General features: G+C 71.3%; 305 protein-coding genes, 1 tRNA gene and 11 pseudogenes (1 of these 317 only partly in view). 181 read left to right on the top strand and 136 right to left on the bottom strand.

The window, feature by feature from the left end; translation table 11 throughout:
- The 3 genes from JOC24_RS17245 to JOC24_RS17235 all read left to right on the top strand — a co-directional run.
- Positions 1 to 575, top strand: a 575-nt coding sequence (locus tag JOC24_RS17245) for a carboxyl transferase domain-containing protein (protein ID WP_275588567.1), incomplete at its 5' end; no start/stop codon positions are given.
- A gap of 199 nt (positions 576 to 774) precedes the next feature.
- Positions 775 to 1,956, top strand: a complete 1,182-nt coding sequence (locus JOC24_RS17240; protein ID WP_205021180.1) for a 3-deoxy-7-phosphoheptulonate synthase — start codon at positions 775 to 777, stop codon at positions 1,954 to 1,956.
- A gap of 877 nt (positions 1,957 to 2,833) precedes the next feature.
- Positions 2,834 to 5,635, top strand: a complete 2,802-nt coding sequence (locus JOC24_RS17235) for a helix-turn-helix transcriptional regulator (RefSeq protein ID WP_307792711.1) — start codon at positions 2,834 to 2,836, stop codon at positions 5,633 to 5,635.
- Positions 5,636 to 5,693: 58 nt separating this feature from the next.
- Here the strand turns inward: JOC24_RS17235 and JOC24_RS17230 are convergent, their stop codons facing one another.
- Both JOC24_RS17230 and JOC24_RS17225 read right to left on the bottom strand, forming a co-directional pair.
- On the bottom strand, positions 5,694 to 6,353 hold the full coding sequence (locus JOC24_RS17230) for a response regulator transcription factor (protein ID WP_205021178.1): 660 nt from the start codon (positions 6,351 to 6,353) through the stop codon (positions 5,694 to 5,696).
- Positions 6,305 to 8,191, bottom strand: coding sequence for a sensor histidine kinase (locus JOC24_RS17225; protein WP_205021177.1), 1,887 nt, complete (start codon positions 8,189 to 8,191; stop codon positions 6,305 to 6,307). Before JOC24_RS17225 ends, JOC24_RS17230 begins: the two co-directional genes overlap by 49 nt.
- Before the next feature lie 182 nt (positions 8,192 to 8,373).
- Here JOC24_RS17225 and JOC24_RS17220 point away from each other — a divergent pair, with 182 nt between their 5' ends.
- Complete coding sequence (locus JOC24_RS17220) at positions 8,374 to 9,081, top strand: VC0807 family protein (RefSeq protein WP_205021176.1); 708 nt, start codon at positions 8,374 to 8,376, stop codon at positions 9,079 to 9,081.
- Between the two features lie 99 nt (positions 9,082 to 9,180).
- Here JOC24_RS17220 and JOC24_RS17215 read toward each other — a convergent pair whose 3' ends face one another.
- On the bottom strand, positions 9,181 to 9,615 hold the full coding sequence (locus tag JOC24_RS17215; protein ID WP_205021175.1) for a type II 3-dehydroquinate dehydratase: 435 nt from the start codon (positions 9,613 to 9,615) through the stop codon (positions 9,181 to 9,183).
- A complete protein-coding gene (locus tag JOC24_RS17210; protein ID WP_205021174.1) occupies positions 9,612 to 10,679 on the bottom strand; it encodes a 3-dehydroquinate synthase family protein in 1,068 nt (355 codons plus the stop codon). The genes JOC24_RS17215 and JOC24_RS17210 overlap by 4 nt, the downstream gene beginning before the upstream one ends.
- A gap of 225 nt (positions 10,680 to 10,904) precedes the next feature.
- Between JOC24_RS17210 and JOC24_RS17205 the strand changes: the two genes are divergently transcribed.
- On the top strand, positions 10,905 to 11,630 hold the full coding sequence (locus tag JOC24_RS17205) for a 4'-phosphopantetheinyl transferase family protein (RefSeq protein WP_205021173.1): 726 nt from the start codon (positions 10,905 to 10,907) through the stop codon (positions 11,628 to 11,630).
- Positions 11,627 to 11,845, top strand: coding sequence for a DUF5988 family protein (locus JOC24_RS17200; RefSeq protein WP_205021172.1), 219 nt, complete (start codon positions 11,627 to 11,629; stop codon positions 11,843 to 11,845). Before JOC24_RS17205 ends, JOC24_RS17200 begins: the two co-directional genes overlap by 4 nt.
- Before the next feature lie 150 nt (positions 11,846 to 11,995).
- Here JOC24_RS17200 and JOC24_RS17195 read toward each other — a convergent pair whose 3' ends face one another.
- A complete protein-coding gene (locus JOC24_RS17195) occupies positions 11,996 to 12,754 on the bottom strand; it encodes a thioesterase II family protein (protein WP_205021171.1) in 759 nt (252 codons plus the stop codon).
- 138 nt (positions 12,755 to 12,892) lie between these two features.
- Between JOC24_RS17195 and JOC24_RS17190 the strand changes: the two genes are divergently transcribed.
- The 3 genes from JOC24_RS17190 (at position 12,893) to JOC24_RS17180 (ending at position 15,742) form a co-directional block, all read left to right on the top strand.
- Positions 12,893 to 13,729 (top strand): shikimate dehydrogenase family protein, encoded by an 837-nt coding sequence (locus tag JOC24_RS17190; RefSeq protein ID WP_205021170.1) that lies wholly within the window; start codon positions 12,893 to 12,895, stop codon positions 13,727 to 13,729.
- A gap of 109 nt (positions 13,730 to 13,838) precedes the next feature.
- Positions 13,839 to 14,879: an ATP-binding cassette domain-containing protein gene (locus JOC24_RS17185; protein WP_205021169.1), complete on the top strand. Its 1,041-nt coding sequence runs from the start codon at positions 13,839 to 13,841 to the stop codon at positions 14,877 to 14,879.
- The gene (locus JOC24_RS17180; RefSeq protein ID WP_205021168.1) at positions 14,876 to 15,742 is read left to right on the top strand and encodes an ABC transporter permease; all 867 of its coding nucleotides are present in this window, start codon (positions 14,876 to 14,878) and stop codon (positions 15,740 to 15,742) included. The genes JOC24_RS17185 and JOC24_RS17180 overlap by 4 nt, the downstream gene beginning before the upstream one ends.
- 25 nt (positions 15,743 to 15,767) lie before the next feature.
- Here JOC24_RS17180 and JOC24_RS17175 read toward each other — a convergent pair whose 3' ends face one another.
- From JOC24_RS17175 to JOC24_RS17165, 3 genes are all read right to left on the bottom strand, one after another.
- Positions 15,768 to 19,046 carry an ATP-binding protein gene (locus JOC24_RS17175; protein ID WP_205021167.1) on the bottom strand — a complete coding sequence of 1,093 codons (3,279 nt, stop codon included), beginning with the start codon at positions 19,044 to 19,046 and terminating at the stop codon, positions 15,768 to 15,770.
- A 124-nt stretch (positions 19,047 to 19,170) separates the two neighbouring features.
- The gene (gene aceB / locus JOC24_RS17170) at positions 19,171 to 20,790 is read right to left on the bottom strand and encodes a malate synthase A (protein WP_205021166.1); all 1,620 of its coding nucleotides are present in this window, start codon (positions 20,788 to 20,790) and stop codon (positions 19,171 to 19,173) included.
- A gap of 256 nt (positions 20,791 to 21,046) precedes the next feature.
- Complete coding sequence (locus tag JOC24_RS17165; protein ID WP_205021165.1) at positions 21,047 to 21,652, bottom strand: nucleotidyltransferase family protein; 606 nt, start codon at positions 21,650 to 21,652, stop codon at positions 21,047 to 21,049.
- A 190-nt stretch (positions 21,653 to 21,842) separates the two neighbouring features.
- On the opposite strand from JOC24_RS17165, the gene JOC24_RS17160 reads away from it, so the two are divergent.
- The gene (locus JOC24_RS17160) at positions 21,843 to 22,160 is read left to right on the top strand and encodes a DUF5955 family protein (RefSeq protein WP_205021164.1); all 318 of its coding nucleotides are present in this window, start codon (positions 21,843 to 21,845) and stop codon (positions 22,158 to 22,160) included.
- 2 nt (positions 22,161 to 22,162) lie between these two features.
- On the opposite strand, the gene JOC24_RS17155 is transcribed toward JOC24_RS17160, so the two are convergent.
- Both JOC24_RS17155 and JOC24_RS17150 read right to left on the bottom strand, forming a co-directional pair.
- Positions 22,163 to 22,795, bottom strand: coding sequence for a response regulator (locus JOC24_RS17155; protein WP_205021163.1), 633 nt, complete (start codon positions 22,793 to 22,795; stop codon positions 22,163 to 22,165).
- The gene (locus tag JOC24_RS17150; protein WP_205021162.1) at positions 22,792 to 23,985 is read right to left on the bottom strand and encodes a sensor histidine kinase; all 1,194 of its coding nucleotides are present in this window, start codon (positions 23,983 to 23,985) and stop codon (positions 22,792 to 22,794) included. Before JOC24_RS17150 ends, JOC24_RS17155 begins: the two co-directional genes overlap by 4 nt.
- A gap of 110 nt (positions 23,986 to 24,095) precedes the next feature.
- Between JOC24_RS17150 and JOC24_RS17145 the strand changes: the two genes are divergently transcribed.
- Complete coding sequence (locus JOC24_RS17145; RefSeq protein ID WP_205021161.1) at positions 24,096 to 25,172, top strand: ABC transporter permease; 1,077 nt, start codon at positions 24,096 to 24,098, stop codon at positions 25,170 to 25,172.
- Entirely contained in the window at positions 25,169 to 25,849 is a 681-nt protein-coding gene (locus JOC24_RS17140) for an ABC transporter ATP-binding protein (RefSeq protein WP_205021160.1), read from the top strand. The genes JOC24_RS17145 and JOC24_RS17140 overlap by 4 nt, the downstream gene beginning before the upstream one ends.
- A 152-nt stretch (positions 25,850 to 26,001) precedes the next feature.
- Here JOC24_RS17140 and JOC24_RS17135 read toward each other — a convergent pair whose 3' ends face one another.
- A complete protein-coding gene (locus JOC24_RS17135) occupies positions 26,002 to 26,802 on the bottom strand; it encodes an IclR family transcriptional regulator (RefSeq protein WP_205021159.1) in 801 nt (266 codons plus the stop codon).
- Positions 26,803 to 27,134: 332 nt separating this feature from the next.
- Between JOC24_RS17135 and allB the strand changes: the two genes are divergently transcribed.
- The 3 genes from allB to JOC24_RS17120 all read left to right on the top strand — a co-directional run bounded on the left by allB (position 27,135) and on the right by JOC24_RS17120 (position 30,031).
- Positions 27,135 to 28,478, top strand: coding sequence for an allantoinase AllB (allB, locus tag JOC24_RS17130; protein ID WP_205021158.1), 1,344 nt, complete (start codon positions 27,135 to 27,137; stop codon positions 28,476 to 28,478).
- Positions 28,479 to 28,480: 2 nt separating this feature from the next.
- Positions 28,481 to 29,596, top strand: coding sequence for an allantoicase (gene alc / locus JOC24_RS17125; protein WP_205021157.1), 1,116 nt, complete (start codon positions 28,481 to 28,483; stop codon positions 29,594 to 29,596).
- A gap of 105 nt (positions 29,597 to 29,701) precedes the next feature.
- Entirely contained in the window at positions 29,702 to 30,031 is a 330-nt protein-coding gene (locus tag JOC24_RS17120; protein ID WP_205021156.1) for a putative quinol monooxygenase, read from the top strand.
- Positions 30,032 to 30,063: 32 nt separating this feature from the next.
- Here JOC24_RS17120 and JOC24_RS17115 read toward each other — a convergent pair whose 3' ends face one another.
- Complete coding sequence (locus tag JOC24_RS17115) at positions 30,064 to 30,900, bottom strand: aldo/keto reductase (protein WP_205021155.1); 837 nt, start codon at positions 30,898 to 30,900, stop codon at positions 30,064 to 30,066.
- 184 nt (positions 30,901 to 31,084) lie between these two features.
- On the opposite strand from JOC24_RS17115, the gene JOC24_RS17110 reads away from it, so the two are divergent.
- Positions 31,085 to 31,708 carry a dihydrofolate reductase family protein gene (locus JOC24_RS17110; RefSeq protein ID WP_205021154.1) on the top strand — a complete coding sequence of 208 codons (624 nt, stop codon included), beginning with the start codon at positions 31,085 to 31,087 and terminating at the stop codon, positions 31,706 to 31,708.
- Positions 31,709 to 31,720: 12 nt separating this feature from the next.
- Here the strand turns inward: JOC24_RS17110 and JOC24_RS17105 are convergent, their stop codons facing one another.
- Positions 31,721 to 32,365 (bottom strand): TetR/AcrR family transcriptional regulator, encoded by a 645-nt coding sequence (locus tag JOC24_RS17105; protein WP_205021153.1) that lies wholly within the window; start codon positions 32,363 to 32,365, stop codon positions 31,721 to 31,723.
- Positions 32,366 to 32,588: 223 nt separating this feature from the next.
- On the opposite strand from JOC24_RS17105, the gene JOC24_RS17100 reads away from it, so the two are divergent.
- Positions 32,589 to 33,509 carry a DMT family transporter gene (locus JOC24_RS17100; protein ID WP_205021207.1) on the top strand — a complete coding sequence of 307 codons (921 nt, stop codon included), beginning with the start codon at positions 32,589 to 32,591 and terminating at the stop codon, positions 33,507 to 33,509.
- Here the strand turns inward: JOC24_RS17100 and JOC24_RS17095 are convergent.
- A complete protein-coding gene (locus tag JOC24_RS17095; protein ID WP_205021152.1) occupies positions 33,499 to 33,702 on the bottom strand; it encodes a hypothetical protein in 204 nt (67 codons plus the stop codon). The two genes, JOC24_RS17100 and JOC24_RS17095, sit on opposite strands and share 11 nt — an antisense overlap.
- Positions 33,703 to 33,846: 144 nt before the next feature.
- Here JOC24_RS17095 and JOC24_RS17090 point away from each other — a divergent pair, with 144 nt between their 5' ends.
- The 3 genes from JOC24_RS17090 (at position 33,847) to JOC24_RS17080 (ending at position 36,289) form a co-directional block, all read left to right on the top strand.
- Positions 33,847 to 35,064 carry a sensor histidine kinase gene (locus JOC24_RS17090; RefSeq protein ID WP_205021151.1) on the top strand — a complete coding sequence of 406 codons (1,218 nt, stop codon included), beginning with the start codon at positions 33,847 to 33,849 and terminating at the stop codon, positions 35,062 to 35,064.
- Positions 35,061 to 35,801: a response regulator gene (locus JOC24_RS17085; protein ID WP_205021150.1), complete on the top strand. Its 741-nt coding sequence runs from the start codon at positions 35,061 to 35,063 to the stop codon at positions 35,799 to 35,801. The genes JOC24_RS17090 and JOC24_RS17085 overlap by 4 nt, the downstream gene beginning before the upstream one ends.
- A gap of 68 nt (positions 35,802 to 35,869) precedes the next feature.
- The gene (locus JOC24_RS17080) at positions 35,870 to 36,289 is read left to right on the top strand and encodes a PaaI family thioesterase (protein ID WP_205021149.1); all 420 of its coding nucleotides are present in this window, start codon (positions 35,870 to 35,872) and stop codon (positions 36,287 to 36,289) included.
- 25 nt (positions 36,290 to 36,314) lie between these two features.
- On the opposite strand, the gene JOC24_RS17075 is transcribed toward JOC24_RS17080, so the two are convergent.
- The gene (locus JOC24_RS17075; RefSeq protein ID WP_205021148.1) at positions 36,315 to 37,319 is read right to left on the bottom strand and encodes a Gfo/Idh/MocA family protein; all 1,005 of its coding nucleotides are present in this window, start codon (positions 37,317 to 37,319) and stop codon (positions 36,315 to 36,317) included.
- A gap of 93 nt (positions 37,320 to 37,412) precedes the next feature.
- Between JOC24_RS17075 and JOC24_RS17070 the strand changes: the two genes are divergently transcribed.
- The 6 genes from JOC24_RS17070 (at position 37,413) to JOC24_RS17045 (ending at position 43,363) form a co-directional block, all read left to right on the top strand.
- Positions 37,413 to 38,174, top strand: a complete 762-nt coding sequence (locus JOC24_RS17070) for a GntR family transcriptional regulator (RefSeq protein ID WP_205021147.1) — start codon at positions 37,413 to 37,415, stop codon at positions 38,172 to 38,174.
- A 234-nt stretch (positions 38,175 to 38,408) separates the two neighbouring features.
- A complete protein-coding gene (locus JOC24_RS17065; RefSeq protein WP_205021146.1) occupies positions 38,409 to 39,392 on the top strand; it encodes a sugar ABC transporter substrate-binding protein in 984 nt (327 codons plus the stop codon).
- A complete protein-coding gene (locus JOC24_RS17060) occupies positions 39,389 to 40,438 on the top strand; it encodes an ABC transporter permease (protein ID WP_205021145.1) in 1,050 nt (349 codons plus the stop codon). The genes JOC24_RS17065 and JOC24_RS17060 overlap by 4 nt, the downstream gene beginning before the upstream one ends.
- The gene (locus JOC24_RS17055) at positions 40,435 to 41,295 is read left to right on the top strand and encodes an ATP-binding cassette domain-containing protein (protein WP_205021144.1); all 861 of its coding nucleotides are present in this window, start codon (positions 40,435 to 40,437) and stop codon (positions 41,293 to 41,295) included. The genes JOC24_RS17060 and JOC24_RS17055 overlap by 4 nt, the downstream gene beginning before the upstream one ends.
- Positions 41,296 to 41,427: 132 nt before the next feature.
- A complete protein-coding gene (locus tag JOC24_RS17050; protein WP_205021143.1) occupies positions 41,428 to 42,594 on the top strand; it encodes an ROK family glucokinase in 1,167 nt (388 codons plus the stop codon).
- 97 nt (positions 42,595 to 42,691) lie between these two features.
- Positions 42,692 to 43,363 (top strand): hypothetical protein, encoded by a 672-nt coding sequence (locus JOC24_RS17045; RefSeq protein ID WP_205021142.1) that lies wholly within the window; start codon positions 42,692 to 42,694, stop codon positions 43,361 to 43,363.
- 58 nt (positions 43,364 to 43,421) lie between these two features.
- On the opposite strand, the gene JOC24_RS17040 is transcribed toward JOC24_RS17045, so the two are convergent.
- On the bottom strand, positions 43,422 to 43,583 hold the full coding sequence (locus JOC24_RS17040; RefSeq protein WP_205021141.1) for a hypothetical protein: 162 nt from the start codon (positions 43,581 to 43,583) through the stop codon (positions 43,422 to 43,424).
- Between the two features lie 14 nt (positions 43,584 to 43,597).
- Between JOC24_RS17040 and JOC24_RS34220 the strand changes: the two are divergent.
- Positions 43,598 to 43,989 (top strand): annotated as a pseudogene (locus JOC24_RS34220) (Tn3 family transposase); the annotation flags it as partial.
- A gap of 204 nt (positions 43,990 to 44,193) precedes the next feature.
- Here JOC24_RS34220 and JOC24_RS17030 read toward each other — a convergent pair.
- Genes JOC24_RS17030 through JOC24_RS17020 form a run of 3 tightly spaced genes read right to left on the bottom strand, consistent with a single transcriptional unit; the run spans position 44,194 to position 46,197 of the window.
- Positions 44,194 to 45,108, bottom strand: coding sequence for a haloalkane dehalogenase (locus JOC24_RS17030; RefSeq protein ID WP_307792712.1), 915 nt, complete (start codon positions 45,106 to 45,108; stop codon positions 44,194 to 44,196).
- Positions 45,101 to 45,505: a pyridoxamine 5'-phosphate oxidase family protein gene (locus tag JOC24_RS17025; protein WP_205021139.1), complete on the bottom strand. Its 405-nt coding sequence runs from the start codon at positions 45,503 to 45,505 to the stop codon at positions 45,101 to 45,103. The genes JOC24_RS17030 and JOC24_RS17025 overlap by 8 nt, the downstream gene beginning before the upstream one ends.
- On the bottom strand, positions 45,502 to 46,197 hold the full coding sequence (locus tag JOC24_RS17020; RefSeq protein WP_205021138.1) for an NAD(P)-dependent oxidoreductase: 696 nt from the start codon (positions 46,195 to 46,197) through the stop codon (positions 45,502 to 45,504). The genes JOC24_RS17025 and JOC24_RS17020 overlap by 4 nt, the downstream gene beginning before the upstream one ends.
- A gap of 76 nt (positions 46,198 to 46,273) precedes the next feature.
- Between JOC24_RS17020 and JOC24_RS17015 the strand changes: the two genes are divergently transcribed.
- On the top strand, positions 46,274 to 46,912 hold the full coding sequence (locus tag JOC24_RS17015; protein ID WP_205021137.1) for a TetR/AcrR family transcriptional regulator: 639 nt from the start codon (positions 46,274 to 46,276) through the stop codon (positions 46,910 to 46,912).
- 41 nt (positions 46,913 to 46,953) lie between these two features.
- On the opposite strand, the gene JOC24_RS17010 is transcribed toward JOC24_RS17015, so the two are convergent.
- The 3 genes from JOC24_RS17010 to JOC24_RS17000 all read right to left on the bottom strand — a co-directional run bounded on the left by JOC24_RS17010 (position 46,954) and on the right by JOC24_RS17000 (position 49,439).
- Positions 46,954 to 47,466 (bottom strand): recombinase family protein, encoded by a 513-nt coding sequence (locus JOC24_RS17010; RefSeq protein ID WP_239580533.1) that lies wholly within the window; start codon positions 47,464 to 47,466, stop codon positions 46,954 to 46,956.
- Positions 47,467 to 47,601: 135 nt separating this feature from the next.
- Positions 47,602 to 48,486 (bottom strand): aldo/keto reductase, encoded by an 885-nt coding sequence (locus tag JOC24_RS17005; protein ID WP_205021135.1) that lies wholly within the window; start codon positions 48,484 to 48,486, stop codon positions 47,602 to 47,604.
- 14 nt (positions 48,487 to 48,500) lie between these two features.
- Entirely contained in the window at positions 48,501 to 49,439 is a 939-nt protein-coding gene (locus JOC24_RS17000; protein ID WP_205021134.1) for an NAD-dependent epimerase/dehydratase family protein, read from the bottom strand.
- A 70-nt stretch (positions 49,440 to 49,509) separates the two neighbouring features.
- Between JOC24_RS17000 and JOC24_RS16995 the strand changes: the two genes are divergently transcribed.
- Positions 49,510 to 50,418, top strand: a complete 909-nt coding sequence (locus JOC24_RS16995) for a LysR family transcriptional regulator (RefSeq protein ID WP_205021133.1) — start codon at positions 49,510 to 49,512, stop codon at positions 50,416 to 50,418.
- Between the two features lie 112 nt (positions 50,419 to 50,530).
- Here JOC24_RS16995 and JOC24_RS16990 read toward each other — a convergent pair whose 3' ends face one another.
- The 7 genes and pseudogenes from JOC24_RS16990 to JOC24_RS16965 form a co-directional block, all read right to left on the bottom strand.
- Positions 50,531 to 51,127 carry an HAAS signaling domain-containing protein gene (locus tag JOC24_RS16990; protein WP_205021132.1) on the bottom strand — a complete coding sequence of 199 codons (597 nt, stop codon included), beginning with the start codon at positions 51,125 to 51,127 and terminating at the stop codon, positions 50,531 to 50,533.
- Positions 51,124 to 51,498 (bottom strand): PadR family transcriptional regulator, encoded by a 375-nt coding sequence (locus JOC24_RS16985; protein ID WP_205021131.1) that lies wholly within the window; start codon positions 51,496 to 51,498, stop codon positions 51,124 to 51,126. The genes JOC24_RS16990 and JOC24_RS16985 overlap by 4 nt, the downstream gene beginning before the upstream one ends.
- 348 nt (positions 51,499 to 51,846) lie before the next feature.
- On the bottom strand, positions 51,847 to 52,074 hold the full coding sequence (locus JOC24_RS16980; RefSeq protein ID WP_205021130.1) for a hypothetical protein: 228 nt from the start codon (positions 52,072 to 52,074) through the stop codon (positions 51,847 to 51,849).
- 47 nt (positions 52,075 to 52,121) lie between these two features.
- On the bottom strand, positions 52,122 to 52,760 hold the full coding sequence (locus tag JOC24_RS16975) for a uracil-DNA glycosylase (protein WP_239580532.1): 639 nt from the start codon (positions 52,758 to 52,760) through the stop codon (positions 52,122 to 52,124).
- A gap of 739 nt (positions 52,761 to 53,499) precedes the next feature.
- A pseudogene (locus JOC24_RS16970) lies at positions 53,500 to 54,433 on the bottom strand (zinc-binding dehydrogenase).
- Between the two features lie 143 nt (positions 54,434 to 54,576).
- Positions 54,577 to 54,801, bottom strand: a pseudogene (locus JOC24_RS34215) (Tn3 family transposase); the annotation flags it as partial.
- A gap of 138 nt (positions 54,802 to 54,939) precedes the next feature.
- On the bottom strand, positions 54,940 to 55,500 hold the full coding sequence (locus tag JOC24_RS16965) for a hypothetical protein (RefSeq protein WP_307792710.1): 561 nt from the start codon (positions 55,498 to 55,500) through the stop codon (positions 54,940 to 54,942).
- A gap of 128 nt (positions 55,501 to 55,628) precedes the next feature.
- Here JOC24_RS16965 and JOC24_RS16960 point away from each other — a divergent pair, with 128 nt between their 5' ends.
- From JOC24_RS16960 to JOC24_RS16935, 6 genes are all read left to right on the top strand, one after another.
- The gene (locus JOC24_RS16960) at positions 55,629 to 56,213 is read left to right on the top strand and encodes a hypothetical protein (RefSeq protein WP_205021129.1); all 585 of its coding nucleotides are present in this window, start codon (positions 55,629 to 55,631) and stop codon (positions 56,211 to 56,213) included.
- Between the two features lie 368 nt (positions 56,214 to 56,581).
- The gene (locus JOC24_RS16955) at positions 56,582 to 57,097 is read left to right on the top strand and encodes a nitroreductase family deazaflavin-dependent oxidoreductase (protein ID WP_205021128.1); all 516 of its coding nucleotides are present in this window, start codon (positions 56,582 to 56,584) and stop codon (positions 57,095 to 57,097) included.
- Between the two features lie 35 nt (positions 57,098 to 57,132).
- On the top strand, positions 57,133 to 57,558 hold the full coding sequence (locus tag JOC24_RS16950) for a hypothetical protein (protein WP_205021127.1): 426 nt from the start codon (positions 57,133 to 57,135) through the stop codon (positions 57,556 to 57,558).
- 208 nt (positions 57,559 to 57,766) lie between these two features.
- The gene (locus JOC24_RS16945) at positions 57,767 to 58,846 is read left to right on the top strand and encodes a PP2C family protein-serine/threonine phosphatase (RefSeq protein WP_205021126.1); all 1,080 of its coding nucleotides are present in this window, start codon (positions 57,767 to 57,769) and stop codon (positions 58,844 to 58,846) included.
- A 30-nt stretch (positions 58,847 to 58,876) separates the two neighbouring features.
- Positions 58,877 to 59,410 (top strand): MarR family winged helix-turn-helix transcriptional regulator, encoded by a 534-nt coding sequence (locus JOC24_RS16940; RefSeq protein ID WP_205021125.1) that lies wholly within the window; start codon positions 58,877 to 58,879, stop codon positions 59,408 to 59,410.
- 303 nt (positions 59,411 to 59,713) lie between these two features.
- Complete coding sequence (locus tag JOC24_RS16935) at positions 59,714 to 60,259, top strand: hypothetical protein (RefSeq protein WP_205021124.1); 546 nt, start codon at positions 59,714 to 59,716, stop codon at positions 60,257 to 60,259.
- Between the two features lie 499 nt (positions 60,260 to 60,758).
- On the opposite strand, the gene JOC24_RS16930 is transcribed toward JOC24_RS16935, so the two are convergent.
- A complete protein-coding gene (locus tag JOC24_RS16930; protein WP_205021204.1) occupies positions 60,759 to 61,145 on the bottom strand; it encodes a DUF302 domain-containing protein in 387 nt (128 codons plus the stop codon).
- Positions 61,146 to 61,324: 179 nt separating this feature from the next.
- Between JOC24_RS16930 and JOC24_RS16925 the strand changes: the two genes are divergently transcribed.
- The 4 genes from JOC24_RS16925 to JOC24_RS16910 all read left to right on the top strand — a co-directional run bounded on the left by JOC24_RS16925 (position 61,325) and on the right by JOC24_RS16910 (position 64,545).
- The gene (locus JOC24_RS16925) at positions 61,325 to 62,689 is read left to right on the top strand and encodes an MBL fold metallo-hydrolase (RefSeq protein WP_205021123.1); all 1,365 of its coding nucleotides are present in this window, start codon (positions 61,325 to 61,327) and stop codon (positions 62,687 to 62,689) included.
- 38 nt (positions 62,690 to 62,727) lie between these two features.
- Positions 62,728 to 63,093, top strand: a complete 366-nt coding sequence (locus JOC24_RS16920; protein ID WP_205021203.1) for a rhodanese-like domain-containing protein — start codon at positions 62,728 to 62,730, stop codon at positions 63,091 to 63,093.
- Positions 63,090 to 63,833 (top strand): sulfite exporter TauE/SafE family protein, encoded by a 744-nt coding sequence (locus JOC24_RS16915; RefSeq protein ID WP_205021122.1) that lies wholly within the window; start codon positions 63,090 to 63,092, stop codon positions 63,831 to 63,833. Before JOC24_RS16920 ends, JOC24_RS16915 begins: the two co-directional genes overlap by 4 nt.
- A 136-nt stretch (positions 63,834 to 63,969) precedes the next feature.
- Positions 63,970 to 64,545 carry a rhodanese-like domain-containing protein gene (locus JOC24_RS16910; protein ID WP_205021121.1) on the top strand — a complete coding sequence of 192 codons (576 nt, stop codon included), beginning with the start codon at positions 63,970 to 63,972 and terminating at the stop codon, positions 64,543 to 64,545.
- 71 nt (positions 64,546 to 64,616) lie between these two features.
- Here the strand turns inward: JOC24_RS16910 and JOC24_RS16905 are convergent, their stop codons facing one another.
- The 3 genes and pseudogenes from JOC24_RS16905 to JOC24_RS16895 form a co-directional block, all read right to left on the bottom strand.
- Positions 64,617 to 64,853 (bottom strand): hypothetical protein, encoded by a 237-nt coding sequence (locus JOC24_RS16905; RefSeq protein WP_374104505.1) that lies wholly within the window; start codon positions 64,851 to 64,853, stop codon positions 64,617 to 64,619.
- A gap of 177 nt (positions 64,854 to 65,030) precedes the next feature.
- Positions 65,031 to 65,680 (bottom strand): annotated as a pseudogene (locus tag JOC24_RS16900) (DsbA family protein); the annotation flags it as partial.
- 82 nt (positions 65,681 to 65,762) lie between these two features.
- The gene (locus JOC24_RS16895; protein ID WP_205021120.1) at positions 65,763 to 66,044 is read right to left on the bottom strand and encodes a metal-sensitive transcriptional regulator; all 282 of its coding nucleotides are present in this window, start codon (positions 66,042 to 66,044) and stop codon (positions 65,763 to 65,765) included.
- A gap of 260 nt (positions 66,045 to 66,304) precedes the next feature.
- Between JOC24_RS16895 and JOC24_RS16890 the strand changes: the two genes are divergently transcribed.
- Positions 66,305 to 66,487, top strand: coding sequence for a hypothetical protein (locus tag JOC24_RS16890; RefSeq protein ID WP_205021210.1), 183 nt, complete (start codon positions 66,305 to 66,307; stop codon positions 66,485 to 66,487).
- A 375-nt stretch (positions 66,488 to 66,862) separates the two neighbouring features.
- Here JOC24_RS16890 and JOC24_RS16885 read toward each other — a convergent pair.
- A pseudogene (locus JOC24_RS16885) lies at positions 66,863 to 67,110 on the bottom strand (leucine zipper domain-containing protein); the annotation flags it as partial.
- A 197-nt stretch (positions 67,111 to 67,307) separates the two neighbouring features.
- Between JOC24_RS16885 and JOC24_RS16880 the strand changes: the two are divergent.
- The 4 genes from JOC24_RS16880 to JOC24_RS16865 all read left to right on the top strand — a co-directional run bounded on the left by JOC24_RS16880 (position 67,308) and on the right by JOC24_RS16865 (position 70,961).
- Positions 67,308 to 68,567, top strand: coding sequence for a bifunctional 3-oxoadipate enol-lactonase/4-carboxymuconolactone decarboxylase PcaDC (locus tag JOC24_RS16880; RefSeq protein ID WP_374104504.1), 1,260 nt, complete (start codon positions 67,308 to 67,310; stop codon positions 68,565 to 68,567).
- Between the two features lie 12 nt (positions 68,568 to 68,579).
- Positions 68,580 to 69,227, top strand: a complete 648-nt coding sequence (locus JOC24_RS16875; protein ID WP_205021118.1) for an MBL fold metallo-hydrolase — start codon at positions 68,580 to 68,582, stop codon at positions 69,225 to 69,227.
- A gap of 34 nt (positions 69,228 to 69,261) precedes the next feature.
- Positions 69,262 to 70,041: an exodeoxyribonuclease III gene (locus JOC24_RS16870; RefSeq protein ID WP_205021117.1), complete on the top strand. Its 780-nt coding sequence runs from the start codon at positions 69,262 to 69,264 to the stop codon at positions 70,039 to 70,041.
- A 170-nt stretch (positions 70,042 to 70,211) separates the two neighbouring features.
- Positions 70,212 to 70,961, top strand: coding sequence for a Clp protease N-terminal domain-containing protein (locus JOC24_RS16865; RefSeq protein WP_205021116.1), 750 nt, complete (start codon positions 70,212 to 70,214; stop codon positions 70,959 to 70,961).
- A gap of 47 nt (positions 70,962 to 71,008) precedes the next feature.
- Here JOC24_RS16865 and JOC24_RS16860 read toward each other — a convergent pair whose 3' ends face one another.
- Entirely contained in the window at positions 71,009 to 71,788 is a 780-nt protein-coding gene (locus JOC24_RS16860) for an SDR family NAD(P)-dependent oxidoreductase (RefSeq protein WP_205021115.1), read from the bottom strand.
- Between the two features lie 107 nt (positions 71,789 to 71,895).
- On the opposite strand from JOC24_RS16860, the gene JOC24_RS16855 reads away from it, so the two are divergent.
- The 6 genes from JOC24_RS16855 (at position 71,896) to JOC24_RS16830 (ending at position 76,627) form a co-directional block, all read left to right on the top strand.
- Positions 71,896 to 72,357: a DUF6278 family protein gene (locus JOC24_RS16855; protein ID WP_205021114.1), complete on the top strand. Its 462-nt coding sequence runs from the start codon at positions 71,896 to 71,898 to the stop codon at positions 72,355 to 72,357.
- 102 nt (positions 72,358 to 72,459) lie between these two features.
- Entirely contained in the window at positions 72,460 to 73,203 is a 744-nt protein-coding gene (locus JOC24_RS16850) for an amino acid ABC transporter ATP-binding protein (protein ID WP_205021113.1), read from the top strand.
- Positions 73,204 to 73,217: 14 nt separating this feature from the next.
- Entirely contained in the window at positions 73,218 to 74,129 is a 912-nt protein-coding gene (locus JOC24_RS16845) for a glutamate ABC transporter substrate-binding protein (RefSeq protein ID WP_205021112.1), read from the top strand.
- A 16-nt stretch (positions 74,130 to 74,145) separates the two neighbouring features.
- Entirely contained in the window at positions 74,146 to 74,790 is a 645-nt protein-coding gene (locus JOC24_RS16840; RefSeq protein WP_205021111.1) for an amino acid ABC transporter permease, read from the top strand.
- Positions 74,787 to 75,659, top strand: a complete 873-nt coding sequence (locus JOC24_RS16835; RefSeq protein ID WP_205021110.1) for an amino acid ABC transporter permease — start codon at positions 74,787 to 74,789, stop codon at positions 75,657 to 75,659. Before JOC24_RS16840 ends, JOC24_RS16835 begins: the two co-directional genes overlap by 4 nt.
- Positions 75,660 to 76,096: 437 nt before the next feature.
- Positions 76,097 to 76,627: an SRPBCC family protein gene (locus tag JOC24_RS16830; RefSeq protein ID WP_205021109.1), complete on the top strand. Its 531-nt coding sequence runs from the start codon at positions 76,097 to 76,099 to the stop codon at positions 76,625 to 76,627.
- A gap of 126 nt (positions 76,628 to 76,753) precedes the next feature.
- On the opposite strand, the gene JOC24_RS16825 is transcribed toward JOC24_RS16830, so the two are convergent.
- The 7 genes and pseudogenes from JOC24_RS16825 to JOC24_RS34015 form a co-directional block, all read right to left on the bottom strand.
- The gene (locus tag JOC24_RS16825; protein ID WP_205021108.1) at positions 76,754 to 77,755 is read right to left on the bottom strand and encodes a hypothetical protein; all 1,002 of its coding nucleotides are present in this window, start codon (positions 77,753 to 77,755) and stop codon (positions 76,754 to 76,756) included.
- The gene (locus tag JOC24_RS34210) at positions 77,638 to 77,931 is read right to left on the bottom strand and encodes an RHS repeat protein (RefSeq protein ID WP_205021107.1); all 294 of its coding nucleotides are present in this window, start codon (positions 77,929 to 77,931) and stop codon (positions 77,638 to 77,640) included. Before JOC24_RS34210 ends, JOC24_RS16825 begins: the two co-directional genes overlap by 118 nt.
- Positions 77,928 to 80,771, bottom strand: coding sequence for an AfsR/SARP family transcriptional regulator (locus JOC24_RS16815; RefSeq protein ID WP_275588569.1), 2,844 nt, complete (start codon positions 80,769 to 80,771; stop codon positions 77,928 to 77,930). Before JOC24_RS16815 ends, JOC24_RS34210 begins: the two co-directional genes overlap by 4 nt.
- 735 nt (positions 80,772 to 81,506) lie before the next feature.
- Positions 81,507 to 81,725 carry a hypothetical protein gene (locus tag JOC24_RS34025; protein ID WP_205021209.1) on the bottom strand — a complete coding sequence of 73 codons (219 nt, stop codon included), beginning with the start codon at positions 81,723 to 81,725 and terminating at the stop codon, positions 81,507 to 81,509.
- A gap of 217 nt (positions 81,726 to 81,942) precedes the next feature.
- Positions 81,943 to 82,161 (bottom strand): annotated as a pseudogene (locus tag JOC24_RS34020) (class I SAM-dependent methyltransferase); the annotation flags it as partial.
- A 196-nt stretch (positions 82,162 to 82,357) separates the two neighbouring features.
- Positions 82,358 to 83,260, bottom strand: coding sequence for an NUDIX domain-containing protein (locus JOC24_RS16800; RefSeq protein ID WP_205021106.1), 903 nt, complete (start codon positions 83,258 to 83,260; stop codon positions 82,358 to 82,360).
- A 130-nt stretch (positions 83,261 to 83,390) separates the two neighbouring features.
- A complete protein-coding gene (locus JOC24_RS34015; RefSeq protein WP_307792709.1) occupies positions 83,391 to 83,666 on the bottom strand; it encodes a M15 family metallopeptidase in 276 nt (91 codons plus the stop codon).
- Between the two features lie 79 nt (positions 83,667 to 83,745).
- Here JOC24_RS34015 and JOC24_RS33275 point away from each other — a divergent pair, with 79 nt between their 5' ends.
- Positions 83,746 to 84,048, top strand: coding sequence for a hypothetical protein (locus JOC24_RS33275; RefSeq protein WP_239580596.1), 303 nt, complete (start codon positions 83,746 to 83,748; stop codon positions 84,046 to 84,048).
- Here JOC24_RS33275 and JOC24_RS16790 read toward each other — a convergent pair.
- A complete protein-coding gene (locus JOC24_RS16790; RefSeq protein WP_205021105.1) occupies positions 84,030 to 84,566 on the bottom strand; it encodes a kinase in 537 nt (178 codons plus the stop codon). The two genes, JOC24_RS33275 and JOC24_RS16790, sit on opposite strands and share 19 nt — an antisense overlap.
- Before the next feature lie 204 nt (positions 84,567 to 84,770).
- Positions 84,771 to 84,960: pseudogene (locus JOC24_RS16785) on the bottom strand (hypothetical protein); the annotation flags it as partial.
- Positions 84,961 to 85,129: 169 nt separating this feature from the next.
- Here JOC24_RS16785 and JOC24_RS16780 point away from each other — a divergent pair.
- Positions 85,130 to 86,002, top strand: coding sequence for an SDR family oxidoreductase (locus JOC24_RS16780; RefSeq protein ID WP_205021104.1), 873 nt, complete (start codon positions 85,130 to 85,132; stop codon positions 86,000 to 86,002).
- A 63-nt stretch (positions 86,003 to 86,065) separates the two neighbouring features.
- Here the strand turns inward: JOC24_RS16780 and JOC24_RS16775 are convergent, their stop codons facing one another.
- The 4 genes from JOC24_RS16775 to JOC24_RS16760 form a co-directional block, all read right to left on the bottom strand.
- The gene (locus JOC24_RS16775) at positions 86,066 to 87,400 is read right to left on the bottom strand and encodes a methylmalonyl-CoA mutase family protein (RefSeq protein ID WP_205021103.1); all 1,335 of its coding nucleotides are present in this window, start codon (positions 87,398 to 87,400) and stop codon (positions 86,066 to 86,068) included.
- An 89-nt stretch (positions 87,401 to 87,489) separates the two neighbouring features.
- The gene (locus JOC24_RS16770) at positions 87,490 to 87,681 is read right to left on the bottom strand and encodes a ferredoxin (RefSeq protein WP_205021201.1); all 192 of its coding nucleotides are present in this window, start codon (positions 87,679 to 87,681) and stop codon (positions 87,490 to 87,492) included.
- A gap of 26 nt (positions 87,682 to 87,707) precedes the next feature.
- On the bottom strand, positions 87,708 to 88,943 hold the full coding sequence (locus tag JOC24_RS16765; protein WP_205021102.1) for a cytochrome P450: 1,236 nt from the start codon (positions 88,941 to 88,943) through the stop codon (positions 87,708 to 87,710).
- A 55-nt stretch (positions 88,944 to 88,998) separates the two neighbouring features.
- Positions 88,999 to 90,231 (bottom strand): cytochrome P450, encoded by a 1,233-nt coding sequence (locus JOC24_RS16760; protein ID WP_205021101.1) that lies wholly within the window; start codon positions 90,229 to 90,231, stop codon positions 88,999 to 89,001.
- A 356-nt stretch (positions 90,232 to 90,587) separates the two neighbouring features.
- Here JOC24_RS16760 and JOC24_RS16755 point away from each other — a divergent pair, with 356 nt between their 5' ends.
- The 10 genes from JOC24_RS16755 to JOC24_RS16710 all read left to right on the top strand — a co-directional run bounded on the left by JOC24_RS16755 (position 90,588) and on the right by JOC24_RS16710 (position 120,411).
- Complete coding sequence (locus JOC24_RS16755; protein ID WP_205021100.1) at positions 90,588 to 91,505, top strand: proline iminopeptidase-family hydrolase; 918 nt, start codon at positions 90,588 to 90,590, stop codon at positions 91,503 to 91,505.
- A 65-nt stretch (positions 91,506 to 91,570) separates the two neighbouring features.
- Complete coding sequence (locus tag JOC24_RS16750; protein WP_205021099.1) at positions 91,571 to 92,506, top strand: ACP S-malonyltransferase; 936 nt, start codon at positions 91,571 to 91,573, stop codon at positions 92,504 to 92,506.
- A 36-nt stretch (positions 92,507 to 92,542) separates the two neighbouring features.
- Positions 92,543 to 92,794 (top strand): phosphopantetheine-binding protein, encoded by a 252-nt coding sequence (locus JOC24_RS16745; protein WP_205021098.1) that lies wholly within the window; start codon positions 92,543 to 92,545, stop codon positions 92,792 to 92,794.
- A 24-nt stretch (positions 92,795 to 92,818) separates the two neighbouring features.
- The gene (locus tag JOC24_RS16740; RefSeq protein WP_205021200.1) at positions 92,819 to 94,387 is read left to right on the top strand and encodes an AMP-binding protein; all 1,569 of its coding nucleotides are present in this window, start codon (positions 92,819 to 92,821) and stop codon (positions 94,385 to 94,387) included.
- Positions 94,384 to 95,910, top strand: a complete 1,527-nt coding sequence (locus tag JOC24_RS16735; RefSeq protein WP_205021097.1) for an AMP-binding protein — start codon at positions 94,384 to 94,386, stop codon at positions 95,908 to 95,910. Before JOC24_RS16740 ends, JOC24_RS16735 begins: the two co-directional genes overlap by 4 nt.
- Complete coding sequence (locus JOC24_RS16730; protein WP_205021096.1) at positions 95,907 to 97,145, top strand: type III PLP-dependent enzyme domain-containing protein; 1,239 nt, start codon at positions 95,907 to 95,909, stop codon at positions 97,143 to 97,145. Before JOC24_RS16735 ends, JOC24_RS16730 begins: the two co-directional genes overlap by 4 nt.
- Complete coding sequence (locus tag JOC24_RS16725) at positions 97,145 to 97,588, top strand: cobalamin B12-binding domain-containing protein (RefSeq protein ID WP_205021095.1); 444 nt, start codon at positions 97,145 to 97,147, stop codon at positions 97,586 to 97,588. The genes JOC24_RS16730 and JOC24_RS16725 overlap by 1 nt, the downstream gene beginning before the upstream one ends.
- Positions 97,585 to 98,838, top strand: coding sequence for a methylaspartate mutase (locus JOC24_RS16720; RefSeq protein ID WP_205021094.1), 1,254 nt, complete (start codon positions 97,585 to 97,587; stop codon positions 98,836 to 98,838). Before JOC24_RS16725 ends, JOC24_RS16720 begins: the two co-directional genes overlap by 4 nt.
- A gap of 118 nt (positions 98,839 to 98,956) precedes the next feature.
- Positions 98,957 to 109,768 (top strand): type I polyketide synthase, encoded by a 10,812-nt coding sequence (locus tag JOC24_RS16715; protein WP_205021093.1) that lies wholly within the window; start codon positions 98,957 to 98,959, stop codon positions 109,766 to 109,768.
- 122 nt (positions 109,769 to 109,890) lie between these two features.
- Entirely contained in the window at positions 109,891 to 120,411 is a 10,521-nt protein-coding gene (locus JOC24_RS16710) for a type I polyketide synthase (RefSeq protein WP_205021092.1), read from the top strand.
- A gap of 324 nt (positions 120,412 to 120,735) precedes the next feature.
- Here JOC24_RS16710 and JOC24_RS16705 read toward each other — a convergent pair whose 3' ends face one another.
- Positions 120,736 to 123,543 (bottom strand): helix-turn-helix transcriptional regulator, encoded by a 2,808-nt coding sequence (locus JOC24_RS16705; protein WP_205021091.1) that lies wholly within the window; start codon positions 123,541 to 123,543, stop codon positions 120,736 to 120,738.
- Between the two features lie 637 nt (positions 123,544 to 124,180).
- Here JOC24_RS16705 and JOC24_RS16700 point away from each other — a divergent pair.
- The 11 genes from JOC24_RS16700 to JOC24_RS16650 all read left to right on the top strand — a co-directional run bounded on the left by JOC24_RS16700 (position 124,181) and on the right by JOC24_RS16650 (position 163,636).
- On the top strand, positions 124,181 to 129,613 hold the full coding sequence (locus JOC24_RS16700; protein ID WP_205021090.1) for a type I polyketide synthase: 5,433 nt from the start codon (positions 124,181 to 124,183) through the stop codon (positions 129,611 to 129,613).
- Complete coding sequence (locus JOC24_RS16695; RefSeq protein ID WP_205021089.1) at positions 129,613 to 134,364, top strand: type I polyketide synthase; 4,752 nt, start codon at positions 129,613 to 129,615, stop codon at positions 134,362 to 134,364. The genes JOC24_RS16700 and JOC24_RS16695 overlap by 1 nt, the downstream gene beginning before the upstream one ends.
- Before the next feature lie 67 nt (positions 134,365 to 134,431).
- Positions 134,432 to 149,908: a type I polyketide synthase gene (locus JOC24_RS16690; RefSeq protein WP_205021088.1), complete on the top strand. Its 15,477-nt coding sequence runs from the start codon at positions 134,432 to 134,434 to the stop codon at positions 149,906 to 149,908.
- Complete coding sequence (locus JOC24_RS16685; RefSeq protein ID WP_374104503.1) at positions 149,905 to 153,804, top strand: type I polyketide synthase; 3,900 nt, start codon at positions 149,905 to 149,907, stop codon at positions 153,802 to 153,804. Before JOC24_RS16690 ends, JOC24_RS16685 begins: the two co-directional genes overlap by 4 nt.
- A gap of 921 nt (positions 153,805 to 154,725) precedes the next feature.
- Positions 154,726 to 155,529, top strand: coding sequence for an ABC transporter ATP-binding protein (locus JOC24_RS16680; RefSeq protein WP_205021086.1), 804 nt, complete (start codon positions 154,726 to 154,728; stop codon positions 155,527 to 155,529).
- Positions 155,529 to 158,039 carry an FtsX-like permease family protein gene (locus JOC24_RS16675; protein ID WP_205021085.1) on the top strand — a complete coding sequence of 837 codons (2,511 nt, stop codon included), beginning with the start codon at positions 155,529 to 155,531 and terminating at the stop codon, positions 158,037 to 158,039. The genes JOC24_RS16680 and JOC24_RS16675 overlap by 1 nt, the downstream gene beginning before the upstream one ends.
- 92 nt (positions 158,040 to 158,131) lie before the next feature.
- Positions 158,132 to 159,400 (top strand): sensor histidine kinase, encoded by a 1,269-nt coding sequence (locus JOC24_RS16670; RefSeq protein WP_205021199.1) that lies wholly within the window; start codon positions 158,132 to 158,134, stop codon positions 159,398 to 159,400.
- Positions 159,364 to 160,008: a response regulator transcription factor gene (locus JOC24_RS16665; protein WP_205021084.1), complete on the top strand. Its 645-nt coding sequence runs from the start codon at positions 159,364 to 159,366 to the stop codon at positions 160,006 to 160,008. Before JOC24_RS16670 ends, JOC24_RS16665 begins: the two co-directional genes overlap by 37 nt.
- 126 nt (positions 160,009 to 160,134) lie before the next feature.
- On the top strand, positions 160,135 to 160,902 hold the full coding sequence (locus JOC24_RS16660; RefSeq protein ID WP_205021083.1) for a thioesterase II family protein: 768 nt from the start codon (positions 160,135 to 160,137) through the stop codon (positions 160,900 to 160,902).
- A gap of 91 nt (positions 160,903 to 160,993) precedes the next feature.
- Positions 160,994 to 162,799, top strand: coding sequence for a gamma-glutamyltransferase (gene ggt, locus JOC24_RS16655; protein ID WP_205021082.1), 1,806 nt, complete (start codon positions 160,994 to 160,996; stop codon positions 162,797 to 162,799).
- A gap of 159 nt (positions 162,800 to 162,958) precedes the next feature.
- The gene (locus JOC24_RS16650) at positions 162,959 to 163,636 is read left to right on the top strand and encodes a glycoside hydrolase family 75 protein (RefSeq protein WP_307792708.1); all 678 of its coding nucleotides are present in this window, start codon (positions 162,959 to 162,961) and stop codon (positions 163,634 to 163,636) included.
- Here JOC24_RS16650 and JOC24_RS16645 read toward each other — a convergent pair.
- Positions 163,590 to 164,076: pseudogene (locus tag JOC24_RS16645) on the bottom strand (M24 family metallopeptidase); the annotation flags it as partial. The gene JOC24_RS16650 and the pseudogene JOC24_RS16645 overlap by 47 nt on opposite strands.
- An 89-nt stretch (positions 164,077 to 164,165) precedes the next feature.
- On the opposite strand from JOC24_RS16645, the gene JOC24_RS16640 reads away from it, so the two are divergent.
- The 9 genes from JOC24_RS16640 to hydA all read left to right on the top strand — a co-directional run bounded on the left by JOC24_RS16640 (position 164,166) and on the right by hydA (position 173,019).
- Entirely contained in the window at positions 164,166 to 164,546 is a 381-nt protein-coding gene (locus tag JOC24_RS16640; RefSeq protein WP_205021080.1) for a PPOX class F420-dependent oxidoreductase, read from the top strand.
- 133 nt (positions 164,547 to 164,679) lie between these two features.
- Positions 164,680 to 166,038 carry a hypothetical protein gene (locus JOC24_RS16635; RefSeq protein WP_205021079.1) on the top strand — a complete coding sequence of 453 codons (1,359 nt, stop codon included), beginning with the start codon at positions 164,680 to 164,682 and terminating at the stop codon, positions 166,036 to 166,038.
- Between the two features lie 388 nt (positions 166,039 to 166,426).
- The gene (locus JOC24_RS16630; protein ID WP_205021078.1) at positions 166,427 to 166,609 is read left to right on the top strand and encodes a hypothetical protein; all 183 of its coding nucleotides are present in this window, start codon (positions 166,427 to 166,429) and stop codon (positions 166,607 to 166,609) included.
- A complete protein-coding gene (locus JOC24_RS16625; RefSeq protein WP_205021077.1) occupies positions 166,606 to 167,337 on the top strand; it encodes a hypothetical protein in 732 nt (243 codons plus the stop codon). Before JOC24_RS16630 ends, JOC24_RS16625 begins: the two co-directional genes overlap by 4 nt.
- Entirely contained in the window at positions 167,334 to 168,254 is a 921-nt protein-coding gene (locus tag JOC24_RS16620) for a DUF6895 family protein (protein WP_205021076.1), read from the top strand. The genes JOC24_RS16625 and JOC24_RS16620 overlap by 4 nt, the downstream gene beginning before the upstream one ends.
- Positions 168,255 to 168,258: 4 nt before the next feature.
- The gene (locus JOC24_RS16615; RefSeq protein WP_205021075.1) at positions 168,259 to 169,287 is read left to right on the top strand and encodes a serine hydrolase domain-containing protein; all 1,029 of its coding nucleotides are present in this window, start codon (positions 168,259 to 168,261) and stop codon (positions 169,285 to 169,287) included.
- A 133-nt stretch (positions 169,288 to 169,420) separates the two neighbouring features.
- Positions 169,421 to 170,263, top strand: coding sequence for a nitrilase-related carbon-nitrogen hydrolase (locus tag JOC24_RS16610; protein WP_205021074.1), 843 nt, complete (start codon positions 169,421 to 169,423; stop codon positions 170,261 to 170,263).
- On the top strand, positions 170,260 to 171,543 hold the full coding sequence (locus tag JOC24_RS16605; RefSeq protein ID WP_205021073.1) for an aspartate aminotransferase family protein: 1,284 nt from the start codon (positions 170,260 to 170,262) through the stop codon (positions 171,541 to 171,543). Before JOC24_RS16610 ends, JOC24_RS16605 begins: the two co-directional genes overlap by 4 nt.
- A 75-nt stretch (positions 171,544 to 171,618) precedes the next feature.
- Positions 171,619 to 173,019, top strand: coding sequence for a dihydropyrimidinase (hydA, locus tag JOC24_RS16600; RefSeq protein ID WP_205021072.1), 1,401 nt, complete (start codon positions 171,619 to 171,621; stop codon positions 173,017 to 173,019).
- A 161-nt stretch (positions 173,020 to 173,180) separates the two neighbouring features.
- On the opposite strand, the gene JOC24_RS16595 is transcribed toward hydA, so the two are convergent.
- Both JOC24_RS16595 and JOC24_RS16590 read right to left on the bottom strand, forming a co-directional pair.
- On the bottom strand, positions 173,181 to 173,792 hold the full coding sequence (locus tag JOC24_RS16595; protein ID WP_205021071.1) for a hypothetical protein: 612 nt from the start codon (positions 173,790 to 173,792) through the stop codon (positions 173,181 to 173,183).
- A gap of 226 nt (positions 173,793 to 174,018) precedes the next feature.
- The gene (locus JOC24_RS16590; protein WP_205021070.1) at positions 174,019 to 174,849 is read right to left on the bottom strand and encodes an alpha/beta fold hydrolase; all 831 of its coding nucleotides are present in this window, start codon (positions 174,847 to 174,849) and stop codon (positions 174,019 to 174,021) included.
- 776 nt (positions 174,850 to 175,625) lie between these two features.
- On the opposite strand from JOC24_RS16590, the gene JOC24_RS16585 reads away from it, so the two are divergent.
- Both JOC24_RS16585 and JOC24_RS16580 read left to right on the top strand, forming a co-directional pair.
- Positions 175,626 to 176,627, top strand: a complete 1,002-nt coding sequence (locus JOC24_RS16585; RefSeq protein ID WP_205021069.1) for a TIGR03842 family LLM class F420-dependent oxidoreductase — start codon at positions 175,626 to 175,628, stop codon at positions 176,625 to 176,627.
- A gap of 109 nt (positions 176,628 to 176,736) precedes the next feature.
- Positions 176,737 to 178,290 carry an NCS1 family nucleobase:cation symporter-1 gene (locus JOC24_RS16580; RefSeq protein ID WP_205021068.1) on the top strand — a complete coding sequence of 518 codons (1,554 nt, stop codon included), beginning with the start codon at positions 176,737 to 176,739 and terminating at the stop codon, positions 178,288 to 178,290.
- On the opposite strand, the gene JOC24_RS16575 is transcribed toward JOC24_RS16580, so the two are convergent.
- Positions 178,253 to 179,014, bottom strand: a complete 762-nt coding sequence (locus JOC24_RS16575) for a hypothetical protein (RefSeq protein WP_205021067.1) — start codon at positions 179,012 to 179,014, stop codon at positions 178,253 to 178,255. The two genes, JOC24_RS16580 and JOC24_RS16575, sit on opposite strands and share 38 nt — an antisense overlap.
- Positions 179,015 to 179,234: 220 nt before the next feature.
- Between JOC24_RS16575 and JOC24_RS16570 the strand changes: the two genes are divergently transcribed.
- From JOC24_RS16570 to JOC24_RS16550, 5 genes are all read left to right on the top strand, one after another.
- The gene (locus tag JOC24_RS16570) at positions 179,235 to 179,591 is read left to right on the top strand and encodes a hypothetical protein (RefSeq protein WP_205021066.1); all 357 of its coding nucleotides are present in this window, start codon (positions 179,235 to 179,237) and stop codon (positions 179,589 to 179,591) included.
- 176 nt (positions 179,592 to 179,767) lie between these two features.
- On the top strand, positions 179,768 to 181,249 hold the full coding sequence (locus JOC24_RS16565) for an amidase (RefSeq protein WP_205021065.1): 1,482 nt from the start codon (positions 179,768 to 179,770) through the stop codon (positions 181,247 to 181,249).
- A gap of 645 nt (positions 181,250 to 181,894) precedes the next feature.
- Positions 181,895 to 184,117, top strand: coding sequence for an NADP-dependent isocitrate dehydrogenase (locus tag JOC24_RS16560; RefSeq protein WP_205021064.1), 2,223 nt, complete (start codon positions 181,895 to 181,897; stop codon positions 184,115 to 184,117).
- 138 nt (positions 184,118 to 184,255) lie between these two features.
- Positions 184,256 to 185,896: a PucR family transcriptional regulator gene (locus JOC24_RS16555; RefSeq protein ID WP_205021063.1), complete on the top strand. Its 1,641-nt coding sequence runs from the start codon at positions 184,256 to 184,258 to the stop codon at positions 185,894 to 185,896.
- 154 nt (positions 185,897 to 186,050) lie between these two features.
- On the top strand, positions 186,051 to 187,433 hold the full coding sequence (locus tag JOC24_RS16550) for a type III PLP-dependent enzyme domain-containing protein (protein WP_307792707.1): 1,383 nt from the start codon (positions 186,051 to 186,053) through the stop codon (positions 187,431 to 187,433).
- A 61-nt stretch (positions 187,434 to 187,494) separates the two neighbouring features.
- Here JOC24_RS16550 and JOC24_RS16545 read toward each other — a convergent pair whose 3' ends face one another.
- Positions 187,495 to 188,559 carry a lipoate--protein ligase family protein gene (locus tag JOC24_RS16545; protein ID WP_205021062.1) on the bottom strand — a complete coding sequence of 355 codons (1,065 nt, stop codon included), beginning with the start codon at positions 188,557 to 188,559 and terminating at the stop codon, positions 187,495 to 187,497.
- 290 nt (positions 188,560 to 188,849) lie between these two features.
- Here JOC24_RS16545 and JOC24_RS16540 point away from each other — a divergent pair, with 290 nt between their 5' ends.
- From JOC24_RS16540 to JOC24_RS16530, 3 genes are all read left to right on the top strand, one after another.
- Positions 188,850 to 189,689 (top strand): maleylpyruvate isomerase family mycothiol-dependent enzyme, encoded by an 840-nt coding sequence (locus JOC24_RS16540; protein WP_205021061.1) that lies wholly within the window; start codon positions 188,850 to 188,852, stop codon positions 189,687 to 189,689.
- Positions 189,690 to 189,836: 147 nt separating this feature from the next.
- The gene (locus tag JOC24_RS16535; RefSeq protein ID WP_205021060.1) at positions 189,837 to 191,633 is read left to right on the top strand and encodes a gamma-glutamyltransferase family protein; all 1,797 of its coding nucleotides are present in this window, start codon (positions 189,837 to 189,839) and stop codon (positions 191,631 to 191,633) included.
- A 45-nt stretch (positions 191,634 to 191,678) separates the two neighbouring features.
- Positions 191,679 to 192,530 carry an inositol monophosphatase family protein gene (locus JOC24_RS16530; RefSeq protein ID WP_205021059.1) on the top strand — a complete coding sequence of 284 codons (852 nt, stop codon included), beginning with the start codon at positions 191,679 to 191,681 and terminating at the stop codon, positions 192,528 to 192,530.
- Between the two features lie 61 nt (positions 192,531 to 192,591).
- Here the strand turns inward: JOC24_RS16530 and JOC24_RS16525 are convergent, their stop codons facing one another.
- Complete coding sequence (locus JOC24_RS16525; RefSeq protein WP_239580528.1) at positions 192,592 to 193,428, bottom strand: nucleotidyltransferase domain-containing protein; 837 nt, start codon at positions 193,426 to 193,428, stop codon at positions 192,592 to 192,594.
- An 86-nt stretch (positions 193,429 to 193,514) separates the two neighbouring features.
- Between JOC24_RS16525 and JOC24_RS16520 the strand changes: the two genes are divergently transcribed.
- Positions 193,515 to 194,930: a phytoene desaturase family protein gene (locus JOC24_RS16520; RefSeq protein WP_205021058.1), complete on the top strand. Its 1,416-nt coding sequence runs from the start codon at positions 193,515 to 193,517 to the stop codon at positions 194,928 to 194,930.
- Positions 194,931 to 194,934: 4 nt separating this feature from the next.
- Here the strand turns inward: JOC24_RS16520 and ssuE are convergent, their stop codons facing one another.
- The 10 genes from ssuE to JOC24_RS16470 all read right to left on the bottom strand — a co-directional run bounded on the left by ssuE (position 194,935) and on the right by JOC24_RS16470 (position 204,915).
- Positions 194,935 to 195,492, bottom strand: coding sequence for an NADPH-dependent FMN reductase (gene ssuE, locus JOC24_RS16515; RefSeq protein ID WP_205021057.1), 558 nt, complete (start codon positions 195,490 to 195,492; stop codon positions 194,935 to 194,937).
- Positions 195,493 to 195,547: 55 nt separating this feature from the next.
- Complete coding sequence (locus JOC24_RS16510; protein ID WP_205021056.1) at positions 195,548 to 196,318, bottom strand: alpha/beta hydrolase; 771 nt, start codon at positions 196,316 to 196,318, stop codon at positions 195,548 to 195,550.
- 52 nt (positions 196,319 to 196,370) lie between these two features.
- Complete coding sequence (locus JOC24_RS16505) at positions 196,371 to 197,711, bottom strand: NtaA/DmoA family FMN-dependent monooxygenase (protein ID WP_205021055.1); 1,341 nt, start codon at positions 197,709 to 197,711, stop codon at positions 196,371 to 196,373.
- Between the two features lie 55 nt (positions 197,712 to 197,766).
- Positions 197,767 to 198,654, bottom strand: coding sequence for an ABC transporter ATP-binding protein (locus tag JOC24_RS16500; RefSeq protein WP_205021054.1), 888 nt, complete (start codon positions 198,652 to 198,654; stop codon positions 197,767 to 197,769).
- Positions 198,651 to 199,568 (bottom strand): ABC transporter ATP-binding protein, encoded by a 918-nt coding sequence (locus JOC24_RS16495; RefSeq protein WP_205021053.1) that lies wholly within the window; start codon positions 199,566 to 199,568, stop codon positions 198,651 to 198,653. Before JOC24_RS16495 ends, JOC24_RS16500 begins: the two co-directional genes overlap by 4 nt.
- Positions 199,565 to 200,452 (bottom strand): ABC transporter permease, encoded by an 888-nt coding sequence (locus tag JOC24_RS16490; RefSeq protein ID WP_205021195.1) that lies wholly within the window; start codon positions 200,450 to 200,452, stop codon positions 199,565 to 199,567. Before JOC24_RS16490 ends, JOC24_RS16495 begins: the two co-directional genes overlap by 4 nt.
- Before the next feature lie 2 nt (positions 200,453 to 200,454).
- Positions 200,455 to 201,483, bottom strand: coding sequence for an ABC transporter permease (locus JOC24_RS16485; RefSeq protein WP_205021052.1), 1,029 nt, complete (start codon positions 201,481 to 201,483; stop codon positions 200,455 to 200,457).
- A gap of 32 nt (positions 201,484 to 201,515) precedes the next feature.
- On the bottom strand, positions 201,516 to 203,087 hold the full coding sequence (locus JOC24_RS16480) for an ABC transporter substrate-binding protein (RefSeq protein ID WP_205021051.1): 1,572 nt from the start codon (positions 203,085 to 203,087) through the stop codon (positions 201,516 to 201,518).
- A 479-nt stretch (positions 203,088 to 203,566) separates the two neighbouring features.
- A complete protein-coding gene (locus JOC24_RS16475; protein ID WP_205021194.1) occupies positions 203,567 to 204,430 on the bottom strand; it encodes a DsbA family oxidoreductase in 864 nt (287 codons plus the stop codon).
- A gap of 50 nt (positions 204,431 to 204,480) precedes the next feature.
- Positions 204,481 to 204,915, bottom strand: coding sequence for an RrF2 family transcriptional regulator (locus JOC24_RS16470; RefSeq protein ID WP_205021050.1), 435 nt, complete (start codon positions 204,913 to 204,915; stop codon positions 204,481 to 204,483).
- 150 nt (positions 204,916 to 205,065) lie between these two features.
- On the opposite strand from JOC24_RS16470, the gene JOC24_RS16465 reads away from it, so the two are divergent.
- Entirely contained in the window at positions 205,066 to 205,578 is a 513-nt protein-coding gene (locus JOC24_RS16465; protein ID WP_205021049.1) for a cupin domain-containing protein, read from the top strand.
- A gap of 249 nt (positions 205,579 to 205,827) precedes the next feature.
- Positions 205,828 to 206,196: a nuclear transport factor 2 family protein gene (locus JOC24_RS16460; protein WP_205021048.1), complete on the top strand. Its 369-nt coding sequence runs from the start codon at positions 205,828 to 205,830 to the stop codon at positions 206,194 to 206,196.
- On the opposite strand, the gene JOC24_RS16455 is transcribed toward JOC24_RS16460, so the two are convergent.
- Positions 206,153 to 207,025: a helix-turn-helix domain-containing protein gene (locus tag JOC24_RS16455; RefSeq protein WP_205021193.1), complete on the bottom strand. Its 873-nt coding sequence runs from the start codon at positions 207,023 to 207,025 to the stop codon at positions 206,153 to 206,155. The genes JOC24_RS16460 and JOC24_RS16455 overlap by 44 nt on opposite strands.
- Before the next feature lie 349 nt (positions 207,026 to 207,374).
- On the opposite strand from JOC24_RS16455, the gene JOC24_RS16450 reads away from it, so the two are divergent.
- Together JOC24_RS16450 and JOC24_RS16445 are read left to right on the top strand one after the other, a co-directional pair.
- The gene (locus tag JOC24_RS16450; protein WP_205021047.1) at positions 207,375 to 208,520 is read left to right on the top strand and encodes a serine hydrolase domain-containing protein; all 1,146 of its coding nucleotides are present in this window, start codon (positions 207,375 to 207,377) and stop codon (positions 208,518 to 208,520) included.
- A 50-nt stretch (positions 208,521 to 208,570) separates the two neighbouring features.
- A complete protein-coding gene (locus JOC24_RS16445) occupies positions 208,571 to 209,158 on the top strand; it encodes a 3'-5' exonuclease (protein WP_205021046.1) in 588 nt (195 codons plus the stop codon).
- Positions 209,159 to 209,217: 59 nt separating this feature from the next.
- Here JOC24_RS16445 and JOC24_RS33260 read toward each other — a convergent pair.
- The 3 genes and pseudogenes from JOC24_RS33260 to JOC24_RS16430 form a co-directional block, all read right to left on the bottom strand.
- Positions 209,218 to 209,402: pseudogene (locus JOC24_RS33260) on the bottom strand (P-II family nitrogen regulator); the annotation flags it as partial.
- 191 nt (positions 209,403 to 209,593) lie between these two features.
- Positions 209,594 to 210,106: a DinB family protein gene (locus JOC24_RS16435; RefSeq protein WP_205021045.1), complete on the bottom strand. Its 513-nt coding sequence runs from the start codon at positions 210,104 to 210,106 to the stop codon at positions 209,594 to 209,596.
- 38 nt (positions 210,107 to 210,144) lie between these two features.
- Positions 210,145 to 210,771, bottom strand: coding sequence for a class I SAM-dependent methyltransferase (locus JOC24_RS16430; protein WP_205021044.1), 627 nt, complete (start codon positions 210,769 to 210,771; stop codon positions 210,145 to 210,147).
- A gap of 89 nt (positions 210,772 to 210,860) precedes the next feature.
- On the opposite strand from JOC24_RS16430, the gene JOC24_RS16425 reads away from it, so the two are divergent.
- A complete protein-coding gene (locus tag JOC24_RS16425) occupies positions 210,861 to 211,469 on the top strand; it encodes a helix-turn-helix domain-containing protein (RefSeq protein ID WP_205021043.1) in 609 nt (202 codons plus the stop codon).
- A gap of 287 nt (positions 211,470 to 211,756) precedes the next feature.
- On the opposite strand, the gene JOC24_RS16420 is transcribed toward JOC24_RS16425, so the two are convergent.
- Positions 211,757 to 212,989, bottom strand: coding sequence for a right-handed parallel beta-helix repeat-containing protein (locus JOC24_RS16420; protein ID WP_205021042.1), 1,233 nt, complete (start codon positions 212,987 to 212,989; stop codon positions 211,757 to 211,759).
- Between the two features lie 441 nt (positions 212,990 to 213,430).
- Here JOC24_RS16420 and JOC24_RS16415 point away from each other — a divergent pair, with 441 nt between their 5' ends.
- Together JOC24_RS16415 and JOC24_RS16410 are read left to right on the top strand one after the other, a co-directional pair.
- Complete coding sequence (locus JOC24_RS16415) at positions 213,431 to 214,903, top strand: AlkA N-terminal domain-containing protein (protein WP_205021041.1); 1,473 nt, start codon at positions 213,431 to 213,433, stop codon at positions 214,901 to 214,903.
- Positions 214,904 to 214,920: 17 nt separating this feature from the next.
- The gene (locus JOC24_RS16410; protein ID WP_205021040.1) at positions 214,921 to 215,439 is read left to right on the top strand and encodes a methylated-DNA--[protein]-cysteine S-methyltransferase; all 519 of its coding nucleotides are present in this window, start codon (positions 214,921 to 214,923) and stop codon (positions 215,437 to 215,439) included.
- Between the two features lie 86 nt (positions 215,440 to 215,525).
- Here JOC24_RS16410 and JOC24_RS16405 read toward each other — a convergent pair whose 3' ends face one another.
- Positions 215,526 to 216,110, bottom strand: coding sequence for a TMEM165/GDT1 family protein (locus JOC24_RS16405; RefSeq protein ID WP_205021039.1), 585 nt, complete (start codon positions 216,108 to 216,110; stop codon positions 215,526 to 215,528).
- A gap of 316 nt (positions 216,111 to 216,426) precedes the next feature.
- On the opposite strand from JOC24_RS16405, the gene JOC24_RS16400 reads away from it, so the two are divergent.
- Positions 216,427 to 216,837: a (2Fe-2S) ferredoxin domain-containing protein gene (locus JOC24_RS16400; protein WP_205021038.1), complete on the top strand. Its 411-nt coding sequence runs from the start codon at positions 216,427 to 216,429 to the stop codon at positions 216,835 to 216,837.
- Between the two features lie 172 nt (positions 216,838 to 217,009).
- Here the strand turns inward: JOC24_RS16400 and JOC24_RS16395 are convergent, their stop codons facing one another.
- A complete protein-coding gene (locus tag JOC24_RS16395) occupies positions 217,010 to 217,738 on the bottom strand; it encodes an SIR2 family NAD-dependent protein deacylase (protein WP_205021037.1) in 729 nt (242 codons plus the stop codon).
- A gap of 70 nt (positions 217,739 to 217,808) precedes the next feature.
- Between JOC24_RS16395 and JOC24_RS16390 the strand changes: the two genes are divergently transcribed.
- A complete protein-coding gene (locus tag JOC24_RS16390) occupies positions 217,809 to 218,009 on the top strand; it encodes a DUF2191 domain-containing protein (protein ID WP_205021036.1) in 201 nt (66 codons plus the stop codon).
- Positions 218,010 to 218,012: 3 nt separating this feature from the next.
- Here JOC24_RS16390 and JOC24_RS16385 read toward each other — a convergent pair whose 3' ends face one another.
- A complete protein-coding gene (locus JOC24_RS16385) occupies positions 218,013 to 218,546 on the bottom strand; it encodes an NUDIX domain-containing protein (protein ID WP_205021035.1) in 534 nt (177 codons plus the stop codon).
- An 89-nt stretch (positions 218,547 to 218,635) separates the two neighbouring features.
- Between JOC24_RS16385 and JOC24_RS16380 the strand changes: the two genes are divergently transcribed.
- On the top strand, positions 218,636 to 219,751 hold the full coding sequence (locus tag JOC24_RS16380; protein WP_205021034.1) for a glycerate kinase: 1,116 nt from the start codon (positions 218,636 to 218,638) through the stop codon (positions 219,749 to 219,751).
- Between the two features lie 75 nt (positions 219,752 to 219,826).
- Here JOC24_RS16380 and JOC24_RS16375 read toward each other — a convergent pair whose 3' ends face one another.
- On the bottom strand, positions 219,827 to 220,540 hold the full coding sequence (locus JOC24_RS16375; protein WP_205021033.1) for a PucR family transcriptional regulator: 714 nt from the start codon (positions 220,538 to 220,540) through the stop codon (positions 219,827 to 219,829).
- Between the two features lie 216 nt (positions 220,541 to 220,756).
- Between JOC24_RS16375 and JOC24_RS16370 the strand changes: the two genes are divergently transcribed.
- From JOC24_RS16370 to JOC24_RS16350, 5 genes are read left to right on the top strand one after another with little or no spacing between them, the layout of a single operon-like run.
- Positions 220,757 to 221,554: an ABC transporter ATP-binding protein gene (locus tag JOC24_RS16370; protein ID WP_205021032.1), complete on the top strand. Its 798-nt coding sequence runs from the start codon at positions 220,757 to 220,759 to the stop codon at positions 221,552 to 221,554.
- Complete coding sequence (locus JOC24_RS16365) at positions 221,542 to 222,327, top strand: ABC transporter ATP-binding protein (protein ID WP_205021031.1); 786 nt, start codon at positions 221,542 to 221,544, stop codon at positions 222,325 to 222,327. Before JOC24_RS16370 ends, JOC24_RS16365 begins: the two co-directional genes overlap by 13 nt.
- The gene (locus JOC24_RS16360) at positions 222,324 to 223,214 is read left to right on the top strand and encodes a branched-chain amino acid ABC transporter permease (protein WP_205021030.1); all 891 of its coding nucleotides are present in this window, start codon (positions 222,324 to 222,326) and stop codon (positions 223,212 to 223,214) included. The genes JOC24_RS16365 and JOC24_RS16360 overlap by 4 nt, the downstream gene beginning before the upstream one ends.
- The gene (locus tag JOC24_RS16355) at positions 223,207 to 224,331 is read left to right on the top strand and encodes a branched-chain amino acid ABC transporter permease (protein ID WP_205021029.1); all 1,125 of its coding nucleotides are present in this window, start codon (positions 223,207 to 223,209) and stop codon (positions 224,329 to 224,331) included. Before JOC24_RS16360 ends, JOC24_RS16355 begins: the two co-directional genes overlap by 8 nt.
- The gene (locus tag JOC24_RS16350) at positions 224,328 to 225,587 is read left to right on the top strand and encodes an ABC transporter substrate-binding protein (RefSeq protein ID WP_205021028.1); all 1,260 of its coding nucleotides are present in this window, start codon (positions 224,328 to 224,330) and stop codon (positions 225,585 to 225,587) included. The genes JOC24_RS16355 and JOC24_RS16350 overlap by 4 nt, the downstream gene beginning before the upstream one ends.
- Before the next feature lie 56 nt (positions 225,588 to 225,643).
- On the opposite strand, the gene JOC24_RS16345 is transcribed toward JOC24_RS16350, so the two are convergent.
- The gene (locus JOC24_RS16345; protein ID WP_205021027.1) at positions 225,644 to 228,001 is read right to left on the bottom strand and encodes a galactose-binding domain-containing protein; all 2,358 of its coding nucleotides are present in this window, start codon (positions 227,999 to 228,001) and stop codon (positions 225,644 to 225,646) included.
- Positions 228,002 to 228,283: 282 nt separating this feature from the next.
- Between JOC24_RS16345 and JOC24_RS16340 the strand changes: the two genes are divergently transcribed.
- Positions 228,284 to 229,642 (top strand): glycoside hydrolase family 5 protein, encoded by a 1,359-nt coding sequence (locus JOC24_RS16340; RefSeq protein WP_205021026.1) that lies wholly within the window; start codon positions 228,284 to 228,286, stop codon positions 229,640 to 229,642.
- 107 nt (positions 229,643 to 229,749) lie between these two features.
- On the opposite strand, the gene JOC24_RS16335 is transcribed toward JOC24_RS16340, so the two are convergent.
- From JOC24_RS16335 to JOC24_RS16285, 11 genes are all read right to left on the bottom strand, one after another.
- The gene (locus JOC24_RS16335) at positions 229,750 to 231,885 is read right to left on the bottom strand and encodes a SpoIIE family protein phosphatase (RefSeq protein WP_205021025.1); all 2,136 of its coding nucleotides are present in this window, start codon (positions 231,883 to 231,885) and stop codon (positions 229,750 to 229,752) included.
- A 146-nt stretch (positions 231,886 to 232,031) separates the two neighbouring features.
- Positions 232,032 to 232,883: a CDP-diacylglycerol--serine O-phosphatidyltransferase gene (gene pssA / locus JOC24_RS16330; protein WP_205021024.1), complete on the bottom strand. Its 852-nt coding sequence runs from the start codon at positions 232,881 to 232,883 to the stop codon at positions 232,032 to 232,034.
- On the bottom strand, positions 232,870 to 233,517 hold the full coding sequence (locus JOC24_RS16325) for a phosphatidylserine decarboxylase (protein WP_205021023.1): 648 nt from the start codon (positions 233,515 to 233,517) through the stop codon (positions 232,870 to 232,872). The genes pssA and JOC24_RS16325 overlap by 14 nt, the downstream gene beginning before the upstream one ends.
- 183 nt (positions 233,518 to 233,700) lie before the next feature.
- A complete protein-coding gene (locus JOC24_RS16320; protein ID WP_205021022.1) occupies positions 233,701 to 234,906 on the bottom strand; it encodes an acyl-CoA dehydrogenase family protein in 1,206 nt (401 codons plus the stop codon).
- A 2-nt stretch (positions 234,907 to 234,908) separates the two neighbouring features.
- Positions 234,909 to 235,436, bottom strand: coding sequence for a MaoC family dehydratase (locus JOC24_RS16315; RefSeq protein ID WP_205021021.1), 528 nt, complete (start codon positions 235,434 to 235,436; stop codon positions 234,909 to 234,911).
- Between the two features lies 1 nt (position 235,437).
- On the bottom strand, positions 235,438 to 236,412 hold the full coding sequence (locus JOC24_RS16310) for an HpcH/HpaI aldolase/citrate lyase family protein (protein ID WP_205021020.1): 975 nt from the start codon (positions 236,410 to 236,412) through the stop codon (positions 235,438 to 235,440).
- Positions 236,409 to 238,421, bottom strand: coding sequence for a protein meaA (locus JOC24_RS16305; RefSeq protein WP_205021019.1), 2,013 nt, complete (start codon positions 238,419 to 238,421; stop codon positions 236,409 to 236,411). The genes JOC24_RS16310 and JOC24_RS16305 overlap by 4 nt, the downstream gene beginning before the upstream one ends.
- A gap of 8 nt (positions 238,422 to 238,429) precedes the next feature.
- Positions 238,430 to 239,767 carry a crotonyl-CoA carboxylase/reductase gene (ccrA, locus tag JOC24_RS16300; RefSeq protein WP_205021018.1) on the bottom strand — a complete coding sequence of 446 codons (1,338 nt, stop codon included), beginning with the start codon at positions 239,765 to 239,767 and terminating at the stop codon, positions 238,430 to 238,432.
- Between the two features lie 365 nt (positions 239,768 to 240,132).
- Entirely contained in the window at positions 240,133 to 240,930 is a 798-nt protein-coding gene (locus JOC24_RS16295; RefSeq protein ID WP_205021017.1) for a GNAT family N-acetyltransferase, read from the bottom strand.
- Between the two features lie 62 nt (positions 240,931 to 240,992).
- Positions 240,993 to 241,808, bottom strand: coding sequence for a TetR family transcriptional regulator (locus JOC24_RS16290; RefSeq protein WP_205021016.1), 816 nt, complete (start codon positions 241,806 to 241,808; stop codon positions 240,993 to 240,995).
- Positions 241,809 to 241,899: 91 nt separating this feature from the next.
- Positions 241,900 to 243,681 (bottom strand): 3-hydroxyacyl-CoA dehydrogenase family protein, encoded by a 1,782-nt coding sequence (locus tag JOC24_RS16285; RefSeq protein WP_205021192.1) that lies wholly within the window; start codon positions 243,679 to 243,681, stop codon positions 241,900 to 241,902.
- 370 nt (positions 243,682 to 244,051) lie between these two features.
- Between JOC24_RS16285 and JOC24_RS16280 the strand changes: the two genes are divergently transcribed.
- Positions 244,052 to 244,624, top strand: coding sequence for an adenylosuccinate lyase (locus JOC24_RS16280; RefSeq protein WP_205021015.1), 573 nt, complete (start codon positions 244,052 to 244,054; stop codon positions 244,622 to 244,624).
- Here JOC24_RS16280 and JOC24_RS16275 read toward each other — a convergent pair.
- From JOC24_RS16275 to JOC24_RS16265, 3 genes are all read right to left on the bottom strand, one after another.
- On the bottom strand, positions 244,602 to 245,174 hold the full coding sequence (locus JOC24_RS16275; protein ID WP_205021014.1) for a GNAT family N-acetyltransferase: 573 nt from the start codon (positions 245,172 to 245,174) through the stop codon (positions 244,602 to 244,604). The two genes, JOC24_RS16280 and JOC24_RS16275, sit on opposite strands and share 23 nt — an antisense overlap.
- Before the next feature lie 36 nt (positions 245,175 to 245,210).
- Complete coding sequence (locus tag JOC24_RS16270) at positions 245,211 to 246,803, bottom strand: alpha/beta hydrolase (RefSeq protein ID WP_205021013.1); 1,593 nt, start codon at positions 246,801 to 246,803, stop codon at positions 245,211 to 245,213.
- 126 nt (positions 246,804 to 246,929) lie between these two features.
- Positions 246,930 to 247,982 carry an Rv2578c family radical SAM protein gene (locus tag JOC24_RS16265; protein WP_205021012.1) on the bottom strand — a complete coding sequence of 351 codons (1,053 nt, stop codon included), beginning with the start codon at positions 247,980 to 247,982 and terminating at the stop codon, positions 246,930 to 246,932.
- Positions 247,983 to 248,130: 148 nt separating this feature from the next.
- Between JOC24_RS16265 and JOC24_RS16260 the strand changes: the two genes are divergently transcribed.
- A complete protein-coding gene (locus JOC24_RS16260) occupies positions 248,131 to 248,574 on the top strand; it encodes an SRPBCC family protein (protein ID WP_205021011.1) in 444 nt (147 codons plus the stop codon).
- 199 nt (positions 248,575 to 248,773) lie between these two features.
- Entirely contained in the window at positions 248,774 to 251,224 is a 2,451-nt protein-coding gene (locus tag JOC24_RS16255) for an MFS transporter (protein WP_205021010.1), read from the top strand.
- 52 nt (positions 251,225 to 251,276) lie between these two features.
- Here the strand turns inward: JOC24_RS16255 and JOC24_RS16250 are convergent, their stop codons facing one another.
- From JOC24_RS16250 to JOC24_RS16240, 3 genes are read right to left on the bottom strand one after another with little or no spacing between them, the layout of a single operon-like run.
- On the bottom strand, positions 251,277 to 252,350 hold the full coding sequence (locus JOC24_RS16250) for an acyltransferase family protein (RefSeq protein WP_205021009.1): 1,074 nt from the start codon (positions 252,348 to 252,350) through the stop codon (positions 251,277 to 251,279).
- Positions 252,350 to 254,578 carry a bifunctional polysaccharide deacetylase/glycosyltransferase family 2 protein gene (locus tag JOC24_RS16245; protein WP_205021008.1) on the bottom strand — a complete coding sequence of 743 codons (2,229 nt, stop codon included), beginning with the start codon at positions 254,576 to 254,578 and terminating at the stop codon, positions 252,350 to 252,352. The genes JOC24_RS16250 and JOC24_RS16245 overlap by 1 nt, the downstream gene beginning before the upstream one ends.
- Positions 254,578 to 254,976 (bottom strand): hypothetical protein, encoded by a 399-nt coding sequence (locus tag JOC24_RS16240; protein ID WP_205021007.1) that lies wholly within the window; start codon positions 254,974 to 254,976, stop codon positions 254,578 to 254,580. Before JOC24_RS16240 ends, JOC24_RS16245 begins: the two co-directional genes overlap by 1 nt.
- A gap of 293 nt (positions 254,977 to 255,269) precedes the next feature.
- Between JOC24_RS16240 and JOC24_RS16235 the strand changes: the two genes are divergently transcribed.
- On the top strand, positions 255,270 to 256,274 hold the full coding sequence (locus tag JOC24_RS16235) for a chitinase (protein WP_205021006.1): 1,005 nt from the start codon (positions 255,270 to 255,272) through the stop codon (positions 256,272 to 256,274).
- Between the two features lie 17 nt (positions 256,275 to 256,291).
- Here the strand turns inward: JOC24_RS16235 and JOC24_RS16230 are convergent, their stop codons facing one another.
- Entirely contained in the window at positions 256,292 to 257,188 is an 897-nt protein-coding gene (locus JOC24_RS16230; RefSeq protein WP_205021005.1) for a LysR family transcriptional regulator, read from the bottom strand.
- Positions 257,189 to 257,313: 125 nt separating this feature from the next.
- Between JOC24_RS16230 and JOC24_RS16225 the strand changes: the two genes are divergently transcribed.
- From JOC24_RS16225 to JOC24_RS16195, 7 genes are all read left to right on the top strand, one after another.
- Positions 257,314 to 258,315, top strand: a complete 1,002-nt coding sequence (locus JOC24_RS16225) for an aldo/keto reductase (protein ID WP_205021004.1) — start codon at positions 257,314 to 257,316, stop codon at positions 258,313 to 258,315.
- A 392-nt stretch (positions 258,316 to 258,707) separates the two neighbouring features.
- Complete coding sequence (locus tag JOC24_RS16220; protein WP_205021191.1) at positions 258,708 to 259,541, top strand: M55 family metallopeptidase; 834 nt, start codon at positions 258,708 to 258,710, stop codon at positions 259,539 to 259,541.
- Positions 259,534 to 260,877 (top strand): M20/M25/M40 family metallo-hydrolase, encoded by a 1,344-nt coding sequence (locus JOC24_RS16215; RefSeq protein ID WP_205021003.1) that lies wholly within the window; start codon positions 259,534 to 259,536, stop codon positions 260,875 to 260,877. The genes JOC24_RS16220 and JOC24_RS16215 overlap by 8 nt, the downstream gene beginning before the upstream one ends.
- An 87-nt stretch (positions 260,878 to 260,964) precedes the next feature.
- Positions 260,965 to 262,965: a S9 family peptidase gene (locus JOC24_RS16210; RefSeq protein ID WP_205021002.1), complete on the top strand. Its 2,001-nt coding sequence runs from the start codon at positions 260,965 to 260,967 to the stop codon at positions 262,963 to 262,965.
- Positions 262,962 to 263,906 carry a S66 peptidase family protein gene (locus JOC24_RS16205; RefSeq protein ID WP_205021001.1) on the top strand — a complete coding sequence of 315 codons (945 nt, stop codon included), beginning with the start codon at positions 262,962 to 262,964 and terminating at the stop codon, positions 263,904 to 263,906. The genes JOC24_RS16210 and JOC24_RS16205 overlap by 4 nt, the downstream gene beginning before the upstream one ends.
- Before the next feature lie 124 nt (positions 263,907 to 264,030).
- Positions 264,031 to 265,818: a CocE/NonD family hydrolase gene (locus tag JOC24_RS16200; protein ID WP_205021000.1), complete on the top strand. Its 1,788-nt coding sequence runs from the start codon at positions 264,031 to 264,033 to the stop codon at positions 265,816 to 265,818.
- A gap of 114 nt (positions 265,819 to 265,932) precedes the next feature.
- Complete coding sequence (locus JOC24_RS16195) at positions 265,933 to 266,166, top strand: LapA family protein (protein ID WP_205020999.1); 234 nt, start codon at positions 265,933 to 265,935, stop codon at positions 266,164 to 266,166.
- A 241-nt stretch (positions 266,167 to 266,407) separates the two neighbouring features.
- Here the strand turns inward: JOC24_RS16195 and JOC24_RS16190 are convergent, their stop codons facing one another.
- From JOC24_RS16190 to JOC24_RS16180, 3 genes are all read right to left on the bottom strand, one after another.
- Positions 266,408 to 266,761: a VOC family protein gene (locus JOC24_RS16190; RefSeq protein ID WP_205020998.1), complete on the bottom strand. Its 354-nt coding sequence runs from the start codon at positions 266,759 to 266,761 to the stop codon at positions 266,408 to 266,410.
- Between the two features lie 60 nt (positions 266,762 to 266,821).
- Positions 266,822 to 267,631: a methyltransferase domain-containing protein gene (locus tag JOC24_RS16185; RefSeq protein WP_205020997.1), complete on the bottom strand. Its 810-nt coding sequence runs from the start codon at positions 267,629 to 267,631 to the stop codon at positions 266,822 to 266,824.
- A 99-nt stretch (positions 267,632 to 267,730) separates the two neighbouring features.
- Entirely contained in the window at positions 267,731 to 269,227 is a 1,497-nt protein-coding gene (locus JOC24_RS16180; protein WP_205020996.1) for a bifunctional phosphatase PAP2/diacylglycerol kinase family protein, read from the bottom strand.
- Between the two features lie 215 nt (positions 269,228 to 269,442).
- Here JOC24_RS16180 and JOC24_RS16175 point away from each other — a divergent pair, with 215 nt between their 5' ends.
- From JOC24_RS16175 to JOC24_RS16160, 4 genes are all read left to right on the top strand, one after another.
- Positions 269,443 to 270,216 carry an IclR family transcriptional regulator gene (locus JOC24_RS16175; RefSeq protein ID WP_205020995.1) on the top strand — a complete coding sequence of 258 codons (774 nt, stop codon included), beginning with the start codon at positions 269,443 to 269,445 and terminating at the stop codon, positions 270,214 to 270,216.
- Positions 270,213 to 271,061, top strand: coding sequence for an SMP-30/gluconolactonase/LRE family protein (locus JOC24_RS16170; RefSeq protein WP_205020994.1), 849 nt, complete (start codon positions 270,213 to 270,215; stop codon positions 271,059 to 271,061). Before JOC24_RS16175 ends, JOC24_RS16170 begins: the two co-directional genes overlap by 4 nt.
- Before the next feature lie 117 nt (positions 271,062 to 271,178).
- Positions 271,179 to 272,420 (top strand): aminotransferase class I/II-fold pyridoxal phosphate-dependent enzyme, encoded by a 1,242-nt coding sequence (locus tag JOC24_RS16165; protein ID WP_205020993.1) that lies wholly within the window; start codon positions 271,179 to 271,181, stop codon positions 272,418 to 272,420.
- 13 nt (positions 272,421 to 272,433) lie between these two features.
- On the top strand, positions 272,434 to 273,459 hold the full coding sequence (locus JOC24_RS16160) for an MBL fold metallo-hydrolase (protein ID WP_205020992.1): 1,026 nt from the start codon (positions 272,434 to 272,436) through the stop codon (positions 273,457 to 273,459).
- Positions 273,460 to 273,485: 26 nt separating this feature from the next.
- Here the strand turns inward: JOC24_RS16160 and JOC24_RS16155 are convergent, their stop codons facing one another.
- Both JOC24_RS16155 and JOC24_RS16150 read right to left on the bottom strand, forming a co-directional pair.
- The gene (locus JOC24_RS16155; protein WP_205020991.1) at positions 273,486 to 274,106 is read right to left on the bottom strand and encodes a DedA family protein; all 621 of its coding nucleotides are present in this window, start codon (positions 274,104 to 274,106) and stop codon (positions 273,486 to 273,488) included.
- Positions 274,103 to 274,879, bottom strand: coding sequence for an MBL fold metallo-hydrolase (locus JOC24_RS16150; RefSeq protein ID WP_205020990.1), 777 nt, complete (start codon positions 274,877 to 274,879; stop codon positions 274,103 to 274,105). Before JOC24_RS16150 ends, JOC24_RS16155 begins: the two co-directional genes overlap by 4 nt.
- Positions 274,880 to 275,058: 179 nt before the next feature.
- Between JOC24_RS16150 and JOC24_RS16145 the strand changes: the two genes are divergently transcribed.
- Both JOC24_RS16145 and JOC24_RS16140 read left to right on the top strand, forming a co-directional pair.
- A complete protein-coding gene (locus tag JOC24_RS16145; RefSeq protein WP_205021190.1) occupies positions 275,059 to 275,475 on the top strand; it encodes a hypothetical protein in 417 nt (138 codons plus the stop codon).
- Positions 275,476 to 275,577: 102 nt separating this feature from the next.
- Positions 275,578 to 277,857 carry a phage holin family protein gene (locus tag JOC24_RS16140; RefSeq protein WP_205020989.1) on the top strand — a complete coding sequence of 760 codons (2,280 nt, stop codon included), beginning with the start codon at positions 275,578 to 275,580 and terminating at the stop codon, positions 277,855 to 277,857.
- Between the two features lie 13 nt (positions 277,858 to 277,870).
- Here the strand turns inward: JOC24_RS16140 and JOC24_RS16135 are convergent, their stop codons facing one another.
- Complete coding sequence (locus JOC24_RS16135) at positions 277,871 to 278,926, bottom strand: LacI family DNA-binding transcriptional regulator (protein ID WP_205020988.1); 1,056 nt, start codon at positions 278,924 to 278,926, stop codon at positions 277,871 to 277,873.
- Between the two features lie 135 nt (positions 278,927 to 279,061).
- Here JOC24_RS16135 and ligA point away from each other — a divergent pair, with 135 nt between their 5' ends.
- From ligA to JOC24_RS16105, 6 genes are all read left to right on the top strand, one after another.
- On the top strand, positions 279,062 to 281,158 hold the full coding sequence (ligA, locus tag JOC24_RS16130) for an NAD-dependent DNA ligase LigA (RefSeq protein WP_205020987.1): 2,097 nt from the start codon (positions 279,062 to 279,064) through the stop codon (positions 281,156 to 281,158).
- A 146-nt stretch (positions 281,159 to 281,304) separates the two neighbouring features.
- Positions 281,305 to 282,105 carry a rod shape-determining protein gene (locus JOC24_RS16125; RefSeq protein ID WP_205020986.1) on the top strand — a complete coding sequence of 267 codons (801 nt, stop codon included), beginning with the start codon at positions 281,305 to 281,307 and terminating at the stop codon, positions 282,103 to 282,105.
- Positions 282,102 to 282,674 carry a hypothetical protein gene (locus JOC24_RS16120; protein WP_307792706.1) on the top strand — a complete coding sequence of 191 codons (573 nt, stop codon included), beginning with the start codon at positions 282,102 to 282,104 and terminating at the stop codon, positions 282,672 to 282,674. Before JOC24_RS16125 ends, JOC24_RS16120 begins: the two co-directional genes overlap by 4 nt.
- Positions 282,675 to 282,710: 36 nt before the next feature.
- Entirely contained in the window at positions 282,711 to 285,005 is a 2,295-nt protein-coding gene (gene secD / locus JOC24_RS16115) for a protein translocase subunit SecD (RefSeq protein WP_205020985.1), read from the top strand.
- 116 nt (positions 285,006 to 285,121) lie between these two features.
- The gene (locus tag JOC24_RS16110) at positions 285,122 to 285,859 is read left to right on the top strand and encodes a YoaK family protein (RefSeq protein WP_205021188.1); all 738 of its coding nucleotides are present in this window, start codon (positions 285,122 to 285,124) and stop codon (positions 285,857 to 285,859) included.
- A gap of 116 nt (positions 285,860 to 285,975) precedes the next feature.
- Positions 285,976 to 286,281 (top strand): 4a-hydroxytetrahydrobiopterin dehydratase, encoded by a 306-nt coding sequence (locus tag JOC24_RS16105; RefSeq protein WP_205020984.1) that lies wholly within the window; start codon positions 285,976 to 285,978, stop codon positions 286,279 to 286,281.
- A gap of 123 nt (positions 286,282 to 286,404) precedes the next feature.
- On the opposite strand, the gene JOC24_RS16100 is transcribed toward JOC24_RS16105, so the two are convergent.
- The 3 genes from JOC24_RS16100 to JOC24_RS16090 all read right to left on the bottom strand — a co-directional run bounded on the left by JOC24_RS16100 (position 286,405) and on the right by JOC24_RS16090 (position 290,308).
- Positions 286,405 to 287,241: an aldo/keto reductase gene (locus tag JOC24_RS16100; RefSeq protein WP_205020983.1), complete on the bottom strand. Its 837-nt coding sequence runs from the start codon at positions 287,239 to 287,241 to the stop codon at positions 286,405 to 286,407.
- A gap of 145 nt (positions 287,242 to 287,386) precedes the next feature.
- Positions 287,387 to 289,186 (bottom strand): AMP-dependent synthetase/ligase, encoded by a 1,800-nt coding sequence (locus tag JOC24_RS16095; RefSeq protein ID WP_205020982.1) that lies wholly within the window; start codon positions 289,184 to 289,186, stop codon positions 287,387 to 287,389.
- A gap of 228 nt (positions 289,187 to 289,414) precedes the next feature.
- Positions 289,415 to 290,308 (bottom strand): LysR substrate-binding domain-containing protein, encoded by an 894-nt coding sequence (locus JOC24_RS16090; RefSeq protein WP_205020981.1) that lies wholly within the window; start codon positions 290,306 to 290,308, stop codon positions 289,415 to 289,417.
- 115 nt (positions 290,309 to 290,423) lie between these two features.
- On the opposite strand from JOC24_RS16090, the gene JOC24_RS16085 reads away from it, so the two are divergent.
- Positions 290,424 to 291,458 carry a bile acid:sodium symporter family protein gene (locus JOC24_RS16085; protein ID WP_205020980.1) on the top strand — a complete coding sequence of 345 codons (1,035 nt, stop codon included), beginning with the start codon at positions 290,424 to 290,426 and terminating at the stop codon, positions 291,456 to 291,458.
- Between the two features lie 191 nt (positions 291,459 to 291,649).
- On the opposite strand, the gene JOC24_RS16080 is transcribed toward JOC24_RS16085, so the two are convergent.
- Positions 291,650 to 291,952, bottom strand: a complete 303-nt coding sequence (locus tag JOC24_RS16080) for a helix-turn-helix domain-containing protein (protein WP_205020979.1) — start codon at positions 291,950 to 291,952, stop codon at positions 291,650 to 291,652.
- Positions 291,953 to 292,019: 67 nt separating this feature from the next.
- Between JOC24_RS16080 and map the strand changes: the two genes are divergently transcribed.
- Complete coding sequence (gene map / locus JOC24_RS16075; protein ID WP_205020978.1) at positions 292,020 to 292,802, top strand: type I methionyl aminopeptidase; 783 nt, start codon at positions 292,020 to 292,022, stop codon at positions 292,800 to 292,802.
- Positions 292,803 to 292,819: 17 nt separating this feature from the next.
- Here the strand turns inward: map and JOC24_RS34205 are convergent, their stop codons facing one another.
- From JOC24_RS34205 to JOC24_RS16060, 3 genes are read right to left on the bottom strand one after another with little or no spacing between them, the layout of a single operon-like run.
- A complete protein-coding gene (locus JOC24_RS34205) occupies positions 292,820 to 293,260 on the bottom strand; it encodes an SCO4225 family membrane protein (protein ID WP_374104502.1) in 441 nt (146 codons plus the stop codon).
- Complete coding sequence (locus JOC24_RS16065; RefSeq protein ID WP_205020977.1) at positions 293,190 to 293,870, bottom strand: response regulator; 681 nt, start codon at positions 293,868 to 293,870, stop codon at positions 293,190 to 293,192. Before JOC24_RS16065 ends, JOC24_RS34205 begins: the two co-directional genes overlap by 71 nt.
- Positions 293,867 to 296,242 carry a sensor histidine kinase gene (locus JOC24_RS16060; protein ID WP_205020976.1) on the bottom strand — a complete coding sequence of 792 codons (2,376 nt, stop codon included), beginning with the start codon at positions 296,240 to 296,242 and terminating at the stop codon, positions 293,867 to 293,869. The genes JOC24_RS16065 and JOC24_RS16060 overlap by 4 nt, the downstream gene beginning before the upstream one ends.
- A 265-nt stretch (positions 296,243 to 296,507) precedes the next feature.
- On the opposite strand from JOC24_RS16060, the gene JOC24_RS16055 reads away from it, so the two are divergent.
- From JOC24_RS16055 to JOC24_RS16030, 6 genes and pseudogenes are all read left to right on the top strand, one after another.
- Complete coding sequence (locus tag JOC24_RS16055) at positions 296,508 to 296,957, top strand: DUF5707 domain-containing protein (RefSeq protein WP_205020975.1); 450 nt, start codon at positions 296,508 to 296,510, stop codon at positions 296,955 to 296,957.
- A 177-nt stretch (positions 296,958 to 297,134) separates the two neighbouring features.
- On the top strand, positions 297,135 to 297,443 hold the full coding sequence (locus JOC24_RS16050) for an SCO4225 family membrane protein (RefSeq protein ID WP_205020974.1): 309 nt from the start codon (positions 297,135 to 297,137) through the stop codon (positions 297,441 to 297,443).
- 109 nt (positions 297,444 to 297,552) lie between these two features.
- Positions 297,553 to 300,876, top strand: coding sequence for a S8 family peptidase (locus tag JOC24_RS16045; RefSeq protein WP_205020973.1), 3,324 nt, complete (start codon positions 297,553 to 297,555; stop codon positions 300,874 to 300,876).
- 310 nt (positions 300,877 to 301,186) lie between these two features.
- Positions 301,187 to 301,504 carry an RICIN domain-containing protein gene (locus JOC24_RS16040; RefSeq protein ID WP_205020972.1) on the top strand — a complete coding sequence of 106 codons (318 nt, stop codon included), beginning with the start codon at positions 301,187 to 301,189 and terminating at the stop codon, positions 301,502 to 301,504.
- Between the two features lie 262 nt (positions 301,505 to 301,766).
- On the top strand, positions 301,767 to 302,846 hold the full coding sequence (locus tag JOC24_RS16035; protein ID WP_239580527.1) for an SMI1/KNR4 family protein: 1,080 nt from the start codon (positions 301,767 to 301,769) through the stop codon (positions 302,844 to 302,846).
- A gap of 168 nt (positions 302,847 to 303,014) precedes the next feature.
- Positions 303,015 to 303,317, top strand: a pseudogene (locus tag JOC24_RS16030) (transposase family protein); the annotation flags it as partial.
- A 496-nt stretch (positions 303,318 to 303,813) separates the two neighbouring features.
- Here the strand turns inward: JOC24_RS16030 and JOC24_RS16025 are convergent.
- Positions 303,814 to 304,023, bottom strand: coding sequence for a hypothetical protein (locus JOC24_RS16025; RefSeq protein ID WP_239580556.1), 210 nt, complete (start codon positions 304,021 to 304,023; stop codon positions 303,814 to 303,816).
- Positions 304,024 to 304,091: 68 nt separating this feature from the next.
- A complete protein-coding gene (locus tag JOC24_RS16020) occupies positions 304,092 to 304,358 on the bottom strand; it encodes a hypothetical protein (RefSeq protein WP_205020969.1) in 267 nt (88 codons plus the stop codon).
- Positions 304,359 to 304,538: 180 nt separating this feature from the next.
- On the opposite strand from JOC24_RS16020, the gene JOC24_RS16015 reads away from it, so the two are divergent.
- Both JOC24_RS16015 and JOC24_RS16010 read left to right on the top strand, forming a co-directional pair.
- A complete protein-coding gene (locus JOC24_RS16015) occupies positions 304,539 to 305,381 on the top strand; it encodes a helix-turn-helix domain-containing protein (protein WP_205020968.1) in 843 nt (280 codons plus the stop codon).
- A complete protein-coding gene (locus tag JOC24_RS16010) occupies positions 305,363 to 305,572 on the top strand; it encodes a DUF397 domain-containing protein (RefSeq protein ID WP_205020967.1) in 210 nt (69 codons plus the stop codon). Before JOC24_RS16015 ends, JOC24_RS16010 begins: the two co-directional genes overlap by 19 nt.
- Before the next feature lie 148 nt (positions 305,573 to 305,720).
- On the opposite strand, the gene fdhD is transcribed toward JOC24_RS16010, so the two are convergent.
- Genes fdhD through JOC24_RS15985 form a run of 5 tightly spaced genes read right to left on the bottom strand, consistent with a single transcriptional unit; the run spans position 305,721 to position 312,328 of the window.
- Positions 305,721 to 306,569, bottom strand: a complete 849-nt coding sequence (fdhD, locus tag JOC24_RS16005; RefSeq protein WP_205020966.1) for a formate dehydrogenase accessory sulfurtransferase FdhD — start codon at positions 306,567 to 306,569, stop codon at positions 305,721 to 305,723.
- Between the two features lie 5 nt (positions 306,570 to 306,574).
- Positions 306,575 to 307,435 carry a 2Fe-2S iron-sulfur cluster-binding protein gene (locus tag JOC24_RS16000; RefSeq protein WP_205020965.1) on the bottom strand — a complete coding sequence of 287 codons (861 nt, stop codon included), beginning with the start codon at positions 307,433 to 307,435 and terminating at the stop codon, positions 306,575 to 306,577.
- Entirely contained in the window at positions 307,432 to 309,396 is a 1,965-nt protein-coding gene (locus tag JOC24_RS15995) for an NAD(P)H-dependent oxidoreductase subunit E (protein WP_205020964.1), read from the bottom strand. Before JOC24_RS15995 ends, JOC24_RS16000 begins: the two co-directional genes overlap by 4 nt.
- Entirely contained in the window at positions 309,387 to 311,342 is a 1,956-nt protein-coding gene (locus tag JOC24_RS15990) for a molybdopterin oxidoreductase family protein (RefSeq protein ID WP_205020963.1), read from the bottom strand. Before JOC24_RS15990 ends, JOC24_RS15995 begins: the two co-directional genes overlap by 10 nt.
- Positions 311,339 to 312,328: a 2-dehydropantoate 2-reductase gene (locus JOC24_RS15985; protein WP_205020962.1), complete on the bottom strand. Its 990-nt coding sequence runs from the start codon at positions 312,326 to 312,328 to the stop codon at positions 311,339 to 311,341. Before JOC24_RS15985 ends, JOC24_RS15990 begins: the two co-directional genes overlap by 4 nt.
- 287 nt (positions 312,329 to 312,615) lie before the next feature.
- Between JOC24_RS15985 and JOC24_RS15980 the strand changes: the two genes are divergently transcribed.
- From JOC24_RS15980 to JOC24_RS15900, 17 genes are all read left to right on the top strand, one after another.
- Positions 312,616 to 313,566 carry a beta-ketoacyl-ACP synthase III gene (locus tag JOC24_RS15980; protein WP_205020961.1) on the top strand — a complete coding sequence of 317 codons (951 nt, stop codon included), beginning with the start codon at positions 312,616 to 312,618 and terminating at the stop codon, positions 313,564 to 313,566.
- Between the two features lie 74 nt (positions 313,567 to 313,640).
- Complete coding sequence (locus JOC24_RS15975) at positions 313,641 to 314,318, top strand: GntR family transcriptional regulator (protein WP_205020960.1); 678 nt, start codon at positions 313,641 to 313,643, stop codon at positions 314,316 to 314,318.
- 488 nt (positions 314,319 to 314,806) lie between these two features.
- Positions 314,807 to 315,988: an ROK family transcriptional regulator gene (locus tag JOC24_RS15970; protein ID WP_205020959.1), complete on the top strand. Its 1,182-nt coding sequence runs from the start codon at positions 314,807 to 314,809 to the stop codon at positions 315,986 to 315,988.
- A 327-nt stretch (positions 315,989 to 316,315) separates the two neighbouring features.
- Positions 316,316 to 317,839: a sugar ABC transporter ATP-binding protein gene (locus JOC24_RS15965; RefSeq protein WP_205020958.1), complete on the top strand. Its 1,524-nt coding sequence runs from the start codon at positions 316,316 to 316,318 to the stop codon at positions 317,837 to 317,839.
- Positions 317,836 to 318,888 (top strand): ABC transporter permease, encoded by a 1,053-nt coding sequence (locus JOC24_RS15960; RefSeq protein ID WP_205020957.1) that lies wholly within the window; start codon positions 317,836 to 317,838, stop codon positions 318,886 to 318,888. The genes JOC24_RS15965 and JOC24_RS15960 overlap by 4 nt, the downstream gene beginning before the upstream one ends.
- Before the next feature lie 128 nt (positions 318,889 to 319,016).
- Positions 319,017 to 320,054, top strand: a complete 1,038-nt coding sequence (locus JOC24_RS15955) for a substrate-binding domain-containing protein (protein WP_205020956.1) — start codon at positions 319,017 to 319,019, stop codon at positions 320,052 to 320,054.
- 47 nt (positions 320,055 to 320,101) lie between these two features.
- Entirely contained in the window at positions 320,102 to 321,322 is a 1,221-nt protein-coding gene (locus JOC24_RS15950; protein ID WP_205020955.1) for a Gfo/Idh/MocA family protein, read from the top strand.
- Between the two features lie 12 nt (positions 321,323 to 321,334).
- Complete coding sequence (locus JOC24_RS15945; RefSeq protein ID WP_205020954.1) at positions 321,335 to 322,339, top strand: sugar phosphate isomerase/epimerase family protein; 1,005 nt, start codon at positions 321,335 to 321,337, stop codon at positions 322,337 to 322,339.
- Between the two features lie 353 nt (positions 322,340 to 322,692).
- Positions 322,693 to 326,400: a ThuA domain-containing protein gene (locus tag JOC24_RS15940; protein WP_205020953.1), complete on the top strand. Its 3,708-nt coding sequence runs from the start codon at positions 322,693 to 322,695 to the stop codon at positions 326,398 to 326,400.
- A 95-nt stretch (positions 326,401 to 326,495) separates the two neighbouring features.
- Entirely contained in the window at positions 326,496 to 327,614 is a 1,119-nt protein-coding gene (locus JOC24_RS15935) for an inositol-3-phosphate synthase (RefSeq protein ID WP_205020952.1), read from the top strand.
- Entirely contained in the window at positions 327,611 to 328,804 is a 1,194-nt protein-coding gene (locus tag JOC24_RS15930; protein ID WP_205020951.1) for an SCO3242 family prenyltransferase, read from the top strand. Before JOC24_RS15935 ends, JOC24_RS15930 begins: the two co-directional genes overlap by 4 nt.
- Positions 328,801 to 329,664: a sugar phosphate isomerase/epimerase family protein gene (locus JOC24_RS15925; RefSeq protein ID WP_205020950.1), complete on the top strand. Its 864-nt coding sequence runs from the start codon at positions 328,801 to 328,803 to the stop codon at positions 329,662 to 329,664. The genes JOC24_RS15930 and JOC24_RS15925 overlap by 4 nt, the downstream gene beginning before the upstream one ends.
- Positions 329,658 to 330,287 (top strand): EboA domain-containing protein, encoded by a 630-nt coding sequence (locus tag JOC24_RS15920; protein WP_205020949.1) that lies wholly within the window; start codon positions 329,658 to 329,660, stop codon positions 330,285 to 330,287. Before JOC24_RS15925 ends, JOC24_RS15920 begins: the two co-directional genes overlap by 7 nt.
- Positions 330,287 to 331,135: a TatD family hydrolase gene (locus JOC24_RS15915; RefSeq protein WP_205020948.1), complete on the top strand. Its 849-nt coding sequence runs from the start codon at positions 330,287 to 330,289 to the stop codon at positions 331,133 to 331,135. Before JOC24_RS15920 ends, JOC24_RS15915 begins: the two co-directional genes overlap by 1 nt.
- A 3-nt stretch (positions 331,136 to 331,138) precedes the next feature.
- Positions 331,139 to 332,314 (top strand): metabolite traffic protein EboE, encoded by a 1,176-nt coding sequence (eboE, locus tag JOC24_RS15910; protein ID WP_205020947.1) that lies wholly within the window; start codon positions 331,139 to 331,141, stop codon positions 332,312 to 332,314.
- On the top strand, positions 332,311 to 333,708 hold the full coding sequence (locus JOC24_RS15905; RefSeq protein ID WP_205020946.1) for a nucleotide pyrophosphatase/phosphodiesterase family protein: 1,398 nt from the start codon (positions 332,311 to 332,313) through the stop codon (positions 333,706 to 333,708). Before eboE ends, JOC24_RS15905 begins: the two co-directional genes overlap by 4 nt.
- 40 nt (positions 333,709 to 333,748) lie before the next feature.
- Entirely contained in the window at positions 333,749 to 334,819 is a 1,071-nt protein-coding gene (locus JOC24_RS15900; RefSeq protein WP_205020945.1) for a sugar phosphate isomerase/epimerase family protein, read from the top strand.
- Positions 334,820 to 334,890: 71 nt separating this feature from the next.
- On the opposite strand, the gene JOC24_RS15895 is transcribed toward JOC24_RS15900, so the two are convergent.
- From JOC24_RS15895 to JOC24_RS15880, 4 genes are all read right to left on the bottom strand, one after another.
- A complete protein-coding gene (locus JOC24_RS15895; protein WP_205020944.1) occupies positions 334,891 to 336,282 on the bottom strand; it encodes an OFA family MFS transporter in 1,392 nt (463 codons plus the stop codon).
- Positions 336,283 to 336,405: 123 nt separating this feature from the next.
- On the bottom strand, positions 336,406 to 338,562 hold the full coding sequence (locus tag JOC24_RS15890; protein ID WP_205020943.1) for an acetate--CoA ligase family protein: 2,157 nt from the start codon (positions 338,560 to 338,562) through the stop codon (positions 336,406 to 336,408).
- 2 nt (positions 338,563 to 338,564) lie between these two features.
- Positions 338,565 to 339,803: a formyl-CoA transferase gene (frc, locus tag JOC24_RS15885; RefSeq protein ID WP_205020942.1), complete on the bottom strand. Its 1,239-nt coding sequence runs from the start codon at positions 339,801 to 339,803 to the stop codon at positions 338,565 to 338,567.
- Between the two features lie 12 nt (positions 339,804 to 339,815).
- On the bottom strand, positions 339,816 to 341,507 hold the full coding sequence (locus JOC24_RS15880; protein ID WP_205020941.1) for a thiamine pyrophosphate-binding protein: 1,692 nt from the start codon (positions 341,505 to 341,507) through the stop codon (positions 339,816 to 339,818).
- Positions 341,508 to 341,673: 166 nt separating this feature from the next.
- Here JOC24_RS15880 and sucC point away from each other — a divergent pair, with 166 nt between their 5' ends.
- The 3 genes from sucC to JOC24_RS15865 all read left to right on the top strand — a co-directional run bounded on the left by sucC (position 341,674) and on the right by JOC24_RS15865 (position 345,466).
- A complete protein-coding gene (gene sucC / locus JOC24_RS15875) occupies positions 341,674 to 342,810 on the top strand; it encodes an ADP-forming succinate--CoA ligase subunit beta (protein ID WP_205020940.1) in 1,137 nt (378 codons plus the stop codon).
- A gap of 2 nt (positions 342,811 to 342,812) precedes the next feature.
- On the top strand, positions 342,813 to 343,694 hold the full coding sequence (sucD, locus tag JOC24_RS15870; protein WP_205020939.1) for a succinate--CoA ligase subunit alpha: 882 nt from the start codon (positions 342,813 to 342,815) through the stop codon (positions 343,692 to 343,694).
- Positions 343,695 to 343,909: 215 nt separating this feature from the next.
- Positions 343,910 to 345,466, top strand: a complete 1,557-nt coding sequence (locus JOC24_RS15865; protein WP_205020938.1) for an aldehyde dehydrogenase family protein — start codon at positions 343,910 to 343,912, stop codon at positions 345,464 to 345,466.
- Between the two features lie 9 nt (positions 345,467 to 345,475).
- Here JOC24_RS15865 and JOC24_RS15860 read toward each other — a convergent pair whose 3' ends face one another.
- Positions 345,476 to 346,816 carry a DUF2254 domain-containing protein gene (locus JOC24_RS15860; RefSeq protein WP_205020937.1) on the bottom strand — a complete coding sequence of 447 codons (1,341 nt, stop codon included), beginning with the start codon at positions 346,814 to 346,816 and terminating at the stop codon, positions 345,476 to 345,478.
- A gap of 189 nt (positions 346,817 to 347,005) precedes the next feature.
- Between JOC24_RS15860 and JOC24_RS15855 the strand changes: the two genes are divergently transcribed.
- The 6 genes from JOC24_RS15855 to rbsD all read left to right on the top strand — a co-directional run bounded on the left by JOC24_RS15855 (position 347,006) and on the right by rbsD (position 353,144).
- Positions 347,006 to 347,093, top strand: a tRNA-Leu gene (locus JOC24_RS15855).
- A gap of 200 nt (positions 347,094 to 347,293) precedes the next feature.
- On the top strand, positions 347,294 to 348,310 hold the full coding sequence (locus JOC24_RS15850; RefSeq protein WP_205020936.1) for a LacI family DNA-binding transcriptional regulator: 1,017 nt from the start codon (positions 347,294 to 347,296) through the stop codon (positions 348,308 to 348,310).
- Positions 348,307 to 349,845, top strand: coding sequence for a sugar ABC transporter ATP-binding protein (locus tag JOC24_RS15845; protein ID WP_205020935.1), 1,539 nt, complete (start codon positions 348,307 to 348,309; stop codon positions 349,843 to 349,845). The genes JOC24_RS15850 and JOC24_RS15845 overlap by 4 nt, the downstream gene beginning before the upstream one ends.
- On the top strand, positions 349,835 to 351,799 hold the full coding sequence (locus JOC24_RS15840; protein WP_205020934.1) for an ABC transporter permease/substrate-binding protein: 1,965 nt from the start codon (positions 349,835 to 349,837) through the stop codon (positions 351,797 to 351,799). The genes JOC24_RS15845 and JOC24_RS15840 overlap by 11 nt, the downstream gene beginning before the upstream one ends.
- A 20-nt stretch (positions 351,800 to 351,819) precedes the next feature.
- Entirely contained in the window at positions 351,820 to 352,758 is a 939-nt protein-coding gene (locus JOC24_RS15835) for a ribokinase (protein ID WP_205020933.1), read from the top strand.
- Positions 352,755 to 353,144 (top strand): D-ribose pyranase, encoded by a 390-nt coding sequence (gene rbsD / locus JOC24_RS15830; RefSeq protein WP_205020932.1) that lies wholly within the window; start codon positions 352,755 to 352,757, stop codon positions 353,142 to 353,144. The genes JOC24_RS15835 and rbsD overlap by 4 nt, the downstream gene beginning before the upstream one ends.
- A 69-nt stretch (positions 353,145 to 353,213) precedes the next feature.
- Here the strand turns inward: rbsD and JOC24_RS33255 are convergent, their stop codons facing one another.
- Both JOC24_RS33255 and JOC24_RS15820 read right to left on the bottom strand, forming a co-directional pair.
- Positions 353,214 to 354,758 (bottom strand): ABC transporter substrate-binding protein, encoded by a 1,545-nt coding sequence (locus tag JOC24_RS33255; protein WP_205020931.1) that lies wholly within the window; start codon positions 354,756 to 354,758, stop codon positions 353,214 to 353,216.
- The gene (locus JOC24_RS15820; RefSeq protein WP_205020930.1) at positions 354,749 to 356,773 is read right to left on the bottom strand and encodes an ATP-binding protein; all 2,025 of its coding nucleotides are present in this window, start codon (positions 356,771 to 356,773) and stop codon (positions 354,749 to 354,751) included. The genes JOC24_RS33255 and JOC24_RS15820 overlap by 10 nt, the downstream gene beginning before the upstream one ends.
- A 526-nt stretch (positions 356,774 to 357,299) precedes the next feature.
- Between JOC24_RS15820 and JOC24_RS15815 the strand changes: the two genes are divergently transcribed.
- Complete coding sequence (locus JOC24_RS15815; RefSeq protein WP_205020929.1) at positions 357,300 to 357,731, top strand: VOC family protein; 432 nt, start codon at positions 357,300 to 357,302, stop codon at positions 357,729 to 357,731.
- Positions 357,732 to 357,742: 11 nt separating this feature from the next.
- On the opposite strand, the gene JOC24_RS15810 is transcribed toward JOC24_RS15815, so the two are convergent.
- Together JOC24_RS15810 and JOC24_RS15805 are read right to left on the bottom strand one after the other, a co-directional pair.
- Positions 357,743 to 358,543 (bottom strand): N-formylglutamate amidohydrolase, encoded by an 801-nt coding sequence (locus JOC24_RS15810; protein WP_205020928.1) that lies wholly within the window; start codon positions 358,541 to 358,543, stop codon positions 357,743 to 357,745.
- A 136-nt stretch (positions 358,544 to 358,679) separates the two neighbouring features.
- Positions 358,680 to 359,558 (bottom strand): septum formation family protein, encoded by an 879-nt coding sequence (locus tag JOC24_RS15805; RefSeq protein WP_205020927.1) that lies wholly within the window; start codon positions 359,556 to 359,558, stop codon positions 358,680 to 358,682.
- A gap of 399 nt (positions 359,559 to 359,957) precedes the next feature.
- On the opposite strand from JOC24_RS15805, the gene JOC24_RS15800 reads away from it, so the two are divergent.
- Both JOC24_RS15800 and JOC24_RS34200 read left to right on the top strand, forming a co-directional pair.
- Positions 359,958 to 363,533 carry a HelD family protein gene (locus JOC24_RS15800; RefSeq protein WP_205020926.1) on the top strand — a complete coding sequence of 1,192 codons (3,576 nt, stop codon included), beginning with the start codon at positions 359,958 to 359,960 and terminating at the stop codon, positions 363,531 to 363,533.
- A gap of 50 nt (positions 363,534 to 363,583) precedes the next feature.
- Positions 363,584 to 363,904, top strand: a pseudogene (locus tag JOC24_RS34200) (DUF1772 domain-containing protein); the annotation flags it as partial.
- A 203-nt stretch (positions 363,905 to 364,107) separates the two neighbouring features.
- Here the strand turns inward: JOC24_RS34200 and JOC24_RS15795 are convergent.
- Entirely contained in the window at positions 364,108 to 364,635 is a 528-nt protein-coding gene (locus tag JOC24_RS15795) for a GtrA family protein (protein WP_205020925.1), read from the bottom strand.
- Positions 364,636 to 364,871: 236 nt separating this feature from the next.
- Here JOC24_RS15795 and JOC24_RS15790 point away from each other — a divergent pair, with 236 nt between their 5' ends.
- Together JOC24_RS15790 and JOC24_RS15785 are read left to right on the top strand one after the other, a co-directional pair.
- Positions 364,872 to 366,383: a hypothetical protein gene (locus JOC24_RS15790; protein ID WP_205020924.1), complete on the top strand. Its 1,512-nt coding sequence runs from the start codon at positions 364,872 to 364,874 to the stop codon at positions 366,381 to 366,383.
- Between the two features lie 568 nt (positions 366,384 to 366,951).
- Positions 366,952 to 367,971, top strand: a complete 1,020-nt coding sequence (locus JOC24_RS15785) for an alpha/beta fold hydrolase (protein ID WP_307792704.1) — start codon at positions 366,952 to 366,954, stop codon at positions 367,969 to 367,971.
- Between the two features lie 21 nt (positions 367,972 to 367,992).
- On the opposite strand, the gene JOC24_RS15780 is transcribed toward JOC24_RS15785, so the two are convergent.
- From JOC24_RS15780 to JOC24_RS15770, 3 genes are all read right to left on the bottom strand, one after another.
- The gene (locus JOC24_RS15780; RefSeq protein WP_205020923.1) at positions 367,993 to 368,793 is read right to left on the bottom strand and encodes an SAM-dependent methyltransferase; all 801 of its coding nucleotides are present in this window, start codon (positions 368,791 to 368,793) and stop codon (positions 367,993 to 367,995) included.
- A 241-nt stretch (positions 368,794 to 369,034) separates the two neighbouring features.
- Positions 369,035 to 369,847 carry an SAM-dependent methyltransferase gene (locus tag JOC24_RS15775; protein ID WP_205020922.1) on the bottom strand — a complete coding sequence of 271 codons (813 nt, stop codon included), beginning with the start codon at positions 369,845 to 369,847 and terminating at the stop codon, positions 369,035 to 369,037.
- 48 nt (positions 369,848 to 369,895) lie between these two features.
- Positions 369,896 to 371,317, bottom strand: a complete 1,422-nt coding sequence (locus JOC24_RS15770; RefSeq protein WP_205020921.1) for an MFS transporter — start codon at positions 371,315 to 371,317, stop codon at positions 369,896 to 369,898.
- Positions 371,318 to 371,388: 71 nt separating this feature from the next.
- Here JOC24_RS15770 and JOC24_RS15765 point away from each other — a divergent pair, with 71 nt between their 5' ends.
- Positions 371,389 to 372,381 carry a GlxA family transcriptional regulator gene (locus JOC24_RS15765; protein WP_205020920.1) on the top strand — a complete coding sequence of 331 codons (993 nt, stop codon included), beginning with the start codon at positions 371,389 to 371,391 and terminating at the stop codon, positions 372,379 to 372,381.
- A gap of 50 nt (positions 372,382 to 372,431) precedes the next feature.
- Here the strand turns inward: JOC24_RS15765 and JOC24_RS15760 are convergent, their stop codons facing one another.
- Positions 372,432 to 373,088 carry a YceI family protein gene (locus JOC24_RS15760; RefSeq protein ID WP_205020919.1) on the bottom strand — a complete coding sequence of 219 codons (657 nt, stop codon included), beginning with the start codon at positions 373,086 to 373,088 and terminating at the stop codon, positions 372,432 to 372,434.
- Between the two features lie 354 nt (positions 373,089 to 373,442).
- Here JOC24_RS15760 and JOC24_RS15755 point away from each other — a divergent pair, with 354 nt between their 5' ends.
- From JOC24_RS15755 to JOC24_RS15745, 3 genes are read left to right on the top strand one after another with little or no spacing between them, the layout of a single operon-like run.
- Positions 373,443 to 373,742: a trypco2 family protein gene (locus JOC24_RS15755; RefSeq protein WP_205020918.1), complete on the top strand. Its 300-nt coding sequence runs from the start codon at positions 373,443 to 373,445 to the stop codon at positions 373,740 to 373,742.
- Complete coding sequence (locus JOC24_RS15750; RefSeq protein WP_205020917.1) at positions 373,739 to 376,594, top strand: trypsin-like peptidase domain-containing protein; 2,856 nt, start codon at positions 373,739 to 373,741, stop codon at positions 376,592 to 376,594. Before JOC24_RS15755 ends, JOC24_RS15750 begins: the two co-directional genes overlap by 4 nt.
- Before the next feature lie 29 nt (positions 376,595 to 376,623).
- A complete protein-coding gene (locus tag JOC24_RS15745; RefSeq protein WP_205020916.1) occupies positions 376,624 to 377,598 on the top strand; it encodes a DUF6801 domain-containing protein in 975 nt (324 codons plus the stop codon).
- A gap of 74 nt (positions 377,599 to 377,672) precedes the next feature.
- Here the strand turns inward: JOC24_RS15745 and JOC24_RS15740 are convergent, their stop codons facing one another.
- The 6 genes from JOC24_RS15740 to JOC24_RS15715 all read right to left on the bottom strand — a co-directional run bounded on the left by JOC24_RS15740 (position 377,673) and on the right by JOC24_RS15715 (position 381,994).
- Positions 377,673 to 379,037 carry a VanZ family protein gene (locus JOC24_RS15740; protein WP_205020915.1) on the bottom strand — a complete coding sequence of 455 codons (1,365 nt, stop codon included), beginning with the start codon at positions 379,035 to 379,037 and terminating at the stop codon, positions 377,673 to 377,675.
- A gap of 509 nt (positions 379,038 to 379,546) precedes the next feature.
- The gene (locus tag JOC24_RS15735; RefSeq protein ID WP_307792703.1) at positions 379,547 to 379,969 is read right to left on the bottom strand and encodes a hypothetical protein; all 423 of its coding nucleotides are present in this window, start codon (positions 379,967 to 379,969) and stop codon (positions 379,547 to 379,549) included.
- A complete protein-coding gene (locus JOC24_RS15730; RefSeq protein ID WP_205021208.1) occupies positions 379,963 to 380,241 on the bottom strand; it encodes a hypothetical protein in 279 nt (92 codons plus the stop codon). The genes JOC24_RS15735 and JOC24_RS15730 overlap by 7 nt, the downstream gene beginning before the upstream one ends.
- Positions 380,238 to 380,453: a hypothetical protein gene (locus JOC24_RS34195; protein ID WP_374104501.1), complete on the bottom strand. Its 216-nt coding sequence runs from the start codon at positions 380,451 to 380,453 to the stop codon at positions 380,238 to 380,240. Before JOC24_RS34195 ends, JOC24_RS15730 begins: the two co-directional genes overlap by 4 nt.
- A gap of 651 nt (positions 380,454 to 381,104) precedes the next feature.
- Positions 381,105 to 381,515, bottom strand: coding sequence for a VOC family protein (locus JOC24_RS15720; protein ID WP_205020914.1), 411 nt, complete (start codon positions 381,513 to 381,515; stop codon positions 381,105 to 381,107).
- An 86-nt stretch (positions 381,516 to 381,601) separates the two neighbouring features.
- Complete coding sequence (locus JOC24_RS15715; protein WP_205020913.1) at positions 381,602 to 381,994, bottom strand: helix-turn-helix domain-containing protein; 393 nt, start codon at positions 381,992 to 381,994, stop codon at positions 381,602 to 381,604.
- 94 nt (positions 381,995 to 382,088) lie between these two features.
- On the opposite strand from JOC24_RS15715, the gene JOC24_RS15710 reads away from it, so the two are divergent.
- The gene (locus tag JOC24_RS15710) at positions 382,089 to 382,469 is read left to right on the top strand and encodes a hypothetical protein (RefSeq protein ID WP_205020912.1); all 381 of its coding nucleotides are present in this window, start codon (positions 382,089 to 382,091) and stop codon (positions 382,467 to 382,469) included.
- A gap of 40 nt (positions 382,470 to 382,509) precedes the next feature.
- Here the strand turns inward: JOC24_RS15710 and JOC24_RS15705 are convergent, their stop codons facing one another.
- The 3 genes from JOC24_RS15705 to JOC24_RS15695 form a co-directional block, all read right to left on the bottom strand.
- On the bottom strand, positions 382,510 to 382,677 hold the full coding sequence (locus tag JOC24_RS15705; protein ID WP_239580526.1) for a hypothetical protein: 168 nt from the start codon (positions 382,675 to 382,677) through the stop codon (positions 382,510 to 382,512).
- 345 nt (positions 382,678 to 383,022) lie between these two features.
- A complete protein-coding gene (locus JOC24_RS15700) occupies positions 383,023 to 383,922 on the bottom strand; it encodes a hypothetical protein (protein WP_205020911.1) in 900 nt (299 codons plus the stop codon).
- A 563-nt stretch (positions 383,923 to 384,485) separates the two neighbouring features.
- Complete coding sequence (locus tag JOC24_RS15695; protein WP_205020910.1) at positions 384,486 to 384,752, bottom strand: hypothetical protein; 267 nt, start codon at positions 384,750 to 384,752, stop codon at positions 384,486 to 384,488.
- 183 nt (positions 384,753 to 384,935) lie between these two features.
- Between JOC24_RS15695 and JOC24_RS15690 the strand changes: the two genes are divergently transcribed.
- The 3 genes from JOC24_RS15690 to JOC24_RS15680 all read left to right on the top strand — a co-directional run.
- Positions 384,936 to 385,562, top strand: coding sequence for a proteophosphoglycan 5 (locus tag JOC24_RS15690; RefSeq protein ID WP_205020909.1), 627 nt, complete (start codon positions 384,936 to 384,938; stop codon positions 385,560 to 385,562).
- Positions 385,563 to 385,834: 272 nt separating this feature from the next.
- Positions 385,835 to 386,518, top strand: a complete 684-nt coding sequence (locus JOC24_RS15685) for a hypothetical protein (RefSeq protein WP_205020908.1) — start codon at positions 385,835 to 385,837, stop codon at positions 386,516 to 386,518.
- Positions 386,519 to 386,822: 304 nt separating this feature from the next.
- On the top strand, positions 386,823 to 387,191 hold the start of the coding sequence (locus tag JOC24_RS15680) for a cytochrome P450 (RefSeq protein WP_205020907.1). The gene runs 903 nt beyond the window's last position; only the first 369 of its 1,272 coding nucleotides appear in the window; the start codon lies at positions 386,823 to 386,825; its stop codon lies off the right edge, out of view.

Raw genomic sequence — 387,191 nt, 5'->3', positions numbered from 1 at the left:
ACCAGCCGCAGGCGCTGGCCGGTGTCCTGGACATCGAGGCGTCCGAGAAGGCCGCCCGGTTCGTGCAGATGTGTGACGCCTTCAACATCCCCATCGTCACCCTGCTCGACGTCCCGGGTTTCCTGCCCGGCGTGGACCAGGAGCACGGTGGGATCATCAGGCACGGTGCGAAGCTGCTCTACGCGTACTGCAACGCGACGGTGCCGAGGATCTCGCTGATCCTGCGCAAGGCCTACGGAGGCGCGTATATCGTCATGGACAGCCAGTCCATCGGCGCCGACCTCACCTACGCCTGGCCCACCAACGAGATCGCCGTCATGGGCGCCGAAGGCGCCGCCAACGTCATCTTCCGCCGTCAGATCGCCGACGCCGAGGACCCCGAGGCCATGCGGGCGCGCATGGTCAAGGAGTACAAGGCCGAGCTGATGCACCCCTACTACGCTGCGGAGCGCGGCCTGGTCGACGACGTCATCGACCCCGCCGAGACGCGCGAGGTACTGATCGCCTCGCTCGCGATGCTCCGTAACAAGCACGCGGACCTGCCGTCCCGCAAGCACGGCAACCCCCCGCAGTAGCGGAAGCCCGGGTCGGGCGGCCGCCGCGCGCGCATGCCCTCGGACGCCGGACGGGCCCGTCTCCACAGGTGCCGGCCGGTCACATCCAGCTCCGTCCCCTCGATCCCTGAACGTGACACCGCACGCCGATGCGGGTCGTGCGGCGTTCGAGGAACGACGGCCACTGTGCAGCCCCAGTGAACAAGGACCACGAGGGACCATGACGAACGAGCCGTCCGACCTCCCCGCATCCGAACCGCGCACCACGCCGCTGATCGGGCCGGGCCGGGTGCGGACAACGCTCACCGGCGCGGCCCCACTCGTCCTGCCTTCCGAGGTGGACGACCTCAGCGGCCTCATGGCCGCGGCAGCCCGTGGGGAGGCCTTCGTCCTCCAGGGCAGCACGTGCGCGGAGCCGTTCAGCGGCCGCCGAGTGGCAGGCCTCGTCCGTACGCTGCTGCAGATGTCCGTCGTCCTGTCCCACGCCGCCAGGATGCCCGTGGTCAAGATCGCCCGGCTGGCCTCCCGGCACGCGGGGGCCGGCTACGGCGTGGCACACGCGAACGCCGCGGTGACGATGAACATGATCCGGGCGATGAGCGGTGAGCACGGCATCGCGGACGTGCGTCGGGTGCAGGACTGGAACCGGGAATTCGTACGCGACACGGCAGGGGGGAGCCGGTTCGGGGCCTTCTCCGCCGAGATCGACCGCGGCTTGAGGTTCATGGCAGCCTGGGGGGCCGACGACCGCCCGTTGCGCACCACGAAGGTGTTCGCGAGCCATGAGCCGCTCCTGCTCGACCATGAGGTGCCCCACCTGCTCCGGGAGTCCGGAAGGCACGAGCAGCAACTGTGGGGGCTGTCCGCGCACCAGTTCCGGATCGGCGAGCGGGCGCTGCGGCCCGACGACGCGCACATCGAGCTCGCCGAGCTGCTGGCCAATCCGATATGCCTCACGATCGGGCCGGCGACGGCTCCCGAGGAGGCCGTGGAGTACGTGCGGAGGCTCGATCCGCACGTACGGCCCGGCCGGGTCACGCTGATCAGCCGGATGGGGGGCGACCGGGTCCGTGACGTACTCCCGCCGATCGTCGAGAAGGTGACGGCGTCCGGCCACCAGGTGGCGTGGAGCTGCGACCCGATGCACGGCTCCCCTCACGGGCCGGCCCGGGACGGCACCGCGTGTTCCTTCTCGCGCGTCCTCGAAGAGATCCGGGGATACATCGATGTACATCGGGCCCTGGGCACCCATTTGGGCGGGTTGCATTTCGAGACCTCGGGCGCACGGGATATGTCCGACACGGAACCAGTCGGCGGATACGGGACTGAATGCGGCCCCCGGTTGAATGGACAACAATCCGTGGAGTTGGCTTTTCTTATGGCAGAGATGCTCCGTAGCTGATTTCTGGAACTGAAAGTTCTGCACAGGCGTCCACGCTCGGGTTTCCCGCTTACTTGCATTGGTCCGACCAATGGCGCCACTCGTCCCGCCGGAATCCTGTTGTCGCACGTACGGCCCCGGGCGGACACCGCCGGGCGCGTCGTCAAGACCCCTCCCCGGCACCGCCGTTCCCCCTGCTCCGACAGGTGCGCCGTCGGTGGTCGCGGGCCTCTGACCCCGCAGAACCCTGGCGGGCGGCGTCACTGTGACCCCTGCGTGTCAGCCTCGTCCTGAACATGCAACAAGATCGGTATCCCCTCAGGGAGGCCGAACGGCGGAATATCGCCATCCGGGCTCGGCGTCCGCCTCACCCGACACCTCAGCCGCCGCGGCGCGCCATGAGTGCCTGACCGGCCACTGAGCGCTTTGGTCCGTACCGGCGGGGCCCTTGGAATCCCGCGTAAATCCTGAGCTCACGCCTACTCCCACGTCGGGGCGCCGGTCGCGGTGCAGGCGAATGTGGAGCCCGATCCCCTATGCCGCGCGAGCGACACCCCTATGTCCAGAGGGGATGGATTGAGGGGGTCGAGGCCGCCCTGGGTCCGTCATTTGAGGTGAACGTGAGGTTCCTGCCTATGATTTGACGGGAGGCCAGGTGGTGGCAGCCTGTCTGCTGCGCCGGAAAGCGGAACCCGCGCAAAGGCACACTGTGTACTTTGAGTAGGGGTTTGCAGGGGGAGGGGGGTGGAGCTAGTGTTCCAATTGGAGAGGGATTCCAGCGACTGTTTTTGGTCCCTGGCGATAGCCGGTGTGGCGTCAAGTGTCAGTCATGCCGGACGGGGTAGTCGCGGAGTAAGGCATGGTTTTGAGCCTTTGGTGATGCAGCCACCGCTCCTCGATGTCATGGAAATGGTCACAATGGGGGATGATGGTGCCAGTGGCACTCGTTGAACGTGAGCATGACCTGAAACTGCTCAGTAACCTTTTGACTGCCACTTTCAAGGGGCACGGAAAGATAGGACTTGTCAGCGGGGCGGTGGCAAGTGGCAAGACCGAGCTGCTGCGCTCCTTCGCGGACCAGTGCGCCGACGAGGGAGCCCTGCTCCTGAACGCAACCGCGACGAGGGCCGACCGAACCTTGCCCTTCGCCGTACTGCGTCAGCTGCTCGACTGTCTGCCGGCGCACGCGGGACCCGTTGCGGAGATCATCGGCTCGGGCGTCGCGTCCGAGGTCCCCCGCACGGCGGCGGCCACACTGCTCGAACTCTCCGAACGGGCACCGCTCGTCGTAGTCGTCGACGACGTGCACCACGCGGACGAACCGTCGATGGACTGCCTGATGCGCCTGGTCAACCGACTGCGATCCTCACGCATCCTGCTCGTACTCGCCGAGTCGTCGGGTGACTGGTCGGTGCACCCCGCCTTCCGGATCGAACTGGTCCGCCAGACCCAGTTCCACCGGATCAGGCTGGCACCCCTGACGGTGGACGGCGTCAGCGAGATGTGCTCGCAGCACCTCGGCCAGGACACCGAACACCGTGCGGCCGAAGCGCACCGGATGACCGGCGGCAACCGGCTTCTGGTGCGGGCCCTCATAGAGGACCACGCCGAGTCCGGGGAGTTGCCGGGCCGGGCGGGCTGCTCGTCGCTCGGTGAGAGCTTCCGGCAGGCCGTCCTGACCTGCCTGCGCCGCAGCGGACCGGACGAACTCGAGGCGGCCAGGGGTATGGCCGTACTCGACGCCACCGGTTCGACCCACCGGATCGCCGAGTTCCTCGGCCACGGCCAGGAAGCCCTTCGCCGGTCCCTGCAGTCACTGCAGACGCTGGGGATCATCCACGACGGCCGGTTCCGGCACAGGCTGACACGCGCGGCTGTGTATGACGACCTCGCCCCGCAGATGCTGGCGGAACTGCACACGCGTGCCGCGCAACTGCTGAGCGACGGCGGCGGCAGCGTCACCGACGTCGCGGACCATCTGGTGGCGGCGAAACAGGTGGGCGCCGACTGGGCCATCGCGGTGCTGCAAAGGGCCGCGGAGGAGTCGCTGGCCGCCGACGACGAGGAACCGGCGATCCGGTACATCGAGTTCGCGCTCTCCGTATGTGAAGGAGAGCGGCAGCGTGCCCAGTTGCGGATGATGCTCGTCCAGATCAAGTGGCGCAGTGACCCGGAGGGCGCGGTCCGCCACCTCACCCCGCTCTTCCAGGCGCAGCGCGACGGCCACCTCGACGTCGAGCAGACGGCCTACCTGCTGCGTGTGCTCATGTGGCACGGGCGCATCCAGGAGGCCAGGGAACTCATCACACACCTGTCCCGCATCACGCCGTCCGCGAACGAGACGCCGAACGCCGTCCTGGCCGGCGTTCACAACCTGCTCAGACACGCCTATCCGCAGTTCATACCGGACAGATCCGGCGTGGAGAACCACCTCTTCGACAACGCGACCACGCCGCCGGGGCAGCAGGCACAGGCGTCGGCCGTGCTCAGCTCGGTCCTCGGGCAGACCGCGGGCGGGGACGAGCGGTGCATCAGGGTCGCCGAACAGATTCTGCAGAGCAGCCAGTTGAGCGACACGATGCTCGAGTCCGTCTGTTCGGCCCTGCAGACGCTCATCTACGCGGAGCAGCCGCTCCTGGCGGGGCGCTGGTGCGACGCGCTGCTCACCGAAGCGGGCAGCCGAGGTGTGGTGACGTGGCAGGCGGCCCTGTCCGGGCTGCGCGCGGAGATCGCGCTGCGGGAAGGCGATCTGGTACAGGCCGAGCGGTACGCGCTCAAGGCACTCACGATGATCGGCGTCGCGGGCTGGGGCGTCGCGGTCGGGGCCACACTGGGCACCCTCCTCGAAGCCGTCACGGCGCGGGGCGACTTCGAGAGCGCCCGCAAGTACCTGCGGGAGACGGTGCCCGCGGCCATGTTCCAGACCCGGTACGGACTGACGTACCTGCGCGCCCGGGGCCACTACTACCTGGCGACCGACCGGCTGCAGGCCGCGCTCGCGGACTTCAGCTACTGCGGTGAGCTGATGAGGTCGTGGCAGCTCGATTCGCCGACGTTCGTACCCTGGCGAACCGATGCCGCCCAGGTCCTCCTGCGGCTGGGGGACCATGAGCAGGCGCGCGATCTCACCAAGGAACAGATGGCGCAGATCGGCTCGCGCGCCTCGCGCACGTACGGCGCCTCGTTGCGCGTCCTGGCGGGTACGGCGAGTCACCGTGGCCGGCTGAGTCTCCTCAAGGAGTCCGTCGAGATCCTCCAGGCGAGCGGTGACCGGCTGACCCTCACCCAGGCGCTGTTCGACCTGAGCTGCGCCCACGAGGGTATGGGGGAGTTCGGAAAGGCCCAGATGATCTCGCGTCGCGCGGGGCGGCTGGCCAAGGAGGGCGGGATGCAGCGGATGCAGGATCCGGCGCTCGCCCGCCCGGAGGAGCCGATGATGCTCCACTCCGCGCAGAACGACTCCTGGTCCCGGCCGGTGGACGAGACCACGTCGGCCGCGGACGTGCTGACCCTCTCCGAGCGCCGGGTCGCCGCACTGGCCTCGCTCGGCTACACCAACCGTGAGATCTCCTGCAAGCTGCACATCACCGTCAGCACGGTGGAGCAGCACCTCACCAAGGTCTTCCGGAAGCTGCGGGTCAAGCGCAGGACGGACCTCCCCGTCGAGCTCGAGTACCACGTCGCCAACCCGGCCTGCTGACCTTCGGCACCACACGTCCCCGTTCACCTCCCTCCCCGCTCCCCTCTCCCCACTTCTCCTACGCACGTGAGCTGTTGAGGTACGCGATCACGGCCAGCACTCGCCTGTTGTCACTGGTGGACTGCACCAGGTCCAGCTTGGCGAAGATGCTGGCCGCGTGCTTGCTCACGGCGCTGTCGCTGAGCGACATCCGCTCCGAGATGGCCGCGTTCGACCTGCCCTCCGCCATGAGCGCCAGCACCTCCCTCTCCCGCGCCGTCAGCGTGGCCAGCGGCTCCGCCCGTGCCGGCCCCATCGATTGGAACAACTGACTGATCACTTCAGGGTCCATGGCCGTGCCCCCGGAAGCAACGCGGCGCACCGAGTCGATGAACGAGTCGTCGTCGAATACACGGTCCTTGAGCAGATAGCCGATTCCGCCTCGGCCGTCCGCCAGCAACTCCCTTGCGTACAACTGCTCCACGTGCTGGGACAGCACCAGCACAGGGAGCCCGGGAACCGTCCTGCGGGCGGTCAGCGCCGCCTGGAGCCCCTCGTCCGTGAAGGTAGGCGGAAGCCGTACGTCGACCAGAGCCACGTCCGGCCGGTGCAGAAGCAGGGCGTCGAGCAGGTCCGGGCCGGTCTCGACCACGGCGGCGAGTTCGAAGCCGTGGTCCTCCAGCAGATGGGTCAGTCCTTTCCTGAGGAGGTACTGGTCCTCGCCGAGGACAACACGCACGGGAGCTCCATCGTCAAAGTGGTCGGGCCGCCGGGAGGCGAGGCCACGTCGAGCAGACCGTCAAAAGTGGCCAGACGCCGCTGGATCCCGCGAATTCCGCTGCCGCGCGCGGGATCGGCGCCGCCGCATCCGTCGTCGGTCACGGTGATCCGCAGCGCCCCCGCCCGATGGCGGAGGTCGATCACGACGCGCTGGGCGCCGGAGTGCTTGGCAGTGTTGGTGAGCGCCTCGCTCACGGAGAAGTACGCACACGCGGCCACCGGCATCTGTGCCCGCCCCTGGAGGTCGGCCGTCACCTCGACCGTCAGCGGGTGGGCCAGCGCCAGCGTGCGTACGGCGTCGACGAGCCCCCGCTCGGCCAGGACCGGCGGATGCACGCCACGTACCAGGCTGCGCAGCTCACGGAGGGCGGCGGAGGAGTTCTCCCGCGCCTCGGCGGCCATCGCCCGGAGTTCGGGCTGCTCACTGCCGAGGCGCCGCTCGATCGCGCGCAGGCTCATTCCGATGGCGACGAGCCGGGTCTGCGCCCCGTCGTGCAGATCGCGTTCGATCCGCAGCAGCTCCGCCGCCTGCACACCCGTCGCCTCTGCCCGTGTCGTCGTCAGCTGCTGCACGCGCCGGGTGAGCACGGAACGGTCGGTGGGCGCCAACAGCAGGGCACACCAGCGAGCCTGGGCCCGCAACGTGTACGGGGTGCCCCAGAGGGCGACCCCCGCTGCGACCAGTGCCGCCGCGAAGCCGGCCGGCCCGGACCACCACAGCCCGACGGCGAGGACCGACGCCGTCGGACCGAGCAGCAGAACCGCCGCCACCACCGGATTCGTCAGGAGCCAGAGGAGGTCGCGCCAGGTCGCGGGGTCGGTGAGAACCCACCGGCGGGCGGCGAGCCAGGTGGGGAGCAGCGGTCCGGGGTGCAGCGTGCGACCGTACACGTAGTGCCCGTCGGCGCCCTGGACAGGCACCGACGGCTGCTGGCGGTAGGGCTCCGTGATGTCGGCCAGCCCGCCGTGGCGCAGGAGCTCCCGCCACAGGTTCACCAGCTTGCGGCTCACCAGGACCACCTGGGTGAAGACCGGGACGAGCCCGAGGACCAGGGAGAACACGGCGGCGACCAGCTGGAGACCGGCCAGTACGAGCCCGCACACCGCGAGCGCGCACAGCAGGCAGGCGGCTCCCACCGTCTGGACCTGTCGCCACAGACGGGTCCACCACCGGGTCCCGCCGCCGGGCACGGGAACGCCGGCGCCCAGGAGGAGTCTCGTCCAGTACCCGTGCAGCAGGATCAACGACGGCCCCGCCGCGACGCCCGCCGACACCGAGGCGACGCCCAGCCCCGCCGCGAACACCGAGCCGTTCCCTCCGTGCCACAGGGGCGAGGAGACTCCCGCGAGACCGGCACAGATCAGGGCCGCGGGCAGCACGGCCACCGGAGCCCCGACGAGCGGGTCCAGCAGCAGCCACCACAGGTCGCGGGCGGTCGCCGGGTCCCGGGTGATCTTCCAGGCACCACGCTTGCGACGGGCCGTGCTGCCGGAGGCGTACAGGCGCCTGCCGTGCCGGTACAGCCCGCCTTCCCGGGCACGGGCCTCCGAGAGATGGGGGACGTAGGGATCGGGGATGTCCACCCGCGACCACGAGGCCGCCAGGCGGCGGCGCAGCGCGGGCAGCCGGCGTATCCGGAGCACCGTTCCCACTGCGCCGGACAGGAGGGCCACAGCCATCGGTACGACGAGCAGCAGGCCTGCCGCACCGAGCGCGGCCAGCGCCACCCCGCGCACCGGGGCGAGACGGAGGGCGCGCCGCCATGAGGTGCCGCAAGGCCGTGTTCCGTCGGTCATCGCACCTCCCGGCAGCTCGTGTGATCAACAGTCTGACATGCACGCAGGTTCGCGGGCAGGTGCAGTTTTCTGCACCCCGACTGTGTTCCGGACTGCATTCCGCGGACCTCCGTCGGTGCGTAGCGTCATCGGTGAACACAGCGGCAGGACCCGGACAAGAGCAGCCAGGAGAGGAGGCCGTCGTGAAACCAGCACCTCAGGTTCAGGAAGGGCCGGAACCGGAATCCACCACGCTCGCGGGGGACGACAAGCAGCCGGAACGGACAGGGCGCAGCCCGCGGACCATGCTGATCGAGGCGGCGGCACTGGACGTCGCGCTGCCGCTCCTGCTCTTCTACGGGCTCCGACTCATGGGTGTGAACCAGTGGCTCGCACTCGTCCTCAGCAGCGCGCTTCCTCTGGTGCGGCTGGTCTACCGGGCGGTCAAGGACCGCCGGGTCGAGCGGCCCACGCTGTTCTCCCTGAGCATCATGCTCAGCGCGACACTGGTGTCCCTGCTGACGGGAGACCCCCGGCTCGTCCTGGCCCGGGAGAGCTATCTGACGGCCCTGGTCGGACTGTGGATGCTCAGCACACTGCTGGCCTCGCGGCCCTTCATCTATCAGGCGACCATGCCGCTGCTCCCGGAGGCCACCGCTGCGGCCTGGCGTAAGGACTGGGACGAGGTGCCCGAATTCCGGCGGGCCATGAGGGTACTGACCGTCGCCTGGGGAACGGCCTTCATGATCGACGCGGTGGCTCGGGTGGTCATGGCCTACACGCTGCCCGTCGACGTCGTTCCGCTGCTGGGTGCCGGTCTGCTCACGGTCCTGCTCATCGTGATCGTGCAGTTCAGCAAGTCGTACGCCAAGCGCCTCTCGGCCCGCCTCGGCCGGCCCGCCGAGAGCTGACCGCGATTCACCCCCTTGCCCCCGTCCGGGCGGTCAGGAGCGGCCCCGGTACCTTCCCCCCCCAAAGGGACCGTGGGCCCTCCCGCCCGGACGGGCCACTCACTCCTGTGTCAGCGACAGCAGGGCTCGCGCCGCCAGCTGGTAGCCGAGCGCACCCATGCCGACGATGACCCCTCCCGCCAGGGGTGCGATGACCGACTCGTGCCGGAACTGCTCACGCGCCCACACGTTGGAGAGGTGCACCTCTATCCACGGCCGGGGGTAGTTGGCCAGGGCGTCCCGCAGACTCCAGCCCGCGATCATCAGCGCGCCGGGGTTGACGATCGCACCGACCGAGTCGTAGTTGTCCTGGATCGCATGGATCAGCTCGCCCTCCGATTCGCGCTGGACCGAGACCACGTCCCAGCCCCGCCCCTCGACCTCCTGGGCCACGGAGCGCTCGATGTCCGCCAGGGTCGCCTTCCCGTAGACCTCCGGTTCGCGGCGGCCGAGAATGCCCAGGTTGGGACCGTTGAGAAGTAGCAGTGTGCTCATGACGCACCCTTCGTGTCGGCGGTGGATGTGCGGTCGTCCTGAGAAGCGGGACTCATGCCGGCGAGCGTCTTGACGACTTCGTGCTCCGGGACGTCGTGCACCAGCTCCGGCCCCCGCGGTCCGTCCAGGACGAACGACAGGCCGGTGGTGGCCTTCTTGTCCAGCCTCATCAGAGAGACGAGGGTGTCCGGGGACGGCCCGGCCGGCAGCTCGGTGGGCAACGAGTAACTCGCCACGACCGCGTGGTGTTCCGCGACCCGGGCCTCGTCGATACGGCCCAGCGCACCGGCCAGCCGTCCGGCGAACACGGTGCCGATCGCGACTCCCTCGCCGTGCCGGACGGCGTAGCCGGTCGCCCGTTCCAGGGCGTGTCCCAGTGTGTGGCCGTAGTTGAGGATGTGCCGCTTCCCCGAGTCCCGTTCGTCGGCGGCGACGACGGACGCCTTCAGGGCGACACCGGCGGCGATCTGCTCGTGCGTGGACAGGCCCCGCAGGTCACCCGCTCCTATGAAGTGGCACCTGGCGATCTCGCCGTAGCCGTTCAGCCACTCCCGGGGCGGCAGCGTCTCCAGGTAGTCGGTGTCGCACAGCACGGCCTTCGGCTGCCAGTACGCCCCGACCAGGTTCTTCCCCTGCGGCAGGTTGACCGCGGTCTTCCCGCCGACGCTCGCGTCGACCTGGGCCAGGAGTGATGTCGGCAGATGGATCACGGGAACACCGCGGTGGTAGAGCGCCGCCGCCAGGCCCACCGAATCGGTGGTCGTCCCGCCTCCGCAGGAGACCACCGCGTCCGTCCTGGTCAGTCCGAACTCGGCGAACCGGCGGCAGAGTTCCTCGACCGTCGCCAGCGTCTTGTCGGCCTCGCCGTCCCTCGCCTCCAGCGTCAGCGCCGGAACACCCGGATCCGGGACCCAGGCACGGGGCCTCGCGGACACGATGACGACCCGCGCCGCGCCGAGTTCGGCCACCACCTCGGGCAGTGTGTGACGCACGCCGGGGCCGATCCGCACGGAGTACGACCGCTCACCGAGCGGCACCTCGATCCGCCGGAATTCCTGGGGCATGTCCTCGCTCCTCGTCGTCCGTCGCTACGCAGGCCGCCACGGCCGCAGCATGGACCACGCAGTCGCGCCCGCAACTCAGGTTCGCATGAATGCAGGGGGCCCGACACGTAAATAGGGGTGAGAGATCCAACATAGGGGTGTCGCCCCCGGCGGCCGAGAAATACGCTTCACAAAATCCTTCCCTGTGGTTGTCGGACAGCCACCGGCCTGGAACGGGTGAGAGCGATGATTGAGCAGTTGCTCGCAGCGGAAGTCGCTTCGTACGAAGTGTTCGAGGATCCGCCGGGGGTCACCCTTCTTTCCGAGGAGGAGGCACTTGTTCGCGATTCCGTGGAGTCACGGCGCCGCGAATTCACCACGGGACGCCATTGTGCGCGCATGGCGCTTGCGCGCATCGAATTCCCCTCGGACCGGCCCATCCTCTCGGGCCCCAGGGGGGAGCCCCTCTGGCCGGACCAGGTGCGGGGGAGCATCACGCACTGCCGCGGATACCGGGCGGCGGTGGTGGCCCGAGCCTCGGAGATCGCCTCCGTCGGCATAGACGCGGAGCCCGACCAGCCACTGCCGGACGGAGTCCTCGAGGCCGTGGCGCTTCCCGAGGAGCAGGCCAGGACGAAGGAACTTCTCCGCAGCTTTCCCGGTGTGCGCTGGGACAGAATGCTTTTCAGTGCGAAGGAAAGCGTTTATAAGACCTGGTTTCCGATCACCCGCCGGCCGCTTGAATTCGAGGACGCTCTCATCGAGATCGACCCGGTTGGCGGGACGTTCTCCGTACGCATTCTTCCGCAGGGTGCACGTGGTATCCGTAATGCCCCTGAGAGATTCACCGGCCGCTGGACCGCCGGGAAAGGGATCGTGGTCACAGCGATATCCGTGACGGCCGCCGAGCGACCTCTCGACCTGAACCCCGAACGAACCCCCGACATCCACCGAGGAGTAAGTACCGCATGAGCATCGTCGAGCCCAACGTAATTCTCCGGGGTGGCCCTTCGCCCTATCTCTCCGAAGAGCAGCGCATTCGGCACGTGGAGCGCCTGGACGAAAAGCTGAAGCTTCCCCGGGGCAACCGGTACGAGCACTTCGAGCCCACGGCCGAGAGCGAGGTGCACGAAGGCGTCGCCCTGCGGGTCTTCACCTGGACCGGGGCGACGCAGTTCGCGGAGTAGGAACCGGGTTGCGTACGAGGTGAGTTCGGCACGGGCCGAAGGTGCGGTGCTTCCTCGCCGTCGGAGCCGACGGCGAGGAAGTGCTCGTCCCTGCCCGGGCCGCGTGCCGCCGACAGGGGCGAGACAGACCTCGCCCCTGTCGTGCCGGAGTCAGGGAAGCAGCGACGCGATCGTCCGGGAAACCGAGGCGATGACCTGCGGCGCGTGGTCGTTGAGGTAGAAGTGGCCCCCGCTGTAGGTGTTCAGCTCGAACCCTCCCGCGGTGTGCTCGGCCCACGAACCGACCTCGTCCACACTCGCCTTGGGGTCGTCGGTGCCCGTGTGCGCGTGAACCGGTGCCGCGAGGCGCGGCCCGTCGGTGTAGCGGTAGGTCTCCGCCGCCTTGTAGTCGCTCCGGATCGCCGGCAGCACCATACGCATCAGCTCCTCGTCGCCGAACACCTGGGCCCCGGTGCCGTTGAGCGACCGCAGTTCCTCGATCATGCCGTCGTCGTCACGGAGATGAACGGACTCGTCCCGGTGCCGGCAGGGCGCCCGCCGTCCGGAGGCGAACAGTACGAGCGGCATCACGCCCTTCTGTTCCAGCCGCAGCGCGACCTCGAAGCCGAGCGTGGCTCCCATGCTGTGCCCGAACAGTGCCAGCGGCCGGTCCGCCCACGCGAGCACCTGGTCGACCACCGCGTCGGCCAGCTCCGGCAGATTCTCGATGCACGGCTCCGTGCGCCGTTCCTGTCGGCCCGGGTACTGCACGGCGAGCACGTCGACGCCGGGCGACAGTGCCTTGGACACAGGGAAGTAGAACGGCGCGGACCCTCCGGCGTGCGGGAGGCACACAAGCCTGGCCCTGGCGTTCTCGGAGGGGTGGAACCGCCGGATCCACAGGCTGGGGTCGGTGAGATGCGCGGTCACCTGACGTCCTTTCGAGTCACGGGCCGGAGCGAGATCGCGGCCGGCCGAATGCCCCCGTCACCCTTCCGGCCGCCGGTGACCGGGCACAACCCCTAACCTCCGGCTAGGGGTCGACCAACTCTTCACAGAAGGCAAGAAATGGAACCAGCAGTTCCCGGCGTCTCCGCGCCGCAGATCTCGGGCAGCACGCGTCTCTACGCCGTCCTCGGGGCACCCGTGGAGCAGGTCCGGGCACCGTCGCTCCTGAACCCGCTCTTCGCCCGACTCGGCATCGACGCGGTGCTCTTCCCCGTGCACGTGGACCCCGACGCCTTCGCCGGGGTCGTCCACGGGCTCACACGGATGAAGAACCTGGACGGCCTCCTCGTCACCATCCCGCACAAGGCGGCTGCCCTGCGCCTCGCGGACGAGGTGAGCCCGGCAGCCGCAGCGGCCGGAGCCGTCAACGCCCTGCGCCGCGAGCCGGACGGGCGGTGGAGGGGAGAGAACTTCGACGGCACAGGCTTCGTACGCGGACTGACCGGAGCAGGCCACCTCCCCGAGGGCAAGCGGATCGTCGTGATGGGCGCCGGCGGCGCGGGCAGCGCGATAGCGGCAGCTCTCCTCGCGGCCGGCGCCGCACAGCTGACGGTCTGCGACCCGGACGCGGCCAAGCTCCGCGACCTCGTCGCACGCCTGGAGGAACACTGGCCCGGCCGGGCGACGGGCGAGGCGGACCCCGCCCTCGGGAACGCGGATATCATGGTCAACGCAACCCCGCTGGGCATGCGCGCCGACGATCCGCAGCCGTTCCCGGTGCGGGCACTGGCCCCACGGTGCGTCGTAGCGGACGTGATCATGAAACCGAGTGAGACCGCCCTGCTGAAGGCAGCCGCCGCGCACGGCCATCCCATCCTGCACGGTGCCCACATGCTCGACCACCAACTCGACCTCTACCGGACCTTCTTCCGGCTCGACGAGCCGCCGAGGCGGTGAACCGCCCTACCGGCTCCCGCTCGTCGTGACGCTCCCCTCCTGCCCTGGCGTCGGCAGCCCGTCGGAATCCTGTCGGACGCATGTCGGCGGCGTTTGGTGCCATGACGGCATGACGCGAATCGACACGAGCCCCGAGGCCGGCCGGCCCGCCATCTCGGTGCGGGGACTGGTCAAGCACTACGGCGGGACCAAAGCACTGGACGGCGTCGATCTGGATGTCCGCGAGGGCACCGTTCTCGGAGTCCTGGGCCCCAACGGTGCCGGTAAGACGACGCTGGTCCGCTGCCTGTCCACTCTGGAGCTGCCCGACGCGGGCACCGCGCTGGTCGCCGGGTGTGACGTGGTGAACGACCCCCGCCGACTGCGGCGCATCATCGGCCTGACCGGACAGTACGCCTCGGTGGACGGGAAACTGTCCGGGTGGGAGAACCTCTACATGATCGGGCGGCTGCTCGATCTGTCCCGCAAGGACGCCCGGCGCCGTGCCGAGGAGATGCTGGAGCGGTTCTCGCTGACCGAAGCCGCGAAGCGGCCCGCCATGCAGTACTCCGGAGGCATGCGGCGCCGGCTGGACCTCGCTGCCTCCATGATCGGGCAGCCCGCGGTCCTCTACCTGGACGAACCGACCACGGGCCTCGACCCGCGCACGCGCAAGGAGGTGTGGGCGGAGGTCCAGCGGATGGTGGGCGAAGGCGTCACCGTCCTGCTCACCACCCAGTACATGGAGGAGGCGGAGCAACTCGCGAGTGAGCTCGCGGTCATCGACCGGGGCAAGGTCGTCGCCACCGGAGGGGTGGACGAGTTGAAGGCCAAGGTCGGCGGCCGGACGCTCAAGATCAGGCCGTCAGATCCGGCGCAACTGCCCTCCATGCAGAAGGCGGTCGCCCGGTCCGGTCTCGAAGGGATCGCCGGCGCGCACGCCGCTGTGGACGAGGGCCTCCTCTACGTCCCGATCCTCCACGACGAGCACCTGACGTCGGTGATCAACCTGCTGGGCACCCACGGCTTCGGCATCTCGCACATCGGCACCCACCTGCCGAGCCTGGACGAGGTGTTCCTGGCGATCACCGGACAGAAGTCCACCTCCGCCCCGTCCGACAAGCCCGCGGACCACGCGTCCGACACCCTTCCCGAGGAGGTCGCGGCATGAGCACAGCGACGTATTCCCCGTCTTCGTCCACCTCTCCGCCCTCGCAGCCCAAGCCTGCGGGCCACGACTCCGCGGGCCGGGACCGGATCGGCCTGCGGGCGAACCTCAGGCACATCGGCGCCTTCACCCGGCGCAACGTCATGCAGATCAAGCAGGACCCCGAGTCGATGCTCGACGTCGTACTGATGCCGGTCGTCTTCACCCTCCTGTTCGTGTTCGTCTTCGGCGGATCGGTCGGCCAGGCGCTGGGAGGCGACAGCGACTCGTACGTCAACTACGTGGTGCCGGGGCTCATGGCGATGCTGGGCATGAACGTCGCCATGGCGGTCGGCAGCGGCGTCAACGACGACTTCCGCACGGGAAGCATGGACCGGTTCCGTACGATGCCGATCGCCCGGTCCTCGGTACTGATCGCGAAGATCGTGGTGGAACTGGGCAGGATGCTGATCGCCATCACCATCCTGCTGGGCGTGGGCTTCGCGCTCGGCCTGGAGATCAAGACCTCGGTGCTCGCGCTGCTCGCATCCGTCGGGCTGTCCGCGGCGTTCGGCTCGTCACTGATGTGGATCTTCATCCTGCTGGGCCTCACGATGAAGACCACGCAGGCCGTTCAGGGCATGGCGATGATGGTGCTCATGCCGCTGCAGTTCGGATCCTCCATCTTCGCCCCGCCGTCCTCGATGCCGGGCTGGCTGCAGGCGTTCACGGACTACAACCCGCTGTCCAACCTCGCGGACGCGGCTCGCGGCCTGATCAGCGGCGGGCCGGTCGCCCACTCCGCCGGCATGACCCTGGCCTGGGCGGGGGCGATCACCCTGATCACCGCGCCGCTCGCCGTGTCCAAGTTCCGCCGCAGCACCTGAGACCGGCCCCGGAACACCGGACGGTTCAGACAGCCGACAGAGAGGCCGCCTCCTCCACCGTGAGGCGGCCTCCTTCGGCGTACAGCAGCTTGAAGGCGGCGTCCGTCAGACCGGCGCGGATCGCTGCCTCGGCGTTCTCGTGCGAGGTGCGCTCCTGAACTGCGGGGGAGTACCCGGGGGGCAGCAGGGCGTCGGCCGCCCCCAGCAGCCGGGCCGCGTTCGCTACCCGGACCGTGCCCCCCAGCCCGGCCAGCGCACGGGCCATGGTCATCAGGTGTACGGCGGGCATCTGCGGCGCGACCAGGGCGCCCACCGGGTCCCGGGCCCGGTCCAGCGCCTCCCGTGCGCGGTCGAGCGCGTCGGCGTAACGGCCGTCCAGGTTGGCCGTCCAGGCCAGCAGTCCGTGTACGAGTCCTTCGAACGTCGCCAGGCTGGAGTACCTGAACGTGCCGAGCAGCCGCTCCAGTTCGGCACGCGCCTCCTCGGTACGGCCGGTGCGGTTCAGCCGGACGGCCAGGGTCATCCGCGCGGCGGGCTCCACCATGTGACTGTGCCGATCGGCCTCGGCGAGAACCTCACGCAGGACCGCCTCGGCCTCCGCGTCCTGCTCCGGCTCCGTCAGGACGCCCGCCAGCCGGGTCTTCAGCACAGCGACCTGGGACAGGGCGCCCAGCCGCTGGGCGTGCCGGATCGCGGCCCGGAAGTCCTGTGCCGCGCCGGCGTTGTCACCGACGCGCTCATAGGACTCGCCCCGGACGGACAGCGCCTCCGCCGCACCCCAGGAATCGCCGAGCCGGGTGAACAGCGCCAGGCTCTCGTCGGCGTCCCGGGCCGCCTCACCGATCTTGTCTCCCCGGTTGGCCAGCATGTTCGCCCGCAGTTGGAGGGCGGAGGCCAGATCCCAGTCGTCACCCAGCGAGCGACAGGCTTCGACGGCCTGGTCGACGAACTGCAGAAGGCGCCCCGGATCGCCGGTCAGCATGACGGCGTGGATCCACAGCACCCCAGGTGTACGGCAGGTCTGCGGCACCCCGGGCGAGTAGACCTCGACGATCCGGCCGCAGTACTCCACCGCCTCGGGCATGGTCCACCTGTCGAGCTCGTGGCTCATGGACGCGAGATGGATGAGCCGCACGCCGCGCCGCGCCTCGACGAGCAGATCCGGAGCCATCGGCGGCGGGGCGTCGGTGCACCGCTCGTGCAGCGGAGGGGCGGGCGCCGCCGGGGCGGCGAACGGGTCGGGGCCGAGAGCCGCGACGGCTGCGGACCAGTGTCTGGCGTCGGCCCGCAGATCGCGGATCTGCCAGTACCAGGCGAGGGTGTGGACAAGGCAGAGCGCCTCGTGTTCGTCCTTCGCGGCCACCGCCCGACGCAGAGCGGCCCGCAGGTTCTCGTACTCGTTCTGGAAGACCGCGATCGCCGCCTGCTGCCGGTCCCCGCGCAGCAGCGGGCTGGTGCGCCGGGCCAGTTCCCGGAAGTGCACCAGGTGACCGCGCTCCGCCCCGGCCCGTCCCCCGGACTCGTCCAGCCGCTCGGCGGCGTACTCGCCGATCGTCTCCAGCAACCGGTAGCGCATGCCCGTCCCGGAGGTGGTCGGGGCGGTCGCCACCACCAGCGACTTGTCGACGAGTGAGCCGAGCAGATCGAGGGCGCCGGCTCCGCACACCGCTTCGACCGCCGGGAGGTCGCAGTCGCCCGCGAACACGGACAGCGCGCACAGGACCGCGCGCTCCTCGCCGCCGAGCAGGTCCCAGGACCAGTCGACGACCGCACGCAGGGTCTGCTGCCTGGGGAGTACGGTCCTGGACCCGCCGGTGAGGAGCAGGAACCGGTCGTCGAGCCGGTCCGCGATCTGCCGGGGGGTGAGTATCCGCAGCCGGGCGGCGGCCAGTTCGATGGCGAGGGGAAGGCCGTCCAGCCGGCGACAGATCTCGGCAGCTGCCTCAGGATCATCCTCGGGCCGGAAACCGGGACGGGCGGCGACGCCGCGTTCGGTGAAGAGCCGCAGGGCCATCGGGCCGGGCAGCGGCTCCACCGGGCGCAGGACCTCACCCGGAACCCCGAGGGGTTCACGGCTGGTGGCCAGGACGGTCACCCCGGGGCAACGGGCCAGTACCTCCTCGGTGAGCCGGGCCGCCGCGTCCACGACGTGCTCGCAGTTGTCGAGCAGCAGGAGCATCCTGCGTCCGCCGCAGTGTTCGGTCAGCCTGACCAGCGGTGCGTCTCCGCTGCCGCGGTCGACGGCGCGCAGCTCCTCCGTCTTCGCGCCGGGCAGCACGGTCTGACGCGCCCCGAGGGCGGTGAGTACGACCTCGGGAAGGGTCGACGGGTCCTCGACGGGCGCGAGTTCCGCCAGCCAGACACCGTCCGGCCAGCGCCGATCGACGTCGGCGGCCTCGGCGGCCTCCATGGAGAGACGCGTCTTGCCGGCGCCTCCGGGTCCGAGCAGGGTGACCAGTCGTGCGCGGGCGAGGTCGGCCCCGATGGAAGCGATGTCGTCCTGCCGGCCGACGAAGCTGGTCAGGCGCGCCCGGAGCCTGCCCCTGGGGCCCGCTGGCTCCTCGACAGCCGCTTCCTGACCGGCCGGAGCGAGCAACTCCCCGTGCAAGGAGCGCAGTTCGTCGCCCGGATCGGCGCCCAGGCGGTCGGCGAGGTCACGGCGCAGCGCCTCGTACGCGTCGAGTGCCTCAGCCGTACGGCCGGCCGCCCGCAGGGCACGCAGCCGCAGAGCCTGCAAGGGTTCGTCCAGCGGGTGCTCCTCGCACAGGGCCATGAGTTCGGGCAGTGCCTCCTCGGCCCGTCCGAGGGCCAGCAGCGCACCCAGCCGTCCACGACGGGCCGCGAAGAGCCGTGTGTCCAGCCGGCCGGCCTCGGTGCTGTGCTCGGGCAGGTCGGCGAGGGCGGGCCCGCCCTGCCACAGCGCCAGGGCTTCGTCGAGGAGCGTGAGGGCGGCGGTCGCGTTGCCCGCGGCCAGGGCGCGGGTGCCGTCGCGGGCCACCTGCTCGAAACGGTGGGCGTCGACGTCTGCCGGGGCGGCGGACAGCGCGTACCCGCCGTCGGCCGAGGTCACCGCCGCCGGGCCGAGCGCTCTCCGCAGCCGCCCGACCAGTGCGTGGAGGGCACCGGCCGCGTCGGCGGGGGGCTCGTCCACCCACACCGCGTCGACGAGGAGCGACACCGGGATGCTGTGCCCCGGCCGCAGGGCGAGGGCGGTGAGCAGCGCGCGCAGCCGGGCCCCGCCGACGGCGACGGGGGTCCCGTCCTCGCGGAAGGCTCGGGCGGGGCCGAGGATCTGGTAGCGCACGCGTCCATTCTCCCGGATGCGCGTGTCCGGGGTGCGCGAGGGATGCGTTGCCGGGTCCGACGCGTCTGCGGTGGCAGCCGGAAGCGCCGCACCCGGGGGGTGCGGCGCTTCCGGCATGCAGGTGTCAGCGCAGCTGCTCGTACGCCGGCAGCGTCAGGAAGTCGGCGTAGTCCTGGTCCAGGGAGACCTGGAGCAGCAGGTCGTGGGCCTGCTGCCACTTGCCGGACTCGAACGCCTCGTCGCCGATCTCCGCGCGGATCGTGGCCAGTTCCTCGGCGGCGACCTTGCGGGCCAGGTCCGCCGTGGCGTGTTCGCCGTTCTCGAAGACGACGTCCGCGTTGATCCACTGCCAGATCTGCGAGCGCGAGATCTCCGCGGTGGCCGCGTCCTCCATCAGGTTGAAGATGGCGACCGCGCCCATGCCCCGCAGCCACGCCTCGATGTAGCGGATGCCGACCGCGACGGCGTTGCGCAGACCGTCGTACGTGGGCTTCGCGTCCAGGGTGTCGATGGCGATCAGGTCGCCCGCCGCCACCGAGACGTCCTCGCGCAGGCGGTCCTTCTGGTTCGGCTTCTCGCCGAGGACGGCGTCGAACGAGGCCATCGCGATCGGGACGAGGTCCGGGTGGGCCACCCAGGAGCCGTCGAAGCCGTCGCCGGCCTCGCGGTCCTTGTCGGCCTTGACCTTCTCGAAGGCGACCTTGTTGACCTCGGCATCGCGCCGCGAGGGGATGAAGGCCGCCATGCCGCCGATGGCGTGCGCGCCGCGCTTGTGGCAGGTGCGGACCAGGAGTTCGGTGTACGCCCGCATGAACGGGGCTGTCATCGTCACCAGGTTGCGGTCCGGCAGGACGAACTTCGAGCCGCCGTCACGGAAGTTCTTGACGATGGAGAAGAGGTAGTCCCAGCGGCCCGCGTTCAGCCCGGAGGCGTGGTCGCGGAGCTCGTAGAGGATCTCCTCCATCTCGTACGCGGCGGTGATCGTCTCGATCAGGACCGTCGCACGGACCGTGCCCTGGGGGATGCCGACGTAGTCCTGGGCGAAGACGAAGATGTCGTTCCAGAGGCGGGCCTCCAGGTGCGACTCCGTCTTCGGGAGGTAGAAGTACGGGCCCTTGCCCAGGTCGATCAGCCGCTGGGCGTTGTGGAAGAAGTAGAGGCCGAAGTCGACCAGCGCACCGGGCACCGGGGTGCCGTCCAGCTGGAGGTGGCGCTCGTCCAGGTGCCAGCCGCGCGGGCGCGTGACGACGGTCGCGAGCTCGTCCGCGGGCTTCAGGGCGTACGACTTGCCCGACTTCGGGTCGGTGAAGTCGATGTTGCGGGTGTACGCGTCGCTCAGATTGAGCTGGCCGGTGATCACGTTCTCCCACGTGGGGGCGGAGGCGTCCTCGAAGTCGGCGAGCCAGACCTTGGCGCCCGAGTTCAGGGCGTTGATGGTCATCTTGCGGTCGGTCGGACCGGTGATCTCCACCCGGCGGTCGTCCAGCGCGGCCGGGGCCGGGGCGACCTTCCAGGTGTCGTCCACGCGGACCGCTTCCGTCTCCGGCAGGAAGTCCAGCGTGGAGGTGCGGGCGATCTCGGCGCGGCGCTCACCACGGCGGGCGAGCAGCTCGTCACGCCGGGGCGTGAACCGGCGGTGCAGCTCGGCCACGAACGCGAGGGCCGCATCGGTCAGGACCTCCTCCTGCCTCGGCAGGGGCTCGGCATCGACGATGGCCAGCGGGGACGGCGCTGGTGCGGACATGAGCTGTCACTCCTTCAGCGGGGTGGTGCGGCGGCATCCCACGGCCGCCGGGTCGCCCGGGACGGCACGGGGTGCCAGGGCTCCGAGGTACGGCCATGGGTACCGCCGAGGACCGGAAACGGAACCATGGGCTTCTGATTAGTGGATATTAGTTTCCTCATGGTGGAAGTTCAATGGTTTGTTGATGTCGAGATTCTCCGGCTCGACAGACGGCGCCGCCATGGTGGCGCGGCGTGCCAGGTCCGGCACGGTCCGTTCACTCCAGATGCCTGAGGTCCTCCGCCGTGTCGATGTCGTAGGCACGTGCTACATCGGAACACTCGACGAGTGTGATCGCGTCGCGGTGTGCCCGCAGGTACGTCCGAGCACCCTGGTCGCCGACCGCGGCCGTCGCGATGCCCTCCCACCGGTCGGCCCCGAACAGCACGGGGTGGCCGCGCTCCCCGTCGTACTCGGCGGCAGCCAGGGTCGTCCGGGACCGGTACGCCGAGCGGACCCGGGCCACGGCCTCCGCCCCGATTCCCGGCTGGTCGACCAGCAGCACGAGTGCGGCGTCCACCTCCGAGGCGGTGAGAGCGGCCAGCCCCGCCCGGAGCGAGGAGCCCATGCCCTCCTCCCACGAGGGGTTCGTCGTCACCATGCACGCCGAGAGGTCGGCCTGGGCACGCACCTCTCCCGCCGAGGCCCCCAGCACGACGTGCACGGGGCCGCACCCGCCGTTGCGCAGGGCCCGCACCCCGTGTTCCACCAGGGGATGGCCGCGGTGCTCCAGCAGCGCCTTCGGTCGTCCGCCGAGACGACGGCCACCACCGGCGGCGAGCAGCACCCCGGCGACGACAGGGATCCGTTGTGTGTGAGACATGTGCCCTGAATACCACCACGGCGCTCGGATCGGCGGAATGGTCGCCACCCCTCAGGGGTACCCTCCTTCCTTGTCGGCGCAATGGCTCACGCCACCTCCGTCGGCGTTGACTTGACCCTGGCCCGGGGCACTTGAGCACTGCCCGGGCCGGGTCGACACATCGGCAGGCGGATGTGCGAGGGGGAGTGCCTTGTTGCGAAGCGTGGGGCAGGAGCGGTTGACCGGAAGCGCCGAGGACCCGAGGGTGACTGAGCTGCGTACGGCTGTCTCACGGCTCCGCCGCGAACTCGCCGGACACCCCGCCGAGTTCCCGGACCGGGGCATAGCCGAGGACGAGCTGGCCGCACTGGACGCCATGGCCGTCAGCGGCAGGCCCGAGATCCCCCGGCTGCGCCGCTCGCTGCTGCTGGTCGCGGGGGCGATCGGTTCGGTCAGCGCGCTGGCGCCCCGCCTGCGTGACGTACGGATCGCCGTGGACCTCTTCGGGGAGCCGCGGCACCGGCCGTGAGGTCAGCGGCGGATCAGCCGGCGTGCGGTCGCCGCGGCGACCGCCGAGGTGCGTGAGTCGACGCCCAGCTTGGCGTAGATGTGCACCAGATGGGACTTCACCGTCGCCTGGCTCAGGAACAGCCGCTTGCTGATCTGCTGGTTCGACAACCCCTCGCCGACCAGCTGGAGGACCTCCAGCTCACGTTTGGTCAGGGACCGGGCGGGGGTCCGCATGCGATCCATCAGGCGGTGGGCGACCGCCGGGGCGAGGGCCGACCGGCCTGCCGCCGCCGTGCGTACCGCGGCCGCCAGCTCCTCGGGAGGCGCGTCCTTGAGCAGGTAGCCTCCGGCCCCCGCCTCGACGGCGGCCAGGATGTCCGCGTCCGACTCGTAGGTGGTGAGGATCAGCACCCTGGGCGCGCCGGCTGCCGCCGTGATCGCGGCGGTGGCTTCCGACCCGTGCATCCCCGCGCCGAACTGCAGGTCCATCAGGACGACGTCGAAGGCGCCCGTCGCGGCGAGGGCGACCGCCCGCTCGGCGGTGGCGGCCTCGGCGACGACCTCGAAATCCGGTTCGGTGTCGAGGACGGCCCTCAGGCCGGCCCGGACCACCGGGTGGTCGTCGGCGAGCAGCAGTCTGATCGGGCCGGTCACGGGGTGGTGTCCTCTCCGTCCGCGAGGGGGAGCGGCAGGGTGACCGCCAGCGCCGTGCCCTGTCCCGGAGCCGACTCCACGCTCAGCGTGCCGCCCAGCGAACGGGCCCGCGAGCGCATCGCGGGCAGGCCGAAGCCACCCTTGTCCGGGCCGTGCCGCATCCCGTCCGATGACCCGGGGTCGAAACCGCACCCGTCGTCCACGACGTCCAGCGACACCGACGTCTCCATGAAACTGAGGGTGATCTCGGCGCGCCGCGCCCCCGAGTGCCGCACCGCGTTGGCCAGCGCCGACTGCGCGGTGCGGAGCAGCGCCACCTCGTACGGGGTCGGGAGCTCCACCGGCGTGCCGCTGACCGCGAAGTGCACGGTGAGATCCGGTGCCGATGTGCGGGACGACAGCCGGGACAGGGCAGCCGCCAGTGAGCCGTGCTCCAGGTCCGGGGGGCTCAGCGCCCGTACGAAGCGGCGGGCCTCGGCCAAATTCTCCTGGGCCGCCTCGCGGGCCCGGCGCACATGGGCGGTGGCCGGCGCGTCGGCCGGGAGCGTGTGTTCGGCGGCCCGCAGCAGGAGCTGGATGCTGGACAGGCCCTGCGCGAGGGTGTCGTGGATCTCCCGGGCCAGCCGCTCCCGCTCGGCGAGGGTGCCCGCGGCGCGCTCGGCTTCGGCGAGCTCCGCCCGGGTGGAGACCAGCTCCTCGATGAGCTCCCGCCGCCGTTCGCTCTCCCGGAACAGCGCGTCGTATCCCAGTACGGTCGCCACGGCGACCGCGGCCCCGAGCAGCGGCCCGATGAACGTACCCGGTGTGACCTGCTGGCCGTGCAGCACGAAGCTGGTGATGGCGGCGGCCGCGGTGACCACCACGGCGGGCAGTCCCCACCGCACCGGGAGCAGGTGCAGCTGCAGGAAGTACAGCGGGAAGGCCACCCACAGGGCGTCGGGCGACCGGGCCAGCAGGGCCAGCCAGACCACGCCCAGCGCGCCGAGCCACACGGCGGCGGCCCGGGTGTGCGGCTGTACGACGGGGGTCAGAGCGCCCGCGCCGTACAGGGCGGTCATCACTCCCGCCAGGACGAGCACCGCGGTGTCGTCCGTCGCCCGGGTCGCGGCGAGCGCCAGCAGCCCCACCAGCAGCGCGTGCAGACAGAGCCGCAGCGTGGTGGTGACGGGGGTGTGCGCACGCGGATTCATGGTCGTTCCAGCGTAGAGGCGACAACCGCGGCGCCGGTCAACCGAAAGGTTGATGTCGGCCCCGCCCGGCGCGCGATGTGTGCCAGGGCCCTGGGCCCGAGCCTGGATTCATGTTCGTTGCATGGAGAGACTTGAGATTCGCCAGGGGCCGGTTCGCGCTCATGGGCACGGTCGTCGTGCTGATCACGCTGCTCGTGGGGCTGCTGTCCGGTCTGACGGCTGGGCTGGCCAGGGAGAACACCTCGGCCGTCACGGGGCTGCGCGCCGACCGTCTCGCGTTCGCCGCCCCGCCGGACAGCCGGTCGGCGTCGTTCACCGACTCCGTCGTGGAGGAGAGGGCTTGGCGCACCTGGGCCGCGCTGCCCGGGGTGACCACCGCCGAGCCCCTCGGCATCCGGACCCTGAACGCCGCCACCGGCGACGGGGACCGCACAACCGCCGTATCGGCGTTCGGCGTCCGGCCGGACGGGGAGCTCGCACCCGGGGCGGTGGGGGCGGGCCGGGTGGTGCTCGCCCGGCAGGCCGCCGACGACCTCGGTGCCGCGGCGGGCGACACCGTCCGGCTGGGCGCCGCCGAGGTGATTGTCGGCGCGGTCGTGGGAGAGGCCTCCTACAGCCACACCCCGGTGGTGTGGGCCTCGCTCGACGACTGGCAGCGCATCAGCGGCACCGGGCGGCAGGCCACCGTGATCGCGCTGACGACGCACGGTGCGGACCTCGCCGCCGGTGACGAGGCGGCGGGCACCCGCACACTCACCCTGGACGAATCCCTCACCGCGATCGGCTCCTACCAGGCCGAGAACGGTTCGCTCCAGCTGATGCGGGGCTTCCTCTTCGCCATCTCCGCGCTGGTCATCGGGGCCTTCTTCACCGTCTGGACCATCCAGCGCAGCGGCGACGTCGCCGTGCTCAAGGCACTCGGCGCCTCCACCCCGTACCTGCTGCGGGACGCCCTCGGGCAGGCCGTCGTGATGCTCGCCGCCGGGACGGGCGTGGGCACCGCGCTCGCCACGGGCATCGGCGCGTTCGTCGGAGGAGGGGACGGCGCTGTGCCGTTCGTCCTCGACGCCTCGACGGTCCTGGTGCCTGCCGCCGTCATGATCATCCTCGGCGCGCTCGGGGCCGCACTGTCCATCCGGCGTATCACCGCCGTCGACCCCCTCACCGCACTCGGGAGCGCCCGATGACCCTCACCCTCACCGACGTCACGCTCACCTACCCCGACGGCGACACCCGGCTCACCGCCCTCGACCGGATCTCCCTGGACGTCCCCGCGGGCACGCTCACCGCGGTCGTCGGACCGTCCGGTTCCGGCAAGTCGAGCCTGCTCGCCGTCGCGGCCACGCTCGTCACCCCGGACGGCGGGCGGGTCGTCGTGGCGGGTACGGACACCTCCGGACTGAGCCGCGCGGAGAAGGCCGTACTGCGCAGGGAGCGCATCGGCATCGTCTTCCAGCAGCCGAACCTGCTGCCGTCGCTGACCGCGGTCGAGCAGGTGCAGGTGATGACCCACCTGTCCGGCGGGTCGCTGCGTGCCGCCCGGGTACGCGCGCTGGACCTCCTGGACGCGGTCGGCCTGGCCGACAAGGCGGAGCGCAGGCCGCACCAGTTGTCGGGCGGCCAGCGCCAGCGGATCAACATCGCACGGGCCCTGATGAACGAGCCCGCGGTGCTGCTCGTCGATGAACCGACCAGCGCGCTCGACCACGAGAGGGGCGCCGCCGTCCTGGACCTGCTGGCCGGGCTGACCCGCGAACGGTCGACGGCCACGGTCCTGGTCACCCATGACCGGGCGCATCTGGACCGGGTGGACGGGACGGTGACGATGGAGGACGGCCGCCTGACCGCGGCAGCGCCGGTCTGAGGGCGCAGGCCGACGCCCCCGGCCCTGTACGCCCCGACCCGAGCCGAAACCGCGGAGCCGGACCTCCGGACCGGAACCCGGGTCCGGGCCCGGAACCCGGCGACGGGCCCGGACCCGCGGGCCTCGGCGTATCCGGCCGGACACCGCCGCCTTCAGGCGGCCGGCCCGCTGCTCGCCAGCGCCTCGGACAGCTCCTTCGCGATCTGCTGCAGGATCGGCACGATCCGCTCGGTCGCCGCTTCCGTCACCCGCCCCGCTGGCCCGGAGATGGAGATGGCGGCCGAGGTGGGGGAGTCGGGCACCGGGACCGCGAGGCAGCGGACCCCGATCTCCTGCTCGTTGTCGTCCACCGCGTAGCCCGCCCGCCGCACCAGTTCGAGCGCGTCGAGGAAGCCCTCCGGTGTGGTGATCGTCTTCTCGGTTGCGGCCGGCATACCCGTTCGGGCCAGCAGCGCCCGCACCTCGTCCGCCGGGGTGTGCGCGAGCAGCGCCTTGCCGACACCGGTGGAGTGGGGGAGCACCCGCCGCCCCACCTCGGTGAACATCCTCATCGAGTGCTTCGACGGCACCTGGGCGACGTAGACGATCTCGTCGCCGTCGAGCAGCGCCATGTTCGCCGTCTCGCCGGTCTCCTCGACCAGGCGCTGGAGGTACGGCCGCGCCCAGGTACCCAGCAGCCGGGACGCGGACTCGCCGAGGCGGATCAGCCGCGGGCCCAGCGCGTAACGCCTATTGGGCTGCTGGCGCACGTAGCCGCACACGACCAGGGTGCGCATCAGCCGGTGGATGGTGGGGAGCGGGAGCCCGCTGCTCGCGGAGAGTTCGCTGAGCCCGACCTCGCCCCCGGCATCCGCCATGCGCTCCAGCAGGTCGAAGGCGCGCTCGAGGGACTGCACGCCGCCGCTGGGACCGGCGGGCTTGGAGTCGGATGTGCTGGCGTGGGACGGCGGCACGTCAACGGTCCTTTCGAAGCGGAGGCAAGGCAGCAGCCTACCGGGCTGCTCCCGATCGGCCCACTGCTCCCGGTGCGGCGTCCTTGCCGGTCAGGACCTGTTTTGTCCCGGTGTCGGCGGTCCGGCCCGCGTTCGGCCCGAAGCGCGGGGATGCCGCTCCTGGCTCATTCTACGTTCCGCCTGTCGAAAATGAACTTTTACTTCGTGGAAACCTCTAATCGCCGCGACGCGTGGCCCGCTGGCCGGCGCGGCGGACGGGAGGGTCTTGACGGGGCGCTCTCCCGAGTGAAGACTCCTTCAACAAATCGTTGAATTCTGCGTGAGGAGCACAGGTGTCCGATGCGGACGTGAAGCTGGTACTCCGCTCGACCCGCGTCGTCACCCCCGAGGGAACCCGCGCGGCAGTGGTCCTCGTCGCCGGCGGGGAGATCGAAGCGGTCCTGCCGTACGACGCCGAGGTGCCGGGCGGGGCCCGCGTCGAGGACTTCGGCGACGACGTCCTGCTGCCGGGGCTCGTCGACACCCATGTCCATGTGAACGACCCCGGCCGCACCGAGTGGGAGGGGTTCCACACCGCCACCCGCGCCGCGGCGGCGGGCGGCATCACGAGCCTGCTCGACATGCCGCTCAACTCCCTCCCGCCGACCACCACGGTCGAGCACCTCAGGGTGAAGCGGCAGGTGGCCGCACCCAAGGCGCACATCGACACCGGCTTCTGGGGCGGTGCGATCCCGTCCAACACGAAGGACCTGCGTCCGCTGCACGAGGCCGGGGTGTTCGGATTCAAGTGCTTCCTGTCGCCCTCCGGCGTCGAGGAGTTCCCCGAGCTGGACCAGGAGCAACTGGCCCGCTCCATGGCCGAGATCGCCGGCTTCGGCGGCCTGCTGATCGTGCATGCCGAGGATCCGCACCACCTGGCCGAGGCCCCGCAGAAGAGCGGCGGGAAGTACGCCGACTTCCTGGCCTCCCGTCCGCGTGACGCCGAGAACGCCGCGATCGAAGGCCTCATCGCCCACGCCAGGCGTCTGAACGCCCGCGTCCACGTCCTGCACCTGTCCTCCTGCGACGCGCTGCCGCTGATCGCCGCGGCCAAGCGGGAGGGCGTACGCGTCACCGTCGAGTCCTGCCCGCACTTCCTCACCCTGACCGCCGAGGAAGTCCCTGACGGCGCAACGGAGTTCAAGTGCTGCCCGCCAATTCGGGAGGCCGCCAACCAGGACGCGCTCTGGGCCGGGCTCGCCGACGGCACGATCGACTGCGTCGTATCCGACCACTCGCCCTGCACCACCGACCTCAAGACCCCTGACTTCGCCTCCGCCTGGGGCGGGATCTCCTCACTGCAACTGGGCCTGCCCGCCATCTGGACCGAGGCGCGCCGGCGCGGCCACACCCTGGACGACGTGGCCCGCTGGATGTCCGCCGCCCCCGCCCGACTCGCCGGACTCACCCGCAAGGGCGCCATCGAGGCCGGACGGGACGCGGACTTCGCGGTCCTCGCCCCCGACGAGACCTTCACCGTCGACCCGGTCCGGCTCTTCCACCGCAACCAGGTCACCGCCTACGCGGGGAAGACCCTGCACGGCGTCGTCAAGTCCACCTGGCTGCGCGGCACGCGGATCGTGTCCGACGGCGTACTCGCCGAACCCACCGGCCGTCTCCTCGAAAGGGACCACTGACCATGACGGCGACACCTCACTTCACCGGCGACGCGAGCCCGTACGGGGGAGGCGACCCGTACGCCGACTACCGCACCGCCGACTTCCCGTTCACCCATCTCGTGGACCTCGCGGACCGGCGTCTGGGTGGCGGCGTCATCGCCGCCAACGACGAGTTCTTCGCCGAGCGCGAGAACCTGCTGAAGCCGGAACCCGCGGCGTTCGACCCTGAGCGCTTCGGCCACAAGGGCAAGATCATGGACGGCTGGGAGACCCGCCGACGGCGCGGTACGGGCGCCGCCGAGCCGCACCCCACCGACGAGGACCACGACTGGGCGCTCGTACGCCTCGGTGCGCCCGGCGTGGTGCGCGGGCTGGTCGTCGACACCGCGCACTTCCGCGGCAACTACCCGCAGTCGGTCTCCGTCGAGGCGACCTCGCTGCCAGGCTCCCCGTCCCCCGAGGACCTCCTCGCGCCCGACGTGAAGTGGACAACGCTCGTCCCCCGTACGGCAGTCGGCGGCCACGCGGCCAACGGCTTCGAGGTCGACGAGGAACAGCGCTTCACCCATCTGCGGGTCAACCAGCACCCCGACGGAGGCATAGCCCGCCTGCGCGTCCACGGCGAAGTGGCTCCCGACCCGGCGTGGCTGGCCGCCCTGGGGACGTTCGACCTGGTCGCCCTGGAGAACGGTGGCGAGGTCGAGGACGCCTCCGACCGCTTCTACTCCCCGGCCACCAACACCATCGCGCCGGGCCGCTCCCGCAAGATGGACGACGGCTGGGAGACCCGTCGCCGGCGCGACAGGGGCAACGACTGGATCCGCTACCGGCTGGTGGAGCAGTCGGAGATCCGTGCCGTCGAGATCGACACCGCCTACCTCAAGGGCAACGCGGCCGGCTGGGCCGCGATTTCGGTCTGCGACGGCGAGGAGGGGGAGCGTGCGGAGGTCCTGCCCCGCACCAGGCTCCAGCCCGACACGAACCACCGTTTCGTCCTGCCCGAGCCCGTACGCGGCACGCATGTCCGGATCGACATCTTCCCGGACGGAGGGATCTCCAGGCTGCGGCTCTTCGGCACGCTGACCGAGGGGGGAGCGGCACGGCTGGCCGCCCGGCACGAGGAGCTCGGCGGGTAGTCCCCGCGTGCCGCGCACGGTCCACGGGAGGGTGTGCCGGTTCACACCTGCCCCGAGGGGATATGGGACGCTGGGCGGACGCCGCCGTCCCGACCAGGAGTCGCCATGATCTTCATCGCCGTCAAGTTCACCGTGCGCACCGCCGAGCGGGACAACTGGCTCCCGGCAGTCGAGGACTTCACCCTCGCGACCCGTCAGGAACCGGGCAACCTCTTCTTCGACTGGTCCTACAGCGTCGAGAACCCGGACCAGTTCGTCCTGCTGGAGGCGTTCGCCTCGCAGGAGGCGGGCGAGGCGCACGTGAACTCCGAGCACTTCAAGGCGGCGATCGACACCATGTCGGAGCTCGTCAGCGAGGTCCCCGAGATCGTCAACGTCGAGGTGCCCGGGGACGACTGGTCGCGGATGTCGGAGGTCACCCCGCGCAACCGGTGACCCCGTTCCTCATCGACCGGTGACCGCCCCCGTCAGAACTCCTCGTGCGCGTCGGGGTCGCCGCCGAAGCGCTGCGGCGGCCGGGCGCCGATCCGGTCCAGCTCCTGCCGGGTCAGCTCGAAGCCGAACAGGTCGAGATTCTCCCGCTGGCGCCCGGGGTCGGCGGACTTCGGGATCGGTACCGCCCCCAGCTGGGTGTGCCACCGCAGCACGACCTGGCCCGGTGTCACCCCATGGGCCTCGGCGGCGGCGATCACCTCCGGGGTCTCCAGCACCTGGCGCCCCCGGGCCAGGGGGCTCCAGCTCTCGGTGACGATGCCCTTCGCGGCGTGCACCGCCCGCAGCTCCTCCTGCGGGAGCAGCGGGTGCATCTCGACCTGGTTCACCACGGGCAGCACACCCGTCTCCCGCTCCAGCCGGTCCAGGTGCTCCGCCGTGAAGTTGGATACGCCGATGGAGCGTACGAGGCCGTCCTCGCGGAGCTTGATCATCGCCTTCCAGGTGTCGACGTACTTGTCCACCCGCGGCAGCGGCCAGTGGATGAGGTAGAGGTCGACGTACTCCAGTCCCAGATTGCCCCGCGACTCCTCGAAGGACGCCAGCGTCTCCGCGTAGCCGTGGTGGCGGCCGGGGACCTTGGTGGTGACGAAGAGCTCCTGCCTGGGCACCCCGGAGCGGGCGATCCCGCGGCCTGTGCCGGTCTCGTTCCCGTAGTTCAACGCGGTGTCCACGAGCCGGTAGCCGAGCCCCAGCGCACCGGCGACGGCCTCCTCGGCCGCCTCGTCGTCGAGCAGCCAGGTGCCGAGGCCCACCGCGGGGACGGTGCTGCCGTCGTGGAGGTTGCGGACGGGGGTCGGTGTCCGGCTCATCGTCTTGGCCTTTCGATCGCGTACGGTCCCCGCCAGCGTAGGGCGGGGCGCGCGACGCGGCCGGGCGGCACCAGGGTCTCCACCGGGCGTACCGGTGAGTTCCGTCCGACAGTGGGGTCTGTACGGGTGGAAGCGACCGCGGCTGCCGGGATCCACCGCGACGGCGATACGGAGGAGCGGGACCATGGCCAGACTGACCCTCACGACGTTCGTGTCCCTCGACGGCGTGATGCAGGCCCCTGGCGGGCCCGAGGAGGACACCACCGGTGGGTTCGGGTACGGCGGCTGGATGGTGCCGTTCGCGGACGACGAACTGGGGGCGTTCGTCAATGACGTCTTCGACCGCTCGGGTGCCTACCTGCTCGGGCGGCGTACGTATGACATCTTCGCCTCCTACTGGCCCAAGGTCACCGACCCGGAGGACCCGATCGCCTCCCGGCTCAACACCCTGCCCAAGCACGTCGTCTCCACGACCCTTGAGGACCCGGAGTGGGAGAACACCACCGTCGTCAGGGACGACGTGCCGGCGGTTGTCGCCCGTCTGAAGGAGCGCACGGAGGAGGGGGAGCTGCAGATCCACGGCAGCGGCACCCTGGCACAGTTCCTCATGGCGCACGACCTGATCGACGAGGTCAACCTGCTCGTCCACCCCGTCTACCTGGGCAGCGGCAGGCGGCTCTTCCCCGACGGCGGGAAGCCGACGGCCTTCGAGCTGACCGAAGCGCGGACCACGGGCAGCGGCGTCGCGATCCACACCTACCGGCCGATGGGCCCGGCGCGGTTCGGGAGCTTCGACCCCGGCGCGTGAGGGGTAGCGGTGTCAGGGGGCCGGAGGCAGCGCCGAACGGTCCGTGGCCGACGCGCGGAGCCGCCCCAGGATGGCCCGTGCCGCCTTGGTGTAGCCGGGGTTGTTGTTGTGCAGTACGGACTCCGCGTTGGCGAGCTCCATGAACGCGATGAGCTCGAACGCCAGCTGCGAGACATCCGTGTCCGCCGCCAGTTCGCCCCGCACCCTGGCCCCCTCGACGGTCTCCTCCACGAAGGTGACCCAGCCGGTCTGCGTGGAGGCCAGGGCGTCGTGCACCTTGCCCTGCCTGGAGTCGAACTCCGCGATGGTCGCGTAGAAGAAGCAGCCGCCGCTGAAGACCCGGCGCTGCGAGTAGGAGAGCCAGCTCTCGCACATCCGCCAGACGCGGCCCAGACCGGGCTGAGCGGCCCTGGTCGGTGTCAGCACGTGCTCGACGAAGACCGACACGGCGGCACGCACGGTCGCGAGCTGCAGTTCCTCCTTGGAGCCGAAGAGGGCGAACACGCCGCTCTTGCTCAGCCTCAGCTCCGTGGCCAGCCGGCCGAGCGACAGGCCCTCCAGCCCCTCGGTCGAGGCGACGTGGACCGCGCGCCCCAGTACCAGTTGCCTGGTCTGGTTCCCCCGCTCGACCCGTCCGTCCAGCCGCGCTCCACCCATGTGCCAACTCCGTGTGTCCGAGCGTCCCAAGACCGACATTCTAGGAGGAGCCGGCACAACCGTGGGGCCGCTTCCAGCAGTGACGACCCCTGCGAACACGTGGCCGAGTCACCCTCCGGACGGAGGTTCCCGAGGGGGCCGGCCGTTCGATACGGTGATCGCTTCCCGTGTGAGCCGGCGAGGTCTCCACATCGTTCCCGCTGTGGAGAACCAGGAGAACCAGGTGTCCTCTGCCGTCCTGCCCGCGCTCGCCCCGACCCGCCGCGCGTGGGTCACCGACCTGCCGCTGCTCGTCGTCGCCGCCGTCTGGGGGGCCAGCTACCTCGCGGCCAAGGGCATCACCACGACGCACACCGTCATCGCCGTGCTCGTACTCCGCTTCGCGATCGTGCTGCCCGCCCTGGTGGTCGCCGGGTGGCGCGGACTGCGGGCGCTGAGCGGCGCGCAGTGGCGGGGCGCGGGCCTGCTGGGACTCGTACTCAGTGTGATCTTCCTGCTCGAGACCTACGGCGTCGTGCACACGTCGGCGACCAACGCGGGTCTCATCATCAGCCTCACGATGATCTTCACCCCGCTGGCCGAGGCCGCGGTGACCCGGGTCCGGCCGCCGTCGGCCTTCCTCGCGGCGGCCGGCCTCTCGGTGGCCGGTGTGGTGCTGCTGACGCAGGGCGGCGGCTTCACCAGCCCCTCGGCGGGCGATCTCCTGATGCTGCTCGCCGCCCTGGCCCGCACGGTCCACGTGCTGGCGATGGCGCGGATCAAGGCGGTCCAGGACGCCGACTCGCTGTCCCTGACCACCGTGCAGCTCGGCAGCGCCGTCACGGTCTTCGCCGTCCTGGCCGCCGTCCCCGGGACCGGGGCGGCGCCCTGGACGGTGGCGGCGGACTTCGGCGCCACCGAATGGGCGGGGCTGCTCTTCCTGTCCGTGTTCTGCACGCTGTTCGCGTTCTTCGTGCAGATGTGGTCGGTACGCCGTACCTCTCCGTCACGCGTCAGCCTGCTGCTCGGTACGGAACCCCTCTGGGCCGCGGCCGTCGGCATCGCGATCGGGGGTGAGCGCCTCGGTACCCCGGGGGTGATCGGCGGGGTGCTCGTGCTGGCCGGCACCGCTTGGGGGCGCCGCCGCGCGGACGTCACGTCCTGATCGAGTCCGCCGCGATCATCACGGCCGTGCCCGTCACGACCAGCACGATGCTGACGAAGAGCCCGTGGTCGTCGAGGAAGTCCAGCCGCGCCACCACCGCCCAGAGCCGGAACCAGCCCGTCCACTCGTGGAGGAGCCCGGCGGCGCCCTGCGCGAACACGATGAACCCTGCGGCTTCCACGAATTTCCTCATGGGCCGAGCCTGGAGCCGACCGCCCGGAGCCCGCGTCGGGCTTCGGTCTGCGGGCGGCCGACGGAAGTATCGGATCGCGCGACTTAGGTATCGCCCCCGGGGCGAAAGCGCCGGGGCGGCCCACCGGCTGGGTACGTTGTCGGTATGACCCGCACGGAGTACCCCTGGCTGCTGCCCTCGGCACTGGCCGATCACGAGCCGCCCGGCCACCCGGGCGGACCGCGCCGGACCGTACGGGACTGGGCCGTCGACATCACGCTCTTCCTCTGCGCCGCCGGATTCGGGATGGCCGCCCTCGCCGCGATCGAGGCCGACCGCACGACCGCCGACGAGGTCGTCCTCCTGGACTCACTCGTCGGCGCGGCGGCGTGCTGCGGTATCTGGGTCCGGCGGAGGTGGCCGGTCGGGACCGCCGTGATCCTCACGGTGGTCAGCCTCGTCGAGCCCGTCGCGGCGGGAGCGATGCTGATCGGCCTGTTCAGCCTGGCCGTGCACCGGCCCTTCAAGCCGGTGGCGTTCGTCGGTGCCGGTGCCCTCGTCGTCGCCCCCGTGCAGCCCATGCTGCGCCCGGACCCCGGGACCTCCTTCGTAGCCTCCACCGTCATCGGCGTCCTGCTCATCCTCCTCGTGCTCAGCTGGGGCATGGTCGTACGGTCACGGCGGCAGCTGGTCGTCACCCTGCGCGAGCGGGCACGACGGGCGGAGGCCGAGGCCGCGCTCCGGGCCGAGCAGGCCCAGCGGCTGGCGCGGGAGGCCATCGCCCGCGAGATGCACGACGTCCTCGCCCACCGGCTGACCCTGCTCAGCGTCCATGCCGGCGCCCTCGAGTTCCGGCCCGACGCACCCCCGGCCGAGGTCGGCAGGGCAGCCGGAGTCATCCGGGACAGCGCCCACGAGGCGCTCCAGGACCTCCGCGAGATCATCGGCGTGCTGCGTGCCCCCGGCGACGGCGACGAGGGCAACCGGCCGCAGCCCACCCTCGTCACGCTGGACGCCCTGATCGACGAGTCCCGCTCGGCCGGCATGGAGGTCATGCTCGACAACTCCGTCGCCGACCCGGCCCAGGCACCGCCTGCCACCGGGCGGACCGTCTACCGCATCGCCCAGGAAGCCCTGACCAACGCCCGTAAGCACGCACCCGGAGCCCCCGTCGGGGTCACGGTGGCGGGCGGACCGGGCAACGGGCTGACCATCGAGATCGGCAACCCGGCACCCGAAGAACCCTTCGAACCGGTCCCGGGATCCGGTCAGGGGCTCATCGGTCTCACCGAACGCGCGAGCCTGGCCGGCGGCAGCCTGGAGCACGGGCCCCGGTCCGACGGCGGATTCACGGTCAGGGCCCGGCTACCGTGGCCGGCATGAGCACTCCTACGCCGCCGTCGCCGGAGGCGCGACCGGTCCGGCTGGCCATCGTCGACGACGACCCCCTCGTCCGGGCCGGCCTCATCCTGATGCTGGGCGGCGCGGGGAACATCGACATCGTCGGGGAGGGCGCGGACGGCACCGAGGTCGCCGCCCTCGTCGAACGGTCGCACCCCGACGTCGTGCTCATGGACATCCGGATGCCCGGCATGGACGGGCTGGCCGCGACCGAGGCGCTGCGCCACCGGCCCGGCGCCCCCGAGGTCATCGTCCTGACGACCTTCCACGCCGACGAGCAGGTGCTGCGGGCCATCCGCGCGGGGGCGGCGGGATTCGTCCTGAAGGACACCCCGCCGGCACAGATCGTCGATGCGGTCCTGAGGGTCGCCGCCGGAGAGCCCGTCCTCTCACCCGCCGTCACCCGCCGGCTCATGGCCCGCGCGGCAGGACACCCGGCGGACGACGGCCGGGACCGCCGGGCCCGCGCCCGGCGGCGGTTCGCCGAACTGGGGGACCGCGAGCAGGACGTGGCGTCGGCCGTCGGACGCGGCAGCTCCAACGCGGAGATCGCCGCCGAGCTCCATCTGAGCGTGGCCACCGTCAAGACGCACGTCTCCCGGATCCTCGCCAGGCTGGACCTCAACAACCGCGTACAGATCGCCCTGTTGGTGCACGACGCGGGACTCCTCCACGAGGCCGGGGAACACGACGAGGTGCGGGGCACCGGCCGGGCCTGAACCGGCCGGGCCGACGGCGCCGGTCCGGGAGGTGCGTCGTCTCCCCGGGGGCTCGTGGGATGGGGGTCATGACCGAACTTTCGGCGGACACGGCACAGCGGGTTCTCGACAGCCAGCCGTTCAGCGGGCTCGTCGGTGCGAGGATCACCGAGTTCGGGGACGGCGCGGCCGTCCTCGAGATCGACGTGCGCGAGGAGCTCACCCAGCAGAACGGGTTCCTGCACGGTGGGGTGCTGTCCTACGCGGCCGACAACGCACTCACCTTCGCAGCCGGGACCACGCTCGGGCCTGCCGTACTGACCGGTGGCTTCTCCATCCAGTACGTCCGCCCGGCGAGCGGCCGCACCCTGGCCGCCCGCGCGCAGGTGGTCCACACCGGCCGCAGGCAGGCCGTGGTGCGCTGCGATCTCTGGACCGTGGACGACGAGGGGGCGGAGACCCTGTGCGCGGTGGCGCAGGGGACGGTGCTCTCGGCCCGGCCGGCCTGACGCCGAGACGGTGCGGACTCCGCCGTCAGGACTCGGCGATCTCCGTCATGCGTACGGGGCGGTGCTGCCGGCGCGACAGCTCGCACGCCTCGGCGATGCGCAGTGCGTGCAGCGCCTCCCGGCCGTCGCAGGGGTTGGCCAGCTCACCGCGTACGACACCGAGGAAGGCGTCCAGTTCGGCTTCGTACGCCGGGGCGAACCGCTCGAGGAACCCCGGCCACGGCTTGGTCGGCGCGGGTGGGCCCTGCGGCTCCACGGACGTGATCGGCGTGCGGTCGTCGAGCCCCACCGCGAGCTGGTCCCGCTCGCCCGCCAGTTCCATGCGTACGTCGTAACCGGCCCCGTTGCACCGGGTTGCCGTCGCCGTGGCGAGCGTGCCGTCGTCCAGGGTCAGCAGCGCCGCCGCCGTGTCCACGTCGCCCGCCTCCCGGAACATCGCCGGGCCCGCGTCCGAGCCCGTCGCGTACACCTCCGTCACCTCGCGGCCCGTCACCCAGCGCAGGATGTCGAAGTCGTGCACCAGGCAGTCCCTGAACAGGCCGCCGGAGAGAGGCAGATAGGCCGCGGGCGGAGGAGCGGGGTCGGAGGTCGTCGCCCGGACGGTGTGCAGCCGGCCCAGGGCCCCGCCCCGCACCGCGGTACGCGCGGCGGCATAGCCCGCGTCGAACCGGCGCATGAATCCCAGCTGGAGCACACTCCCCGCGCGCTCCACCTCGCGCAGGGCGCCCAAGGTCCCCGCCAGGTCGAGCGCGATCGGCTTCTCGCAGAAGACGGGCAAGCCCGCCCGGGCAGCCCGGCCGATGAGATCCGCGTGCGCCGAGGTGGCCGAGGCGATCACCACCGCGTCCACCCGCGCGTCGAACAACTCCTCGGCGCCGGCGACGGGGGTGGCCCCCGTCCGCACCGCGACCTCCGAGGCGCGGGCGGAGTCGGGATCCGTCACCACGAGTGAGGCGACAGCGGGATGGCGTGCCAGGACGGCCGCGTGGAAGGAACCGATCCGGCCCGTGCCGATGAGTCCGATGCGCATGGACCCAACGTGCCGCCCGCCAGGCGCACTGTCAACTATATGTCCTGACAAATAGAAGGGTGCGGCGCGACGGTACGGGGTACGCTCCGTGCCGTGCCCAAACCCACCGCCGACTCCGCTGCCCTGGGGCTGGGCGTGGACCGCGGCAGCCCTGTCCCGCTCTACCACCAGCTGGCCCTGCAGCTGGAGGCGGCCATCGAGCAGGGACGGCTCGCACCCGGCAGTCTCCTGGGCAACGAACTGGAGCTCGCCGCACGGCTCGGACTGTCCCGGCCCACCGTCCGCCAGGCCATCCAGTCGCTCGTCGACAAGGGCCTGATGGTGCGCCGGCGCGGTGTCGGCACCCAGGTCGTGCACAGCCGTATCAAGCGTCCGCTCGAACTGAGCAGTCTCTACGACGACCTGGAGACCGCCGGCCGGAAACCGGCGACCCGGGTCCTGCGCAACACGGTCGAGCCGGCGACCCCCCAGGTCGCCGCCGCACTCGGCGTGGAGGAGGGCGGCGACGTCCATCTCGTCGAGCGGGTGCGGTACGCGCACGACGAGCCCGTGGCGCTCCTGCGCAACCACCTGCCCGTCCAGCTGCTCGACCTCGGCACCGAGCGGCTGGAGTCGACGGGCCTGTACCGGATGATGCGTGCCTCGGGGATCACCCTGCACAGCGCCCGGCAGACCGTCGGGGCCCGCGCCGCCACCGCGGAGGAGGGGGAACTGCTCGCGGAGCCCTCCGGGGCCCCGCTGCTGACGATGGAGCGCACCACCTTCGACGACGGCGGTCGGCCGGTCGAATTCGGCTCGCACGTCTACCGGGCCTCGCGGTACGCCTTCGAGTTCCAGCTGCTGGTCCGTCCCTGAGCCGCGCCCGCGAGGCCGGGTCGGATTCTTCGGACGTAAATGTTGACGCGGTCATGCAGTGTCGTTAGAACGGCGTGTGGGCGCGGCCCGCGCCCCTGCCGGGCCATGCCGGTCAGGCCTCGGGGATACTTGGCCCGCCGGGCGGCGAGTCCGCCGTCCCCGGTTCAGGCAGCACAGCGAGCAGCACTAGAAGGGCACGGCGTCGTGGCAAGGGTTCGGACAGGGGTACGCGCGATGGGCGCCGTGCTGGCAACGGTACTGGCGGCTTCCCTCGCGGGATGCAGCAGCACCGGCGGCAAGCGGGCGGAGGAACGCGCCGCCCAGCAGGCCGCCGAGGGCCGGTCCGCGGTGAACACACCCCGCTGGACTTTCGCCATGGTCACCCACTCGGGTGATGGCGACACCTTCTGGGACATCGTCCAGAAGGGGGCCAAGCAGGCGGCCCGGAAGGACAACATCAACTTCCTGTACTCGCACAACGACGAGGGGCAGCAGCAGGCCGAGCTCGTCCAGACCGCGATCGACAAGAAGGTCGACGGCCTGATCGTCTCGCTGGCCAAGCCCGACTCGATGAAGACCGTCGTGGCCAAGGCCGTCAAGGCCGGTATCCCCGTCATCACGGTGAACTCGGGATCCGCCGAGTCCAAGGCCTTCGGCGCGCTCACCCACATCGGCCAGGACGAGTCCATCGCGGGCGAGGCCGTCGGCGACGAGCTCAACGAGCGCAAGCGCAAGAAGGTGCTGTGCGTCCTGCACGAGCAGGGCAACGTCGGCCACGAACAGCGCTGCGCCGGCGCGGAGAAGACCTTCGACGGGACGATGCAGAACCTCTACGTCGACGGCACCAACATGCCCGACGTCCAGGCGTCCATCGAGGCCAAGCTCGACTCGGACAAGAGCATCGACGCGGTCGTCACCCTCGGCGCGCCCTTCGCCGCCGCCGCCGTCAAGGCGAAGCGGACCGCGGGCAGCCAGGCCGAGATCGACACCTTCGACCTCAACGCGAGCGTCGCCACCGGACTGCAGAACAAGACCCTCGGCTTCGCCGTCGACCAGCAGCCCTACCTCCAGGGCTACGAGGCCGTCGACCTGCTCTGGCTCTACCGCTACAACCAGAACGTGCTCGGCGGGGGTCAGCCCGTCCTGACCGGCCCCCAGGTCATCACCCGCGACGACGCCGACGCGCTGGCGGAGTACACGGATCGGGGAACCCGATGACGGCGACCGGCCAACCGGCGGCGCCCCGCACCGACGAACGCCTGCTGCGCACCTCCCCGCTGCGCAAGCTGCTCGGCCGCCCCGAGCTCGGCTCGGTCGTCGGGGCCGTGGCCGTCTTCCTCTTCTTCGCGATCGTGGCCGACAGCTTCCTCCAGGCCTCCAGCCTGGGCACCGTGCTGTACGCCGCCTCCACCATCGGGATCATGGCGGCCCCCGTGGCGCTCCTGATGATCGGCGGAGAGTTCGACCTCTCCGCCGGCGTGATGGTGACCAGCTCCGCGCTGATCTCCTCGATGTTCAGCTACCAGATGACGGCCAACGTCTGGGTGGGCGTCTTCGTGTCGCTCGTGGTCACCCTCGGCTTCGGCGCGTTCAACGGCTTCATGCTGACCCGCACCAAGCTCCCGAGCTTCATCATCACGCTCGGCACGTTCCTGATGCTGACCGGCCTGAATCTCGGCTTCACCAAGCTGATCAGCGGCACCGTGTCGACCAAGACCATCGGGAACATGGAGGGCTTCGAGTCCGCCCGCAAGGTCTTCGCGTCCTACCTGACCATCGGCGAGGTCGAACTGAAGGTCACCATCCTGTGGTGGGCCGCACTCGTCGCGATCGCCACCTGGATCCTGATCCGTACCCGCTTCGGCAACTGGATCTTCGCCGTCGGCGGCGAGGCGGACGCCGCCCGCGCGGTCGGCGTCCCGGTGATCCGGACGCGCATCGGGCTCTACCTGGGTGTCGCCTTCGCCGCCTGGGTCTCCGGCCAGCACCTCCTGTTCTCCTACGACGTGGTGCAGTCCGGAGAGGGCGTCGGCAACGAGCTGATCTACATCATCGCGGCCGTCATCGGCGGCTGCCTGATCACCGGCGGCTACGGCTCCGCGATCGGGTCCGCGATCGGCGCGATCATCTTCGGCATGACCAGCAAGGGCATCGTGTACGCGGAGTGGAACCCCGACTGGTTCAAGTTCTTCCTGGGGGCGATGCTGCTCCTGGCCACCCTGCTCAACGCATGGGTTCGCAAGCGCGCGGAGGCGACGAAATGACGGCCACCCAGGCTCCGGATCCCCGGGACACGGCCGGCCCGGCGCTCGTCGAGCTCGACGGTGTGAGCAAGTACTACGGCAACATCAAGGCCCTGGAGAACGTCTCGCTGGAGGTGCGCGCCGGAGAGATCTCCTGTGTCCTCGGCGACAACGGCGCGGGCAAGTCCACCCTCATCAAGATCATCGCTGGACTGCACCGGCACGATGCCGGGACCTTCCTGATCGAGGGCGAGGAGACCACGCTCGCCAACCCGCGCGACGCCCTGGACCGGGGCATCGCCACCGTCTACCAGGACCTGGCCGTCGTTCCGCTCATGCCGGTCTGGCGCAACTTCTTCCTCGGCTCCGAGCCGACGAAGGGCTCCGGCCCCTTCAAGCGCCTCGACGTACGGCGGATGCGTGAGACGACCCGCGCGGAGCTGCTGCGCATGGGCATCGACCTCAGGGACGTCGACCAGCCCATCGGCACCCTGTCGGGTGGTGAGCGCCAGTGCGTGGCCATCGCCCGTGCCGTGTACTTCGGTGCGAAGGTCCTCGTCCTCGACGAGCCGACAGCCGCGCTCGGCGTCAAGCAGTCGGGGGTCGTGCTCAAGTACGTCGCGGCGGCCAGGGACGCCGGACTCGGAGTGGTCCTCATCACGCACAACCCCCACCACGCCTATCTCGTGGGTGACCGGTTCGTGCTGCTCAAGCGTGGTGCGATGTCCGGAAGCCACACCAAGCAGGACGTCACTCTGGACGAACTGACCCGTCAGATGGCCGGTGGGAGCGAGCTCGACGAGCTCAGCCACGAGCTCGAACGAGCCCCCGCGCCGGACCACCTCGGCGGCCGCGCACCCGGGGACGACGCCCCATAAGTTCGATTTCGCACCCCCCGTCCCCGACCCGAAGACCGGTTCCGGGGGCGGGGGAATGGCAGAATCGTGCACGGCGGGCGCAGTCCGCCGCCGGACGGACCACCGACCGGCCCCCCGACCTGCGCAGGGACGATGAGCACGTACCGCGACTTCACACACCGCGGCTCCGCCCGCGCCACCGTCCTGCGGACCGTCGGCACCAGGGAGCGGCGCTCGCACCTCACGGCGCCGAGGGTTCCCACCGTCGGCATCGACATCGGCGGGACGAAGGTGATGGCCGGCGTCGTCGACGCCGACGGCAACATCCTCGAGACCTTGCGCACCGAGACGCCCGACAAGTCCAAGAGCCCGAAGGTCGTCGAGGACACCATCGTCGAACTGGTCCTCGACCTCTCCGACCGGCACGACGTGCACGCCGTCGGGATCGGCGCGGCGGGCTGGGTCGACGCGGACCGTTCCAAGGTGCTGTTCGCCCCGCACCTGGCCTGGCGCGACGAACCGCTCCGTGACGCCATCGCCTCCCGGCTGGTGGTTCCCGTGATGGTCGACAACGACGCCAACACCGCGGCCTGGGCGGAATGGCGCTTCGGTGCGGGCCGTGGCGAGGACCACCTGGTCATGATCACGCTGGGCACCGGCATCGGCGGCGCGATCCTGGAGGACGGGCACGTCAAGCGCGGCAAGTACGGGGTCGCGGGTGAGTTCGGCCATATGCAGGTGGTGCCCGGCGGGCACCGCTGCCCGTGCGGCAACCGCGGCTGCTGGGAGCAGTACAGCTCGGGCAACGCCCTCGTGCGTGAGGCCAGGGAGCTCGCCGCTGCGGACTCCCCGGTCGCGCACGGCATCATCGAGCGGGTCAAGGGCAACATCCCCGACATCACCGGGCCGCTCATCACCGAGCTGGCCCGCGAGGGCGACGCCATGTGCGTCGAGCTCCTCCAGGACATCGGCCAGTGGCTCGGAGTCGGCATCGCCAATCTCGCGGCCGCCCTGGATCCGTCCTGCTTCGTCATCGGCGGCGGTGTCAGTGCGGCCGACGACCTGCTGATCGGTCCGGCCAGGGACGCCTTCAAGCGCCATCTCACCGGCCGCGGCTACCGCCCGGAGGCCCGGATCGCGAAGGCGCAGCTCGGCCCCGAGGCGGGTATGGTCGGCGCCGCCGACCTGGCGCGCCTGGTCGCCCGTAGGTTCCGGCGGACCAACCGCCGCCGGGTCGAGCGCTACGAGCGGTACGCGCAGTTCTACGACCAGGCCGCGACCACCATCCGGAACACGCGCGGTACCCGTAGCGCCGACTGAACCGGGGGCAGCGCGCCGCGGCACCAGGCCACCCGCGCCCCGCTTTGAACCGCAGCTTCACTCCGCTCCGAACCGCAGCTTCGAGGGATCACCGACCATGACCGCAGCCGAGCACCACATCGTGCCGCGCCAGCCCCCTTCGTCCGGCTCCTCCGGGGCCTCCGGGTCATCCGGTTCCTCGGGCTCCGCCGGTTCCTCCGGTCCCACCGGTTCCTCAGGTGGGGACGGCGACGGGACGCCTCCCCCGGACCGGCGCAGGGTGATCCGACGGCGCCTGATCACGCTGACGATCATCGTCCTGCTCATCGGCATCCCCGCCGGATACCTGGTGATCTCCGCAGGTCAGAGCCGCCGTTCCGGCAAGGACAAGGAGGCCGAGGCGGCCGCTCAGGGACTGCGCGAGGACTGGCCGTCCGGCATGCAGCGCCGGATCTTCGAGCTGCCGATTCCGGGCAATGCGCAGGGGGTCCAGTACTACGAGACGAACAACTGGAAAGCCAGCCGGATGTACGTGAAGTTCCGTACGACCTCGGCCGGGCTCGACCGCTTCCTGAGCGGTGTGGGCACGGGGCGCGCCGCTCTGGAGACCGGCAAGGTGACCATCAGCGGACGGGACGTCAAGATCACCGGCTGGTACTTCGGGCCTGGCGTCGACTGGGCGGGCACGGTCCACAAGAACAAGGACCCGCGCCCCACCCAGAACATCACCGTCAACATGACTGACCCCGGGGCCCCGGTCGTGTACGTGGTCTCCGCGTCGACCCCCTGACGGGAGCGGGCCGGTCCACTCTTTCCCCGGAAAGGCCACCACGCGCGTGGTGGCCGAGTCAGGGACCCTGCTGCTCACGGTTGAGTTCGTGGTAGCCACGAAAGTCGAAGAAGCGCAGCCCACCGATCACGGCCCCGGACACGATCTCCGACAGGGTCCATGGATGCGTGGTGTGGTCGTCGGTCGCCACGCCTCCGCGTTCGAGCAGCAACTCCGTCATCCGAAGGGCGCCGCCCTCGCGACTCGCTGTACGTACTGGACGTGCTCCACGACGGCGACGGCTGCGAGCACCCCGGGCATGATCGTCCCGGACACCGCCTGGTGCTCCGGCATCGTGTTCGCCCTCCTCACCCTGTAGGGATTCGCGTACGCGCCCCAGCTCGTCGGCCCTGTCGGACCAGACGATGCGGCGCCTCGACCGAGCCGCCCACTGCGAGGCCTTTCAGGACGCGGCCCGCGCCCGAGCCGATCCCGCCCGGACCGAGCGGCACTGGGAGGGCAGCATACGGATCTCCGGTTCCATCCGCACCGGGGCCGTCCGCGCCCATGACATGATCCGGACGCTGTCCGGGTACGGCCGCCCCACGCCGCCCGGCGACGCGATCGCGCACTACAGGCGGATCGCCACACGCGCAATGCCCCTCGGTGAGGGTCGTCAGCGGCGCAGGACGCTGACGACCCCTCACGGGCTCGAGGGTGGAGGCGAGTCAGGAGACCTGGCCGGCGGGCCGCCGCATCGCCGACCCCAGGCGTGGTCGGGCCGACTCCGAAAGCTGACAGTGACAGCTCAGCCGCCCGGGGGCGGTCGGCACCGTCGTCGTCGAGGACGCCTACCGGCGTGCCAGCCCGTGGCGGTCGGCCCAGGTGTTGATCGACGCGGCCAGCTCCTCGGGGCGGTCCTCCGGGGAGTGGTGGCCGGCCGGGCCGTGGCGGGTGACTTCCAGGCCCGCGATGTGCTCCTCGCACCAGGCCACGGCATCTTCGTCGGTCATCGCACCCGGACCCGGCTCGAACGCCGCGAGCAGCTTGGGGACTTCGGGGCTGGCGGCCAGCCAGGCGTCGTAGTGCTCGACGCGGGCCACTACGTCGGCGGGCTCGGAGTCCAGTGGCATCATGCGCGTCCATGCCAGCACCGGGCGGCGGCTGCGCGGGGTGGGGAAGGGGCGGCGGTAGACCTCCAGGTCGGCAGGGTCGAGAGGGGTGGCGAGCGTGTCCGGGAGTCCTTCGATGAACAGCGACTTCTCCAAGATCATCTCCTCGCCGACTCCGGGGGTGCGCAGGAGGGTGAACAACTCCCGCCCTGCGGCTGCAAACTCGTCGCCGACGAGCGGCTTGATGATCGCCTCGGTGAAGGCGAGACCGCGGACGCGGCCCGGGAGACGGGCGGCTCTGTCGAAGGCGAGCGCACCGCCCCAGTCGTGGCCGACGAGGACGGTCTCGGTAAGGCCCAGGGCGTCGAACCAGGCGTCGAGGTAGCGGGCGTGGTCGTCGAAGGAGTAGGCGATGTCGGGCTTGCCCGAGTCGCCCATGCCGATGAGGTCGGGGGCCAGAAGGCGGCGGCCGGGTGCAGCCACGACCGGCAGAACGTTCCGCCACAGGTGGGAGGAGGTGGGGTTGCCGTGGAGGAAGACGAAAGGCAGCCCGTGGGGATCGCCGGACTCGCGGTAGTGGAGGGTGGAGTCGAGAACGGGGAGGGTGGGCATCGCAGGGTCACTTCGCTTTCGGGCGGGGGATTCGTCAGAGATTGAGGCTCAGGACGCGGTCGACGGCGATCTCGATGACGACCAGGTCCAGCGGGGCGGGCGGGGCCGCGCGGTAGCGGTCGGCGTAGCGTCGGACCGCCTCGACCAGGCGCGCGGGATCCTCGGTGACGGCGGCCCGGCCTTCGAGGGTGACCCAGCGGAAGCCGTCTGCCTGGCAGAGCGCGATACGGGCCGCTGGGCCGCCTGCCACCACGTTCCGGGTCTTGCGGGCTCCCGCCCGGGTGGTCACCCGGACCAGGCCGGTGTCCGCGTCGAAGGTGAAGCGGACCGGGGTGACGTGCGGAGTGCCGTCGGGGCGGAGGGTGGTGAAGGCCGCGGTGTGGGGGCTCGTGAGGAATGCCCTTGTGGCTGCTGGGAGTCCGACGGTCGCCCGGCTCACTTCTTCTTCACGCCCTCGTGCCAGATCAGCTTGGCGATGTTCGGCTTCACAGCCGTTGTGATGACGCCCATGGCCGTACGGACGTACCGCCGTTCCTCCAGCTCGCGCAGCATGCTCGCGGCGAGGTCGGCACGGGCGGTGAAGACGCCATCAGCGCTGGTCTCAGCGGCGTGGTAGTGCGTGACGACGGGGTGCTCGAAGAGGCCCGAGGGCCGGACGAGGGTCCAATCGAGGTCCGTCTGACGGATCACGGCCTCCATGCGGCGCATGTCCTCGTGGAGGGTGCGGCCGAGGCGTCGGTTCACCAGCGGGTCGAGTACGTGGTTGAAGAAGTGCGCACCGGTGGGGCGCCAGTTCGGGTCGGCGATGCTGGAGCTGATGGTGAGCAGCCGCTTGATGCCGTGGCGGGTCATGGCCCTGGTGATGGCCGTGGCGCTCGCCGAGTACGTGGTGATGGTCTCCTTGCTGAAGCGCGCGCCCAGCGCGGACAGGACGGCGTCCGTCCCGGCGATCGCGGCATCGACGGTCGCCGGATCGGTGGCGTCGGCGACGGCCACGGCGAGGCCGGGCCGCTCGGAAGGGAGGGAGCCGGGGCGGCGCGTCACGGCGACGACGTCGTGGCCGGCGGCGAGGGCCTGGTCGGTGAGGTGGCGGCCGGTCGGTCCGTTGGCGCCGAAGACTGCGATACGCATGGTGTCGGGGCATCCCTTCGTGTGGTTTCCGGAACGCCCTTGACTGTGCCGATCACGAGACGCAGGCTCAACGCTGATGAATAGCGCCGCCCCTGCCCCCGCCCGCACCCGAGGCCGCCCCCGCGGCAACCCGCCGATCCGCGAGTCAATCGTCTCGGCGGCCCGTGCCCTGTTCCTGGAGCGCGGTTACCGGCGCACCACGGTGCGCGCGGTGGCCGCGGTCGCCGGAGTCGACCCGGCGCTGATCGCCTACCACTTCGGCTCGAAGAAGGGCCTGTTCGCGGACGTGATGCAGTTCCAGTGCGCCAATGCGCTGGCGGTGGACGACGTCCTCGGCGGCGACCCGGTCACTCTCCCCGACCGCCTGATCGACGCGGTGACGGGCCTGTGGGAGAACGCCGACTTCCTCCAGCTCACCGCCCAGGGCGACGAGGCCGCCGAGGTGATCCGCGAATACCTGGAACGCGAGCTGCTGGCCCGGCTTGTTGAATTTCTCGGCGGCCGGGACGCGACCGCCCGCGCCACAGCAGTGGTGACGATCCTCGGCGGTCTCATCTACACCCGCTACCTCAACCCCCTCCCCACGCCGGCCGCCCTCACCCCGTCCGAGACCCGTCACATCCTCACCCCAGCGCTGCGCGCAGCTCTGGCTCCGAGGTCGCGCACCGCGGCGACCACCAAAACAGGCCGTCAAGGCTCGCCGACCTCTGATTGAGGCGCCCGTGTGGCCTTGACTACTCAGCGCCTCCGGTGCGGCTACCCCTGTAGGTAGCGGTGCAGGGAGGTTTTCGGGATGCCGGTCTTGGTGCTGATCTCCCCGTAGCTGCTGCCCTGATCCTTGAGCAGGCGTGCGTACTCGATCTTGTCGGCGAGGTCGGCGAGGTCGGCGACGGGGAGGTGGTTGCGGCGGCCGGCGCCTTCAGCCACGGCGCGGGCGTGGGAAGCCCGTTCGGCGGTGAAGGTGCGTTTCCTCTCCGCGAAGAGGGCGAGCAGCAGGAAGGCAATACGACCCGTGCCCTCATCTGCGGTGTTGATCGGCAGAGGGTCCGCAGGCGAGCGCACGCCGATGTAATTCCCGCCCAGATCGTGGACGAGGTTGAGGACTTCGCGCAGATTGCGGCCGAGCCGGTCGAGGGTGTACACGACGATGGTGTCGCCGGGGTGAGCAGGTCGGCCAGGCCCGAGCCGGGCCGGTTGATGGCGGCGCCGCTCTCCTCGTCGACGCAGACTCGAATCTGGCCTCACGAGGAATACGCGACACCTCAACATGTGGGCCTACCAGTCCCAAGGCCGGACATGGACAAGCGCCTCGACCTGTGCTCCTCGGCTATGGTGCCGAGGCAGAGGCGGGCGGCAGGGCACAGCCGACCGCGGCCAAGGTCGATAGGCGGCTTGTAACCCAGCTCAGCCCTGCAGAACGTCCTCGAGTTCCACCAGTTCCCGCGTGTTCAGCGTGAGGTCAACGGCCCTGGCGGAGTTGGTGATGGATGCAGGGCGACTGGCTCCCGGTACCGGGAGCATCGCCGGGGAGTGGGCGAGCAGCCAGGCCAGGGCGACCTGCTGGGGGCTGACGCCGCGTTCGGTGGCGATGCGGTGGAAGGCTGTGCCGATGGAGGTGGGGCCGGAGGGGCCGTCCAGGGAACTGCGGGAGATTCCGCCGAGTGGGCTCCAGGGCAGGAAGACCAACCCCAGCTGTTCACTCAGCTGCAGCTCGGGCTCGCTGTCGCGGACGGCGGGTGAGTACTGGTTTTGTACGGAGACGAGCCCGTCGCCAAGGATCCGATATGCCTGGCGGATCTGGGCGGTGGTGACGTTCGAGATGCCGGCGGCGCGGATTGTGCCGGCATCGAGAAGCTCGCGCAGCGCGCCGACGGATTCCGCCCAGGGCACGGTCGGGTCCGGCTTGTGCAGCTGGTACAGGCCTATCGCGTCGACGCCCAAGCGCTTGGCGGAGGCTTCAGCGGCTTGCTTGAGGTGGTCGGGGGTGGCGGTGACGGTCCAGCTGCCGTCGCCGGGGCGGCCGCGGCCGCCCTTGGTGGCCACCAGGACATGGGAGGTGGGGCTGCCATAGCGAGCCAGGGCGCGGGCGATCAGCAACTCGTTGTGGCCCACCTCGTCGGCGTGCCAGTGGTAGCTGTCGGCGGTGTCGATCAGGGTGACGCCAGCGTCTAGGGCGGCGTGGACGGTGGCGATGGCCCGCGCCTCGTCCGGGCGGTGCTCGATGGACATCGGCATGGCACCCAGGCCGATGGCGCTGACCGTGGTGTGGGCAATGGTGCGGTACTGCATGGTGGCTTTGTTCCTTAAGTGGTGGGAGCAGCGGATATGGCGAGGGCTTCGGCGACGGCTCCCGGCAGCCAGTCGGCGGTGCGGGAGAAAGAAAAGCCCAACGCCTTCGCGCGGGTATTGCTCATGGCGTAGTGGCGGTCGAAGGAGAACGGCGAAGCTTCCCCGCGCGCCGGGACTGTCCGGTAGACGGCCTCCCGGCCGGCCTGCGTGGCGACCATCTCAGCGAGGCCGTGCACATCGAGTAGGCCGTCGGAGCAGGCGTTGACGGGGCCGGTGAAGTCGGCGGTGGTCGCCCACAACAGCAGGTCCGCCACCTCCTCGTAGTGGATGAAGACCGTGGGCAGCGCCTTCGCGTGCACAGTGACCTCTTCGCCCCGGGTGATGCGTCCGGCATAGTGCGCCAGCCTGCCGGTGAACTCCTGCGCGCCGCCGCCGAGCACATGGGCGCTGCGCACGGTGACGAAGGCGAAGTGGCCGGCGTGGGCGAAGACGGCCTCGGCCTGCCGCTTGCCCTCGGCGTAGTGCGCCTCCAGGTAGGAGCCGTCGTCCCAGGGCAGGTCCATGGCCACCTGCCAGGTGGCTGGGTCCACGCTTTCCTCGGGCACGGGCGTCCCCGTGGGCACGGTCGGCAGCGCGGCGGTCGCGGGATCGTAGACCTCGATCGTGGAGGTCATGACGTAGCGCCGAGTGTGGCCGGCAAAGGTGCGGGCGGCGATAGAGGCCTGTACCGGGGTGTAGCAGACCTGGTCCACCACGACGTCGAAGGTGCGGGCGTTGAGTGCGGCTGTCAGGGCGGCCTCGTCGTTGCGGTCGACGACGAGGTGCTCGACGCCGGTGGGCGGTGGGGTGGAGCCGCGGTTGATCACGGTGACCTGGTGGCCAGCGTCCTGCAGGCGCTCTATCAGGAGCTTTCCGAAGTACCGGCTTCCGCCGATGACGCAGATCTTTTGCATGCCCCCATCCTGGAGACCTATCGTCATCAGCAGAAGTCCTGACTTACTTGGTAGGCATTAAGGAGAAGTGTTGATTGATGTACAGCGGCTCCGGGTTCTGCGGGCGGTGGCGGAGCACGGCAGCTTCAACCGGGCCGCTGTGGCTCTCCGCCTCACCCCCTCGGCCGTCTCCCAGCAGGTGGCTGCCCTGGAACGTAGTCTCGGTGCCCAGGTCGTCGTGCGCAGCACCCGAGGCGTCTCCCTCACACCGGCGGGCCAGATCATGATCGGCGCCGCCGAATCCGTCGCCGCGGAGCTTGAACATGCACAACAGCAGGTTGCGGAGCTCAGCACTGGCCGCACCCAGCTCACCGTCGCCACTTTCACCAGCGGCGGCAGGCTCATGCTGCCTGCCGCTCTCGCCCAGCTCATGGCAGCGCATCCCCGGACCGTGCTCCACGTCAGGGAGGGCGAACCCGAAGACACCCTTCCACTCGTCCGCCAAGGCGCCGTAGACCTCGCGCTCGCCTACCACTTCGACGGCCCGCTCCCCGTCGGACCGGGCGCCGCCTCCAACCTGGAGTGGACACCACTCCTGGAAGACCCCCTGCACGTCGTCCTGCCACAGGGGCACCGACTCGCCAACCACGACGCGCTGGACCTCACCGATCTGGCAGCCGACCCCTGGGTGCTCGGCTGCCTGAAGTCCGAGGCATACTTGCGCCGCTTCGCCGAGCGCGCCCGCTTCGATCCGGAAATCCGCGGGACCACCACCGACTACTTCTTCGCCCGCTCCCTCGTCGCCGCAGGTACGGGCATCTCCCTGATCCCCTCCATCGCACTCGCCCCCGAAATCCCGGGCCTAAGCGCCGTCCCCATCAAGCGACCAGGCCCGGTCCGGCACATCGGCGTCGCCACAATCAGCGGCCGCGACCGCCCCGACGTCACGACGCTCATTCACGCCCTTCGCGAGCAGGCGATGCGGCACCGCGGAGATTGATCCGCCACGGGCGCACCCGGCGGTCCACCTGCGGCGATCATGTTGCATGAGTTGTACCTCCGCATCAGTCGCCCACGCGGCTTGTGACGACCCCGCAGAGCGGGAGTGACAGTCAGGCGCGGCGGACCCGCCAGAGCCATGTCGCCGTGCCGACCAGCAGGATGAGCGTCGCCAGGTTGGCCACAAGAGCCGGGGTGTCGCCTGCCGGGCCGCCGCTGGACAGGTTCCAGGTGACGATGACGGCACTCGGCAGGACGGCGGTGAGCAGTACCCCGGTGGTTTTCTGGACGGCGGTCCAGTGCACCGAGGTGCAGAGGAGTACCGCGCCGGTGATGCGGAAAAGGACGCCGAACAGTGGGCCGGGCTGGTCGGAGAAGACCATCAGGAAGGGCAGCGAGAGGGTGAGCATCAGGAGCGGGACCAAGGGGTGCACCTTGCCGCGCCGGGTGGTCGCACCGGCACGGTCCGGGAGCGCGACCCCGGTCGCCCCGTTCCTTGACTCGGCCAGCGCCGTCGCCGCGATCGTGCGGGGGTCCCCAAGTTGGGCCAGGACCTCGCCGGGCGGGGCGTCCGGGCGCTCGGCGCGCGTCACCTCTATGTGTTCGGCGAGGTCGGCGAGGAGTTCCTGACGACGGTCGACGGGAAGCGCGGAGGCCTCGCGCTCGACGGCGGAGAGATAGTCGCGCACGGGGTCGGCAGGCGTCTTCATGTGAGGTCTCCGGTGGAGGGGCGTGGGGTTGCGAGGAAGGTGTCGACGGCGTCGCGGAAGCCGGGCCAGACGCGGGTGAACTCGTCGAGCGCGGCCCTGCCGCTGTCGGTGAGCGCGTAGTAACGACGGGGTGGTCCGGAGGCCGACTCCTGCCAGGTGGTGGTGACCAGGTCGTCGCGACGGAGCCGGGAGAGCAGGGGGTAGACCGTGCCCTGGCTGGTGGCCAGGGCACCTGACTCCTCCAGGGCGCGGAGGAGTTCCACGCCGTAACGGGGACGGTCCCGCATCAGGGCGAGTACGCAGTACTCCAGGACGCCCTTGCGCAGCTGGGCGGCTGCCCGGACCTGCTTGGTCGAATCGCCTGGTTCCATGCAATGCAAGATACCTGGCGGGGCAAGTGCATGGGAAGCGGGCTCCCGCGACCAGGCCGAAGCGGGCCAGTGGCGTGCCGGGCGTCGCCGTTTCTGAACCACGGGCTGATCTGATCTGCTGATGCCGCGTCGTTCCGCCTGCTGCCCGGCCCCGGCCCTTGCCGCGCGGCCACCGGTTTGAGCACGCGACATGGAAGATCAATAGGAACTTCCCGCACCGCTCTCAGCTCTGTGTCGAGTTCACGGGCCACGACCGGATGCGCTGCGTCACGATCAAGGGCTGAGCGCCCGAGGCCGAAGGCGCGCGCACCGGATCTGCTGAGGCGAGCGCCGTCGTCGTGCTGCAAGTCAGGCCAGGCGGTAGACAGCCCTATCCGGATCAGGCTTCACTACGAAGCCTTCGCCAGCGAGGTCGCGGAGGAGACGCCGGGCTTCTTTGCCGGCGGCTTCGTCGCTCGTCGGCTCGTAGCCGACGACACGCAAGGCCAGAACAGCCCGTTGTGTATCCCAGGTGCCGCCCAGGGCCTGCATCACCGCTGTGAGTCCCTGCTTGTGCGTCAGCGCCTTCTCAGCCATAACATTCCTCCTTCTCGCCCGTACTCGAGCCATATCGACCCGGTAGCCTAAATTTCCGAGGACCTCAGTGCGTCGCCGACTCGGCGGTACGAGTCGATTCTGTGCTGCGCACGGCGTACGCGTTCCTGCGGGTCTCGTACGAAGAGAGCCTGCCTGCCGGGGTGGTAGGTGCTCACGACGTGCAGAGTGCGGTCACGGATCACATCAGGGTGCGCCTTGTTCAGGCGGCGCCAGACGTCCTGAGCCTCGTTTCCTTGAAGGAGAACGACCTCTGCCTTCGTCATCAGCTTCAGCAGTGATTTCAGGACCTCGGCACCGGCCTGGAGTTCGGCCGCGTTAGGCGAGCGGTTGATGTACCAGGGGTAGGCATTCCAGGGGGTGACGTCTCGCGGCGCTATACCGGCTTTTTCGAAGATCTGGGCCTGGAGCTCCGCCGTCGGGTCGTCGTTCTCCACACACAGGAAACCGGATCCGACGCCTTCGAGCGTCTTGGGCCCCGGGTCGCGCAACACGGACAGGACACGAGCCTCCGTTCCCCCGTGCCAGGGGGCGACATAGGGCATCCACCCACGCCCCTCCGGCTCACGTAGGCCGTCGACCATCTCGTTCACCAGACGGACATGAGGGGCATAGCGCCCCTGCTCCTGCTCCGTCCGAAACGCGTCGTCACGCATCCGTCTTGCCATAATTCCTCCATCACATGCCAACACCTCTGCCTGGACCCTAACCTCCACCTCTGACACCTCTCCGGCCGGCAAAATCCTGTGACCATGCAGACGGACACCCCGGGGGAGACAACGGCATTGGCCAGAACCTCAGAACGACCGCTGACATAATCCTGAACGCAATCGCGGCTGTCGTCGTAGGCGCTTGCGTGCTTGGTTGTGCGACGCTCGTCATCCTCGGGAACTTCCTCCGGGACACCGATGAACCCACACGTGTCACACTTACCGGATCGACCGGCCCCGAACCCGCAGTCCTGGCCTGGCGCATCACCGCTCGGCAACGCGCGGACGGCTGCCGCCCCCATCCATCGGTAAGCGGGGGCCTGTTCACGCCACGGCGGAGTCGTCAACATCTACGAGTCGAGCCCCGGCGATCCGCGAACCCTTTGCCCGCCGACAGGCCACCCGGACACCCTCGAACGAGCACGGGAACTCCTCGCCGCCGACACGGCTGCTGTCCCCACCCTCGATTCCAGCGTCCGTGCGATCAGATCCGCAACCTGCTCATCGGAAACGGCGCGAGGCCGCCCGGGCCGCAGCTGACCATCGACCAACTCCGGTCGGAAACGAGGAGGAATCGCATCGTCTGTTTCAGCGGGAGTTCGACTTTCCGGACTTCTGCGGCCTTGTCCTTATCCCTGACCACGTGCGTTTCACGGGGTGGGAGTCGTTGGCGGGCGGCTGGACCTGCGGATTCGGGTCAGGGGATGACGATCAGCTTTCCTACGTGCTCGCGCCGGGCGAGTTGCGCCTGGGCTTCGTGTACCTGCCCGAGTGGGAAGGTTGCGGCGACGACCGGTCTGACGTCGCCACGCCGGGCAATTTCCACCAGCTGGTCGAAGATCCGCGGTGTGTGCATGGTTGAGCCCACCAGCGAGAGATTGGCCAGGTACAGCCGCCGCACGTCGATGTCGACAGCCCAGCCGTCAAGAGCACCGGCAACCACCCAGCGTCCCCCGGCTTTCAGCAATCCGAGGCCGGGGCCGAGGACCGCGCCGGCAACGACGTCGACAACGGCGTCGTATCCCTCAGGTGCGGCCGCCGCTGCATCGGCGAGCACCTCGTCCCGTCGCCGGTCCACCACAGCGTCGGCACCAGCGCTGCGCACAGCGTCTCCCTTGTCACCACTGCACACCGCGACGACCCGGGCCCCACGGGAGCGGGCCAACTGGACCGCGGCAAGACCGACACCCCCCGAGGCGCCAGTGACGAGCACGGTATGGCCCTCCGATACGGCCCCGCGGTCGAGCATGCCCAGCGCGGTGCCATAGGCGATAGGCAGTGCAGCCAGTTCCACGTCCGTGAGAGGCGACCCCTCGACGGAGTGGGCTCGTGCGCTCGGCACCACGACGTACTCGGCGAACCCCCCGTCCCGCTCACTCCCCAGCACGTCGGCCGGGCGGGCGTCCGGGCCCGGACCGTCGTACTCGGCCGGATCCACCAACACCCGCGTCCCGACCAGTCCGGTGACGTCCTCATCGCCACAGGCCACAACAGTGCCGACCACGTCGGCTCCCTGGATGCGCGGGAAGTCGAGCGGGCCGAGCCTCACCCGGCCCCGGGCGGGGCACCGGCATCTCCCGCTCCTCAATCACGTCGAGGTCTCCGTGGCCAGTGATCACAACAGCCCGCATAGAAGGAGAAAAAGGCGGTGACAGTGGTCCGGACGCTGGCGGAGAGCTCGGTGACATGGAGACACGGTCTCATGCAGCCCACTCCACAGCGCCATCATCGGCCCGGCCTCCCGCGCGTCGACTCGCGCAGTATGGGTATCGTGTCGCGCTGCCCCAGCCATTGGACAGAGAGGGAACTCAGTCCTGCCCACCAGCGTCATCGGCGGCTGAGTAGGAAGGTTGCGATGCTTGAGAGGGGCGAGGTGGGGCGATGTCGTCGTTCTGGATCTCATGGCCTTCGGTGCGAAGCCGGGCAACGGCGGCGTCGATGTAGCGCGTCGTCCAGAGCACGAGGGCGTCGGGGGCAAGCCGAGCGCGCCGAGCTGGTCCTATACGAACTAGCCCAGCTCGGCGGCCAGTCCGCCTGTGAGCCCTCGTTCACCACGCAGAGCAGTCGTGAAGAAGTTGGGCGGACGGGTTCCGTCGGGAGTGTCGTGCACGTCGTCCGCGCGCGCTTCGCGGGCCTACTACGAGAACGCGTAGGTCCGGACGGGGTCGAGGTGCAGTTCGAAGGGCCCGAAACAGTCGGCCGCGAGGCTCGCGACCGGAGCGCCGCAGGGGCAGGCTCGGTTGATTCCTTCGTCGCCTGTCGGTCCGCAGCACCCACTGCTCTTCTCCCAGTTGGGCAGTGGCTGAAGGCTGGCGGCGTCATCAGGATGCACCAGCACGGTGTGTCGGCTGCCGGCCGAGATGACGAAGCCTCCTTCGCGGCAGACCACAGGTCCGCGCGACTGAGCTGGCTTCGGGTCCTCCTGATCGTCCTGCACGACGTGGGGAGGTCCCCAGGGCTCGGGATCGATCGCGTAGTAGCCCCGCGGAACGGTGGAAGGCGCCCGGCGTGTCTCCTTGTGCCGGTCGCGCTCGTCGGCTGAGACGTCAGGGACGGCGGCAAGCTCGGCCAGTTCCGGCGTGATCGCGGTGCCGCACTTGGAACAGAGGAAGACGGTCATCCCCTCGTTGTAGTGCTCAGGGCTGCTGCCTCGCATCTTGGTTTCGCCGCTCGCAGTCGATGCGCGCGACGACGCCACGGAGACCGGGCATGCCCGGTGTCTGCTGACGTGAGGCGCTGCCTCGCATCGAAGGCTGCCGGGTACCGGCAACGCGGCGAGATCCACCGCGCGTGCATGATGATCCCTGCCACAGAAAGAGGTGTTCAGTGGAAGCAGACACGGCCCGGAGCGTGGCTCGTGCGCGTATCGGATTGAGCCTGGTGGTGGCGGTCCTTCTGCTGCCTTTTGGCAGCTACGGCCTGGCTCGAACGGGGGCAGTCCCCGAGGGTTCGCCGATCGTGCTCGGTCTGATGGCCGTGATCGCCGGCTCACTGCTGCTCCCCGCGCTCTGCGAGGAGCGGGCGCCGTTTCGGCACTCGTCGTCGCGTCTGATCGCGCGCACCCTGACTGGCGAACGGTCTGTCGACCTGAACGAGATCGCCACGGTCTGCCTCCTGACCACCTTTTCCTACGGCAGCACCTACCGCACCCTTGTAGTGCGCGATTCCCATGGCGTGCGCCTGGGAATCACGACTGAGAGAAGCCGCAAGAAGCTGTGCCGAGCGATCGAGAAGGCGGACGCCGGCACCGCGCGGGGTGCCCCAGGGCCCCGGGTGAGCCGCGCGGCCCGAGAGTATCTGGCCAGTGACCCCGGGCGAGGGCTCATCGGCCACACAATCCTTGCCTTTCTGCTTCTGGTGGTATCCGTCGGCTTGTACGTAGCTGCTGTTCTGATACTCGGCGGGCAGTGAGGCTGCCTCGGCAGCGGCCTTGGAGTCCGCAGCGACCTACCAGCGACGACTCGGCCCCCGCTCACCCCTGTCAAGCCGCGTGTGTCGCGGCTCAGAGACGACGGATGATCGTTGTCGTGGTCCAACCAAAGCGTTCGGCGTGAGGGTGCGGCCGCCACAGTGACAGGGGGGCGCGATGAGCTCGGTTGGTCGAGGTGAACCAATGCGGAGCGTTCCGTCCGCGGTCGTGCTCTGAGGCGCGGGGTGATCTCCTGCGCGATTCGTACGCATCCTTTAGATTGTGCAAAGATTGTGCGATCTCAAGGATGGGCGGCGTCCGCGGAGCGGCCGAGCTTCCTGCCCAGCCCACGTGATCTACGAGAGGTGGCATGGTGACGCCGGAGAGACCGCTGACGGTGCCACGGCGGCCAAGGCGTCCACGAGGGTGGCGTCGCCACTTGGCGCGTTTGCCCCTCGCCCTCTTCGGGGTGGGACTGGGGCGTGTGTTCGGGCGACGCGCCCTGCTGTTGCACCACGAGGGACGCACTACCGGTCTCGATCGGACCGTTGCCCTGGAGGTCGTTGCGTACGACCGCGAGGGCGGCAGTTGGACCCTGGCGTCCAGGTTCGGGCCGAAGGCCGATTGGTATCAAAACCTGCGCATGATGCCTACGACTGTTGTTCAGTCCGGCAGTCGGCACTTCGCAGTCACGGCCCACTTCCTCACGGCGGAGGAAGGGGGTGAAGCCATGGTCCGATACGCGGCTGCCCGGCCGCGCACCGCCCGCCGTCTGTGCTCGTTCATGGGGTTCGGGATCGACGGAAGCCCGGACTCCTATCGGCGCGCGGGGTGCGAGATTCCCTTCGTGCGGCTGGACGCGGGAGCTGGGCAGCGCATGCCCTGAAGCAAGGATGTGAGTGACTGGATCATGGTGGGGGAGTGAGTGTGAACGATTCGGGTGACGATGGTGCCTCATCCGCGCCGAGCGCGGTGTGGAGAAGGTTCGCCGAGGACAACGAGGAGGCGATACGCCTGTCGGCCCCCCGGGAGCCCTCTGCTCTTGAGCGGTCCGCACGGCTCCCGGACGTCGACGGAGACGACCACGGCCCCGCACCGACGGACGGGTCCGTGCAGTGGGTTGGTGAGGGCTACGACGCTCCCCATGGGCAGCAGGCTTGGCGGGACATGAGTGAAAGGGAGCGGTGGCGATACCTCGCTCAGGTGCTCCTTGTTGGCATTGTCATGACAGCAGTCCTGTTGGCGGTGCCCCGGGGGGCGCCTGTGCCGGATACCGTGGACAGCTCTCCGGGTGATGTCGTGCTGCACGAGACCGAGAAGGCTGCAGAGGGCTTCGGCGTGCAGTGATCCCAGTCCAGGCGCCGAGCCCCATGGGCGTGTGGCGCTTTCGGGTGCGGGCGTGCTCCTTGCTGTCCGTGGGTGAGGCTGCTGCGGCCTCGATTGAGTAACGAGCGGTCGGCCGGCCTCAATGCACCAAAATCGTTGCATAGGCTAAATGACGAGTCACGCGACGCGATCGCGGTTCGTCGTTGTTCGCATACCGGCCGGGAGCACCATGACCACGACCCCACGATGGGATGGATCGGCCGTCCTCTCATGGCTGCCGGCCGTGGTGATGGCGGTCGTGGCCGCTGTCGATCTCACCGCAGGACCTGGGGTGGGGTTTCTTCCCCTGGTGTCCCTCGGACCCGCCTTCGCCGGCTTGATCGGCACGTGGAGGCGCACCGCCTTCATCGGTGCGGTGGCGCTGTTGCTGTGCTTCGGTCTCGGCCTGTACGACGGTCTCTTCGACGGCCGCCGCGGCTACACAGCCATGGCATCCGTCGGGGGAGTGACCGCAGCGGGAGTCGTGGCCGCGGTCATGCGGCAACGACGCGAGGCGGAGCTCGCCAGTGTCCGTTCGATCGCAGAGGCCGCGCAACGCGTCCTGCTCAGACCGGTGCCCCGCCGTGCGGGGCCCCTCAGTGTGGCGGTCTCCTACACATCAGCTGTGGCCGAGGCGCGAATCGGCGGGGACCTCTACGAGGTCGTCGTCGCATCCCAAGGCGTGCGTGTGCTGATCGGTGACGTACAGGGCAAGGGGCTCGCCGCGGTGGAGACAGCGGCCGTCGTCCTGGGCGCTTTCCGCGAGGCGGCACACGAGGAACCGGACCTCGTCAGGCTTGTGGCTCGTCTGGAACGGAGCGTGGCCCGCGAGTTGCAGGGCGAGAAGTTCGTGACTGCTCTTCTGGCAGAGGTGCGGCCGGAAGAGGAAACCGTCGTCATGGTCAATTGCGGGCATCCCGCACCCATGCTGATCCGTCGGGACGGCACCATCGAATTCACGGAGCCTCCGTCGTACGCCCTGCCGCTCGGCCTGGGCATGCACGACGGCGAGCCGCCGCGGTCCCACCACGTCGGATTCAGCCCAGAAGAACAACTCTTGCTGTATACCGACGGGGTGACCGAAGCGCGCGACGGTGAAGGACAGTTCTATCCCCTGGAGGATCGGGCCACCCTGCTCAGGGACGACGACGCGCAAGTCGCTCTGGAAGAACTCCGCGGGGACGTCGTCCGGCACGCGGCCGGCCCGCTGCACGACGACGCGGCAATGCTGCTCCTGCGATATCACCGGGATGAGACGCCAGTGGTGTAGAGGTCTCTGCGGACGCGATAGAAAGGGACCATGGTTGAGCGAAGTGCCCCGGCCGAGGGCACGTTTGATGTGGACGCAGTTACCCGTGCGGTGTTGACGGCGTCACGGCTTCTCGTCGCGGTGTCGGCACGTTCGCTCGCCGAGGTCGAAGACCGTGTGACCTTGCCGCAATTCCGCATGCTCGTCGTCCTGTCCACACGTGGGGCGACCAAGCTTGTCACCCTCGCGCACCTGCTGGGTGTGGCCCCCTCGACCGCGATGCGGATGGTGGACCGGCTGATCGCGGCGCGGCTCGCCGACCGGCAGATCAATCAGGACAACCGCCGCGAGACCCTGCTCCAGGTCACCGACGAGGGCCGCCGCACGGTCGAGGACGTGACGACACGGCGACAACAGGAGATCGCCGCTATCGTCGAACGGCTCGACCCTGTCCAGCGCCTCGCTCTTGTCAGCGCTTTGACCGCCTTCAACGAGGCGGGCGGGGAGCCCGCTATGCCGACGCACGGCGACAGCGCTTTGCACCCACTGGGCTGGGCAGACCTGTCGTCGGGGCACCACGGCTGAACATCGTCGTATGTGATGGCGACCGCGTGACTGCGTGATTCCGGCAGGAAAGAAGTCGCTACGTTTCGGCATTCCAGCAGTGCCGTGAATAGGGCGGGGCACCACCATGTACGGGCGCAGCCTGCGACACCGGAGCCGAGCCGGACCACTGGTCGAAAGGAGGGGAGCTACCTGAACGCCCCTGACAGTCACCGCAGGGCTGATCCAGCTCCCGGACTCGCGGCCCATTTCAGGTCGACTCTGTGGGGGCCGGCGGAGTTCGTCGGCGTTCCAGGAGCAGGCATTCTGGCTCATGGTCTCGCGGTGGGGTTCCTCGGCGTCACCTTGATCACCGGTGCGGGATTCCTGGGCATGTGGGCCGGACCCTCGGCCCTCCGCAGCGGCGAGGTCGGTTTGGTGCTCGTCGCCGCACTGGTCATGTATCTGGCGGTTCTGCGGGCCGGGCGCATCCTCGTCGGGCTTGTGGGTGTGCTGGGTATGTGTCTCGCTTTCGCGGCGCCCCAGGCAGCGGCGGGGCTCGCGCTGGCCGGCCGGGGCCAGGTGCAGTCTGCCCACGTCACCTCCGTCGAGAGCAAGGGACACCAGCAGCGTCGCTTCCTGTGCGAGGTGGACCCTGACGGGCCCGGAGTCTCCCCGCGCATGAAGATCTGGCGGGGTTGCACCGGCTTCACCCACCCGGGGGACGTGCTTACGGTTCTGTACGACCCGACGGGACGCGCACCGGCCCGTGGAATAGCACAGCCGGGCGAGCAGACAGCGGCCGAAGTGCGCCTGGCCACCCCTGCGCTGGTCTTCGCCGTTGGAACGACGGTCGCGGTTGTGCGGTGCTTTCGGTTTACGCTGCCATGAAGCCCGTTCCCAGCTGCTTCTGATCAGCACCGTGTGCCCGGACGGTGCAGCCCCATATAGGCGGGGCTGTGGAGTCGTGCCTCATAGACCACCATGGGGCCAGGCGCGCGGGGGAGCCGGAGCGAGCTCGGCCGGCTCTTCGAGCCAAGGCGATAGATTCCTCACGGTGCTCCTCGGCGACCGGGAGCCGGTCGATCGCATCGAACAGCGGCGGCGCCATCCGGACACCCGGTTCGCGGAGGTCGATTTCCTCGGCGGTGAGCGTGTCGGTGCGGCGGTTGTGGAGGGGCTTGGGCTGCGGTGGCCGTCCACTGCGGCTTCCTCGGTCTCTGTGAGTGCCTGGTAGGGCGAGGTGACCGATGTGCGTGCCTGCGCTTTCCCGGTCTTTGTGGTGGCCTTCTTCGTGTTCTCGGCGACGGGGACGCTTTCCTCGAGTCGCGACGGTGAAGGTGGGCATGTCCTCGTCGATGGCCTTCGGGCGTCCGCGGTGGTGAGGGGGTCAGGTGAGGGAGCTCAGGGCGGCGTCCAGGCGGGCGGTGGCATCGCCTGCGACGGGCTTCAGGGCGTCGAGGCCGGTGAGGGTGACCATGGTGCCCGGGTCGAGGGCTTGAATGACCGTGGTGTCGCGGTCGCGGCGTACGACGACGTTGCAGGGCAGGAGCAGGCCGATGCTGCGCTCGGCTTCCAGGGCCCGGCGGGCGAGCGGCGGGTTACAGGCGCCGAGAATCAGGTAGTCCTCCATGTCGTGGCCGAGTTTTGCCTTGAGGGTGGCCTTGACGTCGATCTCGGTGAGGATGCCGAAGCCCTGGTCGGCCAGTGCCTTGCGGACGGCGGTGACAGTGGTGTCGAAGTCGGCGTCGAGTCGGACGGTGCGGTCGTAGGACACGGACACTCCCGGATAGTGCGGAACGACTGACTCCTCTATACCCCACCGCGTACCCGCAAGGGGGCCAGGCGACGCCTTGAGTGGGGAACGCTCCTTCCCGGAATACCCCCCCCGGTATAGCTGTTAGGGTGAATGACAGATACCCCCTGGGGTACATCGTTCGAGAGGAGTCCTGACTCGTGTTCTTCGTCGACACCCTGGAGTTCGAGGGCCTGGGAAACCGCAGCTACCTGGCGGGCGGACCCAATGGTGCGGTGGTCATCGACCCGCCCCGCGACTTCGACCAGGTCATCGCCGCGGCGGCCCGCCGAGGAGTGCGCATCGCTTTCGTGGCCGAGACCCATGTGCACAACGACTACGTCACCGGCGGTCTGGAGCTGGCCCGCGTGACCGGCGCCCAGTACCTGGTGCCGGCCGGGGCACACGTGTCCTTCGCCCGCACCCCGGTCGCCCACGGTGACACCGTCTCGGTGGACGCAGGCCTGGTGCTGCGCGCGATCGCCACCCCCGGGCACACCCCGCACCACACCTCCTACGCCCTGACCGAGGACGGGCGCGGTGTGGCTGCCTTCACCGGCGGCTCGCTGCTGATCGGCACCGTGGGCCGCCCGGACCTGGTCGAGCCGCGGCTGACCGAGCAACTGGCCCGCGCTCAGCACGCATCCGCCCACCGCCTGGTCAAGGAACTGGACGACGAAGTGCCGGTACTGCCCACCCACGGGTTCGGCAGCTTCTGTTCCTCATCCCAGGCCGACGGGGACGCAACCACGATCGGCAAGGAGCGCAAGAACAACGACGCGCTGATCCTGGACGTGGACACCTTCGTCACTCAGATGCTCGCCGGGCTCGACGACGTGCCCGCCTACTACGCGCACATGGGCCCGGCCAATGCCGCGGGCCCCGCGCCGGTCGACCTCACCCCGCCGAGGCGTGCAGACGCCGAGGAGATCGCCTCGCGGCTGGCCGCGGGTGAGTGGGTGGTGGACCTGCGCAGCCGCATGGCCTTCGCCGAGGGGCACGTGGCCGGGTCGTTCAATTTCGAGGGTGAGGGCAAGCTCGCCACCTACTTGGCCTGGCTGATCCCGTGGGGCAAGCCCGTCACCCTGCTCGCCGACACCCCGGAGCAGGTCACCGACGCGCAGAGGGAGCTGGCGCGGGTGGGCATCGACCGTCCGGCCGCAGCCGCCACCGGCGACCCGGCCGGCTGGGTCCGCAAGGGTGAGCAGCTCGCCACCTTCCCCCGCGCCCGCTTCGCCGACCTCGCTGATGTTCGCAACGGCGGCGATGGGGTGGTCGTCCTGGACGTGCGCCGGGACTCGGAGCGCGTGGATGGCTACATCGAAGGCTCGGTACACATCCCGATCCACGAGTTGCACAGCCGTATCGGCGAGGTGCCGGAGGGGACGGTGTGGGTGCACTGCGCCGGCGGGATGCGCGCCGCGATCGCCGCTTCCCTGCTGGACGCCGCCGGCCGCGGCGTGATCGCCGTCGACGACGGTTTCGACGCCGCGACGGATGCCGGGCTGCCCCTGACCTCCGGTTGATTTCCGACCGTTCCCCCGCAAGGAAGGAAGCGTGTGTGATGTTTCTCTTTCGCCGAAACGGGGCCCGCCTCACGGTCGACGAGGCGCGCAGGCGCACCAGCGGCGACCGGCCTGACGCGGTCCTGCTGGACGTCCGTGAGAAGCCCGAATGGACCACGGGCCACGCCCCGGGCGCCGTTCACGTACCGCTGACAAAACTGGTCGCCGACGCTACCCTGCCCGCCGAGGCGGAGGGACATCCGCTGGTGGTGATCTGCCGCAGCGGTCACCGCTCCCAGCAGGCGGCGAAGCTCCTCGCTGAGCGCGGAGCGCAGGCGGTGGACGTCGAGGGCGGCATGAAAGCGTGGGCCGCCGCCGGGCACCCTGTCGTCGACGAACGCGGGAACAGCGGCCAGATCACGTGACCCTACTTGTCCTCGCCCTCATCGCCGGGGCCGTCATCGGTCTCGCCCTCGGAGCCCTCGGCGGCGGTGGCAGCGTCCTTGCCGTACCGGCACTGATCTACCTGCTCGGCTTCACGCCGGCCGCTGCCACCACGGCCAGCCTGATCATCGTCACCGCAACCTCCGCCACAGCCCTGTACGCCCACTCCCGCGACGGGAACGTGGCATGGAAGGCCGGGTCGCTGTTCGCCGCGGCGGGCATCGTCCCCGCCTTCCTCGCCGGTGGCGTCGCCGGGCGCCTGCCCGAAGCGGTGCTTACGGTGGCGTTCGCGGTCATCGCCGCGCTGGCGGCCCTGCGTATGCTGCGTCCGTCCTCGTCCGAGCCGCCGGACCGGATCCGGCCCGGCAAGGCGGCCGGTGCCGGTGCCGGACTCGGCGCCGTCACGGGCTTTCTCGGGGTCGGTGGGGGATTCCTCGCCGTGCCCGCCCTGGTGAGCGTCCTGGGACTCGCCATGCGGCGGGCGGTGGGCACCAGCCTGCTCGTCATCACGGTGAACTCACTCGCCGCGCTCGCCGCTCGCACCGGCACCAGCGGCGGGCTCCACTGGGAGATCATCGGCCCGTTCGCCGGAACCGCGATCCTCGGCGCCTGGGACGGCAAACGGCTCGCGACGAAGATCTCCGGCACCACCCTGCAGAAAGTCTTCGCCGGCGTACTGCTGGCAGTGGCAGCCTTCATGCTCGTTGACGTGATCCTCTGACACGCGGGCCGCCAACGGCGCAGGACAAGAGCCGGGAGCACTTCTCAAGCCGGCCGCGCATCTCAGGACCGCCTTCAGTCCGACTCCCGTCAGATCAAGCTCCGCCACACTTCAACACGCAAGGACGACATCTGCCATGACCACACCCACGGCCCTCGCCACTGACGAGGCGCGTACCCGCCTGCACGAGTTGACCGTCATCGACGTGCGCACCCCGGGCGAATACGCCGGCGGTCACCTCCCCGGCGCACTCAACATTCCCCTCGACCAGATCCAGCGCGCACTGCCCGACATACGGCACGCTGCCGACCGCGGTGACGTCCTGGTTGTCTGCGCCTCGGGCTCCCGTTCCGAGAACGCCTGCAGGATCCTCGCGGAGAACGGCGTCACCGCGGTCACCTTGTCGGGAGGCACCGGCGCATGGGCGGCCGACGGCCACGAGCTCCACCGTCCCCAGGGCGCCTCGCGTGCCACCTGGGGCATGGAGCGGCAGGTGAGGCTCACCGCAGGAGTGATCGTGCTGCTCGGCCTACTACTCGGATACGTCGTCCACCCGGCCTTCCAGCTCGTCTCCGTCGGCATCGCGGGTGGTCTGGTCTTCTCCGCCCTGACCAACACCTGCGGCATGGCCGCCATGCTCGCCAAGCTCCCCCACAACCGCCCCCGCGCCGCCGACCTCGACAACACACTGGCCGCACTGCGCAACCCCTGAGCCATGCGAGAAAAGGGGAGGGATCCGTATCCTTCCCCTTCCGTATGCCAGGGCACGCGGCCAAAGGCCCGTTACCCGTGCGCCGATGTCTCCTCTTCCGGCGACGGCTGCGGATTCCGCCTTCTCGCGAGCCGGAGTAGCACCAGCAGTGCGGCCAATACCAGCACAATCAGTCCGTCGGACACCGCTGCGCCGAGGTCGGACGATCGCTCTTCCAGGGCGAACTCGGCATCGGTGCTCGGCATCGACGGCAGCGCGGACGTGCCGTCGAAAGCCAGGAAAGCCACACCGAGCGCGACGAACAGCACGCCACCGACGCCGAGGAGCTGTGCAGGGCCGCCGGACCCAACCGGAAGATCCTGCCCCGCAGCCCGCGCTTGCGGCCCAGATCGAACCGGTCCCACAACGACGCCAGCAGACCGCCGAGGAACGCCACCGCCGGTCCGGCCTCGCTCATCGCCCTGCCGCCTTCGCCGCGGCCTCGACGACTCCTTGAAGGTGGCCGTAGGCTGCGCCCCGAGACCGGCCGACCGTTGATCAGAAACGCCGGAGTGCTGGTCACACCGAGGTTGTAGCCCTCCTTCTGGTCCTTCTGCACTGCGGTTCGGGTCTTGTCGGATGCCATGTCCGCCTGGACCCGCTCAATTTCGGCGATGCCTGCCTCGCGGGTCATGGTGGTGGGATTCTCGGTGCTGAACTCACCGGTGTTGCGTTAACGCGGCTTGCTGTAAGCGACGTCGTGGAATTCCCAGAACTTGTTCAGCTGCCCGGCCGGCCAGCCGGCCAGGGCCGCCTGCTCGGACTCCGGTCCGAAGACAGGGAAGTTGCGCCATTCGATACGCAGGACGCCCTTGTCCACGTACGAGCGCAGCAGTTCAGGCTCGGTCTTGCGGGCGAACTGGCCGCAGAACGGGCACTGGAAGTCGGAGTACTCGATCATCACCACCGGGGTGTCCGCATGCCCTACGGCCGAGGCATCGGAGGGATCGCGGCGGGCAAGGGAGAGCAGGTTCTCGTCGGCGGGCGCGGGGTCGGCGGACTCGGTAACAACCGCGGATCGGCCCGCCGCACGCGTTTGAGATGCAGTCCGCCGGCAGCACCCAGCCTGCTGGCCAGCCCGGCGGGCTCTCCGCAATCGTCCTGCTGGCCGTAGCCGCGTTCATGCTGATCGCCACCCCACCCGACAAGCGGGTGATCGGGTGCCACGGCCCCACGGCTCAGGCTAGAGAGAGGAACAGCTTCTCCAGCCGGGTACGCATCTCCTCTCGATCGCCGGAGGCAGCCATGTCCGCATCGGTCAGGCAGTGCTGTAGACCGGTGGCGATGATTGCGAAACCGGCCTTGTCCAGTGCCCTGGACGCCGCGGCCAGCTGCGTGACCACGTCCTCGCAGTCTCGCCCCTCCTCAATCATTTTGATCACGCCAGCGATCTGGCCCTGGGCCCGGCGCAACCGGTTGAGCACCGTCTTCAGTTCCTCAGCCGCCATCGCCAGTTCCACAACCCACACTCCTTCGAGATACCCCGGCGGGTACCCTTTCGAAGGGTAACCCCAATCATGCGAAGGAAAGTCCCGTGGCGCCCGCTATCCGCTCTACGGCCGAGCCGGCTTCCACCTGCTCCGGAAGACGATCCTGCTGCAGTAGCGCCTCGTCGTGGCTCGCGTGCACGGTCCAGGACGGGTGCCTTGCCCCAGGGTGATTTCCTCAACCGTCCCGCAAGCGTTGGCTGGTTGTTCTTCGCCGACAGCAGGTAGTGCGCGTGACGGTCTTCGACGAGGGAGCGGGCACGATCCTTCTGCACGGGCATCGCGTCCTCTGTCATCACGGCCTCGTGCAGGTCCGCGTCGTCGATGGTGTCCAGGAGCGGGGCGAACTCATGCGCTGGAATTTGCTTGTTGCGCAGGGGCAGGATCTTCGCTGCCGCGCGAATGTCCCAGCGTGATGAGTAGATTTTTGACTGAGGTCTTCGTGCCGAGTGATATAGGTGAGTCGTGGCAGCGCGTTGTGTCCTGGCTGCGTGAGTATGCCCCGGTCGGTCACCGTGCTCTGGGGGACGCGGCGAGTGAGGGGGAGAGCGCCGCTGTTTCGAGGAGAAGACGGTGTTCGGTTCCCGGAGGATCTGCGTGCCTATCTGAAGGTCAACAACGGGACCGTCACCCGGCTCGATGGGTCGAGCGGCCTGACGGGTTCCTGCTCGGAAGGCGAGTTCCTTGTCAGGGGATGGGCGCTGCTGCCTCTGCCGAGTATCGAGCGGTTGCATCATCAGATGATGCCTGTTCCAAGCGAGGGTGAGGGTTATTGGAGGACGGAGCGGATTCCTTTTGCCGATAATCCGGCGTTCGGCCCGGGGCGGCGTGCGCCGAGGGCTGTGGTGGGGGCGGCTGGAACGGTCGCTCATCCCTACCTCGCCGAGCCGGCGGTATCGCCCGGCCCACCGCTGAGCGGTGGTCCGGGCGATACCTGGAACCGCTCCACTGCCCGGCGCAGAGGCCATCCGTCTTCAACCACGCAGCGGGCCGGCCGCAGTCGTCCGGTCTCGGTCAGAGGTGCATTACGGTGGGGCATGAGGGCCTTTCGGGCTGGTGCAGACGTCGCAATCCACACCGAACTCGGGAGGCCCTCACTCGTTCAAGATCCCCAGGCGGTGATCACTGTCACCGCACCCAATCTCCGTGGACAGAACAGCTGTGCCCACCCCGGCGATGTGACATCTCGTGACAGATGAGAGGGTTTTCCGGGTGACCGAGACACCACCGAACACCATGCAATACCGCTTTGACGGGCCAGAAGACGCTCCGGTCCTGGTGATCGGGCCCTCCCTGGGTACCACATGGCACATGTGGGACCGCCAGATACCCGAGCTTTCCAAGCACTGGAGGATCTTCCGCTACGACCTGCCGGGGCACGGCGGAGCGCCCGCCCGCCCTGCCGCCGCGGTCACCGACCTCGCCGACCGGCTCCTCGCCACGCTGGACAGCGTCGGCGTGCAGCGCTTCGGCTACGCGGGCTGCTCCATCGGCGGTGCCGTCGGTGCCGACCTCGCGCTGCGGCACCCGCACCGGGTCGCCGCCCTGGCGCTCGTCGCCGCGTCACCGCGCTTCGGTACCGCCGACGAATTCCGGCAGCGCGGAGTGATCGTCCGTACCAACGGCCTGGAGCCGATCGCCCGTACCTCCCCGGAACGCTGGTTCACGCCCGGCTTCGCCGCCGCCCAGCCGGCCATCGTCGAGTGGGCCGTCCAGATGGTCCGCACCACCGACCCCGGATGCTACATCGCGTCGTGCGAGGCCCTGGCCGCCTTCGACATCCGTTCGGACCTGCCCCGCATCGGGGTGCCGACCCTCGTGCTCGTCGGTGCCGAGGACAAGGTCACCGGTCCTGCCGAGGCCCGCAACCTGGTCGCCGGTATCCCGGACGCCCGGCTGGCCCTCGTTCCCGGAGCCTCCCACCTGGCACCGGTCGAGCAGCCGGCCGCCGTCACCGACCTGCTGCTGATGCACTTCTCGACCACCTGGCAGGACACCCAGGCGTCGATCCCCGTACCGCTGATCCCCGGCTTCCCCGCCCCGTTCGCCCCCATGGTCCCCGTCGCGGAGATCGCCGCCGCGGCCGAGCTGCCCGACGTTTCGCCGACGGGACGCAGTGACCGGTACGATCAGGGGATGAAGGTCCGGCGCGAGGTGCTGGGTGATGCCCACGTGGACGCCGCCGCAGCCGCCTCCGACGGCTTCACCGAGGACTTCGAGGAGCTCCTCACCCGCTACACCTGGGGAGAGATCTGGAGCAGGGAGGGGCTCGACCGCAAGGCCCGCAGCTGTGTCTCGCTCACCGCGATCGTCGCGTCCGGACACCTGGGCGGCCTCGCCCAGCACGTCAGGGCGGCTCTGCGCAACGGGCTCACACCCGTCGAGATCAAGGAGGTGCTGCTCCAGACCGCCGTCTACTGCGGCATCCCGGCGGCGGGCGCTGCGTTCGAGATCGCCCGGTCCGTGATCCAGGAGGAAACGACCCCGCCCGCGTAGCACTATGGGGGCATGAACGCTTCGTTTCTGACACTCACCAAGAAGACCCACTCCTGCATCCGTCTGGAGCGGAACGGGCAGTCGCTCGTCATCGACCCCGGCGGCTTCACCGAGGACGACGCAGCGGTGGGTGCCGACGCGATCCTGGTGACGCACGAACATCCCGACCACTTCAACGAGGCGCGGCTGCGCGCCGCGTTGGAGTCCAATCCCGCCGCGCGCGTCTGGACGCTGCGCAGTGTGGCCGAGCAGGTGTCGGCCGCGTTCCCGGGACGCGTGCACACCGTGGGACACGGTGACACGTTCACCGCCGCGGGGCTCGAGGTCCAGGTGCACGGCGAGCTGCACGCGGTGATCCATCCGGACATCCCGAGGATCACCAACATCGGTTTCCTCGTGGACGGTTCCGTCTTCCACCCGGGGGACGCCCTCACGGTGCCCGACCACTCCGTGGACACGCTGATGCTGCCGGTCATGGCCCCCTGGAGCAAGCTCTCCGAGGTCATCGACTACGTGCGCGAGGTGAAGCCGCGCCGCGCCATCGACATCCACGACGCGCTGCTCACCGACCTGGCCCGTCCGATCTACGACAGTCAGATCGGAGCCCTGGGCGGAACGGACCACGGCCGGCTGGCCCCGGGTGACGCGACCCGCCTCTGACCCGGCTGTCAGTGGGAGCGGTTAGGTTGACTGCATGCGCATCGCCACGTGGAACGTCAATTCGATCACCGCCCGGCTTCCGAGGCTGCTGGCCTGGCTGGAGAGCAGCGGCACCGACGTGCTGTGCATCCAGGAGACCAAATGCACCCTGGAGCAGTTCCCCGCCGAAGCGCTGCGAGAGGTGGGTTACGAGTCGGCGGTCAACGCCACGGGCCGGTGGAACGGCGTCGCGCTGCTCTCCCGCGTCGGCCTGACCGACGTCGTGACGGGCCTGCCCGACGGCCCGGACTACGAGGGCGTCCAGGAGCCGAGGGCGATCTCGGCGACCTGTGGGGGCGCCCGCGTCTGGTCCGTGTACGTCCCCAACGGCCGCGAGGTCGACCACGACCACTACGCCTACAAGCTGCGCTGGCTCGAGGCCCTGAGGAAGGCGGTCGCCACGGACACTGCGGGGACGCTGCCGTTCGCGGTCCTCGGCGACTTCAACATCGCCCCGGCCGACGAGGACGTCTGGGACCCGGAACAGTTCGTGGGCGCCACGCACGTCACCCCCGCCGAGCGGGCGGCGCTCGCCACCCTGCGCGGGACAGGGCTCTCCGACGTGGTGCCGCGCCCCCTCAAGTACGACCACCCCTACACCTACTGGGACTACCGCCAGCTCCGCTTCCCGAAGAACAAGGGCATGCGCATCGACCTCGTCTACGGCAACGCTCCCTTCGCGGCGGCGGTCAAGGACAGCTACGTCGACCGTGAGGAGCGCAAGGGCAAGGGTGCATCCGACCATGCCCCGGTGGTCGTGGACCTCGACGTCTGACCGCGCTGTCAGGGATCGCGGACTTCGGCTGTCGGTGCGATCGCGGACCCTGGCTGTCGGTGCGAGGCACGCCTACCCAACCGCAACCGCAACTCGAGGCAGAGTGACCGATACCGCCGAGGTGTCAACTCAAGGTTGACGCCTCGGCGGTGTCAACCTAGGGTTGCCTCATGACGAAGCCGCTGCGCGCCAATCCGCCCATCCGTCTCGACGACCTGATCGACGCGATCAAGGAGACCCACACAGACACGCTGGAGCAGCTCTCCGGAGCCGTGGTCGCCGCGGATCACCTGGGCGAGATCGCCGACCACCTCATCGGCCACTTCGTGGACCAGGCGCGCCGCTCCGGTGCGTCGTGGACGGACATCGGCCGGAGCATGGGTGTCACCCGGCAGGCCGCTCAGAAGAGGTTCGTGCCGAAGACGCCCGGCGAGGCATCGGGCCTGGATCCGAGCCAGGGCTTCGGTCAGTTCGACACGCAGGCCAGGAACGTCGTCATGGGTGCGAACAACGAGGCCCACGCCGCCCGCAACGACGAGGTGGGGGTGCAGCACCTGGTCCTGGGCCTCCTGGCTGAGCCGGACTCCCTCGGCGCCCAGGTGATCGCCGGACAGGGGGTCCCGCTGGAGGCCGTCCGGGAGGCGGCGTCACTCGCCCTGCCGGCCGCGGCCGGCGAGGTACCCGAGCTGATCCCGTACGACGCCGGGGCCCGCAAGGTGCTGGAGCTCACCTTCCGGGAGGCCCTGCGACTCGGTCACTCCTTCGTCGGGACGGGGCACATCGTGCTGGCCGTGCTGGAATTCGAAGGCGGTGCGGGCATCCTGTCGGGGCTCGGCATCGACAAGGACGTGGCATCGTCCGACGTCGCCGCTGCGGTCGCCGCCGCGACCGAGGACGTGGCGCCGGGAGCCGAAGGCTGAAGTGGCCGTCCGGCGCGGACGATGTCCGCGCCGGACGCCGGATCGCCTCAGTGCACCGAGAACCCGCCGTCGACGAAGAGCGACTGCCCGGTGACGTACGAGGAGGCCGCGCTCGCCAGGAACACCGCTGCGCCCGCGAAGTCCCCGGCCAGCCCGTTGCGCCCCACCATCGTGCGTGCGGCCAGCGCCGCCACCCGCTCCGGGTCGGACGACAGCCGCTCATTGAGTGGTGTCATCACGAACCCCGGCACCAGCGTGTTGCAGGTGACGCCGTGCGGCGACCACGCCTCGGCCTGGGAACGGGCCAGTGACTCCAGCGCGCCCTTGGAGACGCCGTACGCCCCGCTCCGCACGAACGCCCGGTGCGCCTGCTGGGACGTGATGTGGATGATCCGCCCGTAACCGCGCTCGGCCATGCCGGGGCCGAACCTGCGGCCCAGCAGGTAAGGGGCCTTGAGGTTCACCGTCATCGTGGTGTCCCACACGTCCTCGTCGAGCTCGCTCATCGGCGGACGGAGATTCACGCCCGCACAGTTGACGAGGATGTCCGGCTCACCGAACGCGGCCGCCGCACCGTCACCGGCCGCGCTCACGCCCTCGGTGGTCCCGAGGTCGGCGCTCACCCAGGCCGCCCGGCAGCCGTCGGCATCGAGTTCACCGACGGTGCGTACCAGTTCCGCCTCCCTGCGCGCCACGACCACCACGCTCGCGCCGGCGTGCGCGAGTGCCCCCGTGATGGCACGCCCGATGCCGGAACTGCCGCCGGTCACCACGGCGACCCGGCCTTCCAGCGAGAAGAGTTCGGAAAGATAGTTCTGCGACGTCATTCTCGTACCCTAGACGCGTGACCAGGCCATGTCCGGGGCAGGTACCGGAACCGGCACGGTTGCGCGCCCTGCGATGCGGAAGGCGTCAGGGATGGGATCCTGGTGGCATGAACATCCCTTTTCTGGACAACTGGCGTAAGCGCCAGGGCGGTACACGGGAGATGGCTCTCGCGGCCGCCGTCGAGACCGATCCGGACGGTGTCGCCGAGCTGTTCGCGGAATGCGAGCTGCTGCGCGCCCGGGCAGCGCAGTGCGGCCTCGAGCTCGACGACAGTCCCGTCTCGTTGTCCGCGCTCGACCAACTGCCGCCGGTCTGGCGCGACGACCCGGAGGAGCTGCCCTGGGTGGGCAACGACGCCGGGCTCTACCTCGGCACCGTCCTGGTCCGGACCGTCCCCGGAGCTGCCTGGGACATCCTGGCGGGCGGAAAGCCTGTCGTGCGGCTGACTTCGGGGCGCGAGATCGATGTGGTCGCCGCAGGTCTGGACTGGGCGATGTCGGGCAGCCCCGAGCTCTCCGAGATGTACGCGGAGTCCGCGGAGAGCGGCCCCGAGGCCAAAACGCGATAAACAGCCTTATGCTCCGCCGGTGCGTGTCGGCCCCGAAGTGCGTATCCACCCCGGATAGTTTGCGCTGACCTCGACACAAGCGATAAGTGGGTAGGGCAGCGTATGGCCGTCGATCCGTTGATCGAACTGCGGGACGTCAACAAGTACTTCGGGAAGTTGCACGTACTTCAGGACATCAATCTCACCGTCGGCCGCGGGGAGGTGGTGGTGGTCATCGGCCCCTCCGGATCGGGTAAATCAACCCTCTGCCGGACCATCAACCGGCTCGAGACGATCGAGTCCGGCCACATCGCCATCGACGGCAAGCCGCTTCCCGAGGAGGGGAAGGGACTCGCCGAGCTCCGGGCCGAAGTGGGCATGGTCTTCCAGTCGTTCAACCTGTTCGCCCACAAGACCGTGCTGGCGAACGTCTCGCTCGCCCAGCTCAAGGTCCGCAAGCGTAAGAAGGACGAGGCCGACCGACGCTCCCGGGAACTGCTGGAGCGGGTCGGGCTCGCCTCACAGGCAGACAAGCTTCCCGCGCAGCTCTCCGGCGGCCAGCAGCAGCGCGTAGCCATCGCCCGCGCACTCGCCATGGACCCCAAGGCACTCCTCTTCGACGAGCCCACCTCGGCGCTCGACCCCGAGATGATCAACGAGGTCCTCGAGGTCATGCAGCAGCTCGCCCGCGAGGGCATGACCATGGTGGTCGTCACCCACGAGATGGGCTTCGCCCGGTCCGCCGCCAACCGCGTCGTCTTCATGTCCGACGGATGCATCATCGAGGACCGCACTCCGGAGGACTTCTTCACCTCACCGGAGAGCGACCGCGCCAAGGACTTCCTGTCCAAGATCCTCAAGCACTGACAGGAGGCACCGTTTTGCGTACGAGGAACATCGCGGCCGTACTGGTCTGCCTCCTGATCGCCGCGCTCTCCGCCGGCTGCGGCAGGGAGGGCAGCCCCCCGGTCAAGGGGCCGAAGGCCGAGGAGCTGCCCCAGTACGAGGTCGACACAGCCTTCGAACTGCCGGAGTCGAAGACCTGGAAGAAGGCCAGGAAGCGTGGCTATCTCGTCGTCGGGGCCAAGGAGGACCAGCCCTACCTCGGGGAGAAGGACCCGGCCACCGGCGTCTACTCGGGCTTCGACATCGAGATCGCCCGCATGATGGCCGCCTCGCTCGGCTTCGAGCCGGACACGATCCGCTTCCGGACCATCGCCTCCGCCAACCGGGAGACGGCACTCCAGAACGGACAGATCGACTACTACGTCGGCACCTACACGATCAACGACATGCGTAAGAAGCTCGTCGGCTTCGCCGGGCCGTACTACATGGCCGGACAGGGGCTGCTGGTACGTTCGGACGAGAACGACATCCAGGGGCCGCAGGACCTGGCCGGCAAGACCGTCTGCTCGGCGGCCGGTTCCACGCCGTACCAGCGCATCGCCGCCGACTACCCCGAGGCGGATCTCGTCGCGTACGACACCTACTCGATCTGCGTCGACAACCTGCTGACCTTCCAGGTCGACGCCGTGACCACGGACGACGCCATCCTGCTGGGATTCGCCGCAAAGGCGCCGGACGAGATGAAGGTGGTCGGCAAGCCCTTCTCCGAGGAGCCGTACGGCATCGGCGTCCCGCGCAGCGACAACGCACTGCGCTTCGCCCTCGACGACGCACTGGAGGAGAACGAGAAGAACGGCAACTGGAAGAAGGCGTTCGAAGCGACTCTCGGCCTGTCCGGGGTGCCCGCGCCGACACCGCCGCCCATCGACCGCTACCCGGCGAACTGAGGGGCGGGCCACCATCATGGACGTACTGACAGACAACTGGTCGCTCTACGGCAAGGGCTTCCTCGGCACCGTCGAACTGACCGTCTACGCCTCGATCCTGGCGCTCGTACTCGGCTTCGTCATGGCGTCGTTCCGGGTCGCACCCGTCGGCTCGCTCCGGGTGATCGGCACCGTCTGGGTGGCGGTGCTCCGCAACACCCCGCTGACGCTGCTGTTCTTCGCCGTACTGCTCGGCCTGCCGCGCTTCGGCCTGGTCCTGCCCTTCCAGGTATTCGCGGTACTCGCCCTCGGCTGCTACACCTCGGCCTTCATCTGCGAGGCTCTGCGCTCCGGCATCAACACCGTGCCCACGGGCCAGGGCGAAGCCGCTCGGAGCCTTGGGATGTCCTTCGGACAGACGCTGAACAACGTGGTGCTGCCACAGGCGTTCCGGTCGGTGATCCCCCCGGTGGGCTCGACGCTCATCGCCCTCGCCAAGAACTCCGCGATCGCCGGGGCCTTCAGCGTCACCGAGCTGCTGGGCACCTACAAGACCCTCAACGAGCTCGGCTACAGCATCATCTGGTCCTTCGTCTGGATCGCCGTCGGATACCTGATCATCACCCTCGCCATCAGTGCGCTCTTCAACGTGTTGGAGAAGCGCTGGGGAGTCGCCCGATGACCCACGCCACCGCCTCCGCGACCGCGCTCTACGACATTCCGGGGCCGGTCACCCGCAAGCGGCACTTCCTCTACGGAATCCTTTCGACGGCCGTGATCCTCGCGCTGCTCGGATGGGTCCTCTACCTGCTCTTCGACACCGACCAGTTCACCAGCGAGAAATGGACGCCCTTCACGTACAAGGGCATTCAGGAGCTGCTGCTGCGCGGGCTGGGCAACACCCTGAAGGCCTTCGCCTACGCGGCGGTCCTCTCCCTGGCGCTCGGAGCGCTGCTCGCCGTCGGGCGGCTCTCCGACCACAAGCCCGTGCGCTGGATCTCGACGCTGTTGGTCGAGTTCTTCCGGGCCATGCCCGTGCTGGTGATGATCTTCTTCGTCTTCGTCGCACTGAAGGTGCAGCCCCTGCCCGCACTGGTGACCGGGCTGACCCTCTACAACGGGTCCGTGCTCGCGGAGGTCTTCCGTACGGGGATCAACTCCGTGGAGCGGGGGCAGCGTGAGGCGGCGTTCGCGCTGGGCATGCGCAAGACGCAGGTCACCACCCACGTCCTGGCCCCGCAGGCCGTCCGCGCGATGCTGCCCACGATCATCAGCCAGCTCGTCGTGGCACTCAAGGACACGTCGCTCGGCTACCTGATCACCTACGAGGAGTTCCTCCACGCGGGCAAGCTGATCGCGTCGAACCTCGACTACGATCTGCCGTTCATCCCTGTCGTGATGGTGATCTCGCCCATCTACATCGGCATGTGCATGCTGCTCTCCTGGTTCGCGACCTGGGTGGCGAAGAGACAGCGGCGCAACCCCAAGACGGAAGGGACGGGCGTCGCCGCCGCCGAACCGGGAACGCTGCTGCCGGGCCGTCCGCAGTAGCCGTCGGGGGCTCCGCCCGGCAGCAGCCGGTGATCACTCCCCGCACCGCGGAACCGGTGGAATACCGGTTCCGTGCCCGGTGCGGGAGAAGGTCAGCTGCGTGCCGGCCGGGTCGCAACCGATGCGACGAGGACCGGCGAAGGACACAGGGCGACACCTGGAGGCCCACACCCCGTGGGCGTGGAGTCAGACTCCACACCCACGGGGACGGCCGCCCCGATCCCGGTCCGTGGAAAGGTGAGGGGGCGGTCGCAGGGCAGTCCGCCGGAGCCGAGCGGCCCCGTGACGTCCGTCCGGACGACACGGGGCCGCTCCTTCCTGCGCACGGGCCACGACGGAGGGCGGACCCGTGCGCCATGGCCACGGGCCGGGGGACGCTCGTAGGATTCCTCCTGCGGCATCGGCGAACGAGCGCTGCCGCAGGGGGAGTTGTTGACATGCGCTACGCCGACGGGCCCGGCACGCATCGTGAGGTCCGGATCTCCGCGAGCCCTGAGCGTGTCTGGGAGGTGCTGGCCGATGTCGAGGCCATGGCCGGGTGGAGTCCCGAGCTGATGGAAGTGGAATGGCAGGACGGCGCCACCTCGCCGGCGGTGGGGGCCCGCTACATCGGGCACAACGAGCATCCCATGAACGGCCGTTGGCGAACCGTCGCCCATTTCACCGAGTCCGATCCCGCCCGGACCCTCACCTGGTGCGTCCTGGACGTCGACGGCCGCTACGGCGAGCCGACCGAGGACCCGGAGCACCGCATGGCCACCTGGTCCTTCACCCTCGCCCCGGACGCCGACGGCGTCGTGCTGAGGCAGCCGGTCACGATCGGCCCCGGCCCCAGCGGAGTCAACACCCACATCGAGCGCACGCCCGGGAAGGAGGAGGCGATCATCGCCTACCGCGTCGGGGAGCTCGGCAAGGGCATGGACGCGACCCTCCAGGGCATCAAGGACGCCGCAGAACAGCAGGACTGAGGGCGCCGCGCCGCTCCCCGCACAGGCCTGGGAGTTGACCACCTTCAGGAGCAGTACTGAGGCAACTTGTGGGGGCCCGGCGGTCCCCTGGGCTGCGCAGGGACCCAACGCTTTGGTGAGTGGCTCTCACAAGGTCCGCCAGCGACGGACGGAGTGGTCGTGGATGGTCAGCCAGGTGCCGTCGCCGAGGGCCAGCGGGTCCAGGCAGGTCGTGCCGGGGTAGTGGAGCTCCCCCACGGGCTGGAGTGAGGGGGCGTCGAGGATGAGGTGTTGGGCGTCGTCGGACCATTGCTCGTCAGCTACGGCTGCCAGGACGCGGGTTGTGTCGAGGAATCCCGGGTGGTGGCCGACGAAGCGCTTTCCTTCGGGGAGGACGTCCTCCGCGTCTGCGCTGACGTCGGGGTGGCCGGCTCGGTAGAGGCCCAGCCATTCACCGCCCACGTCGAGCTTGAGGGTGGCGGTGTCAAGGTTCACGCCTGCGAAGGGTTCGTCTCCCAGCCCAACTGGTGAGGCGTGGAGTGCGCCGGGTTCGACCCGGACGGCCAGGGAGTAGAAGGTGTCGCCTTGGGCGGCATCCAGGAGCAGCCGACCGGGATCGGTGAGCGACTGCTGGAAGACGTAACCGGCCGAGGCGGACGGCAGGACCGTGTGGCTCACCGGCTTGCCACTCCGGATGTCGAGGGCGAGGCAGAGGTCCCCCGCGTACGAGCCGTTCCCCGTGGGGCCGGGGGCGGTAACCAGAAGTAGATGTCCGGTTCCGTCCGGTGTACAGGCGCTCGATGCGATCTGGGGGTCGTCCCAGGTGTCGAGCGTGTCTGTCCAGCGCACGCGTCCGTCCGCGTCGTACGCCGTCACGAGTCCGGCCGTGGCCACGGCGAGGCCGCCGTCGGGGAGCGGGGAGGCGAAGCCGTGGCCTTGCGGGCGCGGCGAAGGCCAGCGGCGTTGCTGGGCGAAGACGCGGGAGGTGTCCGCGTCGACGTGCCCGACCAGGATCTGGCCGTCGGATTCGCTCACCAGCCAGCAGGCGCCGTTGCGAACGAGGAAGCCGTCGTTGCGTCCGAGGGCCTCGCCGACGTTCGGCAGTTCGTCCTCGGCGAGCAGTTCGGCGGCAAGGGGCGTGTATTCCACGTGGTCTGTCTACCCTGGTGAATGCAGCATAGGCATGGCCGACTCAGTGACATATACGAGCGTAGAGTATTTCGTAGACGGAGGGTCGTCTTGCCCGCGGCGTCGGTGACCTTGGTGACATTGTTGTTGGCGTCGTAGGTGTAGCCGGTGGTGTGTCTGAACTGGTCGGTGTTCACCAGCGGCCGGTTGATCGCGTCGTAGGTCCTTCTGGGTGCGATGGCACCTCGTAAAGTTCAACCAACAATGCGCGGACCTGTTCCAGGTCCGCGTCGGGAGCGCGGACTTCGAGATAAATACCGAGGGCCTGCCGCAGGAATTCCTTGGAGGATTCGACCGATCCCGTCGTCTTATGAGTCTGACCTAGGTGGAAGAGATTCTCCGCCTCGTTGTAGCGGTGGCCTAGTACGCGGTGGAGCTCCAGGCTGCGCTCGTAGGCGTCGATGGCCTTCGCATGGTCACCGAGCTGGTGATAGGTGTATCCGAGGGTGTCCCAGGTCCCGGCTTCGCCGCGTCTGTCGCCCAGCTCGTGTTGGATGGCTAGCGCTTGCAGGGCGCAGCGTACCGACGTCGCGTGATCCCCGATCTGGGCATGGTCCCAGGCCACTGCGTTCAGAGCGCGAGCCCTTCCTGGCAAGTGTCCCAGGGAAGTGAACAGGTCGACCGCGCTCTGGTCGTGCCGCAGTGCGGCGTTCCGGTCGCCTTCGCGCTCGTATAGCCAGCCGAGAGCGAGGTGGGTGTGCGCTTGCGGAACGAGAGCGCCGCTCGCCTGAGGGAGGGTCAGGGCATGGGTGAGTTCTCGGTGGGCTTCGGCATAACGGCCGGTCTCGGTGAGAGCCCACGCGAGGGAGCGGTGGGACTCGACCTGGGCGGCGGGGTCCCGAAGGCGGATGGCGGCTGCGAGAGCCTGCGTGTGCAGGTCAGTGATGTCAGCCCAGCGTCCCTGCCGGGCCAGGTAGGTGGTGATGGCCCAGGCCAGCTGCCAGGCATGGGTGTCCCGGCCGGTGCGTGCAGCGTGGCCCAAGGTCGCGGTGAGCACGGTGTGCTCGTTCGCGAACCACCTCATGGCCTGCTCATGCGTGGTGAGGTTTTCGGGACAGGTGCCGTGCACGGCCGGGGCAAGTCGGATCGGATCGCGGTGAGGCAGAAGGAGCCGGTCGGCCGCGTATGCCGTTTGCACGTAGTGGTCGAGCACTCGAGTGCGAGCTGTTTCCCCTTCGCTGGTAGGCGCGACGGATTCCGCCAGTTCGAGGGCGTAGGCGCGCAGCAGGTCGTGGCAGGCGAAGCGTCCAGGGCTGCGCTCCTGGACGAGGTGATGCGCCTGGAGACGGCGCAGGCATGTGCGCAGGCGGGCGGGTGGCTGGGCGCTGAGGCTGACAGCGGCGGGCAGCCCGATGTCGGGGCCGGGTGCTTGGGCAAGCTGACGGAATACCCGGGCGGAGTCGGGGTCGAGGGCGAGGTAGGAGGAGGCGAAGACAGTACGTACATCGGTGGTCACCTCACCGAGGTCCAGGGCGTCGAGCCGAGCCGCAGTCCCGCGTAGCTCCGTCGCCAAGGCGGTGAGGGTGAGTACCGGATTGGTGGTGACGCGGGCGGCCAGGATGCTGATGGCCAGAGGGAGTCCGTCGCAGTACTGAAGAATTTCGGCTACGGCGTCGGGCTCGGAGGCGAGCTGGGCGGCGCCGAGACGGCGGGCAAGCAGGGCGCGCGCCTCGGTCTTTGTGAGCGTCTCCAGCGTGAGTTGCGTGGCCGCGTGGGAGGCGGTCAGCCCGGGGAGCTGGCGTCGGCTGGTGACCAGGACTGTGCAGCTGGGGCTGCCGGGGAGCAGGGGCAGCACTTGGTCGGTGTCGTGGGCGTTGTCGAGAAGGATGAGGATTCTTTTGCCTGTCGTCAGGCTTCGGTAAAGCGCGGCCTGGGCCGGCGGAGTCGTCGGGATGTCCGCGGAGCTGACGCCGAGGGCTTCGAGGAATTCCCGTGTGATCACGTGCGGGTCGGCTGGTTCTCCGGTCGGGGTGAATCCTTGGAGGTCGGCGCAGAGCTGACCGTCGGGGAAGTGCTCGTGCTGCCGGTGGGCCCAGTCCAGTGCCAACCAGGTCTTACCGACACCGCCGGCGCCGCAGATCGTCAGGATCGGCACAGTACTGTCTGGGTCGGGCTGTGCTTTCAACAGCTTTTCCATCTGGGCGAGCTCGTTGCGGCGGCCGGTGAACAGTGGCGGCGGTGCCGGCAGCTGCATGGGGGCTGACGGCGTCCGCATCGGGCTGAGAGGGGAGTGGGCCGGCGGAGCCAGCAGCGGGTCCGATACCAGGATCTGCTGGTGGAGGTCACGCAACGGCGGTCCCGGGTCGGTGCCCAGCTCTTCGGAGAGCAGGTTCCGGATGCCCTGATAGAGGTGGAGGGCCTCAGCGGCGCGTCCGCTGCGGTACAGGGCGAGGAGCAGCTGGCCGGCGACTCGCTCGTCCAGTGGATGGGTGGTTACCCGTGCGGAGAGGGAGGCGAGACATTCGCTGTGGCGGCCGGAGCGCAGCATGGCGTCGGTGTGGTCCAGTTCAGCGGCCCACCGTTCTGCCTCAAGTTGCTCGCGCACGGTGTCCAGCCAGGTGGAGTTCAGTCCGGACAGGGGATCGCCGCGCCACAGTCCGAGTCCTTGTTCGAGCAGTGCTTGGGTGACGCTGTCTTTCTCGGTCTTCTTGGCTTGCTGGATCAGGTGGCGGAAGCGGTGCAGGTCCACTGTGTTCTCGTCGACCTCCAACACGTAACCGCCCGAGCGGCGGACGATGTGGATGCCGTAGGGGATCAGGGCGCGGCGGAGCCGGGAGATGTAGGGATAAAGGGCGGCTTGGGAGCGGGCGGTCCCGTCGTCGCCCCACACCCGGTGGAGCAGTTGATCAGCCGACACGGGGCGGTTGGCGTCGATCAGCAAGACCGCCAGCACGCTCTGCTGCCGCGGGTGTCCGAGGGGCACCACATGCCCGTCGACCCGGGCCTCAAGGGCGCTCAGTAAGTGGAAATTGACCATGTCGTGGTGTCTCTCGCGCAGGCGGCAGGAGCAAGAACACCCACTGTGACCTGCTACATCAAGGTTTCGGCAAGGTTCCTCGCAAGTCGGCCGAGCATAGTTGCCGACGTGTCCCAAACCAGGCGGTCCATAGCCCGACAGGGACATGGAAGACAGGTACATACCATTCGCAAACTTCGACGAAAGGCAGCAGCACCATGCGCATTCGCAACATTATTGGAGGGCTCGCCCTCGGGGCCACGCTCACATTGGGTGCCTTGGCGGCACCGGCCCAGGCAGCTCCCGCAGCGTCTACTGTTACCCCGTCAATTGTCAGCCCCGTAGAAGCTCGGAGCGCGGCTGCGGTATGGCACTTCTACAGCAGCCACCTCACTCCGTCTGCATGCTATAACGCCGCAGTGTACTGGCAGAACAAGAATCCCTGGTGGCAGGCGCAGTGCCGGGAGTTTCCCGGCACAGACGGGGTCATGAAGTGGCACCTCTACCTGAAGTATTAGTAGAGGCGACGCCGTCCAGGTGGAGCGTACGTCGGTAGGGAGCCGTTCTTGAGTTGGCCCAAGTGCGGTTCACGAGATCCCGTCCGATCATTAGATTTGGCGGGATTTCGTGGTTCTCCGACCTCGATTCGTCGAAAGCGTTCAGAAGGTCATGATCGGGTTCGCTGCCTGGCGATGTAGTAGACGGGTGCGGCTCTCCGCTGGGCAACCGGGAGGGCACTCTGTTCGGCGCGGGCAGTCAGTGTGGGTTCAGGGCGGGCCTGGCGGCGGTGATGACGTTGTGGCGTCGGCCCCGTAGACGGCGGATTCCCGGAGTGCGGGTCCTGGCGTAGAGGGCGAGGGTGTCGGCGTCGTCGAGCCAGAGTTCCGCGTGCCAGGTCTCGGTGACGACCCGGCGGTCGTCGTAGATCCAGAATTTGAGGCTGGGCGGGACCTTCAGGGATGCGGTGAGCGGCACGACTGGGCGGGATGGGTTGTCGACCGTGACGCCCGTTTGACGCTCTCCGCGCACTCACGCTGCACGGCGAGCCGAGAAAGCCGCTCTGACCTGGTCTTTTCCGTGCCCCGCTCAGGCCGACATCTTTCCGATGACGCACCATGTGGAGTGCGTCGCGATCGTTGAGCCTGTGGCTAAGGCCGTCTGACCCGCGCAGTGCCGGTAGCGAGCGGTGCGGATCAGTGAAGGAGAGCGTCCCGAGCGCGTACGCGGCGTCGGACGGCTCGACTCCGGCCAGGTACTCGGTCACGTTCGCCTGGACGAACTCCACGCCCCCTGCGTCCGCGTGGACGGAGACTGCGCGTTCGCGCTGGGGCGGGGACAGTTCGATGCCAGTGACGCGCGCTCTGTGAGCCTGGGCAAGGTGGACGGCATGGTGTCCAGCCCCGGAGCCGATGTCCAGGACACGGCGGCCGGCGACATCGCCGAGGACCTCCGCCCCTGGTCCGCGCCCTTCTCAGCGCGTCCAGCTGAGCCGGTCGGGGGTCGGCGGTGTGTAGGCGCGGGCCATTTGGCGCTGGCCGCAGATGTGCCAGGCCCGGGTGTTGGTGTCCTCGGCGGGCACGGTTGCCTCTTGACAGGGATGGTGAAGGTCAGGTGTGCGTGAACAGGAAGGTGGGGCCGTCACCGCGCCTTGCTCGTTCGATGGCGTCGAGACGGGCGAAGGCGCGCGGTGCCATCAGCTCCTGCCAGGTCGCGAGGTCGTGGACGGCCCACATGTCGTGCTCGGCGGGGTCGAGGCGGATCCGGCCGAGCTGTTCGGCGGTCAGCTGCCCTCCGTCGAAGATGAGTCCGACCTTGTTCAACGGCAGGCGCGAACCGGCGTGCATGAAGTGCGTGAGAAGCAGCTTCGGCGTGTCCAGACCGAGTTCGAGGCCCGTCTCCTCGACCGCCTCGCGCTGAGCGGTCTGCAGCGGGTCCTCGTCCGGGGTGTCCAAGTCGCCGCCCGGAAAATGCCAGAGTCTCGAGCCGTAGACCGAGCGGAGCTGGATGGGCCGGTCGTGCGCGTCGCGGACGTACAGGCAGCCGTACACCGTGTGGTGGGGGACGGTCAGCGCATACTCCTCGGCTGTCACCGGCATGCGGCGGCCGGGCCGGGCGGGGCGGTGGTCGAAGGAAAGGGCGAGCACGCCGAGGGCTTCCTCGTCCGGTGGGTAGATGCCGCGGAGGTTGGCGAGCAGCTCTCCGGGCAGCCCGTCCGGGTCGATGCGAGCCGTGTCCTCCGAGCGGAGCAGGTCCTCGAAGGAGGAGTACAGGGTGATCCGATGCACGATGACGTCGAGTTCCCGCCCAGTGTCCCGGTCATGGAAGATGACCGTGTCGCCGACCTCGATGTCGCGCTTGTTCGGAGGGGCCACCCTCACTTCGATCGTCTTACGACCGGCTTCCACGTGGCGGTAGTACCGCCCGAGCAGGTGCATGTGGTGCTCGGGCGGTGCGTCGCCGGCCGACGGGCTCGGGACGGCCGGGATCGTCTGCTGGGTGTCGTCGGGCATACGTGCCTCCGTTCGGTGCGCTGTCCGTCCGTCGCGGTCGTGCGGACCGGTCGTGGAACGGTGGCCGCCGCACTCCTGTGTCTGCGGATCGGAGCGGGGTGGCGGGGAAGTGGACGAGTCCGCCGGCGTGCTAGGGCAGTTCGATCGGCCCGTACCGCGCGTGCGGCTCCTGGCGCATCAGCGCGTCGTACCGGTCCGCTGCAGAGAAGTGCCAGAACTCGGTTCCATAGTTCGTAAAGCCCGCGCTCTCCATGGCGTTGAGCAGCAGAGTGCGGTGGTGGCGCGCCTGGTTGCTTAGGTTGAGGGCGTGAGTGAAGCAGGCCCCGTTGCTTTCCTCGGGGGAGGCGTTGACGCGGGTGCCGAGGTCGAGTTCGTGGCCGTCCTGGTCGACGAGGGTGACGTCCACGGCCGCGCCTGCGGAGTGCGGCGCGATCTCCGGCGGAGACACGTACCGGCTGGCGGCATGGTGCAGGTGTCCAGTCGGGGTGGGCGGCGGCCAGCTCCTCGCGGTACTCGGTGAAGTAGCTCTGCTGGAGGGCCAGTGGCCGGGAGCCCTCGATGAACAGCAGGTCGGTGCCGGCGGGCAAAAGCGAGCGGGCATGTTTCAGGCGGGCGAGGATGCCTTCACGGACGTGGGCGAACGCGCCCAGCGGGTCTTGCTTGCGGGGGTCGACGCGGAAGTCGTGGCCGCGCACGTCGACGAGCGGCTCTCCGCACTCGCGCACCGGGATCGCCGCGACCTGCGGATCGGACATCAGCACCAGAGAGTTCATGGAGTCTCCCTGTGACGGCTCGCACTGCAAGGGCTGGGCGGCGGGGGCAGATCGGTGTCGCGCACGATCCGGGCGACGGTGCCTTGCAGCGTGCTGTCGACCGGGATCACGGCTTCCAGACCTCCGGGCAGCAGCTCCAGCTCCCGATACCACGAGGTGAGGTGGCTGTCGGTGACTTGCTTCAAGTACGCGGCGTCCGCCTTCGATGCGTGCCGTGCCAACGTCGTCTCCAGCGGCACGTCCAGGTAGTAGCAGGCCGAGACTCCGCGGTGGTCCCGTACCAGTGACGTGATCATGTGGCTGTAGTGGTCGGCGTACCGGATCTCTTCGAGTGCAACGTGGAAGCCGGCGTCCAGGGCGTGGCGGGCGATCCTGCCCAGCAGTGCGATGCCGGCGCCGCCGGTGGTGTCGTGCTCGCGCAGCACGGTCCGGCGGATCACGTCCTGGCCCACGATCGCGACACCGCGGCCGTAGTGATCTCGCAGCCCCTGGGCCACGCTCGACTTGCCCGATGCCGAGTTCCCGCGAATCATCGCGAGTCGGGTGTCCGGGCGACCGGCCGCCGTCGCAACGGGCACGCCACTGGGTGCGCTGGTCGGGAAGTGCCGGTCATGCGGGCCAGCCCGTCTCACTGTGCAGCTCAGCGCTCTGGATCTTCGCGATAGCCAGTCGGGTGTAGGGGACGAGGTCATCGGGAAGGGCGGCTGAGTCCCAGAATCTCCACTGCAGGGACCTGTCCGGCTCGCCGTCGCCGCCGGCGTCGCGGTTGACGACGAGCAGGCACTCGGAGTTCCCCGGCATCCCGAAGAACGCCTGCTTGCGGCGGAGTCCGCGTCGCCAGAGGTACGTCCGGGCGAGCCACCCGAAGGCGGCGCTGATTCCGGCGGCTATGAGACCGAGCACGATGTTGCGTACGTCGTCATTCATGAGCGGGCATGGTAGCGGTCCGTTCGAACGGGCGGCCGAGGCGGTCCTGGCGGCGGGGTGCGAATCAGAGACCCCCTAGGGGCTCGTAGGGGCTGCGGCCCGAGGAGACGCGTTCGTAGGCTGCCGACCGAATCCCGTCATCCGACGCCCCGAAAGCAGGCGATACACCATGACGTCGGTCCTCATCACCGGTTGCAGCAGCGGTATCGGTTTGGAGACCGCGCTCGCGTTCGCCCGCAGGGGGGATCGCGTCCACGCCTGCGTACGCGATCCCGCCACCGCCGGTGAACTGCTCGACCGCGCCCGGGCGGAGAACCTCACCCTGGACGTGCCCCGGCTCGATGTCACCGACGACGCCTCCGTCGCCGCCGCTGTCGCAGGGGTGCTCGAACGGCACGGTTCCATCGACGTGCTGGTCAACAACGCCGGCATCGACCGCACCGGGACCGTCGAGACCATGCCGCAGGACGAGGCGCGTGCGGTGCTGGAGACCAACCTCTGGGGGCCGCTGCGGACCGTGCGCGCGGTGCTGCCCTCCATGCGCGCCCGCGGCAGCGGCGTCGTCGTCAACGTCTCCTCCCTGGCCGGCCGTACGTTCGCCGTGCCGCACGGCGGCTTCTACGCCGCCAGCAAGGCCGCCCTGGGCACGCTCAGCGAGGCACTGTCCGCGGAGGTGCGGCCCTTCGGGATCCGCGTGGTATGCCTCGAACCCGGCAGCTTCGCCTCCCGCATCAACCGCGACAGCCCTCTGGACGCCGCCCCCTCGCAAGTGTCCGCGGCCGACCCGTACACCGCGGACCGGGCGTGGACCGCGCGGTTTCTCGCCCGGGTCCAGGAGGGTGCCGGCGACTGCGGCGAGGTGGCCGAGGCGGTGCTCGCCGCCGTCGACGACCCCGGGACACCCCTGCACACGCCGGTCGGCAAGGACGCGGAGACGGCGCTGGAGTATCTGGGCACCGCCTCCTACGAGCAGTGGCTGCCGCTCTTCCTGCAGCAGGCCCAGTCCCTCGTCGGCCCCCGGCCCGGAGGGGGCACGGAGTGAGGCGTCCCGCGCCGGTGCGGTGAAAACCACCCGGCCCGGGGGCCCGGCCCGCCCGCGGGCGGTTCAGCAGAATCCGCCGGGGGTGTGCGTGCCCCAGATCTCGCGCAAGGCGTCGCAGACCTCGCCCACGGTCGCTCCGGCGGACAGGGCGTCCTTCATCGGGTACAGCACGTTGTCGTCCCCTGCCGCAGCCTTCTGCACGCCGGCGAGGCGGCGGTCCACGCGGTCCTGATCCCGCCAGGCGCGGAGTTTGGCGAGGCGTTCGGCCTGTCCGACCTCGACGGAGGGAGCGACGCGGAGAGGTCCGGGAGACTCCACCGCGCCTGGCACGCCGGGCCGGAAGCGGTCCACTGCGACGGCGGTCCGCACGCCGGAGCCGGTCTCCCGGGCGACACGGCGTGCGTGGCCGTCTATCTCGCCTGCCTGGTAGCCGTGTTCGATGGCCGCGACGGCCCCGCCGAGGTCCTCGACCCTCCGCATCAGTTCGACCGCCGCCGCCTCGACGTCGTCGGTCGTCCCCCCGGCGACCCGGCATCCGGAGGGGGAGGAAGCCGCAGTGGTCCCGTCCGCCTCGTACGCCAGGACCCGCGGCGCCAGGGACCCGGGCTTCCTCGCCCCGAACTCCTCGCGCATCACCCGTGCCCAGATCCGCCGTGCGGCACGGAGTCCGGCGGCCCCCCGGTGTGCTGTACGGGTCGTGAAGGAGAAGGAGAGCCGCGGGGCGAATTCGTCGACGTCGACGCCGGCCGCGACCGCCGCGCGCACGTACTGGATGCCGTCGGCCAGGGTGAACGCGATCTCCTGTGCGGGCGACGCGCCCGCCTCGGCCATGCGGTGGCCGGAGACCGCGAGCGTGTCCCACCGCGGGATCTCGGCCCTGCAGTAGGTGAAGACATCCGCGGTCAGCCGCAGGGAAGGCTTCGGCGGGAAGATGCACGTGCCGCGAGCGATGTACTCCTGCAGCACGTCGTTCCGGATCCCGCCCGTCAGCAGACCGGCGCCGACCCCCTGCTCCTCTGCGACCAGTTGGTAGAGCAGGAGCAGCAGGGAGGCGGGGGCGTCGACCGTCATCGACGTGGAGACCTCGGCCAGCGGGATCCCGCCGAGGAGGACGCGCATGTCGTCGATGGAGTCGACGGCCACGCCGGTCCTGCCGACCTCGCCGGAGGCGACGGGGGCGTCCGAGTCGCGTCCCACCCGAGTGGGCAGGTCGAAGGCCACCGACAGGTCCGTCGTGCCGTTCGCGATCAGCTGCTTGTACCGGCTGTTGGCCTCCCGCGCGGTGCCGGAACCGGCGTACGGACGCGTCGGCCACGGCCGGCCCGGCCGGGCGCCGGGTGCGTGGACAGGCTCGACGGGCGGTCCCGATCCGGCGGAACGAGGTCGGTTCGTCACCACGGGTTCACGTCCTCGGTCGTCGTCGTCGTGCGCACCGTGGTGCCGTCCGTCGTCGCGCACGGCACCACGGCGTCGAGGCGGGCTACGGATCAGCCGGTGACGCGGATGGACTGTGACGGGCACAGTTCCACCGCACGGTGGACCTCCTCCAGCAGCTCCGCCCCCGGCTTCTCCTGGAGGACGACGACGAGACCGTCGTCGTCCTGGTCGAAGACCTCAGGGCTCTGCATCGCGCACTGGCCGGAGCCCACACACCGGTCGTGGTCCGTGGTGACACGCATGGCAGTCATTCCGATCGGATCGGCCGTCACCAGGTGACGGGCAGCTCGTAGACGCCGTAGACCATGGCGTCGTCCTTGTACCGCAGTTCTTCCACGGGCACGGCCAGCCGGAGGCCCGGAATGCGGCGGAGCAGGGTGGCGTACACGATCTCCAGCTCCGCGCGGGCCAGGTTCGCGCCCATGCACTGGTGGATCCCGTACCCGAAGGCGAGATGACTGCGCGCCTCCTTGCGGTGGAAGTCGAGGGTGCCGGGGTCGGCGAAGACCCTCTCGTCGTGGTCGGCGGCGTTGTTCAGCGCGAGGATGCCCTCACCGGCGCGGATGGTGACGCCGCCCACCTCGATGTCCTCGACCGCGACACGGGCGGTGCCCGAGTCCGATATGGAGAAGACCCGGAGCAACTCCTCGATGGCGTTCGGCAGCAACGTGTCGTCGGACCGGAGTTCGGCCATGTGGTCCGGGTGCTCCAGCAGGGCGAGCACACCGAGCGCGATCATGTTGGCCGTGGTCTCGTGGCCGCCCACCAGCATCATCCGGGCCATGGTCACCACGTCGATGTGGTCGGCGGCCTGCTCGGTGCGGTTCTTCTCCAGGAACCTGCTGATCAGGTCGTCACCCGGCTCGGTCTCCTTGAGGGTGACCAGCTTGTCGAGGTACGTGTCCAGGGCCTGCACCGCCGCCCCGTACTCCTCGGGGGTCAGGTCGTGGTTCATGAGGGCCGCCGACCACTCCTCGAACTGGGCGTGGTCGCCGTAGGGGACCCCGAGCAGTTCACAGATGGTCAGCGACGGCACCGGCAGGGCGAGGGCCTGGACCAGGTCCACCGGGCCGCCCGCGGCCAGCATGGCGTCGATGCGCTCGTCGACGATCTCCTGGATGCGCGGGCGCATCTCCCTCGTCCGCCTCGCCGTGAACTCCGGTATCAGCATGCGGCGTTGAGCCGTGTGGTCCGGCGGGTCCATGGACAGCATCATCAGCCGGACATGGGCCAGCATCTCCTCGGAGATGTGGAACTGGTGCGGGTAGCCGGGACGCTTCAGATTGGAGCTCACCCGCGGGTCGCCGAGCACCTGCTTGACGTGTTCGTGCCGGGTGACCAGCCAGGTCGGCTTTCCGTTCACCTTGAGCGAGGCACGCGACACGGGCTCGTCCGCGCGCAGTCCGGCGTACTCACCCGGCTCGCTGAACGGGCAGGTGCGTCGCATCGGGAACTGCGGGTACGGCGACGCCGTCTCGGGCGCCGGGTCTGCGGGCTGGGTCATGGCTGCCTCTCGAACGGAACGGTGGGGGAGGGAATGCTCAACGAGGTGTCCGGCGTCACCAGGTGACGGGCAGCTCGTACAGGCCCCAGACGATGGCGTCGTCCTTGAAGCGCAGCTCGTCGGCCGGCGTGGCCAGGCGCAGCGTCGGCACCCGGCGCAGCAGCGTGGAGTAGACGACGTCGAGTTCCATCCGGGCGAGGTTCTGGCCGACGCACTGGTGGACGCCGTACCCGAAGGCCACGTGGCTGCGGGCCTCGCGGCGCACGTCCAGCCGGTCCGCGTCGGGGAAGACCTGCTCGTCGTGGTTGGCGGCGTTGTTCAGCGGCAGGATGCCGTCGCCGGCGCGGATGGTGACATCCCCCAGCTCGATGTCCTCCATGGCCACGCGCGCCGTGCCGGCGTCCGAGATGGAGAACAGGCGCAGCAGCTCCTCCACCGCGTGCGGCATCAGCTCGGGCTCCTCGCGCACGGCGGCGAGCTGGTCCGGGTGCTCCAGCAGGGCCAGCACACCCAGCGCGATCATGTTCGCGGTGGTTTCATGACCGGTGACCAGCATCAGCTTGGACATGCTGGCGATGTCCGAGTGCTCCACCGCGGGGGTCTCCCGGTTGAACGCGATCAGCCGGCTGATCATGTCGTCGCCGGGCTCGCTCTCCTTCGCGGTGACCAGCCCGTCGACGTACCGGTCCAGCTCGTAGTGGGCCATGCCCCGGTCCTCGTCGCTGACCTCGTGGTTCATGATGGCCCACGCCCACTGCTCGAACCGGGCGTGGTCCTCGTAGGGGACGCCGAGCAGTTCGCAGATCACCAGGGACGGCACCGGCAGCGCGAGGGCCGTGACGAGGTCCACCGGGCTGTCGCAGCCCTTGGCCAGCATGTCGTCGATCTGCTCGTCCACGAGCTGCTGCACCCGGGCGCGCAGCTCGCGCATCCGGCGCACGCTGAACTCCGGTGCCAACATGCGGCGTTGCACCGTGTGGTCCGGCGGGTCCATGGACAGGAAGGTGAGAGGAACCGACTGGAGGATTTCCTCCGGCACCGGCACCTGGAGCGGGTAGCCCGGAAGCTTCAGGTTGGCGCTGACCCGTGCGTCGCCGAGCAGCTTCTTGTACAGGTCGTGGCGGGTGACCAGCCAGGTCGGCTTGCCGTTGACCTTCAGCTGCGCCCGGGAGACCGGTTCGTTCTCGCGCAGTTCGGTGTAGGCGGCCGGCGGACTGAAGGGGCAGGCCCGACGCATCGGGAACTCCGGGAGGGCGCCCTCGGCGGCCGCTTCGGCAGGTGCAGTCATGGTGTCCTCTTCGCACGGGAGGGGGCGGGCCGCGCCGTTCACCCCGGAAGGGCTCCGGGCTCGGCGCCGGCGCGGCTTCCGCCGGCCGTTTCCCGCACGCTAAGGAGCGGCGCCCGGGGCGGCCCACCCCTATGTGCCCCTAGCGGCACGGCCCCCGGAGGGGTGCGGCCGTGGTACCGGTCACTCCCCCTACCACTAGGGGCGGTTAGGGGTCCGTCGAACCTCTGGGCCACGGTTAGCGTCGGCTGCGGACCACGGCGGAAGCACGGTTCGCCCAGCACCGCACGCTCCGCGGTCCCGGCCGGCTCTCTGACCGGACGGCCGTCGCACTCCGCAGCCGAGTAGAGGTGATCAGCGTGTCCCCGAAACCCAGTGCGCAGGGTCTCGTCCCCAGCGTCAAGGGCACCGTCCCCTTCGGGGAGTACCGGACCTGGTACCGGGTGACCGGGGAACTCGGGGCGGGACGCCCCGCGGTCGTCGTCGTCCACGGCGGCCCCGGCAGTACGCACGACTACCTGCTGTCGCTGGCCCGCCTCGCCGAGGACGGCTGGCCGGTCGTCCACTACGACCAGCTGGGCAACGGCGGATCCACCCACCTCCCCGACAGTGCACCGGACTTCTGGACGGTCGACCTGTTCCTCGACGAACTCGGCAATCTCGTACGGGAACTGGGCATCGCCGACGACTACGTCCTGTTCGGCCAGTCCTGGGGCGGCCCGCTGAGCGCACGGCACGCCATGGGCCGTCCTCCCGGCCTGCGCGGTCTGGTCGTCGCCAACGCGCCGGCCTCGTACCCCATCTGGCTTCAGGAGATGGCGCGGCTGCGGGCCGCCCTGCCGCCGGACGTACAAGCGACCCTGGTGCGCCACGAGACGGCCGGGACCTACGAGTCCGAGGAGTACCTGGCCGCGATGCGTGTCTTCTACGACCGCCACGTGTGCCGCCTCACGCCGTGGCCACGCGACTTCCTCTCCTCCTTCATGGAGACCTACAACGACCCGACGGTCTACTACGCGATGAACGGCCCCACCGAGTTCCACGTGATCGGCTCACTGAAGGACTGGTCGATCGTCGACGAACTGCACACCATCAGCACGCCCACGCTGCTCCTGAGCGGACGTCACGACGAGGCCACCCCGGCTGTCGTCCAGCCCTACATGGACCGCGTCCCCGGGGCCCGCTGGGAGATCTTCGAGGAATCCAGCCACCTGCCGCACCTGGAGGAACCGGACCGGTTCTTCGATGTGCTCACCGACTTCCTCGCCGGCCTGTGACACGCCGCGCCACGACGCCGGCCCGGGCGTCGCAGACCACCGTGAGAGGGGGCGGGAACACCGCCATGGCGTACGACACCGCTCTCGTCTTCCCCGGCATGGGGCCCGTCCCGTTCGCCGAGGTGGGCCGCTTCATGGTGGCCAACCCCGTGGCCCGGGACCTGGTCGCCGTCGCCGACGACGCCCTCGGCTACTCACTGGTGGACGCCTTCCGCCGCTCCGAGGGCGACTACTCGGAGGCCGCCCAGGTCGCCTTCTTCGTGAACTGCCTGGCCAGCGCGTACTGGGCGACCGAGCACCTGGACGTCGCCCCCGACATCGTGGCCGGCCCCAGCTTCGGGGAGAAGGCGGCCCTCGCCTACACCGGCGTCCTCGAGCTGCCCGATGCGGTCCGGCTCACCGCCGAGATCGCGCGGTGCCTCGAGTCGTACTTCGCCGAACACCACAGGGACGTCGTCACCCTGTCCTTCGTCCGCGCCCCGCGCGAGGCACTCGACCCGATCCTCGCCGAACTCGACGAGGCGGGGGAGTGGCACGAGATCTCCTGCCACATCGACGACGGCTTCTGGATGGTCTCCCTGGCCGAACACCGTGTGGAGTGGATCCAGGAGCGGCTGCGCGGCATCGGCAGCCTCCCCCTGTACACGATGCGTCCCCCCATGCACGCGTCGGCGTTCGCGCCGCTGCGCGCCAAGGCGGAACGCGAGGTCATCTCCCGCTACACGTTCGCCGACCCCGCGCTCCCGGTCGTCGCCGACCAGGACGGCAGGCTGCTGCACACGGGTGCGGAACTGCGCACCATGCTGCTCGACGGCTTCGACCACCCCATGAACTGGCCGAGCGTCACCACGGCCCTGCGGGACGCCGGAGTCCGGCGTGTGTGCGTCGCCGGCCCCGACAGCCTCTTCGGCCGGGTCCCCTGTACCACCCGCACCTTCGAGGTCGTCGCCGCGCACCCCCGCCTGGCGATGACCCCACGGCGCCGCACACGCGCCGCCTGAACCGTCCGATCCACCCCAACCGCTGGAGGCACACCCATGTGGGACGACCAGTTCGAAGAGATACTCCGACCCTTCCTGCCGTTCCTGCCCCCGCAGGAGCCGCTGACCACCGACCAGGAGCTGAAGGACCTCGGCCTGGACTCGCTGGGCATGGTCCAGCTGCTCGGCACGCTGGAGGAGGCGTACCAGGTGCGCTTCCGTGACAGCGCGCTGACCATGGGCACCTTCCGCAGCGCGGGCGTGCTGTGGGAGACCGTCGAGGGCATGCTCCAGCGCACCACGAGCTGACGGGACGGACCCTTGCACCCCACCATGGACGGGGCCCTGTCCGGACGGTTCCTGCGCGGGCTGGCCCTGGCGCCCGACCGGCCCGCGCTGCGGGCCGGCGGCGCCGCCCTCACCTACCGGGAACTGCACGAGCGGGCTCTCCTGCTCGCCGGCTCCCTGCTGTCCGGTCTTCCCGACCAGCCGCCCGCGGTGGGCGTGCTGGCCGGCAAGGGACCGTCGGCCTACCCGAGTCTGCTGGCCGGTCTCTACAGCGGGGTCACCGTGGTCCCCCTGCAGCCGGCCTTCCCCGCCGCCCGCACCCGGCAGATGATCGAGGCCGCCGGGGTGGGCGCCCTGCTCGCCGACGACGACGCCCTGCCCGCGCTGACCGCGCTGCACGAGGCCGGCGTCACCCTGCCCACCCTGTTCGCCCCCGGCGGGCAGCCGATGCCGGCGCTCGCCGTCGACCCCGGCAGCGTGCTGAAGGCACCGATGCCCGCCCGCCCGGACGACACCGCCTACGTGCTGTTCACCTCCGGCTCCACCGGTCGGCCCAAGGGTGTGCCGGTCACCCACGCCAACACCGCGCACTACTTCTCCCTGCTCGACGAGCGGTATGACTTCGGCCCCGAGGACGTCTTCTCGCAGACCTTCGACCTCAACTTCGACTGCGCGATGTTCGACCTGTTCTGCGCCTGGGGGGCCGGAGCCACCGTCGTCCCCGTTCCCGCGCGGGAGTACGCCCGGCTGCCCGAGTTCGTGGCGGAGCAGGGTGTGACCGTGTGGTTCTCCACCCCCAGCGCGATCTCCCTGGTGCGGCGCACCGGCGGTCTCGCACCCGGTGCGCTGCCCTCACTGCGCAGGAGCTTCTTCGCGGGGGAGGCGCTCAGCTGCCGGGACGCCGAGGACTGGGCCGCCGCGGCCTCCGGCACGGTGCTGGAGAACATCTACGGGCCGACCGAACTGACCATCACCGTCACCGCGCACCGCTGGCGGCCGGGCCACCGGCACCTGCACGGAATGGTGCCGATCGGGGCCGTGCACCCGGGACACGCGGTACTGCTGCTGGACGCAGACGGCTCGCCGAGCACCACCGACGAGGGCGAACTGTGCATCGCCGGGCCCCAGTTGACACCCGGCTACCTCGACCCGGCCGACGACACCGGACGCTTCCTGGAACGGGACGGCCTGCGCTACTACCGCACCGGCGACCGGGTCCGCGGCACCGACAGCGACGGCCTGCTTTACCTGGGCCGCCAGGACGCCCAGGTCCAGGTGCACGGCATACGGACGGAACTGGCCGAGGTCGACGCCGCGGTGCGCGGCTGTCCGGGCGTCGAGGACGCGGTGACGGTCGCGGTCCCCGTGGACGGCACGGTCGAACTCGCCGTCTTCCACACCGGCGACCCGGTGCCGCCCGCCCGGCTCGCCCGTCACCTCAGGGAACTGCTGCCGGCCGCGGTCGTCCCCCGGGCCTACCACCACCTGGACGCACTTCCGCTCAACCCCAACCGCAAGACCGATCGTAGGCAGCTCACCTCCCGCGCCGCGGCCCTGCGACAGCAGCCCGCCGGAGCCGGGACCAGGACCGAAGGACGGCAGGAGTCGCAGTGAACGGTCAACCGACAGCGCAGGCACGCACCGACGCCCGGATACACGACCTGCTCGACGAGGCCACCGCCGAGCACCCGGACGCGGCGGCGGTCGCCGACGGCACCGGGCGATGGACCTACCGGGAGCTCACCGCATGGAGTCACGCCGTCGACGCGTGGCTCCAGGCCCAGGGCATCGGCCACGGCGACCGCGTCCTGGTGCAACTGGCCAGCACCCGCGAGCTCGTCGCCCTGCTGTACGGTACCGCCCGCCGCGGCGCCGTCCTCGTCCCCGTCAACACCGGCATGAAGGACTACCACCTCAGGGCCGTCGTCGAGAACTCCGAACCGTCACTGGTGGTCGTCGACGGTACCGCCGTGCCCCGCGTGTCCACGCTGGCCGGGCCGGTCACCGTCCTCGGCCTGGACGAGGTCTGGCAGGCGGTCACCGACCTGCGTGACAAGGAGGCCCGGGGCGACGGCGCTCCCGTCCACAGCGACGACCTCGCCGTCCTCGTCTACACCTCCGGCTCAACAGCGGCCCCCAAGGCCGTCGTCTGCCCGCACGGCCGGATGGTCTTCGCCACCGATGCCATCAACCTCGAACTCGGCTACCGCCCCGACGACGTGGTCTTCTGCCGCTTCCCCATCTCCTGGGACTACGGCCTCTACAAGGTGCTGCTCACCGCGGCGGGCCGCAGCGAGATCGTGCTCGCCGACGGCGAGTCCGACCTGGTGCTGCTGCGCCGCATCCGGGAGACCGGGGCCACCGTCGTCCCCATCGTGCCGTCCCTGGCCACCATGATCTGCGCGCTGGCCGAACGTGAACCGCGGCAGGACTCCACCGTCCGCATGTTCACCAACACCGGGGCGGCGCTGCCGAAACCCACCGCCGACGGGCTCCGCACGGCCTTCCCCGGATCCGAGGTGGTCATCCAGTTCGGCCAGACCGAGTGCAAACGTGTCTCCGTCCTGCCGCCCGACCAGCAGGACGCCCGGCCCGAGTCGGTCGGCCGGCCGCTGCCAGGAACCCGGGCCTTCACCGTCGACGACGACGGCAACGCGCTGCCGCCCTGGCAGACCGGGGAGATCGTCGTCGAAGGCCCCCATGTCATGCCCGGCTACTGGCGTGCGCCCGAGCAGACCGCACGTGCCTTCCGGCCCGCGCCCGACGGCGGACTGCGGCTGCACACCGGCGACTTCGGACACGTCGACGAGGACGGGTTCCTGTACTACGAGGGCCGCCGGGACGACGTGTTCAAGCACAAGGGCGTCCGCATGAGCACCACCGAGATCGAGGCCGCGGCCACGGACGTACCCGGTGTCCGCGCCGCCGCGGTCCTGCCGCCCGCCCCCGGCCGCGACCTCGCGGTCTTCGCCGAGGGCGGCATCGACCCGCACGTACTGCTCCGGGAGCTGTCCCTGCGGCTGGAGCCCGCCAAGGTGCCCGGCGTCAGCCGTGTCGTCGACGAACTGCCTCTGACCGCGCACGGCAAGCACGACCGCAAGCAGCTCCTCAGCCTTCTGGAAGGAACCACGCCGTGACCGGCACCACCGACCTCGCCCGGCGCTTCGGCACCCCCTCCTACGTCTACGACCTGGACCGGGTCGCCGCGGCACGGGACGAACTGTTCGCCGCGCTGCCCGCCGAGGTCGCCGTGTACTACGCGGCCAAGGCCAACCCGCACCCCGAGATCCTGCGCGAGATGCGGGCCGGCGGCCCCCGTGTCTGCCGCGCGGAGATCAGCTCCGTCGGGGAACTCGACGCCGTTCTGCGGGCCGGCTACGAGGGAACCGAGATCCTGTACACCGGCCCCGGCAAGACCACCGAGGAGCTCGCCGAGGTCATGACCCGGGGCGTGCGGACGTTCTCCGTGGAGTCGCCCGGCGACCTGCGGCGCGTCGGCGACACGGCCGTGCGGCTCGGCATCACCGCCGACTGCCTGATCCGGGTCAACAACCCCACCGGGGCCGCCGCCACCAGCATCCGCATGACGGGGGTGCCCTCACAGTTCGGTTTCGACGGCGAGCACCTGCCCGGTCTCGCCGCGGAACTGCGCGACGTACCCGGCACCAGCCTCGTCGGACTGCACTTCTTCCCGCTGAGCAACGCCAAGGACGAGGCGAGCCTCATCGCCGAGTTCCAGCACACCATCGCCACCGCCGCCGCACTCCAGCGGGACCTGGGTGTCGACTTCCGCATCATCGACCTCGGCGGAGGCTTCGCCGCGCCGTACGCGGTACAGGGACGGCGGCCTGTCTACGGCCAACTGCGCGAAGCCCTGGCCACGTCGCTCGACGAGCACTTCCCGGGCTGGCGCGACGGCGCCCCGCGCATCGCCTGCGAGTCCGGACGGTATCTGGTCGCCGACAGCGGCACCCTTCTCACCAGCGTCGTCAACGTCAAGGACAGCCGAGGCACCCGCTACGTCGTCCTCGACGCCGGCATCAACACCTTCGGCGGAATGTCCGGTCTCGGCCGCATCCTGCCGGTCTCCATCGAGCCGCACGAGTCCGTCGGCACCGACGGCGTCCCGGCCCACCTCGCCGGACCGCTGTGCACGCCCGGCGATCTGCTCGGACGCCAGGTCCCGCTGTCCGACCCGGCCCCCGGCGACCTGCTGACCGTCCCCAACGCCGGTTCCTACGGGCCCACCGCCAGTCTCCTGATGTTCCTCGGCAGGCCCGCACCCACGGAGATCGTCGTCCGCGGCGACGACCTCGTCTCCGTCTCCCGCATCGAGCACACCCGAACCTACGAACACGGACAGGCCCTGTGATGAGCAATCCCCCCACCCCCGGTGACCAGCCCGTCCTCGTGGCGGGCGGCATCTCCGACTCGCACACCTGGAACCTCGTCTACCTCCAGCTCCTCATCGAGGAGCACGGCCACCGTGTGGTCAACCTCGGCCCCTGCGTCCCCGAGGACCTGCTGATCGGCGAGACCCTCGAGTGCGACCCCGCGCTGGTCGTGATCAGCAGCGTCAACGGGCACGGCTACCACGACGGCATGCGCACCGTCACCCGGCTGCGCGAGCACCCCGGCCTCAGTGGCGTGCCCGTCGTCATCGGCGGCAAGCTCGGTATCGCCGGGCCCTGTGGCGACGAGGAGGCGGCCGCACTGCGCGCGGCCGGCTACGACGCGGTGTTCGAGGAGACGGCCGACGGCATCGCGGCCTTCCGCCGGTTGCTCGACGCCCTGCCCCAGCGGGCCCTGGTGTGACCGGTGCCGGATTCGGCGCGTTCGTGCGCCGGGCCCACGAAGCCGGCCGGCTCGTGGTGCAGCCCCGGATGGGAATGAGCAGCCCGCAGCGCATGCGCGCCGGGCTGCTCGCCACCCGGGACGCCGACGCGACGACCGTCGGCACCCTCACCCTGGACAGCTACACCCGGGTCGGTGACCTGGAGTCGGCACAACTCGCCGTACTGGAGGGGGTCGACCTCAACGGCTATCCGCTGGTGAGCCACGAAGCGGCCACCACCCGCCGGGTCCTGGACGGCATCCACGGCCCGCGGTTCCCGGTACAGGTGCGGCACGGATCGGCAGCGCCCCAGCACATCTTCCGAGCCCTGACAGCCGTGGGGCTCGACGCGTCGGAGGGCGGGCCCGTCTCCTACTGCCTCCCCTACGGCAGAGTCCCGTTGCGCGAGTCCGTCGTCCACTGGACGGAGTCCTGCGAACTGCTCGCCGCGTTCCGCCGGACCGGCGTCGAACCGCACCTGGAGACCTTCGGGGGATGCGTGCTCGGCCAGCTCTGCCCGCCCGGCCTGCTCGTCGCGGTCAGCGTGCTCGAGGCGCTGTTCTTCCGCCGTCACGGAATCCAGAGCATTTCGGTGAGTTACGCCCAGCAGACGAATCGGCGTCAGGACTCCGAAGCGGTCGCGGCGTTACGCAGCCTGTGCACGCTGTTCCTTTCGGACACCGAATGGCACGTAGTCGTCTATGCCTACATGGGATTGTTCCCGGAAACCGAGCACGGCGCCCGTGGACTGCTCGCGCAGGCCGCCGAACTGGCCGTCGGAAGCGGCTCCGAGCGTCTTATCGTGAAGACCGTCGCGGAATCCCGGCGTATTCCGTCGGTGGCCGAGAACGTGTCCGCACTGGAATACGCGGCCGCGGTCGCCGCGCGCACCGCCCGGGACCCCCTGGAGGGCACCGGGACGGAGACGTACGCCGAGGCGTACGCGCTGGTCGACGCGGTGCTGAACCTGGACGAAGACCTCGGCACCGCACTGCTGAAGGCGTTCTCCGAGGGCCGGCTCGACGTGCCCTACTGCCTGCATCCCGACAATGCCGGACTGAGCCGGAGCTATATCGCCGAGGACGGCCGGCTGTGCTGGTCCGACGTGGGAAAGATGCCTCTCTCCGGTGTCGTCGAAGCCCGCCCGGCCCACACGGTCACCTCTGCGGGACTGCTCGATTCCCTGTCCTACGTACGGCGTTCGTTCGATAGCCCCAACGCCCTTCCGTGATCCGGGGATTCGCCCGGACCCGCCCCTAGGGGTGCCTAAGGGTGTGGGCCTTCCGGGGTCGTCATTACCGTGAGAAAAGAGGTGGGAAACGGTGTCGGTCGAAAGTGGAGATGCGTGCATGAACGGGTCCGGATCCGAAACAGCCCTGGCGCGACTGCTCGCCGAGGCCGCACCGACGCAGCACCGCAGACTGGTGACGGATCTGGTGCGCGCGGCCGTGACCGAGGCGGTCGAGGCGGCCCGGCCGGGCACCTCGCAGGCGCTCGACCCGTCCTCACCGCTGGCGGAACAGGGGCTCGACTCGCTCGCGGCGGTGGACCTGCACCGGAGGCTGACCGAGCGGACCGGCCTCGACCTGCCGGTCGGCCTCGCCTACGACTTCCCCACCGTGCGCGATCTTGCCGACCGGCTGCTGGCCGGGGACCGGCCCGCCGACGAGGCCCCGGCGGAGCCGGCCGGTGACGGCAGCGCCGACGAACCCGTGGCGATCGTCGGTATCGGCTGCCGCTTCCCCGGGGCCATCGAGACTCCGGCCGACCTCTGGCGCCTGCTGACCGACGGCGGCGAGGTCCTCTCGGACTTCCCCCGGGACCGGGGCTGGGACCTGAAACAGCTCTTCGACGAGGACCCGGGCGTCCCGGGCAGCTCCTACGCCCGCACCGGCGGGTTCCTCGACACGGCCACCGAGTTCGACGCCGAGTTCTTCGGCATCAGCCCACGCGAGTCGATGGCCATGGACCCGCAGCAGCGCCTGGTCCTGGAGACCTCCTGGCTGGCCCTGGAGGACGCCGGCATCGACCCCACCACCCTGCGCCGCACCGCGGCCGGCATGTTCTTCGGGGCCGAGGTGCAGGAGTACGGTCCGCGCCTGCACGACGCGCCGGACGGACTCGACGCCCATCTGCTGGCCGGTAACGCCTCCAGCGTCATCTCCGGCCGCGTCGCCTACGTACTGGGCACCGAAGGGCCGGCCGTCACCGTCGACACCGCCTGCTCCGCCTCCCTGGTCGCCGTCCACCTGGCCTGCCGCTCGCTGCTGCAGGGCGAGTCGTCGCTGGCGCTGGCCGGCGGGGTCGCGGTGATGGGCGGGCCGGGTGTCTTCACGGCGTTCAGCAGGCAGCGCGGCCTGTCCGCGGACGGCCGCTGCAAGGCCTTCGCCGCCGCCGCGGACGGCACGGGCTTCGCCGAGGGAGTCGGTGTCCTCGTCCTGGAACGGCTCTCCGACGCCCGCCGCAACGGCCACCAGGTGCTCGCCGTCGTACGGTCCTCCGCCGTCAACCAGGACGGCGCCTCCAACGGGCTCACCGCCCCCAACGGCACCGCGCAGCAACGGCTGATCCGCCGGGCGCTGGCCGTCGCCGGACTCGGACCCGCAGACGTCGACGTGGTGGAGGCGCACGGTACGGGCACCCGCCTCGGTGACCCCATCGAGGCGACCGCGCTCCTGGCCACCTACGGGCAGGGGCGCCCGGACGGAGCCCCCCTGCTGCTCGGTTCGGTCAAGTCCAACCTTGGGCACACCCAGGCCGCCGCCGGCGTGGCCGGCGTGATCAAGACCGTCCTCGCCATGCGGCACGGTCAGGTCCCCGCCACCCTGCACGTCGACGCCCCCACCCCGCACGCCGCCTGGGCGTCCGGCAGCGTGGAGCTGGTCACCGAGCAGAGGCCCTGGCCGACGACCGGCCGTCCCCGCCGGGCGGGGGTCTCCTCCTTCGGCGTCAGCGGCACCAACGCACACGTCATCCTGGAGCAGCCGGACCCCGAGGACCGCACCGAGGACCCTGCCGGTGCCCCGGCCCCGGACCTCGCCCTCGGGAGCGATGCCGGTGACGCCCCCGAGGGGGCCCAGATCCCGCTGGTCTTCCCGCTGTCCGCACGCGGCGAGGCCGCCCTGCGGGCCCGCGCCGCCGACCTGCTGCCACTGGCCGACACCACGGAACCGGCCGACCTCGCCCACGCCCTGGCCACCGCCCGTGCCGCCCTGCCCGACCGGGCCGTCCTCGTCGCCGCCGACCGCGCAGAGCTGCGGGCGGCGCTCACCGGTCTGGCCACGGGCAGCACCCCCGCCGTCGCACGGGCGGACGGCGAACTCGGCTTCCTGTTCACCGGACAGGGCAGCCAGCGCACTGGCATGGGCCGTGAACTCGCCGCCGCCCACCCCGCGTTCGCCGACGCACTCGACGACGTCTGCGCCTACTTCGACCTCCAGCTCCCCAGGCCCCTCAAGAGCGTGCTGTTCGCCCGGCCGGACACACCGGAGGCGGAGCTGCTGCACCGCACCGAGTACGCGCAGCCCGCCCTGTTCGCCGTCGAAGTCGCCCTCCACCGCCTGCTGGAGAGCTGGGGGATGCGACCGGACCACCTCGCCGGGCACTCCGTCGGCGAGATCGCCGCCGCGCACGTGGCCGGGGTCCTCACCCTCCAGGACGCCATCATCCTGGTCGCCGCGCGCGGCCGGCTCATGCAGCAACTGCCCGAGGGCGGTGCCATGGTCGCGGTCCGCGCCGGCGAGAGTGCCGTCGCGCCGCTGCTCACCGAGCGCACCGGCATCGCGGCCGTGAACGGCCCCGCCTCCGTCGTGATCTCCGGGGACCTCGACGACGTGGAGCGCATCGCCGGTGAACTCGCGGCCCTCGGGCACGACACCAAGCGCCTGCGCGTCAGCCACGCCTTCCACTCGCCGCTGATGGAACCGATGCTGGACGAGTTCCGCCGGGTCGCACAGGTGCTGGACTACGCCGAACCCACCGTGCCGGTCGTGTCCACCGTGACCGGCGCCCCCGTCGGCCGCGAACTGTGCGACCCCGAGTACTGGGTGGAACACGTCCGCGCCCGGGTCCGCTTCCACGACGCCGTGCGGTGGCTCGCCGACGCAGGCGTCCGGACGTTCCTGGAGATCGGACCCGACGCGGTGCTGACCGCCATGGGGCCCGACTGCACGGACGCGCCCGGCGCGGCCTTCCTGCCGGTGCTGCGGCGCGAGCATCCCGAGGCCCGGGAGGCCGTCACCGCGTTCGCCGCGGCCCACGCCCGCGGCGTCCCCGTCGACTGGGCGCGGCATCACGCCGGCCGGGACGCCCGCCGCGTCGAGCTGCCCGGCTACCCCTTCCAGCGGCGCCGCTTCTGGCTGGAGCCGGGGACCCCCGCGGATGCGGCCGGCCTGGGGCAGACCGCCGCCGGACACCCGCTGCTGGCGGCCGTGGTCGCGGTCGGCGCGGAGGGCGTCGTCCTGACCGGACGCCTCTCCACCCGCACCCACCCCTGGCTCGCGGACCACGTGATCGCCGGGCGCGTGCTGATGCCGGGCACCGCCTTCGTCGAACTCGCCCTGCGGGCCGGCGACCACGTCGGCGCCACCCGACTGGAGGAACTCACCCTCGGTGCCCCGCTGGTGCTCGCCGCGGACGAGCACGTCGCCGTCCAGGTGGCCGTCGGGGAACCCGACGACTCCGGACGCCGCACCGTCACCGTCCACTCGCGCGCCGACGAGGACGCCCCCTGGACCCGGCACGCGGCCGGCCTGCTCACCGACGCCGACTCCGCCGCGCCGGCCGCCGGAACCGAGCCGGGTGCCTGGCCGCCGCCGGACGCCGAACCCCTGGACACCACGGAGGTCTACGCCGACCTCGCCGACCAGGGCTACGCCTACGGCCCCGTCTTCCAGGGCCTGCGCGCCGCCTGGCGGCACGGCACGGACGTCCTCGCCGAGGTCTTCCTGCCCGGGGACGCCGCCGCCGACGCCGCGCGCTTCGGCCTCCACCCCGCGCTGCTGGACGCCGCACTGCACGCCGCCGACCTCGACGCCCCGCCGCGCGGCGAGGTGCTCCTGCCGTTCGCCTGGACCGGCGTCCGGCTGCACGCCACCGGCGCCCCGGCCCTGCGCGTACGGATCACCCGCGGTGACGGCGACACCATCGGGCTGCACCTCTCCGACACCACCGGCGCTCCCGTGGCCGACATCGACGCCATGACCTCCCTGCCGGTACCCGACGACGACGTCCTGCACGCCGTGCGGTGGTCGTCGCACCCCCGGCCGGCGACCACCGGCCCCCTGCGCACCGCCGTCCTCGACGCTGCCCCCGACCCGTCCGACGGTCTCGCCGAGGAGACGCTCGCCCAGGCCGCGGCCACGCTGCTCGACGCCCCCGCGGTGGACGCCGTGGTGTACCGCCCGGCCGGTCCGGCGGGCGCCGACGCCGCCGAGGCGCGTGCCCATGTCCTGGGGGCCCTGCGCCTGCTGCAGACCTGGCAGTCGGACGAACGGGCCTCCGCAACCCGCCTCGTCGTCGTCACCGCGCCCGACAGCCCCGCCCACGCCGCGGTACGCGGACTGGTCCGCTCGGCACAGGCCGAGAACCCCGGCCGCTACGTCCTCGTCGAGCACGAGGGCCTGCCCTCCGAAGCGGAACTGCACCAGGTCCTCGCTGCGGGGGAGCCCGAACTCTCGCTCCTGGAAGGCCGATTCGCCGTGCCCAGGCTCGCCGTCGAGCCGTCCGCCGCAACCCGGCCGGCCGCCGACTGGGGCACCGTCCTGATCACCGGCGGCACCGGTGGTCTCGGCGCTCTGCTCGCCCACCACCTGGTGCGCGTCCACGGCGTCACCCGTCTGGTCCTCGCCGGCCGCCGGGGGCACGCCCCCGCCCTGCACGCCGAACTGACCGCGCTCGGCGCCGAGGTGACCGTCGCCGCCTGCGACGTCGGCGACCGGGAGGCGCTGCGCGACCTGCTGGCCCGACACCCGGTCGACTCCGTCGTCCACGCCGCGGGGACCGTGCGCGACGGCATCGTCGAGAGCCTCACCGAGGACATGATCGACGAGGTGTTCCACGCCAAGGCCGCCGGCGCCTGGCACCTGCACGAACTCACCCTCGACCGGGACCTGTCCCACTTCGTGCTGTTCTCCTCGCTCGCCGCCGTCCTCGACGGACCGGGCCAGGGCAACTACGCCGCCGCCAACGCCTACCTGGACGCCCTCGCCACCCACCGCGCGGCGCACGGACTGCCCGCCACGGCACTCGCCTGGAGCCTGTGGGCCACCGGCACGGGCATGGGCGCCGCACTGGACACCGCCGCCCTGGAGCGCGTGGCCGCGTACGGAGTCCCCGGGCTGTCCGCCGAACACTCCCTGCGGCTCTTCGACGCCGCCATCCGCTCCGGCAGCCCTCACCTCGTCCCCGTGGAGATCGACGCCGCCGCCGTACGCCGCCGGCCCGACGGACCGCCACCGCTGCTGAGCGGCCTCGTCCGCCCCGTCACCCGCCGCGCCGCCGCCCGGACGGCGCCCCACCAGGAGGGGGGGATGGCCGACCTGCCCGCAGCCGACCGGGAACGCGCCCTGCTGGACCTGGTCCGCACCGAGGTCGCCGCGGTCCTGCGGCACGACTCCCCGTCCGCCATCGACCCCGGGCGGGCCTTCACCGAGCTGGGATTCGACTCCCTGGCCGCCGTCGAACTGCGCAACCGGCTCAACACCGTCACCGGACTGCAGCTGCCCGCCACCCTCGTCTTCGACCACCCCACCTCGCGCGCCCTCGCCGACCACGTCCGGGACGCCCTCTTCGGCTCCTCGCGGCCGGCCGGCGGGCCCGCCCCCGGACCGCGCCCCGCCGACGGCGACGACCCCGTCGTCATCGTCGGCATGGGCTGCCGCTACCCCGGCGGCGTCCGTTCCCCGGAGGATCTGTGGCGCCTCGTCGCCGACGGCGTCGACACGGTCGGCGAGTTCCCCGCCGACCGGGGCTGGGACACGGACACCCTGTACGACCCCGAGCCCGGCACCCCCGGCCGCACGTACACCCGGGAGGGCGCCTTCCTCTACGACGCGGCCGACTTCGACCCCGGCTTCTTCGGCATCGGCCCGCGCGAGGCCACCGCCATGGACCCGCAGCAGCGCCTGCTCCTCGAGGTCTCCTGGGAGGCCCTGGAGCGCTCCGCGATCGACCCGGCGGCCCTGCGCGGTTCCCGCACCGGTGTGTTCGCGGGTGTCATGTACCACGACTACGGCACCTGGCTGACGGACGTACCCGACGACCTCGCCGCCTACCTCGGCAACGGCAGCCTGGGCAGTGTCGTCTCCGGCCGGGTCGCCTACGCCCTGGGTCTGGAGGGCCCGGCCGTCACCGTCGACACCGCCTGCTCCTCCTCCCTGGTCACCCTGCACCTGGCCGCGCAGGCCCTGCGGCAGGGCGAGTGCGATCTCGCCCTGGTCGGCGGCGTCACCGTCATGTCGACCCCGGACACCTTCGTCGACTTCGCCCGGCAGCGCGGCCTGGCCGCCGACGGCCGCTGCAAGTCGTTCGCCGCGGCGGCCGACGGCACCGGCTGGGGCGAGGGCGTCGGCATGCTCGTCGTCGAACGCCTCTCCGACGCCCGGCGCAACGGCCACCGGGTGCTGGCCACGGTGCGCGGATCCGCCGTGAACTCCGACGGCGCCTCCAACGGCCTGACCGCCCCGAACGGCCCCTCCCAGCAGCGGGTGATCCGCGCCGCGCTGAGCGCGGCCGGGCTCACCACCGCCGACGTCGACGCCGTCGAGGCGCACGGCACCGGAACCACGCTCGGCGACCCGATCGAGGCGCAGGCCCTGCTGGCCACCTACGGACAGGACCGGCCGGACGACGAGCCGCTGTGGCTGGGCTCGGTCAAGTCCAACATGGGGCACACCCAAGCCGCCGCCGGCGTCGCCGGCATCATCAAGATGGTCATGGCGATGCGGCACGGCACCCTGCCGCGCACCCTCCACGTCGACGCACCCTCGCCCCAGGTGGACTGGACGGCGGGCGCGGTGCGGCTCCTCACCGACGAGCGGCCCTGGCAGGCCCCGGACCGGCCGCGCCGCGCCGGTGTCTCCTCCTTCGGGATCAGCGGCACCAACGCCCACGTCATCCTGGAGGAGTTCACCACCGAGGAGCCGGAGACCGCGGAGCCCGACCCGGCCACCGCGCCGCCCGTGCTCGCCCTCCCGGTCTCCGCGCGCTCACCCGAGGCACTGCGCGGCCAGGCCGCCCGGCTGCGGGACCTGACCGGCACCGCACCCGCGGACCTCGGCCTGGCCCTCGCCACCACCCGCACCACCCACCCGCACCGCGCCGTGGTCCTGGCCGCCGACGGGACGCGGACCGCCGAAGCACTGGACGCCCTGGCCCGGGGACACGAGGCGCCCGGCCTGCTCGTCACCGGCGCCGCCACCGACGGCACCCTCGCCCACCTCTTCTCCGGGCAGGGCGCCCAGCGGCCCGGCATGGGCCGCGACTGGTACGACACCTACCCGGTCTACGCCGAACACTTCGACCGCGTCGCCGAACTCTTCGCCAAGCACCTCGAACAGCCGCTCGCCGAGGTGGTCCTCGGCGACCGTCCCGACGTCCTGGAGCAGACCGCGTACACCCAGGCCGCCCTGTTCACCACCCAGGTCGCCCTCCACCGCCTGCTGGAGTCGTTCGGGGTGCGGCCCGCGTGGCTGGCCGGACACTCCGTCGGCGAGTTCGCCGCCGCGCACGTCGCGGGGGTCTGGTCACTGCAGGACGCCGTGACCGCCGTCGCGGCACGCGGCCGGCTGATGCAGGCACTGCCCGGGGGCGGCGCGATGATCTCCGTACAGGCATCGGAGGCCGAGGTGGCGCCGCTGCTGGACGAACGGTGCGGCATCGCCGCCGTCAACGGCCCGCGCGCCGTGGTGGTCTCCGGGGAGGAGGACGCCGTCACCGCCGTCGCCGCGCACTTCGCGACCACCCGGCGGCTGCGTGTCTCGCACGCGTTCCACTCCCCGCGCATGGAGCCCATGCTGGAGGACTTCCGCCAGGTCATGGCGGCCATCCCGGCCGCGGAACCGGACCTGCCGATCGTGTCCACCCTCACCGGTGTCCAGGCGACGGCCGCCGAACTCGGCTCCGCCGACTACTGGGTGCGGCACGTACGGCAGACCGTGCGCTTCGCCGACGCGATCAAGACGCTGGCCGCGCAGGGTGTCGACACCTTCCTCGAACTGGGCGCCGCGCCCGTCCTGACGGCCCTGGGCCCGGACTGCCTCCCCGACGCCGAGGGGACCGAGTTCGTCCCCACAGCCCGCAAGGACACCGCCCAGGTGCCCGGCCTGCTCGCAGCGCTGGCGGCCGTGCACACCCGGGGCACGGACGTCGACTGGCGCGTCCTGTACGACGGTTACGCGGGCCGCCGCACCGAACTGCCCACCTACGCCTTCGAACACCGCCACTACTGGCTGCCGACGACCACGGCCAGGGGCGACGCCGCCGGACACGGACTCGCCGCCGCCGACCACCCGTTCGTCAGCGCCCGGCTCGACCTGCCCGGTGACGGCGGACTGCTGCTCACCGGACGGATCTCCACCGCCACCCACCCGGTGCTCACCCAGCACGCCGTGCTCGGCTCGGTGCTGGTACCGGGCGCCGCCCTGGTCGATCTCGCCCTGCACGCCGGCCGGCTGACCGGCCGGCCCGTCCTGGAGGAACTCACCCTCCAGGCCCCGCTGTCACTGCCCGGGGACGGCGCCGTACACCTCCAGGTCGCCGCGCGGCCCGACGGCTCCGTGGAAATCCACTCCCGGCCCGGGAACGCACCCGAGGACGAGGGATGGACGCGGCACGCGACCGGCACCCTCACCGCCACCGGCGCCCTCACCGGCACGGAAACGGCACCGGACGGTGCCTGGCCGCCACCGGGCGCCGTCCCGCTCGACACCACCGGCCTCTACCCCCGTCTGCACGGCGAGGGCTACGACTACGGGCCCGTCTTCCGCGGCGTACGGGCCGCGTGGCGGCTCGGCGACACCGTGCTGGCCGAGCTGGAACTGCCCGCCGACGCACGGCAGGACGCCGCCCGGCACACCCTGCACCCCGCGCTGCTGGACTCCGCCCTGCACACCACGTCCCTCACCGAGGACGGTCCCGGCGACGACACACCCGCCGGCACCATCGCCCTCCCCTTCGCCTGGACGGGCGTCACCGCGCACGGCCGGGGGGCAATCGCCGCACGCGTCCGGGTCACCCCGGGCGAGGGAGGCACCCGGCTCGAACTGGCGGACCCCGAGGGCAGGCCGCTGGCCACCGTCGAGTCCTACGTCACCCGCCCCGTCACCGCCGACCGGCTCACCGGACGCGCGCGTTCCCTCTACGTCACCGAGGGCGAACCGCTGCCGGACTCCGCCGGGCGCCCCGAACGCCGTACCTGGGCCGTCCTCGGCCCCGACGACGCCGGTCTCGGCGCCCCCGCCCACCCCGAACTGGCCGCGATCGGCGGCCCCGTACCCGATGTCGTCGTCCTCCCGGTACGCGCCCCCCACCACGACGCGGAGCAGGTGCCCACGGCGGTGCGCACCACACTGGACGCGACGCTCGCGACCGTCCAGGAGTGGCTGGCCGACGAGCGATGGGCCGGCTCGAAGCTGCTGGTCCTCACCATGGGCACCCTCGCCGACGCCGCCGTCCACGGACTCGTACGCGCCGCCCAGGCCGAGGACCCGGACCGGATCGTCCTCGTCGGCCGGACCGGGCCCGACAGCTCCGTACCCGACCGCGCCGCGCTCGCCGCCGTCCTCGACTCCGGTGAGCCGGAGGTGCTGTGGCGGGACGGCCGGGCCCACGCGCCGCGTCTGACGCGCGCCGCGGAACCGGACGCCCCGCGCACAAGCCGCCCCTGGGGCACCGTCCTCGTCACCGGCGGCACCGGAGGGCTGGGCGCACTGGTGGCCCGCCACCTCGTCACCCGGCACGGCGTCACCCGCCTGGTCCTCGCCGGCCGACGGGGGCCCGACGCCCCCGGCGCCGCCGAACTGAGCCAGGAACTCGCCGCCCTGGGTGCCCGCACCGACGTCGTCGCCTGCGACGTCGCCGACCGTGCGGCACTCGCCGCACTGCTGGCCGCCCACCCCGTCGACAGCGTCGTGCACACCGCCGGCGTACTCGACGACGGACTGGTGCCCGCGCTCACTCCCGAGCGCCTGGACACCGTGCTCCGGCCGAAGGCGGATGCCGCCTGGCACCTGCACGAACTCACCCTCGACCGGGACCTGTCCCACTTCGTGCTGTTCTCCTCGGCCGCCGGCACCATCGACGCCGCGGGCCAGGGCAACTACGCCGCCGCCAACGTCTTCCTCGACGCCCTGGCCGCCCACCGCGCCGCCCGGAACCTTCCCGCCACCTCGCTCGCCTGGGGCCTCTGGGCCGGCAGCGGCATGGGAGCCGGCCTCGAACGGGACGACGTACAGCGCATCGAACGGTCCGGCATCGGCGCGCTCGACCCGGCAGAAGGGCTGGAGCTGTTCGACGCGGCCCTGGAGTCCGGGCTCCCCGCCCTGGTGCCGGTCCGGCTGGACACCGCCGCGCTGCGCCGCCGCGGGGACGACGTACCCCCCGTGCTGCGTACCCTGGCCGGTGTCACCGCCCGTGCGGCGCAGGACGAACGGACCCGCACACTCGGCGAGCGCCTGGCCGGGCTGCCGGAGGCCGACCACGCGCACACGGTGCTCGAAGCGGTCCGCAGCGAGGTCGCGGCCGTCCTCGGCCACGACGGGCCCGCGGCCGTCGACCCCCGGCGCGCCTTCACCGAGCTGGGCTTCGACTCGCTCGCCGCCGTCGAACTGCGCAACCGGCTCAACGCGGTCAGCGGGCTGCGCCTGCCCTCCACCCTCATCTTCGACTACGCCACCCCGACGGCCCTCGCGGACCACCTGCTCGGCCGGTACGCCCCGGACGCGGGCCCGGAGCCCGCCGATTCGCGGGCCGACGACGAGGTGCGTGACCTCATCGCCCGCATCCCGGTCGCGAGGCTCCGCGAGTCGGGACTGCTCGACGGGCTGCTGAAGCTCTCCGCGCCCGCACCGGCGGTGGCCGCCGCCGAGCAGCCCATGGACATCAAGTCGATGGGCGTGGCCGACCTGGTGCGGGCCGCCCTGAACCGCAGCACCCCCCAGTGACCCTCCCCGGTGCCGGACGACGCGCCGCGTCCGGCACCGGCGAACCGCCTCCGGCGCGCCACCGCACCTCCACCTTCACCGCATCATCAGCGCCGCCGAGTCAGCAGGGAGCGACACCGACCGTGGACACATCTGTCGAGCAGATCGTCGAGGCGCTGCGCGAGGCCATGCTCGAGAACGAGCGGCTGCGCCAGGCCAACGACCGGATCTCCGAAGCCGCGCACGAGCCCGTCGCCGTCGTCGCCATGAGCTGCCGCTACCCCGGCGGCGTCAGCACGCCCGAACAGCTGTGGCAGCTGGTCGACGCCGGGGTGGACGCCGTGGGCGACTTCCCCGCGGACCGGGACTGGGACGTCGACGCCATCTACGACCCCGACCCCGACGCGCCGGGCCGCACCCATGTGCGCGAGGGCGGATTCCTCCACGACGCGCCGCGGTTCGACCCGGGGTTCTTCGGCATCAGCCCGCGCGAGGCCGTCGCGATGGACCCGCAGCAGCGGCTGCTGCTGGAGACGGCCTGGGAGGCCTTCGAACGCGGCGGCATCGACCCGCACACCCTGCGCGGCAGCCGCACCGGCATCTACGCCGGTGTCATGTACCACGACTACGGCAGCTGGCTCACGGACGTCCCCGAGGGCGTCGAGGGTTACCTCGGCAACGGCAACCTCGGCAGTGTCGCCTCCGGCCGCGTGTCCTACACCCTCGGTCTGGAGGGGCCGGCCGTCACCATCGACACCGCCTGCTCGTCCTCGCTGGTCGCCCTCCACCTGGCCGTACAGGCCCTGCGCACCGGCGAGTGCGGCCTCGCCCTGGCCGGCGGGGTGACCGTCATGTCCACCCCCGACACCTTCATCGACTTCTCCCGCCAGCGCGGCCTCGCCCTCGACGGACGCTGCAAGTCGTTCGCGGAGGGCGCGGACGGCACCGGCTGGGGCGAGGGCGTCGGGATGCTGCTCCTGGAGCGGCTCAGCGACGCCCGCCGCAACGGCCACAAGGTGCTCGCCGTCGTGCGGGGCACCGCCGTCAACCAGGACGGTGCCTCCAACGGCCTGACCGCTCCCAACGGCCCCTCCCAGCAACGCGTCATCCGCGCCGCCCTCGCCGACGCCCGACTGGAACCCCGCCAGGTGCACGCCGTCGAGGCCCACGGCACCGGCACCCCGCTCGGCGACCCGATCGAGGCCCAGGCGCTCCTGGCCACCTACGGCCAGGACCGCGAGGAGCCGCTGTGGCTGGGCTCGGTGAAGTCCAACATCGGGCACACCCAGGCCGCCGCCGGAGTCGCCGGTGTCATCAAGATGGTGATGGCCATGCGTCACGGCCGGCTGCCCCGGACCCTGCACGCCGAACGGCCCACCAGCCAGGTCGACTGGGAGGCCGGCGCCGTCGAACTGCTCGCCGAGCCGCGCGAGTGGCCCGCCCCCGGGGAGCTCCGCCGCGCCGCCGTGTCCTCCTTCGGGATCAGCGGCACCAACGCCCACGTCATCGTCGAGGCGGCCCCCGACCCGGAGCCGCGCGACGAGGAGCCGGTCTGGGACCGCCCGTTGCCCCTGGTGCTGTCCGCCCGTGACGAGCCGGGACTCGCCGCTCAGGCCCGCCGTCTCCTGGACCACCTGGAGACCGGCACCGATCCCGTGCCCGACGTCGCCCACACCCTGGCCACCACCCGCGCCGCACTGGACCGGCGGGCCGTCGTCGTCGGCGCCGACCCGGCCGCCGTGACCGCGGGCCTCACCGCCCTGGCCGAGAGCGACCCGGCATCCGGCGTGGTGCGCGGCGCACCGGCGGGGGAGTCCCGCATCGCGTTCGTCTTCCCCGGACAGGGGTCCCAGTGGGCGGGCATGGCCGCCGACCTGCTGGACGCCTCCGAGGTGTTCGCCGCCTCCATGGCCGACTGCGCCGAGGCCCTCGCACCCTTCACCGACTGGGATCTCCTCGCGACCGTGCGCGAACGCCGCCCGCTGGAAAGGGTGGACGTCGTGCAGCCCGCCCTGTGGGCGATCATGGTGTCGCTGGCCGAGGTGTGGCGCGCGCACGGCGTGCGCCCCGCCGCCGTCATCGGCCACTCCCAGGGAGAGATAGCCGCCGCCTGCGTGGCCGGCGCGCTGAGTCTCTCCGACGGGGCCCGCGTCGTGGCCCTGCGCAGCCGGGCGATCGCCGAGGCACTCTCCGGCCTGGGCGGCATGATGTCGGTGGCCCTGCCCGAGTCCCGGGCACGTGAACTCGTCGCCGCCCACGACGGGCGGGTCTCCGTGGCCGCGGTCAACGGCGCCTCCTCCGTGGTGCTCTCCGGGGACGCCGACGCCCTCGACGCCCTGCGCGAGACGATCGTCGCCGACGGCGGACGCGCCAAGCGGCTGCCGGTGGACTACGCGTCGCACTGCGCCCACGTCGAGTCGATCCGCGAACGGCTCCTCACCGACCTCGCGGACGTGCGGCCGCGCCCCGCCGACGTGCCCTTCTACTCCACCGTCACCAACGGCGTGCTGGACACCACCACACTGGACGCCGGGTACTGGTACACCAACCTGCGCCAGGGCGTCCTGTTCGAGCCGACCACCCGGACCCTGCTGGCCGCCGGCTACGGGGTGTTCGTCGAGTGCAGCCCGCACCCGGTCCTGCTCAACAGCATCGAGGAGACCGCGGACGCCGCCGACGCGACCGTCACCGGCCTCGGCTCGCTGCGCCGCGACGACGGAGGCGCCGAGCGTCTGCTCACCTCGCTGGGCGAGGCGTTCGTGGCCGGCGTCCCGGTCGACTGGTCGCCGGTGTTCGCCGGGATGCCGGTGCGGACCGTCGACCTGCCCACCTACGCCTTCCAGCGCGAGCGCTACTGGCTCGGCCGGTCCGCGGCCGCCGGCGACGTCACCGCCGCCGGCCTGCGGAGCGCCGGCCACCCGCTGCTGGGCGCGGCCGTCCCGGTCGCCGGCGAAGGCACCCTGTTCACCGGCCGGCTCTCGCTGTCCACCACGCCCTGGCTGGCCGACCACGCGGTCTCCGGCACCACCCTGCTGCCCGGCACCGCGCTGGTGGAACTGGCGCTGAGCGCCGGCCACGAACTCGGCTGCGGACACGTCACCGAACTCACCCTGCAGGCACCCCTGCTGCTGCCCGAGCGGGGCGCCGTCCAGCTCCAGCTGCACGTGGCCGCCGCCGACGGCCAGGGGCACCGCGCGGTGACCGTCCACTCCCGCCCCGAGAGCGCGGACGAGTCCGCCTGGACCCTGAACGCCTCGGGCCTCCTCGCACCGCAGTCCGCGCCGCCCGCCTTCGACCTCGCGGCCTGGCCGCCGCCCGGCGCCGAACCGGTACCGGTGGACGACGCGTACGCAGAGCTGGCGGCCCTCGGCTACGACTACGGGCCTGCCTTCCAGGGCCTGCGCGCGGCCTGGCGGCGCGGCGACGAGACGTACGCCGACGTGGAACTGCCCGCCGACGCGGGCGGCTTCGGCCTGCACCCGGCCCTGTTCGACGCCGCCCTGCACGCCGACGGGCTCGGAGCGCACGGGCAGGAGACGGCCCGGCTGCCCTTCGCCTGGACCGGTGTGTCGCTGTACGCGGCCGGGGCCACCGCCCTGCGGGTCCGCCTCCGCGGCGGCGACACGCTCTCCCTGGAGCTGGCCGACCCGACCGGGGCCCCGGTCGCCGCCGTCGAGGCACTGGTTTCCCGCCCGGTCGACGGCGGGGCGCTGGCCTCCCCGGTCCGGGCCGACGACCTGTACCGGCTGGAATGGCCCGTGGTGCCCGTACCGGCTGCCGCGGCCCCCGCCCACGCCGTTCTGGAGGAGGGCGGCACGGCAGCGCTCGCACCGCTGCCCGACTGGGTGGTCCTGCCGGTGGCCGGTGGCGACGACCCCGCGGCCTCGGTCCGCGAGGCGACCGGACGGGTCCTGACCGTCCTGCACGACTGGCTGGCGGACGACCGCACGGTCGCCGCCCGTCTGCTGGTCCTCACCTCGGGCGCGGTCAGCACCGGCGAGGAGAGCCCCGTCGATCTGGCGGGCGCCGCGGTGTGGGGTCTCGTCCGCGCCGCCCAGGGCGAACACCCCGACCGCATCGTCCTCGTGGACACCGCCCCCGAAACGGCGGACGGCGACGACCGGATCACCGCAGCCGTACGTGCCGCCGCCGCGAGCGGCGAACCGCAACTGGCCCTTCGTGAGGACACCGTCCGGGTGCCCCGGCTGGCCCGTGCCGTCGTACGCGGGAGCGCCGCCACGCTCGACCCCGACGGCACCGTACTCATCACCGGAGGCACCGGCGTGCTCGGCGCCGTGGTCGCCCGGCACCTGGCCACCGCACACGGCGTGCGCCACCTGGTCCTGGCCGGGCGCAGCGGCACCTCCGCGGACGACTTCGCCGACCTCGCCGAGTCGGGCGTCCGGGTCGTCGTCGCCCGCTGCGACGCCGCCGAACGCGACGAACTGGCCGCACTGCTGGCCGAAGTACCCGCCGCGCACCCCCTGACCGCCGTGGTGCACCTCGCGGGTGTCCTCGACGACGGGCTGGTCACCGACCAGACCCCCGAGCGCCTGGACGCCGTGCTGCGGCCCAAGGCGGACGCCGCCTGGAACCTGCACGAGCTCACCCGGGACGCGGACCTGGCGGCGTTCGTACTGTTCTCCTCCGCCGCCGGCACCGTCGACGGAGCCGGACAGTCCGGATACGCCGCCGCCAACGCGTTCCTCGACGCCCTCGCCGCGCACCGTGGCTCACTGGGACTGCCGGGACTCTCCCTCGCCTGGGGCTTCTGGGAGCAGCGCACGGGCATGACCGCCCACCTCACCGACGCCGACGTCGAGCGCATGACACGTGCCGGAGTCCGGCCCCTGCCCACCGAGGAGGGACTGCGGCTGCTCGACACCGCGCTCGGCTCCGACGAGCCGCTGCTGCTGCCCATCGGCCTGGACCTGCGGGCCCTGCGCGGTGCCGACGGTGTACCCGCCCTGCTGCGCGGCCTCGTGCCCGCCCCGGCCCGCCGGACCGCCGCCACCCGGACCGCCGGGACCTCGCTCGCCGACCGGCTGGCCGCCCTGGGCGCCGCCGAACGGGACGCGGAGCTGATGGAGCTGATCCGCACCCAGGTCGCCGCCGTCCTCGGCCACGGCAGCGACATGGTGCTCGACCCGCGCCGCTCCTTCCGCGAGGCGGGGTTCGACTCGTTGACGGCCGTCGAGCTGCGCAACCGTCTGGGCGGCGCAGTCGGCCTGCGGCTGCCCGCCACCCTCGTCTTCGACCACCCCGACGCCGACGCCCTGGTGCGGTACCTCCGCACGGAACTCCTCGGCGCCGACGCCGGTGACGCCCCCCGGGCCGCGGCACCCGGGACGGCACTCGAGGCGGACGAGCCCGTGGCCATCGTCGGCATGGCCTGCCGCTACCCCGGCGGTGTCACCACCCCCGAGGAGTTCTGGCGGCTGCTGGCCGACGGCGGGGACGGCATCGGCGACTTCCCGGACGACCGGGGCTGGGACCTGGACACCCTGTACGACCCGGAGCCCGGCAAACCCGGCCACTGCAGCACCCGCTCGGGCGGATTCCTCTACGACGCGGCCGAGTTCGACCACGACTTCTTCGGTATCGGCCCCCGCGAGGCCCTCGCCATGGACCCGCAGCAGCGGCTGCTCCTGGAGACCTCCTGGGAGGCCCTGGAACGCTCCGGGATCGACCCGCACAGCGTGCGCGGCAGCCGCACCGGGGTGTTCGCCGGTGTCATGTACCACGACTACGGCAGCCGGCTGCGCGACGTCCCCGAGGCCGTCCGGGACTACCTCGGCAACGGAAGCCTCGCCAGCGTCGTCTCGGGCCGGGTCGCCTACGCCCTCGGCCTGGAGGGCCCCGCCCTCACCGTCGACACCGCGTGCTCCTCGTCGCTGGTGGCGCTCCACCTGGCCGCGCAGGCGCTGCGTCGGGGCGAGTGCACCCTGGCGATGGCCGGCGGCGTCTCCGTGATGTCGACCGTCGACACGTTCGTCGACTTCAGCAGGCAGCGCAACCTCGCCGCGGACGGCCGGGTCAAGTCCTTCGCCGACGCGGCGGACGGCACGGCTCTGTCCGAGGGCGCCGGTGTGCTGGTGTTGGAGCGGTTGTCGGATGCGCGGCGGTCGGGGCATCGGGTGTTGGCGTTGGTGCGGGGGAGTGCGGTGAATCAGGATGGTGCGTCGAACGGGTTGACGGCGCCGAATGGTCCTTCGCAGCAGCGTGTGTTGGGGCAGGCGTTGGTGTCGGCTGGTGTGTCGGCGGCTGATGTGGATGTGGTGGAGGCGCACGGTACGGGGACTGAGTTGGGTGATCCGATCGAGGCGCAGGCGTTGTTGGCGGCGTATGGGCAGGGGCGGTCGGAGGATCGTCCGTTGTGGTTGGGGTCGGTGAAGTCGAACATCGGTCATACGCAGGCGGCTGCGGGTGTGGCGGGTGTGATGAAGATGGTGCTGGCGTTGGGGGAGGGGGTGTTGCCTCGGACGTTGTATGCGGGTGAGCCGTCGCGGAAGGTGGAGTGGGGTGCGGGGCGGGTCCGGTTGCTGGATGAGGAGCGGGAGTGGGTGCGGGGTGAGCGGGTCCGTCGTGCGGGGGTGTCGTCCTTCGGTATCAGCGGGACCAACGCGCACGTGATCCTGGAGGAGGCACCCGACGACGACACCACCACCCGGTCCGAGGCGGAGATCCAGGCCCCCGTGCTGCCCGTCGTCGTCTCCGGGGCCACTCCCGAGGCGCTGGCCGCCCAAGCGGGCCGGCTGCGCGCGGTCGCCGACGAGCGGATCACCGACCTCGTCCACTCGCTGGCCACCGGCCGTGCCGACCTCACCCACCGGGGCGCGGTCGTCGCCCGCGACAGGGACGAACTGCTGGCCGGACTGACCGCGCTGGCCGACGGTGCCGCCACCGACCACGTCGTGCGCGGACGGCCCTTGGCCGGCCGCACCGCCTTCCTGTTCACCGGGCAGGGCGCCCAGCGCCCCGGCATGGGCCACGGCCTGTACGACACCCACCCCGCCTTCCGGCGGGCCCTCGACGAGGTCTGCGAGGCCCTGGACGCCCACCTGGACCGGCCGCTGCGCGAGGTCATGTGGGCCGAACCCGGCACCGCCGAAGCCGAGTCGCTCGACCACACGCTCTACACCCAGAGCGCCCTGTTCGCGGTGGAGACGGCCCTGTACCGCCTGCTGGAGTCCTACGGCATCCGACCGGACCGCCTGGCCGGCCACTCCATCGGCGAACTGACCGCCGCCCACGTCGCCGGCGTATGGGACCTCGCCGACGCGGCCCGGCTGGTCACCGCCCGTGGCCGCCTCATGCAGGCCCTGCCCGAAGGCGGCGCCATGCTCGCCGTGGACGCGACCGAGGACGAAGTGCTGCCGCATCTCGGCCCCGACGTGTCCCTGGCCGCCGTCAACGGTCCGCGCGCGGTCGTGGTCTCCGGTACGCGGGAGGCGGTGGACGCGGTCGCCACCGTCTTCGCCGACCGTCGTACGAAGCGGCTGCGGGTGAGCCACGCGTTCCACTCGCCCCTGATGGACCCGATGCTGGCCGAGTTCGAGAAGGCCGCCCGCGAACTGCGCTACGCCGCGCCCGCGATCCCCGTCGTCACCGGTACGCACGCCACCGAGGAGGACCTGTGCTCGCCCGAGTACTGGGTGCGCCACGTGCGTGAGGCCGTCCGCTTCGGGGACGCGGTCCGCGCCCTGGAGGACGACGGCGTCCGTACCTTCCTCGAACTCGGCCCCGACGCCGTCCTGTCGGCCATGGGCCCGCACGCCCTCGCCGACCCGGAGCGATCGGCGTTCGTACCGGCCCTGCGCCGCGAGCGGGTCGAGGAGGTGACGCTCGCCGCGCTCGTCGCCACCGCACACGTCCGCGGGCTGACCGTCGACTGGCAGCGGGTGCACGCGGGCACCGACGTCCGGCGCGTCGACCTGCCGACGTACGCCTTCCAGCGGCAGCGGCTCTGGCTGGACGACGGGCCCGGGGCGGCCACCGACGCCGGCGGGCTCGGCCAGGCGCCCGCCGGGCACCCGATGCTCGGCGCCGCCCTCACCCTGGCCGCCGCCGACACCGTCGCGCTGACCGGCCGCCTCTCCCTGGCGACCCACCCCTGGCTGGCCGACCACGCCGTCGCGGGAGTCGTCCTGGTGCCCGGCAGCGCCTTCGTGGAACTCGCCCTCCAGGCCGGCGACCGCGCCGGCTGCCCGCACGTGGAGGAGATCACCCTGGAACGGCCGCTGGTCCTTCCCCGGCACGGTGGCGTGCACCTCCAGGTGACCGCCGCGGCCCCCGACGCCGAGGGGCGCAGGCAACTGGCCGTGCACGCCCGGCCCGAGGGCACCGGCGGCGACTGGACCCGGCACGCCACCGGCGTCCTCGCCCCACGGACCGCGCACGAACCGGCCCCCGTCGACGTCTGGCCTCCCGAGGGCGCCGTCCCCGTCGAGGTTGGCGGCCTGTACGACCACCTCGCCGAGCAGGGGTACGGCTACGGCCCGTTGTTCCGCTGCCTGCGCGCCGCCTGGCGGCTCGGCGACGAGGTCTGCGCCGAACTCGCCCTCCCCGACGCCGACGCGGCCGACGGCTTCGGACTGCACCCGGCGCTCCTCGACTCGGCGCTGCACGCCATCGACCTGCTGGACGGCCAGGACCCGACAGTCATGACCCTGCCCTTCGCCTGGGAGGGGGTCACCCTCCACGCCACCGGCGCCACGGCCCTGCGGCTGCGGCTCACCCCGCACGGCACCGACCACATGACCCTGGGCCTGTACGACGCCTCGGGCGCACCGGTCGCCGAAGCGGCGTCACTGCGCATCCGCCAGGTGACGGCCGAGCAGCTGAACGCCGCCGCGCCCGTCTCCGGCGACCTGTTCGCCCTGCGTTGGACACCGGCGGACGTGACCACCGTCGGGGCGGCGGCCGAGCCCCGAGTCCTGACCGTGCCCCTGGACGACGCCGCGGACGGCGACCTGCCGGCCCGGGCCCGCGGGACCGCTGTGCGGACCCTCGCCGCGCTCCAGGAACACCTGGCCGAACCGGCGGACGGCACCCCCCTGGTCGTCGTCACCCGTTCCGCGGTCGCCGTCGCCGCCGACGGGGTGCCGGACCCGGCGCAGGCCGTCATCTGGGGCATGGTGAGGTCCGCCGCAGTCGAGCACCCCGGCCGGTTCGTGCTGGCCGACACCGACGGCGACGACGCGTCGGCAGCGGTCCTGTCGGCCGCAATCGCGACCGGGGCGCCCGAACTCGCCCTGCGCGAGGGCACGGTGTACACGCCGGAGCTGGCCCGGACCGACGAGTCCCGGACCGCGCCGGCTGCTCCGCTGAACCCTGAGGGCACCGTTCTCATCACCGGCGGAACCGGCAGCCTCGGCCGCCTGATCGCCCGGCACCTGGCCGAGCACCACGGCGTCCGGCACCTGCTGCTGGTCGGCCGCGCCGGCCGGACACCGGACGCGGAAGGGTGGGAGGAGCCCGTCGCCCCCGGCGCGCGGATCACCGTCGCCGCCTGCGACACCACCGACCGCGCCGCGCTGGCCGAACTGCTGGCGTCCGTTCCCGAAGCCCATCCGCTCACCGCCGTCGTGCACGCCGCCGGCGTCCTGGACGACGGTCTGCTCACCGACCTCACCGCCGCGCGCACGGAGACGGTGATGCGGCCCAAGACCGACGCCGCCTGGCACCTGCACGAACTCACCCGCGGCCTGGACCTGGCCGCCTTCGTCCTCTTCTCGTCCGCCGCCGGCACCCTGGGAGCGGCGGGACAGGCCAACTACGCGGCCGGCAACGCCTTCCTCGACGCCCTCGCCGCCCAGCGGCGGGCGGAGGGACTGCCCGCCCTGTCACTGGGCTGGGGACTGTGGGACACGGGTGACGGCATGGCGGCCGGACTCGGCGAGGCCGAGATGCGCAGGCTGGCCCGCGACGGCATCCTGCCGCTGCCCGCCGACCGGGCGCTGTCCCTGTTCGACCGGGCCCTGACCACCGACGGTCCGCTGCTGCTGCCGATCCGCGTCCAGGTCACCGAGGACGCCCCGGCCCTGGTCCGAGCCCTGGAACCGGCGTCGGCGCCGGCCCGCCGGGCCGTCCGGGCGGTGGAGGCCGCCCCGGAGGCGGCGGAGCCGTTGGTACGGAGGCTGGCCGCGCTCGGTGCCGCGGACGGCAGGCGCCTGCTGGTCGACACGGTGTGCGGCCATGTGGCCGACGTCCTCGGACACGGTTCCGGCGGCGCCGTCGACCCCGAACGCCCCCTGGGTGACCTCGGCGTGGACTCGCTCGCCGCGCTGGAGCTGCGCAACCGTCTCGGCGCCGAGACCGGGCTGCGGCTGTCCAGCACGCTCACCTTCGACTACCCGACCTCCGAAGCCCTCGCCCAGCACCTCTTCGAGGAACTGGGCGGGGCAGACGAGGAACTCGTCGACGTCGAGGCCGAGGTGGTACGCCTGGAGACGCTGCTGGGTGCCGTGCTCGGCTCCGACGGGCTCGACGACGAGCGCCGCGCCCGGGTGGCCGCGCGGCTCAGGGCCCTCACCGCCCGCTGGGACGGCTCGGCGCAGCCGGCGTCCGGAAGCGCCGACGAAGTCGAGGAGAAGGGACTGGAAGCGGCCACGGCCGACGAGCTTTTCGGCATCCTCGACGGTGAACTCGGCAGCTTCGGCTGAACCGTCCGGCGCCCGGAGGGGTGGGCGGCCCGCGCGGCGCGGCCTGGCGGCGGCGAGACGCGCGGGCCCTGGGGGCGGGGGCCGCCACCGGCACATGACGGTGCCGGTGCCGATGTCCCCGCCCCCGCCCCCCGTCGCCGTGTCCCCGTCCCCGCCCCGTCCCTGTCCGGGTGTGGCCCGGTCGGCAGAAAGGCCCCCTCCTGAGCCCGTGGGGACTCGTGAAGGGGGCCGTGCCGTGCGGGAGGGGATGCCGGGCCCCGCCTCGACGGGGGATACCGGGTCCCGTCCGCAGAGGAATCCGGCGGGACCGGAGACCGGCGGAGGTCAGCCCGCCGAGGAGTGGGTGGTGGCCCAGCGGTCGGACAGCTTCGGGATGCGGTGCTCAAGCATCTTCGGCGGCAGTTCGGACCGGCTGGCCACGTGCAACTTGCGGTAGACCCTGGTGAGGTGCTGTTCCACCGTGCTGATCGTGACGTGCAGCCGGCCACTGATCTCGCGGTTGGTGTACCCCAGCGCGGCCAGGCCCGCGACCCGGCACTCCGCGTCGCTCAGGAAGGACGAGCCCTCCGCCTCGGACCCCTCGGACTGGCCGGGATCCTCCAGCAGATGTGCGTCGACCGGTGAGTCGACGCTGCACGCCTCCGCCTCACGGGCCGCTTGCCGGGCGACCAGCCGGGCGCGGGCGTACTCGCCCAGTTCGTAGTGAGCCGCGGACAGGTCGCCGTAGGCCTGAGCAAGGGTGTGCTGGTCGCCGCAAAGCTTGAGCAGATCGATCGCCTCACGCAGCAGTGAGGCCCGTCGATGCGCCTTGCTGGTGGCGGCCAGCATCCGTAACGCCATCGCCCGCGCGCGGGAACTGTGACCGCCGGGCAGCCCCAGCTGCTCCTCGGCGCACTCCCGGGCGGTGCGGGCCTTGCCGATCCGCAGATTGGCCAGGGCCAGGTCGGACCGCCAGGGGATGCCCTTCTGCAGGCTGGAGTTTCCCTGCCGCATCAGGCTGCTGCACGTCTCGAAGTCGTTCAGCGCGGCGAACGGCCGGTCGGTGACGAGGTAGTGGTGTCCCCGGGCCCGGAGGTACTGGATGCCGAAGACGGTGCCGAACATCGGCTCCGGGACGTCCCGTTTGAGCACCCGCTCGGCCTCGGCGTAGGCGCCCATTGCCGTGTGGGCGAAGATCGCGGTCGACAGCGGGAGCCCGGCGAGGACCCCCCAGCTTCTGTCGTGCAAGCTGCTCAGCGCCCTGTCGGCCCCCTCGGCGGCTGTCGTCATGTCTCCGCGCAGCAGCGCGATCTCCGCCCGTACGCTGCCGAGCAGCGCCTGCCACGTCGTCGCCCGGCGCTCGACCGCGGACTCCAGCAGCGCGTCGCAGGCTTCGGCGGCGACCGCGGGGCGGTCGGCATGGGCGATGGCGAGGAGCGCCATCGCCACCAGCTCCAGGTTGAGGTGGTCGAGTTTGCGGCCCTGCAGGGCCTGCGCCACGGCTGCGGCGGAGTCGTCCGTGGCGACGCCGCCGACCAGGACCGCCACCTGCGCGGCGAGTCCCCCGTTGCGGTCGGCGGGAGCCGGCCGGCGCGGGTCGGTACCGGCGCCCTGCGGGCTCCTGGCGGGCAGCGCGACGCCGTAGAACCACTGCCGTACGAACTCGACCTCGAGGAGGATCTGCGCGTCACCGGGGGAGCGCGCGGGCACCAGCGTGGCCACGGTCTCGGCGGCCAGTTCGGTGTCGCCCTGCCACAGCATGTGCCGCAGGACGGTCGCGGTGTCACGCATGCTCAGCTCGCCGTCCAGGGCGGGCCGGCGCAGCGGCTCCAGGTGGGCGCCCGCGGCCGCGGGGTTGACACGCCACTCCGCCCGGGCGAGGGCGGCCGACAGGGCGTTGCGCTCCTGCGGGTCGGTGCAGTCGCGCAGCAGCAGGTTCAGGTAACTGCTGCACAACTCCACGTCGTCCGCGGCCAGGGCCTGCTCGGCGGCGGCGCGCAGCACGCCCGGCGCCCACGGTCGCAGCACCCGGTCGGCGGCGCGCAGGTGCCGGGCCATGTCGCCTGCCGGCGCGCCGCAGCGGTACAGCAGGTCGGCGATGCGTTCGTGCAGCTCGGCACGCGCGGCGGCGTCCATGTCCTCGAGCACCGCGATCGCCGCGGTCGGTTGCCGGAAGGCGTGACCGTCGAGCAGTCCCACGGAGTTGAGGGCCTCGACGGCCTCCTGGAGACCGGCGGGACTTGTGTCGGCCAGCTCACCCAGCATGCCGAGGGAAGGCGGTGCGCCGAGGGCGGCGAGCGCCCGGATCACCCGTACGTGGCGTGGCTCGCCGCGGTGCACGAGCGAAAGCACCGCCTGGCGGTAGGCGGTGCCGGCGATGGGACGTTCCATATCGCGGCCGAAGCGGGTGCTGTCGTCCAGCAGGGCGTGCACCAGCAAGGGGTTGCCGGCCGTGGCCCGGTGGAAGGTGCGGCCCGCCCCGGCCGGCCGTGCGGCTGTCGACTGGGCGGCGATCAGTTCGCCGACGCCCCGCTCCGACAGGGGACCGAGACGGGCCCGGTGGTGCGGTCGGCGGATCAGCTCCGCGTGGGAGGCCGAGTGGCCCGTGCCGGGATGACCGGATGTGGTGCACACCACGAGGACGGGCCGGAAGCGGCTTCTGTCGAGCAGGTGGACGATGACGCCCAGCGAGGCCTCGTCCATGAGGTGGGCGTCGTCCACGGCCACCACCAGCGGGCGTTCGCCGTCCGCGAGCCGCAGAAGTGTCTCTGCCGTCCCCGGATCCGGATTCCCGAACTCCATGTCTACCCGGCGCTTGAAACTCCGGGGGAGGGTCTGCGTGCCTCTGCCCACCGGTCGAGCGGGGTCCGCCGGAACGGGCTGCACCCGGTCAGGCAGAACGGGCCGCACCTCACCGTTGCGCAGCAATTGCCGCAACAGACTCATCGGTCGGTCGCGCTCGGCCGGGTGTGCCGTGCCCTGGAGTATGCGTGCGCCCGATCGGCCCGGAGTGGCCAGGAATTCGTGCAGAAGCTGAGTCTTCCCGGAACCGGGGCCACCCGTGACTATCACGAACCGTCCGGATCTTCGAGTACTTTCGGTAAACGCTTCGTTAAGTATGTGTAATTCTTCGGAGCGGTCGAAAAGGCGCAAGGTGTTCCCCCTGTGTCCAGTAACGCTCGTGGATTCGCGCCCGCCTGGGGTGAATGCTGTTGCACGGGATCGGTCCGAGTCCCCGTCTCACCTGCATTTTTCCTGTTCGAGGGCTGTCACCGCAGTACTGAGGAGACAACTCGCGATGTGGTGGTCCAGCCCCCTGGGGCTGCCCTTGGTATAAGCACAGTGAAAATTAATGCCAGTCATTTGCGGCGCGATTCGATCGGTTCGGCAAGTCTTTCCGGAGGGAAGAAAAATAGCTACTCGATCAAACAAACAGCGAGGTTATAGGGCGTTGTCAACGTTGTCAACCAGGCCCTTCCGGAAGTTACTTCTCGCTCAGGATGCCGGTCCGAGGCGACTTTTCACGGTCAGTTGATTTACCGGGAAGTAAAGAAAGGAAGCGGGCCGCTGAACACGCGACCCGGGCACGTTTCCGTTCAGCGCTGCCCGTTCGGGCACACCGTACGCCCGCCTCCGAGCCGTCCCGGGCCCCCTGGGGGCCGTAGGGGTATCAAGCGCCGCCGCCCCCTACCTAGCCTCCGTCAACGGAGGGGGAAGCGGACCGGGATCCCGTCCGGAGACAGTCCGCAGGACCGAGGCCCACTTTCGATCCCGATCGGATGGCGCGCTGGTGAACAACGAAGAGCAGCTGCTCGACTACCTCAGGCGGACGACCGCGGATCTGCGGGAGGCACGACGCCGGCTGCGCGAGAACGAACAACGCGCACACGGCCCGGTGGCCATCGTCGGCATCGGCTGCCGTTACCCGGGCGGTGTCACCTCGCCCGAGGACCTGTGGAACCTGGTGGCGACGGGAACCGACGCCGTGTCGGACTTCCCCGGCGACCGCGGCTGGGACGTGGACGCCCTGTACGACCCCGACCCGGACCGGCCCGGTACGACCTACGCACGCACCGGCGGCTTCCTGTACGACGCCCCCGACTTCGACTACGACTTCTTCGGCATCAGCCCCCGTGAGGCCCTTGCCATGGACCCGCAGCAACGCCTGCTGCTGGAGACCTCGTTCGAGGCGTTCGAGCGGGCCGGCATCGTCCCGGCCTCCCTGCGCGGCAGCCGCACAGGCGTGTTCGCCGGCGTGATGTACAACGACTACGCCACCCGGCTCGACACCGTCCCCGACGACCTCGACGGCTACCTCGCCAACGGCAGCGCCGCGAGCATCGCCTCCGGGCGCATCGCCTACACCTTCGGCCTGGAGGGCCCGGTCGTCACCGTCGACACCGCCTGCTCCTCCTCGCTGGTCGCCCTGCACTGGGCGGTGCGCGCGCTGCAGGCAGGCGAGTGCTCCCTCGCGCTGGCGGGCGGGGTCACCGTGATGTCCACCCCGGAGACGTTCGTCGACTTCAGCAGGCAGCGCGGTCTCGCCGCCGACGGCCGATGCAAGGCCTTCTCCACCGCCGCGGACGGCACCGGCTGGGGCGAGGGTGCCGGCATGCTGCTCGTGGAACGCCTGGCCGACGCACGGCGCAACGGCCACCCCGTGCTCGCCGTGGTGCGTGGCAGCGCCGTCAACTCCGACGGCGCCAGCAGCCGGCTGACCGCGCCCAACGGCCCCTCCCAGCAACGGGTCATCCGCCAGGCGCTGGCCGGCGCGGGCCTCACCGCCGCCGACGTCGACGTGGTGGAGGCGCACGGCACCGGGACCTCGCTCGGCGACCCGATCGAAGCACAGGCGCTGCTGGCCACCTACGGCCGGGAACACCCCGCCGACAGACCGCTGCTGCTCGGCTCCGTCAAGTCCAACCTCGGCCACACCCAGGCCGCCGCGGGCGTCGCCGGGGTCGTCAAGATGGTCATGGCCATGCGCCACGGTGAGGTGCCGCCCACCCTCCACGTCGACGCCCCCACGGACCAGGTCGACTGGGACGCGGGAGCCGTCGAACTCGCCCTGGAACGGAGCCCCTGGCCCGACACCGGCGGACCGCGCCGTGCGGCCGTCTCCTCCTTCGGCATCAGCGGCACCAACGCCCACGTGGTGCTGGAGCAGGCCCCCCTCGAAGAGGAAGCGGCCGCCCCCGACGCGGCGGCGACACCGGCCGCCACGATGGCAGGACCCCGTGCGGCCACCCCCGTGCCCTGGATCGTCACCGGCCGCAGCCCCGAGGCCCTCGCCGGCCAGATCGACCGCCTGCGCGAGCACCTCACCGGACGCGACGACGTCGCTCCGGCGGACGTAGCCCTCTCGCTCGCCACCACCCGCACCCACTTCGAGTACCGAGCCGTCGCCGTCGGCAGCGACGCCGGCGCACTGCTGGACGCCCTGGCGGCCGCCAACCCGCTCACCCCGGTCGGCGGCAGGACGGCTTTCCTGTTCACCGGGCAGGGTGCCCAGCGCCCCGGCATGGGCCGCGAACTGCACCGCGCGCACCCCGTCTACGCCGAGACGTTCGACGCGGTGTGCGCCCTCGCCGACCCCCATCTGGAGCACCCGCTCGGCGAGGTGATCGACGGCGATCCCGCGCTGCTGACCCGTACGGACTACGCACAGATCGCGATCTTCGCCCTCGAGGTGGCCATGTACCGGCTGCTGGAGTCGTGGGGCGCGGTGCCGGACTACCTGGCCGGTCACTCCGTCGGCGAACTCGCCGCCGCCCACGTCGCCGGAGTGCTCTCCCTGCCGGACGCGGTCTCCCTCGTCCTCGCCCGTGGCCGCCTGATGGCGGCGCTCCCGGCCGGTGGCGCCATGGCCGCGCTGCGGGCGACCGAGGAGGAAGTCGCGCCCCACCTCGACGAGCTGGTCGGCCTCGCCGCCGTCAACGGCCCCCGATCCGTGGTGGTGTCAGGAACCGAGGCGGCCGTCGACGCACTCGCCGCCCGCTTCGAGGGCGGTAAGCGGCTCTCGGTCTCCCACGCTTTCCACTCGCCGCTGATGGACCCGATGCTGGAAGCCTTCGCCGAGGCCGCCGCGCGGTGCGACTACCAGGAGCCCCGCATCCCGGTCGTCTCCACCCTCACCGGCGTCCTCGCCGGACCCGGCGAGCTCTCCACCCCCGGCCACTGGGTCGACCACGTCCGCCGCCCCGTACGTTTCGCCCCCGCCCTCACCACTCTGCACGACCTGGGCGTACGGGCGTTCCTCGAGGTCGGCCCGGACGCGGCGCTCACCGCGCTGGCCGCCGAGTGCCTCCCCCCGGACAGCGTGTGCGTGCCCGTCATGCGCCGTGACGGTGACGAGACGCACGACTTCGTCAGCTCGGTGGCCCGGCTGCACGCAGCCGGGGGACCCGTCGACTGGGAGGCGTTCCACGCCCCGCACCATGCCCGGCGCACCGACCTGCCCACCTACGCCTTCCGGCGGACCCGCCTGTGGCTCGAGGCGGCCGCGGGCGGCACCGGCGACGCCGACGGGCTCGGACAGCAGAGCACCGGCCATCCGCTGCTGACCGCCGCGACCGAACTGCCCGACACCCAGGGCGCGGTCCTCACGGGACGGCTGTCCCTGTCCTCCCACCCCTGGCTCGGCGACCACGCCGTCCACGGCACCGTCCTGCTGCCCGGCACCGCCTTCGTCGAGATGGCGCTGCGGGCCGCTGCACAGACCGGCTGCGACAACGTCGGGGAACTCACCCTGCACGCCCCCCTCACCCTGCCCGAACAAGGCTCCGTGGCCGTACAGGTCGCCGTCGACGCTGAACGGGACGGCCGCCGCGAACTGACCGTCTGGTCACGCCGCACCGACACCCCCGACACCCCGTGGACCCGCAACGCCGGTGGCGTCCTGACCACCGCGCCCCCGGACGGGGAACCGCACGCCGACCCCGCCGCCTGGCCTCCCGCCGGTGCGGAACCCGTGGACCTGGAAGGGCTCTACACGCGACTGGCCCGCACCGGATACGGCTACGGAGAGGTCTTCCAGGGCCTGCGCGCCATGTGGCGCCGGGGCGACGAGCTGTACGCCGAGGCCGCCCTTCCCGACGGAGCACGCACCACCGCCGGCGCCTTCGGTCTCCACCCGGCCCTGCTGGACGCCGCCCTGCACGTCAACCTGCTGGACCTGACCGGCGGACAGGCCGTGCTGCCGTTCGCCTGGAGCGGCGTCACCCTGCACCGGGCCGGTACCGACCGCCTGCGTCTGCGCCTGTCCCCGGCGGGCAACGACGCCGTACGCCTCGACCTGGCCGACGGGGACGGCGCACCCGTCGCCACCGTCCGCGGCCTCGTGGCCCGTCCGGTCACAGCCGAGCAGCTCTCCGCGGACGCCGACGACCCCCTGTACCGGGTCGACCTCGTCCCGGCCCCCGGCGCCGCGCGACCGGACCTGTCCGACCTGGCCGTGTGCGGTGCCGACGCAGGCCTCGACGCACCCCGGTACCGCGACCTCGCCGCACTGGCGGACGCCGGCGACGTGCCCGGCACGGTCGTCCTGGCCGTGGCCGCCGACCCCGAAACCGGCGTCGGCCTGCCGGAGCGGACACGCGACCTGGTGGGCACCACCCTGGACACCCTGCGGCTCTGGCTCGACGACGAACACTTCACCGGCCGCCGGCTCGCCGTGCTGCTGAGGGGCGACCACCTGGCGCACGCCCCGCTGTTCGGGCTGGTGCGCGCCGCGGCGGCCGAGAACCCCGGGCGCTTCCTGCTGATCGGCACCGACGGCAGCGCCGCCGCGGACACGGCCCTCGCCACGGCGCTGGCCTCCGGCGAGCCGGAGACCGCGGTGCGCGACGGCGAGGTGCGCGTCCCGCGCCTGGCCCGCGCCAAGCCCGGCGGCCCCCACGTCTGGGACCCGGACGGCACGGTCCTGGTCACCGGCGGCACCGGCGGCCTGGGCGCCCTGATCGCCCGTCACCTGGTCACCGAGCACGGCGTGAGGCGTCTGCTGCTGGTCGGCCGGCGCGGCGCGGACGCCCCCGGCGCGACCGACCTCAGGGACGAACTCGCCACGCTCGGCGCCGAGGTCACCCTCGCCCGGTGCGACGTCGCGGACCGCGCCGACCTCGCCGCGCTGCTCGGACGGCACCCGGTCCGCGCCGTGGTGCACGCCGCCGGTGTCGTCGACAACGGCGTCCTGGCCACCCTCGACGCGGACCGTGTCGAACGGGTCCTGCGGCCCAAGGTGGACGCCGCCTGGCACCTGCACGACCTGACCCGGGAGTCGGACCTGTCCGCGTTCGTCCTGCTGTCCTCCACCGCGGGCCTGCTCGTCGGCGGCGGCCAGGCCAACTACGCGGCGGCCAACACCTTCCTCGACGGTCTCGCCGCACACCGCCGCTCGCTCGGACTGCCCGCCGTCTCCCTGGCCTACGGCCTTTGGGCATCGGGCGGCGGCATGAGCGCCGGCATCGAGGCGGCCGACCTGGAGCGGCTGCGCCGTCTCGGCCTGCCGCCCCTGGCCCCCGCCCAGGGACTGCGCATGTTCGACGCCGCCCTCGGCGCCGAGGACGCCCTCGTGGTCCCCGTCCGGCTGGACGGCGCCGCTGTACGGGCCCGGCCCGACGGCGTACCCGCGCTGCTGCGCGGACTCGTCCGCCCCGCGGCACGCGAGGCCGGGGCCGGGAACGCCGAGGGCATCTCGTCCGCCTCCTGGCGCGAGCGGCTCGCCGGCCTGCCCGACACCGAACGCGACCGCGCCCTGCTGGATCTGGTCCGCACCCATGTCGCCGGCGTGCTCGGGCACCCCTCACCGCAGTCGGTGGACCCCGGACGCGCCTTCCAGGAGATGGGCTTCGACTCGCTCGCCGCCGTCGAACTGCGCAACCTCCTCGCGGGCGCCACCGGGCTCACCCTCCCGGCCACGCTCGTCTTCGACCAGCCCTCGCCCCGCACACTCGCCGCCCACCTCAAGACCGAACTGGTCCCGGGACCAGCCGACCTCGCCCGGACCGCCCTGGCCGACGTGGACCGGCTGGAGGCCGTGCTGCTCGGCCTGCCCGACGAGGACGGCAGCCACACCCGCGTCACCGCACGCCTCGAAGCCCTCCTGCGCGGCTGGCAGGACGCCCGCGGCGGCGGCGACGCCGCGCCCCCGCCGGCGCAGGACTTCGGTGAGGCCAGCGACGCGGAACTCTTCGCGACGATCGACAACGAACTGGGAGCCCTGTGATGGAAGACCCGGCAACGGCCGAAAAGCTCCGCGACTACCTGAAGCGGGCCACGACCGAGCTGGAGCGCAGCCGGCGCCGCGTGAGGGAACTGGAGGAGCAGGACCACGAGCCCGTCGCCATCATCGGTATGGGCTGCCGCTACCCCGGAGGGATACGCACCCCCGAGGACCTGTGGCGCATCGTCGACGAAGGCGTCGACGTCGTCTCCGACTTCCCCACCGACCGCGGCTGGGACGTCGACGCCCTCTACGACCCCGAGCCCGGGGCCCCCGGCAAGACCTACGTGCGCCACGGCGGATTCCTCCACGACGCCGCCGAGTGCGACCCCGCCTTCTTCGGCATCAGCCCCAAGGACGCGCCCGGCACGGACCCCCAGCAGCGCATGCTGCTGGAGGTCACCTGGGAGGCCTTCGAACGTGCCGGCATCGACCCCACGGCCGTGAAGGGCACGCAGACCGGTGTCTTCGTCGGTCTGATGCACCACGACTACCTCGGCGGCACCATCTCCGGCAGCATCGTCTCCGGCCGGATCGCCTACACCCTTGGACTCGAGGGCCCGGCGGTCACCATGGACACCGCCTGCTCCTCCTCCCTGGTCGCCCTCCACTCGGCGATCCAGTCGCTGCGCAAGGGGGAGTGTTCCCTCGCCCTGGCGGGCGGGGCCGCCCTCATGGCCAGCCCCGAGATGTTCGTCGAGTTCAGCGAGCGCCGCGCCCTCTCGCCCGACGGCCGCTGCCACTCCTTCTCCGACGACGCCGCCGGCGCCGCCTGGGCCGAGGGCGCGGGCATGCTCCTCGTCGAGCGGCTGTCCGACGCCCGCCGCAACGGCCACAGGGTGCTCGCCGTCGTGCGCGGCAGCGCCGTCAACCAGGACGGTGCCTCCAACGGCCTGACCGCGCCCAGCGGACCGGCCCAGGTCCGTGTCATCCAGCAGGCGCTCGCCGACGCCCAACTGGCCCCGCACCACATCGACGCGGTGGAGGCCCACGGCACCGGCACCACCCTCGGTGACCCCATCGAGGCCCAGGCCGTCATCGCCGCGTACGGGCAGGACCGCCCCGAGGGCCTGCCGCTGTGGCTGGGCTCCATCAAGTCCAACATGGGCCACGCCCAGGCCGCCGCCGGAGTGGGCGCCGTCATCAAGATGGTCATGGCGATGCGCCACGGCACCCTCCCCAGGACCCTGCACGTCGGCACGCCCACCACCGCCGTCGACTGGAGCGCGGGCGACGTCGAACTGCTCACCGAGCCCCGTCCCTGGGGCGGCGACGGCCGACCGCGCCGCGCCGGCATCTCGTCGTTCGGCATCTCCGGGACCAACGCGCACACCGTCCTGGAGGAGGCCCCGCCCACGGGGGCCGACGAGAGTAACCCCCACCGCACCGAGCTGCCCGTCGTGCCGTGGCTGCTCTCCGGCAAGGGCGCCGACGCCGTACGGCGGCAGGCGGAACGGCTGCTGGCTGCCGCAGGCGACCTCGACCCGTACGACGTCGGACACTCGCTGGCCACCACCCGCTCCCTGTTCACCCACCGCGCCGCCGTCACCGGACGCGACCGTGACGAACTGCTGGCCGCCCTGCGTGAGGTCGCCGACGGCACCCGGGCGCCCGTCGTGGCCCCCGAACCCGGCCGCCTCGCCGTGCTGTTCTCCGGCCAGGGCTCCCAGCGCCCCGGCATGGGCCGCACCCTGCACGCCGCCTTCCCGGTGTTCGCCGCGGCCTTCGACGACATCTGCGCCGCCTTCGACGAGCACCTCGACAGGCCGCTGCGCGACGTCATGTTCGACGAGGACGCCGACGGCGCCGACGCGCCGCTGCACCGCACCGCCTACACCCAGGCGGCGCTGTTCACCTTCGAGACCGCCCTCTACCGGCTGCTGGAGCACTGGGGCGTCCGCCCCGACCTGCTCGCCGGACACTCCATCGGCGAGATCGTCGCCGCGCACGTCGCCGGAGTCCTGGACCTGAAGGACGCGGTCACCCTGGTCGCCGCCCGGGGCCGCCTCATGCAGGACCTGCCGGCCGGCGGCGCGATGGTGTCCCTGCGCGCCACCGAGGCCGAGGTCCTCGCGCTCCTCACCGACGGCGTCGACATCGCCGCCGTCAACGGCGCACGCTCCGTCGTGGTCTCCGGTGACGAGGCGGCCGTCCTCGCCGTCGCGGCCCATGCCGAGAAGAGCACCCGGCTGAAGGTGTCGCACGCCTTCCACTCGCACCGCATGGACCCCATGCTGGAGCCCTTCCGCGAGGTACTGGCCGGCCTCACCTTCCGCGAGCCCGCGCTCCCGGTCGTCTCCAACGTCACCGGCCGGATCGCCGACGACCTGACCGACCCCGACTACTGGGTACGGCACGTCCGCGAGGCCGTCCGCTTCCACGACGGTGCCACCACGCTCGCCGCCGAGGGCGCCACCCGCTTCCTGGAGATCGGCCCGGACTCGGTGCTCAGCACCATGGCGCAGGACGTGGTCCCCGACGCCATCGGCACCCAGCGGCGCGACCGTGCCGAGGACACCGCCCTCGTCGACGCCCTCTGCCGACTCCACCTCACCGGCACCGGCCCCGACTGGCGGACGGTCTTCACCGGCGGCCGCACCGTCGACCTGCCCACCTACCCGTTCCGGCGGGACCGGCACTGGGAGGACGCCCCCATCCTGCAGGCCGAGCGCCAGGCCGCCTCCGGCGGCGACGCAGGTGACCCGTTCTGGGACCTGGTGCGCGAGCAGGACGTGAGTGCCGTCGCCGCCACCCTCGGTCTCGACGACGAGAGTTCCGTCGCCGCCGTCGTACCGGCCCTCGCCACCTGGCACGGCCGGCGACAGGCGCACGCCGCGGCGGACGGGCTCCGCCACCGCGTCACCTGGGCACCGCTGGCGCCTCCCGCCACCCCGGCGCTCGGCGGGACCTGGCTGGCCGTCGTCCCCGCGTCCACCGCCGACGACCCGTGGACCCGCGCGGTGACGGAGGGCCTGGCAGGCAACGGGCTGGACGTCGACATCCTGACTGTGCCGGACACCGCCGACCGTGCCGCACTTGCCGACGCGCTCACCGGCCGGACCTCGACCGACGGCATCCTGTTCCTGCCCGCCCCGGCGACGCCGCCGGCCGCCCTCGCCGCACTCGTCCAGGCACTCGGTGACACCGGCGCCGCCGCCCCGCTGTGGTGCGCCACCCGGGACGCCGTCGCCCACGGAGCCGGCGCCACCGTCACCGGCTTCGCCCAGGCCGCACTGTGGGGCCTCGGCCGGGTCGCCGCCCTGGAGCACCCCGACCGGTGGGGCGGCCTCGTCGACCTGCCCGCCGAGGCCGGTCCGCGGACCGTGGCCCGCCTGGCCGCGCTTCTCGGCGACGCCGGCGGCGAGGACCAGGTCGTGATCCGTGAGTCCGGCGCCCACGGACGCCGGCTGGAGCACGCCCCCGCACGCGCGGGCGCCCCCTGGAAGCCGTCCGGCACCGTGCTGGTCACCGGCGCCACCGGCGCGGTGGGTGCCGTCGTCGCCCGTCGGCTCGCCGCCGAGGGCGCCGAACACCTGCTGCTCACCTCCCGCCGGGGCGCCGACGCCCCCGGCGCCGACGACCTGGTCCGTGAACTCACCGCCACCGGTACCGGCGTCACCCTGACCGCATGCGACGTGAGCGACCGGTCCGCACTGGCCGGCCTGCTGGACTCCGTACCGGCACGGCACCCCCTGACGGCCGTCGTGCACCTGGCCGGCGCCCTCGACGACGGCGTCCTGGACTCCCTGGACGCCGACCGGTTCGCCCGCGTCCTCGGACCCAAGGCGGACGCGGCCCTCCACCTGCACGAACTGACCGCCGGGCTCGACCTGTCGGCGTTCGTGCTGTTCTCCTCCCTGACCGCCACCGTCGGCGGCGCCGGCCAGGCCAACTACGCCGCCGCCAACGCCTACCTGGACGCCCTGGCCGAGCACCGTCACGCGGCGGGTCTGCCCGCCACCTCCGTGGCCTGGGGCCCCTGGGGCGGCGACGGCATGGCGGCCCACGGCGCGGTACGCGCCTCGGCCCGGGCGATGGGCATGTCCCTGCTCGACCCGGACACCGCCCTCACCGCGCTGCGCCGCGCCCTGGACGGCGGTGACACCACCGTCACCGTCGCCGACGTCGACTGGTCGGTGTTCGCCCCCGCGTTCACCTCGACCCGTCCCAGCCCGCTGCTGTCCGCCCTGCCCGAGGCCCGCCGCACCACGAGCGGCCCGGACGGCGCGAACCCGGCCGACGGTTTCGCGGAGAAGCTCGCGGGACTCACCGGAGGGGAACGCGAGCGCGCCCTGTACGACCTGGTCTGCGGCCAGGCCGCCGCCGTCCTCGGATACGGCGACGCCGGAGCGGTCGAACCGACCACCGCGTTCCGCGACCTCGGCTTCGACTCGCTCACCTCGGTCGACCTGCGCAACCGGATCAGTGGCGCCGCCGGAGTGCCGCTGCCGGCCACGCTCATCTTCGACTACGCCACCCCCGCCGCCCTCGCCAAGTACCTGGGCACCGAACTCGCCGGCGCGGACACCTCCGTGGACGCCGTGGTCGCCGAGCTCGAACGGGTCGCCGCCCGGCTCGGCGACCTCACCGCCGAGGACCTGGAGCAGAGCAGGGTCACCACCCGGCTGCAGACCCTGCTCAAGGACCTGGACAAGACCCTCGGCCAGGACGCGGCAGCCGTCACCGGCCGTCTCGAAGAGGCCTCCGCCGACGACGTCTTCGCGTTCATCGACAAAGAACTCGGCTCGGCGTGACCCGGCACTCCCACGACACGACGGCCCACCCGCAGCCCACCTCTTCGCACAGGAGTGGCGACACCCGATGACCAACGACGAAAAGCTGCTCTCCTACCTCAAGCGGGTCTCCGCCGATCTGCACCAGACCCGTCAGCGGCTGCGCGAGGTGGAGACCCAGGACCGGGAACCCATCGCCATCGTCGGAATGAGCTGCCGCTTCCCCGGAGGGGTCACCACCCCCGAGGAGTTCTGGCAGCTGGTCCACGAGGGCACCGACGCCATCGGGGACTTCCCCGGGGACCGCGGCTGGGACGTCGACGCACTGTACGACCCGGACCCGGACGCCACGGGGAAGACGTACTCCACGCGCGGCGGCTTCCTGCGCGACGCCGCGGGGTTCGAGCCGGACTTCTTCGGCATCAGCCCGCGGGAGGCCGTCACGATGGACCCCCAGCAGCGTCTGCTGCTGGAGGTGTCGTGGGAGGCGCTGGAACGCGCCCGTATCGCTCCCGACTCGGTGCACGGCGCCAGGGTCGGGGTGTTCGCCGGGACCAACGGTCAGGACTACCGGGACCTGCTGGCGCGGATGCCGCAGGACTCCGAGGCTGCGCTCGGCACCGGCGCCCTGGCCGCCGTGATCTCCGGCCGGATCTCCTACACCCTCGGGCTCGAGGGCCCGGCCGTCACCATCGACACCGCCTGCTCGTCGGCGCTCGTGGCGGTCCACCTCGCCGTACAGGCCCTGCGCGGCAAGGAGTGCACCCTCGCCCTGGCGGGTGGCGCCACGGTCATGTCCACCCCCAACTCGTTCGTCGCCTTCAGCCGCCAGCGCGGCCTCGCCCCGGACGGCCGCTGCAAGTCCTTCGCCGACTCGGCCGACGGCACCGGCTGGGGCGAGGGCGCGGGCATGCTCCTGCTGGAGCGTCTGAGCGACGCCCGCCGCAACGGCCACGAGGTCCTCGCCGTCATCCGGGGCTCCGCCGTCAACCAGGACGGCGCCTCCAACGGCCTGACCGCACCCAACGGCCCCTCCCAGCAGCGGGTCTTGCGCGCCGCGCTGGCCGGTGCGCAGCTCACCCCGGCCGACGTCGACCTGGTGGAGGCGCACGGCACCGGCACCACGCTCGGCGACCCGATCGAGGCACAGGCCCTGCTCGCCACCTACGGGCAGGACCGGCCCGAGGACGCACCGCTGTGGCTGGGCTCGGTGAAGTCCAACATCGGCCACACCCAGGCCGCGGCCGGCGTCGCCGGAATCATCAAGGTCGTCATGGCGATGCGGCACGGCGTGCTGCCGCGGAGCCTGCATGCCGAGGAGCCGTCCGGCAACGTCGACTGGAGCCAGGGCAACGTCCGCCTGCTCACCGCCAACCGCCCCTGGACCGACCCCGGACGCCCACGCCGGGCCGCGGTCTCCTCCTTCGGTGCCAGCGGAACCAACGCCCACACCATCCTGGAAGAGGCCCCGGCCGAAGAACCGGCCGAGGAAGCCGCCGCGGAACCCGCGCCGCGCACCGCGCCGCCGCTGGTGCCGTGGGCGCTCTCCGGCCGCAGCGAAGGAGCGCTGCGCGAGCAGGCCGCCCTCCTGGCCGCAGCGGTCACAGAGGCCCACCCCGTGGACGTGGCGCACTCGCTGGCCGTCACCCGCACCGCCCACCCCTACCGTGCCGTGGTCCTCGGCGCCGACCGGGAGACGCTGCTCGACGCCGTGACCCGCGTCGCGGAGGGCGGCCGTGCCACCGCGCTCGGCCGCGTCCGCAAGGGCCAGACCGCCTTCCTGTTCACCGGCCAGGGCTCCCAGCGGCCCGGCATGGGCCGCGAACTGCACGCCCACTTCCCGGTCTTCGCCCGCGCGTTCGACGAGATCTGTGAGCTGTCCGGCGACGGCGAACTGCGCGAGCTGGTCCTCGGCGACGACCCCGAGCCGCTGAACCGCACGGCCCGCACCCAGATCGCCCTGTTCGCCTTCGAGGTCGCCCTGTACCGGCTGGTGGAATCCTGGGGCCTCACCCCCGACCACCTCGCCGGCCACTCCATCGGCGAGATCGCCGCCGCCCACGTCGCGGGCGTACTGGACCTGGCGGACGCCGTCACGCTGGTCGTCGCGCGCGGCCGGCTCATGCAGGCACTCCCCGAGGGCGGCGCCATGATCGCCCTGCGCGCCACCGAGGAGGCCGTACGCCCCCTGCTCACCGCCCGGGTCGGCCTCGCCGCCGTCAACGGGCCGGACTCCGTCGTGATCTCCGGCGACGCCGACGAGGCCGAGGCGGTCGCCGCGCACTTCGAGAAGAGCCGCCGGCTGAAGGTGTCGCACGCCTTCCACTCGCCGCTGATGGAACCGATGCTGGACGGGTTCCGGTCGGTGGTGTCGTCCCTGACCTTCCACCGGGCGACCGTCCCCCTGGTCTCCAACGTCACCGGCCGGCTCGCCACCCAGGACATCGGCACCCCCGACTACTGGGTACGGCACGTGCGCGAGGCCGTCCGCTTCCACGACGGGATCCGCACCCTCGCCGCCGAGGGCGTCACCCGGTTCCTGGAGATCGGCCCCGACGCGGTACTGACCGCCATGGCCCGCGAGTGCCTGGCCACCGCCGACGACGAAACCGGGGGCGACACCGTCCTGGCCGCCGCCACCCGTCGCGGCCGGGACGAGACCGAGACCCTGCTCACCGCCCTGGCCCAGCTGCACACCGGTGGCGCAGGACCGCGCTGGGAGGAGCTGTTCACCGGGGCCCGTACCGTCGACCTGCCCACCACCGCCTTCCAGCGCGAGCGGTTCTGGCCCGAGACGGCCGCCCCGGCCGGCGACGTCGGCTCGGTGGGACTGGACTCCGCCGACCACCCGCTGCTCGGTGCCGCCACCGTGCTCGCCGACTCCGACGGCGCCGTCCTGACCGGCCGGCTGTCGGTGCGGACCCACCCCTGGCTCGCCGACCACGTCGTCGGCGGTTCCGTCGTCGTCCCCGGCACCGCGATGGTGGAACTCGCGGTCCGCGCCGGCGACCAGGTCGGCTGCGGCCGGCTGGAGGAACTGGCCCTGGAGATACCTCTGGTGCTGCCGCCCGCGGACGGCGTCCGCGTACAGGTCGCCGTGGGCACCCCCGACCCGGCCGGGGCCCGCACGGTCCAGATCTACGCCCGTGCCGAGAACCCGGCCGCCGACGAACCCTGGACCCTGCACGCCTCCGGTCTGCTCGCCGACGGCACCCCGCCCCCCGGCACCCGGCTGGACGTCTGGCCGCCGCAGGACGCCGAGGAGCTCGACCTCACCGGCCTGTACGAGCGGCACGCGGCCGCCGGCCTGGACTACGGGCCCGCCTTCCGCGCCCTGACCGCCGCCTGGCGCGACGGCGACACCGTCTACGCCGAGGTGCGCCTTCCGGAGCGCCCGGCGGCGGACGCCCCCCGCTTCGGTCTCCACCCCGCGGCCTTCGACGCCGCCCTGCACTCCCTCGCCCTGCTCGGCGACGGCTCCGGTGACGACACGGCCCGGCTGCCCTTCATGTTCGCGGGCGTCACCCTGCACGCCGTGGGCGCCTCGGTCCTGCGGGCCCGCATGACCCCCGCCGGCGACCACACCTTCGCCGTGGACCTGGCCGACGCCACCGGCGCACCCGTCGCCACCGTCGACTCCCTGGCCTCCCGCCCGCTGACGCGGCTGCGCGGCGAGCAGGACACCGCAGCCGACGCCCTGTTCGCGCTCGACTGGCAGCCGCTGCCGCTCGACCCCGACGCCCCCGCAGCCGACCACCGCCTGCTGGAGATCCCGTCCGGCTCGGACGCCGGGACGGTACGCGCCGCGCTGCACACCGCGCTCGCCGCCCTCCAGGACGACGACGCCCTGCCGCTGGTCCTCGTCACCCGGGGCAGCGTCTCCACCGCCGGTGAGGACGTTCCCGACCTGGCCGGCGCCGCGGTGTGGGGCCTCGCGCGCTCCGCGCAGTCGGAGAACCCCGGCCGGTGCGTCCTGCTCGACCTCGAACCCGGCGCCGACCCCGCCATCCTGCTGCCCGCGGTCCTCGCCACCGGCGAACCGCAGGTCGCCGTCCGCTCCGGCGCCGCCCGTGCGGCCCGGCTGGTGCGCGCCGAGCCGCTCGAAGGCGCGGCGGATCCGGCCCTCGACCCCGAGGGCACCGTGCTGCTGACCGGCGCGACCGGCGGACTCGGACCCGTGCTCGCCCGGCACCTGGTCACCGCCCACGGCGTACGCCACCTCGCCCTGGTCAGCCGCGGCGGACGGGCCGACGACCTGGTCGCCGAACTCGCCGGGCTCGGCGCGAGCGCCTCCGTGCACGCCTGCGACGTCGGCGACCGCGACGCCCTGTCCGCCCTGCTCGACGGCCTCGGACAGGCCCGTCGGCTCACCGCTGTCGTCCACGCCGCGGGTGTCCTCGACGACGGCGTGGTGGCCTCCCTGACGCCCGAGCGCCTCGACGCCGTCCTCGCACCCAAGGCCCTCGCCGCCCTCCACCTGCACGAACTGACCCGCGATCACGACCTGGCGGCGTTCGTGCTGTTCTCCTCCGTCGCCGGCACCGTCGGCGCCCCCGGACAGGGCAACTACGCCGCCGCCAACGCCTGCCTCGACGCGCTCGCCGCCCACCGCGGCGCGAACGGCATGCCCGCCCTCTCCCTGGCCTGGGGCCCCTGGGCCCCGACCGGTGGCATGACCGGCGCGCTGGACGAGGCCGACCTCGCCCGCATGTCCCGCGGCGGCATGATCCCGCTGTCCGCCGACGAGGGCACCGCCCTGTTCGACCGGGCCCTGGGCACCGGCCGCCCCGCGGTGGCCCCCGTACGGCTGAACCTGTCCGCGCTGCGCGCCCAGGGCGGCGAACTCGCCCCCGTCCTGCGTGCCCTGGCCGGGCGCCCGGTGCGCCGGGAGGCCGCCACCGGGGACACCGGGTCCGGTTTCGCCGAACGCATGGCCTCCCTCGGTGAGGCGGAGCGGGCCGAGTCCCTGCTGCACACCGTCCGCGCCCACGTGGCCGCCGTACTCGGACACGCCGGACCGGACACGGTGGAGACCGACCGGGCCTTCAAGGACCTCGGCTTCGACTCGCTCGCCGCGATCGAACTGCGCAACTCCCTGTCCGCCGAGACGGGGCAGCGGCTGCCCGCCACCCTCGTCTTCGACCACCCCTCGCCCGAGGCGCTCGCCACCCACCTCGGCACCCTGGTCGCCGGAGCCTCCGGCGCCGTACGCCGCACCAGGCGCACCGGGCATGTCCGCGCCGACGAGCCGCTGGCGATCGTCGGCATGGCCTGCCGCTACCCGGGCGACGTCCGCACGCCGCAGGACCTGTGGCGGCTGGTCGCCGACGGCACCGACGCCATCGCCCCGTTCCCGGCCAACCGCGGATGGGACGTCGACCGCGTCGTCGACGCCACCCGGCAGCGCCCCGACACCTCCTACGTCGGCGAGGGAGGGTTCCTGCACGACGCGGGAGAGTTCGACGCCGCGTTCTTCGGTATCAGCCCCAAGGAGGCGCTCGTCACCGACCCGCAGCAGCGGCTGCTGCTGGAGGCCTCCTGGGAGGCGCTGGAGCACGCGGGCATCGACCCGCACTCCCTCAAGGGCAGCCCGACCGGTGTGTTCGCGGGCGTGCAGTACCACGACTACTTCGGCAGCTTCGGCTCCGGCAGCATCATCTCCGGCCGGGTCGCCTACACCCTCGGCCTGGAGGGCCCCTCGCTGTCGGTCGACACCGCCTGCTCCTCCTCGCTGGTCGCGCTGCACCTGGCCGGGCAGTCGCTGCGCCAGGGGGAGTCCTCCCTCGCCCTGGTCGGCGGCGTCGCCGTCATGGCCACCCCGGAGACCTTCATCGAGTTCAGCCGACAAGGAGCCCTCGCCCCCGACGCCCGCACCCGTGCGTTCGCCGACGCGGCCTCCGGCACCGTGTGGGGCGAGGGTGTCGGCGTCCTGGTGGTGGAACGCCTCTCGGACGCCCGCCGCAACGGCCACCCGGTCCTCGCCGTCGTCCGCGGGACCGCCGTCAACCAGGACGGTGCCTCCAACGGCCTGACCGCACCCAACGGCCCCTCCCAGGAACGCGTCATCCTCCAGGCCCTGGAGAACGCCCGCCTCACCACCGCCGACGTCGACGTGGTCGAGGCCCACGGCACCGGTACGACCCTCGGCGATCCGATCGAGGCACAGGCCCTGCTCGCCACCTACGGGCAGGACCGGCCCGAGGACACACCGCTGTGGCTGGGCTCGGTGAAGTCCAACATCGGCCACACCCAGGCCGCGGCCGGCGTCGCCGGTGTGATCAAGATGGTCATGGCGATGCGCCACGGCGCCCTGCCCAGGACCCTGCACGTCGACGAGCCGTCAGGCAAGGTCGACTGGGAGGCGGGGCAGGTGCGCCTGCTGACCGAGGAACGGCCCTGGCCCGAGGCCGGCCGGCCCCGCCGCGCCGGGGTCTCCTCCTTCGGGATCAGCGGCACCAACGCCCACGTCATCCTCGAACAGGCCCCGGCCGCCCCGGATCCCGCCGCGGCACCGGGGGCCGACGCCCCGGGAGCCGCCGTCCCGTGGCTGCTCACGGCGAAGTCGCCCGCAGCACTCGCCGGACAGGCCGCCGCGCTGCTCGGCCACCTCGACACCCACCCCGAGCTCGACCCCCGCGACGTCGGCTGGTCGCTGGCGACCGGCCGCGCCCACTTCGCGCACCGTGCCGCCGTCACCGGCACCGACCCCGCCGGCCTGCGCGGGGCGCTTGCCGCACTGGCCGACGGCGGCACCGCCCGCAACCTCGCCGAGGGCACCGCCACCGGACGGGCCCGGCCCGTTTTCGTCTTCCCCGGCCAGGGCTCGCAGTGGTCCGGCATGGCTACGGAACTCCTCGCCGAATCAACGGTGTTCGCGGCCCGTATGGCGGAGTGCGCCGCCGCACTCGAGCCCTGGACCGACTGGGACTTCGCCGCCGAGCTGCGCGGCGGGCTCGACCGGGTCGACGTCGTCCAGCCTCTGCTGTGGGCGGTGATGGTGTCCCTGGCGCACACCTGGAGCGGCTACGGCGTCACCCCGGCCGCCGTCATCGGCCACTCCCAGGGCGAGATCGCCGCCGCCTGCGCGGTCGGCGCGCTCTCCCTGGCGGACGGCGCGCGCGTGGTCGCCCTGCGCTCCCGGGCCATCGCCGAGCTGCTGTCCGGCTCCGGCGGCATGATGTCCGTGGGCGAGGGTGCCGACGCGGTCCGCGACCGGCTCACGGCCTGGAACGGCCGCCTGTCGGTCGCCGCGGTCAACGGCACCGCCTCCACGGTCGTCTCCGGAGACTCCGACGCCCTCGACGAACTCCTCCGGCAACTGCGCGCCGACAAGGTCCGCGCCAAACGGCTGCCCGTGGACTACGCCTCCCACAGCGCCCACGTGGAGTCCCTGCGTGAACGCCTCGCCGAGGATCTGGCGGGCATCGAACCACGCAGCACCGACGTGCCGTTCTACTCCACCGTCACCGGCGCCCCGATCGACACCGCCGAGCTCGGCGCCGAGTACTGGTACACCAACCTCCGCGGCACCGTGCTGTTCGAGCAGGCGGTACGCGGCGCCGTCGCCGGCGGCCACACCCTGTTCGTGGAGTCCAGTCCCCACCCGGTGCTGACCGTCGGTATCCAGGAGACGGACGACGCGGTCGCCGCCGTCGGCTCGCTGCGCCGCGACGAGGGCGGCCGGAACCGGCTGCTCGTCGGTCTGGGCGAGGCCTTCACCCACGGCGCGGGCGTCGACTGGGCCGCGGTCGCGGAGGGCCGTCGCGGGCGCCGGGTCCCCCTGCCCACGTACGCCTTCCAGCGCGAGTGGTACTGGCTCGACAGCACCACCACCGGCGCCGACGTCACCTCCGCCGGTCTCGCGGCCACCGACCACTCCCTGCTCGGCGCCGCCATGGCACGGGCCGGCAGCGAGGAGGCGGTCCTCACCGGCCGGCTCTCGGCAGGCACGCACCCCTGGCTGGACGACCACCGCGTGGGGGACCGGCTGCTGTTCCCCGGCACCGGGCACCTCGAACTCGCCCTGCGCGCGGGCGACCAGGTCGGCTACGGCGACCTGGCCGAACTCACCCTCCACGTCCCGCTGGTCCTGCCCGACCACGGCGCCGTCCAGCTCCAGGCCGTCGTCGGCCCGCCCGACGGGGGAACCCGCCCGCTGACCCTGTGGTCCCGCCCCGAGAGCACCGACGAGAACCTCCCCTGGACGCGGCACGCCGACGGCCTGCTCGCTCCGACCGGCACCCTCCCGGCCGTCGTCGAACCTCTTACCTCCTGGCCGCCGCGTGACGCCGAACCGGTGCCCCTCGACGGCCTGTACGACGAACTCGCCGCCCTCGGACTCGGCTACGGCCCGCTGTTCCAGGGCCTGCGCGCCGCCTGGCGCACCGACGACGCCGTATACGCCGAGGTCGCCACCGACGCCCCCGTCGACGGCTTCGGACTGCACCCGGCGCTCTCCGACGCCGCCCTGCACACCGTCGGCCTCACCGACGCAGCCGGCGACCGGGCGCTGCTGCCGTTCGCCTGGACCGGGGTGCGGCTGCACGCCACCGGAGCCACCGCGCTGCGCGTGAAGGTCCGCACCACGGGTGAGGGCACCGTCGCCCTCACCCTGGCCGACCCGGCCGGCGCCCCCGTCGCCACGGTCGACTCCCTCACCCTGCGCCCGCTGCGCACCGACGTGGTGGACGCGGCTGCCCGGTCCGCCCGCTCCGCACGCTCCGGTGCGCTGCACCGCGTCGACTGGGTCCCCGCAGCGGCTCCGGCGGGGACTGCCGGCACACCGTGGGAGGGCGAGGTGCTGCGCGCCCCGGCGGGTGTCGGCGCCGCCGAGACGCGCGCCGCCGTCGCCACCGTCCTCGACGGGCTGCGGGACCGGCTCGCGGACGAAGCGGGGGGCGACAGCACCCTCGTCGTCATCACCGGCACGGACCCGGCCGGTGCCGCGGTCGGCGGGCTGGTCCGCTCGGCCCAGTCCGAGAACCCCGGCCGCATCGTCCTGGTCGAGAGCGACACGGACCCCGGCCCGGACCGTCTCGCCGAGGCCGTCGGCGGCGGCGAACCGCACCTGGCACTGCGCGACGGCACGTGGTACGTGCCGCGCCTGGCCCGCGTTCCGGGTCCGGACGCCGGAGCCACCGCCCCGGACACCGGAGCCGCCACAGGCGAAGCCGGCACCGGTCTCGGCGCCGGCACCGTCCTGCTGACCGGCGCGACGGGCGCCCTCGGCGGGATCATCGCCCGCCACCTGGCCGGCCACCACGGCGTGCGCCATCTGCTGCTGCTCAGCCGACGCGGCGCCGACCCCGCACTGGTCACCGAGCTGGCCGAGCTGGGTGCGGAGGTGAGCAGCGTCGCCTGCGACGTCGCCGACCGCGAGGCCCTCGCCGGATTGCTGGCCGCGCTGCCCGCGGACCGGCCGCTGACCGCGGTGATCCACGCGGCCGGCGTCCTGGCCGACGGCGTGCTCGCCTCCCTCACCCCCGAACGCGTCGACACGGTCTTCCGGCCCAAGGTCGACGCCGCCTGGAACCTGCACGAGCTCACCGCGGACCTCGGCCTGTCGGCGTTCGTGCTCTTCTCCTCCTCCGCCGCCACCCTCGGCTCCCCGGGCCAGGGCAACTACGCCGCGGCCAACGCCTACCTCGACGCCCTCGCCGCCCACCGGCACTCCCTCGGCCTGCCCGCGCACTCACTGGCCTGGGGCCTGTGGGCCCAGGCGAGCGGCATGACCGGCACGCTCGACGAAACCGACCGGGCCCGCATCGCCCGCGGCGGTGTCGCCCCGCTGCCGACCGAGGAGGGACTCGCCCTGTTCGACGCCGCCCTGCGCGGCACCGACCCGGTCGTCCTCCCGGTCCGGCTGGACACCGCGGCGCTGCGCGGCCAGGCAGAAGCCCTGGCCCCGCTCTTCCGCGGCCTGGTACCCGTACGCCGCGCCACCGCCGGCCACGCGGCCACCGGTGGTTCCGACTCGCTGCGCGACCGGCTCGCCGGGCTGCTGGAGCCGGAGCGCGAGCCGTTCCTCACCGAACTCGTGCAGAGCCGGGTCGCCACCATCCTCGGATACCGCTCCGCCCAGGACGTCAGCCGCACGCTGCCCTTCCGGGAGCTGGGCTTCGACTCGCTGGCCGCCGTGGAGCTGCGCAACGGACTCGCCGCCGCGACCGGACTGCGGCTGCCCGCCACCCTGGTCTTCGACCATCCCACCCCGGCCGAACTCGCCCGGTACCTGCTGGGTGAGCTGACCGGCGCCCTCGACCGGGCAGCACCCGTCACCGCCGTACGCGCGGCCGCCGACGAACCCATCGCCATCGTCGGCATCGGCTGCCGCTTCCCCGGCGACATCTCCTCCCCGGAGGAGCTGTGGCGCCTGGTGGCCGAAGGCCGTGACGCCGTGGGGGAGTTCCCCGCCGACCGCGGCTGGGACGTCGAGACCCTCCACGACCCCACCCTGGACAGGCCGGGCACCAGCTACACCCGGCACGGCGCCTTCCTGTACGACGCGGCCGACTTCGACCCGGCCTTCTTCGGCATGGACGAGGAGGAGGCTCTCGTCACCGACCCGCAGCAGCGACTGCTGCTGGAGACCTCCTGGGAGGCCCTGGAGCGGGCCTCGATCGACCCGGCCACCCTGCGCGGTTCCGACACCGGCGTCTTCGCGGGCGTCATGTACCACGACTACTTCGGCAGCTTCGGCTCCGGCAGCGTCGTCTCCGGCCGGGTCGCCTACACCCTGGGACTCGAAGGCCCGACCCTTTCCGTCGACACCGCCTGTTCCTCCTCGCTGGTGGCCCTGCACCTGGCCGCCCAGGCGCTGCGCCAGGGCGACTGCTCCCTCGCCCTGGCAGGGGGAGTCACCGTCATGGCCACCCCCGGCACGTTCGTGGAGTTCAGCCGGCACCGGGGCCTCTCCGGCGACGGCCGCTGCCGCCCCTTCGCCGACGCCGCCGACGGAACCGGCTTCGGCGAGGGAGCCGGTGTGCTGCTGCTGGAGCGGCTCAGCGACGCCCGCCGCAACGGCAGGACGATCCTCGCCGTGCTCCGTGGCACCGCCGTCAACCAGGACGGCGCCTCCAACGGCATCACCGCCCCCAACGGCCCCGCTCAGCAGCGCGTCATCCGCCGCGCCCTTGAAGCGGCGGGCGTCGGGGCGGCCGACGTCGACGTGGTCGAGGCCCACGGCACCGGCACCACCCTCGGCGACCCCATCGAGGCCCAGGCGCTGATCGCCACCTACGGCGCGGAGCACACCGCGGAACGCCCGCTGTGGCTCGGCTCGGTCAAGTCCAACCTGGGTCACACCCAGGCCGCCGCCGGTGTCGCCGGTGTCATCAAGATGGTCCAGGCGATCCACCACGAGACCCTGCCGGCCAGCCTCGGCATCGACACCCCGTCCCGGCACGTGGAGTGGGAGGGCGGCAACGTACGCCCGCTGACCGAGTCCCTGCCGTGGCCGGACCCGGGCCGTCCGCGCCGCGCGGGCATCTCCTCCTTCGGCATCTCCGGCACCAACGCCCATGTGATCGTGGAGGCGCCACCCGCCGCACCGCCCACCGCCACCACACCGCCCGCGGGTCCCGCGGTGGGCGCCGTGCCGTGGCTACTGTCCGGCAGTACGCCACAGGCGCTGCGGGCCCAGGCCGGCCGTCTGCTGGACCACCTGGCAGGCCGTCCGGACACCGACCCGCACCGGACCGCCGGCGCACTCGCCCACGCCCGTACCGCGCTCGGCCACCGTGCCGCCGTCGTCGGACACACCACCGAGGAACTGACCGCCGGTCTCCGGGCGCTGGCCGAGGGACGCACACCCTCCGTCGGCGCGGCCGGCCCGGCGACCGACGGCAAGCTCGCCCTGCTCTTCTCCGGCCAGGGCTCCCAACTGCCCGGTATGGGCACCCGCCTCGGCGCGGTGTTCCCCGCCTTCGCCACCGCCTTCGACGAGGTCCGCACCCACCTGGACCCGCTGCTGGGCCGGCCGCTCGGCGACGTCCTCGACTCCGCCGGGCTGCTGGAGCGCACCGAGTACACCCAGCCCGCCCTCTTCGCCTTCGAGGTTGCGCTGTTCCGGCTGCTGGAGTCGTTCGGCGTCAGGCCGGACCTGCTCGCCGGGCACTCCGTCGGCGAGATCGCCGCCGCCCACGTGGCGGGCGTCCTCGGCCTCCAGGACGCGTGCCGGCTCGTCGCCGCCCGGGGCCGGCTGATGCAGGCGCTCCCCGACGGCGGTGTCATGATCGCCGTGCGCGCGAGGGAGGACGAGGTCACACCGCTCCTCGGGGACGGGGTCGGCCTCGCCGCCGTCAACGGCCCGACCTCCGTGGTGGTCTCGGGCCCGGCGGGCCCGGCCCGCGCGCTCGCCGCCCGCTTCGACCGGAGCAAGGAACTGGCCGTCAGCCACGCCTTCCACTCCGCCCTGATGGAACCGATGCTCGAGGAGTTCCGCGAGGTCGCCGAGTCGCTGTCGTACGGATCGCTGCGCCTCCCGCTGGTGTCCACCCTCACCGGGGCCCCGGCGGCCGCCGACGAACTGTCCACCCCCGGCTACTGGGTACGGCACGCCCGTGACGCGGTCCGCTTCGCCGACGCCGTGTCCGCCCTGCACGACGCGGGCGCCCGGCACTTCGCCGAGGTCGGACCCGGCAGCGCGCTCACCGCCGCCGCGGGGGACTGCCTGCCCGAGGACACGGGCGTCGTCGCCCTCCAGCGCAAGGACCGCGACGAGGCCGAGGCCCTGGTCACGGGGCTCGCCGCGCTCCACGTGCACGGCGTCACCGTCGACTGGACGGACCTGCTGCCCCACCGTGACGGTTCGGACCTGCCCACCTACGCCTTCCAACGCGACCGCTACTGGATGACGGGAGACCTGGGGCAGCCCGGGCCCGCCGTCGGCCACCCCCTGCTGGGCGCAGCCGTCGAACGCGCAGACGCCGACGCGGCCCTGCACACCGGCCGGCTCTCGCTCTCCGCCCAGCCGTGGCTGGCCGACCACCGCGTCGGCGGTGTCCCGCTGCTGCCGGGCACGGCGTTCGTCGAGATGGCCCTCGCCGCGGGGGCCCGGCTGGACTGCCCCGTGGTGGAGGAACTGACCGTCTCCGCACCGCTGGTGCTGCCCGAGCAGGGCAGCGTCCGCCTCCAGGCCACCGCCGGCGAACCGGACGCCACCGGCGCCCGCGACTTCACCGTGTACGCGGCGGCCGACGACGACCCGTGGACCACCCACGCCACCGGCGTACTGCGCCCGGCGGACCCGGTTCCCTTCCACGACCTGACGTCCTGGCCGCCGGCCGGCGCCGAAGCCGTCGACCTGGACGACGTCTACGACCGGCTCGCAGCACTGGGAGCCGAGTACGGGCCCCGCTTCCAGGGACTCCGCGCCGCCTGGCGCCTCGGTGACGAGGTGTACGCCGAGGTTGCCGTCGACACGGACGGTGCCCCCTTCGGACTGCACCCGGCGCTGCTCGACTCCGCGCTGCACGCCATCGGACTGCGCGCCGGAGCCACGGAGCGGATGGCGCTGCCGTTCGCCTGGAACGGTGTCGAACTGCACGCCGCGGGCGCGACCGCCCTGCGTGTGCGGATCGCGCCGCTGGACTCCGGCGCCGTACGCATCGACGCCGCCGACGCGGGCGGCCGGCCCGTCGCCCGGGTCGCGTCGCTGGCGCTCCGGGAGGTCGACCCGGCGCGGATCGCAGCGACGGCCGACGGCGGGCACCAGGACCTGTTCGCCCTCGACTGGGTGCCCGTCGCCGTGCCGACCGCCCCGCAGGCCGGCCGATGGGCCGTCCTCGGCACCGGTCACGAGGAGCTGGCAGCCGCGCTCGGCGGGGAGGTCGCCGAGGTCACGGCCGTCACCGGACTGCCCGAGGCCGCCGCCCTGGCCCCCGACACCCTGGTCGTCCCGCACACCGGAGGACAGGGCCCCGACGAGATCCGGGCCGGCGCCCGGCGGATACTCGCCGTGGTCCAGGAGTGGCTGGCCGACGAGCGGTTCGCCGGCACCGGTCTGGTCGTCACCACCCGGGGCGCCACCGGCCCCGACCCCGCGGCGATCACCGACCCCGGTGCCGCCGCCGCGTGGGGCCTGATCCGCTCGGCCCAGTCGGAGCACCCCGACCGGATCGTCCTGGCCGACCTCGAAGACACCGATGCCTCCCGCCGCCTGCTGCCCGCTGCCGTCGCCTCCGGCGAACCCCAACTGGTGCTCCGCGAGGGCACGGTGAGCGCACCGCGCCTCGTCCGCGCCCCACGCCGGGACGGGCGCGCCCCGGCCGACTGGACGGGCACCGTACTGATCACCGGCGGTACCGGCGCCCTCGGCCGGGAGGTGGCCCGCCACCTGGTCACCGAGCACGGCGCCACCGATCTCGTCCTGCTCAGCCGCGGCGGCGCCGACGCCCCCGGCGCCGGGGGACTGCGGGAGGAACTCACCGCTCTCGGTGCGCGGGTGTCCCTCGTCGCCTGCGACGCCTCCGACCGTGCCGCCCTCGCCCGGGTCCTGCACGACCACCCCGTCACCGCGGTCGTGCACACCGCCGGTGTCCTCGCCGACGCCGTCCTCACCTCCCTCACACCCGAGCAACTGGACACGGTGCTGCGGCCCAAGCTGGACGCCGCCTGGCACCTCCACGAACTCACCGCGGACCGCCCGTCGACCGCGTTCGTACTGTTCTCGTCCGCGGCCGGCCTGTTCGGCAGCCCGGGACAGGCCGCCTACGCGGCGGGCAACGCCTTCCTCGACGCCCTTGCCGCGTACCGGGGCTCCCTGGGGCTGCGGGCCGTCTCGCTCGCCTGGGGCGCCTGGGCGGGCAGCGGGGGCATGGCCGACCGCCTGGCCGACACCGACGCGCGCCGCATGGCCTCCGGGGGCGTGCTCGCCCTCGACACGGCGGCGGGCCTGGACCTGTTCGACGCCGCGGTGGAACACGGGGAACCTGTCCTGCTGCCCGCCCGCCTGGACCTCGGCACCCCGAGGGATGCCGGCCGCGTCGCCCCGCTGCTGCGTGGTCTGGTGCGAGCACCACGCCGTACCGGTGCCACCGCGTCCGTGGCCTCGGCCGCGCTCCGCCGCGACCTGGCCGCCCGCACGCCCGAGGGGCGGACCGCGCGGCTGCTCGAACTGGTGCGGGACGAGGCCCGTCAGGTGCTGGGGACAGGGGAGTTCGAGGCGGAGCTGCCCTTCAAGGACCTCGGCTTCGACTCGTTGACCGCCGTCGAGTTCCGCAACCGGCTCAACGAGGCGACCGGGCTGCGCCTGTCAGCCACGCTCGTCTTCGACCACCCGAGCCCGGCCGCCCTCACGGACCACCTCGCCGCCGAACTGGCGCCGCCCGCCGCCGACGGTCCGCGCGAGGAGGACACCCTCCGTGCGGCTCTGGCCGCCCTCCCCGTGGCCAGGCTCCGCGAAGCCGGACTGCTGGACAGCCTGCTCGAACTCGCCGGGCTGCGACCGGCGCGGGAGCAGTCCGTGAACGACGGGTCCAGCCGCCCCGCGATCGACGCGATGGATGCCGAGAGCTTGATGAGCCTGGCGCTCGACGACCTCGTCGGCGACGACGACGCCCTGTGAGAAGGAAGAGAGCGATGGCCGAGTCCGAGAAGCCCGACACCAGGATGGTCGAGGCGCTGCGCGCCTCGCTCAAGGAGATCGAGCGGCTGCGGGAGCGCAACCGGGCGCAGACCGCCGCCGCCCGGGAACCGATCGCGATCGTGGGTATGGCGTGCCGCTACCCCGGCGGCGTCCGTTCGCCCGAGGAGCTGTGGCGCCTTGTCGCGGAGGGCCGCGACGGCGTCGGCCCGTTCCCCGACGACCGCGGCTGGGACCCGGACCTGCACGACCCGGTACCGGGCACCCCGGGCCGCTCCTCCACCGGCGAGGGCGGATTCCTCTACGACGCGGGGGACTTCGACGCCGCGTTCTTCGGCATCTCCCCGCACGAGGCCCTGGTGATGGACCCGCAGCAGCGGCTCCTGCTGGAAGGGTCCTGGGAGGCGCTGGAGCACGCCGGTATCGATCCCTTGTCGCTGCGCGGCAGCCCCACCGGAGTGTTCGCGGGCCTCATGTACCACGACTACTTCGGCAGCTTCGGCTCCGGCAGCGTCGTCTCGGGCCGGGTCGCCTACACCCTCGGCCTGGAGGGCCCCGCCCTCACCGTCGACACCGCGTGCTCCTCCTCCCTGGTCACGCTCCACCTGGCCGCGCAGGCGCTGCGCCAGGGCGAGTGCACCCTCGCCCTGGCAGGCGGAGTGACGGTCATGGCCTCACCGGGCACCTACGTCGAGTTCAGCCGCCAGGGTGCCCTCTCCCCGGACGGCCGGTGCCGGTCCTTCTCCGACGACGCGAACGGCACCGGATTCTCCGAAGGACTCGGTGTGCTGGTGTTGGAGCGGTTGTCGGATGCGCGGCGGTCGGGGCATCGGGTGTTGGCGTTGGTGCGGGGGAGTGCGGTGAATCAGGATGGTGCGTCGAACGGGTTGACGGCGCCGAATGGTCCTTCGCAGCAGCGTGTGTTGGGGCAGGCGTTGGTGTCGGCTGGTGTGTCGGCGGCTGATGTGGATGTGGTGGAGGCGCACGGTACGGGGACGGAGTTGGGTGATCCGATCGAGGCGCAGGCGTTGTTGGCGACGTATGGGCAGGGTCGGCCTGAGGAGCGTCCGTTGTGGTTGGGGTCGGTGAAGTCGAACATCGGTCATACGCAGGCGGCTGCGGGTGTGGCGGGTGTGATGAAGATGGTGCTGGCGTTGGGGGAGGGGATGTTGCCTCGGACGTTGTATGCGGGTGAGCCGTCGCGGAAGGTGGAGTGGAGTGCGGGTCGGGTCCGGTTGTTGGATGTGGAGCGGGAGTGGGTGCGGGGTGAGCGGGTCCGTCGTGCGGGTGTGTCGTCGTTCGGGATCAGTGGTACGAACGCGCACGTGATCCTGGAGGAGGCACCCGACGACGACACCTCCCCCCACCCGGAGCCCGAACCCCACGCACCGGCCGTCATGCTGCCCCTCTCCGCCCGTTCCGCGCACGCCCTCCCCGCACAGGCGGAGCGGCTGCGCGACTTCCTCGACGCCCGCCCCGAACTGCCGCTGCCCACTGTCGCGAGGGCCCTGGGCACCCGCCGCGCGGCCTTCGGTCACCGGGCCGTCGTCGTCGGTGGCGACCGCGAGCAGATCAGGGCCGGGCTGGACGCCCTCGCCACCGGACACCCGTCGGCCAGCGCCGTCACCGGCCGGGCCCGCACCGGTGGCCGCACCGCGTTCCTGTTCACCGGCCAGGGCGCCCAGCGCCCCGGTATGGGGCTCGAACTGCGCGCCCACTACCCGGTTTTCGCCGAGACGTTCGACGAGATCGACGACCGTCTCGGCCTGGGCCTGGTGGACGTACTGAGGGGCGACGACACCGAGGCGGTGCACCGCACGCAGTACGCCCAGACCGCCCTGTTCGCCTACGAGGTGGCCCTCTTCCGGCTGCTGGAGTCCTGGGGCGTACGCCCCGACGTGCTGTCGGGCCACTCCGTCGGCGAGATCGCCGCCGCCCACGTGGCCGGGGTGCTGGACCTGGCCGACGCCTGCACCCTGGTCGCCGCACGCGGGCGGCTCATGCAGGCCCTGCCCGAGGGCGGCGCGATGGTCGCCGTGCGGGCCGGCGAGGACGAGGTCCGCCCACTGCTGGACGGACGGGTGGGCCTGGCGGCGGTCAACGGACCGTCGGCAGTCGTCCTGTCCGGGGAGACCGAGGCGGTCCTCTCCGCCGCCGCGACGTTCGCGAAGACCAAACGGCTCAGCGTCTCGCACGCCTTCCACTCCCCGCTGATGGACGCCATGCTCGACGACTTCCACGCGGTCGCCGAGCAGCTCACCTTCCACGAACCCCGCGTCGACGTGGTCTCGGCCCTCACCGGACTCCCCGCCACCGGGGAGCAGTTGCGAGACCCGCGCTACTGGGTGCGGCACGTGCGCGGCACCGTGCGCTTCTCCGACGCCGTCGCCGCCCTCGCCGGGTCGGGCGTCACCCGCTACGTCGAGGTCGGTCCCGACGCCGTCCTGACCGGGCTCGTCCGGGACTGCGTCGGCGAGGACGGCGCCGCCTTCGTGGGCCTCGGCCGACGGCACGGAACCGAGCCGGCGGCCCTGCTGTCCGGGCTCGCCCGGCTGCACGCCGACGGCCTGCCCCTGGACTGGGCCGCGCTCTTCCCCGGTACGGCCCGCGCAGAGCTGCCCACGTACGCGTTCCGGCACGAACGGTACTGGCTGAACGCCGACGTCGCCCTGACCATGGACGGGCCCACCGCGCAGCCGGCCGCCGGCCCGGCCGGTTCCGTCGCCCCCGCCGCGGTCCCCGAGGTGCGGGGGCTGCGTGAACGGCTGGCGGCGGTCCCGGAGGCCGAGCAGGAGGCACTGCTCGCCGACCTCGTGCGGGCACAGACCGCCGCGATCCTCGGACACGCGGGACCACAGGACGTCGAACCCGATGACGCCTTCCTGGAGATCGGCATGGACTCGGTCTCCGCCGCCGAGCTGCGCGGAGCCCTCGCCGACGCCCTGGGCGTCACCGTCGCGGCCGGCGTCGTCTTCGACCACCGCACGCCCGCCGCGCTCGCCGCCCACCTGCGTGCCCAGCTCGCCGGGGGTGGTGCCGAACCGGCGGACGACGACATCGAGTCGGTCAGCGGACTGGTGCGTCGGGCTGCGGCCGACGGCAACTGGGAACGGGCCATGACGCTGCTGCACAGCGCGGCGGACATCCTGCCGGGCTTCTCCTCGGCGGCCGAATTCGGCGAGGTGCGTGACCCCGTGCGCCTGGCGACGGGGGACGAGGGGCCCCGCCTGCTCTGCCTGCCCTCCCCGATGGCGCTGGGCGGCGCCCACCAGTACGCCCGGTTCGCCCGCCACTTCCAGGGCCGGCGCGACGTGCTGGTCCCGGACGTGCCCGGCTTCGTGCCCGGGGAGCCGCTGCCGCGCTCCGTCGAGGCGGTCGTGGAGGTCGTGGTCGACGGCATCCGGCGTGCCTGCGCCGACGGACGGCCCTACGTGCTCCTCGGCTACTCATCCGGCGGACAGTTCGCCCACGCGGCGGCCGAGGCGATGGAGAAGGCCGGCCTGCCGGCCTCCGGCGTGGTCCTGCTGGACACCTACCTGCTCGCCGACGACGGCACCGAACAGCTCCGGCGCGAGATGTTCAACGGCATGCTGGACCGGGAGTCGTCCGTGGGCGGCTTCGGTACCGCGCGCCTCGCGGCGATGAGCCGCTACAGCGCCCTGATCCCGGACTGCCTGCCGGGCCCGCTGACCGCTCCGGTCCTGTTCGTCCGGCCCGAGGAGCCCTTCGCACCCGGTCTCGACGGCTGGCAGGCGGTCTGGGAGGGCTCGCACGAACTCGCCGAGGTACCCGGCACACACTTCACGGTCATGGAGGACAGGGCCGAATCCACGGCCGGAGCGGTGGAGAAGTGGCTCTCCGGCATCGCGGCTGCCTGATGCCGGGAGCGCCGGCCGGGGCCGGCGGCGGTGCGGCACGCGCCGGCCCCCGGCCCCGCAGTGGGACGCGGCGGCCGGAAGCGCGCCGCTCCACGGCGTCGTCACTCACCCGCCTCACGGAAATGCGACATCCAGGCCTGAATATCACACCGAATAGTGTCCGGATGCACACCCAGTCGTACAGCGACATCTTGCGCGGCGAGTTCCGTCTGCCAATCACTGCGCTGCAGGGCAAGCCACATCGTCGTACCGCGAGGACCGCACCTGTGGCGTTTTCCCGTAAGTGGCACGAACAGTTCCAGGTGCCCGTCGGGCCGCACGCTGGCGATCAGCCCGTGGTTACGCCCCATGCCGCACCGGCCTCGCGTGTGCGGTGCCGTCATACCTCTCGGCCGTGGGGAAGCCGGCTGTCCTGGACACAGAGAATCCCATCGCTCGACGTTTTTCGGATACTTCGACGTTACCCGTTCGCTCACATTGTGGCACTGGCAGTGACCGCATTTTTACGGTGGGGTAAACGATTCGGACAGAGGGGCGGAAGTTGCACTGTCCTGCGGGTATTTCTGCCCCCTTGACAAGGAGTCGGTATCTCTTTCGAGAAAATGGTGTTCCGGCCCCGGTCCAGCACAGGGAGACCGTGCAGTGGCTCGAAGGGTGGCCTCCCCCTGCGGAAACCGCCGAAGGCGCCACCAGGATCACCGAAATCGTGAAGACTTTCGACCCTCTTCACGACGCCTCGACGTGAACTCGGAAAAAGCTCCATGGCATGGAACTGCTGCACGACTCCACATACATGCGTACGGAGGTAGAGAAACCTCTACCTCGAATCGGCGGTATAAGGCCAATGTGCGGCGGCCCAGCCGCTCCTAATCTGATCCACAGACACCGCGTGGGAAGCGCGTCATTTCATTGGGGAGCACGATGCACACATCACACGACCTCCGTCGGACGGAGGCGGTACGACTGGACACCGTGTCGAAGATCTATGGACGAGCGGACAGCCAGGTGGCCGCGCTCCGGGAACTCTCCATGAGCTTCGCCGACGCCACCTTCACCGCGGTGATGGGACCGTCCGGTTCCGGCAAGAGCACCTTCCTGCACTGCGCCGCCGGCCTGGTCAGGCCCACGTCCGGAACCGTGACCGTCGGTGACACCGACCTCGCCGGCCTGGACGACACCCAGCTGACCATGCTCCGCCGCGACCGGATCGGCTTCATCTTCCAGTCGTTCAACCTGCTGCCCGCCCTGACGGTGATGCAGAACATCACCCTGCCGCTGCAACTCGCCGGAAAGCGGCCCGACAAGAACCTGATCCGCACCGTCGTCCAGCGCGTGGGCCTGGCCGACCGCCTCGGCCACCTGCCGTCCGAGCTGTCCGGCGGCCAGCAGCAGCGCGTCGCCATCGCGCGCGCCCTGGTCACCCAGCCCGCCGTGGTCTTCGCCGACGAGCCCACCGGAGCGCTGGACACCCGTACCGCGTCGGCCGTGCTCTCCCTGCTGCGCGAATCCGTCGACACGGCCCGCCAGACCCTGGTCATGGTCACCCACGACCCGGTGGCCGCCTCGTACGCCGACCGCGTCGTCTTCCTCGCCGACGGCGCCTTCGCAGGCGAACTGCACCGGCCCACGGCCGACGCGGTCGCGGCGCGGATGACACGGCTCGGTGCCTGGGAGGACGAGAACCGTCAGCAGGCCGCCCCCATGACGACCGGAGGGCTGTACTGATGTGGCGGCTCGCCCTGCGCACCCTGAAGTTCCGGCGGACCAGTTTCGTCGCGACCTTCCTCGCCATGTTCCTCGGCGCCGCGATCGTCATCGGCTGCGGCGGCCTGATGGAGACCGGCGTCCGGATGGCCGCAGACCCGCTGCGCCTGAACAGCGCCCCGGTCGTGGTCACCGGCGAACAGTCCTACGACGGAGCCGCCCTGACCGAACGTCACCGCATCGACCCGGCGCTGCTCGGTGAGGTGGCTCGAGCGGACGGCGTCCGCGAGGCCGTCGGCGACGTGTCCTTCCCCGCCACCGTCCTCAAGGACGGCAAGGCGCTGACCGGCGAGGACACCTCGTACGGCCACGGCTGGGCCGGTGCCCGGCTCACCCCCTATACCCTCGCCGCCGGCGCCTCCCCCGTCGCCGGCGGCGAGGTCGTACTCGACTCCGGGCTCGCCGAGCGTGCCGGTGCGGGACCGGGCTCCGTCGTCGAGATCGCCGTCAACGGCGACACCCGGCGGTTCACGGTCAGCGGTGTCGCCGGCCAGCGGGGCGACAGCAACCCCCACGCCGCGCTGTTCTTCAGCGACGCGCAGGCCCGCACCTTGGCCGGCGGCCGGATCGACTCGATCGGCGTACTGCCGGAGAACGGCACGGACACCGCGGCGGTCGCCGGCACGGTGCGCTCCGTCGTAGGCGACCGGGCCGAGGTGCTCACCGGCGAGCGGCGCGGCCTGGCGGAACTGCCCGGCACCCTCGCCAGCCAGCGCACCGTCGTGATCCTGGCGGCCATCTTCGGCTCGTCCGTGGTGCTGATCGTGATGTTCGGCGTCGCCTCCACCCTCGGGCTGTCGCTCCAGCAGCGGACCCGGGAGATGGCCCTGCTGCGGGCCGTGGGCTCCACCCCGCAGCAACTGCGCCGGATGATCCTCATCGAGACCGCGGTGCTCTCCGTGGCCTCGGTGCTGCTCGCCCTGTACCCGGGATACCTGCTCGGCCGGCTGCTCTTCGGCGTGCTCACCTCCAGCGGCGTCGTCTCGTCGGCGATCGTCTACCACGCCGGCTGGATGCCGATGGCCGTCGGCGCCGTCGTCACCGTGCTCGCCGCGGCCGGGGCCACCCGCTTCGCGGGCCGTCGCGCCGCCCGCACCGAACCGGTCGCCGCCCTGGCCGAATCCGCTGCGGGCACCCGCTGGTTCAGCGTGCCGCGGCTGCTGATCGCGCTGTTCTTCCTCGCCAACGGCATCGGCCTCGCCGTCGCCACCGCCACGGTGATGGAGGACGGCCCCACCCTCGCCAGCACCGCCGGACCCGCCTCCGTGCTGTTCTGCATCGGCCTGGCGCTCCTCGCCCCCGGCATCACCAAGGCGATGGTCACCCTGCTGCACCTGCCGGTGCGCGCCTTCTCCGGCATCCCGGGCATGCTCGCCCTGCGCAACGCCACCACGGCCAACGTCCGTATGGCGGGTGCCGTCGCACCCATCGTCCTGCTCATCGGCATCGCCACGGGCACCCTCTACATGCAGGCCACCGAGGACCACGTCTCCCAGAGCTCCTACGACCAGAACGTCCTGGCCGACTACGTCCTCGACTCCACCACGGGCGGATTCGCCCCCGCCGTCGTCGACCGGGTCCGGTCGACCCCCGGCGTGGCCGCCGCCTCGGAGTTCGTCACCAGCCGCGGATTCGTCGACGCCCCCGACGGGCGTGCCGACACCGAACTGCGGGGCGTGTCCGCCGAAGGCGTGCGGCAGAGCCTCGACCTGCGGCCCGTCGCCGGATCCCTGACCGGCCTGCGCGGCGACACGGTCGCCCTCTCCGACAAGAAGGCGCAGGAGTACGGCGTGGGAGTCGGGGACCGGCTTCCGCTGCGCCTCGGCGACGGCACCGCCGTACGTCCCACCGTGGTCGCCCTCTACGCCGACAACCCCAAGCAGCAGTACGTGACCCTGCCCGCGGCGACCCTGGCCCCGCACACCAGTGACGGGCTTCCGCACCAGATCCTGGTCCGCTCCGAACAGGGCGGCCCGGCCGAACTCCGCGACACGCTGGCCGGGCTGGCAGCGAGTGTGCCCGGCACCGAACTGGACGACGGGGACTCGTTGGCCGGCCGGAACAACCAGATCCAGCAGATCCTGGTCGCCGCGAACTATACGATCGTCGCCATGATCGTCGGATACGCCGCCATCACCGTCGTCAACACGCTCGTGGCGGTGACCCGCAAGCGCCGCGCCGAGTTCGGCCTCCAGCAGCTGACGGGGGCTACACGCCGCCAGGTGCTCGGCATGCTGACCGTCGAGGGCGTACTCATCGGAATCATCGCCACCGTCCTCGGCACGATCGCCGCGGCGACCACCATCGTGCCGTACAGCATGGTCAAGTCCGACTCCTATCTGCCCTCAGGATCCATCTGGATCTACCTCGCCATCGTCGGAGGGTCCCTGGTGCTGGTCTTCGGCGCCACGCTCCTGCCCTCGTGGCGCGGCATGCGCACGCCCGCCGTCGACACGGTGAAGGCCGCGTGAGCCGTATCCGAACCGGGCCGTCCCCGGCACCCCCGTCCGGGGACGGTCCCGCCCTCGCCCCTCCTCGCGTACGGGAGGACGGGCGCACGCGACTGAGCCGGGCCGCCCAGGACACACTGGTCGGCGCCCTGATCGCCGCCGGGGCCCTGGCCTCGGTCGTGCTCTTCCTCACGACCACGTACTTCGTCATCCTCTGCCTCATCGGGATCGGCTTCCTCGCGCTGCCCCACCTGACCACCGCGGTGCGCTGGGTCTGCGACCTGAACCGGCGTGCCGCCGCCCGCTCCGGAGTCCCGGTGGAACGGCCCTACCGGCCCGAACCGGAGGAGATCGAGCGGGACATCGTCGGCTGGGTGCGCCGCTGCAAGTGGATCCTGGCCGACCCGGCGACCTGGCGGGACCTGCTGTGGCTGTTCCTCAACAGCGCCGTCGGCCTGCTGCTCGGCAGCGCCCCGGCCGCACTGCTGTACTACGCGGGGGAGGGGCTGGTGCTGGCCTGCGGCCTGTGGAGGCCCGTCGCCGCCGACGGCGTGGGCCGCTGGTACGCGTTCATCACCGTGGACAGCTGGACCGCCGCGCTCGCCGCGGCCCTCGCCGCACTCGTCGTGTTCGCCGGCTGGGTCCACCTCAGCCCCTGGATCCTGAAGGGCTACGCCTACTTCGTCCTGTTCCTGCTGGGCCCGACCCAGCGCGCCCGCCTGTCCTCCCGGGTGCGCCACCTGTCCGAGACGCGCTCCGGAGCGCTCGACATCCAGGCCGCCGAACTGCGCCGCATCGAACGCGACCTGCACGACGGCGCCCAGGCACGGCTGGTCAGCCTCGGCCTCACCCTCGGCGCCGTCGACCGGCAGCTGGACCGCAACACCGACGAGGCCCGCCGGCTGCTGCACGACGCGCGCAGCTCCTCCGTGCAGGCCCTGCGTGAGCTGCGCGGCCTGGTCCGGGGCATCCACCCCCCGGTGCTCGCCGAGCGCGGACTCGCCGACGCGGTAAGGGCTCTGGGCCTCGCCAGTCCACTGCCCGTGAACGTCACGGCGGTCCTGCCGGGGAAACTGCCCGATCCGGTGGAGTCCGCCATCTACTTCTCGGTGTCGGAGCTGCTCACCAACGCGCTCAAACACGCCGACGCCCGACGGGTCGAGGTGGATCTCCGTCACGCGGACGGCGCCCTGCACGGTCTGGTCACCGACGACGGCCGAGGTGGCGCCGAGATGTCGGCCGGGAGCGGCCTGGAGGGCATCCGGCGGCGGCTGGCATCCTTTGACGGCGTCCTGGAGATCAACAGTCCCCCGGGCGGTCCGACCGTCATGAAAATGGAGTTGCCGTGCGCGTTGTCCTCGCCGAAGACCTCTTCCTCCTGAGGCAGGGAATCATCCAACTGCTCGAGGCCTACGACTGCGAGGTGGTCGCCGCCGTCGACAACGGGACGGACCTGAGACAGGCCATCGCCGAACACCGTCCCGACGTGGCCGTGGTGGACGTGCGCTTACCGCCGACGTTCACCACCGAGGGCCTGCAGGCCGCCCTGCTCGCCCGCCGCGAGCAACCCGGTCTCCCGATCCTCGTCCTGTCCCAGCACGTCGAGCAGATGTACGCCCGCGAACTGCTGGCCGACGGCACGGGCGGCATCGGTTACCTGCTCAAGGACAGCGTCCTGGACGACAGGCAGTTCATCGACGCCGTCCGCCGGGTCGCGGCCGGCGGCATGGCCATGGACCCCACCGTCGTGGCCCAGCTGATGACGTCCCACTCCCGCGACGAGCCGCTGTCCGCGCTCACCGCAAGGGAGCGCGTCGTGCTGGAGCTCATGGCGGAGGGGTGCTCCAACACCGCCATCGCCCAGCGGCTGACCGTCACCGAGGGCGCTGCGGCCAAGCACATCTCGAACATCTTCTCCAAGCTGATGCTCCCCCCGTCGAGTGACAACAACCGCCGAGTCCTGGCGGTGCTGGCCTACCTCAAGGCGTGAGTCCCCCGCCGCCTGGGGGGCCCTGGGGGCGGTAGGGGTGTGGCCCGTTTCCACAGGCGGTGAGACTGCTCGGGCACGCCCGGTGCGGCCCGTCCGCACCGCCGCCACGAAGGGACCCCGCACCCCATGAGCACGTCGGCCGAACTCAACCGCCTGTGGATACGCCGCTACCACCCCCGTCCGGACGCGGCGGTCAGGGTGGTGTGTCTGCCGCACGCGGGCGGTTCGGCGAGTTTCTACCAGCCGGTGTCCGCGGGCCTGCCGGCGGACACGGACGTGCTCGCCGTGCAGTACCCGGGGCGCCAGGACCGGCGGGCCGAGCCCTGCGTCGCCACGATCGCCGAACTGGCCGACCGGGTGACCTCCGTACTCCTGGAGTGGACGGACCGCCCGCTGCTCCTGTTCGGGCACAGCATGGGCGCGACCCTCGGCTTCGAGGTCGCGCGCCGGCTCGAGCGCGACCACGGCGTCGTGCCGCACGCCCTGTTCGCCTCCGCGCGCCGGGCCCCCTCCTCGCCCCGCACGGAGGCCGTCCACCTACAGGACGACGACGGCATCGTCGACGAGATGAGGCGGCTGAGCGGAACGGACTCAGCCATCCTCGAGGATCCGGAACTGCTCCGCATGGCGCTGCCGGCGATCCGCGCCGACTACCGCGCCGCCGAAACCTACGTCTACGAGCCGGGCCCCGCGCTGCGCTGCCCCGTGTGGAGCCTCGTGGGCGACAACGACCCCAAGGTGACCCTCGAGGAGGCACAGGCCTGGTCGCGGCACACGCAGCGGGCCTTCGAGTTCCGTGTCTTCAGGGGCGGCCACTTCTACCTGGCCGCGCACCAGCAGGAGATCATCAGGCTGATCGCCGACCGGGCGGCCGTACCGGCCGGCACCGGCTGACCGGTCCGTCCGGACGTGTGGCCGAGGCGGTCCTGACGGTACGGGCGGTGCGGAGTTACCCTGCGCGGACGATTCTTCACAGGAGGTACGGATGCGTCGTTCGGTCGGCCGCAGTGTGTCGTTCCCCATCGTGATCGCCGTCATCGGCTCGCTCGGCGCCGCGGCCCCCGCAGCCTCGGCGCCACCCGTGCCACCTCCCAAGTCCCCCCTGGCGGTGGGATACGGGGGAGCCGTGTCGAGTGTCGACGCGGACGCCTCGGCCGCAGGTATCGAGGTGCTCCGCAAGGGAGGCAACGCCGTTGACGCGGCCGTCGCCACGGCAGCAGCACTGGGTGTCACCGAGCCCTACTCGGCGGGCATCGGCGGCGGTGGGTACTTCGTCCACTACGACGCCAGGACGGGCAGGGTACAGACCATCGACGGCCGTGAGACCGCCCCACGGAGCGCGGACTCCTCGCTGTTCCTGGAGAACGGGCAGCCGATCCCCTTCAACGACGCCGTCACCAGCGGACTCGGCGTCGGCACCCCCGGCACACCCGCCACCTGGGAGAAGGCGCTCGACGCCTGGGGCAGCAAATCTCTCCGGCGGCTACTCGAACCGGCGGAGCGGCTGGCCCGTGACGGGTTCGTCGTGGACGACACCTTCCGCTCCCAGACCGCGGCGAACCAGGCACGGTTCGCCGACTTTCCCGCTTCCGCCGAACTCTTCCTTCCCGGCGGTCAGTTGCCGGTGACCGGATCGGTGTTCAAGAACCCCGACCTCGCCCGTACCTACCGGACACTCGGCCGCGAGGGCGTGGACGAGCTGTACCGGGGCGAGCTGGCCCGGGACATCGTGTCGACGGTGCGGAAGCCACCCGTGGACCCGGCGGCGACGCGTGCGGTGCGTCCGGGGGATCTGACGGCCAAGGACCTGAAGGCGTACCGCGCGCTGCGCCAGGACCCGACGAAGACCACCTACCGCGGCCTGGACGTGTACGGCATCGCGCCCTCCTCGTCCGGGGGCACGAGTGTCGGCGAGGCCCTCAACATCCTCGAGTCGACGGACCTTTCGAAGGCGAGCGAGACGCGGTACCTGCACCGCCTCATCGAGGCGAGCCGGATCGCGTTCGCCGACCGGGGCCGATGGGTCGGCGACCCCGCGTTCGAGGACGTCCCGACACGGGAGTTGCTGAGCCAGCGGTTCGCGGACTCGCGCGAGTGCCTCATCAAGGACGACGCGGTGCTCACCAGCCCGCTCGCTCCGGGTGACCCGCGCCACCCCGCCCGCTGCGCCACCGGGGGAGATGCCGCCCCGACCACGTTCGAGGGTGAGAACACGACGCACCTGACGACCGCCGACAAGTGGGGCAACGTCGTCGCGTACACCCTGACGATCGAGTCGACGGGCGGCAGCGGCATCACGGTGCCGGGGCGGGGGTTCCTGCTCAACAACGAGCTGACCGACTTCTCGTTCGCGCCGGCGAATCCGGCGGTCCACGACCCGAACCTGCCCGGCCCGGCCAAGCGTCCGCGCTCGTCGATCTCGCCGACCATCGTGCTGGAGCACGGAAAGCCCGTACTGGCGCTGGGATCGCCGGGCGGTGCCACGATCATCACCACGGTCCTGCAGTCCCTGACGGGCCACTTGGACCGGGGGCTGCCGCTCGTCGAGGCGATCGCCGCCCCGCGCGCCAGCCAGCGCAACTCGGCCACGACCGAGATCGAGCCGGGGCTGTGGGACAGCCCGGTGCGCAAGGAGTTGGAGGCGATCGGGCACGTGTTCAAGGCGAACCCGGAGATCGGGGCAGCCACGGGCGTCCAGCGCCTTCCGGGAGGACGCTGGCTCGCGGCGGCCGAAAAGGTGCGGCGCGGTGGCGGGTCGGCCATGGTGGTATCGCCGAGCGGCGGTTCGTGACCGATCGGCACAAGCAGAGGCCTCGGGGCCGGAAGGGCGTGGTTCGTCGCGCCCTTCCGGCCCCGAGGCCTTGAAGCGGCCGGTCGCCCACCCGCCGGCCGCGCCGGCAAGGAAGGCCCCCCGGGGTCCTTCGTGTCCAGTGAAAGGGCATCTACGACGGTGCGTACGCGAATGCTCGTCCTCTCCGCGCTCTCCGGCGCCGCTCTGCTCGCCGCGACACTCCCGGCCGAGGCGGCCGGGGACGCGGGAAGCCCGGTCGGGGCCGCCGAACTGCTGGCCAAGGTGCAGAACTGCACCCGGATCTCCCAGGGGAAGTACCGGACGGACCAGAGCGCGGCAGCCGCCACGGTCCCGGTCTGCGGCACCGACGAGGCCGTGTTCTGGGAGGCCGACATGGACATCGACTGCGACGGTCAGGTCAGCACCGTCTGCAACACGAGGACGGACCCCTCCTTCCAGCCCCAGACGGCGTTCCAGGGGTCGGACGGCAAGTACCTGGACTCAGCCGAGGTGCCGTACGTCGTCGTCCCCGGCCCCGGCCCGCTGTGGAACTACACCACTGCGGGGATCAAGGGCGGCGGTGTGGCCGCCGTCATCCACGACGGGAAGGTCCGCTACGCGGTCGTCGGAGACACGGGGCCCACCGGAATCATCGGAGAGGGCTCGTACGCCCTGGCCAAGGCGCTCGGCATCGATCCGGACCCCAGGACCGGCGGTACGGCCTCCGGTGTCACCTACATCCTCTTCAGGAACTCCAAGGCCTCACCGATCGAGAGCCCTGCCGCCGCCGTCAAGGCCGGTGAGGAACTCGCCCGGAAGTTCGCCGGGGGAGCCTGAGTGCGCAGGGTCGGAGCGCCGTCAGGATGCGGGGCCGTCATCGGTGACGGCCCCGTGTGTTCGGCGTGGGCCAGCCGGTTGCCATCACTCGCACGGAGGGTCCAGCCGTCGGGGTCCGCGTGGAAGACGTACTGGCCGCCGACGATCGGCATCGGCTCGATGGCCGGCACCATCACGTGCCGCAGCGGCGTGCCCCGGTCGAGCCGGACGGGCCCTCGTGCACCGACCTGCCGATACCGTGCCCGCCCCGGGGTGCCGTGACCCGCGCCCCGGCGCCCCGTGCCGATCGCGTGCGCGAGGTCGCCGATCCGTTCGCCCGCGTCCGCCGCCGCGATGCCCGCGTCCAGCGCCGCGAACGCCGTCCCGCTCAGCCGCACGTCCTCGGTCCTGGGGCGGCCGGCGGTGAAGCCGACGGCCGAGTCACCCGCCCAGCCGTTCAGGGGCCCCGGCATCGGACGAGCCGAACCCCGGGCCGCTGTCCGACCAGGGGAGATGCCGCTGACGGTATGAGCCGAGTAGGGTCGCGCCCGTGACTCTCCAGGACTTCGCCCGCAGCGAATACGTCAGTCTGACCACCTACCGGAAGGACGGCACGCCCGTCGCGACGCCCGTCTGGGCCGCGGCGGACGACGAAGTGCTGTACGTCTGGACGCGCTCCGACTCCTGGAAGGTCAAGCGGCTCCGCAAGGACAGCCGGGTCCTCGTCACCGTCTGCGATGCGCGCGGTCGCGTCGCCGAGGGAGCAGCGAGCGCCGAGGGGACGGCTCGGCTGCTCGACGGCGACGCGATGGCGGCGGTACGCAAGATGCTCGCTCGCAAGTACACCTGGAAGTTCTGGCTCGTGGACTGGCCCGCCATGGTCGTGCGTCTCGGCAAGCGGCCCCACACGGGGATCGCCATCACCTTCTGAGGGGGCGCCGGCCCGGTCGTGCGCTTCGGGTGCACCGTGCCGGAAGAGCGCGCGTAGTCCGCTCGTAACACGCCTGCGGTCGAATGCCCGCGGACTGGAACGTCCCAGTCCCCGGCGACCGGTGAGGGCGGCGATGACAGAGCATCAGCATGCTGCGGAAGTAAGGGCGTTCGCACGGTACCTACATGACCTGGCCGCTCTGCTCGATCCCGGCCGCGGCTGGTACGGAGTCTTCTGCGCGCGCGATCCCGAAGGCATGCGCGCCTGCTTCGCCGGCATCGATGTCCCGCCCTGGGACGTGGTCGAGTCGTTGCTCCAGGACCTCGCAGCGGTGCGGGGCACCGCATTCGCCGCAAGGGAATCCGTACGGGCCGCCGCGCTGTGTGCCGCGTCCGCGGCCGCGCACGACAGGCGCCCCGGCGGGCGCCAGGCTCTGGCCGACCGGCTGGACGTGATGCGCCGTGAGCAGTCGTACGCGGCCGGGCGGATGCGTGCCGCCGACGCGAACGGGGCGCGTGAGCGGGACGAGGAGACGGAGGCGCCGGCCTGGGCGCGGGACGACCACGCCCGTGCCACGGCGCGCTGTGCGGAGCTCCGCAACCGGATGGCGGCGCTCGGCAGGCCGGCACCGGACAGCTGGTTCCGGGAGCAGGACGACGAGAACACGCCGGACACCGGGGACGGGTCCCCGGTACCGGGGCCGCGCCGTCCCGAAGCGGCCGATGGCCCCAGGCCCGGCCCGGAGAGGACGCCTGCTCCCGCGCCCAGGCGCAGGAAGCCTCGTGGCGCCCGCTTCGCCGGCCTGGAGATCGAGGACGAGGTGGAGGCGGAGCCGGTCCCGCCGACCGGGCCCGGCCGACCGGCGCCCTCGCCGGGCACCGCCCCCAGAGGAGCGCGCTTCAGCGGTGCGCGGGCCGAGGGGAGCGAGGTCCCTGCCTCCAGTGCCCCGGAACCCGGACCCGCCGCACTCAGGGCCGCCGAGAACGCCGTGGCCCGGCTCGTACGGCTGCGCACGGACGGCCGTAGCGGTGAGGCGCACGTCGTGCTCTGCGAAGCGGCCGCATGGCCCGCGGGGCATCTGCCGGCCCTCGCCGTCGCCCTGCACGGAGCGGGCCTGGCCGCCGACTGGGCGACCCTGCTGTGGGAGGTCTCCTCCCTGCCACCCGCCGAACTGGCCGCTGCGGCAGGTGCGTTGGCGGCAGCCGGCCGCGCCGACGACTGCGGGCAGCTGCTCCGGCAAGGAGTGGCCCGGCCTGCCGGCGAGATCGCCGACGCCGTGGCCGTCCTCGAACGCGCCGGTCTGGGGCCGGAGGCGCGGGCGCTGCTATGCGCGTTCGTCCGCGTCCGGACGCCGCAGGACGCGGCGCGCGTCGCTGAGGGGAGAGCGCGCCACCTCGTCCCCCAACTGCTCGCCGCGGCACGCGAGGTGTCCGCGGCGCGAGAGCGGGACCTGGTCCACGCGCTGCGGGTCGCGGGGCTGACGGCGCCGTAGGGCACGGCCCGGATCGGCGGGCCCTTCCGTGCCGGGCCGCCGTCGCCACACCGCCGCCCGGGACGCCTGCGGCGGCGTGGCGACGGCGGCCCGGAGCACCGGCCGACCCGCCGATCCGTCACCCCGGTCGGGGGCGGAGGAAGCCGCCCGACCGCGCGGTGAGGTGACGGACGCTCTGTGGGGCGCCCGGGCGGACAGCGGTTTCGAAGGCCGGGCGAGACCTTCGTCCCGGCGGCGTGGAGCGCTGTCGCCGGCCGTCCGGAGCCTGTGGCCCATACACGTCGTCAGTCCACGCGGGGTTGGGGAGATAAATCTCATTCCACCCTTTATCGGCGTTCGAGGCATCACCACACATGTGGTAAGTGTCCCCCAGTGATGTGGAGGCACCATGCTTACCCAGGAGATCGCTCTCACCGCGACACCGGCCCAGACCACCACGCTGGGCGCGCTGATGGCCGAGCCCGAGGCAGCCGTCAGTGACGCCCCGCTCTACACCCCCGAGGCCGCGGGCTTCCTGCTCGCGCTCCTCCTCCTGTCTCCCAAGGAGCCGAAGGAGCCCCGGGGCAAGTGAGTTCCCACTCCGCATTCGCCGAGGCGGCCGACGCCCTGGCAGTCAGCGTCCTCGGTGCCCTCAGCGGCACCGGGGGCGCTGCACAGCTGGCGCGGTACGTCGACGACGCCCCGGACACCCTCGCGGCTCTCGCGGCCGTCCGGGTGCTCGGAGCCGACGTCTTCAGCCCCCACCTGCTGGCGGGCCACCCCTTCCAGGCGCAGGACGCGGCCGTCGTGGCCAAGGCCTTCGACGCCTTCCCCGCCTCCGAGGCCACGGAGGAGGCGGCGGTCGCCCACCGCGACCACGCGACCGCGGTCCTGCTCGCGCGGCTCTCCGGGGACGACACCCTGCGGGCGGTCGCGCCCGCCCCGGCGGACGACCCCGCGCTCAGCCGCACCGCGGACTGGAGCGGCTGGTCCGTCCGGATGGCACAACTCGCCCCGCTGGCGACGCTCGGCCTCGACGGTCCGGTCCACGAGGCCGCCCGCGCCGGAGCTCTGCCGCTGAGCCGCGGTGTCAGCCGCTCGATCCTGCGCCGTGACTTCCCGACCGCGCTGCGCCTCGTCCGCTGGCTGGCCTGGCTGAGTCACGAGGGCGCCGGACTGCCCCTGGACCCGGACCTCGCGGCCGAGCACGTGTGGCTGGTGGGCGGGGCGGGCCCGCGCGCCGCCCTGGACCTGGCGATCGCCCGCCACTTCCTCGCACCGCAGCCCGGTGCTGCCGCCGAGGAGGCGGCATCCACATGACGACGATCCCAGAGCCCGTCACCCGGGCGGCCCGCAGCATGGCGGACCGTGCGCTCTCGTGGCTGCACGCGAACCGGGACCTCGGAGGCCTGCCGCCGGGCACGACCGAGACGATGGCCGACCCCGACAGTGTCTACAAGCCGCTGGGGGAGACGACCCTCGCGGCCTCCCTGATCCTGCGCGACGGAGTGGCGGGGCCCGGCCGTCTGGCCGCAGCCCAGAGCCTGATGGACTTCACCTGGGAGCAGTTCAGGCGCGGCGACATGATCTACGAACGCCAGCTCCGTCACACGCTGATGACGGACCCGCTCGAGATGTACGCCCCGTTCGTCCGCTGCGGCTACCGCCACGAAGGGCTCGACCGCCTCCTGGCCCACCGTTCCCGCATGCGGTCGGTGAACAGCGTCGAGGTCCTGCCGAACCGGCGGCTCGCCGTCGCCAACGCCGCCCGCGTCGTGGGCCTCGGGCACACCGAGGACCTGAACGCCGTGGCCGCCACGACCTGGCTCGGTGCGAGACCGGAGCCCTGGGCCATCAACTGGATCACCGCGTACGCGATGACCCACACCGTCTTCCACCTCACCGACTGGGGCGGGAACCCGGGCGGACTGCCGCCCGAACTCGCCGACCACGTACGCACCTGGCTCCCCGTGTGGATCGACGTCTGGCGCGAGGTGGGGCAGTGGGACCTGGTCACGGAGCTGCTCGTCGTCGGCGCCTCGATCGAGGACCCGTACTGCCCCACGGAGGACTGGGAGGCCGTCGCGGCGCTGCAGCACCAGGACGGTCTCGTGCCCCGTGACAACGAGCCGGTGGACGACGACCCGCAGCAGCGGTTCACGGACCATCAGCACACCGTCGTCGTAGCGGCCGTCGCCGGATCCATCGCGCTGGCCAGGGCGGCGGGGCAGCGGTGAGCGTGTGACACGCCCGCCGCTGACCGCCTCCCTCCAGCCGCTCCTGGCGGCTTCCCCCGGGCCGGCGACGGCGGTCGCGGCTGTGCGGGGAGCCGAGCGCGCCGTGCTCCGCAGCGGTCCGGTGGGGGAGAGCACCCGGTTCGAGACGGGCTCGCTGACGAAGACCTTCACCGCACTGCTGCTCGCGGAGATGGCCGCCCGGGGCGAGGTCCACTACGGCGACCGCGCCGACCGTTACCTCCCCTTCCGGCTCCCGGGCCCGCCGCTGACCCTCCTCCACCTCGCCACCCACACCTCCGGTCTGCCGCGCCTCCCCCCGGGCCTGCTCGGCCGGGCGCTCCGCAGCGGGTGGCTCAGCAACCCGTACGCGGGTTTCCTCGAGGACGACCTGCTCGCCTCGCTGCGCCGTACCCGGCTCCGGCACCGGCCCGGCAGCCGGGTCCTGTACTCCAACTTCGGCGGAGGCCTGCTGGGTCAGGTGCTCGCCAGGGCGGCCGGCGGCTCCGGAGACGACTACCCCGCCCTGCTGGCCGAGCGCGTCACCGGCCCGCTCGGCCTCGCGGACACGGACTGCGATCCCGGCCGTCCCCAGGCGACCGGCCACTGGCACGGCCGTCCACGCCCCTCCCTCCTGATGCCCGGGCTGACGGCGGCGGGAGCCGTGCGGTCGAGCGTCCGCGACCTGCTGCGCGTCCTGGCCGCGCTGCTGGACCCCGACACCGCCCCGGAACCCGCGCTGCGCACCGCGCTCGCCGAGGTGCAACGGCCCCGGCTGAGCGTGCCGAGAACCGGCTCCCGGCTGTGCCTCATCTGGAACCTCCGCCCGCGCCCGGGCGGCGCGCTGATCCACCACTCCGGGGGAACCCGCGGCTTCACCGCCTTCGCGGGCTTCCTCCCCGGCTCGGGCACGGGCCTCGTGGCCCTCACGAACGCGGCTCCCACCCCCCTCGCACCGTTCGTCCAGTCCGCGTACGGGGCGCTCTGCGGACTGGACGCCGCGCCCTGCGCGAAGGAGTGGACCGCTCGGGTGTGAAACATGATCGACTCCGTCGGTTCCCGGCGATGGTCTTGCCCCGCTGTGTGACGGGGCTTACGTTCTCCTCCTGTGCACCGTGTCTACGGGCGTAGAGAAGAGGCTCTCTGACGCCGCGTCGAAGGAGCAGCTCATGTCCCACGTCGTACGCGCCGCACTCGTCCAGGCGACCTGGACGGGCGACACCGAATCCATGATCGCCAAGCATGAGGAACACGCGCGTGAGGCCGCCCGGCAGGGCGCGCGGATCATCGGCTTCCAAGAGGTGTTCAACGCCCCCTACTTCTGCCAGGTCCAGGAGCCCGAGCACTACCGCTGGGCCGAGCCCGTACCCGACGGCCCCACGGTCCGGCGCATGCGGGACCTCGCCCGGGAGACCGGCATGGTGATCGTCGTACCCGTCTTCGAGGTCGAGCAGTCCGGCTTCTACTACAACACCGCGGCGGTGATCGACGCCGACGGCTCGTACCTCGGCAAGTACCGCAAGCACCACATCCCGCAGGTCAAGGGCTTCTGGGAGAAGTACTACTTCAAACCCGGCAACGTCGGCTGGCCGGTCTTCGACACCGCTGTCGGCAAGGTCGGGGTCTACATCTGCTACGACCGGCACTTCCCCGAAGGGTGGCGTCAACTCGGTCTCAACGGGGCCCAGTTGGTGTACAATCCCTCCGCCACCTCCCGGGGCCTCTCCGGCTACCTCTGGCAGCTGGAACAGCCCGCGTCCGCCGTCGCCAACGAGTACTTCATCGCCGCGATCAACCGTGTCGGCCAGGAGGAGTACGGCGACAACGACTTCTACGGCACCAGCTACTTCGTCGATCCGCGCGGGCAGTTCGTGGGCGAGGTCGCGAGTGACAAGGAAGAGGAACTGGTCGTGCGGGACCTGGACTTCGGCCTGATCGAGGAGGTCCGGCAGCAGTGGGCCTTCTACCGGGACCGCAGGCCGGACGCGTACGACGGGCTGGTGGAACCGTGACCGGCCTGCACGAGCGGCATCTCGCCGTCAGCCCCGACTGGATGGCGCTCTACTACCGGCACCCCCTGGAACTCACCCACGGCGAGGGCCGCCATGTCTGGGACGTGGACGGCAACCGCTACCTCGACTTCTTCGGCGGCATCCTCACCACGATGACGGCGCACGCCCTGCCCGAGGTGACCAAGGCCGTCTCCGAGCAGGCCGGGCGGCTCATCCACTCCTCGACCCTCTACCTCAACCGCCCGATGGTCGAGCTCGCCGAGCGGATCGCCGCGCTCTCGGGCATCCCAGACGCCCGGGTCTTCTTCACCACCTCGGGCACCGAGGCCAACGACGCGGCCCTGCTGCTCGCCACCGCCCACCGGGGGTCGAACCAGATCCTGGCGATGCGCAACAGCTACCACGGCAGGTCGTTCTCGGCCGTGTCCGTCACGGGCAACAGGTCCTGGTCGCCCACGAGCCTCTCACCCCTGCAGACGCTGTACGTCCACGGCGGAGTCCGCAGCCGGGGGCCGTACGCGGAGTTGAGCGACGAACGGTTCATCGAAGCCTGTGTGGCAGATCTGGAGGACCTGCTCGGGCACACCCGGGACGCCGCGGCGCTCATCGCCGAACCCGTGCAGGGGGTCGGCGGGTTCACCGCACCGCCCGACGGGCTCTACGCGGCCTTCCGTGAGGTGCTGGACCGGCACGGGATCCTGTGGATCTCCGACGAGGTGCAGACCGGCTGGGGCCGTACGGGCGACCACTTCTGGGGCTGGCAGGCACACGCTTCGAGCGGGCCCCCTGACATCCTCACCTTCGCCAAGGGCATCGGCAACGGCATGTCCGTCGGAGGAGTCGTCGCCCGCGCCGACGTCATGAACTGCCTGGACGCCAACTCCATCTCGACGTTCGGCGGGTCCCCGGTCACCATGGCGGCCGGGCTCGCCAACCTGGCGTACCTGCTGGAGCACGACCTCCAGGGCAACGCCCGGCGGGTCGGCGGCCTGCTCATCGAGCGTCTGCGGGCGGTCGGCGCGGGCTCGCCGGCCGTGCGGGAGGTACGCGGCAGGGGACTCATGATCGGACTCGAACTGGTGAGGCCCGGCACCGACGAGGCGGCCCCGGAGGCCGCGACGGCCGTACTCGAAGCGGCCCGCGCGGGCGGGCTGCTCATCGGCAAGGGCGGCGGACACAACACCAGCGTCCTGCGGATCGCGCCGCCCCTGTCGCTGACCGTCGCCGAAGCCGAGGAAGGCGCGGAGATCCTGGGCGAGGCACTGCACGCGGCCGGGTGACGTGCCTGGGCGGGGGAAGCGCGAACGGTCTTCACGGGTGAGCAGAACCGGTATCGCCACAGCGAGGAGGGGTACATGAGCCGCACCGTCATCCACGGCGGTCTCGTCATCACCGCGTCGGACGAGATCCACGCCGACGTACTCATCGAGGGCGGACGCATCGCCGCCCTCGCCGCCCAGGGCACCGACGCCGCGGCGGGCTGGAGCGCCGACCGGAGGATCGACGCCACGGGGAAGTACGTCATCCCCGGAGGCGTCGACGCGCACACGCACATGGAGATGCCGTTCGGCGGGACCTACGCCGCCGACACCTTCGAGACCGGCACCCGGGCCGCGGCCTGGGGCGGCACCACGACGATCGTCGACTTCGCCATCCAGACCATGGGCCGCTCACTGCGTGAGGGACTCGACGCCTGGCACGCGAAGGCCGACGGCAACTGCGCCGTCGACTACGCCTTCCACATGATCCTGTCCGACGTGAACGAGTCCTCGCTCAAGGAGATGGACCACCTGGTGGCGGAGGGCATCACCTCGTTCAAGCTCTTCATGGCCTACCCGGGCGTGTTCTACAGCGACGACGGCCAGATCCTCCGTGCCATGCAGCGGGCCTCTGACAACGGCGGCCTGATCATGATGCACGCGGAGAACGGCATCGCGATCGACGTCCTGGTCGAGCAGGCGCTGGCCGAGGGGCGCACCGACCCGCGCCACCACGGCGACGTACGCAAAGTGGCGCTGGAGGCCGAGGCCACGCACCGAGCGGTCCAGCTCGCGAGGGTCGCGGGAGCGCCGTTGTACGTCGTCCACGTCTCCGCCGACGAAGCCCTCGCCGAGATCGCCGCCGCCCGCCACAAAGGACTCCCGGTCTTCGGCGAGACCTGTCCCCAGTACCTCTTCCTCTCCACGGACAATCTCGCCGAGCCCGACTTCGAGGGTGCGAAGTACGTCTGCTCGACCCCGCTGCGCCCCCGGGAGCACCAGGAGGCGCTCTGGCGCGGCCTTCGCAACAACGAGCTCCAGGTCGTCTCCACCGACCACTGCCCGTTCTGCTTCACGGGGCAGAAGGAGATGGGCCGCGGCGACTTCTCCAAGATCCCGAACGGCCTTCCCGGGGTGGAGAACCGCATGGACCTCCTCCACCAGGCCGTAGTCGACGGACACATCTCCCGCCGTCGCTGGATCGAGATCGCCTGCGCCTCCCCGGCGCGGATGTTCGGGCTCTACCCGCGGAAGGGGACGGTCGCGCCCGGCGCGGACGCCGACGTGGTGATCTACGACCCGCTCGCCGTCCAGACGCTGTCCGCAGAGACGCACCACATGAACGTCGACTACTCGGCCTACGAGGGCAGGACGATCACGGGGCAGGTCGAGACGGTCGTCTCGCGCGGCGAAGTCGTCGTCGACCGGAGGAAGTACGTGGGCCGTGCCGGTCACGGCGCCTTCCTGCCACGTTCCACGTGCCAGTACCTGGGGTGAACGGACCTCCGCCCCATCCACCCCCCGGTCCGGCAACGGAGTCGACGGGGAACCGGCCGGACGACCGGTCCCCGGACGGGCCGCGGAGCGCGGCCCGGCCGGCGGTCACGCGCTGAGAGGGGGCCGTCCGGTGACGGTGGCACCGGACGGCCGCCGGCGTCCTAGGAGGCGAACTTCCAGATGTACGGCTCGCCGTCCTCCTCGGCCCACTGGACCTCGATCTGCTTGGAGCCCGCAGGCACCAGGTAGGTCTCGCACAGGACGTGGCTCTCGCCCTGCTTCCAGCCCTTGAGGTCGTACGGGTCCTCGCATCCCGCGGCGTCGTCGGCGGCACCGATGAGCATCGAGCCGCGCGTGCCGTCCGCCGAGATGCTGACGCCCCGCTGGACCTCGGGACTCCGCGTGAGGGCGGGGCCCTCCTTGTGGGTGTACTTCACGTGGGCGACGACCAGGACCAGGCCCTTGGCCTTCTCGGGATCGCTCACCACCTTCGCGGCGTCCGCCTCCGTGCCCACGTCGGCCTTCTGCGCCACGATCTCGTAGATGACGGGGGCCTCGCCCTCCGTCACCCTGCCGGTGGCGCTCTCCCCGGTGGCGAGCTCGCCGCCCGACTCGGGCTCCGGCGAAGCCTTGGGCTTGCCGGCCGAGCTCGACGTGTCCTTCGGCTTGTCCGCCGTGTCGGCCGTGTCGTCGCCACCGCCGCAGGCCGTGAGCGCGAGGGCGAGAACAGCCACGGGCGCGGCGAGGCGAAGGGCGGACTTCTGGTGCAGCAAAGTGAACTCCTGGCACAAAGGGAACAGGCCCGCCGCCGCATGCTCCTTCACGGCGGCGGCCGGATGGCAACGCACTGAACGACTGCGCGTCGCGGCCGCGTAGTTCCCGTGTGCATGTCACAGGTTCGTGAACGGGGTGTCCGGCCGGGCCGTCAGGTGTTCCGCGTCCGCCCGCCCTTCGGGCACGAGCGGGCCGAGGATCCCTTCGTCAGCGGGCCTGACGCTGCTACTCCTTGACGAAGGCCAGGAGGTCGGGGTTGATGACGTCCGGATGCGTCGAGAGCATGCCGTGGGGATAGCCCTCGTAGCTCTTCAGCCTGCCGTTCGTGAGGAGCTCGGCGGACAGGGGCCCCGAGTCCTCGTAGGGCACGATCTGGTCGTCGGTGCCGTGGGCGACCAGGACCGGCACCTCGATCCTGGTGAGGTCCTCGGTGAAGTCGGTCTCCGAGAAGGCCTTGATGCACTCGTAGTGGGCGTTCGCCGCGCCCCGCATGCCCTGTCGCCACCAGTTGTCGATGAGCCCCTGCGACACCTCGGCGCCGGGACGGTTGAACCCGTAGAACGGACCCGACGGCACCTCCATGTAGAACTGCGCGCGATTGGCGGCGAGGGAGGCGCGGAAGCCGTCGAAGACCTCGATGGGCAGGCCGCCCGGATTGGACGCGGACTTCACCATGACCGGTGGCACCGCGCTGACGAGTACGGCCTTCGCGACCCGCCCCGGTTCCGACCGGGCGACGTACCTGGCCACTTCGCCGCCGCCGGTGGAGTGGCCGATGTGTACGGCTTCCCGCAGGTCGAGCGCTTCGACCACGGTCGACACGTCGGCGGCGTAGGTGTCCATGTCGTGCCCGGAAGAGCTCTGGTCGGAGCGCCCGTGGCCCCGTCGGTCGTGGGCGATCACGCGATAGCCGTGGGCGAGGAAGAACAGCATCTGGCTGTCCCAGTCGTCGCCGCTGAGCGGCCAGCCGTGATGGAACATGATCGGCTGGGCGTCGCGGGGACCCCAGTCCTTGTAATAGATGTCCGTGCCGTCGATCGTGGTGACCGTGCCCATGGCCGATCCTTCCGCTTGGGACGCATGTGCGCTGGGAGGTGCGGGAAATCGTCGGCCTCGCAGGGGCGGGCTTGCCACCGCCGAGGAGGCCTGGACCGTGATTGAACGTCACAGACAATACCTTCGGGTGGCAAAACGCCCATGATGTGACATCGCGTCCATCGTGATGAGTGGATCTGTCCCGGGGGAGTCTCGCCGAGGGGTGGTCCCGCGCGGGCAGGGGGTCAGGGGGCCCGGCCGCTCCGTACGGTGTCCAAGGCCCTGGTCATCCGTACGGACCGCCTGACGGTGCCGGACATCCACCGCCGGGTGGCCCGTCTTTCGTCGGGCGCGACGGGCCGCCCACGCCGTGTCACCTCCGGGGAGAAGGCAACCAGGCGTCGTCCGGGGCGTGTTGACGCTTCACGCCCGGTTCGTGGCGGGCCGCCGGGCGGCGTCCGCGCCGGGTCCGGACCACTCGGCGGCCGGTTCCCGCGCAGCTGCGGGGGAACCGCCCCCAACCGTTCATGCTCCGCGCGTAGACTCCCCCTTCCCAAAGCCCGCCGACGGGTCCAGGATTGTCCCCCGCGACTCGCGCGTCCACGAGTCGTGGTACCGGGCCGGGCGTCGGCCGGTGTGGAAAGCTCTGCCGCAGGACGCCACCGAGGGCAAGCGCCGGCGGTTCCCTCCGCGGTGTGCGCCGAGAGCACGACGTACACCGGAAGGCAGCTCGCCCGCCGGTACGGCGGCTGCAACCCGCGCGCCATGTGTCAGTACTTCGACAAGGAGCATCTGTCATGGATTTCGGACTCGTCCTCCAGACCGACCCGCCCGCCTCGGCCGTCGTCCGACTCATGCGCCGCGCGGAGAGGAACGGGTTCCGCTACGGCTGGACCTTCGACTCGGCCGTGCTGTGGCAGGAGCCCTTCGTCATCTACAGCCGGATCCTGGAGCACACCGAACGGATGATCGTCGGGCCGATGGTGACGAACCCGGGGACCCGCACCTGGGAGGTCACCGCCTCCACCTTCGCCACGCTGAACGAGATGTACGGCAACCGCACCGTCTGCGGCATCGGGCGCGGCGACTCCGCCATGAGGGTGGCGGGCCGCAAGCCCAACACACTGGCCAGGCTGGGCGAGGCCATCGAGGTGATCAGGGACCTCGCGGAGGGGCGCGAGGCCACCGTCGACGGACAGCCGGTCCGGATCCCTTGGGTGAAGGACGGCAGACTGCCCGTCTGGATGGGCGCGTACGGGCCCAAGGCCCTCGCGCTGGCCGGGGAGAAGGCCGACGGCTTCATCCTCCAACTGGCCGATCCCTACCTCACCGAATGGATGATCAAAGCGGTACGCGACGCGGCCGCCGCCGCCGGCCGGGATCCGGACTCCGTCACCATCTGCGTGGCCGCCCCCGCCTATGTCGGCGAGGACCTGGACCACGCGCGGGAACAGTGCCGCTGGTTCGGCGGCATGGTCGGCAACCACGTGGCGGACCTCGTCTCCCGGTACGGGGAGCACTCGGACCTCGTACCCGAGGCCCTCACCGCGTACATCGCCGGCCGCTCGGGCTACGACTACAGCCATCACGGCCGCACCGGCAACCCGGACACGGCCTTCGTCCCCGACGAGATCGTCGACCGGTTCTGTCTGCTGGGACCGCCCGAGGCGCACATCGAGAAGCTCGAGGTCCTGCGCGACCTGGGGGTCGACCAGTTCGCCGTGTACGACATGCACGACGCGCGCGAGGAGACCATCGACGCCTACGGTTCCAAGATCATTCCCGCACTGTCGGTCTGACCCGCCCCGGGCGGCCGCGCCCCGCCCGTCGCACCTCCCCGCAATGGCTGTCCGGCCACCACACGCCCGCGCCCCGCACGGCACCTCCCGAGCGAAGGGTCACGTCACCATGACCGCTACCGTCCCACCCGTCCCACCACCCGCCCCCGGTGAGCCGATAGCCGACCCCTCGGGGCGGATCGAACTCGCTCCCGGGGCTGTCCCGGGCGACTCCCGATTCGTCAACGACGATCTGCTGCCGGTGCCCCTGGAGCGGCGCCGCTGGACGACGTACAACTTCGCCGCGCTGTGGATCGGGATGGCCCACAACATCCCGTCCTGGCTGCTGGCCTCCGGGCTGGTCGCGCTCGGCATGGACTGGAAGCAGGCCGTCCTCACGATCGCGCTGGCCAACCTCATCGTGCTGGCCCCGATGCTGCTGACGGGGCACGCCGGGCCCAAGTACGGCATCCCCTTCCCCGTGCTGGCCCGGGCCTCCTTCGGGCTTCGGGGTGCCAATCTGCCGGCGCTGATCAGGGCCGCGGTCGCCTGCGCCTGGTTCGGGATCCAGACCTGGATCGGCGGCGTCGGGATCTTCACGCTGCTCGGCAAGATCTTCGGCGGCTGGGCGCGGGCCGGGGAGATCGGCGGGCAGCCCTGGACGCTGTGGCTCTGCTTCGTCCTCTTCTGGGCGCTCGAACTCGCGATCATCTACCGGGGGATGGACACCCTGCGCCGCTTCGAGAGCTGGGCCGCGCCCTTCGTCATCGTCGGAGCGGTGGTCCTGCTGGTCTGGGTCGCGGTCAAGGCGGGTGGCTTCGGCCCACTCCTGGACCAGCCTTCCGCACTCGGCTGGGGCGAGGACTTCTGGCCCGTCTTCTTCCCGTCGCTCATGGGCATGATCGCCTTCTGGTCCACCCTCTCCCTGAACATCCCCGACTTCACGCGCTTCGGCGCCGGCCAACGCGCCCAGATCCGGGGGCAGTCGCTCGGGCTGCCGACCACGATGACCTTCTTCGCGCTGCTCTCCGTCTTCGTCACGTCCGGTTCCCAGGCCGTGTACGGGGAGGCGATCTGGGATCCCGTCCAGCTCGTCGCGAAGACCGACAACGTCTTCGGCCTCCTCTTCGGACTCGTCACCGTGCTGGTGGCGACCATCTCGGTGAACATCGCGGCCAACGTGGTCTCACCGGCGTACGACCTGGCGAACCTCGCCCCGAAACTCATCAACTTCCGTACGGGCGCTCTGATCACCGGGGTCGTCGGTGTCCTGATCATGCCGTGGAAGCTCACCGAGACACCCGAGCTGTACATCTTCACCTGGCTGGGTCTGGTGGGAGGGCTGCTCGGCACGGTGGCCGGCATCCTGATCGCCGACTACTGGATCATCCGCCGCACCGTTCTCGACCTGCCGGACCTCTACCTGCCCGGGGGCCGCTACTGGTACAAGGGCGGCTGGAACTGGCGCGCCGTCGTGGCTTTCGCCGTCGGCGGCGTCCTTGCGGTGGGCGGGTCCCACTCCGCACCGGGCAAGGGCCCTTTCCCGGCCGACGGCCTGCTCCCGTTCCTCGAACCGCTCGCCGACTACGGCTGGGCCGTCGGACTGGTCTCCTCGCTGCTGCTGTACACCGTGCTGAGCCGCGGTGTCAGGACTGTGCGGGAGCCCGTCCGAGCACGGCGCTGACGTCGACCGTCTCGTTCTTCGAAGGCGTGGCCGTGGGCACCGGCTCGTCGAAGCCGGAGAAGTCCACGGCCGCGTCCGCCCCGTCACCCTTCACGGTGATTCGCACGGGGTAGTGCGCGCCACCGGTATCCACGTAGGCCGTCAACTTCTGTCCGCCGAGGGTCCGGGTGACCGGGACGGTCCGTACCCCGTCGACCGACGCGGCCCTCCCCTTGGTGAACGTCCCGGCGGCATTCCCGGCGTTGTCGGAGACCAGCTGGAGGAAGGTGTCCAGATCGCACGCCTCCACGACCGGCCGCAGCCTGGAGTCGGAGGCGGAGCCCTTCATGTACCGACCGGCGAGGACCGACTCGAAGGTCGAGCCGCCGACCGGGACCTGGTTCTTCCAGAAGTCCGAGTCCGGTTTCAGCCAGACCGAGTCGCCCCGTTTGATGATCTCCACCGACCCCTTGCCCTTGCCCAGGTCGACGTCGCCCGCACAGTTGCCGCTCCGGTCCAGGCTGAGGTCGACCGTCATCGGCGACCGGTTCTCGCCGAGGTCGCCCCGCGCACGCAGGTGCAGGGACCGGACGTCCAGCAGGGCGTCCCGGGAGCGGTCCGCGATCTGCTCGGCCGGGAGCGATTCGATGTCGTCGTCCGCCTGCGCCACGGTGCCCCCGGCGCCGGCGAGTACGGCCACCGTCGCGCAGGCGGCGACGCGCGTGGCGATGCGCTGTGCTGTCACGGCGCCTCCTCGGAAACGTCCCTGTTCAGGCCCCTCTTGAGCGCTGTTCACCCTATTGGCGAGCGTACGCCCGCGCACGGTCGCCTGCGCGGCGGGCCGGGTGTACGGAGGGTGAGGTTCGGCCCCGTTTTCGGTCACGGAACGTCGGGGAGGGCAGCCCTGAAGATCGCCGGAGCTCGTCCGGAGCGCGCCCGGCACTCGTCCGAAACCAAGGGGAGACATGAAGCCGTACAAGGGGCACGCAGTCCGCACGCTGGCCCGGGGAGCGGCCGTCGCCGGACTGACCGTCGCACTCGCCGTTCCGGCGACCGCCGCGGTGGCCGTCGCGCGGGCCGCCGCCATTCCGCCCGGGTTGTCCTGCGACACCGGCAAGCACGCGATCGACGACTACACCGGATACGCGCTCTGCCGGAACAACGGCTCTGCCACGCAGACCTTCTGGGTGCACCTGGTCTGCGGCTGGTCGCCCGATGTGGACGGTGAGCACGTCACCCTGAGGCCCGGCGAGTCCGGGCAGTCGACCGCCCACTGCGCCGGCCTCGGTACGGGGATCGGCGAGATCCACGTACGGCCGTAGCGCCCGCAGCCGGACGCCACCGCCTCCGGCAGGGGGCAGAGGGAGACGGGCTCCGATCCGCGTGCGGCGCGCTTGAGCGGACCCCCATGCCTCGTTACTCTCCAGTAGACCCGCTCGGGCGGACTCCGGGCGGACCCCGGGGCCGGGGCTCCGGCGGACGCGAGGAGGCGGTGGCGATGTCCTCAGCAGACCCTACGGAGCGGACCGGACCGATCAGGCCCGCGGAGCCGCGCGCACAGCCCGGACTCACCGACTGCGCCCGGGAACTGGCGGAGGGTCGGACCACCTCGTCCGTGCTGGTCGCCGCGGCGCTCGCGCGCATCGAGGCCAGCCGTCACACCCTCAACGCCTTCCGCCAGCTACGCACGGAAGCGGCGCTCGCGGAGGCCGCCGAGGCCGACCGGCGGCTCCAGGCGGGGGAACGGCTTCCGCTGCTCGGCGTGCCGGTCGCCGTCAAGGACGACACCGACGTCGCCGGCATGCCCACCTACTTCGGCTGCGACGGCGCACTGCCGCCCGCCGCCGCCGACAGCGAGGCCGTCCGCAGACTGCGCGCGGCCGGGGCCGTCGTCGTCGGCAAGACCAACTCCTGCGAGCTGGGGCAATGGGCCTTCACCGAGGGACCCGCCTTCGGAGTCACCCGCAACCCCTGGAGCACCGACCACACACCCGGTGGTTCGTCCGGCGGCTCCGCCGCGGCCGTCGCCGCCGGGCTCGTTCCCGCCGCGCTGGGATCCGACGGTGCGGGGTCCATCCGCATCCCCGCCGCCTGGACCCACCTCGTCGGCATCAAACCGCAGCGCGGCCGGATCTCCGTCCACCCCCACAGCGACGCCTTCCAGGGCCTCACCGTCAACGGCCCCCTCGCCCGCACCGTCGAGGACGCCGCCCTCCTCCTGGACGCCGCCGCGGGACCGCACCCCGGTGACCCGCACCGGCCGCCCGCCGTCGGCGCGTCCGCCGCGGCCCGCCGCGACCCGGGCCGGCTGCGCATCGGCCTCTCCCTGCGGCCGCCGCTCACCCTCACCCGCAACGCGCCCCACCCGGAGGTCCTGCGCGCCGTCACCGCGCTGGCCGAGGTCCTGGCCGGGCTTGGCCACCACGTCGAAGAGGCCCGCCCCCGCTACGGGCTGATCGGCCTCTCCTTCGTGCCCCGGGCCACCGCCGGCATCGCCGAGCTTGCCGCGCTGCACCCCGAACCCGGGCTCCTGGACCCCCGCACCCGCAGTGCCCTGCGGACCGGGACGCGTCTCGGGGGTCGTGTCGTCCGGGCCGCCCGCGCGCGCGAAGTGCGCCAGCACGCAAGGATCGGCGCCTTCTTCGACACGGCCCGCGGCGGATCCGGATACGACGTCCTACTCACCCCGACCACGGCAGCGCCACCGCCGAGGGTCGGGGCCTTCGACCACCTCAGTGCCTGGCGCACCGACATCGCGATGACCTCGGCCTGCCCCTACGCCTGGCCCTGGAACGTCCTCGGATGGCCGGGGATCAGCGTCCCGGCGGGCTTCACCCGCGACGGCCTCCCCATCGGGGCCCAGCTCCTGGGCCCCTCCCGCAGCGAGGCCCGGCTCATCTCGCTCGCGGCCCAGCTCGAGGCCGAACTGCGCTGGTACGAGCACCGGCCGCCGCCCCTGGGCACGGCCGACGGGCGCTGAGGCCACGTCGAGCGGCGCCGGCATCGCGTCGTACCGGTCGGGGTGACCCGTCCGGTGCCGGTCCGGAGGGCGGTTCCACGCCTCCGTGGTTCTCACGCCCGCTTCCGGACACCGAACGCACCTGGGAGGAGGCGGCCCTGCGCCGGGCAGGCGAGGAACGCCGCGCAGCGTTCCCCGCGAACCGCGCGAGTCGCTCACCCACTCCGCCGGGGGCGCGGCGAGCGGCGACGTGCTGCTCCCGCCCGCCGCCACCGGCCGGCCGATCGGCGGGTTCGTCTCCCGGCCGCCCGTGCCACCGCCCCGGGGGCCGGAGACGCTCACCCGGCGTGAGCGTGAGGCGACCGCCCCGGCCGCCCGCGGGCCGACCGGCGAGGAGATCGCAGTCCACATCGTGGTCAGCCCTTTCACGGCCGGGGCGCGCATCAGCCGGTCCGTGAACGAGCCGGGCGCCCGTGACCGGGCCCAGCCGGTCGTCCTCGCGTGCGAGTCCGGGCCGGTCGAGGCGCGAAGGCATCCCTGCGTTCCGGGCCCCGCCGGGCGGAGTGATCGGTTCCGCCGGAATGCGTGCGGGGCACTGTGGAGAGGGGGCCGGTCACGAGATATCTTGATGTCAAGCAATGTTGCAGACGTGGAGCGGAGCACCCGGTGACTGACTCGACCATCATCTATACGCACACCGACGAGGCCCCTGCCCTGGCGACGTACTCGTTCCTGCCCGTCATCGAGGCCTACGCCTCGACCGCGGGTGTCACGGTGGAGCGCCGCGACATCTCCCTGGCGGGGCGGATCATCGCCGGCTTCCCGGAGCGTCTCAAGGCCGATCAGCGCATCGATGACGCGCTCGCCGAGCTCGGCGAGCTGGCCAGGACTCCCGGCGCGAACATCATCAAGCTGCCCAACATCTCGGCCTCGATCCCGCAGCTGAAGGCCGCGATCGCAGAGCTCCAGGAGCAGGGCTACGCGCTTCCGGACTACCCGGACGACCCGCGGACAGACGAGGACAAGGACGTCCGCGCGCGGTACGACAAGGTCAAGGGCAGTGCGGTGAACCCCGTCCTGCGTGAGGGCAACTCCGACCGCCGCGCCCCCGCGTCGGTCAAGAACTACGCCAAGGCGCACCCGCACCGCATGGGCGCCTGGACCGCCGACTCGAAGACGAACGTCGCCACCATGGGCGTCGACGACTTCCGCTCGACGGAGAAGTCCGTCGTCATCGGCGAGGCAGGTTCGCTGCGCATCGAGCTCGCGGGCGACGACGGCACCACCACCGTGCTGCGCGAGTCCGTACCCGTCCTCGCGGGCGAGGTCGTGGACGCGGCCGTCATGCGCGTCGCCGCGCTGCGCGAGTTCTTCACCGCCCAGGTCGCGCGCGCCAAGGCCGAGGACGTCCTGTTCTCCGTGCACCTGAAGGCCACGATGATGAAGGTCTCCGACCCGATCATCTTCGGCCACGTGGTCCGCGCCTTCTTCCCGAACACCTTCGCCAAGTACGGCGACGTCCTCGCGTCGGCCGGTCTGACCCCGAACGACGGCCTCGGCGGCATCCTCAAGGGCCTCGACTCCCTGCCGGACGTCGGCGCCGAGATCAAGGCGTCCTTCGACGCCGAGCTCGCCGAGGGCCCCGCCCTGGCGATGGTCGACTCCGACAAGGGCATCACCAACCTGCACGTGCCGAGCGACGTCATCGTCGACGCGTCGATGCCCGCGATGATCCGCACCTCCGGCCACATGTGGGGCCCGGACGGCAACGAGGCCGACACCATCGCCGTCCTCCCGGACAGCAGCTACGCCGGTGTCTACCAGGTCGTCATCGACGACTGCCGCGCCAACGGCGCCTTCGACCCGTCGACCATGGGCTCCGTCCCCAACGTCGGTCTGATGGCTCAGAAGGCCGAGGAGTACGGCAGCCACGACAAGACCTTCGAGGTCCCCACCACCGGCACGGTGCGGGTCGTCGACGGCAAGGGCGACGTCCTGCTGGAGCAGGCGGTCGGCGCCGGTGACATCTTCCGGATGTGCCAGACCAAGGACCTCCCGATCCAGGACTGGGTCAAGCTCGCCGTCACCCGCGCCCGCGCGACCGGCAACCCGGCCGTGTTCTGGCTCGACGAGGGCCGCGCGCACGACGCCAACCTCATCGCCAAGGTCAACACCTACCTGGCCGAGCACGACACCGACGGCCTGGACATCTCCATCCGGACGCCGGAGGAGGCCACGGCCTTCTCCCTGGAGCGCATCCGTCGCGGTGAGGACACCATCTCGGTCACCGGCAACGTGCTGCGTGACTACCTCACCGACCTCTTCCCCATCCTCGAGCTCGGCACCAGCGCGAAGATGCTCTCCGTCGTACCGCTCATGAACGGTGGCGGACTGTTCGAGACCGGCGCCGGCGGCTCCGCGCCCAAGCACGTCCAGCAGCTGGTCAAGGAGGACTACCTGCGCTGGGACAGCCTGGGTGAGTTCCTCGCCCTCGCGGTCAGCTTCGAGCACCTGGCCACCACCACGGACAACGCGCGCGCCAAGGTGCTCGGCGACACCCTGGACCGGGCCACGGGCACCTTCCTCAACGAGGACAAGTCCCCGAGCCGCAAGCTCGGCGGCATCGACAACCGCGGCAGCCACTTCTACCTGGCGCTCTACTGGGCCCAGGAGCTGGCGCGGCAGACCGACGACGCCGCGCTCGCCGAGGCCTTCGGGCCGCTCGCCGAGACGCTGGCCGAGCAGGAGCAGACCATCGTCGGCGAGCTGGCCGCCGTCCAGGGCAAGCCCGCCGACATCGGTGGCTACTACCAGCCCGACCCGGCGAAGGCGGAGGCCGTGATGCGCCCGTCGGCCACCTTCAACAAGGCCATCGCGACCCTGGGCTGACCCCGGGCCAGGGCGGACACGACCGTCCGGCCGCACCCCGCACGCACGACCGCCCCGGCAGGCACCTCCCCGCCGGGGCGGTCGTGCGTGCGGGCGTCGGCGTGAGGAACCGGGCGGGAGTGCTCGTATCCTCGGCGCATGACGCCAGGCACCACCGGGGGCGGCCCCGGACACGTCACGCTCCGCCAGATCCTCGCCCACGACGACGACGGTGTCCTGCGCCTGCTGCTCGCGCCGGCCGGGCAGGACATCGCGGTCCGAGGCGTGGTCATCGGCGACGAGGGACCCGCCCGCCCGCACGACGGGCGGATCGTACTGGCGGCGGGACTCGCTCCGGGCCTTCCCGACGCTCCCGCCGCCGTGCGGGAAGCCGCCCGGCGCGGTGCGGTGGCGGTGGTGCTGCGGGAGTCCGAGGATGCGCCCGTACCGGCGAAGGCGCTGGCCGCGGCCGAGGAGTGCGGGATCGCGCTGCTCGCCCGCGCGGAATGGGCGGACTGGGGTGACGCCATCACCCTGCTGAGGACCGCGACCGCCTTCGCGTCCGTCGGCCGCGGCGACCTGATGACCGACCCCGCCGCGGACGGGGGACTCGCGGCCCTCGCCACGGCCACCGCCCGGCGCTGCCGGGGCTCGATCACTGTGGAGGACACCCAGTTCCGCGTCCTCGCCCACTCGGCGACGGGCCCCGACGCGGACGGGGTGCGCCGGTCGACGATCCTGGGCGGCCGGGTCCCCGACGGGCGTGTCGCCGAGCTGCGCCGCAGCGGGCTGTTGCGCGCGCTGTGGACCTCCGAGGACGTCATCCACCGGCCCGCCGACGGTGACAGCCCGGAACGCCTCGTCGTCGCCGTGCGCAGCGGCGGCGAGATGTTGGGTTCCCTGTGGGCGGCCGCCGACGGGCAGCAGCTCTCCTCCGACGCGGTGGAGGTGCTGCGCCGCGCCGGTGCGCTCGCCGTGCCCCACCTGCTGCGGCATCGGCTGCGCGAGAGCGGCACCGTGCGGCGGGAGGCACACGCCCTGCGCGGCCTGCTGCACGGAGACGGTGACCAGCGGGCCCACCTGTGGTCGCTCGGACTGCCGCCCGACAGCCCCTGCGCCGTCGTCGTCGCCGTACAGGACAGCCCCGCCGACGGCCCGGGATCCGAACGGACGCTGGAGGCGCTCGCCGTCCAGGTCACGGCCTCCCGTTCGACGGCCCGGGTCCTGCGCGAACAGGACCGGGTCACCGTGCTGCTCCCCTTGAACGACGGTGGTGACCCGCGCGAAGCCCTCGTCCTTGCCAGGGAGCTCGACTCACTGGCGGCGGGTGTCCCCGATGCCGCGCCTGTCCGGGTCGGGGCGGGACGGGCCGTGGCGTCGGGGCCGGAGGCCTCGCATTCGTACCGAAGCGCCCTGCTGGTCGTGCGCGCACTGCGCGACCGGGAGGCCAGGAGGCGCGACCCGAGTCCGGTCCGGCACGCCGGGCCCGGTGACGTGGGGCCGACCGTCGATGTCCTGCGCATGCTCGACGCGGTCCGCCCCGTGTGGGAGTCGGGCACCGGCCCGGTGCACGAGCTGATCCGTACCGACCTGGTGGCCGGCGGCGACCTGGTGCGTTCCCTCGCGGCCTACCTGGAGACCGGTGGGGACGTCGCGGCGGCCGCGGGACGCCTGGTCCTGCACCCGAACACCCTCCGCTACAGGCTGCGCCGGGTCCGCGAGCGGTTCGGCATCGACCTCGACGACCCCGACACCCGGCTGGTCCTCGCCCTGGCTGTCCGCCTGACCGACGTGGTCTGAGGGGATCGCACCCGGCGCTCGTCCGATCGGACAAGATGTAGGCCGTGCTTTGGCGCGTACGACGAAGACGCGGCGGGGGTGCGGAGCCCAACCTTGACGTATCCCGCCACGCCGCTCGCGCAGCCGTGGCACAGCCCCACCAGGAAGTTCACCCGTGACCTCTGCCAGCGACACCTCCCCGGCCCCCGCCGGCCCCGTTCCCGCCACGCTCCTCCCGGCACAGCGCGTCTCCGCCGTGATGCGCAGGGCCGTCGCCACGGGACTCGTCGGCGAGGAACAGCCGGTCGCCGGGTTCCTCGACACGGACGGGATTCGGGCCTCCGTCGAAAGCCTCGACGCCGCCTTCGCCCACGCGCCCGACGTCCTCCACACGTTCGCCGTCAAGGCGGCCTCCCTGGTCCCCGTCCTCCGGCTGCTCGCCGGGCTCGGTATGGGAGCCGAGGTGGCGAGCCCCGGCGAGCTGCGCATCGCGCTCGACGCCGGGGTCGCACCCTCGCGCATCGTCCTCGACTCGCCCGCCAAGACCCGGCAGGAGATCAGCGAGGCCCTCGCCCTGGGTGTGGCGGTCAACGCCGACAACCTCGACGAACTGCGCCGCATCGACGGACTCCGCCCGGCGGGCAGCACGTCGGTCGTCGGACTGCGCGTCAACCCCCAGGTCGGAGGTGGCTCCATCGGAGCGATGAGCACCGCCACCGCCACCTCGAAGTTCGGAGTCGCGCTCCGCGACCCCGGCGCGCGCGACCGCGTGGTGCGGGCCTTCGCCGAGCGCCCGTGGCTCACCCGGCTCCACGCGCACGTGGGTTCCCAGGGATGCCCCCTGGAACTCATCGCGGAGGGCGTCGCGGAGACCTACCGGCTGGCCGAGGAGATCAACCGGACGCTGGGGAGCCGGCAGATCACGAGCCTCGACATCGGCGGGGGACTGCCCGTCAACTTCGACGACGACGAGACGCGGCCGACCTTCGCCGCGTACACCCGGGCGCTCGGCGAGGCCGTCCCCGGTCTCTTCGACGGCCGGTACGCGCTCGTCACGGAGTTCGGCCGCTCACTGCTCGCCAAGAACGGTTTCATCGGCGCACGCGTGGAGTACGTCAAGGAGGCCGGCGGCCGCCGGATCGCCGTCACCCACGCCGGAGCGCAGACCGCCACGCGCACCGTCCTGATGCCCGACGCGTGGCCCCTGCGGGTCGGCGCCCACGACGCGGACGGCAACCCCCGGACCGGCACGCCGCTGCGCCAGGACATCGCGGGCCCGTGCTGCTTCGCCGGCGACGTCGTCGCACACGGCCAGGAACTCCCGGAGCTGCGGGAGGGCGACTTCGTCGTCCTGTACGACACCGGCGCCTACTACTTCTCGACGCACTGGGCCTACAACAGCCTGCCGAGGCCCGCCGTTCACGGTTTCACGGCCGACGGGTCCGGCGCCGTACGCCTCGCCACGGTCCGCGCCGCCCAGACGCTCGACGAGATCGCTGCGGAGAGCGGCCTCGCCCACGCCGGCGCGCTGGTCTCCCCGGGCTTCGGGTTCGAGTGACACCGCGGGCCCTCCCGGCCGGACCCGCGCGGGAAGGGATGGGCGCGGGAGGGAGATGTCCCTACGGCACCCGCGCGGTCCACTCCTCGGTGGCGAACTTCGTCTGCACCAGCTCCTCCGCCCGGGCCAGCTCCTCCGTGGTGACTTCGCCGGTGGTCAGCCCGTAGCGGTCACGGAAGGACGCGATCATGTTGTCGATCACCTGCTCCCGGGCGAGACCGGTCTGACGGCGCAGCGGGTCGACACGCTTCTTGGCGCTCGTGGTGCCCTTGTCGGACATCTTCTCCTTGCCGATGCGCAGGACCCTCACCAGTTTGTCCGCGTCGACGTCATACGACATGGTCACGTGGTGCAGCACGGCTCCCGGGCCGCCGTCAGGGCCGACCATCCGCTTCTGGGCGGCACCGGCGATCTTGCCGGCGTCGGTGGCGATGTCGTTGAGGGGCTTGTACCAGGCCCTGATCCCCATGTCGGCGAGTGCGCCCAGGACCCAGTCGTCGAGGTAGGCGTAACTGTCGGCGAAGGAGAGGCCCGACACCAGCGCCTCCGGCACGGACAGGGAGTAGGTGATCGTACTCATGGGCTCCACGAACATGGCCCCGCCACCCGAGACGCGGCGCACCACGGTCATCCCGTGCTTCGCCGCCTCTCCGGGGTCCACCTCGTTCCGCAGCGACTGGAAACTGCCGATGACCACCGCCGGCGAGGCCCATTCCCAGACCCGCAGCGTGGGTGCCCGTCGCCCGGCGGCCACCTCGGCGGTCAGGACCTCGTCCAGTGCCATGTGCAGGGCCGGCGCCTGCGGTCCCATGTGCACCAGCTGCCAGTCGTAGTCGCTCCACTCGGTCGCGTGGGCCAGGGCTCGCCGAACGGCGATGCCGACGCCCTCCGCGCTCAGCCCGAGCATGACCGTCGACCCCGGCAGTGCGGCCGTGATCCGGGCAGCCAGGCCTGCGGCGTCCGTCGAGGAGGGGGCGCCCTCCAGAGCTCTGTCGATCGCGAGGATCGCCTCGTCGGGCTCCAGGAAGAAGTCCCCTGCGACGCGCACGTCGCGCAGTACGCCTTCCTCGACGTCCAGATCCACGACGACAAGCTTGCCGCCGGGCACCTTGTACTCGCCATGCACGGCTTCGCTCCCTTCCGGTGCGCGGCGAGGGGGCCGAGCCTGTTGGTCCGACCTCCCGGTATACGCGCACATACTTCGCATCGCACCCTAACGCCCGCACCGGCGAGCGGCTGAGCGCCCACGGTCCCGCAACTGCGCGGCACCGTGGGCGAACTGATCGGCCCGGACGATGACCCGCCGACCCGCCCCTTGCCGGGACGCCGTGCGAGCTGCTCTTGTGTACCCGCAGGCCACAGGCGCGGGCGGCGGGCTCGGGTGACGGGCACGGCGTTCACGGGAGCGGTGGGGAAATGGGCTCAGAGGCAGATCAGGGGCAGAGCGTCCGGGGGGCGCCTTCCGAGCGCCTGCCCGAGGGGCTGGCCGATGCGATACGAGCCACGGCCGAGGAGATCGCGGCGCTGTTGCGCGGTGTCCCCGACACCGACGCTCCCGTGCCGGGACTGGTGTGGACGGTGGGAGAGGTGGCCGCGCACCTGGCGCAGGCCAATGAGCTGATGGCGGAGGCGGCGGCAGGGCGGTCCCGCCGTTACGGCGACGGCACTCCGCAGGGCATCGCGGCGGCCAACGAACAGGTTCTCGCCGCCTTCGGCGAGCGGGCGGCGGAACCGCTGGCCGCGATGATCGTGACGCAGGCCGGCGCATACCTGGACGCGGTGGCCGAGCACCCCGTGGACGAGACGCTGATGACGCCCATGGGACCGATGAACCGGGTGGTCCTCGGCTCCTACCTCCTGACGCACATGCTGGGCCACGGCTACGACCTGGCCCGCGCACTGAAACGCCCGCACATGGTCGACCGGGCACGGGTCGCGCTGGCGCTCCCCTTCATGGTCGAGGCCATGCCACGGGTGACCGACGCCGCGGCCACGGCAGGGCTGAACGCCCGCTACGCGGTCCGGCTGTGGGGCGGCGGCCGGTTCGGGGTGACGTTCGTCGACGGTACGGCGACCGTGGGCCACGATCTCCCGGACCGCCCCGACTGCACGATCTCCATCGAGCCGGTCACGTTCCTGCTGATGGCGCTCGGCCGCTGCTCGCCGGTGGGTGCCATGGCCAGGGGGCGGGTACTCGCGTGGGGGCGCAAGCCGTGGATGGGGCCTCGGTTCCCGGAGTACTTCAAGGCTCCGTGAGGGAGACGGCGTCGCGCCACGACCTGGGCCGGACCGCCCCGGACGCGACCGCCCGACCTCCCGGCCGGGCCCCGGCACCGGGTACGTACGATCCGAACCGCGCCACGGAACCAGAAGCCCAGCACGCCGTAGCAAGGAGCCGCACCCGTGTTCACCACCCGCCCCACCCTCCAGGGCACCTTCGGCATGGTGTCCTCCACCCACTGGCTCGCCTCGCAGTCGGCGATGGCCGTCCTGGAGGACGGGGGCAACGCCTACGACGCGGCCGTCGCCGCCGGATTCGTCCTGCACGTCGTCGAGCCGCACCTCAACGGCCCGGCCGGCGAGGTCCCGATGATCCTGGCGCCGAAGGACGGCGAGATACAGGTGCTGTGCGGCCAGGGCCCTGCCCCGGCGGGGGCCTCCGCCGCGCACTACCGCTCGCTCGGTCTCGACCTGGTCCCCGGCACCGGCCCGCTCGCCGCCGCGGTGCCCGGCGCCTTCGACGCCTGGATGCTGCTGCTGCGCGACCACGGGACCAGGACCCTCGCCGAGGTCCTGCGCTACGCGATCGGATACGCCGAGGACGGTCACGCCCCCGTCGAGCGCGTCGGCCTGACCGTGGAGACCGTCCGCGAGCTCTTCGAGACCGAGTGGCCGGCCTCCGCCGACATCTACCTTCCCGGCGGAAAGGCGCCCGAGCCCGGCAAGCTGTTCCGCAACCCGGCCCTGGCCGCGACCTGGCGCCGACTGACGGCCGAGGCCGAGGCGGAGGGCGGCGCGGACCGGGTCGCGCAGATCGACGCCGCCCGACAGATCTGGCGCACGGGCTTCATCGCCGAGGCGCTGGTCCGCCAGGCCGCCGTACCCACCATGGACACCAGCGGAACCCGCCACACCGGCACCCTCACCGCCGCCGACCTGGCCGACTGGTCCGCGACGTACGAGCCGCCCGCCACCTACGACTGGAACGGCTGGACCCTGGCCAAGGCGGCCGGCTGGAGCCAGGGCCCCGTCTTCCTCCAGCAGCTCGCCCTCCTCCCGGCCGAACTCCCGGCCTACGGCTCCGCCGACTACGTCCACCTGCTCGTCGAGGGCTGCAAGCTCGCTATGGCCGACCGCGAGGCCTGGTACGGCGACGCCGCCGAGGTCCCCGTCGACACCCTCCTGTCCGCCGCCTACAACGACGAGCGCCGCGCCCTGATCAAGGACAGCGCCTCCCTGGAGCTGAGCCCCGGCAGTCCCGGGGGCCGCACCCCGGTCCTCAGCGCGCACGCCCGCGCCGTCGCCTCCGGCCTCGACGCCGTGGGCGCCCCGGTGGCCGGAGCGGGCGAACCGACCGTGGCCAAGGACGGTGCGACCCGTGGGGACACCTGCCACCTCGACATCGTCGACCGCTGGGGGAACATGGTCGCCGCCACACCCAGCGGCGGCTGGCTCCAGTCCAACCCCGTCGTGCCCGAGCTCGGCTTCCCGCTCGGCACCCGGCTGCAGATGGCCTGGCTCGACGAGGGACTGCCGAACACGCTGACCCCCGGCCGCCGCCCCCGCACCACGCTGACCCCGTCCCTCGCCCTGCGCGACGGAGTCCCCGTCATGGCGTTCGGCACCCCCGGCGGCGACCAGCAGGACCAGTGGCAGGTGCACTTCTTCCTCGCCGTCGCCCTGCGCGACAGGGTTCGCGGCGGCCTCGACCTCCAGGGCGCCATCGACGCCCCGAACTGGCACAACGACAGCTTCCCCGGCTCCTTCTTCCCGCGCGGGATGCGACCTGGCAGCGTCACCGTCGAGGAGGGCATGGACCCTGAGGTCGTCGCGGAACTGCGCAGGCGCGGCCACGACGTCACCGTGGGCGACCCCTGGTCCGAGGGCCGGATGTGCGCCGTCGCCAGGGACCCGGAGACCGGCGTCCTGTCCGCCGCCGCCAACCCCCGCGGGATGCAGGGCTACGCGGTCGGCCGCTGACCACCTGCCCGGGGTGGCCCCGGCGGACCGTGCTTAGCTGGAGTCATGATCGATGACTTTCTGTACGGGACCGCCGGCCACGCCGGGCCGACGGCCGAGGTGGAGGCGGCGGTCCGGGCAGCGGCAGCCGCCGAGATCCTGCCGCGCTACCGGCAGCTGGCCGCACACGAGATCGTCGAGAAGAGCGGCCCGCACGACCTGGTCACCGCAGCGGACCGGCTGGCCGAGGAGCACCTCACCGCTTCCCTGACCCGGTTGCTTCCCGGCTCGGTCGTCGTCGGCGAGGAGGCCGTCCACGCCGACCCCGAGGTCTACGACGCGCTCGGCGGCGACGCACCCGTGTGGATCGTCGACCCGGTCGACGGCACCCGCCAGTTCGTTCGCGGCGAACCGGGCTTCTGCACCCTGGTCGCCCTCGCGTGGCACGGGGAGGTGTACGCCTCGTGGACCTACGCCCCCGTGCTCGACGAGGTGGCCGTCGCCGTTCGGGGCCGGGGCGCCACGCTCAACGGCACGGCTCTGCGGAGTGGTTCGCCCGCGCCCGGCGCGGTGCTCAAGGTGGCCATGTCCCACCCCGACTACACCTCCGACGCACAGAAGCGCGCCCTGCTGGGTCTGCGCACCGACGGCATCGACGCCCGCGCCTGCGGGTCTGCCGGCCTCGAGTACCTCGCCGTCGCGTGCGGTGCGCAGGACGCGGTCGCCTTCAACTGGGAGTTCGCCTGGGACCATGCCGCAGGACTCCTCCTGGTCACCGAGGCGGGCGGCGCCCAGTCGACACTCTCCGGTGTCCCGTACCGCATCACCGGCGGGAACGACCTGCCGTTCACCGCGGCCAGGGACGAGGCGACGGCGGAGCGGATCCTGGACGCACTGCGGGCCGGCGGGCAGGAGTAGGGCCGCCCCGCGTCCACCCTCGACGGCTCCAGGTCAGGCACCGTCCCGGCGGCGCCGCACCTCAGGCACCGCCGGCCGCGGAGCCGTAATCGAGCACGGCGCGCACATCGCGGACGACGTCGGCCGCCGCCTCCACCGCCGCCGCGTCCAGGCCGCGCAGGGCCGCGGACACCCGGTCCGCGAAGTCCGTCGGGGTGTCCGGCAGGGCGGCTGCGGAGGCGAGCGCCCCTTTCTCGTTGAGGCACCAGACCCGGTGATGGGCGTGCAGGGCCTGGACGAGGATCCCGAAGGCCTTCGACAGGCAGAGGGCGACATGGAGCGTGTCCCCGGACGGGGCCGACTTGCGCGCGGAGTCCACGGAGAACCCGGCCTCCCAGGCCGCGTCGACGAGCGCACGGCGCAGCGGCTCCGGGTAGACGCGCGTCTCCTGCTGAAGGCGCGTCAGCTCGCCGCGGGGGTCCTCCAGCACCCGGCCGACGGCGACCTCCCCCACGTAGCAGGGGGACCAGAACCCCAACGGGTGGCCGGGTTGCACCCCCACCTCGAAGCGGCCCGCCCGGCAGTCGGCCCACACGGACTCCACCCGGTCCAGATCGCGCAGGATCCAGTCGACGGCGACGCCGTCCACCGTCAGCCACGCGCCGCCGTTCACCCAGGGGCCCCATCCGCCGGGGCCCGCCACGTCGACCGGCGTGCCCTGTGCCTCGGACGCCGTCGCGGTCAGGGCGGACAGATCGAGGGCGCCCCGGTAGTAGACGCCGAGATCCCAGTCGGAATCGGGCCGGTGGGTTCCTCGGGCCCGGCTTCCGCCCAGGGCGACGGCCTCGACACCGGGCAGCCGGGTGAGTAGCAAGGCCATCGCGCCGATGGCGGGGGAGGGCACATATTCGCTGGTCATCGAGCTGGAGGATACCCGGGGGTCCGTCGTCGGCACACCCGAATATCCTGGGTTCCCCGGCCACCGGCTGACAAAGGAGTCCGAAGGTGCCAACGATGCTGGATGCCGTCGTCGTGGGGGCGGGCCCGAACGGGCTGACAGCCGCTGTCGAGCTGGCCCGCCGCGGCTTCGCCGTGGAGTTGTTCGAGGCCGGTGAGACCGTCGGGGGCGGCGCCCGCACCGAGGAGCTGACCCTTCCCGGCTTCCGCCACGACCCGTGTTCCGCCGTGCACCCGCTGGGCATCGGGTCCCCGGCCTTCCAGGCGATGCCGCTCGCCCGGCACGGCCTCGAATGGCTCCAGGCGCCGTTGTCACTCGCCCACCCCTTCCCGGACGGCTCCGCCGCGGTGCTCACCAGGTCGGTCGGGGAGTCCGCCATGTCACTGGGCCCACAGGACGCGGGCGCCTACCGCAGGCTGGTCGCACCCTTCACAGGCCACTGGGACACCCTCGCGCAGGACTTCCTGCGCACCCCGTGGGACGGACTGCCCAAGGACCCGTACCGCTGGGCGCGCTTCGGACTGGACGCCGTTCAGCCGGCCACGCTGCTCTCCCGGCGATTCCGTGGAGAGAAGGCGCGCGCTCTGATGGCGGGCCTCGCCGGGCACGCCATCGCACCCACCAGTGGCATCGCGACCGGTGGGATCGCCCTGCTCTTCGCGCTCGCGGCGCACGAGAACGGCTGGCCGGTGCCGCGCGGCGGCTCGCAGGCCATCTCCGACGCACTGGCCGCCCTGCTGCGGGAAGTGGGGGGCACCATCCGCACGGGCGTCGAGGTCAAACGCCTCGACGAACTCCCGCCAGCCCGCGCCTACGTCTTCGACACCTCACCGACCGCGCTCGCCCGGATCGCCGGACTCGGCGGCGCCTACGACCGCTACCGCTACGGTGCCGCCTGCTTCAAGATCGACTACGCGCTGTCGGGCCCCGTGCCGTGGACTGCGCAGGAGGCCCGGCGTGCCGGCACGGTCCATGTCGGACCCACCGCCACCGAGATCGACGCGGCCCTGCGCGCCGCGGGAGCGGGCCACGCCCCGAAAGTCCCCTTCCTGATCACCGCTCAGCCCAGCATCGTCGATCCGACCCGCGCACCCGAGGGCCGTCACGTCTTCTGGGTGTACGGGCACGTACCGGCAGGCTGGGAGGGCGACGCCACCGAGGCCATCGAGCGGCAACTGGAGCGCTTCGCCCCGGGTTTCCGCGACCTGGTGCTGGCCCGCGCGGTCGCCGGACCGCCCCAGCTCGCGGCGCGCAACGCCAACTACGTCGGCGGAGACATCGCCACCGGTGCGTTCGCCGGGCTCCAGACGGTGATCCGGCCCAAGCTCGCCCGCGTGCCGTACGCCACCGCGCACCCCGCCGTCTTCCTCTGCTCGTCGGCCACCCCGCCCGGCCCGGGTGTCCACGGCATGTCGGGGCATCACGCGGCGAAGGCGGTGTGGCGGCACCTGAGGGCGGCGTGAGCGTTCAGCCCGTGGGGGCCAGTACCGCCGTACGCCCGCCCAGAGCCCGGGAGAAGGTGTCGGTGACGTGGCCGAGGGCCTCGGCCGTGCCGGGGGCGACGGCCAGGGTGCCGTTCTCTCCGGTGGCGATGTCCTTGTCGAGCGTGAACCAGCCCGGGACGATGTGCGACGCCCCCATGGAGCTGAGCACGGGGCGCAGCGCGTAGTCGATGGCCAGTACATGGGCCGTGCTCCCTCCGGTGGCCAGCGGCAGCACGGTCTTGCCGGCCAGCGCGAACTGGGGGAGCAGATCCAGCAGCGTCTTCAGCAGACCCGAGTAGGCGGCCTTGTAGACGGGGGTGCCGATGACCACCCCGTCCGCCTCCTCGAACAGAGCCGTGGCCTCGACGACCGCCGGGTGCCGGAAGTCGGCCCCGAGCAGCGCCTCGGCGGGCAGGGTGCGCACGTCCAGCGGCGTCACCTCGTGACCCTGGTCCCGGAGCCGCTCGTCGAGGTGGCGCAGGAGCCGTGCGGTACGGGAGGTGGCGGAGGGACTGCCGGAGACGGACAGGATGCGTGCCATGGGAAAGCCTTTCTCTACGGGTCGGAAATGCGTGCGGTGCCGGGCGTGACAGCGGCTACCAGGTGCTCGACTCGACCGTGAGGACCGGCACCAGCCCGTTGCGCAGGGTCTCCAGGAAGGTGACGGCCTCCGCGGCGACCGAGCGGTGCTGCATGTCGTTCAGGACGTCGTGGTGGGCGTCCCGCACCACCGACAGGCGGGCGCGCGGCAGCGACTTCGCCGTTCGCACGAGTGCCTCGCGGTCCGCGAGCGGATCGGCGTCACCGAGGAGGAACAGCGCGGGTACGTCGAGCGCGCTGTCGTACGCGGCCGTGAGCAGCGCCTGAGGGACCTCCTCCTCGAGCGCGCCGCGCCGTATGCCGTCGTCCTCGGTGAGCGTGCCCCGATGGACGGGGCAGGCAGTACGCACGTCGAGCTCGTCCGCCCAGCCGCCTACGGCGGTCGCGCCGCCCCCGGGGACCCCCGCGAGGACGACCGCGTCGGGCCGCGCGGCGGACGGTACGCCGTCCCGGCCGAGGAGCGCCGCCACGGCGACCGCTCCGCTGTCCGCGCCCACCAGCACGAGGGGGCGTACGGCACCGTCCTCACCCGTGGCCGAGTCCTCGGCCGCAGCGGCGAGTTGTTCGCCGAAGCGGGTCAGCGAGCCCGCCAGGTCACCCCCGTCGAGGTCGGGGGCGTCGACGATCCGGACACGGTAGGCATCGGAGGCCAGCCGCCTGCCGAACCGGGTGTAGGTCGCCCGGGTCTCGCCGCGGCCGGGCACCACGACGACGGTGCCGCGCGTGCTCAGGCCCTCTGGGGCGTAGTGGTCGTCGTACTCGGTCATCTCGGACTCCTGCGTGCGTGTGCGTGCCTGCTCGGGGGTTTCGCGGACCGCGTCAGTCGTTCACGAGCTCGCGCTCGGAGGTGTGACGGTTCGCCGGGAGGGGGAGCCCGAGGTTGCCGCGCAGGGTGTCCGCCTCGTACTCGGTCCGGAACAGGCCGCGCTTCTGCAGGAGCGGCACCACGCCGTCCACGAAGCGGTCGAGGTCGTCGTTGTTCCTGAAGGCCAGGTTGATGCCGTCCAGGGTGCCCGCGTCGTACCACTGCTCGATGGTGTCAGCGACGGTCTCCGGAGCCCCGACGAACGGTGATCGGCGGAACGCGTTGACGGACTCGGCAACCTGACGCAGCGACAGGTGCTCCGTCCGTGCGCGCTCGATGATCTTCGCGGCACCTGTCCGGCCGCCCTTCTCCGCCAGGTGGGCGACGTCCGGGAACGGTGCGTCCAGGTCGTGCACGCCGAAGTCGTACGCGCCGAAGGAGCGGCCCAGCAGGGCGAGGTTGCTCGCGAAGTCGTTGTCCTCCTCGAAGATCTCCCGCTCGCGGCGCCGGGCCTCCTCGTCGGTCGCCCCCACGATCGGACCGCCGTGGATGAAGACCTTGATGTGGTCGGGGTCGCGCCCGTAGGCCGCGGTGCGCCTCTTGATGTCGGAGTAGTACTCCTGGGCCTGCTCCAGCGTGCCGCCCGGTGCGTAGATGCCCTCGGCTACGCGTGCGGCGAGGTCCCGGCCCTCGTCGGAGACCCCGGCCTGGAAGATGACGGGCTGGCCCTGCGGCGAACGGGAGATGTTGAGCGGACCGGCGACCTTGAAGTGCTCCCCGTCGTGGTTCAGCGCGTGCAGCCTCGACGGGTCGAGGAAGACGTCGCGCTCCACGTCGGCGGGGAAGGCGTCGTCCTCGTAGGAGTCCCACAGACCTCGGGCGACGTGTACGAACTCCAGGGCGCGGCCGTACCGCGTGGCGTAGTCGAGGTGTTCGTCGAGCCCGAAGTTCCTGGATGTACCGGTGTCGAAGCTGGTCACCACGTTCCAGCCGGCGCGTCCGCCGCTGATGTGGTCGAGGGAGGCGAACCGGCGGGCGAGGTTGAACGGTGAGTTGTACGTCGAGCTCGCCGTGCCGACCAGGCCGATGTTCCTGGTGTGGGTGGCGACGGCGGAGAGCAGGGTCAGCGGCTCCAGCCGGTTCAGGTAGTGCGACGGGTAGGTGGCGTTGATGAACTGGCTGTCGACGACGAACAGCGCGTCGAACAGGGCGTGTTCGGCGGCCTTGGCCTGCTGGATGTAGTAGTCGATGTCGATGCTGGCGTTCTTCGCGACGCCCGGGTCCTTCCAGAGGCCGTGCTGGCCGGGGCCGCCGACGCCGTACGGGTGCAGTGCGAGATGGATCCTGCGGGACATGGGGTGTTCCTCTCAGTGGTGCGGGAGACGTGGAAGGGGGCCGGACGCTGTGCGGTCAGCCGCTCAGCCGTGTGCGCAGGGCCTCGCGCTCGCTCCGGTCGGCCGTCCGCCCGTGCAGCGTCGGCGCCGAGCCGACGAGCAGGCGGGTGTAGACGTGCTGCGGGTGGTTGATGACGTCATGTGCCGTCCCCACCTCGACGAGCTCACCCCTGTAGAGCACGGCGATGCGGTCGGCTGTCCCGGCGATGGAACCGAGATCGTGCGAGATGAAGACGAGGGACGTACCGGAGTCGCGGAGCTCCTTGAGGATCTCCAGGACCTGGACGCGGTTGGCGGAGTCCAGGGCGCTGACCGGCTCGTCGAGGATGACCAGGGCGGGCTCGGTGACCAGGGCGCGGGCCACGGCTACCCGTTGCCGCTGACCGCCGGAGAGCTCTCCGGGCAGCCGGCTGAGCAGTTCCCCGGACAGGTGGACCCGGTCGAGGAACGCGCGGGCCCGATCGGCCGCCTCCTTGCGTGGTACCCCCTGGATGAGCAGCGGTTCGGTCAGGGAGTCCTCGATGGTGAGGTCCGGGTCGAGGCTGCGCAGCGGGTCCTGGAAGACGTACTGGACGACGCCCCGCCGACGCAGGCCGCGCCACCGGCGGTCGCCGAATGCGGTGACCTCCTCGCCGTCGACCCGGATCGAGCCGGCCGAGACACGCACGAGGCCGAGCACCGCGCGGGCCAGCGTGGACTTCCCGGAGCCCGTCTCGCCGATGACGCCGACCGTCTCCCCGGGGGCGATGCTCAGCGAGACGCCTCGCAGGGCGCTGCGTCCCCGGCGCCCCCGGCCGTAACGGACCTCCAGGCCCTCGACGGACAGGACGGGGGAGGGGGCCGTCTCCTCCCGCGTCTCCTCCTTGCGGCCGGTGGCCTTCGTCTCGGGTGACAGGGTGGTCATGACGCCTCCTCCGGGTCGTTCGGGGCCTGCGGGGCGAGGAACTTGTCCAGGCCGTACTGCTCGTGCTCGGTCATCAGCAGCCGGGTGTACGCGTGCTGCGGGTCGTGCAGCACGGACCGCGTCGGGCCCTGTTCCACCACCTCGCCCTGCCGCATGACCAGGACTTCGTCGCACAGCTGGGCGACGACGGCCAGGTCGTGGGAGACGACGAGGAGCGCCATGCCGGTGCGCTCGCGCAGTTCGGCCAGCAGGTCGAGGATCTCGGCCTGGACCGTGACGTCGAGTGCCGTCGTGGCCTCGTCGGCGATGAGCGCGCGGGGTTCGACGGCGATCGCCGACGCGATCAGGACGCGCTGGAGCATTCCCCCCGACAGCTCGTAGGTGTACTGGCTGTAGACCAGCTCCGGGTCCCGCAGCCGTACCGTGCGGAGGAGTTCGAGTGCCTGCCGTCGTGCCTCGCGCCGCTTCACGCCCTTCTTGACCCGGATGACCTCGGCTATCTGGGCGCCCACACGGATCGACGGGTTGAGATAGGACGCCGGGTCCTGGAAGACGGCGCCGACCGTGGTGCCCCGCAGGGCCGCCCACCGACGGGGCGTCAGGGTGGCGATGTCGGTGCCGTCGATCTCGACGGATCCACCGGAGACCTCGAAGTGCGGCGGCAGGATACCGAGCACGGCACGGCAGGTGAGGGTCTTGCCGCTGCCGGACTCGCCGACCATGCCGACCGCTCTGCCCGGTGTGAGCTCGAAGTCGATGCCGTGGACGATCTCCCGGTCGGTGACGCGGTCGCTGATGCGCACGTCGCGCACGGCGATGACCGGTGGATCGGTGGGAGCGGCCGTATCGGCGGCCCCGGTGTCCGCGGAGGCCTCGGTGCGGTCGAGGGCGGTGTGCTGGGACAGGGTCGTCATCGGGGACCTCCCGCGGAGAGGGGGGCGGATGCGCCGGAGCGGGCCCGGGCCTTGCGCCGGTTTACCAACGCCCTGCCCGCTTCACCGGAGACGTCGCGGATGGCGTCGGCGAGCAGGTTGCACGCCCAGACGGTGATCATGATCAGCAGGGCGGGCGCCACCGGGGCCCAGGGCTGGTGGCTGAGGTAGCCCAGGTCGGAAGCGAGCAGACCGCCCCAGGTGGGAGCCGGGGGCTGGACGCCGATACCGAGGAACGTCAGGCTCGATACGATGACGAAGCCCACGCCGATGGTCTGGGCGAGCGCGACCGCGATCGGCGGGAGCACCTTGACCCAGACGTGGCGGCGGGCGACCCAGCCGGTCGAGGCGCCGGAGACGATCGCGGCCTCCACGTACGGCGAGCGGGCGACGGCCAGGGTGGCCGCCCGGGAGACCCGGTAGAAGAGCGGGGAGACCAGTGCGCCCGTGACGAGCATGGCCTGGGTGATGCCGTTGCCGAGCAGCGCGATCACGGCGATGGCGAACAGCAGGAACGGCAGGGCGACCAGGGTGTCGGCCAGACGGAGGGTCAGCCATTCGAAGACACGGCCCGAGTAGACCGACAGGATGCCGGGGACCGCGCCGACGGCCAAGGCCATCAGCGCGACCTCCAGCGATCCGAGCACGCTGACGCGTGAGCCGTCCAGCAGACGGCTGAACACGTCACGGCCGAGGTAGTCCGTCCCCAGCCAGTGGGCGCCCGAGGCCGGAGCCAGGGTGTTGTCGCTGGTCGCCAGGGGATCCTGCGGGGCGAGCCAGGGACCGCAGACGGCGAGGAGGGCGATCAGCACGAGGATCGCCACGGCGATCCGGCCGGATGTGAGTGAGAGGACGCGGCGCACCATCGTCATACCCCCCGCCGGGATGCCGGCATCACACGCGCCAGCACCAGATTGATGATCAGGTTGAAGGAGACGACCAGCACGATCGACACCACCAGCACGCCCTGCACCGCCGGTACGTCACCGGCCTGTGCCGAGTCGTTTGCGAACCGGCCGAAGCCCTGGAGGCCGAAGATCCACTCCGTGACCACGGAGGCGCCGACCAGTGCCGGGAACTTCTGGCCGACCGTGGCCAGGGCGGGCCCGAGGCCGTTGCGCAGGACGTGGCCGAAGAAGATCCGCCGTGGGCTCAGGCCCCGCACCACCGCGCCCGTCACGTAGTTCTCCCCGTACGCCGCGATGAGGCTGGACCGCAATTGGCGGGCCACGTCGGCGATGACGTCGAAGCTCAGCGCGAGCGCGGGGAGCGTGATGTGGGAGAGCCAGGGGCCCACGCCCTGCTCGGCCGGGATGTAGCCGGCCGAAGGGAACAGGTCGAGCCCCACCGCGAGGACCGCCACCAGCACGATGCCGACGACGAAGGCCGGCATCACCGAGATCACGGTGACGAACCCCGTGATCGCGCGGTCGACGACGGTGGTGCGCCGGAGCGCGGCCACCGTTCCGAGGACGAAGCCTACGACCACGCCGATGACCAGCGCGAAGGTCGCGACCGAGAGGCTCACCCCCAGTCCGAGGCCGATCAGCGTGGAGATGTCGGCCCCGTTGACCCAACTGGTACCGAGCTGTCCGTGCAGGACATCGGTGAACCAGTCCCAGTACTGGGCCAGGAAGGGCTTGTCGAGCCCCCACTCGGCCTCGATGCGCTGGATCGCCTCCGGCGTCGCCTCCTCGCCCAGCTGGATCCGCGCCGGACTGAGCCCGCTCATGGACCGCAACGCGAACGTCACGAAGGTCGCCACCAGGAACACCGGCACGAAGATCGCGACCGACCGGCCCAGGGCGGCCGTCACCCGCCCCGCCGCATGCCGCGCTCCGGCCGTGACGAGCAGGCGGCGGCGCTCGGGAATGACCGCCGGTGTGGTCGTCTTCATGGGCCTGCCCCCTCTCTGGAGTGGATGGATGGTCAGGAGCCGCCGGCGATCTTCACGCCGGTCCAGTCGATGTGTGCGGGGTTCTTCGGCAGGTCGGACACGGCTTTGTTCTTGGCGAAGAGGTTGGGCGAGGAGAAGGTGAAGATCAGGGCCTTGCTCTCCAGGCCCGTGCGCGTCGCCGCCTGGAGGAGCTGTGCGTGGTCGGGGGCGTCCAGGGGCGTCCGACGGACCTTGGCGACCGCCTCCTCGAAGCCCTCCGGCTCATAGGGACTGCTCAGGTTCAGCGGGCCGTCGGGGCCGAAGTGGGCGGTGAGGGTCTGCACCGCGGAGTCGCGGCCCGTCGTCGAGTACAGGGAGAAGGCCAGGTCCTTGGCGAAGAACGGCGTGGCCCAGTTCTTGTCGATCTTGATGGTGACCTTGATGCCCACCGCGGCCAGCTGCGACTGGACGATCTCGGCCTGGGCATCCTCTGCCGGGATGACCAGGTTCAGCTTGATGTCGCCGGGCTTGTGACCGGCCTCGGCGAGGAGCTTCTTCGACTTCACCGGGTCGTAGGGGTAGGCGTTCTCCGACTCGGAGTCGTAGGCGACGTAGCCCTTCGGGAACGGCTGGTCGGTCGCCTCGCCATGTCCGAACGTCAGCTTGTCGACGAACTCCTTCCGGTTGACCGCGTGGCGGAGCGCGTCGACGACCCTGTCGTCGTCGAAGGGTGCCTTGTTGACGTTCAGGCTGATGTTCGAGGCGTTGAAGCCGGGCTGCGAGAACACGTCCAGGCCCGCCTTGTCGGCAGCGGCGGCCTGGCTCGGGTCGAGGTCGGCGAAGTTGTAGACACCGGTCTGAAGCCCCGAGACGACCGTGGAGGCGTCGGGAGCGGACACCAATTCGACGTTGTCGATGTGGATGTTCTTCGCGTCCCAGTAGTCGGGGTTCTTCCGCAGGACCGCCTTGGTGCCCGGAACCAGTCGGTCGATGACGAAGGGGCCTGCGCCGACCGGGTTCTGGTCCAGCTTCGTGGGGTTCACGGCGGCCTTCGGGCTGGCGATCTGCAGGACGCGCTCGCCGAGCAACTGCGGTATCTGGTAGTCGACCTGAGTGAGGTCGAGTGTGGCGTCCAGGCCATCGGCCTCGACGGAACCGATCGATGTCAGGTCACCGAAGAGCGCGGAGTTCTTCTGCTCCTGCGCACGCTCGATGGCGGCCTTCACGGCTGCGCCGTCGACGGGCTCGCCGTCGCTGAACTTCAGCCCGGGACGTACGTGGAAGGTGATCCGGTCGCCCTTCTCGTTGTACTCCCAGCTCTCGGCGAGGTCCGGAACTGCCTTGCCCGTCTCGTCGGTGCGGGTCAGCGAGGCGTATACGAGAGCGAGTTCACGGAACTGTGCGCCGCTTCCCGATACCACCGGATCCCAATGGCCCGGGAAGTAGGAGGAAGCCCATTTGAGGGTGGCGCCGCCGGCCGACGACGAGGCAGCGCCGCCGCAAGCGCTCAGAGCCGGGACGAGCAGGGCGACAAGAGCGGTTCCGAGGGCGGCGACCCTCAGGCCGCCCGCCCGTCGGGCCGACCGGACGTCCGGTCGGTTGCGGATCGTGAGTCGTGCGGACATCTCGTTCTCTCTGATGGGTCCCGACCCGAAGCGGGGAAGGAGGAGGCGGGGGAGCGCGGGCAAGAGTGCGGGGCACTCGTACGGAACCGTCGTCGCGCATGCGGGCATGCGTCGCCGAGGTGGCGCCACACGGCCGGGCAGGAGCAGCCCTGGGCGGGGCGTCGCGTGACGAACGACCCGTACGGGGACGCGGAGGAGGAAAGCACGACGGGAGGCGGAGAGCCGGCGCGGGGGACAGGCGCGGATCAGTGGACCGGCGGGCGGTCGGTGCTGTCGCCGGAGGTCGGGGCGGCGCCTGTGGAACGGGGGTGCTGGGCGGTCAGCGACAGAGTGCGCTGGAAGTGCGCCGCAGGTCCACGTAGCGGCACACCACGCCGGGGTGCGTCGTGAGCATGGGCATATCCTGGTGGCAGCCGTCCGCGCCTGTCAATGGACACTCATTGGTGTCTCATTCAGCGGGACGGTGCTCAAATCGCAGCTCAGGGCGCTGCGGAGGGGCCGGTGGGCATGGCCGGGTGCGTCGACGCCTCGTCAGGATGCAGCCACAGGGGGCCGTTTCCGGTCCCCAGCGGGACTGCTCCCGGCGGGGGCCACGCCCCTTCCGCCAGCAGGTGGCGCTCCGGTTCGGTCAGGCTCCCGTAGCGCTCCAGCGCCTCGGCCGGGGAGAGCGGCGCGGAGGAGTCCAGAAGCCCCGGGCAGAGCTCGTCGACGGCCGCCGCGTAAGCCTCGTACGGCTGCCAGCCGGGGATCGCGCGGTATCCCGACGAGGCGCGCAGCAGAAGTGTCGGCAACGCGTAGCGGTACCCGCCCTCGGACGTCTCCTTCGCCGTGCCCGGATGCGGCGATGCGCTGCGCGCGGAGAGGACCTCGGGGACCGGCCGACGTGCCTCCGCGCGGTCGGCGCGCACCCGCTCCAGCACGTCCGGCGAGGCCGCGTCCGACCGCAGCCGGTCCGGATCCAGGCCCGGGACGCCGTGTGTCGCCGTCATCGCGGCATCCAGGGTGTCCGCCGGCTCACCCAGTACGAAGACGGTCTCCCGCAGTCTGCGCAGGACCCGTTCGGCCACGTCGACCCCCTGGAGCTCGGCGGCCCCCGCCACGAGTGACGAGGGCCAGGAGCCGGCCGCGACCCGGCTCAGCCGGGCCGCCCGTGGAGCCTGGGTGTGCGCGCAGATCCTCTCGACGTAGCCCGCGTAGTAGGCGGTTTCGGCCGTCGGATCGGGAGCCGGGTCGTCCTCGTCGTCGAAGAGGATCGCGTACGCCCGCCGCCAGCGGACCCGGCCGGCCAGTGCGGTCCTGAGCCTGCGGAAGGCCGGTTCCGACCCCCAGGCCCAGGGGCACATCGGGTCGGTGTACTCCACCACCTCCACCGCCGGAGTATCCGCGCCGCCGCTCACGCCGCACCGATCGCGGACGGCTGTTCGCGTGCGGGGGCGGGCAGCAGCGCGGCCAGCGTGAGCCCGCCGAGGACCGCTGCGGCGTCCGACTCGAGTCGCCTCCACACCGCGGGCAGCCCCTCGGCCGGGCCGGGGTAGTCGAGCCCGGCCAGCGACTCGCCCCGCAGCGTGATCAGCTCGCCGTCGACGGCGCGTACGACATCCAGCAGGGCGATCTCCCCGGCCGGTCTGCCGAGCCAGTAACCGCCCTCGCAGCCACGCTGACTGCGCACCAGGCCGGCCCTGCGTAGTTCGCCCACCACGGATTTAAGGAATCTGAACGGAATCTCCTGCGAGGAGGCGATGGCTTCGCAGGAGAGCGGACGGCCGGGATCACTCGCGAGCTCCAGAAGGGCGCGCGTGGCGTAGTCCGCCTTCGCGGAGATATGCATGCTCACATCATGCCCCCACGCCGGGCCCGGGTGAGGCTCCTCCGGTCGTTCCGCTCCTGGTTCCGTGTGCTGTTGCGGGAACATTGCCGCAGGTGAAAGGGAAAGGACACCTCTTGACATCCTTTTCGGCGCCGACCTAACGTCCCCGTCATGAGCGAGCCGTTGACGACCCCCGGAGAGGGGTTCCACCCTCACCTCCACGAAGCCCCGGGCCGCCCGGCGGCGCCCCTGCGTACCCGCCTGCACCACATCCGCGCGGACGCGCTGGACGGCGACACGGCGCAGACCGGCGGCATGCGCAGGTTCAGCGCCGTGAGCGGGAGGACCGTCGGTTCCGAGAAGCTGTGGATGGGCCAGACCCACGTGGCCCCCTCGACGGCGTCCTCCGACCACCACCACGGCGAGTCCGAGACGGCCATCCATGTGATCAGCGGACACCCGGAGTTCGTCTTCGTGGACGACTCGGGGGACGAGCCGGAGGAAGTGCGGCTGCGCACCTCTCCGGGCGACTACGTATTCGTTCCGCCGTTCGTCCCGCACCGCGAGGAGAACCCGGACCCCACCGAGGAGGCCGTGGTGGTCATCGCCCGCAGCACCCAGGAGGCGATCGTGGTCAATCTGCCGCGCCTGTACGCCCTGGGATCCGACGCGAAAACCGGCTGACCGACCGCGCCCGGCTGTCCCGTCGTCCTGCGGCGGCGCAGGCCCGGGCGGCTCGGTACGGGCCCGGGGATTACCTCAGCGGTAATCGACCCCCTGCGACGCGTCCGGCACGCTGCGGATACGCAGGGCAGGGCGGCAGGCGGCCGGTGGGCCGCCGTCCCGCCAGGCTTCCCGCCGTAGGGGCGGGAAGCGCGGCCCTGTCGCGGACGCGCCGCCCGGGTGCGCCCGTACCGACGAGAGGACACCGCCGTGACCATCCACGAGGACGCCGTCGAGCGCTACTTCGCCGCCTGGAACGCCACCACCCCCGAGGACCTGGCCAAGGCGGTCGCCTCGGCGTTCACCGAGGACGGCACCTACACCGACCCGTTGGGGGAGGCGAAGGGCCATGACGCTGTCGTGGCGGCGATCGCCGGCGCCCACCAGCAGTTCCCCGGATTCGCGTTCGAGCTCACCGGGACACCGGACGCGCACCACAACCTGGTGCGCTTCACCTGGGACCTGGTCTCCACCGCCGACGGATCCGCTCCCGCAGCCGGCTTCGACGTGATCACACTCGCCGACGACGGCCGGATCACAAGCGTCGCGGGTTTCCTGGACCGCCTGCCGGGGGCGTGACTCCTCCCTCTCGGGCCGCCGCTCGAAGAACAGCCGCCGTCTCCGGGTCCGCCGGCAGGAACGTCTCGATGGCCAGCTCGGAAACGGTCACATCCATCGGGGTGTTGAACGTCGTGGCCGTCGAGATGAACGACAGCACCTGCCCGCCCGCCTCGATCCGGAGCGGCAGCGCGTACGGATGAGCAGCGGATCCTGGCTCATCCGTACGCCCGTCCGGACCGGGGTGGGCGGCGTCGGCCGGTGCCGGATAGGAGGCGACCTCCTCGTACAGGCCGCGCAGCGCGTCCGAGGAACGCAGCGTGGCCTGCCGGTCCATACGTTCCAGCAGGTGGGCACGCCACTGGCCCAGATTGCGGATCCTGGGGGCCAGGCCCTGCGGGTGAAGCGTCAGGCGCATGGCGTTCATGGGCGGCTGCAACAGGTGGTCGGCCACCCCTTCGAGCAGCATCTGCACGCCCTTGTTGGCGGTCACCACGTCGTACATGCCGTCCATCACCAGGGCGGGGAACGGTTCGTAGGCGGTCAGCAGCTGATCCAGGCCGGCCCGAAGTGTTGTCATCGCCGGCGCGGTCAAAGACGTCTCCGGGTACGAGGGGGCCCAACCCGCAGCCATGAGCAGCGAGTTGCGGTCCCGGACGGGAACGCCCAGCTGCTCGGCCAGATGCAGCACCATGGACCGGCTCGGTGTGGACCGGCCTGTCTCGATGAAACTGATGTGGCGCGCGGAACTGTCGGCTCGCAGGGCGAGTTCGAGCTGGGTGACACCCCGCAGCTTGCGCCAGCCCCGCAGCATGCTCCCGACGTGCACGTCGTCGACCGTCCTGGTCATGGCAGTCGTCATGGTCAGGACCGTATCCGAATCCGGACGGGAGCACTCGGGGAAGGCCGGAGCCGTGCCGGGGGACGCGCTTCACGGCGTACCAGGCCACGCCTTCGGACGGGCCTGCCGGTCGGGCCGGCAGGCAGGAACGCCACCGTGCCCCTTCCTGGGGCAGCGGGTGGTACCCCCCGGTGCCCCCTGAGGACAGCGCGTCGCCACAGCGGGGGGACAGCGGGATGGGCTGATCGGCCGTTCACCGGTGGGATGGTGACAGACCGCCGACGCCGGGGCGAAGGACCGTAGGCCCCCCTCAGCGGTCCCCGCGTGCGCAAGCAACCTGGACGGAAGAGGGATCATCATGCGTGTTTCCGGAAAGCGCCGGCGAGGCGGAGTCCTGCTGACCGGCCTGGCCTCCGTTCTCCTCGCCGTGTCGACCGGGCCGACGACGGCGGCGCATCCGCGGCAGGCCGACACGCTGCAACAGCGGGTGGAAGCGGTCCACGACACCGGAGTCGTGGGAGCGTCCGCCGAGGTGACGTCACCGCACACCCGTGACAGCGCGCGCGTCGGGACGGCACGGAGGGGTACCGCCAGGCCCATGCCGCAGAACGGCAGATTCCGTATCGGCAGCGCCACCAAGACCTTCACAGCGGCGGTCGTGCTGCAGCTCGTCGGCGAGGGACGCATGTCCCTGGACGACACCGTCGAGCAGTGGCTGCCGGACGTGGTCCGGGGCAGCGGCCAGATCACCGTGCGGCAGTTGCTGCAGCACACCAGCGGCATCCCCGACGTGCGGCCGGAGATCCCGGCCCTGAACAGCGCGGCGGGCTACCGGGCCGAACGGGGGCGCACCTACACCCCCCAGGACTTGGTGAGGCTGGCGATGCGGAACCCTCTTCCAGCCTCCCTCGACAGGGACTGGTCGTACTCCAACACCAACTACGTACTCGCCGCGATGATCGTCCAGGAGGTCACGGGCCGGAGCTGGGCGCAGGAGGTGAACGCCCGGATCATCCGCCCGCTGAAACTCGAGGACACCAGCGCACCCGGTGCCTCCGCGTCCATCCCGGGGGCGCACGCCCGGAGCTACGCCGCGTTCGGCACCGACAACAGCATCGACGTCACCATCCTGAACTCCAGTATGGCCATCGGCTCCGGCTCACTCATCAGCACGACGCACGACCTGAACCGGTTCTACACCGCGCTTCTCGGCGGACGTCTGCTGGCCCCGGCACAGCTCGACGAGATGACGGCCACCGTGCCCGCGCCCGGTCTGGGCATGCCTGGCGTGAGGTACGGACTCGGCCTGGGCGAGATCCCGTTGCCCTGTGGCGGCAGCTACTTCGGTCACCCCGGCGAACTGCTCGGGTATCACAGCTGGAGTGGCGTCACGGCAGACGGCACCCGGGCCGCCGTGGTGTACGTGACCAGCGACGGCGGCTTGGGCACGCGAGAGGCCATCAGCGCTCTCGTCGGCCGGGAACTCTGCCGGACCCGCCCCTGAGCCGCGGAATCGGGGTGCCGGAACCGGCCGTGCACCCCTACCCTCGGCCCATGCGCCACGAATCGGCCCTGCTGAACGTCATCGACGTCGAAGCCACCTGCTGGGACGGCCCGCCGCCGCCCGGATCCGTGCACGAGATCATCGAGATCGGTCTCACCGTCGTGGACCTGTCGGCACGGCGTCGTGTGTCCCGGCACCGTGTCCTGGTCCGCCCTGCCCGGTCGGCGGTGAGCGACTTCTGCACCGAACTGACCGGACTGACGCAGGCCGAGGTGGACCGGGGTGTCACCTTCGCCGAGGCATGCCGGATCCTCGTCGAGGAATACGCGGCCGGGGAGCGCTCCTGGGCGAGCTGGGGCGAGTACGACCGTCGGCAATTCGCCCGGCAGAGCCGGGCCGACGGGGTGGCCTACCCGTTCGGCCGGCCGTCGGATACGCACACCAACGCCAAGGCTGTATTCGCGTCGGCCTACGGGCTGCGCAGGAAGCCGGGCATGGACCACGCCCTGCGGATCGCCGGACTGCCGCTGGAAGGACGCCATCACCGCGGCGAAGACGACGCATGGAACATCGCCGCACTCGTCCTCGATCTTTTGGGCCGTGGTGCGTGGCCGGTCGGATCGCCGTCTCCCGCGTAGCGGCGCAAGGCTCGCGCATCATGCGCCCCCGGGCGGCACGAGACTCCTGGACGGCCTCCGGCCTCCGGCCCCCGCTCGCCCGTGCGGACGCGCACGGCGGTCTCCACGGGCAGCGCCCACACCTTGCCGTCGCCGATCTTGCCGGTGCGGGCCGCGCGGACCACTGCTTCGAGGACCGGTCCGCGTCCGCGACGAGCATCTCTATACGGATCTTCGGCACCGGGTTCACCCGGTACTCGGCGCCCGGGCGGCGTATGCGGGAACATCGCCACCGGCTGTCGGCGTGGACGTGGGGGCGGGGATGGAAAAGGCTGTGGTGGCGATCGTGAGCAGGAGGGTGAGCACCACGGTTCCGCCGCGTGCGCGGAACGGAGGTAGCGGCGTGGCAACGGCCGTTTTCCTGTGATCATGTGTTTCCGTCCTGGAGAGGCTGGGTCAGCGGCCGGTCGTGCCGTCGATGAGTTCGCGGAGGATGTCCGCGTGGCCCGCGTGCCGGCCGGTCTCCTCGATCATGTGGGCGAGTGCCCAGCGGACGCTGGGAGCGGGGCGGTCCGGTCGCGGTCGGGGGACCGGTGCCCCGAGATCGGCGCACCCGTCGAGAACGTCGTTCGCGCGCTTGACCGCGTCTCGGTAGCGGGCGACGACATCGGCCACGCTGTCCGTCCGCACGGCGCGGAACGTCGCCTGCCAGTCGGTGACGTCGTCCCCGAGGAACATCGACCGCTCGACGTACGTCAGGTGGTTGAGCAGGCCGAGCAGGTTCGTGCCCGACGTCACCGCGGCTGTTCGCACCTGCGGCTCGGGTGCGCCGTCGACCTTCGTGGCGATCGAGGTCCGGAGGTAGTCGAGAAAGCCACGCAAGACCTCGATCTCACTGCTTCCGGTCCGGGGCGGCGGGGTGTCGCCACGGCCATTGCGGCGTGTGGTGCGGCGTGTGGTGCTGGGCAACAGTGGTCGCCTTCCTTCAGCGGGGGCCGGCCGCCGTGTCAGGCGGTGCGGCGGATGAGGAGGACGTGGTCGGTGACCTCGGCGGTGTGCCCGCCTGGTCCGGACGCGATCCTGCGGGGGGTGTCGGCCCGCTCGACCGCCCATGTCTCCGGGGGCAGGCCGATACCGGCGGCGACTTCCCGCGGGCTCGGGTAGTGGACGTCGGGATCTTGGTTCCACGACCACGGCGCGGCCGAGCCGTGGTCGACGACCAGCAGTCGCCCGCCCGGGCGCAGTGCGTGCGCCGCCGAGCGCAGGACGGTCGCCCGGTCCAGATCATGGGGGGTGTGCAGGTAGTGGGCGCAGATCAGGTCGAATCCGCCGGGCGGGAACGACGCGTCCACGTTGTGCTGCACGGCGGTGACGCGGTCGCCCAGGCCGTGTGAGCGGGCGAGGTCGGCGAGCCGCTCGACCGCCACGGCCGAGATGTCGGCGGCGGTGACCTGCCACCCCTGGCCGGCGAGCCACAGCGCGTCGCCGCCGTCGCCGCATCCGAGGTCCAACGCGTCACCGGGCGGCAGGCCCGTCACCGTCTCGGTGAGGCGGGCATTCGGCCGCGGGTTGCCGGCTGCCGGCCGGGCCGCGTAGACGCCGTCCCAGAAGGCGACCGCATCGGTGGTGCTCATCAAGATCTCCTTGCGTCGGTAGGTGCTCAGTCTTGGCAGGCACACCACGGCGTGGCACGGAATCTTGCGGTAATGGCAAGGTGGGCCTCATGGATCCCAAGACGGACGACGACGTGCTCGACGCGGTGGGGTCGCGGCTGCGTGCGCTGCGTCGTGACCGCGGCATCACCCTCGCCGACCTCGCGGCGACGACCGGCGTGTCGGAGAGCACCCTGTCCCGGCTGGAGAACGGGCAGCGCCGGCCGAGCCTGGAACTGCTTCTGCCGCTGGCCCGTATCTACGACGTTCCGCTGGACGACCTCGTCGGTGCCCCGCGCACCGGCGACCCCCGGATCCACCTCATGCCGATCAGGCGGTTCGGCATGACCTTCGTGCCCCTGTCCCGGCGACCGGGTGGTGTGCACGCGTTCAAGATGATCATCCCCGCCCGGCCGGAACCACTCGAACCGATCCCGCAGACCCACGAAGGCTTCGAGTGGCTCTACGTGCTCAACGGACGCCTGCGCCTCGTGACCGGCGAGCGAGACCTGATACTGCCGCCAGGTGAGGCAGCCGAGTTCGACACGTCCTTGCCCCACTGGCTGGGCAGCGCCGACGGCGGCGTGGTTGAGCTCCTCATCCTGTTCGGCCCGCAAGGGATGCGTGCGCACGTACGCACCGACCCTCATCGGTCGTCTCAGGCCGGGAGCCGACGATGAACTCTGCGAGAGATTCTGTATTCCCGTCAGCAGCGGGCCTCACCCCGCAGACGCCGCAGTCGACCCACCGGCCCAGCCGCGCGTCCGAGAGGTGGCGCAGGAGCTGGACGGTGCGGATCACGCGGCCGACCTCACGGAAGGCTGCGGGTGGCGTTCTTCCGCGGCCCCCGGAGGACGCTCGACAGCACCACCGACGACACTGAGCCGAATCGGTGACGGGCGACGGGCGCTCAAGATTTCAAGATCATCCCGTCGCCCCTTTGACGCGTATCCCGGTCACACCTCCGCTACGGCGTCACCTTGCTGCCGCCGAAGGTCACGGCGAGGGTGCCGTCCTCGGCGAAGGACCAGTCCATCGCGCCGGAGTACGCGGCGCACGCCGGGCCGTTCGTGCCGGTCCAGAACTGGTTGGAGCTGTCGGCGTCACCCACGGTCTTGTCGTTTGAACCGTCGTCACTGCGGCAGGAGACGTTGTCGCGGAACACCGAAGTGCCCTTGTCGAAACTGAAGTTGCGCTCGGTGTTGTCGATGCTGACGTTGTCCGACACCGCCATCGAGCCGGGGTTGCTGTTGTAGGTGAACCCGTGATGGCCGTTGTTGTAGGCGATGTTGCGCCGGACGACGTGGTCGACCTCGATGCCGTCGCCGCCGAGCTTGTAGCCGTTGCGGTCGCCGTCGGAGTTCACGGTCCCGTCGGAGAGGGTGCCGTTGTCGTAGGAGAGGGAGTCCTCGATCGTCACCGGTCCGATGGGGCCTGTCTCCGACTTGGTGTAGAGGTCCCAGCCGTCGTCGATGTTGTTGTGGGACACGGTGTACCGGAAGACGTTCCCCGGGCCCGAGGTGAGCTTCGAGGCGAAGCCGTCGGCGTCCTCACCGTCCGAGTCGGCGTTGTCGTGCGATTCCGAGCTCAGGACGAGGTTGTTCGCCGGCCACTCGTCGTCGGGGGTGTCGGAGGCGATCCGCGAGATCTGCAGGCCGGAGTCGTGGTTGAAGCGCGTCACGACGTGTTCGATGACGTTGTCGCTGCCGCCGACGAAGATGCCGTTGTCACCGGCGTGCTCGACGATGACGCCGTCGACGTGCCAGTACGCGCCGTTCACCGCCAGGCCGCGGTTCGCCGGGTCCTCGCTCATGGCGGCGAAGTTCAGGACCGGGGTCTCGCCCGGATAGGCGGCGAGTGTCGTGCGGGCGCCGGAGGTGCCGTCGTTGCCCGGCGCAATGGTGACCGTCTCGGAGTACGCGTACGTCCCGCCGCGCAGGTAGACGGTTCCGCCGGACGTGACGCGGGAGATCGCCGAGGAGAGCGTCGTCGGGTCGGACTCCGTACCCGCCGCGTCGTCGCTGCCACCCGGAGCCACGTACAGGGCGTCGGCGGCCAGGGCCGGACGGGCGTCGGTCACGCCGGCGCCGGCAGGGGCGTGGCCGGAGGTGGGGGTGGCCTGCGCCATGGTGCCGGACAGCGCGACGAGCGATCCGGTCACCAGGCCGATACACGCGATGACGAGCTTCTTCTTCTGCATCGTTCGTCTCCAGATCGGGTTGGTTCGACTGACCAGCGGGCGTCGGACCGGTGCGTCGGGTAACTCCCCGGAGGGAAGACCCGGGCCGGTGCGGAAGCGACCGGGGCGGGTGGGGTCGAGCTGGTGCACGAGGTGGTCCTTCCTGTCGCGACTGGTGAGGTGGGGTCCGCCACCGGTCCGGGTTTCTGAACGGGCAGCACGGCCGACGCCACGCCGGGTGGGGGGAAAGCGCTTTCTCGGACCGTAAATGCCTGTCGTGAGCGCGTCAATACTTGTGTAGGTGATTGAAGTTCAGACATCTGAATCGGAGGGTGGAGCTGCAAGTCCCTCCGGCGCGGGCCGCAAGGCCGAAAGTCGACGTGAACCGGTGTCGGATTCCCGCGCGAGCTCGATGTCGGATTTCCGCCAGCCGTGCGGTCCCCCGTGCCCGATGCTTGGACCATGCACACCGACACCGAGCGCTGCGTGCGGGCCGTACAGTCGAAGGACGCCCGCTTCGACGGCTGGTTCTTCACCGCGGTCCTCACCACCCGGATCTACTGCCGGCCCAGCTGCCCCGTCGTGGCGCCCAAGGCCCGCAACATGACCTTCTACCCCAGCGCCGCCGCGTGTCAGCAGGCCGGATTCCGTGCCTGCAAGCGGTGCCGGCCCGACACCAGCCCCGGCTCCCCGGAGTGGAACGCCCGCGCCGACTCGGTCGCCCGGGCCATGCGTCTCATCCAGGACGGTGTCGTCGACCGTGAGGGCGTACCGGGACTCGCCGCCCGGCTCGGATACTCCGCCCGGCAGGTCGAGCGCCAGCTCCTCGCCGAACTCGGTGCGGGACCGCTGGCGCTGGCCAGGTCCCAGCGCGCCCAGACCGCCCGGGTGCTCATCGAGACGACCGGGCTCCCCATGGCCGAGATCGCGTTCGCGGCCGGGTTCGCCTCGATCCGCGCGTTCAACGACACCGTGCGGGAGGTCTTCGCGCTCGCCCCCGGTGAACTGCGCACCCGTGCCGCGCGAGGACGCCGCGCCCCGGCCACCCCGGGGGTCATCGCCCTGCGACTGCCCTACCGCGCGCCGCTCACCCCCGGCAACCTCTTCGGGCACCTCGCAGCGACCGCGGTCCCCGGCGTGGAGGAATGGCGCGACGGAGCGTACCGCCGCACGCTCACGCTCCCGCACGGGCACGGCATCGTGGCGCTGACCCCGCAGACCGGTCACATCGACTGCAGGCTCTCCCTCTCCGACCCCCGCGACCTCACCCAGGCCATCAGCCGCTGCCGCAGACTCCTCGACCTGGACGCCGATCCGGTCGCCGTGGACGACCAGTTGCGCGCCGATCCGCTGCTCGCCCCGCTGGTCGACGCCGCTCCTGGACGCCGGGTGCCGCGTACGGTCGACGCGTCCGAGTTCGCCGTGCGCGCGGTACTCGGCCAGCAGGTCTCCACGGCGGCCGCCCGCACCCACGCGGCACGTCTGGTGCGCGCCCACGGCACGCCCGTCGACGACCCCGAGGGCGGTCTCACCCATCTCTTCCCCGCCCCCGAGGCACTGGCCGGCCTCGATCCCGAGGCGCTCGCCCTGCCGCGGAGCCGTCGCACCACCCTCACGACGCTCGTGGCCGCCCTCGCCGACGGATCACTGCGTCTGGAGGAGGGCACCGACTGGGAGCAGGCGCGCACGGAACTGGCCGCCCTGCCCGGCTTCGGCCCCTGGACGGTCGAGGTCATCGCCATGCGCGCCCTCGGAGACCCGGACGCCTTCCTCCCCACCGACCTGGGGATCCGCAGGGCGGCCGGACAGCTCGGCCTCCCGTCGACTCCCGCGGCCCTCACCGCACGTGCCGCGCAGTGGCGCCCCTGGCGGGCGTACGCCGTGCAGTATCTGTGGACCGTCGACGACCACCCCATCAACCACCTGCCCGTCTGAGGGCGTAGGGACGAACCATGACCACCACACCCACGACGACCAGACACCACACGGTCGTCGACAGCCCGTACGGGGCACTCACCCTGGTCGCGACCGACGGCGTGCTGTCCGGTCTCTACATGACCGGACAACGACACCGGCCGCCCGAGGAGACCTTCGGAGCGCGGGACCCACGGCCGTTCGGCGAGCCCATCCGTCAGCTGGACGCCTACTTCGCCGGCGAGCTGACGGAGTTCGACCTTCCTCTGCGTCTGGAGGGCACCCCGTTCCAGCGTGGTGTCTGGGCCGAGCTCGCACGGATTCCGTACGGCGAGACCCGGTCGTACGGTGAGCTGGCCGGACACCTCGGCAAACCGGGCGCCTCCCGGGCGGTGGGCCTCGCCAACGGCAGGAACCCGGTCGGGATCATCGTCCCCTGCCACCGCGTCGTCGGAGCCTCGGGGAGCCTGACGGGATACGGAGGCGGGCTGGACCGCAAGCAGCGGCTGCTCTCCTTCGAGCGGGGTGCGGAGGGCGAGACACCGGCCCTGTTCTGAGCGGGCGGACCGACCGGGGTGCCCGGGCCCCCTCGCGGGCCACGGCGCACGCAGGGGCCCGGGCGTCGCGGTCCGCCCCCGCACACTCAGGCGGTGAAGATCTCGACGACCGACCAGATGGCCAGACCGAGCATGCACAGGCCACCGATGCGCTGCACGGTCTTCAGCGGCACCCGCTTGGCGATGAAACGGCCCGCCAGCAGCGCCAGCGCCGACACCGACATGAGGGCGATCGCCGACCCGATGGCCGTGGACCAGGCGCCGTTGCTCGCGGCGAGGTTCGCGGTGGTGATCTGGGTCAGGTCGCCCCACTCACTGATGAACACCGCCATGAACGCCGTCGAGTAGACGGGCCAGAAGCCCGTGACGGTCTTGATCTCCTCGTCCTCGTCGTCGTCACCGCCTCCGCTGCGCAACAGCATGAACGCGCCGAACGCGAAGAGGGCGGCCGAGACCAGCTTGACGATCCAGTCGGGGAGCAGGCCGATCAGCCCACCCGCTCCGACGGCGATGGCGACGTGCACGATGAACGCGGACGAGGTGCCGATCCAGACGTAGAGCGGCCGCATACGAGTGCCCATGGCCAGCGAGGCGAACATCGTCTTGTCGGGGAGCTCCGCGAGGAAGATCAGGCCGAAGGCGGTGAGAATCGCCAGGAGGTCGAGATGCATTCCGGGTGGCTTTCTGTGCGAGCCGGGCCCCGGGCCTTCCGCGAAGCGCCGTTCGGCATTTTCGGAGGACCACTCGGCCCGGCATGACGGCGTCGCCCGCAGGGCGCGGGCGTGTCATACCTGACCGAAGGTCTCGCCCACCCGTAAGGATCCACGGGCCCGGCCACCGGGAACCCGAGGGTTCCAGTGTGTCGACGACCGGTTTTCGGGGCTACTCCCCTTCGCAGCCGTCAACGATACCCCATGGGACCAGTGGGTGAGCGGCTCGGTACAGTCCTGGGGTGATCATCCACGCCGCCCCCGGGAGTGCCCCCGCATGAGCCGCCGCCCCCGCAAGGCCGCCGGAGCGGGACCGTCCAGGCCCACGGTGAGCGTGTGCCGGGGATGCTGCTGCGGCACACCGAAGATCCCCGGCGTGGACCACGCCGGGCAGCTCGCGCAGCTGCGCGGGGCCCTCGACGGGGCCGCCACCGTGCGGGCCGTGGAATGCCTCGACGCCTGCGAGCACGGCAACGTCATCGTCGTGCAGCCCTCGGCCGAGGGCCGCCGCGCCGGCGGCCGTCCCGTCTGGCTCGGGCTGGTCAACGATCCGCAGGCCGTCGCCGACATCGCCACGTGGGCGGGGGAGGGCGGACCCGGCCTGGTGGACCCGCCGGAGATCCTGGACCTGTACGCCTTCAGCCCGTCCCGCCGGATCCGGGCCGGACTGGAGGAGAAGGGGGCCTAGCGACCTGACCGCCGGTCCGTACGCACCGCCTCCTCGGACCGGCGGCACTCCGCTTCACGCCACGGTCCCCCGGCGGGGTGGGTGGTCACGGTGCGACGACGTGCCGTGACCCGCCACCGAATCTCCAGGTCCTCGCGGAGGTCCTGACCGACCGGCGGCCGGCCGGGAACGATCAGGTACCGCCCACGGACAGCCGGTCCAGCAGCGCGGGCAGCGCCGTCCCGATGGGCTCGCGCACCGTCTCCTCGGCCAGCTCGTCGTACGGGGTCGGCTCCGCGTTCACCACGATGAGCCGGGCCCCGTGCTCCACCGCGATCCCGGCCAGCGAGGCCGCGGGCTGCACCTGGAGCGTCGTACCCACCGCGATGAACACCTGGCTCGCCTTGGTGATCGCCATGGCCTCGGCCAGTACCTGAGGATCGAGGCGCTCGCCGAACATCACCGTCGCCGACTTCAGGATCCCGCCGCAGACCGAGCAGGGCGGATCCGTCTCGCCCGCCTCGACCCGGGCCAGCGCGTCCGCCATGGCCGACCGGGCGTGGCAGCGGGTGCAGACCACCTCGCGCGCCGTGCCGTGGAGTTCGACGACCTTGCGGGCGGGCAGGCCGGCCGACTGGTGCAGTCCGTCGACGTTCTGCGTGATGACCCGGACCGGGGTGCCGGAGCGTTCGAGCGCGGCCACCGCGCGATGGGCAGCGTTCGGCTCGGCGCTCCACGTCGCGCTGGTGCGGCGCATCTGCCAGGAGCGGCGGCGGATCTCCGGATCGGACATGTAGAAGTCGTACGTGACGAGCTTCTCCGCCTCTGGATCCTTGCGCCAGAGGCCCTGCGGACCGCGGTAGTCGGGGATGCCGGAGTCCGTGGAGATGCCGGCGCCGCTGAGGATCGCGACGAGAGTCATACTCCGAGCCTACGGACGGCGCTGCCCCGCCGCGATGACATTTCCGGGGGCAGACCCTAAGGTCCGGGCCATGGCCAAGGTTGTCGTGAATCTGGACGCGGAACTCGTCGTGGAAGTCATGGTGCTGGCGGGTGTCGGAAACCCGCAGGACGCCGTCGAACTCGTCGTGCGCGACTACATCGCACGCGGCCATCGCACCGAAGCGCGGGCCGCCTCGCAGGACGACGCACGGAGGGAGGCCGACGCCAGGCCCCAGGACCCCCAGGGCTGACCCTCATCCAGGGACCTGTACACCGTCCTCCAGTTCGGCCGCGCCGGCGCCGGAGTCCAGCACCTCCAGCGCCACCTCGACCCGCCGTGCGAGCCTGCCGGGCAGGTGTTCGGCGAGGTCGGCGCGGTCCACCAGCCGCCAGGAGAGGAGCTCGTCCTCCTGGATCCGGATCGAGTCGAACTGCTCCCGGGCCAGCACACCGCCGTCGTAGACGTAGGCGACGATGGGAGGACGGTCCACGCCGCGTGCCCAGTCCACGGCGAGGAGCCGCCCCGGTGCGAGGTCGAGGCCGATCTCCTCGGCGGTCTCGCGGCGGGCGGCCTGCCGGGGACTCTCGCCGTCGCCCGACTCGATGGTCCCGCCGGGCAGCGCCCAGCCCTCCCGGTAGTTCGGTTCGACGAGCAGGACCCGTCCCCGTCCGTCCCTGAAGAGGGTGGCGGCCCCGGCCAGTACACGGGGGAGGCCTTCGATGTAGGTGGCGTAGTCAGTGGTCACAGGGGCAGCGTAGGGGCCGTGCACGTGGTTTCGGACAGCCATGGGCAGATCAGGGGTGGTCCGGATATGGTCGGGGCGGCGCGACTGCCTGTTCGAAAGCAAAGGGATGCAAGGTGGCGGACGGAGCAGTGATGGAGACCCCCCACGTGCTCGTGGCGGCGGACAAGTTCAAGGGCTCGCTGACAGCCGTGCAGGTCGCGGAGCGGGTGACGGCCGGGCTGCGGAGCGTCGTACCCGGGGTGCGGGTCGAGGCCCTGCCCGTCGCGGACGGCGGTGACGGTACGGTCGCCGCCGCGGTGGCCGCCGGATTCGAGCGCCGCGAGGTCCGGGTGACCGGGCCGCTGGGTACCCCGGTGACGGCGGCGTACGCGGTGCGCGACACCACCGCCGTGGTGGAGATGGCCGAGGCCTCGGGCCTCCAGCACCTGCCTGCGGGGGAGTTCGCCCCGCTCACGGCGACCACGTACGGCTCCGGGGAACTGCTCGCGGCCGCGCTCGACGCGGGCGCGAGGACGATCGTCTTCGGCGTCGGCGGCAGCGCCACCACGGACGGCGGCGCGGGCATGCTGTCCGCGCTGGGAGCCCGCTTCCTGGACGGCGACGGCAAGCCCGTCGGCCCCGGCGGCGGCCCGCTCGCCGGACTGACCGAGGCCGACCTCTCGGGGCTCGACCCCCGGCTCGCCGACATCGACCTGATCCTGGCCAGCGACGTGGACAACCCCCTGACCGGCCCCAAGGGTGCACCCGAGGTCTACGGACGGCAGAAGGGCGCCACCGAGGACGACATCGCGGTCCTCGACGCGGCGCTGGTCCACTACGCCTCCGTGCTGGGGCCCGAGACGGCCGAGCTGCCGGGAGCGGGCGCCGCCGGAGGCATCGGCTACGGCGCGCTGGTGGCCCTGGGCGCACGCTTCCGGCCCGGCATCGAGGTCATGCTCGACGTCCTCGGCTTCGCCCCCGCGCTGGCCCGTGCCACGCTCGTCGTCACCGGTGAGGGCTCGCTCGACGAGCAGACCCTGCACGGGAAGGCCCCGGCCGGCGTCGCGGCCGCGGCCCGCGAGGCCGGCGTGGAAGTCGTCGCCGTGTGCGGACGCCTGGCACTGCCGCAGGAAGCCCTGGACCGGGCCGGCATCCGCCGGGCCTACGCCCTGACGGAGCTGGAACCGGACCCCGCCGTCTGCATGGCGCAGGCCGGACCCCTCCTGGAACGCGCGGCCGGGACGATCGCCCGCGACTTCCTGTCCTGACGCACCGCCGTGAGGGGGCGGCCCACCGGGCTCCCCCTCACGGCGGCGGGGCTCCCTCCGTAGCCGCACCGCACCTCACGTCTGCGGCGCCGACAGCCTGAACGCGTCCAGCGCCAGCATCATCTCGATCAGTTCGCGGGGCCGTGACAGCGACCGCGAGGTCAGCCGCTCCAGCCGCCGCAAGCGGTTGAGCACGGTGTTGCGGTGGCAGTACAGCCGTCCCGCCGCCCTCCCCGCCGACCCCCCGCACTCCAGCCACGCCTCCAGCGTCCGCACCAGCAGTGCCCGGTCCGCCGGGGCCAGCGCCAGCAGCGGGCCCAGCACATCCGCGACCAGCCGGGCCGAGAGCTCCGGCTGGCTCACGACCAGCGCCGCGGGCAGCCGGTCCTCCAGCCGCACGATCTCCGTCGTACCCGGCGGACAGGTCAGCAGTGCCAGCTCGGCCAGCCGGCGCGCCGCCCCCAGCCCGGCCAGTCCGTCGGCCACCGGGCCGATTCCGCCGGGACCCCGGCACCAGCGCGCCAACTGCTCGGCGAGCGCCGCCGGGTCCCGGTCACCCAGCGCGACGACGACGGTCTCGCGGTCCCCGCGCCTCCGCCTCAGGAGACGCAGCCCGTCCGCCTCGTCCTTCACCCCGCCCTCGGGCGCCCGCAGCACCGCCACCGCGTAGCGGCCCCGCTCGGGCAGATCGAGACCGCTCGCCGCTCGCGCCACGAGCCCCGGCTCCGACCGGCCCTCCAGCAGGGCGTCGAGCAGGGCCCGGCCCCGCGCGTCACTGCGCTGCCGCATGTCATCGCTCCGTCCCGCAGCCGAGCCGCTCATGGCTCGTGAGGATGCCACCGGCCGTGTCGGGTACGACGGCGCGTCACCTCCTTCTGTGCACCCGCACAACCAGGCCCTTCGAAGACTGGTCACCCGCAGCGATTGCGCCCTGGGCCGTGGACGCGCGCCCCGCCCGCTGCTGGTCTGTGGCACCACGACGACCAGTCGGAAGGAGGAGGACGCATGGCAACGCTCGAGATCCGCGAACTGTCCGTGGGCTACGGCCCGGTACGGGCACTGCGCGACGTCTCCGTCGACGTGCCGGCCGGCGCGATCACCGCTGTACTCGGCGGCAACGGCGCCGGCAAGACCACGCTGCTGCGGGCCGTATCGCGGACCCTCGGCTTCCACCGCGGCACGGGCACGGGCTCCATCCGCTTCGACGGCCGCCCCCTGGACGGGCTTTGCCCCGCCCAGGTGGTGGCCGCGGGAGTGATCCAGGTACCGGAAGGGCGGCAGGTGTTCGCCCGGATGACGGTGGCGGACAACCTGCGGGCGGGCGCACTCGGGGCACGCGGCGGGCGCAAGGCGGCGGCCGCCGCCCTCCACCGCGTACACGAACTGTTCCCGGTCCTCGCCCAGCGCGCGCACCAGCGGGCCGGACTGCTGTCCGGCGGGGAGCAGCAGATGCTGGCGATGGGCCGTGCGCTGATGGCCGCCCCCCGCCTGCTGCTGCTGGACGAGCCGTCCCTCGGCCTCGCCCCGCTGATGGCGGCCAGGATCGCCGAGACGATCCAGGAGATCAACGCGGGCGGCACCTCGGTCATGCTCGTCGAGCAGAACGCGGCCATCGCGCTGCGGCTCGCCTCCACGGCGTACGTCCTGGACGTCGGCGAGGTCGCACTCGACGGTCCCGCCGACGAGCTGGCCGCCTCCGACGAGGTACGCCGCCGCTATCTCGGCGTCGTCGACGAGACGGCCGCAGAAGACGCGGCACAGGCCGAAGGCGTCACCCGCAGCCTGAGCAGGTGGTCCGCGTGACGACCTCCCCGGCCCCCCTCGCCGTGCGCGACGTGACCGTGCGGTTCGCCGGGCTCACCGCCCTCGACGCGGTGTCCTTCACCGTCGAGCCGGGCAGCGTGCACGCCGTCATCGGCCCCAACGGCGCGGGCAAGTCCACCACCTTCAACGTGCTCTCCGGCGTCTACCGCGCCACCTCGGGCAGCGTGCACCTCGGTGACACCGAACTCACCGGGCTCGCCCCGCACAGGATCGCCGACCTCGGCATCGCCCGTACCTTCCAGAACCTCGCCCTGCCGCCGCACGCCACCGTCGCCGAAAGCCTCATGCTCGGCCGGCACCGGCTCACCCGCGCCGGGTTCGTGGCCTCCGGGCTGAGGCTCCCCGCCGCGACCCGGGAGGCCCACCGGCATCTCGAACGGGTGCGTGAGATAGCCGGGTTCATCGGCCTGGACAAGGAACTCGACTTCCCGGCCGGAGCCCTCCCGTACGGCAAGCAGAAGCTCGTCGAACTCGGCCGCGCCCTGTGCATGGAACCCGAGGTCCTGCTCCTGGACGAGCCCATCGCCGGCATGACCGCCGACGAGCGCCGCCGCACCGCGGCCGTCGTCGCCGGTGTGCGCGACAGCCTCGGCATCTCGATCGTCATGGTCGAACACGACATGGGGGTGGTGATGCGGCTCGCGGACGCCGTGACCGTACTCGACTTCGGACGCAGGATCGCCGGTGGTACGCCCGCCGAGGTGCAGAACGACCCGGCCGTCGTGCAGGCCTACCTGGGGGCACAGGAATGACCACCTTCATCGAACTCCTCCTCGGCGGTCTGTCCATAGGCTCGGTCTACGCACTGATCGCCCTGGGCTTCGTCGTCATCTTCAAGGCGACCGAGGTCGTCAACTTCGCCCACGCCTCACTGCTCCTGGCAGGCGGATACGTCACCGCCGTGCTCCACGACGACATCGGCTTCTGGCCGGCGCTCGGCGTCGGGATCGCGGGCGCGGCGGTCGTCGGTTCGGCGATCGAGTTCTTCGTGATGCGCCGCTACCGGGGCAGCGACCAGAGCGTCCTGGCCATCGTCACCATCGGCGTCGACATCCTCCTCACCACCGAACTCGTCCGGCGCATGGGGACGGACGTCATGTCGCTCGGCGACCCGTGGGGCGACGACGTCGTCACCATCGGGGGCGTCACCCTCGCCGAGACACGCATCGCCGCGTTCCTCGTCGCGGGGCTGCTCATCACGGTGTTCCTGCTCGCCTTCCGCTTCACCTCCTGGGGCGTCTCCATGCGGGCCGCCGCCGAGAACCCGCAGACCGCCGCGCTGATGGGCATCCGACTGGGCAGGGTCTCGCTGTCCGCCTGGGCGGTCGCCGGAGCCCTCGCCGCCGTAGCCGCGCTCTTCCTGACCGTGTTCCCGACCCCCGGCCTGGAACGCGCCACCTCACTCGCCGCGCTCAAGGCGTTCCCCGCCGCGATCCTCGGCGGTCTCGACTCGACGACCGGAGCCCTCGTCGGGGGGCTCGTCGTCGGAGTCACCGAGTCACTCGCCACCGGCTACCAGAGCGACCTCTCCTTCCTCGGACGCGGCATCGGCGATCTGGCGCCGTATCTGGTGATGGTGGTCGTCCTGCTCATCCGGCCGGCGGGACTCTTCGGTACGAAGGAGCTGTCCCGTGTCTGAAGCCACCAAGGACGCCGTCGCGCCGGCCCCCGCCGGGGTCCCCGCCACCGGGGCGTCGTTCACCGACCGGTTGCGCCGGCCCGCCCCGTACCTCTGGCTCGCCGGCTCGGTGCTGCTGCTCCTCCTCCCGTTCTACCTGGACCGATTCTGGCTCCAGGCAGGGCTGTTCGCGATGGCGGCCGCGATCGGGGCGATCGGGCTCAACCTGCTCACCGGCTCCACCGGCCAGCTCTCCATGGGGCACGCCTTCTTCCTCGCGGTGGGCGCGTACGGCTACTGCGTCCTCGGGGGCGAGAGCAGCACGGAGAACGGGCACGCCATCACCGGCCTCGGCCTGCCCACCTGGCTCGCGGCCGTCCTGGCCGTGCTCCTGGCGGGCGCCGCGGGCGGACTCTTCAGCCCCATCGCCGGGCGGCTGAGCGGCGCCTACCTCGGTATCGCCACGCTCGCCCTGATCTTCATCGGCCAGCACGTGCTGTTCAACGCGGGCTCGCTCACCGGCGGTTTCAACGGCCGCCCCGTGCCGCCCCTCTCGCTCTTCGGGTTCACCTTCGACGACGCCGAAGTGGTCGTGGCCGCCGTGCCCTTCCAGTCCTCCGAGAAGCTCTGGTACCTGGGCCTGGCCGCCCTTCTGGCCAGTGGGCTCTTCGCCCGTGGGGTGCTCCGGGGCCGACCCGGCCGGGCGCTCAACGCCATCCGGGACCACCGGATCGCCGCAGGCGTCATGGGGGTGCCGGTGGCCAGGTACCGAGCCGGTGTCTTCGTCCTGTCCTCGATGTACGCGGGCCTCGCGGGCGTCCTGCTCGCGCTGGTCTTCCAGCGGACCGTGCCCGAGTACTTCGGCATGATCCTGTCCCTCGAATACCTCGCCATGATCGTCATCGGCGGGCTGGGCAGCGTCGCGGGAGCCGTCATCGGCGCCGCGTTCGTGTCGCTGCTCCCGCAGGTGCTCACCCACTACAGCGACTCCCTCCCCCTGGTGTCCGCCCCTGGTACGGGCGGCATCGCACCGGGCGAGGCGTCCCGCTATCTGTACGGCGCCGCGGTCGTCGCGGTCGTCCTGTTCCTGCCCGGCGGCATTGCGCGTCTGAAGACTCCAGGGGAGAAGAAGAAATGAAGCCACGTGTTGTCGGAGCCGTTGCGGCGGCTCTCACCCTCACCCTCGCCCTCGCGGGATGCAGCGGGAAGGCCAAGTCGTCCGACGACGGCGCCGCCGACAAGAGCGGGGTGAAGACCGGGGAGGGCGTCACCGACTCGAAGATCACCCTCGGCGCCCTCACCGACATGACCGGGGTGTACGCCTCGCTCGGCAAGAGCGTCACCCAGGCCCAGCAGCTCTGGGTCGAGGAGACGAACAAGGCGGGCGGCATCTGCGAGCGGCAGATCGAACTGACCGTCCGCGACCACGGATACGACCCGCAGAAGGCGATCGGCGCCTACACCGAGCTCGAACCGGACGTGCTGGGCTTCACCCAGTTCATCGGCTCCCCGTTCGTCTCCGCGGTGGAATCGCGCATCGACGGCCAGGACAAAAACATCGTCCTGCCCCAGGCATGGTCGGCGAACCTCGTCGGATCCAAGTACGTCCGCGTCATCGGCGCCACGTACGACGTCGAGACGATCAACCTGATCGACTTCCTGCTCGACGAGAAGCGCATCGTCAAGGGCGACAAGATCGGCCACGTCTACTTCGAGGGCGACTACGGCGAGAACGCCCTGGCCGGCTCCGAGCACGCGGCGAAGGAGGCGGGCCTCACGGTCGTCGAGCAGAAGATCAAGCCGACCGACAACGACATGACCGCCCAGGTCTCCGCGCTCAAGCAGGCCGGTGTGAAGGCCGTGATCGTCAGCGCCGGGCCGCGCCAGGCGGCTTCCCTCGTCGGTGTCGCAGCGGCCACCGGCTTCGACGTCCCCGTGGTGGGCAACAACTCGGCCTACGCCCCGCAACTCCTGGCCACCCAGGCGGGCAAGGCCCTGCAGAAGGACTACTACATCGGTGCCTCCACCCTGCCCATCGGTGACGCGGCGGACGGACCGGCGAAGCTCGCGAAGGCCTACGCGGCCAAGTACCCCAAGGACGGCCTCGACAACGGGGTCATCGCCGGATACAACGCGGCATCCGTCTTCGGCGAGGCGCTGAAGAAGGCCTGCGAGTCGAAGGACCTGACCCGCGAAGGGGTCGACAAGGCTCTGCTCACCATCAAGGACTTCGGCGGCGACTTCGGGATCTCGCACGACTTCACCGACCCGTCGGCGCCCTCCACCCGGCAGACCGTGGTCATGAAGCCGGATGCCAAGGTCCCCGGCGGCCTCAAGGTGGTCCGCCCGGCCGAGGTGGCCCCGGCGGCCGAGAGTTTCGCGCCCACGTCCTGACCCTCCCCGCACAGCGACGGGCCCGGCCGCCAGGCCGGGCCCGTCCCCGTGCGCGGTCAGTGGGTGTAGGCCTCCACTTCGAACAACTGACCGGCCGGCCAACCGGTGTTGGCGGTGAACGTCAGCCGCAGGTACCGGACCGGAGTCCCGGTGAGTGTCACCGTCGCGGTGTTACCGCTCGACGGATCGAAGGTGTACCCCGTCGGTGCCTTCAGGGAGCTGTACGCGGAGTTGTCGGCACTGCCCGTCACACCGATCGTCTGGGTGCGCGTCGCCCAGGCGGCGGCCGGGGGCAGCTTGAGTACCAGGCGCTTGACCGCCTTGGCGGCGCCGAGGTCCACGGTGACGGACTGGGGGAACGCGTTGTTGCGGCTCTCCCAGTAACTGCCGGTGTTGCCGTCCACCGCGTTGGCGGCGCCGTAGACGTCGGCGTGGCCGGTCTCGGTGACGGGGCGGCCCTGCGCGAGGTTGCCCGTCTCCTCCGGCGGGTCCGTCGGGTCCGGGGGATCGGTCGGATCGGTGGGGCCGCCGCCCCCGGGAACCCCGCCGTTGGTCCACACCGGGTCGGGCCAGACACCCGTGCAGGCGGGCGGGTCCGCGTACCAGCCCGAGTTGCCGGTGCCCCGGGTGATCTGGAAGCCGCTGCCGACACAGTTGTGGATCGGGTTGGACTGCGCGATGTGCGTGGCGACGACCTTGTTGAACGAGGCCGTGCCCGGTGCCTGGATCTGGAGGGCGTACGTACCGGCCCCGTCGATCTTGATGTTGTCGAAGTGCAGCCCGTTGCTCGCGCCCTCGATCAGGTGGATCGCGGCGTAGGAGCTGTCCAGGATCTCGCTGTCGGTGATGTTGACGGTCGCGTTGCTGATCGGTTCGTTGAGGCCGCTGAACCAGATAGCGCCGACGCCGAAGCGCCAGTTGAAGTCGTTGTTGCCGGTGCGGATGAGGGTGTTGCGGGCAGCGGTGTGAGTGCCCGAGACAGCCGTACCCCGGCCCGAGTTGACGCCGGGGTACCTGTTGGCGATGTGCAGCCCGCCACCGTTGGTGACGGTGTCCGACATGACGTTGTCGGAGATCGTGATGTCCTTGCCGCCGTAGGTGACGATGTTGTTGGCGAGGATCGGCAGGATCACGGTGTTGAACGTGAACTTGTTCTTCACGTTCGGGACGTTCTCCGCCCACATGGCCAGACCGTCGTCGCCTGTGTTGCGCACGAAGGTGTTGGTCACGGTGGAGTTCGTGACGCCGTAGTGGAAGTTCACGCCGTCGGCCGTCTGGTCCAGGATCCTGCTGTTCCTGATGGTGAAGTTGTCCATCGGACCGTCCATCCAGGCGCCGCACTTGGTGTGCTGCATCCAGATGTTGTCGACGACCGAGTCGGACATGGCCCCGCCGATGGCGTTGACCTGGTCGTTGTCCTCCCGCTCACGGATGTCGCCGATGACGGCGAAGTCCTTGAGGGTGACGTTGCTGCTGCCGCCCTGCGCGGAGTACCTGCCGTAGATCCCGACCGCCTTGCTCCGGTCCGTGGGGTGCCGTCCTGTCAGCACGCTGTACCAGGGGCCCGCGCCCCGCAGCGTCACCTTGTCGACGACGATGTGGTCCTGGACCTTGAAGGTTCCCTGCGGGATGTAGACCTCTTTGCCCTGGGTGCGGCCCGCCTCGACGGCGGCCTGGATCTTCGCGGTCGAGTCCGCGGCACCCGTCGGGTCCGCGCCGAAGTCGCTCACCACGTCCAGCGCTCCGGACGGCTTGCCGACCGGGGCGCCGACCTGCTCGAAGTCCGCCAGGTCGATGGTGAACGACGGCGAGGCGGCGGTGGAGGTCACCTGGAGCCGGACCTTCGTGCCCGCGGCCAGGGTGGACCCGAACATGGCCCGTGTCTCGTCGTAGAAGTGGTGCGGGTTCGTGTCGCCCGGATTGTTGTTGAAGGGGTAGCCCCCGTAGTACCAGCCGTACTTCGACGTCACCGGCACGCTCTTGAGCGAGGAGCCGTCGACCCGCAGGTCCAGGGAGGCGTCCCGGCCCGTCCCGGCAGCGTTGTCCGGCAGCGAGTAGCGGAAGGTCATCGCGTTCGCGGGGGCGGTGAGCGTGAACTCGACGTACTCGCCCGAGGCGTCGAGCGTGACGGCCTGCCGGCCCGAGGCCTCGGAGGGCAGGGAACCGTAGAGGCGGTCGGGGCCGATCAGCGTGCCGTTGGTGGCGGCGTACTCGGCTTCCTGTTCCTTGAACGGCACGGTGGCGCCCCGGCCGGATATCCCGACCGGTGACGGCGCGGGGACCGCGGCGGCCTGTGCCGGGGGAGCGCCGGCCACGACGAACGCCGCGGCGGTGCCGGCGGCGGCGAGCGCGAGGGAGAGGGAGGCGGAGAGAGAGCGTCTGAACGGACGTGGTCCGGGGAGTGGTGGGGTCACGTGTGGGTCGTCCTTGCGGCTCGAAGGGCTCTTCGGACGACCCACAGGCTAGGAGCACCCGAGTAAAGAAGTCCACGGGGCTGCGCAAGATTTCGTCTTCATTGCTCAAATAAACGACTCGGAACGGGAATCCCGCACGAGTGGGGCGGGTATGCGTCTTCAGGAAGTGAAGTCTTGTCATGTCCATTGACAGCTCTTCGGTCGCCCTGGCTTCATGTGAACAACGCAATGGGAGCGCTCCCATTGCCGGCCCCGCCTCACCCCCATGAAAGGCGACAACGGATGAAGTCATGGACGAGAAAGCCGCTGGGTCCGGCGCTTGCCGCCGCCGTGACCGCCACCGCTCTGTTGACGGCACTGTCCGGCCCGGTCGTCGCACAGCCTGCGGCGGCCGCTCCGGCGGCCACGCCTGCGGCCGCCGCCGGGACGGACTGGCTGCACACCGAGGGCAACCGGATCGTCGACGAGCAGGGCAACGAGGTCTGGCTCACCGGGGCGAACTGGTTCGGCTTCAACGCCACCGAGAGGGTGTTCCACGGGCTCTGGTCCGCCAATCTCGACACGATCGTCCGGCAGTCGGCTGAGCGAGGCATCAACATCCTCCGTGTCCCGATCTCCACGCAGCTCCTGCTGGAGTGGAAGAACGGCCGGGCCGCGACGTCCAGCGCGGTCAACACCTGGGCCAATCCCGAGCTCAAGGACAAGACGACCCTCGGGGTGTTCGACGCCTTCCTGGGGGTCGCCGAGAAGTACGGCGTCAAGGTGATGCTGGACGTCCACAGCGCGGAGGCCGACAACTCCGGCCATGTGTACCCCGTGTGGTGGAAGGGGGCGATCACCACCGAGCAGTTCTACTCCGCCTGGGAGTGGGTGACCGCCCGCTACAAGGACGACGACACGCTCGTGGCGATGGACGTCAAGAACGAGCCGCACGGCAAGCAGTCCGACAGCCCCCGGGCGAAGTGGGACGGCTCGACCGACCCGGACAACTTCAAGTACGCCTGCGAGACGGCCGGCAAGCGCATCCTCGCGATCAACCCCCATGTCCTCGTCATGTGCGAAGGCATCGAGGTCTACCCCGAGGACGGCGTGAGCTGGTCCTCCACCGCGGCGACCGACTACCACGGCATGTGGTGGGGCGGAAACCTGCGCGGGGCGAAGGACCACCCGGTCGACCTCGGGTCCCAGCAGGACCAGCTGGTCTACTCCCCGCACGACTACGGACCTCTCGTCTACCAGCAGCCCTGGTTCCAGGGAGAGTGGAACCGCACCACCCTGGAGCAGGACGTCTGGGACCCCAACTGGCTCTACCTGCACAAGGACGGCACCGCACCGCTGTTCATCGGTGAATGGGGCGGACACCTCGACAACGGGCCGAACCAGAAGTGGATGACGGCCCTGCGCGATCTGATCGTGGAGAACGGCATCCACCAGACCTTCTGGTGCATCAACCCCAACTCCGGGGACACGGGCGGCCTGCTGGGTTACGACTGGGCGACCTGGGACGAGGCCAAGTACGCGCTGCTCGAGCCGGCCCTGTGGCAGTCGGGCGGCAAGTTCGTCAGCCTCGACCACGAGGTCAGGCTCGGTGGCGCCTCCAGTACCACCGGCATCAGTCTCGGAGACCTCTACGGGGGCTGAGCCCGGCCCCGTGGCCGAGGGAGGCACCACCCCGCAGACCGCCCTGGGGCATCGATGAACCCCACCGCCTCGGTGCCCCAGGGCTCTCCACCTCGCGCGAAGCTCCGTCAGCCCTCCGGGCCCAGGGCGTTGAGGAGCAGCAGGGCGATGTCGTCGGTGCCCGGCGTGGCGTGCTTCGCGTACCGCACGAGTGTGTCGGCGACGGACTCCATGTCCTGGTCCAGGGCCAGGGCGAAGTGCGCCGCGAGCTCGGTCACGGCGTCGTGGAAGTCCACGCCCGGCGCCTCCACGAGGCCGTCCGTGAACAGGGCGAGCGCCGCACCCGGGAGCAGCGGGACCTCGGCCGTCGGGTAGCGGGAGGCGGGTTCGATGCCGAGGAGCAGCCCGGGCGGCAGGTCGAGGACCTCGGTCTGCCCGTCCGGCTGCCGCAGCAGCGGCGAGGGGTGGCCCGCGGTGGCCATGCGTGCCGTGTGCCCGGCCAGGTCGAGATGGACGTAGAGGCAGCTGGTGAAGAGGCCGGGATCCAGGTCGGTGAGCAGCCGGTTGGTACGGGCGAGCACCTCGTCGGGCGGTGCCCCGGCGGATGCGTGCACGGCGGTACGGACCTGTCCCATGAGCGCGGCGGCGTTCTCGTTGTGGCCCTGAACGTCGCCTATGGCTGCGGCGGCCGTGGTTTCGTCCAGCCGGATCAGGTCGTAGAAGTCGCCGCCGATGCCCATGCCCCGGGTCGACGGCAGGTAGCGTGCGGCCACGTCCAGGCCGGCTACCGCGGGCAGGGTCTGGGGCAGGAGGTGAGCTTGCAGGCTGTGCGCGAGCCGGTCCTTGACGTCGTAGAGGCGGGCGCGGTCCAGTGCCTGGGCGAGCAGCCCCGCGATCGAGGTGAGCAGGGCGCGCTCCTCGGGCTCGAAGGGGTGCGGCCGGTCGTAGGCGAGGACCAGGGAGCCGACCGCGTGCCCCGAGACGATCAGCGGGAGGAAGGCGCAGGCGGCCACGGCGTCCCGGAGGTCCGCCGCCGGGTAGGCGCGCTCCAGTTCGGTGAAGGAGGAGTAGAAGTCCGGGATACCCGTCATGAGAACGTGCGCGGCGGGCGTGACGGAGGCCAGGGAAGCGCCGTCGAAGCGGTCCATGAGAGCGGGATGGCTGCCGCGGCTCCCCTCGACACGCAGCCGGCCCTCCGACGACATCATGACGACGAGCGTCTGGATCCGGAAGGCGGGCATCAGCTGGTCGGCACCCAGCTCGATCACGTCATGGGTGCCGACCGCCTCGGTGAGCGTCGCCGCCAGATGCATCAGGTGGTAGAGAGCCGTGGCCCTGCTCGGCACGCCGGTCGTGGTGGGCAGCGCGGGTGCGACGAGGTCCTGGGGGCCTGGCCGTGTGGTCGGCACGATCCGGACGCTGATCCCGGTGGCGTTCGGGAACAGGTGGAAGGACAGCCACTGGTCCGGTGGCCGCAGCACGGTGAAGGACGCCCGCTGACGGCTGATGACGGCCGCGCGGTAGTGGTCCTCGACGGCGGGGTTGTTCAGCCAGGGGAGCGATGCCCAGGGCAGGGTGCCGAGCACGTCCTCCGCACGGACTCCCAGGAGGGCCGCGGCATCTTCGTTGAGGAACAGGACCGTCCCGTCGATCGCCAGCGAGCAGCTTCCGCCGGGCAGTCGCCGGACGAACTCCGCGACGGCCGCGGCCTCGGCCGGGTCCGGGGCGGGCGGCTCCGGCGACGGCAGGACCCTCGGCAGGGCCCCGGGCAGGACCGGGTGACCGCTGCTCTCGGCCTGCTGCAGCAGCGTGCCGATGCCGTGGCAGCTCCTGACGAACGCCTCACGCTCGGCGGGTGCCAGCACCGGTGGGTGCGATCCGGGCCACAGCAGCACGAGTCCACCCCGGTCGGTGGCGCCGGTACGGACGGGGGCGGCACCCAGGGCGAACTGGTAAGGCAGGACGAGCGCCGGGCGTGGATAGCGGCGGGCCAGCTCCTCCTGGCTGCCGAGCCATATCAGGCACCGCAGACGGACGGAGTCGGCCACCGGGATCGGAGCCGACAGCGGCACCCGGGTCCACGGGGCGGACAGCTGACCCGGTACCCCTGCGAGCACGGCCAGATGCAGCGTGGTGCCGTCCGGCGAGAGCAGGTACAACATGGCCACGGACGCGCCTGTGTCTCGCACCACGGCCGCGACGGCGCTGTCGAGCAGCTCCGTGCCCGACCCCGTGGCGGCGACAGAGGAGGCATGGTCCTGCACGCCTTCCAGGGTCCCCCGTGACGAGCGGCCGCGCACCCCGGACGGATGCGCGGGGCAGAAGAGCCGCAGCCGCCCCCGCCCACGCCACGCACGAGGGCCCGGATGCTGGGGAGCATCCGGGCCCTCGTCACTGCGTTGCGCCTGGTCTACGGCTGTGTCGCCCGCGCCTCGCGCCGGTTGTCACGGAAGGTGTTCACCCGCCGCGCCGTGGCGAAGAGCGGGATCACCGCCCCCAGGACGACCTGGAGGGCGCAGCCGGTCTGCAGGAGCAGCTGACCGCCTGGGGCGTCGAACGCCCAGGCGGCGAGGAGCCCCATCGCGGCCACGATCCAGCTGAGCATCGCCACCGCGAGGACGCCTCGCGGCTTCGGGTACTCGACCCGGCTGACCATGAGCCACGCCACACCGATGATGGCGAGCAGCGTCGGCACGAAGGGCAGCTCCAGCAGCACGATCGAGACGACCGTGAGCGCTCCGAAGGGGCTGGGCATGCCCTGGAACATGCCGTCCTTCAAGGTGACGCACGAGAACCGCGCAAGCCGGAGCACCACCGCCAGCAGCACCACGATCGCCGCGAGCGCCGACACCCGCTGGTGTGCGTCGTCCGCGACCATGCCGTACACCAGGACGAAGTACGCCGGTGCCAGGCCGAAGCTGATCAGGTCGGAGAGGTTGTCCAGCTCCGCACCCATCGGGGAGGAACGCAGCTTGCGCGCCACCAGCCCGTCGAAGAGGTCGAACACCGCAGCCATCAGCATCAGGATCACCGCGGTGGCGGCGGAGTGCCGGGCCATGCCCGACTCGTCACTGCCGGTGAGGTGCGGGATGAGGATCCCCGTGGTGGTGAAGTACACCGCCATGAAGCCACACGTGGCGTTACCGAGAGTCAGGGTGTCCGCTATCGACAGCCGCATCGAGAGCGGCATGTCCTCGGCGTCGTCCTGCTCGTCGGCCTCCGGAACCCAGTTCGCCTGGGTGTCGGGATCAATCACGGTCAATTCGAGTCACCCCCGCGGTCGTGGCCTGGCCGACCTCGACCGCGACATCGACACCTTCCGGAAGGTAGATGTCCACGCGCGAGCCGAAGCGGATCAGACCGATGCGTTCGCCCTGCTCCACCTTCGTACCCTGCGGGATGTAGGGGACGATGCGACGGGCGACCGCTCCCGCGATCTGCACCATCTCGATGTCGCCGAGCTCGGTGTCGAAGTGCCAGACAACGCGTTCGTTGTTCTCGCTCTCCTTGTTGAACGCCGGGACGAACCCGCCCGGGATGTGCTCGACCGAGGTCACGGTGCCGGCCAGTGGAGCCCGGTTGACGTGAACGTTCAGCGGGCTCATGAAGATCGCGACGCGGGTGCGCCCGTCCTTCCACGGCATGATGCTCTGCACCACGCCGTCGGCCGGCGAGATGACGCGGCCCTGGGTGATCTCGCGCTCGGGATCGCGGAAGAACCACAGCATGCCCGCCGCGAGCGCGGTGGTGGGCACGGCCACGGCGGCCCAGCGTCCGGACTTACGAGCCCGGACGAGGCTGAGTGCCGCGGTGGCGACGGTCGGGAGGAGCCACGGCGATGCTCCGCGTGCAAGGCGGACCCCGCCGCGAGGTGCAGGGATTTGGCTGTCGGGCATGGATGACCTTCGTAGCGGATGAGGCCGCGCTGGCAAGCGGGGGGACGGCGGCTTTCCCGCGATGCTATCGGGTGCGAGCGGCAACTGGGCAAGCCAGCAGCCGAGTCGGACAGCTGAAAGGCTCCGGAAGGGGGTGACTCGATGTGATGTTCTTCGCCACCAAATCACCCCGAAAGAGACATTTCAGCCCTGGAACCGGTACTCCTCGAGCAGCCGGCGACCGATGATCATTTTCTGGATCTCGGCGGTACCTTCACCGATCAGCAGCATCGGGGCCTCGCGGTAGAGGCGCTCGATCTCGTACTCCTTGGAGAAGCCGTAACCGCCGTGGATCCGGAAGGCGTCCTCGACGACTTCCTTGCAGTACTCGGAGGCGAGGTACTTCGCCATCCCTGCCTCCAGGTCGTTCCGCTCCCCGGAGTCCTTTTTGCGTGCTGCATTGACCATCATCGCATGGGCGGCTTCGACCTTGGTGGCCATTTCAGCCAGTTTGAACTGGATCGCCTGGTGCTGGGCGATCGGCTTTCCGAAGGTCTGACGCTGCTGGGCGTACGACACGCCCAATTCGAACGCACGTTGCGCGACGCCACAGCCACGCGCGGCGACATTCACCCGCCCGACCTCGACGCCATCCATCATTTGGTAAAAACCTCGGCCGGTGGTGCCACCCAGTACGCGATTGGCCGGAATGCGCAGTCCGTCCATGATGAGCTCGGTCGTGTCGACACCCTTGTAGCCCATCTTGTCGATCTTCCCCGGGATCGTGAGACCGGGGCGGACCTCCCCGAAGCCCGCCTCCTTCTCCACCAGGAAAGTCGTCATCGACTTGTGCGGAGCCGTTCCCTCGGGGTGTCCTTCGTCACTCCGGCACAGGACGGCGACCAGGGTGGACGAGCCACCGTTCGTCAGCCACATCTTCTGACCGTTGAGGACGTACTCGTCGCCCTCCTTGACGCCCTTGGACGAGATCGCGGAGACGTCCGAGCCGAGCGCCGGCTCGGACATCGAGAACGCGCCCCGCACCTCGCCCAGTGCCATGCGCGGCAGGAACGTGTCCTTCTGCTCCTGCGTGCCGTGCTGCTTGAGCATGTACGCCACGATGAAGTGCGTGTTGATGATGCCCGAGACGCTCATCCAGCCGCGGGCGATCTCCTCGACGCACAGGGCGTACGTCAGGAGCGACTCGCCCAGACCGCCGTACTCCTCCGGGATCATCAGCCCGAACAGGCCGAGTTCCTTGAGCCCTTCGACGATGTCCGTCGGATATTCGTCACGGTGCTCCAACTGCGTCGCGACAGGGATGATCTCCTTGTCGACGAAATCGCGGACCGTGGAGAGAATTTCCTGCTGGATATCCGTCAGACCGGCTGTCTGCGCGAGTCGGCTCATCGCTACTTCTCCACGTTCTTGCTCGACGGCTGATCGATCTCGGGGCGGCCGGGCTGCTCTCCGCCGCGCTCCTTGATGTACGTCTCGGTCGGGACCATCACCTTGCGGCGGAACACGCAGACCACTGTGCCGTCCTGCTTGTAGCCCCTTGTCTCGACATGGACGATGCCGCGGTCGCTCTTGGACCTCGACGGCGTCTTGTCCAGCACGGTCGTCTCGCCGTAGATCGTGTCGCCGTGGAAGGTCGGCGCGACGTGCTTCAGCGACTCGACCTCCAGATTGGCGATCGCCTTGCCGGAGACGTCCGGTACGGACATGCCGAGCAGCAGCGAGTAGATGTAGTTGCCGACGACGACGTTCTTTCCGAAATCGGTCGTGCTCTCGGCGTAGTTGCTGTCCATGTGCAGCGGGTGGTGATTCATGGTCAGCAGGCAGAACAGGTGGTCGTCGTATTCGGTGACGGTTTTCCCGGGCCAGTGCTTGTAAACAGCACCGACCTCGAACTCCTCATAGGTGCGTCCGAACTGCATGTCAGGCCTCCGGAGCTTCGAACTTGGACGTGCGCTGCATGCCGGCCGCGCGGCCCTTACCCGAGATGACCAGGGCCATCTTGCGACTGGCCTCGTCGATCATCTCGTCGCCGAGCATCGCCGAGCCCTTCTTGCCACCCTCTTCCGAGGTGCACCAGTCGTACGCGTCGAGGATGAGTTCGGCGTGGTCGTAGTCCTCCTGGGAGGGCGAGAACACCTCGTTCGCCGCGTCGACCTGACCGGGGTGCAGCACCCACTTGCCGTCGAAGCCCAGGGCGGCAGCGCGGCCCGCGACCTCGCGGTACGCGTCCACATCGCGGATCTGGAGGAACGGACCGTCGATGGCCTGCAGGTCGTGCGTGCGGGCCGCCATCAGGATGCGCATCAGGATGTAGTGGTACGCGTCCGCCGGGTAGCCGGGCGGCTGCTGGCCGACGACCAGGGTCTTCATGTTGATCGAGGCCATGAAGTCGGCCGGGCCGAAGATCAGGGTCTCCACACGCGGCGAGGCGGCGGCGATGTCGTCGATGTTCACCAGGCCCTTGGCGTTCTCGATCTGCGCCTCGATGCCGATCCGGCCGACCTCGAAGCCCATGGTCTTCTCGATCTGGGTGAGCAGCAGGTCCAGCGCGACGATCTGCTGCGCGTCCTGCACCTTCGGCAGCATGATGCAGTCGAGATTGGGCCCCGCGCCCTCGACGACCGTGATGACGTCGCGGTACGTCCAGTGCGTCGTCCAGTCGTTCACCCGCACGACCCGGGTCTTGCCCGTCCAGTCGCCGTTGTTGAGCGCGTCGACGATGTGGTGCCGGGCGCCCTCCTTGGCGAGCGGCGCGCACGCGTCCTCCAGGTCCAGGAACACCTGGTCGGCCGGAAGGCCCTGGGCCTTCTCCAGGAAGCGCGGGTTCGAGCCCGGCACCGCCAGACAGGAGCGGCGCGGACGAAGACGGTTCACCTGGGCGGTGGGCGTGGTCATGCGGGGACCTCCAGAGGGTCGAGCTTGTTCGCTTTCCGGATCTCGTCGACGATACGGCCGATGATCTCGGTGATGCCGAAGTCCTTCGGGGTGAAGACGGCGGCGACGCCGGCGGTGATGAGGGCGTGCGCGTCGGCCGGGGGGATGATGCCGCCGGCGATCACCGGAATGTCCGACGCACCGGCCTCACGCAGCCGGTTGAGTACGTCCGGCACCAGCTCGGCGTGCGAGCCGGACAGGATGGACAGGCCGACACAGTGCACGTCCTCGGCCAGAGCGGCATCGGTGATCTGCTCGGGCGTGAGCCTGATGCCCTGGTAGACCACCTCGAAGCCGGCGTCCCTGGCGCGCACGGCGATCTGCTCGGCGCCGTTCGAGTGACCGTCGAGACCGGGCTTGCCGACCAGCAGGCGCAGTCGCCCCACGCCCAGGTCGTCGGCGGTACGGGTGACCTTCTCCCGGACCAGCGCGAGCGGCGTCCCCGCCTCCGCGGCGACGGCCACCGGTGCGGAGGAGACTCCGGTCGGCGCCCGGAACTCACCGAAGACATCGCGCAGGGCCCACGCCCACTCACCCGTGGTGACGCCCGCCCGCGCGCACTCGACGGTCGCCTCCATCATGTTCTCGGTGCCGGCCGCGGCCTTCTTCAGGGCCGACAGCGCCTCGGTCGCGCGGGCCTCGTCACGGTTGTCGCGCCACTCGTGCAGAGCGGCGACGACGCGGGCCTCGTTCTCCGGGTCCACCGTCATGATCGCGGCGTCCAGGTCCGCCGTCAGCGGGTTGGGTTCGGTCGTCTCGTAGATGTTTACGCCGACGATCTTCTCCTCGCCGCCCTCGATCCGCGCCCGTCGCGTCGCGTGTGACGAGACCAGCTCCGACTTGAGGTAGCCGGACTCCACGGCGGCCATCGCGCCGCCCATCTGCTGGATCCGGTCGATCTCGGCCAGGGAGTCGGTGACCAGCTCTTCGACCTTGGCCTCGATGACGTGCGAACCGGCGAAGATGTCCTCGTACTCCAGCAGGTCACTCTCGTGCGCCAGGACCTGCTGGATCCGGAGCGACCACTGCTGGTCCCAGGGGCGCGGCAGACCGAGGGCCTCGTTCCACGCCGGCAGCTGCACGGCGCGGGCGCGTGCGTCCTTGGAGAGGGTGACGGCCAGCATCTCCAGCACGATGCGCTGGACGTTGTTCTCCGGCTGCGCTTCGGTGAGCCCCAGGGAGTTGACCTGCACGCCGTAGCGGAAGCGGCGCTGCTTGGGGTTCTCGATGCCGTACCGCTCGCGCGTGATCCGGTCCCAGATGCGGCCGAAGGCGCGCATCTTGCACATCTCCTCGATGAAGCGGACGCCCGCGTTCACGAAGAACGAGATGCGCGCGACGACGTCCCCGAACCGTTCCTCGGGCACCTGGCCGGATTCGCGCACAGCGTCGAGGACCGCGATGGCCGTCGACATGGCGTACGCGATCTCCTGGACGGGTGTGGCCCCCGCCTCCTGCAGGTGGTAGCTGCAGATGTTGATCGGGTTCCACTTCGGGATGCGGTTGACCGTGTACGTGATCATGTCGGTCGTCAGCCGCAGCGAGGGCCCCGGCGGGAAGACGTGCGTCCCCCGCGACAGGTACTCCTTCACGATGTCGTTCTGCGTCGTGCCCTGGAGCCTGTCCGGGTCCGCCCCCTGCTCCTCCGTGACCACCTGGTAGAGCGCCAGCAGCCACATCGCGGTGGCGTTGATCGTCATCGAGGTGTTCATCTGCTCCAGGGGGATGTCCTGGAACAGCCGCCGCATGTCACCGAGGTGCGAGACGGGCACGCCGACCCTGCCCACCTCGCCGCGGGCGAGGACGTGGTCGGGGTCGTAGCCGGTCTGTGTGGGCAGATCGAAGGCGACCGAGAGACCCGTCTGGCCCTTGGCGAGGTTGCGCCGGTACAGCTCGTTGGACGCCTCGGCGGTCGAGTGACCGGCGTACGTCCGCATGAGCCACGGACGGTCCTTCTGACGTTCGGTCATCGTGGACCTCAGACGTTGCGGAAGCGGTTGATGGCGTCGATGTGCTGTTCGCGGAGCTCCGTGTCACGCACACCCAGGCCCTCCCGGGGCGCCAGCGCGAGGACGCCGACCTTGCCCTGGTGCAGGTTGCGGTGCACGTCGTACGCGGCCTGGCCGGTGTCCTCCAGGGAGTAGACCTTGGAGAGCGTCGGGTGGATCTTGCCCTTGGCGATCAGGCGGTTGGCCTCCCACGCCTCACGGTAGTTGGCGAAGTGCGATCCGATGATGCGCTTGAGCGACATCCACAGGTAGCGGTTGTCGTACTCGTGGTTGTAGCCGGAGGTCGAGGCGCAGGTGACGATCGTGCCGCCCTTGCGGGTGACGTAGACGCTCGCGCCGAAGGTCTCGCGGCCCGGGTGCTCGAAGACGATGTCCACGTCCTCGCCGCCGGTCAGCTCACGGATGCGCTTGCCGAACCGCTTCCACTCGCGCGGGTCCTGGTTGTGCTCGTCCTTCCAGAACTTGTAGCCCTCGGCGTTGCGGTCGATGATCGCGGTCGCGCCCATCTTCCGGCAGATGTCCGCCTTCTGGTCGCTGGAGACGACGCAGATCGGGTTGGCGCCGCCGGCCAGCGCGAACTGGGTGGCGTACGAGCCGAGTCCGCCGCTCGCGCCCCAGATCAGCACGTTGTCGCCCTGCTTCATGCCGGCGCCGTTGCGCGAGACGAGCTGGCGGTACGCGGTGGAGTTGACCAGGCCCGGGGAGGCGGCCTCCTCCCAGCTGAGGTGCTCCGGCTTCGGCATCAGCTGGTTCGACTTGACGAGCGCGATCTCCGCCAGGCCGCCGAAGTTGGTCTCGAAGCCCCAGATGCGCTGCTCGGGGTCGAGCATCGTGTCGTTGTGGCCGTCACTCGATTCGAGCTCGACGGACAAGCAGTGCGCGACGACCTCGTCGCCCGGGTTCCAGGCGTTGACGCCGGGCCCGGTGCGGAGCACGACGCCCGCGAGGTCGGAGCCGATGACGTGGTACGGGAGGTCGTGGCGCTTGCTGAGGTCGCTGAGCTTGCCGTACCGCTCCAGGAAGCCGAAGGTCGAGACGGGCTCGAAGATCGACGTCCACACGGAGTTGTAGTTGACCGAGCTGGCCATGACCGCCACCAGGGCCTCGCCCGGGCCGAGCTCGGGCACCGGCACGTCCTCGATGTGCAGGGACTTGCGGGGGTCCTTGTCGCGGCTGTCGACGCCGGCGAACATCTCCGCCTCGTCCTTGTGCACGGTCACCGCGCGGTAGGACTCGGGGAGGGACAGGGCGGCGAAGTCCGCCGCAGTGCTGTCCTGCGACTGGATCGCGTCCAGGATTTCCTTCACGGTGTTGCCTCCGGCAGTTCGGGTCTCCGGGCGTCGGGGGGACGTCGGAGGGCCCCTATGGACAGGGGAGCGGTGCGGTGTGGAGGTGTGCCGTCGGTTCGGCGGGGTGGTGCTTCGGCCTGCTCGGTGGAGCAGAAGGGTTGCCTGTGACGCAGGCGTCCGGGCGCGCAGACACGGTGGATTGCGGGGACAGCCGACGTACGAGAGGTCTCTGCACGCCGGCCGCCCGGACACCTTCAACGTATGGCACTGCGTGACAGGTGGCAAGGCACCCAGTGCCAACAATTTCTCTCAGTTGTCATCTCGTAGGCACGCATGAGCAACATCATGGCCGGTATGCCGGATTGATCCCGTGGGTGACGGCCCTACGGCGTGGTGCGGTACACGTACGGCGTCGTCGTGCTCAGGGCGGTGAAGCCCAGACGGCGGAGGATCGGCGCCGACAGGTCCGTGGCGTCGACCTGCAGGTGGCGGTAGCCGCGCTCGGCCGCGATGCGGGCCCTGTGGGTGATCAGCGCCCGGTAGATGCCCCTGCCCCGCCAGGGTGCCGCCGTTCCGCCGCCCCAGAGGCCGGCGAAGCCGGTGCCGGGGTGGAGCTCCATGCGGGCGGCGCTCACGGGCTCGCCGTTCGCGAGGGCCACGACCGCTACGAACGTGTCGGGGGCCTCGGCGAGCCGGGTCAGCGTCCGCCGGCGCAGCCAGGAACTGTCGGTACCGAACGCCCGCTCGTGCGCCTGGATCAGCAGCTCCACCCCCGCCGCGTCGGACACCGTGTGCAGATCGACCCCGTCCGGGAGGTCCGCTGCGGGCAGGCCGGCGATCGGAGCGACGAACAGGGTCTCCGGCGGCTCCGCCTCGAAACCGGCCCTGCGCAGCCGCTGCCCCAGATCGGCGGGCCGGTCGTGGGAGTACAGCTTCCACTCGAACTCGTCGTGCCCGAGGGCGGTGTAGTGCTCCACCTGCGCCGCGATCGCCGCGTCGGCGCGTACGTGATCGAGGTCCGGGGCCGTCCAGACGACACCGTTCCACTCGTCCGGGGTGCCGACCTGGCGAACCAGGTCGGGCGTGCGTTCGACCCTCGTGCCGGGGGCGTCGGGACGGGCGTGCCGGCGCATCTCGTTGTCGAAGAGGGCCAGCAGTGCTGCTGTCGTGTCCTGTGTCATCGGCACACCCGAGCACGGGGATCCGGCCCCGGCAACCGGGTTTCGGCTGCCGCGGCGGACGCTCAGTGCGCCTTCAGCGCCTGCTGGATCGTGCGCATCACCTCGTCCAGGGGCGCGTCCGTGCGGGCCACCGCGACCAGCACCTCGCCGTCCCTGGACACCGACGCCGCAGGGGTCTTCGCAGGCTCGCCCCCCACGGTCCGTCCCGCCCCGATCCCGGTGCCGAAGGTCTCCCGCACGATCGCGAACGCGTGGTCGAGCTGCGACTCCACGTCACCCTGGCCGTCCGCGCGCAGCCAGCGCCGCAGCACGTGGTTGTGCGCGGTCACCACTGCGGACGCTGCGACCTCGGCCAGCAGCGGGTCGTCATTGCCCACGTGGTGGTCGCGCTCGTCGAAGTGGCCCAGCAGATAGCGCGTGAACAGTCGCTCGTAGCGGGCCACCGAGGCGATCTCGGCTTCCCGGAGCGTGGGCACCTCGCGGGTCAGCTTGTAGCGCGCGACGGAGACCGCCGGCTTCGCCGCGTACATCTTCATGACCTCTTTGATGCCGCGGCACACGGTGTCGAGCGGGTGCTCGTGCGCGGGAGCGGCGTTGAGGACGGCCTCGGCCCTGACGAGGGTGTCGTCGTGGTCCGGGAAGATGGCCTCTTCCTTGGAGCGGAAGTGACGGAAGAACGTGCGCCGGGCGACTCCGGCCGCCCCCGCGATCTCGTCGACCGTCGTCGCCTCGTACCCCTTGGTGGAGAAGAGCTCCATCGCCGCCGCCGCCAGTTCGCGGCGCATCTTGAGCCGTTGGGCGGCGGCCCGGGTGCCGGCGGCACTCTCCGGGGCGTCCGTCGCGGCGGAGGAACGAGGTGACCTGGCGGGTTGGGACATGAGGTGAACGTAACCCATCGGTGCGGGGGAGTGCGCCTGTGGGGGCGGGTCGCCCGAGGGGCCCAGCAACCCGCCCCACCCGGCCCCGGGGTCAGCGGCGGGCATATTCGCGGAAGCCGCGCCCCGTCTTACGGCCGAGGCAGCCCGCGGCCACCAGGTGCTCGAGCAGCGGCGCCGGGGCGAGACCCGGGTCGCGGAACTCGCTGTGCAGAACCTTCTCGATCGCGAGGGAGACGTCCAGGCCGACGACGTCCAGGAGTTCGAACGGCCCCATGGGGTAGCCGCCGCCCAGCTTCATCGCCGCGTCGATGTCGTCGAGCGTCGCGTAGTGCTCCTCGACCATCTTGATCGCGTTGTTGAGGTAGGGGAAGAGCAGCGCGTTCACGATGAAACCGGCCCGGTCCCCGCAGTCCACCGGGTGCTTGCGCACCTTCACGCACACCTCGCGGACCGTGGCGTGCACGTCGTCGGCGGTCAGCACCGTACGGACCACCTCGACGAGCTTCATGGCGGGTGCCGGGTTGAAGAAGTGCATCCCGACGACGTCCTCGGGGCGCGAGGTCACCCGGGCGATCGCCACGACCGGCAGCGACGACGTGGTGGTCGCGAGCACCGCGCCCGGCTTGCAGACCTTGTCCAGGGTGGTGAAGAGCTCCCGCTTGATGTCCAGGTCCTCGGCGACCGCCTCGACCGCGAGGTCGACGTCGGCGAAGGAGTCCAGGGACCCCGCCGGGGTGATCCGGGCGAGGGTCTCGTCCCGCGCCTCCTCGGTCAGCCGTCCCTTGGAGACCGAACGCCCCAGGGACTTCGCGATCCGCGCCTTGGCCGTGTCCGCCTTGTCCTGGCTGCGCGCGGCGAGGACGACGGCGTACCCGGCCTTCGCGAACACCTCCGCGATGCCCGAGGCCATCGTCCCCGATCCGGCCACGCCGACCGACGACACCTCGCGCCCGCTGACGGCGCCCGCGCCCGCCGCCGGAGTCAGGGCGTCCGGCACCACGTCCTGGCCGCCAGGGGCGTCGTACGTGTAGAAACCCCGGCCCGCCTTACGGCCGGTCAGGCCGGCCTCGCTCAACTGCCCGAGGACCGGGGCCGGGGCGTGCAGCCGGTCGTGGGACGCGGAGTACATGGCCTCCAGGACCGTGCGGGCCGTGTCGATGCCGATCAGGTCGAGCAGCGCCAGGGGACCCATCGGCAGCCCGCAGCCCAGCTTCATGGCGGCGTCGATGTCCTCACGGGAGGCGTAGTTCGCCTCGTACATGGCCGCGGCCTGGTTGAGGTAGCCGAACAGCAGGCCGTCCGCGACGAAGCCCGGTCGGTCACCGACGGCGACCGGCTCCTTGCCCAGTTCGCGGGCGAGCCGGGTGACGCTCTCCACGGCCGGCGGTGCGGTCAGCACGGAGGAGACCACCTCGACGAGCTTCATGGCGGGAGCCGGATTGAAGAAGTGCAGGCCGAGGACTCGCTCGGGGTGCTGCGACTCGGCGGCAAGCCTGGTCACGGAGAGGGCGTTCGTGCCCGTCGCCAGAATCGTGGTGGGGGAGACCACCGCGTCGAGCTCCCGGAAGACCTGCTGCTTGATCTCGTACGTCTCGGGCACGACCTCGATGACCAGCTCCGCGTCCGCGGCGGCCTGCAGATCGGAGAACGTACGGAACCGGGCGAGGATGTCGCGCCGCTCCTGCTCGGTGATCCGCTCACGGCGCACGGCACGCGCCGTGGAGGATTCGAGGGAGGCGACGGCCTGCCGGGCGGCGGTCTCGCTGATGTCGATTCCGATGACCTCGCGGCCCGCGCGGGCCAGGACCTCGGCGATGCCGGTGCCCATGGTGCCGAGGCCGACGACGGCAATGGTGGAGAGAGGGGTGTCCATCACGGGACTCCAGGGTGAGTGACGACTGTGAGGAGCACGGCGGAGGGCGCGGTCGGAACAACCGGCGCTCGGGGTGCGGGAATTGGTGTCGTGGTGCACGGTCCCGGGTGCACACGGCACACGGGGATGAGGTGACGGGCTCTGTCCCGAGCCGCGTCTCACGAACTGCCGAACCGACAAGCACTCCGGATGGCTGCGTCACCAGGCCATCGGAGCCAGCGGGTGTGTATCCCGCTCACCTGAGCTTAACCGGCGAGTAACGAGCGCGCCAGCCCTGGCTGCCTGTGCACTGGCACACAGTTCTCCGACCCGCTCGGACGGGGGCACCCCGAGCCGAACACCCTGCGTATGCGTCGCTAAACTCACCGTCATGGATGAGGAGTTCCGCTCGCTGACGGACAGGCTCGGCGACGAGGCAGGTGAGTCCGAGGTCTTCCGGATGCTGCTCGCCACTGAGGACCACGAGAAACTGGCCCTGGTCCTCGTGGAGCGCGAACGCCCGCTGTGGGCACGCGAGATCGCGGCGTTCCGGCTCGGCTGCCGCGGCGACCGCCGGGCCTTCGAGGCGCTGGTGCTCCTCCTCAACCACCGCGATCCCGAACGCTGCGTATCGGCCGCCCACGCACTCCGGCTCCTCGGTGACCCCCGGACGCCCAGGGCCGCGGCCGCGCTCGCCACGAACAGCATGCGGACCGCCTACGCCCTGCACCCGGTGCGGTTGCTCACCGCCCTGCGTGCACCCGAGTCGGTGCCCGCCCTGGTGAGCACCCTGCACCGGCTGCTGACCTCCGACGAGCCGCACTGGCGCGTGGCGCTGGCCTGCGTCGAGGGGCTGGGGAGGCTGGGGGACGACAGGGCCCGCCCCGTCCTGGAAGCCGCGCTGCCGCACCCACGTCTCGGCTCGGCGGCGGCAGAGGCCCTCAGGCGGCTGCCGGAGGCCTGAGCGGGCGGAGATACCTGACCTCCGGCACCACGGCACCCCCCGCTTCGAAGGGCTCCTCGGCGCCGTCCGGCCCGAACCCCGCCCGCTCGTAGAAGCGCCGGGCGCGGACGTTCCCTTTCAGCACCCAGAGCGTCATCTCGTCGAACCCGTCCGCCGCCGAACGGGCGGTCACCTCGCCCAAAAGCGCACGCCCGGTGCCCGTGCCGATGATGCCCGGCCGCACGTAGATCGCGTACACCTCCGCGCTCCCGGGCCGGGCGCCCTCGTCGCGGGACGGGCCGTAGCAGGCCCAGCCGGTCACCGTGGAGTCCGGGGCCTCGGCCACCAGGTTCACCGGTCCGCCGTGGGCCGAGAGGTGCGCGCGCCGCCGCTCGGCGTCCTCGGCGATGTCCATCGCGTCCAGGTAGGTCTGCGGGATCAGACCCGCGTAGGCGTGCTGCCATCCGCGCACCCGTATCTCCGCCGCGGCGGTGCAGTCGTCGAGCGTCATGTCGCGTATGCGCACGCCGGGGGCGTACGCGGGATCGGGCCGAGTGGTCACGCGGCCCATCCTGGCGTACGCCCCCGGTGCGGTGCCCGGTATTTCTCAGCGGCGGAAGCCGAGCAGCCCGTGCAGCATGCTGCCCTTCGTGTTCGCGCCCGCCTTCGAGGTGGGGGCGGCCTTCGGCTCCGGCTGGGCGGCGCAGACCGCGTCCGCGCCGCTGCCGCCGCCGGTGGGGAGGGTGCCGTCGGTGAGGTAGGCCACCAGGTGCTTGTCCAGGCACCCGTTGCCGCTCAGCGTGATTCCGTGGTTGCCGCCGCCCTGCTCGACGACGAGGCCGGAGCCCTTGAGCCTGCGGCTCATGGTCACGGCACCCTCGTAGGGCGTGGCCGCGTCGTCGGTGGCCTGGAAGATCAGCGCCGGCGGGATCCGGTCGTTCGTGACCCGCACGGGCTCCAGGGCCTCCACCGGCCAGGTGGCGCACGGGGCGTTGTACCAGGTGTTGTTCCACGTCATGAACGGTGACTTGCGGTGCGCCTGCCACGTGTCGTTGCGCCAGGTGTTCCAGCCGCGGGGCCAGCCGGCATCGCGGCACTGCACGGCCGTGTAGACGGAGTACCCGTTCTCGCCTGCCTTGTCGACGGCGGCGAAGTCCTCGTACGCCGTGGCGAGCGCGTCCTGGTCCTTGTCGTTCACGTACGCCGCGAACGCCTCGGCGAGGCGCGGCCAGTAGCCGTCGTAGTAGCCGCCGGGCATGAAGGTGTCCTCGAGCTCGCCCGGCCCGACCTTGCCGGCGGCGGGGTGCTTCTTCACCGCGTCGCGCATCCCGTACCAGGCGGTCTCCACCCGGGCGGGGTCCTTGCCGAGACCGTACGTCGCGTCGTTCTTCGCGACCCATGCGGCGAAGGCCTTGTGGCGAGCGTCGAAGGCGTGGTCCTGGGCGAGGTTGTCCTCGTACCAGACGCCGTCCGGGTCGACGACCGAGTCCAGTACGAGGCGGCGGACGCGCTCGGGGAACAGCTTGGCGTAGACCGCGCCCAGGTACGTGCCGTAGGAGTAGCCGAAGTAGTTGACCTGCCGGGCGCCCAGGGCCCGGCGGATGACGTCGAGGTCCTTCGCGGCGCTGACGGTGTCCATGTACGGCAACAGGTCCCCGTGCTTCTCGCCGCACGCGGCCGCGAAGGACGCGGCCCGGTTGCGCGCGGTCTGCTCCGCCTCGTAGGAGTCAGGCACGGTGTCAGGGCGTACGGGGTCGAAGTACCTCGGCAGGCAGTTCAGGGCGGGGGTGCTCTTCCCGACCCCGCGCGGGTCGAACCCGATCACGTCGTACTGCGCGGCGAGCTTCGCGGGCAGCGAGGACGCCACGAAGCCCGCCATCGAGAGGCCGCTGCCGCCCGGACCGCCGGGGTTGACCAGCAGCGGCCCCTGCGATGTCTTCGCCGTGTGCGGGATCCTGGAGAGGGCGAGGGTGACCGGCCTGCCCGACGGGTTGTCATGGTCCAGTGGCGCGCGGACGGTCGAGCACTGCAAGGTCGGATACGCCTTCGTCCCGCAGTCGGTCCACTTGAGCGGCGCGGCGACGCGTGGTGCCGCCGTGTCCGTCCCGGCGGAGGGTGCGGACGCGGCGGACGGTGCGGCGGTCACCAGGCCCGCGACCGTGGCGCCGACGGCCACCAGAATTCCTGCACGTTTCGTCATACGGCCTCCCGTGGTCGGGCGATGCGGCTGTGGGTGGCACAGCCCCGGCCGCATGCTTCCCGGATCCGGATGCCGAACGACACATGTCGGCCGGAGTTGACCCGTTCGGTGCGCGGACCGCCGCCGTCAGAGCAGCGACAGCTGGGTGGGGCCCGCTCCGGGAGCGTCCGGGAGGGACGCCGGGTCGTCGCGGGCGGTGCGGGCGGTGCGGCGGGCGCCGCCGCGGTCGGCCGGGCCGATGCCGAACTCGGCCGCGAGCTCGTGCACCCGGCGGGTGATGCCCCGCTGGTACCAGGTCGGCGCGTACGCCCCGTCGGCGTACATCCGCTCGTACCGGTGCACCAGGTGCGGGTGGTGTTGTGCGAGCCACCGCATGAACCACTCACGGGCGCCGGGCCGCAGGTGCAGGACGAGCGGGGTGACCGAGGTCGCCCCGGCGGCGGCCACGGCGCGGACCGTGGCGCGCAGCTGATCGGGGTGGTCACCGAGGAAGGGGATGACCGGTGCCATCAGGACTCCGCAGCCGATCCCGCTGTCCGTCATGGCGCGGACGACATCCAGGCGGCGCTCGGGGGAGGGCGTGCCCGGCTCGACCGTGCGCCACAGCTCGGGGTCGGTGAACCCCACGGACACGGAGACGCCCACCTCGGTGACCTCGGCGGCCTGCCGCAACAAGTCCAGGTCGCGCATGATCAGGGTGCCCTTCGTGAGGATGGAGAAGGGGTTCGCGTGGTCGCGAAGGGCCGCGATGATGCCGGGCATCAGCCGGTAGCGGCCTTCGGCCCGCTGGTAGCAGTCGACGTTCGTGCCCATCGCGATGTGCTGGCCCTGCCACTGGCGGGAGGCCAGGTGCCGGCTCAGCAGCTCGGGAGCGTTGACCTTCACGACGATCTGGGAGTCGAAACCGATCCCCGTGTCCAGGTCCAGATAGGTGTGGGTCTTGCGTGCGAAGCAGTACACGCACGCGTGGGAGCAGCCCCGGTACGGGTTCACGGTCCATTCGAACGGCATCCGGGAGGCCCCTGGCACCCGGTTCACGATCGAGCGGGCCCGGATCTCGTGGAAGGTGATCCCCTTGAATTCCGGGGTGTCGAAGGTGCGCGTCGTCACCGCGGCCGCGGCGAAGAGCGCGCCCTCACCCGGCTTTGCGGTGTTCTCTGCCAGATTGTCCCAGCGCATGCACGCCTCCTCGGTAGCACTCAGCAGAGAATAGAACATGTGTTCCCTTGATCGTGCGCGGCGGAGCACGGGACCCGATTTTGAGGGGCCGTACCCGAGGTGGTTGGCTCAGCAGCACCCCGAACAACCGAGTGCTGGAGGAGCAGGCATGGCGCAGGTCGAGGCCACGACAGAGCGGATCATCGCGGCGGACGCAGAGACGGTGTTCGATGCGCTGGCCGACTACAAGGAGGTCCGGGGCAAGGTGCTGACCGGCCACTTCAGCGAGTACGAGGTGCGCGAGGGCGGAGACGGCGAAGGCACCCTAGTCCACTGGAAGCTCCAGGCCACGAGCAAGCGGGTCCGTGACTGCCTGCTCGAGGTCACCGAGCCCACGGACGGGCAGCTGATCGAGAAGGACCGCAACTCCTCGATGGTCACCACCTGGACCGTCACCCCCGCGGGCGAGGGCAGGTCCAGGGCCGTCGTCTCGACCGTGTGGAACGGCGCCGGCGGCATCGGAGGCTTCTTCGAGAAGACCTTCGCGCCCAAGGGACTCGGCCGGATCTACGGCGAACTGCTGCAGAACCTCGCCGCCGAGGTCGAGAAGTAAGCCTGAGCCCCCTGCTGTTGGCGTGCGGCCGGCCTCACCGGAACGGGTGGTTTTCCCGGGTGGCCGGTTGCGCGCCGTAGTGCCTCCCACCGGCGCATAAGCCCTCTACGCGCGCCGTGCGCGCGCCTGTTCGCGTTTGCCCCGCCTTGCCACCTGATGCGAGAAATGGGCGGCGCAGCTGCGATGAGGGGAGCGTCACGTGGTGGGTGGGATCACTCTGGTGAAGGACGAGCCGGGAGGCACGGAGTTCGGGCCGCCCGGCACCGTCGTGGAGGCCGAGCCGCCCGCGCCGCCGACCGCCGCCGGACCGCCCGCCCCGCCGGACGAGATCAGCCCCCGCAGGGTTCGGCTGGTCTTCCTCGGGCTGATGCTCACCCTGCTGCTCGCGGCGCTCGACCAGATGATCGTCGCCACCGCTCTGCCGAAGATCGTCGGAGAGCTGCACGGGCTGGACAAGATGTCCTGGGCGGTCACCGCCTATCTGCTCGCCTCCACGATCGGCCTGCCGATCTACGGGAAGCTCGGCGACCTCTTCGGCCGCAAGAGCGTCTTCCAGTTCGCCATCATCATCTTCGTCATCGGCTCCGCCCTCGCGGGCTGGTCGCGCACCATGGACGAACTCATCGCCTTCCGGGCCGTCCAGGGCATCGGCGGGGGCGGCCTCATGATCGGGGTGCAGGCGATCATCGCCGACATCGTCCCGGCGAGGGAACGTGGCCGCTACATGGGCCTCATCGGAGCCGTCTTCGGCCTCGCCTCCGTCGCGGGGCCGCTGCTCGGTGGTTTCTTCACCGACCACGCCTCCTGGCGCTGGTGCTTCTACATCAACGTGCCGTTCGGCATCGTCACCCTGGCCGTCATCGCGGTCGTACTCAAGCTGCCCAAGCCGTCGGTCCGCCCCCGCCTCGACGTGCTGGGGGCGCTGCTGCTGGCCGCGGCGTCGACCTGCCTGGTGCTGCTCACCAGCTGGGGCGGTACGGAGTACGCCTGGGGTTCGCGCACCATCCTGGGACTCGCCGCCGGGGCCGCCGGAACGACCCTGCTCTTCCTCGTCGTCGAGCACCGCGCCGCCGAACCCGTCATCCCGCTGAGGCTGTTCCGCGACTCGGTCTTCAACGTCACCTCACTGGTGGGCGCGGTCGTCGGAGTCGCGCTCTTCGGGGCCGCCAGCTACCTTCCGACGTACCTCCAGATGGTCGAGGGGGTGTCCGCCACCGAGTCGGGGCTGCTGATGCTGCCCATGATGGGCGGCATCGTCATCGCCTCCGTCGTCTCGGGACAGCTGGTCTCGCGTACCGGCCGCTATCGCGTCTACCCGCTCGTGGGCGGAGCCGTGTCGACCGTCGGGATGTGGCTCCTCTCCCTCCTCGACACCGACACGTCGGCGCTGGAGTACGGCGTCTGGCAGGCGGTCCTGGGCATCGGGATCGGCCTCGTCATGTCGATCCTGGTGCTGGCCGTGCAGAACTCCGTACGTCAGTCCGACCTCGGCACCGCCACCAGCGCCCACAACTACTTCCGGCAGATCGGCGGCAGCGTCGGCGCAGCCATCTTCGGCACCCTGTTCGCGGGGCGGCTCGCGGACGCGCTCGGGGTGCGGCTTCCCTCCGGAGCCGATCTGCCCGACCCCGAGTCGATCACTCCGCAGCTGGTCCACGCCATGGAGCCGGCGCTGCGCGACGCCTACATCCAGGCGTACGCCGACGCCATGCCGCGGATCTTCCTCTACCTGGTGCCGGTGCTTCTGCTCGGCCTGTTCCTCGCCTTCTTCCTCAAGGAGAAACCGCTGGTGTCCCACCACACCCCGCAGACGGCCCCCGACCCGGCCGCGGAGCACTCCACGATCCCCATGGCCCGCACCGATCCCGGCCCGCAGCAGCCCGCTCCGCCCTCCGGTACCCCGGTGCGCGGGTGCGTCCAGCACCCCGACGGCACCGCAGTGGGCCGGGCCGCGCTCACGCTCATCGACGGTCAGGGGCGGCAGGTCGGACGCGGGGCCAGCGGCGGCGACGGGCGGTACGCGCTGAGCGCGCCCGGGGCCGGCTCCTACGTGTTGATCGCAGCGGCCGGCGGGCACCAGCCGCAGGCCGTCAGTGTCACGGTCGGCGAGCGACCGGTGGAGCTGGACGTGGTGCTGGGCGGGGCGGGACGGCTCGCCGGAGCGGTCCTCACACCTGACGGCGCGCCCGTCCACGACGCGGCGGTCACGCTCACCGACGTACGGGGCGAAGTGGTCGCGAGCACCCGGACCGGGCGCGAAGGCGCCTATGTCATCAGCGAACTGGTGGCCGGTGAGTACACCCTGGCCGCCAGCGCCCCGGCCTTCCGTCCCGCCGCCCTCCCGGTCAGCGTGCAGGCCGCCAGGGAGACCAGGCAGGACATCGAGCTGGCCGGCGGCGCCGTGCTGCGCGGGATCGTGCGTGCCCCCGGCGGACGCGCCGTCGAGGACGCCAGGGTCACGCTTCTGGACGCGGCGGGCAACGTGGTCGACACCCTCACCACCGGCTCCGACGGGGCGTTCCGCTTCGTGGACCTGTCGACCGGTGAGTACACCGTGATCGCCGCAGGCTACCCGCCGGTCGCCACCGTGCTCCAGCTCCCCGGAGGAGGACGGACCGAACGCGATCTCCAACTGGGGCACGAGGACTGACGGCCGGTCAGCCGTACAGGGGGTGTGCGGAGTGTCCCGCGCACCCTCTGCCTCACGGCAGCAGACGGGGCTTCCGCCTCGCCGCGACGTCCTCGACCCAGCCGAAGCACGCCACCGCGGCCGCGATCAGCACCCACGCGACGCCGAACTGCACCCACAGGCTGTCCAGCGGCAGACGCCGCTCCAGCGCGGGCACCTCCCACATCAGGTCGACCAGCGGCACCGCGGCCATCAGTGCCACCTCGTGCCAGAGGTAGACCGTCACCGCCCGGGCGTTGAACACGGTGACGACCCGGTCGGCCACCGGATGCCGCGCGAGCCCGTCGAAGCGGGGTCCGAACCGCAGCAGGAGCAGCACGAAACCCGCCGACCACAGCGCCTGTGCGAGCGGGATGTCGTCCAGGTCGTACGTACCCTCCACCGGGTGCCCGGCCGCCCACCAGGCCCCCGCGGCCATAAGCGGTGCCGCGAGGGCCACCGCCCCCGGGCCGCGCAGCCGGTCGAGCACACCGTCACGGTGCGCGAAGCCCAGCAGCCAGCAGAACAGGAACACGGACGCGTCAGTCAGCGCGCTCCCCAGCCGGCCGTCCGGTACGCCGGACACCGTCTCCAGGACCACGGCCGGCGCCAGGGACAGGCCGAGCACGGGGAGAGGGGCGAGCCGGAAGGCACGCAGGAGCAGAGGTGAGAGCAGCACGAACCACAGGTAGGCGCGCAGGTACCAGAGCACCGCCCAGGCCTGCTCGCCCCACGCGTTGCCGGGCGGATCACCTACCGGCAGCACCCAGAGCAGCACGTCCGGGCCCGGCACCCAGCCGTGGAGCAGCATCGCCACCCCGAGCGCCAGGCCGAACACCCACACCGGGACCAGCAGCCTCCGCAGTCGGCTGCGGAGGACACCGGGAGCCGGCCGTTCCAGCGAGCGGGCCATGAGTGATCCGGCGAGCGCGAACATCACGCCCATGGAGGGGAAGACGTAGCCCAGCCAGGGCCACTCGAAGGTGTGGTAGATCACCACCCGGACGAGCGCCACGGCCCGCAGCACGTCGAAGGACCGGTCGCGGACGGCGTTTGTGGAGCCCGCGCAGGACGGCGCGAGCGCCGTCCTGCGGTGCGTCCCCGCCACTACGAGGCCCCCACGTGGGGCGCGCCGACCTCGCCGGTGCGCTTCAGCTTCTGCCAGCGGAGCCGGCCGCCGGTCGCGGCCGTGACACAGGAGTGGATCAGCACCAGGTACATCAACTGCCGGTACGCGAGCTGCTGGAGGGGGAGCATCAGCAGGTACCGGTACTTCTCCCCGTCGAGACGGAAGGCGTACGCCGCACAGAGCAACTGCACGGCCAGGATCGCCAGCCAGGCGAGCAACGAGGCACGGAAGTCCACGAAGACCATCGCGTAGACGGTGAAGACGTCGATGAGCGGGGCGAAGACCGGTGTGACGATCTGGAAGAGGACGACGAGGGGCATGCCGACCCGCCCGAAGCGCCCGGAGGGACCCCGGTCGGTGACGGACCGGCGGTGCTTCCACAGCGCCTGCATCGTGCCGTAGCTCCAGCGGTAGCGCTGACGCCACAACTGTCCGAGCGAAGCCGGTGCTTCGGTCCAGGCGCGGGCGTGCTCGGCGTAGACGACGCGCCAGCCCGCGCGGTGGAGCGCGATGGTGATGTCGGTGTCCTCGGCCAGCGTGTCCTCGCTCATCCCGCCGGCCTCCAGGACGGCCTGGCGGCGGAAGGCTCCGATGGCACCGGGGATGGTGGGCATGCAGCGCAGCAGGTCGTACATCCTGCGGTCCAGGTTGAAGCCCATCACGTACTCGATGTGCTGCCAGGCGCCGATCATCGTGGACCGGTTGCCGACCTTCGCGTTGCCCGCGACCGCGCCGATACCCGGGTCGGCGAACGGCTGCACGAGCTGGTGAACCGCGTCGGGCTCGAAGACGGTGTCGCCGTCCATCATCACGACGATGTCGTGACGCGCCTGCCGCACACCGTTGTTGAGGGCGGCGGGTTTGCCCGCGTTCTCCTGCCGGATCACCCGGACATCGGGCAGACCGAGCGATTCGGCGATCTCCGCGGTGCCGTCGGTCGAACCGTCGTCGACGACCACGATCTCGATCGGATGCGTGCTCGCGGCGAGGGACCCGAGCGTGGCGGCGATGCACTCCTTCTCGTTGTACGCCGGAACGATCACACTCACCGGCCCCGTGACCTCGGGTCCCCAGGTGAACCGGCGTCTGTTGCGCCGCCGGTAGTGGCGCCGTGCGAGCAGGAGCATCATGCCGAAGCGGCCCAGGACCGCCACGCCGACGACACCCAGGACGGTGGCCAGGCCCGGCACGATCCATTCCGCGACCGCCACCGCCGCGAGCAGAGCGCGGCCCTCCCACACGCTGGCGGTGTCCGCCCGGCGGTGGGCGGCCTGCTCGGCGTCGGACTGGGCGATGCCCGCCTGCGCGGATCCGCCCTGTGCCGCACGGCCCTCCCCTGCGGCGGCCTGTTGCTGTGCGCCGCTGACGGTGGTGAAGGTGTAGCCCTTCGCCTTCATCTTCTTGATGTACTTCGGCAGCGCCGCCAGCGTCTCGGAGCGGTCGCCACCCGCGTCGTGGAACAGGACCGAGGCGCCCTCGCCGTCCTCCGGTGTCGCCCACTCCACGATCTTGGAGACTCCCGGCTGCTGCCAGTCCTCGCTGTCGGTGTCGATGAACACGCTGGTGTAGCCCATCGCGCCCAGACGCTCGTAGACGGGCCAGCTGTAGTCGTCGATCGCATCGGTCCTCGACGAGTACGGGGCGCGGAACAGCGTCGTCGTGATGCCCGCGGCACCCGCCAGGGCGAGCTGGGTCTGGGCGATCTCCCGCTTGACGCGGGCCTCGCTCTGATAGGAGAGGTCGACGTGCGTGAAGGTGTGGACCCCCACCTCGTCGCCCTCGTCGACCATCCTGCGGACGACGTCCGGATAGCGCGAGATCATCGAGCCGACGAGGAAGAAGGTGCCCGGCACGTCGTTCTCGTCCAGGATGTCCATCACCTTCCCGCTCCACTCCGGATCGGGGCCGTCGTCGAAGGTCAGCACGATGGTCCTGTCCGGCACGGACCGCGTACGGGCGGTGCCGCCGGGGAAGCTCAAGAGGGGCCCGCCCTCCAGTACCTCGTCGGGCACCGTGTCCGCGGACGCCTCGGAGCGCACCCGCTGGTCGTTGCCGACCTCGGAGCGCAGATAGCCGTCCAGCAGCAGCATGCAGACGAGCCCGAGCAACAGCAGCAGAGCCATGATCACGCGAGGCCCGGGAGCGGCCTGGCGCCCTACGCGGCCGATCCTGCCGGGCGTGGCGTGCCGACGGCGCGGAGCGGCCATCAGTTCGCCTCGCCCGACGCCGACGCCGGCGGCGTAGGGGCATCGCTCGGGGGTGTGGTGCCGTCCGGCGGCATGCCGTGACCGGGCCGCATCCGGCCGCCCGGGCCGGCTTCCGCCGCCGGGCCGCCGTCGAAGGGGAGCAACTGGGCCGGCGTCAGGGAGATACCGCCCATGAAGGCGAGCCCCAGCACGGCGGCGTAACCGACGCATACGGTGCCCAGCAGCATGCCGGCGCGGCGCAGCAGCCTGGCCCGGCGCCCGGAGCTGTCCACGAAGACGGGCCCCTCGTGGCGGTGCGCGGCCGTGCCGTGACGCTCGGCCGAGCGGGCCGGGCCGGCGTGTGCCCGGCGTCGGCCGCGCGGCGCCGGGTCTTTGTCGATGACGGGGTCGGATTGCATGTGCGCATGGTGGCGAAGCTGTTTGTGCGAAGTCTGGAGCTTTCCTGGCCGTCGCCTGTGAAACGGGCCCGAACCTGTCGGACCGCTGAGAGTGCGCCGGGTGCGGTGGGCCCACTCGACATCGCTCGAAGCCGCCCTGGCGGGGGAGTTGCCGGCACACGGCGGCCGTTTCCTGAGCTCTTCCGTGAATTCCCTGTGTCTTCGCGCGGGCTCGTGGTGTGAGAGGTTCGAGGCGTCCTGGCAGCGCCGGCTGCCGTCCCGGACGACTTCCCGAGAGCAGGTGCACATACGTCATGCAAAGGAGCACACGGGTCTCCTCGGTCGTCGCCGGACTGGTCGCGCTCGGCCTCGCCTGCTCGGCCTGCTCGACGGGCGGCGTCGCCGATCAGACGAACGGGTACGCACCGCCTCCGCCGGCCGCCGCGAAGCCCGACTACACGCCGTACGTGAGCGCCACGACCGCCGCCGAATCCGACGGCGCGGGGTCCCCAGACACGTACAACCTGGCCTTCGTCACCTCCGACGCGTCGGGCTGCACCCCGCTCTGGGGCGGCACCACGGCGGCCACGAGTGCGGCAGTGGCGGCCCGCGTCGACGCGCTCACCGCAACCGGCGCGGACATCCGAATCTCCTTCGGCGGCGCCGCGGGCACCGAGGCCGCGCTGGCCTGCGACGACGCGGAGGAACTGGCCGACGCCTACGCGGAGGTGCTCGATGCCGTCGGCGCCACGAAGGCCGACTTCGACATCGAGGGCGACGCGCTCACCGACACCGCGTCCGTCACCCTCCGCAACAGGGCTCTCGCCCTGCTCCAGGAGAAACGCGACCTCGACGTCACCTACACCCTCCCCGTCATGCCCGACGGGCTGGAGGACACGGGGACGGCCGTCCTGGAGGACGCTGTGGACCAGGGCGTCGACATCTCGGCGGTGAACATCATGGCGATGAACTACAGCACCTCCCACAGCGGCGACATGGGCGACTACGCCGAGGAGGCCGCGCAAGCCGCCCACGATCAGCTCGTCGACCTCCTCGGGCTGTCGCAGGAGGCGGCGTGGAAGGCGCTCCACATCACGGTGATGGTCGGTGTCAACGACGTGTCGGGGGAGACGTTCACCCTCGACGACGCCGCCTCACTGCGTTCCTTCGCCACCCGCCGGGGGGTCGGCGCGCTCTCCCTGTGGGCGGCCTTCCGTGACCGGGAGTGCGCCTCGGACGAGGACACGTCCACAGCCTCGGACAGCTGCAGCGGAGTGGACCAGGACGTGGGCGAGTTCGCCGAAGCGCTGAGCGGCTGAGTGCCGGCCGGGCGGGCTCAGCGCAGCGGGGTCTCCCGGACCAGTGTCATCAGGGCCTTCGCCCCCGGGCTCATGGCCCGGGCGGGCGGGAGCACCACGACACTCTCGTAGACCGGCCTCCGGGTTCCCCCGAGCTCGACGGCGACCAGGTCCCGCGCCTCCGGCTTGCGGGAGAAGTGATGCGGCACCACCGCGATCCCGAGGCCCTCGTGCACCAGTTCCAACAGGCTGTGCACGTCGTTGACCTCGAGGGCCACCGTGCTACGGCGGACCCCGGCCGCGGCGAACGCCTCGTCCGCGGCGCGCCGGGGCCCCCAGTCAGGGTGGAAGTCGATGAACGACTCGCCGCGCAGATCGCCCCAGGCCACCCGCGCACCCTCCTGGGCGAACCGGTGGCCGGGGGCGCACAGGACGACCATGGGCTCCCGGGCCAGCGGTACGAGTTCGCCCCGCCACTCGGACGGGCTGACGGTCGCGGCGAACGCGAGGTCCAGCCGTCCGCCCGCCACCCCCTCCAGCAGGCTGGACGTGCCCTCCTGCCGCAGTCGGATCTCCATGTGCGGGTGCTCGCGGTGGAAGGCCGCGAGCAGCCGCGCCGTGCTGACCCCGGCCACGCACTGCTCGACCCCCAGCGTCAGCGTGCCGCGCAGCAGCCCCCGTACGGCGTCGACGGCGTCCCGCGCCGCCCTGGCACCCGCCAGGGTGCGCTCCGCCTCCACCAGCAGGGCCGTCCCCGCCTCGGTGAGCCGGACCGTACGTGTCGTGCGGCTGAACAGCGGCGTCTTCAGCTCGTGCTCCAGTGCCCGGACGGAAGCGGACAGCCCGGACTGGGACACGGCCAGACGCTCGGCCGCGCGGGTGAAGTGCTGCTCCTCGGCGACGGCGACGAAGTGCTCCAGCTGACGCAGTTCCATGATTGAGCAATCTAGCCGATGAATCCCAGCGGAATCTCCTGTTGGACCGCTGGATCGATCTCCGTCAGGCTTGGGGGCGCGCACCAGACCTGGCGCGCTGTGCCGTGCCCCGTGGAGTGCTCGCTATGTACCTTCCGTCCGCCGACCGTTACACCGCCATGCCCTACCGGCGCACCGGACGCAGCGGCCTGCTGCTCCCCGCGCTGTCCCTCGGGCTCTGGCACAACTTCGGAGGCGACCGGACCCCCGAGAGCCAGGGTGCGATCCTGCGCCGGGCCTTCGACCTCGGCGTCACCCACTTCGACCTCGCCAACAACTACGGCCCGCCGCCCGGCTCCGCCGAGACCGCCATGGGCCGGGCCCTGAAGACGGACTTCGCCGGACTCCGCGACGAGATCGTCGTCTCCACCAAGGCGGGCTACCACATGTGGGAGGGCCCGTACGGGGAGTGGGGCTCCCGCAAGAACCTGCGCTCCTCGCTGGACCAGAGCCTCAACCGGCTCGGCCTCGACTACGTCGACATCTTCTACTCCCACCGCTTCGACCCCGACACCCCGCTCGAGGAGACGATGGGCGCGCTCGACACGGCGGTCCGCCAGGGCAAGGCGCTCTACGTCGGCGTCTCCAACTACTCCGCGGAGCAGACCCGTGAGGCCGCCCGCATCCTGAACGAGCTCGGCACCCCCCTCCTCATCCACCAGCCGCGCTACTCCATGCTCGACCGCTGGGTCGAGGACGGACTGCTGGACGCGCTGGACGAGCTCGGCACCGGCTCCATCGCGTACTCCCCCCTGGAGCAGGGCATCCTCTCCGACCGCTATCTGCACGGCATCCCGGAGGGATCGCGTGCGGCGGGGAGCAGCCCCTTCCTGTCGGCCGAGGCCGTCACCCCGGACCTGGTGAGCCGACTGGGCGCGCTGAACGAACTGGCCCTGGGGCGCGGACAGTCGCTGGCCCAGATGGCGCTCGCCTGGGTTCTGCGCGGAGGCCGGGTCACCTCCGCCGTCGTCGGCGCCAGCAGCGTCGGCCAGTTGGAGAACAGCGTGGCGACGCTCAGCAACCTGGAGTTCGGCGAGGACGAGCTCGCGCGGATCGACGAGCTGCTCAAGGGCGCGGCCCGGGGCTGACGGGCTGCGGCCGCCCCGTGACGGCGCCGTGTGCGGTCCGTCCCGTGCCGAAGCCGCGTGCCGGCAACCCGTTGCCCCACTCGGGCCGCCCGCTGATGTCCTCGCCGGACCGGACGGGCGGCCCGAACCCGTTCGCGGCCCCGCTGCCACAGAACTCCCGCCGGTCCCGAGCCGTGGCGACATCGGCGAAGGCGGCCCGTACCCGCCGGCCCCGTACCTCCCGCCGGGGCGGGTCGCCCGAGACGTGCGGGCCCAGGACGACCCGGCCGGTGACCGGTGAAGGGAACTGGACAGCGTTGAGGATCTGTCCGAGAGTGGCGGGGGCCGATGCCGGGAGGGGACGCCGACAGGGCATCCCATAGGGTTGACCTGCGAGTAAGGGAGCGGTGAGCGTGAAGATCCTCGTCAGCGCCGACATGGAAGGCGCCACCGGAGTGACCTGGCCGGCCGATGTGCTGCCTGGCACCCCGCAGTGGGAGCGGTGCCGTTCGTTCTTCACCTCCGACGTGAATGCCGCGGCACTCGGCTTCTACGACGGGGGTGCCGACGAGGTCCTGGTCAACGAGGCCCACTGGACCATGCGCAATCTGCTCCTTGAGCGGCTCGACGACCGCGTCCAGATGCTCACCGGCAAGCACAAGTCGCTCTCCATGGTCGAGGGCATCCAGCACGGCGACGTCGACGCCGTGGCGTTCATCGGCTACCACACCGGCGCCGGCACGGAGGGCGTGCTCGCCCACACCTACCTCGCGAACTCCATCACCGGCGTCTGGCTGAACGGGGTCCGAGCCAGTGAGGGTCTGCTCAACGCCCATGTCGCGGCGGAGTACGGCGTCCCCGTCATCCTGGTCACCGGCGACGACCTGACCTGTGAGGACGCACACGGCTACGCCCCCGGGGCGCGCACGGTCGCGGTGAAGGACTACGTCTCGCGCTACGCCGCCGTCTGCCGCACCCCGGCCCGTACGGCCGCCGACATCAGGGCGGCCGCCGCCGGTGCGACCGAGCTCGCCGGCCGCCGGGCACCCGTGACCGGCGGCACCTACGAGGTGGAGCTGGAGTTCGATGCCGAGCATCTGGCGTCCGCCGCGACCGTGGTCCCCGGCGTGGCGCCGAGCGGCGAGCGGCGCGTCGCCTACACCAGCGGGACCATGTACGAAGGTATTCGGACATTCAAGGCGGTGACGACGATCGTGTCGGCCGCCGTGGAGGAACAGTATGGCTGAGGACAGCAGGCCCACCGGGTCGGTCGACGAGCAGGCGCTCGGGGAGGCGGTGACGTTCACCTCCGAGCTGATCCGCATCGACACGACCAACAGCGGCGACGGTACCTGCCGCGAGCGCCCGGCCGCCGAATACGTCGCCGAGCGCCTCGCCGGGGCCGGACTGGAGCCCGTCCTCCTGGAGCGCACCCCGGGACGGACGAACGTCGTGGCCCGGATCGAGGGCACCGACCCGTCAGCCGACGCCCTCCTCGTGCACGGTCACCTCGACGTGGTGCCCGCCGTGGCGGACGACTGGACGGTGCACCCCTTCTCCGGCGAGGTGCGCGACGGCGTCGTGTGGGGACGCGGCGCCATCGACATGAAGAACATGGACGCGATGGTCCTCTCCGTGGTCCGGGCCTGGGCGCGCGCGGGCGTGCGACCGCGCCGCGACATCGTCGTCGCCTATACGGCCGACGAGGAGGCGAGTGCCGACGACGGAGCCGGATTCCTCGCGGACCGGCACCCCGGGCTGTTCGACGGCTGCACGGAGGGCATCAGCGAGTCCGGGGCCTTCACCTTCCACGCCGGCCCCGGCATGGCGCTCTACCCGATCGCCGCGGGCGAGCGCGGAACGGGCTGGCTCAAGCTGACCGCCGAGGGCAAGGCCGGACACGGTTCCAAGGTCAACAAGGCCAACGCCGTCAGCAGGCTCGCAGCCGCCGTCGCCCGGATCGGTGCCCACGAGTGGCCGGTGCGGCTGACCCCGACGGTGCGTGCCGCCCTCACCGAGATCGCCGCGCTGCACCACATCCGCGTCGACACCGAAGCACCCGGCTTCGACGTGGACGAGCTCCTCGGAAAGCTCGGCCCGGCCGCGGCCCTGGTCGAGCCGACCGTGCGCAACAGCACCAACCCGACCATGCTGGACGCCGGTTACAAGGTCAACGTGATTCCCGGCCACGCCACCGCCCAGATCGACGGACGCGTGGTGCCCGGCGGTGAGGACGAGTTCCGCGAGACCCTGGACCGGCTGACCGGACACGGCGTCGACTGGGAGTTCCAGCACCGCGAGGTGGCTCTGCAGGCCCCCGTCGACTCACCGACGTACGCGAAGATGCGCGCGGCCATCGAGCTGTTCGACCCGGACGCCCACGTCGTCCCCTACTGCATGTCCGGAGGCACGGACGCCAAGCAGTTCTCCCGGCTCGGCATCACCGGCTACGGCTACTCACCGCTGAAGCTGCCCGTCGGCTTCGACTACCAGGCGCTGTTCCACGGTGTCGACGAGCGGGTCCCCGTCGAAGCCCTGCACTTCGGTGTCCGGGTCCTGGACCACTTCCTGCGCACCGCCTGACGAACAGCACCGCCTGACGAACAGCACCGCCCGGCGAACCGCACCGCCGCAGAACCGCTTTGCCCGACCGAAGAGGGGGAACCGTCCATGGTGTCCACAGAGGCGTACGGCACTTGGCCGTCACCGATCGACGCGGAGCTCACCGCCTCGCACGACGGACGGCCCGAGTTCGTCGGCACCGTCGGCGACGAGGTGTGGTGGACGGAACCACGTCCGGCCGAGGGCGGCCGGCGTGCTCTCGTGCGCCGCACTGTCGACGGCGGAACCCGGTCCGTGCTCCCCGAACCCTGGAACCCCCGCAGCCGCGTCATCGAGTACGGCGGAACGCCGTGGGCCGGTGCCCCGCGCGCGGAAGGCGGCCCCCTGGTCGTCTTCGTCCACTTCCCCGACCAGCGGCTGTACGCCTACGCACCGGACGGCCCGGCCGAGCCGTGGCCGCTCACTCCGGTGTCGGACGTCGGAGGAGGACTGCGCTGGGTGGAGCCGCAGTTGCACCTCGAGCGGGACGAGGTGTGGTGCGTACTGGAGGAGTTCACCGGGGAGGGCCCCACCGACGTGCGGCGGGTGATCGCCGCCGTTCCCCTCGACGGGTCGGCCGCCGAGGACCGCACGGGCGTACGCGAACTCACCGACGACCGGAACCGTTTCGTCACCGGCCCCAGGCTGTCGCACGACGGGCGCCGGGCCGCGTGGATCACATGGGACCACCCGCAGATGCCGTGGGACGGCACCGTCGTGAAGATGGCCGACGTCACCGCGGAGGGCGAATTCACCGCCGTCCGGCCTCTGGTCGGCGACACCGACGAGTCCGTCGTCCAGGTGGAGTGGGACCGGGACGGCTCGCTGCTCTTCGTGTCGGACGTCGGAGGCTGGTGGGAGCTGCAGCGGATCAGGCCCGATGCCGTAGCCGGTGCGGTCGTGCCCACCAGCCGCCTCTGCGCCGTGCGCAACGAGGAGTTCGGCGGGCCGCTGTGGAAGATCGGCCTGCGCTGGTTCCAGCTCCTGGACAACGGGCTGATCGCCGTCGTCCACGGCCGGGGCACCACCGCACTCGGTGTGCTCGACCCGGAGACCGGCGAACTCGTCGACGCCGTGGGCCCCTGGACCGCGTGGGCGGAGACGCTCGCAGTGCAGGACACCCGGGTGGTCGGCGTCGCCGCGAGCCCTCACACGTCGTACGAAGTGGTGGAGCTGGACACGGCCACGGGCCACACGCGGACCATCGGCGCGCCCCACCGGGACGCGGTCGACCCCGCCTACCATCCCGAGCCGCAGATCCGTACCTTCACGGGACCGGCCGGACGCGAGATCCACGCCCACGTGTACCCGCCGCGCCACCCCGACCGCACCGGGCCCGAGGGTGAACTGCCTCCCTACGTCATCTGGGCGCACGGCGGCCCCACCGGCCGCTCCCCGGTCGTACTCGACCTGGAGATCGCCTACTTCACCTCCCGGGGCATCGGCATCGCCGAGGTCGACTACGGCGGCTCGACCGGTTACGGCCGCGCCTACCGCGAACGGCTCCGCGGGCAGTGGGGCGTCGTCGACGTGGAGGACTGCGCTGCCGTCGCCCTGGGGCTGGCCGAGGAGGGCGCGGCCGACCGCGACCGGCTGGCGATCCGGGGCGGAAGCGCCGGAGGCTGGACCGCCGCCGCCTCCCTCACCCAGACCGACGTCTACGCCTGTGGAGCGATCAGCTACCCGATCCTCGACCTGGAGGGCTGGGCCACCGGAGAGACGCACGACTTCGAGTCGCAGTACCTGGAATCGCTCGTGGGGCCGTACGCCGACGTGCCCGAGCGCTACCGGGAGCGCTCGCCCGTCAACCACACCGACGGCCTCACCACGCCGTTCGTGCTGCTCCAGGGGCTCGACGACCCGATCTGCCCGCCCGTCCAGTGCGAACGCTTCCTCGCGGCGATCGAGGGTCGCGGCATCCCGCACGCCTATCTCGCCTTCGAGGGGGAGGCGCACGGCTTCCGCCGGGCCGACACCGTGAGGCGAGCACTGGAGGCAGAACTCTCGTTGTATGTTCAGACGTTCGGCATCGACCGCCCCGACGTACCCCGGCTGGGGCTCGCGAAGTGACCCTGGAACCTCTGCTCCGCGCCGCCCGGCTGCGCCCCGGGGCGCGGGTCGCGGTCGTCGCCCCCAGCGGCCCCGTGCCGGCCGAACGGATGGCGCGCGGCCTCGATGTGCTGCGCGGCTGGGACCTGGACCCCGTCGTGGCGCCGCACGCCCTCGACACCCACCCGGATCTGGACCACCTCGCGGGTACGGACGAGGACCGCGCCCGGGACCTGCAGGAGGCCTGGTGCGACCCGTCCGTGGACGCGGTGCTGTGCGCCAGGGGCGGGTACGGCGCACACCGCATGGTCGATCTCCTGGACTGGTCCGCGATACGGGCGGCCGGGCCGAAGGCGTTCGTCGGCTACAGCGACATCACCGTGCTGCACGAGGCGTTCGCGCTGCGGGCCGGGTTCTCGACCCTGCACGGCCCGATGGTCGCCACCGATGTCTTCCTGAAGGACGCCGCCACGCAACAGGCCCTGCGGTCCACCTTGTTCGAACCCGAGTCGACGCAGAGGCTCGGCCTGGCCGGGGCGGGCGCGCTGGTCCCCGGTACGGCCCGGGGGGTCACCTACGGCGGCTGTGTGAGCCTGCTCGCCGCCGACGCCGGCACCCCGCAGGCCAGGACCTCCGCGCGGGGCGGCCTGCTGGTGATCGAGGACATCGGGGAGGAACCGTACCGGCTGGACGGCATCCTCACCCGGCTGCTGCGGATCGGCGCCCTCGACGGGATATCCGGGGTGGTGTGCGGCTCGTGGGAGGCGTGCGGACCGTACGAGGGGGTGCGGGCCGTGCTCGCCGACCGGCTGGGCGGTCTCGGGATTCCGGTGGTCGAGGAGCTCGGCTTCGGTCACGGGCCCACGGCCCTGACCGTCCCGCTCGGCGTGCCGGCGGTGCTGGACGCGCCGGCCGACGGCGGCCGGTGCACGCTCACCGCCCAAGTGCCCGCGCTGGTCTGACGCGCGGGCCGCTGACGCGGCGTAGCTTCCCTCGGAACCCGGCTCCCGTACATTGACAGCGGTATGAGCTGTGTCACAGCATGGGCCGGACCCAGCACTTACCGGCCGGTAAGGTGTCCTCGGTGTGGAGGTCCATGTGTCGCGCGCTGTGCCCGGGTTCCGCCGTCCGCTCACCTTGCTCGCGGGGGCGGCGCTTCTCGCCCCGCTCGCCCTGACCGGCGTACCCCAGGCGTCCGCGACCGAGCGGTACACCGTCACCGCGCTGGAGTTCACCGTGCGTGCCGGGGACCGGTCCTGCACCGTGGACGCCGACCTCTACAGGCCGGCCGGTGTCGACGCGCGGCATCCCGCCCCGGCCGTCCTAGCCACCAACGGCTTCGGCGGCAGCAAGTCCGACGGTTCCACCGACGTGATCGGCAGGTCCTTCGCCGAACGCGGCTACGTGGGACTCGTCTACTCGGGCCTGGGTTTCGGCAGGTCCGGCTGCCTCATCACGCTCGACGACCCCGCGATCGACGGAGAGGCGGCCTCCGGGCTCGTCGACTTCCTCGCCGGTACCCGCGCCGCCGACGACGGCACCAAGGCCGACTACGTCACCTCGGACGGACCCGGCGACCCGGTCGTGGGCATGATCGGCGGCTCGTACGGCGGAGCCGTCCAGCTGGCGACGGCATCCGCCGACCACCGCGTCGACGCGCTTGTCCCGCTGATCACCTGGAACGACCTGGCGTACTCGCTGGCACCCAACGCGGCCGGGGCGCCCCGGGGCGTCTCCTCCGACACGCCCGGCGTCTTCAAGTGGCAGTGGAGCAACGGTTTCTACCTGATGGGTGAGGGCCAGCCCCTGCTGGTCCCGAGCCTCGACCCGTCGCGCTTCGGCAGCCTCGGGTGCCTGCACTTCGCCGCGCGGGCCTGCGACACCATCCGCCTCCTGAACTCCGGCCGCTACCCCACCGCCGCGACGCGGGAGATGCTGACGTACGCGCGGAGCGTCTCGCCGGCCTCCTACCTGTCCGGTGTCACCGCGCCGACCCTGCTCGTGCAGGGCCAGGCCGACAGCCTGTTCAACCTCAACGAGGCCACCGCGACCTACCGGGCGCTCGAGGCCCAGGGCACCGCGACGAAGATGATCTGGCAGTCGTGGGGCCACAGCGGCGGCTCGGTGCCCGGCGAACTCGACCTCGGCAGTGGCAATCTGGAGACCAGCTACGTCGGGCAGCGCATCCTCGCCTGGTTCGACCGGTACCTCCACCACGACGAGAACACCTCCACCGGCCCCGAGTTCGCCTACTACCGGGACTGGGGGAGCGGGTACGGCACCGCGGCCGGCGTACCGGGCCTGTCCCGCACGATGTACCTCTCCGGCGACGGCGCTCTGGTGGACAGCCGCTCGAAGGTCGCCCGGGGCAGCCGGCAGTACGCCAACTGGCTTCTGCCGACGAGCCATTCCGAAAGCTCCCTCGCGGGGATCATCGGGCTCACCGACCCTGCGCCCTACGACACCGAGGGCACCTACCTCGGGTGGACCGGTCCGCCGCTGACGTCTCCGCTCGACGTGGTCGGCGCGCCTAAGGCCACGCTCGAGGTCGTCTCGCCGAAGACGGAACGGGTCCAGAACAGCGGCGACGCCGCGGACAAGCTGGTGCTGTTCGCCAAGGTGTACGACGTGGCACCCGACGGGACGCAGAAGCTGGTGAACCGGCTCGTCGCGCCGGTGCGCGTCCCCGACGTCACCCGTCCCTTCACCGTCGAGCTCCCCGGCATCGTCCACCGGTACGAGGCCGGGCACCGGCTGCGGTTCGTGGTCGCCGGAAGCGACACGGCCTACTTCGGCAACAGGGGCGTCAAGCCGGTCACGGTGGTCAGCGCCCCGGGGGACACCGGCGTCCTGGAACTCCCCGTGGTCGGCTGACCGTCACCCGTACGGCCCCGCTCACCGCTCTCCTGGCCCCGGACGGAGGCATCCTGGCTCCGGGGGCCGCCGCCCCCGGCCGCCGGAGCCCAGGACTCAGCGAAAGGGCCGCCCATGAGCCCCAAGGACGTACACAGCGGGAGTACGGGCGCGTTCAGCCCCGCCCGGATCGCCGTCACCCTCCTGGCCGTGCTGACGATCGTCTTCATCTGTGTGAACACCGCCGAGGTCACCATCCGCGTGATCATCCCGAAGGTCACGATGCCGCTCTGGGCGGCGCTGCTGGGGGTCTTCGTGGCCGGTGCCCTCTGCGGGGCCTATCTCTTCCGCCGGCGTGCGGCCCGCTGACGGCCGTCCAGCCGGTCCCTGGCGGGCGGGACGGGCTCGGGGGCCTCGGTCCCGGCCTTGCGCGGCGACCACTTCGGCGAAGCGGCCCGGCACGAGAGGCCACCGGCCTGATCGTCGACGCCGTCACCGAGCCGGGCGGGCCGGGTCCTCGATCCTCCGGGTGGACCACGCCCTCGGCAGCGGGACGCTCCAGAGCGCCCCAGACCGCCGGGCTGACGACCCGGCACGCCCTCGCGACCTGTCAGGCGGGCACGTTCCGGTCGACGTACTCGAAGACCGAGCCGTCCGGATGCAGGGCGATGAGATTGCGGCCGGCCGGCGTGGGCAGGGGGCCCGCGACGACCTTGGCGCCCACCCGGGTCAGAGCCGCGTGGGCGTCGTCGACGTCCTTGACCGCGATGGTCGCCGACACCTTGCGGAGCACCTCCAGTTCGGCTTCGGGGCCGCTCATCAGCAGGAAGCAGCCGATCGCGGCCACCGAGACCCCGCCGCGCTCGAAGCGCAGTGCCGGAGTGCTGGTCAGGCCCTCGTAGAAGGCCACCGAGGCCTCCAGGTCGTCGACGCAGATACGCAGCGTGGTTCCCAGGATCTCCATGCCCACGAGGGTAGTTGCCTGCCGGGCCGGATGTGATCGGTTCCGTGCCCTGTCGACTGATCACGCCCGGCAGAGGACCTCGCCGTGGGGCACCATGAACCACGCGTCGGGTTCCTCGCCCCACGCGCGCCAGGCCTCCGAGACGGCCGTCAGCCGGGCGGCGTCGGCATGGCCGCCGTCCACCGCCCGCTTCGCGTAATCAGACGCGGTGGTGCGGTCCGCCCAGAGGCCGCTCCACCAGGCGCGGTCGTCCGGGGTGGCGAAGCACCAGGCCGCCGCCGTCGGGGTGACGTCGGTGAAGCCTGCCTGCCGCGCCCAGGACAGCAGCCGGCGTCCGGCGTCGGGCTCGCCGCCGTTGGCGCGGGCCACCCGGCCGTACAGCTCCTGCCACTCCCGCATCCCGGGCACCTCCGGATACCAGGCCATGGCCGCGTAGTCGCTGTCGCGGGCCGCGACGACGCCGCCGGGCCGGCACACCCGCCGCATCTCGCGCAGAGCCTGTACCGGGTCCCCCGTGTGCTGAAGCACCTGATGGGCGTGGACGACGTCGAAGGAGTCGTCGGGAAAGTCCAGGCCATGGACATCGGCGACGGCGAACTCCACGTTGCCCACACCGCGTTCGGCGGCCGTCTCCGCCGCGCGGTCCAGTACGTCGCGGCTCCTGTCGACCGCGGTCACCCGGCCGGGCGCCACCAGCGCGGCGATGTCCGCGGTGATGGTGCCCGGCCCGCAGCCCACGTCCAGGACCGCCTGGCCCGGGCGGAGGGCGGCGATCAGGTAGGCCGCCGAATTGGCTGCGGTCCGCCATCGGTGCGAGCGGAGAACCGACTCGTGGTGACCGTGGGTGTAGACGGCTGTTTCCTTCGGCATGGCCGGACGTCCCCTCTTGGGCCTCAGTCGTGGGCGATGGGGCCGACGGTACGCTGCGATGTCGAATTATGAGATAGCTGTCTTACTATGTGGGCTGAGCTAGACGGGCATCGGGCAGTACACCGTCAGCGCCTCCGGCAGCTTGTCGATGAGCAGCTCCGTCCCCGAGTGCGCCACCTCGCCGTCGTAGGCGTACGGAGTCCCCGGGGTGAGCCCCGCGAGCCGTACCCTGCGGCGACGCACGGCCGCGTGGACGGGGGAGCGGCTCAGCGGTCCGGCGACCGCTGCGGCGAGCAGCCGGAGGCCGGGGGTCCGGCCTCCGTGCACCACGCGCACGTCGAGCAGGCCGTCCGCCAGGTTGTGGCGGCGGCCCGGCGCGGGGCCCACCCGCCGGAACAGCCCGTTGCCCACGAACAGCAGCCACAGCGGCCGCCGCCTGCCCTGGAGCTCGGCGGTCAGGGGGCGCGAGCCGCGCAGCGCCTCGAGGGCCGCGAGGACGCCCGCGGGCCAGCCGCCGATCCTGGGCGACCAGCGCTCCCTGGTCCGGACGAGCTCCGGGTAGACGCCCAGGCTGAAGGCGTTGAGGAAGTACCCGTGCGCACCGTCGGGCCCCTGCGGGCCCGGCCGGAAGCGGCCCAGGTCGACCCGGACCGCGTCGCCCGCGGTCAGTGCCGTCACCGTGTCCTGCACCGTCTCGATGCCGAGGTCGTAGGCGAAATGGTTGAGTGTCCCGCCGGGGAAGACGGCGAGCGGCACGCTGTGGGTCGCCGCGACGGCCGCCGCCATGTTGACGGTGCCGTCGCCCCCGCACACGCCGAGGGCCTTGCCCTCCCGCGCGGCCTTCTCCATGCATCCCGCCAGATCCGCCGGTGCGCACTCCACCGTGGACGCGAGCGGCAGGGCGTCGCGGATCAGGGCCGCCGCGGCGGTCGCGGAGCCGGACTCCCGGTTGACGACGACCACCAGGTCCTGCCCGGCGGGCAGTGCCGGGGCCTCGCCCGGCGGCCTGCCGGGGGCGGGCAGCTGTCCACGGGTCGGTACGACGCCCCGCAGTGCGAACGCGGCACCGACGCCCAGCGCCGCGCCGGCCAGCACGTCGCTCGGGTAGTGGACGCCGGTGTAGACGCGGGAGGCCGCCACGGCCGCCGCCACCGGCGCGACGACGGCGCCCCAGCCCTTCGACTCCAGTGCGACCCCCGTCGCGAAGGCGGCGGCGGACGCCGCGTGCCCCGACGGGAAGGACGAGGTGTAGGGCTGCCGCTTCAGCTGCCGCATGACCGGAACCAGGTCCACTATGGGGCGCTCCCTGCGGACCGCCCCCTTGCCCACGGTGTTGATCGCGGCCGACGCCACTGCCAGTGAGGCGATCCCGCGCAACGCCGCCCGGCGGGACCGCGCGCTGGTGCCCAGCGCCGCCATGCCCGCGGCGGCCCCGAACCACAGCAGCCCATGGTTGGCGCCGCGGCTCAGCCGGGGCAGGACCGCATCGGCACCGGGCCAGTGTCTCTCGGCAACGCGCTGGAACGCGGCGAGATCGTGCTGCTGGAATCTGGCCCGCCAGCGGCCGGGGGAGGGGAGGCTGTTCGTTGTCGACATGGGACAGCGAATACCCTGCGACCGGGCGGTGAACCAGGAGGCGCGCACAGTGACGTCGGTCGGATTCTGGTCGAATCGCACGGAATGAGGGGAATCGACCCCGTCCCGCCCGCTCCGCCGCGCCGAACACATTGCCCGGACAAGTTGCCTGCCGTTAGCCTGCGTTCGTGATTCCGGCCAATGACCGGAGTGTCGAACAAGATAGGCGGGCGATCATGGGACGACTCGTCCCCGCGGTGACCAGGGCGCTGGATGTCCTCGAGCTCTTCCTCCAGGGCGAAGGAACCCTTTCCGCCCCCGAGGTCACCCGCAAGCTCCAACTGCCGCGGACCACCGTCCACGAACTCCTCACCACGCTCGCCGCACGGTCCTACCTGGTCACGGTCCCCGAACAGCCGGGCCGCTACCGGCTGGGCGTGCGCACCTACCAGCTCGGCAGCCGCTACGCCGAGCAGCTCGACCTCGCGGCGGAGGGGCAGCAGGTGGCCCGTGAGGTCGCCGAGACCTGCGGCGAGACGGTCCACGTGGCGATCCTGGAGGACACGGAGGTCATCTACATCGCCAAGGTCGACTCCACGCACGCCGTCCGTATGGTCTCCGCCGCGGGCCGCAAGCTGCCCGCCCACTGCACCTCCGTCGGCAAGCTGCTGCTCGCCGCGCTCCCGGAGGCGGAGCTCGCCGCCCGTCTCGACGGACGCGACCTCATCGCCATGACCGACAACAGCCTCACCGACGCCGCGGAGCTGCGGGCCGCGCTCGCCGCCGTCCGCAAGCGGGGCATAGCGGTGGAGCACCGGGAGTCGAACCCGGACGTCAGCTGTGTGGCCGCGCCCGTCCGGGACCGGTCCGGGCGGGTCGTCGCCGCACTCTCCATCTCCGTGCCGATGATCCGCTGGAGCGAGGAGCGCGAGGCGGAACTCGCGCAGCTCGCGGCGGGCGGCGCCGACGCGCTGTCCGGCCGGCTCGGACACCACAGGGCCCAGGTATGAGGCCCGCGCCGGAGGTGGCCGTGCGGGAACGGGCAGAGCTGGGCGAGGGCCCCACCTGGGATCCCGCGGCCGGCCGGCTGATCTGGGTCGACATCCTCTCCTCCCGCGTCCACACCTACGACCCGTCGACCGGCCGTCGCACGGTCATGGTCACCGGCCAGCACGTCGGGGCGGCGAAACCACGGGCGGGCGGCGGCCTCGTGGTCGTCCTGCGGGACGGCACGGGCCTGTACGGCGCCGACGGCGCGTTCTCCTGGCTCGTCCACGACCCAGCCCCCGGACGGCGGGGCAACGACGCGGCCGTCGCCCCGGACGGCGCGCTCTGGGCGGGCACCATGCGTTACGACGAGGCCCAGGGAGGAGGCACCCTCTCCCGGATCGCCCCGGACGGCACGGTGAGTCCGGTCCTCGACGCGGTGACGGTCAGCAACGGCACCGGTTGGAGCCCGGACGGCCGGCTCATGTACTACATCGACACCCCCACACGGCGCGTCGACGTGTTCGACGTGGACGGGGAGCGCGCCCTGAACCGGCGTCCCTTCGTCGCCGTCGAGCAGGGGGACGGGTGGCCGGACGGGCTGACGGTGGACGCCGAGGGCTGTGTGTGGGTCGCGTTCTGGGACGGCGCGGCGATCCGGCGCTACACCCCCGACGGCCGGCTCGACCGGGTCGTGGAGCTGCCGGTCAGGCGGCCCACGGCGTGCGCGTTCGGCGGACCGGGCCTCCGTGACCTCTACGTGTCCACCGCACGCACGGGCCTCGACGCGCCCCACTCGCTGTCGGGCTCCCTGCTCGTGCTGCCGGACGCGGGGCAGGGCCTGCCGGGGACGCCGTTCGCGGGATGAGCGGGCGACGGGACGCCGTACGTATTTCTGCCGGGTTCCCGGCCGGTGCGGGGGCGGGCCCCCGAGAACCTCCGTATAAAGGGGCCTGAGGGCGACACAGGCGGAGGGAGGCCCCGGATGCACCGGAGTGAGGGGAAGCAGCGGCCCCGCCCCCTCGGGGAGGACCACGGGCCGGTCCGCTACGGGCCGCCCGCCCCGGACCCCGGCCTCCCCGTGCTGCCCGAGCTCGCCGGCGTGCTGGCCGCCTCGGCTGCGCGGCCCCGTCCCGAGCCACCCGGTGGCGGAACGATCCTGCGGCAGGCGGCCTGCGCGTACTGGGAGAGGCGGAGCCTGCACGGGGGGCCCGAGGACGTCGCGGCGGCCCCGGGTGCCCAGCCGCTCCTGCTCGCGTTGATCGCCGCGTACGGCGGCGACGTGCTCATGCCCCGGCCATGTCCCGCGACCTGGATGCCGCAGGCGCGGCTGCTGGGCCGGCCCGCCTACCACGTGCCGACGCCCGCCGAGTGCGGCGGCATCCCGGACCCGTACGCCCTGCTGGAGACCGTACGCAGGGTGCGGGCCGAGGGCGGCAGGCCCCGGCTGCTCCTGATCTCCGTGGCCGACGACCCGACCGCGACCCTCGCCCCTCCCGAACTGGTGCGCGAGGTGTGTGAGGCCGCGGTCTCCGAGGGGCTGCACATCGTGAGCGACGAGACCTGGCGCGACACCCTGCACCGGCCCCACGACACCGTCCTGCTCAGCCCCGCCGAGATGTGCCCCGACGACGTCACCGTCCTGACCGACCTCGCCGGAGCCCTCACCCCCTCCGCCTGGCCGGTGGCCGTCGCACGCTTCCCCGCCACCGGGCGCGCCGCGGCGCGCCGGGCCCGCGTACTCGACATCCTCACCGCTCTCGGTGCCCTCGTCGCAGAGCCGGTCGCGAGTGCCGCCGCGCACGCGCTGGGCGAACCCGCAGCCGTCCGGGAGCGGATCCGGCGGGCGGCACACCTCCAGGCCCACGTCGCCTCCGCCGCGCACCGCGCGGTGCTCACGGTGGGCGCCCTGGCCAGGCCGCCGCAGGCAGGTCGCCATCTCTACGCCGACCTCGGTCCGCTGCGCACCCGGCTGGCCGCCCGGGGCGTCACCGACTCGATGGAACTGGAGGACTACCTGACGAAACGTCTCGGCACCCCCGCCCCCGGCGGCCACCGGTTCGGGGACGAACTGGGAGCGCTGCGGGTGCGGATCGGCACCGGGCCACTGCTCGGCTCAACCCCGGAGCAGCAGACGGAGTCACTCACTGCGGTGGAGCCCCTGGAATTGCCCCACGTCGCCCGAGCACTGAGCATTTTCGCAGCAGCCCTCGATGAACTCCGATGACAGGAGCCTCTCGATGACGGAACAGACCGAGCGTCCGTCCGCCGAAGCCGGCCACGCGCCCACCGGCCCCCCTGTCGCCGCTCCGCGCCGCCTCGGCGAGCTCCGGACCTGGCCCCGCAGCTTCGCGGACCGGCTCACCGCGCCGCTCCCGGGTGTCAGGGGCATGACTCGTCTGGCCAGGGAGCGCGCCCTGCGGCCCAACACCGAGGGACTCCGGGGCATTCACCGGCTGCCGTACGCCCCCCGGCCACTGCCCGTCGCCGGCCCGGGCACGATGGCCGTCACCTGGGCCGGACACGCCAGCTGGATCGTCCGCATCGGCGGCCTCACCGTCCTGACCGACCCCGTCTGGTCCAGGCGCATCCTCGGCACCCCGGCCAGGATCACCCCCGTGGGCGTCCCCTGGGAGGAACTGCCGCCCGTCGACGCGGTCCTGATCAGCCACAACCACTACGACCACCTCGACGCCCCCACCCTGCGCAGACTCCCCAGGGACACCCCGCTCCTCGTCCCCGCCGGTCTCGGCCGCTGGTGCCGCCGCCGCCGCTTCAGCTGCGTCACCGAGCTCGACTGGTGGGAGTCGGCGGAGATCGGCGGCGTCCGGTTCGACTTCGTGCCCTCCCACCACTGGTCCAAGCGCACCCTCCTTGACACCTGCCGGTCGCTGTGGGGCGGCTGGGTGATCGGGGACGGAGGAGGGCGCCGGCTCTACTTCGCGGGGGACACAGGCTACGGCCACTGGTTCAAGGAGATCGGCCGCCGCTATCCCGGACTGGACCTGGCGATGCTCCCGATCGGGGCGTACGAACCGCGGTGGTGGCTCTCCGACGTGCACACCGACCCCGAGGAGGCCGTCCAGGCGTACGAGGACCTCGGTGCCCGCGCGTTGGCCCCGATGCACTGGGCGACGTTCCTGCTCTCCGCCGAACCGGTCCTCGAACCGCTGACCCGGCTCCGCACGGCCTGGCAGCAGGCCGGATACCCGCGCGCCGACCTCTGGGACCTGCCGGTCGGCGGCTCACGCGTCCTGGACGCCTGACCGTGTACGGCAGGCGCACCGGCTCCTCAGCCGGCCATGCGGGCCCGCAGCCGCCGCCAGAGCGCCGGCGTCCCGCTGATCAGCAGCGTCAGCACGACCGCCGCGAGCACGCCCTCCCACGGCTCCGGAAACAGCGAGCCACCCAGGATCCCGATCAGCTGATACGTCGCCGCCCACGCCAGACACGCGGGAACGTCGCCGCGCGCGAACTGCCGCAGTGGCATCCGGCCGAGCAGACAGGCCAGCATCACCGGTATGCGCCCGGCCGGCACCAGCCGGGACAGTACCAGCACGGTCCCGCTCTGCTCGTCCAGCTTCTGCTGCGCCTGCGCGAGCCGCTCCGGAGCAGCCCGGCCGGTGATCGTCTCCAGCCACTTCGAACCGTTCCTGGACCGCACCCCGCGCTGCCCCAGCCAGTACAGGCATATGTCCCCGAGGAACGCCGCGCTCGACGCCACGGCGAACACCACGAGCAGGGCGAACGGTGACGTCTGGTGGAGCGTCACGACGGCCGCCGTGCTCACCAGCGCTCCCGTCGGCACCACCGGCACCAGCGACCCCAACGCCACGAGCAGGAACAACGACGGGTAGCCGACGGCCTGCTGCGTCGACTCCGTCGGCAGCTGCCGCAGTACTTCCTCTATCACCTACGGGCCTCCGGTCTCACGTGCTCACCGTGCCCCAGACGGTGCACCGCCACTTCCGGGGCCACCCGCGCCGCCTGCCGCACGAACTCGTCGCCCGGCGCATGGAACTCGTGCGGCCGGATCCCGTCCAATCCGATCGGCCAGTACGTGCCGTAGTGCACCGGCACGGCGGACCGCGGCTCCAGCATGGTCAGCACCTGCGCGGCGCGGGCCGCGTCCAGGTGGTGGTGGCCCAGATTGGGTCCCCAGCCGCCGACCGGGAGCAGCGCCACGTCCACCCGCCCCACGGCGTCGGCCATGCCGTCGAACAGCCCGGTGTCCCCGGCGAAATAGGTGCGGGCCTCACCCTCGACGACGTATCCGAGAGCGGGCACCCGGTGCGGGCCGACCGGCAGCCGACGCCCGTCGTGCAGGGCCGGAACCGCGCGGACCAGTACCTCACCGACCCGCACCACATCCCCCGCGGCGACCTCGCGGATGCGCAGCCCGCGCGCCCGGCCCAGCATCCGCAGGCGCGGGACGGCCCCGACCGCGCCCCGGGGCACGACCAGCAGGCTGCCGGGGGCGAGGCGGGACAGGGAGGGGAGATGCAGATGGTCGGAGTGCAGGTGCGAGATCAGGACCGCGTCGGCGACCGCGGCCTCCGGTGGCGGGACGTCACCCCGGCGGCGCCGCAGGTGCGCGAAACGCCGTGCGAACAGCGGGTCGGTCAGCACCCTGACCCCGGTGTCCTCGATCGTGCAGGTGGCATGACCCCACCAGGTGACCTCCACCGCCCTGCCTCCTCGTCAGTGCCCCCGACATCGCCGTACGCGTACGAGGGTAGGCGCTCCGCGCCCTTCCCACGCCGGAGAGCTCCTTCGCGCCGGGACCGGCATGCGCACGGGCCGCTACGGAGGGCTACCGCAGGGGTAGGGTCGTGTCCAGCATCCGAGCGCGGGGGGATCCGGCCATGGGCGACGTCGTCGCAGGCTTACGGGTGGCGGCCATCGCCAGTCTCACACCGCTGGAGGAGCTCGACGGCGACCCGTTCCTCGTCGACACCCGCGGCCAGCACGCCATGTGCGCACGCTGGGCCGCCGACCGGGGACACGTCGTCACCCGCCAGCTCCGGGTCCACGGGCTGCGCCACGATCACCGGATCTTCTGGGCGGACACCGAGGGCGGGCGGGTCGACCTGTTCCTGGCGCCCAACCACCGGGTGCTCGCGCGGGCGCTCGACTCGGCGGCGGACTTCGCGACGGAGTGCGAGCGCCGTGGCGTGCGGCTGGAATTCGCCGGCCCGGAGGAGCCCGCCTACACCGCGCGCACCAAGGCCGACGTCCACCGCAGGCTCTCCATGCCGACCGCAGGATACGACGGCTGCTGATCCCCAGAGAGGGCCCGGGGCTTCGAAGAAGCGCCGAAGGGCTGTGACAGGCTTGACGCGGGCCCGTGACGAACACCGGGCCCGGACGTGAGGTGGAACAGCGTGAGTGACGGTCGATGGCGTAGGGCCGGGGGAACCCTGATACGCGTGGTCGCGGTGTGGTCCGTCTCCACACTCACGCTGCTGGCGCTCGCGGGGATCCTGCCCGACTTCCGGCTCCAGGCCGCCGACGGCGACACCGTCACGCGGACCGCCTTCACCGCGGCCTGGGGCGCGGGGGCCTTCGGTCTGCTCTCCGCCCTGGTGTGGCCCGTGCTCGTCAGAGCGCTGCTCATCGTGCCGGCCCTGGTCCTCGGCGCCCTCGTCTTCTTCCTCAACGGCTCACTGCTGCTGATCGCGCTGCGGCTCATCCCGGACGGGCGCGGCGACGCGAACCCGGAGACGGCCGTCGTCGCCGCGGCCGTGATGTCCGCCGTAGCCTCCGCGACGTCCACCGCCCTCGCGGTCCGTGACGACGACGCCTACCGGCGCAGGCTCTCCCGCCTCGCCGACCGGCGCCGCAGACGCAGCGGCACGCCGCGGAGCGCCGACGGCGGGCGCGGTGGCCCGCCGGGCATCGTGTTCGTCCAGCTCGACGGGGTCGGCCACGACGTGCTCGAGCAGGCGGCCGCCGACGGCCTCATGCCGACCGTGGCCGGCCTCCTCGCCGACGAGGCGGGCCACCGGCTCACCCCGTGGACCACCGACTGGTCCAGCCAGACGGGAGCCAGCCAGCTCGGCATCCTGCACGGGAGCAACTTCGACGTACCGGCCTTCCGCTGGTTCGAGAAGGAGACCGGCACCGTCATGGTCTCCAGCAGACCGGCGAGCGCCCTCGAACTGCAGCGAAGGGCCATAGCCCGCACCCACGACGGCGGCCTGCTCACCGTCGACGGTGCGAGCCGCGGCAATCTCTTCAGCGGCGGCGCGGACCAGCTCGCCCTGGTCCTGTCGATGGCCGCCAGGCTCGGCAAGGGCAGGCGCTCGCGCGCCGGCTACTTCGCCTACTTCTCCGACCCCGCGAACGCCGTCCGGACGGCCCTGTCCTTCGTCGCCGAGGTGTGCCGTGAGATCGGCCAGTCCGTACGGGCGCGGGTGCGCAAGGAGTCACCCCGGGTCAAGCGCGGTGGGCTGTACCCCTTCATCAGGGCGTTCGCGACCGTCGTCGAACGCGATGTGGTGGTCGCCGCGGTGATCGGCGACATGTTCGCGGGACGCACCGCGGTCTACGCCGACCTGGTCGCCTACGACGAGGTCGCCCACCACTCCGGGCCGCACAGCAGGGACGCGGAGAAGGTCCTGACCCGGCTCGACCGCTCGCTGGGCCTCATCCTGAAGATCGCCGACCACACCCCGCGCGACTACCGGATCGTGCTCCTGTCCGACCACGGCCAGAGCCCGGGGGAGACCTTCGCGGGGCGTTACGGCCTCACGCTCAAGGACCTCGTGCGAGCCGGCTGCGGGCTCCCCGTGCCCCGCCGGGCGCAGCGCACCCGCAGCGCTTCGGAGGCCCGCGACGCCGTACGCATCGCACTGCACAGGCCCGTCGCCGGGGAGCACGAGGCGGAGCACCCGGCCAAGCCCTCCGACCCCGTGGTGCTCGCCTCCGGAAATCTGGGGCTGCTGTCGTTCCCGGACATCGGGGGGCGGGCCTCGCGCGAGCAGCTCGACCGCCACCATCCCGCGCTGCTGGGCACCCTGGCCTCCCACCCCGGAGTCGGCTTCCTCCTCGTGCGGAGCCAGAAGCACGGCTCGGTGGTGATGGGCCGGGGCGGTGTCGAGGTGCCCGTGGCGGAGCTCAGGGACGGGGAGGGGCCGATCGCCGTGTTCGGTGCCGGGGCGGCGGAAGCGGTGCGGCGCACCGACGGTTTCCCGCACGTGGCGGACGTCATGATCAATTCGATGTACGACCCCGGGACCGGTCGGGTACACGCCTTCGAGGAGCAGATCGGTTCGCACGGCGGGCTCGGCGGCGAACAGTCGCGGCCGTTCCTGCTGTGGCCGCGGACGCTCACGGACCCCCTCGACGTCGTGGCGGCGGACACCCCGCGGGGCGAGGCTCCGGCCGGTCCGGTGGTGGCGCCTCCGGCGGGCCCGGTGGGCGCCGAGACGGTGCACCGGGTGCTGGCACGCTGGCTGAGGGAGCTGTCCGGCCCCCAGGTGCCGCTGCAGCAGGAGGGTTTCGGCGGTGCGGTGCGGGTCGACGAGCCCTTCCCGGACGGGCGCGAAGGGCGGGACGAGCAGGAAGGGCCGGTCGGTGCGGAAGGTCCCCCCAGCGCGGCCCGGAACCCCGACGAGGCCGTCCTGGACCCCGACGACGCCGTACCCGGAACGCGCGGATGAGCGGTTGGCGCCGTCAGGCCGACTCGCGCCGTACCAGCGTCGGACGGAAGACCACCGACGGTGCCGGGCCGTCGCCAGGACTGCCGATCTGCTTCAGGAGGAGCCGCGCCATCTCGGCCGCCATCTCCTCCACCGGCTGACGCACGGTCGTCAGTGGAGGATCGCACGCCACGGCCGCGTTGCTGTCGTCGAAGCCCACCACGGCCACATCCCCGGGCACGTCCCTGCCCGCCCGCAGAAGCACGGGCAGCGCCCCCAGCGCCATCAGGTCCGACGCGATGAACACCGCGTCCAGGTCCGGCCGTTCGAGCAGCAGCCGCCGCATCGCCGAGGCGCCGCCCGCGTGGGTGAAGTCCCCCTCGGCCGTCACCACGTCCCCGATGCCGTGCTCCCGCAGCGCGTCCAGGAAGCCGGTCAGACGCACCTGCCCCGCAGGCATGTCCTGCGGGCCCGCGACCGTTCCGACGCGCCGTCGTCCCAGGCCCGCCAGATGAGCGGCCGCGATCCGTGCCCCGGCCCGCTGGTCCGCCTCGACGTAGGTGAGCGGTGAGGGCCGGCGCGGCCGGCCGGCCAGCACGGCGGGCAGCCGGGTGTCATGGAGCAGTCCGGGCAGCGGGTCGTCGGCGTGCGAGGAGATCAGCACCACCCCGTCCACATGCCCCCTGCGCAGATACGACAACAGCTGATCGCGGGAGGCCTCGTCGTCGGCCAGCATCAGCACCATCTGGATCCCGGCGGGGCGCAGCACCTCCATCAGCCCGCCGACCACCCGCCCGAAGTGGGGGTCGGAGAACATCCGGCCGATGAACGGCTCGGCGACGGGGCGCCGTTCACGCTCCGACACCACCAGGGCGATCGAATCGGTCCGCCGCGTCACCAGTGCCCGCGCCGCGCGGTTGGGGACGTAGCCCGTGGTGCCCACCGCCTCCTCGACGACCCGCCGCAGTGCCGGGTCCACCGTGGTCGCACCGTTGATCACACGGGACACGGTCGCCCGGGAGACGCCCGCCACCGCGGCCACGTCCTCCAAGGTGGCGGGGCGTACGGGCGGTGAGACATCGGCAGTCATGCTGTCTTTATACCGGGTGGTACGGCGGACACGCGAAGGGTTCCGGCACGTCAGCGGCCTTACCCGTAACCGGTGCCCGCGGGACGGCGGACCGCTGCCCGGCCGTTGTCAGTGGCAGGCGGCAGGATGGTGGTCATGATGACGAACTCAGCCGCTGTGCCCGCCGACACCGCCGCCTACGCAGCCGCGGTGGAGCAGGCCGAGCGTGCCGCCGCCGCGTACTACACCGCAGGTGAGAGCCCGCTCGACGACGACGCGTACGACCGGCTCGTGCGCGGCATCGCGGCCTACGAGGAGGAGCATCCGCAGGAGGTGCTGGACGCCTCGCCGACCGGGAAGGTCGCGGGCGGGGCGGCGTCGGGGGACGTGCCGCACACCGTTCCGATGCTCTCGCTGGACAACGTGTTCTCCGCGGAGCAGTTCGTCACCTGGACCGCGTCCGTGGAGCGGCGGATAGGCAGACCCGTCGCCGCCTGGAGCGTGGAGCCCAAGCTCGACGGCCTGGCCGTCGCCGCGCGCTATCAGCAGGGCCGCCTCGACCGGCTCATCACCCGTGGCGACGGCACGGCCGGCGAAGACGTCTCGCACGCGATCGGTACGGTGCTCGGCCTGCCCGACCGGCTCGGTGCTCCCGTCACCCTGGAGGTGCGCGGCGAGATCCTCATGACCGACGAGCAGTTCGAGCAGGCCAACACGGTGCGTACGGAGCACGGCGCCGCACCCTTCGCCAACCCGCGCAACGGGGCGGCCGGCACCCTCCGGGCCAAGGACCGCCCGTACCGCGTGGAGATGACCTTCTTCGCCTACGGCGCGCTGGCTCTCCCGGACTCCGGTGAGCTGACGGCCACCCTGGCCCAACTCCCGCACAGCGAGGTCCTGGAGTACGTCGCCGGGCTCGGCGTGCACACGGCGGCGGACACCGAGGTCGCGCCGCGCACCGTCACCACGGTCGAGGAGGTGCAGGCAGGGGTGGAGGCCATCGCCGCCCTGCGCGCCTCACTGCCGTTCGGGATCGACGGAATCGTGATCAAGGCGGACCTGGCGGCCGACCAGCGCGACGCGGGGTCCGGGACACGGGCACCGCGCTGGGCCATCGCCTACAAGCTGCCGGCCGTGGAGAAGGTCACCCGGCTGCTGGACGTCGAATGGAACGTGGGCAGGACCGGCATCATCGCGCCGAGGGCCGTGCTGGAGCCCGTCGAGATCGACGGATCCACCGTCAGCTACGCGACACTGCACAATCCGGCCGACATCACCCGCCGTGACCTGCGCCTGGGCGATCACGTGATGGTCTACAAGGCGGGCGACATCATTCCCCGCATCGAGGCACCCGTCGCGCACCTGCGGACGGGCGAGGAGCGGCCGGTCGCCTTTCCCGAGGTGTGTCCCCAGTGCGGCTCGGAGATCGACATGAGCGAGCAGCGCTGGCGCTGCACCCGTGGCCGCAACTGCCACGTGGTCGCGTCCATCTCCTACGCGGCCGGCCGTGATCAGCTCGACATCGAAGGGCTCGGTGCCAGCCGGGTCGTCCAGCTCGTCGACGCGGGCCTCGTCCAGGACTTCGCCGATCTCTTCACGCTTGAGCGTGACCGGCTGCTGTCCCTGGAACGGATGGGGGAGACCTCCAGCGACAATCTGCTGGCGGCCATCGAGGCAGCCGCGTCCCGTCCGCTGTCCCGCGTCTTCTGCGCCCTGGGCGTCCGCGGTACGGGCCGCTCCATGTCCCGCAGGATCGCGCGCCACTTCGCCTCGATGGACCGGATCGTCGCCGCCGACGCGGAGGCGTTGCAGCAGGTCGACGGCATCGGCAAGGAGAAGGCGGCGGCGGTCGTCCGGGAACTTCAGGAGCTGGCGCCGCTGATCGGCAAGCTGACGCTGGCCGGGGTCAACATGACGGAGCCGGGCGCCACCCCGCCGCCGGAACCAGGGGCGGCGTCCGAGGAGGGTGCCGGGGAACAGGCCGGGACGGGCCTGCCCCTCGGCGGCATGACGGTCGTGGTGACGGGGGCGATGACCGGGGCCCTGGAGAAGCTCTCGCGCAACCAGATGAACGAACTGATCGAGCGGGCCGGAGGGAAGTCCTCCTCCAGCGTCTCCAAGCGCACGAGCCTGCTCGTCGCCGGGGAGAAGGCCGGATCCAAGCGGGCCAAGGCCGAGGACCTGGGTGTGCGGATCGCCGCGCCCGAGGAGTTCGCTGAGCTGGTCGAGGCCTTTCTCGCACTGGAGGTGTGAGGGCGTACACGACCATTCTTCTTGGGATTATCGGGGGAGTGGCCTTTCCGTGCCTTGTATTGCATAGTGAGGGGTCAATCATGCCTCGCTATCAGTGGCTCGGTGAGTGCCGGTGGCTGTGGCGGGCGACCCGAGGGTGAGGGCCGATGCGTTCTTCGCGTGACGGACGGCGACGCGGTCGCCCGGTCCTCCGGCGGCAGGCGGCACCTGCCGGGCCGGCGCCGCAGCGGACCGGCCCCGTCAGGGGACTCGCCATCGACCTGGGAAGCTCCGGGGCCCGTGCCTGGGTTCCGGGGCAGGGGCTCGTCATCGATGGGCCGGCCGACCGGGAGGACGGCGCACGCCGGCCGGTCAGGCGGGGGCGCATCGTCGACGCCGAGTTCTGCGCCGGGCTGCTGGACCGTCTCGCCGACACCGCGCTGGGTCCCCACCGGCAGGACAGCGTGATCGTGCTCAGCCACCCTGTCCTGGCCGGGCCGGAACACCGGGCGCTGGCGGGGGAACTCCTCGCCGTGCTCGGCGCGTCCGATGCGGTGGTCCTCAACAGCGCCGCCGCCGTCGCCGCGTGTGCCGGACCGCCGGGCGGCGGACCCGTGCTCGTCGTCGACATGGGCGCGGAGCTGACCGAAGTCGCCCTGCTCGTCGACGGATCGGTCGTCGACGCCCGCCAGGCCGACCTGGGGCTCAGTGATCTCGGACCGCAGGCACCGCCGACGGAACTCGTCGGGAACGTCCTCGATATGATCACGTCCATGTGGCGTGAAGACCGGCACGGCGCGGTGCGCGGAGCGCTCCGCCGAGGACCCGTGCTCACCGGCGGCGGGGCACTCCGCCGTGACGTCACCGACCGGATCGCGGGCTGTCTCGGCACCCCGGTGCGTGTCACCCCCGACCCGTCGACGGCTGTGGTGCGGGGCGCGGCGCTGATCCTGGACTCGCTGAGGTGAGCCCCCTCCCGGGGGCGGCCCGGGGGAACGCGTCCCCGCGGGGGCCGCATGTCACACCGCCGCACCAGGCGCGGCACGTCCTTGCCGCGCTGCTCCTCGCCGTCCTGGCGCTGCTCGGAGGAGCACCGGCGGCGGCCGGAGCCGTGCTGCCGGGCACGCCCCTCGCCGGACTCTCCGACCGCTCAGCGCACGCCGCGGACACCGCCACGTACGCCGCGGACGCCGCCACGTACGCCGCGGACACCGCCACGCACATCGCCGGGCGTGCCGCGCACGAAGCCGATGCCGCAACGCAGGCCGTTCCCGTGCCGGGGCCGCGTGCGGGCGCCGATCGCCCGCACCCCCCGTGCCCCTGCCCCCCGCCCGGTCACGGCGCCCTGCCGCCGCGCACACAGAGCCTTCCGCCCCCTCGGGGTGTCATCGCGGGACCAGCCGGTGCCGGGCCGGTCGTCGTCGTACGGATCAGGGCTGCGCTGCCCGGTGTGCGGGGCCCTCCGGGGGTGAAGGCCGGCCAGTCGGCCTCCCACCGGTCCTGTTCCGCAGACCTGTCGTCACGCCCTCCCCGCTGAGACCGGGGCGGACGACGCCCACTCGAGGGGACTCCCATGACTCGCGCCACCACGGTGCGAGCGGTTCTGGCTGCCGCCGTGCTGCTCGCCGCCGTGTTCGTCACACTGACCATGTCACCCAGACTCGGCCTCGATCTCCAGGGCGGCACCCGGATGGTGCTCCAGGCCAAGGACTCCAACACCGCCAAGGCCGACCGGGAGAGCACCGACCGCACGCTGGAGGTGCTGCGGCAGCGCATCGACTCCCTCGGCGTCTCCGAACCGACCCTGACACGCTCGGGCGAGGACCGGATCATCGTCGAACTGCCCGACGTCCAGGACCCGCGACAGGCTGCCGAGGTCATCGGCAGGACGGCACAGCTCGGCTTCCACGCGGTCCAGGGCCCCGAAGCCGCGCAGAAGGACGAGGGGAAGACGCTCCCCGACGAACAGGGCACTCCGCTCCCACTCGGCCCGGAGCGGCTCTCGGGTGCCGGGGTCAAGGACGCCACCGCGCAGTTCGACGCCCAGCAGGGCACGGGCTGGACCGTCTCGCTCGACTTCCACAAGGACGCGGGCAAGGAATGGACGCGGCTCACCGGGGACGCCGCCTGCCATCCGGCCGGGGACGAGCGGCGCCGCGTCGCGATCGTCCTCGACGGCAAGGTCATCTCCTCACCCCAGGTGGATCCGTCGGTCGGCTGCAAGGCCGGGCTGCCTTCGGGTTCCACCCAGATCACCGGTTCCTTCAGCGCCGATGAAGCACGTGATCTCGCGCTGCTCATCAAGGGCGGCGCGCTGCCCGTGCCCGTCGAGATCGTCGAGCAGCGGACCGTCGGCCCGACGCTCGGTGCCTCCGCCATCGACGCGAGCGCCCGGGCCGCACTCATCGGAGCCGCAGCGACCGCGCTGTTCATCACCTTGGTGTACCGGCTCTTCGGTGCGCTCGCCGCGCTGGCCCTGGGCGCGTACGGCGTGATCTCCTACGCCACCCTCGTCGCTCTGGGCGTCACCCTGACCCTGCCGGGACTCGCCGGCTTCGTCCTCGCCATCGGTATGGCGGTGGACGCGAACGTCCTTGTCTTCGAACGGGCCCGCGAGGAGTACGCGGGCCGGACGAGCCGCTCGCTGCGCTCCGCGCTGACGGCCGGATTCCGAAACGCGTGGAGCGCGGTCGCCGACTCCAACGTCACCACCCTCATCGCGGCGGCGCTTCTCTTCTTCCTCGGCTCCGGGCCGGTCAAGGGCTTCGGGGTCACGCTCGCCATCGGTGTGCTGGCCTCGATGTTCTCGGCGCTCGTCATCGCCCGCGCCCTCACCGAGATCGCGGCCGGCTCCCGGTTCGTCAACGACTACCGCGGAGTCAACGGCATCGCGCGGCCCGGTCGCGTCCGCACCTGGCTGAACACCCGCGACATCCAGTTGTTCCGGTCGCCGCGCCGCTGGCTGTTGATGTCCACCGCGCTCGTGCTCGTCGCCGTGACCGGCATCCTCGTGCGCGGAATCGACCTGGGCGTCGAGTTCACCGGGGGCCGGCTGGTGGAGTACTCCACCAGCCGGCCCGTCGACGTCGACACCGCCCGCGACACGATCGCCGCCGCGGGGTTCGACGACGCCGAGGTCACCACCGCGGGTGATCAGGACCTCTCCGTACGCACGGGGCAGCTCGACAACGACGAGGAGCACGCCCTGCGCGCCGCCCTGGCCGAGGCGGGCGGCGAGACCACCAAGGTGAGCGACGAGCTGATCGGTCCCAGTCTCGGGGACGAACTCCGGCGCAACGCCCTGATCGCCCTGGGGGTGGCCGTGTTCGTGCAGCTCGCCTATCTCGCGGCCCGGTTCCGCTGGACGTTCGGCGTGGCCTCGGTCGGAGCCCTGGTGCACGACGTCATCATTCTGGTCGGGGCCTTCGCCTGGCTCGGACGCCCCGTCGACGGCATCTTCCTGGCCGCCGTGCTCACCGTCATCGGCTACTCGGTCAACGACTCCGTGGTGGTCTTCGACCGGGTGCGGGAACTGTGGGCCGGGAACCGGCGCACCCCCGTCGCGGACGTGGCCAACCGCGCGGTACTGCAGACCGTGCCGCGCACCGTCAACACAGGGATGGGAGCCCTGTTCATCCTCATCGCGCTCGCGGTGCTGGGCGGCGACTCACTCGTGGACTTCGCCCTCGCCCTCCTCATCGGCATCTGCGTCGGAACGTACTCCTCGGTGATGACCGCGGTACCGGGGGCGCTCCTTCTCGAGAAGAGCGGCAAGGTCCCGCCGCCCGCCAGGAAGCGGGCACCGAAGCGGGGCAAGTCCGCCGGGCGGACACGCCGGGACGCCTTCGACAACGGGGCACGCGTGTAGCGCGGGCCTGGCGCGCCGGGCAGGGCGAAAGCGGTCCTGCCCGGCGCGTACGGACATCACGGATGCCGGGCTGCGGCACAATCCTCATCACAACGAGTGAGGGGAGCGTGCCGCTCATGCCCATGGTGCTGCGCGAGGCGCGGGACACGCTCGTACCCGACATGGCCGGGCCGCACGGGCCGCTGCCGCCGATGCTGCTCGTCCTGACGGTGCTCACCGGCATGGTCGACGCGTTCAGCTATCTGCTCCTCGGGCACGTCTTCGTCTCCAACATGACGGGCAACGTCGTCTTCATGGGCTTCGCCCTCGCGGGCGCGCCGACCTTCTCGAAGTTCGCCTCGGCGGTGGCGCTCGCCTCGTTCGCGGCCGGGGCGCTGACCGGCGGCATCACCGTCCATCTGGCCCGCGCCCACCGGGGCCGGCAGTTGCAGCACGCGCTCCTCGTCGAGACCGCCTTCGTCACCGCGGCCATGATCGTCACGCTCGTCTCGGGCGGACCGTACACCGGGGGCGTCCGCTTCACTCTCATCGTGCTCCTGGGCCTGGGGCTCGGCGTGCAGAACGCCGCCGTCCGCGCCCTCGCCGTACCCGACCTCACCACGACCGTGCTGACCCGCACCCTCACCGGGGCGATGGCCGACAGCCGGCTGGCCAAGGGGCCCGGCAGCCGGTCCGGGCGGCGCGTCCTCTCCGCCGCGGCCATGCTGGCCGGAGCGTTCCTCGGAGCCTTCGCCGTGCTGCGGGGGCACCCTGCGCTGCCCCTGCTGTTCGCCGTGATCCTCCTGGCGGCGGTCAGCACGGCGGCGACCCTGCTGGCCCGCAGCGACGCCCCGTGGACGCGGCCGGGGACCTGAGGCGTACGGCCGCCGGCATCGGACCCGCCCCGTGTCAGGCGCGACAGCCGGCGTACCGGGACCGTAACGTCACGGGCACCGTCGACCGCACCTACACACCGTTCAGGAGCAGCCGCATGCCCACAGAACCGCTGTCCGCACACGACGTCGAGGCCGGGCTGCGCGAGCTGCCCGGCTGGCAGCTCCAGGGTGACCGGATCGCCCGTACCTACCGGCTGCCGTCCCACTTCGCCGCGGCAGGGCTGACCGTGCACGTCGCCCAGATCCAGGAGGAGCTCGGGCACCACTCGGATCTGACGCTGGGCTACAACACCGTGTCGCTTGCCGTGCACACGCACGACGCGGGTGGTGCCGTCACCCGGAAGGACCTCACGCTCGCCGGACGCGTCGAGGCCGTTGCCGCCGGGCACGGGGCGAAATAGCCACGGCAGGGAGGGGGATCACGGCGCCGGCCGAGGCGTGGATGTGCCGGTGGTCCGGGTGAGCGGCACAGACGACGGCGCCCCCACCGCGCTTACGGTGGGGGCGCCGGGGGAACGCGGGGTTCAGGCCCCGAGGTTGAACTCCGCCGGGTCGGAGCCGAGGCGCTTGCCCTCGTCGAGCGCGGCGAACGCGGCCAGGTCGTCGGCGTCCAGTTCGAAACCGAAGACGTCGATGTTCTCCGCGATCCGTGACGGCGTCACGGACTTGGGGATCACCACGTGGCCGGTCTGCAGGTGCCAGCGCAGCACCGCCTGAGCCGGGGTCCGGCCGTGCTTGTGCGCGACGGCGGCCACCGTCGGGACCTCCAGGAGGCCCTTGCCCGAACCGAGCGGCGACCAGGCCTCGGTCACGATGCCGTGCTCCGCGTGGAGGGCGCGCAGCTCGGCCTGCTGGAGCTGGGGGTGCAGCTCGATCTGGTTGACCGCGGGGACCACCGAGGTCTCGCCCAGCAGACGCTCGAGATGCTCCGGGTGGAAGTTGGACACACCGATGGCCTTCGCGCGGCCGTCGGCGAGGATCCGCTCGAAGGCCTTGTACGTGTCGACGTAGGCGTCCTTGGCCGGTACGGGCCAGTGGATCAGGTACAGGTCGACGTAGTCCAGGCCGAGCTTGTCCAGCGAGGCGTCGAACGCGCGCAGCGTCGAGTCGTAACCCTGCTCGGTGTTCCAGAGCTTGGTGGTGACGAACAGTTCCTCACGGGCCACACCGGAGGAGGCGACGGCCTTGCCGGTGCCCGTCTCGTTGCCGTAGATCGCGGCGGTGTCGATGCTCCGGTACCCGGCCTCCAGGGCCGTGGCGACGGCCGTCGTGGCCTCGTCGTCCGGCACCTGCCAGACACCGAAGCCGAGCTGCGGCATCTCGAGGCCGTTGTTGAGGGTGATGGTGGGGACCTGGCTCACGAGCAGTCGATCCTTTACGTCGTTGGTTGATACTCCCCGGGACAACGTACGGAGGAGCCCGACCATTCCCACCTGCCCGGATCCGCAGAACCGGAAGAATGTTCCACCGGCGCGGAACCGGCGCGGAACCGGCGGTCCCGGCGGTTCACCGGTAGAGCGCGTCCACCTCCGCCGAGTACGCCGTCTCGATCGCCTTCCGCTTCAGCTTGAGCGAAGGGGTCAGCAGGCCGTGCTCCTCGGTGAACTGGTGCGCCAGGATGCGGAAGGTCCGGATGGACTCGGCCTGGGACACCGCCGTGTTGGCGGCGACGACCGCGCGGCGCACCTCCATCTCCAGGTCGGGATCGCGCACCAGGTCCGCGGGGGGCAGCGGTGTACGGCCCTGCATGGCGAGCCAGTGCTCCACCGACTCGGTGTCCACGGTGACCAGAGCGGCGATGTAGGGCCTGTCGTTGCCGACGACGATGCACTGCGCGACCAGCGGATGGGCGCGCACCCGCTCCTCCAGGCCGGTCGGGGCCACGCTCTTGCCCCCGGAGGTCACCAGGATCTCCTTCTTGCGCCCGGTGATGGTCAGGTAGCCGTCCTCGTCGAGCGCGCCGAGGTCGCCGGTGGCCAGCCATCCGTCGTGCAGCACGGCGTCCGTGGACTTGGGGTCGCCCAGATATCCGGAGAACACGTTGGCGCCGTGCACCCAGATCTCGCCGTCCCGGGCGATGTGCACGGTGGATCCGGGGATCGGCTGGCCGACGGTGCCGTAGCGGGTGCGCTCGGGCGGATTGGCCGTGGCCGCGGCGGTCGTCTCGGTGAGTCCGTAGCCCTCGTAGACCGTGACGCCCGCACCCGCGAAGAACAGTCCGAGCCGCCGGGCCATGCCGGAGCCGCCCGACATGGCATGCCGCACCCGGCCGCCCATCGCCTCCCGGACCTTGCGGTAGACGACCTTGTCGAAGAACTGGTGCTGCATCCGCAGGCCGGCGGACGGCCCCGGTCCGGTGCCGAAGGCCCGTTCCTCCAACGCCTCCGCGTACTTCACCGCGATCTCGACGGCCTTGTCGAACGCCCCGACGCGGCCCTCGGCCTCCGCCTTGCGCCGGGCGCCGTTGAAGACCTTCTCGAAGATGTAAGGCACCGCCAGGATGAAGGTGGGCCGGAATGCCACGAGGTCCGGCATCAGGGCCTTGGCGGACAGCTCCGGCTGGTGCCCCAGCTTCACCCGGCCGCGCAGAGCCGCGATCTCCACCATGCGGCCGAAGACGTGGGCCAGCGGCAGGAAGAGCAGCGTCGCGGTTTCCTCACCGGGCTTGGAGAGGAACACCGGATGCCAGCGGGCGACCATGGTGTCGGCCTCGAACATGAAGTTCGCGTGGGTGATGACACAGCCCTTGGGGCGCCCCGTGGTGCCGGAGGTGTAGATCAGGGTCGCCACCGAGTCGGGTGTCACCGCGCGCCGGTGCCGGTGGACGACCTCGTCGTCGATCAGTGTCCCGGCGTCGACGAGTTCGGTCACCGCGTCCGCGTCCAGCTGCCACAGCCGGTGCAGGTTCGGCAGCCGGTCGATCACCGAGCCGATCGTCATGGCGTGGTCCTCGTGCTCGACCATGACGGCCGCGACCTCGGCGTCGTGCAGCATCCACAGGACCTGCTCGGCCGACGACGTCGGATAGATCGGCACGGACTGGGCGCCCACGGTCCAGAGGGCGAAGTCGAACAGGGTCCACTCGTAGCGCGTACGGGACATCAGGGCGACCCGGTCGCCGAAGCGGACGCCCTGGGCGATCAGTCCCTTGGCGAGGGCGAGTACCTGGTCACGGAACGCGGCGGCGGACACGTCGTGCCATCGCCCCTCCGCGTCCTTGCGGCCCATGGCGATCCGATGGGGGTCCTCCTCAGCGAAGTCGAAGACGGTATCGGCGAGACCGCCGACTTGAGGGGCAGCGGCCATGGGTGGGACAGTGAACTCACGCAATGACCTGCTCCTTGTGGCGCTCCGCACGGCGCCGCGACGCTACCTCACGGCGAGGGGCGGCGGGAGGGTCCGAAGTCTCCGGAAAACGTGACATCTGGTCAGGCCAACCGTAGAAATCGGGCCAGATGGGCAAGGCTCGGGCGCACTTCTGACCGCGGGGTAAGTAGCTGGGGCGGGAATCTCCACCGAATCTGTACGGGGCACCTACGCCGATTCCGGGTGCGACGGCACGACCGGAGCCCGATGAAGACGGTCGCCGCTTGCCAGGATCGCCGCAGCGAGGGCGTCCGCCGCCTCCTGGGCGGTGTTCCTGCGCCGTCCGTGGAGCAGGACGAAATCCACATCTCCGAGCTCCGGCAGACCCGCCCTGGACGGCACCGGCACGAGCCCCGGCGGAATGAGCCCACGGGTGTGCGCCATCACCCCCAGGCCCGCCCGGGCCGCCGCGACGAGTGCGCTCAGGCTCGCACTCGTACACGCGAAGCGCCAGGGTCTGCCGTGCTCCTCCAGCACCTCCATGGCGCGGGCCCGGGTGATGCCGGGCGGTGGGAAGGCGATCAGGGGCAACGGGCGGTCGGGATCGATCCGTAGCTGCGGGGCGCCGATCCAGGCCAGGGTGTCCTGCCAGACCAGCTCGCCGTGGGTGTCCCCGGTGCGGCGCTTGGCCAGCACCAGATCGAGCCGGCCTGCCGCCAGCTGCTGGTGCAGCGCGCCGGACAGTTCCACCGTCAGCTCCAGCTCGACCTCGGGATGCTCCCGCCGGAACGACTCCAGGATCTCCGGCAGCCGCGTCAGGACGAAGTCCTCGGAGGCCCCGAAGCGCAACCGCCCGCGCAGCCGGGTGCCCGTGAAGAACGCCGCCGCGCGCTCGTTGGCCTGCAGGATCGTCCGGGCGAAGCCCAGCATGGCCTCGCCGTCCTCGGTGAGATCGACCCGGTGCGTGTCGCGGCTGAACAGCAAGCGGCCCGCCTCGGCCTCCAGCCGGCGGACGTGCTGGCTGACCGTGGACTGCCGGACACCCAGCCGACGTGCCGCCTGGGTGAAACTCAGGGTCTGGGCGACGGCCATGAAGGTGCGGAGCTGGGAGGGGTCGTACATGTGGCGAGGCTATCGCGTTTCGTGATGACAGTCAGTGCTGTATGCCTGATTCCCGATCGCGGTGTTCGGGAGCAGGATGGGGAGGCCACGATTCCACCGAGAAGGCACGGAGCACATGAACCGCCGCACCAGCCGCCGTATCCCCGCACTGCCGTCCTGGCTGCCGGTGGACCCGTACATCCTGGCGCTGATCGGCACGGTGGTACTCGCGGCGCTGCTGCCCGTCTCCGGGGCCGGTGCCGAAGTGGCGGGCGGCGCGTCGACCGGTGCGGTGGCGCTGCTCTTCTTCCTCTACGGAGCGCGCCTCTCCACCGCCGAGGCGCTCGACGGACTGAAGCACTGGCGGCTTCACCTCACCGTCCTGGCCTGCACCTTCGTGGTCTTCCCGCTGCTCGGGCTCGCCAGTCACGGGCTGGTGCCGTTCGTCCTGACCCCGCAGCTCCAGGACGGGTTCCTCTTCCTGTGCCTGGTGCCCTCGACCATCCAGTCATCGATCGCCTTCACTTCGATGGCCCGCGGCAACGTGCCCGCGGCCATCTGCGCCGGCTCCTTCTCCAGCATCGCCGGGATCCTGCTCACCCCGCTGCTGGCCGCAGTCCTGCTCGGCGGAAGCGGGGGAGGGTTCTCGGCGGACTCCCTGCTGAAGATCGTCCTCCAGTTGCTGGCGCCCTTCCTCGCGGGGCAGTTGCTGCGCCGCTGGGTCGGAGGTTTCATCAGCCGCCATCGCAAGGTGCTGGGCTACGTCGACCGTGGCTCGATCCTGCTCGTCGTGTACACGGCCTTCAGCGAAGGCATGGTGGCGGGCATCTGGCACCAGGTGACCCCGCTCCGCCTCGGCGCGCTGCTCGGCGCCGAGGTGGTGCTGCTGGCCCTCATGCTCGCGGTGAGCTGGTACGGGTCGAAGCGGCTCGGCTTCGGGCGGGAGGACCGCATCGCCATCCAGTTCGCCGGCTCGAAGAAGAGCCTGGCGGCCGGGCTGCCGATGGCCAGCGTCCTGTTCGGCGCGCACGCGAGCCTCGCGGTGCTGCCCCTGATGCTCTTCCACCAGATGCAGCTGATGGTCTGCGCGGTGATCGCGAAGCGCCGCTCGCGCGACCCGCTGCCGAGCGATACCGGCGTCAGGCCCGTACCTGCTGGGGCGCTGAACTGAGCGCTGCCGGCCGGCGCCGCCGCTGAACCCCGGCGCGAGCGCGATGGCCCGGTGGGTCGTGGGAGGCCGATGGCTGCCCGGTGACGAGGCGGCCCTCGGCCCGAACCGGAGCGGGAAGAGGCGCTGCGGCCCTTGCCGCGCGTCGGAGTCAGGTCCGCCCCGACTGCCCGGCGCGGCTTCGGGGCGGAGGCTTACGCGGTCAGCCGCTCACCTGCGTAGTGATCGGCGTTCGCCGGTACGACGTCACTGTCGGAGCGGCTGATCTCGGCCCACACCGCGTCGAGGGAGAGGCCGAGGACATCGGCGATCGCCGCGATGGTCGGGAAGGCGGGTGTGGCCACGCGGCCCGACTCGATCTTCCTGAGTGTCTCGGGGGAGACACGTGCGTCGAGCGCGATCTCGAGCATCGAGCGTTCTCCCCGGGCCCGGCGTAGGAGGGCGCCGAGGCGCTGTCCGCGTGCGACCTCTGCGGGGGTGAGCGGCAGTCTGACCATGGACCCGATTCTAGTACCGGTATAGTTTGACCGGTATAGTTGTTGGTTCCATGAGGAAAAGTGGCACATGATCGAGATCCTGAACCCCGCCCTGCTGGCCCGTGCGAAAGACACAGGCGCCCTGGTGGCACACATCCTGCAGACGCTGAAGGGCCGGTGCGCGGTCGGCACGAACCTCCTGGACATCGACCGGTGGGCCAAGGCCATGATCGCCGAGGCGGGAGCGCAGTCCTGCTATGTCGACTACGCGCCCTCCTTCGGACGCGGCCCCTTCGGCCACTACATCTGCACGGCCGTCAACGATGCCGTGCTCCACGGGCTGCCCCACGACTACGCGCTCGCCGACGGCGATCTGCTCACACTCGACCTCGCCGTCTCCAAGCGCGGAGTCGCCGCGGACGCCGCCATCAGCTTCGTCGTGGGCAACGCGCAGCCCGCGGAGAGCATCGCGATGATCAGGACGACCGAACGGGCGCTGGCCGCGGGTATCGCCGCCGCCGGACCCGGAGCTCGCATCGGCGACATCTCCCACGCCATCGGCACGGTCCTCGGTCAGGCCGGATACGAGATCAACACCGAATTCGGGGGGCACGGCATCGGGTCGACGATGCACCAGGACCCGCACGTCGCGAACACCGGCCGGCCCGGCCGTGGATACAAACTGCGCCCCGGGCTGCTGCTGGCGCTGGAGCCCTGGATCATGGCGGACACCGCCGCCCTCGTCACCGACGCCGACGGGTGGACGCTCCGGAGCGCGACGGGCTGCCGGACGGCACACAGCGAGCACACGATCGCCATCACCGACGACGGGGCCGAAATCCTCACGCTGCCGAAGCCGTCGCAGCCGTAAGGCCGAAACCCTTGGCGCTACTTCACCAGTTGCGGTCGCCCGCCGCGGCGCAGTGCGCGGGTGCACCAGCCGATGATTCCGGCGTTGACCGCTGCTCCGACCACGACGGCGGTGAAGAACACGACGCTGTTGGCCGGCAACATGAGGAACAGGAGGCTGGCGGGGGCGGTGGCCAGGAGCGGGATGACGCCGGCCATGGACTCGTCCGAGCTGTCGCCGAGGGTCACCACCACTGCCCACACGAGCAGGACGGCGCAGACGCCGAGGTAGACGAAGCCGAGGGCGCCGACGTGGTCGCGCAGTCGGCGCGGGACGGATCCTCCGGGATCGGGAGCGGTGCCGGACAGGGTGATGGGCTCCTTCGCTGCGCTTGTCGCGTCCGCGTGGTCAGAGATGGGTGCCTGGTGGATTCGGGTGGGCGAGGCCGAGGTCGTAGGCGAGGATTGTCGCGTGCACACGGTCGCGCAGGCCGAGCTTGCGGAGCAGCGCGTTCACATGGGATTTCACGGTGCCTACGGCGATGCCCAGTTGCTCGGCGATCTCCGCATTGGTGAGTCCGGCCGCGACCAGGGTGAGGACGCGCAGCTGGCTGCCGGTGAGGCTGTCCAGTTCGGGGGAGTTCCTGGCCGGGAGCGCGGCGGGTGGCCGGTTCGCGTAGTGACCGATGAGGCGGCGTGCCGCGGACGGGGCGAGCACGTTCTCGCCTGAAGCCACCTCCCGGATGCCTCGGAGCAGTTCGGAGGGGTGTACGTCCTTGAGGAGGAAGCCCGACGCACCGGCGCGAAGCGCGTCGAAGACATACGCGTCGAGGTCGAAGGTGGTCAGGACGATGACACGGGGCGCGTTCTCCTGTCCGGTGATGATGCGGGTGGCGGCGATGCCGTCCAGTTCGGGCATGCGTACGTCCATGACGATGACGTCGGGAGCCAGCTCCTTGGCGAGTCGCACCGCGGTCGCGCCGTCGGCGGCTTCGCCGACGACCGTCATGTCTTCCTCGGCGTCGATCACGGCGGCGAATCCCGCCCGTACGATGCCCTGGTCGTCGACGACCAGCACGTTGAGGCTCATCGATGTCTCTTCTCGGTATCCGGCGCGGGGGCGAGTGGCAACCGGAGGTGGGCCGTCCCTCGCGGGCCGGTGGTCAGGGTGCCGCCGAGCGTGGCGACCCGCGTGGTCAGCCACTCCCGTACGGCCGCGCGAGGCACCCCCGTGGCCGTGAGCGTCAAGGTATCGGTGTCCACGTCGAGTTCGAGCAGGGAGGGCTCGTCGCCGCCAGCCGTGAGCAGGCTCTCAGCGGCGTGGTAGGCGGCCAGATCGACGGCGGCGGGCAGTCGCCGCGGTACGCGGTCGGTCATCCGTATCTCGATGTCGCGGCCGGTGGCCCGCAGATGGTGGGCGAGCAGGTCGAGCGCCTGGAGGGTGGGCTGCGGCCGGAGTTCGGGCGGTGTCCCGCCCTGCGGCAGCTCGGTGTCGAGCAGGGCGCGCATGGCGGCCAGGGCTTGGCGGGCACGACTCGCGGTCGCGTCGAGCCGGCCCGCCTCCGCCTGGGCGACCATGTCGGCGGTGCGGGCGAGAACCGTGGTCTCGAGTCCGGCGGCGATACGGTGACGCTCCGTCCAGGCGTCGCGTACGGCCTCCTCGGTCCAGGCGGCGAGACGCTCGATGTGGGCGCGGTGATCGGCTTGTCGGCGACGGGCCCAGAGGGTTCCGGCCCGGTGAGCCGTGACAGCGGTGAGCGCTACGCCGACGGTGATTCCCGCGATGACCGTCCAGAGGGGAGCAGTCGTACCTCGGCCCAGAACCGCGACCGTGGCGGCCGTCGCGTGCACCGGTACCGCGAAGAGAACGGCCGTGGCGTGGCGGAAGGACGGCGGTCGCGAGTCGCTCCCGCGCTCCTGGGCGGGTCCCGCAAGGGCGGAGCCACGTCTCGATGTGGCTCCGCGCCTCTTGCGGGGCCGGGTCCTTCGGGCCGGCTCCATCGCGAGCGCCGCGCACGTGGGCAGCAGACTCAGCACGGCCGGGAGGAGGACAGGGCCGCTGTAGTCGCCCAGTGCCATCGCCACCGGCCACAGCAGAGCCAGCCCCAGCAGCATTCCGTACGCCGGCCGACGAGCCCTCCGCAGCCACAGCAGGGCCATCGCCTGGCCCGCCGCCAGCAGGGCGAACAAGATGCCCGCGGACACCTGGGTCCCGCTCGAGGTGTCCTCTGCCCGGATGACCAGCGTCGGGAGCAACGGCTGCAGGACCAGGCCGGCCGCCGCCACCGATTGCGCCACGCGGTAGGACCTCGGAGCCGACGGCTCCACGGTCGTGGCCGTCCGGCCCGGCAGTACCGCCCGTACCTCCCACCCGCCTTCCGCCGTCGGACCGCTGTGCACCGTGCCGCCCGCCTCCCGGGCCCGGGAACGCAGGAAGCCCTGCCCGCGGCCTCCGCCCAGACCCGCACCGTGCGTCACCGCACCGGCAGGCGGAGCCGTGCTCGTGACCGCGATGTCGGTGCGGGTCTCGCCGTACCGGCACAGCACCTTGGTGTGCGCGCCGGGCGCATACCGTGCGATGTTGGTCAGCGCCTCGCGCACGATGCCGTACGCCGCCTCCGCGACGGCTCCGTCCGGCAGGGCGTCGATCTCGTAGTCCACCTGCTGGTCCAGGCGCCGGAACCCGGTGACCAGGTCGTGCAGCCGTTCCTCCGGTGACGGCACATCCGCGCCGGAGGGCGTCGGCGCTCGTACCGCCCCGAGTGCGCGGGTGACCTCGCGGCCGGTCTCGGCCGCGAACTCCAGCGCCTTATCTGCCAGTTCGGGGCGACGGTCTCGCAACCCGAGGGCTGCTCCCACTGTGACGACGACGGCCGTCAGATGGTGGGCGCTGATGTCGTGCAGCTCCCTTTCCATCCGGCGCCGTTCGACCTCCGGGAGTCGGCGACGCTCGGACTCGGCCCGCGTCAGCAACTGATCGGCCGCTCGCCGTGCGCGACGGGCCCGCCGCACGAGCAGGCCGGTGCCGCATGCGGCGGCGTACAGGACAGCGGTCAGGACCAGGTCGAGCCCGTCGGGGTCACTGAGCCCGTGCAGGCTGATGCGCTGCAGCAACTGCCAGCCGGCGAGGGCCACCACGCACAGCACGGCGGTGAAGGCGTCGCGTTCGACCGCCACGGCGAATACCGCCATCGCGGCGCCCGCAGTCCCGAGCACCGCCGTCGCCCCGGCCGGCAGCGGACCGGACCCCAGCGCGCAGGCTGCGGCAACTACGGCGAGCGCGGCCACCGGCCGGGAACGCCGCAGGGCGAGCGCGGCCGCTGCCACTCCGGCGACCAAGGCCGCTACCAGGAGGGCGGATGCGGGCGGCACGGCCCCGCGCACGAGCGGCACCCCGGGCCACACCACGGCCTGGGCGCAGATCAACAGGACCGGCAGCAGCCGGTCGTCGGTTCGATTCATGGTGGAGCAAGGCTATCGCCGCAGGTGAGCGGCCTGGATCCGGCTGGAGGTGGACTCCAATCTCTTACCTGGGTTGCAGAGTCTCCACCTGTGGTTCAACGCGCTGATCGTCCCGCAGCGTGAGGACGGCACCGTGGCCCCGGCCCTAGGCTCGGACACATCGAGAACCCGATCGGACGACGCTCGGCGACCTGCTCCACCAGCGCCTCTGCCCCGCCCTTCCGCATCTCGATCCCAACTCTTCGACCACTCGGGGGAATCACACATGTCCAAGCGCATCCTCGTCTCGTCACTCATCGGTGCCACCGCCCTCAGCGCGGTCGCCGCCGGCGGCCTCGCCCTGGCCTCGTCCCCCACCGAACCGGCCCTGGAGAACGGCTCGGCTCGTTATGCGGCTCCGTCCGGCGGCAGCGCCGGGTCGTTCACCTACACCGTGGACGTGAGCGACAGCTCGGGCATCCGAGATCTCAAGGTCATCGCCTGGCCCGCGAGTTCGCGACTCGACCCGACCGAGAGCGAGCTTCGCTCGGGGGAGACGGCCACCTGCCGGAGCGTCTCGGACGGCACCGCCCGCTGCACCTACACCCTCGAGGTCACGAAGCGGGCGGCGGCCGAACTGGCCGAGGGCACCTGGTACGTCACGGCACTGGCGACGGCCAAGGACGGTGGCACGACGTTCGTGCCCCGCGCCGCCACGTTCGACCTCACGCGCTGACACGCCGGTCGAACGGCCGGTCAATCACGCGGTCCGCCCGGAGCGCAGGGGTGTGTGCAGCCCCGGGCGTCGGGTGATCGCCGGACGAACATCAGCTTGAGTGCTCGGTGGCAGTAGTCGCCCCGGCACCCGTGTGCCTCACGTCGAGCAACACGCTTCCCCACTCCGGAGTTAGAGATGACTGCTTCCTCACGCCCCATGTCCAAGTCGCTGCGCCGCTACCTGAGGAGTCCCGCTGCCGTCGGGTATCTGGCCCTGGTGGTCTGGCTGGGGACGGACGTCGCGCTGACCGAGCCCGTGGACGGCAGCCTTGCCGCGGTCTGGCTGTTCCTTCTCACCGCACCCACCTCGCTCCTCTTCTCGGCTCTGCCCGGCGCGCTGCCCTATATCGGTGTAGTGGTCGGGGCCGTCGTCCAGGCGCTCGCACTCGGCGCTGCGTACCACTGGGTCCGCGCGCGGAGAGCCCGGCGCACTGCCGGTGTCTGACACCCCACCAGTTCATGTCGCGCATCGGCCGGTTGCCGCGCGACCCGATCAATCTTTCAAGGGCGGCACAGCTTTGCTCAGGAACAAGAGAAGAACGGGTGCGGCCGTGGTGGCCGCACTGCTCACGACCTGCCTGACGGCCGGTGCCGCACCGGGCGCGACCCCCCGGCCCGGAGCCGACGGAACACCATCGGGCAAGGAGCCCGGGGCGGCGGCGCCTTCAGGAAGCAGCGCCAGAAGTGTGGTGACGCTGATCTCCGGCGACCGGGCCTACCTCGACGGCAGCGGGAAGGTGGTCCGGGTCCAGCCGGCCGAGGGCCGCGAGCACATCGCGATCTCCATCCAGCAGGTGGGGGCCGACACCTACGTCCTGCCCTCAGATGCCCTGTCCCTGGTCGGGCAGGGCACCCTGGACCGCCGGCTGTTCGACGTGACCGGCCTGCTCAGGGCCCGGTACGACGACGCGCACCGTGGCACGGTGCCGCTGATCGTCTCGTACGCCGCGAAGGGGCGGTCGACCGCGAAAGCCGCGATAGCCGCCGCGGACGTCCGCGTTCGCCGTAGCCTGCCCGCCGTCGCCGGGGAGGCGCTGACCGCGCCCAAGAGCGACTCGGCCGAGGTCTGGGAGGCGCTGACCGCCGCTGGTCACCGGGGCGAGGAGGCCAGGACCACAGCACCGGGCATCGCCCGGGTGTGGCTGGACGGCCGGCGCAAGGTGGCCCTGGACAGGAGCGTCGCGCAGATCGGTTCCCCTGCGGCCTGGCAGGCCGGCTTCGACGGTGCGGGGGTGAAGGTCGCCGTACTGGACACCGGCGTCGACGAGACGCACCCCGACCTCAAGGGGGTGGAGATCGCCCAGAAGGACTTCTCCGGTGCGAAGAACACCGTCGACCACGTCGGCCACGGGACCCATGTCGCATCGACCCTGGCGGGCTCCGGAGCGAAGTCCGGCACACACAGGGGAGTCGCGCCCGGCGCGAGGATCCTGGACGCGAAGGTCCTGGACGACGAGGGCAGCGGTGAGGACTCCGGCATCATCGCGGGGATGCAGTGGGCGGCGGACAACGGCGCCCGTATCGCCAACCTCTCGCTGGGCGGCGAGGACACGGGGGAGCATGACCCGCTCGAAGCCGCGGTCGACCGGATATCCGCCGAGAGCGGCATACTCTTCGTGGTCGCCGCGGGCAACGAGGGCCCCGACGCCTCGACCATCGGTTCCCCCGGAAGCGCGGCCTCGGCGCTCACCGTCGGCGCGGTCGACCGCAAGGACCGGATCGCGGACTTCTCCAGTACCGGCCCTACGGCCGACGGCTCACTGAAACCGGACATCACCGCACCCGGGGTCGACATCGTCGCCGCGAAGGCGGCCAAGGGCACCGAGGGCACCCCGGCCGCCCCCGGTTATGTCGCGATGTCGGGCACATCGATGGCCACTCCGCACGTGGCGGGTGCGGCGGCCGTCCTCGCCCAGCAGCACCCGGACTGGACCGGTCAGCGGATCAAGCAGGCACTGACCTCATCCGCCAAGCCCGGCAGCAAGCAGTCGCCCTTCCAGCAGGGAACAGGTCGGACCGATCTGGCTCGGGCGATCGTCCAGAGCGTGGTCAGCGAGCAGACGTCGGTGAACTTCGGCACCCAGCTCTGGCCGCACGCCGACGACAAGCCGCTGACCCGGCGGATCACCTACCGCAACGACGGCACGGAGCCGGTCACCCTCAACTTGTCGACGGAGACCGCCGGCCCCGGCGGAAAGGCCGTACCGGTCGGGTTCTTCACCCTCACCACCAAGCAGGTCACCGTCCCCGCCGGCTCCACCGCGGACGTCGGTCTCGTCGCCGACACGCGGACCGGCGGCCGGGACGGCTTGTTCGCCGGGGTGCTGGTCGCCCGGGCCGTGGAGGGCGGCCAGAACGTGCGCACCTCCTTCGGGGCGGCACGCGAGGGGGAAGCGTACGACCTCACCCTCAGGTACGTGGGCACCGACGGCAGGCCCTCGCAGTCGGGCACGCTCGTCCTCGGCCAGAACACCGACTTCCTGCTGAACGCCTACGACACCGAGGGCGACGGCACCGTCCGGACCCGCGTACCCAGGGGCAGGTACCTCCTGGAGACGCCCGTCCAGACCCGCAAGGGCACCCGGGCGGCCCCGGACATCGCCCTGATGGTGCAGCCCAAGCTCTCAGTCGCCAAGAACACCACGGTCACCTTCGACGCCCGCAAGGCCAAGCCGGTGGACATCACCGTGCCCGGAGGAGCCAAGAGCGTCGACACCTACTTGAAGTACTTCCTGGAGAACACCGACACCGTCTACGGATCGGTCTGGCAGCAGAAGTCCTTCAAGGGGTTCCGCACCGGTCACGTGGGCCCCGCGCTGCCCGCGAAGGAGTTCGGCTCGTACATCGGCGGAACGTGGCAGAAGGGCAGCACGACCTACAACCTGCTCTACGACCGCACCCGCTCCCTTCACACCGGGTTGGTCCACAAGGCGGCCAGGAGCGAACTGGCCCTGGTGAACAACCGGATCGGCGCCTCCGCCAAGAACCGCACGGGTGCGATCAGCCCCAGCTGGGAGACGGCCGCGGGAGTCGGACACGAGACCGTCAGCAGGCCCTTCCCCCTGCCCGCCACGGCGAAGACCTATGTCAACACGCGCAAGGGCGTCACGTGGGGTTTCTCCACCGGGCAGCTCCAGCCCGGCAGCGGCGATGACGGTCTGGAGATCATTTTCAGCGAGCCCGACCTCAAGACCTACCAGCGGGGAAAGACCTACACGCAGACGTTCAACGTCGGAGTGTTCAGCCCCAAGATCAACACCTACAACACTGCCCGCCGCTCGGGCAACGACCTCAGCTTCTGCATCGGGGAGTACACCGACGGCGACGGCAACGTCGGCCTGTCGGCGGTGACGAAGCAGCGAACCGCCGTCACCGTCAACGGCAAGAACGTCCTCACCTCCACCGCAGGGCTCTGCCAGGACACCTTCGGCCTGCCGTCCAGGACCGCCACCTACCGGATCAGCACCGATGCGACCCGCTCCACCAAGGTCGCCGGTGTCACCACCCGCCTCGTCGCCGCCTGGACCTTCCGTTCGAAGGAGACCCCGAGCGACACCTACACGGTGCTCCCGCTCTCCTCGGTCCGCTTCAACCCGAAGCTCGACCTGCACAGCAGGGCCGCGGCAGGGAAGAAGCTCACGGTTCCGCTCACCCTCCAGGGGCCGGCCGCCAAGAGCTTCAAGGCACTGTCCGTCCAGGTCTCCTACGACGGCGGCAAGAAGTGGTCCAAGGCCCCCGTCCTCACTGAGAAGAGCAGACGGACGCTTTCCCTCAACCACCCCAAGAAGGCCACGTCGGTCAGCCTCAAGGCGAAACTCACCGACAAGCAGGGCAGCACCTACCAGGTGACCATCGTGAAGGCGTACCTGCTCAAGTAGCCGGCCCCGACGGCTCACGAGTGGCACCTGCCCGGTCCCGCCCGGTCAAGCCACCGGGCGGGACTCACCGCAAGAAATACGTTTTGCGAAACGTATTCCCCCGTTCTTGTTTCCCGGTGCCGTTCCAGATCATCGGATCGGTCGGACACTGCCACCGAGGCTGTGAACCGGTACCGGAAATGGGCCTGCTCGGATGCATGGGGCCAGGGGCCGTGGTTATCGGCGCTCCCGACCTCTGACGGGTGGATATCCCCCCATCACGCACCGCAGGAATATCTGCACAATCGGTAGAACTGTGAAAGGCGCACGAATGAATACTGTATTGGCCCGTGCCGGGTTCCGTGCAGCGGCCTGTGGGGTCATCGCACTGGGGGCCCTCGCGGCGACGTCCGTGCAGGCTTCGGCGGCTTCCCCGGGCAAGCAACTCGTCCAGATGGCCACCTACCGGTGCCTCGACTCCAACACGGCAGGCCAGGTCTACACACTGTCCTGCAACGGCGGCAACTACCAGAAGTGGACAGCTGTCACCCATACCCTTCGCAACGTGGCCACGCGGAATTGTCTGGATGCCCGCACGGCCGGGGGCGTCTACGCACCGTCATGCAACGGAGGCAACTACCAACAGTGAGCTTCTTCGAGTTGGCCACCGATCGAGTGATTGTGACTGAGCGCTTCACTTGGCGAGTGAGCCTCGGGTGGGTAGCTGCAGCGTCCGGTGCCAACAGCTGGGTGAGCCGGGACAAGGGGCCACTCGGATTTGTCGGCCAGAATGCCAACACGGAGGGCAAGGCCGATGAGCGGCGATCAAGCTGTTGTCAGTGGCTGGCTCTAGGGTCGGCCCTATGACAGCAGACCTGGTCCATGCCTCATGGACTCGTATCGACGCGTGGTTGCGCGAGCACGCGCCCCGCACTTTCGCCACGCTTCGGCCGCCCGCCAGGGACGAGGAGATCGCGGCGGCGCAAGAGGAACTGGGGGTCATCTTTCCTCCGGACCTGGTCGCTTCACTCCTCCGACATAACGGGGCGCTGGAGGGACCTGAGGCTTTCCAGTTCAGCACGGGCGACCGGCTGCTCGGAGTGAGCGGGATCCTCGGGGCTACCGGGTTCCTGCGCGGCATCGACCAAGGCATCGAGGGTGAGGGCGAGGGCTACTGGCTTCGCAGCTACGTGAAGTTCGGTTCCTATGACGTGACGTCGGACGGTCTCCTGGTGGATTGCCGTACTGGGCGGGATTCCTTCGGTGCGATCGGGCGGTTCTTCGACGAGACCGGCACCAGTTTCGGACAGGCCGACTCGCTGGGTGGGTATCTGGCTGAACTGGCAGACCTGCTTGAGCGCGGCAAGGATGGTGGTGTCGTCACGTTCAACGGCCGGCTGTTCTGGGAGGGGCCTCTGGCTCTCAGGCCGCAGTGCAGTGCCGACGATCCCCTTCCCGCGCCGGATGAGCAGCTGCCGGAGCTGGACCTGTCCTACAGTCCCACCGAACTCTTCCACGCGAGCTACCTGGACGGGTATGAGGAACTCGGTGCGCTGATCGCGATCCTGCCGCGTGAGCAGGTGGTTGAGGCCGCGCGGAAGCAGTTGCGCAGACTGGCGGTCGAATCGAGTCTGAACAAGTACCCGGAGGTCAGGTCGGCCCTGGACGCGTGGGAGTGCGGTCAGGCTCCACCGCGGCCGGACCAGACCGGTCCGCTCGCTTTGCGACTCCGCGCGGTGCTCGCGCAGGCCGACACCGACCGAGACAACATTCGCAGGTGGGCCGCGGAGCAGATAGCCCTCGGGATCTGGGGATCCCCCTACCGGTCCGTGTGCGAGAGCGCCGGAATCCGCAGTCATTTCACTGTCGACTGGCGTACGGATCTGCATGCGGACCTGGGCAATCCTCCGCTGCCGCCGATACCTGACGAACGCTTCTGGAGTGCTCTGCGCAACCCCGCCATCGACTCCAGTTGGTACGCAGCTCAGTAAGAGCTGGGCTGACCCCGGGGGTTTCGGTTCAGCGTGAGCGCTTCACGTGGTGGGTATCGGCAGATGAGGCGCCCAGTCACAGTGATGGATTGTGAAGCGCAACGAGCGAGGCCCTCGGGCTGTTGAGCGAGATGTCCTACGTCTCACCAACACTGCTCGGGGGCTTCGTTGGTCATCCATCCTGCCGCACTCGACCTGCCGCATGCACTCGTGGAGTGGGTCACCATGCTGATCGTTACCCGTGAGGGCGACCGACGCTGCAAGCTCCGTCCGTCTCAACGCGCGATGGTGGCGCTGGTGTACCTGCGCGAGCACACCACACTTGCGAAGATCGCCACCGGGTTCGGGATCAGCGAGTCCACCGCCCACGCCTACACCAGCGCGGTCGTCGACCTGCTCGCCGAACGTGCACCCGGTCTACTGAAGACGCTGCGTGAGCACGATTCCGCCTTCGTCCTGCTCGACGGCACGCGCAGGGGGCCACCGGCCTGGAGGGGTTTGTGCCGGCACCACCGGTCGAAGGTTAGCGACCAGTAGCCGCCCCTCCTGCCTCGTGACGTGTTCGACCACCATCCTTGGCGAGCACGCCACTTCCCCTGCGGTCAGATGTCCGGAGACACCGAAGCCGTCGCAGTCTCCGGCGTGTGCCGCGGTCAGAGCGGCACAGGGCAGAAGGAGCCGTAAGCAGCGCATGCCGGACCCGCTGAGGCGGACCGCTTCGCCCGACCCTTGTGGCCGTCCCCGTCAACAGGGGTCGGCCACTCTCGTTTCCGGACTTCCGCCGAGGGCTGACAGTTACTCCTGTCCGGGCGAACGCCGGGACACCCGAAGGCTGAACCACACCTGTGCCGGGGCTGGTTGTCGCAGTGGGGTGCAACCGGGTCGCCGCGCTGAGGGCGGCGTCAGTTGAGGGAAGAGCGCGGTGGCATCGGCCGGGCTGCGGGGCTCCGTGGTGCAGGCAGTGCGGTCACCGTGCGCCGTCCTCCGCCGGGTCGTCGTGCGGGGAGCCCCGTATGTCGCCGAGTCCGAGGCCCTTGCGGCTGCGGGCGTTGGCCTCGGCGACGCGGGCGCTCAGCAACTCGGCCGCGTCGAGCGGCCGGAGGCGGGACGGGTCCGCGTCCCACTCACGGCCACCGCCGAGCGGGCGGAGCTGGAGGTATGGACCCTCGTGGCCCATCACCAGGCCCACCCGGCCGCTGTCGCCGTCGTGCACGGCTGTCCCGACGCAGGGGGCGCACTCGTCCGTCACCTGGCCGCGGCCTTCCTGATCACCGCGGCGAGGGCGTGCGCCACGGGGGCGGAGCAGACGCCGAGGTGGACGAGGGCGTACCGGGTCGGCCGTGCACTGTCCGGCCAGGGGGTGCGCACATCCATCACCGGCAGCTGGATACCGGCGCCGCTCAGTGCGGCGGCGAGGTCGTCGCGTGCGGCAACGGCTTCCTGGAGCTTGGCCGTTGCCGGGTGTCCTGTCCGGGGTGTCCTGCGGGGGAGGGGCGGCTTCTGCTGTGTCACCGGTGTCTTCCTTCGGTTGTGCTTTCGCGGATTCCTCTGCCTGACCACACACCCCTGGCTACGGTGCGTTAGTAAGTCATTACGAGGATGGCCCGGTCAGGGGCGCGACACACCGGGGACAAGGTGTGCCTCTCCGACGGGTCCCGCACGTTCCACACGTTCCACGGAGGACACGACACGATGCCGACGAGGCGAGCGGTCACGGGCCGCAGCAGGGAACCACGCGCTCGGTTCGCGGAGGAGCTGCGGCACCTGCGTACCGAGCGCGGCGAAAGCCTGCGACAGCTCGGCGAACGGCTGGGCTGGGACTGGTCGTTGTTCGGGAAGATGGAGAAGGGGGAGACGGTCGGCGGGCCGGAGGTGGTGCAGGCGCTAGACCAGTACTACGGGACGCCGGGGTTGCTGCTGGCGTTGTGGGAGCTGGCGATCAACGACCAGACGCAGTTCAAGGAGCGGTACCGGCGGTACATGACCTTGGAGGCGAAGGCCACGAGCCTGTGGCACTTCTCGGTGAGCGTGTTGCCCGGGCTGTTGCAGACACCGGGGTACGCCAGGGAGGTGTTGGCGGCTGGTGGGACCAAGGGTAAGGAGCTTGACCAGCAGGTCGAGGCGCGGTTGGGACGCAGAGAGTTGCTGGTGGGTGACGGCTCGCCACCGTTTCGCACGATCGTCTCGGAGGCGGTGCTCCGGACCCAGCTGCGTGATCGCGAGGAGTGGCGAGGGCAGTTGGAGTATCTGGGGGAGGTGGGTGAGCGTGGCCAAGTGACGGTTCAAGTGCTGCCGTTCAGTGCGGGGCCATACGGTCTGGACAGCACGGATGTATGGTTCCTGCGCCTGCCGGGCGGGCGTACCGTGGCCTATACGGAGAACGCTTACAGGGGTGAACTCATCGAGGCGGACGAGCCGGTTGAACGGCTGCAACGGGCCTACGATGCGGTACGTGACTTGGCTCTGCCCCCGGCTGAGTCGCGGAAGTTCATCCTAGGGATGTTGGAGGAAGTACCTTGCGATCTCTCGACCTGAGCGCCGTCACTTGGCGTAAGAGCTCTTACAGCAATTCGGACGGTGGCGCGTGCGTGGAGGTCTCCGACGCCTTCACTGATGTCGTCCCTGTGCGTGACAGCAAGAACCCACACGGCCCCGCGCTCACGTTCGCGGCGGACGGCTGGGCGTCGTTCGTCTCGGCCTTGAAGGGCGACGCGCTGAGTATCTGAGGTACCAGGCGAATGAAGCGGCCCCGTTGATCAGCGACTGGTCAACGGGGCTGTCGGCGTTTCGGCGCCGGCACGCACGAGAGGGTCCGGCCGACGCAGGGGGCGCTCCCCGCCGACCGGACCCCTGCCCCGTGCAGCGGGCGGGTTGTCAGCCCTGGCCCACCGCCGCCCCGAGGGCGATGCGGTGGTCACCCGCGTACACGTTCATGGACTGCCCCCGCAGGAAACCGACGAGGGTCAGTCCGCTCTCGGCCGCGAGATCGACGGCCAGCGACGACGGCGCCGAGACCGCCGCCAGCATCGGTATCCCGGCCATCACCGCCTTCTGCGCCAGTTCGAACGAGGCGCGGCCCGACACCAGCAGGATCGACTGGGAGAGCGGCAGCCGGTCGTCCGTGAGAGCCCTCCCCACGAGCTTGTCGACCGCGTTGTGGCGGCCCACGTCCTCCCGGATGTCGAGCAGCTCGCCCTCCGGCGAGAACAACGCCGCGGCGTGCAGGCCCCCGGTACGGTCGAACACCCGCTGAGCCTCGCGCAGCCGGTCGGGGAGGGCGGCGAGCAGTGCGGGTGTCACCCGGACCGGGGGAGTGTCGGCGACCGGGTGGCGGGTCGTGGTGCGGACCGCGTCGAGGCTCGCCTTGCCGCACAGTCCGCAGGAGGACGTGGTGTAGACGTTGCGCTCCAGCGTGATGTCGGGGACGACGACGCCCGGGGAGAGCTTCACGTCCACCACGTTGTACGTGTTCACACCGTCGGCCGTCGCCCCGGCGCAGTACACGATCGACTGCACCTCGGAGCCCTCACCGATCACGCCCTCGCTCACCAGGAAGCCCGCCGCGAGCGCGAAATCGTCGCCGGGAGTCCGCATCGTGATGGCCAGCGGCTTGCCGTTCAGCCGGATCTCCAGGGGCTCCTCGGCGACGAGCGTGTCGGGGCGGGTCGTGACCACCCCGTCCCGGATGCGGATGGTGCGGCGGCGCTCGGTGACCCGTCCCATAACCCTCAGTCCCGATTCTGTACGTGTTGGAAGCCGAAACGGCCCTTGATACAGAGGTTGCCATGGGTCACGGGGTTGTCGTGCGGCGAGGTGACCTTGACGATCTCGTTGTCCTGCACGTGGAGGGTCACGTTGCAGCCCACACCGCAGTAGGCGCAGACGGTCGTGGTCCGCGTCTGCGCGGGCTCGTCCCACGTCCCCGCCGCCCGCATGTCGAATTCCGTGCTGAACGAGAGCGCGCCGGTCGGGCACACCTCGATGCAGTTGCCGCAGAAGACGCAGGCCGAGTCGGGCAGCGCGGCATCGTGCTCGGTGGAGATCCGGGTGTCGAACCCGCGCCCGGAGACGGCGATGGCGAAGGTGTTCTGCCACTGCTCACCGCAGGCGTCGACGCACTTGTAGCAGAGGATGCACTTGTCGTAGTCGCGGACGTAGAGATCGTTGTCGATCTTCGGCTGTTCGTTCATCCGGGCCGCGTCCGCGCCGAAGCGATCCGGCTTCGCCTCGTACTCCTTGATCCATTCCTCGGCCCGTGGGGTCGTCGACAGGTCCGTCGACGAGGCCAGCAGTTCCAGGACCACCTTCCGGCTGTGCCGGGCCCGCTCGGTGTCCGTGCGGACCATCATGCCAGGCTCGGCGCGCCGGGAGCAGGCGGGGGCGAGGGTGCGGGCCCCCTCCACCTCGACCACGCACACGCGGCAGGCGTTCTTGGGGGTGAGCGTGTCCCCCTGGCACAGGGTCGGGACGTCCTTGCCGGCCGACCGGCAGGCGTCCAGGATCGTCGAGCCCTCCGGGACCCGGGTCTCCTCGCCGTCCAGCGTGAACGAGACGAGCCGGCGCGGCGGTTGCAGCGGCACAGCGGTCACTTGTAGACCCCCAGTCGGTCGATGGCGGACTCGACGGCGTTCCACGCGGTCTGGCCCAGACCGCAGATCGAGGCGTCCCGCATGGCCTGCCCCACCTCTCTCATCAGTGCGATGTCCTGGGCGGCCGCGTCGCCCGTCCGGTCCACGATCCGGTGCAGGGCCTCCTCCTGGCGGACCGTGCCCACCCGGCAGGGCACGCACTGGCCGCAGGACTCGTCGCGGAAGAACTCCGCGATGCGCAGCAGCACGCGGGGGAGCTCCACCGAGTCGTCCAGCACCAGGACCACTCCCGAACCGAGCGTCGTCCCGGCGGCACGGGTCCCCTCGAAGGTGAGCGGGACGTCCAGCTCGTCGGGGCGTACGAAGCCGCCCGCGGCCCCGCCGAGGAGCACGGCCCGCAGTTCCTCGGGCGGACCGGCGAGCTCGAGCAGCTCCCGCAGGCTCGCGCCGAAGGGCAGTTCGTAGATGCCGGGGCGGTCCACCTGCCCGGATACGCAGAACAGTTTGGTGCCGGTGGATGCCTCCGTGCCCGTCGCGGCGTAGGCGGCGGCCCCGTGCTCCAGGATCGGCAGCACGTTCACGAGCGTCTCGACGTTGTTGACTGCGGTCGGCTTGCCGAAGAGGCCCTTCTCCACCGGGAAGGGCGGTTTGGAGCGCGGCTCGCCGCGCTGCCCCTCGATCGAGTTGAAGATGGCGGTCTCCTCGCCGCAGATGTAGGCACCCGCGCCGCGCCGGATCTCGATGTCGAAGGCGTAGCCCTGCCCGAGTACGTCGGGGCCGAGCAGCCCGCGGGTGCGGGCGCTCGTCAGGGCGTGGGCGAGGCGCGCGTACGCCCGGGGGTACTCGCCGCGCAGGTAGACGTAGCCCTGGTGCGCGCCGATCGCGTACCCGGCGATCGTCATCGCCTCGACCAGGGCGTACGGATCACCCTCCATCAGCACCCGGTCCTTGAAGGTGCCCGGCTCGCTCTCGTCCGCGTTGCAGACCAGGTAGTGCGGGCCGTCGGCCTGCTGGGCGGTGGCCTGCCACTTGCGGCCGGTGGGGAACGCGGCGCCGCCCCGGCCGACGAGCCCGGCGTCCAGCACCTCGCGGATCACCCCGGCGGGGCCGAGCGTGAAGGCGCGGCGCAGAGCCGTGTAGCCGCCGGTGGAGCGGTAGTCGTCGAGCGAGGCGGGATCCACGGTTCCGATGCGCCTGAGGAGCACGAGGGCGGGGTCGCCGGCCTGAGGGACGGCCGCGGCGGCCGGAGGCTCGGTGGGGGCCGACCCGGGAGCCCGGACGGCCGCGACGACGGCGGGTGCGGTGGCGGGGGCGAGTACGGCGGAGCACCGGACGGCGCCTTCGGCCGACTCTTCCCCCACCTGCCCCTTCCCGTTACCGGGGGCTCCGCCCCCGGACCCCTCAAACGCCGGAGAGGCCGGAGCTACGGCGGTCCGGTGGGTCGGAGGGGCTGGTTGTGCCCCAGCCTGGAGGAGGAGCGCCGCCGGGGCCCGCTCGCACAGACCGAGGCAGGGACTCTCCTGCCAGACGGCGCCCTCGGCCGCAGTGCCCGCGGCACCCAGGCGCTCGGTGAGGTCCGCGCACACGGCCGCCGACCCGCGGGCCGCGCAGGCCAGGTCCGTACAGACGTGGACCACCTTCGCCGGACGGGGCCGCACCGAGAACAGGGCGTAGAAGGTCGCGACGCCGTACGCCTCCGCCGGGGCGACCGTCAGCCGCCGGCAGATGTAGTCCAGCGCGCCCTCGCTGATCCAGCCCACGCGGTCGTTCACCGCGTGCAGCGCGGGCAGCAACTGGTCGCGGCGGTCCTTGGCCGCCGCGGCCCCGCCCCTCGCCCAGCGCAGATCCTCGTCCGTGCGCTCCGCCGCGCCCTCCCAGCCGGACGGCGGGGGACCCAACAGGGCGTCCACTGCCTGCCGTTCGGCATCCGAGGGGGCGGCGTCCGTGTACCTCAGGTCCATGCGGGCACCAGCTTCTCTATCCGTACGGCGGAGGCCTTGAACTCGGCGGTGCCGGCGATCGGGCAGTTCGCCTCGATGGTCAGCTGATTGGTGTCGACCTCGTCCGGGAAGTGCATCGTCATGAAGGCCAGCCCCGGCCGCAGCCCGGGATCGATCCAGACGGGCGCGGTGACACTGCCCCGCCGGGACGAGACGCGGACCTCCTCACCCACCGCGACGCCGTAGGAATCCGCGTCCTCCGGACAGAGCTCGATGTACTCGCCACGGCGCAACGGAGATGCGTAACTGCCGCTCTGCACACCTGTGTTGTACGAGTCCAGTCGCCGCCCTGTGGTGAGTCGCAGGGGGTAGGACTCGTCGGTGAGATCGACCGGCGGGTCGTGCTGCACCAGGCCGAACGGGGCCGCCGGGCCGCGTCGCGCCGGATCGGTCTCCCAGAGCCGGGCGTGCAGGAAGGAGGCCGGCAGTTTCTCCGTGTCGGGGCAGGGCCACTGCAGCCCCTGGTGCTCCGCGAGTCGTTCGTACGTCATCCCGAAGTGGTCGGGAGACAGGGAGCGCAGCTCGTTCCAGACGGTCTCGGCGTCGTCGAACTTCCAGTCGTGGCCCAGCAGTCCGGCCATCGCGCAGATGATGTCGATGTCCTCGCGGGCCTCGCCCGGCGGGGTGAGCGCGGCCCGGACCCGCTGCACACGGCGCTCGCTGTTGGTCGTCGTACCGTCGGTCTCCGCCCAGGCGGCGGTGGCGGGCAGGACGACGTCGGCCAGTTGGGCGGTCCTGGTCAGGAAGATGTCCTGCACCACCAGATGGTCGAGGGACTCCAGCCTGCGCACGGCCTGGTCGCTGTCGGCCTCCGACTGTGCGGGGTTCTCCCCGATGCAGTACACCGCGCGCAGCTCGCCGGTCTCCATCGCCTCGAACATCTGGGTCAGGGTCTTGCCGTAGCGGGGTGGGATGACCGTGTCCCACGAACGCTCGAACTTCTGCCTGACGGGCGGGTCGAGGATGTCCTGGAAGCCGGGCAGTTTGTTGGGGATGGCGCCCATGTCACCACCGCCCTGGACGTTGTTCTGCCCTCGCAGGGGCTGGACCCCGGAGCCGTACCGCCCGACATGGCCGGTGAGCAGGCAGAGATTGATCAACGCGCGGACGTTGTCGGTGCCGTTGTGGTGTTCGGTGATGCCCAGGGTCCAGCAGAGCTGCGCCCGTTCGGCCGTGGCGTAGGCGTGGGCGAGGTCCCTGATCGCCTGGGCCGGTACGCCGGTGACCTTCTCGGCCGCGGTCGGGGTCCAGGGTTCGACGAGCGCCGCGTACTCGTCGTACCCGCTGGTCGCGCGGTCCACGAAGGCACGGTTGACGAGCCCGGCGTGGATGATCTCGCGGCCGACGGCGTGCGCGAGCGGGATGTCGGTGCCGACGTTGAGGCCGAGCCAGCTCTCCGCCCATTCGGCGGTCGAGGTGCGGCGCGGGTCGACGGCGTGCATCCGTGCCCCGTTGCGGATGCCCTTGAGCACGTGGTGGAAGAAGATCGGGTGCGCGAAACGGGCGTTGGAGCCCCACATCACGATCAGGTCCGTGTGCTCGACCTCCTCGTACGAGGAGGTGCCGCCACCGGAACCGAAGGCGGCCGAGAGCCCGGCGACGCTCGGGGCGTGGCAGGTGCGGTTGCAGGAGTCGACGTTGTTGGTGCCCATGACGACCCGGGTGAACTTCTGGGCCACGTAGTTCATCTCGTTGGTGGCCCGGGCGCAGGACAGCATCGCGAAGGCGTCGGGTCCGTGCGCCTCGCGGGTCCGCCGGAATCCCGCGGCGGCCCGGGCCAGTGCCTCGTCCCAGCTCGCCCGGCGCAGCACGCCGTCCTCCCCGCGGACGAGGGGATGGGTGAGGCGCTCGTACGTCTTCGGCTGCCGGCCCTTGCGGTTCCTGTCGCCGGTGCGTTCGGTTTTCATGCTGGGCTCCCTGCCGGTGCCGAGGACGTGGTGGCGAGGAGATCGGCGAGCGCGTGCACGGCGCGCAGCGTCGGTACGGGCGTCCCGGCCAGGTCGGCCAGCTCGACGACGGCCGCGAGCAGCACGTCGAGTTCGAGGGGTTTGCCCTTCTCCAGGTCCTGGAGGGTGGATGTCCTGTGATCGCCGACGCGCTCCGCGCCCGCGATGCGCCGCTCCACGGAGATCTCGGGACGGCAGCCGACGGCCGCCGCCACGTCGAGGGTCTCGCGCATCATCGACTCCACGAGCGCGCGGGTTTCCGGATGGCGGCAGATCTGGCCCATGGTGGCGCGGGCCAGCGCGCTGATCGGATTGAAGGAGATGTTGCCGAGCAGTTTGATCCAGATGTCTTTGCGCAGATCGGATTCCACGGGGCACTTGAGCCCGCCGGCGACCATGGCCTCGCTGAAGTCCGTACAGCGTCTGGACAGTGACCGGTCGGGCTCACCGATGGAGAACCGGGTGCCTTCGAGATGGCGTACGACGCCAGGCGCCTCGATCTCGGTGGCGGCGTAGACCACGCACCCGATGGCGCGTTCGGGCGGCAGTGTGGCGCTCACCGATCCCGCCGGGTCGACGCTGTCGAGCCGACGACCCGTGTACGGGCCGGCCAGCCCGTGGAAGTACCACCAGGGGATGCCGTTCTGGGCGGCGATCACGGCGGTGCGCTCGTGCATCAGTGGATGGACCAGTGGCCCTGACACCGCGTAGGAGTTGGCCTTGAGACCGAGGAACACGTAGTCGACGGGCCCGACGTCCGACGGGTCGTCGGTGGCGGCGGGCCGTGCGGTGAAGTCACCGCGCGGACTGAGTACGCGCACACCGTCACGGCGCATGGCCGCCAGATGGGCGCCCCGGGCGATGAGGTGGACCTCGGCGCCTGCGCGATGGAGCGCGGCCCCGACATAGGCGCCGATGGCTCCGGCGCCGACAACTGCGACTTTCACGGGGCTCTCCGTTCGGTGAGAGGACGTGAGAGGGCCGAGCGAGGGTGTCAAGTCGACAGAATATTGTCTACAGTATGCCTTCGTGGGGGGTCAATACTCGTGACAGCGGGTGCCTGGTCCGGCGCGATTCCGGGGTGACCGCCGGAGTGTCCGTGAAAGTTCCCCGGAAGCCGTTCGAGACGCTCCAACCTCGGGCCCGGATTCCTGTGGGGTTAGGTGCCCTTGTACCGGCCGGTAGCAACCAAGACTGGATAGTTCCTGCCAAACGTAGCGAGGGGAACCCGTACATGACCGGCTCACGTGTCGTGGCGCTCGGCCACTACCAGCCTGCCAAGGTCCTCACCAACCACGACCTGGCGGCCATGGTCGACACCAGCGACGAGTGGATCACCAGCCGGGTCGGTATCAGGACCCGGCACGTGGGCGGTCCCGACGAACCCGTGGACGAGCTGGCCGCACACGCCGCGGCCAAGGCCCTCGCCTCGGCCGGACTGCAGGCGTCGGACATCGACCTGGTTCTCGTCGCCACCTCCACGGCCATCGACCGCTCGCCGAGCATGTCCGCCCGGGTCGCCGCGCGCCTGGGCATGGGCTCGCCGGCCGTGATGGACATCAACGTGGTCTGCTCGGGATTCACCCACGCGCTCGCCACCGCCGACCATGCCATCAGAGCGGGTGCCGCCACCCGGGCCCTCGTCATCGGTGCCGACAAGATGGGCGACATCGTCGACTGGACGGACCGTTCCACCTGTGTGCTGATGGGCGACGCCGCGGGGGCCGCGGTCGTCACCGCCGAACCGGACGGGGCCGACGGGCCCGGAATCGGCCCCGTCCTCTGGGGCTCGGTGCCGGACATGGGTAACGCGGTACGGATCGAGGGCACGCCCCCTCGGTTCGCGCAGGAGGGGCAGTCCGTCTACCGGTGGGCCACCACGCAGTTGCCGCCGATCGCCCGAAAGGTGTGCGAACGGGCCGGTGTCACGCCCGAGGACCTCGCCGCCGTGGTGCTGCACCAGGCCAACCTGAGGATCATCGAGCCCGTCGCCCGGAAGATCGGCGCGGTCAACGCGGTCATCGCCCGGGACGTGGTGGACTCCGGCAACACCTCGGCCGCGTCGATCCCCATGGCCCTGTCCAAACTGGTGGAGCGTGGGGAGGTCGAGAGCGGCGCTCCGGCCCTGCTCTTCGGCTTCGGCGGGAATCTTTCGTACGCGGGTCAGGTGATCCGCTGCCCCTGAGGCCCCCGGCGTGGCATTGTGCTCGGTAGACTGTAGACGATAAGCAATTGCCCGGCGCCCGGAGGGGGACCGCGATGTTGTCCGCAGGACTGCCGCATGGAACGGTGCCGAAGCTGGAGCGGCCGGGGCCGTTGCGCGAGCGCGTCTACGAGGCGCTCCTCGAGCTGATCACCACGCGCGCCCTCCGTCCCGGCCAGCACCTGGTCGAGAGTGAACTGGCAGGGCATCTCGGGGTCTCGCGGCAGCCGGTGCGTGAGGCGCTCCAGCGGCTGAACACCGAGGGCTGGGTCGATCTGCGCCCCGCTCAGGGTGCGTTCGTCCACGAACCCACCGAGGACGAGGCCGACCAGTTGCTCTCTGTCCGCACCCTGTTGGAGGCCGAGGCCGCCCGGCTGGCCGCCGCCAACTCCGGGCGGCCGGGCATCGAGGCCCTGGAGGAGCTGTGCTCCCAGGGGGAGCGGGCCGTCGCCGCGGACGACGTCGACCTCGCCGTCGCCACGAACGCCGCCTTCCACGCCAAGGTCATGGAGCTCGCCGGTAACGTCGTGCTGTCCGAACTGGCCGGCCAGGTGGACCGGCGGGTCCGCTGGTACTACACCCCGGTGGCCCGCCAGCGCGGAACCCAGTCGTGGGTCGAGCACCGTGAGCTGATCGAGGCGATCGCCTCCAGGGACGAGCGGCGGGCCGCCGAGGTCATGCGGGCGCACACGGAGCACACGCGACGGACCTATCACCAGAGGGATCAGGCCTGATCCCAGCGGTCGGACCAGGATCGACCGTCGAGGGGCGGGAGGAGACCGGGGCGCCACGCCCCGGCCTCCTCCCGCCCCTCGCGTCAGGAGGCCTCGCGTCAGGAGACCTGGCGTCAAAGTGCCTGCCGACAAGGTGTCTTGACGGCGGGCGCATACCTGGAAGCGCGACTTCTCCCGGTGAGCCGAAGCAGCGGTGCGCGCCCTTCCCGCCGCAGTGGTCGGCCGCGACGCGCCGCGCCCGCGCCCGGCCGCCCGCCCGGCGACGCAGAGGAAGAGGGGGCGTCGGGCGGGGCGAGGCGGGCCCTCGCGGGCGACACCGGGAGGCCGCTGGGCCGGGGAGGGATGCGCGAAGTGCATCTTTGTCCTGAGTGTGGAGAAAGTTGGGGCGGATTCATGCGCAACTTCTTCCCACTCGGGTAAACCGCTGCTACGTTCCCTCGAAAGCCCGACGGACCAGCCGACGTGGCGGGGAGGGACGCGTGAGACGCATGACGGCACGACCCGCGAACACGCACCAGGCGCGGCTCCTCCGGCTGTTGCGCGACGGAGGGCCCAACTCCCGCGCGCAACTGGGCGATCAGGTCGACCTCTCACGGTCCAAGCTGGCGGTCGAGGTGGACCGGCTCCTGGAGACCGGACTCGTCGTGGCCGACGGGCTCGCCGCGTCCCGCGGCGGGCGTCGCTCCCACAACATCCGCCTCGCCCCCGGACTGCGCTTCCTCGGCGTCGACATCGGGGCCACTTCTGTCGATGTCGCCGTCACCAACGCCGAGTTGGAGGTCCTTGGTCACCTCAACCATCCGATGGACGTACGGGAAGGCCCCGTCGCCGTCTTCGAGCAGGTGCTGGCGATGGCGGCCAAACTCCGGGCGTCCGGACTCGCCGAAGGCTTCGACGGCGCCGGCATCGGCGTACCGGGACCGGTCCGCTTCCCCGAGGGCGTCCCGGTCGCGCCGCCGATCATGCCGGGATGGGACGGCTTCCCGGTCCGCGAGGCGCTCAGCCAGGAGTTGGGCTGCCCCGTCATGGTCGACAACGACGTGAACCTCATGGCCCTGGGGGAGCAGCACGCCGGTGTCGCCCGCTCCGTGGGCGACTTCCTCTGCGTCAAGATCGGTACGGGCATCGGCTGCGGCATCGTGGTGGGCGGAGAGGTCTACCGCGGTACGACGGGCAGTGCCGGCGACATCGGCCACATCCAGGTGGAACCGGACGGGCGCGCGTGTGCCTGTGGAAACCGGGGCTGCCTGGAGGCGCACTTCAGCGGCGCGGCGCTCGCCCGCGACGCCGAGGACGCAGCCCGCGCGGGCCGGTCCCCGGAACTGGCGGCCCGCCTGGACGCGACCGGGAAACTCTCGGCCGTCGACGTGGCCGCCGCGGCCGCGGCCGGCGACCCCACGGCGCTGGACCTGATCCGCGAGGGAGGGAACCGGGTCGGACAGGTCATCGCCGGACTCGTCAGTTTCTTCAATCCCGGCCTCGTCGTGATAGGCGGCGGGGTCACCGGGCTCGGCCACAACCTCCTGGCCAGTGTCCGCACCCAGGTCTACCGGCAGTCCCTGCCGCTGGCCACGGGCAACCTCCCCATCGTCCTCGGTGAGCTGGGGCCCGTCGCCGGAGTGACCGGTGCGGCCAGGCTCATCAGCGACCATCTGTTCTCGCCGGCCTGATGCCAAGGCCGGCGCGCCGTTCGGCACGCGTTCCGCAGTCACCTCCGTAACCAGCCCGTCCCGAGCTCCGCCCGCAGAACCGCACAGCACGAGCACAGCAGAACCGCACAGCACGAGCACAGCAGAACCGCCCAGCAGTTCCGTCAGCAGTACGGCACCGCCGGCACTGCGCCCTGCCCGCTCACCGGCTTCCCCGCGCTCTCGGTTTCCTCCCCGAACTCTCGGCTTCTTCCCCGAACTCTCGGCTTCGCTCGAGCAGGGGAGACCCCACTGAGCAGGGGAGACCCCACCGAGCAGGGGAGACCTCGTTCGCCGAGGGGATTCGTCATGGCACCAGAACCACCCCTGCTCACGATGTCCGGCATCACCAAGTCGTTCCCTGGTGTGCGCGCCCTCGACGGCGTGGACCTGGAGGTGCTGGCCGGTGAGGTCCACTGTCTCCTCGGCCAGAACGGTGCCGGAAAGTCCACCCTCATCAAGGTGCTGGCCGGGGCCCACCAGCCCGACGGCGGCGCCATCACCTGGGGCGGCGAACCCGTCCAGCTGTCGTCGCCGATCACCGCGATGCGGCTGGGAATCGCCACCATCTACCAGGAACTCGACCTGGTGGAGGGCCTGTCGGTCGCCGAGAACGTCTTCCTCGGGCACGAACCGACCAGTGCGGGCTTCGTCGTCCGCACCCGCGAGGCGCGCACCCGGGCCGCCGCTCTCCTGGGGCGTCTCGGGCACCCGGAGATCGACCCGGCCCGCCTTGTCGGCGACCTCTCCGCCGCCCACCAGCAGATCGTCTCCATGGCGCGGGCCCTCTCCCACGACGTACGGCTCATCGTGATGGACGAGCCGTCCGCGGCGCTCGACCCCGACGAGGTCGACAACCTCTTCCGCATCGTCGACGGGCTCACCGCCGAGGGGGTGGCCGTCGTCTACATCTCGCACCGGCTCGAGGAGATCCGCCGCATCGGTGACCGGGTGACCGTGCTCAAGGACGGCAGGGCCGTCGCGGTGGGGCTCCCCGCCAAGTCCACACCCACACGCGACATCGTTGCCATGATGACCGGACGCAATGTCGAGTACGTCTTCCCCGAGCGGCCCGGCCCCGGCGCCCGGGCCACGGCGGTTCCGGTGCTGAAGGTCGAAGGGCTCTCCCGCAAGGGCGAGTTCGAGCCCGTCGACCTGGAGCTGCGGCCCGGCGAGATCGTCGGCCTGGCCGGGCTCGTCGGCTCCGGACGCTCCGAGATCCTGGAGACCGTCTACGGTGCCCGCAAGCCGACGGCGGGCCGCGTCCTCGTCGACGGGAAACCGCTGCGCGCCGGCAGCGTCCGGGCGGCCGTGGCCGCCGGGATCGGCCTGGCCCCGGAGGAACGCAAGGCGCAGGCCCTGCTGCTGACGGAATCGGTCACCCGCAACGTCTCCGTCTCCTCCCTGTCCCGCTTCGCCCGCGCGGGATGGCTCGACCGGGGAACCGAGCGGGAGGCCGCCAGGGCCGCCACCCGCGAACTCTCCCTGCGGCCCGACAACCCGGAGGCCGCTGTCCGCACACTCTCCGGCGGCAACCAGCAGAAGGCGGTCCTGGCCCGCTGGCTGCTGCGCGGCTGCCGGGTCCTGCTGCTCGACGAACCGACCCGCGGCGTCGACGTCGGCGCCCGCGCCGAGCTCTACGCCGTGATCCGCCGGCTGGCCGACGAAGGCCTCGCCGTTCTGCTCGTCTCCAGCGAAGTGCCCGAAGTCCTGGGCCTCGCCGACCGGGTGCTGGTGCTCCGGGAGGGCCGTGTCGTGCACACGGCCGATGCCAGGGAGCTCGACGAGCACCGTGTCCTCGACCTCGTCATGGAAGGGAGCCCGACGTCATGACACAGCCCGCACCGTCGGCGCAGCACCACGGGCCGGAGAAGGAGACCGTGACCGGTCCCGCCGCCGCGCCGCCCTCGAAGCCGGGCGGTGGCCCGCGCGCACTCGGCCTGCGAGTCGATGTCCGCAACCTGTCGCTGCTCGGTGTCCTCGCCGTCCTGATAGCCGTCGGCGGTCTCACCGAACCCGACGCGTTCCTGGACACCGGGAACCTCCAGCTGATCCTGACGCAGTCCTCCGTCATCGGGGTCGTCACCGTCGGTGTCACCTTCGTGATCATCAGCGGAGGAATCGACCTGTCGGTGGGCGCGATGGTCGCCCTGGCCTCCGTCTGGGCGACGACCCTGGCGACCCAGGACTTCGGCTTCGCGGGCATCCTGTTCACCGCGGTGATCGTCGGCCTCGCCGCCGGGCTCGTCAACGGGGTCCTCATCGCCTACGGGCGAATGGTCCCCTTCATCGCGACGCTCGCCATGCTCGCCTCGGCCCGCGGGCTCGCCCTGCAGATCACCGACGGCAAGACCCAGATCGTCACCGTCCAGTCCGTCCTGGACCTCGGCCTGCCCGACAGCTACGTCCTGGGCATCCCGCCGCTGGTCCTCGTCTTCGCCGCGGTGACCGTGGCAGGCTGGCTGATCCTGAACCGGACGACGTTCGGACGCCGTACGGTCGCAGTCGGCGGCAACGCGGAGGCGGCCCGGCTCGCCGGCATCGACGTACGCCGCCAGCGGCTCTACCTCTACCTGCTCTCCGGACTCTGCTGCGGCATCGCCGCCTTCATGCTGGTCATCCTGTCCGGATCGGGTCAGAACACCAACGGCAACCTCTACGAACTCGACGCCATCGCCGCCGCGATCATCGGAGGCACACTCCTGAGCGGTGGGCGGGGCACCATCGTCGGCTCCGTGCTCGGGGTCCTGGTCTTCACCACGATCACCAACATCTTCGCGCTCAACAATCTGCAGAGCGACGTCCAGCAGATCGCCAAGGGCGCCATCATCGTCGCCGCCGTCCTCGTCCAACGCCGCACACTGCGCGGCGGCGAGACCTGAGCACGTCCCCGGAACCGAGACCTGAGCGTCTCTCCGGAACCCGATGCCTGAGCACCTCTCCTGTGACAGAGCACTGATCACCCACCCGCTGTTCCGTACGCAAGCACCGGATGAAGGGTTTGACAGCCATGCCAGAAACCAGCCGTAGAGGACTGCTCTTCGGCACCGCGGCCGTGTCCGCGGGAGCCCTCCTCACCGCCTGTACCAGCAACGAGCCCAAGGAGAAGGCGGTCGCGCAGAGCAATCAGCCCGCCGCCGACGACAAGCCCGGCAGCCCGGTCACCATCGGCTTCGCCGGGCCCCAGGCCGACCACGGCTGGCTCAACGCGATCAACGTGCAGGCCAAGTCGCGGGCCGAGAAGTACTCGGAGGTGACCCTGGAGATCACCGAGGGCTCCAACGACACCGCCGCCCAGATCGGCCAGGTCAAGACCCTCATCAACAAGAAGGTCGACGTCCTCGTCGTCCTCCCCGCCGACGGCAAGGCGCTCACCCAGGTCGGTCTCGAGGCCATGAAGGCCGGCATCCCGGTCGTCAACCTGGACCGCGTCTTCGCCTCGCCGCAGGCCTACCGCTGCTGGGTGGGCGGCGACAACTACGGCATGGGCCTCAACGCCGGTCACTACATCGGCGAGCAGCTCAAGGACAAGGCGAACGCCAAGGTCGTCGAGCTCGCCGGCATCGACAACCTGGAACTCACCAAGCAGCGCAGCCAGGGCTTCGCCGACGCCCTCAAGAACTACTCCAACATCAAGCTGGTGGCCCGTCAGGCCGCTGACTTCACCGTGGAGTCGGGCCAGGCCAAGATGGCGCAGCTCCTCCAGGCGCAGAAGCAGTTCGACGCGCTGTGGAACCACGACGACGACCAGGGTGTGGGTGCGCTGCGAGCCATCCAGCAGGCCGGACGCGACGAGTTCATCATGGTCGGCGGTGCGGGCGCGAAGTCGGCGATGGACGCCATCAAGGCCGACAACAGCGTCCAGAAGGCCACCGTGCTCTACCCGCCCACGATGGCCGCCTCCGCGATCGACCTGGCGCGGGCCCTCGGCCAGAGCAAGGGCATCTCGGGTCTCTCCGAGATGGAGATCCCGACCTCGCTGACCCTGTACTCGGCCGTGGTCACGAAGGAGAACATCGACCAGTACCTGCCGACGGGCTTCAGCTGATCCGGCACCACCGCCGCCACCGAACCACCGACGAGGAGGAAGCCCGCATGGCCCGTAGGGAAGAGACGGAGCAGGAGACCGGCGCGCCGCCACCCATGGCGACGCTCGGGGTCGGCATGGTCGGATACGCGTTCATGGGCGCCGCCCACTCCCAGGGCTGGCGTACCGCGGGGCACGTCTTCGACCTGCCGGTGAGACCCGCTCTGGCCGCGATCTGCGGACGCGACCGTACGGCCGTAGAGGCCGCCGCGGCCCGGCACGGCTGGGCCGCGGCGGAGACCGACTGGCGCGCCCTGATCGACCGGGACGACGTGCAGCTGGTCGACATCTGCACCCCCGGCGACAGCCACGCGGAGATCGCCATCGCCGCACTCGAAGCGGGCAAGCACGTGCTGTGCGAGAAGCCGCTGGCCAACACGGTCGCCGAGGCGGAAGCCATGGCGGAGGCCGCGGAGCGGGCGGCGGCCCGCGGCCAGGTGGCGATCGTGGGCTTCAACTACCGCAAGGTGCCCGCCCTGACCCACGCGCGCGCGATGATCGAGGAGGGCAGGCTGGGCACCCTTCGGCACGTACGGGCCGCCTACCTCCAGGACTGGCTCGTCGACCCCGAGTCGCCGCTGACCTGGCGACTCGACCGCGAACGGGCCGGATCCGGAGCACTGGGAGACCTCGGGGCGCACATCGTCGACCTCGCCCAGTACCTCGCCGGGGAGCCGATCGTCGGGGTCTCGGCGATGAGCGAGACCTTCGTACGTGAGAGGCCCGTGCTCGCCGGAGCCGGTACCGGGCTCCCGGGTGCCGCGGACAGTGCCGCACGGGGGGCGGTCACTGTCGACGACGCGACACTGTTCACCGGGCGCCTGGCGTCGGGGGCCCTCGCCTCCTTCGAGGCCACCAGGATGGCGGCGGGCCGCAAGAACGCGCTGCGCCTGGAGATCAACGGGGAGCTCGGCTCGATCGCCTTCGACCTGGAACGGCTCAACGAACTCTCCTTCCACGACCACACGGAGCCCGCCACCAGCGCCGGTTTCCGCCGGATCCTGGTCACCGAACCCCAGCACCCCTACCTGGAGGCGTGGTGGCCGCCGGGCCACGGTCTGGGATACGAGCACACCTTCGTCCACCAGGCCCGTGACGTGGTGCGCACCATCGTCGAGGGGCGCGCCCCCGTGCCCTCGTTCGCCGACGGACTCCAGGTGCAACGGGTGCTCGCCGCCGTCGAGGAGAGCGCCGCCAAGAACTCCGTACACACCCCGGTCCCCTTCTAGGAGGTTCCGCGCATGCCCCGTCCCTTCACTCTCTTCACCGGCCAGTGGGCCGACCTGCCGCTGGAGGAGGTCTGCCGGCTCGCCCGGGACTTCGGTTACGACGGACTCGAACTCGCCTGCTGGGGCGACCACTTCGAGGTCGACAAGGCCCTGTCGGACCCCGGCTACATCGACGGCCGGCGACAGCTCCTCGACAAGTACGGCCTCAAGTGCTGGGCGGTCTCCAACCACCTGGTGGGCCAGGCCGTCTGCGACAGTCCGATCGACGAGCGCCACCAGGGCATCGTGCCCGCCCGGATCTGGGGGGACGGGGAGCCCGAGGGCGTGCGCAGGCGTGCCGCCGAGGAGATCAAGAACACCGCCCGCGCGGCGGCGGCCTTCGGGGTCGACACCGTCATCGGCTTCACCGGGTCGTCGATCTGGCACCTGGTCGCCATGTTCCCGCCGGTCCCGCCGCACATGATCGAACGCGGCTACGAGGACTTCGCGGAGCGTTGGAACCCGATCCTGGACGTCTTCGACGCCGAGGGGGTGCGCTTCGCCCACGAGGTGCACCCGAGCGAGATCGCGTACGACTACTGGACCACGCACCGTGCCCTGGAGGCCGTCGGCCACCGCCCCGCGTTCGGGCTGAACTTCGACCCGAGCCACTTCGTGTGGCAGGACCTGGACCCGGTCGGCTTCCTTTACGACTTCCGGGACCGGATCTACCACGTGGACTGCAAGGAGGCCCGTAAGCGCCTCGACGGCCGCAACGGCCGGCTCGGCTCCCATCTGCCGTGGGGCGACCCGCGGCGCGGCTGGGACTTCGTCTCGGCCGGGCACGGCGACGTGCCGTGGGAGGACGTCTTCCGGATGCTGCGGTCCATCGGGTACGAGGGACCGGTCTCGGTGGAGTGGGAGGACGCCGGCATGGACCGGCTCACGGGGGCACCGGAGGCGCTGGCCTCGCTGAAGCGGTTCGACTTCGACCCGCCGACCGCGTCGTTCGACGCGGCGTTCGGGGGAGGCGACTGAGAGACCCGGGACCCCGCGCCTCGATCGCCGGGAAGGTTTGACACGCCCCGGCGGTCGAGGGCACCCGCCCACCCCTGACGAGCCCCACCGCCACGGCCCGCGGCACCCGCACACCGCCGCCGGGCTGTCCCGGCCTGCCCCGATCCCGCTTTGTCCTGCCAAGGGAAAAAGGCGAACACAGGCGCTGCGCAAGGGCTTTCCGTTCAGGACGAACACAGCTACCGTCCACTACGTGTACACGACATGACTCGCGTCACCGGGGCCTCACGGCCCCGGTGACGAGCGCGCGGCAGTCCCCGCGCGGAACGGCAACCGCACCCGCCCGAACAACCGGCACACTCCGGAGGACGCACGTGCACAGAAGCAGCAGACGGCTCCGCGCCCGAAAATCACTCGCCCTCTTCACCGGCGGACTGCTCGCAGCCGCCACCCTCACCCTGGGGTCCTCGCCGACCGCCACCGCCGACCCCGCGCAGGCCGCGGCCGCGCAGGACGCCGCCGAGGACTTCCAGCAGGTCACCCTCGCCAAGGGTGCGGCCGAGACCGGCGAACCCATGTCACTGGCGGTGCTCCCCGACCGCAGCGTGCTGCACACCTCGCGCAGCGGCGAGCTGCGGATCACGGACAGCTCGGGCAACACCCGGGTGGCCGGCACCATTCCCGTGTACTCGCACGACGAGGAGGGCCTCCAAGGCGTCGGGATCGACCCCGACTTCGCGGAGAACCGGGCGATCTACCTCTACTACGCACCGCCGCTGGACACTCCCGCCGGCGACGCCCCGGAGACCGGCACCGCCGCCGACTTCGCGAAGTTCGACGGCGTGAACCGCCTCTCCCGCTTCGTGCTCAACGAGGACGGCACCCTCGACAACGCCAGCGAGAAGAAGGTCCTCGACATCCCCGCCTCGCGCGGCATCTGCTGCCACGTCGGCGGAGACATGGACTTCGACGCGCAGGGCAATCTCTACCTCTCGACGGGTGACGACTCCAACCCCTTCGCCTCCGACGGCTTCACCCCGATCGACGACCGCCCCGACCGCAACCCGGCGTTCGACGCCCGTCGCACCTCCGGCAACACCAACGACCTGCGGGGCAAGGTCCTGCGCATCAAGGTCGCGGACGACGGCACGTACACCGTGCCCGAGGGCAACCTCTTCGAGCCCGGTACGGAGAAGACCCGACCCGAGATCTACGCGATGGGTTTCCGCAACCCGTTCCGCTTCAGCGTCGACAAGGCCACCGGCATCCTGTACGTCGGTGACTACGGACCGGACGCCGGCGCGGCCGACCCCAACCGCGGGCCGTCCGGACAGGTGGAGTTCGCGCGGGTCACGAAGGCCGGCAACTTCGGCTGGCCGTTCTGCACCGGAGCCAACGACCCCTATCGCGACTACGACTTCGCGACCAAGACCTCCGGCCCGGCCTTCGACTGCGCCGCCCCGAAGAACGAGTCGGCACACAACACCGGCCTCGTCGACCTGCCGCCCGCCGAGGCCGCCTGGATCCCGTACGACGGTGGGTCCGTGCCCGAGTTCGGCACCGGCTCCGAGTCCCCGATGGGCGGACCCGTCTACCGCTACGACGCGGACCTCGACTCGCCGGTGAAGTTCCCCGAGGAGTACGACGGTGACTTCTTCGCCGGAGAGTTCGGCCGGCAGTGGATCAAGCGCATCGAGCAGGACGCGGACGGTGCCGTCCAGTCCATCAACGACATCCCGTGGACCGGCACCCAGATCATGGACATGGCGTTCGGCCCTGACGGGGCGCTGTACGTCCTGGACTACGGCCTCTCCTGGTTCGGCGGCGACGAACACTCGGCGCTGTACCGCATCGAGAACGCCACCGGAGGACGCTCACCCATCGCCGAGGCCTCCTCGAACAAGACCTCGGGTGTCGCACCGCTCAAGGTGAAGTTCTCCTCGGCCGGCACGGCCGACGGCGACGGCGACACCCTGACGTACGCCTGGGACTTCGGCGACGGCGGCAAGTCCACGGCCGCCGACCCGACGTACACGTACAAGAAGAACGGCACCTACACCGCCACCGTGACCGCCAAGGACCCGACGGGCCGTACCGGTTCGGCGAGCGTGCACGTCACCGTCGGCAACACGGCTCCCACCGTGGTGCTGGGGACCCCGGCCGACGGGCAGCCGTTCGAGTTCGGCGACGAGGTGCCCTTCAAGGTGACCGTCACCGACCCGGAGGACGGGACCATCGACTGCACGAAGGTCGAGGTCAAGTTCACCCTGGGCCATGACAGCCACGGCCACGACATCACCACCGAGCACGGCTGCGAAGGCACGATCAAGACCGCCATGGAGGGCGGCCACGACCCGAACGCCAACATCTACGGCGGGATCTCCGCCTCGTACACCGACGGTGGTGGCGGCGGACAGGCCGCACTGACCGGCCGTGACGGGGCGAAGCTCCAGCCGCGACACCGCCAGGCCGAGCACTTCGACGACTCGTCCGGCATCACCACACCGAGCAAGGCGAGCGCGCACGGCGGCAGGACCGTCGGCGACATCGACAACGGCGACTGGATCTCTTTCGCCCCGTACATCCTCGACGGCTCGACCAAGCTCACCGCGCGCACCTCCTCGGCCGGCGCGGGCGGCTTCCTCGAAGTGCGGGCCGGATCGCCCACCGGCAAGATCCTCGGCTCCGCGCCCGTCCCGGTGACCGGCAGCTGGGACTCGTTCCAGGACATCGACGTGCCGCTGCGCGGCGCACCGAAGAAGGCCACGTCACTCGTCCTGGTCTTCAAGGGCGGAGCCGGAGCGCTGTACGACGTCGACGACTTCGAGCTCTCCGACAGCCCGGTCGACCGCACGGCGAAGCGTGTCCTGGTCTTCTCCAAGACGGGCGGCTTCCGGCACGACTCGATCCCCGAGGGCATCGCCTCGCTCAAGGAACTGGGCAAGGACACCAACATCACGGTCGACTCCACGGAGGAGGCCGGCCAGTTCACCACCAGCAACCTGGCGCGCTACGACGCCGTCGTCTTCCTCTCGACGACCGGCAACGTCCTGAACGCCGACCAGAAGAAGGCGTTCGAGAACTTCGTCTCCACCGGCGGCGGCTACATGGGCGTCCACGCCGCGGCCGACACGGAGTACGACTGGAAGTTCTACGGCGGCCTCGTCGGGGCCTACTTCGACTCGCACCCGAAGATCCAGCCCGCGACCGTCCGCGTGGAGAACCACGACCACCCGGCGACCGCGCACCTGGAAGAGGCCTGGGACCGCACCGACGAGTGGTACAACTACCGCACGAACCCGCGGGACAAGGCCCAGGTCCTCGCCACCCTGGACGAGACCAGCTACACCGGCGGCACCATGAAGGGCGACCACCCGATCGCCTGGTGCCAGGCCTACGAGGGCGGCCGCTCCTTCTACACCGGCCTCGGCCACACCAAGGAGTCCTACGCCGAACCCGCCTTCCGTCAGCACCTGCTGGGCGGTCTGCGCTACGCCGCCGGCCAGGTGAAGGCCAACTGCAAGCCGGACACCGGCTACCGGTCGATCTTCAACGGCAAGACGCTCGAGGGCTGGAAGCAGGCCGGCCCCGGAAAGTTCGCCGTCGCCGACGGTGAGCTGCGCTCCGAGGGCGGCATGGGCCTGCTGACGTACCAGGCCAAGGAGCTGAAGTCGTACTCGCTCAAGCTCGACTGGAAGATGGCGGGCGACGACAACTCCGGTGTCTTCGTCGGGTTCCCCGAGTCGGACGACCCGTGGTCCGCGGTGAACAACGGCTACGAGGTGCAGATCGACGCCACCGACGCGGCCGATCGCACGACCGGCGCCGTCTACACCTTCAAATCCGCCAACATCAAGGCACGTGACCAGGTTCTGCGGCCGCCCGGCCAGTGGAACAGCTACGAGATCAAGGTCCGGGGCGAGCGGCTCCAGGTCTTCCTGAACGGGGTGAAGATCAACGACTTCACCAACACCGACCCGGCCCGCAGTCTCAAGGACGGATACATCGGTCTCCAGAACCACGGAGCCGACGACCAGGTGTCCTTCCGCGACATCCAGCTGAAGGAACTGCCCACGACGTAGGGCGGCCACCTCCTGCGCCTGCGGTGGGCGGGGAAGCGTACCTCTTCCCCGCCCACCGTTCACCACCCCTCTTCGTCCCCCCAGGGAGGCAGCTCGTGACCGCACATGCCGTTCGTACCGGAGTCTGGTTCATCGGAGCGCGCGGCTCCGTCGCCACCACCGCCACCGCCGGGTGCGCGGCGGTCGCGGCAGGGCTGCACCCGCCGACCGGCATGGTCACCGAGACGCCACCCTTCACCGACACCGGACTGCCACCGCTGACCTCCCTCGTCTTCGGTGGCCACGACACCCTCGACTGCCCTCTGCCCAAGCGGGCCGAGGTCCTCGCTGCCGGGGGAGTGCTCCCGTACGGGCTCCCCACGGCCGTCGAGGCCGAACTCACCACCGCGGACGCGGAGATACGGCCCGGCGGTCCGCTCCCGGGCGACACCCGCACCGACGAGGAGCTCATCGGCGCCTTCGCCGCCGACATCGAGGACTTCACCCGCCGCCACGGACTGGCCCGCACGGTCGTCGTCAACGTCGCCTCGACCGAACCCGCCCCCGGCGACGACGACTCCCGGATGCCCGCCAGCTCCCTCTACGCGGCGGCCGCGCTCCGCGCCGGCTGCCCCTACGTCAACTTCACCCCCTCCACAGGGCTGCGCAGCCCGCACCTGAAGGACGCCGTCGAATCCTGCGGACTTCCCCACGCCGGACGCGACGGCAAGACGGGCCAGACGCTGCTCCGCTCCGTGCTCGCACCGATGTTCGTCCATCGCGCACTCCCGGTGCGGGCGTGGTCGGGCACGAACCTGCTCGGCGGCGGGGACGGGGCGGCGCTGGCCGACCCGGCGGCGGCCGCCGCCAAGAACGCGGGCAAGGAGCGTGTGCTCGCCGACACCCTCGGGACGGCCCCGGAGGGTGAGGTCCACATCGACGACGTCCCCGCGATGGGGGACTGGAAGACGGCGTGGGACCACATCGCCTTCGACGGCTTCCTCGGCTCGCGGATGATCCTCCAGACGATCTGGCAGGGCTGCGACTCCGCCCTCGCCGCACCGCTGGTCCTGGACCTGGCCCGGCTGCTCGCCCGGTCCCACGAGGCGGGCCTGACGGGGCCGCGCCCCGAACTGGGCTTCTACTTCAAGGACCCGGACGGCGGGCCGGCCGCGCTCTTCGACCAGTACGCGGCACTGGTCGACTTCGCCGAACGCCTGCGGGAGGCCCGGTGAGGCCGCTGCGGCTGCTCGCCGCGGTGAGCACCTACCCACGGCTGCACCCTGCCGGGGCGCAGGCCCCGGCCCCCGCCGTGCGGATCCCCTCGGACAGCCTGTCCGGTGCGGGCGGGACTGCGCCCGCACCGGACAGGCCCCGTGCCCGCGCGCGACTGCGGGCCTGGGCGGAACTGCTGCGCGTGTCGGCGCTGTTCACCGTGCCCGGCGACGCGCTCGCCGGGGCAGCGGCCGCGGGCCGGCGTCCGGGCCGTGGCACGGCGCTCGCCGTCGGCGCGTCTCTGTGTCTGTACGAGGCGGGGATGGCGCTCAACGACTGGGCGGACCGGGAGGAGGACGCCGTCGACCGTCCGCACCGGCCGATCCCGTCGGGCCGCGTCACCCCGGGGGCCGCACTCGTCGCGGCCGGCGCCCTCACGGCCGCGGGTCTGGCCCTGGCCGCCCGCGCGGGCCGCCCCGCCCTGGCCGTCGCATCCGGACTGGCGGCCACCGTCTGGGCCTACGACCTGCACCTCAAACACACGAAGCTCGGACCGGCCGCGATGGCCTCGGCCCGCGCCCTGGACCTGCTGCTCGGAGCGACCGCGAGCACGACCGGGGCCGCGAGTACGACCGGGGCCGCGAGCACGACCGGGGCCGCGACGGTGGCCAGGACCGGGGCCCGGACGCCGAGGACGCCGTCCGCCGGGGGGAGGCCGATCCCCGGCATCCGGTCCACCACCCGCACCGGCGGGCTACCGGCCACCTCCCGTGCCACCTCCACCGTGATCCCCGCGGCTCTCGCGCTCGGCGCGCACACCTACGCCGTGACCGCCGTCTCCCGGCACGAGGCGCAGGGCGGCTCCACAGCGGCGCCGCTGGCGGCGCTGGCCGGTGCGGCGGGAATCGGCGCCGCCGTCCTGCGCGCCCGACCGGCGCGGGGGGAGGCGCCCCGCACGCCCGCCGCCGAACGGCTCCTGCTCCCCGCCTTCGCCGCCGCCTACCTCCGCACCTCCGCGGTCCCCCTTCTCCACGCCGCACTCAACCCCTCCCCGCCCCTCACCCGACGCGCGGTCGGCGGCGGCATCCGGGCGATGATCCCGCTCCAGGCGGCGCTGGCGGCCAGGGCCGGGGCACCCCTCGACGGGCTCGCGGTCATGGCGCTCGTCCCGCTCGCCAGGAAGCTCGCACGGAAGGTGAGCCCCACATGACCCTCCGCCTGGGATACGGCACCAACGGACTGACCGACCTCCGGCTCGACGACGCCCTCGGCCTCCTCGCAGACCTCGGATACGACGGGGTCGGCCTGACCCTCGACCACATGCACCTCGACCCGCTCGCCCCCGACCTCGCCGCCCGCACCCGCCGGGTGGCCCGCAGACTCACCGGGCTGGGCCTCGGCGTCACGGTCGAGACGGGGGCCCGCTACGTCCTCGACCCGCGGCGCAAACACGGCCCCTCGCTCCTGGACCCCGACCCCGACGCCCGCGCGGCCCGCACCGCGCTGCTGGTCCGGGCCGTCGAGGTGGCCGGCGACCTCGGTGCCCACGCCGTGCACTGCTTCAGCGGCATCACCCCGCCCGGCACCACGACGGACACCGCATGGCAGCGACTGACCGGCGCCCTGGCCCCCGTACTGGACGCCGCCGACCGTGCGGGCATCCCCCTCGCCGTCGAACCGGAACCCGGCCACCTCCTGGCCGCGCTCGCCGACTTCCACCACCTGAGAACCCTCCTCGGCGACCCCGGCCCGCTCGGGCTCACCCTCGACATCGGCCACTGCCAGTGCCTGGAGCCCGCCTCGCCCGTCGACTGCGTGAAGGAAGCGGCCCCATGGCTGCGCCACGTGCAGATCGAGGACATGCGACGCGGTGTCCACGAACACCTGCCGTTCGGCGACGGCGAGATCGACTTCCCGCCGGTGCTCGAAGCACTCGCCTCCACCGGCTACACCGGCCTCACCGTCGTCGAACTGCCCCGGCACTCCCACGCGGGACCTGAACTCGCCCGCGCATCGATCGATTTCCTGCGCCGTGCCACCGGGACCACGAACGGAGCCGCACCGTGCTGACCAGCCGCGAGGAACTCGACGGCCTGCTTCCAGGAGCGGCCAGGGCCTGGCTCGACGAGGCGCTCGCCGAGGCGGGACACGCCGCGGCCCACCCCGGAACGGACAGCGGCGACCCACCCTGGGAGCTGCGGTTCGCCTCGGCGGGACGACACTGCGGACCCGAACACGCCGATTCCGTACGCGCGCTGCTGCTCGTCGAGGCCCGAGCCGGGCTGCCGGCCGTGACCAGGCTCTACGAGCAGGGCACCGCCGCCGAACGCCGCGCCGTCCTGCTCACCCTGCACCGCCTCGACCTCGGCGCCACCGCACTCCCACTGGTCGAGGACGCCCTGCGCACCAACGACACCCGGCTCGTCGCCGCGGCCGTCGGCCCCTACGGCGCAGCCCACCTCGACGCACACGCCTGGCGGCACGCCGTCCTCAAGTGCCTCTTCACCGAGGTCCCCGTCGAAGCCCTGGACCGGCTGGACGAGCGGGCCGTCGGCGACGCCGAACTCGCCCGCATGCTGCGCGACTTCGCAGCCGAACGCACAGCCGCCGCCCGCACCGTCCCCGCCGGTCTGCGGACCGTCCTCGACCTCACGGCCCCGGCGCCCGCCCCCGCCCCCACGGAGGAGTCCTGATGCGCATCTTCGACCCCCACATCCACATGACGTCCCGCACCACGGACGACTACCGGGCGATGTACGACGCCGGGGTCCGCGCGCTCGTCGAACCCTCCTTCTGGCTCGGCCAGCCCCGCACCTCGCCCGCCAGCTTCTTCGACTACTTCGACGCCCTCCTGGGCTGGGAACCCTTCCGAGCCTCCCAGTACGGCATCGCCCACCACTGCACGCTCGCCCTCAACCCCAAGGAGGCGAACGACCCCCGCTGCACCCCCGTCCTGGACGCCCTGCCCCGCTACCTCGTCAAGGACTCCGTCGTCGCCGTCGGTGAGATCGGCTACGACTCGATGACCCCTGCCGAGGACACGGCGCTGGCCACCCAGCTCCAGCTCGCCGCCGAACACGGTCTTCCCGCCCTGGTCCACACCCCGCACCGGGACAAGCTCGCAGGCCTGCACCGCACGATCGACGTCGTCCGTGAATCCGATCTCGCCCCGGAGCTGGTCCTGCTCGACCACCTCAACGAGACGACCGTGCGGGACGCCCTCGACAGCGGATGCTGGGCCGGCTTCTCCATCTACCCGGACACCAAGATGGACGAGGACCGCATGATCACGGTCCTGCGGAACCACGGGACCGACAGGATCCTCGTCAACTCGGCCGCGGACTGGGGAAAGAGCGACCCGCTGAAGACCCGCAAGGTCGCCGACACCATGCTGAAGGCCGGATTCGACGAGGACGACGTCGACAAGGTGCTCTGGCGCAACCCCGTCGCCTTCTACGGGCAGAGCGGCAGGCTCCAGCTCGACATCGCCGCCCCCGGCCCTCTCCACCAGGGCAACTCCATCCTCCGCGGCGGGGAGTGAGCCATGCGCTTCCGCCATCCCGACGGCTCCACCGTCCACCTCGCGTACTGCACCAACGTTCACCCCGCCGAGACCCTCGAAGGCGTGCGTGCCCAGCTGCGCGACCACTGCGAGCCGGTACGCAGACGGCTCGGGCGGGACCGTCTCGGCATCGGCCTCTGGCTGGCCAAGGACGCCGCCCGCGCGCTGATCAACGACCTCGCGGCGCTCCGCTCGCTGCGCGCCGAGCTCGATCACCGCGGCCTCGAAGTGGTCACCCTCAACGGCTTCCCCTACGAGGGCTTCGGGGCCCAAGAGGTCAAGTACCGCGTCTACACCCCGGACTGGACCGATCCCGAGCGGCTCGCCCACACCACGGACCTCGCCCGGCTGCTCGCCGCCCTGCTCCCCGACGACGTCACCGAAGGCACCATCTCCACCCTGCCGATCGCCTGGCGCACCCCGTACGCCGACGACCCCACGGCGGCCGGCACGGCACAGAAGGCACTGACCGCACTGGCCCAGCGCCTCGACGCCCTCGCCGAACTGAACGGCAAATCGATCAGGATCGGCCTCGAACCCGAACCGGGCTGCACCGTGGAGACGACCGCCGACGCCATCGGCCCCCTCACCGCGGTGGGTCACGACCGCATCGGCATCTGTGTCGACACCTGTCACCTCGCCACATCCTTCGAGGACCCGGACACCGCGCTCGACGCCCTGCACGCCGCCGGGGTCCCGGTCGCCAAGGCCCAGCTCTCCGCCGCCCTGCACGCCGAACACCCGCACCTGCCCGAGGTGCGCGCGGCACTGGGAGCCTTCGCCGAACCCCGCTTCCTCCACCAGACCCGCACGCTCACCTCCGCGGGCCTCCGCGGGACCGACGACCTCGACGAGGCGGTGTCCGGCGGCGGGCTCCCCGACAGCACGCCCTGGCGCTCCCACTTCCACGTCCCCCTGCACGCACCACCCGCACCCCCGCTCACCTCCACACTCCCCGTACTCCAGTCCGTGCTGAACCGGCTCGTCGGCGGGCCCGCGCCCCTCACCCGGCACCTGGAGGTCGAGACGTACACCTGGCAGGCCCTCCCCGCCGAACTGCGGCCGCGCACCCGTACCCAGCTCGCCGACGGCATCGCCGCCGAACTCACCCTCGCCCGCGACCTCCTCGTCGACCTCGGACTGAAGGAGCTGCCATGACCGGATCCGGCACCAGCACGCGTCCCACCCCCCTCCTCGTTCTCGACGTCGTCGGCCTCACCCCCCAACTGCTCCAGCACATGCCGAACCTCCGGGCCATGGCCGGAGCAGGCACGAAGGCCCCCCTCTCCACCGTCCTGCCCGCGGTCACCTGCGCCGCCCAGTCCACCTTCCTCACCGGTACCACCCCCTCCGAACACGGCATCGTCGCCAACGGGTGGTACTTCCGTGAGCTCGGCGACGTCCTCCTGTGGCGGCAGCACAACGGACTGGTCGCGGGGGACAAGCTGTGGGACGCCGCACGGCGCGCCCACCCCGGGTACACCGTCGCCAACATCTGCTGGTGGTACGCGATGGGCGCCGACACCGACTGGACCGTCACCCCGCGCCCCGTCTACTACGCCGACGGCCGCAAGGAACCCGACTGCTACACCAGGCCCCCGGCACTCCACGACGAGCTGACCGAGAAGCTCGGCACCTTCCCCCTCTTCCACTTCTGGGGCCCGGGAGCCGACCTCGTGTCCTCGCAGTGGATCATCGACGCCACTCGGCACATCCTCGCCACCCGCACCCCCGACCTGGCCCTCTGCTACCTCCCGCACCTCGACTACGACCTCCAGCGCTACGGGCCCGACGACCCCCGGTCCCACCGGGCCGCGGCCGACCTGGACCGCGCCGTGGCACCCCTGCTCGACGACGCCAGGGCCGAGGGGCGCACCGTCGTGGCCCTCTCCGAGTACGGCATCACCCGTGTCGACCGGCCCGTCGACATCAATCGCGCCCTGCGCCGCGCCGGTCTCCTGGAGGTCCACACCCAGGACGGAATGGAGTACCTCGACCCGATGGCCTCCCGTGCCTTCGCGGTCGCCGACCACCAGCTCGCCCACGTCTACGTACGCCGGCCCGAGGACCTCGAAGCGACCCGCGAAGCCCTCGCGGACCTGCCCGGCATCGCGGAACTCCTCGACGACGAGGGCAAGAAGGCCCACCACCTGGACCATCCCCGCTCCGGCGAGCTCGTGGCCCTGGCGGAGAAGGACGCCTGGTTCACGTACTACTACTGGCTCGACGACGACCGCGCGCCCGACTTCGCGCAGCTCGTCGAGATCCACCGCAAACCGGGCTACGACCCGGTGGAGCTCTTCATGGACCCGCAGGACCCCTACGTCCGGGTCAAGGCGGTCTCGGCGGTCGCCCGCAAGAAGCTCGGGATGCGCTACCGCATGGCGGTCGTCCCCCTGGATCCCTCACCCATCCGCGGCAGCCACGGCCGCCTCCCCACGAGCGACGACGAAGGTCCGCTCATCCTCTGCTCCACCCCCCACGCGTTCACCGGCCGAGTCCAGGCCACCGAAGTGAAGTCCTTGCTGCTCCAGCTTGCAGGACTGCACTGACAATCCGCCCGCCCGCACGTTCACAGGGAGATTCGTGATCATGAGCCGCACCCCGAAGGACCCCGAGCTCGCGCGCAGACTCAGCCGCCGCAACGTCCTGGGCGTCGCCGCAGGAGCCACGGCCGCGACCCTCCTCAGCGGCGCGGCCGCCCAGGCCGCCGGCCCGCACACGGGCCACGGGAACGAGCACGGCCACGGCAAGGGCCACGGCAAGGGCCGTGCCGTCCTGCCTCCCGGCCGCCTCGGCATCCAGCTGTACAGCCTCCGCGACAAGGTCTCCACCCTCGGCTTCGCCCCGGTGTTCGCCGAACTCGAGAAGTACGGATACGACGAGATCGAGTTCGCCGGATACACCCAGGGCTCTGCCGGCGCCATCACGCTCGCCCAGCTCAAGAGGCTGGCCAAGGACCACGGGCTGAACCCCATCGGCAGCCACGTCGGCTACTACGACGACAACAACCCGGGCGCCTACACCTTCGCGCAGAACCTCACCAAGGTCCTCGACGAGGCGCAGGCCCTCGGCCTCAAGCACATCGGCACGGCCTCCGGCCCCTTCCGCTACGGCTCCACGGTCGACGGCTGGAAGCGGGCCGCCGAGGACTTCAACACCTACGGCGCGGAGGCCCGCAAGCGCGGCATGAAGTTCTACCAGCACAACCACGCGGAGGAGTTCTCCTTCGCGACCGACAAGCCGAAGGTGCGCCTCTACGACGTCCTGCTCGCCGAGACGGACCCCGACCTGGTCTACCTGGAGATGGACATCTACTGGGCGTTCTGCGCCCAGTTCCGCTTCGGCAAGCGGGTGGACGGCACTCCGGCGCCCTTCAACCCCATCGACTACGTGCTCAAGCAGCCCGACCGCTACCCCCTCTTCCACGTCAAGGACGGCACCCGCAACGACGCCGCCCGGGACGGTTACGACATGACGGACGTCGGTGACGGCGACATCGACTACAAGAACTTCCTGAGCCGGGTCACCGCGCGCACGCACCGGGGCCGCACTTACCACCACTGGCAGACCGAGCACGACAACCCGGCCGAGTCGTTCGCCTTCGCCCGCAAGTCCAGCGAGCACCTGCACTCGCTCCGCGAGAGCCGCTGCGGGGACTGACAACTGACGGCACACGCGCGTGGGGCCCGGTTCCAGGAACCGGGCCCCACGCGCATGCCGCGGGCGTGCGATCAGTCGGTCTCCCGGATGATCGGCGCCGTCTGCGCCTTCACCAGTGGGTTGCCCCTCCGGTCGCGGCCGGGTGCCGCGAGGAACAGGGCGAGGAATCCCGCGAAGAACGAGATGCTGCCCGCCAGGATGAAGGCTCCGTTGAGCCCCCAGGCGTCCACGACCAGGAAGCCCATTCCCGCTCCGAGCCCGGAGACCAGCTTCGAGCTGTAGACCATGCCGTAGTTGGTGGCGTTGTTGTTCTCACCGAAGTAGTCGGCGGTCATCGCGGCGAACATCGGGAAGATGGCGCCACCGCCGAAGCCGGAGATCGCGGAGAAGAGCAGGAACAGGGGCAGGCTCTTCATCTCGGCCGACCAGATGATGCCGAACTGGGCGAGCCCGAGGATGACGCAGACGTAGAGCAGGCACTTCTTTCGGCCGTAGAGATCGGAGAGCCAGCCGATGACGCCGCGACCGGTGCCGTTGACGATCGCCTTGAGCGACATGGCGGTGGCCACGATCCCTGCGGCGAAGCCCGCGTCCTGGCCGATGTCCACCTGGAAGGCGATGCCGAAGATGTTCACGCCGGACGTACAGGCGAGACAGCACCACATCAGCGCCACACGGCCGGTCCTCCAGGCCTCGCCCGGGGAGTACTGCTTGATGGCCGGCGGGTTCTTCTCCAGCGCGCGTCGTGCCCGTGGGTCCTCGGGCGGGTTGAGCGGGTCGATCCCGGCCGGCCACCAGTTCTTCGGCGGGTCCCGGAAGAAGAAGCCGGCGCAGGCCACGAGCGCGGCGAGGAAGACGCCCGCGGAGACCAGGACCCACCTGAAGTTGGTGATGTCCATGAACCCGGTGAAGATGAAGACGAAGGGCACCGAACCGTAGGCGAAACCGCCGTTGACGAAGCCCGTCTTGCCGCCCCTGCGCTCCGGGTACCACTTGCCGACCATGTTGACGCAGGTGGCGTACACCATGCCGGCGCCCATGCCGGAGAACACACTGAAGCCGATGTACGCGAAGATCACGTGCGGCGCGTACGCCAGTGACAGGTAGCCGAGGAGGGTGCCCGTCGCTCCGAGCATCATCGCCCAGCGGGCCGGCAGCCTGCCGGTCTCCCGCAGCCGGCCCGCGGGCATGGCGACCGCGGCCTGGAAGAACACCCAGACGGTCATCATCCAGTAGATGTGACCGCTGTCCCAGTTGTGCGCGTGGTGCAGCGTGTCCTCCGCCGACGCGAAGGCGTACTCGGCCGAGCTGATGCCCATCATGCCGACCCACGGCAGGATGACCATCCACTTGCGCTTGCGGCCCATGATGTCGATGTCGCTCTCGCCGAGCCGGTAGGTCCGGCCGTTGGCGTCCGTCACCTCCCTGAAGGGGACGGATGTGGAGAGGTCTGTTGTCGTCATTGTCGATCGAACCCCTTGCGTGGAAGAAGTCTGGCCGGCGCCCCCTGCCCGTTCTCACTTCGCACGGGGGCCCGCGGCCGATCGGTGCGCCGCAGACCCCGTGGTTCGAGCCGTGTCATCAGGTCATCGGCCACCGCCCAGCAATCCGGCGGCCCTGGCCCACCTGTACTTCGCACCGAGTACCGCGACCGGCCTCTCCGTGGTGTACGGATACGCGACGACTCCCCGCTCGAACAGGTAGGCGCACGCCTCCTCGACCTCCGTGTCACCCGCCAGCGACGCCACCACGGGCTTCTCGATGCCGCGCGCCCGGAACTCCTCCACCACCCGGGCCGTCAGCTCGGCGAAGACCATCGGCGGGGTGACGATCGTGTGCCAGTAGCCCAGCACCAGGGCGTGGATCCGCGGGTCCTCCATCCCCAGCCGGATCGTCGCCTCGTACGTCGACGGCGGCTCACCGCCCGTGATGTCGATCGGGTTCCCGGCCGCCCCGAACGGCGGGATGAACGCCTTGAAAGCCGCGTCGAGGTCCGGCGGGATCTCCATCAGTGAGAGCCCGTTGTCGACGATCGCGTCGGACAGGAGCACCCCCGATCCGCCGGCCCCCGTGATGATCACGACGTTGTCACCCTTGGGCGCCGGCAGCACGGGCAGCGCACGCGCGTACTCCAGCATGTCGTTCAGACCCGGCGCCCGGATCACGCCCGCCTGCCGCAGGATGTCGTCGTACACGGCGTCGTCCCCGGCCAGCGCGCCCGTGTGGGAGCCCGCCGCCCTGGCACCCGCACTCGTGCGGCCCGCCTTGAGGACCACCACCGGCTTCTTCGGCACGGTGGCCCGTGCCGCCTCCACGAACGCCCGCCCGTCCTTGAGGTCCTCCAGGTGCATCGCGATGCACTTGGTGTTCGGGTCCTCGCCGAACCAGGTCAGCAGGTCGTCCTCGTCGATGTCGGACTTGTTGCCGAGCCCGACGATCGCCGAGACGCCCGTCCTCGTCGACCGCGCGAAGCCCAGGATCGCCATGCCGATGCCACCCGACTGGGAGGTCAGTGCCACCGGTCCCTTGACGTCGTACGGGGTGCAGAACGTGGCGCAGAGGTCCTGCCAGGTCGAGTAGTAGCCGTAGATGTTCGGCCCGAGCAGCCGTACCCCGTACCGCTCACCGACCGCCACGATCTCGTCCTGCAGGGCGTGTTCACCCGTCTCGGCGAAGCCGGACGGAATGAGCACGGCGTTGGGGATCCCCTGGCGGCCCACCTCCTCGAGTGCCGAAGCGACGAACTTGGCGGGGATCGCGAAGACCGCCACATCCACCTCACCGGGAACGTCGGTGACACTCTTGTACGCCTTGCGGCCGAGAATGTCATCGGCCTTGGGGTTCACCGGATGGATCTCGCCCGCGAACCCGCCGTCGATGAGGTTGCGCATCACCGAATTGCCGATCTTGCCCTGCTCGTTGGAGGCTCCGATGACGGCCACCGACCGCGGCTCCATCAGCCGGCGCATCGACACCAGGATCTCCTCCCGGCTGTACCGGCGCCGTGCCTTCACCTCCTCGGTCGTCAGCAGGATGCGGATGTCGGCGGCGACCGCGCCGTCCGGCGACGCGATGACGGGGTTGAGGTCCACCTCCGCGATCTCCGGGAAGTCCGTGACCAGTCGGGAGACCCGCCGGATCTGCTCCGCCAGCGCCCACCGGTCCACGGCCGGGGCACCGCGCACCCCCTTCAGGACCTCCGCGGCGCCGATCGAGTCCAGCATCGACCGCGCCTCGTCCGCCGTCACGGGCGCCAGCCGGAAGGTGATGTCCTTCAGCACCTCGACCAGGACACCGCCGAGGCCGAACGCCACCACCTTCCCGAACGTCGGGTCCGTGACCGCCCCCACGATGACCTCCTGGCCGGGCGGCACCAGTTGCTGCACCTGCACACCCTCGATCCGCGCGTCGGCAGCGTAGGCCCGAGCGTTCCGCACGATGGCGCAGAACGCCGCGCGTACCTCCTGTGCGCCCGACACCCCGACCACGACGCCGCCCGCATCCGTCTTGTGGAGGATGTCGGGGGAGACGATCTTGAGGACGACGGACCCGCCGAGCCGGTCGGCCAGCGCCACCGCCTCGTCGACGTCCCGGGCCAGGCCCTCGCCCGGCACCGTGATCCCGTAGGCGTCGGCGACGATCTTCCCCTCCGGGGCGGTGAGCGCGCTGCGCCCCTCGCCCCGGACGCGGTCGAGCAGCGCTTGGACGTGTTCCCGCTCCTGTGTCTCGACTGTTCCGGCCATGCTCAGATGACTCCGTTCGTCTTCAGCAGCCGCAGTTCCTCGTCGCCCAGGCCCAGCTCGCCGACGTAGACCTCCGCGTTGTGCTCTCCGAGCAGCGGGGAGGTGACGATGTCGACGGGGGAGTCGGACAGCTTCAGCGGGCTGCCGACGGTGGTGAAGGTGCCGCGCTCGGGATGTTCGACACGGACCACCATGTCGTTGGCGGCGAGGGACTCGTCCTCGACGATCTCCTTCGTGGAGAGGATCGGGCCGCACGGGATGTTGTGCGCGTTGAGCTGTTCCAGGACGTCCCACTTGGGGAGCGTCGACGACCATTCCTCGATCAGCTGGAACATCTTCCCCAGCTTCGGCAGCCGGGACTCCGGCGTCGCCCACTCGGGGTCCTCCGCCAGCTCCGGCCGGCCGATGAGCGCGGACAGGGGCTTCCAGCCGACCGGCTGCACGATGACGTACACGTAGTCGTTGGGTCCGCCCGGCGCGCACTTCACCGCCCAGCCCGGCTGCCCGCCGCCACTGGCGTTGCCGCTGCGCGGCACCTCGTCCGCGTCGGCCGTGTCCTGAGCGTTCGGGTACTCGGCGAGGGGACCGTGCTCCAGCCGCTGCTGGTCGCGCAGCTTGACCCGGCACAGGTTCAGCACCGCGTGCTGCATCGCCACGTTCACCCGCTGCCCGCGCCCGGTGTTCTCGCGCTGGAAGAGGGCTGCGAGGATGCCGGCGACCGCGTGGATCCCGGTGCCCGAGTCGCCGATCTGCGCGCCGGTGGCGAGCGGCGGCCCGTCGGCGAATCCGGTGGTGGACATCGAGCCGCCCATGGCCTGCGCGACCACCTCGTACGCCTTGAAGTTGGTGTACGGGCCTTCGCCGAAGCCCTTGATGGAGGCGTAGACGATCCGGGGGTTGATCTCCTGGATGCGTTCCCAGGTGAATCCCATGCGGTCGACGGCGCCGGGGCCGAAGTTCTCCACCATCACGTCGCTGCGGCGGATGAGCTCGGTGAGGATCTCCTTGCCGCGCTCGCTCTTGGTGTTGAGGGTGATGCTCCTCTTGTTGCAGTTGAGCATCGTGAAGTAGAGGGAGTCGACGTCGGGCAGATCACGCAACTGCTTGCGGGTGATGTCCCCGCCGGGCGCCTCCAGCTTGACCACGTCCGCACCGAGCCAGCCCAGAAGTTGGGTGGCGGAGGGACCGGACTGTACGTGCGTCATGTCGAGGACGCGCACGCCCTCAAGAGCTTTGGTCATGCCACGGCTCCTCTACTTGTACATGGTCTGGTTCATCGTTCCGGGGGCGTAGGCGTCCGGGTCGACCCAGACGTTGATGAGTGAGGGCAGCCCCGACTCACGGGCCCTGCGCAGCGCCGGTGCGATGTCGGCGGGGTCGCGCACCTCCTCGCCGTGACCACCGAGCATCTGGGCGAACTTGTCGTAGTGGACGTCCCCGAGGGTGTTGCCGATCCGCTCGCGCTCGTCGCCGTACTTGGCCTTCTGGCCGTAACGGATCTGGTTCATGGAGGAGTTGTTGCCGACGATGCCGACGAAGGGCAGGTTGTAGCGGACCAGGGTCTCGAAGTCCCATCCGGTGAGGGAGAACGCGCCGTCGCCGAACAGCGCCACGACCTCCTTGTCGGGCCTGGCCTGCTTGGCGGCCAGCACGAAGGGCACCCCGACCCCGAGGGTGCCGAGCGGTCCGGGGTCCATCCAGTGGCCGGGGGTCCGGGGCTGTACGACCTGCCCGGAGAACGTGACGATGTCGCCGCCGTCCCCTATGTAGACGGAGTCCTCGGTGAGGAAGTCGTTGATCTCGCTCACCAGCCGGTACGGGTGGATGGGGGAGGCGTCCGACTTCAACTGGGGCAGCCGCTTCTCGATCGCCGTCTGCTCGGCGGCGCGCAGCTCGTCCAACCACGCCTTGCGCAGGGCCGATCCACCGTTGAGCCGGCCGCTCGCGGCCTCCATGACGGCCTTCAGGACCACCGACGCGTCACCGACGATTCCGAGGTCCACATCGCGGTTCTTGCCCACGGTGCGGTAGTCGAGGTCGATCTGGACGACGGTGGCGTTCGGTGAGAGCCGCTTGCCGTATCCCATCCGGAAGTCGAAGGGGGTGCCCACGATCACGATGAGGTCGGCGTTGGAGAACGCGTAGCGCCGCGAGAGCTGGAAGTGGTGCGGGTCGCCGGGCGGCAGGGTGCCGCGGCCGGCGCCGTTCATGTACACGGGGATGTTGAGGGTCCGCACGAGCTCGGTGGCGGAGTCCGTGGCGCGCGTCGTCCAGACCTGACTGCCCAGCAGGATGGCGGGTTTCTCGGCGTGCACGAGCAGATCGGCGAGCTTCTCGATGTCGGCCGGGTCGCCGGCCGCCTTGGTGGACGCGCGGTAGCGGCCCTCCTCGGGGACCCGTGCCCTGGCCGCCGGCACCTTCGCGTCGAGCACGTCGCGCGGGATCTCCAGGAACGACGGCCCGGGTGCCCCGTGGTAACACTCCCGGAACGCCATCGACACCATGTCCGCAGCCCGCGCGGTGTCCGGAACGGTGGCCGCGAACTTGGTGATGGGCGTCATCATGTCGACGTGCGGCAGGTCCTGGAGCGAGCCCATCTTGTGCTGGGTGTGCGCTCCCTGGCCTCCGATCAGGAGCATCGGCGACTCCGCGCGGAAGGCGTTGGCGACGCCGGTGACCGCGTCGGTCGTACCCGGCCCGGCGGTGACGACGGCGCATCCGGGCTTCCCGGTGATCCGCGCGTAGCCGTCGGCGGCGTGGGCGGCGACCTGTTCGTGCCGTACGTCGACGACTTCGATGCCCTCGTCGACGCAGCCGTCGTAGATGTCGATGATGTGGCCGCCACAGAGGGTGTAGATGCGTTCCACCCCCTCCGCCTTGAGTGCCTTGGCGACCAAGTGCCCACCGGAGATGAGGTTCTGGTTGTCCTGGCTGTCCTCGGGCATGGCGATGTCCTGTCCCTTCGTAGGGGAGTGCGGGAGCCGCTCCGCCGCTCTCGCGGTACATTGCATACAGTCGACGAATACTGTATGAAGCTTGTTATCCCGCATCCGGTGGGTGGTGTCCAGGGGGCGTGCGGCACTTTCACAATCGGCACGATCGGGAGTGGCTATGGATCTGTACGAGCACCAGGCAAGGCAACTCTTCGCGGACCACGGCATCGCCGTCCCGGACGCCGAGGTCGTGGACCACGTGTCCGCGGTCCACGCGGCGGCGGCTCGGCTCGGGGGCCGCGTCGTCGTCAAGGCGCAGGTGAAAGTGGGCGGCCGGGGCAAGGCCGGCGGGGTGAAGGTCGCCGCGGACCCCGCGGCCGCCGTCGTCACCGCACGCCGGATCCTCGGAATGGACATCAAGGGCCACCCGGTGCGGACGGTGATGCTCGCTCAGCCCGTCGACATCGGGGAGGAGTTCTACGTCAGCTACGTCCTGGACCGGGCCGCCGGAACCTTCCTCGCCATCGCCTCGGCGGAGGGCGGCATGGACATCGAGGAGGTCGCCGCCTCCCGCCCCGAGGCGGTGACCCGCATCCCGGTCGACCCCGTCGAGGGGGTCACGGAGGCCAAGGCCGCGCAGATCGCCGAGGCGGCCTCGCTCCCGCCGGAGACCGCCCCCGTGATCCGGGCGCTGTGGCAGGTCGTCACGGAGGAGGACGCCCTGCTCGTCGAGGTCAACCCGCTGGTGCGCACCGCGGACGGCCGGATCCTCGCCCTGGACGGCAAGGTCACCCTCGACGACAACGCGGCCTTCCGGCAGTCCCGTCGGGACGCGGACACCGGGGACCCGTACGGTGACCCGCTGGAGGCGGCGGCCGCCGACAGGGGACTGAACTACGTCAAGCTCGACGGCGAGGTCGGCATCATCGGCAACGGCGCGGGGCTCGTCATGTCCACCCTGGACGTGGTCGCCGGCTGCGGGGCCCGCCCGGCCAACTTCCTCGACATCGGGGGAGGCGCCTCGGCCCGCGTCATGGCGGACGGTCTCACCGTCATCCTCTCCGACCCCGCGGTGAAGTCCGTGTTCGTCAACGTGTTCGGCGGCATCACGGCCTGTGACGCGGTCGCCGACGGCATCGTCCAGGCCCTGGACTCCGTCCAGCTGACGAAACCCCTGGTCGTCCGCCTGGACGGCAACAACGCCGCGCGCGGCCGGGCGATTCTCGAGGATCGTGCCCACCCGATGGTCCAGCAGGTCACCACGATGGACGGCGCAGCCGACCGAGCAGCCCGACTGGCCCTGGGAGGGCACTGACCATGGCAATCTTCCTCAGCAAGGAGAGCAAGGTCCTCGTCCAGGGCATGACCGGCGCGGAGGGCATGAAGCACACCCGGCGGATGCTCGCTGCGGGCACGCAGGTCGTCGGCGGCGTGAACCCGCGCAAGGCGGGACGCACCGTGGACCTCGACGACCGTACGATCCCCGTCTTCGGCTCCGTGCGCGACGCCATGGAAGCCACCGGCGCCGACGTCACCGTCGTCTTCGTCCCGCCGCCGTTCACCAGGACGGCCGTCGTCGAGGCGGCGGACGCAGGCATCGGTCTGGCCGTGGTCATCACCGAAGGCATCCCCGTCCACGACGCCGTGGCCTTCCACGCCCACGCCCGGGCGCGCGGCACACGCGTCCTCGGACCCAACTGCCCCGGGTTGATCAGTCCGGGCCGGTCCAACGCCGGCATCATCCCGGCCGACATCGCGACGAAGCCCGGGCGCATCGGCCTGGTCTCCAAGTCGGGAACGCTCACCTACCAGTTGATGCACGAACTGCGCGAGACGGGCTTCTCGACGGCGGTGGGCATCGGCGGGGACCCGGTCATCGGTACGACGCACATCGACTGCCTCACGGCGTTCGAGAACGACCCGGACACCGAACTGATCGTCCTCATCGGCGAGATCGGCGGTGACGCCGAGGAACGCGCCGCGGCGCACATCGCCCGGCACATCACCAAGCCGGTCGTCGGCTACATCGCGGGTTTCACGGCCCCCGAGGGCAAGACGATGGGCCACGCCGGAGCGATCGTCTCGGGCTCCTCGGGCACGGCCGCGGCGAAGAAGGAGGCGCTCGAGGCCGTGGGCGTCGCGGTGGGTGCCACCCCGACCGAAACGGCCCGGCTGGCACAGAAGCGCCTGCGCGGCTGAGGACGTACCGGCCCCGTGCGCACGGCCTCACCCGTCCGGCGTTCAAGAACCGGGGCCCCGGTTTCGAGAAGGGGCGGGCAGGGGAAAGTCCGCCGCGGGCGCCCGACCCGCCCCCGACCCGCCCCCGCGTGCCCGCGCTCCGCGCGGCACGCGCCCCCACCCGCATCACTACGCCCCGCACCGCGTCTTCCCCCGCACCTCAGAGCGGAGATCTCATGACACCCTCATCTCCAGCCACGAACCTCGTCCTCAAGCCGGGAACGGCATGGCAGGACGTCTGGCGTCGCTGCCTCGCCGTCGCCCCCGAGGCATTCCAGGACGACCGTGTCCGCAACCTCTGGGCCGCCGCCTGGCACTCCGACGGCCGTACCCTCCCCGCCACCAGCCCCATCGACGGCACTCCGGTCACCGGCCCGCCCCGCCTGGACGCGGCCACCGCCGGGCAAGCCGTACGGGCATCCCTCGACCAGCACCGCGCCTGGCGCCACATCCCGCTCCCCGAGCGCCGCGCCCGTGTGTCCGCCACCCTCGACGCCCTCACCGGGCACCGCGAACTCCTCGCCCTCCTGCTGGTCCGGGAGATCGGAAAGCCCTGGCGCCTCGCCCTGGCCGACGTGGACCGCGCCATCGACGGCGTCCGCTGGTACGTCGACCACAGCGACCGCCTGCTCGCCGGCCGCACCCCTCTCGCAGGCCCCGTCTCGAACATCGCCAGCTGGAACTACCCCATGTCCGTGCTGGTCCACGCGATGCTCGTGCAAGCCCTGGCCGGCAACGCCGTGATCGCCAAGACCCCCACCGACGGCGGCGTCTCCTGCCTCACCCTGGCCTGCGCGCTCGCCGCCCGCGAGGGTGTCCCCCTGACCCTCCTCAGCGGCAGCGGCAGCGAACTGTCCGAGCCCCTCGTCCGGTCGGCCGAGATCGGCTGCGTCTCCTTCGTCGGAGGCAGGGACACCGGCGCCCGGATCGCCACCGCCGTCGCCGACCTCGGCAAACGGCACATCCTCGAACAGGAGGGCCTCAACACCTGGGGCATCTGGAACCACACGGACTGGCCCTCCCTCACCGCCGTCATCCCGAAGCTCTTCGACTACGGCAAGCAGCGCTGCACCGCCTACCCCCGCTTCGTCGTCCAGCGCACCCTCTTCGCGGACTTCCTGGCGGCCTACCTCCCCGCCGTGCGCTCGCTCCGCACCGGGCACCCCCTCGCGGTGGAGCACCCCTCGGACCCGCTGCCCGACCTGGACTTCGGCCCCCTGATCAACGCCACCAAGGCCAAGGAACTCCACGACCAGGTGACCGAGGCGATCGACCGCGGTGCCGTCCCCCTCCACCAGGGATCCGCGTCGGACGCCCGCTTTCTCCCCGGCCAGGACACCAGCGCCTATCTCCAGCCGGTCACCCTCCTGAACCCGCCCCCCTCCTCACCGCTCCACCACGCGGAACCCTTCGGCCCGGTCGACACGATCGTCCTGGTCGACACCGAGGCCGAACTCCTCGCCGCCATGAACGCGTCGAACGGCGCGCTGGTCGCGACCCTCTCCACCGACGACCCGGAGACGTACGAGCGGCTCGCCCCGCAGATCCGCGCCTTCAAGACCGGTCACGGCAAGCCGCGTTCGCGCGGAGACCGCGAGGAGCTCTTCGGAGGCTTCGGTGCCTCGTGGCGCGGCGCCTTCGTGGGGGGCGAGCTGCTCATCCGGGCCGTGACCGACGGCCCCGGAGAAGCGAGGCTGCCGGGCAACTTCCCGGACTACCACCTCATGCCCTAGCGGCGCCGCTCACGCGATCCCCTGCCGGTCCGGGCGCAGCGCGAACGCCCGCCCGGCAGTCCCGGGCACCGTGCGCTCCACCGCTTCCACCAGGAGCGCACGGTGCCTGAGCAGCGGCCTTCGCCGCTCCTCGGCGGCGAGCAGGAGCAGATCGTCGAGCCCGGCCAGCAGCCGGCGCGTGACCTGAGGACTCCCGGCCGCGCACCACCGGATCTCCTCGAACGCCAGATCGACGAGGTCCGTCCACCCCGGAACCTCCTGGACGAGCCGGACGTCTCCCCGGCGGTCGCGGTGGTGCAGCGTGGCGAGTGGCAGTGCGACGGCGACGGAGAGGAGCTGCACGATCCGGTCGAGGCACTGCACCGCGGTGGTCGGATCGTGCACGGACGGCGACAGGGCACGCAGCGCGATGTCCACCAACTGCCGCAGGCCGAAGGCCGGATCCTGGTGCAGGGAGCGCTCGACCCCGACCGACAGGGTGTGTCCGAGCGAGCGCGGGGGCGGGGCTGCCCCGCCGTGCACGGCGAATACCGGTGTGCCCGGCACGACGAAGTCCCCGACCCGGGGCACCAGTCGAAGCACCACCCCGTGCCGTCGGGCCGAGCGCACCAGCCGCGCCACCGCCACGTCCCGCAGCACCCCCGCCCGCCCCTCGCGCAGGACGTGCACCGCGGCTGGCTCCGGTGACTGCTCGTCCGCCGCCCCTCCCGGCTGCTGCCGTGCGAGCGAGTGCAGCGTCTCGCGGGTGATGTGGTCGAGGACGGGCCCGACCTGCATGAGCCGCAGGGTGGACGAGACGTAGGCGACGAACAGCAGCAGGCTGAGACCGACCAGGCCGAGAGTCAGCAGGCTCTGCAACAGGGGTGCCGACGTCACACGCCGGGGATCCGGCTCAGCCCCGCCCTCGTACGAGGTCAGCACGAGCAGCGAGAACGCGAAGGTCGCCAGGAACACCGCCAGCGTGAGCTTGCTGATCCTGCTCCGCACGAAGATCCGGACCACGCGCGGGGTGAGCTGCCCGCTCGCCATCTGCACGGCCACCAGCGAGATGCTGAACACCACACCGATGAAGGTCATCATGGCCGCGCTGACGGTGGTGACGATCGTCCGGGCGTCCACGGCGAAGGAGAGGAGCTCGTCGAGTTCCGCGTACGCCCCCTCCGCCTTCAGATGCGCGACGATCCTGGTGTCCAGATCCGAGAGGACCCACCAGAGGACGAAGACGCACAGCAGCCCGGCGGTCGGCGCGAACCAGAACGTGTCGCGCAGCCGCTCGCGCAGGGAGGTCAGCGCGGGGGGCGGCCGGTGGACGCGCTCGCTCCCGCCGCTCGGGACGTTCTTGCCACTCATGCCCGCGAAGGTAGCCCGGTGCGACTCCGCGTACGCGCCACGCCACGGTGCGTACGCGCGTCGACGTCAGGTGTGCCCGACCTTGCCTGCGCCGCACTGACCACCGAAAACGCAGGTGAGAGGCACCCCGAACCCCTGGTATTGTTTTCTTTGTCGCCACGGGGAGGACCCCGGGACGACAGACACCTTGTCCGGGTGGCGGAATGGCAGACGCGCTAGCTTGAGGTGCTAGTGCCCTTTATCGGGCGTGGGGGTTCAAGTCCCCCCTCGGACACCAGCGAAGACCCCAGTGCACCTGGGGTCTTTTCGCGTTTCCGGGGCCCTCGCCGCCACCGCCCGCATCACGATCCGGTCTCTTCCCTTCCTCGGGTACTTGTTTTCGGCCATGGAATCGATTCCAATCATCCGTGTAATCGATTCCACGGCTCGTTCCGCTGGTCTCGAGGCTCACGGAAACCACAAGGAGGTGGTCCGGAAATGGCGAGCATCAAGGATGTCGCGGCCCAGGCAGGAGTCTCTGCCGCCACGGTCTCCCGTGTCCTCAACAGCCATCCCTCCGTCAGCCCGGACGCGCGCAGCCGCGTCCTCGCCGCCGTCGACGCCCTCGGCTACCGGCCCAACGCCGTGGCCCGCTCGCTGCGCACCGACCAGACCCGCACGCTCGGCCTCGTCATCAGCGACGTGCTCAACCCGTACTTCACCGCGCTGGCCCGCTCCGTCGAGGAGGAGGCCCGCGCACTCGGCTACAGCGTGATCATCGGTAACGCCGACGAGCGGCTCGAACAGCAGGACCACCACGTCCGCACGCTCCTGGACCGCCGGATCGACGGACTCCTGGTCTCGCCCGCCGACGGGGAGTCCCCGCTGCTGCTGGACGTCGCACGCACCGGCACCCCGATGGTCTTCGTCGACCGGTGGATCCCCGGGGTGGACATCCCCGTCGTACGTGCGGACGGCCACAGGGCGATCCAGGACCTGGTCGCCCATCTGTACGCGCTCGGCCACCGCAGGCTCGCCATCATCGCGGGCCCGGCGGCCACCACCACGGGCGACGAACGTGTCGAGGCCTTCCGGGAAGCGATGCGCGCCCACGGGCTCGCCCTGCCCGACGCCTACATCGGGCAGGGCGACTTCCAGGCCGACAGCGGCAGGCGCGTCACCGAGCACTTCCTGTCGCTCCCCGAGCGGCCCGAGATCGTGTTCGCCGCCGACAACCTCATGGCGCTCGGCGCCCTGGACGCCATCCGCGCGCGCGGCCTGCGCGTCCCCGAGGACATCGGCATCGCGGCCTTCGACGACATCCCGTGGTTCGTCCACACCGGTCCGCCGATCACCGCGATCGCCCAGCCGACGGGCGACCTCGGCCGTGCCGCCGTGCGCGCCCTCATCGACATCGTCGAGGGCCGCCCCCCGCAGTCCGTCACCCTGCCCGCCAGCCTCGTCGTACGCAGCTCCTGCGGCGAGCGCACCACCAGTTCCGGGAGCAACGAGTGAGTGAATCGGTCGAGTTGCTGCGCATCGAAGGCGTACGCAAGACCTTCCCCGGCGTCGTCGCCCTGGACAGTGTCGACTTCGACCTGCGCAGCGGTGAAGTGCACGTCCTGCTCGGTGAGAACGGCGCCGGCAAGAGCACCCTCATCAAGATGCTCTCCGGTGCCTACCGTCCGGACGCCGGCCGGATCTTCGCCGGCGGCCGCGAAGTGCGCATCCACGGTGCGCAGGACGCGGAGAAGCTCGGGATCGCCACCATCTACCAGGAGTTCAACCTGGTACCCGATCTGACGGTCGCCGAGAACATCTTCCTCGGCCGGCAGCCGCGCCGCTTCGGCATGATCGACCGACGGCGCATGGAGGCCGACGCCGAGGTGCTCCTGCGCCGCGTGGGCCTGTACATCTCGCCGAGGGCCAGGGTCCGTGAACTGGGGATCGCCCGACTGCAGATGGTCGAGATCGCGAAGGCGCTCAGCCTGGACGCGCGCGTCCTGATCATGGACGAGCCGACCGCGGTCCTCACCTCCGAGGAGGTCGACAAGCTCTTCGGCATCGTGAGGCAGCTCCGCGCGGACGGTGTCGGCGTCGTCTTCATCACCCACCACCTCGACGAGATCGCCGCCCTCGGTGACCGCGTCACCGTCCTGCGCGACGGCCGCAGCATCGACCAGGTGCCCGCCTCGACACCCGAGACGGAACTCGTCCAGCTCATGGTGGGACGCAGCATCGACCAGCAGTATCCGCGTGAACGCCCGGAAACGGGGGCGCCGTTGCTGTCCGTCCGCGGACTCACCCGCGACGGGGTGTTCCACGACGTCAGCTTCGACGTGAAGGCCGGCGAGGTCGTCGGCCTCGCCGGACTCGTCGGAGCGGGCCGCACCGAGGTCGCCCGCGCCGTCTTCGGCGCCGACCCCTACGACACCGGCACCGTCGACGTACAGGGCGAGCGGCTGGGCAAGCACGACGTGACCGCCGCCATGGGGGCCGGGATCGGGCTCGTCCCCGAGGACCGCAAGGGCCAGGGGCTCGTGCTCGACGCCTCCGTGCAGGAGAACCTCGGCCTCGTCACGCTCCGTTCGGCCACCCGCTCCGGACTCGTCGACGTGAAGGGGCAGCGCACCGCCGCCGCCCGCATCGCCGAACAGCTGGGCGTACGGATGGCCGGCCTCGGCCAGCACGTCCGCACCCTGTCCGGCGGAAACCAGCAGAAGGTCGTCATCGGGAAGTGGCTCCTGGCCGACACCCGGGTGCTGATCCTCGACGAACCGACGCGCGGCATCGACGTCGGGGCCAAGGTCGAGATCTACCAGCTCATCAACGAGCTCACGGCCTCCGGACACGCCGTCCTGATGATCTCCAGCGACCTGCCCGAGGTCCTCGGCATGAGCGACCGGGTGCTGGTCATGGCCCAGGGCCGCATCGCCGGAGAACTCCCCGCACACGAAGCCACCCAGGACGCGGTGATGGCACTCGCCGTCAGCGCCGCACCCGTCACCACACCCACCGAGAAGGCAGAGGAGGGCCCCCGTGGCCACTGACACGCATCCGAGCAAGGCGCACGCGGGCGGCGCCGGACACACCCTCCGCCGCCTCCTGCTCGACAACGGCGCACTGAGCGCACTGGTCGTCCTCCTGGTGGCGATGTCGCTGCTCTCCGGCGACTTCCTCACCACCCAGAACCTCCTGAACGTCGGCGTCCAGGCCGCGGTGACCGCGATCCTCGCGTTCGGCGTCACCTTCGTGATCGTCTCGGCGGGCATCGACCTCTCCGTCGGATCGGTCGCCGCGCTCTCCGCCACCGTCCTCGCCTGGTCGGCGACGTCCGCGGGAGTCCCCGTCTGGCTGGCGGTCATCATCGCCGTCGGCACCGGCATCGCCTGCGGCCTCGTCAGCGGAGCCCTCGTCGCCTACGGCAAGCTGCCCTCGTTCATCGCGACGCTGGCCATGCTCTCGGTGGCCCGGGGCCTCTCCCTGGTCATCTCCCAGGGAAGGCCGATCCCCTTCCCCGACTCCGTCTCCGTACTCGGTGACACCCTCGGCGGCTGGCTGCCCGTCCCGGTCCTCGTGATGATCGCCATGGGCCTGATAGCCGCACTCATCCTGGCCCGCACCTACATCGGCCGCTCCATGTACGCCATCGGCGGCAACGAGGAAGCGGCCCGGCTCTCCGGACTGCGCGTCAAGAAGCAGAAGCTGGCCATCTACGCCCTGTCCGGCCTCTTCGCCGCCGTAGCGGGCATCGTCCTCGCCTCCCGTCTGGTCTCCGCGCAGCCGCAGGCAGCCCAGGGATACGAGCTCGACGCGATCGCCGCCGTCGTCATCGGCGGCGCCAGCCTCGCGGGCGGCGTCGGCAAGGCGTCCGGCACCCTCATCGGCGCCCTGATCCTCGCCGTGCTGCGCAACGGCCTCAACCTCCTCTCCGTCTCCGCCTTCTGGCAGCAGGTCGTCATCGGCGTCGTCATCGCCCTCGCCGTCCTGCTCGACACGCTGCGCCGCAAGGCCGGATCCGGAACCGCCTCCGCCGGAGGCTCGTCCGCCGCGCCCGGAGGGCCCGGAAAGGGCCGCAAGGGAGCGATGCGGGCCGGTGTCGCGGTGGTCTGCCTGGCCGCCGTCATCGCCGCCGTGACCTTCTTCAAGTCCGGTTCCTCCGGCACCACCACCAAGGTGGGCATGTCGCTCTCCACCCTGAACAACCCCTTCTTCGTGCAGATGAAGGAGGGCGCCCAGGCCGAGGCAAAGGCGGCCGGAGTCGATCTGACCGTCACCGACGCACAGAACGACGCCTCGCAGCAGGCCAACCAGCTGGAGAACTTCACCAGTTCCGGAGTGGACTCCGTCATCGTCAACCCGGTGGACTCCGACGCGGTCGGACCCGGCGTCCGAGGCGCCAACAAGGCCGGCATCCCCGTGGTCGCCGCCGACCGCGGCGTCAACAAGGCCGAGACCGCCACCCTCGTCGCCTCCGACAACGTGGCCGGCGGCAAGCTCGCCGCGAAGTCGCTGGCCGACCGGCTCGGTGGCAAGGGCAGCATCATCGTCCTCCAGGGCACCGCCGGAACCTCCGCCAGCCGTGAACGCGGTGCGGGCTTCGCCGAAGGCATCAAGGCGTACCCGGACATCAAGATCGTGGCGACCCAGCCGGCCGACTTCGACCGCACCAAGGGCCTGGACGTCATGACCAACCTGCTCCAGTCCCACCCCGGCATCACCGGAGTCTTCGCCGAGAACGACGAGATGGCGCTCGGCGCGGTCAAGGCACTGGGCAGCAAGGCCGGGAAGTCCGTCTCGGTCGTCGGATTCGACGGAACACCGGACGGTCTGACGGCGGTCGAGGCGGGCAGTCTGTACGCGTCCGTGGCCCAGCAGCCCAAGGAACTCGGAAAGATCGCCGTACAGAACGCGGTCCGGGCGGCCGACGGCAAGAAGGTCGGCAGCATGGTGAAGGTGCCGGTCAAGGTCGTCACCCGGCAGAACGTCGCCGACTTCTCCTGATCACGGAAGGCACTACCCAGATGTACGGGAACGATGACTCCGCCCCCTCCGGGCCCTCCCGGTACGACCTGCTGGTCGTCGGCTCGGCCAACGCCGACCTGGTCGTCGGCGTCGACCGCCGCCCAGGGGCGGGGGAGACGGTGCTCGGCACCGACCTCGTCGTCCACCCCGGCGGCAAGGGCGCCAACCAGGCCGTCGCCGCCGCCCGCCTCGGCGCCCGGACGGCGCTGCTGGCCCGGGTCGGCGACGACGCCCACGGGCGGCTGCTGCTTGCCTCGCAGGGAGAGGCGGGCGTCGACACCGGAGGAGTCCTCGTCGGCGGGGCGCCCACCGGTGTCGCCCTCATCACCGTCGACCCCTCGGGGGACAACAGCATCGTCGTCTCCCCGGGGGCCAACGCACGGCTGACGCCCGCGGACATCCGGGCCGCGGGGCCGCTGTTCGCGTCGGCCCGCGTCGTCTCCGTCCAGCTGGAGATCCCGCTGGAGACCGTCACCGAGACGGCCCGCGCCCTGGGCCCGGACGTGCGTCTGGTCCTCAACCCCTCGCCGCCCGCGCCCCTCCCCGACGAGGTGCTGGCCGCCTGCGACCCGCTGGTGGTCAACGAGCACGAGGCGCGCTACATCCTCGGCGACAACGCCGGCGGCACCCCGGAGTCCTGGGCGCGGGGGCTCACCGCCCTCGGCCCCCGGTCGGTCGTGATCACCCTGGGCGCGGACGGAGCCCTGGTCTCCGACACCCGGGCCGGCGCCCCCGTACGCGTACCGAGCCCCCGGGTCGCGGCCGTGGACACCACCGGCGCGGGCGACGCGTTCACCGCCGCCCTCGCCTGGCGGCTCGGCCTGGGCGAGGAACTCACCGGGGCCGCCGCCTTCGCCGTACGGGTCGGCGCGGCAGCCGTCACCAAGGAGGGCGCGCAGGCGTCCTTCCCGACCGCGGAAGAGGTCTCTGCGCTGTGAAGAAGACCGGCATCCTGAACCGCCACCTCGCGGGAGCCGTGGCCGAACTCGGCCACGGCGACGGCGTCCTGATCTGCGACGTGGGGATGCCCATCCCACCGGGGCCCCGCGTGATCGACCTGGCCTTCCGGGCGGGCGTCCCGTCGTTCGCCGAGGTCCTGGACGGGCTGCTGGAGGAACTGGTCGTGGAGGGCGCGACGGCGGCCGAGGAGATACGGCAGGCCAACCCCGAGGCCGCCCGCCTGCTGGCCGCCCGTCTCCACGACCTGGCGCACGTGCCGCACGAACAGCTGAAGGCGCTCACCGCGTCCGCCCGCCTGGTGGTACGGACGGGGGAGGCCCGGCCCTACGCCAACGTGCTGCTGAGGTGCGGAGTCTTCTTCTGATCCCTCCGCCGGCCCAGCGCCCGGACAGGCACCGATCAGCCGCGCCGCCGACGCGGCGCGGCAGGGAGCCTACGGCCGCAGCACCTCCCGGAAGGTGTACACACCCGACGGCTCCATCCGCACCAGAGCCATCGGCTTGTCGTCCGGATTTCCGTCCGGGGCGAAGGAGATGGGTCCGCTGAGACCCGCCACGGCGGCCCGTCCGCTGAGCTGGAGCAGCATCTGGAGCGTGGCGCCCGTGTTCACCTGCCCCTTGCCGTCCGGTCCCGCCGCGTTGCGTACCGACACTCCCAGCGTCCAGACCGCGTCATGGCCCATGATCACCTGGCCGTCCTGGAGGACCTGCATCGTGTCGTCGGCCGCTCCGCCGAACTCCGTCCGGTACAGGGAGAGGAAGTCCGGCAGCGGATTGTTGGCCTCGGCGTAGAGGTGCCCGGCGAGCGCGGGGTGCGCCAGCGACGAGTACAGGACGGTCACCCTGCTGTCCGTCCACTCCGTGCGGAACTTCTCCCGCCGCGACTCGCTCTCCAGCGAGCCGTAGTACGCGCCGACCGCGTCGTCGCCCGTGATCACCGTGACCGGGCACCGGCGGTCGGGCGCGGACATGGAGTAGATGAAGTTGCGGATGTCGACACCCCGGCCCGCGAAGAACACCGCGTCGGGCCGCAGGTCGCACACCTTGTCGGCGACGGACGAGAAGGCGTTGGACACGCCGTCCACACCGGAGAGGAACTCCAGTGCGCTCCCGTCGAGTCGCAGACCCCGGTCGGCGGCCGCCCGGGTGAACGAGGCGGACATGGAGGTGTTGTATATGTCGTCCTCGTTGCGGTCGCGGATGACGGCGACCTCGAAGTCCGGATTCTTCTCCTGCTGCTTCTTCAGGTAGGCGGCCGCGCTCCTGGCCTGGTCGCGGTTGGGTGCGGAGGTGCGGAAGAAGCCGGGCCTGGCCGCGTCGGAAAGGCTGTCCGCCGTCACCGTCGCGCCCATCATGGGAATGCCCGCATCGAGCAGGGCGTCGACGGCGTCCTTGGTGCCCCCGCGGCTCTGGCCGAAGCCGGCGACGGCGACGAGGCGGTTCTCGTCCTTCGACATGGCCACGAGATCGTCCGTGAGGGACCGCCACTGCTCGGAACGCAGGCCGAGATTGCCGACGAGCAGCCGTATCTGCGGCAGATCGCCGCGTCCGGCGCCGAGGTCCGGGTCGTTCAGCTCGCGCTGTGCCAGGTACGCGCCCATCAGCTCGCCGCGCAGCCCGTTCTTGGCCTCCTCCTCGCCCTTGACCGTGGTCACCGGCTCGACGTAGGCGAGGGAGACGTACTTCTTGCCGGACTCCTCGACGCGGTCGTTCTCCTCCTTGATCTTGCCCATGACCTCCTTCAGCAGGGGGTCGAAGGCGAACGAGCCGTCACTGACGCCGATGCACTCCTGACGCACCCCCTTCTTGAGGATGCCGGGCGCACACTCGACCTTGTTGTGCTGCCACGCCTGGTACGCCTCCGTGCCACCCCACACCGCCGCAGCCAGCACGACGACTCCGGCCGCGATCCACGGAGCCTTGCGCCGGGGCGGGCGCGGGGGGACGAACGCGTCGTCGTCGTTGAGGGCTACCACCACGGCTTCCTTTCGTAGCGCTGTGCCATACGCAGCAGCACATGGCGGTCGTGCTCGTTGCCGATGGGCCGACGGAGCGTCAGGAACTCCTCGACGATGTCGGGGTACAACTCCGCGTACGGATCACCGAGCGGATCCCCGTACGGCTGTGCGGCACCGTCGGGCCGCGGATGCGGGGTGATCCAACCGGCCGCCAGGAGCCGGGTGATGGCGCGGCGCGCGGGGTCGCCCCCGGCGACGCCGACGAGGCGTTCGTACCGGTCGCGGGCCGCTTCGGGCAGCGCTCCACCCCAGCGGCACGGGGCACGCTGGAGCCAGGCCAGGTCGGCGCACCACTCGTCCGCGCCCGTCTCGTCGAAGCGGTCCCGCAGATAGTCGACGGCCGAGCCGAGATCGTCCAGTGCCAGGTCGTGGTACGCCACGGCCCGCCGGTCGCCCCTGGCCACGGCTGCCGCACGCAGCGCCCCGTGCGCGCCCTTCCACGAGCCCGGCCCGCCGTTCTCCGGCGCGCCGTCCAGCCGACGCAGCAGCAGGAAGCGGGTGAGCCGGTGGAGGGCGGGGAGACCCTCGTCGGGTTCGGGCACGGTCCGCAGGTCGTCCGCGCAGTACCCGACGAACTCCCGCAGCACCGGCTCCTGCCCCTCCCACAGCGATTCGCAGGTCTCCGCCCGGCCGAGGGTGACCCCTGCGGCGGCCCGCGGCATCAGCCGTGACAACTGCGCGGAGCAGTCGCGCTGCAGCAGTTCGAGCAGGCCGGGCCCGGCGGACAGCGCGGGCACGGGCTGCACGCTGCCGTCCGTCGGGGCCAGGCTCCGGTGGACCCGCGCGTCCCACGGCAGGTCGGCGGGCATGCGGCGCAGCCCGTCCAGCACGGCGGCGGTGCCCGCCGGGTGGCCCCGGGTGATCTCGTACACGATCCAGCCGAGCCACTGGACCGCGTTGTCGGTGCGCGGCAGCACGGAACCGGCCGGCAGCGTGTCGAGCGCCGCTGCCGCCTGCGCCTCGACCTCGCGACGGCTGAGATCGCGCAACTGGCCCGCCGCGAGGAGCGGTCCGGCCGACAGCGGCCGGAAACGGGCGGGCTGCGGCCAGCTCTCGCGATAGTCCGGACGGTGCCCGCTGCCGGTCTCCGCACGCACGAGCATCTCGGGGCGCCTGCGCGCGGTGGCCACGACGAGAAGCGGATCGGGGCGGCCGGAGCGCTCGCGCGATTCGAGCAGGAGCGTGAGGAAGGCCTCCCCTACGGAGGAGTCCGCGTTGTCCAGGAGGGCGAGGCAGTGCGTGGTTCGCAGCCGGTCGGCCCGCCCGGAGGCGTAGGCGCCGCGCAGGTCGGCCAGGAAGGAGTCGAGCAGCACCCGCTCCGCCTCCGCCCGCTGGGCGGGATAACCGTGGTAGAGCCGGTTGACGCCGACCAGGAAGTCGGCCGTCGCCCCGCGCCCCGGCCCGGCGGCGGACGTCTCGGCCAGTCGGCGGCGCAGCCGCAGCCCGAGCCGCATGCGGATACCGCCCTGGACGAGTGGGACCACGACGGAACTCCAGCCGGGCAGACCGAGGCCGGCGAGCTGGGCGACGCCGTCGACGATGCCCTGCAACTCCTGGTAGGAGTGCTCCCGCGCACGTCCCGCCCGCAGCGCCTCGGCCATGTCACGGACGGCCTGCTCCCGGCTGCGCGCGTCCACGGCGGTGCCGACGGCGGCGAGCAGCGAGCCCAGTGCGGGAAACCCCAGGCGGGGGATGCCGTCGTGATGGGCGCTCAGCTGAAAGGCCATGTCGATCAGTACGTCGATCGGCGTCCCGCCGTGCTCACCGACCGGCTCCGCGTCGATGCTCGCCAGCGGCACGCGCTGCGCCCACTGGTGCAGATGCCCGGTGAACGCGGTTTTCCCGCTGCCCCGCGGCCCCAGCAGCATCAGAACCGGAAGCGGACGTAACGGCCCCTGCTGTCTGTTCAAGGTCTCGGCCACACGCCGGCGTACGGCGATGTCCCGCTCGGACCGGCCTGCTCTGTCGTCGACCATTCAGCTCCCCCCGCGGACTGAACGACGCTTTCTTCTCGGTGTTCCAACTCAGGTGTCACGCAAGGCTATTCGCATAAGTGTCCCGCTGGTGCCATGCCCGCGCCAGGCGCTCCTTACGCGCCTCCCGTGCGCCCTTCACGCGCCCTGGCGGGCCGGTGCGGCCGGCGCCGAAGCAGACATGAGGTGTGGCCTGGGCGGATCGTGCGCGTCGGACGGTCAGGGTTCCGGTACGGCTCGCACAGCGTCCCCCTTCGATCGGATCACCGAAAGCCTAGGGGGCGGCACTGACAGCCGAGGCGCGAGACGGGCCCAGGTCCGCGGACCGTGCCCCCGACCCCCGCCGTCTGCTCTATGATCGTCGGTGTGACTGCCGGGTCGGCCTTGGGCCACATCAGAGAGAGGCGCCCGGCTGACGCGTGAGCGCGTGGCGGGCACGAGCCCCGCCGCCCTGTCGTGCCACCCCGCCCGGCGCCCTGTTGCGGCGCCCCCTCCCAGCGGAAACCACGACACGGAGACGTATCAGTACATGTCACACACACAGCAGCACCCGGACGATGCCCAGCAGGGCGTCGACGTCGTCCGACTCGACCACCACGCCGTGTACGCCAAGGACCGCAGTCTGTCGGCCGAGTTCATCGCCGCGGTCCTGGGACTGGAGGTCGGCCCCCCGTTCGGGCCGTTCCTGCCCGTCGATCTGGGGAACGGCGTGACGCTCGACTACTACGAACTGCGGGACGCGCCGGTGCAGTCGCAGCACTACGCGTTCCTGGTCCCCGACACGCAGTTCGACACCATGATCGCCCGGTTGCGGGCGCTCGACGTCACCTACTACGCCGATCCCCGCCACACCGAACCCGGGCGTATCAACCGTCTCTTCGGCGGCCGGGGCGCCTACTTCCTGGACCCGGACGGCCACAACATGGAGATCATGACCCGGCCCTACGCCAGACCCAGGTAGCCGCCCCGGTGTCAGGCCTCCGTGAGGCCGTCCACCAGCTGGGCCAGGGCCGAGGCCAGCGCCTCCAGCCCCGGCCCGGCGGGCCCTCCCGGCTCGGTCATGTAGAGGTCGCGACGGATCTCGATCATCAGCGCGCCGACCCGCGGATCCGTCCCGTAGTGCTTGAGCGGCACGTACGTGCCGGGGAAGGGACTGTTCAGCGCCGTGCCGCCGAACCTTGCGAACGCGGCCTCCGCCAGGGTCAGTAGTCCGGGTGGGGTGTGGAAGCCGTCGGTGCCCAGACAGATCGGAGGGCGCGGGCCGGTGCCGTGGAGCTCGTACGGCAGGGCGGTGGTCGGGTAGGAGTGGACGTCGATGACGACGGCGCGCCCCGTGGCGGCCAGCCGTTCGTCGACGGCCGCGGTCATCGCCCGGGCGTACGGGTGGAAATAGCGGTCGAGCAGCGGCTCCGGATCCGCACCGGGCGGGCGGAGCGGTTCCCGGCGGGTGGTGCGGGTGTAGACCGCGCCCATCCCCGCGGCCAGCATCTCCTCCCGGTCGTCGGGGAACCGCTCGGGGTCCACCACCAGCCGGGACAGCCCGTTGACGAAGCGCCAGGGGGAGACCGCGCAGGCCTCGGAGGCCAGGGCGGCCAGGCGCGCAGTGTGGGAGTCCGTGATGTGGTCGAGTTCGCTCTCCAGCGCCTCGTCGTCCAGCAGGATGCCGCCGCGTACCTGCTCAGGGACGGTCCTGGAGGAGTGCGGGACGTGCAGCAGCACCGGTGATCCGGCACCGCCGGGGACGAGCGTGAACGGTGCGGGCTCGGGGATCAACGATCGGTCCTCGTCGGTCGGGAACGGCGGGCGGGAGTGTGCGGAGACGGGCGGCCGCGGCCGGTCCGGGGCACGCGGCGGACGCGGGCCCCGGACCGGGCTCCGGGGCCGGTGCTTCTCGGCCCCGGAGCACGGATCAGCCCGCCCAGACCTCGGCGTCGTCGGCGGGAACGGTGGACGCGAGCTTGAGCTCCTTGCGGGCGGCGACCGTCTTGCTCGGGTCGATGCCGGTGAAGGCCAGATCGTAGGCGATGTAGAAGGCGTCCACATCGGCTGCCGAGGCGGCGTCCTTCCACGCGTCGGCGGTGCCCTCCAGCTGTGTGCGGAGCTTGACCGCCGCCGGCTGGTCGAGCTTGTCGAGGGCCGTCAGATGGGTGCCCAGCGCCGTGGACACGGCCTTGGCCTGCTTCTTGTAGCCGGCCAGGTCGTCCTCGATCTGTTCGGCTTCGGGCTGGCTGCCCCAGAACGCCTCGTAGACACCGTTGGAGCCCTTGAGGTAGGCGAGCTGGTCGGCGTTCAGGGAGTCGTTCTTCAGCGAGCCGGAGAACGTGCCCGACTCCTTGGCGTACGTACAGCTCACGGCCCGGTCGCCGGTCTTCCAGCTCTGGCTGGTCGGGTAGTAGTAGAAGAGGTCGACGCCCGCGGGCACCGCCCAGGTGTCGGAGACGAACTTCTGCGACTCCGCGGGGCACCGCTCGTCGGCTATCTTCGTCGCCCCGTCGTCACCGGGGTACTCCGACTCCCCTTCGATGTCGAACTCTCCGACGACCTGGCCCTTGTGGGCCTCCTGGCACGGCACGACCTCGACGGCGAACTCCTCGCCCTCGGTCGCCCCGCTGTTGGGGTTGTAGCAGTCCCCCGGGGAGAGGGAGAAGACCGACCGCTGACGCACGGCCTCCTTGGCGCCGGCCTTGGCGCTGTCGATGACGTCGGCGCAGCCCACCGCGCCGATCGCGAGGAGGGCGACGGCAGCGGACATGCCGCGCGCTGAACGGGACGTGACACCGGAAAACATGATGTGGGCATCCTCAAAAGGAAGAGCTGTGAACAGGTGTGCGCATCGTATGGCATAAGTGTGACAACGCTGTGCGCAGGTGATTCCAGGAGAGCCGGGCCCTTCCGGAGGCCGGCGACCCAGAGGTGTGTGAGATCAAGTGTATTGCTTGTGAACTCAGTCAATGACTGGCATGCTGAGAGGTGCGGCGCCGGGGGGCGGCGAGTTCCGGCTGATCTCCTTGCCTGATCCGCTTCACACGTGAGCCGGACCGCGTCGGTGGGGGCGACCGGGGGAGTGAGACCCAAGGTCCGAAGTTCAACTCACGGTGACCGCGCGATCTCTGATAGGTATTCACCGGGGCGCGTACGTATACCCGGAGCGGCGTTCCGCCGGACTCCGCCGGGGAGGGGACAGCAGATGAACACCGTGGCTCGCAGCCAGGTCATCGCGGATGAGCAGAAGGCCGTCGACCGGGCCTACGACTGCTACACCGCGCGCCTCGCCGAGATGACCGGGAAGTCGGCCGCCGACGCGGCGGCCAGCGGCAAGGACGGCATCGCCAACCGGCTGGACACCGAGAAGAAGGCCGAGGCGTACGGAGGACTGGCCGACGAGTCCCTGGTGATCGCCCGTGTGGACGCCCCGGAGGACCCGGGTGACGCGCCCCGCCCCTGGTACGTGGGGCGGCGTGCGGTCTCCGACGTCCGGACCCGCGACACCGTCGTCGTGCTGTGGACCAGCCCGCTCGCCACCAAGTGGTTCGAGGCGCAGCCGCACGCACCGGGCGATGTAGCCCTGCGGCGCCAACTGCGCTGCGTACAGCACGTCGTCGAGGACTACTTCGACGAGATCGCCTCCGTCGCAGCCGTTCCCCCTCCCGCCGTCCCGGTGCTCGAAGCTGTCCCGGAACCGAGGCCCGCCGGGGACGACACGATCACGGCGGAGCCCACCACGGCCGGCACCGGTGCGAAGACGGTGCCCGGCGACGAGGAGGAGTCCCGGCCGGAGCCCGTACTGCCCGGGAAGGACCGACCGCCGTACACGCCGGCCGACCTGGCCCGTCTCCGTCAGCGCAAGCCCCTCCAACCCGACGACTTCCTCCTGCGTGAACTCCAGCGCTCCCGCAGCGGACGCATGCGGGACATCGTCGAGACGATCCGCCGTGACCAGATGGACCTGGTCACGGGCTCTCCCGCCGACATACTCGTCGTCCAGGGCGGCCCGGGCACGGGCAAGTCCGCCGTCGGTCTCCACCGAGTGACCTGGCTCGTCAACAACGACCACTTCAAGGCCCAGGACATCCTCGTCATCGGACCGCACCAGCGGTTCCTCGACTACGTAGGCCAGGTACTGCCCACCCTCGGAACCCGGGACGTCAACGCCGTCCAACTGTCCCGGCTCTGGGACGGCGACGTACTCGGCACCGACACGCCCCCGGCGCGCCTCGTGAAGTCCGACGAGCGGATGGCGGCGGTCCTGCGGAACCGTGTCGAGCACGAGTGCCGCCCCGAGGCGCTCGACGGGCTGCTCACCACACCTTCCTTCGCCGGCGACGAGCCGGCGTTCACCGTCGCCGCGGGCAGCACGACCCTGCGCGTGCCCCGCACGGAACTCCACGCCCTCATCGAGGAGGTGCGCGGGGGCGACGGGGCGTACCGCGAGCGCCGCGACCGCTTCCGGAGCCTCCTCGTCGACCGTCTGCTGCGGGAGCTCTCCGCCCTGGCCCCCCGACGCGGCGCTGACGGCACGATCCGCCGCAGCCTGGAACGCAACCGCCAGGTGGAGAGACTCCTCGACCGCGCCTGGCCCTCGCCGGGCGCGCGGGAGAGCCTGCGCAGCCTCTACGACTCCCCCGAACTCCTGCGCGCCTGCGCGGACGGCGTGCTCGACGAGGACGAACAGAGCGCCGTCCTGCGCCCCCGGGCGGACAAGGCCGAGGACGACCCCTGGACCCTGGACGACCGTGTCTGCCTGGAGGAGCTCCGCCACCTCATCACCGGGGAGACGCCGCGGCGCTACGGCCACATCGTGGCCGACGAGGCCCAGGACCTGACGCCCATGCAGGCCCGGGCCCTGCGCCGCCGTGTCGCCCGAGGCGGCTCGATGACCGTCCTCGGTGACCTCGCCCAGGCCACCGGCCCCTACCCGTACACCGGGTGGGACCGGCTGGGCGCCCTCCTGTCGGACCACGGGGACTGGCGCGTCGCGGAGTTGACGACGAGTTACCGTGTCCCCGCCGAGGTGATGGAGTTCGTCGCCCCCCTGGCACACGCGGTGGCACCCTCCCTGCCCTATCCGCAGGCCGTGCGCGAGGCCGGCCCCGATGCCGTACGCACCGTCGCGACCGAGCCGTGGAAGCTGCTCCGCGACACCGTCGCCCATGCCGTCCGCCTCGTCGGAAGCAGCGACGGGCGCACGCTGCGGTCCGTCGCCGTCATCGTTCCCGACGACTCCGGATGGCTCGACGAGATCGCCCGCCACCTGGACGAGGCCGACGGCATCACGGAGCAGGAGCGTGAAGCCGTGTCCGTCCTGGCGGCCGGTCAGGCCAAGGGCATGGAGTACGACCACGTCCTCGTCGTCGAACCCGCCACCATCGCCGACCGCGGCCCGTCCGGACTGCGCCAGCTCTACATCGCGCTGACCCGGAGCACCCAGAGTCTGACCGTCCTGCACACAGCGCCGCTGCCCGGCGTCCTGGCGCCCTCCGCCACTCCGCGACAGCCGCTCCAGGAGACCGGAGCGGCCGACGCGCCGGTGGCCGAGGGCGACGTCCCGGAGATCGGCACCGACATCAGGGTCCGGGTCGTCGGCCACACCAGCGGCGGCAACTACCGGGTCGAGGCCATCTCGCCCCTGACGGACCGCCCGCTCCTCATGGCCGTACGCCATGGATCGACACCCCCGGCCGCAGGGACGGAGCTGAACGCCTGGGTTCTGCGCCACGCCTCCAGCGTCAGTTTCGTGACGGTGGACGAACGCGGACGCAGGCCGATCTCGCCCACCATGGCCAGGAGATACGCGGACGCCCTCGGCATCCTCGGGGAACTGGCCGCGGGGAACGTCCCGGACGACACCCGGGCCCGGCTCTCCGAGCTCAAGGGCATGGCCAACCGGTGCCTGCGCCTGGACCAGCAGGACTGGCTGGACGTCTGGCGCGTACTCGGGTCACCGGACCGCACCCGCCTGGGCGTCCTGCGGGACCTGGCGGTTGACACCGGTCGTACGGCTGCCTCCGGCGCACACGATCCGGCCCACTTCCGGGACGCGCTGGAGCGCAGCGGATGGAAGGCCGACCTGGCCGTGGCGCGACGCACAGTCGAGCGCCGCATCCATGCCGCGACCGCGACCGCGACCGTTGCCGCTACCGCCCCGGACGAGGGCCAGGCCCCCGCCGCTGTCGAGTCCTCGCCGTCCCCGGTCCAGCCCACGCCGCCCGCACCGCTCGGCGAGCAGCCCGAGCAGCCCGAGCCGAAAGAAGCCGAACCCATGACCACCCTCGAAGCAGCAGTGCCCGGCGCCCCGGAGGGAACGGACGCGAGCGCGAAGCTCCTCCACCTCCTGAAGACGTCTGCCGCCGCTGACCGCACCTGCAAGACGCACGAGGCCGTACGGTTCGAACTGATGGCTGCTCTCCTGCGCGCGGACCGGCAACTGTCCCTGCCCTCCCAGGTCGTCGACGTCGAGTGCGCCACGGACCAGGGACACCTGCTCTACGAGGTGCTGGGCGCGGGCCTCGTCACGTACGCCGACCTCCGCTCGGGAGCGGCCCGCCTCCACGAGATCAACCACACTCTGCCGAAGCCCGCGGACCGCCTCCACCTCGTCCTCGCGGCACCTCCGGCGGAGGACTGGTCGGCCGCGCTCGTCCACGACGTCTTCGGCGTCCACGTCCTGTGGCGCACCGAGCACGGCTGGGACGGCCGGGACGCCGAAGCGGCCCTGGGGCACAGTGCGGCCTCGAACTCCTCCTCCGCTCCGGAGCGCACTTGAGAACAGTGCAGACCGCGGCACTCCTCGCCGCGGCCGGGGGAGCCGCCCTGATGGCCGGGCTGTTCTGCGCCTTCGCGTACGCAGTCATGCCCGGCCTGTCCCGGACAGGCGACCAGGCCTTCGTCCGGAGCATGCAGCACATCAACCGGGCCGTCATCAACGGCTGGTTCCTGATCCCCTTCCTGCTGCCTCTGCCTTCGCTGGTCCTGGCGACGGTCCTCGCCGCACAGGGGCACAGCCCGGGAGCCTTGCCGTGGATCGTCGCGGCCCTGGCGCTGTACGGGGCGGCGTTCCTCGTGACCGGGACACAGAACGTCCCCCTCAACGACGCGCTCGACAGAGTGCCGCCGGACGCGGCCCCTGACAGGCTCCTGGACGCGCGGGCCGCGTTCGAGAGCCGCTGGAACAGATGGAACACCGTCCGTGCCGTCTCCACACCGCGTCCCTCGGCGCACTGCTCTGGGCGGTCACCCTCCATGCCACGGCCGTGGGGGAGTCGGGCTCCTGAGGTCTGTCCCTCCTTGGCGGGTGTGCCGCCCCGTGGCGGGAGGGCCCACCAGCCGCGCCCGGCGGATCAGGCCGCGATGACGACGGCCGGCTTGGCCAGGACCGGTGCGTTCGACGGTGCCGTGGCCGGAGCGCTCGACGGTGCGGTGTACGTCGCGTTCGACGGTGCCGCGGACGGGGCGAAGACCACCGTCCTCAGCAACACGAAACGCCCGGCCCCCGCCATCGCCGACGCGGACAGATACACGGTCTGCTCGACCAGCACGGAGTGGGCGGGCTGTACGGCGTGCAGCACGAGAAGAGCGGCGGTGGTGAACGCGTAGCTCACCGCCACCGTCAGCCCGGACTGCAGGTGGACCCGCCACCCCCTGCGTTCGCTCCGGAAGGAGATCCTGCTGTGCAGCTCCGTCGCGATCACCGTGGAGACCACGGTGATCACGGCGTTGGCGAGGACCAGCGGCACCCGCTCGCCGAGCAGAACCAGCGCACCACTCGCTGCCAGTCCGACTCCGCCACCGCAGACGACGAAGCGCACGAAGGCTTCGAGGAGCGGACGGGCGGTGCGCTCGGGCGGCGGATGCGCGTGGGCGGTCACGGGAGGGCCTCCGGCAGGATCTGGAAACGGTGCTCCTATTCCATCCCGGAACCCGGGGACGCACGTCCCCCCAGCGATGCACTCGGGCCCCTACTCAAGTCGGGGGTATCCCTCATGCGGCAGTGGGGGACACCCGGCCCCCCGGCGCCCCGACCCTGCGTGACTCCTCGCGTTCCTCCCTCGTTGACCAACGCCGCGCGCTCCCTCCCGCGGCCCCGGTGAGGACTGGAGCTCCCATGTACGGAACCCGGCAGATGCCGCTGGTGCGGCACGCCCTGATCCCTGAACTGCCGGGCCGTCGGACATCCGGTCCGCTGCCATGGCTGACGACAATCGCCCTGGTCTTCGTCGCTGTGCAACTGGCCTTCGTCGTACCGGGCTCGGGGCTGGCCTGGGACGAGACCGTCTACGTCAGCCAGGTCGGAGGCAACGCCCCTCCCGCCTTCTTCAGCGCCCCCCGAGCCCGCGGGATCTCCTACCTGGTAGCTCCTGTCGCGTCGCTCACCGCATCCACCACCGCACTGCGGATCCACCTCGCCCTGATGTCCGCCGCCGCCCTGGTCGTCGCCCTCTGGATCTGGCGGAAGGTGCTGCCCACACCCGTCCTCGTCGGCGCGGGCGCGCTGTTCACCGGCTTGTGGCCGACCCTCTACTACGGGCCGGCGGCGATGCCGAACCTGTGGTGTGCCCTGGGTGCCCTGACCGCGACGGGCTGGGTGGTGAGAACCCTGTGCGGTGCCGCCGGGCGAGCGGGGGCGGCCGGGGCGGGGGCGGCCGTGGCACTGGTCGCCCTGATGCGGCCCGCCGACGGATTCTGGCTCGCGTTGCCACTGGCGCTCGCGGCCGTCCTGGTACCCGGCCGACGCCTGCCGGGTCTGTGCGCCGCGCTCGTCGGCGGACTCGTGGCGGGCTGCGTGCCCTGGACCGCCGAGGCGTACGCCCACTACGGCGGCCTCGTCGCCCGACTGCACCGGGCCGGCGAGATCCAGGGTGGGCTCGGGTGGAACCTCGCGGTCGACGACCACCTTCGCGCGCTCGCCGGCCGGACCCTCTGCCGCCCCTGCGACATCGGCTGGGAGAGCCCAGCCACCGCGGTGTGGTGGGTGATGCTGCCTCTCCTCGCCGCGGGAGGGATCTCCGCGGCCCGGCGTTCGGGCAGAGGCGCCGTGGCACTGCTGGCTACGGCGACCGGGTTCTCGACGGCTGTTCCCTATCTCTTCCTGGTCGAGTACGCGGCGCCGCGATTCCTGCTCCCCGCCTACGCGCTGCTGGCGGTGCCGGTGGCCGAGTACATCGCGTACCTCTTCGTCCGGGCGCGCCGGACCCGCCGCCCGGCAGGCGTCGCCGCACTGGCACTGGCCCTGGTCGCTCATCTCGGAGTCCAGTTCTCCGTGCTCACCCACGTGGTCCGCACCAGTCACGCCACGAGTGCGGAGTTCGCCGCTGTCGCCGGTGCACTGAACTCGATGGGGGTGCGCGCGCCGTGTGTGGTCAGCGGCGCCGACGCGGTGCCGATCGCCTACTACGCCGGCTGCGCCTCGCGGCAGACCTCAGGGCACGACGCGAGTATCACCCCCGGAGCCCTCCGCGAGCTCGCGCGCCGTGTCCCGGCGGCGGTCCTGGTGACCGGTGGTGACGCGCCGCCACCGATCACCGGGGGCTCCCGCGTGGTGCCGCTGCGGGACTACCGGACCTATCTGCTGCCGGGCGCCGCCACGGGCGGAGCTTCCACCGTCCCGCCCAACTGACCGGAGCTCACGGGTCCGGCCCGGAACACGCGCGTCCGAGGACACCGCGCACAGCCGGACGCGCCGAACGCAGGGCGGCCGTCGAGCGGTCTGGCGTGTCCCCGAGAACGCGGTGGGGAACGCCGGGAAACGGCAGCGCTTGACCTCGGTGATGTGGTGCAAGCACGACGATGGAACCACGGCGCCCGAGCATGCTCCTTTCAGCCCAGGGCGACAGGCAGTGCTCTGGAGCGGGCGTCGCCCTCGGGCACGCCGCCGACTTCACGGGCGGCGCGACGCGCGCGGCGGGCAGGCTGCGCGGCTACCCCAGCACTATGACGTCGTTGGCGGCGTACAGGTGGTCGCGTGGGTCGGGTGCCGACGTCGTTGCCTGCACAGGTGGTGCCGCGACGATCTCAGGGCGCGTCTTCCGACGTGACCGCCGTGTGCGTGTTACGAATGCCGGGGCGGCGCACAGCCACCCCGAATCCCACCCGGGCGCCGCCTGAAACGTCCCTGCAATCCGCTCGGAGCGGGAGCTTTCTATCCTCGCTCGGGAATCGTCGGAGCAGCAGACGGAGGCGGTGCCGTGGCCGGCGCACCAGCACGCGGACGACAGGCCGAGCAGAGCGTGGGGCTGTCCCACCGGATCATCCACGGCTACCGCCGTGCGTACCGGATGGCAGGGGAGGGACCGGCCGTCCTGCTCATCCACGGCATCGGCGACTCCTCCGCGACCTGGTCGGAGGTGATCCCCGAACTGGCCCGCCACCACACCGTGATCGCCCCGGACCTCCTCGGCCACGGGGACTCCGACAAGCCCCGGGCCGACTACTCGGTGGCCGGCTACGCGAACGGTATCCGGGACCTGCTGGGCGTCCTGGGCATCGAACACGCCACCTTGATCGGCCATTCACTCGGCGCCGGTGTGGCCATGCAGTTCGCCTACCAGTATCCCGAACGCACCGACCGGCTCATCCTGGTGAGCGCGGGCGGCGTCGGACGGGAGGTGAACCCCGTCCTGCGAGCGGTGTCGCTCCCGGGCGCCGACCTGATGCTGTCGACGCTGCGCCTGCCCGGAATGCGCGGCCAGGTGGGCCTCTTCACGCGGCTGGTCAAGTTTCTCGACACCGACCTCGGCCAGGACGCCGGTGAACTGCTGGACCTCGTGGACTCCCTTCCCGACACCACGTCCCGGAGCGCGTTCATCAGCACCCTGCGGGCGGTGGTGGACTGGCGTGGTCAGGTGGTCACGATGCTGGACCGCTGCTATCTGGCGCAGGGCATGCCCACCCTTCTCCTGTGGGGTTCACGGGACAGCGTCGTGCCCGTGCATCACGCCTACGGTGCCCACGCGGCCATGCCCGGCAGCCGGCTGGAGATCTTCGACGGCGCCGGACATTTCCCCTTCCACACCGACCCCGCCCGGTTCCGCGCCCTGGTCGAGGACTTCATGCGCACCACGGCCCCGGCCGACTGGAGCCCGGAGCGCTGGCGCGAGCTCCTGCGAGCGGGCCGCCCCGGTAGTACGGACGGCGCACCCGACCCCGCGTTCGACCGGGCGATGGACCGCGACCTGCGGGAGGCGAGCGAACGCAGCGCCACGTGAGGCGCGTACGGGAAACCGCCGTTACTCCTTGCGGGCGACGGCACACCACATGGGCAGGGAGTCGTCCGCGGGGTCGGACGGTCCGGGACGCCAGCGGGTCAGTGTGACCACGCCCGGCTCCAGGATCTCCATGCCCTCGCAGAAGCGCTCGACCTCCTTCCGGCTGCGCGGGGTGGCGGAGGCATGGGTGGCGGCGCGCTCGTTGTAGATCCGCATGGATTCGGCCACCTCGGGCGCGGTGACGTCCGCCGCCGGGTGGGACAGCACGAGGTAGCTGCCCGGAACGAGCCGGTCCAGCAGGCGGCGGGTGATGCCCCACGGGTCCTCGGCGTCCTTGACGTACTGCAGGATCGCCACCAGCATCAGGCCCACCGGCTGGTCGAGGTCGAGGGTGCGGGAGGCCGCGTCGAGGATCGCGTCCACGTCCCGGGCGTCGGCCTGCACATAGTCGGTCTGTCCCTCGCGGCCGCTGACCAGCAGCGCCCGGGCATGGGTGAGCACGATCGGGTCGTTGTCGACGTACACGACACGTGATTCGGGAGCCGCCCGCTGGGCCACCTCGTGGGTGTTCTCCGCCGCGGGGATGCCCGTGCCGACGTCCAGGAACTGGCGGACCCCGGCCGCCGCGAGGTGACGTACGGCCCGGCCGAGGAAGGCGCGGTTCGCCCGGACCGACGGCACGATCGTCGGGTTCGCCCCCGCTGCCAGTTCGGCTGCCTCCTGGTCCACCGGGTAGTGGTCCTTGCCGCCCAGCCAGACGTTGTAGACGCGGGCCGGGTGCGCGCTCGTGGGGTGGGGTGTGGGCAGCGGGTACTCGTTCATCGTTTCGTCACCTCGTGCGGCCGGGAGGCCAGGTCGGACTCGTGTTCGGTCACGGTACTCCCTGAACCGCCGCTCGCCGCCGACCGATTGGGCTGTGGCCTGCCTGGTCAAGTGTCGTCCCGGTGAATCCGCTGACCACCCGTCAGAACTGTGGCGGAACGCCGTCCGCCAGGCTCCCTCCGGTGGCCTCACCTCGGTCCTGGGAACCACCGGGCCACGACCGCGCGTTCGGCGCGGCAAGTCACGGCTTGCGGGCCAGCCCGCCGTGTTCGCCGACGGGCCGGGGCGCGGGCGCGGTGCCGTCCGGGCGCCAGAAGGGCACCGACACGACCCCGGGATCCAGGAGTTCGAGACCGTCGAAGAACGCGGTGATCTGATCGACGGGCCGCAGGAAGTACGGGATGGCGCCCGTGTCGTTGTACGCGTCCTGGGCCTGTTCGTAGTCGGCGTCGACGCCCCGGGAACCGTCGTTGACGGAGAGGTAACTGCCGGACGGCAGCCCGTCCATCAGGCGGGCGACGATCGTGCGCGCCTGTTCGTGGTCGGCGACGTGGCCCAGGATGTTACTGAGGATCAGAGCGGTGGGGCGGCTGAGGTCCAGTGTCGCGGCGGCGGCCGACAGGATGCGGTCGGGGTCCGCCAGGTCGGCGTCGACGTAGGCGGTGGCGCCCTCGGGGGTCGAGGTGAGCAGTGCACGTGCGTGCGCGAGGACCAGGGGATCATGGTCGACGTAGACGATCCTGGCCTCGGGAGCGAGTCGTTGGGCGACCTCGTGGGTGTTGTCCTCGGTCGGCAGGCCCGTACCGACGTCGAGGAACTGCCGGATACCCGCCTCGGTGACCAGGTGGGCGATGCTGCGCCCCAGGAAGGCGCGGCTGCTGCGGGCGACGGTGACGATGCCTGGGAAGACGGTGCTGTACGCGTCCCCCGCCTGCTCGTCGACGGGGTAGTGGTCCTTTCCGCCGAGCCAGTAGTTCCAGATCCGGGCCGAGTGCGGCACGGACGTGTCGATCTTCTGCCGCTCGGGGTCGGGCGCTGTCGCGTGGTCGGTCATGAGTACCGTTCCGTCTTTCAGCCGAGGCGTGAACCGTCAGGGCACAACCTACGCCCGATGACCGCGCGAGGCGTGCCCGCACACCTCGCGCGCCGACGGCGGCCCGTGGCAGTCACCGTCCCCGCCCGACGCCGATGTCCCGCCGCGTACACAGAGGTTGGGGCGGAGGCGGTCCGGGGCGGGCGGGCGTGGTCCGGCGGTCCGCTCGTCAGGCTCGGGCCGCCGTACGAGCAGTGAGAGCAGGGACGCCGCGGCACACAGGGCGCCGAGCGCCATCCAGACCGGGGTGTACGTCCCGGAGGCGTCGCGGGCGGCCCCGCCTCCGTACGCGGCCAGCGCCGCGCCCACCTGGTGGGCCGCGCTGACCCAGCCGAAGACCACCGCGCCGTCCTCGCCGTGGAACTCGCGGCACAGAGCGATGACGGGCGGGACGGTCGCGAGGTCGAGCAGACCGAAGGCGACGACGAACGCCATCATCGACGGCTGCACCGTGGCGCCCATCAGAAGCGGCAGGCAGGCCAGGAGCAGGCCGCGCAGGGCGAAGAAGACCGCGAGCAGCCGTCGGGGATCGCGGCGGTCGGTGGCCCACCCCGACGCGACGGTGCCGACCACGTTGAACACGCCGATCGCCGCGAGCAGGGAGGACGCGGTGGTGGCCGGCATGCCGTGGTCGTGGGCGGCCGGGGTGAAATGGGTCCACATGATGCCGTTGGTGGAGGCCCCGCAGACGGCGTACGCGCACGCCATCAGCCAGAAGGGGCGCGTACGCGCCGCGTCGCGCAGGACCGCGAGCGCCCTGCGGGCCGCGCCTTCGACGGGCAAGGCCGCGGGCACGTGACGGTCGGCGCCGTAGGGTTCCCGGCCGACGTCGGCGGGATGGTCCCGCAGCACGAGCCACATCAGGGGTGCCGTGGCACACGCCGTGAGCACGAGAGTGACGAGGGACGGGCGCCAGCCGTGCCGGTCCACGATCCAGGACAGGGCCGGGAGGAACACCATCTGCCCGAAGACGCTCCCGGAGGCGAGCACGCCGGTGACCAGGCCGCGCCGCCTCACGAACCAGCGCTGGGTGACGGTGGCCCCGAAGGACGTGGCCATGGAGCCGGTGCCCAGGCCGACGAGCATGCCCCAGTACAGGGTGAACTGCCAGGCCGTCGTCATGACGGTGGTGAGTGCGGCTCCCGACGCGACGACCACGAGGGCGGCGACCACGACGCGGCGGATACCGAAGCGGTCCATGAGGGCGGCGGCGAACGGGGCGGTGAGGCCGTACAGGACCATGTTCACCGAGGCCGCCAGACCGATGGAACCGCGGGACCAGCCGAATTCCCGGTGCAGGGGCCCGGTGAGCAGTCCGGGCAAGGTAGAGAAGGCGCCTGCCACGATGATCGCGATCAGGGCGGCAGCCGCCACCCACCAGGCGCGGTGGCCGAGGCGGCCACGGTACGAGAGGCCGTTGTCAGCATCCATGCGTTCGATCGTCTTCGCGTATCCGCAGGGCAACCACTGGCCAGACAGACGACTTCTGCAAGAATCTGGCCATGACACAGGAAAGGCATCGGGTCGTCGTGCTCGTGCGGCCAGGACTGCTGCCCATGGAGCTGGGGATCGTGCACCGGCTGTTCGGACAGGCGGTGTCGGCCGCGGGCGTGCCCCTGTACGAGGTCGTCACCTGCACACCGCGGCCGGGCGTCGTCGCGACGGACACGGACTTCACCATCAACGTGGCCGACGGTCCCGGGGCGCTGGAGAACGCGGACACCGTCATCGTGCCGGCGGCCCAGGAGGACTACGAACCGCAGGAACGCGGACGGATCAGCGCGGAGACGGCCCGCGCCCTGGCCCGCGTGCCCGGGGGAGCTCGGGTCGCGTCCATCTGCACCGGCTCGTTCGTCCTGGCGGCGGCGGGTCTGCTGACGGGGCGGCGGGCCACGACGCACTGGAAGTCGTGCGAGGAGTTCCGGGCGCTCTACCCGGAGATCGAGGTCGACGCCGACGTGCTCTACACCGACGACCGCGGGGTCCTCACCTCGGCCGGTGTGGCCTCGGGCGTCGACCTGTGTCTCCACATGATCCGCACCGACCACGGTGCGGAGGTCGCCAACACGGTCGCCCGGGGAACCGTCGTACCACCGCACCGGGAAGGCGGCCAGGCCCAGTACATCGATCGCCCGGTCACCCCACCCGAGCAGTGCTCGACGGCGCCGGCGCGGGAGTACGCCCTGCGGAACCTGCAGCAGCCACTCAAGCTGGCGGAACTGGCCGACCGCGCGTCGATGACCGTGCGGACGTTCAACAGGCGTTTCCGGCAGGAGGCCGGACTCACGCCCATGCAGTGGCTGGTCCAGCAACGGGTCCACCGGGCACGGGAGTTGCTGGAGCGAACCGACCTGCCGGTGGACCGGATCGCCGCCGATGCCGGCTTCGGGACCGGCACCGCGCTCCGGCAGCACTTCCACGTGGCGCTGGGGGTGTCACCGCGCGCCTACCGCTGCACGTTCAGGGGTGCGGACGGCGGCGACCCGGGCACCTGAGTGACCAGGGCTGCCCGAGCCGCCGGGGCACCGGGTCGCCCGAGTGGCTGTCAGGCGGTGATGGGCGTGCGGATGGCGGCGATGTCGAACTGGAGGCGCAGCCGTTCGCTCACCATGGCGCCGCCTTCGGCCAACCGGGCGTTGTAGGTGAGACCCCAGTCGGAACGGTTGATGGTGGTGGTCCCGTCGAAGCCGACACGCTCGTAGCCGAACGGGTCGGTGACGTGGCCGATGTACGTGAGGTCGAGTGTCACGGGGCCGGTGATGCCCCGGATGGTGAGGTCGCCGGTCATGCGGTAGACGTCCTTGCCGACGAGCGCCACGCTGGTGCTCGCGAAGCTCAGGCGCGGGTGCCTCGCGGCGTCCAGGAAGTCACGTCCGATCAGGTGCGCGTCGCGCTGCTCCACCCCGGTGTCGACGCTCGCGGTGACCAGTGAGATCTCGGCCCTGGATCGGGCCGGGTCGCGCCCGTCGAAGTAGAGGCGGCTCTCGTACTCCAGGAACGCTCCACGCACCGTCGTCACCATGGCGTGCCGCACGGAGAAACCGATCCTGCTGTGCGCGGGATCGATCATCCACTCCCCGGTGAGGGCCGCCAGACCGGGATCGGGCAGCACTGCGGCACCGGCGGCCGTCGATGCGGCGGTCGGCTCTTCTGTGCGGGGCTCCGGGCGGCGGAGCAGGGAGCTGCGGCTGAAGAGGTTCATGAACCAGTTAGTTACCCTCGGGCAAGTGATGCCCGCAAGGGCTGATCGACGAACCCGAACATCCGAGGTCGGACCTTCACAAGGTGACGCCGGGGAGGAGCGGGGGAGGCAGCGGAGCGCGGGAGTCCGGGCGGCCCGCCGGATCGACGCACCGCAGGGCGATCGGCTCACGGCCTGCCCCGGTGACGCGCGTGCGCTGACATCCACGAGGGTGCCGAATTGGCTGCCTGCGTACCTTTTTCAGCCAAACAAAGTATCTCCGGCGGTGAGAGGGGCTCACAGCTCCCTAGGGTCGTAGCCATCCTGGGGAAACTGCGGTGCGGATGATCGGTGTGCTTGGTAAAGGGGCGTGGCGTGATCGAGTTGGCCAGTGTGATCAGGGACCTCAGAGACGAACTGGAGCAGGCCATAGGCGTCGCGGAGGGCGCGGCCCTGCGCTTCGAGCTGGGAACCATCGAGCTGGAGGTGTCGGTCGCCCTGGAGCGGTCCGGTAACGCCGGAGCGAAAGTGCGGTTCTGGGTGGTGGAGTCCGGCACCGAGGCGACGATGGCCCGCACGGGGACGCAGCGCATCACACTCGCGTTGAAGCCGACCCTGGCCGGGTCGGTCGACCCGCCGTACGTCTCGGGCTTCTCCGAGGCCGACGAGCGGTGAGCGCCGCTTACGACAGCGCGTACGGCAGAGCGTTCGAGCCGGGTGGGCTCGAACCACCCAGGGCGGCGCAGATCGTCGCCGTGCGTGACGCCGGCCCTCGTGTCCTCGGGTCGGGGTACCTGGTGACCGGGGACGCCGTACTCACCGCTGCGCACGTGGTGCGAGACGCCACATCGGTTCTCGTCCGTCTCGTGACGGGGGACCGGCGTGCGGTGGATCTTCCGGCCACGCTGGTCTGGAAACACGACGAGGCAGATGTCGCGGTACTCAGGATTCCGGATACTGCGCGTGTCGACGGGCTGCCCGCCGACGCGTTCACCCGCGTGCGCTTCGGGAGGGCCCACACGAAGGTGGACTGCGAGGCCCTCGGGTTTCCGCGGTTCAAGCTGAGAGGTGACGCCGCGTCCGGGGAGGTGTACCGAGACTCCCGCCATGCCCACGGCACCATCACTCCGTGGTCGAACGTACGCCGGGGCAGTCTGGAGTTCATCGTCACGGGGGCTCCGAACGACCGCCCCGAGCCGGAGGGTTCCGCTTGGGAGGGAATGTCCGGGGCCGCGATGTGGAGCGGTGGATGTGTCGTCGGCGTGGTCTCCGAGCAGCACCGTTCCGAGGGGCCCGGCACGCTGACGGCGAGTCGGGTGGAGAGTTGGTACCGGCTCGTCGCTCCGGACCGGCTCCGGGAACTCTGCGAACTGATCGGTCTGCCCGGGAGCGTCGGCGGACTCGAGCAACTCCCGCGCCCGCCGGAGCTCTCGGGCGCGGCGGCCGGGCGGGAGGAGGAAGTCATACGGCTTGCGGCTGCCGTGCGGCAGCAGTGGAGAGCCGAGCAGAGGCGGAGACGTCTCCATGATCCCTACGCGCTCGCCGTGCGGTTCAGGCCCGCCGACTCCGCGCTCTTCGACGCCGAAAGGGTCCCCGGCTTTCTGTCCGGGAGGGAGCCGCCGTCCCAGCTGGCCGACCAGATCACGCAGGTCGTGGCGGGGTACCGGGCGATCGAGTCCGGGCGGATGGTGGTGATCGGCGGGGCCGGGGCGGGCAAGACGGTTCTGCTCCTGTACGTCGTCATCGAGTTGCTGCGTACCCGTGCGCCCGGCGACCCCGTGCCGGTGATCTTCGGCCTGGGATCGTGGAATCCCGCCACCACAGGGTTGGACGAGTGGCTGTGCGACCTGCTGGTGCGGGACTACCCCGATCTGGCGCTCCTCGTCGCACCCGGAGTGAGTCTGGCTCGAGCCCTGGTCGACGAGGACCGCATTCTGCCCGTGCTCGACGGATTCGACGAGATCGCCGCAGACCTGCGGGGCGAGGCGCTCAGGGCGCTCAACGAGAGCGGTATGCCGCTTCTCCTGACCAGCCGCCCCGCCGCATACGCCGGGGCCGTGAGGGACGAGAACGTACGCATCCACGCCCCTGGCATCGAACTGGGAGACCTCACTCCGGATGATCTCGCCCCCTACCTCCGCGGTGAGCGCCGGGCCGACGCGGACGCTGATCGGCGCAGTTCCGTCTGGGACCCGGTCGTGGCACAACTGCGTCAACAGCCCCCCTCCCCCGGGGCGTCGAACGTCGCTGCCGCACTGACGACCCCGCTGATGGCCTCCCTGGCCCGCACCGTCTGCGGCGGTCCCTCGGGAACCCGACCCCAAGAGCTCCTGAACGTGACGAAGTTCCCCGACCCCGAAGCCATCCAGGAACACCTCCTCCAGGAGTTCGTTCCGGCTGCCTACCATCCGCGACGGACCGGGTCGACGAACGATCGGGGCACCAGCCGCCGGAAGCAGCGGGGTTGGGACCTCCGGGAAGCCGAGCACTACCTGGGCCACCTCGCCGGGCACCTCGACCGGCTCTCGCAGGGGTCCGCGTACAGGAGCCACGACCTCGCCTGGTGGGAACTGGGCACCACGCTGCCCCGTTCCACGCGCACCCTCGTCATCGGTCTTCTGGCGGGCCTGGCCTTCGGGATCACGACCGCGATCGCGAACGTACCGGTGGTCCTGGTCGCGACCCCGCACGGGACCGGGTTCGCTCTGCTGCGGGGACTGCTGGCCGGACTTCTGCACGGGCTCGCGGCCGGACTGATCTTCGGGCTGGCCTACCACTTCACCTCCGAGGGGGAAGCGTTCAGGCCCTCACCGGTCCGCATCAGCCTCCTCGGCCGTCTGAGGACGTTCGGCGGCCCCCGGTTGACACACGGGAAGGTGCGCCCGAGGTTCATGATCGGTCTTGGCGGCGGTCTGGTCGTCGCACTCGCTCTGGTGCTCATCGACCGGGGCGTGATCGAGCCGCTCGGACTCCCGGACGGTCAGGGCGGCGGTGGGTTACGGGCCGCACTCCTGTTCCTTGCCGAGATCTCTCTCGGGGGCGGACTCGTGTTCGGCCTCATGGCATGGCTCGAGACCCCGGTGCCGCCCCGGACCACCGTCAGGCCCGTTGATCTGCTGGACACGAACCGCCGGAACGTGATGTACCACTTGCTCGCCTGGGTGTGTGTGCTGGGCCCGGTGGCGGGGATCATCGAGGGGGTACAACACGGTCCGGTGCGCGGTTTGGCGACCGGACTCGTGTTCGGGCTCGTGTCCGCGTTCGCCGGCGGAATCGGGTACGGGCTGAGCATGACCGCGTGGTGTCAGTGGGTGGCCCTGTGCCGCATCTGGCTGCCGCTGCGCGGGCGGTTGCCCTGGGCTCTGGTCGCTTTCCTGGACGACGCCCACGGACGAGGCGTACTGCACCGGTCAGGCGCGGTGTACCAGTTCCGGCACGCACGGCTCCAGGACCACCTGAGCCGCACTTTTGAAGAACGTCACGGGAAGACCCCCACACGATCGACGAGAACCGGAGGCGAGCTATGAGGGCCGGACACGGGACGAGAAGAACACGGATGGCAAAGGCCCTTCGCCTCGCAGCGGTCCTGGGAGGCGCGGGTGGAATCGTGGGCGGCCTCGGAGCCGGAACCGCAGCGGCACGACCGGTCTCTCTCACACTGGCGTACGCATGCACCTTTCCTGTGATCGGCGACCAGGACATCACCGCCCGGATCTCGATGGACATCCCCATGGCCCATACGGTCGGCAAGCCGAGTCACCGGTTCGCCATCCGCGCCGAGGCGACGGTGGGCTCGGGCCTCACCCGCGGGCTCGCCCTGCTCGGGGTGAGGTCCGTCGACGGCACACTGGACGCGAAGACCCGTGTGACCGCACCTCAGGGCGACCTCGGCATCACCGTCCCCCTCGACATCGTCAGAACTGCCGTCCCGTCGTCGGGCGCCCTCCGTATCCCCGCGAACGGCATCGCACCCACACGTACCTTCAGCGAAGCGGGCCGCGCGGAAATCGTCGTTGGTGACTTCGTCGTGCACCTCGTGCCGAGAGACGCGAACGGCGACCTGACCCCGCTGGGGAAGTTCGACGTGCCCTGCACCGTGCGGGCCGGACAGCAACAGGTCATCACGTCCTTCACGATCTCGCCCGCGCCGAAACCGTCCGCCTCGGCGGCCCCGGGGGAGGGCGGCAGCCCGGGCAGGACGGCCTCGGCGACCACCACGTCCGTACCGGGTGACACCGACGTGCCCGGCTCGTCGGGTACGGCGACCACCAAGCCACCGACCACCAAGCCTCCGACCACGACGCCCTCGGCCACCAAGTCTCCGACCGCCGGTCCCTCGATCACCCAGGCGTCGGTCGCACCGGGAGGACTCCCTGTCGACGACACGGCGACGGGGCCGACGACCACGGCGGACGGTCGGGCCGGCCGAGGCCTGATCCTCACGGCAGTGGGCGTTCTCGTCGTGGCCGCCGCGGCCTCGGTATTCGGCCTGCGGCGCAGGAACCGACGCGGCCCCCAGGACGAGGGCTGAGCCGCCGAACGCCTCTCAGCCCATGTCGACGTCCCGGACGTGGGCCGCCGCAGCACGCCGGCGTCGTGACCTGCCTACTCCTGCGGCACGTCGACCACCTCGACCGAGGGCGGCGCTGTGGGCAGTCCCTCGACGGGGGCAGCCCTTTCGTCCACCTTGCCGGTCTCGGCATCCACATACACCGCGTACACGTCGGCCCCGGACGACGTGGGCACGAGCCACTGAGCCCGCCATTTCCCTTCGCGTCGGACCGCCAACAGGTCGGCCGTCCCCGGCGTGGAGCCGGGTGAGTACGCCGCCACGGCGGCACCGGCCTGCTTCGCACTCACCCGGCTGGGCGAAAGGCTGACGGAACCGGTCACCCGCCGGGTCAGCAACTGTGAGACGTGGCCGGCCCTGTCGATCCGCACATCGAGCCGCATGGGCATCAGTACCCCTTCGACACGGCTGCGCCAACGGACCACCCAGCCGGACTCCGCCTGCTCGCCTACGGGAACGGACTCCGCATCGGACTGGGCCAGGGCCCAGGGGAACCGCTTCTCCGCATATCGCGTCGCTATCCGAAGCGCGTCGTCCGCGGTCCCCGGAGCCGCGTCGGATCCGGCGGCGGGGAAGCCGCCACGACCGGGCTCGCCCGCGCCTTGGAGATCGGCGGAGAACTGTTCTCCGTCCGGCCAGCTCAGCTCGGCCGAACCTGTCTCCATCGCGATCAGCAGCACGTCCGACCCGTCGTTCTGACCCGGCTGGAGCTGCACGTTCACCATCCTGGCGTGGTCGTCGAAGGCAGTCGAAAGTGCCTGCCGCGCCGCAGTCCTTTGATCCGTTCCCGCGATCTGTAGACTCGTCGAGTCGACGATCAGCGGGGTGATCCAGACCGTCCCCACCGCAGCGCATGCGAGGAATCCGGCGCCGAACACGATGGCTGTCGGCCGGAGAGCAGCGGTAACGGGGCGGAGTTCGCGTCGGGTCACGCGGAGCGCGGTCCAGCCGGCGAGTGTCCCCAGCGCGGCGCCGAGGACGTTCATCTGCACGTCACTGGTGTCGCAACTGCGGCCGAGCCAAGGGAGCAGCCCCTGGCACAGCTCGGTGACCGCGGACAGCAGCGCCGCCCCCAGGAAGACGGGAAGTACACGTCGGACGGCCAGGACCCCGAAAAGCCCCACGGGCAGGAACATCGCAAGATTGAGCAGCCCCTGCTCCGTCGCGAAGGGCTCACCCACATCACGGTTGACCACGCACTGTCCCGACACGGCCCCCGGGGATGCGAGAAAGAGGGTGACGCTCAGCTCGGCGGTCACAACGGCGGCAAGACCGGCACAGGCCCAAGGACGTCGGGCGTACCTCTTCGCCGCCAGAAAGCTCAGGAGGCCCGCAAGCGCGACGGAAGTAACGGCGATCAGGACGAATTCGCCCCGATCTCTGAAGACAGCTTCCAGCATCAGCGCACACCTCGGGCATCACGGGATCAGTTGACCGGGGTGCCGGAGACGCCCCTGGGGAAGGGGATGCGGGTGAGAGAGGTTCGGTTCCTTCGGCAATGCCCGTGGGCTCCGGCTGCCGCCGTGTCGTTGAGAGCTCTCGAAGTGACGCCTCGACACACCGGAACGGAGGCGTATTCCGCATGGCGCGGATCCAGGGGGTGTGACGTGGTGGAGCATCGTCAAGGGGAGAGCACCCGTCGTCCGCCACTGACAGCTCGGCTGCGAGACCCAGGGGGAAGCCGTCGCGGGCGTCACCGTGCTGGACCGACGGTACGAGCGAAGAGCGCGCGCTGGTGGTGGGCGATACGCCACGCCGGGTCGCCGATGTGGCCGTCGACGCCGGAGCCGAACTCCAGCCCATGACGCGGCTGCTCGCCGGCGGTTGGCCCGCCGGGTTTCCGGCTCGGAGACGGTGTGCTTGATCTGGCGCTGTCGCAAGAAGTGACAGCCGGCGCAGTGGGCACGGTTCAGCGCATGTCCTTCAGCTCACCGTCAGCGGTGAGTTGCAACGCCCCGTTCAGGGCCTGGTCGCAGCCGTCCTCGTCCCGTTGCGGAGTGACTGTCTGTGAGGCGTTCAGGAGTGGCGTGCCCGAATCGTCCGACAGCCGAAGTGTCACCTGTAGTGTCCGGTCGTTGAAACTCTCCGGAAGATCCACCGAGACGTGCACCTGGTCGCCGTAGATTCGCAGTGCACCCGTCGTGCAGTGTCTTGCGGCGCACAACCGGTACGTGGTGGCCGTGTCGTAGGGCAGGGATTCGGCCCGCCAGGACACGCCGACCGTCGGGATGAGGTCGAGCGCCGGGCACGGTTCCGGGCGTCCGCCGCAAGCAGTGAGCGTGGCCAGGGCGGCCAGTGCGACCCCGGCGCAGCGCAGTGCACGGGTCACCACTTCTGCACCGGGCAGGGCAGTGCGTCCTCGGCCGGCTTGCCGTCGGCAAAGAGAATCCCGCAGTCACAGTCGATGGTGTCGGAGCAGCCCTTGTCGTTCCACCCGTCGTCGTTTCCGTCAAAGCCGATGCCCCAGCCCGCGCAGAGCCCGCCTGAGTTCAGGCCGATGAACCCGGGCTCCTTAAGCTCCGCATGCGCCAGATCGATCCCCTCTGCGATCGCACCCGACGCCTCCGGCGGAACCGCAAGTTCCGAACCGTCCCCACCGCTCACCGCGTTCCGCCGGGATCCACCGCGACCGAGTCCGGCACGATGCCCGCCACCGGCGGGAACAGCATCCCGCCGTCCCCGCTCCCCGCGTCCAGCGCCACCCCAGCAGGCCCGGGCAGCAGAGGCACCATCACATCCAGCAACCGCGCACCCGGAACCCTCTGGCAGGTCCACTCCCGCCCGGCGTCGCCGCGCGCCCGGGCGAACCGCGCCAACGCGTCCTCGTCCGAGAACGCGCAGATCCACCGAACGCCGTTTTGATTGGCCGACCACCCATCCCCGTTGGCATCCAGCGGCACCCGACACCGCCGTACGCCGGAACTCACCCAGCAGCACAGTGAACTCCCGGCGAGCCACACGCGGCTGCTCCTCATGCGCGTCCACTCCGGCCACAGCGGGCCCCCGCTCCGGCGGCGGACCGGAAAGGTCATCCAGGTCCGCCGGCCGAGACCGCCTCTGCTCCTGCTTCGGTATCCCATCCCCACCCATGGTCATGCGTGGAATCATCACACGCACAAATTTCCGAATACAACGTGGAATCGCCCACTGGCTGAGAACTCCGTGCTCCGAGCGCAGAACTCGGTGTCGACGATTCGCCTTTCCGAAGATCCAAGACGTTGCTCATCGCCCGAGCCGGGCGAGGGCACGCAGTCGGGGAGGGGCGACTGCGTGCCGGTCATGCCTCAACGCTGACGCATCATGGCTGCACGTGACCAGGGGTGACGCGCTGTCGCAAGGCGGCTGTACGTGACGTGCGCAGGCCTGTACGCAGGAGGAGCGGTCGGCGGCGACCCGACCGGGACGGAACCCCGACCGGAGCCGGTGCCCGGACCACCCCTGCGATCCAGGCACCGGCGCCCCGGCTGTCAGCCCTTCGGCTGGGTGAAGCGGAGGTGGTTGCCGAAGGGGTCGCGCAGGCCGCAGTCGATTCCGTACGGCCTCTCCGTCGGCTCGTCCGTGAACTCCACGCCCCGCGCCAGCAAGGTCTCGTACGTCTTCCGGCAGTCGTCCGTGGTGAGGATGAGCGCGCTGCCCAGCGCTCCCTTCGTCAGCAGTGCGCGGACCTGTTCGGCCGTCTCCTCCGACATCGCCGGAGGGCCGGGCTTCTCCAGCAGGACCTGGCGGTCGGGATGGCCGGGCACGCTGACCGTGAGCCAGCGCATGAAGCCCATGTCGACGTCGGCGTTGACCTCCAGGCCGAGCTTGCCGACGTAGAAGTCGAGGGCTTCGTCCTGGTCGAGGACGTAGATCTGTGAGTGCGTGATTGCGTTGAACATGTGCATCACGCTAGTCGGCGGGCCCGGCGAAAACTTATCCGAAACTGCTCAGTCGGCGACCCCGTACGCAGGGGCCGTGGAGGCGCTCAGGCCGTCGGCCGCGTCCACGCTTTTGTGAAGCATGTGGGTACGTTCACGGCCGCCGTCTCCGTGCGGTACGTCCTCGGCGACCGGCCGACGATGTCGCGGAACGTGCGGCTGAACGTGCCCGTGCTGCCGAAGCCGACCTCGTAACAGATGTCCGTGACGCTCCGGTCGCTCTCCCGCAGCAGGAACATCGCGCGCTCGACGCGGCGGCGCTGCAGATAGCGGTGCGGGCTCTCACCGAAGGTGGCGCGGAAGGTGCGGGCGAAGTGTGCCGGGGAGACATGGGCGATCCGGGCAAGGGCAGGAACGTCCAGCGGCTGCGCGTACGCGCGGTCCATGGCGTCCCGCGCGCGGAGCATACGGCGGTTGGTCTCTTCGGCGGTACGGCTCACAGTGCCATCCCATCACAGGCGGCCCGGTGCCATCCCACCACGGGGCCGCCCGGTCTCGGACGGCTATGTCGTACCCCCTCAGTAGGCTCGGACCATGAGCGTCTCCCTCTACTACTGCGCGAGCCGGGCCACGCCGCTCACGGATTCCGAGACGGCCGCCGTCGAGCGGATCGTCGCCGCCCACAGGGCGTCCTTTCCGTACGAGGACCAGGAAAGCCTGTACCTCTACGACAGCGATGACAGCCGGCCGGACGAGGTCGTTGCCGGTTCCACCAAGATGCCGTTCGACCCCGGCAAGGTGCTGCCGGTGCTCGACCATGTGCTGAGCTCCGTCTCCGAGTTGCGCCGCGCCCTGCCGGGCGCGGAGTGGCGCGTGCACATGGATGACCTCGACGTCCCGTGGGACGACACCGAGGGCTATGCCTTCCCCGGCATGCGCGATCCGGACCTCGCCACCGAGCCGGGCGGCCCCTGAGGTCCCCGTCTGCCGTCTGCCGTCTGCGAGGGTGCTGGGATCAGGGCAGTCGTGTCAGCTCGCGGAATTGGCCGACCAGCGCGTGGACATCGCGTTCGGCCGTCGGACCGGCGGGCGCTGTCGGGGTGGTGTCCGACGCGGCGGTGCGGCAGCCCCGGCACAGGCCGACGCATCCCGACATCGCCATGACCGCTATGTCGGGGCTCATGGACGAGCCGGTGCCCGAGCCGCCGGCGTGCGTCGGCGGCGAGCGAGCTGGTGCAGAAGGGGCCGACAGGGCTCTCGTGTGGTGGCGGCTGCTCCCATGCAGAAAGGACCTGGGAGGTCCTGACTCCTCCGGAGTGCCGTCCCGGAGGAGCGCTCTCCCGCCCTCTGTAAGGCGCACGGCTGGACTCGGAGCGCCGGTCTGGAAGAGGACGCGGCCGAGCGAGCGCCGTACTTCCTCACCAACCTGGGGGCCGGCGAACGCCCTCCTCGTCCGGGCGCTCAACCCGCGGTGTCAGCCGCGAGCGACGCCCGAGCTGCCGATGAGGCTCGGCGTGAGGGCCGTACCTCAGGTCGCGGCAGCCATCCACAGCTCCATGTCGCTGATGACCAGTCGGCCCGGCCGCTGGGTGGCCGTGTCCGGGACCACGGCCCTTACCACGGGCTGATCGCCCTTCTCCACGGTCACCTTCGTGCCGTCGAACGTCGGCCGCTCGTCCCGGACCACCGTCCGCAGGTTCGTCTCCAGCTTCCTGGCCGTGGCCTCGTCCTTGACCACGAAGCAGAGCACCTCGGTGTTCTTCGCTGCGGTCTCCGCCTGCTGGCCCAGCGCGGACAGGCGGACCGGATCGGTCGAGCTGAGCGGGTTGAAGTCCGCGCGGTAGACGTCTCCCAGGCACTCCGCTGCGCGCCGGAACTCCTTCCTGTCCGCCAGGGAGGAGCCCTCCTCCGGGGTAACTGCCGACAGCGGGTCGGCGTCCCGGGTCGAGTAGGAGATCTCGTCACCCGAGACCTGGATGGTGACCTTCTGCTCAGGGTGGGTCCAGACCTTCTGGCCGTCCTTCTCGCTCCGCGTGTAGCCGCTGGACTCCAGCGACTTGGCGATCGCCGTCACGTCGAAGGAACCCTCCCAATGACCTGCCTCGGGGGTGTCGACCGCTCTGTCGATCTGGTCCACCGTGAACTTCTCCCCCAGCGGGCTCGGTCGGGAGGCGTTCAGCAGCGGGCTTGCCGACTGCGAGATCCAGGCGAATCTCTTCGCGTCACCCTTGCTCAGCTTCCGGACGTCAGCAGTGTCGAGGAAGGTCACCTGCTTCGAGCCGGTGTCGCCGGCCAGGGTTCCGAGCCCCGTGAGCAGTCCGGAACCGCTGCCACCGCCGTCGGATCCGGAAGAACAGCCGGTGACGGCGGTGAGAAGGACAACGGCCATAGCGGCGCCGACGGCCGATCCGTGTGCTGTTATGCGCATGATCCAGCAGGGTATATCGGGGCCTGGCGAAGCCGCGGCAATACGGGAGGCGCTTTCCGCTGTTCAGCGGCCGGTCGAGCCTTCGGGGGCGGCGGGCTTCCGGTGGCGACGCACCCGTCCAGTGCTGAATCGTCACCGTGTCGGATGTGCCGTTACCGTGGTGCGGTCCGCTGTCGTGCAATGAGTGGGCCCGAGAGCGTTGCCCGCCGCGATTCTCCCGTTGCCTCTCACCTGTCGTCGCGTACCCCGGACGCCGTATGAAGTATGAAGAGAGCGTGCCCCCGCCCCTGTGCGCTGGCGGATGGACGTCCTGCGGCCTACTCGTTGTGGCGCCATCGATGATGCGCGTCGCAGTGACGGAGGCCCTCGGTCTCCTGCGCCGGGTCTGCGGCACGGTGGATCGCTGCGCGGGCCCACCGGCGGTGCACGGCGAAGCGCAGCCGTCGCACGTCATGTCGGCCACGACCCCCGCCATGCCCGCCGTCCACGTCCGGAGCCGCGCGCGTGCGGACCGCGAACGGCTCAGGGACCGCCGTGTGAGCAGTCGGCCGTACGGTCGGATGTCAGACGAGCCGGGTGAGCTTCTTCGCCGTACTGCAGTGCTCGGTCCGCCCGTGCCGCCGCAGCTGGACCGCGGTCAGAGTGAGGAGCGCGGCGAAGACCGCGAGGAAGACGCCCGCGATCACGGCCTGTCGTCCGCCTTCCGCCGCATTGCCGAGGGAGAGCAGGCCGAGGACGGAGAGCAGCACCCCCGCCACGTACACAGAGCGGACGCGCCGCAGCTGTCGAACCGCACGAGGAGCAAGAGCAACACGCTTCACGAGAGCCATGCTCACCTCTGTACCCCCTGTGGAGGCGATGAGACACGAAACGCGGGGCGATCTCCCTACGGGGACGGCCTCTTGGGGGAGGGCCGCCGCGTCTGGGGTGGGAACGCGCGCGATGCGTGACGGCCGGGTTTCTCCGGGCACCAGAAGGGCTGACCGTCAATCGACCGGCGTGAGGAGCCGACCGTGGCCCTGGTTCAGCTCAATCTTCCCCACCCGATGGTGATGCGAGGGCGCTGGGCGGCACTCGCCGCCGTGCAGGCCGCCGCGGGGCGCGGCGAGCGGTGCCGGGCGCTCTGGCCGCTCTGGCACTACGAGAACGGTGACGACAGCTGGGCCGACCTGCACCACCTCGACGAGGGGCGCGCGGTACTGCTCGGGCAGGACCGGAACGACTCCGAGACGTTCTACGCCGAGGCGTCCGACTTCTTCGAGGAACCCGAGACGGACCTGCTGGCCGGTGCGCCCGACTGGTGGGAACCGCCCGTGCGCAGGGTGCGTGAGGCGCAACTCTTCCTCGGCTTCGTCTACGGCTTCGACGGCCATATCTGGCAGCGCGCGGAGTACGACCTCGAGGACGGGTTCAAGAACGTCCGGCTACCGGCGCTCAGCGCCGAACGGACCCGGGAGGCGGTCCTGGACACTGCCCGGCAAACAGCCGGCCAGGATGTCCGCGAGCCGTCCCGGACGTGCGTCGACGCCCTGATCGCCGCTGATGCCGCCGTCGATCCTCCCCAGGTCGCCGCTGTCGCCGCCACCGGCTGGGACGCGGATGTCGGGGCAGCGGCGGCCCGTGCGTTCCGCGCGGGATGACGAGGCAGAGGTGACCAGAGGCCGCGGCCGCGAGTCCCGTCGTCACGCACCGCAGCGACGCTCCGCGGGGGAGCACCGCTTTCCCGCCGGCCGGCCGGGGTGGTGGCCGCATGCGCTCCGGTTCACATGCTCCCGCCGAGTGCGGCGGGAAGCCTGGCGGTCCCCGCCGCCGGGACCACCTGCTGGTGGTCCTTCCCCGCCTGCCGAGCCTCGCGCCCCACCAAGTATCTTGATCATTGAAATACTTTGATCGGTGCGAAGAGGAGTCCTGAGTGATCTCGCTGGTGTTCGCCGCGCTCGCGGCCGCGCAGTTGTGTCTCGCGGTGTCCGCAGGGCGTCACTGGCGTGCGGCGCCGGGCCTGTTGGCCGCCGTGCCGACCCTGGTGTGCTCCGCGCTGGTCTGGGACAACGGGGTGATCGCTGTGGGGAGCCTGACGGGAGCTGGGCCCCTGCTGCAGGCGCTGAGCGTCCCCCGCTTCGCTCTGCACGCGCTGCTGACGCCCTTTCTGGTGCTCTGGTCGCTCTCGGCGGCGGACCATGCGGGGCTGTCTTGGGTGCGGCGGAAGGGAGTGCGAGGCGCTGCCGTCGGCCTTACTGTCCTCCTGGTGGCAGCGGGCGTACTCCATGACGTCCTCGGTCTGTCGATGCGTACGGAGCGCTGGGCGGACACCCTGCGCTACGTGAATGACGCGGCGTCACCGACGGGTCCGCTGCCTGCCATCATCGCCGGACTGGTGGTTCTCTCCGCCGGGATCGTGCTGTGGCGGTGCACCGGGTTCGCCCGGCTGGCGGTCACCGCCGCCGTGATGGTGGCGGTCTCCGGAGCGGCCGCGCAGGTACCGGTGCTCGGCAACGCCGCGGAAGTCGTCCTCGACGTCGGGCTGTTGCTGACCGTCCGCAGGCTGCTGCCCCTGAGGGAGACGCGGCGGATCGCCGCCGTCGCGCCCCAGGAGTGACGCGCCTACGCGTCCGCGTTCCAGATGCGCAACACCCGCCGGGAGTCCGGCCCGAAACCGCTCGGCCGGACCGGGCGACGACGGCGACCCGCACACGGCCACGGGGTCCGAGTTCGTTGCGCAGTGGTCGGGGTCCAGCGGGCCGAACGCCTCCAGCTCGCGCAAAGCGGGCGACGCGAGACGTGAAGGCCTGCGCGGGGCGCCCTCCCGATCCGCACCCAAAGCTCCACCCAACCTCCTTATAGTGGGGGCGCGTTGATCGGATGGCCGCAACGCGCGAAGCCGTCTCCCGGGAGCCCGTACGATGACGACCACCCCTGTGCCCGGCGGCTGTCCCGCGCATACCGCCACCACCCCCGTGCCGCTCGGTGGGCCCGCCGTCCACACCGAACCGCAGGCCCTGTACCGGACGATGCGGCACTCCTACGGGCCCGTGGTGCCCGTCGAGCTCCCCGGCGGCTTTCCGGCCTGGCTGATCGTCGGATACCGCGAGCTCCACCAGGTCGCCGGCGACGGCGAGCTCTTCCCCCGGGACGTCGGCCTGTGGAACCAGTGGGAGCGCATACCCGAGGACTGGCCGCTGCTCCCCATGGTCGGCCGACCCATGCCGTCCATCTACTTCACCGCGGGCGCCGAGCACCGGAGGCACTCCGAGATGGTGGTGCCCGCACTC

The organism is Streptomyces sp. HB132, assembly GCF_016909575.1.
In the GTDB taxonomy this organism is placed as follows: Bacteria; Actinomycetota; Actinomycetes; order Streptomycetales; family Streptomycetaceae; genus Streptomyces.
This window is presented reverse-complemented; position numbering and strand designations above follow the sequence as displayed.

Excerpts from the sequence above, each read along its gene's own strand:
- JOC24_RS17240 (WP_205021180.1), top strand. The coding sequence starts at position 775 with ATGACGAACGAGCCGTCCGACCTCCCCGCATCCGAACCGCGCACCACG.
- JOC24_RS17235 (WP_307792711.1), top strand. The coding sequence starts at position 2,834 with ATGTCATGGAAATGGTCACAATGGGGGATGATGGTGCCAGTGGCACTC.
- JOC24_RS17225 (WP_205021177.1), bottom strand. The coding sequence starts at position 8,191 with ATGACCGACGGAACACGGCCTTGCGGCACCTCATGGCGGCGCGCCCTC.
- JOC24_RS17215 (WP_205021175.1), bottom strand. The coding sequence starts at position 9,615 with ATGAGCACACTGCTACTTCTCAACGGTCCCAACCTGGGCATTCTCGGC.
- JOC24_RS17210 (WP_205021174.1), bottom strand. The coding sequence starts at position 10,679 with ATGCCCCAGGAATTCCGGCGGATCGAGGTGCCGCTCGGTGAGCGGTCG.
- JOC24_RS17205 (WP_205021173.1), top strand. The coding sequence starts at position 10,905 with ATGATTGAGCAGTTGCTCGCAGCGGAAGTCGCTTCGTACGAAGTGTTC.
- JOC24_RS17200 (WP_205021172.1), top strand. The coding sequence starts at position 11,627 with ATGAGCATCGTCGAGCCCAACGTAATTCTCCGGGGTGGCCCTTCGCCC.
- JOC24_RS17190 (WP_205021170.1), top strand. The coding sequence starts at position 12,893 with ATGGAACCAGCAGTTCCCGGCGTCTCCGCGCCGCAGATCTCGGGCAGC.
- JOC24_RS17185 (WP_205021169.1), top strand. The coding sequence starts at position 13,839 with ATGACGCGAATCGACACGAGCCCCGAGGCCGGCCGGCCCGCCATCTCG.
- JOC24_RS17180 (WP_205021168.1), top strand. The coding sequence starts at position 14,876 with ATGAGCACAGCGACGTATTCCCCGTCTTCGTCCACCTCTCCGCCCTCG.
- aceB (WP_205021166.1), bottom strand. The coding sequence starts at position 20,790 with ATGTCCGCACCAGCGCCGTCCCCGCTGGCCATCGTCGATGCCGAGCCC.
- JOC24_RS17165 (WP_205021165.1), bottom strand. The coding sequence starts at position 21,652 with ATGTCTCACACACAACGGATCCCTGTCGTCGCCGGGGTGCTGCTCGCC.
- JOC24_RS17150 (WP_205021162.1), bottom strand. The coding sequence starts at position 23,985 with ATGAATCCGCGTGCGCACACCCCCGTCACCACCACGCTGCGGCTCTGT.
- JOC24_RS17145 (WP_205021161.1), top strand. The coding sequence starts at position 24,096 with ATGTTCGTTGCATGGAGAGACTTGAGATTCGCCAGGGGCCGGTTCGCG.
- JOC24_RS17140 (WP_205021160.1), top strand. The coding sequence starts at position 25,169 with ATGACCCTCACCCTCACCGACGTCACGCTCACCTACCCCGACGGCGAC.
- alc (WP_205021157.1), top strand. The coding sequence starts at position 28,481 with ATGACGGCGACACCTCACTTCACCGGCGACGCGAGCCCGTACGGGGGA.
- JOC24_RS17120 (WP_205021156.1), top strand. The coding sequence starts at position 29,702 with ATGATCTTCATCGCCGTCAAGTTCACCGTGCGCACCGCCGAGCGGGAC.
- JOC24_RS17115 (WP_205021155.1), bottom strand. The coding sequence starts at position 30,900 with ATGAGCCGGACACCGACCCCCGTCCGCAACCTCCACGACGGCAGCACC.
- JOC24_RS17110 (WP_205021154.1), top strand. The coding sequence starts at position 31,085 with ATGGCCAGACTGACCCTCACGACGTTCGTGTCCCTCGACGGCGTGATG.
- JOC24_RS17105 (WP_205021153.1), bottom strand. The coding sequence starts at position 32,365 with ATGGGTGGAGCGCGGCTGGACGGACGGGTCGAGCGGGGGAACCAGACC.
- JOC24_RS17095 (WP_205021152.1), bottom strand. The coding sequence starts at position 33,702 with ATGAGGAAATTCGTGGAAGCCGCAGGGTTCATCGTGTTCGCGCAGGGC.
- JOC24_RS17090 (WP_205021151.1), top strand. The coding sequence starts at position 33,847 with ATGACCCGCACGGAGTACCCCTGGCTGCTGCCCTCGGCACTGGCCGAT.
- JOC24_RS17085 (WP_205021150.1), top strand. The coding sequence starts at position 35,061 with ATGAGCACTCCTACGCCGCCGTCGCCGGAGGCGCGACCGGTCCGGCTG.
- JOC24_RS17080 (WP_205021149.1), top strand. The coding sequence starts at position 35,870 with ATGACCGAACTTTCGGCGGACACGGCACAGCGGGTTCTCGACAGCCAG.
- JOC24_RS17075 (WP_205021148.1), bottom strand. The coding sequence starts at position 37,319 with ATGCGCATCGGACTCATCGGCACGGGCCGGATCGGTTCCTTCCACGCG.
- JOC24_RS17065 (WP_205021146.1), top strand. The coding sequence starts at position 38,409 with ATGGGCGCCGTGCTGGCAACGGTACTGGCGGCTTCCCTCGCGGGATGC.
- JOC24_RS17060 (WP_205021145.1), top strand. The coding sequence starts at position 39,389 with ATGACGGCGACCGGCCAACCGGCGGCGCCCCGCACCGACGAACGCCTG.
- JOC24_RS17055 (WP_205021144.1), top strand. The coding sequence starts at position 40,435 with ATGACGGCCACCCAGGCTCCGGATCCCCGGGACACGGCCGGCCCGGCG.
- JOC24_RS17050 (WP_205021143.1), top strand. The coding sequence starts at position 41,428 with ATGAGCACGTACCGCGACTTCACACACCGCGGCTCCGCCCGCGCCACC.
- JOC24_RS17045 (WP_205021142.1), top strand. The coding sequence starts at position 42,692 with ATGACCGCAGCCGAGCACCACATCGTGCCGCGCCAGCCCCCTTCGTCC.
- JOC24_RS17040 (WP_205021141.1), bottom strand. The coding sequence starts at position 43,583 with ATGACGGAGTTGCTGCTCGAACGCGGAGGCGTGGCGACCGACGACCAC.
- JOC24_RS17020 (WP_205021138.1), bottom strand. The coding sequence starts at position 46,197 with ATGCGTATCGCAGTCTTCGGCGCCAACGGACCGACCGGCCGCCACCTC.
- JOC24_RS17015 (WP_205021137.1), top strand. The coding sequence starts at position 46,274 with ATGAATAGCGCCGCCCCTGCCCCCGCCCGCACCCGAGGCCGCCCCCGC.
- JOC24_RS17010 (WP_239580533.1), bottom strand. The coding sequence starts at position 47,466 with ATGTTGAGGTGTCGCGTATTCCTCGTGAGGCCAGATTCGAGTCTGCGT.
- JOC24_RS17005 (WP_205021135.1), bottom strand. The coding sequence starts at position 48,486 with ATGCAGTACCGCACCATTGCCCACACCACGGTCAGCGCCATCGGCCTG.
- JOC24_RS17000 (WP_205021134.1), bottom strand. The coding sequence starts at position 49,439 with ATGCAAAAGATCTGCGTCATCGGCGGAAGCCGGTACTTCGGAAAGCTC.
- JOC24_RS16990 (WP_205021132.1), bottom strand. The coding sequence starts at position 51,127 with ATGAAGACGCCTGCCGACCCCGTGCGCGACTATCTCTCCGCCGTCGAG.
- JOC24_RS16985 (WP_205021131.1), bottom strand. The coding sequence starts at position 51,498 with ATGGAACCAGGCGATTCGACCAAGCAGGTCCGGGCAGCCGCCCAGCTG.
- JOC24_RS16980 (WP_205021130.1), bottom strand. The coding sequence starts at position 52,074 with ATGGCTGAGAAGGCGCTGACGCACAAGCAGGGACTCACAGCGGTGATG.
- JOC24_RS16975 (WP_239580532.1), bottom strand. The coding sequence starts at position 52,760 with ATGGCAAGACGGATGCGTGACGACGCGTTTCGGACGGAGCAGGAGCAG.
- JOC24_RS16955 (WP_205021128.1), top strand. The coding sequence starts at position 56,582 with ATGGTGACGCCGGAGAGACCGCTGACGGTGCCACGGCGGCCAAGGCGT.
- JOC24_RS16945 (WP_205021126.1), top strand. The coding sequence starts at position 57,767 with ATGACCACGACCCCACGATGGGATGGATCGGCCGTCCTCTCATGGCTG.
- JOC24_RS16940 (WP_205021125.1), top strand. The coding sequence starts at position 58,877 with ATGGTTGAGCGAAGTGCCCCGGCCGAGGGCACGTTTGATGTGGACGCA.
- JOC24_RS16920 (WP_205021203.1), top strand. The coding sequence starts at position 62,728 with ATGTTTCTCTTTCGCCGAAACGGGGCCCGCCTCACGGTCGACGAGGCG.
- JOC24_RS16910 (WP_205021121.1), top strand. The coding sequence starts at position 63,970 with ATGACCACACCCACGGCCCTCGCCACTGACGAGGCGCGTACCCGCCTG.
- JOC24_RS16880 (WP_374104504.1), top strand. The coding sequence starts at position 67,308 with ATGCAATACCGCTTTGACGGGCCAGAAGACGCTCCGGTCCTGGTGATC.
- JOC24_RS16875 (WP_205021118.1), top strand. The coding sequence starts at position 68,580 with ATGAACGCTTCGTTTCTGACACTCACCAAGAAGACCCACTCCTGCATC.
- JOC24_RS16870 (WP_205021117.1), top strand. The coding sequence starts at position 69,262 with ATGCGCATCGCCACGTGGAACGTCAATTCGATCACCGCCCGGCTTCCG.
- JOC24_RS16865 (WP_205021116.1), top strand. The coding sequence starts at position 70,212 with ATGACGAAGCCGCTGCGCGCCAATCCGCCCATCCGTCTCGACGACCTG.
- JOC24_RS16860 (WP_205021115.1), bottom strand. The coding sequence starts at position 71,788 with ATGACGTCGCAGAACTATCTTTCCGAACTCTTCTCGCTGGAAGGCCGG.
- JOC24_RS16855 (WP_205021114.1), top strand. The coding sequence starts at position 71,896 with ATGAACATCCCTTTTCTGGACAACTGGCGTAAGCGCCAGGGCGGTACA.
- JOC24_RS16850 (WP_205021113.1), top strand. The coding sequence starts at position 72,460 with ATGGCCGTCGATCCGTTGATCGAACTGCGGGACGTCAACAAGTACTTC.
- JOC24_RS16840 (WP_205021111.1), top strand. The coding sequence starts at position 74,146 with ATGGACGTACTGACAGACAACTGGTCGCTCTACGGCAAGGGCTTCCTC.
- JOC24_RS16835 (WP_205021110.1), top strand. The coding sequence starts at position 74,787 with ATGACCCACGCCACCGCCTCCGCGACCGCGCTCTACGACATTCCGGGG.
- JOC24_RS16830 (WP_205021109.1), top strand. The coding sequence starts at position 76,097 with ATGCGCTACGCCGACGGGCCCGGCACGCATCGTGAGGTCCGGATCTCC.
- JOC24_RS16815 (WP_275588569.1), bottom strand. The coding sequence starts at position 80,771 with ATGGTCAATTTCCACTTACTGAGCGCCCTTGAGGCCCGGGTCGACGGG.
- JOC24_RS16800 (WP_205021106.1), bottom strand. The coding sequence starts at position 83,260 with ATGCCCGACGACACCCAGCAGACGATCCCGGCCGTCCCGAGCCCGTCG.
- JOC24_RS16790 (WP_205021105.1), bottom strand. The coding sequence starts at position 84,566 with ATGATTCGCGGGAACTCGGCATCGGGCAAGTCGAGCGTGGCCCAGGGG.
- JOC24_RS16780 (WP_205021104.1), top strand. The coding sequence starts at position 85,130 with ATGACGTCGGTCCTCATCACCGGTTGCAGCAGCGGTATCGGTTTGGAG.
- JOC24_RS16770 (WP_205021201.1), bottom strand. The coding sequence starts at position 87,681 with ATGCGTGTCACCACGGACCACGACCGGTGTGTGGGCTCCGGCCAGTGC.
- JOC24_RS16765 (WP_205021102.1), bottom strand. The coding sequence starts at position 88,943 with ATGACCCAGCCCGCAGACCCGGCGCCCGAGACGGCGTCGCCGTACCCG.
- JOC24_RS16760 (WP_205021101.1), bottom strand. The coding sequence starts at position 90,231 with ATGACTGCACCTGCCGAAGCGGCCGCCGAGGGCGCCCTCCCGGAGTTC.
- JOC24_RS16750 (WP_205021099.1), top strand. The coding sequence starts at position 91,571 with ATGGCGTACGACACCGCTCTCGTCTTCCCCGGCATGGGGCCCGTCCCG.
- JOC24_RS16745 (WP_205021098.1), top strand. The coding sequence starts at position 92,543 with ATGTGGGACGACCAGTTCGAAGAGATACTCCGACCCTTCCTGCCGTTC.
- JOC24_RS16740 (WP_205021200.1), top strand. The coding sequence starts at position 92,819 with ATGGACGGGGCCCTGTCCGGACGGTTCCTGCGCGGGCTGGCCCTGGCG.
- JOC24_RS16725 (WP_205021095.1), top strand. The coding sequence starts at position 97,145 with ATGAGCAATCCCCCCACCCCCGGTGACCAGCCCGTCCTCGTGGCGGGC.
- JOC24_RS16715 (WP_205021093.1), top strand. The coding sequence starts at position 98,957 with ATGAACGGGTCCGGATCCGAAACAGCCCTGGCGCGACTGCTCGCCGAG.
- JOC24_RS16695 (WP_205021089.1), top strand. The coding sequence starts at position 129,613 with ATGGAAGACCCGGCAACGGCCGAAAAGCTCCGCGACTACCTGAAGCGG.
- JOC24_RS16690 (WP_205021088.1), top strand. The coding sequence starts at position 134,432 with ATGACCAACGACGAAAAGCTGCTCTCCTACCTCAAGCGGGTCTCCGCC.
- JOC24_RS16680 (WP_205021086.1), top strand. The coding sequence starts at position 154,726 with ATGCACACATCACACGACCTCCGTCGGACGGAGGCGGTACGACTGGAC.
- JOC24_RS16675 (WP_205021085.1), top strand. The coding sequence starts at position 155,529 with ATGTGGCGGCTCGCCCTGCGCACCCTGAAGTTCCGGCGGACCAGTTTC.
- JOC24_RS16660 (WP_205021083.1), top strand. The coding sequence starts at position 160,135 with ATGAGCACGTCGGCCGAACTCAACCGCCTGTGGATACGCCGCTACCAC.
- ggt (WP_205021082.1), top strand. The coding sequence starts at position 160,994 with ATGCGTCGTTCGGTCGGCCGCAGTGTGTCGTTCCCCATCGTGATCGCC.
- JOC24_RS16635 (WP_205021079.1), top strand. The coding sequence starts at position 164,680 with ATGACAGAGCATCAGCATGCTGCGGAAGTAAGGGCGTTCGCACGGTAC.
- JOC24_RS16630 (WP_205021078.1), top strand. The coding sequence starts at position 166,427 with ATGCTTACCCAGGAGATCGCTCTCACCGCGACACCGGCCCAGACCACC.
- JOC24_RS16620 (WP_205021076.1), top strand. The coding sequence starts at position 167,334 with ATGACGACGATCCCAGAGCCCGTCACCCGGGCGGCCCGCAGCATGGCG.
- JOC24_RS16610 (WP_205021074.1), top strand. The coding sequence starts at position 169,421 with ATGTCCCACGTCGTACGCGCCGCACTCGTCCAGGCGACCTGGACGGGC.
- hydA (WP_205021072.1), top strand. The coding sequence starts at position 171,619 with ATGAGCCGCACCGTCATCCACGGCGGTCTCGTCATCACCGCGTCGGAC.
- JOC24_RS16590 (WP_205021070.1), bottom strand. The coding sequence starts at position 174,849 with ATGGGCACGGTCACCACGATCGACGGCACGGACATCTATTACAAGGAC.
- JOC24_RS16585 (WP_205021069.1), top strand. The coding sequence starts at position 175,626 with ATGGATTTCGGACTCGTCCTCCAGACCGACCCGCCCGCCTCGGCCGTC.
- JOC24_RS16580 (WP_205021068.1), top strand. The coding sequence starts at position 176,737 with ATGACCGCTACCGTCCCACCCGTCCCACCACCCGCCCCCGGTGAGCCG.
- JOC24_RS16570 (WP_205021066.1), top strand. The coding sequence starts at position 179,235 with ATGAAGCCGTACAAGGGGCACGCAGTCCGCACGCTGGCCCGGGGAGCG.
- JOC24_RS16565 (WP_205021065.1), top strand. The coding sequence starts at position 179,768 with ATGTCCTCAGCAGACCCTACGGAGCGGACCGGACCGATCAGGCCCGCG.
- JOC24_RS16555 (WP_205021063.1), top strand. The coding sequence starts at position 184,256 with ATGACGCCAGGCACCACCGGGGGCGGCCCCGGACACGTCACGCTCCGC.
- JOC24_RS16540 (WP_205021061.1), top strand. The coding sequence starts at position 188,850 with ATGGGCTCAGAGGCAGATCAGGGGCAGAGCGTCCGGGGGGCGCCTTCC.
- JOC24_RS16530 (WP_205021059.1), top strand. The coding sequence starts at position 191,679 with ATGATCGATGACTTTCTGTACGGGACCGCCGGCCACGCCGGGCCGACG.
- JOC24_RS16525 (WP_239580528.1), bottom strand. The coding sequence starts at position 193,428 with ATGACCAGCGAATATGTGCCCTCCCCCGCCATCGGCGCGATGGCCTTG.
- ssuE (WP_205021057.1), bottom strand. The coding sequence starts at position 195,492 with ATGGCACGCATCCTGTCCGTCTCCGGCAGTCCCTCCGCCACCTCCCGT.
- JOC24_RS16510 (WP_205021056.1), bottom strand. The coding sequence starts at position 196,318 with ATGACCGAGTACGACGACCACTACGCCCCAGAGGGCCTGAGCACGCGC.
- JOC24_RS16505 (WP_205021055.1), bottom strand. The coding sequence starts at position 197,711 with ATGTCCCGCAGGATCCATCTCGCACTGCACCCGTACGGCGTCGGCGGC.
- JOC24_RS16500 (WP_205021054.1), bottom strand. The coding sequence starts at position 198,654 with ATGACCACCCTGTCACCCGAGACGAAGGCCACCGGCCGCAAGGAGGAG.
- JOC24_RS16495 (WP_205021053.1), bottom strand. The coding sequence starts at position 199,568 with ATGACGACCCTGTCCCAGCACACCGCCCTCGACCGCACCGAGGCCTCC.
- JOC24_RS16490 (WP_205021195.1), bottom strand. The coding sequence starts at position 200,452 with ATGGTGCGCCGCGTCCTCTCACTCACATCCGGCCGGATCGCCGTGGCG.
- JOC24_RS16485 (WP_205021052.1), bottom strand. The coding sequence starts at position 201,483 with ATGAAGACGACCACACCGGCGGTCATTCCCGAGCGCCGCCGCCTGCTC.
- JOC24_RS16480 (WP_205021051.1), bottom strand. The coding sequence starts at position 203,087 with ATGTCCGCACGACTCACGATCCGCAACCGACCGGACGTCCGGTCGGCC.
- JOC24_RS16475 (WP_205021194.1), bottom strand. The coding sequence starts at position 204,430 with ATGTGCCCCTGGGCCTGGGGGTCGGAACCGGCCTTCCGCAGGCTCAGG.
- JOC24_RS16470 (WP_205021050.1), bottom strand. The coding sequence starts at position 204,915 with ATGCATATCTCCGCGAAGGCGGACTACGCCACGCGCGCCCTTCTGGAG.
- JOC24_RS16465 (WP_205021049.1), top strand. The coding sequence starts at position 205,066 with ATGAGCGAGCCGTTGACGACCCCCGGAGAGGGGTTCCACCCTCACCTC.
- JOC24_RS16455 (WP_205021193.1), bottom strand. The coding sequence starts at position 207,025 with ATGACCAGGACGGTCGACGACGTGCACGTCGGGAGCATGCTGCGGGGC.
- JOC24_RS16450 (WP_205021047.1), top strand. The coding sequence starts at position 207,375 with ATGCGTGTTTCCGGAAAGCGCCGGCGAGGCGGAGTCCTGCTGACCGGC.
- JOC24_RS16445 (WP_205021046.1), top strand. The coding sequence starts at position 208,571 with ATGCGCCACGAATCGGCCCTGCTGAACGTCATCGACGTCGAAGCCACC.
- JOC24_RS16430 (WP_205021044.1), bottom strand. The coding sequence starts at position 210,771 with ATGAGCACCACCGATGCGGTCGCCTTCTGGGACGGCGTCTACGCGGCC.
- JOC24_RS16425 (WP_205021043.1), top strand. The coding sequence starts at position 210,861 with ATGGATCCCAAGACGGACGACGACGTGCTCGACGCGGTGGGGTCGCGG.
- JOC24_RS16420 (WP_205021042.1), bottom strand. The coding sequence starts at position 212,989 with ATGCAGAAGAAGAAGCTCGTCATCGCGTGTATCGGCCTGGTGACCGGA.
- JOC24_RS16415 (WP_205021041.1), top strand. The coding sequence starts at position 213,431 with ATGCACACCGACACCGAGCGCTGCGTGCGGGCCGTACAGTCGAAGGAC.
- JOC24_RS16410 (WP_205021040.1), top strand. The coding sequence starts at position 214,921 with ATGACCACCACACCCACGACGACCAGACACCACACGGTCGTCGACAGC.
- JOC24_RS16405 (WP_205021039.1), bottom strand. The coding sequence starts at position 216,110 with ATGCATCTCGACCTCCTGGCGATTCTCACCGCCTTCGGCCTGATCTTC.
- JOC24_RS16400 (WP_205021038.1), top strand. The coding sequence starts at position 216,427 with ATGAGCCGCCGCCCCCGCAAGGCCGCCGGAGCGGGACCGTCCAGGCCC.
- JOC24_RS16395 (WP_205021037.1), bottom strand. The coding sequence starts at position 217,738 with ATGACTCTCGTCGCGATCCTCAGCGGCGCCGGCATCTCCACGGACTCC.
- JOC24_RS16390 (WP_205021036.1), top strand. The coding sequence starts at position 217,809 with ATGGCCAAGGTTGTCGTGAATCTGGACGCGGAACTCGTCGTGGAAGTC.
- JOC24_RS16385 (WP_205021035.1), bottom strand. The coding sequence starts at position 218,546 with ATGGCTGTCCGAAACCACGTGCACGGCCCCTACGCTGCCCCTGTGACC.
- JOC24_RS16380 (WP_205021034.1), top strand. The coding sequence starts at position 218,636 with ATGGAGACCCCCCACGTGCTCGTGGCGGCGGACAAGTTCAAGGGCTCG.
- JOC24_RS16375 (WP_205021033.1), bottom strand. The coding sequence starts at position 220,540 with ATGCGGCAGCGCAGTGACGCGCGGGGCCGGGCCCTGCTCGACGCCCTG.
- JOC24_RS16370 (WP_205021032.1), top strand. The coding sequence starts at position 220,757 with ATGGCAACGCTCGAGATCCGCGAACTGTCCGTGGGCTACGGCCCGGTA.
- JOC24_RS16360 (WP_205021030.1), top strand. The coding sequence starts at position 222,324 with ATGACCACCTTCATCGAACTCCTCCTCGGCGGTCTGTCCATAGGCTCG.
- JOC24_RS16350 (WP_205021028.1), top strand. The coding sequence starts at position 224,328 with ATGAAGCCACGTGTTGTCGGAGCCGTTGCGGCGGCTCTCACCCTCACC.
- JOC24_RS16340 (WP_205021026.1), top strand. The coding sequence starts at position 228,284 with ATGAAGTCATGGACGAGAAAGCCGCTGGGTCCGGCGCTTGCCGCCGCC.
- JOC24_RS16325 (WP_205021023.1), bottom strand. The coding sequence starts at position 233,517 with ATGCCCGACAGCCAAATCCCTGCACCTCGCGGCGGGGTCCGCCTTGCA.
- JOC24_RS16320 (WP_205021022.1), bottom strand. The coding sequence starts at position 234,906 with ATGAGCCGACTCGCGCAGACAGCCGGTCTGACGGATATCCAGCAGGAA.
- JOC24_RS16315 (WP_205021021.1), bottom strand. The coding sequence starts at position 235,436 with ATGCAGTTCGGACGCACCTATGAGGAGTTCGAGGTCGGTGCTGTTTAC.
- JOC24_RS16310 (WP_205021020.1), bottom strand. The coding sequence starts at position 236,412 with ATGACCACGCCCACCGCCCAGGTGAACCGTCTTCGTCCGCGCCGCTCC.
- JOC24_RS16305 (WP_205021019.1), bottom strand. The coding sequence starts at position 238,421 with ATGACCGAACGTCAGAAGGACCGTCCGTGGCTCATGCGGACGTACGCC.
- JOC24_RS16295 (WP_205021017.1), bottom strand. The coding sequence starts at position 240,930 with ATGACACAGGACACGACAGCAGCACTGCTGGCCCTCTTCGACAACGAG.
- JOC24_RS16290 (WP_205021016.1), bottom strand. The coding sequence starts at position 241,808 with ATGTCCCAACCCGCCAGGTCACCTCGTTCCTCCGCCGCGACGGACGCC.
- JOC24_RS16285 (WP_205021192.1), bottom strand. The coding sequence starts at position 243,681 with ATGGACACCCCTCTCTCCACCATTGCCGTCGTCGGCCTCGGCACCATG.
- JOC24_RS16280 (WP_205021015.1), top strand. The coding sequence starts at position 244,052 with ATGGATGAGGAGTTCCGCTCGCTGACGGACAGGCTCGGCGACGAGGCA.
- JOC24_RS16275 (WP_205021014.1), bottom strand. The coding sequence starts at position 245,174 with ATGGGCCGCGTGACCACTCGGCCCGATCCCGCGTACGCCCCCGGCGTG.
- JOC24_RS16270 (WP_205021013.1), bottom strand. The coding sequence starts at position 246,803 with ATGACGAAACGTGCAGGAATTCTGGTGGCCGTCGGCGCCACGGTCGCG.
- JOC24_RS16265 (WP_205021012.1), bottom strand. The coding sequence starts at position 247,982 with ATGCGCTGGGACAATCTGGCAGAGAACACCGCAAAGCCGGGTGAGGGC.
- JOC24_RS16260 (WP_205021011.1), top strand. The coding sequence starts at position 248,131 with ATGGCGCAGGTCGAGGCCACGACAGAGCGGATCATCGCGGCGGACGCA.
- JOC24_RS16245 (WP_205021008.1), bottom strand. The coding sequence starts at position 254,578 with ATGGCCGCTCCGCGCCGTCGGCACGCCACGCCCGGCAGGATCGGCCGC.
- JOC24_RS16240 (WP_205021007.1), bottom strand. The coding sequence starts at position 254,976 with ATGCAATCCGACCCCGTCATCGACAAAGACCCGGCGCCGCGCGGCCGA.
- JOC24_RS16235 (WP_205021006.1), top strand. The coding sequence starts at position 255,270 with ATGCAAAGGAGCACACGGGTCTCCTCGGTCGTCGCCGGACTGGTCGCG.
- JOC24_RS16230 (WP_205021005.1), bottom strand. The coding sequence starts at position 257,188 with ATGGAACTGCGTCAGCTGGAGCACTTCGTCGCCGTCGCCGAGGAGCAG.
- JOC24_RS16225 (WP_205021004.1), top strand. The coding sequence starts at position 257,314 with ATGTACCTTCCGTCCGCCGACCGTTACACCGCCATGCCCTACCGGCGC.
- JOC24_RS16215 (WP_205021003.1), top strand. The coding sequence starts at position 259,534 with ATGGCTGAGGACAGCAGGCCCACCGGGTCGGTCGACGAGCAGGCGCTC.
- JOC24_RS16210 (WP_205021002.1), top strand. The coding sequence starts at position 260,965 with ATGGTGTCCACAGAGGCGTACGGCACTTGGCCGTCACCGATCGACGCG.
- JOC24_RS16195 (WP_205020999.1), top strand. The coding sequence starts at position 265,933 with ATGAGCCCCAAGGACGTACACAGCGGGAGTACGGGCGCGTTCAGCCCC.
- JOC24_RS16190 (WP_205020998.1), bottom strand. The coding sequence starts at position 266,761 with ATGGAGATCCTGGGAACCACGCTGCGTATCTGCGTCGACGACCTGGAG.
- JOC24_RS16185 (WP_205020997.1), bottom strand. The coding sequence starts at position 267,631 with ATGCCGAAGGAAACAGCCGTCTACACCCACGGTCACCACGAGTCGGTT.
- JOC24_RS16180 (WP_205020996.1), bottom strand. The coding sequence starts at position 269,227 with ATGTCGACAACGAACAGCCTCCCCTCCCCCGGCCGCTGGCGGGCCAGA.
- JOC24_RS16175 (WP_205020995.1), top strand. The coding sequence starts at position 269,443 with ATGGGACGACTCGTCCCCGCGGTGACCAGGGCGCTGGATGTCCTCGAG.
- JOC24_RS16170 (WP_205020994.1), top strand. The coding sequence starts at position 270,213 with ATGAGGCCCGCGCCGGAGGTGGCCGTGCGGGAACGGGCAGAGCTGGGC.
- JOC24_RS16165 (WP_205020993.1), top strand. The coding sequence starts at position 271,179 with ATGCACCGGAGTGAGGGGAAGCAGCGGCCCCGCCCCCTCGGGGAGGAC.
- JOC24_RS16160 (WP_205020992.1), top strand. The coding sequence starts at position 272,434 with ATGACGGAACAGACCGAGCGTCCGTCCGCCGAAGCCGGCCACGCGCCC.
- JOC24_RS16145 (WP_205021190.1), top strand. The coding sequence starts at position 275,059 with ATGGGCGACGTCGTCGCAGGCTTACGGGTGGCGGCCATCGCCAGTCTC.
- JOC24_RS16135 (WP_205020988.1), bottom strand. The coding sequence starts at position 278,926 with ATGACTGCCGATGTCTCACCGCCCGTACGCCCCGCCACCTTGGAGGAC.
- ligA (WP_205020987.1), top strand. The coding sequence starts at position 279,062 with ATGATGACGAACTCAGCCGCTGTGCCCGCCGACACCGCCGCCTACGCA.
- JOC24_RS16125 (WP_205020986.1), top strand. The coding sequence starts at position 281,305 with ATGCGTTCTTCGCGTGACGGACGGCGACGCGGTCGCCCGGTCCTCCGG.
- secD (WP_205020985.1), top strand. The coding sequence starts at position 282,711 with ATGACTCGCGCCACCACGGTGCGAGCGGTTCTGGCTGCCGCCGTGCTG.
- JOC24_RS16110 (WP_205021188.1), top strand. The coding sequence starts at position 285,122 with ATGCCCATGGTGCTGCGCGAGGCGCGGGACACGCTCGTACCCGACATG.
- JOC24_RS16105 (WP_205020984.1), top strand. The coding sequence starts at position 285,976 with ATGCCCACAGAACCGCTGTCCGCACACGACGTCGAGGCCGGGCTGCGC.
- JOC24_RS16095 (WP_205020982.1), bottom strand. The coding sequence starts at position 289,186 with ATGGCCGCTGCCCCTCAAGTCGGCGGTCTCGCCGATACCGTCTTCGAC.
- JOC24_RS16090 (WP_205020981.1), bottom strand. The coding sequence starts at position 290,308 with ATGTACGACCCCTCCCAGCTCCGCACCTTCATGGCCGTCGCCCAGACC.
- JOC24_RS16085 (WP_205020980.1), top strand. The coding sequence starts at position 290,424 with ATGAACCGCCGCACCAGCCGCCGTATCCCCGCACTGCCGTCCTGGCTG.
- JOC24_RS16080 (WP_205020979.1), bottom strand. The coding sequence starts at position 291,952 with ATGGTCAGACTGCCGCTCACCCCCGCAGAGGTCGCACGCGGACAGCGC.
- map (WP_205020978.1), top strand. The coding sequence starts at position 292,020 with ATGATCGAGATCCTGAACCCCGCCCTGCTGGCCCGTGCGAAAGACACA.
- JOC24_RS16065 (WP_205020977.1), bottom strand. The coding sequence starts at position 293,870 with ATGAGCCTCAACGTGCTGGTCGTCGACGACCAGGGCATCGTACGGGCG.
- JOC24_RS16060 (WP_205020976.1), bottom strand. The coding sequence starts at position 296,242 with ATGAATCGAACCGACGACCGGCTGCTGCCGGTCCTGTTGATCTGCGCC.
- JOC24_RS16055 (WP_205020975.1), top strand. The coding sequence starts at position 296,508 with ATGTCCAAGCGCATCCTCGTCTCGTCACTCATCGGTGCCACCGCCCTC.
- JOC24_RS16050 (WP_205020974.1), top strand. The coding sequence starts at position 297,135 with ATGACTGCTTCCTCACGCCCCATGTCCAAGTCGCTGCGCCGCTACCTG.
- JOC24_RS16040 (WP_205020972.1), top strand. The coding sequence starts at position 301,187 with ATGAATACTGTATTGGCCCGTGCCGGGTTCCGTGCAGCGGCCTGTGGG.
- JOC24_RS16025 (WP_239580556.1), bottom strand. The coding sequence starts at position 304,023 with ATGGGCCACGAGGGTCCATACCTCCAGCTCCGCCCGCTCGGCGGTGGC.
- JOC24_RS16015 (WP_205020968.1), top strand. The coding sequence starts at position 304,539 with ATGCCGACGAGGCGAGCGGTCACGGGCCGCAGCAGGGAACCACGCGCT.
- fdhD (WP_205020966.1), bottom strand. The coding sequence starts at position 306,569 with ATGGGACGGGTCACCGAGCGCCGCCGCACCATCCGCATCCGGGACGGG.
- JOC24_RS15995 (WP_205020964.1), bottom strand. The coding sequence starts at position 309,396 with ATGGACCTGAGGTACACGGACGCCGCCCCCTCGGATGCCGAACGGCAG.
- JOC24_RS15990 (WP_205020963.1), bottom strand. The coding sequence starts at position 311,342 with ATGAAAACCGAACGCACCGGCGACAGGAACCGCAAGGGCCGGCAGCCG.
- JOC24_RS15980 (WP_205020961.1), top strand. The coding sequence starts at position 312,616 with ATGACCGGCTCACGTGTCGTGGCGCTCGGCCACTACCAGCCTGCCAAG.
- JOC24_RS15975 (WP_205020960.1), top strand. The coding sequence starts at position 313,641 with ATGTTGTCCGCAGGACTGCCGCATGGAACGGTGCCGAAGCTGGAGCGG.
- JOC24_RS15970 (WP_205020959.1), top strand. The coding sequence starts at position 314,807 with ATGACGGCACGACCCGCGAACACGCACCAGGCGCGGCTCCTCCGGCTG.
- JOC24_RS15965 (WP_205020958.1), top strand. The coding sequence starts at position 316,316 with ATGGCACCAGAACCACCCCTGCTCACGATGTCCGGCATCACCAAGTCG.
- JOC24_RS15960 (WP_205020957.1), top strand. The coding sequence starts at position 317,836 with ATGACACAGCCCGCACCGTCGGCGCAGCACCACGGGCCGGAGAAGGAG.
- JOC24_RS15955 (WP_205020956.1), top strand. The coding sequence starts at position 319,017 with ATGCCAGAAACCAGCCGTAGAGGACTGCTCTTCGGCACCGCGGCCGTG.
- JOC24_RS15950 (WP_205020955.1), top strand. The coding sequence starts at position 320,102 with ATGGCCCGTAGGGAAGAGACGGAGCAGGAGACCGGCGCGCCGCCACCC.
- JOC24_RS15945 (WP_205020954.1), top strand. The coding sequence starts at position 321,335 with ATGCCCCGTCCCTTCACTCTCTTCACCGGCCAGTGGGCCGACCTGCCG.
- JOC24_RS15925 (WP_205020950.1), top strand. The coding sequence starts at position 328,801 with ATGACCCTCCGCCTGGGATACGGCACCAACGGACTGACCGACCTCCGG.
- JOC24_RS15915 (WP_205020948.1), top strand. The coding sequence starts at position 330,287 with ATGCGCATCTTCGACCCCCACATCCACATGACGTCCCGCACCACGGAC.
- eboE (WP_205020947.1), top strand. The coding sequence starts at position 331,139 with ATGCGCTTCCGCCATCCCGACGGCTCCACCGTCCACCTCGCGTACTGC.
- JOC24_RS15905 (WP_205020946.1), top strand. The coding sequence starts at position 332,311 with ATGACCGGATCCGGCACCAGCACGCGTCCCACCCCCCTCCTCGTTCTC.
- JOC24_RS15900 (WP_205020945.1), top strand. The coding sequence starts at position 333,749 with ATGAGCCGCACCCCGAAGGACCCCGAGCTCGCGCGCAGACTCAGCCGC.
- JOC24_RS15895 (WP_205020944.1), bottom strand. The coding sequence starts at position 336,282 with ATGACGACAACAGACCTCTCCACATCCGTCCCCTTCAGGGAGGTGACG.
- JOC24_RS15890 (WP_205020943.1), bottom strand. The coding sequence starts at position 338,562 with ATGGCCGGAACAGTCGAGACACAGGAGCGGGAACACGTCCAAGCGCTG.
- frc (WP_205020942.1), bottom strand. The coding sequence starts at position 339,803 with ATGACCAAAGCTCTTGAGGGCGTGCGCGTCCTCGACATGACGCACGTA.
- JOC24_RS15880 (WP_205020941.1), bottom strand. The coding sequence starts at position 341,507 with ATGCCCGAGGACAGCCAGGACAACCAGAACCTCATCTCCGGTGGGCAC.
- sucC (WP_205020940.1), top strand. The coding sequence starts at position 341,674 with ATGGATCTGTACGAGCACCAGGCAAGGCAACTCTTCGCGGACCACGGC.
- sucD (WP_205020939.1), top strand. The coding sequence starts at position 342,813 with ATGGCAATCTTCCTCAGCAAGGAGAGCAAGGTCCTCGTCCAGGGCATG.
- JOC24_RS15865 (WP_205020938.1), top strand. The coding sequence starts at position 343,910 with ATGACACCCTCATCTCCAGCCACGAACCTCGTCCTCAAGCCGGGAACG.
- JOC24_RS15860 (WP_205020937.1), bottom strand. The coding sequence starts at position 346,816 with ATGAGTGGCAAGAACGTCCCGAGCGGCGGGAGCGAGCGCGTCCACCGG.
- JOC24_RS15850 (WP_205020936.1), top strand. The coding sequence starts at position 347,294 with ATGGCGAGCATCAAGGATGTCGCGGCCCAGGCAGGAGTCTCTGCCGCC.
- JOC24_RS15835 (WP_205020933.1), top strand. The coding sequence starts at position 351,820 with ATGTACGGGAACGATGACTCCGCCCCCTCCGGGCCCTCCCGGTACGAC.
- JOC24_RS15820 (WP_205020930.1), bottom strand. The coding sequence starts at position 356,773 with ATGGTCGACGACAGAGCAGGCCGGTCCGAGCGGGACATCGCCGTACGC.
- JOC24_RS15815 (WP_205020929.1), top strand. The coding sequence starts at position 357,300 with ATGTCACACACACAGCAGCACCCGGACGATGCCCAGCAGGGCGTCGAC.
- JOC24_RS15805 (WP_205020927.1), bottom strand. The coding sequence starts at position 359,558 with ATGTTTTCCGGTGTCACGTCCCGTTCAGCGCGCGGCATGTCCGCTGCC.
- JOC24_RS15800 (WP_205020926.1), top strand. The coding sequence starts at position 359,958 with ATGAACACCGTGGCTCGCAGCCAGGTCATCGCGGATGAGCAGAAGGCC.
- JOC24_RS15790 (WP_205020924.1), top strand. The coding sequence starts at position 364,872 with ATGTACGGAACCCGGCAGATGCCGCTGGTGCGGCACGCCCTGATCCCT.
- JOC24_RS15780 (WP_205020923.1), bottom strand. The coding sequence starts at position 368,793 with ATGAACGAGTACCCGCTGCCCACACCCCACCCCACGAGCGCGCACCCG.
- JOC24_RS15775 (WP_205020922.1), bottom strand. The coding sequence starts at position 369,847 with ATGACCGACCACGCGACAGCGCCCGACCCCGAGCGGCAGAAGATCGAC.
- JOC24_RS15770 (WP_205020921.1), bottom strand. The coding sequence starts at position 371,317 with ATGGATGCTGACAACGGCCTCTCGTACCGTGGCCGCCTCGGCCACCGC.
- JOC24_RS15765 (WP_205020920.1), top strand. The coding sequence starts at position 371,389 with ATGACACAGGAAAGGCATCGGGTCGTCGTGCTCGTGCGGCCAGGACTG.
- JOC24_RS15760 (WP_205020919.1), bottom strand. The coding sequence starts at position 373,088 with ATGAACCTCTTCAGCCGCAGCTCCCTGCTCCGCCGCCCGGAGCCCCGC.
- JOC24_RS15745 (WP_205020916.1), top strand. The coding sequence starts at position 376,624 with ATGGCAAAGGCCCTTCGCCTCGCAGCGGTCCTGGGAGGCGCGGGTGGA.
- JOC24_RS15740 (WP_205020915.1), bottom strand. The coding sequence starts at position 379,037 with ATGCTGGAAGCTGTCTTCAGAGATCGGGGCGAATTCGTCCTGATCGCC.
- JOC24_RS15720 (WP_205020914.1), bottom strand. The coding sequence starts at position 381,515 with ATGTTCAACGCAATCACGCACTCACAGATCTACGTCCTCGACCAGGAC.
- JOC24_RS15710 (WP_205020912.1), top strand. The coding sequence starts at position 382,089 with ATGAGCGTCTCCCTCTACTACTGCGCGAGCCGGGCCACGCCGCTCACG.
- JOC24_RS15705 (WP_239580526.1), bottom strand. The coding sequence starts at position 382,677 with ATGAGCCCCGACATAGCGGTCATGGCGATGTCGGGATGCGTCGGCCTG.
- JOC24_RS15700 (WP_205020911.1), bottom strand. The coding sequence starts at position 383,922 with ATGCGCATAACAGCACACGGATCGGCCGTCGGCGCCGCTATGGCCGTT.
- JOC24_RS15695 (WP_205020910.1), bottom strand. The coding sequence starts at position 384,752 with ATGGCTCTCGTGAAGCGTGTTGCTCTTGCTCCTCGTGCGGTTCGACAG.